General features: G+C 60.6%; 443 protein-coding genes, 2 tRNA genes, 3 pseudogenes and 2 riboswitches (2 of these 450 cut by a window edge). Of the genes and pseudogenes, 206 read left to right on the top strand and 242 right to left on the bottom strand.

Annotation, left to right across the window (positions count from 1 at the left end; translation table 11 throughout):
• The 3 genes in view from KUV51_RS09235 to KUV51_RS09245 are tightly spaced (at most 19 nt apart) and all read left to right on the top strand, a layout consistent with a single transcriptional unit that may run on beyond the window.
• On the top strand, positions 1-935 hold the 3' portion of the coding sequence (locus KUV51_RS09235; RefSeq protein WP_222521352.1) for an ABC transporter substrate-binding protein. 73 nt of this gene lie to the left of the window's left edge; the window shows 935 of its 1008 coding nt (coding positions 74-1008); its start codon lies beyond the left edge, outside the window; its stop codon occupies positions 933-935.
• 19 nt (positions 936-954) lie between these two features.
• A complete protein-coding gene (locus KUV51_RS09240) occupies positions 955-1737 on the top strand; it encodes an ABC transporter ATP-binding protein (RefSeq protein ID WP_222521353.1) in 783 nt (260 codons plus the stop codon).
• A complete protein-coding gene (locus tag KUV51_RS09245; protein ID WP_222521354.1) occupies positions 1734-2495 on the top strand; it encodes an ABC transporter permease in 762 nt (253 codons plus the stop codon). Before KUV51_RS09240 ends, KUV51_RS09245 begins: the two co-directional genes overlap by 4 nt.
• 66 nt (positions 2496-2561) lie before the next feature.
• Here KUV51_RS09245 and KUV51_RS09250 read toward each other — a convergent pair whose 3' ends face one another.
• Genes KUV51_RS09250 through puuE form a run of 3 tightly spaced genes read right to left on the bottom strand, consistent with a single transcriptional unit; the run spans position 2562 to position 5267 of the window.
• Entirely contained in the window at positions 2562-3053 is a 492-nt protein-coding gene (locus tag KUV51_RS09250; RefSeq protein ID WP_222521355.1) for an ureidoglycolate lyase, read from the bottom strand.
• Positions 3040-3849 (bottom strand): bifunctional allantoicase/(S)-ureidoglycine aminohydrolase, encoded by an 810-nt coding sequence (locus KUV51_RS09255; RefSeq protein ID WP_222521356.1) that lies wholly within the window; start codon positions 3847-3849, stop codon positions 3040-3042. Before KUV51_RS09255 ends, KUV51_RS09250 begins: the two co-directional genes overlap by 14 nt.
• Positions 3846-5267 (bottom strand): allantoinase PuuE, encoded by a 1422-nt coding sequence (gene puuE, locus KUV51_RS09260; RefSeq protein WP_222521357.1) that lies wholly within the window; start codon positions 5265-5267, stop codon positions 3846-3848. The genes KUV51_RS09255 and puuE overlap by 4 nt, the downstream gene beginning before the upstream one ends.
• A gap of 61 nt (positions 5268-5328) precedes the next feature.
• Here puuE and uraH point away from each other — a divergent pair, with 61 nt between their 5' ends.
• Positions 5329-5688 (top strand): hydroxyisourate hydrolase, encoded by a 360-nt coding sequence (uraH, locus tag KUV51_RS09265; protein ID WP_222521358.1) that lies wholly within the window; start codon positions 5329-5331, stop codon positions 5686-5688.
• Positions 5689-5718: 30 nt separating this feature from the next.
• Positions 5719-6369, top strand: coding sequence for a DUF6434 domain-containing protein (locus KUV51_RS09270; protein ID WP_222521359.1), 651 nt, complete (start codon positions 5719-5721; stop codon positions 6367-6369).
• Positions 6370-6509: 140 nt separating this feature from the next.
• Here KUV51_RS09270 and KUV51_RS09275 read toward each other — a convergent pair whose 3' ends face one another.
• The 7 genes from KUV51_RS09275 to KUV51_RS09305 all read right to left on the bottom strand — a co-directional run bounded on the left by KUV51_RS09275 (position 6510) and on the right by KUV51_RS09305 (position 13580).
• Positions 6510-7424: a metal ABC transporter permease gene (locus KUV51_RS09275; protein ID WP_222521360.1), complete on the bottom strand. Its 915-nt coding sequence runs from the start codon at positions 7422-7424 to the stop codon at positions 6510-6512.
• Positions 7421-8623 carry a metal ABC transporter permease gene (locus KUV51_RS09280; protein WP_222521361.1) on the bottom strand — a complete coding sequence of 401 codons (1203 nt, stop codon included), beginning with the start codon at positions 8621-8623 and terminating at the stop codon, positions 7421-7423. The genes KUV51_RS09275 and KUV51_RS09280 overlap by 4 nt, the downstream gene beginning before the upstream one ends.
• A gap of 3 nt (positions 8624-8626) precedes the next feature.
• Entirely contained in the window at positions 8627-9424 is a 798-nt protein-coding gene (locus tag KUV51_RS09285; protein WP_222521362.1) for a metal ABC transporter ATP-binding protein, read from the bottom strand.
• Positions 9421-10395, bottom strand: coding sequence for a metal ABC transporter solute-binding protein, Zn/Mn family (locus KUV51_RS09290; RefSeq protein WP_222521363.1), 975 nt, complete (start codon positions 10393-10395; stop codon positions 9421-9423). Before KUV51_RS09290 ends, KUV51_RS09285 begins: the two co-directional genes overlap by 4 nt.
• 82 nt (positions 10396-10477) lie before the next feature.
• On the bottom strand, positions 10478-11422 hold the full coding sequence (locus tag KUV51_RS09295) for a sensor histidine kinase (protein ID WP_222521364.1): 945 nt from the start codon (positions 11420-11422) through the stop codon (positions 10478-10480).
• On the bottom strand, positions 11407-12090 hold the full coding sequence (locus tag KUV51_RS09300) for a response regulator transcription factor (protein WP_222521365.1): 684 nt from the start codon (positions 12088-12090) through the stop codon (positions 11407-11409). Before KUV51_RS09300 ends, KUV51_RS09295 begins: the two co-directional genes overlap by 16 nt.
• Positions 12087-13580, bottom strand: a complete 1494-nt coding sequence (locus KUV51_RS09305) for a DUF4153 domain-containing protein (RefSeq protein WP_222521366.1) — start codon at positions 13578-13580, stop codon at positions 12087-12089. The genes KUV51_RS09300 and KUV51_RS09305 overlap by 4 nt, the downstream gene beginning before the upstream one ends.
• A gap of 163 nt (positions 13581-13743) precedes the next feature.
• On the opposite strand from KUV51_RS09305, the gene deoC reads away from it, so the two are divergent.
• Both deoC and KUV51_RS09315 read left to right on the top strand, forming a co-directional pair.
• Positions 13744-14742, top strand: coding sequence for a deoxyribose-phosphate aldolase (deoC, locus tag KUV51_RS09310; protein ID WP_222521367.1), 999 nt, complete (start codon positions 13744-13746; stop codon positions 14740-14742).
• 75 nt (positions 14743-14817) lie between these two features.
• Entirely contained in the window at positions 14818-17160 is a 2343-nt protein-coding gene (locus KUV51_RS09315; RefSeq protein ID WP_222521368.1) for an aldehyde dehydrogenase family protein, read from the top strand.
• A 90-nt stretch (positions 17161-17250) separates the two neighbouring features.
• On the opposite strand, the gene KUV51_RS09320 is transcribed toward KUV51_RS09315, so the two are convergent.
• The 7 genes from KUV51_RS09320 to KUV51_RS09350 form a co-directional block, all read right to left on the bottom strand.
• Positions 17251-18570, bottom strand: a complete 1320-nt coding sequence (locus KUV51_RS09320) for a M16 family metallopeptidase (protein ID WP_222521369.1) — start codon at positions 18568-18570, stop codon at positions 17251-17253.
• The gene (locus KUV51_RS09325; protein WP_222521370.1) at positions 18570-19916 is read right to left on the bottom strand and encodes a M16 family metallopeptidase; all 1347 of its coding nucleotides are present in this window, start codon (positions 19914-19916) and stop codon (positions 18570-18572) included. The genes KUV51_RS09320 and KUV51_RS09325 overlap by 1 nt, the downstream gene beginning before the upstream one ends.
• Positions 19917-20011: 95 nt before the next feature.
• Positions 20012-20533, bottom strand: a complete 522-nt coding sequence (locus KUV51_RS09330) for a DUF3035 domain-containing protein (protein ID WP_222521371.1) — start codon at positions 20531-20533, stop codon at positions 20012-20014.
• Between the two features lie 49 nt (positions 20534-20582).
• On the bottom strand, positions 20583-21059 hold the full coding sequence (gene lspA, locus KUV51_RS09335) for a signal peptidase II (RefSeq protein ID WP_222521372.1): 477 nt from the start codon (positions 21057-21059) through the stop codon (positions 20583-20585).
• Between the two features lie 7 nt (positions 21060-21066).
• Positions 21067-22650, bottom strand: coding sequence for a bifunctional phosphoribosylaminoimidazolecarboxamide formyltransferase/IMP cyclohydrolase (purH, locus tag KUV51_RS09340; RefSeq protein ID WP_222521373.1), 1584 nt, complete (start codon positions 22648-22650; stop codon positions 21067-21069).
• A gap of 15 nt (positions 22651-22665) precedes the next feature.
• Positions 22666-24411 carry a heparinase II/III family protein gene (locus tag KUV51_RS09345; protein WP_222521374.1) on the bottom strand — a complete coding sequence of 582 codons (1746 nt, stop codon included), beginning with the start codon at positions 24409-24411 and terminating at the stop codon, positions 22666-22668.
• A 73-nt stretch (positions 24412-24484) separates the two neighbouring features.
• Positions 24485-25756: an RsmB/NOP family class I SAM-dependent RNA methyltransferase gene (locus tag KUV51_RS09350; protein WP_222521375.1), complete on the bottom strand. Its 1272-nt coding sequence runs from the start codon at positions 25754-25756 to the stop codon at positions 24485-24487.
• Between the two features lie 86 nt (positions 25757-25842).
• Between KUV51_RS09350 and KUV51_RS09355 the strand changes: the two genes are divergently transcribed.
• Entirely contained in the window at positions 25843-26034 is a 192-nt protein-coding gene (locus tag KUV51_RS09355) for a DUF1674 domain-containing protein (RefSeq protein ID WP_222521376.1), read from the top strand.
• 3 nt (positions 26035-26037) lie between these two features.
• On the opposite strand, the gene KUV51_RS09360 is transcribed toward KUV51_RS09355, so the two are convergent.
• Positions 26038-26391 carry a dihydrodipicolinate reductase gene (locus KUV51_RS09360; protein WP_222521377.1) on the bottom strand — a complete coding sequence of 118 codons (354 nt, stop codon included), beginning with the start codon at positions 26389-26391 and terminating at the stop codon, positions 26038-26040.
• A 96-nt stretch (positions 26392-26487) separates the two neighbouring features.
• Entirely contained in the window at positions 26488-27303 is an 816-nt protein-coding gene (gene dapB, locus KUV51_RS09365) for a 4-hydroxy-tetrahydrodipicolinate reductase (protein WP_222521378.1), read from the bottom strand.
• A gap of 88 nt (positions 27304-27391) precedes the next feature.
• On the opposite strand from dapB, the gene rbfA reads away from it, so the two are divergent.
• Both rbfA and KUV51_RS09375 read left to right on the top strand, forming a co-directional pair.
• Positions 27392-27787, top strand: a complete 396-nt coding sequence (gene rbfA / locus KUV51_RS09370; RefSeq protein ID WP_039685418.1) for a 30S ribosome-binding factor RbfA — start codon at positions 27392-27394, stop codon at positions 27785-27787.
• The gene (locus KUV51_RS09375; RefSeq protein ID WP_222521379.1) at positions 27784-28521 is read left to right on the top strand and encodes a phosphodiester glycosidase family protein; all 738 of its coding nucleotides are present in this window, start codon (positions 27784-27786) and stop codon (positions 28519-28521) included. Before rbfA ends, KUV51_RS09375 begins: the two co-directional genes overlap by 4 nt.
• Before the next feature lie 15 nt (positions 28522-28536).
• Here the strand turns inward: KUV51_RS09375 and KUV51_RS09380 are convergent, their stop codons facing one another.
• On the bottom strand, positions 28537-29721 hold the full coding sequence (locus tag KUV51_RS09380; protein WP_222521380.1) for an NADH:flavin oxidoreductase/NADH oxidase family protein: 1185 nt from the start codon (positions 29719-29721) through the stop codon (positions 28537-28539).
• A gap of 216 nt (positions 29722-29937) precedes the next feature.
• Here KUV51_RS09380 and truB point away from each other — a divergent pair, with 216 nt between their 5' ends.
• From truB to KUV51_RS09425, 9 genes are all read left to right on the top strand, one after another.
• On the top strand, positions 29938-30843 hold the full coding sequence (truB, locus tag KUV51_RS09385) for a tRNA pseudouridine(55) synthase TruB (protein ID WP_222521381.1): 906 nt from the start codon (positions 29938-29940) through the stop codon (positions 30841-30843).
• Positions 30844-31018: 175 nt separating this feature from the next.
• Positions 31019-31522 (top strand): hypothetical protein, encoded by a 504-nt coding sequence (locus KUV51_RS09390; RefSeq protein WP_222521382.1) that lies wholly within the window; start codon positions 31019-31021, stop codon positions 31520-31522.
• A 54-nt stretch (positions 31523-31576) separates the two neighbouring features.
• Entirely contained in the window at positions 31577-32107 is a 531-nt protein-coding gene (locus KUV51_RS09395; RefSeq protein ID WP_222521383.1) for a DUF1643 domain-containing protein, read from the top strand.
• Positions 32108-32194: 87 nt separating this feature from the next.
• Positions 32195-33196 carry a calcium-binding protein gene (locus KUV51_RS09400; RefSeq protein WP_222521384.1) on the top strand — a complete coding sequence of 334 codons (1002 nt, stop codon included), beginning with the start codon at positions 32195-32197 and terminating at the stop codon, positions 33194-33196.
• A gap of 150 nt (positions 33197-33346) precedes the next feature.
• The gene (rpsO, locus tag KUV51_RS09405; RefSeq protein WP_039685405.1) at positions 33347-33616 is read left to right on the top strand and encodes a 30S ribosomal protein S15; all 270 of its coding nucleotides are present in this window, start codon (positions 33347-33349) and stop codon (positions 33614-33616) included.
• A 283-nt stretch (positions 33617-33899) separates the two neighbouring features.
• Positions 33900-34064, top strand: a complete 165-nt coding sequence (locus KUV51_RS09410) for a hypothetical protein (protein ID WP_222521385.1) — start codon at positions 33900-33902, stop codon at positions 34062-34064.
• A gap of 146 nt (positions 34065-34210) precedes the next feature.
• Positions 34211-34732, top strand: a complete 522-nt coding sequence (locus KUV51_RS09415; RefSeq protein ID WP_222521386.1) for a hypothetical protein — start codon at positions 34211-34213, stop codon at positions 34730-34732.
• Between the two features lie 169 nt (positions 34733-34901).
• Positions 34902-37037 carry a polyribonucleotide nucleotidyltransferase gene (gene pnp / locus KUV51_RS09420; protein WP_222521387.1) on the top strand — a complete coding sequence of 712 codons (2136 nt, stop codon included), beginning with the start codon at positions 34902-34904 and terminating at the stop codon, positions 37035-37037.
• A gap of 109 nt (positions 37038-37146) precedes the next feature.
• Positions 37147-37998 (top strand): glycosyltransferase family 2 protein, encoded by an 852-nt coding sequence (locus tag KUV51_RS09425; protein WP_261385759.1) that lies wholly within the window; start codon positions 37147-37149, stop codon positions 37996-37998.
• A 4-nt stretch (positions 37999-38002) separates the two neighbouring features.
• On the opposite strand, the gene KUV51_RS09430 is transcribed toward KUV51_RS09425, so the two are convergent.
• Entirely contained in the window at positions 38003-38653 is a 651-nt protein-coding gene (locus KUV51_RS09430; protein ID WP_222521388.1) for a peroxiredoxin, read from the bottom strand.
• Positions 38654-38776: 123 nt separating this feature from the next.
• On the opposite strand from KUV51_RS09430, the gene KUV51_RS09435 reads away from it, so the two are divergent.
• The gene (locus KUV51_RS09435) at positions 38777-40216 is read left to right on the top strand and encodes an aldehyde dehydrogenase family protein (protein ID WP_222521389.1); all 1440 of its coding nucleotides are present in this window, start codon (positions 38777-38779) and stop codon (positions 40214-40216) included.
• Positions 40217-40334: 118 nt separating this feature from the next.
• Here KUV51_RS09435 and KUV51_RS09440 read toward each other — a convergent pair whose 3' ends face one another.
• Entirely contained in the window at positions 40335-40703 is a 369-nt protein-coding gene (locus tag KUV51_RS09440; protein WP_222521390.1) for a GFA family protein, read from the bottom strand.
• Between the two features lie 105 nt (positions 40704-40808).
• Here KUV51_RS09440 and KUV51_RS09445 point away from each other — a divergent pair, with 105 nt between their 5' ends.
• Positions 40809-41531, top strand: a complete 723-nt coding sequence (locus KUV51_RS09445) for a helix-turn-helix transcriptional regulator (RefSeq protein WP_222521391.1) — start codon at positions 40809-40811, stop codon at positions 41529-41531.
• A gap of 276 nt (positions 41532-41807) precedes the next feature.
• On the opposite strand, the gene KUV51_RS09450 is transcribed toward KUV51_RS09445, so the two are convergent.
• A complete protein-coding gene (locus KUV51_RS09450; protein WP_222521392.1) occupies positions 41808-42455 on the bottom strand; it encodes an RluA family pseudouridine synthase in 648 nt (215 codons plus the stop codon).
• A gap of 106 nt (positions 42456-42561) precedes the next feature.
• Here KUV51_RS09450 and KUV51_RS09455 point away from each other — a divergent pair, with 106 nt between their 5' ends.
• Complete coding sequence (locus tag KUV51_RS09455; protein WP_222521393.1) at positions 42562-43359, top strand: alpha/beta hydrolase family esterase; 798 nt, start codon at positions 42562-42564, stop codon at positions 43357-43359.
• On the opposite strand, the gene rarD is transcribed toward KUV51_RS09455, so the two are convergent.
• The 9 genes from rarD to KUV51_RS09500 form a co-directional block, all read right to left on the bottom strand.
• Positions 43356-44249, bottom strand: a complete 894-nt coding sequence (rarD, locus tag KUV51_RS09460; RefSeq protein ID WP_222521394.1) for an EamA family transporter RarD — start codon at positions 44247-44249, stop codon at positions 43356-43358. The two genes, KUV51_RS09455 and rarD, sit on opposite strands and share 4 nt — an antisense overlap.
• A 47-nt stretch (positions 44250-44296) precedes the next feature.
• A complete protein-coding gene (locus KUV51_RS09465; RefSeq protein WP_222521395.1) occupies positions 44297-46744 on the bottom strand; it encodes an FAD-dependent oxidoreductase in 2448 nt (815 codons plus the stop codon).
• Positions 46745-46753: 9 nt separating this feature from the next.
• On the bottom strand, positions 46754-47650 hold the full coding sequence (locus KUV51_RS09470; protein WP_222521396.1) for a homocysteine S-methyltransferase family protein: 897 nt from the start codon (positions 47648-47650) through the stop codon (positions 46754-46756).
• Positions 47651-47716: 66 nt separating this feature from the next.
• Positions 47717-50161 (bottom strand): FAD-dependent oxidoreductase, encoded by a 2445-nt coding sequence (locus KUV51_RS09475; protein ID WP_222521397.1) that lies wholly within the window; start codon positions 50159-50161, stop codon positions 47717-47719.
• A gap of 2 nt (positions 50162-50163) precedes the next feature.
• On the bottom strand, positions 50164-50535 hold the full coding sequence (locus KUV51_RS09480) for a GFA family protein (protein WP_222521398.1): 372 nt from the start codon (positions 50533-50535) through the stop codon (positions 50164-50166).
• Between the two features lies 1 nt (position 50536).
• Positions 50537-51157 (bottom strand): LysE family translocator, encoded by a 621-nt coding sequence (locus KUV51_RS09485; RefSeq protein ID WP_222521399.1) that lies wholly within the window; start codon positions 51155-51157, stop codon positions 50537-50539.
• On the bottom strand, positions 51157-51729 hold the full coding sequence (locus tag KUV51_RS09490; RefSeq protein WP_039685384.1) for a helix-turn-helix domain-containing protein: 573 nt from the start codon (positions 51727-51729) through the stop codon (positions 51157-51159). Before KUV51_RS09490 ends, KUV51_RS09485 begins: the two co-directional genes overlap by 1 nt.
• Positions 51730-51794: 65 nt before the next feature.
• A complete protein-coding gene (locus tag KUV51_RS09495) occupies positions 51795-52247 on the bottom strand; it encodes a GAF domain-containing protein (RefSeq protein ID WP_222521400.1) in 453 nt (150 codons plus the stop codon).
• Between the two features lie 74 nt (positions 52248-52321).
• Positions 52322-53494 carry a thiolase family protein gene (locus KUV51_RS09500; protein WP_222521401.1) on the bottom strand — a complete coding sequence of 391 codons (1173 nt, stop codon included), beginning with the start codon at positions 53492-53494 and terminating at the stop codon, positions 52322-52324.
• An 88-nt stretch (positions 53495-53582) separates the two neighbouring features.
• Between KUV51_RS09500 and KUV51_RS09505 the strand changes: the two genes are divergently transcribed.
• The 3 genes from KUV51_RS09505 to KUV51_RS09515 all read left to right on the top strand — a co-directional run bounded on the left by KUV51_RS09505 (position 53583) and on the right by KUV51_RS09515 (position 56208).
• Positions 53583-53921 (top strand): STAS domain-containing protein, encoded by a 339-nt coding sequence (locus KUV51_RS09505; RefSeq protein WP_222521402.1) that lies wholly within the window; start codon positions 53583-53585, stop codon positions 53919-53921.
• A 29-nt stretch (positions 53922-53950) separates the two neighbouring features.
• The gene (locus tag KUV51_RS09510) at positions 53951-54400 is read left to right on the top strand and encodes an ATP-binding protein (protein ID WP_222521403.1); all 450 of its coding nucleotides are present in this window, start codon (positions 53951-53953) and stop codon (positions 54398-54400) included.
• Positions 54401-54633: 233 nt separating this feature from the next.
• The gene (locus tag KUV51_RS09515; RefSeq protein WP_222521404.1) at positions 54634-56208 is read left to right on the top strand and encodes a gamma-glutamyltransferase family protein; all 1575 of its coding nucleotides are present in this window, start codon (positions 54634-54636) and stop codon (positions 56206-56208) included.
• Between the two features lie 39 nt (positions 56209-56247).
• Here the strand turns inward: KUV51_RS09515 and hspQ are convergent, their stop codons facing one another.
• A complete protein-coding gene (gene hspQ / locus KUV51_RS09520; protein WP_039685373.1) occupies positions 56248-56574 on the bottom strand; it encodes a heat shock protein HspQ in 327 nt (108 codons plus the stop codon).
• Positions 56575-56659: 85 nt separating this feature from the next.
• On the opposite strand from hspQ, the gene KUV51_RS09525 reads away from it, so the two are divergent.
• Positions 56660-57541 carry an AEC family transporter gene (locus KUV51_RS09525; RefSeq protein ID WP_222521405.1) on the top strand — a complete coding sequence of 294 codons (882 nt, stop codon included), beginning with the start codon at positions 56660-56662 and terminating at the stop codon, positions 57539-57541.
• Positions 57542-57611: 70 nt separating this feature from the next.
• Positions 57612-58187, top strand: coding sequence for a lytic transglycosylase (locus tag KUV51_RS09530; RefSeq protein WP_222521406.1), 576 nt, complete (start codon positions 57612-57614; stop codon positions 58185-58187).
• Here the strand turns inward: KUV51_RS09530 and KUV51_RS09535 are convergent, their stop codons facing one another.
• From KUV51_RS09535 to KUV51_RS09550, 4 genes are all read right to left on the bottom strand, one after another.
• Complete coding sequence (locus tag KUV51_RS09535; protein WP_261385760.1) at positions 58188-58763, bottom strand: LolA family protein; 576 nt, start codon at positions 58761-58763, stop codon at positions 58188-58190. It abuts the gene before it with no gap.
• A 118-nt stretch (positions 58764-58881) separates the two neighbouring features.
• Positions 58882-61767: a DNA translocase FtsK gene (locus KUV51_RS09540; protein ID WP_222521408.1), complete on the bottom strand. Its 2886-nt coding sequence runs from the start codon at positions 61765-61767 to the stop codon at positions 58882-58884.
• Positions 61768-61784: 17 nt separating this feature from the next.
• A complete protein-coding gene (locus KUV51_RS09545; protein ID WP_222521409.1) occupies positions 61785-62963 on the bottom strand; it encodes an aminotransferase class I/II-fold pyridoxal phosphate-dependent enzyme in 1179 nt (392 codons plus the stop codon).
• A 206-nt stretch (positions 62964-63169) separates the two neighbouring features.
• Positions 63170-64498 (bottom strand): amidase, encoded by a 1329-nt coding sequence (locus tag KUV51_RS09550; RefSeq protein WP_222521410.1) that lies wholly within the window; start codon positions 64496-64498, stop codon positions 63170-63172.
• A gap of 83 nt (positions 64499-64581) precedes the next feature.
• Between KUV51_RS09550 and KUV51_RS09555 the strand changes: the two genes are divergently transcribed.
• Positions 64582-65808 (top strand): FAD-dependent monooxygenase, encoded by a 1227-nt coding sequence (locus KUV51_RS09555; protein WP_222521411.1) that lies wholly within the window; start codon positions 64582-64584, stop codon positions 65806-65808.
• 41 nt (positions 65809-65849) lie between these two features.
• On the opposite strand, the gene KUV51_RS09560 is transcribed toward KUV51_RS09555, so the two are convergent.
• From KUV51_RS09560 to KUV51_RS09580, 5 genes are read right to left on the bottom strand one after another with little or no spacing between them, the layout of a single operon-like run.
• A complete protein-coding gene (locus tag KUV51_RS09560) occupies positions 65850-66026 on the bottom strand; it encodes a Trm112 family protein (RefSeq protein ID WP_222521412.1) in 177 nt (58 codons plus the stop codon).
• Positions 66023-66664 carry an LON peptidase substrate-binding domain-containing protein gene (locus KUV51_RS09565; RefSeq protein WP_222521413.1) on the bottom strand — a complete coding sequence of 214 codons (642 nt, stop codon included), beginning with the start codon at positions 66662-66664 and terminating at the stop codon, positions 66023-66025. Before KUV51_RS09565 ends, KUV51_RS09560 begins: the two co-directional genes overlap by 4 nt.
• 27 nt (positions 66665-66691) lie before the next feature.
• Positions 66692-67609: a thioredoxin gene (gene trxA / locus KUV51_RS09570; RefSeq protein WP_222521414.1), complete on the bottom strand. Its 918-nt coding sequence runs from the start codon at positions 67607-67609 to the stop codon at positions 66692-66694.
• A 44-nt stretch (positions 67610-67653) separates the two neighbouring features.
• A complete protein-coding gene (locus tag KUV51_RS09575; RefSeq protein ID WP_222521415.1) occupies positions 67654-68130 on the bottom strand; it encodes a GNAT family N-acetyltransferase in 477 nt (158 codons plus the stop codon).
• Complete coding sequence (locus KUV51_RS09580; protein WP_222521416.1) at positions 68127-68915, bottom strand: exodeoxyribonuclease III; 789 nt, start codon at positions 68913-68915, stop codon at positions 68127-68129. The genes KUV51_RS09575 and KUV51_RS09580 overlap by 4 nt, the downstream gene beginning before the upstream one ends.
• A gap of 328 nt (positions 68916-69243) precedes the next feature.
• Here KUV51_RS09580 and KUV51_RS09585 point away from each other — a divergent pair, with 328 nt between their 5' ends.
• Entirely contained in the window at positions 69244-70185 is a 942-nt protein-coding gene (locus KUV51_RS09585; protein ID WP_222521417.1) for a surface lipoprotein assembly modifier, read from the top strand.
• 10 nt (positions 70186-70195) lie between these two features.
• Here KUV51_RS09585 and KUV51_RS09590 read toward each other — a convergent pair whose 3' ends face one another.
• The 4 genes from KUV51_RS09590 to KUV51_RS09605 all read right to left on the bottom strand — a co-directional run bounded on the left by KUV51_RS09590 (position 70196) and on the right by KUV51_RS09605 (position 76313).
• Positions 70196-72058 carry a glycosyltransferase gene (locus tag KUV51_RS09590; RefSeq protein WP_222521418.1) on the bottom strand — a complete coding sequence of 621 codons (1863 nt, stop codon included), beginning with the start codon at positions 72056-72058 and terminating at the stop codon, positions 70196-70198.
• On the bottom strand, positions 72055-73905 hold the full coding sequence (locus KUV51_RS09595; protein ID WP_222521419.1) for a hypothetical protein: 1851 nt from the start codon (positions 73903-73905) through the stop codon (positions 72055-72057). Before KUV51_RS09595 ends, KUV51_RS09590 begins: the two co-directional genes overlap by 4 nt.
• A gap of 50 nt (positions 73906-73955) precedes the next feature.
• Positions 73956-75176 (bottom strand): NAD-dependent epimerase/dehydratase family protein, encoded by a 1221-nt coding sequence (locus tag KUV51_RS09600; protein ID WP_222521932.1) that lies wholly within the window; start codon positions 75174-75176, stop codon positions 73956-73958.
• 450 nt (positions 75177-75626) lie between these two features.
• Complete coding sequence (locus tag KUV51_RS09605; RefSeq protein ID WP_222521420.1) at positions 75627-76313, bottom strand: response regulator transcription factor; 687 nt, start codon at positions 76311-76313, stop codon at positions 75627-75629.
• A 162-nt stretch (positions 76314-76475) separates the two neighbouring features.
• Between KUV51_RS09605 and ribA the strand changes: the two genes are divergently transcribed.
• Entirely contained in the window at positions 76476-77564 is a 1089-nt protein-coding gene (gene ribA / locus KUV51_RS09610) for a GTP cyclohydrolase II (RefSeq protein WP_222521421.1), read from the top strand.
• Positions 77561-78058, top strand: coding sequence for a L,D-transpeptidase (locus tag KUV51_RS09615; protein ID WP_222521422.1), 498 nt, complete (start codon positions 77561-77563; stop codon positions 78056-78058). Before ribA ends, KUV51_RS09615 begins: the two co-directional genes overlap by 4 nt.
• A gap of 65 nt (positions 78059-78123) precedes the next feature.
• Here the strand turns inward: KUV51_RS09615 and KUV51_RS09620 are convergent, their stop codons facing one another.
• Entirely contained in the window at positions 78124-78777 is a 654-nt protein-coding gene (locus KUV51_RS09620) for a YggS family pyridoxal phosphate-dependent enzyme (RefSeq protein ID WP_222521423.1), read from the bottom strand.
• Positions 78778-78900: 123 nt separating this feature from the next.
• Positions 78901-79887, bottom strand: coding sequence for a porin (locus KUV51_RS09625; RefSeq protein ID WP_222521424.1), 987 nt, complete (start codon positions 79885-79887; stop codon positions 78901-78903).
• Between the two features lie 264 nt (positions 79888-80151).
• Here KUV51_RS09625 and KUV51_RS09630 point away from each other — a divergent pair, with 264 nt between their 5' ends.
• From KUV51_RS09630 to holA, 4 genes are all read left to right on the top strand, one after another.
• Positions 80152-80646, top strand: a complete 495-nt coding sequence (locus tag KUV51_RS09630) for a DUF3576 domain-containing protein (RefSeq protein ID WP_222521425.1) — start codon at positions 80152-80154, stop codon at positions 80644-80646.
• A gap of 79 nt (positions 80647-80725) precedes the next feature.
• The gene (leuS, locus tag KUV51_RS09635; protein WP_222521426.1) at positions 80726-83263 is read left to right on the top strand and encodes a leucine--tRNA ligase; all 2538 of its coding nucleotides are present in this window, start codon (positions 80726-80728) and stop codon (positions 83261-83263) included.
• Positions 83264-83269: 6 nt separating this feature from the next.
• Positions 83270-83737 (top strand): LPS assembly lipoprotein LptE, encoded by a 468-nt coding sequence (lptE, locus tag KUV51_RS09640; RefSeq protein ID WP_222521427.1) that lies wholly within the window; start codon positions 83270-83272, stop codon positions 83735-83737.
• Positions 83734-84735: a DNA polymerase III subunit delta gene (gene holA, locus KUV51_RS09645; RefSeq protein WP_222521428.1), complete on the top strand. Its 1002-nt coding sequence runs from the start codon at positions 83734-83736 to the stop codon at positions 84733-84735. The genes lptE and holA overlap by 4 nt, the downstream gene beginning before the upstream one ends.
• A 97-nt stretch (positions 84736-84832) precedes the next feature.
• Here holA and KUV51_RS09650 read toward each other — a convergent pair whose 3' ends face one another.
• The gene (locus KUV51_RS09650; RefSeq protein ID WP_222521429.1) at positions 84833-85276 is read right to left on the bottom strand and encodes a GFA family protein; all 444 of its coding nucleotides are present in this window, start codon (positions 85274-85276) and stop codon (positions 84833-84835) included.
• 122 nt (positions 85277-85398) lie between these two features.
• Here KUV51_RS09650 and KUV51_RS09655 point away from each other — a divergent pair, with 122 nt between their 5' ends.
• Positions 85399-85989 (top strand): glutathione S-transferase family protein, encoded by a 591-nt coding sequence (locus KUV51_RS09655; protein WP_222521430.1) that lies wholly within the window; start codon positions 85399-85401, stop codon positions 85987-85989.
• Here the strand turns inward: KUV51_RS09655 and KUV51_RS09660 are convergent.
• Both KUV51_RS09660 and KUV51_RS09665 read right to left on the bottom strand, forming a co-directional pair.
• Complete coding sequence (locus KUV51_RS09660) at positions 85986-87158, bottom strand: TIGR03862 family flavoprotein (protein ID WP_222521431.1); 1173 nt, start codon at positions 87156-87158, stop codon at positions 85986-85988. The two genes, KUV51_RS09655 and KUV51_RS09660, sit on opposite strands and share 4 nt — an antisense overlap.
• Positions 87155-88486, bottom strand: a complete 1332-nt coding sequence (locus tag KUV51_RS09665; protein ID WP_222521432.1) for a mechanosensitive ion channel family protein — start codon at positions 88484-88486, stop codon at positions 87155-87157. The genes KUV51_RS09660 and KUV51_RS09665 overlap by 4 nt, the downstream gene beginning before the upstream one ends.
• A gap of 66 nt (positions 88487-88552) precedes the next feature.
• On the opposite strand from KUV51_RS09665, the gene KUV51_RS09670 reads away from it, so the two are divergent.
• The gene (locus KUV51_RS09670) at positions 88553-88855 is read left to right on the top strand and encodes an HNH endonuclease (protein ID WP_222521433.1); all 303 of its coding nucleotides are present in this window, start codon (positions 88553-88555) and stop codon (positions 88853-88855) included.
• Here KUV51_RS09670 and KUV51_RS09675 read toward each other — a convergent pair.
• The 3 genes from KUV51_RS09675 to KUV51_RS09685 all read right to left on the bottom strand — a co-directional run bounded on the left by KUV51_RS09675 (position 88852) and on the right by KUV51_RS09685 (position 90446).
• Entirely contained in the window at positions 88852-89025 is a 174-nt protein-coding gene (locus KUV51_RS09675) for a hypothetical protein (RefSeq protein ID WP_222521434.1), read from the bottom strand. The genes KUV51_RS09670 and KUV51_RS09675 overlap by 4 nt on opposite strands.
• 66 nt (positions 89026-89091) lie before the next feature.
• Positions 89092-89697: an enoyl-CoA hydratase/isomerase family protein gene (locus tag KUV51_RS09680; protein ID WP_222521435.1), complete on the bottom strand. Its 606-nt coding sequence runs from the start codon at positions 89695-89697 to the stop codon at positions 89092-89094.
• Complete coding sequence (locus tag KUV51_RS09685) at positions 89694-90446, bottom strand: SDR family oxidoreductase (RefSeq protein WP_222521436.1); 753 nt, start codon at positions 90444-90446, stop codon at positions 89694-89696. The genes KUV51_RS09680 and KUV51_RS09685 overlap by 4 nt, the downstream gene beginning before the upstream one ends.
• 128 nt (positions 90447-90574) lie before the next feature.
• Here KUV51_RS09685 and KUV51_RS09690 point away from each other — a divergent pair, with 128 nt between their 5' ends.
• The 6 genes from KUV51_RS09690 to lpxK all read left to right on the top strand — a co-directional run bounded on the left by KUV51_RS09690 (position 90575) and on the right by lpxK (position 96867).
• The gene (locus KUV51_RS09690) at positions 90575-92110 is read left to right on the top strand and encodes a DUF2125 domain-containing protein (RefSeq protein WP_222521437.1); all 1536 of its coding nucleotides are present in this window, start codon (positions 90575-90577) and stop codon (positions 92108-92110) included.
• A gap of 88 nt (positions 92111-92198) precedes the next feature.
• The gene (locus tag KUV51_RS09695; RefSeq protein ID WP_222521438.1) at positions 92199-93548 is read left to right on the top strand and encodes a TldD/PmbA family protein; all 1350 of its coding nucleotides are present in this window, start codon (positions 92199-92201) and stop codon (positions 93546-93548) included.
• Entirely contained in the window at positions 93535-94323 is a 789-nt protein-coding gene (locus KUV51_RS09700; protein WP_222521439.1) for a 3'(2'),5'-bisphosphate nucleotidase CysQ, read from the top strand. Before KUV51_RS09695 ends, KUV51_RS09700 begins: the two co-directional genes overlap by 14 nt.
• 75 nt (positions 94324-94398) lie before the next feature.
• Entirely contained in the window at positions 94399-94641 is a 243-nt protein-coding gene (locus tag KUV51_RS09705; protein WP_039685328.1) for a DUF4170 domain-containing protein, read from the top strand.
• Positions 94634-95869, top strand: coding sequence for a 3-deoxy-D-manno-octulosonic acid transferase (locus KUV51_RS09710; RefSeq protein WP_222521440.1), 1236 nt, complete (start codon positions 94634-94636; stop codon positions 95867-95869). The genes KUV51_RS09705 and KUV51_RS09710 overlap by 8 nt, the downstream gene beginning before the upstream one ends.
• Positions 95869-96867, top strand: a complete 999-nt coding sequence (lpxK, locus tag KUV51_RS09715) for a tetraacyldisaccharide 4'-kinase (RefSeq protein WP_222521441.1) — start codon at positions 95869-95871, stop codon at positions 96865-96867. The genes KUV51_RS09710 and lpxK overlap by 1 nt, the downstream gene beginning before the upstream one ends.
• Before the next feature lie 52 nt (positions 96868-96919).
• Here the strand turns inward: lpxK and KUV51_RS09720 are convergent, their stop codons facing one another.
• Both KUV51_RS09720 and KUV51_RS09725 read right to left on the bottom strand, forming a co-directional pair.
• Positions 96920-97618, bottom strand: a complete 699-nt coding sequence (locus KUV51_RS09720) for a DsbA family protein (protein ID WP_222521442.1) — start codon at positions 97616-97618, stop codon at positions 96920-96922.
• Positions 97615-98136 carry a DUF721 domain-containing protein gene (locus KUV51_RS09725; RefSeq protein ID WP_222521443.1) on the bottom strand — a complete coding sequence of 174 codons (522 nt, stop codon included), beginning with the start codon at positions 98134-98136 and terminating at the stop codon, positions 97615-97617. Before KUV51_RS09725 ends, KUV51_RS09720 begins: the two co-directional genes overlap by 4 nt.
• Positions 98137-98218: 82 nt before the next feature.
• Between KUV51_RS09725 and mutY the strand changes: the two genes are divergently transcribed.
• Positions 98219-99262, top strand: a complete 1044-nt coding sequence (gene mutY, locus KUV51_RS09730) for an A/G-specific adenine glycosylase (RefSeq protein WP_222521444.1) — start codon at positions 98219-98221, stop codon at positions 99260-99262.
• An 84-nt stretch (positions 99263-99346) separates the two neighbouring features.
• A complete protein-coding gene (locus tag KUV51_RS09735; protein ID WP_222521445.1) occupies positions 99347-100483 on the top strand; it encodes an alkane 1-monooxygenase in 1137 nt (378 codons plus the stop codon).
• Here the strand turns inward: KUV51_RS09735 and KUV51_RS09740 are convergent.
• From KUV51_RS09740 to KUV51_RS09755, 4 genes are all read right to left on the bottom strand, one after another.
• A complete protein-coding gene (locus tag KUV51_RS09740) occupies positions 100480-101832 on the bottom strand; it encodes an adenylate/guanylate cyclase domain-containing protein (protein WP_222521446.1) in 1353 nt (450 codons plus the stop codon). The genes KUV51_RS09735 and KUV51_RS09740 overlap by 4 nt on opposite strands.
• A gap of 138 nt (positions 101833-101970) precedes the next feature.
• A complete protein-coding gene (locus tag KUV51_RS09745) occupies positions 101971-103071 on the bottom strand; it encodes a site-specific DNA-methyltransferase (RefSeq protein ID WP_222521447.1) in 1101 nt (366 codons plus the stop codon).
• Between the two features lie 112 nt (positions 103072-103183).
• Positions 103184-103747 carry a ribonuclease HII gene (locus tag KUV51_RS09750; RefSeq protein ID WP_222521933.1) on the bottom strand — a complete coding sequence of 188 codons (564 nt, stop codon included), beginning with the start codon at positions 103745-103747 and terminating at the stop codon, positions 103184-103186.
• Between the two features lie 200 nt (positions 103748-103947).
• Positions 103948-104397, bottom strand: coding sequence for a hypothetical protein (locus tag KUV51_RS09755; RefSeq protein ID WP_222521448.1), 450 nt, complete (start codon positions 104395-104397; stop codon positions 103948-103950).
• A 176-nt stretch (positions 104398-104573) separates the two neighbouring features.
• Between KUV51_RS09755 and KUV51_RS09760 the strand changes: the two genes are divergently transcribed.
• The 3 genes from KUV51_RS09760 to KUV51_RS09770 all read left to right on the top strand — a co-directional run bounded on the left by KUV51_RS09760 (position 104574) and on the right by KUV51_RS09770 (position 106468).
• Positions 104574-104855, top strand: a complete 282-nt coding sequence (locus KUV51_RS09760) for a hypothetical protein (RefSeq protein ID WP_222521449.1) — start codon at positions 104574-104576, stop codon at positions 104853-104855.
• A complete protein-coding gene (locus KUV51_RS09765; protein WP_222521450.1) occupies positions 104827-105531 on the top strand; it encodes a transcriptional regulator in 705 nt (234 codons plus the stop codon). Before KUV51_RS09760 ends, KUV51_RS09765 begins: the two co-directional genes overlap by 29 nt.
• Positions 105532-105700: 169 nt before the next feature.
• On the top strand, positions 105701-106468 hold the full coding sequence (locus KUV51_RS09770; protein ID WP_222521451.1) for an HpcH/HpaI aldolase family protein: 768 nt from the start codon (positions 105701-105703) through the stop codon (positions 106466-106468).
• Between the two features lie 31 nt (positions 106469-106499).
• On the opposite strand, the gene KUV51_RS09775 is transcribed toward KUV51_RS09770, so the two are convergent.
• Complete coding sequence (locus tag KUV51_RS09775; RefSeq protein ID WP_222521452.1) at positions 106500-107627, bottom strand: DUF3095 domain-containing protein; 1128 nt, start codon at positions 107625-107627, stop codon at positions 106500-106502.
• A gap of 103 nt (positions 107628-107730) precedes the next feature.
• Here KUV51_RS09775 and KUV51_RS09780 point away from each other — a divergent pair, with 103 nt between their 5' ends.
• The 3 genes from KUV51_RS09780 (at position 107731) to KUV51_RS09790 (ending at position 111700) form a co-directional block, all read left to right on the top strand.
• Positions 107731-108903 carry an MFS transporter gene (locus tag KUV51_RS09780; protein ID WP_222521453.1) on the top strand — a complete coding sequence of 391 codons (1173 nt, stop codon included), beginning with the start codon at positions 107731-107733 and terminating at the stop codon, positions 108901-108903.
• A 63-nt stretch (positions 108904-108966) separates the two neighbouring features.
• Positions 108967-109989 carry an aspartate-semialdehyde dehydrogenase gene (locus KUV51_RS09785; RefSeq protein ID WP_222521454.1) on the top strand — a complete coding sequence of 341 codons (1023 nt, stop codon included), beginning with the start codon at positions 108967-108969 and terminating at the stop codon, positions 109987-109989.
• 97 nt (positions 109990-110086) lie between these two features.
• Positions 110087-111700, top strand: a complete 1614-nt coding sequence (locus tag KUV51_RS09790; protein WP_222521455.1) for a DUF4139 domain-containing protein — start codon at positions 110087-110089, stop codon at positions 111698-111700.
• A 510-nt stretch (positions 111701-112210) separates the two neighbouring features.
• Here the strand turns inward: KUV51_RS09790 and KUV51_RS09795 are convergent.
• The 3 genes from KUV51_RS09795 to KUV51_RS09805 are packed head-to-tail and all read right to left on the bottom strand — an operon-like array spanning position 112211 to position 114179.
• Entirely contained in the window at positions 112211-112522 is a 312-nt protein-coding gene (locus KUV51_RS09795) for a P-II family nitrogen regulator (RefSeq protein WP_222521456.1), read from the bottom strand.
• Between the two features lie 4 nt (positions 112523-112526).
• Positions 112527-113504 (bottom strand): sodium-dependent bicarbonate transport family permease, encoded by a 978-nt coding sequence (locus tag KUV51_RS09800; RefSeq protein WP_222521457.1) that lies wholly within the window; start codon positions 113502-113504, stop codon positions 112527-112529.
• Positions 113505-113528: 24 nt separating this feature from the next.
• Positions 113529-114179 (bottom strand): carbonic anhydrase, encoded by a 651-nt coding sequence (locus KUV51_RS09805; protein ID WP_222521458.1) that lies wholly within the window; start codon positions 114177-114179, stop codon positions 113529-113531.
• Positions 114180-114387: 208 nt separating this feature from the next.
• Here KUV51_RS09805 and KUV51_RS09810 point away from each other — a divergent pair, with 208 nt between their 5' ends.
• The 3 genes from KUV51_RS09810 to KUV51_RS09820 all read left to right on the top strand — a co-directional run bounded on the left by KUV51_RS09810 (position 114388) and on the right by KUV51_RS09820 (position 117007).
• Positions 114388-114732 (top strand): hypothetical protein, encoded by a 345-nt coding sequence (locus KUV51_RS09810; protein WP_315898811.1) that lies wholly within the window; start codon positions 114388-114390, stop codon positions 114730-114732.
• Between the two features lie 137 nt (positions 114733-114869).
• Complete coding sequence (locus tag KUV51_RS09815; RefSeq protein WP_222521459.1) at positions 114870-116240, top strand: leucyl aminopeptidase family protein; 1371 nt, start codon at positions 114870-114872, stop codon at positions 116238-116240.
• Positions 116237-117007, top strand: coding sequence for a C40 family peptidase (locus KUV51_RS09820; protein WP_222521460.1), 771 nt, complete (start codon positions 116237-116239; stop codon positions 117005-117007). Before KUV51_RS09815 ends, KUV51_RS09820 begins: the two co-directional genes overlap by 4 nt.
• Positions 117008-117101: 94 nt before the next feature.
• On the opposite strand, the gene KUV51_RS09825 is transcribed toward KUV51_RS09820, so the two are convergent.
• Positions 117102-117449, bottom strand: coding sequence for a DUF2794 domain-containing protein (locus KUV51_RS09825; RefSeq protein ID WP_222521461.1), 348 nt, complete (start codon positions 117447-117449; stop codon positions 117102-117104).
• Between the two features lie 172 nt (positions 117450-117621).
• Positions 117622-117984: a hypothetical protein gene (locus KUV51_RS09830; RefSeq protein ID WP_222521462.1), complete on the bottom strand. Its 363-nt coding sequence runs from the start codon at positions 117982-117984 to the stop codon at positions 117622-117624.
• A 264-nt stretch (positions 117985-118248) separates the two neighbouring features.
• Here KUV51_RS09830 and KUV51_RS09835 point away from each other — a divergent pair, with 264 nt between their 5' ends.
• A complete protein-coding gene (locus tag KUV51_RS09835; RefSeq protein WP_261385763.1) occupies positions 118249-118836 on the top strand; it encodes a biotin transporter BioY in 588 nt (195 codons plus the stop codon).
• The gene (locus tag KUV51_RS09840) at positions 118833-119288 is read left to right on the top strand and encodes a DUF1284 domain-containing protein (RefSeq protein ID WP_222521963.1); all 456 of its coding nucleotides are present in this window, start codon (positions 118833-118835) and stop codon (positions 119286-119288) included. Before KUV51_RS09835 ends, KUV51_RS09840 begins: the two co-directional genes overlap by 4 nt.
• A gap of 372 nt (positions 119289-119660) precedes the next feature.
• Here KUV51_RS09840 and KUV51_RS09845 read toward each other — a convergent pair whose 3' ends face one another.
• Both KUV51_RS09845 and KUV51_RS09850 read right to left on the bottom strand, forming a co-directional pair.
• A complete protein-coding gene (locus KUV51_RS09845; RefSeq protein WP_222521463.1) occupies positions 119661-121319 on the bottom strand; it encodes a Y-family DNA polymerase in 1659 nt (552 codons plus the stop codon).
• Between the two features lie 78 nt (positions 121320-121397).
• Positions 121398-122015: a TetR/AcrR family transcriptional regulator gene (locus KUV51_RS09850; RefSeq protein ID WP_222521464.1), complete on the bottom strand. Its 618-nt coding sequence runs from the start codon at positions 122013-122015 to the stop codon at positions 121398-121400.
• 184 nt (positions 122016-122199) lie between these two features.
• Here KUV51_RS09850 and KUV51_RS09855 point away from each other — a divergent pair, with 184 nt between their 5' ends.
• The 6 genes from KUV51_RS09855 (at position 122200) to KUV51_RS09880 (ending at position 126939) form a co-directional block, all read left to right on the top strand.
• Complete coding sequence (locus KUV51_RS09855; RefSeq protein WP_222521465.1) at positions 122200-123123, top strand: AEC family transporter; 924 nt, start codon at positions 122200-122202, stop codon at positions 123121-123123.
• Between the two features lie 100 nt (positions 123124-123223).
• Complete coding sequence (fghA, locus tag KUV51_RS09860; protein WP_222521466.1) at positions 123224-124054, top strand: S-formylglutathione hydrolase; 831 nt, start codon at positions 123224-123226, stop codon at positions 124052-124054.
• A complete protein-coding gene (locus KUV51_RS09865; RefSeq protein ID WP_222521467.1) occupies positions 124051-124500 on the top strand; it encodes a YaiI/YqxD family protein in 450 nt (149 codons plus the stop codon). Before fghA ends, KUV51_RS09865 begins: the two co-directional genes overlap by 4 nt.
• Positions 124497-125117 carry an HAD family hydrolase gene (locus tag KUV51_RS09870; RefSeq protein ID WP_222521468.1) on the top strand — a complete coding sequence of 207 codons (621 nt, stop codon included), beginning with the start codon at positions 124497-124499 and terminating at the stop codon, positions 125115-125117. Before KUV51_RS09865 ends, KUV51_RS09870 begins: the two co-directional genes overlap by 4 nt.
• On the top strand, positions 125114-126028 hold the full coding sequence (locus tag KUV51_RS09875; RefSeq protein WP_222521469.1) for an ornithine cyclodeaminase family protein: 915 nt from the start codon (positions 125114-125116) through the stop codon (positions 126026-126028). Before KUV51_RS09870 ends, KUV51_RS09875 begins: the two co-directional genes overlap by 4 nt.
• Positions 126028-126939, top strand: coding sequence for an alpha/beta hydrolase (locus tag KUV51_RS09880; RefSeq protein WP_315898826.1), 912 nt, complete (start codon positions 126028-126030; stop codon positions 126937-126939). Before KUV51_RS09875 ends, KUV51_RS09880 begins: the two co-directional genes overlap by 1 nt.
• On the opposite strand, the gene KUV51_RS09885 is transcribed toward KUV51_RS09880, so the two are convergent.
• The gene (locus KUV51_RS09885) at positions 126936-128177 is read right to left on the bottom strand and encodes an MFS transporter (RefSeq protein WP_222521471.1); all 1242 of its coding nucleotides are present in this window, start codon (positions 128175-128177) and stop codon (positions 126936-126938) included. The two genes, KUV51_RS09880 and KUV51_RS09885, sit on opposite strands and share 4 nt — an antisense overlap.
• Before the next feature lie 137 nt (positions 128178-128314).
• Here KUV51_RS09885 and zapE point away from each other — a divergent pair, with 137 nt between their 5' ends.
• Positions 128315-129370 carry a cell division protein ZapE gene (gene zapE / locus KUV51_RS09890; protein ID WP_222521472.1) on the top strand — a complete coding sequence of 352 codons (1056 nt, stop codon included), beginning with the start codon at positions 128315-128317 and terminating at the stop codon, positions 129368-129370.
• Here the strand turns inward: zapE and KUV51_RS09895 are convergent.
• The 5 genes from KUV51_RS09895 to KUV51_RS09915 form a co-directional block, all read right to left on the bottom strand.
• Positions 129367-129942, bottom strand: coding sequence for a hypothetical protein (locus KUV51_RS09895; RefSeq protein WP_222521473.1), 576 nt, complete (start codon positions 129940-129942; stop codon positions 129367-129369). The genes zapE and KUV51_RS09895 overlap by 4 nt on opposite strands.
• A gap of 139 nt (positions 129943-130081) precedes the next feature.
• Positions 130082-131353: a bifunctional folylpolyglutamate synthase/dihydrofolate synthase gene (locus tag KUV51_RS09900; protein WP_222521474.1), complete on the bottom strand. Its 1272-nt coding sequence runs from the start codon at positions 131351-131353 to the stop codon at positions 130082-130084.
• On the bottom strand, positions 131350-132279 hold the full coding sequence (accD, locus tag KUV51_RS09905; RefSeq protein WP_222521475.1) for an acetyl-CoA carboxylase, carboxyltransferase subunit beta: 930 nt from the start codon (positions 132277-132279) through the stop codon (positions 131350-131352). The genes KUV51_RS09900 and accD overlap by 4 nt, the downstream gene beginning before the upstream one ends.
• Positions 132280-132336: 57 nt before the next feature.
• A complete protein-coding gene (locus KUV51_RS09910) occupies positions 132337-133245 on the bottom strand; it encodes a CPBP family intramembrane glutamic endopeptidase (protein WP_222521476.1) in 909 nt (302 codons plus the stop codon).
• Positions 133245-136328 (bottom strand): ABC transporter transmembrane domain-containing protein, encoded by a 3084-nt coding sequence (locus tag KUV51_RS09915; RefSeq protein ID WP_222521477.1) that lies wholly within the window; start codon positions 136326-136328, stop codon positions 133245-133247. The genes KUV51_RS09910 and KUV51_RS09915 overlap by 1 nt, the downstream gene beginning before the upstream one ends.
• A 168-nt stretch (positions 136329-136496) precedes the next feature.
• Between KUV51_RS09915 and ilvD the strand changes: the two genes are divergently transcribed.
• Genes ilvD through KUV51_RS09935 form a run of 4 tightly spaced genes read left to right on the top strand, consistent with a single transcriptional unit; the run spans position 136497 to position 140094 of the window.
• The gene (gene ilvD, locus KUV51_RS09920) at positions 136497-138260 is read left to right on the top strand and encodes a dihydroxy-acid dehydratase (RefSeq protein WP_222521478.1); all 1764 of its coding nucleotides are present in this window, start codon (positions 136497-136499) and stop codon (positions 138258-138260) included.
• Entirely contained in the window at positions 138241-138885 is a 645-nt protein-coding gene (locus KUV51_RS09925) for a hypothetical protein (RefSeq protein ID WP_222521479.1), read from the top strand. Before ilvD ends, KUV51_RS09925 begins: the two co-directional genes overlap by 20 nt.
• Positions 138886-138935: 50 nt before the next feature.
• The gene (locus tag KUV51_RS09930; protein ID WP_222521480.1) at positions 138936-139709 is read left to right on the top strand and encodes a DUF6478 family protein; all 774 of its coding nucleotides are present in this window, start codon (positions 138936-138938) and stop codon (positions 139707-139709) included.
• Between the two features lie 13 nt (positions 139710-139722).
• The gene (locus KUV51_RS09935; protein ID WP_222521481.1) at positions 139723-140094 is read left to right on the top strand and encodes a hypothetical protein; all 372 of its coding nucleotides are present in this window, start codon (positions 139723-139725) and stop codon (positions 140092-140094) included.
• Here KUV51_RS09935 and KUV51_RS09940 read toward each other — a convergent pair.
• Genes KUV51_RS09940 through KUV51_RS09950 form a run of 3 tightly spaced genes read right to left on the bottom strand, consistent with a single transcriptional unit; the run spans position 140091 to position 143081 of the window.
• Complete coding sequence (locus KUV51_RS09940) at positions 140091-141074, bottom strand: substrate-binding domain-containing protein (RefSeq protein WP_315898812.1); 984 nt, start codon at positions 141072-141074, stop codon at positions 140091-140093. The two genes, KUV51_RS09935 and KUV51_RS09940, sit on opposite strands and share 4 nt — an antisense overlap.
• On the bottom strand, positions 141071-142426 hold the full coding sequence (locus KUV51_RS09945) for a sensor histidine kinase (protein ID WP_222521482.1): 1356 nt from the start codon (positions 142424-142426) through the stop codon (positions 141071-141073). Before KUV51_RS09945 ends, KUV51_RS09940 begins: the two co-directional genes overlap by 4 nt.
• Positions 142416-143081 carry a response regulator transcription factor gene (locus KUV51_RS09950; RefSeq protein WP_222521483.1) on the bottom strand — a complete coding sequence of 222 codons (666 nt, stop codon included), beginning with the start codon at positions 143079-143081 and terminating at the stop codon, positions 142416-142418. Before KUV51_RS09950 ends, KUV51_RS09945 begins: the two co-directional genes overlap by 11 nt.
• A gap of 104 nt (positions 143082-143185) precedes the next feature.
• Here KUV51_RS09950 and KUV51_RS09955 point away from each other — a divergent pair, with 104 nt between their 5' ends.
• The 5 genes from KUV51_RS09955 (at position 143186) to KUV51_RS09975 (ending at position 148326) form a co-directional block, all read left to right on the top strand.
• Positions 143186-144169, top strand: a complete 984-nt coding sequence (locus tag KUV51_RS09955; protein WP_222521484.1) for a Bug family tripartite tricarboxylate transporter substrate binding protein — start codon at positions 143186-143188, stop codon at positions 144167-144169.
• A gap of 142 nt (positions 144170-144311) precedes the next feature.
• The gene (locus KUV51_RS09960) at positions 144312-144806 is read left to right on the top strand and encodes a tripartite tricarboxylate transporter TctB family protein (protein ID WP_222521485.1); all 495 of its coding nucleotides are present in this window, start codon (positions 144312-144314) and stop codon (positions 144804-144806) included.
• 4 nt (positions 144807-144810) lie between these two features.
• On the top strand, positions 144811-146325 hold the full coding sequence (locus KUV51_RS09965) for a tripartite tricarboxylate transporter permease (protein WP_222521486.1): 1515 nt from the start codon (positions 144811-144813) through the stop codon (positions 146323-146325).
• Positions 146315-147547 carry a CaiB/BaiF CoA transferase family protein gene (locus tag KUV51_RS09970; protein WP_222521487.1) on the top strand — a complete coding sequence of 411 codons (1233 nt, stop codon included), beginning with the start codon at positions 146315-146317 and terminating at the stop codon, positions 147545-147547. The genes KUV51_RS09965 and KUV51_RS09970 overlap by 11 nt, the downstream gene beginning before the upstream one ends.
• Positions 147544-148326: a citryl-CoA lyase gene (locus KUV51_RS09975; RefSeq protein ID WP_222521488.1), complete on the top strand. Its 783-nt coding sequence runs from the start codon at positions 147544-147546 to the stop codon at positions 148324-148326. The genes KUV51_RS09970 and KUV51_RS09975 overlap by 4 nt, the downstream gene beginning before the upstream one ends.
• Here KUV51_RS09975 and KUV51_RS09980 read toward each other — a convergent pair.
• The 3 genes from KUV51_RS09980 to KUV51_RS09990 all read right to left on the bottom strand — a co-directional run bounded on the left by KUV51_RS09980 (position 148323) and on the right by KUV51_RS09990 (position 152396).
• Positions 148323-149090, bottom strand: coding sequence for an SDR family oxidoreductase (locus KUV51_RS09980; RefSeq protein ID WP_222521489.1), 768 nt, complete (start codon positions 149088-149090; stop codon positions 148323-148325). The two genes, KUV51_RS09975 and KUV51_RS09980, sit on opposite strands and share 4 nt — an antisense overlap.
• Positions 149091-150122: a zinc-dependent alcohol dehydrogenase gene (locus tag KUV51_RS09985; RefSeq protein WP_222521490.1), complete on the bottom strand. Its 1032-nt coding sequence runs from the start codon at positions 150120-150122 to the stop codon at positions 149091-149093.
• A 90-nt stretch (positions 150123-150212) separates the two neighbouring features.
• Positions 150213-152396 (bottom strand): dehydrogenase E1 component subunit alpha/beta, encoded by a 2184-nt coding sequence (locus KUV51_RS09990; protein WP_222521491.1) that lies wholly within the window; start codon positions 152394-152396, stop codon positions 150213-150215.
• A gap of 374 nt (positions 152397-152770) precedes the next feature.
• Between KUV51_RS09990 and KUV51_RS09995 the strand changes: the two genes are divergently transcribed.
• From KUV51_RS09995 to KUV51_RS10025, 7 genes are all read left to right on the top strand, one after another.
• Entirely contained in the window at positions 152771-153385 is a 615-nt protein-coding gene (locus tag KUV51_RS09995; RefSeq protein WP_222521492.1) for a ribonuclease D, read from the top strand.
• A complete protein-coding gene (locus KUV51_RS10000; protein ID WP_222521493.1) occupies positions 153382-154365 on the top strand; it encodes an SIS domain-containing protein in 984 nt (327 codons plus the stop codon). Before KUV51_RS09995 ends, KUV51_RS10000 begins: the two co-directional genes overlap by 4 nt.
• A gap of 9 nt (positions 154366-154374) precedes the next feature.
• A complete protein-coding gene (locus tag KUV51_RS10005) occupies positions 154375-154974 on the top strand; it encodes a hypothetical protein (RefSeq protein ID WP_222521494.1) in 600 nt (199 codons plus the stop codon).
• 40 nt (positions 154975-155014) lie between these two features.
• Positions 155015-155467, top strand: a complete 453-nt coding sequence (lptA, locus tag KUV51_RS10010; protein ID WP_222521937.1) for a lipopolysaccharide transport periplasmic protein LptA — start codon at positions 155015-155017, stop codon at positions 155465-155467.
• Positions 155467-156225: an LPS export ABC transporter ATP-binding protein gene (gene lptB / locus KUV51_RS10015; RefSeq protein WP_222521495.1), complete on the top strand. Its 759-nt coding sequence runs from the start codon at positions 155467-155469 to the stop codon at positions 156223-156225. The genes lptA and lptB overlap by 1 nt, the downstream gene beginning before the upstream one ends.
• Before the next feature lie 231 nt (positions 156226-156456).
• Positions 156457-157020, top strand: coding sequence for a ribosome hibernation-promoting factor, HPF/YfiA family (gene hpf / locus KUV51_RS10020; RefSeq protein ID WP_039685208.1), 564 nt, complete (start codon positions 156457-156459; stop codon positions 157018-157020).
• Positions 157021-157056: 36 nt separating this feature from the next.
• On the top strand, positions 157057-157521 hold the full coding sequence (locus KUV51_RS10025) for a PTS sugar transporter subunit IIA (RefSeq protein ID WP_222521496.1): 465 nt from the start codon (positions 157057-157059) through the stop codon (positions 157519-157521).
• Here KUV51_RS10025 and KUV51_RS10030 read toward each other — a convergent pair.
• From KUV51_RS10030 to cysQ, 9 genes are all read right to left on the bottom strand, one after another.
• Positions 157518-158945: a sulfotransferase domain-containing protein gene (locus tag KUV51_RS10030; RefSeq protein WP_222521497.1), complete on the bottom strand. Its 1428-nt coding sequence runs from the start codon at positions 158943-158945 to the stop codon at positions 157518-157520. The two genes, KUV51_RS10025 and KUV51_RS10030, sit on opposite strands and share 4 nt — an antisense overlap.
• 6 nt (positions 158946-158951) lie before the next feature.
• On the bottom strand, positions 158952-160649 hold the full coding sequence (locus KUV51_RS10035; RefSeq protein WP_222521498.1) for a beta-1,6-N-acetylglucosaminyltransferase: 1698 nt from the start codon (positions 160647-160649) through the stop codon (positions 158952-158954).
• Positions 160646-161632, bottom strand: a complete 987-nt coding sequence (locus KUV51_RS10040; protein WP_222521938.1) for a glycosyltransferase family 2 protein — start codon at positions 161630-161632, stop codon at positions 160646-160648. Before KUV51_RS10040 ends, KUV51_RS10035 begins: the two co-directional genes overlap by 4 nt.
• Positions 161633-161704: 72 nt before the next feature.
• The gene (locus KUV51_RS10045; RefSeq protein ID WP_222521499.1) at positions 161705-162817 is read right to left on the bottom strand and encodes a glycosyltransferase; all 1113 of its coding nucleotides are present in this window, start codon (positions 162815-162817) and stop codon (positions 161705-161707) included.
• A gap of 37 nt (positions 162818-162854) precedes the next feature.
• Positions 162855-163838 carry a UDP-glucose 4-epimerase GalE gene (galE, locus tag KUV51_RS10050; RefSeq protein ID WP_222521500.1) on the bottom strand — a complete coding sequence of 328 codons (984 nt, stop codon included), beginning with the start codon at positions 163836-163838 and terminating at the stop codon, positions 162855-162857.
• A gap of 14 nt (positions 163839-163852) precedes the next feature.
• Positions 163853-164746, bottom strand: coding sequence for a UTP--glucose-1-phosphate uridylyltransferase GalU (galU, locus tag KUV51_RS10055; protein ID WP_222521501.1), 894 nt, complete (start codon positions 164744-164746; stop codon positions 163853-163855).
• 126 nt (positions 164747-164872) lie between these two features.
• The gene (locus tag KUV51_RS10060) at positions 164873-166102 is read right to left on the bottom strand and encodes a glycosyltransferase family 2 protein (RefSeq protein WP_222521502.1); all 1230 of its coding nucleotides are present in this window, start codon (positions 166100-166102) and stop codon (positions 164873-164875) included.
• Positions 166099-166899 (bottom strand): 3-deoxy-manno-octulosonate cytidylyltransferase, encoded by an 801-nt coding sequence (locus KUV51_RS10065; RefSeq protein ID WP_222521503.1) that lies wholly within the window; start codon positions 166897-166899, stop codon positions 166099-166101. Before KUV51_RS10065 ends, KUV51_RS10060 begins: the two co-directional genes overlap by 4 nt.
• Positions 166899-167696, bottom strand: a complete 798-nt coding sequence (gene cysQ / locus KUV51_RS10070) for a 3'(2'),5'-bisphosphate nucleotidase CysQ (RefSeq protein ID WP_222521504.1) — start codon at positions 167694-167696, stop codon at positions 166899-166901. The genes KUV51_RS10065 and cysQ overlap by 1 nt, the downstream gene beginning before the upstream one ends.
• A gap of 119 nt (positions 167697-167815) precedes the next feature.
• On the opposite strand from cysQ, the gene KUV51_RS10075 reads away from it, so the two are divergent.
• Positions 167816-168640, top strand: coding sequence for an ABC transporter permease (locus KUV51_RS10075; RefSeq protein ID WP_222521505.1), 825 nt, complete (start codon positions 167816-167818; stop codon positions 168638-168640).
• 26 nt (positions 168641-168666) lie between these two features.
• Here the strand turns inward: KUV51_RS10075 and KUV51_RS10080 are convergent, their stop codons facing one another.
• Positions 168667-169779 carry a porin gene (locus KUV51_RS10080; RefSeq protein WP_315898813.1) on the bottom strand — a complete coding sequence of 371 codons (1113 nt, stop codon included), beginning with the start codon at positions 169777-169779 and terminating at the stop codon, positions 168667-168669.
• A gap of 175 nt (positions 169780-169954) precedes the next feature.
• A complete protein-coding gene (locus tag KUV51_RS10085; protein ID WP_222521507.1) occupies positions 169955-170563 on the bottom strand; it encodes an alpha-ketoglutarate-dependent dioxygenase AlkB family protein in 609 nt (202 codons plus the stop codon).
• 193 nt (positions 170564-170756) lie between these two features.
• Between KUV51_RS10085 and dnaK the strand changes: the two genes are divergently transcribed.
• The 3 genes from dnaK to radC all read left to right on the top strand — a co-directional run bounded on the left by dnaK (position 170757) and on the right by radC (position 174898).
• Positions 170757-172667, top strand: coding sequence for a molecular chaperone DnaK (gene dnaK / locus KUV51_RS10090; RefSeq protein ID WP_222521508.1), 1911 nt, complete (start codon positions 170757-170759; stop codon positions 172665-172667).
• Positions 172668-172746: 79 nt separating this feature from the next.
• Positions 172747-173907, top strand: coding sequence for a molecular chaperone DnaJ (gene dnaJ, locus KUV51_RS10095; RefSeq protein WP_222521509.1), 1161 nt, complete (start codon positions 172747-172749; stop codon positions 173905-173907).
• Between the two features lie 241 nt (positions 173908-174148).
• The gene (gene radC, locus KUV51_RS10100; protein ID WP_222521510.1) at positions 174149-174898 is read left to right on the top strand and encodes a RadC family protein; all 750 of its coding nucleotides are present in this window, start codon (positions 174149-174151) and stop codon (positions 174896-174898) included.
• Here the strand turns inward: radC and KUV51_RS10105 are convergent.
• The 3 genes from KUV51_RS10105 to secA form a co-directional block, all read right to left on the bottom strand.
• The gene (locus tag KUV51_RS10105; protein ID WP_222521511.1) at positions 174895-176448 is read right to left on the bottom strand and encodes a phosphate ABC transporter substrate-binding/OmpA family protein; all 1554 of its coding nucleotides are present in this window, start codon (positions 176446-176448) and stop codon (positions 174895-174897) included. The genes radC and KUV51_RS10105 overlap by 4 nt on opposite strands.
• Before the next feature lie 22 nt (positions 176449-176470).
• On the bottom strand, positions 176471-177469 hold the full coding sequence (locus KUV51_RS10110; RefSeq protein ID WP_222521512.1) for a hypothetical protein: 999 nt from the start codon (positions 177467-177469) through the stop codon (positions 176471-176473).
• A gap of 107 nt (positions 177470-177576) precedes the next feature.
• The gene (secA, locus tag KUV51_RS10115) at positions 177577-180276 is read right to left on the bottom strand and encodes a preprotein translocase subunit SecA (protein ID WP_222521513.1); all 2700 of its coding nucleotides are present in this window, start codon (positions 180274-180276) and stop codon (positions 177577-177579) included.
• 177 nt (positions 180277-180453) lie between these two features.
• Here secA and KUV51_RS10120 point away from each other — a divergent pair, with 177 nt between their 5' ends.
• The 4 genes from KUV51_RS10120 (at position 180454) to KUV51_RS22125 (ending at position 183171) form a co-directional block, all read left to right on the top strand.
• Positions 180454-181293, top strand: a complete 840-nt coding sequence (locus KUV51_RS10120; RefSeq protein ID WP_222521514.1) for a peptidylprolyl isomerase — start codon at positions 180454-180456, stop codon at positions 181291-181293.
• Positions 181294-181296: 3 nt separating this feature from the next.
• On the top strand, positions 181297-182523 hold the full coding sequence (argJ, locus tag KUV51_RS10125) for a bifunctional glutamate N-acetyltransferase/amino-acid acetyltransferase ArgJ (RefSeq protein WP_222521515.1): 1227 nt from the start codon (positions 181297-181299) through the stop codon (positions 182521-182523).
• Positions 182520-182918 carry a (deoxy)nucleoside triphosphate pyrophosphohydrolase gene (locus tag KUV51_RS10130; protein WP_222521516.1) on the top strand — a complete coding sequence of 133 codons (399 nt, stop codon included), beginning with the start codon at positions 182520-182522 and terminating at the stop codon, positions 182916-182918. The genes argJ and KUV51_RS10130 overlap by 4 nt, the downstream gene beginning before the upstream one ends.
• A 118-nt stretch (positions 182919-183036) precedes the next feature.
• Entirely contained in the window at positions 183037-183171 is a 135-nt protein-coding gene (locus tag KUV51_RS22125) for a hypothetical protein (protein WP_261385765.1), read from the top strand.
• A gap of 70 nt (positions 183172-183241) precedes the next feature.
• Here the strand turns inward: KUV51_RS22125 and infB are convergent, their stop codons facing one another.
• The 6 genes from infB to pip form a co-directional block, all read right to left on the bottom strand.
• On the bottom strand, positions 183242-185713 hold the full coding sequence (gene infB / locus KUV51_RS10135) for a translation initiation factor IF-2 (protein ID WP_222521517.1): 2472 nt from the start codon (positions 185711-185713) through the stop codon (positions 183242-183244).
• A gap of 9 nt (positions 185714-185722) precedes the next feature.
• The gene (locus KUV51_RS10140) at positions 185723-186373 is read right to left on the bottom strand and encodes an RNA-binding protein (protein ID WP_222521518.1); all 651 of its coding nucleotides are present in this window, start codon (positions 186371-186373) and stop codon (positions 185723-185725) included.
• 22 nt (positions 186374-186395) lie between these two features.
• Positions 186396-188015 carry a transcription termination factor NusA gene (gene nusA, locus KUV51_RS10145; RefSeq protein WP_222521519.1) on the bottom strand — a complete coding sequence of 540 codons (1620 nt, stop codon included), beginning with the start codon at positions 188013-188015 and terminating at the stop codon, positions 186396-186398.
• Positions 188015-188608 (bottom strand): ribosome maturation factor RimP, encoded by a 594-nt coding sequence (rimP, locus tag KUV51_RS10150; RefSeq protein WP_222521520.1) that lies wholly within the window; start codon positions 188606-188608, stop codon positions 188015-188017. Before rimP ends, nusA begins: the two co-directional genes overlap by 1 nt.
• 137 nt (positions 188609-188745) lie before the next feature.
• Complete coding sequence (locus tag KUV51_RS10155) at positions 188746-189516, bottom strand: ABC transporter substrate-binding protein (protein ID WP_222521521.1); 771 nt, start codon at positions 189514-189516, stop codon at positions 188746-188748.
• Positions 189513-190484: a prolyl aminopeptidase gene (pip, locus tag KUV51_RS10160; protein WP_222521522.1), complete on the bottom strand. Its 972-nt coding sequence runs from the start codon at positions 190482-190484 to the stop codon at positions 189513-189515. The genes KUV51_RS10155 and pip overlap by 4 nt, the downstream gene beginning before the upstream one ends.
• A 49-nt stretch (positions 190485-190533) precedes the next feature.
• Between pip and ubiG the strand changes: the two genes are divergently transcribed.
• Positions 190534-191280, top strand: coding sequence for a bifunctional 2-polyprenyl-6-hydroxyphenol methylase/3-demethylubiquinol 3-O-methyltransferase UbiG (gene ubiG / locus KUV51_RS10165; RefSeq protein ID WP_222521523.1), 747 nt, complete (start codon positions 190534-190536; stop codon positions 191278-191280).
• On the opposite strand, the gene KUV51_RS10170 is transcribed toward ubiG, so the two are convergent.
• The 4 genes from KUV51_RS10170 to KUV51_RS10185 are packed head-to-tail and all read right to left on the bottom strand — an operon-like array spanning position 191267 to position 193581.
• Positions 191267-191719 carry a MarR family winged helix-turn-helix transcriptional regulator gene (locus tag KUV51_RS10170; RefSeq protein ID WP_222521524.1) on the bottom strand — a complete coding sequence of 151 codons (453 nt, stop codon included), beginning with the start codon at positions 191717-191719 and terminating at the stop codon, positions 191267-191269. The genes ubiG and KUV51_RS10170 overlap by 14 nt on opposite strands.
• A 6-nt stretch (positions 191720-191725) precedes the next feature.
• Complete coding sequence (locus KUV51_RS10175) at positions 191726-192556, bottom strand: carbon-nitrogen hydrolase family protein (protein ID WP_222521525.1); 831 nt, start codon at positions 192554-192556, stop codon at positions 191726-191728.
• Positions 192557-192814 carry a glutaredoxin 3 gene (grxC, locus tag KUV51_RS10180; RefSeq protein ID WP_222521526.1) on the bottom strand — a complete coding sequence of 86 codons (258 nt, stop codon included), beginning with the start codon at positions 192812-192814 and terminating at the stop codon, positions 192557-192559.
• 41 nt (positions 192815-192855) lie between these two features.
• Positions 192856-193581 (bottom strand): ComF family protein, encoded by a 726-nt coding sequence (locus KUV51_RS10185; RefSeq protein ID WP_222521527.1) that lies wholly within the window; start codon positions 193579-193581, stop codon positions 192856-192858.
• 21 nt (positions 193582-193602) lie between these two features.
• On the opposite strand from KUV51_RS10185, the gene KUV51_RS10190 reads away from it, so the two are divergent.
• Both KUV51_RS10190 and hemH read left to right on the top strand, forming a co-directional pair.
• Complete coding sequence (locus KUV51_RS10190; protein ID WP_222521528.1) at positions 193603-194421, top strand: methyltransferase domain-containing protein; 819 nt, start codon at positions 193603-193605, stop codon at positions 194419-194421.
• A gap of 53 nt (positions 194422-194474) precedes the next feature.
• On the top strand, positions 194475-195536 hold the full coding sequence (gene hemH, locus KUV51_RS10195; RefSeq protein ID WP_222521529.1) for a ferrochelatase: 1062 nt from the start codon (positions 194475-194477) through the stop codon (positions 195534-195536).
• A 76-nt stretch (positions 195537-195612) separates the two neighbouring features.
• Here the strand turns inward: hemH and KUV51_RS10200 are convergent, their stop codons facing one another.
• Positions 195613-195792 (bottom strand): hypothetical protein, encoded by a 180-nt coding sequence (locus KUV51_RS10200; protein WP_039685157.1) that lies wholly within the window; start codon positions 195790-195792, stop codon positions 195613-195615.
• A 138-nt stretch (positions 195793-195930) separates the two neighbouring features.
• Entirely contained in the window at positions 195931-196527 is a 597-nt protein-coding gene (locus KUV51_RS10205) for a L,D-transpeptidase (RefSeq protein ID WP_222521530.1), read from the bottom strand.
• A gap of 171 nt (positions 196528-196698) precedes the next feature.
• Between KUV51_RS10205 and KUV51_RS10210 the strand changes: the two genes are divergently transcribed.
• Positions 196699-197352: a CAP domain-containing protein gene (locus KUV51_RS10210; RefSeq protein WP_410001072.1), complete on the top strand. Its 654-nt coding sequence runs from the start codon at positions 196699-196701 to the stop codon at positions 197350-197352.
• On the opposite strand, the gene KUV51_RS10215 is transcribed toward KUV51_RS10210, so the two are convergent.
• The 8 genes from KUV51_RS10215 to KUV51_RS10250 form a co-directional block, all read right to left on the bottom strand.
• A complete protein-coding gene (locus tag KUV51_RS10215) occupies positions 197353-197853 on the bottom strand; it encodes a murein L,D-transpeptidase family protein (RefSeq protein ID WP_222521531.1) in 501 nt (166 codons plus the stop codon). It lies immediately after the preceding gene.
• Positions 197854-197958: 105 nt separating this feature from the next.
• A complete protein-coding gene (locus KUV51_RS10220; protein ID WP_222521532.1) occupies positions 197959-198726 on the bottom strand; it encodes an ion transporter in 768 nt (255 codons plus the stop codon).
• A gap of 12 nt (positions 198727-198738) precedes the next feature.
• Positions 198739-199968, bottom strand: a complete 1230-nt coding sequence (locus KUV51_RS10225; RefSeq protein ID WP_222521533.1) for a class I SAM-dependent RNA methyltransferase — start codon at positions 199966-199968, stop codon at positions 198739-198741.
• 39 nt (positions 199969-200007) lie between these two features.
• Positions 200008-201840 carry an ABC transporter ATP-binding protein gene (locus tag KUV51_RS10230; protein ID WP_222521534.1) on the bottom strand — a complete coding sequence of 611 codons (1833 nt, stop codon included), beginning with the start codon at positions 201838-201840 and terminating at the stop codon, positions 200008-200010.
• Positions 201837-203678 carry an ABC transporter ATP-binding protein gene (locus KUV51_RS10235; RefSeq protein WP_222521535.1) on the bottom strand — a complete coding sequence of 614 codons (1842 nt, stop codon included), beginning with the start codon at positions 203676-203678 and terminating at the stop codon, positions 201837-201839. Before KUV51_RS10235 ends, KUV51_RS10230 begins: the two co-directional genes overlap by 4 nt.
• Before the next feature lie 162 nt (positions 203679-203840).
• Complete coding sequence (locus tag KUV51_RS10240) at positions 203841-205013, bottom strand: CCA tRNA nucleotidyltransferase (RefSeq protein WP_222521536.1); 1173 nt, start codon at positions 205011-205013, stop codon at positions 203841-203843.
• On the bottom strand, positions 204986-205585 hold the full coding sequence (locus KUV51_RS10245) for a CoA pyrophosphatase (RefSeq protein ID WP_315898814.1): 600 nt from the start codon (positions 205583-205585) through the stop codon (positions 204986-204988). The genes KUV51_RS10240 and KUV51_RS10245 overlap by 28 nt, the downstream gene beginning before the upstream one ends.
• A complete protein-coding gene (locus tag KUV51_RS10250; RefSeq protein ID WP_222521538.1) occupies positions 205578-206564 on the bottom strand; it encodes an Hsp33 family molecular chaperone HslO in 987 nt (328 codons plus the stop codon). Before KUV51_RS10250 ends, KUV51_RS10245 begins: the two co-directional genes overlap by 8 nt.
• Positions 206565-206640: 76 nt before the next feature.
• Between KUV51_RS10250 and KUV51_RS10255 the strand changes: the two genes are divergently transcribed.
• Positions 206641-207078, top strand: a complete 438-nt coding sequence (locus tag KUV51_RS10255) for an NUDIX hydrolase (RefSeq protein WP_222521539.1) — start codon at positions 206641-206643, stop codon at positions 207076-207078.
• Here the strand turns inward: KUV51_RS10255 and KUV51_RS10260 are convergent.
• Entirely contained in the window at positions 207066-208340 is a 1275-nt protein-coding gene (locus KUV51_RS10260) for a PP2C family protein-serine/threonine phosphatase (protein ID WP_222521540.1), read from the bottom strand. The two genes, KUV51_RS10255 and KUV51_RS10260, sit on opposite strands and share 13 nt — an antisense overlap.
• Before the next feature lie 149 nt (positions 208341-208489).
• On the opposite strand from KUV51_RS10260, the gene KUV51_RS10265 reads away from it, so the two are divergent.
• A complete protein-coding gene (locus KUV51_RS10265) occupies positions 208490-208822 on the top strand; it encodes an Hpt domain-containing protein (RefSeq protein ID WP_222521541.1) in 333 nt (110 codons plus the stop codon).
• Here KUV51_RS10265 and ilvA read toward each other — a convergent pair.
• Complete coding sequence (gene ilvA / locus KUV51_RS10270; protein WP_222521542.1) at positions 208819-210045, bottom strand: threonine ammonia-lyase IlvA; 1227 nt, start codon at positions 210043-210045, stop codon at positions 208819-208821. The genes KUV51_RS10265 and ilvA overlap by 4 nt on opposite strands.
• Before the next feature lie 117 nt (positions 210046-210162).
• On the opposite strand from ilvA, the gene KUV51_RS10275 reads away from it, so the two are divergent.
• Positions 210163-211380 carry an argininosuccinate synthase gene (locus KUV51_RS10275; protein ID WP_222521543.1) on the top strand — a complete coding sequence of 406 codons (1218 nt, stop codon included), beginning with the start codon at positions 210163-210165 and terminating at the stop codon, positions 211378-211380.
• Here the strand turns inward: KUV51_RS10275 and KUV51_RS10280 are convergent.
• Positions 211373-212077, bottom strand: coding sequence for an HAD family hydrolase (locus tag KUV51_RS10280; RefSeq protein WP_261385766.1), 705 nt, complete (start codon positions 212075-212077; stop codon positions 211373-211375). The genes KUV51_RS10275 and KUV51_RS10280 overlap by 8 nt on opposite strands.
• Before the next feature lie 164 nt (positions 212078-212241).
• Here KUV51_RS10280 and msrA (KUV51_RS10285) point away from each other — a divergent pair, with 164 nt between their 5' ends.
• Positions 212242-212859: a peptide-methionine (S)-S-oxide reductase MsrA gene (gene msrA, locus KUV51_RS10285; protein WP_410001074.1), complete on the top strand. Its 618-nt coding sequence runs from the start codon at positions 212242-212244 to the stop codon at positions 212857-212859.
• Here the strand turns inward: msrA (KUV51_RS10285) and KUV51_RS10290 are convergent.
• Positions 212856-213731: a ribokinase gene (locus KUV51_RS10290; RefSeq protein WP_222521545.1), complete on the bottom strand. Its 876-nt coding sequence runs from the start codon at positions 213729-213731 to the stop codon at positions 212856-212858. The two genes, msrA (KUV51_RS10285) and KUV51_RS10290, sit on opposite strands and share 4 nt — an antisense overlap.
• The gene (locus tag KUV51_RS10295; protein ID WP_222521546.1) at positions 213731-215986 is read right to left on the bottom strand and encodes an NADP-dependent malic enzyme; all 2256 of its coding nucleotides are present in this window, start codon (positions 215984-215986) and stop codon (positions 213731-213733) included. Before KUV51_RS10295 ends, KUV51_RS10290 begins: the two co-directional genes overlap by 1 nt.
• A gap of 121 nt (positions 215987-216107) precedes the next feature.
• Here KUV51_RS10295 and mutS point away from each other — a divergent pair, with 121 nt between their 5' ends.
• Positions 216108-218738, top strand: coding sequence for a DNA mismatch repair protein MutS (gene mutS, locus KUV51_RS10300; protein ID WP_222521941.1), 2631 nt, complete (start codon positions 216108-216110; stop codon positions 218736-218738).
• Between the two features lie 36 nt (positions 218739-218774).
• Here the strand turns inward: mutS and KUV51_RS10305 are convergent, their stop codons facing one another.
• Both KUV51_RS10305 and hrcA read right to left on the bottom strand, forming a co-directional pair.
• The gene (locus KUV51_RS10305) at positions 218775-219338 is read right to left on the bottom strand and encodes a nucleotide exchange factor GrpE (protein WP_222521547.1); all 564 of its coding nucleotides are present in this window, start codon (positions 219336-219338) and stop codon (positions 218775-218777) included.
• A gap of 3 nt (positions 219339-219341) precedes the next feature.
• Complete coding sequence (gene hrcA, locus KUV51_RS10310; protein ID WP_222521548.1) at positions 219342-220412, bottom strand: heat-inducible transcriptional repressor HrcA; 1071 nt, start codon at positions 220410-220412, stop codon at positions 219342-219344.
• Between the two features lie 99 nt (positions 220413-220511).
• Here hrcA and rph point away from each other — a divergent pair, with 99 nt between their 5' ends.
• From rph to hemW, 3 genes are read left to right on the top strand one after another with little or no spacing between them, the layout of a single operon-like run.
• Positions 220512-221225, top strand: a complete 714-nt coding sequence (gene rph / locus KUV51_RS10315) for a ribonuclease PH (RefSeq protein WP_222521549.1) — start codon at positions 220512-220514, stop codon at positions 221223-221225.
• Positions 221222-221833 (top strand): RdgB/HAM1 family non-canonical purine NTP pyrophosphatase, encoded by a 612-nt coding sequence (gene rdgB / locus KUV51_RS10320; RefSeq protein ID WP_222521550.1) that lies wholly within the window; start codon positions 221222-221224, stop codon positions 221831-221833. Before rph ends, rdgB begins: the two co-directional genes overlap by 4 nt.
• Positions 221826-222971, top strand: coding sequence for a radical SAM family heme chaperone HemW (gene hemW / locus KUV51_RS10325; protein WP_222521551.1), 1146 nt, complete (start codon positions 221826-221828; stop codon positions 222969-222971). The genes rdgB and hemW overlap by 8 nt, the downstream gene beginning before the upstream one ends.
• On the opposite strand, the gene KUV51_RS10330 is transcribed toward hemW, so the two are convergent.
• The 7 genes from KUV51_RS10330 to KUV51_RS10360 all read right to left on the bottom strand — a co-directional run bounded on the left by KUV51_RS10330 (position 222968) and on the right by KUV51_RS10360 (position 230293).
• Complete coding sequence (locus KUV51_RS10330; RefSeq protein WP_222521552.1) at positions 222968-223861, bottom strand: ParB/RepB/Spo0J family partition protein; 894 nt, start codon at positions 223859-223861, stop codon at positions 222968-222970. The genes hemW and KUV51_RS10330 overlap by 4 nt on opposite strands.
• Before the next feature lies 1 nt (position 223862).
• A complete protein-coding gene (locus KUV51_RS10335; RefSeq protein ID WP_222521553.1) occupies positions 223863-224672 on the bottom strand; it encodes a ParA family protein in 810 nt (269 codons plus the stop codon).
• The gene (rsmG, locus tag KUV51_RS10340; RefSeq protein WP_222521554.1) at positions 224665-225276 is read right to left on the bottom strand and encodes a 16S rRNA (guanine(527)-N(7))-methyltransferase RsmG; all 612 of its coding nucleotides are present in this window, start codon (positions 225274-225276) and stop codon (positions 224665-224667) included. Before rsmG ends, KUV51_RS10335 begins: the two co-directional genes overlap by 8 nt.
• Positions 225273-227132 (bottom strand): tRNA uridine-5-carboxymethylaminomethyl(34) synthesis enzyme MnmG, encoded by a 1860-nt coding sequence (gene mnmG, locus KUV51_RS10345; protein WP_222521555.1) that lies wholly within the window; start codon positions 227130-227132, stop codon positions 225273-225275. Before mnmG ends, rsmG begins: the two co-directional genes overlap by 4 nt.
• 13 nt (positions 227133-227145) lie before the next feature.
• On the bottom strand, positions 227146-228429 hold the full coding sequence (mnmE, locus tag KUV51_RS10350; protein WP_222521556.1) for a tRNA uridine-5-carboxymethylaminomethyl(34) synthesis GTPase MnmE: 1284 nt from the start codon (positions 228427-228429) through the stop codon (positions 227146-227148).
• 22 nt (positions 228430-228451) lie between these two features.
• Positions 228452-229723, bottom strand: a complete 1272-nt coding sequence (rho, locus tag KUV51_RS10355; protein ID WP_222521557.1) for a transcription termination factor Rho — start codon at positions 229721-229723, stop codon at positions 228452-228454.
• 123 nt (positions 229724-229846) lie between these two features.
• The gene (locus KUV51_RS10360; RefSeq protein WP_222521558.1) at positions 229847-230293 is read right to left on the bottom strand and encodes a CopD family protein; all 447 of its coding nucleotides are present in this window, start codon (positions 230291-230293) and stop codon (positions 229847-229849) included.
• 411 nt (positions 230294-230704) lie between these two features.
• Here KUV51_RS10360 and KUV51_RS10365 point away from each other — a divergent pair, with 411 nt between their 5' ends.
• Genes KUV51_RS10365 through dnaQ form a run of 4 tightly spaced genes read left to right on the top strand, consistent with a single transcriptional unit; the run spans position 230705 to position 233420 of the window.
• Positions 230705-231304 (top strand): Maf family protein, encoded by a 600-nt coding sequence (locus KUV51_RS10365; protein ID WP_222521559.1) that lies wholly within the window; start codon positions 230705-230707, stop codon positions 231302-231304.
• A 16-nt stretch (positions 231305-231320) separates the two neighbouring features.
• Positions 231321-232151, top strand: a complete 831-nt coding sequence (locus tag KUV51_RS10370; RefSeq protein WP_222521560.1) for a shikimate dehydrogenase — start codon at positions 231321-231323, stop codon at positions 232149-232151.
• Positions 232148-232741 carry a dephospho-CoA kinase gene (coaE, locus tag KUV51_RS10375; RefSeq protein ID WP_222521561.1) on the top strand — a complete coding sequence of 198 codons (594 nt, stop codon included), beginning with the start codon at positions 232148-232150 and terminating at the stop codon, positions 232739-232741. The genes KUV51_RS10370 and coaE overlap by 4 nt, the downstream gene beginning before the upstream one ends.
• Positions 232734-233420: a DNA polymerase III subunit epsilon gene (gene dnaQ / locus KUV51_RS10380; protein ID WP_222521562.1), complete on the top strand. Its 687-nt coding sequence runs from the start codon at positions 232734-232736 to the stop codon at positions 233418-233420. The genes coaE and dnaQ overlap by 8 nt, the downstream gene beginning before the upstream one ends.
• Positions 233421-233467: 47 nt before the next feature.
• Here the strand turns inward: dnaQ and secB are convergent, their stop codons facing one another.
• Both secB and KUV51_RS10390 read right to left on the bottom strand, forming a co-directional pair.
• Positions 233468-233953 (bottom strand): protein-export chaperone SecB, encoded by a 486-nt coding sequence (secB, locus tag KUV51_RS10385; protein ID WP_222521563.1) that lies wholly within the window; start codon positions 233951-233953, stop codon positions 233468-233470.
• A gap of 62 nt (positions 233954-234015) precedes the next feature.
• On the bottom strand, positions 234016-234483 hold the full coding sequence (locus KUV51_RS10390; protein WP_222521564.1) for an FxsA family protein: 468 nt from the start codon (positions 234481-234483) through the stop codon (positions 234016-234018).
• Between the two features lie 115 nt (positions 234484-234598).
• On the opposite strand from KUV51_RS10390, the gene KUV51_RS10395 reads away from it, so the two are divergent.
• Genes KUV51_RS10395 through KUV51_RS10405 form a run of 3 tightly spaced genes read left to right on the top strand, consistent with a single transcriptional unit; the run spans position 234599 to position 236876 of the window.
• Positions 234599-235258: a Tim44/TimA family putative adaptor protein gene (locus tag KUV51_RS10395; RefSeq protein ID WP_222521565.1), complete on the top strand. Its 660-nt coding sequence runs from the start codon at positions 234599-234601 to the stop codon at positions 235256-235258.
• Between the two features lie 41 nt (positions 235259-235299).
• Positions 235300-236289: a murein transglycosylase A gene (locus KUV51_RS10400; RefSeq protein WP_222521566.1), complete on the top strand. Its 990-nt coding sequence runs from the start codon at positions 235300-235302 to the stop codon at positions 236287-236289.
• Positions 236286-236876 carry a Smr/MutS family protein gene (locus tag KUV51_RS10405; protein WP_222521567.1) on the top strand — a complete coding sequence of 197 codons (591 nt, stop codon included), beginning with the start codon at positions 236286-236288 and terminating at the stop codon, positions 236874-236876. Before KUV51_RS10400 ends, KUV51_RS10405 begins: the two co-directional genes overlap by 4 nt.
• Here the strand turns inward: KUV51_RS10405 and KUV51_RS10410 are convergent.
• The 3 genes from KUV51_RS10410 to hslU are packed head-to-tail and all read right to left on the bottom strand — an operon-like array spanning position 236859 to position 240565.
• Positions 236859-238106: an MFS transporter gene (locus tag KUV51_RS10410; protein WP_222521568.1), complete on the bottom strand. Its 1248-nt coding sequence runs from the start codon at positions 238104-238106 to the stop codon at positions 236859-236861. The genes KUV51_RS10405 and KUV51_RS10410 overlap by 18 nt on opposite strands.
• Entirely contained in the window at positions 238103-239203 is a 1101-nt protein-coding gene (locus KUV51_RS10415) for an alpha/beta hydrolase (RefSeq protein ID WP_222521569.1), read from the bottom strand. The genes KUV51_RS10410 and KUV51_RS10415 overlap by 4 nt, the downstream gene beginning before the upstream one ends.
• Before the next feature lie 54 nt (positions 239204-239257).
• Entirely contained in the window at positions 239258-240565 is a 1308-nt protein-coding gene (hslU, locus tag KUV51_RS10420; RefSeq protein ID WP_222521570.1) for an ATP-dependent protease ATPase subunit HslU, read from the bottom strand.
• A gap of 169 nt (positions 240566-240734) precedes the next feature.
• Between hslU and KUV51_RS10425 the strand changes: the two genes are divergently transcribed.
• Positions 240735-241127: a DM13 domain-containing protein gene (locus KUV51_RS10425; RefSeq protein ID WP_222521571.1), complete on the top strand. Its 393-nt coding sequence runs from the start codon at positions 240735-240737 to the stop codon at positions 241125-241127.
• A gap of 54 nt (positions 241128-241181) precedes the next feature.
• Here KUV51_RS10425 and KUV51_RS10430 read toward each other — a convergent pair whose 3' ends face one another.
• Both KUV51_RS10430 and hslV read right to left on the bottom strand, forming a co-directional pair.
• On the bottom strand, positions 241182-242210 hold the full coding sequence (locus KUV51_RS10430) for an aldo/keto reductase (protein WP_222521572.1): 1029 nt from the start codon (positions 242208-242210) through the stop codon (positions 241182-241184).
• 5 nt (positions 242211-242215) lie between these two features.
• Entirely contained in the window at positions 242216-242773 is a 558-nt protein-coding gene (gene hslV, locus KUV51_RS10435) for an ATP-dependent protease subunit HslV (RefSeq protein WP_222521573.1), read from the bottom strand.
• A gap of 97 nt (positions 242774-242870) precedes the next feature.
• On the opposite strand from hslV, the gene KUV51_RS10440 reads away from it, so the two are divergent.
• The gene (locus KUV51_RS10440; RefSeq protein ID WP_222521574.1) at positions 242871-243782 is read left to right on the top strand and encodes a hypothetical protein; all 912 of its coding nucleotides are present in this window, start codon (positions 242871-242873) and stop codon (positions 243780-243782) included.
• Positions 243783-243815: 33 nt separating this feature from the next.
• Here the strand turns inward: KUV51_RS10440 and trxA (KUV51_RS10445) are convergent, their stop codons facing one another.
• From trxA (KUV51_RS10445) to regB, 8 genes are all read right to left on the bottom strand, one after another.
• Complete coding sequence (gene trxA, locus KUV51_RS10445) at positions 243816-244136, bottom strand: thioredoxin (protein ID WP_039685079.1); 321 nt, start codon at positions 244134-244136, stop codon at positions 243816-243818.
• Positions 244137-244174: 38 nt separating this feature from the next.
• Positions 244175-247492, bottom strand: coding sequence for a double-strand break repair helicase AddA (gene addA / locus KUV51_RS10450; RefSeq protein ID WP_222521575.1), 3318 nt, complete (start codon positions 247490-247492; stop codon positions 244175-244177).
• Positions 247489-250440, bottom strand: coding sequence for a double-strand break repair protein AddB (gene addB / locus KUV51_RS10455; protein ID WP_222521576.1), 2952 nt, complete (start codon positions 250438-250440; stop codon positions 247489-247491). Before addB ends, addA begins: the two co-directional genes overlap by 4 nt.
• On the bottom strand, positions 250433-251125 hold the full coding sequence (locus KUV51_RS10460) for a nucleotidyltransferase family protein (protein WP_261385768.1): 693 nt from the start codon (positions 251123-251125) through the stop codon (positions 250433-250435). The genes addB and KUV51_RS10460 overlap by 8 nt, the downstream gene beginning before the upstream one ends.
• Positions 251101-252120, bottom strand: a complete 1020-nt coding sequence (locus KUV51_RS10465) for an aminoglycoside phosphotransferase family protein (RefSeq protein WP_315898815.1) — start codon at positions 252118-252120, stop codon at positions 251101-251103. The genes KUV51_RS10460 and KUV51_RS10465 overlap by 25 nt, the downstream gene beginning before the upstream one ends.
• On the bottom strand, positions 252113-252586 hold the full coding sequence (gene tsaE, locus KUV51_RS10470; protein ID WP_222521577.1) for a tRNA (adenosine(37)-N6)-threonylcarbamoyltransferase complex ATPase subunit type 1 TsaE: 474 nt from the start codon (positions 252584-252586) through the stop codon (positions 252113-252115). Before tsaE ends, KUV51_RS10465 begins: the two co-directional genes overlap by 8 nt.
• A 44-nt stretch (positions 252587-252630) precedes the next feature.
• The gene (locus KUV51_RS10475; protein ID WP_261385769.1) at positions 252631-254151 is read right to left on the bottom strand and encodes a PAS-domain containing protein; all 1521 of its coding nucleotides are present in this window, start codon (positions 254149-254151) and stop codon (positions 252631-252633) included.
• Between the two features lie 85 nt (positions 254152-254236).
• Positions 254237-255634: a sensor histidine kinase RegB gene (gene regB / locus KUV51_RS10480; RefSeq protein WP_222521578.1), complete on the bottom strand. Its 1398-nt coding sequence runs from the start codon at positions 255632-255634 to the stop codon at positions 254237-254239.
• A gap of 75 nt (positions 255635-255709) precedes the next feature.
• Here regB and KUV51_RS10485 point away from each other — a divergent pair, with 75 nt between their 5' ends.
• Positions 255710-256330, top strand: a complete 621-nt coding sequence (locus KUV51_RS10485; protein WP_222521579.1) for an SCO family protein — start codon at positions 255710-255712, stop codon at positions 256328-256330.
• A gap of 84 nt (positions 256331-256414) precedes the next feature.
• Positions 256415-256969, top strand: a complete 555-nt coding sequence (locus tag KUV51_RS10490; protein WP_222521580.1) for an ActR/PrrA/RegA family redox response regulator transcription factor — start codon at positions 256415-256417, stop codon at positions 256967-256969.
• 298 nt (positions 256970-257267) lie between these two features.
• On the opposite strand, the gene KUV51_RS10495 is transcribed toward KUV51_RS10490, so the two are convergent.
• The 3 genes from KUV51_RS10495 to KUV51_RS10505 all read right to left on the bottom strand — a co-directional run bounded on the left by KUV51_RS10495 (position 257268) and on the right by KUV51_RS10505 (position 258959).
• The gene (locus tag KUV51_RS10495; protein WP_222521581.1) at positions 257268-257753 is read right to left on the bottom strand and encodes a GNAT family N-acetyltransferase; all 486 of its coding nucleotides are present in this window, start codon (positions 257751-257753) and stop codon (positions 257268-257270) included.
• 127 nt (positions 257754-257880) lie between these two features.
• On the bottom strand, positions 257881-258366 hold the full coding sequence (locus tag KUV51_RS10500) for a GNAT family N-acetyltransferase (RefSeq protein ID WP_222521582.1): 486 nt from the start codon (positions 258364-258366) through the stop codon (positions 257881-257883).
• Entirely contained in the window at positions 258363-258959 is a 597-nt protein-coding gene (locus KUV51_RS10505; protein WP_222521583.1) for an HD domain-containing protein, read from the bottom strand. Before KUV51_RS10505 ends, KUV51_RS10500 begins: the two co-directional genes overlap by 4 nt.
• Before the next feature lie 95 nt (positions 258960-259054).
• On the opposite strand from KUV51_RS10505, the gene KUV51_RS10510 reads away from it, so the two are divergent.
• Both KUV51_RS10510 and ahcY read left to right on the top strand, forming a co-directional pair.
• The gene (locus KUV51_RS10510; RefSeq protein ID WP_222521584.1) at positions 259055-259426 is read left to right on the top strand and encodes an S-adenosyl-L-homocysteine hydrolase; all 372 of its coding nucleotides are present in this window, start codon (positions 259055-259057) and stop codon (positions 259424-259426) included.
• A gap of 89 nt (positions 259427-259515) precedes the next feature.
• Positions 259516-260901, top strand: coding sequence for an adenosylhomocysteinase (ahcY, locus tag KUV51_RS10515; RefSeq protein ID WP_222521585.1), 1386 nt, complete (start codon positions 259516-259518; stop codon positions 260899-260901).
• Positions 260902-260970: 69 nt separating this feature from the next.
• On the opposite strand, the gene KUV51_RS10520 is transcribed toward ahcY, so the two are convergent.
• The 4 genes from KUV51_RS10520 to KUV51_RS10535 form a co-directional block, all read right to left on the bottom strand.
• The gene (locus tag KUV51_RS10520) at positions 260971-262062 is read right to left on the bottom strand and encodes a polysaccharide biosynthesis/export family protein (protein WP_261385771.1); all 1092 of its coding nucleotides are present in this window, start codon (positions 262060-262062) and stop codon (positions 260971-260973) included.
• A 163-nt stretch (positions 262063-262225) separates the two neighbouring features.
• Complete coding sequence (locus KUV51_RS10525; protein WP_222521586.1) at positions 262226-263698, bottom strand: heme biosynthesis protein HemY; 1473 nt, start codon at positions 263696-263698, stop codon at positions 262226-262228.
• 11 nt (positions 263699-263709) lie between these two features.
• Positions 263710-264990, bottom strand: coding sequence for a COG4223 family protein (locus KUV51_RS10530; RefSeq protein ID WP_222521587.1), 1281 nt, complete (start codon positions 264988-264990; stop codon positions 263710-263712).
• A 70-nt stretch (positions 264991-265060) separates the two neighbouring features.
• Positions 265061-265729: a uroporphyrinogen-III synthase gene (locus KUV51_RS10535; RefSeq protein WP_222521588.1), complete on the bottom strand. Its 669-nt coding sequence runs from the start codon at positions 265727-265729 to the stop codon at positions 265061-265063.
• 86 nt (positions 265730-265815) lie between these two features.
• Between KUV51_RS10535 and tsaD the strand changes: the two genes are divergently transcribed.
• The 5 genes from tsaD to KUV51_RS10560 all read left to right on the top strand — a co-directional run bounded on the left by tsaD (position 265816) and on the right by KUV51_RS10560 (position 269011).
• Positions 265816-266910 carry a tRNA (adenosine(37)-N6)-threonylcarbamoyltransferase complex transferase subunit TsaD gene (gene tsaD, locus KUV51_RS10540; protein ID WP_222521589.1) on the top strand — a complete coding sequence of 365 codons (1095 nt, stop codon included), beginning with the start codon at positions 265816-265818 and terminating at the stop codon, positions 266908-266910.
• Complete coding sequence (locus KUV51_RS10545; RefSeq protein ID WP_222521590.1) at positions 266907-267854, top strand: NAD(P)H-dependent glycerol-3-phosphate dehydrogenase; 948 nt, start codon at positions 266907-266909, stop codon at positions 267852-267854. Before tsaD ends, KUV51_RS10545 begins: the two co-directional genes overlap by 4 nt.
• Before the next feature lies 1 nt (position 267855).
• Positions 267856-268131 (top strand): YciI family protein, encoded by a 276-nt coding sequence (locus tag KUV51_RS10550; RefSeq protein ID WP_222521591.1) that lies wholly within the window; start codon positions 267856-267858, stop codon positions 268129-268131.
• Positions 268128-268547, top strand: coding sequence for an EVE domain-containing protein (locus KUV51_RS10555; RefSeq protein ID WP_222521592.1), 420 nt, complete (start codon positions 268128-268130; stop codon positions 268545-268547). The genes KUV51_RS10550 and KUV51_RS10555 overlap by 4 nt, the downstream gene beginning before the upstream one ends.
• A 65-nt stretch (positions 268548-268612) precedes the next feature.
• Positions 268613-269011, top strand: coding sequence for a DUF1761 domain-containing protein (locus KUV51_RS10560; protein ID WP_222521593.1), 399 nt, complete (start codon positions 268613-268615; stop codon positions 269009-269011).
• Between the two features lie 230 nt (positions 269012-269241).
• On the opposite strand, the gene KUV51_RS10565 is transcribed toward KUV51_RS10560, so the two are convergent.
• The 9 genes from KUV51_RS10565 to rpsT form a co-directional block, all read right to left on the bottom strand.
• Positions 269242-269583: a DUF2853 family protein gene (locus tag KUV51_RS10565; protein WP_222521594.1), complete on the bottom strand. Its 342-nt coding sequence runs from the start codon at positions 269581-269583 to the stop codon at positions 269242-269244.
• A gap of 167 nt (positions 269584-269750) precedes the next feature.
• Complete coding sequence (locus KUV51_RS10570; RefSeq protein WP_222521595.1) at positions 269751-270416, bottom strand: PRC-barrel domain-containing protein; 666 nt, start codon at positions 270414-270416, stop codon at positions 269751-269753.
• A gap of 74 nt (positions 270417-270490) precedes the next feature.
• On the bottom strand, positions 270491-271180 hold the full coding sequence (locus tag KUV51_RS10575; protein WP_222521596.1) for a nitroreductase family protein: 690 nt from the start codon (positions 271178-271180) through the stop codon (positions 270491-270493).
• A complete protein-coding gene (gyrB, locus tag KUV51_RS10580; RefSeq protein WP_222521597.1) occupies positions 271180-273597 on the bottom strand; it encodes a DNA topoisomerase (ATP-hydrolyzing) subunit B in 2418 nt (805 codons plus the stop codon). The genes KUV51_RS10575 and gyrB overlap by 1 nt, the downstream gene beginning before the upstream one ends.
• An 80-nt stretch (positions 273598-273677) precedes the next feature.
• Complete coding sequence (locus KUV51_RS10585; protein WP_222521598.1) at positions 273678-274298, bottom strand: LysE family translocator; 621 nt, start codon at positions 274296-274298, stop codon at positions 273678-273680.
• A complete protein-coding gene (gene recF / locus KUV51_RS10590; protein WP_222521599.1) occupies positions 274295-275398 on the bottom strand; it encodes a DNA replication/repair protein RecF in 1104 nt (367 codons plus the stop codon). The genes KUV51_RS10585 and recF overlap by 4 nt, the downstream gene beginning before the upstream one ends.
• A gap of 47 nt (positions 275399-275445) precedes the next feature.
• Entirely contained in the window at positions 275446-276564 is a 1119-nt protein-coding gene (gene dnaN / locus KUV51_RS10595; RefSeq protein ID WP_222521600.1) for a DNA polymerase III subunit beta, read from the bottom strand.
• 170 nt (positions 276565-276734) lie between these two features.
• Positions 276735-278099 carry a chromosomal replication initiator protein DnaA gene (dnaA, locus tag KUV51_RS10600; RefSeq protein WP_222521601.1) on the bottom strand — a complete coding sequence of 455 codons (1365 nt, stop codon included), beginning with the start codon at positions 278097-278099 and terminating at the stop codon, positions 276735-276737.
• Positions 278100-278598: 499 nt separating this feature from the next.
• On the bottom strand, positions 278599-278862 hold the full coding sequence (gene rpsT, locus KUV51_RS10605) for a 30S ribosomal protein S20 (protein ID WP_039685028.1): 264 nt from the start codon (positions 278860-278862) through the stop codon (positions 278599-278601).
• A gap of 164 nt (positions 278863-279026) precedes the next feature.
• On the opposite strand from rpsT, the gene KUV51_RS10610 reads away from it, so the two are divergent.
• Positions 279027-279212: a hypothetical protein gene (locus tag KUV51_RS10610; protein ID WP_222521964.1), complete on the top strand. Its 186-nt coding sequence runs from the start codon at positions 279027-279029 to the stop codon at positions 279210-279212.
• A 6-nt stretch (positions 279213-279218) separates the two neighbouring features.
• Here KUV51_RS10610 and KUV51_RS10615 read toward each other — a convergent pair whose 3' ends face one another.
• Together KUV51_RS10615 and mutM are read right to left on the bottom strand one after the other, a co-directional pair.
• Positions 279219-279995: an enoyl-CoA hydratase gene (locus KUV51_RS10615; RefSeq protein ID WP_222521602.1), complete on the bottom strand. Its 777-nt coding sequence runs from the start codon at positions 279993-279995 to the stop codon at positions 279219-279221.
• A gap of 63 nt (positions 279996-280058) precedes the next feature.
• On the bottom strand, positions 280059-280910 hold the full coding sequence (mutM, locus tag KUV51_RS10620) for a bifunctional DNA-formamidopyrimidine glycosylase/DNA-(apurinic or apyrimidinic site) lyase (protein ID WP_222521603.1): 852 nt from the start codon (positions 280908-280910) through the stop codon (positions 280059-280061).
• A 92-nt stretch (positions 280911-281002) separates the two neighbouring features.
• Between mutM and ubiE the strand changes: the two genes are divergently transcribed.
• Together ubiE and ubiB are read left to right on the top strand one after the other, a co-directional pair.
• Complete coding sequence (gene ubiE, locus KUV51_RS10625) at positions 281003-281749, top strand: bifunctional demethylmenaquinone methyltransferase/2-methoxy-6-polyprenyl-1,4-benzoquinol methylase UbiE (protein ID WP_222521604.1); 747 nt, start codon at positions 281003-281005, stop codon at positions 281747-281749.
• Between the two features lie 97 nt (positions 281750-281846).
• Positions 281847-283379 (top strand): 2-polyprenylphenol 6-hydroxylase, encoded by a 1533-nt coding sequence (gene ubiB / locus KUV51_RS10630; protein ID WP_222521605.1) that lies wholly within the window; start codon positions 281847-281849, stop codon positions 283377-283379.
• Positions 283380-283438: 59 nt separating this feature from the next.
• Here the strand turns inward: ubiB and KUV51_RS10635 are convergent, their stop codons facing one another.
• Positions 283439-284620, bottom strand: a complete 1182-nt coding sequence (locus KUV51_RS10635; RefSeq protein ID WP_222521606.1) for an acetyl-CoA C-acyltransferase family protein — start codon at positions 284618-284620, stop codon at positions 283439-283441.
• A 97-nt stretch (positions 284621-284717) separates the two neighbouring features.
• Between KUV51_RS10635 and KUV51_RS10640 the strand changes: the two genes are divergently transcribed.
• From KUV51_RS10640 to tdh, 3 genes are all read left to right on the top strand, one after another.
• Positions 284718-285278: a helix-turn-helix domain-containing protein gene (locus KUV51_RS10640; RefSeq protein WP_222521607.1), complete on the top strand. Its 561-nt coding sequence runs from the start codon at positions 284718-284720 to the stop codon at positions 285276-285278.
• A 99-nt stretch (positions 285279-285377) separates the two neighbouring features.
• Complete coding sequence (locus KUV51_RS10645) at positions 285378-286562, top strand: glycine C-acetyltransferase (protein ID WP_222521608.1); 1185 nt, start codon at positions 285378-285380, stop codon at positions 286560-286562.
• On the top strand, positions 286562-287599 hold the full coding sequence (gene tdh, locus KUV51_RS10650; protein ID WP_222521609.1) for an L-threonine 3-dehydrogenase: 1038 nt from the start codon (positions 286562-286564) through the stop codon (positions 287597-287599). The genes KUV51_RS10645 and tdh overlap by 1 nt, the downstream gene beginning before the upstream one ends.
• 284 nt (positions 287600-287883) lie before the next feature.
• Here the strand turns inward: tdh and KUV51_RS10655 are convergent, their stop codons facing one another.
• The 5 genes from KUV51_RS10655 to KUV51_RS10675 form a co-directional block, all read right to left on the bottom strand.
• Positions 287884-288612, bottom strand: a complete 729-nt coding sequence (locus tag KUV51_RS10655) for a metallophosphoesterase family protein (RefSeq protein WP_222521610.1) — start codon at positions 288610-288612, stop codon at positions 287884-287886.
• Between the two features lie 115 nt (positions 288613-288727).
• Complete coding sequence (locus tag KUV51_RS10660; RefSeq protein ID WP_222521611.1) at positions 288728-289354, bottom strand: LysE family translocator; 627 nt, start codon at positions 289352-289354, stop codon at positions 288728-288730.
• Positions 289355-289413: 59 nt separating this feature from the next.
• Positions 289414-290145, bottom strand: a complete 732-nt coding sequence (locus KUV51_RS10665; RefSeq protein ID WP_222521612.1) for a Stf0 family sulfotransferase — start codon at positions 290143-290145, stop codon at positions 289414-289416.
• 142 nt (positions 290146-290287) lie between these two features.
• Entirely contained in the window at positions 290288-291883 is a 1596-nt protein-coding gene (serA, locus tag KUV51_RS10670; RefSeq protein WP_222521613.1) for a phosphoglycerate dehydrogenase, read from the bottom strand.
• A gap of 114 nt (positions 291884-291997) precedes the next feature.
• A complete protein-coding gene (locus KUV51_RS10675; protein WP_222521614.1) occupies positions 291998-293137 on the bottom strand; it encodes a phosphoserine transaminase in 1140 nt (379 codons plus the stop codon).
• 160 nt (positions 293138-293297) lie between these two features.
• Here KUV51_RS10675 and serB point away from each other — a divergent pair, with 160 nt between their 5' ends.
• On the top strand, positions 293298-294176 hold the full coding sequence (serB, locus tag KUV51_RS10680) for a phosphoserine phosphatase SerB (RefSeq protein ID WP_222521615.1): 879 nt from the start codon (positions 293298-293300) through the stop codon (positions 294174-294176).
• Between the two features lie 93 nt (positions 294177-294269).
• Here serB and KUV51_RS10685 read toward each other — a convergent pair whose 3' ends face one another.
• Positions 294270-295262, bottom strand: coding sequence for an asparaginase (locus KUV51_RS10685; protein ID WP_222521616.1), 993 nt, complete (start codon positions 295260-295262; stop codon positions 294270-294272).
• A 176-nt stretch (positions 295263-295438) separates the two neighbouring features.
• Here KUV51_RS10685 and KUV51_RS10690 point away from each other — a divergent pair, with 176 nt between their 5' ends.
• The 4 genes from KUV51_RS10690 to KUV51_RS10705 all read left to right on the top strand — a co-directional run bounded on the left by KUV51_RS10690 (position 295439) and on the right by KUV51_RS10705 (position 298396).
• Entirely contained in the window at positions 295439-295969 is a 531-nt protein-coding gene (locus tag KUV51_RS10690) for an invasion associated locus B family protein (protein ID WP_222521617.1), read from the top strand.
• Positions 295970-296106: 137 nt separating this feature from the next.
• Complete coding sequence (locus KUV51_RS10695; RefSeq protein ID WP_222521618.1) at positions 296107-296676, top strand: carboxymuconolactone decarboxylase family protein; 570 nt, start codon at positions 296107-296109, stop codon at positions 296674-296676.
• A 198-nt stretch (positions 296677-296874) separates the two neighbouring features.
• The gene (gene rlmN / locus KUV51_RS10700; RefSeq protein WP_222521619.1) at positions 296875-298050 is read left to right on the top strand and encodes a 23S rRNA (adenine(2503)-C(2))-methyltransferase RlmN; all 1176 of its coding nucleotides are present in this window, start codon (positions 296875-296877) and stop codon (positions 298048-298050) included.
• A 133-nt stretch (positions 298051-298183) separates the two neighbouring features.
• Positions 298184-298396, top strand: coding sequence for a hypothetical protein (locus tag KUV51_RS10705; RefSeq protein ID WP_222521620.1), 213 nt, complete (start codon positions 298184-298186; stop codon positions 298394-298396).
• Between the two features lies 1 nt (position 298397).
• Here KUV51_RS10705 and KUV51_RS10710 read toward each other — a convergent pair whose 3' ends face one another.
• The 4 genes from KUV51_RS10710 to KUV51_RS10725 all read right to left on the bottom strand — a co-directional run bounded on the left by KUV51_RS10710 (position 298398) and on the right by KUV51_RS10725 (position 300537).
• A complete protein-coding gene (locus KUV51_RS10710) occupies positions 298398-298757 on the bottom strand; it encodes a phage holin family protein (protein WP_222521621.1) in 360 nt (119 codons plus the stop codon).
• Positions 298757-299110: a YqjD family protein gene (locus KUV51_RS10715; protein WP_222521622.1), complete on the bottom strand. Its 354-nt coding sequence runs from the start codon at positions 299108-299110 to the stop codon at positions 298757-298759. The genes KUV51_RS10710 and KUV51_RS10715 overlap by 1 nt, the downstream gene beginning before the upstream one ends.
• 64 nt (positions 299111-299174) lie before the next feature.
• The gene (locus tag KUV51_RS10720; RefSeq protein WP_222521623.1) at positions 299175-300017 is read right to left on the bottom strand and encodes a TIGR00730 family Rossman fold protein; all 843 of its coding nucleotides are present in this window, start codon (positions 300015-300017) and stop codon (positions 299175-299177) included.
• Between the two features lie 76 nt (positions 300018-300093).
• Positions 300094-300537 carry a DMT family transporter gene (locus tag KUV51_RS10725; RefSeq protein WP_222521624.1) on the bottom strand — a complete coding sequence of 148 codons (444 nt, stop codon included), beginning with the start codon at positions 300535-300537 and terminating at the stop codon, positions 300094-300096.
• Positions 300538-300712: 175 nt separating this feature from the next.
• Between KUV51_RS10725 and dapD the strand changes: the two genes are divergently transcribed.
• The 3 genes from dapD to KUV51_RS10740 all read left to right on the top strand — a co-directional run bounded on the left by dapD (position 300713) and on the right by KUV51_RS10740 (position 302265).
• Positions 300713-301540 (top strand): 2,3,4,5-tetrahydropyridine-2,6-dicarboxylate N-succinyltransferase, encoded by an 828-nt coding sequence (dapD, locus tag KUV51_RS10730; protein WP_222521625.1) that lies wholly within the window; start codon positions 300713-300715, stop codon positions 301538-301540.
• 60 nt (positions 301541-301600) lie between these two features.
• Positions 301601-301852, top strand: coding sequence for a GlsB/YeaQ/YmgE family stress response membrane protein (locus tag KUV51_RS10735; protein WP_222521626.1), 252 nt, complete (start codon positions 301601-301603; stop codon positions 301850-301852).
• 62 nt (positions 301853-301914) lie between these two features.
• Positions 301915-302265 carry a hypothetical protein gene (locus KUV51_RS10740; RefSeq protein WP_222521627.1) on the top strand — a complete coding sequence of 117 codons (351 nt, stop codon included), beginning with the start codon at positions 301915-301917 and terminating at the stop codon, positions 302263-302265.
• On the opposite strand, the gene KUV51_RS10745 is transcribed toward KUV51_RS10740, so the two are convergent.
• Positions 302262-302936: a class I SAM-dependent DNA methyltransferase gene (locus tag KUV51_RS10745; RefSeq protein ID WP_261385773.1), complete on the bottom strand. Its 675-nt coding sequence runs from the start codon at positions 302934-302936 to the stop codon at positions 302262-302264. The two genes, KUV51_RS10740 and KUV51_RS10745, sit on opposite strands and share 4 nt — an antisense overlap.
• 27 nt (positions 302937-302963) lie before the next feature.
• On the opposite strand from KUV51_RS10745, the gene KUV51_RS10750 reads away from it, so the two are divergent.
• Positions 302964-303818: an SDR family oxidoreductase gene (locus KUV51_RS10750; RefSeq protein ID WP_222521628.1), complete on the top strand. Its 855-nt coding sequence runs from the start codon at positions 302964-302966 to the stop codon at positions 303816-303818.
• Positions 303815-304408: an exopolysaccharide biosynthesis protein gene (locus tag KUV51_RS10755; protein WP_222521629.1), complete on the top strand. Its 594-nt coding sequence runs from the start codon at positions 303815-303817 to the stop codon at positions 304406-304408. The genes KUV51_RS10750 and KUV51_RS10755 overlap by 4 nt, the downstream gene beginning before the upstream one ends.
• On the opposite strand, the gene KUV51_RS10760 is transcribed toward KUV51_RS10755, so the two are convergent.
• From KUV51_RS10760 to KUV51_RS10790, 7 genes are all read right to left on the bottom strand, one after another.
• Positions 304393-305052, bottom strand: a complete 660-nt coding sequence (locus KUV51_RS10760) for an androgen-induced gene 1 family protein (RefSeq protein ID WP_222521630.1) — start codon at positions 305050-305052, stop codon at positions 304393-304395. The genes KUV51_RS10755 and KUV51_RS10760 overlap by 16 nt on opposite strands.
• A 61-nt stretch (positions 305053-305113) precedes the next feature.
• On the bottom strand, positions 305114-307042 hold the full coding sequence (gene dxs, locus KUV51_RS10765; RefSeq protein ID WP_222521631.1) for a 1-deoxy-D-xylulose-5-phosphate synthase: 1929 nt from the start codon (positions 307040-307042) through the stop codon (positions 305114-305116).
• A 10-nt stretch (positions 307043-307052) separates the two neighbouring features.
• Positions 307053-307919 (bottom strand): polyprenyl synthetase family protein, encoded by an 867-nt coding sequence (locus tag KUV51_RS10770; RefSeq protein ID WP_222521632.1) that lies wholly within the window; start codon positions 307917-307919, stop codon positions 307053-307055.
• Positions 307920-307922: 3 nt separating this feature from the next.
• Entirely contained in the window at positions 307923-308165 is a 243-nt protein-coding gene (locus tag KUV51_RS10775; protein WP_039684979.1) for an exodeoxyribonuclease VII small subunit, read from the bottom strand.
• Complete coding sequence (locus KUV51_RS10780) at positions 308162-309100, bottom strand: histone deacetylase family protein (protein ID WP_222521633.1); 939 nt, start codon at positions 309098-309100, stop codon at positions 308162-308164. Before KUV51_RS10780 ends, KUV51_RS10775 begins: the two co-directional genes overlap by 4 nt.
• Positions 309101-309136: 36 nt before the next feature.
• Positions 309137-309838 carry a response regulator gene (locus KUV51_RS10785; RefSeq protein ID WP_222521634.1) on the bottom strand — a complete coding sequence of 234 codons (702 nt, stop codon included), beginning with the start codon at positions 309836-309838 and terminating at the stop codon, positions 309137-309139.
• Entirely contained in the window at positions 309835-310347 is a 513-nt protein-coding gene (locus KUV51_RS10790) for a MarR family winged helix-turn-helix transcriptional regulator (protein ID WP_222521635.1), read from the bottom strand. Before KUV51_RS10790 ends, KUV51_RS10785 begins: the two co-directional genes overlap by 4 nt.
• 151 nt (positions 310348-310498) lie before the next feature.
• On the opposite strand from KUV51_RS10790, the gene KUV51_RS10795 reads away from it, so the two are divergent.
• Together KUV51_RS10795 and KUV51_RS10800 are read left to right on the top strand one after the other, a co-directional pair.
• Positions 310499-311365 (top strand): branched-chain amino acid aminotransferase, encoded by an 867-nt coding sequence (locus KUV51_RS10795; protein WP_222521636.1) that lies wholly within the window; start codon positions 310499-310501, stop codon positions 311363-311365.
• 1 nt (position 311366) lies between these two features.
• Entirely contained in the window at positions 311367-311708 is a 342-nt protein-coding gene (locus KUV51_RS10800) for a nuclear transport factor 2 family protein (protein ID WP_222521637.1), read from the top strand.
• On the opposite strand, the gene KUV51_RS10805 is transcribed toward KUV51_RS10800, so the two are convergent.
• Complete coding sequence (locus KUV51_RS10805) at positions 311705-312646, bottom strand: DMT family transporter (protein WP_222521638.1); 942 nt, start codon at positions 312644-312646, stop codon at positions 311705-311707. The two genes, KUV51_RS10800 and KUV51_RS10805, sit on opposite strands and share 4 nt — an antisense overlap.
• A 155-nt stretch (positions 312647-312801) precedes the next feature.
• On the opposite strand from KUV51_RS10805, the gene KUV51_RS10810 reads away from it, so the two are divergent.
• Complete coding sequence (locus KUV51_RS10810) at positions 312802-313383, top strand: TetR/AcrR family transcriptional regulator (RefSeq protein WP_222521639.1); 582 nt, start codon at positions 312802-312804, stop codon at positions 313381-313383.
• On the opposite strand, the gene aroC is transcribed toward KUV51_RS10810, so the two are convergent.
• A complete protein-coding gene (gene aroC, locus KUV51_RS10815; RefSeq protein WP_222521640.1) occupies positions 313380-314480 on the bottom strand; it encodes a chorismate synthase in 1101 nt (366 codons plus the stop codon). The genes KUV51_RS10810 and aroC overlap by 4 nt on opposite strands.
• Positions 314481-314555: 75 nt before the next feature.
• Between aroC and KUV51_RS10820 the strand changes: the two genes are divergently transcribed.
• The 4 genes from KUV51_RS10820 (at position 314556) to KUV51_RS10835 (ending at position 318156) form a co-directional block, all read left to right on the top strand.
• A complete protein-coding gene (locus tag KUV51_RS10820; protein ID WP_222521641.1) occupies positions 314556-314795 on the top strand; it encodes a hypothetical protein in 240 nt (79 codons plus the stop codon).
• A 38-nt stretch (positions 314796-314833) separates the two neighbouring features.
• Positions 314834-314935, top strand: a riboswitch (TPP riboswitch).
• Positions 314936-314973: 38 nt separating this feature from the next.
• A complete protein-coding gene (locus KUV51_RS10825) occupies positions 314974-315954 on the top strand; it encodes a thiamine ABC transporter substrate binding subunit (protein WP_222521642.1) in 981 nt (326 codons plus the stop codon).
• Positions 315930-317477: a thiamine/thiamine pyrophosphate ABC transporter permease ThiP gene (locus tag KUV51_RS10830; protein WP_222521643.1), complete on the top strand. Its 1548-nt coding sequence runs from the start codon at positions 315930-315932 to the stop codon at positions 317475-317477. The genes KUV51_RS10825 and KUV51_RS10830 overlap by 25 nt, the downstream gene beginning before the upstream one ends.
• Positions 317464-318156: an ATP-binding cassette domain-containing protein gene (locus KUV51_RS10835; protein ID WP_222521644.1), complete on the top strand. Its 693-nt coding sequence runs from the start codon at positions 317464-317466 to the stop codon at positions 318154-318156. Before KUV51_RS10830 ends, KUV51_RS10835 begins: the two co-directional genes overlap by 14 nt.
• On the opposite strand, the gene KUV51_RS10840 is transcribed toward KUV51_RS10835, so the two are convergent.
• Positions 318145-318585 carry a 6,7-dimethyl-8-ribityllumazine synthase gene (locus tag KUV51_RS10840; RefSeq protein WP_222521645.1) on the bottom strand — a complete coding sequence of 147 codons (441 nt, stop codon included), beginning with the start codon at positions 318583-318585 and terminating at the stop codon, positions 318145-318147. The genes KUV51_RS10835 and KUV51_RS10840 overlap by 12 nt on opposite strands.
• 80 nt (positions 318586-318665) lie before the next feature.
• A riboswitch (FMN riboswitch) is annotated at positions 318666-318822 on the bottom strand.
• 61 nt (positions 318823-318883) lie between these two features.
• Here KUV51_RS10840 and KUV51_RS10845 point away from each other — a divergent pair.
• From KUV51_RS10845 to KUV51_RS10865, 5 genes are all read left to right on the top strand, one after another.
• Complete coding sequence (locus KUV51_RS10845; protein WP_222521646.1) at positions 318884-319498, top strand: FMN-binding negative transcriptional regulator; 615 nt, start codon at positions 318884-318886, stop codon at positions 319496-319498.
• A gap of 30 nt (positions 319499-319528) precedes the next feature.
• The gene (locus KUV51_RS10850) at positions 319529-320131 is read left to right on the top strand and encodes a glutathione S-transferase (protein ID WP_222521647.1); all 603 of its coding nucleotides are present in this window, start codon (positions 319529-319531) and stop codon (positions 320129-320131) included.
• 333 nt (positions 320132-320464) lie between these two features.
• Positions 320465-321025: a ubiquinol-cytochrome c reductase iron-sulfur subunit gene (gene petA, locus KUV51_RS10855; protein ID WP_222521648.1), complete on the top strand. Its 561-nt coding sequence runs from the start codon at positions 320465-320467 to the stop codon at positions 321023-321025.
• Between the two features lie 12 nt (positions 321026-321037).
• Positions 321038-322384: a cytochrome b gene (locus KUV51_RS10860; protein WP_222521649.1), complete on the top strand. Its 1347-nt coding sequence runs from the start codon at positions 321038-321040 to the stop codon at positions 322382-322384.
• Between the two features lie 13 nt (positions 322385-322397).
• Positions 322398-323186 (top strand): cytochrome c1, encoded by a 789-nt coding sequence (locus tag KUV51_RS10865; protein ID WP_222521650.1) that lies wholly within the window; start codon positions 322398-322400, stop codon positions 323184-323186.
• 162 nt (positions 323187-323348) lie between these two features.
• Here KUV51_RS10865 and mtaB read toward each other — a convergent pair whose 3' ends face one another.
• Together mtaB and dapF are read right to left on the bottom strand one after the other, a co-directional pair.
• A complete protein-coding gene (mtaB, locus tag KUV51_RS10870) occupies positions 323349-324605 on the bottom strand; it encodes a tRNA (N(6)-L-threonylcarbamoyladenosine(37)-C(2))-methylthiotransferase MtaB (protein ID WP_222521651.1) in 1257 nt (418 codons plus the stop codon).
• Positions 324602-325441: a diaminopimelate epimerase gene (gene dapF / locus KUV51_RS10875; protein ID WP_222521652.1), complete on the bottom strand. Its 840-nt coding sequence runs from the start codon at positions 325439-325441 to the stop codon at positions 324602-324604. Before dapF ends, mtaB begins: the two co-directional genes overlap by 4 nt.
• Before the next feature lie 97 nt (positions 325442-325538).
• On the opposite strand from dapF, the gene KUV51_RS10880 reads away from it, so the two are divergent.
• Positions 325539-325614, top strand: a tRNA-Lys gene (locus KUV51_RS10880).
• Between the two features lie 231 nt (positions 325615-325845).
• On the opposite strand, the gene KUV51_RS10885 is transcribed toward KUV51_RS10880, so the two are convergent.
• Positions 325846-326580 (bottom strand): AraC family transcriptional regulator, encoded by a 735-nt coding sequence (locus KUV51_RS10885; RefSeq protein WP_222521653.1) that lies wholly within the window; start codon positions 326578-326580, stop codon positions 325846-325848.
• Between the two features lie 97 nt (positions 326581-326677).
• On the opposite strand from KUV51_RS10885, the gene KUV51_RS10890 reads away from it, so the two are divergent.
• The 5 genes from KUV51_RS10890 (at position 326678) to KUV51_RS10910 (ending at position 329710) form a co-directional block, all read left to right on the top strand.
• Positions 326678-327214: a peroxiredoxin-like family protein gene (locus KUV51_RS10890; RefSeq protein ID WP_222521654.1), complete on the top strand. Its 537-nt coding sequence runs from the start codon at positions 326678-326680 to the stop codon at positions 327212-327214.
• A 114-nt stretch (positions 327215-327328) separates the two neighbouring features.
• A complete protein-coding gene (locus KUV51_RS10895) occupies positions 327329-327769 on the top strand; it encodes a MarR family winged helix-turn-helix transcriptional regulator (protein ID WP_222521655.1) in 441 nt (146 codons plus the stop codon).
• A 195-nt stretch (positions 327770-327964) separates the two neighbouring features.
• On the top strand, positions 327965-328729 hold the full coding sequence (locus KUV51_RS10900; RefSeq protein ID WP_222521656.1) for an alpha/beta fold hydrolase: 765 nt from the start codon (positions 327965-327967) through the stop codon (positions 328727-328729).
• A 27-nt stretch (positions 328730-328756) separates the two neighbouring features.
• Positions 328757-329236 (top strand): RidA family protein, encoded by a 480-nt coding sequence (locus tag KUV51_RS10905; RefSeq protein WP_222521657.1) that lies wholly within the window; start codon positions 328757-328759, stop codon positions 329234-329236.
• Positions 329237-329332: 96 nt separating this feature from the next.
• The gene (locus KUV51_RS10910; protein WP_222521947.1) at positions 329333-329710 is read left to right on the top strand and encodes a rhodanese-like domain-containing protein; all 378 of its coding nucleotides are present in this window, start codon (positions 329333-329335) and stop codon (positions 329708-329710) included.
• A gap of 57 nt (positions 329711-329767) precedes the next feature.
• Here the strand turns inward: KUV51_RS10910 and KUV51_RS10915 are convergent, their stop codons facing one another.
• On the bottom strand, positions 329768-330406 hold the full coding sequence (locus tag KUV51_RS10915) for a TetR/AcrR family transcriptional regulator (protein ID WP_222521658.1): 639 nt from the start codon (positions 330404-330406) through the stop codon (positions 329768-329770).
• Positions 330407-330446: 40 nt separating this feature from the next.
• Between KUV51_RS10915 and KUV51_RS10920 the strand changes: the two genes are divergently transcribed.
• The 3 genes from KUV51_RS10920 to KUV51_RS10930 all read left to right on the top strand — a co-directional run bounded on the left by KUV51_RS10920 (position 330447) and on the right by KUV51_RS10930 (position 332111).
• The gene (locus KUV51_RS10920) at positions 330447-330992 is read left to right on the top strand and encodes a redoxin domain-containing protein (RefSeq protein WP_222521659.1); all 546 of its coding nucleotides are present in this window, start codon (positions 330447-330449) and stop codon (positions 330990-330992) included.
• A gap of 191 nt (positions 330993-331183) precedes the next feature.
• Positions 331184-331609 (top strand): hypothetical protein, encoded by a 426-nt coding sequence (locus tag KUV51_RS10925; protein ID WP_222521660.1) that lies wholly within the window; start codon positions 331184-331186, stop codon positions 331607-331609.
• 64 nt (positions 331610-331673) lie between these two features.
• Positions 331674-332111 (top strand): YybH family protein, encoded by a 438-nt coding sequence (locus KUV51_RS10930; RefSeq protein ID WP_222521661.1) that lies wholly within the window; start codon positions 331674-331676, stop codon positions 332109-332111.
• Positions 332112-332166: 55 nt separating this feature from the next.
• Here KUV51_RS10930 and KUV51_RS10935 read toward each other — a convergent pair whose 3' ends face one another.
• The 4 genes and pseudogenes from KUV51_RS10935 to KUV51_RS22270 form a co-directional block, all read right to left on the bottom strand.
• Complete coding sequence (locus KUV51_RS10935) at positions 332167-332337, bottom strand: hypothetical protein (RefSeq protein WP_222521662.1); 171 nt, start codon at positions 332335-332337, stop codon at positions 332167-332169.
• A gap of 56 nt (positions 332338-332393) precedes the next feature.
• The gene (locus KUV51_RS10940) at positions 332394-333494 is read right to left on the bottom strand and encodes an alcohol dehydrogenase family protein (protein WP_261385778.1); all 1101 of its coding nucleotides are present in this window, start codon (positions 333492-333494) and stop codon (positions 332394-332396) included.
• Positions 333491-333916, bottom strand: coding sequence for a glycine cleavage T C-terminal barrel domain-containing protein (locus KUV51_RS22265; RefSeq protein WP_315898816.1), 426 nt, complete (start codon positions 333914-333916; stop codon positions 333491-333493). The genes KUV51_RS10940 and KUV51_RS22265 overlap by 4 nt, the downstream gene beginning before the upstream one ends.
• A gap of 27 nt (positions 333917-333943) precedes the next feature.
• A pseudogene (locus tag KUV51_RS22270) lies at positions 333944-334444 on the bottom strand (hypothetical protein).
• Here KUV51_RS22270 and KUV51_RS10950 point away from each other — a divergent pair.
• The 11 genes and pseudogenes from KUV51_RS10950 to KUV51_RS11000 form a co-directional block, all read left to right on the top strand.
• Positions 334384-334735 (top strand): annotated as a pseudogene (locus KUV51_RS10950) (aromatic ring-hydroxylating dioxygenase subunit alpha); the annotation flags it as partial. The pseudogenes KUV51_RS22270 and KUV51_RS10950 overlap by 61 nt on opposite strands.
• On the top strand, positions 334728-334940 hold the full coding sequence (locus tag KUV51_RS10955; protein WP_222521663.1) for a hypothetical protein: 213 nt from the start codon (positions 334728-334730) through the stop codon (positions 334938-334940). The pseudogene KUV51_RS10950 and the gene KUV51_RS10955, both read left to right, overlap by 8 nt.
• 212 nt (positions 334941-335152) lie before the next feature.
• Complete coding sequence (locus KUV51_RS10960; protein WP_222521664.1) at positions 335153-335545, top strand: carboxymuconolactone decarboxylase family protein; 393 nt, start codon at positions 335153-335155, stop codon at positions 335543-335545.
• A gap of 624 nt (positions 335546-336169) precedes the next feature.
• Positions 336170-339031, top strand: coding sequence for a monovalent cation/H+ antiporter subunit A (locus KUV51_RS10965; protein ID WP_222521665.1), 2862 nt, complete (start codon positions 336170-336172; stop codon positions 339029-339031).
• Between the two features lies 1 nt (position 339032).
• The gene (locus KUV51_RS10970; RefSeq protein ID WP_222521666.1) at positions 339033-339395 is read left to right on the top strand and encodes a Na+/H+ antiporter subunit C; all 363 of its coding nucleotides are present in this window, start codon (positions 339033-339035) and stop codon (positions 339393-339395) included.
• Positions 339392-340933 (top strand): monovalent cation/H+ antiporter subunit D, encoded by a 1542-nt coding sequence (locus tag KUV51_RS10975; protein ID WP_222521949.1) that lies wholly within the window; start codon positions 339392-339394, stop codon positions 340931-340933. The genes KUV51_RS10970 and KUV51_RS10975 overlap by 4 nt, the downstream gene beginning before the upstream one ends.
• A gap of 3 nt (positions 340934-340936) precedes the next feature.
• Positions 340937-341428: a Na+/H+ antiporter subunit E gene (locus KUV51_RS10980; protein ID WP_222521667.1), complete on the top strand. Its 492-nt coding sequence runs from the start codon at positions 340937-340939 to the stop codon at positions 341426-341428.
• Positions 341425-341694: a K+/H+ antiporter subunit F gene (locus KUV51_RS10985; RefSeq protein ID WP_222521668.1), complete on the top strand. Its 270-nt coding sequence runs from the start codon at positions 341425-341427 to the stop codon at positions 341692-341694. Before KUV51_RS10980 ends, KUV51_RS10985 begins: the two co-directional genes overlap by 4 nt.
• 10 nt (positions 341695-341704) lie before the next feature.
• A complete protein-coding gene (locus KUV51_RS10990) occupies positions 341705-342079 on the top strand; it encodes a Na+/H+ antiporter subunit G (RefSeq protein WP_222521669.1) in 375 nt (124 codons plus the stop codon).
• A gap of 403 nt (positions 342080-342482) precedes the next feature.
• Positions 342483-343646 carry an efflux RND transporter periplasmic adaptor subunit gene (locus tag KUV51_RS10995; RefSeq protein WP_222521670.1) on the top strand — a complete coding sequence of 388 codons (1164 nt, stop codon included), beginning with the start codon at positions 342483-342485 and terminating at the stop codon, positions 343644-343646.
• The gene (locus KUV51_RS11000; protein ID WP_222521671.1) at positions 343643-346780 is read left to right on the top strand and encodes an efflux RND transporter permease subunit; all 3138 of its coding nucleotides are present in this window, start codon (positions 343643-343645) and stop codon (positions 346778-346780) included. The genes KUV51_RS10995 and KUV51_RS11000 overlap by 4 nt, the downstream gene beginning before the upstream one ends.
• A gap of 97 nt (positions 346781-346877) precedes the next feature.
• On the opposite strand, the gene KUV51_RS11005 is transcribed toward KUV51_RS11000, so the two are convergent.
• From KUV51_RS11005 to KUV51_RS11015, 3 genes are read right to left on the bottom strand one after another with little or no spacing between them, the layout of a single operon-like run.
• Complete coding sequence (locus KUV51_RS11005; protein WP_222521672.1) at positions 346878-348143, bottom strand: DUF6522 family protein; 1266 nt, start codon at positions 348141-348143, stop codon at positions 346878-346880.
• Complete coding sequence (locus KUV51_RS11010; RefSeq protein ID WP_222521673.1) at positions 348136-349302, bottom strand: P-loop NTPase; 1167 nt, start codon at positions 349300-349302, stop codon at positions 348136-348138. The genes KUV51_RS11005 and KUV51_RS11010 overlap by 8 nt, the downstream gene beginning before the upstream one ends.
• Positions 349303-349312: 10 nt before the next feature.
• A complete protein-coding gene (locus tag KUV51_RS11015) occupies positions 349313-349888 on the bottom strand; it encodes a MarR family winged helix-turn-helix transcriptional regulator (protein ID WP_222521674.1) in 576 nt (191 codons plus the stop codon).
• Positions 349889-350230: 342 nt separating this feature from the next.
• Between KUV51_RS11015 and KUV51_RS11020 the strand changes: the two genes are divergently transcribed.
• The 3 genes from KUV51_RS11020 (at position 350231) to KUV51_RS11030 (ending at position 352953) form a co-directional block, all read left to right on the top strand.
• On the top strand, positions 350231-351439 hold the full coding sequence (locus KUV51_RS11020) for a S8 family peptidase (protein ID WP_222521675.1): 1209 nt from the start codon (positions 350231-350233) through the stop codon (positions 351437-351439).
• A gap of 65 nt (positions 351440-351504) precedes the next feature.
• Positions 351505-351747: a hypothetical protein gene (locus KUV51_RS11025; RefSeq protein ID WP_222521676.1), complete on the top strand. Its 243-nt coding sequence runs from the start codon at positions 351505-351507 to the stop codon at positions 351745-351747.
• 93 nt (positions 351748-351840) lie between these two features.
• The gene (locus KUV51_RS11030; RefSeq protein WP_222521677.1) at positions 351841-352953 is read left to right on the top strand and encodes an amidohydrolase family protein; all 1113 of its coding nucleotides are present in this window, start codon (positions 351841-351843) and stop codon (positions 352951-352953) included.
• A 140-nt stretch (positions 352954-353093) separates the two neighbouring features.
• Here the strand turns inward: KUV51_RS11030 and KUV51_RS11035 are convergent, their stop codons facing one another.
• The 3 genes from KUV51_RS11035 to KUV51_RS11045 are packed head-to-tail and all read right to left on the bottom strand — an operon-like array spanning position 353094 to position 356924.
• A complete protein-coding gene (locus tag KUV51_RS11035) occupies positions 353094-353780 on the bottom strand; it encodes an N-acetylmuramoyl-L-alanine amidase (RefSeq protein ID WP_222521678.1) in 687 nt (228 codons plus the stop codon).
• A gap of 33 nt (positions 353781-353813) precedes the next feature.
• Entirely contained in the window at positions 353814-355703 is a 1890-nt protein-coding gene (locus KUV51_RS11040; protein WP_222521679.1) for a DNA/RNA non-specific endonuclease, read from the bottom strand.
• Positions 355704-355739: 36 nt separating this feature from the next.
• Complete coding sequence (locus KUV51_RS11045) at positions 355740-356924, bottom strand: LeuA family protein (protein ID WP_222521680.1); 1185 nt, start codon at positions 356922-356924, stop codon at positions 355740-355742.
• Between the two features lie 1538 nt (positions 356925-358462).
• Between KUV51_RS11045 and KUV51_RS22275 the strand changes: the two genes are divergently transcribed.
• Together KUV51_RS22275 and KUV51_RS11055 are read left to right on the top strand one after the other, a co-directional pair.
• On the top strand, positions 358463-361768 hold the full coding sequence (locus KUV51_RS22275; RefSeq protein WP_410001075.1) for a M10 family metallopeptidase C-terminal domain-containing protein: 3306 nt from the start codon (positions 358463-358465) through the stop codon (positions 361766-361768).
• 141 nt (positions 361769-361909) lie between these two features.
• Entirely contained in the window at positions 361910-362272 is a 363-nt protein-coding gene (locus KUV51_RS11055) for a hypothetical protein (RefSeq protein WP_222521681.1), read from the top strand.
• A gap of 291 nt (positions 362273-362563) precedes the next feature.
• Here the strand turns inward: KUV51_RS11055 and KUV51_RS11060 are convergent, their stop codons facing one another.
• Positions 362564-364498, bottom strand: a complete 1935-nt coding sequence (locus KUV51_RS11060) for a multicopper oxidase family protein (RefSeq protein WP_222521682.1) — start codon at positions 364496-364498, stop codon at positions 362564-362566.
• Positions 364499-365031: 533 nt separating this feature from the next.
• Here KUV51_RS11060 and KUV51_RS11065 point away from each other — a divergent pair.
• From KUV51_RS11065 to KUV51_RS11075, 3 genes are all read left to right on the top strand, one after another.
• Complete coding sequence (locus KUV51_RS11065; protein WP_222521683.1) at positions 365032-365238, top strand: hypothetical protein; 207 nt, start codon at positions 365032-365034, stop codon at positions 365236-365238.
• A gap of 590 nt (positions 365239-365828) precedes the next feature.
• Positions 365829-366731: a LysR family transcriptional regulator gene (locus KUV51_RS11070; protein WP_222521684.1), complete on the top strand. Its 903-nt coding sequence runs from the start codon at positions 365829-365831 to the stop codon at positions 366729-366731.
• Positions 366728-367471: a sulfite exporter TauE/SafE family protein gene (locus KUV51_RS11075; protein WP_222521685.1), complete on the top strand. Its 744-nt coding sequence runs from the start codon at positions 366728-366730 to the stop codon at positions 367469-367471. Before KUV51_RS11070 ends, KUV51_RS11075 begins: the two co-directional genes overlap by 4 nt.
• A gap of 7 nt (positions 367472-367478) precedes the next feature.
• Here the strand turns inward: KUV51_RS11075 and KUV51_RS11080 are convergent, their stop codons facing one another.
• The 8 genes from KUV51_RS11080 to KUV51_RS11115 are packed head-to-tail and all read right to left on the bottom strand — an operon-like array spanning position 367479 to position 373598.
• Positions 367479-368225 carry a sulfite exporter TauE/SafE family protein gene (locus tag KUV51_RS11080; RefSeq protein WP_222521686.1) on the bottom strand — a complete coding sequence of 249 codons (747 nt, stop codon included), beginning with the start codon at positions 368223-368225 and terminating at the stop codon, positions 367479-367481.
• A 7-nt stretch (positions 368226-368232) separates the two neighbouring features.
• The gene (locus KUV51_RS11085; protein ID WP_222521687.1) at positions 368233-368901 is read right to left on the bottom strand and encodes a fumarate hydratase C-terminal domain-containing protein; all 669 of its coding nucleotides are present in this window, start codon (positions 368899-368901) and stop codon (positions 368233-368235) included.
• Positions 368898-369497: a short chain dehydrogenase gene (locus KUV51_RS11090; protein ID WP_222521688.1), complete on the bottom strand. Its 600-nt coding sequence runs from the start codon at positions 369495-369497 to the stop codon at positions 368898-368900. Before KUV51_RS11090 ends, KUV51_RS11085 begins: the two co-directional genes overlap by 4 nt.
• A complete protein-coding gene (locus KUV51_RS11095) occupies positions 369494-370450 on the bottom strand; it encodes a fumarate hydratase (protein WP_222521689.1) in 957 nt (318 codons plus the stop codon). Before KUV51_RS11095 ends, KUV51_RS11090 begins: the two co-directional genes overlap by 4 nt.
• Positions 370447-372204 carry an L-aspartate oxidase gene (locus KUV51_RS11100; RefSeq protein ID WP_222521690.1) on the bottom strand — a complete coding sequence of 586 codons (1758 nt, stop codon included), beginning with the start codon at positions 372202-372204 and terminating at the stop codon, positions 370447-370449. The genes KUV51_RS11095 and KUV51_RS11100 overlap by 4 nt, the downstream gene beginning before the upstream one ends.
• 1 nt (position 372205) lies before the next feature.
• Entirely contained in the window at positions 372206-372556 is a 351-nt protein-coding gene (locus KUV51_RS11105; RefSeq protein ID WP_222521691.1) for a succinate dehydrogenase, read from the bottom strand.
• Positions 372553-372885, bottom strand: coding sequence for a succinate dehydrogenase (locus KUV51_RS11110; RefSeq protein ID WP_222521692.1), 333 nt, complete (start codon positions 372883-372885; stop codon positions 372553-372555). The genes KUV51_RS11105 and KUV51_RS11110 overlap by 4 nt, the downstream gene beginning before the upstream one ends.
• Entirely contained in the window at positions 372885-373598 is a 714-nt protein-coding gene (locus KUV51_RS11115) for a succinate dehydrogenase/fumarate reductase iron-sulfur subunit (RefSeq protein WP_222521693.1), read from the bottom strand. Before KUV51_RS11115 ends, KUV51_RS11110 begins: the two co-directional genes overlap by 1 nt.
• A 119-nt stretch (positions 373599-373717) precedes the next feature.
• On the opposite strand from KUV51_RS11115, the gene KUV51_RS11120 reads away from it, so the two are divergent.
• Positions 373718-374548, top strand: a complete 831-nt coding sequence (locus tag KUV51_RS11120; protein WP_222521694.1) for a nitroreductase family protein — start codon at positions 373718-373720, stop codon at positions 374546-374548.
• A 4-nt stretch (positions 374549-374552) separates the two neighbouring features.
• Here KUV51_RS11120 and KUV51_RS11125 read toward each other — a convergent pair whose 3' ends face one another.
• From KUV51_RS11125 to KUV51_RS11140, 4 genes are all read right to left on the bottom strand, one after another.
• Positions 374553-375587 carry a zinc-binding dehydrogenase gene (locus KUV51_RS11125; RefSeq protein ID WP_222521695.1) on the bottom strand — a complete coding sequence of 345 codons (1035 nt, stop codon included), beginning with the start codon at positions 375585-375587 and terminating at the stop codon, positions 374553-374555.
• Between the two features lie 86 nt (positions 375588-375673).
• Positions 375674-376759 carry a glycine oxidase maturase GoxB gene (gene goxB, locus KUV51_RS11130; RefSeq protein ID WP_222521696.1) on the bottom strand — a complete coding sequence of 362 codons (1086 nt, stop codon included), beginning with the start codon at positions 376757-376759 and terminating at the stop codon, positions 375674-375676.
• A complete protein-coding gene (gene goxA / locus KUV51_RS11135; protein WP_261385783.1) occupies positions 376756-378783 on the bottom strand; it encodes a CTQ-dependent glycine oxidase GoxA in 2028 nt (675 codons plus the stop codon). The genes goxB and goxA overlap by 4 nt, the downstream gene beginning before the upstream one ends.
• A gap of 757 nt (positions 378784-379540) precedes the next feature.
• Positions 379541-383263: a calcium-binding protein gene (locus KUV51_RS11140; protein ID WP_222521698.1), complete on the bottom strand. Its 3723-nt coding sequence runs from the start codon at positions 383261-383263 to the stop codon at positions 379541-379543.
• Between the two features lie 175 nt (positions 383264-383438).
• On the opposite strand from KUV51_RS11140, the gene KUV51_RS11145 reads away from it, so the two are divergent.
• The 3 genes from KUV51_RS11145 to KUV51_RS11155 all read left to right on the top strand — a co-directional run bounded on the left by KUV51_RS11145 (position 383439) and on the right by KUV51_RS11155 (position 385759).
• Positions 383439-384008: an RNA polymerase sigma factor gene (locus tag KUV51_RS11145; protein WP_222521699.1), complete on the top strand. Its 570-nt coding sequence runs from the start codon at positions 383439-383441 to the stop codon at positions 384006-384008.
• A gap of 64 nt (positions 384009-384072) precedes the next feature.
• Positions 384073-384642 carry an anti-sigma factor family protein gene (locus KUV51_RS11150; protein WP_222521700.1) on the top strand — a complete coding sequence of 190 codons (570 nt, stop codon included), beginning with the start codon at positions 384073-384075 and terminating at the stop codon, positions 384640-384642.
• A gap of 1 nt (position 384643) precedes the next feature.
• Complete coding sequence (locus tag KUV51_RS11155) at positions 384644-385759, top strand: S8 family serine peptidase (RefSeq protein WP_222521701.1); 1116 nt, start codon at positions 384644-384646, stop codon at positions 385757-385759.
• 109 nt (positions 385760-385868) lie between these two features.
• On the opposite strand, the gene KUV51_RS11160 is transcribed toward KUV51_RS11155, so the two are convergent.
• Positions 385869-385955, bottom strand: a tRNA-Leu gene (locus KUV51_RS11160).
• A 205-nt stretch (positions 385956-386160) separates the two neighbouring features.
• On the opposite strand from KUV51_RS11160, the gene KUV51_RS11165 reads away from it, so the two are divergent.
• Positions 386161-387141 (top strand): complex I NDUFA9 subunit family protein, encoded by a 981-nt coding sequence (locus KUV51_RS11165; protein WP_222521702.1) that lies wholly within the window; start codon positions 386161-386163, stop codon positions 387139-387141.
• Here the strand turns inward: KUV51_RS11165 and KUV51_RS11170 are convergent.
• Entirely contained in the window at positions 387138-387941 is an 804-nt protein-coding gene (locus KUV51_RS11170; protein ID WP_222521703.1) for an undecaprenyl-diphosphate phosphatase, read from the bottom strand. The genes KUV51_RS11165 and KUV51_RS11170 overlap by 4 nt on opposite strands.
• 216 nt (positions 387942-388157) lie before the next feature.
• Between KUV51_RS11170 and KUV51_RS11175 the strand changes: the two genes are divergently transcribed.
• The 4 genes from KUV51_RS11175 to gltB all read left to right on the top strand — a co-directional run bounded on the left by KUV51_RS11175 (position 388158) and on the right by gltB (position 395472).
• Positions 388158-389600 carry an NAD(P)-dependent oxidoreductase gene (locus tag KUV51_RS11175; RefSeq protein WP_222521704.1) on the top strand — a complete coding sequence of 481 codons (1443 nt, stop codon included), beginning with the start codon at positions 388158-388160 and terminating at the stop codon, positions 389598-389600.
• 192 nt (positions 389601-389792) lie between these two features.
• The gene (locus KUV51_RS11180; RefSeq protein ID WP_222521705.1) at positions 389793-390245 is read left to right on the top strand and encodes a GFA family protein; all 453 of its coding nucleotides are present in this window, start codon (positions 389793-389795) and stop codon (positions 390243-390245) included.
• Positions 390242-390946 carry a hypothetical protein gene (locus KUV51_RS11185; RefSeq protein WP_222521706.1) on the top strand — a complete coding sequence of 235 codons (705 nt, stop codon included), beginning with the start codon at positions 390242-390244 and terminating at the stop codon, positions 390944-390946. The genes KUV51_RS11180 and KUV51_RS11185 overlap by 4 nt, the downstream gene beginning before the upstream one ends.
• Positions 390943-395472 carry a glutamate synthase large subunit gene (gene gltB / locus KUV51_RS11190; RefSeq protein ID WP_222521707.1) on the top strand — a complete coding sequence of 1510 codons (4530 nt, stop codon included), beginning with the start codon at positions 390943-390945 and terminating at the stop codon, positions 395470-395472. The genes KUV51_RS11185 and gltB overlap by 4 nt, the downstream gene beginning before the upstream one ends.
• On the opposite strand, the gene KUV51_RS11195 is transcribed toward gltB, so the two are convergent.
• Positions 395473-395706, bottom strand: coding sequence for a hypothetical protein (locus tag KUV51_RS11195; RefSeq protein ID WP_222521708.1), 234 nt, complete (start codon positions 395704-395706; stop codon positions 395473-395475). It lies immediately after the preceding gene.
• 166 nt (positions 395707-395872) lie between these two features.
• Between KUV51_RS11195 and KUV51_RS11200 the strand changes: the two genes are divergently transcribed.
• The 5 genes from KUV51_RS11200 to KUV51_RS11220 all read left to right on the top strand — a co-directional run bounded on the left by KUV51_RS11200 (position 395873) and on the right by KUV51_RS11220 (position 401133).
• Positions 395873-396523, top strand: coding sequence for an SGNH/GDSL hydrolase family protein (locus KUV51_RS11200; protein WP_222521709.1), 651 nt, complete (start codon positions 395873-395875; stop codon positions 396521-396523).
• Positions 396524-396559: 36 nt separating this feature from the next.
• Entirely contained in the window at positions 396560-397285 is a 726-nt protein-coding gene (gene mtgA / locus KUV51_RS11205) for a monofunctional biosynthetic peptidoglycan transglycosylase (protein WP_222521710.1), read from the top strand.
• 57 nt (positions 397286-397342) lie between these two features.
• Positions 397343-398008 carry a glutathione S-transferase family protein gene (locus tag KUV51_RS11210; protein ID WP_222521951.1) on the top strand — a complete coding sequence of 222 codons (666 nt, stop codon included), beginning with the start codon at positions 397343-397345 and terminating at the stop codon, positions 398006-398008.
• Between the two features lie 63 nt (positions 398009-398071).
• Entirely contained in the window at positions 398072-399115 is a 1044-nt protein-coding gene (queG, locus tag KUV51_RS11215) for a tRNA epoxyqueuosine(34) reductase QueG (RefSeq protein WP_222521711.1), read from the top strand.
• Between the two features lie 26 nt (positions 399116-399141).
• Positions 399142-401133 (top strand): hydantoinase/oxoprolinase N-terminal domain-containing protein, encoded by a 1992-nt coding sequence (locus tag KUV51_RS11220; protein WP_222521712.1) that lies wholly within the window; start codon positions 399142-399144, stop codon positions 401131-401133.
• A 51-nt stretch (positions 401134-401184) separates the two neighbouring features.
• Here KUV51_RS11220 and KUV51_RS11225 read toward each other — a convergent pair whose 3' ends face one another.
• From KUV51_RS11225 to msrB, 3 genes are all read right to left on the bottom strand, one after another.
• On the bottom strand, positions 401185-401358 hold the full coding sequence (locus KUV51_RS11225) for a DUF1328 domain-containing protein (RefSeq protein ID WP_222521713.1): 174 nt from the start codon (positions 401356-401358) through the stop codon (positions 401185-401187).
• Between the two features lie 68 nt (positions 401359-401426).
• Positions 401427-401933 (bottom strand): peptide-methionine (S)-S-oxide reductase MsrA, encoded by a 507-nt coding sequence (gene msrA, locus KUV51_RS11230; RefSeq protein ID WP_222521714.1) that lies wholly within the window; start codon positions 401931-401933, stop codon positions 401427-401429.
• Complete coding sequence (msrB, locus tag KUV51_RS11235; RefSeq protein WP_222521715.1) at positions 401930-402373, bottom strand: peptide-methionine (R)-S-oxide reductase MsrB; 444 nt, start codon at positions 402371-402373, stop codon at positions 401930-401932. Before msrB ends, msrA (KUV51_RS11230) begins: the two co-directional genes overlap by 4 nt.
• 158 nt (positions 402374-402531) lie before the next feature.
• Here msrB and KUV51_RS11240 point away from each other — a divergent pair, with 158 nt between their 5' ends.
• Positions 402532-403014, top strand: a complete 483-nt coding sequence (locus KUV51_RS11240) for a glutathione peroxidase (RefSeq protein WP_222521952.1) — start codon at positions 402532-402534, stop codon at positions 403012-403014.
• Between the two features lie 528 nt (positions 403015-403542).
• Here the strand turns inward: KUV51_RS11240 and KUV51_RS11245 are convergent.
• The 11 genes from KUV51_RS11245 to KUV51_RS11295 form a co-directional block, all read right to left on the bottom strand.
• Positions 403543-403803, bottom strand: coding sequence for a hypothetical protein (locus tag KUV51_RS11245; RefSeq protein WP_222521716.1), 261 nt, complete (start codon positions 403801-403803; stop codon positions 403543-403545).
• A 269-nt stretch (positions 403804-404072) separates the two neighbouring features.
• Positions 404073-404315 carry a hypothetical protein gene (locus KUV51_RS11250; RefSeq protein ID WP_222521717.1) on the bottom strand — a complete coding sequence of 81 codons (243 nt, stop codon included), beginning with the start codon at positions 404313-404315 and terminating at the stop codon, positions 404073-404075.
• A gap of 116 nt (positions 404316-404431) precedes the next feature.
• Entirely contained in the window at positions 404432-405121 is a 690-nt protein-coding gene (locus tag KUV51_RS11255) for a YjbF family lipoprotein (protein ID WP_222521718.1), read from the bottom strand.
• Positions 405118-407265: a YjbH domain-containing protein gene (locus KUV51_RS11260; RefSeq protein WP_315898819.1), complete on the bottom strand. Its 2148-nt coding sequence runs from the start codon at positions 407263-407265 to the stop codon at positions 405118-405120. The genes KUV51_RS11255 and KUV51_RS11260 overlap by 4 nt, the downstream gene beginning before the upstream one ends.
• 133 nt (positions 407266-407398) lie before the next feature.
• Positions 407399-409306, bottom strand: coding sequence for a polysaccharide biosynthesis protein (locus KUV51_RS11265; RefSeq protein ID WP_222521720.1), 1908 nt, complete (start codon positions 409304-409306; stop codon positions 407399-407401).
• A 194-nt stretch (positions 409307-409500) separates the two neighbouring features.
• Positions 409501-410118 carry a sugar transferase gene (locus tag KUV51_RS11270; protein ID WP_222521721.1) on the bottom strand — a complete coding sequence of 206 codons (618 nt, stop codon included), beginning with the start codon at positions 410116-410118 and terminating at the stop codon, positions 409501-409503.
• The gene (locus KUV51_RS11275) at positions 410115-410885 is read right to left on the bottom strand and encodes an NAD-dependent epimerase/dehydratase family protein (RefSeq protein WP_222521722.1); all 771 of its coding nucleotides are present in this window, start codon (positions 410883-410885) and stop codon (positions 410115-410117) included. Before KUV51_RS11275 ends, KUV51_RS11270 begins: the two co-directional genes overlap by 4 nt.
• Positions 410886-410888: 3 nt before the next feature.
• Complete coding sequence (locus tag KUV51_RS11280; RefSeq protein WP_222521723.1) at positions 410889-412136, bottom strand: glycosyltransferase family 4 protein; 1248 nt, start codon at positions 412134-412136, stop codon at positions 410889-410891.
• 52 nt (positions 412137-412188) lie between these two features.
• Positions 412189-413211 (bottom strand): GlxA family transcriptional regulator, encoded by a 1023-nt coding sequence (locus KUV51_RS11285; RefSeq protein WP_222521724.1) that lies wholly within the window; start codon positions 413209-413211, stop codon positions 412189-412191.
• On the bottom strand, positions 413165-413563 hold the full coding sequence (locus KUV51_RS11290) for a thioredoxin family protein (protein ID WP_222521725.1): 399 nt from the start codon (positions 413561-413563) through the stop codon (positions 413165-413167). The genes KUV51_RS11285 and KUV51_RS11290 overlap by 47 nt, the downstream gene beginning before the upstream one ends.
• Positions 413564-413634: 71 nt before the next feature.
• Positions 413635-414504, bottom strand: coding sequence for a DMT family transporter (locus KUV51_RS11295; protein WP_222521726.1), 870 nt, complete (start codon positions 414502-414504; stop codon positions 413635-413637).
• A gap of 130 nt (positions 414505-414634) precedes the next feature.
• Between KUV51_RS11295 and KUV51_RS11300 the strand changes: the two genes are divergently transcribed.
• Positions 414635-416002 (top strand): DUF3179 domain-containing protein, encoded by a 1368-nt coding sequence (locus tag KUV51_RS11300; RefSeq protein ID WP_222521727.1) that lies wholly within the window; start codon positions 414635-414637, stop codon positions 416000-416002.
• A 53-nt stretch (positions 416003-416055) separates the two neighbouring features.
• On the opposite strand, the gene KUV51_RS11305 is transcribed toward KUV51_RS11300, so the two are convergent.
• From KUV51_RS11305 to ade, 3 genes are all read right to left on the bottom strand, one after another.
• The gene (locus KUV51_RS11305; protein ID WP_039684873.1) at positions 416056-416343 is read right to left on the bottom strand and encodes an HU family DNA-binding protein; all 288 of its coding nucleotides are present in this window, start codon (positions 416341-416343) and stop codon (positions 416056-416058) included.
• A 152-nt stretch (positions 416344-416495) separates the two neighbouring features.
• Positions 416496-417956 carry an AMP nucleosidase gene (locus KUV51_RS11310; RefSeq protein ID WP_222521728.1) on the bottom strand — a complete coding sequence of 487 codons (1461 nt, stop codon included), beginning with the start codon at positions 417954-417956 and terminating at the stop codon, positions 416496-416498.
• Positions 417953-419755, bottom strand: a complete 1803-nt coding sequence (ade, locus tag KUV51_RS11315; RefSeq protein ID WP_222521729.1) for an adenine deaminase — start codon at positions 419753-419755, stop codon at positions 417953-417955. Before ade ends, KUV51_RS11310 begins: the two co-directional genes overlap by 4 nt.
• A 183-nt stretch (positions 419756-419938) precedes the next feature.
• On the opposite strand from ade, the gene KUV51_RS11320 reads away from it, so the two are divergent.
• A complete protein-coding gene (locus KUV51_RS11320) occupies positions 419939-420694 on the top strand; it encodes a class II aldolase and adducin N-terminal domain-containing protein (protein ID WP_222521730.1) in 756 nt (251 codons plus the stop codon).
• 7 nt (positions 420695-420701) lie between these two features.
• On the opposite strand, the gene KUV51_RS11325 is transcribed toward KUV51_RS11320, so the two are convergent.
• Together KUV51_RS11325 and KUV51_RS11330 are read right to left on the bottom strand one after the other, a co-directional pair.
• On the bottom strand, positions 420702-421781 hold the full coding sequence (locus KUV51_RS11325; protein WP_222521731.1) for a Hint domain-containing protein: 1080 nt from the start codon (positions 421779-421781) through the stop codon (positions 420702-420704).
• Positions 421778-423379, bottom strand: coding sequence for a Hint domain-containing protein (locus KUV51_RS11330; RefSeq protein ID WP_222521732.1), 1602 nt, complete (start codon positions 423377-423379; stop codon positions 421778-421780). The genes KUV51_RS11325 and KUV51_RS11330 overlap by 4 nt, the downstream gene beginning before the upstream one ends.
• A gap of 245 nt (positions 423380-423624) precedes the next feature.
• Between KUV51_RS11330 and dapE the strand changes: the two genes are divergently transcribed.
• The 3 genes from dapE (at position 423625) to rnr (ending at position 427546) form a co-directional block, all read left to right on the top strand.
• A complete protein-coding gene (gene dapE, locus KUV51_RS11335; protein ID WP_222521733.1) occupies positions 423625-424770 on the top strand; it encodes a succinyl-diaminopimelate desuccinylase in 1146 nt (381 codons plus the stop codon).
• Positions 424767-425198, top strand: a complete 432-nt coding sequence (locus KUV51_RS11340; protein WP_222521734.1) for a GNAT family N-acetyltransferase — start codon at positions 424767-424769, stop codon at positions 425196-425198. The genes dapE and KUV51_RS11340 overlap by 4 nt, the downstream gene beginning before the upstream one ends.
• A 92-nt stretch (positions 425199-425290) precedes the next feature.
• A complete protein-coding gene (rnr, locus tag KUV51_RS11345) occupies positions 425291-427546 on the top strand; it encodes a ribonuclease R (protein WP_222521735.1) in 2256 nt (751 codons plus the stop codon).
• Here the strand turns inward: rnr and KUV51_RS11350 are convergent.
• Positions 427543-428235, bottom strand: coding sequence for a glutathione S-transferase family protein (locus KUV51_RS11350; protein ID WP_222521736.1), 693 nt, complete (start codon positions 428233-428235; stop codon positions 427543-427545). The genes rnr and KUV51_RS11350 overlap by 4 nt on opposite strands.
• Before the next feature lie 85 nt (positions 428236-428320).
• Between KUV51_RS11350 and KUV51_RS11355 the strand changes: the two genes are divergently transcribed.
• Together KUV51_RS11355 and KUV51_RS11360 are read left to right on the top strand one after the other, a co-directional pair.
• Positions 428321-429040: a helix-turn-helix transcriptional regulator gene (locus KUV51_RS11355; protein ID WP_222521737.1), complete on the top strand. Its 720-nt coding sequence runs from the start codon at positions 428321-428323 to the stop codon at positions 429038-429040.
• Positions 429041-429109: 69 nt separating this feature from the next.
• The gene (locus KUV51_RS11360) at positions 429110-430441 is read left to right on the top strand and encodes a lytic murein transglycosylase (RefSeq protein WP_222521738.1); all 1332 of its coding nucleotides are present in this window, start codon (positions 429110-429112) and stop codon (positions 430439-430441) included.
• A gap of 89 nt (positions 430442-430530) precedes the next feature.
• Here the strand turns inward: KUV51_RS11360 and KUV51_RS11365 are convergent.
• The 6 genes and pseudogenes from KUV51_RS11365 to KUV51_RS11390 all read right to left on the bottom strand — a co-directional run.
• Positions 430531-431409: pseudogene (locus tag KUV51_RS11365) on the bottom strand (ABC transporter permease); the annotation flags it as partial.
• Between the two features lie 11 nt (positions 431410-431420).
• A complete protein-coding gene (locus KUV51_RS11370; RefSeq protein ID WP_222521739.1) occupies positions 431421-433058 on the bottom strand; it encodes an ABC transporter permease in 1638 nt (545 codons plus the stop codon).
• Positions 433059-433061: 3 nt separating this feature from the next.
• Positions 433062-433349, bottom strand: coding sequence for a DUF1330 domain-containing protein (locus KUV51_RS11375; RefSeq protein ID WP_222521740.1), 288 nt, complete (start codon positions 433347-433349; stop codon positions 433062-433064).
• A 92-nt stretch (positions 433350-433441) separates the two neighbouring features.
• Entirely contained in the window at positions 433442-434551 is a 1110-nt protein-coding gene (locus KUV51_RS11380; RefSeq protein ID WP_222521741.1) for an extracellular solute-binding protein, read from the bottom strand.
• 81 nt (positions 434552-434632) lie between these two features.
• Positions 434633-435733, bottom strand: coding sequence for an ABC transporter ATP-binding protein (locus KUV51_RS11385; RefSeq protein WP_222521742.1), 1101 nt, complete (start codon positions 435731-435733; stop codon positions 434633-434635).
• 202 nt (positions 435734-435935) lie between these two features.
• Positions 435936-437333 carry an aspartate aminotransferase family protein gene (locus tag KUV51_RS11390; protein WP_222521743.1) on the bottom strand — a complete coding sequence of 466 codons (1398 nt, stop codon included), beginning with the start codon at positions 437331-437333 and terminating at the stop codon, positions 435936-435938.
• Between the two features lie 150 nt (positions 437334-437483).
• Between KUV51_RS11390 and KUV51_RS11395 the strand changes: the two genes are divergently transcribed.
• The 5 genes from KUV51_RS11395 (at position 437484) to KUV51_RS11415 (ending at position 442752) form a co-directional block, all read left to right on the top strand.
• Complete coding sequence (locus tag KUV51_RS11395) at positions 437484-438566, top strand: polyamine ABC transporter substrate-binding protein (protein ID WP_222521744.1); 1083 nt, start codon at positions 437484-437486, stop codon at positions 438564-438566.
• 58 nt (positions 438567-438624) lie between these two features.
• Positions 438625-439749 (top strand): ABC transporter ATP-binding protein, encoded by a 1125-nt coding sequence (locus tag KUV51_RS11400; protein ID WP_222521745.1) that lies wholly within the window; start codon positions 438625-438627, stop codon positions 439747-439749.
• Positions 439746-440621 (top strand): ABC transporter permease subunit, encoded by an 876-nt coding sequence (locus KUV51_RS11405; protein WP_222521746.1) that lies wholly within the window; start codon positions 439746-439748, stop codon positions 440619-440621. Before KUV51_RS11400 ends, KUV51_RS11405 begins: the two co-directional genes overlap by 4 nt.
• Positions 440618-441436 (top strand): ABC transporter permease, encoded by an 819-nt coding sequence (locus KUV51_RS11410; RefSeq protein ID WP_222521747.1) that lies wholly within the window; start codon positions 440618-440620, stop codon positions 441434-441436. The genes KUV51_RS11405 and KUV51_RS11410 overlap by 4 nt, the downstream gene beginning before the upstream one ends.
• A 101-nt stretch (positions 441437-441537) precedes the next feature.
• Positions 441538-442752 (top strand): FAD-dependent oxidoreductase, encoded by a 1215-nt coding sequence (locus KUV51_RS11415; RefSeq protein WP_315898820.1) that lies wholly within the window; start codon positions 441538-441540, stop codon positions 442750-442752.
• Here KUV51_RS11415 and KUV51_RS11420 read toward each other — a convergent pair.
• Together KUV51_RS11420 and KUV51_RS11425 are read right to left on the bottom strand one after the other, a co-directional pair.
• Entirely contained in the window at positions 442749-443414 is a 666-nt protein-coding gene (locus tag KUV51_RS11420) for a flagellar hook capping FlgD N-terminal domain-containing protein (protein WP_222521749.1), read from the bottom strand. The genes KUV51_RS11415 and KUV51_RS11420 overlap by 4 nt on opposite strands.
• A gap of 3 nt (positions 443415-443417) precedes the next feature.
• On the bottom strand, positions 443418-444944 hold the full coding sequence (locus KUV51_RS11425; RefSeq protein ID WP_222521750.1) for a flagellar hook-length control protein FliK: 1527 nt from the start codon (positions 444942-444944) through the stop codon (positions 443418-443420).
• Between the two features lie 300 nt (positions 444945-445244).
• On the opposite strand from KUV51_RS11425, the gene KUV51_RS11430 reads away from it, so the two are divergent.
• From KUV51_RS11430 to KUV51_RS11455, 6 genes are all read left to right on the top strand, one after another.
• Positions 445245-445526 carry a rod-binding protein gene (locus tag KUV51_RS11430; RefSeq protein ID WP_222521751.1) on the top strand — a complete coding sequence of 94 codons (282 nt, stop codon included), beginning with the start codon at positions 445245-445247 and terminating at the stop codon, positions 445524-445526.
• Between the two features lie 16 nt (positions 445527-445542).
• Entirely contained in the window at positions 445543-445875 is a 333-nt protein-coding gene (locus KUV51_RS11435; RefSeq protein ID WP_261385784.1) for a flagellar biosynthesis protein FlgN, read from the top strand.
• A 205-nt stretch (positions 445876-446080) separates the two neighbouring features.
• Positions 446081-447295 (top strand): flagellin, encoded by a 1215-nt coding sequence (locus KUV51_RS11440; RefSeq protein ID WP_222521753.1) that lies wholly within the window; start codon positions 446081-446083, stop codon positions 447293-447295.
• Positions 447296-447369: 74 nt separating this feature from the next.
• Positions 447370-447738: a flagellar biosynthesis regulator FlaF gene (gene flaF / locus KUV51_RS11445; protein ID WP_261385785.1), complete on the top strand. Its 369-nt coding sequence runs from the start codon at positions 447370-447372 to the stop codon at positions 447736-447738.
• Positions 447735-448136, top strand: coding sequence for a flagellar biosynthesis repressor FlbT (flbT, locus tag KUV51_RS11450; RefSeq protein WP_222521755.1), 402 nt, complete (start codon positions 447735-447737; stop codon positions 448134-448136). Before flaF ends, flbT begins: the two co-directional genes overlap by 4 nt.
• Before the next feature lie 2 nt (positions 448137-448138).
• Positions 448139-448927: a DUF1217 domain-containing protein gene (locus KUV51_RS11455; protein ID WP_222521756.1), complete on the top strand. Its 789-nt coding sequence runs from the start codon at positions 448139-448141 to the stop codon at positions 448925-448927.
• A 41-nt stretch (positions 448928-448968) separates the two neighbouring features.
• Here the strand turns inward: KUV51_RS11455 and KUV51_RS11460 are convergent, their stop codons facing one another.
• A protein-coding gene (locus KUV51_RS11460) for a FliI/YscN family ATPase (RefSeq protein ID WP_222521757.1) crosses the window boundary here: on the bottom strand, positions 448969-449320 show its final stretch. It continues 1004 nt past the right edge of the window; only the last 352 of its 1356 coding nucleotides appear in the window; the start codon falls outside the window, past its right edge; the stop codon is at positions 448969-448971.

Genomic DNA, 449320 nt, shown 5'->3' on the forward strand with positions numbered 1-449320 from the left:
TCCCCTTTGCCCTCGACTGGAAATTCGAAGGGCCCTCCGCCCCCTATTTCGCCGCGATTGATAACGGCCATTTCGGCGCGGCTGACCTGAATGTTGAAATCTCGGCCGGCCAAGGCTCGCTCGACGCGATCCCCAAAGTGGCCTCTGGCGCGTTCCCGATGGGCTTTGCGGACATCAACAGCCTCGTCAAATTTCTCGATCAGAACCCCGGCGCGCCCGTAACGGCCGTGATGATGGTCTATGACAAGCCGCCCTTCGCCGTCGTGGGCCGCAAGTCGCTGGGCGTGTCCGAACCCAAGGACCTCGAAGGCCGCGTTCTGGGCGCCCCACCCCCCGATGGCGCATGGGCACAGTTCCCGGCCTTCGCCACGGCCAACAGTCTGGACGTGGACAAGATCACGGTGGAACCCGTGGGCTTCCCCACCCGCGAACCGATGCTGGCCGAAGGCAACGTGGCCGCCGTCACCGGATTTTCCTTCTCGTCCTTCCTGAACCTCGTGCGCCTCGGCGTGCCGGAGGAAGACATCTCGACCATCCTCATGGCCGACTATGGGCTTGAGCTCTATGGCAATGCGATCATCGCGAACACCGACTTCGCTGCTGAAAATCCCGAGATTGTGACCGGTTTCCTGACCGCCGTTGCCGCTGGTTGGAAAGACGCCATCGCGGACCCGGCCAAGGCCATCGAAAGCCTGGTGGAGCGCAACCCCGCCGCCGACGCAGCACTTGAAAAACGCCGCTTGCAACTGGCCATCGACGCCAATGTGCTGACGGATGCGGTTCAGGCGAACGGTATGGGTGCGGTGGACGCAGACCGCATGGCGACAGCACTGGAACAACTGGCCGAAACCTACGAGTTCCAGAACGCGCCTGACGCCAGCCTCTACTTCACCGACGCATACCTGCCAGCGGCAGATGCGCGCAAACTCCAGTAAGAAAACAGCGCGCGCCCCTATGAGCAATCTCATCGACATCAAGGGCGTGCGCCACGCCTACAAAACCCCCTCCGGCCCGCTGCCTGTGCTCGACGGGCTGGAGCTTTCGGTACCCGAAGGCGGCTTTGTCGCTGTCGTCGGGCCCTCAGGCTGCGGCAAGTCCACCCTGACGCGGCTGGTTGCCGGGCTGATGAAGCCGGACGCAGGCGAGGTCTGGCTCCACGGCGAACTGGTCAAAGGCCCCAAATCCACTGTCGGTATGGCCTTCCAGAACCCGGTGCTGCTCGAATGGCGGACCATCCTGCAAAACGTCATGCTGCCGCTTGAAATCGTCTCGACCGGCATGTCCAAACGCGAACAGGAAGACCGCGCACGGCACCTTCTCGATCTCGTGGGCTTGTCCGGTTTCGAAGACAAACGCCCGTCAGAGCTGTCCGGCGGGATGCGCCAACGCGCCTCGCTTTGCCGATCCATCGTTCACAAGCCCGAAGTGCTGATCCTCGACGAACCCTTCGGCGCGCTCGATGCCTTCACCCGCGAAGATCTCTGGCAGACCATGCATAAGGTCAAGGCCGAGGAACCCTTTACCGGCGTCCTGATCACCCACGACCTGCGCGAGAGTATCTTCCTCGCCGATCAGGTCATCGTCCTGTCGGGCCGACCCGCCAAAACCCAATACGTGATGGACGTCCACCTGACGGGCGAGCGCGACATCGAAATGCTCTACACGCCCGAGTCCGCAGACGCGCTCAACACCCTGCGCCAGCAAATCCGCATCGCCCAAGGGAGGGAGGCCGCATGACCCTCCGCCAGATCGGCGTCCCCCTCGCCGCACTCATCCTCTTTGGCCTGTTCTGGGAATGGCTCGTCTGGGTCAACGGCTGGCCCAACTACAAGATGGCCTCGCCCTCCGACATCTGGCCCGCCTTCTGGAAATTCCGGGGCCTGTTCTTTGAGTACGGCTGGGACACGCTGTGGCGCACTGTTGTGGGCTTGCTGTTATCGGTAGTCTTCGGCGTCTTCCTCGGCATGATCATGGGCCTGTCGCGCACGATGCGCGACGCGCTCTACCCGCTGCTGGTCGGTTTCAACGCCATTCCCAAGGCGACCGTCGTGCCGATCATCGCCCTGATGTTCGTGGGCCAGCACGACATGAACACGATCCTGATCGCCTTCCTGATCAGCTTCTTCCCCATCGCCGTCTCCGTCTCCATCGGCCTGTCCACCCTCGAACCAGAATACCGCGACATCCTCGCCTCCCTCGGCGCCTCAAAGTTCACGATTTTCTGGAAAATCGCCCTGCCCAAGACCCTACCAGAGTTCTTCGGCGCCCTGAAAGTTGCCGTGACCCTCGCCTTCATCGGCACCAACCTGATGGAGATTGTCGAACCCCACGGTCGGGGCCTCGGCCACCTCTTCGACAGCGGCAAGATCAGTGCCGACTACCCGCTGATGTTCGCCGTTCTGATCGCCTTGGCGCTGATGGGGATCGTGCTCTACTACGTGGTGGTGGCGCTGGAAAAAGTGTTCGCCGGCTGGGCCGAACGCAACCCGACGTGATCCAAAGGCCGCCTTGCGGCGACGACACTACTTGCTTGGGGCTCTGCCCCAAACCCCGAAGTATTTTCAGTCAGAAGAAACTGTATAGGGGGGATCGAAGCGCACTTCTTCGAGATTAGTGCCGTCTCCGATCCGGTCGATCACGGCAAAAAGGCCCGGTGCGTGGAGCGGTGTCAGAACCCCATGCCAAGTCCCCCGGTGGAAATTGATCGCCTGCCCCGGTCGGGTAAGGAAGGCCAGCGGTTCACCCGGCACTACACCGTCGCTGGGCGCCACGACCACCAGGAAAGGGTGTTCGGTCATCGGCACAAAGCATTGCGATCCGTCGGGATGCCGTTCCAGCAGGTCCAGCGTGTAGGGCAGACTACGCGGCTCCGCGTTGAACAGGCTGATCCCCGCCCGCCCATCACTGAAATCAAGCTGCGCCCGGTCGTGATAGCGCCCGCATTTCCCCGTATTGATGATCTTGTCCGGATCACCCGCGCAATCCAGCACATCCCCAAAGGGGGCAAAGGCCTCTGCCGTCAGCGGCTGCGCCTTGATCTCATAGCGGGACATGCCGGTTCACATCCTTGTAAAGCAGGTACCGAAACGGCCCATCCCCCGTCGCAATACACGCCTGTGGGCAGAAAGCGCGCAGCCACATGAAGTCACCCGGCCCCACGCTCACCCAATCCTTGTTCAGCAGATACTCCGCCGTCCCTTCCAGCACGTAAAGCCCGTGTTCCATCACATGGGTCTCCGCAAAGGGAATGCGCCCGCCGGGCTGGAAATTCACGATGTTCACGTGGCAGTCATAACGCAGGTCCAGCGGATCCAGAAACCGCTGCGTCGCCCACATGTTCCCACAATCGGGCATCGGCGCGGCAGGCACATCGCATTCATGCGTCACGACCACGTCGGGTAAGCCCAACCCCGCGCCGGCCACGTATTTCTTGCGCACCCAATGCACGCCACAGGGCTGCTCTGACCGGTTCCACAAGGTCCACCGCGCGCCAGGCGGGATATAGGCAAAGCTGCCCGGCCGCAGCTCGTGCAGGTCCGCCCCCAGCGTCAGATGCGCCGTCCCATGAGCCACGAACAGCACCGCCTGCGCATCCATGTCGGGTTCGGGATCGTTGCTGCCACCCTCGGGGTCCAGTTCGATCGCATATTGGGCAAAGGTCTCGGCAAACCCACTCAAGGGCCGGGCCAAGATCCAAGCCCGCGTGCCGTCCCACCCGGGCAAGAAAGAGGTGACAATGTCCCGCTGCACCGACGCCGGGATGACGGCATAGGCCTCGGTAAAGATCGCCGTGCTTTCGGGATGCTCGTTCTGGCTCGGCAACCCACCGGGGGGGAAAGCGTAATTCATCCCATCGCCTCCAGCCGCAGCCGGGCGATACGTTCCACCTGACGACAGGCTTCCGCCATCTCGACATCCGTCTCGTTGTCTACCCGCCGCTCAAAGGCACGCAGAATACCCGCCTTGTCGTGATCCTTCACCGCGATGATGAAGGGAAACCCATGCTTCTCGGTATACTCCGCATTCAACCGCTCAAAGGCCGCACGCTCCTCATCCGTCAACGCATCCAAGCCAGCACTTGCCTGCTCCTCCGTACTCTCCGCGGTCAACCGCTTGGCCGCCGCCAGCTTGCCCGCGAGGTCGGGGTGCGCGCGCAACACCTCCAGCCGCTTGTCCTTGGTTGCGGCCCGAAACACACGGCACAACGCATTGTGCAGCCCTTGGGGCGTGTCATGCGCAGGCCCCAACTCCAAGGCGTACGCGCCCTCAGCAATCCACGGCGAATGTTCAAAGATACCGCCGAACGTCTCTACAAACGACGCCCGGTCCAAGTGAATCCACCCGCGCTCAGCCACCGGCGGGTGCGCCTCGGCCCAATGCGCCGCAATGTCCCGCCGCCGCGCACACCACACGCCCTCATGCCCCTGCACATACTCGATGAACCGCCGCAGCGCCTGCACCCGACCGGGCCGCCCGACAAGACGGCAGTGCAGGCCAATGGACATCATCGCAGGCCGCCCCGCCGCCCCTTCGGCATAAAGCGCATCAAACGTATCGCGCAGATAGGCAAAGAACTGGTCCCCGGAATTGAACCCTTGCGACGTGGCAAAGCGCATGTCGTTGCAGTCGAGCGTGTAGGGCAAAATCAACTGATCCCGCGCACCAAGACGCGCCCAATAGGGCAGGTCGTCATCATAAGTGTCACTGATCCAGTCCATCCCACGCTCGGCGGCCAACCACACCGTGTTTTCCGAACACCGGCCCGTATACCAACCACGCGGACGCTCGCCCGTCACCTCCGTATGCAAAGCAATCGCGGCGTCCATGTCCCGCGCCTCGTCCTCGGGCGTGTGATCCTTGTAGTCGATCCACTTCAGCCCATGGGACGCAATCTCCCATCCGGCGCCCTGCATCGCCTCCACCTGCGCCGGGCTACGCGCCAACGCCGTCGCGACGCCGTAGACAGTCACCGGCACGCGGGTCTCAGTAAACAACCGGTGCAAGCGCCAGAACCCGGCGCGCGCACCGTAGTCGTAGATAGACTCCATGTTCCAATGCCGCTGCCCCGGCCAAGGTGCCGCCCCGACAATCTCGGACAGGAACGCCTCTGACGCCGCATCACCATGCAGCAGACAGTTCTCGCCCCCCTCTTCGTAGTTCAGGACAAAGGACACGGCCACACGCGCCCCACCGGGCCACGCCGCATCGGGCCGGTCGGCCCCGTAGCCATGAAAATCGCGCGGATACCGCGGTGGCAACTCGGCCATGGACTTCCCCAGACAATCAAGGTGAGATGCCGTAATCTGCGACCAAACAGGGCGATATGCAATGGCAGCCGGATACCTCACCACCCATGTCCTCGACACAGCGCGCGGCGTGCCTGCCGCTGGCATAAAAATTGCGCTCTACCGGGTGTCGGGCAACAGCCACAAGAAAATCGCCGAGGCCGAAACCAACGCTGATGGCCGCACCGACAGCCCGATCCTGCCCCAGGGCAAGATGAAACAGGGCCAGTACGAACTGATCTTCTTCTGCGGCGACTACCTCGACCGGCACGGGCTAAACACGGATGAGGTGAAGTTCCTCGACCAGGTGCCAATTCGCTTCGGGATCACGGATGCAGAGGCGCACTACCACGTGCCGCTCCTCCTCTCCCCCTACGGCTACTCGACCTATCGCGGCAGTTGACGCGGGCGGCACCGGCAATACCTGCCGATGATGACCAACACACGCCCGCCCGTTGACCCAACCATGACCGCCACCGAGTTCGACCGCTGGTACTGGCCGGTCGAGGCGTTGAAGGAGTTCTGTGAGGCGCTCGACATTCCCGCCTCGGGCACCAAGGCGACCCTGCGGGATCGCGTGGCTGCCGCTCTTGCGGGCGCGCCTTTGCCCAAGTCTCCGAAACAGCGCGGCACCAGCCGTTTCAACTGGGCCAAAGCCGAGCTGACGCCCGATACGGTGATCACCGACAACATCTCCTTTGGTCCAAACGTGCGTGGCTACTTCAAAGCCGCCATAGGCCCCAGATTCTCCTGCCACGGCGATTTCATGGACTGGATGCGCGCCAATGCAGGCGCGACATTGGCTGATGCCGAACAGGCATGGCGCACGCTTGAAGCGCGCAAGGACGACCCGACTTTCCGGCGCGAGATCGCGACCTGCAACAACTACCTGCAATACCTGCGCGATGCCCGCGACATGCATCCCGACCTGACCCTCGATCAGGCCAAGGCGTGCTGGGACGCCAAGAAAATCCAACCCGCCCCCGGCGGCTACGTCCAATTCACCAGCAACGACCTGACCGCCCTCAACAGCGAAGACACCGGACCGGTGGATGAGCGCCCCCGTGCATTAACCTCTCGCTAACCTTTGCCACCGCACGCACCGTTAACCCGTCAAAATCACCCCATACGGCATCGAAGGGGTGCACAGGGGGTGACAGCGGCATTTCCCAGCAAAATAAGGGGTTAACGCAGCAATGCGTGACGTCGCGGCAGATCGCGCCGTTAACCGTTGCGCGTACGGTGCGGTCCCGCCACGGCCGCAACACCCAGAATGATGCCCGATACGGTCGCAATCATCCCCGCCGCACTGACCGAGTCGGAGGCGCCGATCCACAGCGGCCCGTACCCCGCCAGCACATATCCGAGCACGGCAGCCAAGGCCGCAAACAGCACCGACCACGCCACCTGATGGCCCAGCCGGTTGGTCATCATCCGCGCCGCAGCAGGCGGACAAATGAACATCGCGATCACGATGATCGACCCCACCGCGTCAAAGGCGGCCACGGCGGCAATCGCCGACATGATGACTAGCGCCAACCCCAGCGGCCCGGTGCGAATGCCCAGCCCACGGGCAAACCCCTCGTCGAAAGTGGACAAGGCCAGCGGACGCCAAAACAGCCATAAAAACAAACCGATAACGACCAACGCCAGCGCCATCCGCGGCAGCTCCACCGGCAGTCCTGCCAATGCCACAGGGTCCGTCAGGGACGCCCAACCGGTCGCATCCAGCCAGATCAGACTCTCCAGATTGCCATAAAGCGCATGCTCCACATCCAGGTGCACATTGGACGTATCCGACTGCTCCAACAGCAGCACGCCGCCCGCAAACATGGCGGTGAAAATCACCCCCATCGCGGCGCCGGATTCAATGCGCCCCAGCCGCCGCACGGCATCAATCGCAACCACGGCGATCACCGCCGCACCGGCAGCACCAAGCAACATCGGCCCCGTCGCCACAAGCCCGGTCAGCAGGAATGCAACCACGATCCCAGGTAGTACAACATGGCTGATCGCATCCCCAATCAGCGCCTGCCCCCGCAACAACAAAAAGTTCCCCGGCAGCGCACAGGCAATGGCAACCAGCACCCCGATCACGATGGGGGGCAGGGACAGGGCCACGAACTCCGCCCCCATCACGCAACGACCTCTGGCGCACTGATTTTCGTATCAATTTCAATCAGTTGATCCGGCGTCAAAACCGTCTCAATCGGCGTCAAACCATCGTACCGCGTCGCCGCCAGGGCATAGGCCTGATCCCCCCGCACAATCGCCCACCGCGTCTCATCAAGCAGCGCCTTCGACGCCGCCGCCTGCCCCTCAGCGGTGGGCACACCGTCCGGCAAAATCAGCCCCGCGCGGGTCAGCAATCGCTGCGTCAACGTCTCATAAATCGGCTGGCCTTGCGCCAGCGCAAGCAGCCCCTGCCGGACATGCACCCGGCGTTGGTAGCGCAAGTGGGTCAGCACCGATGCCAGCACCCCGCGACGCGGGGAAAAGAGCAGGGAAAACAGAAAGATACCAAAGCCAACCAGCACGACAATCGGCCCCGTGGGCAATGCGGGCGCAGTGGCAGAGACCGCCGCTCCAACAAAACCCGACAGCCCACCCACTATGCCTGCAATGATCACCACATGATCCGCGCGTTCTGTCCAGAACCGCGCCGTGACCGCGGGCACGATCAGCAAGGCAACAATCAGGATCAGCCCCACAACCTTCAGCCCCACGACCGTGACCACCAGCACGATCCCCATCATCGCCAGATCAATGCGCGGCAGCGACCACCCCGTCGCTTCGGCATAGCCGGGATCAAAGGCCGCCAGCGCCAGCGGCCTCCGCAGGATCAGGACCAGCGCCAGCACCGCAGCCGCGGACGCGGCCAGCAGGATCGCATCACCGCGCAGCATGCCTGCGGTCGAGCCGAGCAAGAAGCTTTCGAGCCCCGCCTGGCGGCCCGCATTCATGGTCTGGATCACGGTCAACATGACCACACCGAAACCAAAAAACACTGATAAAACAGCGCCTATAGCCGCGTCTTCGCCCAGCCGTGTCCGCCGGGTCAGCCACTGCACGCAGAGCAGGCCAATCGCGGCAGATACACCCGCACCCAGCAGCAATCCCAAGAGCGATCGGCCCTCCCCACCCATCGCCACCATGATGACAAAGGCAAGGCCGACACCGGGTAGTGTGGCATGTGAAATCGCGTCGCTCACCAGCGCCCGCTTGCGCAAAAAAAGGAAGGTGCCCGCGACACCGGAGGCGATGCCCAACAAGCACGCCCCAATCGCCACAAGTGTCGCGTTATAGCCAAGCTGCAGCAGCAGCGCGTCGGCCAACATGGCTTAGCCCGCCACGCTTTCCGGGTCCGCCCGTGCCGTGGTCAGACGCCCGCCATAGGCGGCGTTCAGGTTATCTTCGGTAAATGTATCGGCCACGGGTCCGGCGGCGACGACCTGCGTATTCAACAACACAACATCGTCGAAGTAATCCGGCACCGTGGCAAGGTCATGATGCACGGCCAAAACCGTCTTGCCTGCATCGCGAAGCCCTTGAAGAACCGCAACAATCGCCTTCTCCGTCGCGGCATCCACACCGGCAAAGGGTTCGTCCAGAACATAAATATCAGCCTCTTGCGCGAGCGCGCGAGCGAGGAATACACGCTGTTGCTGACCACCGGACAATTGTCCGATCTGACGGTGGGCGAAATCAGCCATGCCCACCCGATCCAAACAGTCACGGGCCAGCGCCCGATGGCGTCCGCGCACCCGGCCCAGAAGACCGAGTTGCCGATACATCCCCATCATCACCACGTCGATCACGCGCACCGGGAAATCCCAATCCACGCTGGCGCGCTGCGGCACATAGGCAATGCGATCCCGCATGTCGGCCATGGTGCCGCCAAAGACCGTAACCGAACCTGCAAGTGGTGTGATCACGCCCAGCGCGGCCTTGAGCAAAGTCGATTTGCCCGCACCGTTCGGACCCACAATCGCGGTCATCGCGCCCGCCCGCAGGGTCATATCGACGGAAAAGATCGCAGGCGTCTGACCATAGGAAACGGTCATGCCCCGCACCGCCAGCGGGCTTGCTGCGCGCACTGCCTGATCGGTATCGCGGTCGGTGACGAGGGTCAGGTTCATGCCGCGGCCCTCAACTTGCCAAGGCGTCCACCGGCGGGCGTGTCCACGCCCAGCGCACGGGCGATGGTGGTCACGTTGTGGTCGATCATACCGAGCCACGTCCCTTCGTAGGTGCCGTCCGGCCCCATCGCGTCGCTGAACAGCGACCCGCCAATTCGGACCTCGTGCCCTTGGGCAGCAGCGCCTTCGACAAGCGCGCGGATGTTGCGATCAGATACGGATGTCTCGACAAAGACAGCCGGCAGCTGCCGCTCCACCAGGAAATCCACAAGTGTGCGAATCCGGTTCAACCCCGCCTCGCTTTCGGTCGAAATGCCCTGAATGCCCATCACCTCGAAGTCGTAGGCCGTGCCGAAGTAGCCAAAGGCATCATGGGCTGTCAAAAGCACTCGCCGCTCAGCCGGAACGCTGGTCAGCAGATCGCGGGCATAGGTTGCCAGCGCTTGCGCTTCTTCCTGAAATGCGGCGGCATTGGCGTCGAACTGTGGGCGAGCGTCCGGGCGCAGTTCGACCAGCGCATCGATCACGGCAGGCACGCATTGCACCCACAGGTCCGGGTCCATCCAGATATGCGGATCAAAGCGACCTTCGTAGTCTTCGTGCGCAACCAAGAGGTCGGAGTTAACCGTCTCTGCAATGGCATAGACCGGCTGCCTGCTTCCAAGATCCAGCAGGAAGTCTTCCATCTGCGCCTCAAGATACAGACCATGCCACATGACCGCGTCCGCACGTGTCATGGCGACAATGTCGCTACGGGTCTGACGATAAGCATGCGGGTCCACACCAGCACCCATTAGACCCGTGACCGCAACCTGATCACCACCAATAGAACGCACCAGATCGGCAATCATGCCCGTTGTGGACACGATGTTGAGCGGAGAGGACGCGGCATAAGCGGGTGCGGCGACCAGGGCGCCAAGACCTGCAAGGACGGCGCGACGAGACGGTGCAAAGGCAAGTGTCTGTGTCATGAGATTGAATATGAGAACCATTCGCAAGAAGTCAATGGAATGAGAATGACTCGCAATAACATTTTCGCGCGCAGCGGGTGGATCAGCCCATTCTGATCAAGAATCGGGCACCGAGACCGCCCTCAAGCAGCTCGATCTGCCCACCGCGGGCCTGCACCAAACTGCGCACGATGCTCAAACCCATGCCGGTACCACCCTGTTCCCTGCGGGTGGTAAAAAATGGATCGAAGATGCGGTCTCGGTTGCCTGCGCTGATGCCCGGGCCATTGTCGGCGATTTCGAGCGAGCCGCTCGTCACCGTAAGCGTCATCTCTGTCGCGCCGTGAGCCTCGGCATTTCCCGCAAGCTGTGTGAGCACGGTCCGCAGCTCATCTGAGCTCAGCCCGACGACCCCGTCGTGGGCGACCGTCACCTTCAGCGGAACATTCAAAGCCTCCGCAACATCTGATACCCGCGACGCACCTGGCCCTGACGAAGTGGCCGCCTGCGCGTGCCGTGTCAGATCGTCCAGCAGGGTCTGCATCCGCGCCGACGCATCCTTGATAGTGATGTTCAGAGCCTGCGCATCGGCCGGAGCAACCTCACCTTCCAGCAACTCTGCCGCACCGCGAATTGCGGTCAGCGGTGACTTCAATTCGTGTGTCACGTGATTGGCATAGGCTTGCAGAGTGTCCGCGCGGCTTTGCAGGCTTTCGCTCATCCCCATGACGCTGGTCGCGAGTGTCGTGAACTCGGGCGTGCCAAAGTGCACGGGGGCTTCTGGCCGCGCACCCGCGCGGACGGCACGCGCGTATCGGTCCAGCATCCAAACCGGGCGCAACACCAGCCGCCACAGCAGAAAGGCAAGGGCCACCGTCGACACCACGGCAATGCCCACGACAATCGCTGCCGCTTCGCCCCAGCCCAACACGTTGCCCCACAGGCGCAGGTTCACGATACCGATCAATGGCAGAGCCAGCACAGCCACAAGCGTGCCGCCCAGAACAAAGGCAAGCGGCGGGCGCCACTTCCTTACGATCCCGCGCATGGGCCCATCCGAATGCCGACGCCGTGCACCGTTTCAATGGCGTCCGCGCAACCCGCCTCTGCCAGCTTGGCCCGCAGATTGCGCAAATGGCTGTCGAGTGTCCGGTCGCTGACCACAGCACCGCCGTAGACAGCATCGACCAGCGCAGGCCGCGCCGCGACATGATCGGGCCGGGCCATCAAATGCGCCAATATCTCCATCTCACGCGCCGTGAGTGTAAGCGGTCTGCCCGCCACCTCGCAAAGATGTCGAGACGGGTCGAGACGCAACACTCCCCGCGCCAGATCAGGTCTCGACCCGGGGCGTGCACGCTTCAGAATTGCGCCGATCCGCGCGACCAACTCGCGTGGGGAAAAGGGTTTGGTCACGTAGTCGTCGCCACCCAACTCGAACCCCAGAACGCGATCAATCTCGTCCTCGCGCGCGGTTAGAAACAGTACCGGCGTCTCGTCGGTTTGGCGCAATGCGCGACACAGGGCGAGGCCGTCCATCTCGGGCAACCCAATGTCCAAAACGATCAGATCGTAGCGCCCCGTGCGGGCCTTGGTCAGCCCCTCGGCCCCATCGCCCGCCTCGTCCACCGCATGTCCAGCTTGTTGCAGGGCAACTCGCAGGACCGACCGGATATGCGGGTCGTCATCGATCACCAACAGATGCGTCTGCGTCATGGAACGGCGGCCTCGGTAGTCATGGCGCGCAGGCTATTGCGCGTGCGCCAGTTGCGAAACCCCCATTCGCGCCAGTCCGCGGGCTCGAACACTTCGGGTGTGTCGTAGAAGGAAACGCAGGCCGCACGCCAGCTTGGGCCATATACCGCAGCCATGGCCGGGATCACGTCCTCCGACGAACGGCACAGCAGGGCGAGGTCCGGCGCATCCTTGACAGACAGATTGTGCGCCGCAACCCGGCCGTCGAAGCTGTAGAACGCGCAGGCATAGAGCGCAGCTGCGCCCAATGCCCCGCTGCGCAGCATCATCCAGCTTGTCGGCTTGTCCTTCCAGATCTGCCAAACAACCAGTCCCAGACCGATCGCCACCAGCCACATCCAGATATGCGCGGCAATGCGCAGGCGCGTGAGGCCAAAGGCATCGATGTAAAGATCAAGCCGCCACATCGACGCCACCACCAGCGCCAACGTCTGGGCCAGCCACAACAGCATCAACCCGCGCAGCATGGGCTTGCCCGCCAGAAACGGTTGCGCAACGACGGCAAACAGCCCGGCCAGCAGGGCCGTGGCAAGCAATGGATAGGCGCCGCGATGCGCATAGGTCGCCGGGCTGATCCCCTCGGGCAGGGTCGCGTCGCCATAAAGAAACAGCACGTCCATGCCGGTCTGCACGGCAAAGAGCAGGTTGAAGGCCACAAGCGACCGCGCAACCGACCCCGCATTGACGAGGCCCGGGCGGCGCACAGTCATCCGCACCGGCTTGCGCGCCCGCAGGCGTTCCCGCATCCGGTAGGTCACGAGGGCGGGCCAAATCGCAGCAGACAGAACACCCCAGAACCAGACGCGCCCCCATCCGGGGCCCGATATGTCAAACGCGAGCACATCAGCCACCCAGCGATCCAGAACCGGGTTGGCCGCCAGAATGAGAACGGCGAACAAAACGCTCGCGGCCACCGGCACCACCCAGGCCAGTGCGATGTTGCGCATGTCAGAACGGGCGAGGCTGACCTCACCCACACGCCTGACGCACCCCGCACCGTCCGACACGGATTGTACCGGCGCCACCCACCAAAGCCGTGCCGCACCGCGCAGCACATCGGCGCGGGACAGGCCGGCAACCGCAGCCATGCACAGCGACAGCCCGACCAGCGCGATTAAAACGGACAGAGGCTGCACCAAATCGACCAGTGGCAATAGGCTCAGGACACCGCCTGCTGCAATAGCGAAGCGCGTCCGGGCGGACAGACGTGGCCAGGCGAGGCCCAGCCCCGCCATCAGGACGACACCTGCGAACAGGGCCAAGTTGATCCCCGGTGCCGCATCCCACACCAGAACATCGCCCAGAGCAATCAGCGCCAGCAGCAGCAACACCTTGCCACTGTCCCGCCTGCGCACCGCATGCCGTCGGCCGATGGGATCGACCGGATCATCCAGCCACCACCCGTCCTGCTGCATCCTGACCGGCACACCCGGTATCACGTTCGCCTGCATCGCTCTGTCCCTTTTCGCTGCTTTGCTTCGGGACGGGTATGGCAGCCGCTCGTGCACATCCTCAGCGGCGTTTGTGCAGGGCGTGTGCAGAGCGCATGTGGTTGCCAAACGGTGCGGCACATGCCACTCCCTAGGTCTGTCTCTGTCCGCGAGGATCCCGACCATGCAGACCACGACCACCGCCACTGCAACGACAAAAGCGCAATTGCCGCAGGTCACCGAACCGCGCAATCCGGGCACCAAGCTTGATCTCGATTGGGTCGCGCGGGTTCAGGCGAACACCTCAGCCATCGAACGGCGATGCGCCACGCTGCCGGGGCGCCGGTCGATCAAGAAAGACCACCAGGCAGCGTGGCTGTTGAAGGCGATCAGTTGCATCGACCTGACCACCCTGTCGGGCGATGACACGGAACGACGGGTCCAGAGGCTCTGCGCCAAGGCGCGCCAACCGGTCCGGGCCGAGATGCTGGAGGCGCTCGGCATGCCCGGACTTACCACGGGCGCTGTCTGCGTCTATCACGAGATGATCCCGGCGGCAGTGTCGGCGCTGAAGGGCACCGGCATCCCCGTGGCGGCCGTCTCGACCGGCTTCCCGGCAGGCCTATCCCCCTTCCATCTGCGCATCCAGGAAATCCGCGAAAGCGTCGCGGCGGGCGCGGAAGAGATCGACATCGTCATCTCGCGCCGCCACGTGCTGAGCGGCAATTGGCAGGCGCTCTATGACGAAATGGCCGAAATGCGCGAAGCCTGCGACGACGCGCATGTCAAAGCCATCCTCGCGACCGGAGAGCTGGGCAGCCTGCGCAACGTCGCCCGCGCGTCGCTGGTCTGCATGATGGCCGGTGCCGACTTCATCAAGACCTCGACCGGCAAGGAAAGCGTAAACGCGACCCTGCCCGTCACCCTGGTGATGATCCGCGCCATCCGGGACTATTTCGAGCACACAGGCTACCGCGTCGGCTACAAACCTGCAGGCGGGATTTCCAAGGCCAAGGACGCGCTCGTCTACCTGTCGCTGATCAAGGAAGAGCTGGGCGACCGCTGGTTGCAACCGGACCTGTTCCGCTTTGGTGCGTCGTCCCTACTGGGCGACATTGAGAGGCAGTTGGAACATCACCTGACCGGCGCCTATTCCGCCGGGTACCGCCACGCGATCGGCTGACCGGAATTTTCAGAAAAATTCCGGACCGTTTTCTGTGTCAGAAAACGGCACCCGGATGACACGAAGGACGACATCATGACCGTGAAGGAAATCTTCGAAACCATGGACTACGGCACGGCCCCCGAAGCCGCCGGTGACGCGCTCGCCTGGATCGTGGACCAGGGCGCCGCCTTTGGCCATTTCATCAACGGTCAATTCACCGACCCGACGAAGGAGTTCGAAAGCAAGAACCCCGCCACCGGCGAGGTGCTGGCCAACCTGTCGCAAGCCACCCAAGCCGACGTCAATGCCGCGGTCAAAGCCGCCCGCGCGGCCCAGCCCAGATGGGCCAAATCCGGCGGCCACGCCCGCGCCCGCGTTCTCTACGCCATTGCCCGGCTTCTGCAGAAGCACAGCCGCCTCTTTGCCGTGCTCGAAACCCTCGACAACGGCAAACCCATCCGCGAAAGCCGCGACATCGACATCCCGCTCGCACAGCGACACTTCTACTACCACGCGGGCATGGCCCAACTCATGGACGCCGAACTGCCGGACCGCGAAGCACTCGGAGTCTGCGGCCAGATCATCCCTTGGAACTTCCCGCTGCTCATGCTCGCATGGAAGATCGCCCCCGCCCTCGCGATGGGCAACACGGTGGTGTTGAAGCCTGCGGAATACACATCCCTGACGGCACTTCTGTTCGCCGACATCTGCCGCCAGGCCGGTGTGCCAAAGGGCGTGGTGAACATCGTCACCGGCGATGGCGCGGTCGGCGAAATGATCGTGAACGCTGACGTGGACAAGATCGCCTTTACGGGCTCGACATCAGTCGGTCGCCGCATCCGCGAAGCAACCGCAGGCACCGGGAAAGCACTGACGCTCGAACTGGGCGGCAAGTCCCCCTACATCGTCTTCGATGATGCTGACCTTGACTCAGCAGTCGAAGGGCTGGTCGACGCCATCTGGTTCAACCAAGGCCAGGTCTGTTGCGCAGGCTCCCGCCTTCTGGTGCACGAACCCGTGGCTGACGCCTTTTACAGGAAGTTGCGCGCGCGCATGGACAAGCTCCGCATCGGTGACCCATTAGACAAATCCATCGACGTAGGCGCCGTGGTCGACCCCGTGCAGCTCGACACCATCACCCGTATGGTCAGCGACAACAGCGCAGGCGAAATCCACCAAGCCCAAGGCCCATTGCCGGCCGAGGGCTGCTACTATCCGCCCACCCTCATCACCGGCCTCAACACCGCCGAACCTCTGATGCAGGAAGAAATCTTCGGCCCCGTCCTCGTCTCGACCACCTTCCGCACCCCGGCAGAGGCGGTCGAACTGGCAAACAACACCCGCTACGGGCTGGCCGCCACGCTCTGGACCGAAAATGTGAACCTCGCACTGGATGTCGCGCCCAAACTGGCGGCAGGGGTCGTCTGGGTGAACGCCACCAATCTCTTTGACGCGGCCGCAGGCTTCGGCGGTGTGCGCGAAAGCGGCTTTGGTCGCGAAGGCGGCTGGGAGGGGCTCTTGGCCTACACCAAGCCCAAGGGCACGGCCAAGACGCTGAAACCCATCGCGGCATACACTGGCGAAGACACCCCAACCGACCCGCTCGACCGCACCGCGAAACTTTACATCGGCGGCAAGCAGGCACGCCCGGACAGCGGTTACTCCCGCAACGTCTATGGCAAGAACGGCGCGCTGCTGGGGCAGACCAGCCTCGCAAATCGCAAGGACGTCCGCAATGCGGTGGAAGCCGCTGCAGCGGCCAAGGGCTGGGCCAAAACTACCGGCCACCTGCGGGCACAAATCCTCTACTACATCGCCGAAAACCTCGCCGCGCGTGCCGACGAATTCGCAAACCGCCTGAACGCGCTCCAGGGCGGACGCTCGGGCGACAAGGAAGTCGAGGCCACGATCCAACGCCTCTTCACCTATGCCGCCTGGGCCGACAAGTTCGACGGCGCGGCCAAAGGCGTCCCGATCCGCGGCGTGGCGCTGGCCATGAACGAACCCACAGGCATCATCGCCGGGCTCTGCCCGGACGACGCCCCGCTGCTGGGCCTCGTATCCCTCATGGCGCCGGCCATCGCCATGGGCAACCGCGTGGTGCTGGCCGCATCACAACCGTTCCCGCTCGCGGCCACAGACTTCTACCAGGTGCTCGAAACCTCAGATGTGCCAGCCGGGGTGGTCAACATCCTGACCGGAGACCACAAGGACGTCGCCCCACACATGGCCAAACACCTGAACGTGGACGCGGTCTGGTCCTTCTCCGGCAGCGACCTGTCCGCCACCATCGAACGCGAAGCCGCTGGCGACCTCAAACGCACCTGGGTCAACCACGGCAAGGCGCGCGACTGGATGGGTCCAGAAGGCGAAGGCAAACTGTTCCTTCAAGCCGCCACAGAGATCAAAACCATCTGGATCCCCTACGGCGAATAGAACTTCTTCTGACGAAAAATACGATCGGGGGAGCTCGAGGGGGCAGACAGCCCCCTCGTCAGCAAAAACAGATCGCGTGCGCGCCAGCGCTCAATTGGCGACGGTGCTCTCAAGACCCTCGGGCTGCCCCACGACAACAAAGTGCAGCCCCTCGGGGTCCAGCAACTCACCAGCGACGCGACGCACATCCTCCATCGTCACCGCCTCGACCTTGTCGTTGCGGGTGGCGATGTAGTCGATGGGCAGGCCCAGCATCTGCATGCCCACCATGATGCGGGCAATCGGCCCGTTGCCGTCAAAGCGCAGCGGATAGGCGCCGGTTACGTAGAGCTTGGCGGCCTCCAACTCCTCTTCCGTCACACCATCTGCCGCAGCACGCGCCCATTCATCGCGAATGACGGACACGGCCTCGGCGACAGTCTCGTTCGAAGAGGCCACCTGCCCCTGAATGGTCGCCGCATGATCCTGCGGCACAAGGAATGAATAGACACCATAGGTCAGCCCGCGCTTCTCGCGCACCTCGGTCATCAGACGGCTCTCGAACCCACCCGCGCCAATCACCTGGTTCAGCACGCGGGCAGCAAAAAAGTCGGGATCATCCTGTTCAATCCCGGGCTGGCCAAAGATGGCCACTGATTGCGGCGTGTCAAAGGGCACGACAGTCGTGCCGCCCTCAATCAAGATCTCCGCCGGACCGGGCTGCGGTGCGCCCTCTTCCGGCAGGGCGCCCAACAGGTCATCCAGCAAAGGCCCCAGTTCCTCGGGCGTGATGTCACCGACCGCGCCCACATAGAGGCGATCCTTGGCAAAAACCGCGGCGTGGGCGTCCAGCATGTCCTCACGGGTCAGTGCTTGCACGCTTTCGATCGTGCCACGGTAATTCGAGCCATACGGATGATCGCCATAGGCCATCTTGTCGAACGCGGCGCGCGCGATCTCGTCCGGATCGGTGGAATCGGCACGCAGGCCCGTCAGCACCTGCTCCCGCACACGGTCCAGCGCCACCTGATCAAATGTCGGCTCAAGGATCGAGGTGCGCAGCAACTCCACGGCCTCATCACGGTTCTCGGTCAGAAACCGGGCCGAGACAGCCAGGGCATCGTCGCTCACATCGTAGTCAAAGGATGCTGCCAGTGCCTCCAGCTCGCGGGCAAAGCCCTGCGCATCCAGATCGGCAGCGCCTTCCTCGAGAAGACCGGTCATCAGGTTGATCGCCCCGCGCTTGTCCGGCGCATCCAGCGATGCACCCCCGCGAAAGCGCAACTCTAGCGCCATGAAGGGGATCGACGGTTCCTGCACAAGCCACGCGGTGATGCCGCCGGGGCTGGTGACTTCGGTGATCTCGACCTCGGCCCGCGCGGGCAGGCTGGCGAAAAGGGCGATGGTCAGAGCTGCAAACAGGCGGATCATCAGTTCACCTCCTCGGTCAGCGGACGGGTCAGCCACCCGGTCACGGATGCGTTGCGGTCCAGCACCATGCGGGCGGCCTCCATGATGTCGTCTTCGGTCACGGCCTGCAGGATGTCAGGCCAGGCCTGCACATCCTCAATGGTCAATCCAACAGACAGGGCCATGCCATACCGGCGAGCGATCCCATCCACGTTGTCCCGCTCATAAATCTGGCTGGCTCGGAACTGGTACTTGATCCGCTCCAGCTGTTCGCTGTCGACACCGTCCTGCAGGAACTGCTCCAGAGTTTCGTCCATGGCGGCTTCGGCCTCTTCCAGGCTGACACCGGGCACCGGCACGATCACCACGTCAAAGGTCGCGTCATCCAGAGATGTGCCGCGATAAAATGCACCAGAGAACACGGCCTTCTGCTGCTCGAATTGCAGCTTTTCGGTCATGTAGCTCGTCTGCCCGCCACCCAGCACCTCGGCCAGAAGGGTCAGCGCGGCGGCCGCTTCCTGATCACCGGGGTCACGTTCGGGGGCAAGGTAGGACCGGCTCACATATTCCTGCGCCACACGCGCGTCACGAAAGACAAGGCGACGCTCCGCATTCTGCGGCGGCTCTTCGACACGAACCCGCTCGGCGAGGTCAGGCTTGGCCGGGATGACGCCGTAATACTGGTCTGCGAGGGTCCGCACCTCTTCGGGCGTCACATCACCGGAAACGACAAGGATCGCGTTATTGGGGTGATAATAGGCGTCATAGTAGCTGCGCAGATCTTCCATGCTCAGCTCTTCCATTTCATGCCGCCAGCCGATGATCGGGATGCCGTAGCGATGGTTCAGATACTGCGCCGCGTTCATCTGCTCGGACAGCAGCGCACGCGGGTTGCTGTCGGTGCGCTGGTTGCGCTCTTCCAGGATCACGCCGCGCTCGGTGCGCACGTTTTCATCCGTGAAGTTGATGTTGCGCATCCGGTCCGCTTCCATGCGCATCATCAGCTCCAACCGGTCGGCGGCGACGCGCTGGAAATAGGCGGTGTAGTCGTAGCTGGTGAATGCGTTGTCGCGTCCGCCATTGGCCGCCACAACAGACGAAAACTCGCCATCAGCCATCTGATCGGTCGCCTTGAACATCAGGTGTTCCAGGAAATGCGCCACCCCGGATGCGCCTGCCGGCTCATCTGCGGACCCCGCCTTGTACCAGATCATATGTTGCAGCACCGGCGCCCGGTGATCCTCAACCACCACGACCTGCATCCCGTTGTCGAGCGTAAAGCTGGTGACCGCCTCATCCGCCGCCTGCAGGGCGAGGGGTGACACAGTCAGGACAAGACCGGCAAGTGCGGCACGCAATCGGGACATGGAACAACAACCTCACGCAAATTTCGTTGCACAAGACATACGGCCACCGCACAGCGGATCAAGCGCAACTGGCAGTTTTGTGAGCGATGCGACGCTTAGCGGCGTCCGCGGCGCACATTGCGCGGCGGCGCAAGCGGCGTCGGCACCCCGGCCCGCTGGAACTGGCGCGCGGTCTGGACCGGGTCCAATGCCTGACGGCGATAGGCCTGATTATAGATGTCTTCACGCACGATGCGGATCTGGGTCAGGCGGGATTGGCGTTGGCGGAATTCTGCATCCGCCGCAGCAAGTGTTGCGCGAATATTGGCGTCGCGCCCGAACCGACTGGCGTGGTTGACCAACGCGCCATCGGCACCGGGAACGGGCGCATTTGGCGATGTTCGTTGACCCCCAAGTGCGGCGACACTGTCCTCAAGCGGCCGCTGGTCGGTGCGATTAAACCCACCGGGCGTAGGTTGCGGCAGAGCCGAAAAGCTCTCGGGCTGCTCAAGCGGCTTGGCCGGCACGACAATAAATTCGTCCGGCCCATCGCCCCGCGACGTGATCTGGCGCAGGCCCTGGTTCTCGCACGCGGCAAGAAAGGTCACAGCAATCATGGCACATGCGATCAGCCGCATCGGAAGTCTCCCATTTCTCGCATGCAATATCGCAGCTTCGCCCCCCTTGTCACGCGCCCTTTTTCTGCGCGGTCCCTTCCTGTCCAAAGAAGACAAGACCAATGGCCCCCGCAAAGATAAAGATGTCGGCGACATTGAAAACAAAGGGGTTGTCGATCCCGCAGCACGACATGTTGAGGAAATCGAGCACAAAGCCATAGACCAGACGGTCAAACACATTCGCGAGCGCGCCGCCAATCAGCAGGCCCGCACTAACATAGGCCAGCCGCCCCTGCGGATGCTTCCAAACCCACCACAGCACACCGATGCAGATCACCAGCGCCACGGCGATCAACGCCCAAACACTGGTGCCGTCCCCGAACAGGCCAAAGTTGATGCCCCGGTTCTCGCCGTACCGGAAATTCAGAAGCGGCGGGAATACATCAATCGGATTGAACTGCGACACGCCCAACACATGGATCACCCAGTATTTCGACGCCTGGTCGAGCAAAAAGGCGATGGCCGCAGAGATCCAGAGAAGTTTCATTCAGCGCTTAATGCCGGAAATGCCGCATGCCCGTAAAGACCATGGCAAGCCCCGCCTCGTCAGCGGCGGCAATCACCTCATCATCACGCATGGACCCGCCGGGCTGGATCACAGCCGTCGCACCTGCCTCTGCCGCGGCGAGCAGGCCGTCGGCAAAGGGAAAGAACGCATCCGACGCAACAACTGACCCCTTGGCCGTCGTCTCGGACAGCCCAAGATCGTCTGCCATCCGGCCCGCCTTCGTCGCCGCGATGGTCGAGCTGTCCAAGCGGCTCATCTGCCCCGCGCCGACACCCACAGTCGCACCGTCTTTCACGTAGATGATGGCGTTCGACTTCACATGCTTGGCGACAGTCCAGGCGAAAAGCATGTCGCTCATCTCCTGCTCGGATGGCTGGCGCTTGGTCACAACCTTCAGATCATCGCGGGCAATTCGCCCCACGTCCTTGTCCTGCACCAAAAACCCACCGGACACCTGTTTGACCGCAAGCGCGGCAGCCGACGCATCGGCAAGCCCGTCGGTGGTCAGCAAACGCAGGTTCTTCTTGGCCGCAAACACCTCGCGCGCCGCGTCGCTTGCGCCGGGCGCAATGACGACCTCGGTAAAGATGCCCGTAATCTCGCGGGCCGTGTCCTCGTCCAGCTCATGGTTCAGCGCGATGATCCCGCCAAAGGCCGAGGTCCGGTCGCAGTCAAAGGCACGAGAATACGCTTCTTTCAACGTGGCCCCGGTCGCGACACCGCAGGGGTTGGCGTGCTTGATGATAGCACAGGCCGGTCCCTGCCCCGCAAACTCGCTCACCAACTCGAACGCGGCATCGGTGTCGTTGATGTTGTTGTAAGACAGCTCCTTGCCCTGATGCTGGGTCGCCGTCGCCACACCCGGACGGGCCGAGCCATCAGTATAGAACGCGGCCGCCTGATGCGGGTTCTCACCGTAGCGCAGGGTCTGCGCCACCTGCCCGCCAAATGTGCGGCGGCGGGGCGTCTCGCCGACCTGTGCCGCCATCCAGGCGCTGACAGCGGTATCGTAAGCGGCCGTGCGAGCATAGGCCGTCTGGGCCAGCCGCTGACGCAGCGCATAGGTGGTCTGCCCGTCATTGGCACTCATTTCAGCCAGCACAACATCGTAATCCTCGACATCCACCACGATGTTCACAAAGCCATGGTTCTTGGCTGCCGACCGGATCATCGCCGGGCCGCCAATATCGATATTCTCGATCACCTCGGCATATTCCGCGCCTTTGGCGACCGTTTCCTCGAACGGGTAAAGGTTCACCACCACCAGGTCGATGGCGCCAATCCCATGCTCGTCCATCGACGCCACATGATCATCATTGTCCCGCAGCGCCAACAGACCGCCATGCACCACCGGGTGCAGCGTCTTGACCCGGCCATCCATCATCTCGGGAAAGCCCGTGACCTCGCTCACATCCTTCACGCTCAGTCCCGCGTCACGCAGCGTCCGCGCAGTGCCGCCCGTGCTCAGCAACTCAACCCCATGCCCGGCCAAAGCGGTCGCAAACTCAACGAGCCCGGACTTGTCGGAAACGGAAATCAGCGCGCGGCGGACGGGGTAGAGGTCGGTCATAGGGGCAGCAATCCTTCAGTCATAGACCTCGCCCGGCTCATCCCGATTGAGGTCGCGGATGCCCATGGCAGTTTCCTGCGCCTTGGACAAGGACCACCGCACGCGGGTGGCAAAAGTCATCGCACGCCCCGAAAGAACAATCTGTTGGGTCGCTCGCGGTTTCAGCCGCCCCTTTTCCAGATACACGCTTGGTTCCAGCGACAGGTTTTGCGTCCCGTCATGGCGGAACACCCAGATCTCACCGCTCTTCAGCGCCATGGACACAGCAGAGCCGCCCATGTCCAACTCGGCATTCACCTCCGGGTGCAGATGAAAGCGGATGTCAAAAGGAATGCCCGCCAGTTTCTTGGCGTCCATCACCTTGTCAAACAACCGTTTTTCAGCGTCCTCCAGGGCCAGCAGCATGTCCTCGCCCGCCATGCCGCGCCCGTCAAAGGTTAGTTCCAACTGCCGCGCATGGGTCAGCCCATGGGTGTGCACATAGCCATTATGCCCGCCCTGAAAGCGCAGACCATCCGGGGCATGATTGATCTCGATCGGCACATGGGTCGGCGCGTCGATCAGGCTTTCATGGGCCGTGGCGCGGTCGGCGTCACCGAGCCGCGCGCTGGAATAACCATCGACGGTCATCGCTGAATGCGACGGTGTGGCGCGCCCCGCGCGGCGCCAATCGGCCCCGAAACTGGCACCCGACCCGCAATTCACGATCAGTGGGCGGCGACCGGACGTGACCTCAAATGCAAGCGTCGAGGCGTGTGCGTTGTACCCAGCTTCTGGCTTCGGCGGGGTCGACGCATCAATGATCACGCTGGTCCGCCCCGAACTCAGCCGGGCATAGCCCATCGACAAGCCATCGGGCTGCCGCGTCTTGACCTCACACGCCGCCAAAGCGTGATCCAGCCACCCTTCCTGCCCGCGCCCGCCACCATGAAACCGGGCCAAGCCGCCATCGGAATGACGCAAGGTGCGCAGTGTCGGTGCGATGCGTTCAATGGCAGCGGTATGCGCCTCCGGCACAGGCTTCTCCGCCTCCTCCAGCGCCGCCGCCGCCCAGGTGAGCAGGGTAAAGACGTCCAGCAATTCTTCGGGATTGCGGGTCGGCAACCCGCCCTGCTGGTCGATCTGATCCTCACACTCCTTGGCCAGCGCGGCGACAGCAGGCGGCGCCAGATCCTCCATCCCTTCCAGGGACGCACCGGCATAAATCAGGCCGGTCAGCGCCTCGAACCGAGGCAAACCCGGCGCCGCCGCATGCCAGCGCTTCGAAAGAAAGCGGGTCTGCTGCGCCAGACTGCGATAAAACGCATCGGACGCAGGCGCTTCCTGCCCCCGCAACAGAAAAATCGCGTGGTTGATCCACCGGATCAGGCGCCGCCCGGTCAGGTCAGGCGTCCAGCCGGGACCACCGCCGCGCCCGAACTTGGCAATCCACGCCCAAAGCCACTCCTGCGCAAGCCCGCGCGTTGACGGATCGCCGACGGCGGCAAGATCATCCAGCCATGCAAAGCCATGGATCTCGTTCAGATAGGCACGGTCCGGCGCATCAACCTGCCAAACCGGCGTGCCCTTCGCCTCGATCAGCGCGCCGGCAAACAGGTAGTTTCCTGCCACCAACTGCCGCCCCTTGGCAAAGCTGCCAATCGTCCGGGGTTCGGGCGAAGACAAAAAGGCCGTCGCGGCCTTGGCCTGTGTCGCGCGATGCGCGTGCCAACGGTTCAGCAACCGTGCTTTTCGTGCGGTCAAGCCGCTCAGGGTGGACATGCTCTCTGCCTCGACGCGTCTACGGCGTTTTGCGCAGCACTCTAGCGGGTACCGCCCTGCGAGTCACGCAATGTCAGCCGTCCTTGCGCAGGCAAATGACATAGAAGCCATCCATGCCGCCCCGATCTGCCCAATGATCAGGCCGCAGACGCAACCCACCCTCATAGGTGATCCACGCCGGATCAATGCCGGGCCGATCCAGCGCCTCACGATCCACGCTCAGCGACGGATGCCGCGCAAGCGCCTCTTCCGCCTGCACCTCGCCCTCATCCGGCAACAGCGAACAGGTGCAAAATACCATCCGCCCGCCGGGTTTCAGCAGGGTCACGGCATGATCAATCATGCGGCTCTGCATCTCGATCAGCGCACCAAACTCCGACCCATCCTTGGCAAAGGGCAGATCCGGGTGCCGCCGTATGGTCCCGGTCGCGGAACAAGGCGCATCCAGCAAGATCGCATCGTATTGCCCGGTCACCTCAAAGGCATCAGAGACAACGGTCTTCGCCTCCAACTTCGTGCGGATCAGGTTCTGCTTCACCCGCTCCATCCGCCCTTCGGAGACGTCAACAGCGGTTACATCCGCACCGGTCGCCGCCAATTGCAGCGTCTTGCCGCCGGGCGCCGAACACAGGTCCAGCACCGCCTCACCGGGTCGTGCATCCAGCACACGGGCAGGGATCGCAGCTGCAGCATCCTGCACCCACCAGTCACCGGCGGTGTATCCCGGCAGAGCCGACACCTGCCCGGCATCGGCCAAACGCACCGAGCCTGTGGGCAAAACCTCGCCCCCGATGGCTGCCGCGACAGCATCGGCATCAGTCTTACAGCTCAAATCCAGCGGTGCGCCTGCAAATTGCGCGGCTTCCATCGCCAGCACAGCCTCACCGCCCCAGGCATCCACCAAAGGCCCGCGTAGCCACTTGGGCAAGCGTGGCGTCCTCAAAACAGGCCACTGCTCCGGCCCCTTATCGGCAACCTTGCGCAGCACTGCATTGGTCAGGCCCTTCAAATGCCCGTAGCGCTTGTGCCGCGACACGATGTTGACCATCGAATTCACGACGCCATGCGCAGCCTCACCCGCGCACAGCTCAACCGTGCCCACGCGCAACGCATTGCGCACGGTCAGCGGCGGATACTTCTGCAAATGCTTCTGCAGGATACGGTCGGCCCGCTCCATTCCTCGCAGCGTCTCCGTCGCCAGACGCTGCGCACGCGCACGGTCTGCAGGCTCCAACCGGTCCAGCGCCCCCGCACCGATCAACTCAGGCAACAGCTTGCCCTCACCGATGATCTGATCCAGCAGGTAGATCGCGCTGCGCCGCGCGGGCAGTCCCGTATCGCTCATGTATGTTCCCGGTCGTTCCTGTCGCACCCGCTTGCCGGGGCGAAGGTCGCGCGTATATCAAGGGTCAAGCGTAAGAGGAACCCACCATGTCCGACGACCAGCAGCCCGAACAGGCCAAGGATCTGCCTCCAGCCGCCCGGCGCGCACTGGCCGAGGCCGAGGAACGGCGCAAGGCCGCCAAGGCGGTGGAACTGCCAACGGAACTGGGTGGCCGCGACGGGCCGGAACCCGTGCGCTTTGGCGATTGGGAAAAGAAGGGTATCGCGGTCGACTTCTAGCGCCTAGCGCAGCCGGAACATCGCACTGTCACCGGCACCCCGATCCGACGTGAACTTGATGCGCCCATCTGCCGTGGCCTGCACTTCCTGACAGTTATAGCCCAACGGATCACCGCCCCAGAACAGATCACGGCAGAAATACCCGTTCTGCCAAGACCACGTCCCCTCGACATCCCAACGCGCACCGCGCCCGGCAATCTTGCCATCGGGCGTCACGTTCAGTTTCACAAAAGGGCGCGTCAGCGTCTTGCCGTTCACAAGCTGCACAAACCGGTTCTGATCATCGACTTTGACCAATTCAGCCAGAGCTGGTCCAGCAGACAAAGCCGCAGCGGCAGCAAACATCATCATACGCATCATACATCCCCTCACGCAGTGGCAAGAATACCAGAGGTACGGGGGATGACGGCGTTTGGTTCACTCGAACCGATGTTTAGGTAAACAAAGTGGCGCTTATCCGCCCAAACCCAAGACATCGAGCATGTCATACTGCCCGGGCGCCTTGTCCTGCGCCCAAAGGGCAGCCTTCAATGCGCCCTTGGCAAACAGGGCCCGATCCGTCGCCATGTGCTTCAGGGTGATGCGCTCTCCCGCGCCAGCAAAGATCACCTCATGCTCGCCTACGATGTCGCCACCACGAATGACGGAAAAGCCAATGTCGCCGCGGTTGCGCGCACCCGTGATCCCGTCACGGGCTGCATCGCGCACCTTTTGCAAATCAACACCACGACCCTCCGCCGCAGCTTCACCCAGCATCAACGCAGTGCCCGACGGCGCGTCGACCTTGTGATGATGATGCGCCTCGACCACCTCGATGTCGAAATCCTCGTCCAGCGCCGCCGACACCTGTTTGACCAGTTGGGTCAGCAAGTTTACGCCAAGGCTCATGTTGCCCGCCCGCACAATGGGGCTGTGGCGCGCCGCAGGTTCCAGCCGCGCAATCTGTTCGTCGCTCATGCCGGTGGTGCCAATAATATGCGCCGCTCGCGCCTGCGCCGCGATGCCGGACAAGGCAATCGTCGCCTCAGGCGCGGTAAAGTCGATCACCGCCTGCGCCTGCGCCATCGGCTCCAACGGATCGTCATAGACAGATACGCCCAGCGCAACGCCACCCATCGCCTCTCCCAGATCGCGACCGATCCAGTCATGGCCCTCACGCTCCAGCGCGCCGACCAGCCGCATCCTGTCGCTCTCCAGCACCGACCTGATCAACATCTGGCCCATCCGGCCCGACGCCCCTGCAATCACGATCCCCGGCAATTCAGACATGTCCCTCACCCCTTTTTGGCGACTTCCCGCCTCCCTAGCCTGCCGCGCGCCGCTTGGCAAAGGGCAGTGGAGGGCGTAGACCGAGGCCATGGCAAAGAACAAGTTTCACGATGGCCCCGGCCCCTCGCAACGGCAGCTTCGCGTGGGCGAGTTGATCCGCCGGACATTGTCCGAGGTGCTGGCGCGCGGCGACGTGCATGACCCCGACCTCAACCGCATGTCGATCACCGTGGGCGAGGTGCGAACGTCACCCGACCTCAAGGTCGCGACGGCCTATGTCCTGCCGCTGGGTGGTCAGGGGCAAGAGGACGTGCTCAAGCTGCTGGCCCGCAACAAAGGCGAGCTGCGGCGCGCGGTGTCCAAGAAACTGACGCTCAAATTCGCCCCCGACCTGCGCTTCCAACTGGACGAAACCTTTGACCGGATGGACGACACACGGCGGATGCTGAACCAGGACGCCGTGCGGCGGGATATCCAGGAATGATCCGAGCGGCGGCGCTACTGCTGCTGATGTGGACGCTGCCTGCCTGGGCGGTGACCTGCGAAAACATCCGTTACAAAGAGAACCGCTACACGATCTGCACCGTCGATCCCGCGACCGAAGAACTGCGGCTCTTTCTGAACGACGAGGGCGGCGCGCCCTACGGGCAGTTCAGCGCGGTGGACGAAGCACTGAAGGACGAAGGCAAGTCACTCAGCTTCGCCATGAACGCCGGCATGTACCACGACAACCGCGCGCCCGTCGGCCACTACGTCGAAAACGGGCAAGAGATCATGCGCGTGATCTCAAACCCAGGCCCCGGCAATTTCGGCCTTCTGCCCAACGGAGTGCTGTGCCTGCGCCCCGGCCGCGCGGATGTGTTCGAAACGCTCGACTTCGTGGACCAAGCGCCGGATTGTAGCTTCGCCACCCAATCCGGCCCCATGCTGGTGATCGACGGCGACCTGCACCCCCGCTTCCTGCCCGACAGCACGTCGCGCTACATCCGCAACGGGGTCGGCACCTCCGCCGACGGGACCAAGGCGATCTTCGCCATCTCCAACAACGCCGTCACATTCCACGAGTTCGGCAGCCTCTTCCGCGACGCGCTCGACCTGCCCAACGCGCTGTTCTTCGACGGAAACATCTCGCGCCTCTACGCCCCGCAGATGAACCGCGACGATTTCGGCTTCGCTTTGGGACCGATCATCGGGACGGTGGAAACCATCCCACAATAACCCTTGCTCGGCCCGTCACCCAAAACGGGCGGTCCATACATCTCGACGCGCCTGATCCCGGCTTTCGTAAGCTGCGATGGCTGCCTCCAATTCATCCGGGCCAAGCGCGGCTTCGCCCTTGGCAATCCGCGTGATCTGCATCGTGAACCACGCGGTCACGCCCCCTTCGGGCGGATTGTGAAACCGCGGGAACAGCGGCGCCTCACGCGCGCCCGACAACCAAAAGGACGGCAGATCCGGATCAACGATCAAAGCGCGCGCCAGCCCGACCAGATCGGCCTTGCCCTCGGCCACGGCACTCTCGGCCTGGGCCAGCGTTTTGAACCCGCCCGTCACCATCAGGGGAATGGCGGTCTTTGCACGGGCCCGCGCTGCAAAATCGAGGAAATAGGGGCCGGAGCCCGCACGATCAGACGAAGATGCCGCGCCAGGAAAATAAGTGCCGCCGCTGATGTCGATCAGATCAACCGCGGTTTTGTCCACAGCGGCGATAACCTCAAGCGCCTCATCCTCTGCAAACCCGCCCTCCAGTTGATCCGTCGCATTCAGCTTCAGCCCCACCGGAAACGCAGGCCCGACCGCATCACGGACGGCACTGATCACCTCCAACAACAGGCGCATCCTGTTTTGCAGGGACCCGCCATAGGCATCCTCACGCTTGTTGAACAACGGTGACAGAAACTGGTTCAGCAGGAACCCATGCGCCGCGTGCAATTCCACACCGTGGAACCCGCGCTGCTTGGCCAGACTGGCCGTGCGCGCAAATTCAGCGGGCAAGGCCTGTATCTCATCCAACGACAAGGCACCGCATGTCAGGCCCGACAGATCAAGCGCGCTCGGCCCCTTCGGCGCACTGATGGGTGCATCAGCCATCGCCCCGGCATGCCCGAGTTGCAGCCAAAGCCCCGCGCCGTTGGTTGCCCCGGCCCGTGCCAGACGTTCGAACATGCCGTGATCCGACTGATCGTTCAAAACAAGGTTCCCGGGCTTCTCCGGAAAATCGGGGGTGCCCTGAACCTCGCCAATCATCGACACCGCCAGACCACCCGTGGCCCAGCGTTCATACAGCCTGATCTGATCCTCTGTCGGATTGCCCGCACCATCGCCCAGCGAGTCAGACATCGCCGACTTCGCGATCCGGTTCTTGAGCGTTGCGCCACATGGCAGGGTCAGGGGTGCGCTGAGTGCGGAATGAGACATGGCAGATGCAACCTTGGGTCCAGTCGGACTTTGGTACGCAAAAGCCGTCATGCGTGCAAATCGGGTCGTCTGCCACGACGGGCAATGCCCAAAGCGCACCCGCCAGCCCGAACGGATCTGCCGTATCACCGGGCAAGTTGCTGACGCGCTGCACCAATTGACAAACGCCGCGGCCCTGCGATACGCGGCAGCCCTCATTCACAGGGCGAGGGTATCATGGGCCGTTCACGCAAAGGGCGCGACATTTCCGGGTGGTTGGTGGTGGACAAGCCCGCGGGTCTGACCTCGACCGCCGTCGTGAACAAGGTGCGCTGGGCGCTGCAGGCTAAAAAGGCGGGCCATGCAGGCACGCTGGATCCGGAGGCGACCGGCGTTCTGGCTGTGGCCCTCGGCGAAGCAACCAAGACGGTCCCCTATATCACCGACGCGCTCAAAGCCTACCGTTTCACGGTCCGCCTCGGCCAAGCCACGAACACCGACGACGCCGAAGGCGAGGTGATCGCCCAATCCGACACGCGGCCCAGCGACACACAGATCAAGGCCGCCCTCAGCCACTTCATCGGCGACATCATGCAGGTGCCGCCCAAGTTCTCGGCGGTCAAGATCGACGGCCAGCGCGCCTATAAACTCGCCCGCGACGGCGAAGATGTCGAAATCGCCGCCCGCCCGCTATGGGTGGATGAGTTGGTACTGACAGACCGCCCCGACCCCGATCATGTCGAGCTTGAAATGGTCTGCGGCAAAGGCGGCTATGTCCGGTCCATCGCCCGCGATCTGGGCGAAGCGCTCGGTTGCCACGGTCACGTGCGCGAGCTGCGCCGCATCTGGTCCGGCCCCTTTGACGCCGAAGACGGCCTGACCGTCGACCAGATCGAAGAGATGGCGCACACACCCGCGCTCGACGACCACCTGCGCCCCACGGCTGACGGCCTTGCCGACCTGCCCGAACTGCGCGCGACCGCCGAAGGGGCCGCGCGGCTGCGCAACGGCAATCCGGGCATGGTGATGGCCGCCGATGTTGAGTACGGGACAGAATGCTGGGCGTCGCTTGATGGCGTACCGGTGGCTGTGGGCCGCTACAAGGCAGGCGAATTGCATCCCGCGCGGGTCTTCAACCTGTAACAATTCGGCGCAGCCCGCTGAAATTCTACCGGAATCCCATACCCGAAATGCCGTGGATTGTTACAAATCCAGCGGTTTCAATAAGCGTTCCGTGAGCACTCTTCTCAAAAGGAACCATTCGGTCCACATCTATCCCATCACAACGCCCCAACCGTCCTCGAAAGGGAGAGATGACATGACCAACCAAGCACTCCGCACCGCCGGCACCGTCCTGACCGCTGGCGCCTTCGCCACCATCGCATTCGACGTCTTCGGACAGGCCCTTAGCCCGCTCTTCGGCTACGCCAAACTCGCCCCCGTCGGCCTTGCCGGGGCCTCAATCAAGGCGATCTTCGGCGCGAACCCCTCCGGGGCCGCCTACCTGCTGCACGCGCTGACCGGCCTCATTTTCTACGCGGTGGGCTACTTCGCCATCGCCCGCCCGATCCAGCGCGCCGTGCTGCCAAATCTGCACTGGTCGCTGACCGCTGTGGCCTACGGTGTCGCCCTCTGGGTCTTCGCCCTCTACGTCATGGCGCACCTCGTGACCGGCAACAAACCCTTCCTCGGCTTCACCGGCATCACCTGGGTCGCACTCTGGGGGCACATCGTCTACGCCCTGATCGCCGCGGGCATCATGGAGGCCAAGGGCGCCGTCCTGAATATCCGCCGCACGCCAGTGGCCGTGCCCGCCGAATAAGCGATACGACATAAACCGATTGATGGGGCGGTCTGCGGCTGGCAGAACCGCCCCATGATCACTCGAACCCACACCAAAGGCGACGCGCCCTCAACCGCCATCTACTCGGACTGCGAACGCTACCGCTACAGCCTGACACGTGTGTGGGACGACAGCGGAAGACGGGTGAATTTCGTCATGCTCAACCCCTCGACTGCAACGGAAATCCAGAACGACCCGACGGTCGAACGCTGCGAACGCCGCGCACGGACCTTGGGCTACGGCAGCTTTGCAGTCACCAACATCTTCGCATGGCGCGACACGGATCCCCGCGCCATGCGCGCCGCCCAAGACCCGATTGGCCCGGACAACGACGCAGCCATCCACGAACGGGCGCAATGGGCAAACGACGTGATCGCGGCATGGGGCACCCACGGCGAACACATGGAAAGAGGCCCCGCGGTCGCAACACTTCTGCAAGGCGTCGAACGCCCCCTGTTCCACCTCGGGCTGTCCAAGGCCGGGCATCCCAAGCACCCGCTCTACCTGCCCTACGCGCAGCAACCCGAACCTTGGGTGCAGGTCCCGATCGACACAAACTGTTAACCATTTCGCTCAAATGCCTTTGTTTCAAAGGCTGGTCTACGGTATTTGTCCCTTGGGCAATTCCGCCCTGTTGTTTGGACGTGTGTCATGTTGTGGCTTGCTGGTTTGATGGGAATAGTGGCCGTTGGTGCCGTCGGGGTCATGGACATGACCGGCACCACGGATGAGCAGGAAGACGGAACCGACGCCGACGCCAAGCCCGACACCACACCGGAAAGCGACAATGTCGCCGCGCCGTCCGAAGCGGCAACGCTACCCGACGCTCTCGAAATCGACGACCGGTCAGTCCAGGTCGATGATACGCCAACCCCGACAGAAGAACCGCTCGTTCTCGGGACAGAGAGTGACGACAACCTGATCGGGACAGACGGGACCGACACACTGCACGGCGAAGAGGGTGACGACACGATCAACGGCGAAGCAGGCGACGATACGCTTGAGGGGGAAAGCGGTGATGACGTTATCCTTGGCAGCAGTGGCAACGACGAAATGTTTGGTCACAACGATGACGACCAACTTGATGGCGGGGATGGCGATGATCAGATGCACGGCGGCATGGGCGACGACAGCCTTGCCGGGGGTGCTGGCGATGACGCGGTGCACGGCGGACTGGACGACGACACGCTCACCGGTGGTGCTGGGCAGGACACGCTCTTTGGTGGCTGGGGCAATGACGTCCTGAACGGGGTCGAAGACGACCCGGAGACCGAAGCGACGGACGATACGGATGACAAGGATTTTCTGAACGGCGGCGGCGGTGACGACGTCGTGATCGCAGGACAGGCAGATGTCGTGACCGCAGGCGAGGGTGAAGACACCATCGTCGCAGGCAGTTGGTTCGACGGCGGCACGGCAGCGACGATCATGGACTTCAACGCGGACGACGACAACATCCTGCTCGTGTATGACGATCACGAGGAAGAGCCCGAAGTATCGCTGGAAGTGGACCCTGAAAACCCGGACACCATGCGCGTCATGATGAATGGCGTTGCCGTGGCAAATGTCGCCAACGGGGCGGAGATCGGTATGGACAACATCGCCGTAATGCCGCTCAGCCTGGCACAAAGCGCGGGAATGGCGCCGCTCTGATCCAGTCCGGTGTCGGCAAGCTGCCCGTTGCCAAGTCGCCGAATCTCTCCTATACGCGCGCATCTCCGGTCTCTTGCCGGACATTTTGGCCCCGTGCTGGACGACATCCCGGCCGGCGGCGTCTCACTCTAACCTGAAAAGGAGACACCGATGTCGATCACTGCTGAAGATAAAGCGCGCGTGATGAAGGAATACGGCACCAAGGACGGCGACACCGGTTCGCCCGAAGTCCAGGTCGCCATCCTGTCCTCGCGCATCGCCACCCTGACCGAGCACTTCAAGACGCACAAGAAAGACAACCACGGCCGCCGCGGCCTGCTGAAAATGGTTGCCCAGCGCCGCAAGCTGCTCGACTACCTCAAGGGCAAGGACGAGGCGCGCTACACCGACCTCATCAAACGTCTGGGCCTGCGCCGCTAATACGGCTCATCGCTACAGTAAGATTTCAGGCCGCGCCTCGATGAGCGCGGCCTTTCTGTTTGCGCATCCTCGAAAGCACCCGCGCATAGCTGTCCGCTTCCGATGGCATCACACGCAGAAACCACCCACTGTCAGTCTCACAAGGCACCGCGCGGCAAAAAACCGCCGGACGGTTTTCGGCGCACCCCGCTCTCTTGAACCGTCCCCCGAAACAGCCATCTCGATGGTGCAGGCGCAGACGTGACTGCGCGAATTGGAAACCTGTCAAGAAAGGGAATTTGCGATGAACCACGAAACCAAGTCCCCGACTGCTGAAGCACGGGCAAACACCGCTCCACAAGACATCTCCACCTGGCTCAAAAAGCCGCTCACAATTTCCGCGCCCACTTGGGCATTCCTTGCCGCCGGACTGGTGGCGCTGGCTTTGTTCGGCCTCGCTCTGGACTAAACCAACGGCGGCGATGGCCTGTCTCGAAAAGCCACTGGCAGCTGTGTAATCCCTCGGGTCGGCGGGTGGGCACCTTTGCGCGCAGGCGCAAACAGAGCCACCCGGCGACGGTTGGACTCGCATACCGCGCGGCCTACCATCGCCGCATGCCCACCCTGCCCCGCATCGCCCTCTCCGTCCGCCAGCCCTCAGCCTGGGCCATCATCGCGGGGCACAAACCCATAGAAAACCGCACCATGGGTTCCATCCGCGCAGGGCGTATGGGACCCGGGCGCATCGCGCTCCACGCCGCCGCCGGACTGAAGGAAGAAGAATTCCGCTACCTCTACTGGCGCCTCGAAAAACACGGCGTGCAATGCCCCCATCCGCTCGACCTGCCACGCGGCGCCATCATCGGCTCGGTCGAGGTCACAGGCATCATCACGGACTCAGACAACGAATGGTTCGGCGGCCAAGCCGGACTGACACTGAAAGACCCAAAACCCTGCGACCCGATCGCGGCCCCGGGCGCGCTCGGCTACTTCGAGTGGTCCCCCGGCGGGACCCTCGCCCCGCCGACCCGCTGGATGCAGAAATGGGGCACCGCAACACCCGACGCCCAAACTGGCGACCTCTTTCCCGACGCGCCCATCGCCTTTGCCAAGCCGCCCAAGCGCCCCTGGTCCTGAGCGCGGATGCGCCGCAGCCGCGACGCTTTCATTTGCGACCAAAGTGCTGTATGCGCGCACAATCTGAAAGCACGGCGCCCGGACCCCAGCGCCCGCAAAAAAAGATACAGGGGTCAGGGGGAATACGCCCCCTACGCAAATGGCCATCCGGCCAACTTAGGAAACATGTATGTTCAACGAGACGAAAAAATCCATGCAGTGGGGCGAAGAAACGCTCACACTGGAAACCGGCAAGGTCGCCCGTCAAGCGGACGGATCCGTCATTGCCACGCTGGGCGAAACCAGCGTTATGGCGAACGTGACCTTCGCCAAAGCCCCCAAACCGGGTCAGGACTTCTTCCCCCTGACCGTCCACTACCAGGAAAAATACTACGCCGCGGGCAAGATCCCCGGCGGCTTCTTCAAGCGTGAGGCGCGGCCCACCGAGAAAGAAACCCTGACCGCCCGCCTGATCGACCGTCCGATCCGGCCCCTGTTCGTCCCCGGCTTCAAGAACGAAGTGCTGGTGATGTGCACCGTGCTGTCGCACGATCTGGTCAACGACCCCGACATCGTCGCGATGATCGCGGCCTCGGCTGCCCTGACCATCTCGGGCGCGCCGTTCATGGGCCCCATCGCCGGTGCCCGCGTGGGCTTCGAGGATGGCGAATACATCCTGAACCCCACCGTCGACGACATGCAGGACCTGCGCCTGAACCCCGAGCAGCGCCTCGATCTGGTTGTCGCCGGCACCAAAGACGCCGTGATGATGGTGGAATCCGAAGCTTACGAGCTGACCGAAGCCGAAATGCTGGGTGCCGTGAACTTCGCACATGAGCAGATCCAGCCGGTCATCGACCTGATCATCTCGCTGGCCGAAGAAGCCGCGAAAGAGCCCTTCGACTTCCAGGCCCCCGACTACTCGGACCTCTACGAAGCAGTCAAAGCCGCCGGTGAAAAGCAGATGCGCGACGCCTTCGCTATCGCGGACAAACAAGAGCGCACCAGCGCCGTTGCCGCCGCACGCGAGGCCATCATCGCCGCCCTGACCGAAGAGCAAGTGGAAGATCCGAACCTCGGCTCCGCCATGAAAAAGCTCGAAGCGTCGATCCTGCGCGGTGACGTGGTCAAAACCGGCACCCGCATCGACGGTCGCAAAACGGACGAGATTCGCGACATCGTCTGCCAGACCGGCATGCTGCCCCGGACCCACGGCTCGGCCCTCTTCACCCGCGGTGAGACGCAAGGCCTCGTGGTGACCACGCTGGGCACCGGCGACGACGAACAGTTCATCGACGCCCTGCACGGCAACTTCAAATCGAACTTCCTGCTGCACTACAACTTCCCGCCCTACTCGGTCGGTGAAGCGGGCCGCGTGGGCCCTCCCGGACGGCGTGAGATCGGTCACGGCAAACTGGCATGGCGCGCACTGCAAGCCGTGCTGCCCGCCAGCACCGACTTCCCCTACACCATCCGCGTGGTGTCCGAGATCACCGAATCCAATGGCTCGTCCTCTATGGCGTCGGTCTGCGGCGGGTCGCTGTCCATGATGGACGCAGGCGTGCCGCTGAAATCGGCGGTTGCAGGCGTCGCCATGGGCCTGATCCTGGAAGACGACGGCTCCTACGCCATCCTGTCCGACATCCTCGGTGACGAAGACCACCTGGGCGACATGGACTTCAAAGTGGCAGGCACCGAAAACGGCATCACCTCGCTGCAGATGGACATCAAGGTCGCAGGCATCACGCCCGAGATCATGGAGAAAGCCCTCGCACAGGCCAAAGACGGCCGGATGCACATCCTGGGCGAAATGGGCAAAGCCATCACCGGTGCTGCCGAATTCTCCGTCCACGCCCCGCGCATCGAAACGATGCAAGTGCCCACCGACAAGATCCGCGAAGTGATCGGTTCGGGCGGCAAGGTCATCCGCGAGATCGTGGAAGTCTCGGGCGCCAAGGTCGACATCAACGACGACGGCATCATCAAGATCGCCTCGCCCAACGGCGAAGCGATCCAGAAAGCCTACGACATGATCCACGCCATCGTGGCCGAGCCTGAAGAGGGCGCGATCTACACCGGCACCGTGGTGAAAATCGTGGACTTCGGCGCCTTCGTGAACTTCTTCGGCAAGCGCGACGGCCTGGTGCACGTGTCCCAGATCGAAAACCGCCGCCTGAACCATCCTTCGGACGTCCTGAAGGAAGGCCAAGAGGTCAAGGTCAAGCTCCTGGGCTTCGACGACCGCGGCAAGGTCCGCCTGTCGATGAAAGTCGTCGATCAGGAAACCGGCGAAGAAGTGAAGAAAGAGGAACCGGCAGCGGAGTAATCCACCGCCAGTCCTACAAAACAGGCCCCGGCAGCGATGCCGGGGCCTTCTTGTTTCATGCATCCGTTTGTGGTCTCACGACCTCGACCCAAGAACACCAAGGCGCCTTATGCCCAGCCTCACCGACATCCAGATCGTCACCGTCGCCTACAACAGCACCGGCGTGATCGGCGACATGCTCACCTGCGTCCCAGAAGGCGTGCAGGTGGTCATCGTGGACAACGCCAGCACCGACGCGGACACACTGGCCTCACTGGCCGCACAACACGGCGCGACCATCGTCACGAACCCGGAAAACAAAGGCTTCGGCGCCGCCTGCAACATCGGCGCCGCTCATTGCGACCGGACGTGGCTGATGTTCCTCAACCCCGACGCAAGGCTCGAACCCGGCTGCCTCGACACGCTCTGCGCGGCGGCAGACGCGCACACCAACGCCTGCGCCTTCACCCCCCGCGTCCTCGACGGCAAAGGAAAACAAGCCTTCCGCCGCCGCTCCCGTCTGCTGCCGAAAAGCAAACACTGGACCGGACCGGCACCAGAGCAGGACACGAACGTCCCACTCCTCAACGGCGCCGCGATCTTCGTAAAAGCCTCAAACTTCAACACCGTCGGCGGCTTCGACGACCGCATCTTCCTCTACCACGAAGACGACGACCTCAGCCTCCGCCTTGCAGCCGCCCACGGCCCCATCCGCTTCGTCCACGACGCCGTCGTCACACACGCCGAAGGGCGCAGCACCGCCCGCACGCCCGCCACGGCTGCCTTCAAGGCCAGGCACATGGCCCAATCGGCCATCTACACAATGGACAAACACGGACAGTCCGGCGCCCGCACCCGCATCATCGCCCACGGCGTGATGCAACTCATCTCACCCATCAACCTGTTCTCGGCCCGCAAACGGGCCAAGGCACTGGGCTTTCTCAAAGGGGCGCTCTCCAAAGGGATCGCGCCCCAAAGCTAAGGGCTTACTCCGGCGCCTTCGTCTTGCGCAGATACGGCAGGACCGTCTCAAACTCGCCAAACTTCGCCTTCGCATCCTCATTCGACACGCTCGGCGGAATGATCACATCCTCACCCGGCACCCAGTTCGCAGGTGTCGCCACACCTTTGGCCGACATCTGCAGACCATCCAGCGCCCGTATCACCTCGGCAAAGTTCCGGCCCACGGTCATCGGATAGGTCATCGACAGCTTCAACTGCTTGTCGGGGCCAATGATGAACACCGACCGCACGGTCGCACTGTCCGCAGGCGTCCGACCATCGGGCAGGTAGGCTTCGGCGGGCAACATATCGAACGCCTTCGAAACCGCCAAACCATCATCGGCAATGATCGGGAACCCGGCCTTGGCCCCGGCCACCTTCTCAATGTCACCCTTCCACTTCTTGTGGTCCTCAACCCCGTCCACGGACACACCAATCACCTTGGTCCCACGCTTCTCCCACTCGTCCGCCAACTGCGCCACAGCGCCAAATTCAGTCGTGCACACAGGCGTAAAATCCTTCGGATGCGAAAACAGAATGGCCCAGCTGTCGCCGATCCACTCATGCAGCGAAAACGTGCCGTGGTCGGTTTCGACCGTCAAATCGGGAATGGTGTCGTTGATGCGCAAACCCATGATGTCCTCCATCGGGATAGTAATGTCATGGGCAACCTATGCCATCGCACGCACCATTACATCCCCCGTCTTGTGGCGGGCCCATGCAGGTGCCACATTCCATTCAAACTCAGGGAGAGACAGATGCTCGAAAAACGCGATTTCTACATCAACGGCCAATGGGTCGCCCCGCAGGACGGCACTGACCACCACGTGATCGACCCCTCGACCGAGGAGCCGACAGCCGTTATCTCGCTCGGCGGAACCAAGGACGCCGAAGCCGCCATCGCCGCGGCCAAGGCCGCCTTCCCCGCCTGGATGGCGACCCCGGTCGAAGAGCGCATCGCCCTCGTCGAAAAGCTCATCGACATCTACCAAACCCGTGGCGAAGACCTCGCCCAAGCCATGTCCGCCGAAATGGGCGCCCCGCTCGACATGGCGCGCAGCCAGCAGGTCGGCGCAGGCACATGGCACCTGAAAAACTTCATCCGCGCCGCCAAATCCTTCGACTTCATCAAGCCGCTGGGCGACCACGCCCCGAATGACCGGATCATCCACGAACCCGTCGGCGTCGCGGCCCTGATCACCCCGTGGAACTGGCCGATGAACCAGGTCACGCTCAAGGTCGGCGCGGCGGCCATCGCAGGCTGCACCATGGTCCTGAAGCCATCCGAGGAATCCCCCCTCAACGCCATGATCTTTGCCGAGATGATGGACGAGGCGGGCTTCCCCCCCGGCGTCTTCAACCTCGTCAACGGTGACGGCCCCGGCGTCGGCACGGTCCTGTCGGGTCACCCGGACGTCGACATGGTCAGCTTCACCGGCTCCTCCCGCGCGGGCCGCCTGATCTCGAAAAACGCCGCCGACACACTCAAGCGCGTGCACTTAGAACTCGGCGGCAAAGGGGCCAATGTCATCTTCGACGACGCGGACGAAAAGGCCGTCAAACGCGGCGTCCTGCACATGATGAACAACACCGGCCAATCGTGTAACGCGCCCAGCCGCATGCTGGTGCAACGCGGCAAATACGACGCCGCCGTCGAAGAAGCCGCCGCCGTCGCAAACAAAGTCACCGTCGGCCCCGCCAGCGAAGAAGGGCGCCACATCGGCCCGGTCGTCAACGAAGTCCAATGGACCAAAATCCAGGACCTCATCCAAAAAGGCATCGACGAAGGGGCCAAGCTGGTCGCCGGTGGCACAGGCCGCCCCGAAGGGTTCAACAAGGGCTACTACGTCCGCCCCACCGTCTTCGCAGATGTCAACAACGACATGACCATCGCGCGCGAAGAAATCTTCGGCCCCGTCCTGTCGATCATCCCGTTCGAGACCGAGGAAGAAGCGGTTCAAATCGCCAACGACACCCCCTACGGCCTCACCAACTACGTCCAGACCCAGGATGGCGCCAGACTGAACCGCATGGCGCAAGCGCTCCGCTCCGGCATGGTCGAAATGAACGGCACCTCCCGCGCCGCAGGCTCCCCCTTCGGCGGCATGAAACAGTCCGGCAACGGGCGCGAAGGCGGCATCTGGGGGCTCGAAGACTTCCTCGAAGTCAAAGCCGTCTCCGGCTGGGCGGCCGAATAAGCCCATCCTTTCTTCGGGCTGAAAATACCTCGGGGGGAGGCCGCAGGCCGGGGGGCTGGCCCCCTCCCACACCGGCCTCCCAACACAAACGCACCGCACAACACGGTACGGCGGGGTTTCACCCCGCCACCACTTCCGCCCAAACCGGCCGATCCCCCTCATGCTCGTGAAAGGAATTCCGCACGCCGGGATCGTCATCCAGACACTGCGCATTGATTGGAAAGGACGCATCCGGCGACAACGGCTCGCCCAATGATGTCCCGCACCTCCGACAAAACGACCGGTAATAGGTAAAGGGCGGCGCAGGCACCACCGTCTCGATCTCCCCCTCCCCCGCCAGCAAGGTGAATTGATCCCTCTCAACAAACACGATGGTCGACGTGCCCAGTTTGCGGCACCGCGAGCAATGGCACGTCCCCATCATCTTCGGCTGCCCCGCGATGACAAAACGCACCGCGCCGCACATGCAACTCCCCTCGATGTCCATCCGACCTCTCCACTGTTCAATGATTGCAGGACAGGTCTATCGCCCCCATGCTGACAGCATGATGTCAGCATGTTTCCGGCACACTCATCGCAATGGGAGCACATCATGCGCCGCGGCGACCGCCTGTTCGAAATCATCGAAATCCTGCGCAGCGCCCGCGGGCCAATCTCGGCCGACACAATCGGGCAAAAGCTCGAAGTGACCAAGCGCACCGTCTACCGCGACATCGCAGCACTCATGGCCCAGCGCGTGCCGATCCGGGGCGAGGCTGGCATCGGTTACATCCTCGAAGCCGGGTTTCACATGCCGCCGCTGATGCTGACGGCGGATGAAATCGAAGCCGCCATTCTCGGCGCGCAATGGGTCCAGACCCGCGGTGAGCCTGAGCTGGCCGGTGCAGCGAAAAACCTGATCGCCAAGATCGAAGCCGTCGCACCCGACAGCGCGCAAACAGCCTTTGTCGCCCCGGTCACAAGCGTCGCACCGGTCGACCCCCCGACCGAGGTCCTGAGCGCCGCCGACATCCGCACCGCCATCCGCCACCGGCGCAAGATCAGGCTGACCTATGCAGACACAAACGGCACCGAAACCATCCGCGTCATCTGGCCCCTCCTGATCGGCTACCGCGACGCGGGCCGGATCATCGCCGCGTGGTGCGAGCTGCGTGAAGGCTTCCGTTACTTCCGAACCGAGCGGATCACGCAGGCCGACTTGCTGCCCGACAAGATCCCCCGCCGCATGGATCTCCTGCGATCCGAATGGCGCGCCGCGTTGGACGCAGAACGCGCAACATTCCTCGAAAAGAGCCCCGGAACAGAAACGCCGTAAGGCGGGGTTTCACCCCGCCGCGCCCGCCAAAATTCACCAAATCTCAACATGTCTTAACGCCAAGGCTCACGTAAACAGTCCGTTAACGGGATCCAGCCAGCCACGCAGACTCAAAACGCGCAGTTTCATCGCCAAAATGTGCACTTTCCGCAAAACCCACCGAAAACGGCCCATTCCAGGCCTCGCAAAACGCGCAGTTTCGGGCCCAAATTTCGCAGTTTAGCCTCGCACATCGCACCGCACGCCGCGTTAACCCCACCGCACGATGCCCCAGGATCAGAACGGCGCAGCCTTCCGAAACCGCATCATCTTCCCCGAATCCGGATGCTTGATCCGCAGCTCCTCCGAATGCAGCATCAACCGCTCAAAGTCGCGCGCAGGCCCCGTCGCATAGAACGGATCGCCCAATATCGGATGGCCCAATTCCGCCATATGCACCCGCAACTGATGGCTCCGCCCCGTCTGCGGCATCAACCGCACGCGGCTCTCCGTTTCAGTGTCCCGCAGCACCCGCCAATCGGTCACCGCAGGCTTGCCATTCTCATGATCCACATGCTGCTTAGGCCGGTTCGGCCAGTCCACGATCAAAGGCAGATCTACCCGCCCTGTCTTGGGCGTCATCCGCCCCCAAACCCTTGCCACATAAGTCTTTTTCGCCGCCCGTAGCTCGAACTGTTTCGACAAGAACCGCTGCGCGTGGGGCGTCAATCCGAACACCATGACCCCACTCGTATCCCGGTCCAACCGATGCACCAACAAGGCCTGCGGCCACACCGCCTGCACCCGCGCGATCAGGCAATCCGACAGGTGTTTCCCCTTGCCCGGAACACTCAGCAGACCCGAGGGCTTGTCGACCACCAGCATCTCCGCATCATCATGCAGAATGTCCAAAGGATCATCGGGCGGGGCATAGACATCATCCATCCCGACCGCCTGACAAATGCGCAGCCAGATGGCAAGCCCCATCACGTTTGAGAGAGGCACACGGACAAGGATTGCCTGAATCGCTCTCCCATGATCTGCCAACAATATGAAATACTTAGCCGCCCTCCTCCTCGCCCTTCCCACTTTCGCCATGGCCCAATGCGGCCCGGATGCCGCCTGCGAAATCGACGGCGGCACCTACCACATGGCGGGCGTCGAAAGCGGCGGAGCTCCCGCTCCCGCGCTCGTCTTTTTCCACGGCCACAACGCCACCGGACAGATGATTTTCCGGGGCGGCATCCAGTCGGAATTCGCCGACGCAGGCTACGTCGTCATCGCCCCCAACGGCCAACCCATCCCCGGCCGCCAAACCCGCGCCTGGCCGGGCCGCGAGGGAAGTGCGCGAGACGACGTGTCCTTCGTCATGGACGTTGTCGAGGACGCCAAAACCAAGGCGGGTATTGACCCAAACCGCATCTTTGTCGCGGGCTTTTCGGCTGGTGGATCAATGGCTTGGCTCATGGCATGCAGAGAAGCGGACGCCTTCGCCGGCTTCGTCTCCATCGCCGGAGCCCTCCGCGAACCCAACGACACCGCGGACTGCCCCGATGCCCCCGTCCGCTTCCTCCAAATCCACGGTTTTGCAGACAACCAGGTCCCATTCGAAGGGCGCGCGATCCGCGACTGGCACCAGGGCAGCCTGTGGGACAGCCTCGCCCTCGCCCGCACGGCAAACCAATGCCGCACACATCCCGACACCATCGAGATCGGCGACCAGTTTCGCTGTCGTGACTGGAACGTAAGCTGCGCAAATGGCGCGATAAAATTCTGCGAACATGACGGCGGCCACGGCATGCCGCGCGGCTGGACGACCCTCGCTAAAGAGTGGTTCGAGGGCTCCTAAGCCGTCGCCCGCATCTGCCGCAACATCGACACGGAGTAGATCACCAGCGCCGCCCAGATCATCGGAAAGGCAATCATACGCGCCTGCCCAAACGGTTCCTTGAACACCACAACAGCGCACAGAAAAATCATCGTCGGCGCGATGTATTGCAGGATCGCGATTGTCGTCAATCGCAGCCCCTTCGCCCCGTTTGCGTACAAAATCAATGGTATAGCGGTCACCGCGCCACAACCAAGAAGCAGCCAGTCAGTGCCGGTATCGCCCACCAGAAACTGCCCCTGCCCGGTGCTCGACAGCCAACCGACATAAGCCAAGGCCGGGATCAACAGGATCAGCACCTCAAGCAGAAACCCTTGGTTGGGGCCGATGGGAAGCTGTTTCTTGGCGAGCGCATAGAACCCCCACGTCACCGTCAGACCCAAAGCAGCCCACGGTACAACCCCAGCAGACACAGTCAGAACCACCACGGCGCAGGCGGCCAATCCGATCGCCACCAGTTGCGCTCCGGTCAAACGCTCACGCAGCAGAACCGCGCCCAAAGCCACTGAAAACAAGGGGTTGATGTAGTAGCCCAAGGCTGCGTCCAGCGCGTGATCGTTGGTTATCGCCCAGACATAGATGCTCCAGTTCAACGTGATCAGCGTTGCGGTCACGCACCCCATCGCCAACATCCGCGGGTTGCGCAGCGCTGCCATCAGATCACCTGTGCGCCGCAATATGATCAGCAGCACAGCCGCAATCGGCACCGACCAGATAATACGATGCGCAACCACCTCAGCCGGTCCAAGATGATCCAGCAGCTTCATATAGAGCGGCAGGAAACCCCACAGAAAGTAAGCCGAAACAGCAAAGCCAAGCCCTTGGGGCGTGTCACCGGATGGTTGTGTCATGGGGGTGGTCCTTTCGGATCCACCCCTAGCACCGGTTCACACCCGCGTCACGCCTTCACACGCTCGGATTTCGCGTCATACATCGGCTTCAAAGACGCCTCAGCCACAACCCGTGTGCCTGCCACGTCGATCTCAAACGTGGACTCCAAAACCTCCGCCGCCGTCTCGCCCTTGCAGGGCACGTAGCCTAGGCCCATGGCCGCACCCAGATGGTGTCCATACGCACCTGAACTGAGATAGCCGACGATGTCGCCGTTCCGCACAATCGGCTCGTTGTGATAGAGCAGCGGCTCCGGGTCCGTCAGCTTGAATTGCAACAGTCGATTTTCCAGCCCCTCGTCCCGCTTGCGCAGCACAGCGTCGCGCCCGATGAAGGACGGCTTGTCCTTCTTCACCGCGAAGCCAAGCCCGGCTTCCAGCACGTGATCCTCGCAGGTGATGTCATGGCCGAAGTGGCGGAAGCCCTTTTCGATCCGGCAGGTGTCCATCATGTGCATCCCGCACAGTGACATGCCCAAATCCTGCCCCGCCTCGTACAGCGTTTCGAACACGTGGCCCGCCATGTCAGAAGACACGTAGACCTCCCACCCAAGCTCGCCCACATAGGTCACACGGTGCACACGGGCGAGGCCCATGCCGATCTCGATCTCTTGCGCGGTGCCGAACGGGTTTACCTCGTTCGAGAAGTCGGCGGGGCTGACCATTTGCAAGAGTTTACGGGCATTTGGCCCCATCACGGCCAGCACGCCCTCGCCCGCCGTCACGTCGGTGATGACCACGTTGAAGTCGCCCACATGCCGTTGCATCCACGTCTGGTCGGCCAGCCGCGTCGCTGCCGGAGTCACAACCAGATAGGCGGTTTCGGACAGGCGTGTGACGGTCACGTCCGCCTCTATCCCGCCGGTGTTGTTCAGGAACTGGGTGTAGACGATCTTGCCCACTGGCACCGTATAGTTGCCGCCGCCCACGTAGTTCATGAACGCCTCGGCATCGCGCCCCTCGACCCGGATCTTGCCGAAGGAGGACATGTCATACATGCCCACATTCTCGCGGATGGCCTTGTGTTCGTCGGCGACGTTGCCAAAGAAGTTCTGCCGCTTCCATGAGTATTCGTAGGCCGGTTCCTGACCGTTCCGCGCGATCCAGTTGGCGCGCTCCCAACCTGCGAATTCGCCCATCACGGCACCATGCTGGATCAGGTGGTTGTGGAACGGGCTGCGACGCACGCCGCGTGCCGTCGCCTTTTGCCGGTACGGGAAGTGGTCGGCGTAGAGCAGGCCCAGCGTCTCAGTCGAACGTTCGGCGAGGTAGGTCTTGTTGCCCTGGAAGGGCTGCATCCGGCTGATGTCCACGTCGCCCAGATCGAAGGGCTTGTCGCCATCTTCCATCCACTGCGCCAGCGCCATACCGGCACCGCCCGCCGACTGGATACCGATGGAGTTGAAGCCGCAGGCGACCCAGACATTGTCCATCTCGGGCGCGAGGCCAAGGTGGTAGGCGTCGTCTGGGGTGAAGCTCTCCGGCCCGTTGAAGAAGGTGTGAATTCCCGCCTCTGCCAGCATCGGCATGCGGTTTACCGCCGCTTCGAGGATCGGCTCGAAGTGGTCGAAGTCTTCTGGCAGTTGGTCGAATTCAAAGTCCTTGGGGATGCCATTCAGCGCCCAGGGTTTGGCGTTCGGCTCGAACGCGCCGAGCAGCATTTTGCCTGCATCTTCCTTGTAGTAGGCACACTCGTCCGGGATGCGCAGCACGGGAAGTTGCTGCAAGCCCTGAATGGCCTCGGTCACGATGTAGAAGTGCTCGCAGGCTTGCAGCGGCACGTTCACGCCCGCCATCTTGCCCACTTCACGGCCCCACATACCTGCGCAGTTCACGATCATGTCGCAGGCGATATGACCGCTGGTGCCATCTTCGCCCTGCCAGTCGACACCGGTTACCTTGCGGCCTTCGCGTACGATGTGGGTCACTGCAACGCGCTCCTGCACCTTCGCACCGCGCTGACGGGCACCTTTGGCCAAGGCCAACGCGATGTTGGCCGGATCGCCTTGCCCGTCCAGCGGCAGATACACACCGCCTGTCACATCATCGATGTTCAGATGGTCGTAGCGCGCCTTGACCTCGGTCGGAGAAATCTCCTCGACCTCAACGCCGAAGGCGCGCGCCATACCTGCCTGACGTCGGAGTTCCTCCAGCCGTTCGTCGGTCAGCGCGGCGGTGATCGAGCCTACACGCTTGAAGCCGGTCGCGACTCCGGTTTCCGCTTCCAGATCGCCGTAAAGCTCCTGAGAATAGCGTGCCAGCTTGGTCATGTTGGCCGTGGCCCGAAGCTGAGCGATCAGGCCAGCGGCATGCCAAGTGGTGCCGCAAGTGAGTTGCTTGCGCTCCAGCAAAACCACATCTTTCCACCCCAGCTTGGTCAGGTGGTAGGCGACAGAACACCCAATGACACCGCCACCAATGATGACGACGCGGGCGTGGGAGGGAAGGTCAGGCATGGCGTATCCTCAGACGATTGTGTGGCCGTCCGCCCGCAGGCGTTTGGCGATTTCAGCAATATGGGCGGGGCCGACCTCGCAGCACCCACCGACGATGGTGGCGCCTGAGGCGACCCAGGTCATGACGTGGTCGGCGTAAAGCTCCGGTGTGAAGTCGCGGCGCAGGGTCAGGCTGTCGACGGTGGGTTTGTCGTCGAGAAAGCCTTCGGTGATTTGTTCGAAGCCGTTGGCATATCCACCGATGGGTAGTGTCGTGCCGCTCAGCGCGTTCAGTGCGGGCAGGATGGCTTCGGGCGTGGAGCAATTGATCAGGATGGCGCTGGCCCCGCCGTCTTGAGCGATGGGCACGGCATCAGCAACGGCCTCACCCGACCGCAGGCGTGATCCATCGCGGTCATCCACCGTGAGCGCGAGCCACACGGGCAAGCCAAGCGGAACGGTGGCTGCAAGGATATCCCGGGCATGGTTGAGGGACGCCACCGTTTCACAGATCAGAATGTCACACGCAGGGGCAAGCAGCTCTGCCACCTCCGTAAAGAGCGCGACGGCCTCTTCGGACTCTGGATGCAAGTCTGGCCGGTAGCTTGCGCGCAATGGTCCGATGGCCCCGGCGATGCGGCCGGATCCATGTTCGCGCCGGGCAGTACGCGCCTCGTAAAGCGCGCTTTGATGCAGGGCAGAGAACGCTCCCTCGACCGGCGTACCGGTCAGACGGTCGTGGTGAATCGCATAGCTGTTGGTCGTGGCAATCGTGGCATCGGCAGCAAAGAAGTCCTTGTGCACAGCCGTGACCATGCCGGGGTGATCCAGCATGATCTGTGTCGACCACAGCGGCGTCGGCCTGTCCCCGGCGCGGTGCACCAGTTCCTGCCCCATACCACCATCCAGAAGTGTGATCTCTGCCATCGCTCTTTCTCAAAGGGCGCCGGAAACCGACACGGTTTCCGGTCCGTTTTCTGGGTCAGAAAACGGCTACGCGCGCAGCCGTTCGTTCTCCGGATCCCACAGGGGCTGATCGGGTTGCACGGTGGCGGCGTAGCGCTTGCCAAACATCTCGACCTCAAGCGTTGTGCCGGGCGAAGACAGGTCCGTCTGCACGACACCCAACGCGACAGAGGCGTTGATACGGTGCCCCCATGCGCCCGAGGTTGTCTCGCCCACAACCTTGTCTCCGCTCCAGATCGTCGACATGTAGGGCGCGTCCTGTTCGCCCGCGTCCACCAGCATGGTGACAAAGCGCTTCTTCGATCCCTGCTGCTTTTCGTTCTGCAGCGCGGCCTTGCCCGGGAAGTCCTGCGGCTTGTCCAGCTTGACGAAGCGGTCAAGCCCGCCTTCGAACATGGTGTAGTCGGTCGACAAATCGCCCTTCCAGGTGCGGTAGCCTTTTTCGACCCGCATGGAGTTCAGGGCGTACATACCGAACGGCGTGGCTCCGGCATCGCGGATGGCGTCATAGACCTGTGCCGCCTGATCGGTCGGTGCGTGCACCTCCCAACCCAGTTCACCGACAAAGGACACGCGTGCCATGGTCACTGGCACGCCAGCAACGGTCGCGGATTGGTGCGTCAGCCAGCCAAGCGACAGGTCTGCGTCCGAGATACCTGCGAACAGGTCGCGCGACTTGGGTCCGGTCACAAGCATGGTGGTGACGTCTTTGGACAGGTCCTTGATCTCCACGCCTTCCGGTGCGCGCGAAGCGAGCAGTTCGAAATCGTGCCACTGCGCGACGGCAGCCGTCATGATGGTGAAGTCGTCTTCGCCGTGACGGATCACCGACACTTCGGTCAGGATACGGCCTCGGCTGTCGGCAAAGTAGGACAGGTTCATCCGCCCCGCCTTGGGCAGTGCGCCGGTGATCTGGGTGCGCAGGAATTCCGCTGCACCTTCACCCTTCAGCGAATAGCGCGAGAAGCCGCACATATCGATGACACCGACGCCATCGCGGACGGCTTCGACCTCTTCCTTAATCCGGATCTCCCACGGACCGGAGCGGTTCCAGGTCTGCGTCGACTCTTCGGAGATGTCATCGCCGTCCTTGGCAAACCAGTTGGCCCGCTCCCAACCGTTATACGCACCCATCTGGGCGCCATCGGCCTTGAGCCGCGCGTCGTTTGGCGACAGCTTCTTGTTCCGCCCCGCAGGCCATTCGTGATGTGGGAAGTGCATCGCGTATTCGTGGCCGTATGTTTCGAGCGCCTTCTTGAGGCTGTAGTCGTGATCCGCGTAGTCGGTGTAGCGGCGCGGATCGACGGCCCACATGTCCCACTCGGTCTCGCCGTGCATGATCCACTCGGACAACACCTTGCCCGCGCCACCGCCTTGGGCGATGCCGAAGGTGAAGGAGTGCGCCTCGAACGCGTTTTTGACACCGGGCATCGGCCCGATCATCGGCAACCCGTCGGGTGCGTATGGGATTGGGCCGTTGATGTTGCGGCCCACACCAGCGGTGCCGAGCGCAGGCACACGCTCCATCGCGTCTTCGATGTAGAATTCGAGCCGCTCCAGATCATCGGGGTACAGCTGGAAGCTGAAGTCCTCTGGCATCGGATCATCGGGCGTGACCCAGTGCGCCTTGCAGTTCCGCTCGTACGGGCCGAGGTTCAGGCCGTTCTTGTCCTGGCGCAGGTAGTAGCTGATGTCCACGTCGCGGATCATCGGCATCTTGTGGCCCTTTTCCTTGGTCCACTCGGCCAGTTCGGGGATCTCTTCGGTCAGGAAATACTGGTGAGACATCACCACCATGGGCACGGTGCGCCCGCCGAAGGGCTTGAACATCTCGCCCACGCGCTGCGCGTAGTAGCCTGCACAGTTGGCGACATACTCGGCGCGGATGTCGCCCTTTTCTGTCTTCACGATCCACTCGTCACCGTCGCGGTCGATGCCGATCACGGGGCAGAAACGTTCGATGCGACCACCGGCATCGCGCGCGCCTTTGGCCATCGCCTGGGTCAGCTGAGCGGGGTCGATGTCACCGTCAAGCGGATCCCACAGACCACCCGCCAAATCATGGGTTTCCATGAACGGGTTGAACTCTTTCAACTCATCCGGCGTGCACATCTGCATCTCAAGGCCCTGATAGCGGCCCATGCCTGCGACCCGCTCGAACTCCTGCATCCGCTCCTTTGAATGGGCCAGACGCAGCGCGCCCGTGACGTGGTAGTTCATCGGGTAGTCAACGTCGTCTGCCAGCGTCCGGTACATCTCCAGACCGTAGCGCTGCATGTTCATCACCGCCCACGAGGACGAGAAGTTGGGGCAGTTGCCTGCGGCGTGCCAAGTGGAGCCTGCCGTCAACTCATTCTTTTCCAAGAGCACGCAGTCTGTCCAGCCCGCCTTGGCCAGATGGTAGAGTGCCGACGTGCCCACCGCACCGCCGCCGATGATGACCACGCGGGCCGTTGTTGGAAAATCGCTCATGGTCAGGTCTCCCTTTGCGGAACGTTGTCCGCGATGTCGTAATAGTCGCCCTTGTCGGCGGTGAAGATATGGGCGCGCAGGTGCAGCCCGGAGGGGCCGTCAACCGACCCCATGGAAAAGCTCATCCATTCCTCGGAATGGTCCTTCCAGAACAGGAAGGACCCGCATGTTGGGCAAAAGCCCCGCTTTGCCGTGTCGCTGGCCGCAAACCAGCGCACTTCGCCCTCGATCGTGATGTTTCCGTCGGGCGCATAGGACGATGCCCATGTGTGCCCGGACTGCTTGCGACACTGGTTGCAGTGGCAATTGGCCGGTTGCCCAACCTCACCCGTGACCGTGTAGCGAACGGCACCGCACAAACAACTGCCCTGCATCTCAGGTCCTCCCCGGTGTGGAGGACGCACCGAGCAGCACGCCGTAGATCACAAAGCATACGGCCATGACGCGGCGCACCCAGACATTGAAAACCGCGCCAAGTGCAGCGCGGCCGATGCCTGCACCCAGAGCCGTATAACCCGAGTAGCTGAGCGCGGTGATCGTCAGCGCGGTCGGCATGATCAGCCACATCTGGTCCCATACAGGCACGTCTGGCTGTACGAACTGCGAAAAGGCAGCGAGGTAGCCAGCCACGCTTTTAGGGTTGATCGTCGCAATGGCAAAGGCGCGAAGATAGATTGACTGCCCGGACTGCGCCGACACCTTCGGCAGTGTCCGCGCCAGAAGCCAGCCACGCACGCCCAGATAGATCAGAAAACCTGCACCAATCAGCTTTGCCGCGAAGAATAGCGTCGGCGATGCCGCAATGAGTGCCGTCACGCCCGCCGCCGACAGGATCAGGAACAGCGTGGCTTGTGTCAGGATGGCCAGGATCCCGGGAACGGAGCGGCGGAAGCCGAGGGTCATGCCGTTGGTGATGCAGTTGACCGCGTTGGGACCGGGCGTGGTGACAAAAACCACCCAGAACACCGCGAATATGATCCACCCCTCGATCGACATCAGTAGACCGGTGGCGCGATGGCCCAGATCGCGACCGCAGGCGCGTCATAGGGGTTTTTCCAGCGGAACGGCTCGCCCCGTATGCGGAAACTGTCACCGGGCGCGATGGCAAAGGTCTGCCCTGCAATCTCAAGTTCCAAACGACCCGAAATCAGATAGCCAACCTCCTGCGTGGGGCGTGTGACCGCCTCAGTGATCTCGCTATGCGGCTCGAAGGTGGAATGCACCATCTCGAAATCGTCGGTAAGGTCGGGGGACAGGAGCTCTTCGACCAGACCGGCCGTACGCGATCCGATGGGGCGGCGGGCGCCGCTGCGCACGACATACCCTTCTTCGCGCGCGGGAGCCGCACCACGGCGGAACAAAGTCGAGACAGCGATGTCCAGCTTGACCGCGATGTGCCGCAGATCGGTGATCGAAGGTTCGGACAAATCACGCTCAACCTGACTGACCCACCCGACCGACCGGCCCAGAGCGTCTGCCATATCCTGCAACGTCAACCCTCGTGCCTTGCGCAGTGCCCGCAGATCGGCGCCTAGGCTGTGGGCAATATTCGGATCAGATTGCAGCATGCGCGTGAAATTCCCTTTCCGAATTTCACGTAAGGGAAAGCAAAATGAAAAATCAAGCTAGTTTTTCACGGACGCGCAAAAACATCCCCGAGAATCGCCGACAGCGCATCCGCATCGCCCTGAGAAAAGGCATCCGGCTGGTCGCTGTCGATGTCGAAGACGGCAATCAAATCTCCAGCAGCATTTCGGACCGGCAGCACCAGTTCGGAGCGTGTGGAACTGGCACATGCGATGTGACCGGGAAAGACATCGACATCCGCCACGAGCTGCACCTCACCCGTGCGCGCGGCAGCACCGCAGACGCCGCGCGAGAACGGGATCTGCAGGCACCCATGGCCGCCCTGATATGGGCCGATCTTCAGCAGCTCAGGCCCGGTCACGCGATAGAATCCGGTCCAGTCAAACCGGTCATCGCTATGATGCACCTCGCAAGTGACAGTCGCCATCAGGGAGACGGGGTCATCTTCGCCTTCGGTCAGGCTTTGAATCGTTTTTGCAAGAGTCGTGTAGTCTGGCACTGGCGGTTCCTGTTTTGGATGGATGGACTGGGGTGCTGCCCCAGACCCCGTCGTACTTTTAGTCAGAAGAAACCTTAGGCGCGTTCGATGGCAATGGCCGTTCCCTCGCCCCCACCAATACAGATGGCCGCGATCCCACGCTTGAGGTTCCGCTTTTCCAGCGCATTGAGCAGCGTCACAACAATGCGCGCACCCGAAGCGCCTATCGGATGACCCAGCGCGCAGGCACCCCCATTGACGTTCACCACATCGTGGCTCAACCCCATTTCCCGCATGAAGGCGAGGGGAACAACGGCAAAGGCTTCGTTGACTTCCCAGATGTCGACATCGTCCTTGCTCCAGCCGATGCGGTCGAGCAGCTTTTGCGCTGCCGGAACTGGAGCCGTCGTGAACAGACCCGGTGCCTGAGCGTGGCTGGCATGGCCTAGAATGCGCGCCCGCACGGTCAGGCCCTGAGCCTCGGCTGCCTCTTCCGAGGCAAGAACCAAGGCTGCTGCGCCGTCCGAGATCGAAGATGAGTTGGCCGCCGTCACCGTACCCCCGTCGCGAAAGGCGGGTTTCAGATGCGGAATCTTGTCGGGACGCGCGGTACCCGGCTGTTCATCCGCGCTGATCGTGACGCTGCCCTTGCGCGTCTTGACCTCAACGGCTGTCACTTCGCCGTCAAAGGCGCCCGAGTCGATCGCCGATTGCGCCCGGCTCAGCGAGGTCAGTGCGAATTCGTCCTGCACGTCGCGCGTGAACTGATAGGTCTCGGCGCAATCCTCGGCAAATGTGCCCATCAGGCGACCCTTGTCATATGCGTCCTCCAACCCGTCCAGAAACATGTGGTCGATGACCTGACCATGACCGAGGCGCGCGCCGCCCCGCATCTTCGGGAGCATGTAGGGCGCATTTGTCATGCTCTCCATCCCGCCGGCGATCATGGTGTCGGCATGACCAAGTGCGATCCGGTCAAAGGCCATCATGGCCGCCTTCATCCCCGATCCGCACATCTTGTTGAGCGTGGTGGCAGGCACATCTTCGTCCAGACCGGCAGCAAAGCCCGCCTGCCGTGCGGGTGCCTGGCCCTGGCCGGCAGGCAGCACGCAGCCCATCAGCACCTCGTCCACCGTCAATGCTCCCGCGCCGTCCAGCGCTGCTTTGATCGCAATCCCGCCCAGCGCGGATGCGGACATATCGGACAGCGCTCCCTGAAACCCACCCATGGGGGTACGGGCGGCTCCGGCAATCACGACTGGTTTCATGGCTCTCTCCCCTCGGACAATGGCAACAGAATAGTAAGGATTGGCTCCTAGACAGACAATGTAACCAGAGAATTGCAAGAGGGCGCGCATGGATCTTCGCAGCCGATCAGAAGACAGTCTGCAGGTGGTGTCGGTACATGACAGCCGCATCGACGCAGCCGTCGCCATTGAATTCAAGGAAGCGATGCGCAGCGCGACCGATAGCGGCAACGATACCGTCGTGCTGGACCTGAGCGAGGTGCAGTTCATCGACTCAAGTGGACTGGGTGCCATCGTCGCGGCAATGAAGCAGATGGGACAATCCCGCAAGCTGGCCCTGGCTGGCCTGACGCCAACCGTGGAAAAGGTTTTCCGCCTGACCCGTATGGACAGTGTGTTCCCCGTCTTTCCCACACTCGACGGCGCACTTACCGAGTTGAAAACCTGATTGTGTCGCCCCAGATGAAGGCGCTTTCGATGACCCGCACCACATTCCTGCCAGCCTTTCACATCTCGGTCGTCAGTGGCCGCTTGGCCGTCCGGCACGCGCTCGCGCAACTCCTGGATGGCTTGAAACCTCTGGCCCTGGACGTGGAAGAGGCGGGTACGGTCGAGCTGGTCATGGCAGAGGCACTGAACAACATTGTTGAACATGCCTACCCTGAAACAGATGCCAGCGGTCCGATCGACATCACCTGCGCGCACGAAGATGACGGTTTGCACCTGACAGTGACCGATTCGGGCCGTGCGATGCCAGATGGACAAACACCTGTTGGCACGGCAGCAGAAATTGATGTCGATTTCTGTGATATGCCAGAGGGAGGGTTTGGCTGGTTCCTGATCAAGGATTTGGCCAAGGACGTGACCTACCAACGGCAGGACAACCAGAACCGTTTGCGCCTGCGTCTCGCAGTAGCGCTCGCATAGCGAGAAAATCTGGCTTGTCGGGCACCGTTTTCGCAAAAGCGACGCTGATCCACCACATTCCTGCCCGAATCCGACGGCATAACGACACCCGTAGCTGCATTAGCTTCCCTCGGTGTCGTGCGTAATTGCCCCCACCCAGTGCGCGACACCGAGGAACTTCTTCTCAAATTCGAGTAGACACTGCCTCGCCGCACTTTACTTTTCGCCGGGCACAACGATCTCGGGGACATATCATGCGCGATTTTCACTTGCCTGGCCGCTCACCGGTACTCGCGACATCCGGCATGTGTGCTACGTCGCACCCCCTGGCAACCCAGGTCGCAGTCGACATCATGAAAGCAGGCGGCAACGCCATGGATGCCGCTATCGCCGGGGCGGTCCTACTGGGTATTTGTGAGCCGCAAATGACCGGCATCGGCGGAGATTGCTTTGTGCTCTGGTCAACACCCGATGGTGAAATCCACGGCCTCAACGGATCGGGCCGCGCACCGGCAGCCCTTGATGCAGCAGACTTACGCGCCGCGGGCGAAACAACCGTCCCCACCTACAGCGCGCATGCGGTAACGATCCCCGGCGCCATCGACGCTTTTTGCACACTGTCAGACCGCGTCGGAACTCTCGGCATTGAGCGCCTGCTTGCACCCGCCATCCACTATGCGGACGCGGGCGTGCCAGTTGCGCCACGCGTTGCCTTTGACTGGGCGAACGATCAAGGCGGCCTGCAAGGGGCCGCGCGCGATGCATTTTTGCTGAATGACGCCGCCCCAACCACCGGGCAAATTTTTGCAGCCCCCGGCCAGGCACAGGTTTTGCGCCGCATCGCCAAAGAGGGGCGCGATGGCTTCTATACCGGCGAAGTGGCCGAGGATATGCTGGCCGCCCTGACCGCAGCCGGGGGCAAACATACCGCAGACGATTTTGCCGCCACAGCGTGCACAGACACCTCACCAATCCGCAGCAGTTACAACGACATAGACCTGGTTGAGCATCCACCGAATGGGCATGGCGCCACCGCCAACCTGATGCTGAACATCCTCAAGCATTTCGACATCGCGAACATGGATCCTTGGGGCACGCAACGGACGCATATCGAAGCCGAAGCTGCCAAGCTCGCCTATGACGCACGCAACCGCTTCCTGGCGGACGCGGACTACACCACGCGGCTTGACCACATGATGGCGCCCGAAACCGCCGCCCAACTCGCCGCCCTGATCGATCCCCAAAAGGCGATGCCAAGCGCCACGACGCTCAGCGAGCAGGTGCACAAGGACACGATTTACATCACGGTGGTGGACCGCGATGGGATGGCTGTGTCGCTCATCTACTCCATCTTCCACGGCTTTGGTTCGGGCATTGCGACCGACAAGTTCGGCATCCTGTTTCAGAACCGCGGCGCGGGGTTCACGCTGGAAGAGGGGCACCCCAACGAACTCAAGGGCGGCAAGCGGCCGATGCACACGATCATCCCTGGTATGCTGGCAAAGAATGGCAAACCGGTCATGCCCTTCGGGGTTATGGGTGGCGCTTACCAGCCCAATGGGCATGCGCGCTTCGTCTCCAACCTCACCGATTTCGGGCTCGATCCGCAAAGCGCCATCGACGCACCGCGCGCTTTCTCGGATGCGGGCGACATGAAGGTCGAGCGGGGGTATTCAGATCAAGTGCGCGCCGAATTGTCCGACATGGGGCATGCCGTCAGTATCCCCGACACGGCCATCGGTGGCGCGCAAGCGATCCTGATCCGCGATGACGGCGTGCTGGAAGGCGCAAGTGACCCGCGCAAAGACGGCTGCGCTTTGGGATATTGAGCAGACTCGCAAGGCGGAGGTGTCCTCCGCCCCCGCGTGTCAGTTCAACTGAAAATGCAGGGGATAGGCGCCGTCCTCGAACGGGCCAAACAAGTCGGGAATGTCCGGGTGATCTACTGGCTCACCGGAATAGTCGGCGACAAGGTTCTGCTCGGACACATAAGCCACGTAGTAGCTTTGGTCGTTTTCAGCGAGCAGATGGTAGAACGGCTGCGCCTTTTTCGGGCGGCTGTCCTCTGGGATGGCCTCGTACCACTCTTCGGTGTTCGCGAACTCGGGGTCGACATCAAAGATCACACCACGGAACGGGTGCTTCTTGTGGCGGACCACTTGGCCCAGATGATATTTAGCGCGAGTTCTCAGCATAGCGTTGCGCCCCCTATCGCTCGTGACTACACGGTGCAAGGGATACTTGTCCAATAATTGAGCACAAATTCGCTGGAAACAGTTTGTGAACCTTGCCTTAACAGTCCTTCAAATCGTTGCCCCTGTGTTCCTGTTGGCCGGTATCGGCTTTGCGTGGGTAAAGGCGGGGCTGGAGTACCGCATCCAGTTCGTCACGCAACTGGCCATGACCCTTTCGCTGCCGTGCCTGATCTTCGTATCGCTGATGCAGACGGACATCGACCCAAGCTCGCTTGCCGCACTGTCCATGGCGTCAGTCGTAGCTTACGGAGCAGTCACCATAGCGATCCTGACCCTGGTGCGATTGATCCGCCTCGACACGCGCACCTACGCGGCGCCGCTGATCTTCGGCAACACGGGCAACCTCGGCCTGCCTCTGGCGCTGTTTGCGTTTGGGGACATCGGGCTCAGCTATGCGATCATCGTTTTCGCGATCATGGCGCTGTGGTCCTATACGTTTGGCATCTGGCTGGTAGCAGGTGCGGGTTCCTTCGGCAAGGTTTTGCGCGAGCCGCTGGTCTGGGGGACGGTGCTGGGCGCGTTGTTTTTGTGGCAAGGCTGGGAAACACCCGCCTTCCTGACCAACGCGCTGGACCTCGTGGGACAGATGGCGATCCCCATGATGCTGATCACTCTTGGCGTTGCGGTCGCGCGCCTGTCCGCAAAGGGGTTGATGCAGGCTGCGGTCCTATCGGCACTAAAACTTGGGCTTTGCACCGGTATTGCGTGGAGTGTCGGCCAGTATTTCACACTCGATCCGACGGCCTTTGGGGTACTGGTTCTGCAGGTCGCGACGCCCGTTGCTGTCACTTCGTACCTGCTCGCTGAAAAATACGGCGCCCAGTCGGAACGGGTTGCGGGCCTCGTTGTCGCCTCAACACTCATGTCGGTGGCCGCCTTGCCCCTGATCCTCGCCCTTGTGCTGTGACAAAACGTGATTTCCACAAACGCGAAATTCCGCTAAACTGTCAAAAAACATAAAAAAGCGAGTGAGGCAGATGAGCAGACTCTTTCGCGCTTTGGCATTGGTTCTTTTGGCTGCCAGTTGTGGCGGCGGGTCAGGTACGGCCCCCGACCGGCTGGACAACGCCTGTTCCATTGTCAGCGAGCGCCCGGAATACCTTCGCGCCTTTCGGGCGGTTGAGCGCAAGTATGGCGTGCCGGTGCATGTCCAGATGGCGACGATCTACCAGGAAAGCAAATTCATATCCGATGCACGCCCCCCTTACCGCTATGCGGCGGGTGTGATCCCAACAGGCCGCATTTCCAGCGCGTTCGGCTACAGTCAGGCTTTGGATGGCACGTGGGATGAATATCTCGACCAGACCGGCAAGCGCCGCGCGCGCAGGGACAGCATCCGCGACGCCACAGATTTCATGGGCTGGTACATGGCGGAAACGAACCGGCGGCTTGGCATATCCCTCAGTGACACGCGCAACCAATACCTTGCCTATCACGAGGGCCGCACGGGTTACACACGCGGCTCCTACCGCAACAAGGCTTGGCTGATGCGCGTCGCGGGTGAGGTGGACGAGCGTTCAGCCATGTACGCGGCCCAGTTGCGGTCCTGCTGATCAGTCGGTCGTCCGTCGCGGCGCATCGAACAGGCGGTTGGAGATACTACCGCCTGTTTTAACCTCCGCCAGAATTACAGTTGTTTGACCACCACCGCTGTCATTTACCACCCACTGGCGCAACTGCACGGGACTACCTGTGAATTTCATCTGGATATTGCCATATTCCGGATGCTCTGGATCCTGGGCGGTCACAATCGTCGCCGTGCCGTCAAAGTCGTGCCCAACAACCATGTTGGCCTGAGATAAATTCACATTCCGCGCCAGGATCAGCGACAGCGGGGTGCGCCGCAGGGGATATGTCTCTGGGGGTTGGTTGGATTTGGAATCGACAATGTAGACTGCATTGGCCGACGCAATAACGAGACCTTCGTTCGGGGCATCATACTCAAATCGCATTTTGCCCGGGCGTTTAATGTAGATCTTGCCGGTATCCGCGGTTCCATCATCGTTGATTTGCGTGAAAGTGCCCTCAACGGTCCGAAGATCATTCAGATAGCTCGAAATTGTGTTCAGCGGCAGCTTGTCCGCCAATGCGGCCTGTGCCGTCACAACTGCTACGGCCACAGCCGCCATCCGGGTCCAAAGGGTCATACCGCTCACCTTCCATGGTCTGGTCTTGGCAACAGTATATAAGCCGCGACCGCGTGTTATGCGATATCAACCATCCGCGACGGCGGGCAGTTCCCGCCGATCACTGCTCAGGCACCAGAATCTCGCGCTTGCCCACGTGGTTGGCCGATGACACAACACCTTCGTCCTCCATCTGCTCCACCAACCGCGCGGCCTTGTTGTAGCCGATGGCCAGTTTCCGCTGGATGTAAGAGGTCGAGCATTTGCGATCCTTGATCACGATAGCAACCGCCTGATCATAGAGCGCATCCTCTCCATCCGTGTTGCCACCCAGACCAAGAACAGCATCAATGTTGCTTTCCTTATCCTCATCCGGCCCATCAACCACGCCCGACACATAATCCGGCGCGCCAAAGGCCTTGAGGTGGTTCACGATCTCTTCGACTTCCTCGTCGCTCACGAACGGTCCATGACAACGGGTTATCTTCGCCCCGCCGGCCATATAGAGCATGTCGCCCATACCAAGGAGCTGTTCGGCCCCCATCTCGCCCAGAATAGTGCGCGAGTCGATTTTCGAGGTCACCTGGAAGGAAATGCGCGTCGGGAAGTTCGCCTTGATCGTGCCGGTGATCACATCGACCGAAGGACGCTGTGTCGCCATGATCAGGTGAATGCCGGACGCCCGCGCCATCTGCGCCAGCCGCTGGATGCACGCCTCGATCTCTTTACCCGCAACCATCATCAGGTCGGCCATCTCGTCCACGATAACGACGATGTAGGGCATCGCCTCGGGCGCGAACTCCTCGGTCTCGAACACGGGTTCGCCCGTCTCGTCGTCAAAACCGGTTTGAACGGTGCGCGAGAACATCTCGTCCTTGGCGAGCGCCTCTTTCACCCGGCCATTGTAGCCGTCGATATTGCGCACACCCATTTTGGACATCTTGCGGTAGCGTTCCTCCATCTCTCCCACGACCCATTTCAGGGCCACAACCGCCTTTTTCGGGTCGGTCACAACTGGGGAGAGCAGGTGCGGAATGCCGTCATAGACGCTCAGTTCCAGCATCTTCGGGTCGATCATGATCAACCGGCATTCCTCCGGCGTCAGCTTGTAGAGCAGCGACAGGATCATCGTGTTGATCGCCACCGACTTACCCGACCCCGTGGTCCCTGCGATCAGCAAGTGAGGCATCTTGGCCAGGTTCGCCACAACCGGATCACCACCAATGTCCTTGCCCAGCGCAAGCGGCAGTTTGTGGTTGCCATCGCCAAAGTCACGGCTGGCGAGAATCTCGCGCAAGACAACCTTTTCCCGGTTTTCGTTTGGCAGTTCGATACCGATGACCGAACGGCCCGGCACGGTCGAGACACGCGCGGACAACGCAGCCATGGACCGCGCAATGTCATCGGCCAAGCCGATCACACGGCTCGCCTTCAGACCGGGCGCAGGTTCCAGCTCGTACATGGTGACGACGGGGCCAGGGCGAACCGATACGATCTCACCTTTCACGCCGTAGTCATCAAGGACATTTTCCAGCATCCGCGCATTCTCTTCCAACGCTTCATCGCTCAGATGATGGCGTTGCACGGCGCTCGGGCTTTCCAACAGGTTCAGGGGTGGCAGTTCGAAGCCGGGATGCGTGTCCTCAAAACTCAGCTTTGGCTGCGCTTCAAGCTGTGCGCGGGTGCTCGGTTGCACCGGCTTGCGCGTGGGTTGCTGCACGACCTTGCGCAGCTCAGCGACAGGAATCGCAGGCGCAGCCGGGGCTGGTTCCGGAATGGGCGCGTACAACTGTTCCGACGTTTCTTCAACATGCGGCTCGGGCGCATAGGCGTGAACCGGGTCGGTCTGTTCCACTGGTTCATGCGCCGCAGTCAAAGGCGGCTCAGACCGCACAACGGCTGGCCCTGTCAGGGGTGGCTCAGGCGGCAAGGCATGTTGAGGCGTTGTATTCAAAACCAACGGATCCGGCCCACGGCCCCGCCCCTTGGTCAACGGCGCCACGCTCTCGGCCTGCACTGCGGGGTTCGACCGCACGCGTGCCTTGATCACATCGGCGATCTTCGACTTGATCCGCTCGTCTCCGGGCCCCTCGCCCACATCAACATCACTATAGGTCTCGACCAGCTCCTGCTCCGGCATCTCATCCGGCACAGGCTCCGACCGCTTGATCAGGGTCGGCATGCGCGACAGGAGGCTCGGCTTTGCGGGCTCTTCGACAATCTCGTCATACTCATAAGCGTGCACATCCGGCACGGCCGCGGCATAGGCTTCAGCCTCCGCTGCCTCAGCCTCGCGCGCTGCGCGGCGCTCGGCCTGCCGCTCCTGCATCGTGCGCGCCGCCTGGACGGCACCGCTCGCCCCACGACCCAACAGGGTCATCAATAGCGCATAGGCCATGACCAGCCCCACAAGCATGAACCGCGCCAAACGCGCAACTTCAGAGCGGGTAAATCCCAGAACAAAGGCGCCAAAAACGACAATCCCAATGCCCATCAGCAGCGACATCAACTTGACGGCAAGGCTCGAGCCGACAGGTAGAACGGTCAGAATGAACGCCATGACCGTATCGCCAAAAAGGCCACCCAAGCCAAAACCATGCGTCGACAGCCACAGGTTACCGGGCTGCAAGGTCGCGGCATAAATCGACCCAAACGCAATCGCGATCGGGGCAAAGATCAGACGGCCCAACGCCCGCTCGGTCCCGATATGCAGGCCAAAGCGCGCACCCCAGGCCATCAGCACAATGGCAATGCCAAACACACCCCAACCGCCAATCATGAACAGCGGCGCGGCAATAGACGCACCGGTCCGCCCCAGCCAGTTCTGCACCGGTGCATCGGTCGACGCCATCCAGTTCGGATCGTCAGGGCTGTAGCTCAGCATCATGGCCGCCGCCATCAGGCCCGCGATCAGCAGGCCGATGCCCACCAACTCGCGGCCGCGCTTTTCAAGCGCCACCTGCATCCCTTGATCAAAAAGCGGATCCCGCCGTGTCTGATATGCCATGCTCGCCTCGTCTTTTCTTATGTGGCGTAAAGTACGTCGCGAATGGCCGTCAGGCCCCGCTCCGTCTCTGCCTTTGGGGCCACTAGGGCGGCCCTGATAAACTCATGTCCCGGGTTCAACCCGTCGATCTCACGCGCCAGATAAGCGCCCGGCAGCACCCGTACGCCGGTCTCTGTCCACAACTTCAGCGCCGCCGCCTCACCATCCCCAACCGGCAGCCACAGAAAAAAGCCTGCCTCGGGCGACATGTATCCCGGCGCGTTGCCAAGGATGCGATCCGCCATGTCGTATTTCTCGTGGTACTGCACCCGGTTCTCGATCACATGCTCTTCATCCGCCCAGACCGCCGCCGCCGCGTGCTGAAGCGGCGTGGGCAAGGGCGTGCCCGCGTAGGTCCGAAGCTGCTTCGCCTCACGAATGGTCGCAGGGCCACCGACAATAAAACCCGACCGCAAGCCAGGCAGGTTTGACCGCTTCGACAAAGAGTGAAAGGCAACAACCCGCTCAGGATCCGCATCACCGATACACTCGAGCACACCAATAGGCGGCACATCGCGATAGATCTCGGAATAACACTCGTCGGCAAAGACCTGAAAGTCATACTGCTCGGCCAGCGCGATCAGATCCTGCCAGTAGTCCTTGCCCGCCACAGCCCCCTGGGGGTTCGCGGGCGAACACATGTAGCAGGCCACCGTCCTGTTCAAAATCGCCGGATCAACCGAGCCGTAGTCCGGCAAATGCCCCGTCTCGGCAGTCGCAGGCACCAGCACAGGCTCCGCCCCCGCCGAAATCGCCGCCAACATATAGACTTGGTAAAACGGGTTCGGCATCAGCACGACCGGCTGCTGCCCATTCTTCACCTCGGGGCACAGCGCCATACCAGCGTTGTACAGGCCCTCGCGCGTGCCGTTCAGCGGCATTACATTGGCATCGGCGTCCATCGTCACGCCATACCGACGGCCCAGCCAATCACAAAACGCCTGCCGCAACTCTGGCAGACCTTCATTTGGGGGATAGTTGTTGAACCCGGCGGCATGCTCCGTAATCACATCAGTGACCCAGGCCGGAAAGGCATGTTTCGGCTCGCCAATGGTCATATGCACGACATCGCCACCGGGCTCGATATGATCGAGCAAAGCGCGCAGACGCGGGAAAGCATAAGCCGGAAGGTTCGAAAACCGCTCGGGAAACTTCATCAAACTGCCTCAGGTTCGGGATCATTCACGCCCCGTTTGAAACAAGGATACCCCAACCGCGACTCCGCCGTCCAGAAAAACCGGGCCAAATCGACAGCTTGTGGCAAATCCGCCAATGAACCCTTCTTCTGGCTGAAAATACTTCGGGGTTTGGGGCAGAGCCCCATTCAAAAAATGAAACGCGTCGCCGCCAGGCGTCCGTCGGATCAGCTCAACGCCAGTTCCGCCGCTGCACCCAGCCGCAAAAGCGCTTCTTCGCCGTCACGAAACCCCATGAGCATAATCCCGCAACTCGGCACGCCAGTCGGCAGTGTCAGCGCACAAATCCCCATCAGATTGCCGACGCGGGTATTGCGCAAGGCCATCAGGTTCTCGGTCTTGTAGTAGTCGCTGTCGCTGTTCAGCCGCTCAAGGTTCGGCGGCAAGATGGGCGCAGACGGCGCCAGAACCGCATCGTAGGACGCCACCGCCGCATCCCAGGCTTGGCGCACTGCCTCGAGCTTGGCCCATGCCGCGTTGTAATCCGGCGCGCTGAACTCCTTGCCCAACCGGAACCGCTGCAAAATCTCTGCATACATGGCTTCAGGCTGCGCTTCGATCACATCCCGCCACAGCCCATAGACCTCGCCCGGCATCAGCGGTCCGGCTTGCGCCATCGCCTCTTCAAGCTCGGGCACTTCCAATGGTTCGACAACCGCGCCCGCTGCACAAAGCCGCTCAATCGCGTTTTCATAAGCCGCACGCGGTGCATCGCGTATGTCATCAAGAACGACGGACTTCAGCGCCGCAAACCGCCGCCCTTTCAACGACGCACCTCGCAAATCACAAGGAAGGCGCCCCTCCATCACCGCCATCAACAACGCCGCATCTTCCACCGTCCGGGTCAACGGCCCGACCGTGTCAAACTTCAGCGACAGCGGCACGCACCCTTCCAGCGATAACCGCCCCTGGGTTGTCTTCAACCCAACCAGATCGTTCCACGCCGCAGGAATACGCACCGACCCACCAGTATCCGACCCGATGGCCGCAGGCGCCAATCCAAAAGCTACCGATGCCGCCGCGCCCGAAGAGGACCCACCCGGAACAGCATCCGCGTCATTCACACACGGCGGCGTCGCAGTAGACGGATTGTACCCCAGCCCCGAAAACGCCAGCTCGCTCATATGGGTCTTGCCGAGGCACACCAGTCCCACCGCCGTCGCATTCTGCACCACCACCGCATCCCGATCCGGAACACGTCCGGTAAGCAGCTTCGATCCCGCCTCGGTCCCATCGCCAGCGGTATCGAAAAGATCTTTCCAGCTGATCGGCACACCATCCAGAACGGACAATCGCTGCCCTGCCTTCGCCCGGTCAGCGGCGGCCTGCGCCTCGGCCATCGCACGCGCCCGTGTCAACCGGGCATAAATCCGGTCCCGCAAATCATGCCCTTCGATCCGTTCGAAAAAAGCCTCTGCCAGATCAACCGGATCAATCTCACCGGCCCCAATGGCGCGGCCCACATCCGCGGCGCTCTTGCCTAACCACTCCTGCATACCTGCCCTCCGACCTGTTGCCCCAAACGGTAGCGACACCGCAGCATATGGACAATCCCGGGGGCATGGCCATATTGCGCGACATGACCAATGACAGTGACATCCTGATCGTCGGCGGCGGGCTCTCTGGCCCGATCCTCGCTCTTGCTCTGGCCCAAAGCGGGCACACGGTCACGGTCATCGACGCGCTTAGCGACAAGGTGCGCAAGAACGCCGCCTTCGACGGGCGGAGTTACGCGGTGGCGCTCACGTCGCAACGGCTGCTCGACGGGATCGGCGTGTGGGACGACATCGCCGACCACAGCCAACCCATGCTGGAAATCAAGGTCTCGGACGGGCGCGCGGGCGAAGGGCCGTCGCCCTTCTTCATGCACTTCGATCATGCCGAGATCGAGGAAGGGCCAATGGGCTACATGGTGCAGGACCGGCACATTCGCCGCGCCCTGCTCGACGCGATGGCGACGACAACAGGCATCCATCACCTTGCCGGCGAAACAGTCACGGCGCAGGATATCGCACCGGGCTCGGTCAAAGTCACACTCGGCTCAGGTAAGTCCCTCACAGGCAAGCTGCTGATCGGCGCCGATGGGCGCGGGAGCGGCACGGCAACACGGGCCGGGATCAAACGCACTGGCTGGGGCTACGGCCAAACCGCGTTGGTCTGCGCCATCGCCCATGAAAAGCCGCATCACGGCATCGCGCACCAGTTCTTCATGCCGCCCGGTCCGCTTGCGATCCTGCCGCTGCCCGGCAACGTGTCGTCGATTGTCTGGAGCGAGACGGACGAGAACGCCAAACGCTTCAACGCCCTTTCGGATGCGGACTACCTGACCATGCTGCGCCCCCGCTTCGGCGATTTTCTGGGAGAGATCAGCTTGGCCGGACAACGGTTCACCTACCCCCTGTCTCTCTCGCTTGCCCAGAACATCGCCGCCGACCGGCTGGCGTTGATCGGCGACGCCGCCCATGGCGTCCACCCCATCGCGGGACAGGGTCTGAACGCAGGCATGCGAGACATCGCAGCGCTGGCCGAGGTCATCACCGACGCCACCCGCCGGGGCGAAGACATCGGCAGCATCGCCGTGCTGAAACGCTACGAAGAATGGCGCCGCTTCGACAACACGGCACTTGCGATGGCGACGGATGGGTTTAACCGGCTCTTTTCAAATGACAATTCCCTGATCCGCGGCCTACGCGACATCGGCATGGGCGTGGTGAATGCCCTGCCCGGCCTGCGCCGCAGCTTTATCCGAGAAGCGGCGGGGCTGACCGGAGACCTACCACGCCTGATGCAAGGTCAGCGCCTCTGATCGGCCGATCGTAAGGCGAAGGTGTCCTCCGCCAAACACGATCAATCCAGCTTGCGCGCCTCGTCTTCCAGCATGACAGGAATACCGTTGCGAATGGGATAGGCGAGGTTCGCCGCTTCCGACACCAGCTCTTGCTTATCGGCATCGTAACGCAAAGTCGTCTGCGTCAGCGGGCAAATCAGCGCCTCAAGCACACGCCGATCAATCTCAATGCTCATTGCATCATCTCCCCTTCGCCACCGCGCAACGCAAACTCGATCAAGGTGATCAAGGTCTCGCGACGGGTACTCAGCGACGGGGCCTCAAGCAAGGCCTGTTTGTCCTCGGGATCAAAATCCAGCATCATCGACAACGAGTTGATCAGCAGCTCGTCGTCGGCGTCCTTCAACGTGTCCCAATCGGCTGACAGCGACTGCGCAGCAAAGTAGCGACCAAGCAAATCCAGAAACATCGGCCGATCGAAACTGGGGTCTTCTTCCGTGCGACCCTGGTCCCGGTCGAACCCGCTCCAGGATACCTCGCAGCGGCGGTACGGGGTGAACCCATCCACTTCGGTCTGAACGCGAAAGCGTGAAATGCCGGTAAGCGTGATCAGATAGCGATTGTCCTCGGTTTCGGAAAACTGCGTGACACGTCCGGCACACCCAATGGTATGCAGGCCATTGCCCTTGCGCCCCTCAACCTCGTTGGGCTGCACCATACCGATCAACCGACCGGGCGTTTTCAGCGCGTCATCCAGCATCTGCAGATAACGCGGCTCAAAAATGTGCAGAGGCAGGCGTGCGCGCGGCAAAAGCAACGCTCCCGGAAGCGGAAAAACCGGGATTACACCGGGAAGGTCAGCCACTTTGATCATGAGGGGTCAGCTAGCCCGCAAAGCGGTTCAGGCAAATATCATCGACGACAGTTTGCGCCGCCCGTTCAACACCACCGGATCGTTGGGTTTCAGCGCATCGAATATAGTAAAAAGCTGCTCTTTCGCAGCACCGTCATTCCACTCGCGATCCCGCCGAAAAATCTCCAGCAATTCGTTCACTGCACCTTCGGCATCACCGCTTGCATGCAGCGCCTGCGCCAGATCGAACCGGGCTTGCAAATTGCCCTCATCCGCCTCGACTGCTGCGCGCAGTTCAGCCACCGGACCGGCATCGGCAGCCTGTCGCGCCAATTGCAATTGCGCATGGGCCGCTTCCAGTTCAGCGCTGTCAGAAATCTCCGCCGGCGCGCCTTTCAGGATCGCCTCTGCCTGATCCAGGTCTTCCATGGCGATATGCGCACGGACAAGCCCGCCATACGCGCCTGCATGGTTTGGGTCTTCACCCAGGATCGCGGCAAAGGTCTGCGCCGCATCCACGGCAGCCCCTTCGGCCAGCATTTCTTCGGCGGCGGCGACAGCGTCGTTCAACGTGTCACCCGGTGCCTCGCCACCCGCAGCCTTGATGACGCGGTCAATGAATGCCGTGATTTCCGAGGCGGGCAAAGCACCTTGGAACCCATCCAATGGCTGCCCTTTGAAAAATGCGTAGACGGTCGGGATCGACTGGATCTGCAACTGGCCCGCGATCATCTGGGCCTCGTCGACGTTGACCTTGACCATTTTCACAGCGCCCTTTGCGGCCTTGACCGCATCCTCGAGCATCGGACCAAGTGTCTTGCAGGGGCCGCACCACGGTGCCCAAAAGTCAACGATAACGGGCACGGTCTGCGACGTTTCGATGACATCCTGCATGAACGTTGCTTCGGATCCGTCCTTGATCAGGTCGGCGTCGTCGGGTCCGGCGGACAGTCCCAAATCGATCATCTCGTCATTCCTTCGTCGGGCGTTTGTGAGCGGCAGATGGCGCTTTATATGGACCTCAATCCACCCGCTGCCAAGTCGGTAAGGTCAATCTGCATCAGCGGCAAGGTACGGCCTGCGATCGCCTCGGATGGCACACGCCCGACCTCGCGCGCGCCCATGCGCTGATAAAACCGAACGGCATCCGGGTCGGCTTCAATCTCCATCCGGGTCGCACCGGCCGCCCGGGCAGTTTCGATGGCCCATTGCACCAATGCCCGACCAACACCCTTGCCCATCCCTTCAGGCGCCACAAACAGCTTGTCCAATTCGGCTGTCTCGCCGTGAATGAGAAGCTTGCACAAGCCCTGCGGCCCGTCGGCATCATAAACAAAAAGCCGACCCGTTTCGACGTCGTGGTCAGAAAGCTGCAGCACGGCGCGCGCCGCAGCCATGAAGTTTTCGTCATAGCCCCAGTAGGCTTTGGACCGGTGCATCAGCCCGGTCAAAGCCTCTAGCTCATCAAGCCGCGCAGGACGGATCACAGGTCGAACGTTGCGAAAACCGGGGCGTGATCGCTTGGCTTCTCCCAACCGCGAGCGTCCCGCAGAATGCGGCTGGAATGCGCTGCATTCGAGATGTCCGGCGTTGCCCAAACGTGGTCAAGCCGGCGTCCCTTGTCGGCGGCGTCCCAATCCTTGGCCCTGTAGGACCACCAAGAGTAAAGCTGACCGTCCGGGATGTCAGCGCGCGTGACATCGACCCAATTTCCCGCATCCTGTGTTTCGGCGAGGTGCTCCACTTCGATAGGTGTGTGACTGACGACCTTCAGAAGCTGCTTGTGCGACCACACATCGTCTTCGCGCGGCGCGATGTTTAGGTCACCGACAAGGATGGATTTCTGCGGTTTGTCCCCATGGAACCAGTCGCGCATGTCGGTCAGGTAGTCGAGCTTCTGGCCGAACTTCACGTTCTTCTCACGATCCGGCACGTCACCCCCTGCGGGGACGTAGAAGTTGTGGACAATCACGCCGTTTTCGAGCTGTCCCGCGATATGACGCGCGTGGCCAAGGCCAGCGAAATCCTGGGCACTGGTTTCCACCATCGGAATTTTCGACAAGATCGCAACGCCGTTGTACCCCTTGTCTCCGCGCGCCACCATGTGGGTGTATCCCAGAGCTTCGAATCCTTCGCGCGGGATCTTGTCGACCGGGCTCTTGCACTCTTGCAGGCAAAGCACGTCGGGCGCTTCTTCCTGTAGCAGCTTCAGAACGATAGGTTCTCGCAAACGGACGGAATTGATGTTCCAAGTGGCAAGGGTGAAGGGCATGAGACGGCTCCGGAATTCAGGAATTGGCTACAGAGTAGACAGGTCACCCCGGTGCCTCCACCGATAAAATGACATTTTGCGCAGACAAGTACATCGACCAGAAGAGCACGCCCGCCCGGGGGCAACAGGGCAAGACAATACATGATGCCAAGACTTTGGGCACGTCTCCGCCTTAAGATCCGGCAAGGACTCTATATCTTCGGCAGCACTAACAAGACACCACAACATGCTGAAGCGATACAACCAGAGGTTCTCTTTCTTGGGTTACGGTCACCGCACCTGCGTGTTACGATTCCGGTGATTTTCAACACAGCGAATGATTGAACCAGTGACCAATCCTTTCACCCGTTTTCCAGCCTGTATCGCCCTGCCTCTCACGATGATCGGACAGTTTGCAGAGGCAGACCCATTTGAAGCACGCGACCCGTCCTGGGTGGCGCGCGGATATATCGACACCACGGATCGCATTGTCGATCAGGGCAACAGTTCCGTGGCAAGTGAACTGCTGTATGGGCCCATACTCGAATTGAATGGTCGATACGAATGGCGCAACGACCGGGGCGGTCGCATATTTGTTGATCCCCTGGCGGTCACAAGACTGTTTCCTGATGATTCCGACGTGAACGATCTGCGCGTCGGTCTGTTTGGCGAATACCGTTTCAGGCCGGACCAGTCCGAGAATACGGAGTTTCGTCTGCGCACCGGAGTGGAAAGAACCACCAGCTTCCCTGACGAGCGCTTCCGTCGCTACACCCTTCAAGGGGCAGTGAACGTCCGTCATGACAGACGGCAAACCAGCACATTTACCCTGCGCTATCGCTACCGTGACCAAAACGAGGAGGCCACGTTCGATGGCTTCGACCAAGACGAATACCTGGGCAGCTGGCGCCGCACCTGGCAACCCGAGGGCAGCGCGATCGAACTGATTGCCCTAACGCCCTACTTCGACATCCGCGACGCAGATGCACGGAAGTTCAGTTACGATGAAGTCGGTATCCGGCTGCAGGCGCGATATCGTGTGTCGGAAGACGTGACCCTGACCGGACGCGCCCGCATGTTCAAGCGCGACTACAAGGACAGTTTTTCAAACGCGTTTGATTTCGAACGTTCGGACGACCGGTTTGGCGTGGAACTGGAATGGCGCAAAACCTATCCTGCAGGGCGCGCACTTTTCGGCGCCATCGGCTGGGAAGAAAATCGATCCAACGTACCAGTGCGTGCTTTCAGCGGCGTGACAGTTCGCTTCGGATTCGAGATCACGTTGCTCTAGCAACGCGCAATCACGCCTCGCTTCTCCGAACCGGTTCGCCCTTTCGGCGTTTGATCGTTTGTGCCTTCGCATTCACGTCTGCGTACATCGATCCCGATGACATCTTGAGATTGATGGACAGGTTGGATTCGAGCGTGAAATACGAACGCAGCAAGCGGAAAACCACATATTCCGGCAGATACAGGAGCTGCACGAAATAACCGTTCACGATCAGGGCCAGCACAGAGATCAGCATCGGCGCGCCGAGAATGACGGCCAGGACGGCCTGCAACTGCAGCACATCCAATGTCTTGAACTCGCCGAAATACTCTATGAAACCGAACAGGATCAGTGGGATCATCATCGCCCGGCGCGCCGAATTGAGCAGCATGTAAGGCAGGATGATCTTGCCGCGAAAGCTGACTTCGGAACTGAAGACAACGGCACGACATCGCGCGGCAACGTGGTAGGTGGATCGGAACCAACGCATGCGCTGTTCGCGCATATGCGCATATGTTCGCGGTACTTCGGAAACAAAACGCACTTCGGGGTCCACAATCAGGCGATAGCCCAGCTCACCGATACGCAAGGACATCTCCGTGTCCTCGCCGTTCATGCCGCCAGCGAAACCGCCAAGCTGACGCGGCAGTTCTGTCCGATAGATGACGAACATGCCGGGCACTCCGACGATGCCGTTGATCGCGGCAAGACCCACCGAGTACATGCCATGTTTCACAATCGCCTCGACCTGGCGGGCGCGGTCAAACAAACCGCCGCCGGGTGACAATGGCAAACCGCCCAGGGCACCGACCTCATCGTTGAAGAAATAGGTCATGCCCCGCAGAAACGCTCTGGGCTGTATGATCGTATCCGCATCAATACGAACGAAAAAGTCGGTTTCAACCGCGCTGAGACCAAGGTTCAGAGCGTTGGCCTTGCCCGGTCGCGGCTCATGCAGGACCCGGACATCGGCATGTTCAAGTTCGGCCGACACCCGCCTGACAACTGCGACCGTGTCGTCCGTCGAAGCGTTGTCGACAAACAGCACCGTGACTTTGCCGTCATAGTTAGCCGCTGCTGCCTCAACACCGCGCAGCGTCTTTTCAATGATGTGCATTTCATTATGCGCCGGAATGACGACAGAAATATCGGGCGCAAAGGTTCGTATCCGGAACAGCGCCTGATCGACCAGACCACCAAGGAACAGGAAGGCAAAGAATGCCGGGAGGAACAGAAACACCCCGGGCCCGATCCCGCCCAACAACGAATTGCTGCGCAGCGCCTCAACCACGCCGAAGTCACGGTTCAGCACGAAAATCGCAAGCCAGGTGCAATAGACGGAGATGACGGCGACCCGCAAAAGCGTTTGACGGTTCTGAGTGGTGTCGATTGTCATCGGCACGGAGGCGGGCATGCGACCGCGCTCAAGCAGTTTTGCAGAAAACACCCCAAACCCCAGGATGCCGGAGAGGATCGCGACCGCCGTGAGCGGCAGGGTGTGATCAATCGTCAGGTCAAGCAGGATGGTCGTCAGGTCCAGGGCCAGGCAGAGCACAGCAAAGGACAGGCACAGATCCAATCCCATGAGCACCTTCTTGAAGGGGTTGGCATGGCAGAAGACGGAATAGGAAATGAAGAAACTGACGATGAAGATACGTACAGAGATAGAGTGCGCACCCTGAAAAGGGCCGATGATCAAATCCCCGCTGGGAAATGTTTGTCGAAGAATCGGAACCGTATTGACGGTGAACAGGAGCACGACACTGAGCACGCAAAACAGCCCGAGCAGCGCGGGACCGTACCAAAGCGGGACGGAATGCGACAGCCCCCGTGGCGTCGAATCGACCGACGCGAACTGGAAGTAAGGCTGTTTCTTTTCCTTGGGCCTGTTCATTCCGATATGTCAGGCAAGGTTGCTGTACTCCCCGTTGTGTCAGGCAACGTTTGCGTCCCGGTCGTCGCAGATGATTGGCTGGGAATGGGCGACGCATTGCCTTGCTCTGTTGCATCAATTTCAGACGGCTCGGCAGCGGGCTCCGCATCTGGCTGCGGGACTGTGTCGTCCTCTGACGTTGGATCCTGTTCCGGGTCAGCCGATGTCTCGGTTTCAAGGTCGTCCACTACGGGCATCGGTCGGGGTTTGATCGCAACAATGGCGGCAATCCTGGGCCCTTCGTTCAATTCGAAGTCCAGCAAAGAGATGTCAGTCAGTTCGGTCTGGCGGTAGGGCAACTCACCCCGATCATACAAACGGGGAGAAATCAGCCAGAATGTGTGGTCAGGCCAGGTCTGCTGAATTTCGGCAAAGCGGTTTTGCAGTTCGGACCGGGTGTTGACGAGCACATGGTCGTCCTGAGGTCCGGCAGCATCCCCTGTGATCCACTGAACGCGGTTTCCGAACGCCTCGGCCAAAAAGGGAACTGCAGTCGACGCCTCCGCCGCATTGAGCTGATCCGAAACCTCAAGATGCAGCGGGCCGTTCAACGCATTGATGAACTGACCGATGGTCCGGTCTTCGGCCGGGACACCGCCACGGAGCACGGTGCTTTGCTTGAGCTGGGCGGTGATCGGCGAACCCGTCGTACAGAACTCCTGGTTCTGTCGTTCCGAACTGATCAATCGGATCTCCAGGACATTGCTGAAGTCGTGCAGCCGCTCCGGCAGCTCTACTGTCCGGTTCAGGTCCAGAGATGCACCTTCGAACTTCTCGGCGAAGACGATTACATCGTTCAATGTGACGGTGAGCAACCATTCGGCTTCGGCCTGCAAGCCAATGGCACGCATGCCAAAGGCCAGTGCCGTGGGATACTCGGCATTGGGCGTCGTCCGCAGATCGTAAGCATACCTCCACGCCGTGTCGTACTCGAAATAGCGTGCTTCAGCGAGACTGCCTTCCAATGCAATAGGAAGAGGCCAGGCAACTTCATCCACCTCGCGGACGGCATTTTCCATCATGCGCGCAGCAGTGGAGAAATCATCGGGCGAAAAGCGAACGCCGGCAGGCACGACCTCGGCATCCGCAGGCACAAATACGGTGCGGATGTCTCGAAAGCTCTGGTCCACCGCAAAACTGATCAGGCTCTCGTATTCGATGTTCTCGGGGTTGTCCGGCCAAGAGATATGATAGGGATTGCCGGTTGCGCGCAGGCGATCATTCAGATCCAGCAACGGCCCCTCGGTCTCGAGCTCGATCCGGCTGGTGGGTTCGATACGGACGATCATGCCGCCATTCCAATCCCGTCGGCAGGACTGGTTGGCGAACGTACCGGAGGCGCCCAGCGTCACCAGCAACTGACTTTGGGTCAGATCGGAAGGCAGCAGGTTGATGCGGATGGTGTTTGCGTTCACCCCCTCGGACAAGACGATCTCGCCCCGTCGCTCACCGTTCACGTTGATCCGCATCCGCGCCACGGAGTCGGGTTGCAACTCTGCCCGTACATCCAGGATCAGTTCGCCGCTCACAACGGGCACTTCCTTGGGCATGTTAAACGAAGCAGAGGCGAAGCCTGGCGACCCGGTCAGGGCCGTCCAGGTATCACTTTCGCGCACGATAAAGGTGTGTTGCGTACCGTCAGCACTTTGTAGCTCTGTATCCGTGGGAAGCCGGGATACCAGATCGTGCTGAATACGCTGATTGCCGTCCCTCAGGCCAACGAAGCTTTGCACATCCGGTTGCATCAGGGCGAAGCGTGCAAGCGCCACCATCAAAATTGTAAAAAGCCCAAGGCCAAGAAGACGCATGATTTTACCTGTTTGCGGCTATCGGTACTGAAATTGGAAGAAACGATGGGTCAAGCGACGCCTTTCATCGGATCCGATCCAATCGTACCCGGCTGTTGTTCAGGTGTCCAAGTGGACCGGGCTGGAATTTGCGCGGGATCACACCGGTGCTGGTACTTCTTCGCGATGGAAACGCTCTCATGCAGCAATCCGTCTTCAAGGGTGATGGGCTTCAATCCGTCGTCAAGAAATGACTTGTTGGACACGCGCAAGTCATTCTCGGCTGCCTCCTTCCGCGGATTGCTGACCATTTCCACAGTGCTTCCGGTGATGCGGGCAACAATCTGGGCAAGATCGCGGACACGGTGCGTTTCGGTCATCTGGTTTCGAATGCACACTTTGTCGCCGCGTTCCGGCGGGTTCTCCAATGCCAGGGTAATGCAGTTGACGGTATCGGCGATATTGATGAAGGCACGGGTCTGCCCCCCTGTGCCATGCACCGTAAGAGGATGACCGATCGCAGCCTGCATCAGGAAGCGATTCAATACGGTTCCATAGTCACCATCATAGTCGAAGCGGTTGGACAGCCGCTCGTCCATCCGCGTTTCATCCGTTTGCGTACCCCAGACAATGCCTTGGTGCAGGTCCGTGATCCGTATGCCGTCATTTCTGGCATAGAACTGGAACATCAACTGATCCATGGACTTCGTCATGTGGTAGACGCTGCCAGGGTTGGTCGGATACAGGATGTCGCGGTCAAACAATCTGCCGTCATCGGCTTCGACCTTGATCGGAAGGTATCCTTCGGGGATTTCCAACCCATCCCCATCGTATCCGTACACCCCCATCGTGCCCAAATGGACGACATGCGTATCAATTCGCAGGGCAGCAATCGCGCAAAGAAGATTGTGCGTTCCGCGAATGTTGTTGCTGACCGTATATCGTTTTTCGGATGTGCCACGCATCGAATACGGCGCTGCACGCTGTTCGCCGAAGTGGATCACCGCGTCCGGCCACAAACGTTCGATACAGTCTTTCAAGGCGTCGTATTGCCTCGCAATATCAATGCGTTCAAAGGAAATGCGGCGTCCAGTCACCTGTTCCCAAGTGTCCAAACGGGTGTGTAAGTCCGCGATCGGTGTGAGACTGTCCGCTCCAAGCGCATCGGCAATTTTTCGCCGGGAGAAGTCATCCACGATGGTGACATCGTACCCCAGGCTCGAAAGCCGCAGGGCAGTTGGCCATCCACAAAATCCATCGCCGCCAATTACAAGTACGTTTTGTCCACGCATGTCGCGCCCCCAGTTGGATGAATGTTCTTGAAGTTTGATGCCTAAGCGTGTCAATTTCAACCTCAGGTAGAAAAATTATGCTAAGTTTTACAATTTGTTCCAAACACCTGGGTGCTTAAGCATCACTTTCGAGATTTAGGAATCTGCGCAAAATACACGCAGCATCGAACTCCAGACGCCACCGTCAGTCGATCGAAAAAAGTGTTAAGACACCGTAACATACCGTATCTCCCAAAGAAAGATGCTACCGGAGGCTGTATCCAAAAAACGCATCACCGCAGAAGATATGCGGCGTGGGTTTACTTGGTGGATAAAAAAACCCGGGCACAATGGCCCGGGCAAGTCCAACAGGGAGGTGCATGTATAGCCGCGAGGCGGCCCCGACATGCGCGGGCTTCGTACCGGTAACTTCAGCCATAGCGGAAAGTTCCGCCATGACCCAAGTCAATCTCAGGCCATGAGACGATATCCGCCGCTTTCGGTCACAAGAAGGCGCGCATTTGACGGATCCGGTTCAATTTTCTGACGCAGACGGTAGATATGTGTCTCCAACGTGTGTGTGGTAACACCGGCGTTGTAGCCCCAGACCTCATGCAGCAGCACGTCACGGGCCACCACACCCTCGGTCGAGCGATAGAGAAACTTCAGGATATTCGTCTCTTTTTCGGTCAGGCGGATTTTGCGATCATCTTCGGTCACCAGCATCTTCACGCTGGGTTTGAAAGTGTACGGCCCAAGGGTAAAAACCGCATCCTCGGACTGCTCGTGTTGGCGCAGCTGCGCTCGAATACGCGCCAGCAATACCGGAAACTTGAAAGGCTTGCTGACATAGTCATTGGCGCCCGCGTCCAAACCCAGGATCGTATCCGCATCGGTATCGTGGCCCGTCAGCATCAGGATAGGCGACTTGACCCCCTGCTTGCGCATGACACGGCACAATTCGCGACCGTCGGTATCCGGAAGGCCGACATCAAGAATGACGAGGTCATAAATCGCTTCCTTGGCCTTGACCAAAGCATCCTGACCATTGCCCGCTTCGAACACGTCGAAGTCCTCGGTCATGATCAACTGCTCGCTCAGCGCTTCGCGTAGATCCTCGTCATCATCAACCAGCAGGATTTTTTTCAGTTGTGCCATGGGCGTCGTCTCCGTTCCTGTTGGAGGATAGATGCGGTTTGAGGGTCGTTTCAGCAAGTTGTGGACCAAATGTTTCACGCCCATGTGTGGCAGACCGGGCAAATGTTTCAATTCCTACGCGATTTGCTTATGTCGGACGGTGCACGGAAGAGGATTTGTTACATGGGGCTCGGCCCGGATATCGTTGAGATGCTGGCGCGGGCGCGTGCTGATCTGCGAATGGGCGTGCCCATTGTGGTACTCGGAGAGGAGTCGATCCTTGCCGTTGCGGTCGAGGCGATGACGCCTGAGCGGCTTGCGGCCGTCCGCGCGCTTGGAACGCGGTTGGAATTGGCTTTGACCGGTTGGCGTGCGGAGACTTTGAAGGCGCGGGTGTATGATGGTGACATCGCGCGGATTGCCGTGCCGGAGGCTGCCGCATTGGGCTGGCTCCATTCCCTGGCCGATCCGGCGGACGATCTTGCCACCCCAATGAAGGGTCCACTGCAGTCTCTGCGCGATGGCAATGCGTCTGCGCATCGTGTCGTACTTCAACTCTGCAAAGCCGCGCGGATCTTGCCCGCCGCGCTGTGCGTACCCGCACCTGACGGATTGAAATTCGCAGTGTCCCACAACCTGACGGCAATCCCCCTTGCGCTGGCCGAGCCGCTGCTTGAGCAATCGAGCCTGCTGCACCCGGTTGTTCAGGCGCGTTTGCCAGTGGAAGCCTCCGAAGCGGGCCGACTGCATGTATTCCGTCCCGAAGATGGAGGAGAAGAGCACTACGCTTTCGAAATCGGACGTCCGGATCGCAGCAAACCGGTGCTTGCGCGCCTGCATTCCGCCTGTTTCACGGGCGATGTCATGGGCAGCCTGAAGTGCGATTGCGGCCCTCAATTGCGGGGCGCACTGGCGCAGATGGGTTCGGAAGGATCGGGCGTACTTCTCTATATGAACCAGGAAGGGCGAGGCATCGGCCTGGCGAACAAAATGCGAGCCTATGCCCTGCAGGACCAGGGTTTTGATACCGTGGACGCGAACCACAGGCTAGGTTTTGAGGATGATGAGCGTGATTTCCGACTGGGGTCCGACATTCTGAAATCCATGGGCTTTGGTGCCGTGCGCCTGCTGACCAACAACCCGGCCAAGGTCGCGATGATGGAAGCCAGCGGCGTCGCTGTCACGGAACGTGTGCCTTTGAAAGTGGGCGAGACCCGCTTCAACCGGGACTATCTGGCAACCAAGGCCGCGAAATCGGGGCATCTGCTTTGACCACTCTGGATATGGTGGTGACGCCGAGCGGGCTGCGCTTTGGCGGGCGGGTCTTTCCCTGCACGGTTGGCAGGGGCGGCATCAGCCGGAAAAAACGGGAGGGGGATGGGGCGACGCCCTGGGGCACGCATCGGATCGTTGGTATGCTTTACCGGCCCGACCGTATGGCACCCCCCGCAGATTGGGCCGTTCCCATCCGGCCGGGGGATCTGTGGTCCGATGATGGCGAGGATGAGGACTACAACCATATGGTCCGCGCACCCTACGGGGGCAGCCATGAGGTTTTGCGGCGGGCGGATCCGCTTTATGATCTGGTGATCCTGACGGACTGGAACTGGCCCTATGCCGTGCCGGGGCGCGGGTCGGCCATTTTTGTCCATCGCTGGCGCAGGCCGGGGTATCCGACCGAAGGGTGCATCGGGTTGCGGCCTGACCATTTGAAATGGATTGCGCGGCGGATCCGGTTTGAGACGCGGTTGATCGTGGGCGGGTGACCCACGCTGGGACATGCAGCCACCCCAGACTTATCAACGGCTTACAGAGGCGCTTTCAGAAAGCGTTAACCTTTCACGCGCGCGCCGAAGATGGCGGAGCCGACACGGACATGGGTGGCGCCCAGCGCGATGGCGCTTTCGAAGTCGCCGCTCATGCCCATGGACAGACCCGCCAGACCATTGCGTTCGGCGATCTTGGCGAGCAGGGCGAAATGCAATGACGGCTCTTCATCCACAGGCGGAATGCACATGAGACCCTGGACCGGCAGGTCGAGGCTGCGGCACTCGGCCACGAAGGCGTCCGCGTCTGCCGGCAGCACACCCGCCTTCTGCGGCTCCTCGCCGGTGTTGACCTGTAGAAAAATGTCGGGGCACTGCCCGATCTCTTGTGCGAGGCGGGCGATGGATTTGGCCAGTTTGGGCCGATCTACGGAATGGATCGCCTGAAAGAGCTGCATGGCCTGCCGCACCTTGTTGCTTTGCAGGGGTCCGATCAGATGCACCTCTACGTCGCCGTATTGATCGCGCAACCCGGGCCATTTGCCTTCGGCTTCCTGAACGCGGTTTTCACCAAAAAGACGGTGCCCTTCGTCCAGCACGGCAGTGACACGGTCCAATGGTTGCACCTTGCTGACCGCGATCAGCTTGACGTCTCGCGGATCGCGACCTGCTTTGGCGCAGGCGGCTTCGATCTTGGCAGTGATTTCGGACAGGGACATAGCGCACCTATTGCGACGGGATCACCGTGCAGAAAGCATGGCCTGCACCGAATTGCAAAGGGGCGGGAAACGAAAAGGGGCAGACCAAAGGCCTGCCCCAAATCGTTGGTATGCGATCAACTATTAGAAGTTGAAGATCACACCCAGGTCGGCAATGGTGTTGCCGGAAGTGTTTTGGCCAACACCACCGCGCAGCGACACGCCGCCGCCCAGCGAGTGACGGAAGCCGATTGCGACGACTTCGTCTTCTGCGTCCAGACCGGAGTCGGAGAACGCGAAGCGAATTTCAGTCGCAGCGCCAACGTCGTACTTGGCGGACAGACCATACATGGTCTCGTCGTTGATGTCGGAGTCGCCAACCAGGATCGAGAAGGCAAACGCGCCGATCTCACCACCGAACGAGATGACCCAGAAGTCGTTGTCCAGAGCAGCAACGCCAGCACCGTTCACGTCGGTGTCTTCGTTACCGAACGCAACACCGGCGGAGTAGTTGCCGAAGTTGTAGCCGAAACCAATCTGGTACTCGGAGCGGTTGACCGTGTCACCAACGGCGATGCCGGTGGATGCTTCGGTTGCAACAGCAGCGGAGTCGTCGGTGATCGACGCAGCAACGGTGAAATCACCTGCTGTGTAGCGCAGCTTGACAGTCGGAGCGACGTCGTCTGTGCCCGTGCCGAAGCCGGAAGCAGGAACGTTGTTGAACGCCGACGATTGTTCAGCAAACGATGTCAGACCAACGCCGTAGCCGTAGTAGTCAACCACGTCACCCGAGTCGATCACGTCGGAGACGTGACCCACGTCCAGACGGAAGCCACCGGTCGAAACCGCGAAGCCCGCTGCGGAGTTGTTAGCAACGTTGGATGCGCCGCTCGACTGGTCGTCTGTTTGGAAACGGATACGACCTTCGAACTCCAGACCGTTGTCGGAAGTCGCGGTGCCAGTTGCGGTCAGACGGAAGCGCTGTTCGATGCGCAGTTCGTCGGTTGTCGCGGAGTCGTTGCCTTCATCGTAGAAGAGGCCGAAACGGCCAAAGCCGCCAAACGTCACTTCCGCAGCTGCCATGCCGGTCGTGGCGATGAGCGCGGTTGTAGCGAAGAGAACTTTTTTCATGAGTTTTCCCTCGGTTTTCAGTCACACGCCCTAACCGGGGAATCCGGCGAGGGGATGGATGCTGTCTCAACCATTTGCCGCGCCACCTCAAGCAACGCATCGCACCCTGCCCCCAATTACGGCAATGTTGGTGCAGCTTTGCCACAGTGCTGCCCCAGCGCAACGTGACGGTTTCGCGCGTGACGCCAGCGTGCACCGGCCCGCCTTGCGAGCCTAGGGCAACTTGTCTATCACGGTGCGAAAGAACTGGGATTGGGACATCCAATGCGCAAAACGCGAGTAGTCGGCCGAGTGGCGGCCCTGTCTTTGGCCGTGTTTCTGGCCGCCTGTGGGGGCCGGATTGGCGTCACCGACCCCGATTCCGAACGTATTGTTGGCGACGGTGACAGCGCGCGCGAACGGGATATTCGCACCGGCACGACGCTGGGCGAAGCCTTGCGTGCACGGCGCAATCAGGAATCTATTGTACGGGTCAACAAATATATCTGGTCCGCGTCGCTTCAGGTTCTTGATTTCCTGCCGATTCAGTCGGTCGATCCGTTTACGGGCGTGATCGTGACAGGTTACGGCACGCCCCCCGGTGGCGGTCGTGCGTATCGTGCGACGGTGTTGATTGGTGATCCCGCGTTGGACGCGCGGTCATTGAATGTCGCCTTGCAGACCCGCAGCGGTCCAGCCAGCACCGCAACCGTGCGCGCGATCGAGGATGCGATCTTGACCCGCGCACGTCAGCTACGGGTGGCCGACAACCGGCTATAGGCCCTTTTCGCGCATCACTTTCCACTCTATCACACGCGCCGGGCCCTTCGCCCGGCGTTTGCACATTCAGGACCAGACCATGGCAACCTATACCCCATCCGAGATCGAAGCCCGCTGGCAGGCCGCCTGGGAGCAGGCGGACGTGTTCAAGGCCAAGCGCAGCGCCGACAAGCCCAAGTATTACGTGCTTGAGATGTTCCCGTACCCGTCGGGCCGCATCCATATGGGCCACGTGCGCAACTACACGATGGGCGACGTGATCGCCCGCTACAAGATGTCGACCGGCCACAACGTGCTGCACCCCATGGGCTGGGACGCCTTTGGGATGCCGGCCGAGAATGCGGCCATGGCCATTGGCGGGCATCCGAAGACCTGGACCTATGAAAACATCGCCGACATGCGTGGGCAGATGAAGCCCCTTGGCCTGTCCATCGACTGGAGTCGGGAGTTCGCGACCTGCGATCCCGAGTATTACGGTCAGCAGCAGGCGCTGTTCCTCGACATGCTTGAGGCCGGACTTGTGTACCGCAAGAACGCGCAGGTGAACTGGGATCCGGTCGACATGACCGTGCTTGCCAATGAGCAGGTCATCGACGGCAAGGGCTGGCGGTCGGGCGCAGAGGTGGAACGGCGTGAGTTGACGCAGTGGTTCTTCAAGATTTCCGACATGGCCGGGGAGTTGAAGGATGCGCTGAGCGGCCTCGACAACTGGCCTGCCAAGGTCCGGTTGATGCAGGAGAACTGGATCGGTGAGAGCCGCGGGATCGAGATCACCTTTCACCGTACGGATGGGAACGGCGCGATCCAGTGCTATTCGACCCGTCCCGACACGATGCGCGGTGCATCCTTTATTGCCGTGGCTCCCGACCATCCGGTGGCGAAGGCGCTTGAGGCGGACAACCCGGACTTGGCGGCCTTTATCGATGAGTGCCGCAAGATGGACACCACTGAGGCGGCCATGGAGAAGGCCGAGAAGAAGGGTGTTGATACGGGCATTCGCGTCAAGCACCCGGTCTATGCCGACCGTGAATTGCCCGTATGGATCGGCAATTTCGTGTTGATGGATTATGGGACGGGCGCTGTCTTTGGCTGCCCGGCCCATGACCAGCGCGATCTGGATTTTGCGCGGAAGTACGATTTGCCGGTGCAGAATGCGTTTCGTATGCCGGGTAATGAAACCGATGTCGAGAACGAGGCGCTTATCCCGGCCAAGACGGAGCCGGTTGTCTATATCGACCACTTCGCGGGCATCGTGAACGCGACGAGCGAGGACGGCATCAACGCCACCCTCGACTATTTCGAGGCGCATGGGCTGGGCAAAGGGCAAACGCAGTACCGCCTGCGCGACTGGGGTCTCAGCCGCCAGCGCTATTGGGGTTGCCCGATCCCTGTCGTCCATTGCGATGCGTGCGGCGTGGTGCCGGAGAAGAAGGAAAACCTGCCTGTCGAGCTGCCCGACGATGTGACCTTTGACATCCCCGGCAACCCGCTTGACCGCCACCCGACCTGGCGCGATGTGCCCTGCCCTGCTTGCGGCAAACCCGCCAAGCGCGAAACGGACACGATGGACACCTTTGTCGATTCGTCCTGGTACTTTGCGCGCTTCACGGCGCCTCATGCTCCGACGCCAACCGATCTCGACGACGCGGCCTACTGGATGAATGTCGACCAGTACATCGGCGGCATCGAGCACGCGATCCTGCACCTGCTCTATTCCCGTTTCTTTGCACGGGCGATGCGGATCACTGGGCATTTGCCGCAGGGATGCGAAGAGCCATTCAACGCGCTCTTTACCCAAGGGATGGTCACGCATGAGATCTACCAGACCCGCGACGCCAAGGGGCGCCCGGTCTATCACCTGCCCGAAGAGGTCACAGGCGGCAAACTGGCGGACGGAACCGAGGTGGAAATCATCCCCTCGGCCAAGATGTCGAAGTCCAAGAAGAACGTGGTGGACCCGGCGAGCATCATCGCCAGCTACGGCGCGGACACCGCGCGCTGGTTCGTGCTGAGCGACTCGCCGCCCGAGCGGGATGTGGAATGGACGGCCTCGGGCGCTGAAGCGGCCTACAAACACCTCGCCCGCGTCTGGAACCTCTGCGATCGGATCGGGGAGATGGACAAGGAAGCGCCGGGCACGGGCGACGATGACTTGCTGCGCGCCATGCACAAGACCATCCACGACGTGACCATGGGCGTGGAATCCTTCGGCTTCAACGCCGCCATCGCCAAGCTCTATGGCTTCACGGCGACCTTGCAGAAGTCCAAGGCCAGCTATGCCGCCCAACGGCAAGCGGTCATGACGCTTGCGCAGCTCATGGCACCCATGACGCCACACCTGGCCGAAGACATCTGGGCGCATCAGGGCGGCGAAGGGTTGATCATCCATGCGCCTTGGCCCATCGCGGACGCGGCCATGCTCGTCTCCGACACCGTCACCCTGCCGATCCAGATCAACGGCAAGCGGCGTGGTGAAATCACCGTCGCTGCTGACATGGACAAGGCCGAGGTTGAAAAACAAGCGCTGGCAACCGAAGCTGTGCAAAAGGCGCTGGATGGCGGCACCCCCAAAAAGGTGATCGTGGTCCCGGGCCGTATCGTCAACGTGGTGGTCTGATCCGACATGCGCCTGCTTGCTGCCCTCGCCTTTGCCCTGACCGTCGCCGCCTGCGGTTTTGAACCGGTCTATGGACCCGGCGGTACGGGCACCAAGCTGCAAAACCAGGTGCAGGTGGACCCGCCACGGGACCGCGAAGGCTTCCTGCTGGTCCGGCAACTGGAAGAGCGGCTGGGGCGCGCGGCCAATCCCGCCTACAAGCTCGCCATCGACCTGTCCGTGGGTGAAGAGGCGCGCGCCATCGACCCCGATGGCGACATCCGCCGCTACCATATGATCGGCTCCGCCGCCTTTGCCCTGTCGGACGCCACAACCGGAGAGGTTATCCTCTCCGACCTTGTGGATAACTTCGTGGGTTATTCTGCGACGGGTACAACCGTTGCGACATTGTCGGCCCAGCGCGACGCGACGGAGCGGCTGATGACCATCCTTGCGGACGAAATTGTGCTGCAATTGCAAACATCTGACCTATGAAGTTGAACACGGGCCAGGCGACCGCGTATTTCGCCAAACCGGACCCGGATGCGGCGGGGCTGTTGATATACGGCGCGGACGGGATGCGGATCGCCCTGAAGCGGCAACAGGTGGTGGCCGCACTGATCGGCCCGCAGGGTGAGGAAGAAATGCGCCTGACCCGCATCGGCGCGGGCGATCTGCGCAAGGAACCCGCCCTGCTTCTTGACGCGGTCAAGGCCATCGGCTTCTTTCCTGGTCCCCGCGTCGCGCTGGTCGAGGATGCCAACGAAAATGTCGGCCCGGTCATCACCGACGCGCTGTCGGACTGGGCGCCGGGCGACGCGCAGATCGTGGTCACGGCGGGCGCGCTCAAACCGACGTCAAAACTGCGCAAGGCGTTCGAGGCACATACCAAGGCCTATGCCGCAGGCATCTACGACAACCCGCCAACACGGGACGAGATTGAGCGCGACCTGATGGCTGCAGGCATCACCAACCCACCGCAGGAAGCGATGCACCTGCTCATGGACCTTGCCCGGCAACTCGAACCCGGTGATTTCCGCCAAACGCTTGAAAAGGTCGGGCTCTACAAACTGAACGACCCGGAACCGCTGAGCGCCGAAGACATTGCCGCCTGCGCGCCCGCGTCGATCGAGGCCGATGTGGACGACGTGTTGCTGGTGGTCGGCGACGGCAATGCCGCGGCCATCGGCCCGGTGATGCAACGCCTGCAAGCGCAGGGCGTGAACGCAGTGGCACTGTGCATCGGGGCGATGCGCCACTTCCGCAGCTTGCACCGGGCCGCAAGCGATACATCAGGCCGCCCGCAAATCTGGGGCCCCAACCGAGATAAGATGCTGGCGCAGGCCCGCAGCTGGGGCGCACCGAAACTGGAAATGGCGCTGACCGAACTGACGGACACCGACCTGCAACTCCGCTCAGCCGGTCAAAACGCCCCGGCCCTCGCCCTCGTCGAGCGCTGCTTCATCCGGCTCGCCATGCTCGCGCGCAGATAGTCCCTTCTTCTGGCTGGAAATACTTTCGGGGGAGCTCGAGGGGGCAGACAGCCCCCTCGTCAGCAAAAACAAATCGCGTCGCGCAGCGGCCTTTGGATCACGCCTGCTCCGGAGGCGGTGCGGCAAACATCGCTTCCACCTCGGCCTGTGTCATCACGTGCCGCCCCTCGCCAGCAAAGGCGTAAGCGTCGGGCTTTCGGTCGATATAGATCTCGCCTGTGAATGCGATGCCGGACGGGTCATCGAAACTGCCCATGCCCACATGCATCTGGCCATTCAGCGGCCCCGGCGCGGTGATGCGGTAGAACAGGGACGACCCGCAGGTCTTGCAAAACACCCGCTCGGCCCAGGGGGATGAGGTGTAGATTGACAGGTTCTCCTCGCCCTCGATCTCCATGCCGCCCTTGGGCACCTGGATCCCCATGAACACGCCGCCCGACCATTTGCGACACATGCCGCAGTGGCAGGCGCCGGTTTCGGTGACGGGATGGGTAACGGTGAACTTGACCGCGCCGCAGACGCAGGACCCTGTTTGTGCCATTGAAATCTCCTTGGGCATGAATGTTGCGGATACTCTAGCAGGACGTTGCGACAATTTCTGACAGCAGGGTTGTGGCTCTGCCCCGGCCCTGCAATCGTGCGCATCAAAGGGAGGGTCTGTCCATGTATCGCGTCATCGGAACCGTCAAAAGCCGCGCTTTCCGTGTGCTGTGGATGCTGGAAGAGTTGGGCCAGACGTACGAGTTGGTCGAGGCAGGTCCACGTTCGGATGTGGCGCGCGAATTCAACCCGCTGGGCAAGATCCCGGCGCTGGTGGATGGCGATGCGGTGTTGACCGACAGCGTCGCCATCATGACGTATCTCGCCGACAAACATGGCGGTCTGACCGCCGCCGCAGGCACGCCGGAGCGCGCCCGGCAGGACGCCATGACCCTGTGGCTTGTCGACGAGATGGACGCGCTTTTGTGGGCCGCCAGCAAGCACGCCTTTGTCCTGCCGGAAAAGCTGCGGGTGCCGGGTGTGGTGCCGACGCTGCACAAGGAGTTTGCGCGGAATGCAGACGCCTTGGCCGGCATGTTGGAGGACTCCGGTGACTTTTTGATGGGCGACAAGATCACGTTGCCCGATCTCTTGGCCGTGCATTGCCTCGGCTGGGCGTTCGGCGCGCAGTTTCCAGCCCTGCCCGAGCCGATCAAGGCCTACAGCAAGCGGTTGCGCGCCCGCCCGGCCTTTCGTGCGGCGGCTGCCGCTTAGGTTTTCAGGTAGCGTACCACGCCCTGCCCTGCCCAGCGTCCGGTGGCGAGGCAGGCTGTGAGCAGGTAGCCGCCCGTCGGTGCCTCCCAATCCAGCATTTCGCCTGCGCAGAACACGCCGGGTTTCGCGCGCAGCATCAGCGCGTCGTCCAATGCCTCGGCGGGTACGCCACCTGCGGTCGAGATTGCTTCGTCCATGGGGCGCAGGCCCTGATGCGCCACGCGTAGTTTCTTGAGCCGCCGTGCGATGCGGAGCGTATCATCCGGCCAGGGGCGGCCCCATTCCTGTGCCAGCGCGATTTTCAGGGGTGTGAGTTTCAGCGTCTTGCGCAGATGGTTTGCAAAACTCGCCTTGCCCCGTGGGCGGGCGAGCCTTTCTGCGACCTCGTCAACGCTGAGGTCGGGCAGCAGGTCGATGTAGAGGTCGTGCCCCTCGCGGACGCCGCGTGAGACGGAGTAGATGCCGCCTCCCTCGAGCCCGCGTTTCGAGGCCACGGCTTCGCCCCGCGAGCGGTAGGGGCCTGCGCGCCAGGCGACGCCCTTGATCGGGTGGCCCATGTGTTTGTCCATGTGCGGGGACCACGGCACGGAGATGGCGGCGTTGGAGGCGGCGAAGGGGGCGGTGTCGAGGCCGATCCAGTCGGTCCAAGCGCCGTCTGAGCCGAGCCTTGCCCAGCTTGCGCCGCCGCAGGCGAGAAGCGTTGCGTCTGCATCCACAGTCACGGGTGTGCCGTCGAGGTCGGTGATGCGGGGCGCACCATCTTCCCAGCCGGTCCAGCGGTGGCGGGTGCGGATGGTGACGCCCAAGCCGTCAAGCCGCGCGAGCCATGCGCGCAGGAGGGGGGAGGCTTTCATGGCCCTTGGAAAGACGCGGCCGGTGGAGCCTGTGAACATCTCTTGCCCCAACCCTTCGGCCCATGCCACGATTGCGTCGGCGTCCCAGGCGTGCAGGGCGGGGGCGAGCCAGGGGGCGGCTTCGGTGTAGTGGGGCAGCATCGTTGCCACGTCTTCGGACTTGGTCAGGTTGAGGCCGGATTTGCCTGCCATCAGGAACTTGCGGGCGACGGTTGGTTTCGCCTCGTAAACCGTGACCGACAGACCGGCCTCTGCCATCACCTCTGCCGCCGCCAAACCGGCGGGGCCGCCGCCGATGACGGCGACGCGGGTCACTCGGACACCGTCCGCAACTCGCCCTTCATCTCGACCACGCGGTGCGGATAGGGGATTTCGATGTCGTGCTCTTTCAGCGCGTTCCAGATCGCGAAGAGGACATGGCTTTTGTACTTGTTCTTGCCGTCATCGATGCCGTTCACCCAGTATTCCACGGCAAAGTCGATGCCGCTGTCGCCGAAACCAACCAACTCACAATCCGGCCCCTCGGGCACTTGGAGGACAAAGTCTAGCTTGGACACGGCTGCATTGATGATGTCCGGCACCGTGTTGATGTCGGTGTTGTAGCTGACAGAAAACGGCGCTTCGTAGCGGTTGGCAGAGCCGCTGTCGGAATAGTTCACGACGCGGGTGGTGATGAAATCCTCGTTCGGGACGACGATCCAGCGGCCATCATAGGTTTCGAGGATCGCGGCGCGGGCGGTCATCTTGACGATTGTGCCCGCCTCACCCCCGTCGAGCTCAACATAGTCACCAACCGTCGCCTGCCCTTCGACCAGAAGGATCACACCGGAAATGAAGTTCGACGCGATCTTTTGCAGGCCGAAGCCGAGGCCGACACCGATGGCACCACCCAGCACCGCAAGGGCCGACAGGTTGATGCCCATGATGTTCATCAGCACCAGGAACGCGACGCCAAAGATCAGGAACTCGACCGATTTTGCCACCAGTTGCCGGAGGGAGGGGCGCATCTCCTCCTGCTTCTGAATGAAGGTCGTGGACTGGCTGTTCGACCACTGGCCCAGCCAGAAGATCACGCCGCCGACGGCCACGAATTGCAAAAGCCACAGCAGGTTGAAAGACAGGTTGCCCAGCGGCACGACCGTCTCTTCCAGCCGGGTTGCGACCGGCCCCAGCAAATTCAGCGCATAAAGCGCGGCGATGGGCACAAGAACGTAGCGGCCCAGCAGCTTGAGGAACGGGTCGGAGATGATGTCGCGCACCAGCGCGCGGACGGCGAGGAACAGGAAGACGCGCTTGCCAAAGGCGATCACTGCGCCGCTGTCAAAGATCGAGCGCACGACACCTTCGCCAATGCCCGTCAGGACGTAGGCCATCAGCGGCAAGAGCAGCGGCAGGAATTGCGCGACAAAACGGCGTGACGTCGCAATGACATTGTCGCTGTCACCGGGATCCAAGAGACGCGCCAGCATCGGGCGCAGACGCCGCGTGATGACCACGGCAGCGAGGTAGGCCACGATCAGCAGAGCGAATTGCGACCACGCTGCCGGGCTGAGCAGCCACGTCAGCGCCAGTTCCCACCCTTGCAGGGCATAAGCTGCAATCGTCTGCACAATCTCGGGCTGACTTTCGAGATCAAACTCCACCGGCGCACCTCTTGCCTCGTCCTCACACCGCGCCAATTGTCACGGACGATACCGTTTGCGCAAGGAATGACGCCCCTGTCCGATCCGATCTGTCCCTTATGTGGCCGTCCCATCCCACCTGATGCGCCACAAAGCCTGCACCACCTGATCCCTAAGCTAAAAGGGGGCAAGGGCGGTCCGGTCGTGCTGCTGCACCACATCTGTCATAGGGAAATCCACGCGACACTGACCGAGGCAGAGCTTGCCCGTGACTACAACACGCCCGAGGCGCTGCGTGCGCATCCGAGATTGGCGAAATTCTATGCGTGGGTGTCCAAGCGACCGCCCGGCTTTGCATCGAAAGTGCCGGGAGCGCGTCGCAAACGCTAACGTTTGCTCGATGCGGGCTCTTGCGCGTGCTTTTCCTCGATCTGCACGCAGACCCTGTTCAGCACGTCCGCCACCAGCAATTGCACACGATCCGACGTCGTCAGGTCCCGCTCTGTATTTGAGGGGTGTGGATCGCGTTTGGCGCGCTCTATGCGGTTGTCACGGGCCATCGACTCAACCCTACATCGTGTAACGTTAAGTTGACAACCTCTGTGTTGAAATATCTGACACTCGCCCTAGCACATCGCCTTGATCGCCCGCGCCGTTTCGGGTGTGGCCGCTGCAATATCCGTGCACAGCGCCCGCGCGCGTTCGGTCACGTCGTCACCCTCGACCAGTTCATCAACGAGGCCGAAAGCCAGCGCTTGGTCTGCGGTGATCTTTTGCCCTGCCAGAAAGATCATCTTGGTCCGTGCCGGTCCGATCAGGGCCGCCATCCGCACAGGATCGCTAGGTTGCGGCAGGTAGCCGAGTTTCATCACCGGATAGAAGAACTTGGCCGAGGGCACGGCGATCCGCAGGTCGCAGGCCAGCACCATGCCGGTTGCGCCCCCCGCGACGGTGCCGTTCAGCGCGGCAATGGTCAGGCCCGGCAGGTCGGCGATGGCGCCGGACAATTCCTCCCATAGCGGCGAGGTGGCAAGACCCGCGCGCGCGGCATCAAGGTCGGCCCCGGCGCTGAACACCTTGCCAGTGCCCGTCAGGATCAGGGCCGCTGCGTCTTGGGCATCGCGCACGGTGTCACGCAGGTCGGTCAGCATCTGTTCGGTCAGCGCGCCCGCCTTGTCCGGGCGGTTGATGGTGAGCGTCCAGATCGGGCCGGTGCGGTCGATGTCGATCATGTGAGGCCCACCTGTTTGCGAATGTCCGGATCGCGCAGGGATATTTCCTGTCCGATCCAGTTGTTGGCGTCTGGCGAGCACATCCACAAGAGCGCCTTGGCCGGCCAGTCCGCCGGGATGTGGTCGGACCAGTCGAGCTGGCTGACGGGGTTGATGCCGCTTGCCTTGATCTCGCGCTGCATCTGGGTGGCGACGGTGCCCGGTGACAGGCCCATTGCGCGGATGCCCGCGGGGCCGTTTTCCTTGTCCACGCAACGGGTGAGCATGGCCGCGCCCGCCTTGGAGGCGCAGTAGTGCGACCATGCTTCGACCGGGCCGTGGGCGGCACCGGAACTGATGGTCAGGATGGTGCCGGTGCCTGCCTTGAGCATCACCGGAAGAGCCGCGCGCATCCCGTAGAACACGCCCTTGAGGTTGATGTCGATGACGTGGCCCCAGTCGTCGGGGTCTGCCTCTGCCAGATGCGAGATGGGTTCGATGGCGCCCGCGTTGCCGATCAGGACGTCGAGGGTGCCGAACCGGTCCACGGTTTGTGTTACCGCATCGTTGACGGCGGCAAAGTCGCTGACATCGCAGGGCAGCGCGATGGCTTGCGGGCCGATTTCATCCGCGAGCGCACCGATGGCGTCAGCCCCCCGTGCCACGAGCGCGACATTGGCCCCGGCCTGCGCAAAGACGCGCGCCGTGTCGGCCCCGATGCCCCGGCTGGCCCCGGTGATCAGCACCGTTTTTTCGCTCATATCGTGCATTGCACCCTCCGCAGTGACGTGTTGGCCTTGTGGTACGGCGATGCGGCGCATAGGTCCAGCCTGTGGCCTTGACGCATTAGGCGTCGTCCCAGACGATATGGCCAACACAGCATTCTAAGGATTCTATCATGTCTCGTATTTCACATCTTATTTCCGGCACGGCATTGGCGCTGTGCCTGCCTGCTTCGGCGGCCTTGGCGGATCTGACGGCCGAACAGGTCTGGTCCGACTGGCAATCCTATATGGAAAGTACCGGCTATTCCGTGACCGCATCCGAAGCCATCGGGTCGGGGTCGGTCGAGGTGTCGAACATGACGCTGACCGTGGAAATGGACGACGATGCCGGGGGCGGCGCGTTCAAGGTGGTTCTGGACTCGATCAACTTTGTGGAGCAGGGCGACGGAACCGTCGCGATCGAGCTGCCCGACACCACCGAAATGAACATGACGTTCCAGCCCGAAACGGGTGAGACAGTGACGGCCGTTATCGACTTCACCCAGACCGCGCCCGACATGGTGGCGGCAGGCGATCCGGGTGACCTGACCTACACCTACGCCGCCGAGGCAGCGGCCATGGCACTGCAAAGCGTCACCATCGACGGCGTGTCGGTCGGGCCGGAGATTGCCAAGATCGACATCCGCATGACCGACCTGGCCCAGACCATGAAAACAACGGTGGGCGACCTGCGGACGATGGCGCAGGACATGACGGTCGCGAAGGTCGATTACGACATGGCCTTCAACGACCCCGAGAGCGAGGACACCTTCACGCTCAAGGGCACGATGAACGGGCTGACGCTGAACGGCACGGGCGATCTGCCGCTGGACACGGATGTGCAGGACGTGAACGCCATGCTGAACGACGGGTTCAAGGCGGTCGCCGCATTCACCACGAATGGCGGCAATTACGACATGTCGTTCAGCAGCGAAACGGATGGCAGCGGCACGGCCAATGCCACGTCGACCGGGGCCGCGTTTGACGTGTCCTTTGGCCCCGAGGGGCTGCTTTATGACGTGTCGCAAACCGGCGTCGACATGAACATGTTGATGACCGAACTGCCGCTGCCCATCTCGTTCTCTGCCGCAGAGATCGGCACGCGCTTTCTGATGCCGTTGCAGAAGTCGAACGAAGAACAGGATTTCGGCCTGGCCGTCACGCTGAGCCAGTTCGTGATGTCCGACATGCTCTGGAGCCTGTTTGACCCGACCTCGCAATTGCCCCGCGATCCGGCCACGCTGCTCGTTGATCTGAGCGGCAAGGCCAAGGTGCTGTTCGACTTCCTCGACCCCGCGCAGGCTGAGGTTCTGGAACAGGCCGATGCCGTTCCCGGTGAGCTCAATGCCCTGACCATCAACAAGATCGAAGTGGACGCCGTAGGCGCAAAACTGACCGGCGCGGGCGACTTTGTCTTTGACAACAATGACCTGCAAACCTTTGACGGGATGCCCCGGCCCGAAGGCGCGGTTGACCTGACCCTTGTGGGCGGCAACGGCCTGCTGGACAAGCTGGTCGGCATGGGCTTGCTGCCCGAGGATCAGGCGATGGGTGCGCGCATGATGATGGGCCTTTTTGCCGTGCCGGGTGAGGGCGAAGACACCCTGAACTCCAAGATCGAAGTGAACGGAGAGGGCCACGTGCTGGCCAACGGTCAGCGCATCCGCTGACACCATCACGCGGGGCGGCGCAGGTCGCCGCCCTTGCACACCACCCCCTGCCCCGCTACCTGATGGCGCAACCAAGCGGAGCAGATGAATGACCCCTTCCGACCTGTCGACCCTGACCGAACGGCTGCTTGCTGCTGCAAAGTCCGCAGGCGCGGACGCGGCCGACACCATCGCGGTGCAAGGCACATCCGTGTCGGTCGACGTGCGCGCGGGCGCACTGGAACAGGCGGAACGGTCGGAATCCATCGACATCGGGTTGCGCGTGTTTGTCGGTCAGAAGCAGGCCAATGTCTCGGCCTCTGACATCAGCGACCGGACCATCGAGGAGATGGCAATGCGCGCCGTTGCCATGGCGGGCGAAGCGCCCGAGGACCCCAATGCGGGCCTTGCCGATCCGGACCAGCTGACAAACGGCTGGGACATCGACGCGCTTGAGATGAACGACCAGACCCCGGAGCCCGCTGCCGACGCCCTGCAGGCCGATGCGCTCGCAGCCGAAGCCGCCGCGATGGCAGTCGAGGGTGTGAGCCAGGTCCAGCAAGCCTCTGCCGCGTACGGGGCGCGAGACATCTGGCTGGCAGCCAGCAACGGGTTTTCCGGTGGCTACCGCCGCACCGACCGCGCGCTAAGTTGTGTGGCGATTGCAGGCACGGGCACCGGGATGGAGCGCGACTACAGCGGTGACAGCCGCATTTTCCAATCCGACCTGCGCAGCGCCGAAGAGATCGGGACCGAGGCGGGCACACGCACTGTCGAGAGGCTGGGCGCCCGCAAGCCGCCCACCGGCACCTACCCGGTTCTGTTTGACGAGCGCATTTCGTCAAGTTTGATCGGGCACCTCTTGGCAGCCGCCAACGGGTCGAGCGTGGCGCGGGGATCATCCTGGCTGCGCGAGAAGCTGGGGCAACAGGTGCTGCCCGATGGCCTGAACCTGGTCGAGGACCCGCACCGCCCGCGCATCTCTGGCTCGCGCCCCTTTGATGCCGAGGGTCTGGCGACGCAACGCCGCGTGATTGTCGAGGATGGCGTGTTGACGGGCTGGACGCTTGATCTGGCAACCGCCCGCAAACTGGGCATGACCTCTACCGGCAATGCGGCCCGCGGTACCTCCGCCCCGCCCAGCCCATCGAACTGGAATGTCATGCTGGATGCGGGCACCGCCACCCGCGATGACCTGATCCGTGACATGGGCACCGGGCTGCTAGTCACCTCGATGATCGGGTCGACCATCAACCCCAACACCGGCGACTATTCCCGTGGCGCCTCAGGCATGTGGGTCGAGAATGGCGAGATCGCCTATCCGGTCAATGAATGCACCATCGCGGGCAACCTGATCGACATGCTGCGCACCATCGTGCCCGCAAATGACGCGCGTGCGCATCTGAGCCGGGTGGTGCCGTCGCTGCTGGTTCCTGGAATGACCCTTGCCGGCAACTGACCTACCCTTGTTGATTGATGCGGCCCGGATTGCGGGCCGTGTGGCGACCAGTTTTGCTGGCCCCACAGCCGCGCGCTGGGACAAGCCCGGTGATGCAGGACCCGTGACCGAGGCCGATCTGGCCGTGAACGAGGTGCTGGAACGGTCCCTGCGCCTGGCGCGGCCCGACTATGGCTGGCTGTCCGAGGAAACCGAGGATGATGCCGCCCGATTGGGCGCGGACACCGTGTTCATCATCGACCCGATTGACGGCACCCGCAGCTTTGTCGAAGGCGGGCGGACCTGGGCCATTTCCATCGGTGTGGCGCATCAGGGTATCGTGACGGCGGCGGCGATCTATCTGCCCCTGCGCGACAAGCTTTATGCCGCGGGCACGGGGATGGGTGCCACACTGAACGGCGCGCCGCTTGTGGCAACGCAGGGCAACATGACGCCTGACAGCAAGGTCCTGGCCGCGCGCCCGACCTTTGACAGCAAGCATTGGCGCAGCAGCGCCCCATCGGTTGAACGGCATTACCGCCCCTCGCTGGCCTACCGCCTGTCGCTGGTGGGTGAGGGAAAGTTCGACGGGATGCTGACCCTGCGCCCCACGTGGGAGTGGGACATTGCGGCCGGATCCCTGATCGTGGCCGAGGCCGGTGGCACCATCACCGACCGCACGGGGGCGCCCTTGCGCTTCAACAATGCGCATCCGGCTTTGAACGGTGTCGTGGCTGGTGGTCCCGATCTGCACCGTGCGCTTGTGGGGGAATTGGGGCCGGGTCACACCGTCTGATCGCCTTGACCCCAGGGGGCATATGCGCAAACTGCGCGCAGGCATGCCCAAGCCCAGTGATCAAAGGAAAATACGATGACACAGCGCCTGCACCTCGTCTTTGGCGGCGAACTGGTCGACCCTTCGAAGAACGTGTTCAAGGACGTGAACGACCTGCATATCGTAGGGATCTTTCCCAACTACCAGGCCGCTTATGACGCCTGGAAATCCGAAGCGCAGCGCACCGTGGACAACGCCCACATGCGCTACTACATCGCGCACCTGCACCGCCTGCGGGACGAGGAAAACGCCGCCGCGACGACCGAAGAGCTTGGCTGACGCCCGCGTGCGCGGGTCGCTTGGGCTGACGGCCTATCGCACGCTGTCGGGGCGGCGCAAACCGCCCACCTTCGCGCCGGTCCGGGACCGACCGGAGGGCGAGCTTGTGTGGATCCATGCGGCCGAGCCCGGCAACAATCGCGCGCTCAACGATCTGGCCCACAGGTTGCTGGTCACGCGGCCTGAATGTCACGTGCTGCTGACCGCTGCCCATGATGATTTTGGCGACCGGGGCGTGCCCGACATCTGGCAAGACGCGATGCCGCCCGATCACCCCGCTGTCACCGACGCCTTTGTCGCGCACTGGAAACCGGACGTGCTGATCTGGGCGTGGGGCGATCTGCTGCCCAATCTGATCCTGTCCACCGCCGAAAGCGGCGCCCATATGATGCTGGTCGATGCGGATGTGGAGGGCTTTGACGGCCGCCGCGACCGCTGGTTGCCCGAAGTGCCGCGCGCGTTGCTTGCGCAGTTCAACCACGTCACCGCCCGGGACGAAAGCGCGCATCTGAAGCTGGCCCAGATGGGCCGCCCCGTGGGCGCGATGGAAGTGGCCGAGCCGCTGCATCCATTTGGCAAGATGATGCCCGTCCATGACAGCGACCTCGCCGACCTGACCGCGGCGCTGTCCGGGCGACCCGCCTGGTTGTCAGCCCGTACGTCGCTCAAGGAATGCGCGACCATTCTGGCCGCCCACAAGCTGGCGCTCAAATCCTCGCACCGGCTGTTGCTGATCCTGCACTTCTCCGATCCCGCTGACGCGCTCAAGGCGGAGGACGCCGCGCGTGCGCAATCCCTGCTGGTCGCGAACTGGAGCGACGGGGCCTTTCCCGACGACAACACCCAGGTGCTGATCGCGGATGAGGATGCCGAGCTTGGCCTTTGGCTGCGGGTGGCTATCGTCACCTTTCTGGGCGGCTCCATGCAGGCGGGGGTCGAGATCTGCGATCCCTATTCGGTGGCGGCCCACGGGTCGGCCATCGTCTATGGCCCGAATGTCGGCGAACATGTCGATGCCTTTACTCGGCTCATGAACGCGGGTGCGGCCCGGATCGTGAACGACACGCCGTCGCTGGGCCGGGCCATCAGCCAGATGATCGCGCCCGATCACGCCGCGCATATGGCAATGGCCGGCTGGGATGTGGTCACGCGGGGTGCAGACAGCCTCGACCGGATCATATCGCTGACCCAGACGCGCCTCGATTCCCGCAAATCGGAGAAACGGTGATGCGCGCGCCCGGTTTCTGGTCGCAACCTGCGCCCGATTGGCGCGCGCGCCTGCTGTCGCCCTTGGGTGCGCTTTATGCTCGTGGCACGGCGCGGCGCCTGGCGCGCGGAACGCCCGAACGGATGCCTGTGCCGGTGATCTGCGTGGGCAACATCAACGCGGGCGGGACGGGCAAGACGCCAACCGTGATCGCCGTGGCCGAACGGCTGCGCGACGCCTTTCACGAGCCGCATATCGTCAGCCGGGGCTATGGGGGAAAGGAAACCGGACCGACCGAGGTCAATCCGACCAGTCACAGCGCCGAGCGCGTCGGTGACGAACCCCTGCTGCTCAGCGCCTTTGCCCGCACATGGGTGGCGCGCGACAGGGCGGCGGGCGCGCAGGCTGCGATCGAGGCCGGAGCCACGGCCATCATCCTCGACGACGGGTTTCAGAACCCGGCACTGTCCTACGACCTTTCCATCGTCGTGGTGGATGCAGAGACGGGGTTCGGCAATGGCTTGTGCCTGCCTGCCGGGCCCTTGCGCGAACCCGCGGCGGTGGGCCTGTCCCGTGCCGACCTGCTGCTGAGCATCGGGGATGACGCGGCGCAAGCCAGGTTTGCGGAAACCAAACTGCCGGACGGACTGCCACACATCCACGCGCGGCTGGAGCCACTGCAAACCGGGATGCCGTGGGCGGGCATGAATGTGATTGCCTTTGCGGGCATCGGACGGCCCGAGAAGTTCTTTGACACGCTCCGTGGGCTGGGTGTGAACCTGATGCGGACCGAAGCCTTGGGCGACCACGAAAAGCTGAGCACAGCCTTTCTCACGCGGCTGGAACGCGACGCGCACGCGATGGGCGCGCAGCTTGTCACCACGGAAAAGGACGCTGCCCGCCTGCCCGCAGCCTTTCGGCCAAAGGTGATCACTTTGCCCGTGCGTTTGACGTTTGATGATCCATCGGCGCTGGATGCGGCCCTCGCTGCGTTGCCAGCAGCGAAAGGTGCATCCTGAAAAAAAACGCCCGACCAAAGGCCGGGCGCTACACTGTGTCTGACCGAAGGGCTTAGCTGCCAGCCGCTTCGTCGATCAGGCCCGACATCTCGGAATAGGCCATGTTGTTGTAGGTGGTGCCGTTGATGACAAAGCTGGGGGTCGAGTTGATCCCGTCCTCGGCCGCGTTTTCCTGATACCACGCGACCAGAGTGCGCAGGTTGTCGGCGTCCGTCAGGCAGGCTTCGAGAGTGGTGCCGTCCAGCCCTGCGAGGCGACCGATCTTGCGCAGCTCTTCCGCGATCTGGGCCGGATCACCGCCGCCCGCACGCGCCCATTCAGCCTGACCGGCATAAAGCATTTCAGTGATGCCAAAGAAGGTTTCGGGCGTGCCCGCGCAGCGCGCGATGGCCGAGGCCCAAAGGCCGAAGCGGTCAAAATACACTTCGCGGTAGATGAAGTTGATCTTGCCGGTGTCGATATAGTCCGCCTTGAGCTGCTTGTAGGCACCCGCGTGGAAGGTGGCGCAGTGCGGGCAGGTGTAGCTGGCATATTCGATGACCGTCACGGGCGCATCCGGGTTGCCCAACTGCATCTCGACCACCGAAGAGGTGTCGATGTCGCTCGAGGCTTCCTGCGCATTGGCGGCCCCCAGCAAACGCTCGGCCTGTGCCTGTTCCTGAGCGGTCGGACCGCTGGATTGCATCGAGCTGTACAGAAAGTACCCGCCGACGCCGACGATCACGGCGATAAGGGCAACGATACGGTTCATGTGCGTGTTCCTTGTTTTTGTTTTGTCAGGATGTGCGCGCCCAGCTTTTCGAGGGCGTCGCGCAATGTGTCGTCCTGGACCGGGGCCACCATCTGGCTGGAGGCGGCGGTCATTTCAGGGGCGGGAGCCTTCGGCCCTTCATCCTTGCGGCGATGTTCGAAAGACACTTGCCCGTCCTCGAACCCGGTCGCGGCGGTCTGGGTGATCCGAATGCGCGCGATGGCATTGTAGCCGTAGACGGCGTTCACCCTTTGGCGCAGCTGGTCCTTTTGCATTTCGAGCATCGGCGCCTGTGCCCCGGTGGTCAGCAGAGTCAGCGTCGCGCCCATGCCGCCCCGGCCATAGCTCACCTCGACCGGGCGGGCGATGGCGGCCACGTCGGCGCCTGCAACCTCGGCCCAATCGGTCAGCAGGCGGCTTTGGGCGAACCCACGGCTTTCGCTGGCCTTCCGAATCCGCCCGGTCAGCAGTGATGCTGTCCGCTTGAACCCTTTTGTACTGGCACGGCGCGCGACCATGGCTATGTTCCCTCTCACTCGGGCGTGATCATAGCGGATCAAAGCGTGATCACCAGACATCTCAAGTGGGAAAGCATAACTCTTGCGTGACCTCAGCGGCGATCTTTTGGACTGGTACGACGTACATGCGCGCGCGATGCCGTGGCGCGTGGGGCCCGCGGACAAGATGGCCGGGGTGCGCCCGGACCCATATGCCGTCTGGATGTCCGAGATCATGTTGCAGCAGACAACGGTTGCGGCGGTCACCGAGTATTTCAAACGCTTCATTGCGCGCTGGCCGACGGTGTCCGATCTGGCAGCGGCAGAGGATGCGGAGGTCATGGGCGAATGGGCCGGCCTTGGCTACTACGCCCGCGCGCGCAACCTGTTGAAATGTGCGCGTGCAGTGGTGGCGGATCATGGCGGTGCGTTTCCTGCGGATCATGCCGCTTTGCTGAAGCTGCCCGGCATCGGGCCTTATACGGCGGCGGCCATCGCCTCGATCGCGTTTGATTTGCGCCACGTTGTGGTGGACGGGAATGTCGAGCGGGTCATGGCGCGTATGTTCGATGAACACACGCCTTTGCCTGCGGCCAAACCGATCCTGACCGAACATGCCGACCGTTTGACGCCCAACGCGCGCCCCGGCGATCATGCACAGGCGGTCATGGATCTGGGTGCCACGATCTGTACGCCCAAATCGCCGGCCTGCGGCATCTGCCCATGGCGCGACCCATGCAAGGCACGGGCAGAGGGCACCGCGCCAGAGTTACCCAAGAAAACTCCCAAGAAGGCCAAGCCGATCCGCCATGGCACCGTCTACCTTGCCCAGCGCAGCGATGGCGCGTGGCTGGTGGAGACCCGGCCCGACAAGGGACTGCTGGGCGGCATGATGGGCTGGCCGGGCAGTGATTGGGTGGATGTGTCAGAGCCGCGCCCCATCGCCGTTCCGATGGTTGCAGATTGGGTAAAATTGAACGGAGAAGTGCGGCACACGTTTACGCATTTTCACCTTATTCTCGACGTTATGGTCGCGCAGGTTGCGGACACTGAACCAGAGCGAGGATACTTCCTGCCCCGAGACCAGTTTCGCCCATCGGACCTGCCCACCGTGATGCGCAAGGCGTTCGATCTGGCGCAGTCGTGACCAACGCGGCGTAGCGTCACGCTTGGCAGATTTGCCTGACTGCGCCTAAGCTGTGGCGCGCGCAAACAGAGGACAGACAACCGTATGACCTTGCCCCCGGAAACCGTCGCCAAGGTGCAGAATGCCCTGCCCTTTGCCATGTCATTCCTGCTGATCCCGCTGGCGATCATCACCGCCATCTACGGCGGCTGGACCGTGATCCTGCTGCCGGTGGTGACATGGTACATGTTCTCGATCCTCGATTTGGCCGTGGGGCTGAACACGGACAACGCCGACCTTGAGGCGACGGATGACGACCTGTTCTGGTACCGCGCCATCACCATCGCATGGGTGCCCGCGCAATTCCTGATGCTGTTTGGCCTGATCGCCTATGTGGCCCCTGCGGACCATCTGAACACGGTCGAAAAGCTCGCGATCTTCTTCGGCGTCGGCGTGATCACCGGTACCGTGGGCATCAACTACAGCCACGAGCTGATGCACCAGAAAAACAAGCTGGAGCGCTGGTTGGCCGATGCTCTCCTGGCTATGGTGCTCTATTCCCACTTCCGGTCCGAACACCTGCTGGTGCACCACCGCTATGTCGCCACCCCGCGCGATCCCGTAACGGCGCGGATGGGGGAGAGCTTTTACAGCTTCTATCCCCGCGTGCTGAAACAATGCTTCCTGTCTGCCTGGAACGCGGAAAAGGCGATGCTTGCGCGCAAGGACCTGCCCGCAACCGACAGTTCAAACCCGTTCTGGAAATACGCCTATCTGCAACTTGTCTGTTTCCTGCTGGCCTTTGCCCTTGGCGGCTGGGCGGGCGTGGGCCTGTTCATCCTGCAAGCGGGCGTCGCCATCTGGCAGCTCGAACTGGTGAACTACATCGAACATTACGGCCTGACGCGGAAACACCTGGGCGAGGGCAAATACGAACATGTCCAGCCACGCCACTCGTGGAACGCGGCGCACAAGGCGTCGAACTGGCTGCTGATCAACCTGCAAAGGCATTCCGATCACCACTACAAGCCCGACCGGCGTTTTCCCGTTCTGCAAAACTATACCGAGGCGGACGCACCACAACTGCCCTACGGCTACCCGGTGATGACCATCGCCGCGATGATGCCAAAGGTCTGGAAACGGGTGATGAACCCGCGCGTGCAGAAATGGCGGGACATGTACTATCCCGAAATCACGGACTGGACAGCCTACAACAAGGCCGCCAACCCGCTGCCGCGCTAGTCCATCACCCAGACGGACAAGGGGTCGGCCACGCCGCGCACAACCTGATCGGAAACGCGGTGAAAGCCGTCTGCGCCGCCTGCCGCTGACATCGCGGCATCGCTGACAATGGCTCGAACACCCATGCTGCGGGTCATCGCCTCAAGCCGGTTGGCGACGTTCACCGTGTCGCCAAGCACCGCGAATTCCATGCGGTTCGCGCCAATGTCGCCCAGCACGACAGGCCCGAAATGCAGGCCGAAGCGGGCGTCGATTTCGGGCAAACCATCTGCCCGCCGATCATCGTTCAGCGCCCGCATCCGGTTCATCATTCCCAGCACACAGGCCACGGCGCGCGCGGCGTCGTCGTCTGACGGCAGGGGCGTGCCAAAGGTCGCCATCAACCCGTCGCCCAGATATTTGTCGAGGGTCCCGCCATGGGCGAACACCTCGCTCTCCATCCTTGCGTGAAAGGCGCGCAAGGTCTCGATCACCTCTTCAGCCGGACGGCCATCGGCGTAGGCGGTGAAGCCCGCGATATCGACAAACAGCACAGCCGCGTCATGGCTGCGGATCTGGCCCAGTGGCTCATCCTTGGTCGACAACTCCTCGACCATGGATGGCGAAAAGTAACGCGCCAGGTTCGTCCGCTCACGCGCCATCTCGGCACTGTCGAGGACGAGCATCTGATACCGGCGCACGGCGACAGCAAGGATCAGGGCGACCACCAGAAACACGACGACCTGCTGAAACCGCAGGTCCCAGTTCACGTCATTGGGATCGAACAGTTGGGCAAGGTCGGGATGGTTCGGGAACATCGCATTGGCCGCATCGGTCAGTCCGGGAAAAGTCCGACCAAACCACCAGACGCACAACGTACCGGCCAACCACATCGCCATGGTCCAGTTGCCAATGGCAATGATGGTGCGCCAGGAATAGGTCAGCACACCGGCGGCCAGGATAATGAAGAAGTACTGGAATACCTCGAAATTGTAGATGAGCGCCGTTGGCATCACTTCGGTCTGCAACGGGTTCGGCACCAGCAGCGCCAGCGTCATCAAAAGCAGGTCCGCAAACAGCAGCGCCAGTTCGGCACGCGACTGCCCCACGCGCCCCACACGCCGCTGCGCGAGACCCACAAGCACCAGGCAGAACAGCAAAAACAGGTACCAGATCACATCCCAGTTCGGGTTCAGAAACACCAGCATCACGGCGGTGACGGACAACGCCCCGACGCGCGCCTTTACCGCCAGGTCCATGCCCTCGCGCTTGTTGCGGGCCAGTGCTTCCTGCGCGTGCCGGTGCGCCGGTATTTCGTCTTCACGATCGGTGCGTCGCGATATCGGCAACGCGCTGCTTGCATCCACCATTGTGTTCGCCCTCTTGGCCTCTGGGCAGCAATGTAAGCACTCCTAACAAAAAAGCCCCGCCAAAAAGGCGGGGCATAGGTGCAGTGCCACTTATGGGCCTTGGGTAAAGGCCGCAGGCACCTGGCGGTGTCTCTTGGATTAGTCGTGCATCTCCGACCGGATCTGCTGGCGCAGCACGTCGATGGGCACGGTTTGCCCGTCGCGCTTGAAGCACCAATAGGTCCAGCCATTGCAGCTGGGGGCGCCTTCCAGATGGGCGCCGACCTGGTGGATCGATCCCTTGATATCGTCCCCGATCAATGTGCCATCGGCACGAACCTTGGCCTTGTGACGGCGGTTCATGGAATACAGCTCCTCGCCCGGGCGCAGCATCCCACGCTCGACCAGCTGGCCAAAGGGCACGCGGGGTTGGGCACGTTTGGACGCGGAGACGGTCAACGCCTCCTTGTCGAACTTGCGCACCTTGGCGATCCGCTTCTCAGCCACCTTGCGATAGGCGTCCTCGCGCTCGATCCCAATGAACTCACGGCCCAGCATCTTGGCCACAGCGCCGGTGGTCCCGGTGCCAAAGAACGGGTCCAGCACCACGTCGCCCGGATTGGTAGATCCGACCAGCACACGGTGCAGCAGGCTCTCGGGCTTTTGCGTCGGGTGCGCCTTGTCGCCCGCCTCATCCTTCAGCCGCTCGTGGCCGGTGCAGATGGGCAGCACCCAATCGCTGCGCATCTGGATGCCTTCGTTCAGCGCCTTCAGCGCCTCGTAATTGAAGGTGTACTTGCTGCTTTCCGACTTGCCCGCCCAGATCATGGTCTCATGGGCGTTCGTGAACCGCTTGCCCCGGAAGTTCGGCATCGGGTTCGACTTGCGCCACACGACGTCGTTCAGAATCCAGTAGCCTTCGTTCTGCAGGGCGGATCCCACGCGGAAGATGTTGTGATAGCTGCCAATGACCCAGATCGCGCCATTGGGCTTCAGCAGACGGCGCGCAGCCTTCAGCCAGGCGGTCGTGAACTCGTCATACGCGCGGAAGGAGTTGAACTGGTCCCAGTGGTCATCCACCGCATCAACCTTGGAATTGTCGGGGCGATGCAGTTCGCCCTTCAATTGCAGGTTGTAGGGCGGATCGGCAAAGATCAGATCAACGCTGCCCGCTGGCAGGCTGTTCATCACATCAATGCAATCCCCCGCAAGGATTTGGTTCAAGGGAAGCGCCTCGGCGCCCTTTACATGTTTCGTCATCGTCTGCCTCTGTCCCCGGCGCATTTTGCGCTCGTTGGTTGAAGGTAAGATGAGTCATACCCGATTCGCGGTCAATTTCTTTTTTGAATCAGCAACTTAAGAAAAATACTTGTCACAACATCTTGTGGACGGGTTTGAAGGTTCGTCTATGGTGTGGGGTCACCCCAAGATTTTCCAACGCCAACCTGTGGCTTTTTGACGGGTATCCCATGTTCGTCTCCCAGCCATATCCGGGATGCTGTTGCGCCAAATCCACCATGATGCGATCGCGACATATTTTGGCCACAATTGAGGCCGCCGCGATGCTCAGTGACTGGGCGTCGCCGCGCACCACCGGTGTCGCCGGCAAGGTCAAGCCACGCGGCAACATGGTCCCATCAATCAGCGCATGATCGGGACGATTGCGCAGACCATCGAGCGCGCGGATCATCGCCAGATGCGAGGCGCGCAAAATGTTCAACTCCTCGATCTCGGAGACAGTCGCATGGGCGACGGACACATCCGCGCTTTCCAGGATGGCATCCCAAACAGCTTCGCGCTTTCGGGCTGTCAGCTTCTTCGAATCGTCCAACCCATCGGGAATGCAATCCGGATCCAGCACAACAGCCGCCGCGGTCACGGGCCCAGCCAATGGCCCGCGCCCCACTTCATCAACGCCCGCGACACGGCCACCCATCCGCGCTTCGATCTCAAAGTCAGGCACTGACCGTCCTCTTCTCTGGTTCAAAAAATCCCCGCCGGAGGCACAAAACGCACTTTCCAGCGGAAAGTGCAAACATCACGTGTCGCCGACAGGCGACGCAATGAAAAAGGGGCGGTGCCCGAACACCGCCCCTGCCGAGGTGAGCCATGGGGGCATGGCCCATCCGCCCGCTCTTAGCGACGGGCCAACTGGTAACCGTGACGGTTCAGGCAGCGCGCACCGTACCCACGACGCCACCCGCGATCGGTGTAAAACTCGCGGTGGCAGGCAGCGGGCAGGCTGCGAACAAACTGGTAGTGGTTGTTCAGACAGCGCTGACCAAAGACGCGGCGATGTCCGCGGTCCGTGTTGAAGCTGCGCAAACATTGCTGCGGCAACAGTTTTCGGTTCACCCGCTTGGGCAAGGGTTTGGGATGCACGGGCGTATGCACGGCATGGCGCTTTTTGCGATCCTTCTTCTTCTCATGGATGACGGCCCCGACAATCGCCAGACCCAGCAACGCGGCCAAAGCGGCGCCAACCTCATCTTCCCCCGCACGGGCCGGGGCAGCAGAGAAACCGGTGATGGCAATGGCGGCAGCAGCAACTGCGCCGATGAACTGGCGGTGAATACGAAGTGTCATGAGGCGTCCTTTCCAGAGGGTACAGATACGAGGCAGACCAGGCGTGTGCCGGTGCTGTCCTCAACCTGGGCCGCCCCCTTTCAGACAGGCAATAACGCCCCCCTGTTATCGAATAACGCAGGCCCCACACCCCTGTCGTTATTGAATATCCCGCCCACCCGGCGCAGGTTGGGGCCATGAAACAGATCACTCTCACACTCGCCTTGATCATGGCATTAGCCGGGACCGCACAGGCCCAGTGCTTTGCCGATTACAAGGCAAAACAGGACGACCCCCTGCGCCTGCACTACGGTGTTGCGCAGGTGTCCGGCGCCTGCACTGCGGGCAATGCCACCGGACAACTCCGATCACGACTTGCCGCACAAGGCTGGACATTGCTTCAGGTTCAGTCCGTGTTTGGTCCCGAAGGTCTCGATCAAAGGAAAGCCAGTGCAGGACAATACTACCTCCGCTTCTGACATGCGGCGCGCAGGCGGGCGGCTCGTGATCCTCGGGATCGCGGGTATCGTCGTGCTTCTGATCCTGGCCGCCGCACTCCTCTTCTTCACCCTCCCCGATGCGGGCGCTTTCGACGCGAGGGTCGAGCGGATGTTCATCGAGAACGCCGACCTCACCAGCCAGGCCGAGATCAAGCTACTGGAGATCCTCGCCCAATCCGGCACCGCTTTCGCCGACACACTGGCCAGCTACCGTCTTGTCATCTTCGTCCTGCTGGTGTTCGCGACGGGCATGATGATTGCGGCCCTCGTCTTCCTCGTCCTGCTGGTCGGTTTCAACCGCCGCATGGCGCAGATCGAACGGGCAGGCATCCAGGTCAACTCGCTCCTGATCAGCCGCGAGGAAAACACGGTCTACCTCAACAACCTCGGTTTCAAGCTGACGGATGCCGCCATGGAAACAATGTCGATCCTGGCCGAAGCACGCATGGATGACGACGTACTGTCGGGCTCCGAAATCGAGGGGATGATCTCGGGCCGCTCCGCCGCCGATTGCGAAGAGGCCGCAGGTGCGACCCGCATCAAACGCCTCCGCGACACGCTCGGCAACCAGATCGTCAGCGAGCTTCTGGTCAAAAACATCGCAAGACGCGGCTACATGCTGGCCGTGGAAAAAGACGTGATCAAAGTCCTCTGACCCACCCTTTCTTCTGGCCAAAAATACTTCGGGGTCTGGGGCAGAGCCCCAGTACACCATCTGCTGGAAGCAGATGTATAAAATCGCGTGGCGCACAGGCGCCGCATTTCACCAGTAGCCACCAGCGCAACCACAGGTCTAGGGTGCGACCAGACAAAGGAGACCGCCCATGCCCGCCCCCACCAACCCGTTCAAGGCCGCGATCAAGAACGGCGAGACCGTCATCGGCTGCTGGCTGTCACTCGGCGACCCGCTCGCCACCGAGATCGCGGGCACGGCGGGCTTCGACTGGCTGCTGATCGACGGCGAACACACGCCTTACGACATCTCGCGCATGCGGATGCAGCTTATGGCACTCGAGGCGTCCGACAGCCACGCGGCAGTGCGGGTGCCCGTGGGCGAGACCTGGATCATCAAACAGGTGCTCGACGCGGGCGCACAAACGGTGCTGGTCCCCATGGTCGAAACGGCGGAACAGGCACAGCAACTGGTCCATGACGTCCGCTACCCACCCACAGGCGGGCGCGGCGTCGGCTATTCCGGCGCACGGTGCAGCCGGTTCGGGGCGATCACGGATTACGGCCCAACAGCCGACGACCAAATCTGCCTGCTCATCCAGGTGGAAAACCGTGCGGGAATCGCCAATCTCGACGACATCCTCGCCGTGGACGGCATCGACGGCGTCTTCATCGGTCCGGCGGACCTCTCCGCAGACATGGGATATATGGGCCAACTCACGCACCCAGAGGTGCAGGCCACGATCAAGGGCGCCATCGCCTGCATCGAAGCCGCGGGCAAAGCCCCCGGCATCCTCGCCACAACGCCGGAGTTCACCCAAGACGCGCTCGACTGGGGCGCCCGCTTCGTGGCGACCGGCCTAGACCTGCTGATTCTCGCCAAAAGCCTGCGGGAGCTGGCGCAGCGTTGGGTGAGATAGGCGGAGGACACCTCCGCCTTACGGGTCGCGTTTATCCGGACTTCAGCCCGACAGACGCCTGCGTATACCCACCAGCAGCCCCATCGATGAAATGCACATGCGTGTCGTCCATGATCGACGGCACGATACAGGTCATCATCGCCTCATCCTGCGTGTGCATCCCATAGCGCGCCACACCGTCCGCGCGCGCCTTGTCCAGCACGGCGCGCAGGCGCGACACCGTGCCTGCATCGCAATCCACCGTCATCTTCAACCCGTCATCGAACTTCCGAAAATCGGCATTGTCGCCCACGGTCTTGCGATAATGCGTGGGATCAAACCCGCCCAGCTTGATCCCGGTCTTGATCAGAACCCACGCGATCAACGTCTCGAACAGCACTTGACGCTTGCGCGACTTCACCCCCTTGCCGCCATGGCTCGCATGGGCCTCGAGCGTCGCACCCACCGGCGGCCAGCCCGTGCCCGGCCCCTCGGGCGGCGCGGGGTGTCCACCCCGTTCCAGATGCGCCACTTCGGCCAGCACCGCCTCCACAACCGCGCCAAAGCGCGCGGTATCGGCACCCTCTTCCGGCGATAACAGCAACGACAGGATCGTCCCGTTCCGCGCCTTCATATGGCTCCAGCGGCAGCTCAGCCCCGTCAGGTCCGGCTGTGTCCCCGCGGGGACAGGCGGCACAGTCTCAACCCCGGCCTTCATATGCGCCTCCGCCCAACTGACACCACCGCCCGCGAACATGGCATAGTCCACCCCGTCAGACACAGCGTAGCGCGCAACGGCCACCTCCGGCCCGGCAGCACGAATGTCAGCGACAGTGAAAAGCCCCACGCGCAGGCCCATCCCAAACTCCGCCTGCGCCCAGACCTGAACAGCGCCCAGTGCCTGCGCCGCCTCTGCCGCGAACTCCGGCGGATGGGCAAAAGCCGCGCCATCACCACCAAACACATAGGGAAAAGCCCGGCCTCCGGCTGCGTTGATCTGGGCCGAAATCACCGCCGCCCCGATCATGTTTACCGTCTTGTACTTGCCTGCTGCCACCGCATCGGTTGACCCGACAATGTCGGACACACCGACCACCCAATCATCGGGCAAGGGCGTGTAGTGGCTCAAATCCGCCACATCCCCGAACACCGTCAATCGCGGCAGGTCGTCATAAAACATCTTGTACCTCTTCACCCCGACCCTAGCACGGGCCCGCCCCATCACAATGCGCCTTGCACCTCCCCGCCCCCCATGCCACGCAAGCGGCAGGAGTGAGGACCCCATGCAAACCGGACTGATCCTACTGGCGCTGGCCTATGTGCTGAGCCAGTTCTTTCGCGCCTTCCTGGCCGTTCTGACCGGCCCGCTGGAGGCCGAATTGGGCATCACCCCCGACGTGCTTGCCACAGCGTCCGGCTACTGGTTCCTTGCCTTCGCGCTGATGCAACTGCCCGTGGGCAAAGCACTCGACACGCTCGGCCCGCGTCGCACGGGTGGCTGGCTGTTCCTGATCGGGGGCGCAGGCGGTGCCGCTCTCTTTGCCGTGGCCCAAGGCCCAATCTACATCCACGCCGCCATGGCCCTGATCGGCATCGGTTGCTCACCCGTCCTGATGGCCAGCTTCTACATCTTCGCGCGCGAATTTGACCCGGCCCGCTTCGCCACACTCGCCGCCCTGATGATCGGCATCGGCACCATCGGTAATCTGATCTCCAGCTACCCCACCGCCTTCGCCGTCGACACCATCGGATGGCGCAACACGATGTGGGCGCTCTCGGCAATCTCCGCCACCGTCGCCCTCGGCGTCCTGCTGTCCGTCCGCGACCCGGCCAAGGCGGAAGAGGCGGGCAAAGGGTCCCTCTTCGACCTCCTGCGTATGCCGGTCCTGTGGTTCATCATCCCGATCATGTTCGTGAACTACGCGCCCGTCGCCGCCGTACGTGGCCTCTGGATCGGGCCATACCTGCGCGACGTCTTCGACCAGAAGACCGCCCAAATCGGCATCGCGACACTGGTGATGAGCCTCGCCATGATCGTCGGCACCATCGCCTATGGCCCGCTCGACCGGATCTTCGGCACACGCAAATGGGTCGTGTTCACCGGCAACGCGCTCACCATAGTCGCCCTCGCGCTCGTCATCTTCTGGATCGACGCAGGCCCCTGGACCTCCATCGCGCTCTTTGCAGCCATCGGCGCGCTCGGCGCGTCCTTCCCGGTGATCATCGCCCACGCGCGCAGCTTCTTCCCCCCGCACCTTACGGGGCGCGGCGTGACACTGATGAACCTCTTTGGAATCGGCGGCGTGGGCGTCATGCAAACCATCTCGGGCCGCATCCACACGGCGACCGCAGGCAGCGACCCAACAGCCCCCTACATCGCGATCTTCGGCTTTTTCGCCATTGCACTTGCGATAGGTGTGGCCATCTACGCACTTAGCCGTGACTCCACCGACTGACGCCCTTTCCCCCAGCAGACATTGGGTGTAAGGGCCACGCACCTACCCGAAAAGGAGTCTATTATGGGGTATCGTGTCGTCGTCGCAGGCGCCACCGGCAATGTGGGCCGCGAAATGCTGAACATCCTGGCCGAGCGCCAGTTTCCCGTGGACGAGCTGGCCGTTCTGGCAAGCCGCCGTTCGCTGGGCACGGAAGTGTCCTTCGGGGATCAGACACTGACGACAAAGGACCTCGACACATTCGACTTCACGGGCTGGGACATGGCGCTTTTCGCCATCGGCTCGGATGCGACCAAGAAATACGCGCCCGTCGCGGCCAAGGCCGGTTGCGTGGTCATCGATAACTCGTCGCTCTACCGTTACGACCCCGATGTGCCACTGATCGTGCCTGAGGTGAACGCCGACGCGATCGAGGGATATGCGAAGAAGAACATCATCGCCAACCCCAACTGCTCGACCGCGCAAATGGTCGTGGCGCTCAAGCCGCTGCACGACCGGGCAAAGATCAAGCGCGTGGTGGTTTCGACCTACCAATCCGTGTCCGGCGCGGGCAAGGAAGGGATGGACGAGCTCTGGGACCAGACCAAGGCGGTCTACAACCCCACGTCCGAGGTTGAGCCCAAGAAGTTCCAGAAGCAGATCGCCTTCAACGTGATCCCGCATATCGACGTCTTCATGGACGACGGCTCGACCAAGGAAGAGTGGAAGATGGTCGCCGAGACGAAAAAGATCGTCGACCCGTCGATCAAGGTCACGGCCACCTGCGTGCGCGTGCCCGTGTTCGTCGGCCACTCGGAATCGATCAACATCGAGACCGAAGACTTCCTGGACGAGGACGAAGCGCGCGACATCCTGCGCGAAGCGCCGGGTATCATGGTGATCGACAAGCGCGAGGACGGCGGCTACGTCACGCCGATCGAGTGCGTGGGTGACTTTGCCACGTTCATCAGCCGCATCCGTCAGGACAGCACAATCGACAACGGCCTGAACTTCTGGTGCGTGTCGGACAACCTGCGCAAGGGCGCCGCCCTGAACGCCGTGCAGATTGCCGAGGTGCTGGGCCAGCGGGTTCTGAAAAAGGGCTAAGGCCAAACCGCATATCGCGGGGAACAAGGGGCCAATCGGCCCCTTTTCTTTTGGGCCACGCGGTGCAGACTATGGGCATCCAACGAAAGATGCCCCAATGCGCCTTGCCCTGATCCTCGCCATCATGCCCCTGCCCGCCCTTGCTGACACCATAGTGGTGCAGGCCCCACCCGTGGCCGCGACGGTCTATGCCCAAGGGGCATTGGTGTCCCGCACCGCGACGTTCGAGCTGCCCGCAGGCCAGCACACGATCGAACTGCGCGACATGGATCCAGACCTGTCGCTTGATGCGATGAATATCGGCCTGACCGGCGCGACGATCACGGCCCGGAGTTGGACACAACGGCCCGACACGCCTTACCGTGCACCCCGCACGCCCGAATGGCTGACTGCCAAAGATGCACTGGACACCGCGACCGAAGCCTTGGCCGCACTCGATGACCGGATTGCGCTGACGCTGGCCTCGGCTCAAGCCGCCCAGGATCAAGTCCTGTTCCTGAACGGCCTGACAGTCCCCGACGATGCCGCTACAAATGTGGACACGCTTCGAGCCATCGGCCATTTGATCGCAAGCGACGGCACCGCCGCCCGCGCCGCCATGCGCACCGCCGAATCGGAGGCGCGACAACTGCGCCGCGACCGTCCCGATCTGGAATTTGCCGTCGCGCAGGCGCAGGCCGCGCTCGATGCAGCAACACCCACAAACACCGCACCCGCCACGCTGGCGCTGAACGTCACTGTCACGGAACCTGTCGAAGCCACGCTCGACCTGTCTTATCTTACAGACGGTGTCGCATGGGCACCGTCCTATGCCTTTGACTTGGTAGACGAAACAGCGCTGTCCATCGCGCGCAGCGCCCTCGTCACCCAATTCACGGCCGAGGATTGGACAGACATCCAATTGACGCTCTCCACACTGGATCCCCTCGCCCAATCCGAACCCAGCCGCCTCTGGCCGCAACTCCGCCGGATCGAAGACCCCGTGGCCCAGAAACGCGAACTGTCACGTCTGCAGGCCGACAGCGCCATGGGCATGGCCGAACCCATCATAGAAGCACCCGTGATCGTGGAAGAGGTCGCAGCCGCCAATTTCGACGGCATCGGCGTCTCCCATACCCTGCCCACACCCGTCACCATCCGCGCACAAAGCGAAGAGCTTGAGATCGCGCTGGATACACTCGACATGGCAGCAACGCTCAGCGCCCGCGCCATCCCCCGCTTTGACGACACCGCCTTCCGTCTGGCCCAAATCACCAACACGACGCCCGAGATTCTGTTGCCCGGGCGTGCCACCCTTTCTGTTGACGGCCAGCTTGTCGGGCAAGCCAGCATCGACGCCCTGCCGCCGAATGCCGAGACCGAGCTGTTCTTTGGCCGCATCGACGGGCTGCGCCTGACCCGCACCGTTCTGGGCCGCAACGAAGGGGATCGCGGGATCATCACCCGCTCCAATGAAGAGACGGAAAACATCCGGATCGAGGTCGAGAACCTGACCGACCGCACATGGGACATATCCGTGCGCGACGCCGTGCCGTTTTCCGAGCAGGAGGACCTGGTCATAGACTGGACCGCGACACCGCGCCCGGACGTGCAGGCGGTGGACGACCAACGCGGCATTCTGGAATGGCAATTGTCGCTGGACGCCGGAGACAGCCAGACCATCAACATCGAAACCCAACTGACCTGGCCGGAAGGCAAGGTGCTGCGGTAACCGATTCCTGTCGAACGTGGTTTCCACTGTCCTAACACTGGGGTGCGCAGAACGCGGTCAATGCCCCTCTGACACCGATAAATCCAAGTTTATCTAACTGGTTCAGCCCGGTAAGGGTTTGATCTTGCAAGGTGAATCCTGGGATTCATCACTTCGTTAAATCTGGGCCTTTCAGCGCAAGATATTAGTAATTTCGACCTGTCATACACGTCTTACCGGACGGACCAATGCGCATGTCAGCGCACCGACCGGCAGGGCGCAGCAGCAGGCACACACGCCCTGAATACGGCAGAATGCCACCTTTCATCCCGCGACAGCGCGCCCGGACCATCGGGTGTTTCGGACCGGTGCGCATGTCCTGCACACGCAGATGAAAGATCGGCACATGCCAGCAATATCCGCGCGGAGAAGGAACCAGTGAATGGGGTGAGTGACGCGCGGATCTGTGGGGTAACGAGTGGTCTGGGCGGCGCATCCGGTGGGAGGCGCCGCCCTTTTTTCGTGCCGTGCCTAGAACCGTTCCGCCCGCAGAACTTCGCAATCGCCCACGGTGACAATCCCGATGTGCCGCTCCACCACGGCAAAGGCCGCCTCAAGCAGGGGGTCCAACCGCTCGGGCTTGATGACGCAAATCACCTGCACCATCCCGGTGCCCCGGCTGACCTGCCCCTCACGGCTCCAGGTGCCGGAATCGCCGGACCCGCCCAGCACGGGCAGCACGGTCCAGCCGGTCACGCCTGCCTTTTCCATGGCATCGGTCAGACGGCTCTGCATCACCTGTTCGATGATGATGGCAACACGTTTCGCCTTGTGGGTCTTCATGCGCTTATCCTCCGGTCAGCGCGCTGGCGACGGCGACGTAGATCGGAATGCCCAGCGTCAGGTTGAATGGGAACGTGACCCCCAGCGACAGGGTCAGGTAGATCGACGGGTTCGCCTCGGGCAGGGCCACGCGCATCGCGGCAGGCACCGCAATATAGCTGGCCGACGCCGAAAGCACCATGAACAGCGCCACACCGCCCGTGCTGACGCCCAGAAGCAGGCCAGCGATACACCCGAACGTCGCCCCCACCAGCGGCATCACCATGCCAAAGGTCAGCACACCGGGGCGGAGCACACCCGACCCGCCACGCAGGCCCCGACCGGCAACCAGCCCCATGTCCAGCAGGAACAGGCACAGCACACCCTGAAACGGCGACACGATGAACGCTTCGATCTTCTCCAACCCGTCGGTTCCGGTGATCCAGCCAATGACAAAACTGCCCACCAGCAAGACGATAGAGCCATTGAGCAGGATCTCCCGCATCAGCTCGGGGTCCATCCTGCGGCTGTCCCCGCCACGCGAGATCAGCCACAACGCCGACAGGATTGCGGGCGCTTCCATCGCCGCAGCCACGGCCACCATGTAGCCTTCGGACGCAATCCCGCTGCTCTCCAGAACCGAGGTGGCCGCCACGAATGTCACGATCGAAATCGAGCCGTAATGCGCTGCCACGGCGGCCGCATCCAACCGGCTCAGGTTGCCCATCACCTGCAACAGGCCAAAGGCCACGATCGGCAACGCCGCCGACAAAGCGATCCCCGCCAGCAACGACGCCGCAAGCGTCCCGTCGATCCCGTGATCGGCCACGCTGACCCCGCCTTTGAACCCGATGGCGAAAAGCAGGTAAATCGACATCCCCTTGGCGACCGCCTCGGGAATGTTCAGGTCCGACCGGGCCAGCGACGCGGCCACGCCAAGCGCGAAACTCAGGATGATGGGCGACAGCAGGTTTGTCGCCGCAAGGCTCAGGATCTGATCCAAATCTGTCCCCTCGGGTACTCCGGCTTAAACCGGTTGGAAATCAAGCGTCTTGCCCATGAATTGCTTCAGGCCACCCTCGGCAATGTCAGTCCACAGCCCATGGATGCTGAGCGAACCATTGTTCACCCGCTCTTCGACAAAGGGGAAGGTCATCAGGTTCTCCATCGAGGTGACGACAGCCAGCTGTTCCAGCCGCTCGGCCTTGTCCTCGGGGGTCTTCATGTCGGCCACTTCGGGGAATTTCGGACGCAGGATATCCATCCAGCGGCCCACGAAGCTGCCCTTCTCTTCCAGGTCCGGCGCACGGCCCTCGCACATGTCGATGCAGCCCTGCACGCCGCCACAGCGGGAATGGCCCAGCACGACAAGATGGGCCACCTGCAACACGTTGACGGCGTATTCGACTGCCGCAGAGGTGCCGTGATGCTCACCATCCGGCTCGAACGGCGGCACGAGATTCGCGATATTGCGGTGGATGAAAAACTCGCCCTGATCGGCACCAAAGATCGACGTGACGTTCACCCGGCTGTCACAGCAGGAAATGATCATCGCGCGGGGCCGCTGCCCCTCGGTCGCAAGGCGTTTGTACCATGCGCCGTTCTCGGCATAGGTCGTCGCCTTCCACCCTTGATAGCGTTGCAAAAGAAAGCTCGGAAGCGGCTTCATCCTGTGCATATGCGTCCCCGATGCGTCTGTCCCACGTCTGTTGGGGGCGGTGATTACCCCCAATTCGCAACAAATTCGAGCGAAAAGACAGGCCGCGCATAACGATTTGGGAACAGTCTGTGACCTAAGCCTGATAACAGCCGTGGGGGCGGGATACTTTTGGGTGAGTAGAGGTGACGTTTTGTCAACAGTAACGCAAATTCAACTGCACGAGTCCGTGCAGGTCAATCACGACCGCCTTCATGCGCTCTATGGCGAGATGGACCCGGTCAATGCCGAGGATGTCGTCTGCCGCGCGATGGAGGAACTGGCGCTGCGCATGGCCCATTGCGACCGGGTCTACCGCAAGGGCGAACTGGACGAACTGCGCCGCTCCGCCAAGTCGCTGATCGCGATTGCCGACCAGATCGGCATGGATGTACTGGCGAACGTGGCCAAGGATGTCGTGCAGTGCACCGAAACACGTGATCAGGTGGCACTTGCCGCAACGCTCGGACGCCTGCTGCGCACCGGTGAGGGATCGCTGACGGCGATCTGGGACTTGCAAGACATCCAGATCTAGGGCGCATATGCTCCGCCGCGCGACAGTCTACGGCACGCGCGCCACACCAATCCGCCGAAATGAATGTCGGTGGGGTGCCATTTATGCGTGTGTGTCCTACGGTCTGCCACAACAGACCCTGCAGGACCCTTGCCGCCATGACGCTCAGCTTTGCCACACCGGACGATACCACGCGGTCCGCTCACCTACTGTCGGACAGCGCCCTGTCGGACTGGCTGGCCGAACAGCCCGAAGATGTGCGGGCCTGGGTCGAGACGCACGGTTTTACCGCCGCCATCGGCCAAGCCCTGCTGCTGCCCGGCGGGGACCGGGCGGTGATCGGCTACGGCAACGAAACCACCCGCGGACGCGGACGCTTTCACGCGGCTGCGGCAGCTGCAAAACTGCCCAAGGGCACCTACAGGCTCGTCTCGGAACTGCCTGCCGACCAGCTGCAAACCGAAGCATTGGGATGGCTGCTCGCCACCTACCGCTTTGATCGGTACAAGGATCAATCCCCGATGGGCGCGCGCCTAGTCGCACCCGACGGCATCGACGCCGCACGCGTCGAAGCCATCGCCGGGGGCGAGGCGCTGACCCGCACACTCATCAACACCCCGGCCTCCGACATGGGGCCACCCGACCTCGAACAGGCGGCACGCGATCTGGCCGAGACACACAGCGCGCGTATCACGGTCATCACGGGCGACGACCTGCTGACCCGGAATTTCCCGATGATCCACACCGTGGGCCGCGCCGCAGACCGTGTGCCCCGACTGATCGACATGACATGGGGCGACAACGGTCCGAAACTCACGCTGGTGGGCAAGGGGGTCTGCTTTGACACCGGTGGCCTCAACCTCAAACCCGGCGCATCGATGGGCCTGATGAAAAAGGACATGGGCGGATCCGCCGCTGTCCTCGGCCTCGCGCACATGATCATGGCGACCGGGCTATCAATCCAACTCCGCGTCCTGATCCCGGCGGTCGAAAACAGCGTCTCCGGCAACGCCTTCCGCCCGCAGGACATCCTGACCAGCCGCAAGGGGTTGACGGTCGAAATCAACAACACGGACGCCGAAGGGCGACTGGTGCTCGCCGACGCGCTGGCTCTCGCGGACGAGGACACACCGGACCTCATCATCTCCATGGCCACACTCACGGGTGCGGCCCGCGTCGCCGTCGGCCCCGACCTCGCGCCCTACTACACCGATGACGCGCCCCTGTCCGCCGCGCTTGAAGAGGCAGCAACCACCACAGCCGACCCGGTCTGGCGCATGCCCTTCCACGCGCCTTACGAATCCATGATCGAACCCACCATCGCGGACCTCGACAACGCGCCCAAGGGCGGATTTGCGGGCTCCATCACCGCCGCCCTGTTCCTGCGCCGCTTTGTCGAGAACACACCCTACATCCATTTCGACATCTACGGCTGGCAACCCACCAGCGCCCCGGCCCGTCCCAAGGGCGGCGTCGGCCAAGGCACCCGCGCGCTGCTCGATGCGCTGCCAAAGATACTGAACCTATGACGGACCGGCGCACCACACCCGACCCACATCTGGTTGACGGCACGGCCCCAGGCCAGATCACGGCCCCACATGTCGACCTGCTCCGCGCGCCCAACGGCCCGCGCGATCGGCAATTGATTGCAGGGGCAAATGTCACGGTGCTCGGACAAGCGGACGGACACGCCTATGTCCGCGCCGATCTCGATGGCTATGTCGGCTTCGTCCCGGCCAGCGCCGTCGGCCCGGTGACCGAGCCAACCCATATGGTCACGACACCCTCAGCACACAGCTACGACCGCGCGACCTTCAAATCACCGGACACAGCCACACTGACTTTCGGCACCAAACTGACCGCCCTGTCTGAAACTGCGGACTATATCGAAACCAACCACGGCCACGTGCCCAAAGCCAACCTGTCGCCCCTGCCCTATACGGCAAACCCAATCGAAACGGCGCGGCTCTTCCTAGGCACGCCGTACCTCTGGGGCGGCAACACACGGGCGGGCATCGACTGCTCCGGGCTTGTCCAGATCGCGCTCACGACGGCAGGCATTTCCTGCCCCGGCGACAGCGACCAACAGGAAGCGGCGTTCAAGGAGGCGACCGGCCCCTACCAACCGGGCGACCTGCTGTTCTGGAAAGGGCACGTGGCCCTCGTCACCAGCCCCACCCACATGATCCACGCCAACGCGACCCACATGACGACGGTCGAAGAACCCATCGCCCCCGCCATAGAACGCATCGAAGCCAGCGGCGACGGCGACATCACGAGCCACAGACGTCCTTAACTTCCCTGTTTCAAAAAAATCCTCGGGGGAGCTCGAGGGGGCAGACAGCCCCCTCGTCAGAAAAAATGAATCGCGTGCGCCGTCAGGCGCGCACTCACTCAACAGCCCGGATCAGCTTCCGCTCCAACACCCGCAATACGGTCTTCAGGTCCTGCCCCCGGCGCAACACCTGCCCGTCCATCCCGATGACGGCATACATCCCCTGCTTCCCACGCAGCTTGGGCCGCTTCTCGATCCGATAGATCGGGTTCTCCGCCGTCCGCCGAAACACCGAAAACACGGCCACATCGCGCAAACAGGAAATCCCGTAATCCCGCCACTCACCTGCCGCCACCATGCGCCCGTACAGCGACAGGATCACGGACAGCTCCGTCCTGTGAAAAGCCACCTGCGGGCTCGGCATTTCGCGAAGGTTGGACGGGGGCGGCGTCTGAAGCGTCATGTAACCACACTTGCGCGGGCCGCGCATAAATTCAAGAGCCGTGCCAACACGCCTGAACGCGCTACAAAAACCACGGCGCACGCCTTGCGGATCACGCCAATCATCCCGATCAGCGTCGACGCGACCGCCCGGGCAATGTCCGGCACGGCGAAGCAGCGCACCATCGTTCCCGTCACGACAGCTGATCGAGAAGCGCGGCTTTCAACGCATCATATTCACGCTGCGGGATACCATCCATCGCGGCATCACGGTCTGACAGTTCGTCCTCATACGGGTCCGGCGCAGCAAAACGCGCATCCGGCCGGACGAATTGGCTATCGGTCAAATCACAGCGCCGACCACCGATGCGATTGTAGTAGTGCCAAACCCCCGGATAGCGCGTACGCAGAACCTCCCCACCGAACAGGTCATGGATCACGGCACTCGTGACATTGCATTGACCGTTTGCCGGGTTCTCTTTCGACCATTGCTTTGCAGTGTCCAATGACCAGGCCGTTTCAAGAGCAACCCGCACGCGATCTTCATCAAACTCCATCTGTACATCCCCCGCGATCCGTCTGTTGCATCACGTTCGTAGACATGTCGGCATATCCGTCAGTGGCAACCATTCCAAGAACCGGCAGGCGATGCAAAGCACATGGCAGGCGTGCGCCGCCGTCCTTGGAACACGCGCACGCTTTCGGCAGGTATCAGCCGACACCGAACGCCGCCAGTCTTCGACCGCTTTCCAACGGAAATTCGGTCGGCCACAGTACTCTGGTCACACGCGTCCTCGATCACATTCCAACACAGAAGAGCCATGCCCTTGTCCCCATCCTCAAATTCCGTCGTCAATCCCATCGGGATCGGCGAAATGTCGTCTCTTTGGAAGGTCACATTTGTGATCTGCGGCACGCTGTTCCTTGCGCTGTCGTCCTATATCGAAGTGCCAATGGTCCCGGTGCCGGTGACCATGCAAACCTTCGCGGTGACACTGATCGGCGCGCTTTACGGGTGGCGATTGGGCGCCGCGACCATCATCGCCTGGCTTGGTCAGGGGGCACTTGGCCTTCCCGTGCTGGCCGGCGGTGCGGCAGGTGCACATCATTTCATCGGCCCGACCGGCGGCTACCTTTTCGCGTTTGTCATTGCGGGTGCGCTGACGGGCTGGCTCGTGGAACGTGGCTGGAACGGCCATCGGCTGGGTCTCGCCTTTGCCGCGATGCTGGCGGGCAATGCGCTTTGCCTCGTTGTGGGCGCCGCATGGCTGGCGGTTCTGATCGGTGTCGAAGCCTCGATCACCAGCGGCGTGCTGCCCTTCATCGTCGGAGGCGTCCTGAAATCCGCACTCGGCGCGATGATCCTGTTCGGGATCGCAAAAAGGGTCAAACGCGCGCCCGGTTCGTGACGGTCCGCCTGCGCGCGCACCATCTGCTGTGCGTGCTGACCTATGTCGGCAAAGGCTACAACCCGGACTTCGTTGCCAACCTCAACAGGATTGCCGCGCGTCTCGGCAATGGTGAGGATGTACTGATCGTCGAAGGACCGGACGACATCTGTGCCCCCCTTCTCGAAGGGGGGGACGGGCACTGTCTGACGGATCGTGTCCGATGGCGCGACCGGATCGCACAAGCAGAGGTCGCATCCGCTCTTGAAAGCGAGGTTGTGGCTGGTGAAAAAATGACGCTCGGCGCGGCGCAGCTTGCCCAGTTGCGCGCGTCATATGCAGCCGAACAGGTCCGCGGAGCGTGTGTTGGTTGTCAATGGAAACAGCTATGCGCATCCGTGGCGGCGAACGGTTATCGAGACACCCGGCTCAGGGCCAGATCTTCCACACCAGCGGAGGGTGGAGAAACCTAGCACAGCCCGTCATTGGTCGTCACCCGAACCATCCATAACCACGCCCGGTTCAAGGCATGCACATGTCGGTCCAAACCTCCGCATTCCGGAGCGGCAAGATGAAATGACCACCCATCCGCCTGCCTGTGCCGCCCCGCCATTTATCAATTCTTTACCAAGATGAACGGCCAAGCGATCCTTGCCAAAAGGTTAAGGCCACAGCCATGATCTGCGATCCGGAAATATGCAGTTTCCGGGCGAAACTTCGCGTTTTCTGGAAAGCACCCCTATTTCACCCCATATCCGTACATGCAAAACATGCAGTTTCGGGCCAAAACTCCGCAGTTTCGCGCGCTCGAAGCCGCCGTGCGCCCCATTAACCCCACCGTACGGTCAGGCAAAGGATCCGTGACAAAACCACCCCGGCGACATCGCGCCGCCATGGGCATAGAACAGCCACAGCCGCTGCCCATCCGTCGTGTCCGTCACCCAATAATCCCGCGTGCCTGACCGCCAATTCGGATCGTCCAGCCACCATTCCGGCGCGATCCGCTCGGGTCCAATGGCCCGGTGCCGGGTCAGATCCATACCCCGCCAGCGAAAGGTGTCCGGCATCTTGGGCGTGGCCGGGGCGTGCACGGGCTCGGGGTGCCACAGCAGCAAAGGGCGCGGATTCGTGGGATCCGGCCACGGCCCCTCATGCGGTTTCGACCAGGCAGCGGACATGATTTTATGTGACTTTTCAGGGATATGGCTGTCTGCCGGTTCAAAGCGCCGGATGGAATCCAGCCCCACCCGCGCACCCAGCCGCCCGATCAGATCATCCATTGCATTGGCGTTGTTCAACCGCGCCTGCACGGCCGCACCGGCCTCGCGGTGGCCCACGGTCATCACGTCGTGAATGGGCTCCACCTGCGTGGCCAGCATGCGGATCATGTCGATGCCAAAGCCCGCGTCGATCTCTTCGATCTTCATCTCCAGAAGCGGTCGGATACGATGCGGATCATGGTTCGGGCGGGCCAACCCGACCTCGATGATCTCAACCGCGTGGTCGCTACGATAGGCCTGCAGCATCACACGCCGCGCGCCTTTTCCTTTATCTTCCAGCATCTTACACAAACGGGGCAAGGTCCGGTCAATCGCAGCCATCATATCCTCGGCCAACCCGATCGGGTCCGGCAGGGTCATACGGACGGCAAAGTGATCCGGCGGCTTGGCAGGCGACACCGGCTCGGGCGCGCTGCCCATCGCCTGATCCAGTCGCATGACCAACCCACGCCCGAACCGCCGGGCCAGTCCCGCCCGCGGCTGACCCAGCAAATCCCCCACCCGGCGAAGGCCCAGACGGCCCAGTTGCGCCGTCATGTCCGCGTCCAGGCGCAAGGCGGCAATGGGCAAGGGCGACAGCGCGCCATAGGTCTGCCCAGGCGGCGCAATACGTGTAATATCAGAGGGTTGCATGGTCACCGCGGGGGCGGCACCCCCCTTGGTCCAGTGTCGCCGCCTGCCTGCACGGGACCGCGTGGCCCGCGCCTCCTGATCGATGGCATCCCCCGACCGATCCGACCCGGCGGCTTTGCCCGCATAGCGCGCCAAGGCCCACGCCGCCCCACGGGTATCCGCCAGCCCCAGCAACACGCTCAGCCCCAGATCGGTGCAATCATCCTGCACGACCTGCATCAGCTCGGGCTCTCCCCCAAACAGATGCGCGCACCCCGTCAGATCAACGACAAGGGCATCCCCATCCTCGGGCGCAACCCAGGGGGAAAACTTGCCCGCCCAGCGCTGCAGCGCCTCCAGAAACCGCTTCTCCTCCTGCGCGGCTCTGGGAAACGTCAACAATCCCGGGCACATAGCATGGGCGTCCCGCACGGGCTGACCGATTTGCAAACCATCAGCCTGCGCAACCCCGTTCAGGGCCGTGATCACCTGCATGTTCTGCTGTTCCTCGACCACGGCCACAGGCTGATCCGCCAGCACAGGCTGGCGCCTGATCAGACGCTCGGCCCCCAGCCGGGGGAACCAGATGGACAGGATACGACGGTTGGGCATTACCAAATGTTCGCAATTTGTTCTCATTGCAAACTAGGCCGAGTCGGCACCCGGAGTCGAGTCAGCCCAACTGCGGCATCACGCGCCGTAGCGCGCCAGGAATGTCTCGACTGCGCTGTCGACCACCCGGTCGATGTCATCATCCGTGACACTGTCGATCACCCCGAACATCAGCCGTGGCCAGATGTCCGCCTTGCACAGCTCGCCGAACTGGTCAGCGGCAAGGGTGTAGTCGTCAATCTTTAGATCCCCGCGGGCCACGGCCGCCTCGAAATACTCACCCATTTCGTCGCGCATCCGTTCCGGGCCGGACTTGTAAAACGCACGCCCGATCTCGGGAAACCGGTCCGATTCCGCAACGCAAATGCGAAACACCTGTTGGCCGAACTTGGATGTGATGAACTTGAGGAAATGCTTGCCTGCCTGGCAAAGAACATCCCGGGGCGGGGCATTCATGTCGATGTTGTCGATCGCATCCTGGCTCTGACGCGCGCATTCCGAATTCGCGACTTCCATGAAAAGCAATCGCTTGTCGGGAAAGTAGCTGTAGAGCGTGGCCTTGCTGACATTCGCCGCGCGGGCGATGTCGTCCACGCTTGCCCCCTCGAACCCGTCAGCCATGAACACATCCCGCGCACCCTCCAGAACCTGGTCAAACTTTCGGCCCCTGCGGACAATAGGCGTTGCGTCGTTCATCTGGCTTCCTGTGTGGCGGGATACTGCACAATATAAACCGTTTCGTTCAGTTTCTATAAGAAAATCGAAAGCGCGCCCTGCATCCCACATCGTCAACCCGTCGCGCGAAAGGATGTAACACCTTTCCCGACAAGTGGGTCGATCGGCGGTAGCTAGGCGACGCAACACGCGCTATCCCTGATCCATGTTGCCCATCCTTTTGAAGACCCTACCCTTTTTTGCGTTGATCGGCCTTGGCTACTGGGCAGGCCGCACCCGCTTCTTCACCGAGGAGGCGACGGCCTATCTGACCAAGTTCGTTTTCTATTTCGCCCTGTCCGCGATGATCTTCCGCTTTGCCGCGAACCTGGAGCTGGCACAGGTCTGGGATGGCCGGTTGGTGGCCGCCTACCTATGGGGCACCGCGTTCGTCTATGGCATCGCGACCATGGTCGGCTTTCTGCGCGGGCTCGACGTGCAGACAAACGCGGTCGAGGCGCAATGCGCCGTGATCGGCAATGCCGGATTTCTGGGCTTGCCCATGCTTGCCCTGCTCTTCGGCCCCGAAGCCATCGGCCCGGTGATGCTGGTGCTCGCCACGGACCTCATCGTCTTTTCCAGCCTGATCGTCATCCTGATTACTGTGGGCCGCGATGGGCGGATGTCACCCGCAATCATCAAGACCATCGGCATCGGCCTGATCAAGAACCCGATGATCGTGGCCATGGCGCTGGGGCTTTTGTGGTCCGGCCTGCAAATCCCGATCCCTGATCCGATGAACGACTTCCTGACGATCCTTGGCGGGGCCGCCACTCCAGGCGCGCTCTTTGCCATCGGCGCATCGCTGGCCTCAAAATCCGCCGAACGGATCCAGATCGCGGGCTGGCTCAGCTTCTGCAAGCTGGTCCTGCACCCGGCCTTTGTCGCCTTTTCGGCGATCTACCTCTTTAGCGTCGAACCGTTCGGCGCCGCGATGATCATCGCCTGTGCCGCCATGCCGGTGGCGGGCAACATCTACATGCTGGCGCAGCACTACGGTGTCGCGCCACAACGGGTCTCTGCCGCGATCCTCGTCTCGACCACCCTCAGCATTGCTACTCTCACTGCCGTCATTGCCTGGGTGAGCTGATCCTTCTTCATTTCGCCAAATAAACCGCCGCCGGAGGCTCCCGAAACTTGCCGCACGCGCCAACGCCCGGTAGCGATGGGGAAACGAAAGGAACATGCCCATGGATACTGTCTCTGAAAACGCCTGCTTTGGCGGCACCCAAGGGGTCTATACCCACGCCTCTATCGCTTGTTCCTGCGACATGACCTTTGGTCTGTTCCTGCCAGCCGAGGCCAAAGACGGCCCGGTGCCCCTGCTCTGGTACCTTTCGGGCCTAACCTGCACCCACGAAAACGCCATGACCAAGGCAGGCGCACAGGCGTGGGCCGCCGAACACGGTATCGCACTGTGCTTCCCCGACACCTCCCCACGCGGCGATGAGGTGGCGGATGATGATGGCTATGATCTGGGGAAAGGCGCCGGATTTTACGTGAACGCCACCGAAGAGCCGTGGGCATCGCACTACCGCATGTGGGACTATGTGATGGACGAGTTGCCCGTGCTGCTTGAACGGAACTTCAGCCTCGACATGGACCGCCAGTCGATCACGGGGCACTCCATGGGCGGGCACGGCGCGCTGACCATGGCGATGTCCCCGCGGGGACAGTTCCGGTCGGTGTCGGCTTTTTCACCGATCACCAATCCCACGGCGAGCGACTGGGGGCGCAAGCAGCTATCTGCATATTTGGGGAACAATGAAGACATCTGGTCGCCCCATGATGCGACCCTGTGCATGCGGGATCGCGGTTTTGACGGCCCGATGCTGATCGACACGGGCACCAACGACCAGTTCATCGACCTGCTGAAACCCGAGGCGCTTGCCGAAGCCGCTGCAGCCCGCCGCCAGCAAATCCAGTTCCGGATGCAGCCGGGATACGACCACTCCTACTTCTTCGTTTCGACCTTCATGGAAGACCACGTGGCCTTTCACGCCGAACATCTGTGGGCATGACAACGCTTTACATCGACGCCGATGCCTGCCCCGTCAAAGCCGAAGCGGAACGGGTTGCCACACGGCACAAGGTACAAATGAAAGTCGTGTCGAACGGGGGACTACGACCGTCACAAAACCCATTGATAGAGACTGTTATCGTGCCCGAAGGGCCCGACATTGCCGACATGTGGATTGCCGATCGCGCGGGCCCGGGCGATGTGGTTGTGACGGGTGACATCCCGCTGGCCGCCAAATGCGTCGAGGCCGGGGCGCGGGTGCTGAAGCACAATGGCGAGGCGCTCACGCAGGCCAATATCGGCAATGTCCTTGCCACCCGCGATCTCATGGCGGATCTGCGCGCGGCGGATCCTTTCCGCCAAGGCGGCGGCAAAGGCTTTACCAAGGCTGACAGATCGCGTTTTCTGGACGCACTGGAACGAGAACTGAGAGCAGCAAAAAGATGAGTATTCAGGCCGTCGTGTTCGACATCGGCAATGTGCTGATTGAGTGGAATCCCGAGCGTTTCTACGACAAGGAAGTCGGCGAAGAGCGGCGGCGCAAACTGTTCAAGGAAGTCGATCTGGAAGGCATGAACCTCGAGGTTGACCGCGGCGCACCCTTCGCCAGATCGGTCCATGATCTGGCGGCCAAACATCCCGAATGGGTGACGGAAATCCGCATGTGGCATGACCGCTGGATCGACATGGCTTCGCCCCAGATCGACCATTCCGTCCGCATCATGGGCGCCTTGCAGGCCAAGGGCATCCCCGTCTTCAGCCTGACGAATTTCGGCATCGACACCTATGACCGCGCAGCCAGGGACTACCCCTTCATGCATCAGTTTGATCGCGACTTCATCTCGGGCCACATGAAGGTCATCAAACCCGACCCGACCATCTACGAAATGCTGGAAGACGCCAGCGGCCTGCGCGGCGAAAGCCTGATTTTCACCGATGACCGCAGCGAGAATATCGCGGCAGCACAGATGCGCGGCTGGCGTACGCATCGTTTCAAGGGCCCAGAAGGGTGGGCCAAGCGCCTTGTGACCGAAGGGTTGCTGACAGAAAGCGAGGCGGCGTGACCTCCGTCCCCTATATCCCCTTTGCCGAGGGTGAGGCTGTGCTGGACTGGATCGGCCTGACCGACGCATTGGCGGCTGGCCACGCGCTGCCCAAGGCAGAGATTGGTGATACATTCCTGTACCGCGATCCGGACACGCTGCTCAGCCGGGCGGCATGGATCGATGGGATTGGCATGGCGGTGAAAACGGCCACAGTCTTTCCCGGCAATCCGGGGCGCGGTGCGCCGATGATCAATGGTGGCGTAAACCTCTATTCCGACGGCGATGGCACCTTGCAGGCCATCATCGACTTTCACCTGGTGACCAAATGGAAGACGGCAGGCGACAGCTTGCTCGCCGCGCGCAAGCTGGCGCGTCCGGACAGCCGCAACATCCTGATCGTGGGCGCGGGCACCGTGGGCCGCGCGCTGCACGATGCCTATTCCGCGATCTTCCCCGACGCCCATTTTCAGGTCTGGAACCGCACCCGCGCCAATGCCTTGGCCATGGCGGCAGAGCGCCCCATGCTGACGGTCGCGAACGATCTGGAACAGGCCGTGCGCAGCGTCGACATCATCACCAGCGCCACCATGTCGACCGAGCCGCTGATCCAAGGTGACTGGCTGCAACCCGGCCAACATATCGACCTGATCGGCGCCTACCGCCCCGACATGCGAGAGGTGGACGATTCGGCCCTGCTGAAATCGCGCGTTTTCGTTGACAGTTTCGACACCACTGTGGGGCATATAGGAGAGGTAAAGATCCCTCTGGAGGCTGGCACAATCACCCGCGATCACCTGCTCGCAGACTATTACGATCTGGACGCCTTTGCCCGCGACCCGGACGACATCACCCTGTTCAAGAACGGCGGTGGCGCGCATCTGGACCTGATGACCAGCCGCTACATCCTGGATCGGTGGACCGCCACTTGATGTGGGCGATCCTGATCGTTCTGGGCATCGTCGCGATCCCCCTCACGATCGAACTGACGCGCAAGGGCGTGACCGAAGCGGACCGGGCCAAGGCGCCGGGCCAGTTCGCCTTGCTGTCTCAGGGCACTACGCATTTCGAATGGCTTGGGCCGGAGCGTGGACCGGTGGCGGTTTGCATACATGGGCTCACCACGCCCTCCTTTGTCTGGTACGGGACGGCCAAGGGGCTTGCGCTGCTTGGGTTTCGTGTCCTGATCTATGACCTTTATGGGCGCGGATATTCTGACCGGGTGCAGGCCAGCCAAACGGCAGACTTCTTCGATCAGCAACTGACGGATTTGCTGGCCCATGAACAGGTCACGGAACCGGTGACCGTTTTGGGCTACTCCATGGGCGGCGCCATCGCCACGCACTTCACCGCACGTCGACCGCAGGCTGTCACGCAACTCATCCTTCTGGCACCAGCGGGGATGTTCAAACTGGCGAGCGGGAAGCTCGCACTGTCGCGCGATCTGCCGGTGATCGGTGACTGGTTGTTCCTTGCGACCTACCCGTGGATCTTGCGCCGGGGTATCTCGGCAGAGGCGGGCGCGCCATCATCAGTGGACGGTATCCACGACCTGCAACATGCGGAGACAGCGCGGCGTGGCTTCTTTCCCGCTGTGTTGTCCAGCCTGCGCGGCCTGCTGCGCGACACCTGCGAAGAACAGCACAAGGCCATTGCGGCGGCCGGTGTCCCAGTGCTTGCCGTTTGGGGCGCGCAGGACGACGTCATACCGCTGCCGTGTCAGGATACCTTGGCCTCATGGAACCCGTCGGCGCGACAAGCCGTCATCGCTGATGCTGGACACGGCTTACCCTACAGCCACACCGAAGCCGTTCTGGAGGCGATCCGCGCCTCGCGCAGTTAGGCAGCGGCTGGTTGAGCCAGTGGCCGTTCGCGGATGGGGAGGTGCACGATGGCACTGAACGCTCCCACTGCGACACCAATCCACCACACCTGTTCGTAAGACCCGTAAAGATCGTACATCCGGCCACCCAGCCAAACCCCGAGGAAGGAGCCGAGTTGGTGGCTGAAAAACACGATGCCATACAACGTGCCCATGTAGCGCAGCCCGTAAATATGCGCGACCAGCCCGCTGGTCAGCGGCACCGTGGCAAGCCAAAGCGACCCCATGGCAATGGAGAACACGATCACTGTCATCGGCGTCATGGGGAAAATGATGAACAGCGCGGCCACCAACGTGCGGGCCGTGTAGATGCCCGCCAGCAGGTATTTTTTTGAAAATCGCTTGCCCGCCCAACCCGCAGCGAGCGTGCCCGCGATATTGGCCAGCCCAATCAGCGAAATTGCCCACGCCCCCAGCGCAGAGGTCGTGGTGATGCCAATGTTGTGCAACATGCTGCCCGGCAGGATGGGGCCGCACACCTCTGTCACGAAGGCGGGAAAGTGCGCCGTGACAAAGGCCAATTGATAACCACAGGAAAAGAAGCCAAGGAAGATCAGGGTATAGGACGGATCCTTGAACGCCTTGATCAGAATGGCGCCCATGCTTTCCTCAAGCTCGGCCTTCGACGCCATGGCAGGCGCGCGCATCAACGGCAGGCACAGGATCAGGGCCAGGATGGCCGTAGCAAAGATCACGAAGACGCTTTGCCAGGTCATCATTGTCAGCATCCATTCGGCCATCGGCGCGCCAAAGACCTGACCCGCGGACCCCGCGGCTGTGGCAATGGCAAGGCTCATCGACCGGTTTTCGTCGCTCGATGCACGGCCCACGACCGCCAGGATCACGCCAAAGCCTGTGCCCGCCACACCAAAGCCCACCAACCAAGCGTAGAGCTGGTGTTCCAGCGGGGTGGTCGACCACGCCGACAGGACCATGCCCGCCGCATAGGTCAGCGCGCCCATGATGATCGCCTTGCGGTCCCCGATCTTCTCCGCAATCGCGCCAAAGATCGGCTGCCCGATCCCCCAGGCCAGGTTCTGGATCGCTATGGCGAGCGAAAACTCGGTGCGCAGCCAGCCGAACTCCTCCGCAATGGGAATCTGGAACACGCCAAAGGAGGCACGCACGGCGAAGCTGACCATGATGATCACGCAGCCCACGATCAGGACAGGTGTGAAAAGCGGGGTGCGGGTGGTCATGGCGATACTCTCAAGGCTGCCCGGCGACTGTATGGACGTGCGCGGCTGCGTCAAATCAGGAATTCTTGGTGTCACATCACCATTCCTGAACTGAGGGCGCTTTCCATGGACGGGTGCGCGCGCTACGACAGACGGCAATGAGTGATTTGCTGACAGAATACCAAGCGCTTGTGGACAAGGGCGAATTGCAGCCCGACCCGGCGCAACTGGCCGTGCTGCCCGAATTCGAACGCATCCGCGCAGCACTGGTGGCACCGGTCAAGAAAGGCCTCTTTCGCAAAGCCCCGGAGCCACCGAAGGGGCTGTACCTCTGGGGCGGTGTCGGTCGCGGAAAGTCGATGTTGATGGACTTTTTTGCATCGCGAGTGGATGTGCCTGCACGTCGTGTCCACTTCCACGCCTTCATGCAGGAAATCCATGCGGCCATCCACGCCGCCCGCCAACGCGGCGTTGACGATGCGATTGCGCCCGTGGCCGCCGATGTCGCCGCCTCGGTCCGGCTGCTCGCCTTTGACGAAATGCAGATCACCGACATCACAGACGCCATGATCGTCGGGCGGCTGTTCGAGGCGCTGTTTGCCGCCGGGGTCGTGGTGGTGACCACATCCAACCGCGTGCCGGATGACCTGTACAAAGACGGGTTGAACCGGCAGCTGTTCGTGCCGTTCATCGACCTGCTCAAGGACAAGATGGTGGTGTGGGAACTCGTCTCTCCCACCGACTACAGACAGGACCGGCTGTCGGGCAGCCCCGTCTACTTCTCACCGCTTGGCGCCACCGCGCGGGCTGAGATGGATGCAATCTGGGCCGATCTATCAGGCGGGCAGGCCGAACCGCTCGACCTGACGATCAAGGGGCGCACCGTGACGATCCCGCAGTTTCGCAACGGGATCGGACGCAGCAGCTTTTTTGATCTGTGTTCCAAACCGCTGGGACCGGGCGATTACCTCGCCATCGCCGACGCCTGCAAGGTGCTGATGATCGACGACATCCCGTGCCTCGGCCGCAGCAACTTCAACGAGGCCAAGCGCTTCGTCACCCTGATCGACGCGCTGTATGAGGCGCATGTGCGGCTTATCTGCTCGGCCGCCGACACGCCGGAAATGCTGTATCTTGAGGGTGAAGGCACGTTCGAGTTCGAGCGCACCGCCTCGCGCCTGCGCGAAATGCAAAGCGCGGACTGGGCGGCCTAACCCTGTGACTGACGCACCAGGGCCACCAGCAAGGCTTCGGTGTCCAGTCGTCCTGCGGCCGTCGTGAGCTTGCGCGGTACGGTAAATTCGTTGCGCGCCGCCGCGGTGTTTAGCAATGCGTCGATGTAAGCATTCGACTGCCCTTCGGTCAGGGCCTGCACCAGCAGGGCTTGCAGCCGGTCGCCTTGCTGCGGCGTGTATCCGAACCCAATCAGGACCGCTGATGTCAGGCTGCGCAGGTCCGTGTGCCGGGCATCTGTATCTGTCAGGCGAATGGGTTGGCGCAACTGTCGGCTGACCGCTTCGGACGCCGATACTGCCTGCAGATCAAGCAGCGACGCATCGGCGCGCGTCACTTCGGGGGCGGAAGCGACCACATCATCCGCCAAGGGAACGGTGGCAAACTCCTGTGCAGGCTCTGTCGCGTCGCTTGGCTGTAGAAGGATCAGGACAATGGTGACCATCAGAAAAGCGGCGGCTATGACCAGCATTTTCATGTTGGACGATGCGTATTCCTCTGCATCATCCGTGACCTGGGACGGCAATTCGCCCGCATTCTTTCGCCTGAACATACTGCTTCCCCAAAAGCAAACCCGTCGTGGTTGTTCCACGTTAGGGTGAAAAACTGGGCTAGATGTAGCAAATTCGGCACCGAATGGTCAACATAATGCGGGTTCGCCCAAATATTGAGACATCGGCAACAGCGGCAGATCAGCCGTTTTCGCGCAGGATCGCACCAGCCAGATACAGCGATCCGCAGATCAGAACACGCGCTTGATGCTCATTTGCGATGATCGCCTGCAGTGCGGCTGCTGCGTCCTCTGCCTCGTGCGCCACCATCCCGACATCGCGCGCCGCTTGCGCCGTTTCAGCGGCGGGCAATGTGTTCTTCTCGCCGGGGATCGACAGCGCGGTCAGGCTGTCCACATGCGGCGCGAGCGGGCGCAGGTAGCCCCGCGCATCCTTGGTGTTCAGCATACCGCAGATCAGGTGCGTGGGACGTTTGGGCAGGCCCTGCAAGACAGCGGCGAGGGCTTCGCCAGCCGCCGGGTTGTGCCCGCCATCCAACCACAGCTCGGCCTCGCCCGCCTGTTCGACCAGCGGCCCGGTACGCAGCCTTTGCATCCGCGCCGGCCATTGCGCTTGGGTCACAGCAGCCTCGCACGCCGTCGCATCGCACCCCAGATGGCGCAGCGCGGCCAGCGCCATCCCTGCATTCTGGATCTGGTGATCCCCCGGCAGGACAGGACGCGGCAGGTCCAACAGACCGACCTCATCCTGATAGATCATGCCATCGCGTTCCGGTGCTGCGTGCCAATGCTGACCATAGGCAAGCACCGGCGCGCCCAGCCGCATGGCCTGTGCCTCGATCACGTCGAGCCCGTCATCCTCTTGCGGGCCCACGATCACGGGCACCCGCCGCTTGATGATCCCGGCCTTTTCGCCCGCGATCTTGGGCAGCGTGTCGCCCAGAAAAGCCTCGTGATCCATGGACACGGGCGTGATGATCGTGAGCGCGGGTTGGTCGATTACATTGGTTGCATCCAATCGACCGCCTAAACCCACTTCAAGCAGCGTGTAGTCCGCAGGCGTTCGGGCAAAGGCAAGGATCGCGGCGCAGGTCGTGATCTCGAAGTAAGTGATGTCCGCGCCGCCATTGGCCTCGTAGCATTCATCAAGATAAGCGGTCAGATCCGGTTCAGAGATCAACTCCCCCGCCAGCCGGATCCGCTCGTGAAACCGCGCCAGGTGGGGCGACGTGTAGGCATGGACACGATGCCCCGCCGCTTCCAGACCAGCGCGAATCATGGCTTGGGTCGATCCCTTGCCGTTCGTACCGGCGATGTGGATCACCGGCGGCAAGTCGTTCTGCGGATTGCCCAGCGCATCAAGCAAACGCCACACACGATCCAGCGTCAGATCAATGATCTTGGGGTGCAGCGCCATCATCCGTTCCAGGATGGCGTCGGAACCGGTGCTCATTCCTTGGCGGCGTCCTCGGTCGCAACCTCCTCAACCGGGAGGGGCGCAGGGGCGGGCAGATCACCTTTGACGGCAGGTGGCTCGCCCATCAGCATCCGGGTGATCGTGATCAACTCGTCCCGCATCTCGGTCCGCTTCGTCACGCGGTCAAGCATACCGTGATCCAGCAGGTACTCGGCCCGCTGGAAGCCTTCGGGCAACTTCTCGCGAATGGTCTGTTCGATCACGCGCGGACCGGCAAAGCAGATCAGGGCGTTGGGCTCTGCAATATGCACATCGCCCAGCATGGCATAGCTGGCCGTCACGCCGCCCGTCGTGGGATGGGTCAGCACCACGATGTAAGGCAAGTTCGCCTCTTTCAGCATCTGCACTGCGACGGTGGTGCGCGGCATCTGCATCAGGCTCAGGATCCCCTCCTGCATCCGCGCGCCACCGGCGGCAGAGAACAGGATCAACGGGCGCTTCAGCTTCACCGCCTCTTCGGCGGCAGCGATGATGGCATTGCCCACATACATGCCCATGGACCCGCCCATGAACGAAAAGTCCTGCGCGCACGCGACGATGGGCGTGCGGCCAATCTCGCCACGGGCCACAAGCATCGCCTCGCTTTCGCCGGTGGACTTCTGGGCCGCCTTCATCCGGTCGGGATACTTCTTCTGATCGCGGAACTGCAGCGGGTCGGCCAAAGGCGCAGGCACTGCGACCTCGATAAAGATACCGCCGTCAAACAGCGCCGTGAACCGATCCCGCGGCGTGATCGCCATGTGGTGCCCGCAATTGGTGCAGACATTCAGATTGTCGGCCAGCTCGCGGTGGAACAGCATGGTGCCGCATTCATCGCACTTGGTCCACAGATTGTCCGGGGTTTCGCGCCGCGAAAAGATCGAGTTGATCCGGGGCCGGACGTAGTTGGTGATCCAGTTCATGTGGGCTTCCTGCTGCCGTTCTTTGCATCAGTTAATCCGGGGCAGCGCCAATTGCAATCAAGCGCGGATGGCAAGGCGCGCAGCCAACCAGCTTACCAGCATGAAACCGAAGTCCACCGGCAGCCACGCCGCCATGGCCGCTTCGTCCGCCATTCCGAACGGCAGAACGTAGAGTGCAAGGCCCGACATCTCGTCCGGCGTGGCGGTCAGAACCATGGCCGAAATGTTGTTCGCGAAATGCACAGCCATGGCCGGGCCAAGGGTGCCGGAGCGGGCCGTCAGGTCGGCCATCAGGATGCCAAACACCGTCGCCCAGACGGCAATGGTCATGGCATTGCTGCCCGCGCTTTCCGGCAGGTAGTGACCAGCACCGAACAGAACCGCGGGCAGGATCATCCAGATCAGCGGTGACCGGAACCGCGCGGCGAGTTGTTGCTGCAGGTAGCCGCGAAACACGATCTCCTCCGCCCCGATCTGCACCAGCACCGCAACGATGGCGATAGGCAGCAAAAGCAGCCAACGACCCACGGGCATGTTCAGCGTCAGCGTCCCCCCGCCCGTGTCATAGGGCGGCAAAAGCCACAGGGCGGCCGTGAGCAGCACCATCATGAACAGCACGGCCCCGAACTGACGCACCGCCAGCCCAACAGGGCCGATCAGGGTGGCGGGCCGCCGCTTGTGCACCATGATCACAACCATCGAGGCCGCAACAGCCAGAAGACCCAGCTGAAACAGCAGCAAGAGCATCCCACCAGCAGTCTGCCCGGTTTGCGCGTCTCGCAGGACGGCGTTCGCCGTTTCCGGTTCAAGCAAACCAAGGATGGTGCCAAAGACAAGGTTGCTGAGCACCAGAAAGAAACCGGCGACCAGCACGATCCCAAGGCCCAGCCGCCAAAGCTGCGCCCGATCGCGCGCCGGATCGATCAAAAGGGCATGCGGACGGTAGTCGAAGCTGAGCACACCCATCAGCGATCCAATGGCGGCGGTGGCGGCCCCTCGTCCTGCGGGATCTGCACATTGGCCTGACGCAACAACTCGGCAGCACCGGTCAGATGGCTGGCCACAGTGTTCAGAAGGCTGCGCAGCACCGTGGCGTCTTCTTCAAGCACAGCGCGGAATTCAGCAGCACCGATGCGAAGGAATGTCACTTCGGTCAGTGCGGTCAGATGCAATTGCCGCGGCTCGTTCAGGATAATGGCCAGGTCGCCAATCAATCGACCGGGCTCAATGACCGATACGTGCCGATCTTCGCCATTGTCACCGTCATAGCTCAGGATCGCGCTGCCCTTGACGCACAGATAGGCCGCGTCCGGCTTCTCATCCATTGAGAAGATGCGTTGACCCGGCTGGGCAGTATACCACTGCGCGGCAAAGGCCAGCAGGCGCTGATTGCGGCTGGTCACGCCGGAAAACAGATCAGCCCGCGAAATCACGCGGAGTTTGCGGCTCAGATCATCCGCTTCCTCGTCGTCTTCTTCATGCGTTTGTACACCGTCAATCCGCCCATCCGTGATCTCTACAAACAGGTCGTAGGCGTCGGGGTTGTTGAAGTTCTCTTCCAGGAAAATCAGCGTGGATTCGGGCAGCAACTCGCGCAGCGCCTCGCGGGTCTTGCGGCGTTCTTCGCTGCCGTGACTGGCAAGCGCGCGATCCAGCACGAGGATGTCCGGCCGCTTGATCCCTGCCCGGGAAAACGCAGCGCGCTCGTGAAAGATCGTGGGCAGGTTCGTCCCGCCTAGACCAGTGCGAATGTCGAACACCGTCTCGGCCACCTGACGGCGCAGGTCATGCTCCTTGACGACATCGGCCACGAGATCCTCGATCACTTCCTCCTTGGCTCCGGCAAACATCGAAATCCGGCCATACAGGATGTTTTCGACCAGAGTCAGGCGCGGCAGGTAGGTTTCCGGCGCAATGGGGATAAAGAACCCCTGCGTCTGCTCGCGCAGTGCGGCCCCACTGGTCTTGCGGATCTGTACAATCTCGTTCTTGAAGCTCTCGGGGAACGCAGGGCCGATCTGTTCGGCCGTAAAGGCGAAAGGCACGGTCAGAAGCAGCGCAAACTCGTCATCGGTCAGCGCCACGTCCCCACGGTCGCGGCGACGCGAGGAAATATCGACCAGCTGCTCATACATCTCTTCCTCGATGTTGAGCGCGGTGAACAGCGGATGGCTTGTGCCGTCACGGCCAAAGGTCTGGTGCAGCGTCTCGATCAGGGTTTGCGAGATGGCGATCCCCTGTTCCGCCAGCCCGTGTTCAAACACCAGATTGATGAACCGTTCATCCCGCGCCAGTCCCTGTTGCGAAATATCGCGTGAGGGTGCCGCAAAAAGCAGGTTGCCACCCAAAGGCACGGCCGGATTGAACTCCTCCGGATCGAAACGGTAGACGGCGTCCTGCAACCCTTGCTCGCGCAGGCGCTCCTCAACGATGGGGCGCAAGGCGACGATGGCCTTGGCAAGCTCGGGGTGCTGCTGCGGGTCCATGCGGCTGACCAGCATCCGGCGGAACATGAACTCGTCGATCCCCATCGCCTCGACCAGCGCAAACCACCACGCGCGCACCTCGTCCTCGGTGCCCAGACCGGCCAGCGCGGGATCGACCCACTCGGTATCGACCCGGTCCGGACTGTTGCCGGACCGCATTGCCTCGGTCATGTACCGGTCTTTGCGGCCTTGACCCCAAGGCACCGTATTCGGCCGTGTCATCAAAGGCATCAAAAGGTTGGTGCCCAACGTTCCGTCAAACAGATACGGACGGGATTGAGCGTATCCGATGCGGGCCGACACGACCTCCTGGTGCAGGGTCGACAGGTCGTGCCCTGCAATGGTGATGGACCCCCGTGTCGGCAAAACCTCACGCACCAGCAACTCTGCCAAGGCCGTCCGCTCGGTCTGGTTCTTGACCTGAATGGCAACCCGCGCGCCCTTGGGGATCGTCAGGTCGATACGCTCGAGCACTGGCGTGTTTTCGGCATTGCGCACGGTCACGTCGTTCAGAACGATATCACCCTGCAGATGCGGAATGACCTCCGGCTCCCCCTCGAACAGGCTTTCATCGATCATGTCGCGCGGCGCAAAGCGATCCGTCACAATCTCCCACCGCAGGGACATGTCCTGCGTCTGGTTATAGTAGGTCAGCAGTTCCTTCCACGGGCTCGATAGATCCTTGTAGGCCGCAATGGCCGCCACAAGCGCGCCGACGGTGATGTCACCGCGAATGGCCAGCACCCCACCGACCGAGTAGAAAAAGAACGGCGTGAGCTGCGTGATGAAGTTGTTCAAAAACTTCATAAAGAACTTTTTCTGGTAGATCTGAAACCGCACCTCGAACAGCTTGCTCAGCCTGTCCGTAAACTGCGCCAGTCGGTAGCGCAGGCCGCCATTGGTGCGCAGATCCGAAATGCCCGCCGCACTCTCGCCAATCTCGGACGAGAAGGACCGGATCTGGCGGATACGCTCCTTGTTCAACAAGTTGATCTGGCGCTGCAGCATCGGGATGATCCACGCCTGCAGCGGGATCAGCGCGATGCCGGCCAACCCAAACCACACCGATTGCAGGAACAGAAACACGACGATGATGAGCATCTGGCCCGCCTGGAACACGGGCTGGGCCACCATGTCGCCCATCAACCCACCCATCGGCTCGGCTTCGGACGTGACCATGCTGACCAGCTCGCCCTGGCTTGTCGACCGGAAGTAGCTGCGCGGAAACCGCAGCATTCGGCTGATCAACTGAAAGCGGAAGCGGCGCAGCAGGCGCTCGGCCGTGACACCCTTCATCGTGTTCAGGCGCATCTTCAGCAGGCCATGGGCCAGCACGGCCCCGAGATAGCCAAAGCACAGGGCCAACAGGAACTGGATCTGCGTCAGCTCCAGACCAAAGACATTCATCATGTCATCAGTCGCACCAATGGCGTCGTTGATGATCCGCTTGGGCAATTCCAGCGTGGCATAGAGAAACGGGAACGTGACAATCGTCAGTCCCAGCAACATCAACTGATCACGCTTGGAATGCTTCCAGATGAAAGCGAAGATGGTGGAATCCATGGCACGTCCTGATGGGACGCCCCCCTGTCCAAACGGTTGGAAAAACAACCGGGCGCGACCCGTCCGCAAAACCTAGTGCCAGCCCCCACCTATTACAACCGCGGGCGCTTGCAGCAGGGCGGGCCAATGGCTATTGCAGTCCAGACGCTTTTTCGGGGGAGACGCCAGATGCTCAAAGGCAAGTTCGACAAGTCCAAGCTACCCAGCCGGCACGTGACCGAAGGGCCCGCACGCGCGCCGCACCGGTCCTACTATTACGCCATGGGCATGACGGAGGAAGAGATTCACCAGCCTCTCGTCGGCGTCGCCACCTGCTGGAACGAGGCCGCCCCCTGCAACATCGCGCTGAACCGTCAGGCGCAATCGGTGAAGATGGGTGTGAAATCTGCGAGCGGCACCCCCCGCGAATTCACCACCATCACCGTCACCGACGGGATCGCGATGGGGCACGAGGGCATGCGCTCGTCGCTGGCCTCGCGCGAGGCCATCGCCGACACGGTCGAGCTGACCATGCGCGGCCACTGCTATGACGCCATCGTCGGCCTTGCCGGCTGCGACAAGTCCCTGCCCGGCATGATGATGGCGATGATCCGTCTGAACGTGCCCTCCGTCTTCCTTTATGGCGGGTCGATCCTGCCGGGCCGCGCGCCCGTAGGTGCCAAGGTACCCGAAGCCTACGCCAACCGCGATCTGACCGTTCAGGACATGTTCGAAGCCGTTGGCCAGCAGCAAAGCGGCGCGATGACCGAGGCCGAGCTCGACATCCTTGAGCGCGTGGCCTGCCCCTCCGCCGGTGCGTGCGGCGGCCAGTTCACCGCCAACACCATGGCTTGCGTGTCGGAAGCCATCGGCCTTGCCTTGCCCAACTCTGCCGGTGCCCCCGCACCCTACGAGAGCCGCGACCAATACGCCGAAGCGTCCGGCGCCGCAGTCATGCGACTGATCGAAAAGAACATCCGCGCGCGTGACATCTGCACCCGCGAAGCGTTCGAAAACGCAGCCCGCGTCGTGGCCTGCACCGGCGGCTCCACCAACGCCGGTCTGCACCTGCCCGCCATGGCGCACGAGGCCGGGATCGACTTCTACCTCGACGACGTCTGCGAAATCTTCCGCGACACACCCTATTTCGTCGACCTGAAACCCGGCGGCCAATACGTGGCCAAGGACATGTACGAGGCGGGCGGCATCTATGTGGTGATGAAGGAACTGCGCAAGGCAGGCCTGATCCACGAGGATTGCATCACCGCCACCGGCAACTCCATCGGCGAGGAACTGGACAAAATCAGCCTCGAAGCGGATGGCCGCGTGATCTACCCCATCGAAACCCCGATCACCAAGACGGGCGGCGTCGTGGGCCTCAAGGGCAATGTCGCCCCTGAAGGTGCCATCGTTAAAGTCGCTGGCATGGAAGCGCAGCACCAGATCTTCACCGGTCCGGCCCGCGTCTTCGAATGCGAACAGGACGCCTTCGAGGCAGTCCAGAACCGCACCTACGAAGAAGGCGACGTGTTCGTCATCCGCAACGAAGGGCCCTCGGGTGGCCCCGGTATGCGTGAAATGCTGGCGACCACGGCGGCCCTGTCCGGCCAAGGCATGGGCAAGAAGGTGGCGCTGATCACCGACGGCCGCTTCTCCGGCGCGACACGCGGCTTCTGCATCGGCCATGTCGGCCCCGAAGCAGCCCATGGCGGCCCCATTGCCCTGCTGAAAGATGGTGACGTGATCACGATCAACGCGATCGAAGGCACGATCAACGTCGACCTGACGGACGAGGAACTGGCCGAGCGTAAAGCCAACTGGTCCGGCCCCCGCGAAAACATCTATGCCTCGGGCGCGCTGTGGAAATACGCGCAGCTTGTGGGTGAGACTTACAAAGGCGCGGTCACGCATCCCGGCGCAAAGGCGGAACGGCATGAGTACTGGGACCTCTAAGGGGGTTCTGCTCGGCACGCTGTTACTTGGCCTCGCGGCATGCGAGGACTTCGGAGCATTCGATCTGGGCGGGACCGGGCAGAACCATGCCTTGAGCAATGCACAACTTGGCGGCGGCGTGATCAAACTGATGCCTCCGCCGGGTTTCTGCGTCGACAAGCGCAGCCTTCAACGCAGTTTTGCCATCATGGCGCGCTGCGACACCCTCGGTGGACAGTTGACGACCGAAGCGCCGCTTGCAGTGATCACTGCAACCACGGTCGAAGTCGAAGACGCAGCGCGGATCAGTACGTCCGGTTTCGAAAACGCCTCGGAAACCGTGCTGCAACGCTCGGACGATGGCACCCTGGCTCTTGTACAAGTCAAAGGTACACCACCCGGCGCGGACATGCGTGACACCTACTGGCGTGGTGCTGCACGCGTCGGAAATCTGGTGCTTGGTCTGACGGCCTATGAAGGTGCAAACAGTACAGAGCTTGACCAAGGGGCACCAAACCTTCTGAAGCAAATTCTGGAGCGGACCCAGGAACAATCCATCGTGGCCGCCGTGTCACCCCAAGACAATTCTGCAACGCAACCGCCCAAACAGGCGCGTGGCGGCTTTCTCGCGGGTTTATTTGAGTGAAACCTTTGGCATAGATAACGCACCGGCACACTGAACCGGCGCAGGGGCACATGGCAGGCAAGCGTACTTCATTCATCGACAGGCTCGCGCACAAGCGAACGATGCGACGCTGGGCACGCGCTGCGCGCAACGCGGATGAAACAAAGCTTTCCGAATTGCGCGGCCTGCGCTCTGCTGCGCGACTGTTGCGCAGCCACCTTGATCGGCTGATCCACCGGGCCGACGAACGGCTTGCCCTACCGGCGATCGGGTCCACCGCCTTTCCGCGCCCACACAATGCCGATTGGTTTTGGCGGCCCGAGCTGTGGCGCGGATCGCTCAAAACACCCGGCATGTCGTCGGTCCAAACGAAATCAATGCTGGGCAATGAGGTTACTCTGTTCCACGATTGTGAATTCAGCGAGTTGACCCTTCGCCAGTTGCGGAACCTGAGGGAAGAGGACCTTGCGCCTTATGGCGTCCGGCTCGACGTGTTCAAGTTTGACGGGTCATTCCTGTCGCTCGTCGTGGATCTGCCCGAAGATGCCGTCAGCGGGCTCACCAAAAATCACCTGGTCGGCATGAACACGATTGTCGAGATGGAAAAACCGCTGGAAATCTTTGCAAGGCTCAACGTCCGGCATGGACCGAACACCGAGCAAATTGTCCGTGAATTGCCGCTGAACGAACAGGACGTGACCGTCGAATTCGACCTCGCCTATTCGAAACTGAATGAGAAACGGGTTGAACGAGCCTGGATCGACCTGATCTTTGAAGGGCCGGAAATGAACCAGGTCACGCTGCGCGATCTGACCTTCTCGCGCCGCCCGCGCGCCGCGCTGTGATGAAAGGGAAAGCATGAGCACACTGACCCTCACTCCGACCAAGATGCGCCACGGGATCTGGCAAGGCGTGATCCAGCAGAATGGCACCGGGGTGCCGCAGATCAAGGTGACGCATCTCGATAAGGACGTGCCCGACGTGCAAGTCACCGAGCAGGGGGAAGACAGCCAGTGGCTGCTGCAAATCCCCGTCCCGGCCGAGGCTATTGCCGATGGCGTTCAGGTCTTTGTCATCACGGACGCGACCGACGACGAAAAGCTGGGCGACTTCACCCTGATCGCAGGCGAGGCTTTGGGCGACGATATCCGCGGCGAAGTGGCCCTTCTGCGCGAAGAGCTGGACATGCTCAAACGCGCCTTCCGCCGTCACTGCGTCGAAACAACCTAGCGCAGCAACGCCGACCCCCACGCCTCCAGAAACAGCGCCCGCTTCAACCGGTCCAGGTAGACCAGCAGACCGGGATCCAGGCTGACGACATCCAACGCTTGGGCATCCGCCGGGTCAATGGAAGGCAAGGGAAAACCCGGGCGTTCCTGCATCGCCCATGCGCCGGAGGTAAGATAGCGCACCAAAGCCTCGGCCGTCTCTCCCACATCCGTTGTATCCAGAACCAACGCAGTCCGCATCATCGTCGTTGCGAAATCCTCCGGCGTGATGATGGCCAGCTTGTCCAGCGTCTCGGGCCGGGTCTGGGTGTAGCTGCCCAAGACGTTGTACGCGACGTACAATTCGCCCGACGCCAGATCGTCGATCATGTCACCGGAACAGCAATAAAGCTGCGCATTTAGGTTTCCAAACACTTCCATCAACCGCCAAAAGGTCTCGGACGTACGGGCATCCTGCGTGGCGTACAAATATCCGAGCCCGGAAAGACGCACATCATAGGTGCCAAGTCGCCCACGGAAATGATCTGGCTCGGCCCTCAAAATCTCGATCAACGCCTGTCGCGTCGTGGGCATGTCACGCCCGGCAAAAGCGGCACGGTTGACCACGATCGTCGCTGGCTCCTGCGTGAAGCCGAACACGCTTTGCCGCCATTGAGTTCCACCGGTGCGGACCAGACCAGGTAACCGCCGCGCAAGCCCGTCGTTGGCGAGCTTCAATTGCAAATCCATTGCGCTCGAAATCACGACATCAAAGCAATCGGGACACTCCGCAATCAGAGTTACAATGTCCGCCGATGCCGCCACGGCATAGTCGACCGACACGGTCGGATTGCGCGCCATGAACCCCTCAAGGATTGGTGCAAAAATGTCGGTATCCGTGCTCGACAAGACACGCAGCGTCAAAGCACCTTCGCCTTGGAAGATCTGGCGATCCTCCAACTCTGCGGCGGAGAGGGCACTGGCCCAAAGCCAAGCGATCACAAATATAAAGTTGCGCACGCCCCGCCCCTGTCCACATTCACCAACTCCAACCGCCCGCCATGCGCTTCAGCCACATCCTGTGCAATGGTCAGGCCCAATCCAGACCCGACCGTATCACCCGCATTTGCCCCGCGCTGAAAGCGCTGCGACAGCTCTGCTATCTGAGCCTCCGGAAATCCTGCGCCTTCGTCACAGACAATGACTGCGACCGGATCAGCCTGCACCTCGATCCGCACGGCACCTTCAGGCGGCGAATACTTCAGCGCGTTGTCGATCAGGTTGCGCACGGCATTCTGGATCAGGATCGGATCGGCCTGCACAACGACGGGTCCGTCGGCCCGCAATACCAGTTCCAGATCCTTCATCTCGGCCACCGGGGTCAGCCGATCCACCAACTCGCGGCAAATCCCAACCAGATCGACCGCGCTCCGCTCCATCTGATCGCCGCGAAACGTAACCATGGCATGATCCAAAAGCTGCCCAGCTGCGCGGCTGCTTTCGTCGATGGCGCGTATCATGGACCGCAAAGCAGCCCGGTTCTCGTCCCGATCCACCCGCATCAGCGTCGCCTCTGCATGGGTGCGCACGGTGGCAAGCGGCGTCCGCACCCGGTGCGCCGCCTCGGCAATAAAGGTTTCCGACTGCGTCAGCGACGCACTCAGCCGTGTCATCAGGGAATTGAGGGACGTCACAAGCGGCGACAATTCGGTCGGCACCGCCCTCACCACGGGTCGCAAGTCCCTCGGCCCCCGCCGCGCCACAGCCTCCGCCATCTGGCTCAGCGGCCGCATGGTGGACCGCGACGTCCACAGCGCCATCCCCGCAGCCAACACAAAAAACGCCCCGCCGAACAGCGCGGCGTTGACAGAAATCGCCCAAAGCGTACCAGCCAGACTGTCGCGCGTCTGTGCCACACTCACGGTCAGCATCACAGGCGCCGGGCTCGCGGGCAGCACCCGCGTCAGCTGTGCCAGCCTCACATCAATTCCCGCAAATCCAACCGTATCGAATGCAGGGCGGGCCATCGCAACAAACGGCCCGTCGACCAGGCCATCGTACCCAGTCAGCAACTCCGCGCCCTGATGGATGGCATAAAACACCCGATCATCAGCCGCCGTGTCCAACATGGCAAAGGCGGCATAAGGAACGTCCACCTCCACCTGCCCCTCGCGCACCACGGCGGCATCCATAAGCGAGGTCAGCGACGCCTCGAGAATCCGGTCCTGCCCCTGCTGCGCGATCTGTTGGGCGTAGGTGCGGACGACCAGGTAGAACAGCACCGCCAACACCGCCGCCCCACCGATCAAGGTCCAGGTCAGCCGACGGCGCAGGGATGTCGCCCTACCCCTCATCCAACCGGTACCCCAAACCCCGATGGGTCGAAATGGTCAGGCTCGATGGCTCCAGATGCTTGCGCAGCCGCCCCACATACACCTCGATCGCGTTTTCGGTCACCGTCCCGTCATAGGAAAACAACCGATCCACCAGCTTGTCCTTGGAAAAGATCTGGCCCGGCGCATTCATGAACAACTCCAAGAGCCGCAGCTCCCTATTGCGCAAGGTCACCTCGGCCTCTCCAATGGTCAGAACAGACGCCACCGGATCCAACGCCGCATCGCCACGCCGAATGACCGTCTGCGCCGACCCGGTCCTGCGGCGCAAAACAGCCCGACAGCGCGCCTGCAACTCGGCATGATCAAACGGCTTGGTGAGATAGTCATCAGCCCCCAGATCCAGCATACTCACCCGGTCCGACACCTCCGACCGCGCGGTCAGCACGATGACCGGAGTGTCCCCTTCCTGCGCGCGGTGGCGCTCCAGAAAGGCGCGCCCGTCACCATCGGGCAGCATGATGTCCAGCAAGATCAGATCGTACTCCCCGACGCTCAAAAAGTCCGATCCTTCAGATAATGTACGCGCATGGTCAATCACATGCCCATCTAGACGCATCCGGGTACACAGCGCCCCCGCAAGTTCGGCATTGTCCTCGATCAGCAGGTATTTCATCCGATCCGCCCAAGCTGCGATGCCATGACAGGTTTATGTCAGGTTCGCATGTTTTGACGGCAGCATTCGCGCGAAATCGTGCGAAGTCAAATGGGAGGACACCAATGAAAACATTGGCAATGGGCCGCAGGGCCCTGCTTGGCGCAGCTATGGCATTTGGCCTGGGCGGCACAGCATTCGCAGACGGCCACCAGGTCGTCGACAGCATCCACTTCCTGATCCCCGGCGGCGCCGGTGGCGGTTGGGACGGCACCGCACGCGGCACCGGTGAGGCGCTGACAAATGCGGGCCTCGTGGGCACCGCATCCTTTGAAAACATGTCGGGTGGCGGCGGCGGCAAGGCCATCGGCTACCTGATCGAAAACGCCGACAGCAACCACGGCACGCTGATGGTCAACTCGACCCCCATCGTGATCCGCTCTCTCACAGGCGTGTTCCCGCACAACTTCCGCGACCTGACGCTGGTCGCTGGCACCATCGGTGACTACGCGGCCATGGTCGTGGGCAAAGACAGCCCAATCAACTCGATGGAAGACCTGCTGGCCGCCTATGACGCGGACCCCAACAGCACCGCCATCGGCGGCGGCTCCGTCCCCGGCGGCATGGACCACCTCGTGGCGGCCATGGTGATGGAAGCTGCGGGCAAGGACGCGCTGGGCGTGAAGTACATCCCCTATGACGCGGGCGGTAAAGCCATGGCGGCACTCCTGTCCGGCGAAATCGCAGCGCTCTCCACCGGCTTCTCCGAAGCAGTTGATCTGGCCAATGCAGGCGAGGTCAAAATCATCGGCGTGACAGCACCCGAGCGTGTGGACGCGGCCCCCGATGCCATGACCATGAAAGAGCAAGGGATCGACACCGAGTTCGTGAACTGGCGTGGTTTCTTCGGCGCTCCGGGCCTGCCCGAAGACAAGCTGGCGATGTACCAGGATGCGCTTGCCAAGATGTACGACACCCCCGAGTGGGAAACCGTGCGTGCACGCAACGGCTGGGTCAACATCCACAACAACGGGGACGAGTTCAAAGCCTTCCTCGAAGATCAGGAACAGGTCATCGGCGACCTGATGAAGAAGCTCGGCTTCCTCTGATCTGATCGGACTTGGGTGTGGGGCTCGGATGGTCCCACGCCTGCCCAAACGGGCAAAATCCGTTAAGATTAAGTTAAATTAGCCCTTTTCTTCAATGAAATCAGGGTTGTCCCCGCGGGGACAGATCAATCGGGGGGACATCATGGCACTCGACCGCTGGATCGGACTGATCCTTTTGGGCATCTTCGCCGCCTACGGCTACGCCGCGTGGTTCACCATGGATGGCAGCCTTGCCCCCTTCATGCGGCGCAACCCCATCTGGCCCTCGACCTTCCCCAAGGTGCTGAGCGTCATGGGCATCATCGTCGGTCTGATCATCGTGCTGGGTCTCGAAAAATCCGACAAGCCGCGCGAGGAAAACCCCTCCGTCATCGTCTACCGCCAGCTCAAGGAATTCAAACTCGGACAGGCGGGCCTGCTCCTCGGCCTCATGGTCGCCTACGCCCTGCTCCTGCGCCCCGCCGGGTTCATCATCGCCACCGTCGGCTTCCTTGTCATGGGCTCCGTTATCCTCGGCGAACGCCGCTGGATCACGATGATCGTCGTCGCGGGCATCGCAACCGGCGTCGTCTGGTATCTGGTGCAGGTCGTGCTTGGTATCTTCCTGCGCCCCCTGCCAGCGTTCATGGGGGTGTAAGGACATGCTCGAAGGTATCATGATCGGCCTGCAAACGGCCTTCTCCATCCAGAACCTGCTGATGGTCATCGGCGGCTGCCTGATCGGCACATTCATCGGCATGCTTCCGGGCCTCGGGCCGATGTCGATCATTGCGATCATGATCCCCGTCGCCATCTCGCTCGGCGACCCCTCCGCCGCGCTCATCCTGCTCGCAGGTGTCTACTACGGCGCCATCTTTGGCGGCTCGACCTCCTCCATCCTGCTGAACGCGCCGGGGGTCGCGGGCACGGTTGCGACCAGTTTTGACGGCTACCCCATGGCCCGAGACGGCAAGGCGGGCAAAGCGCTCACCATCGCCGCCATCGCGTCCTTCTGCGGGGGCTCCATCGGGGCGATCCTGCTCATGATCTTTGCGCCGATGCTGTCGTCGGTGGCGCTCCTCTTTCACTCCGCCGAATACTTCGCGCTCATGGTTGTGGGCCTCTCGGCCATCGCCGCCTTCGCGGGCACAGGTCAGGTGGCCAAGGCCATCATGATGACCCTCCTCGGCCTCATCATGGCGACCGTGGGCGAAGGCGCGCTCTTCAACATGCCGCGCTTCACCATGGGCTTGATGGACCTGCAGTCGGGCTTCGCCTTCATCACACTCGCCATGGCGATGTTTGCCCTGCCCGAAGCGCTGTATCTGGTGATGGACCCCAGCCGGTCCAAAACTGGTCAGTCAGGAGACATCAAGGATCTGCGGATCACTAAGGACGAGGCGAAATCCATTGCGCCAGTCGTTGGCCGCCAGTCCCTTCAGGGCTTCTTCATCGGCGTCCTGCCCGGCGCAGGGGCCACCATCGCCTCCTTCCTCGGATACGCGGTCGAACGCAACATCGCGCCCGAGAAAGAGAAGGAGCAGTTCGGCAAGGGCTCCATCAAAGGTCTCGCCGCGCCGGAGACGGCCAACAACGCCGCCTGTACCGGCTCGTTCGTACCGTTGCTGACGCTCGGCATCCCCGGCTCCGGGACCACGGCGATCCTGCTCGGCGCGCTGATCGCGTTGAACGTCACGCCGGGTCCACGCTTGATGGTAGACGATCCGCAGATCTTCTGGGCCGTCATCATCTCGATGTACATCGGCAACCTGGTTCTGCTGATCCTGAACCTGCCGCTGATCCCCTACATCGCCAAGATCCTCGCGGTGCCGCGCAACTTCCTGATCCCCTTCATCCTCTTCTTCACGCTGATGGGGGCGTATATCGGGCAGAACAACGCGACCGAACTGCTGCTGCTCGTCGGCTTCGGCATCTGCGCCACGATCCTGCGTTTTGCCGACTACCCGCTGGCACCGCTGCTGATCGGCTTCATCCTTGGTGGGATGCTTGAGGACAACTTCAGTCGGTCCATGCAGCTGTACGATGGCATCAGCTTCATCTGGGAGCGTCCCATGACGCTGGGTCTCTTGGTCATCGCGTGCCTTCTGGTCATCCTACCCAGCTACCGCGCGCGGCGTGCGCGTGCACGGGCAGCCGGAGTGGCGGATGGGGATTGATCCCGATGGGGGCGGCGGGGTGGAACCCCGCCCTACCCCGTTGAGTGGAGTCCGGGTTCTTGATCTGACCAACGTTCTGGCGGGGCCGTTTTGCTGCCACCAATTGGCACACATGGGCGCCGAAGTGATCAAAGTCGAGGCGCCGGGGCGTGGCGACCTTGCGCGGCAACTAGGGGCCGATCCCGAGCTGAATGCGAAGGGGATGGGCGTGTCATTCCTTGCGCAGAATGCCGGGAAAAAGTCGGTCACGGTGAACTTCAAGCATCCCGACGGTAAGGCGCTGTTTCTGCGGCTGGTCGAGACGGCGGATGTGGTCGTGGAAAACTTCCGACCCGGTGTGATGGATCGATTGGGACTGGGCTATGAGGTTCTGAAAGAACACAAACCCGATCTGATCTACTGCGCCATCTCGGGCTTTGGGCAGGACGGACCTTGGGTGGATCGCCCGGCTTACGACCAGATTGTGCAGGGCGTTTCGGGCGTCATGTCGATCACCGGAGATGGCGACAGCGCACCCCTGCGCGTCGGCTATCCGGTCGCGGACACGGTGGGTGGGATGACGGCGGCCTTTGCCGTGGCAGCCGCGCTGAACGCGCGTCCCCGCGGGGCGTTCATTGATTGTTCGATGCTTGAAAGCGTGCTCGCAACCATGGGGTGGGTTGTGTCGAACCACGTGATTGCCGGGGTGGAGCCAGCAGCGAACGGGAACGAGAACCCAACCTCTGCCCCCTCGGGGACATTTCGGACGGGCGATGGGTTGATCAACATTGCGGCGAACAAGGACGAGCAGTGGGTTTTACTGACAGACTTTCTTGGGTTGGCGGCGCTGCGGGATCAGTCGGAGTACCGCACGAGGGATGATCGCAAACGGAATCGTATGGAGTTGCGGGCTGAGATTGAAGACGCGCTGGCGGATCGGTCGGCTCGGGACTTGGCAAAGGCGTTGAATGCCATTGGTGTGCCTGCCGGAGCAGTAATGTCCGTGCCCGAAGTGCTGTCGCATCCGCAGGTTGCGGAGCGCGGGTTGATGACACACTACGCAGACGTGCCCGGTGTGGGGCGCGACATTGAGGTCGTGAACACTGGGGTGAAATTGGATGGGGTGCCACTGACCGTTGCGACGCCGCCGCCACAGCTTGGGGAACATGCGGACGAGATTTGGGGCGCGTTGGGATTGAGCGCGGAAGACATTGCCGCGCTGGTGGACAAGGGGGCGATATGAGCGACGTTTCGGACTGGTGGTCCACCGACATCATCGACATGGCGCCCGGGCAGATCCGGATGCGCGGGCATCCGATTGAAGAGCTGATCGGCAATGTCAGCTTTCCGCAGATGATCTGGCTGATGGTACGGGGGGACGTGCCATCAGATGCACAAGCTAAACTGTTCGAGGCGGCGCTGGTCGCCGCTGTGGATCATGGGCCGCAAGCGCCTTCCATTGCTGCAGCGCGGATGGCGGTGACGTGCGGATTGCCGTTGAATGGTGCGATTGCATCGGCGGTGAACATGCTGGACGATGTGCATGGCGGCGCCGGGGAGCAGGCGGTGGACTTGTACCACCGCGTTGAGGCTTCGGACGCGCCGCTACCGGAGGTATTGGATGCGTGGCGGGCGGAGCATGGCCCGTTCCTGCCGGGCTTTGGGCATCGGTTTCACAAACCGGTTGATCCGCGCGCGCCGCGCCTTTTAGCGCTTGTCGATGATGCCAATGCATACGGCACCGTATCTGGACGTTATACTGCGGTGGCGCGCAGCATTGAAAAGGCGTTGGCCGCAGAAAAAGGCAAGCCCGTGCCGATGAACATCGACGGGGCGACGGCGGTTATTTTTGCCGAATTGGGTTTTCCCGCGCCCTTGGCGCGCGGGCTTTTCTGCCTGTCTCGGTCGGTTGGCATCCTGTCCCATGCTTGGGAGCAGCAACAGCAGGGTGGCCGGAACAAAGGGCCCACCCCACCCGGCTATCGCTGGACCTATACCGGGCCCAATCCCATCGGCGACTAGCGGCCCATCCACCCACCATCGACCAGCATGACGTGTCCGTGCATATAGGCCGAGGCGTCGGAGGCGAGGAAGACGGCGGGGCCTTTGAAATCCTCGGGTTTGCCCCAACGGCCCGCAGGAATACGCTCTAGTATGGATTTGGAGCGCACGGGATCGTTGCGCAGCGCTTCGGTGTTGTCGGTGTCGATGTAACCGGGGGCGATGGCGTTGACGTTGACGCCTTTGCTGGCCCATTCATTGGCAAACGCCATGGTGAGTTGCCCGATCCCGCCCTTGGAAGCGGCGTAGCCGGGCACCGTGATCCCACCCTGGAAGGTGAGAAGGGAAGCGGTGAAGATGATCTTGCCCGACCCGCGCTCGACCATGGTTTTGCCGATCTCGCGGGTGAGGATGAACTGGGCGTTCAGGTTCACCTCGATCACTTTGTCCCACATGTCGTCGGGGTGATCTGCGGCGGGGGTGCGCAGGATGGTGCCCGCGTTGTTGATCAGGATGTCGATCTGCGGGTGGTCCGCAAGCACCTGAGCCGCGAAGGCCTTGACCGCCCGGCGATCAGAGAAGTCGCAGGCGTAGGGCGTGAATGTGCGCCCCATCGCTTCGACGCTTTGCTGCACGTCGGAGCCGGGCGCGAGCGTCGCACTGACGCCGGTGATGTCGGCGCCTGCTTCGGCCAGTGCCTCGGCCATGCCGCGACCGATGCCGCGTTTAGCGCCGGTGACTAGGGCGGTTTTGCCGGTCAGGTCGAAGGTGTTGAGAACGGACATTTACAGACCCTCCGTCACGCGGATCATGGATTTCATGGCGTTGGGGTTTTCAGTGAGGTTTTTGAAGGCGCCTTCGATGTCTTCCAAACCTTGGATGTCGGTGATGAAGGCGTCGCAATCGACGACACCTTTCGCGAGCAGATCCATGGCTTTGTCGTAATCCTCGGGCCGGTAGACACGGGCTCCGATCAGGTCAAGCTCACGCCAGAAGAATTGGAACATGTCGATCTGGGGTTTGGTGGCATGGATGGCGACCATGACAATACGCCCGCGTGTGGCGGCAGCAGCGGTCATCAGGTCGACGCCGGGTTGGCTGCCGGACACTTCGAAGACGACGTCAGCGCCCTTGCCGCCCGTGGCCTCGTGCATGGCTTTGGCGACGTCGGTGGTTTTGGGGTCCATGGTCGTGAACCCAACCTTCTGAGCAAAGGCGAGGCGGTTGTCGTTGATCTCGGCCACGGTCACGTTCGCGCCCGCGTCCCGCGCGGCCATGGCGACCAACATGCCGATGGGGCCGCCGCCGATGACAAGCACATCTTCGCCCGGCTGGACCTTGCCCCGGTCGACGTCATGGACGGCCACGGCGAGGGGTTCGATGAGGGCGGCATGGGCGAGATTGAGGTCCTTGGGGAGGATATGGACGGTGTGGGCGGGGACGTTCCATTTCTGCTGGAAGGCGCCATCGCTGTCGATGCCGATGAATTTGAGGTTGTGGCAGATGTGCTGGTGACCAGCGTCACAGGCGGGGCAGTTACCGCAGTGATCGAGCGGGCGGACGACGATGGGTTGGCCGGGTTCGAAACCATCGACACCCTCACCTACGGCAGAGACCACGCCCGACATCTCGTGCCCGATGGTGCGTTCGAACCCGACGCGCGCGTCCATGTGACCGAGATAGATATGAAGGTCGGTCCCGCAGATGCCGCAATAGGCCACGTCGATTTGCACCTGGCCTGGGCCGGGCGCGGGTGTTTCGACCGCCTCGACCGTGAAGTGCTTGTCGCCGCGGTAGAACGCTGCCTGATGCGTCATGTGTGATGTCCTCTCTCCCTGTCGGCGCGACTGTGGACCGGAGGGAAAGGGGCGATCAAGGGGCGCGGTGAATTTCGTGAAACCGGAATCTCAAGACTTGGCGCAGAGCGTTATGGCGGCGTCCACGATACCATCTGTTGAGGGGAGTGTGGCGGCGTAGGCGGGGCCGGTGGCGATGAAGCAATCCTCGGCCGTGACACGCGCGATGTTTGGAATGCCTGCTTCGGTGAAGAGGCTCATCAGCGCCTCGGACTGGCTACCGGTGCGGCGGCATTCATCGACGATCAGAGTGGCTTGGCAGGCGCGCGCATGTTCGATCAGCGCGGCCTCTGGCATCGGGGCGAGCCAGCGCATGTCGATGACGCGGGCGTTTATGCCCTTGGCCTGCAAGCGCTTTGCGGCCTGTTCCGACAGATACCGTCCGTTGCCGTATGTTACGATGGCAAGGTCGGTGCCCTCTCCGCTGATCCCGACCTCGCCCAGCGCGATCCGTTCGTCGGGCGCGGGGTAGGTCGACATCCACGCCTTGTCGCCGTCGTTGTGCAGGTCGCGCATGGGGTAGAGGGCGATGGGTTCGATGAACACCACGACGCGCTGCTCTTCGCGGGCCAGCCGCACCGCTTCGCGGAGCATCCTGGCCGCGTCATCGCCGCGCGAGGGGCAGGCGATGATGAGGCCGGGGATGTCTCGCAGGACGGCGAGGGAATTGTCGTTGTGAAAGTGGCCGCCGAAACCGCGCTGGTAGCCGAGGCCCGCGATGCGGAGGACCATGGGGTTGGTGAATTGGCCGTTGGAGAAGAACGGGAGTGTGGCGGCTTCGCCCCTAAGCTGATCCTCTGCATTGTGGAGGTAGGCGAGAAACTGGATTTCGGGGATCGGGATAAAGCCGTTATGGGCCATACCGATGGCGAGGCCGAGGATGGATTGTTCGTCGAGCAGTGTGTCGATGACACGGTGCGGACCGAAGCGGGCTTGCAGCTTTTGCGTCGCGCCGTAGACGCCGCCCTTTTTCCCGATGTCCTCGCCCGCTATGACGATTTCCGGGTGTTCGAGCATGAGGTCGGTGAGCGCCCAAGAGATCAGCTTGCTCATCACCTGTGGTTCTTCGCTGCTTCGGAGATCGGTGCCGAAGGTACGTTTCCGTTGATCCGGAGAAGGACCGTTTGTGGGTGCGCAGGTTCGCGCCGGAGGGATTAGGCTTGCGCGCACATCTTGCGCTAACTGCAGACGAGCGCGTTTGACGGCCTTGGCGGCGAGCATCTCGCATTCGGCGCCGATGTCCTCGTAGATGCTCAAAGCGTCCTTGGGTGCTGCCGCACCGCTGTCGCGAAGAAGGCGGGCGGTATGAAGGAGCGGGTCGTTGCCCTCATCCGCTTCTATATCTGCTTTGGCGCGGTAGGTCGCTTCGACGTCCGAGCCTGCGTGACCGTAGAGGCGCACAGTGCGGATATGCAGGAAGGCGGGACGTTTGTGGCGACGGACAAAGGCGGCCGCCTCTGCCGCGACCCTGTGGGTTTCCGCGACGTTCAAGCCGTCACAGGCGAAATAGGTGAGGCCGGGTTTGGCGGCGAAGTTGGCGGCGATCCAGCCGTGGGGTGTGGGGGTCGAGATGCCGATGCCGTTGTCCTCGCACACAAACAGTAGCGGCAACGGCACGTTTTGAAAGCTCGTCCAGCAGGCTGTGTTGATGGCGCCTTGGGCGGTGGAGTGGTTGGCGGAGGCGTCGCCGAAGCTGCACATGACGATGCTGTCATCCGGCAGGTGTGCATGTTCCGGACGCTGCCGTTTGGACAATCCGATGGAATAGGCCGCACCAACCGCCTTGGGCAAGTGACTGGCGATGGTCGAGGTTTGGGGCGGGATGTTCAGTGCCTTGGAGCCCAGGACCTTATGGCGACCACCCGACATGGGATCGTCGGCCGAAGCGGCGAAGCTGAGCAGGATGTCCCATGCCGGATTCTGATCGGGGACCTGACCCGCGCGGGCGATCTGAAACGCAGCATCGCGGTAATGCAGGAACGCCATGTCGGTGGGGCGCAGGGCATGGGCGACGCCCGCCATCCCCTCGTGACCGCTCGACCCGATGGTGTAGTATCCCTGCCCGGCCTTCTGCATGACGCGGCTGGTGCGGTCGAGTTGCCGGGACAGGCATTGCGCGCGGTAGAGCGTCAGAAGCGTGTCGGGTTCCATATCGCCTGCACCCGCGCCCGAAGGCAGGTCGTTGGCTTTCAGCCGCCGGTGGAAGTTGTCGTGAACGATAGCGGCGCGGTCCATGGGCGGGTCCGTTTTGGTTGGCGTTGTATGAGGTCATAGAACAGCGCCAATAACGAATGGTCCAGTGCCCCAAGGAACGCGCTGCAAAGTGATGTCGTTACCGGAACATGTCCAAATCGACCTTTGCTTGGGATCGCCAACCCGGCAGGCGAAGACATTGAGGCCGAGAGCTGATTGGTCCATGGTGCCGCAGGCTGCGTGTCTGACACCGACAATGACCGACGTCTAACCCGGACGATGCGTCTGAAGCCGGTTAGGACCGCCAGGCGCTGGTTGTGACCCAGCCATATCGCTGTCCACAGCCCCGCCTCGACACCAGCAACCCAATCTAAACCGCGCTTTCCCAAGGGCCAAACGCGCGTTATAGCGGGCGCATGACGAACCATTTGCATATTTCCGACCTGCCCGACGACCTCGACTTGGGGCCGGTCGTGGCCATCGACTGCGAAACCATGGGCCTGAACCCGCACCGTGATCGGCTGTGCGTGGTGCAACTGTCCGGCGGCGGCGGCAACGCGCATATCGTGCAGATCAAGCTGGGCCAGACTGAGGCACCGAACCTATGCCGTCTGCTCGAAGACCCGAACGTACTCAAACTGTTTCACTTCGGCCGCTTCGACATTGCCGCGATGCTGAACGCCTTTGGCGCGGTCACAGCACCCGTCTACTGCACCAAGATCGCGAGCCGCCTGATCCGCACCTATACCGACCGGCATGGGCTGAAGAACCTGTTGCAGGAAATGCTTGGTATCGACATTTCGAAACAGCAGCAGTCCAGCGACTGGGGCGCGGACACGCTGAGCGATGCGCAGTTGGAATACGCCGCCTCTGATGTGCTGTACCTCCACAAGCTGCGCGAGGCGCTGAACGAGCGGCTGGAGCGCGAAGGCAGGATGGACATCGCGCAGGCGTGCTTCGACTTCCTGCCCATGCGCGCGCGCCTGGATCTGGCAGGTTGGCCAGACACGGACATCTTTGCCCACTCATGAGCGGCAGGACCCCCTTTATCGACACCGCGCGTCGGGTGATCCGGACAGAAGCAGACGCGCTTGGCGTCTTGGCCGACGGTCTGGATGAAACCTTTCGCGCCGCCATTGGCGTTCTGCTGAACGCGACGGGCCGGGTGATCGTGACGGGGATCGGGAAATCCGGGCACATCGCCCGCAAGATTGCGGCGACGCTGGCCAGCACGGGTACGCCCGCGCAATTCGTGCATCCGGCAGAGGCGAGCCATGGCGATCTGGGCATGGTCACGCGGGCCGATGTCGTGCTGGCAATCTCGAACTCGGGCGAAGCACCCGAACTGGCAAATATGATTGCCTTTTCGCGGCGCTTTGACATTCCGCTGATCGGCATCACCAAGGCACCGAAAAGCGCATTGGGCATCGCGTGCGATGTTGTTCTGCAATTGCCGGATCTGGGCGAAGCCTGCGGCACGGGCGTCGTGCCCACGACATCAACGACGCTGACGCTCGCGCTGGGTGATGCACTCGCCGTGGCATTGATGGAGCATCGGGAGTTTACCGCGGAGCATTTCCGCGACTTTCACCCCGGTGGCAAACTGGGCGCCCAACTGACGCGCGTATCCGATCTGATGCATGGCGGCGCGTCCATGCCGCTGGTTGGCGAAGACACGACCATGGCCGACGCGCTGCTTGAGATCAGCGAAAAGGGCTTTGGGGTGGTTGGGGTAACGAACGACGCAGGCGGCCTGGTCGGCATCATCACGGACGGTGACCTGCGGCGTCATATGAGCGACGGCTTGCTGGGCTTGAAGGCCCGCGACGTGATGACCATTTCACCAAGAACGATCGGCCCGGATGTCTTGGCGCAAGAGGCAGTCAGCATCATGAACGGTCGTGCTGGTGAACGTTCCGTGACGTGTTTGTTCGTGGCTGAAGAAGACCAAGGCAATACGCCGCTGGGTCTCATTCACATCCACGACTGTTTGCGCGTGGGGCTGGGTTAAGGACATGGCATGGACAGGTATTCAAAGCTCGTCGCCTGGCTCAAGGTGCTGCTGCCGTTAGCGGCGCTCGCCCTGCTGTCCACGCTGTTCCTTCTGTCGCGCAACATCGACCCTGTGGCGTCCGTTCCTTTCGCCGAGACTGAAATTCAGGAACGGTTGCGCGGGCAACAGGTTACTGCACCGTTCTTTTCCGGCACATCAAGCAGCGGCGACCGCATTTCAGTTTCTGCCGGCACACTGGCAACTGCCGATGGTCAGAACAACGCGGCGACCGACTTGGCCGCGCATATTGACCTCGCTGGTGGCACGCGCGTTGTACTGTTTTCCGACCGTGGAGCGTTCGACATGGCGCGCGGCGCCTCATCTCTTGAGGGCAATGTCGTGATCACGACATCAACCGGCTACAAATTGAATTCCGAGCAACTTCTGACCGACTTCGAAAACATGACGGTCGAATCGCCTGGGCCCGTGAACGGTCTGGGCCTCTCCGGTACTTTGGAGGCGGGCAACATGCGCTTGGAAAAGCCCGACGGGGGCGAGACTGCCCAATTGGTTTTCACAAACGGCGTAAAGTTGATATACCGCCCGCAAGACTTGGAAGAAGAATAGACCCGTGACTTTTTTGCGTGCCATAGCCTGCCTGATCCTGATGGGTCTGATTACTCCACTTCATGCACAGGGCACTCAAGTTGCCTTTGGTGCGATCCAACAAGACACTTCGGCACCGGTTGAGGTCAGCGCGAACGAGCTGAACGTGGATCAAGAAACAGGCGAGGCCGTGTTTACCGGCAACGTGGTCGTGGGTCAGGGCGAGATGCGCCTGTCCGCCCCGCGCGTTCTGGTCATCTATCTCGAAGATCAGGCAGGCATCGAACGTTTGGAAGCCACAGGCGGCGTCACATTGGTGTCCGGTCCGGACGCGGCCGAGGCGCAGCGCGCCGACTACAGCATCGACACCGGCCTGATCGTGATGACCGGTGACGTGCTACTGACCCAGGGACAAAGCGCCATCGCGTCCGAGCGGATGACGGTCAACCTCGAAGACGGAACCGCGCGGATGCAAGGCAACGTCAAGACGATCCTGCAAACCGGCAACAACTGATGGCGACACCGGACCTGAAATTGGCCGAAGGATCCTCCGGCCTGCGCATTTCGCATTTGCGCAAATCCTATCGCAAGAAGGTCGTTATCCGCGACTTCTCCATGGAACTGAACCGGGGCGAGGTTGTCGCGCTTCTGGGGCCGAACGGGTCCGGCAAAACAACGACGTTCTATGCGGTGGCCGGCTTGGTTACGCCAGAAGGTGGGACCGTGCTGCTTGATGGCAATGACGTCACCAACCTGCCGATGTATCGACGCGCACAGATGGGCATCGGCTATCTGCCGCAAGAGATGAGCATCTTCCGCGGTCTCAGCGTGCAGGACAACATCCTCGCCATCCTCGACATCACCGAACCCGACCGCCACAAGCGGCGCGAGCGGCTTGAGGAGTTGCTGAGCGAATTTTCGATCGAGCACTTGCGTCGCGCCCCAGCGCTGGCCCTGTCCGGCGGCGAGCGGCGTCGGGTGGAAATTGCGCGATCGCTCGCCGCCAACCCGAATTATTTGCTGTTGGACGAACCCTTTGCCGGGGTCGACCCAATCTCGGTCGGGGATATCCGTCATCTTGTGGGTGATTTGAAAAAACGCGGCATCGGCGTGCTGATCACGGATCACAACGTGCGTGAAACGCTCGAGATCGTCGACCGTGCCTACATCCTGCATGATGGGCAGGTTCTGATGTCCGGGACGCCTGAAGACGTGGTTCAGAACGAAAACGTGCGCCGCGTGTATCTGGGCGAAAACTTCCGTATCGGCTGAGCGACGGCGCGCGCGCCATGTCCGCTTTTCATTGACTCCGAGTGCACTTTTGGCGTGCAATGACAGCATGGCTCTCGTGCTGTCCCCGATCTGCAACATCAGGATCCGTCTTACGGGTTTTGATATAGATCAGGGTCAGGAACAGCCTTTTCCGCAATTCTAGATACGTACGCGCCGCCAATGACTTGGTGGTCAAAAACGTGCGTCGCGGACACATCAGAAGGAGCAAGAATGCAGTATCAAATCAGTGGCAAACAGATCGATATCGGCGAAGCGCTGCAAACCCATGTTCGGGATGATTTGGGGGCAGTTGTGCAGAAATATGCCGAACGCCCGACCAACGCCCAGGTTGTTTTTTCCAAGTCAGCACATGAATTCGTCTGCGAAGCAACGGTGCACCTGTCTACTGGCCTGACCGCGCAGGCCAAGGCCCATGCCACTGAAATCTATGCCGCTTTTGACGGCTGTTCCGACAAGATGGAAAAGCAGTTGCGGCGCTACAAACGGCGTTTGAAGGACCATCACAAGGAGCGCGCGCAGCCGGTTGAACTCTCTGGCGCGGCCTCTTATATCCTCGCCTCTGACGATGGCGCAGGCGACTCGGAGCCCGAGACCCTGCAGCCGATGATCGTGGCCGAGATGGAAACCAAGATCCCATCCCTCTCGGTCGGAGAAGCGGTCATGCAAATGGAATTGGCGGGCGCCCCTGTGCTGGTGTTCCGAAACGAAGGGAAAGACGGGCTGAACGTAGTCTACCGTCGCGATGACGGGAACATTGGCTGGATCGACCCGTAAGGGATCGGTGTCACGACGCACCGACAAGCGAGCAGAATGAATTTTGGGACCCTTTTGAAACCCGAGGCGGTCAAGGTTGTGACCTCCGCCTCGTCCAAGAAACGGCTTTTTCACGAGATCGGTGATCTCGTGCAAGTGGCCTATGACCTCAACGCCGCGCTGGTGGTCGAATCGCTGATCGCGCGCGAGGCTTTGGGTCCCACGGGCGTGGGCCACGGCGTGGCCCTGCCCCACGCACGGATCGACGGTATCTCTGACGTGATGGGGGCTTTTGTTCTGCTCGACAAACCTATCGATTTTGATGCAGTCGACCGCCAGCCGGTCGACATCGCCTTTGCCCTGTTCGCGCCGGAAGAGGCTGGCGTCGAACACCTCAAAGCGCTCGCCCTTGTGTCACGCACTCTGCGTGATCCTGCCATTTGCGCCAAGCTGCGCGCCAATCCGGACGCCAGCACATTGTTTGCTATCCTGAACGAAGCAAAACCGGCCCAAGCCGCCTAAACCGGCGTCCAGTCCTTGAACCCGAACATCAGGTAGTCGCGTGCATAGACTGCGCGGCACAAATCCTCGATTTCCGGGTCGTACACGTCGATCAGCTGATATGGCGCGTCTGGTGCAGCAGCGCCAAGTTCCGGCACAGATGCCAGACCCACTGCCGCGCTGAGTTCCGCCAACTCGTGCGCCATGGTTTCAATGCGGATCAGCCGATCCGGCAACACAAACTCCGCAAAACCCTCGACCGTCTTCGCCTGGCTGGCCCAATCCGGGTCCACCCGAACCGCCGTTTGCCCGTTCAGATTGGCCTTGAGAAACTTGAGGAAGGCCGCAAAGGCGGTGCGGTGTGCCACCTTGTCGTAAGAGGCGTCGCCGGGATCGTCAGGCATTGCCATTTGATAGCGTTTGCCCAGGACGGTTCGAATCCCGCCGTAGCCGCCCTTTCCGGTGTTCAGGATACGATGGCAGAACACCGCGTGCGCGCGCGCCAAAGGATGCCTCAATACAGTGAAGCTCCGGTGTCCGGGATGCGACCGCATCCAGTCACGCATTTCGTTCTGCGACAGCTTGGACGCGGGCTTTCCACCTTGGAGTTTGTCAATCGCCTGCATCCAGCGCAGCGCTTGATCTTCGGGCCAACCGCGGATCGGCAAATACATGAGCGGCGCAGATTGGCTGGCAAAATAGGTAGGAACGGCCGCCCCACGGCGCGGTTCGAAGTTGGGGGTGCGGGTGAGGTTGAAACGATCGAGACCCGACAACGCTTCGGTCATCTGGGCGGCATTGCTGACCTTGTCCGCCACGGCGCTGGGGTTCTGCACCTTCAGACTTTTGTCCAGCGCCTCCAGCGCGCTGTCCACGCCAAGCCACTTGGCGAGACCATTCATCACGCTCAGGTTCTGCAAGTCTTCGTAGGCCACGTAGAATGCCGTCTGACCGGATGATTGCAAACGGTTCAGCAGCGTGACCTGAAAATCCTGTAGAGCACCAAGATGGGTGGCAAATTCGTCGGCATCAAATGTTGCTTTGCTGTCCTTGCGCGCCTTGGCGTCGGTGAGTTTCCATTGCCCTGTGGCCTGGGCAATCTTCCGGGACACATAACTGTCCACCGGGTTCCGGGTCAGTACGATCTTGGCGCATTTTGGGTCATCGACAATCTTGTCGAAGATGCGTGGATCATGATCATGAAAATAGCGAAAACCACTCAGGTCCGGTGTTTTCTTGATCTCGCGCAACAGGGCTTTCGGGTTTTCCTCGCGGGTGGCCAAAGTGACGCCCAAAATGTTGTCGTTGTTGGGGTAACCAATAAAAAACGGGTTGAACGCCTCCCCGTGGCACGAGATGCCTTCAAAAGCGTTCAAGTTGGTCTCGAGAAAATTGGATCCCGTACGCATCTCTGCGAACACAACGAAGTAATCAAAATTAGCCATGTCGGGTTAACGCACCAAATAGGGTTTGCGTGGGGGATCCTGGGCGGCTTTGGGACCAAGCGCGACCGGAAAGTCGCCCATGAGATACGGGTGCATGCCCTGGTTCTTCAAATTCTGCAGGAACTGACCGAAACCGGTCAAGTTGGCGAGCTTCGGAACCTCGGACAAGCGGCGGGCGTGGGTCAGGCCGATCTCATCCAGAATGCCTTGCAACGGTTCCATCGGTGCCTCCACGAACTCTGCCATGGTCCAGATCCTGATCCGCGCCTTGGCATAGGGTGAGCGCAGCACATCCAGATGATCGCTTTCGATTTTCTGCAGGCGCGCAGCTTCTTTCCGGATGTCCATGAAGTTCAGATTGGAGCGGAACAACGGAACCGACCAAGCGCCCGAGATCACCGATATCTGGGCGTTTGGGTCCTTGGCCACCTTCCAGTTGATGTCCTGATTGTCATTGGGCCCAAACTGGAAGCATTGCCGCTCGCCTCGTGTGTTCCAGATCAGGTTGGTGAGAAACGCACTGGCGTTGTAGTCCCGCGCCTTGGCGCTGTTGCTGAGCGCCCCGTTCAGGGTCGTCTGCCCCTCGGCAAACTCAACCCGATCAGAATGGAACAGGTGCCCATGCACTCGCGCACCGGTCGCCTTGGCCAGCCAAGGTTCGAAGTTTTCGAAGATTTCGGTAAAGCCCTGAAACACGGAGTACGGCGCCGCGGTCATCCCGTTCTCCCAGTCCTCGTTCGGGAAACGGCTTTGCATGTAAAGACCCGGCCGCCCGCGCGTTCTACGTTCCACGGCCTTGGCAAAGATGCGGTCAATCTTGCCCGGGTTCGGCTCTGTCCGCTTCATCGCGCCAGCCGGATCGGTCAGGAAAGCATCATACAACCGGTTGGCATGAGGCCAGATCTTGCGCGCGACGAAACAGTCCGACCGGCGAAGAAGCTGCAAGTGATCGTCGTAGAAGATATGGGGTTTGCCCTGGAAGTCGAACTTGGACAGGGTCAGCGATCGGCTCTCGATTTCGATTGCGTATTGCCGGGCGAGGGTCTGGTAATAGCTTTCGTCGGGGATCCACACCTGTTTGAAATAGGCGTCGTATTCCTTGCGATCCGGACCCTGCAGGATAGCAGACAGGGTTTGGCGCGTCAGGCACCACCACTGGCTGCCCATGTGCGGCACAAGACCCGCCGGTATCTTGCGCTTCATGCCAAGTCGCCGTTGCAAATCGACATATTTGTCGAACAAAAGCCGTTGCCGTTTCCATGAAAACGGAAAGCGCAGGGTGAAGCGTTCGTGATCCAGCCCGCCAACGGTCCACGGCACGTCCGCCGTGGTGGCACTTTCGATGAAGTCGGTCCTTGGACGATCCGCGAGATAGTCCACCAGTTCGTCAACCGGTCGCAAAGGCAAACACGAGCCAGACGCGAGGTAGACATGACGGACATCCGAAAACTCGGTCAGCATCATCTCGGACGCCGCCTGGCTGGCAGCAACGATTCCCCAAGTGCCCCACTCACATCGGAACCGTTTGGAGAACCTGATGATCGGGACGTCAGACAGGGCCTGGGCAAACGCATTGTAGGTCCGCTTCGGCACATTCACATCGACATGTATGACAACCGGACAGCCACCCGCCGCCCAGAACCGCGCGGCCTGTTCGGCGCGGTCGAGGGCCGTGTGAACCAGCATGACGATGCCGACACTCATGCCCAGTTCCCCTTGGACATGAGGCCGAGAATCTCAAGTTGGCGCCAGTTGATGTATTTCTCGGACCATTTGCACCACAGGTCAGGGTCATCGCGCATGGTCGCGGCATAGGCCTTGTATTCGACCGACGCAGCATAGTGCTGTTTGCGATCCAGCTCTTCTGCCGCCTTGGCCGTGAACGTGTCAAGAAACTTGGCATGCAGCAAAACGCCCGATGCCTTTTCACCGCCCCACTCGTCAAAGACCTGGTTCAATCCGCGCGGCAGAAGCATGTGGGTCGAACTGGCATAAGCATAGCGCCGGTCCCATTTGACCAACGGTATCTTGTTCAGTGCCGGTGCACGCGCGGGTTCGTCCGGGAAAAAGACGCGGGCGCGTGGCCCGCCCTGAATCCACAGGTTGCCCAGCGCATGATTCTTGGAAAACGTGTAGTTGCCGCTGTCGAACCAACTTGCGATCTCTATCGGATTCTGGCCTGCGGAATACGGTTGCTCGTCCAGCCGCCCCTTCGGGTACATGTCGAGCAGCATGGCCGAGAAGGACTTGATAGACGAAGCATCCAGCCAGTCCGTCAGCGCGCGAAGAGGCCTCGTATCACAGAACGGATAGACCAGAAACTCGTCCGGATCCACAACCAGTGTCCAATGCCCGTGCCCGTACTTCATCTGCAACCAGTTCAGCCAGTCGACACCAAATCGCGATCGCTTGTAGCTCGCTTTGGTGGACCAAACGGACACATCCGGTTGCTGTGCCAGATAGTCCAGCGATCCGTCCGTACTGTCATTGTCCACGATCAGGAAATGATTGATCCCCATCTCGCGATAGTAGTTCAGGAAGTACGGAAGACGGATTGCCTCGTTCCGTTGGGTGGAAAAGCACAGCAAGTCCGAGGGACGGATTTGATCGGTGCGGTTGACGATGCGCGACAATTCACGACGCTTCCGAAATGCCCGGATACGCCACCGCTTGCGCTGAAGCCTCAGCCTATATGACTGCCAAGCGCCCAAATTGCCCCGTCCTCTGCCAGCCGACGTCTCCGGCCTTGTCCGCGCCTATCAGGTCAACCTTAACACAGTCTTGAAATGCGACCCCCAACTCGGCAGTTCAAACTGGTGTTCCTGTTGCGTGCGTTGCCCGGCCTCCGCCAGCGTGTTGATTGCCTTTATCCACAGATAACGATCTGAAACGCTTGCGTAAATGGGTATGTCACCCAGGAACTCGGCATAGACATCAAGTGTGTTCACAACGACAGGAATGCCAAGTGCGGTTGCCTCGACCGCGGGCAGGCCAAACCCTTCGGCGTGGGAGGGGAGCAAGACACCTGCCGCCCCGCCCACCAATGAGGCGAGCGCACCGTCACTCAGCCCCGCCACTTCTCTGATCCGGTCATCGGGGTTCAGCGCATCAAGGCGGGCAAAAACGGCTTCGTTGTTCCATCCGCGGTTGCCAGCGATGACCAGTGTAGGCGCATCCGCACCCATTTCATCCCACAGATCGAGCAGAAAGGCGTGGTTTTTGCGCGGCTCGATGGTGCCGGGCGTGACAAAGTACGGGACCGCCGGTGGTAGGTCACGCGGCAGGTCATCAGGCCGCGGCGTTGCAACATCTGTTCCCAGATGCGCAACAATCGACGGAGGTGTCCGCCCTGTCATCTGCACTTCGGCACGCATCTTCGTATCTTCGGAATTGTAGATGACAAGATCAGCTTGTGCGGCCACGCGGTCAATCATCGCTCGAAATGGCGCGACCGATCCTTCGCGTTGATAGTGTGGAAATTCCAGCGGGATGACATCGTGGATGAAAACGGCGACGGAAATGTCGGCCCCGTTCATGGCACGCAACACACGGTCCGTCACGTTCGAATGGCCGGTGTTCAGGTAAGCGGTTCCAGCCGGCAGATGATCGCGCAACATGCGTGGCAAGGCAAAAGGCAGTCCACGCGATATCGCGGCACGCCGGATATGGTGCCACGCTTTGGATATCTGCTGTGCGTCAACGGCACCGGACAGGATCGGCGTCGCAGCAGCGACGCCCTCCGGACCGAGCAAAATGTATCCGAACCGAGAGCGGATCAGGCCGAATACAGGCTCCGGTGCATCCTGAAGTGCGCGGAGATAGGCCAGTTCGACGCGGTCCACCCCGGTCAGAACCCGTCCGACCCGTCGCATGAGCCGGGTCAGGTCCAACAGGCGGGCGCTGGGGGGGTTATGCGTCGTAGTGCCCAGTTTGGTGCCATCTCCAGGCGTCTTTGATCATGGTTTCCAGCGTCGACCGGGTCGGCGTCCAGCCCAACTCTGCCTCGGCTCGCGTTGATCCGGATACCAGCTTCGTACAATCTCCGGGCCGCCGGTCCCCGTCAACATAGGGCACACTTTGATTGGTGACGGCACGTGAATGATCAATCACCTCGCGCACGGAAAAGCCGCTGCCCGTGCCCAGGTTGAACACCCGACTGCCCTTGCCAGCCTGCAACCACTTGAGACCCAGGACATGGGCATCCACCAGATCGCACACATGCACGTAATCGCGTATGCAGGTCCCGTCCGGCGTGTCGTAGTCGGTACCGTAGACCGTCAACGCATCGCGCTTGCCTGCAATTGCATCCAGCATAAGCGGGACGAGATGCGTTTCAGGCTGGTGGAATTCACCAACCTCACCCGCAGGATCGGCGCCAGCCACATTGAAATAGCGAAAGATCACATGGCGCAGACCATATGCGGCCTCGAAGTCACGCAGGATGTCCTCGATCGCGCGCTTGGATGCACCATAGGCATTGATCGGGTGCTGCGCGCTGTTCTCATCCAAGACGACATTGTCCTGGTCGCCGTAGGTGGCGCAGGTCGACGAAAACACGAAATCAAGGCAACCAGCCGCAACAGCGGCTTCGATCAAGGTCAGCGACCCAAGCACGTTGTTGCGCCAATATCGGCCAGGGTCCTGCATGCTCTCACCCACCTGGCTGAGCGCGGCAAAATGCATGACGGCGACGGGCGCGTATTCGGCAAAAGCAGCATCAAGTGCCGCACGATCCATCAGATCGCCCTGAACGAATGGCCCGAACTTGACGGCATCGCGCCATCCCGTTTCCAGGTTGTCGTAGGTGACCGGCACAAGACCTGCATCCCGCAGAGCCTTGCAGGCATGAGAGCCGATATACCCGGCTCCGCCCGTGACGAGCACATTCGCCATAGTGCAGTCCTGTCTTACTCGGCAGCCTTGTCCATCTGGACAACATCGCGAATGTAGCCCAGCAAGTCATCCCTCAATTCATCGCGCGCAAGACCAAAGGCCACCGTCGCCTGCAGGAAACCGGACTTGGAACCGCAATCGAACCGCTGACCACGGAACCGGAAACCGTAAACGCCGTCCTCGCCGCCGATCTCGTTGGCAATTGCATCGGTAAGTTGAATCTCGCCACCCGCGCCGGATTTCATCTGGTTCAGGGACCGCAGCACCTTGGTTGTCAGGATGTAGCGGCCGATCACTGCCAGGTTGGATGGCGCTTCGCCCTGTGCAGGCTTTTCGACCATGCCTTTGGCTTCCACCAACTGGCCCATATCTTCCTTGATATCGAGTACACCGTAGGACGACGCCCGTTCTGGCGGGACTTCCATCGCGGCAACGACGTTACCGCCGGTTTCATTGTAGGCTTCGACCATCTGCTGCAGGCAGGGCGTATCTGCCGCAATGACATCGTCGGGCAGGATGACCGCAAAGGGTTCGTTCCCGATCAGACGACGGGCACACCAGACAGCGTGACCCAGACCAAGCGCCTTGTGCTGGCGGATATACGCGATGGCACCGCTTTCCATGTTGGTGCCCTTGAGGATTTCAAGAAGGTCGTCCTTGCCCTTTTTCCGCAGCTCCTGCTCCAGGGTTGGCGAGTGATCGAAATAGTCTTCAAGCGCGCCCTTGCCCCGAGACGTTACGAAGATGAACTCCTTGATGCCGGCCGCGCGCGCTTCGTCGATCGCGTATTGGATCAGCGGACGATCAACGAGCGTCATGATCTCCTTTGGCACCGATTTGGTCGCGGGCAAGAACCGCGTTCCCAGACCCGCCACTGGAAAGATCGCCTTGGTCACCTTTTTTCGCATAATCATCCTCTGAATAAAATTACTGCCGGGTTGCACGGTTCATACTACTAAACCGCGTTCGTAGAATGTCCAATTTCGACGGACCCGTCGGCATCTGACAAGTGTTGCCTAGACGCGCCAAACACATCAATCAATCAGCCTTTGTTTGCCGATCCGGCGTGTTTCCGCCGCGACCCGCTCATAAAATGTAAACATTCGAAACAGAGGCGCTTCTCGCACAGAGCGACCAAATAAGCCACCCCGTTGTTCCCAGTATCCTTCGGGATCGAACCGGACGTGATGATAGCGCGTCGTTGGCGAGAACAGGAACAGCGTTACGATCTCTCCATTGCGCACGCGTTCGGCAGCTTCGGCGCGCAGGGCACGACGTTGCCAGATCCGTCCTGCCAACACGACCGATACGCGCTTTTGGGCGGGAAATGGCTTGAATGCCGATACTGGGCTGCGGGACACATGCGCACCACCACGCTGACGCATCAGGCCTTGGCTATATCCCTGGTCCAGGCGTCCCATCAGGTAACGAACGTCCCGCGGCAGCAGCCTTCCGCTCACCATGTGATCCAAAATGCGCTTACGCTCGTGTTCGCGCAGGTTGCGCCAGTGATCTCGACGCTCGGCCTCTTGGACGTATTTGCGTTGAAACACGGCCCAGCTTGACCCGATGTCGAACAAATCGCGCGGAACACGGTCAGCGCGACGCCTCGGACTGGCTGCAAATCCGTGATGCACCTCGGCCATCGGGACCAGCGCTGTTGCGTGACCGGCCCGTTTCAGGCGCAGGTTCAAGTCGGTTTCGTCAAGATAGAAGGCAAAGCCGGGATCAAAGCCTTCAAGCGCAACCAGCACGTCCCGGCGTACGGCCATGTTCGTGCCTTCAGTCTTGATGGCGCGCTGTCCCTTGGGGGCAAGCACGGTGGCACGGTGGGCACTGACGTCGACCGCTTCGGCTACGCCCAGTTCATCAACCGTGCGCGCCTGCCATTGCCAAGAAATCCCGTTGCGGCCCCGGACGAAGCCGCCCATGGCTGCGACTTCCGGCCTGATCACCGGATTGACAAGCTGGTGCAACCAACTGGGCTCCGGCACGGCGTCATCGTCGATAAAGGCGACAATCTCGCCAGCGGCATGACTGATCCCCAGATTTCGCGCCTCTGATATGTTGGGTCTGTCGAATTCCACCAGCTTGATCTGCTCGGCAAACGAGCTTGCCTGGGCGGCAGCACAACCGGGCGGATCGGCGATCACAACGATTTCGAAACTGGCATATTGAAGCTGAGACAGCCCCTTCAGGCACCATGTCAATGCGGCTGGCCGGTCGCGGCTCACCACCACAACACTGACCGTCGGTGGGGTCATGCCACCCCCATCTCCGCCATCATCGCTTCAATCTTGGGCACATCGGCAGGATTGTTCAGTTCCCAGAACTGACGGCCACGCGCTGCAACCTCCACACACAGAACCTGGCGGCCGTTCTCGAGAAAGCGAAGCTGTTCGAGCCCTTCAAGTGTCTCAAGCGGGCCAACGGACCAGTCCGGATATGCCGCAAGAGCCTGCGGGCGATAAGCGTAGACACCGACATGGTGGAAAACGGGCGTGTCCGCGCCGTCGGCATAAACTTCATTGGTGAAGGGAATCACTTCCTTGGAAAAATAGAGGGCCTGACCAGACGCACCAAAGACGGCTGTCGTGCCGCCGACGCGCCCGGCTTTGCGATCCTCAAGGAAGCCACGCAATGTGGCGCCGTCACAGCGCAAAACGGGCGTTGCAATCTCTGCCTCCGGGGCAGCTTTCAACCCGTCAACCAACCCTTCGATGAACCAGGCGGGCGTCAGGGGTGCGTCGCCCTGCAGGTTGACGACCATGTCATAGCCACCGCCGAGCGCCGCATGTGCCTCCGCGCAGCGCTCTGTCCCGTTCTGGCACGCCTCCGATGTCATGACGACTTCGGCTCCGAAGGCTTCGGAAGCGTCCTTGATCCGGTCATCGTCGGTCGCAACGACAACCCTGTCGATACCACTGACCGCCATCGCGGCCCGCCAACTGCGTTCGATCAGCGTTTGCGCCTGACCGGAGGCACCGGTCAGAGGCACAAGCGGCTTGCCCGGATAGCGGGACGACGCGTAGCGGGCCGGAATGACAATCAGAACGGACATCAGGCCGGTTTCAGGTCAACCGCCGGAGCATAGGCAATGAAGAACGGATTGGCATACCCGTCCTTGCCATAGACAAGCGGGCTATGATCATCAAAGCGGACCACTTTACCGCCCGCACCCGTGAGTACAGCGTGACCGGCGGCAGTATCCCATTCCATTGTACGGCCAACGCGGGGATAGATATCAGCCTCGCCCGTTGCGACCAGGCAGAACTTCAGGGATGAGCCAGCGCTTTTCATGTCCTTGACGGCGTATTTGTTGATGTAGTCGTCGGTGGCCTGATCCCGGTGCGATTTCGAGGCGACGACCATCAAGGCGCTGTTGTCACTGTCGGCAACCGAAAGCGGTGTGACCTCGCCCACGGTCTCCTTGTCCAGCGCGCCCGTTTCTTCGACCGTTTGACCATCGGCTTGAGTGTAGAACATGCGGCCCTTCGCAGGGGCATAGACGACACCGCGGGTAGGAACGCCATCTTCGACAAGCGCGATGTTGACGGTGAAATCTCCACGGCGATGCACGAACTCCTTGGTCCCATCCAGCGGGTCGACGATGAGGAACGTCGTACCGGTGGTGTCATGGGTGGCGGCTTGTTCTTCGGTCACCAGCATCACATCGGGAAACGCAGCGCGCAGGCCTGCCGAAATCAGTGCATCCGCCGCTTCATCCGCTTCGGTCACAGGGCTGTCATCGGATTTGACTTTCACGTCGAAATCATCGGCGTCATAAATCTCCATGATCTTGTCACCGGCTTCGAGCGCCAGTTTCCGGATCACCGGGATCAAATCGTCATACGTCATCAAATAGTCTCCTTTGGCGAGCATTTGTTGAAAACCGCCCGCGTGCTCCTTATGGTGTCGCGGTAACGGAACGGCAAGATTTCCCTGCGACTTTCGCACTGCACGAGGCAGAACCGCACATGTTTCAATCAACGCGCAAACCGCAGACCAGCCTGGGCAGCGCTGTGGCGATGTTCGAGGTGATCTATCACTCGATTGTCCGTTCAGTGCGCAAGGCGCATAACAATGCCTTCATGGCCATCGCAATGAACATGCTGCAGATGGTGATTTTCGTTCTGGCCTTCTACGTGATGTTTTCGGTTCTAGGCCTGCGCGGCGCTGCGATACGTGGTGACTTCCTGCTATACATCATGACCGGCATCTTTCTTTACATGACGCACACCAAATCCCTTGGCGCCGTCGTGGGAGCAGAGGGACCAGCGAGCCCGATGATGCAACACGCGCCAATGAATACGATCGTATCGATCTGTTCTGCGGCTCTGGGTGCGCTCTACGTCCAAGTCTTGTCCTTGTTCATGATCCTCTTCATCTACCACGTAGCCTTTACCCCCATTCATATTGAAGAGCCGTTTCCCGCCTTCGGCATGTTGTTGCTTGCGTGGTTCACGGGATGCGCGTTGGGGTTGGTGTTGTTGGCGCTGAAGCCGTGGTTCCCGACCTTTGTGTCGATCTTCACCCAGATCTACCAGCGCGCCAACATGATTGCGTCGGGCAAGATGTTTGTGGCCAACACCCTGCCCGGCTTCATGCTGGCGATGTTCGATTGGAACCCGCTCTTTCATGCCATTGATCAATCGCGCGGATATACGTTCATCAACTACAATCCACGCTACTCCAGCTGGGAATATGCGTGGTGGGTCGGCGTGATACTCGTGATGGTCGGACTGATGGGCGAATTCTATACCCGGCGCCACGCATCAATCAGTTGGGGCGCGCGGCGGTAAAGCCGCACGCTCCAAAACCTGTCACATCAGAAGCTCCAGCGCGCTCCGATGATGTAAGACGACGCGTCCTGATACTGGGTGCCGCTTGTGTCCGAGTAGGAATAGTCGCGGTAGCCGAAATAGGCCTCGATATCCTGGCGGTCAAAGTCCTGTACGACACCTATGCCGAATGATTCTGCATCGTCCCCATCTGATACGGCGTCCGATCCACTGAAGTAGTCCAGCGACAGCGCGGTTGACCCGACATCAAACCAATCCGTCTCGTATCCGACCTTGGCATAGATGTAGTCGCCACCAGTGTTCCGATCACCTGTGGAGAAAGCAAAGTTCAGTCCGCTCTGCAGCTTTACCGCAACCGAGCCAAATGTGTCTTCGCGATCTTCGCTGCCGGGACGTTCACGCACGGCATAGCCAATGCCAGCCGACACCTCTGTTGTGCCGATATCTCCTTCATAGCTGAAGGCGATATCGTAAAATTCGTCATCATTGTTTTCTCTCACAAGGTTTTCACCCGCCGCGATAGACAATGTGAAACCATTAAATTCCGGCGTGTCATAGCGAATACGCCCGGCGCGCGTGCCGTCAAACGCGTCGAACGCGTCACCGATTTCGATGCCGCTCAGCGCCCCGGTTGTGTCGCGCAACTCAAACCCACCGGCAACATCGCCGATACCAACAGAAGTCGCCAAACTCGTCCCTGAAGAATCAAATTGACCGATGCCATCGGACGCCATGCTGCCTTGGCCTAAGTAGAACGTGCCGAACCGGCTCGTTTCATAGATCAGGTCCACATGACGCAGGTTTGACCGGCCCCAATCGAAGTCATCTGGCTCGGATGTCTGGCTGAAGTCATCGCTTGAGGCAAAGCCAATGGACGTCTCGAACCGGAATGTCAGCTCGTCTTCACCGAATTGCTGACTTAAGCGAAAGCCGAGGCGCGAGGTAGAGGTTGAACTGCCCGTGAACTGGCTGGTCTCATCCTCCCCATCGTCAAAAGAGGTGATGCCAAAGTTCAGGTGACCATAAGGGGTAAACGTTGCGCCACCGGGGGACGTGTAAACAGTGTCTGCGACAGCGGGTACTGCAACCAGGCTGGTGAGACCGGCGAACAGAGGGATAAGTCTGCGAGAATGTGTCACGATATGTGTCCAGTCATTGAGTGGCCGCACGGGCGAACGCATCTGTTCACGCAAAGCCTGTGCCGCGTGGTTGGGAACGTCATGTCGTCAAAGCGCGCAGGGAAGTCAGGAGTGGTGCGCACTCCGTCACACGTATGGATTGAACTGAACGGTTCAATAACGTGAGGTCAAACTTTTACAAATCTGCGTGTACCACCCGGCAAGTGAGGTTGATCCGCCCGCCCTTGGGCAGAAGTGACGATGATCCAAAGCGAATGCGATCCACGCCGTGATAGGTCAGGCGGGCATCGCCTCCCATCACCACCACATCGCCACTTTCCAGCCACAGGGACTCCGTCTTGCCACCGCGCGTCGTGTTGCCGATCCGGAACAGACCCGCATCGCCCAGCGACACGGATAAAACCGGCCACTTGAAATCCGCTTCATCCTTGTCCTGGTGCATCCCCATCCGGGCACCCTCGCCATAGTAGTTGATCAGGCAGCAATCCGGCATCCGATCGAGGCTGGTCAAATCCCGCCACAATGACAGGACGGCCCCTGGAATCGAAGGCCATGCAACACCGCTCGGATGCTGCGGCGCATAACGATAGCCGGACCGATCTGCGAACCAGCCCACAGACCCGGCAGAGGTCATGCGCACCGACATCGGCTTGCCATAGGGGGTTTCGGGCGAAAACATCGGCGCAGCCTCAGCCACCCGACGTACGTCCGACACAAGTGCTGCCTGCGCGACCGGGTCCAGATACCCTTTGTAAATCTCGAATCCCCGCACCGTGACGCGCATCACACACTTCTCCTTCGATATGTGCACATTTTGCACTTTTACGCCCTGTCAGAATGGTTGCAGCGCCTATATCCCCTCCTTATATACGCCGCAGCGCGCACGAAATCGTGCGCATTCCTATGCGTGGCGTCGATGCCGAAACGGGTCGCCGCCTCGTGTCATCGCCTTGAACTGATATGAGGGATCGAAAAACATGGCTAAAGTCATTGGTATTGACCTTGGAACCACCAACAGCTGCATCGCCATCATGGATGGCAGCCAGCCCCGCGTGATCGAAAACGCGGAAGGCGCGCGGACAACCCCGTCCATCGTCGCTTTCACAGAAAATGAACGTCTCGTCGGCCAGCCCGCCAAACGGCAAGCGGTCACGAACCCCGACAACACCATCTTTGGCGTAAAGCGCCTGATCGGCCGCCGCAACGACGACGCGGATCTGGCCAAGGACAAGAAAAACCTGCCCTTCGCCGTGATCGACGGCGGCAACGGCGACGCATGGGTCGAGGCGCGTGGTGAAAAATACTCGCCCAGCCAGATCTCCGCCTTCATCCTGGGCAAGATGAAAGAGACAGCTGAGTCGTATCTCGGCGAAGACGTGACGCAGGCCGTCATCACCGTCCCCGCCTATTTCAACGACGCCCAGCGCCAGGCCACCAAAGACGCCGGTAAGATCGCGGGCCTCGAAGTGCTGCGGATCATCAACGAACCGACAGCCGCCGCACTGGCCTACGGTCTCGACAAAGAGAACTCGCAAACCATCGCGGTCTACGACCTCGGCGGTGGTACCTTTGACGTGACCATCCTCGAAATCGACGAAGGTCTGTTTGAAGTGAAATCCACCAACGGCGACACGTTCCTGGGTGGTGAAGACTTCGACATGCGCATCGTCAACTACCTGGCGGATGAGTTCAAAAAGGAACACGCGGTCGACCTGACGGCGGACAAGATGGCGCTTCAGCGCCTGAAGGAAGCAGCAGAAAAGGCCAAGATCGAACTCTCCTCGGCCAACCAGACCGAAATCAACCAGCCGTTCATCTCGATGGGCTCGAACGGCCAGCCGCTGCACATGGTCATGAAACTGACCCGCGCCAAGCTGGAACAACTGGTCGGTGACCTGATCAAATCCTCCATGAAGCCGTGCCAGGCCGCTCTGAAGGATGCGGGCCTGTCCGCCTCCGACATTGACGAGGTCGTGCTGGTCGGCGGTATGACCCGCATGCCCAAGGTGATCGAGGAAGTGACCAAATTCTTCGGCAAGGAACCCCACAAGGGTGTGAACCCCGACGAAGTGGTTGCCATGGGCGCTGCCATCCAGGCCGGTGTTCTGCAAGGGGACGTGAAGGACGTTGTCCTCTTGGACGTGACCCCGCTGTCGCTGGGGATCGAAACGCTGGGCGGCGTGTTCACCCGCCTGATCGACCGCAACACCACGATCCCGACGAAGAAATCGCAGATCTTCTCGACGGCCGAGGACAACCAGAACGCAGTGACCATCCGGGTCTTCCAGGGTGAGCGTGAGATGGCGTCCGACAACAAGCTGCTCGGTGCCTTCAACCTTGAAAATATCCCGCCCGCCCCGCGCGGCATGCCCCAGATCGAAGTGACCTTCGACATCGACGCCAACGGCATCGTGTCTGTCGGCGCGATGGACAAGGGCACGGGCAAGGAACAGAAGATCACGATCCAAGCCTCCGGCGGCCTCTCGGACGAGGACATCGAACAAATGGTCAAGGACGCCGAGGAAAACGCCGAAGCGGACAAGGCCCGCAAGGAGCTGGTCGAAGCGACCAACCAGGCCGAAAGTCTCATCCACTCGACCGAAAAGTCGCTGGAAGAGCATTCGGACAAGGTCGACCCGACCACGGTCGAAGCGATCGAACTCGCCATCGCCGCGCTCAAGGACGAGCTGGAAACCGAGAATGCCGACAAGATCAAGTCGGGCATCCAGAACGTGACCGAAGCGGCCATGAAACTAGGCGAAGCGATCTACAAAGCTGCGCAAGAAGATGGCGAAGACGAGCCGCAGGCTGCGGATGAGCCCCGCGCGGACGATGACGACATCGTCGACGCCGAATTCGAAGATCTCGACGACGACAAACGCGCCTGATTTTGGGCCTCAGAGGAACCAATCACGAGGCCGGCCCCTATTAGGCCGGCCTCAGACGTTCCAGCAAAGGACATGATCCATGGCAAAACGTGACTATTACGAGGTGCTTGGCGTCTCGAAAGGCGCCTCGGCCGACGAGATCAAGAAGGGCTACCGCCGCAAGGCCAAGGAACTGCACCCCGACCGCAACGCGGACAACCCCAATGCCGAGGCGCAGTTCAAGGAAGCCAACGAAGCATACGAAGTGCTCAAGGACGCCGACAAGAAGGCTGCCTATGACCGCTTTGGCCATGCCGCATTCGAGGGCGGCATGGGCGGTGGCGGCGGACGACCCGGCGGCGGCTTTGGCGGCGGTCAGGGCGATTTCGGCTCGGCGTTCTCCGACGTGTTTGACGATCTTTTTGGCGACTTCATGGGTGGCCAACGCGGTGGTGGCGGCGGACGCCAACGCGCCGCGCGCGGCTCCGACCTGCGCTACAACCTGCGTGTGTCGCTCGAAGATGCTTTTGCTGGGATGCAGAAGACAATCAACGTGCCGACCTCCGTTCAGTGTGACAACTGCTCGGGCACAGGCGCCGAAGGCGGCTCGGAACCCACGACCTGCCCAACATGCTCCGGCATGGGCAAAGTGCGCGCGCAACAGGGCTTCTTCACCGTTGAACGCACATGCCCCACATGCTCCGGCCTCGGCCAGATCATCAAAGACCCGTGCAAAGTCTGCTCCGGCGCCGGTCGCGTCGAAAAAGACCGGGCCTTGTCGGTAAACATCCCCGCAGGCGTCGAAACAGGCACCCGCATTCGCCTTGCTGGCGAGGGCGAGGCCGGGATGCGCGGCGGACCGTCGGGCGATCTCTACATTTTCATCGACGTGGCCGACCACAAGCTGTTCGAACGCGACGGCACCAACCTGTTCTGCCGCGTCCCGGTTAGCATGGGCACCGCCGCCCTCGGGGGCAGCATCGAGGTGCCGACCATCGACGGCGGCCGCGGCCGCGTGCAAATCCCGGCGGGTTCCCAGTCGGGCCGCCAGATGCGCCTGCGCAGCAAGGGTATGCCCGCCCTGCGCGGTGGCGCAGCCGGTGACATGTTCATCGAACTGGCAGTCGAAACACCGGTGAACCTGACAGCACGTCAAAAGGAATTGCTGCGCGAGTTCGAGGACCTCTCGGAAGAGAACAACCCCGAATCCTCCAGCTTCTTTTCCAGCGTCAAATCCTTCTGGGATTCGATGAAGGGCTGAATTTCGGTAAGGCGGATCCTGATCCGCCTTACCGTGCCCGACTCCAATCAAGACCACAATTTCGAACGCGCGTTCGAATCACGGCTGAACACCGTGATCCGTTGCGCGTTTCAGCATCTCACCGCGCGGTGGGGGTGCATGGGGGGTGCACAGGGGGTGTACGCATGCTGCACGGGGGGTGACACCCTGTTTTGCGGCTGAAATTAACCTGTCGCTAACCAACTTCGCGGCACGTTTGGGCATGTCCCATTTCTCTGAAAAGCCGCTCCCTTTCGATCTGGACGAGGCAAAGCCCGTCGCGCTGCCAAGGGGCCGAACCCCATCCTACATGGCCGATCACCGCAAGCGTCTGCGCACCCGATTCATGGCAGGCGGCGCTGCGGCTTTGCCTGACTACGAAATGCTTGAACTCGTCTTGTTCCGGGCCATCCCACGCCAGGACGTCAAGCCGCTAGCGCATGCCCTGATGGCTGAATTTGGCGACTTCAACCGCGTGATCACAGCGCCTGTGGAACGGCTGCAATCCTTCAAAGGTGTGGGCCACGCCGTGATCTGCGAGTTGAAGATCGTCGAAGCAGCCGCCCATCGCATGGCACGCGCCAAAGTTTTGAAAAAAAACGCTATTTCAAGTTGGGATGCCTTGATCGACTACTGCCACACCACCATGGCCCACCGCGAAACCGAGCAATTCCGCGTTCTGTATCTTGATCGAAAGAACGTTTTGATCGCGGATGAAGAACAGGCCAAGGGCACTGTCGACCATGTGCCGGTCTATCCGCGCGAGGTCGCCAAGCGCGCGCTCGAACTCAACGCCTCCGCCCTGATTCTTGTGCACAACCACCCGTCGGGTGATCCGACACCCAGCCAGTCGGACATCGACATGACAGCCAAGATGGAAATGGCCTGTTCAGCCCTCGGCATCACCGTCCACGACCACTTGATCGTCGGCAAAAGCCGCGAGCTCAGCTTCAAGTCGGAAGGGTACCTCTAGCGCACCCAGACCTCGACCCGCCGATTGGCCTGCCGTCCCCATGCACTGTCGTCACAGGCCATCGGCAGCGCCTCGCCAAACGCATCCACATCCATTTGAAAACGCTCGAAATTCGCGGTCTGAGCGGCTGTTTCGACAGCGCGGCGCACCGCCTCCGCCCGGCGTAGGGCAATGTCCCGATTGGCGGTGGCGGGCCCGTCTCCGTCGCTGAACCCAACGAGCAAAATCTGTCGCGCGTCATACTTCCCCTGCTCAAGCGCACGCGCCAGTTGCTGCACATTGGATCGTGACTGCGCATCCAATCGAACCGATCCCGCCTCAAACCGGAACGACGTCGTCAAACGCGCCATGCCGTAGAGCGTCCGGGTCATACGCTGCAACTCTTCCAACGACACCTCGGGACCAGCGGAAGTCACCGCGTTTGCAAAGCGATAGCCCTGATCATTGATCGACACTTCCTCGGGTGCCTGATCGACGAACCCCGCCCGACGGATCACAACTTGCGCCGATGGACCGCGGGTGAAGGCCAGAAACTCGCGCCCGATCTTGGGCAACCGCCGCGCGGGAAGATACAGGAACATCGGTGCCGTCAGCGGATAGTCTTCGGTCTTGATTGTGCCGCGCGCCGCCGACAGGGAGAAACCGCACGCTCCGGTCAAGGTCAGCGCCCGTGCGTCGCCAGTGTCCGCGTAGCTGGCAATCCCGATGGCAAAGGGATCACGCAGCACCGCATTCACAACGTCCAGACCGCGGTCATGGCGTTCGATGCCTTCAGCAAATGTGGATCGTGCTGGCCCCATGATCTCATCCTCGACCGATTGCCCCAGTCCGGTTCGTGCGCCCGGCAGATGCAGGGCGATGGGTGCATCCGCACCGCCAAGATCCACCCAATTGGCAATGCGTCCGGCAAAGACCGAAGCGAGATCCTGCGGCGAAATCCTGTCGACCGGGTTTGACGGCGACACAATCGGCACCATCGCATCAAGCGCAAGAACGCGGCTGCGATTGGCTTCCGTCATGTCTCCCATCCCGGCGTCACGCGCACGCTGACGTTCATCGGGCCGAATTTCGCGCAGCGCCATAACGATGTCGGCATCGTTGGCCAGCAGGTCGGCAAAGCCTTCGTCCGTGGTGGAGACATGAAAGTAGAAACGCGCGACGGGTTTGCCGCTGTCCGTATCCGACAAAGTGTATGTGAAATTGCGCGCGTCAACGATGTCACGCGCGGCGGTGTAATTGTTGCGCAGCGCAAACCCTTCGATCAATGCGGGCATCAAAACCGCACCCATCGTGGACGATCCGGAAACGCTGATCTCGGCCACGAAGTCCTGCAGGTTCGGACAAGCTGGACCTTCGCACAGCACGCCAGACCCATCGACGGTCAGTTCTCCGTAGACGGTTTCGATGCGGTAGAATTCGCCGTCAAAGCCCAAGAGCGTGCCGCTCAATTCCACCTGTCCATCCGGCGAAGTGAGCGTGACGTCCTGTGCAAAACACGCGATCCCCCAAAAAGAAAGTGCGGCGAAAATCGCCGCACGTATCAAAGCCATATCAAGCCTGTCGTCGCTGCGGTCAGTTGCTTGCGACTTTCAGGTCTGAGACCAAATTGTTCAACACCAGAAAACTGCCGACAGTGTCACATCCGGGAACGGCGAGGGTCAGGTCCTGGGTTTTCATCGCGCCATCGGCCATGATCTCGAGCGATTGCGCCTCAACCTCCAGACCACAGTTGTTCAGGGTAACCTCGGCTTCAACACTCAGATCGATGGTACCGGATTTCGCCGATGTACCGGACGGGTAGGTGTAGACCTCCGCCATCAACGGCTCAGACAATTGCGTGTCGCCAAGCCGCATGATGTAGCCGTTCTCTCCCGTCATCATCCCTTCGATGTTCTGAGAGGCACCGGACCAAACGTGACCGCTCTCGCCATACTCGGCCCCGAATTCACGCGCATGCAGTTCAAAGCCCGCCCGACCGCGCCATTGCAGGGTTGTCCGGTCATATTGTGCGACGTCAGGCACGTCGGCCTGAGCCACCGCGCCATCACCATTCGAAAACGCCATGATGAAGACCGCCTGTTCGGCAAGCGCCGGAACGGTCAGTGTAAGTTCACCAGTTGCATCTGTGGTCTCGGTAAACATCATACCGTTGTGATGCACCGTCAGCCGCTCGTTGGCTGCACAAGGCGCAGCGAGAGACAGGGTCACCATTGCCGCGGGAGCAACCTGAGCCTCTGCACGAATATCGCACCCATCAGCCAGCGGCAGGGTGTCACTTTCCTCGGGCATCTCTGTTGTCGCAGGCACAGACACGCGCTGCACATTCGAGTCAGCGTCTGGAACTGGAACTGCAACGGGGTCCGACGCAGATGTCAGTTCAATTTCCTGCACTTCAAGCAGGAGATCGGTACCGGAGGCGCCGGTAAATGCCGCATCTGCCGAGGCTGGCACATTGCGTGCAGCCACCCCGTATCTCTCTTTGGCCGCTTCGCCACTTTGCATGACAAAGCCAATGCCGACCGCAATTGCCAGCGTAGCCACGCCGGTTGCGATCTCCTTTAGGTATCGCATCGTCCCATTCCCTTCCCACGGATTGGTTCATGGCAAAGGTGGCACGCGAAGCGGGCTGTCTTATGACCGGGGTGGGGAGTCTTTAAGGCAGGAATGCGGCGTTCAGATCAGACAAAAGCCCCGTGGCAGTGCTTGAACTTTTTGCCAGAACCGCAGGGGCAGGGATCGTTGCGACCCGGATTGCCCCATGTGTCTCGGTCATTTTCATCGAAGCCATTGGCAACGGCTTCTGCCGTTGGTGCAGGGGGAGCGTTCGTTTTGGCCGCATCGGCAACTTGCTGTTGCTGCGCAGCCATCTGGGCCAGCATCTGCTCGCGTTCTTCGTCCGTCAGCGGACGAATACGGGACAGTTTGTTGGTGACTTCACTGCGCAGGCTTTCCAACATCCCTTCGAACAACTGGAAGGCTTCGTTCTTGTATTCGTTCAGCGGATCGCGCTGCGCGTAACCGCGGAAGCCTACGACAGACCGCAAGTGTTCCAGCGTCAGCAGATGTTCGCGCCACTTGCCATCAATCGCCTGCAGGATCAGCTGCTTTTCGATGCTGCGCATGTTCTCTTCGCCAAAGGCTTCGGCCTTCTCCGCCAGCATCTTGTCGCTGGCTTCGATCAGGCGTTCGCGCACCTGTTCGTCGTCCACGCCCTCTTCTTCGCACCACTCCATGACGGGCGCATCGATCCCAAGATTTTCGATAACAGCGGCATAAAGCCCTTCGGTGTCCCACTGATCGGCATAGCTGTTGGGCGGCATGTACTGATCGATCAGGTCATCAACCACTTCGTCCCGCATGTCAGAGGTGATTTCAGACAGGTCCTTGGCTTCCATGATCTCGCGGCGCTGCGAAAAGATCACGCGGCGCTGGTCGTTCATCACGTCGTCGAACTTGAGAAGCTGCTTGCGGATGTCGAAGTTGCGCCCTTCGACCTTGGCCTGCGCACGCTCGAGCGACTTGTTCACCCAAGGGTGGACAATGGCTTCGCCTTCTTCCAGACCAAGCGTCTTGAGCACTTTGTCCAGCCGGTCAGAGCCAAAGATCCGCATCAGGTCATCTTCGAGGCTCAGGTAAAACGATGTACGCCCCGGATCACCCTGGCGGCCAGACCGGCCGCGCAATTGGTTGTCGATCCGGCGGCTTTCGTGCCGTTCGGAGGCAAGAACGAAGAGGCCACCGGCAGCAAGCACCTTCTGCTTTTCATCTTCGTGTTCGGCTTCGATGCGCTTGCGCGTCTCTTCCGGGTCAGCCTCGGGATCGGCGGTGATGGCTTCCAGCACCTTCATCTCGACATTGCCGCCAAGCTGAATGTCGGTGCCACGCCCGGCCATGTTGGTCGCGATGGTCACGGCGCCCAGCTTGCCCGCATCTGCGATGATCTGCGCCTCTTGCTCGTGCTGGCGCGCGTTCAAGACGTTGTGGGCAATCCCCTCGGACTTGAGCGCTTCCGAGAACATCTCGGACTTGTCGATGGATGTGGTGCCGACCAGAACCGGCTGACCCTTTTCGTGGGCTGCCTTGATCTCGTCGATCATGGCTTTGTACTTTTCCTGGCCCGTGCGGAACACTTGGTCGTCTTCGTCAAGGCGCGCGATCGGCTTGTGCGTTGGCACTTCGACAACGCCCAGACCATAGATTGTCTGGAATTCCTCAGCCTCGGTTGCTGCGGTCCCGGTCATACCGGCGAGCTTGTCGTAAAGACGGAAGTAGTTCTGGAACGTGACCGACGCCAGGGTCTGGTTTTCCGGTTGGATCTGGACGCCTTCCTTGGCCTCAATGGCCTGATGAAGGCCATCGGACAGGCGCCGACCCGTCATCATGCGGCCAGTGAATTCATCAATCAGGACAACCTCGCCGTTGCGGACAATATAGTCCTTGTCCTTCTGGAACAGCTTGTGCGCGCGCAGGCCCTGGTTCACGTGGTGGACGATGGTTGTGCTTTCCGGATCGTACAGGGAAGCACCTTCTTCAATAAGACCACGCGCGCGCAGCTGCTCTTCGATGAACTCGTTACCGTCATCGGTAAAGGTCACGTTTTTCTGCTTTTCGTCGAGAGTGTAGTGATCATCTTCAATCAGCGGGATTATCCCATCGATGGTGACATACATCTCGGACCGGTCTTGCAGTGGGCCGGAAATGACCAGCGGCGTTCGCGCCTCGTCGATCAGGATGCTGTCCACCTCGTCCACGATGGCGAAGTTATGGCCACGCTGTACCATCTCTTCGATCGATGGCTTCATGTTGTCGCGCAGATAGTCAAAGCCCAGCTCGTTGTTGGTCGCATAGGTGATGTCGCAGGCATAGGCGGCACGCTTGTTCTCTTCACCGATGCCGTTGATGGCGACGCCTGTCGTGAGGCCCAATGCGCCATAGACCTTGCCCATCCAGTCCGCGTCACGTTGAACGAGATACTCGTTCACGGTCACAACATGCACGCCCTTGCCGGACAGAGCGTTCAGATAGGCAGCGAATGCCGCCGTCAGAGTCTTGCCCTCACCTGTCTTCTGCTCGGCAATGTTGCCCTGATGCAGAAAGATCGCGCCCAGAAGCTGCGTGTCGTACGCGCGCAGCCCGAGGGTGCGCTTGGCTGCTTCACGGCAGTTGGCGAAGGCTTCGGGCAGCAGGTCATCCAGGCTCTCGCCACCCATTGCGCGTTCGGCCAGGGCCTGCGTTTTGTCCTTCAGACCCTCGTCGCTCAGGGCCTCGAATTCCGGCTCCAGCGCGTTGACCTTTTCGACGAGCGGGCGCGTGCTCTTGATCTTGCGATCATTGGGGGTGCCAAACACCTTCTTGGTGAGCGTTCCGAAACCGAGCATACGTTCTCCAGCCGATCGTTTGTGTCTATACAGCAACTGCTTGCCGGGCGCGCGCCAAGCCCATAATAACGGTGGGCGAAAATCGGCCCAGGCCGCGTCCATAGGGCGATGTAAGGGTCACGTGAAACCGTGTCAATGCGCGCCCCGGGTGGGGCGCACGAGCCCAAGGACTGTCACATGAATAAACGTTTCTTCTCGCTGCCCGCGCTGGGTTTGATTGCAGCCCTGGCCACACCGGCAACGGCACAGGATGCAGACACGGTTGTCGCCACTGTAAACGGGACCGACATCACGGTTGGTCACATGATCGTGGCGCGCGCATCGCTGCCCCAGCAGTTCCAGCAATTGCCCAATGACGTTCTGTTCAGCGGTATCCTTGAGCAACTGATCAACCAGACCCTGTTGGCGCAATCCTTCGATGGCGACCTGCCCAAAAGGACGCAGCTGCAGATCGAGAACGAGACCCGGTCACTGACCGCCGGCGAAGAGCTTGAGACCCTGTTTCAGGAAAAGCTGACGGACGAGGCGATCCAAGCCGCCTATGATGCAAAATACGAGGGCGTGACCCCGCAGGAAGAATACAACGCATCTCACATTCTGGTGGAAACCGAGGAAGAAGCCAAAGCCGTCAAGGAAGAGATTGACGGCGGCGCGGACTTTGCGGCGACGGCGCGCGAAAAGTCGACGGGCCCGTCTGGACCCAATGGCGGACAGCTTGGCTGGTTTGGCGCAGGTGCGATGGTCCCCAGTTTCGAATCTGCTGTCATTTCGCTGGAGGTCGGCGAGGTGTCCGATCCGGTACAAACCCAGTTCGGCTGGCACGTCATCATTCTGAACGAAACCCGCGTACCCGATGCCCCGACGCTGGAGGCGGTGCGCGAAGAGTTGCTCCAGGAAGTCCGTGACTCGGCGGTTGAAGAATACGTGGCATCCCTGACGGCTGGCGCTCAGATCGATCAATCCGGCGCCGCCGATATTGATCCCGCGATCCTGTCCGACCTGAACATGGTGGAGTAACTAATGGCTGGCGCACTGCCCCGGTCCCCGCTCGCACCTCAGACATTTCCGGACTTGCCGCAGATTGACGGTGTAACATTTGCCGTCGCCGAGGCTGGCGTTCGATACTCCGGACGGGCGGATGTCATGCTGGCGATATGTGATCCCGGGACCAGCGTTGCGGGTGTGTTCACCAAAAGTGCGACACGCGCGGCTCCGGTTCTGGATTGTCAGGAGAAACTCGGCGGTTCAAATGACGCGGGCGCGGCAATCCTTGTCAATGCGGGCAATGCAAATGCGTTTACCGGACGGAATGGTATTGATGCCGTCGCTGCGATTGTTGATGCAACAGCGTCAGCGACAGGATTGCCGTCAAACCGCGTCTTCACCGCGTCGACGGGTGTTATTGGCGAACCGTTGCCGCATGACAGGATCACCACGCATCTCTCTGATTTGGTGGCACGGCAGTCCGCAGATGCGATTGCAGATGCGGCATCCGCAATAATGACAACCGATACCTACCCAAAGGGTTCGACCCAAGTCGTCAATATTGGCGGCAAGGCGGTCACGATCGCGGGCATCGCCAAGGGCAGCGGCATGATCGCGCCCGATATGGCAACGATGCTGGTCTATCTCTTCACCGACGCCGAGATCGCGCAGGAGGAACTGCAGGGTTTGGTAAGCGCCGCGACCGATCGCACGTTCAACTGCATAACGGTCGATAGCGATACATCTACGTCCGACACGCTTCTGGTTGCTGCGACCGGAACCAGCGGAGTGAACGTATCAGGCAACCGGGACTTCGCCGCTTCCCTGCAAGCTGTGATGCTTGATCTCGCGCATCAGGTCGTCCGCGACGGCGAGGGCGCCACGAAGTTTGTCGAGATTGAAGTGACCGGTTGCACGGATGAAGTTGCCGCCAAAACCCACGGTTTGTCCATTGCCAACTCGCCCTTGGTCAAGACGGCCATCGCGGGCGAGGATCCGAACTGGGGACGTGTTGTCATGGCAATCGGCAAGTCCGGCGCACCCGCGGATCGAGACACGCTGTCGATCTGGTTCGGAGAGTCCCTCGTCGCCGAAAACGGTTGGGTCAGCCCAACCTATCGCGAAGAAGACGCTGCCGCGCACATGCAGAACGAGCATATCCGCATCAGGGTTGACTGTGGAATGGGCTCAGGCAATGCGACCGTCTGGACCTGCGATCTGACCCACGGCTACATAGACATCAACGCGGATTACCGGTCGTGAGGGTTGTGCTGGTCTCTGCCGTCGCCCTGATCGACATTGATGGCCGGGTTCTGCTGGCGCAGCGCCCCGAAGGCAAGTCCATGGCGGGCTTGTGGGAATTTCCAGGCGGCAAGGTCGAGACTAGCGAAACACCCGAAGCGGCACTTGTTCGAGAGCTGCACGAGGAACTGGGCATCGACACTTGGACATCCTGCTTGGCCCCGTTGACGTTCGCGAGCCACAGCTACGACGATTTCCACTTGTTGATGCCGCTGTTTGCCTGTCGCAAATGGGACGGGATGCCCCGATCAAAGGAAAATCAAGCGTTGAAGTGGGTGCAGCCAAAGGACTTGCGCAACTATCCTATGCCTGCTGCAGACATCCCACTCATCCCAATTCTTCGGGATTGGCTGTAACGTTGAGTAACAATCTTCTTAAAACGACAAAAAAAGCGACAGTTTTGTGACATTGTTGATGACTTGTTAACCAATGTACTTATAGTTGAGTCATCACTTTCTTTTGGGGAGGAAAGTCATGCTACGCACAATTGCTTTGGGCAGTGCCGTTTTGATCCAGGGTATCTATGTGAAAACCCTGCCAGATGGACGGATGACTGTTCGGGTTGACGGAGCCCACTATTCCGGAACGCCCGTTTCGCAAGCTGCATAACGCGACGATCTGAGTAAAAAAGGGGACGGTGCCACACCGTCCCCTTTTCTCATTTTCAGGTGCCTCTTCCTCAGTCGAGCGTCCGAGTGACTTCTTCCCGTTCGAAAATCTCGATGACGTCGGCAGGGCGAATGTCGTCATAGTTTTCGAATGCCATACCGCATTCCTGACCCGACTGAACCTCGGCCACTTCGTCCTTGAAACGCTTGAGCGTTTTCAATGTGCCTTCGTGGATCACCACGTTGTCACGCAGCAGGCGCACACCGGCAGAGCGACGAGCGACGCCTTCGGTCACCAGACAACCCGCAACCTTGCCGACACCCGTGACTTTGAAGACTTCCTTGATCTCGGCATAACCGATGAAGTTCTCGCGAATCTCGGCACTCAACAGACCGGATGCCGCAGCTTTCACATCGTCCACAAGGTCATAGATGACCGAGTAGTAACGGATCTCGACACCTTTCTGGTTGGCCGTGTTCCGGGCAGACGCGTTCGCACGGACGTTAAAGCCCATGATCGGCGCACCGGATGCTTCGGCCAGACCCACGTCGGTTTCAGTGATCGCGCCAACGCCCGAGTGGAGCACGCGCACACGTACCTCATCGTTGCCGATCTTCTCCATCGCCTGAACGATGGCTTCGGCAGAACCCTGTACGTCCGCTTTGACCAGAATGGGCAGCTCGCTGACATTCTCGTCGGCCTTGGCATTGGCCATAAGCTGTTCGAGGGTCGTTGCCGCACCAGCCGCCGCGCGTTTGTCCTTGGCGGCTTTCTCGCGATACTCCGCGATCTCACGCGCCTGCGCTTCGGTCTCGGTCACGTTCAGAACGTCACCCGCCTCTGGCGTACCGTTCAGGCCAAGCACCTCAACAGGAACAGACGGTCCCGCTTCTTTCACGCGCTCGCCCTTGTCGTTGATGAGGGCACGGACCTTGCCGTATTGCTCGCCCACAACAAAGATGTCGCCTTGGCGCAGCGTCCCGGTCTGAACCAGAACAGTCGCGACGGGACCACGGCCAACGTCCAACTGCGCCTCGATCACGGCACCCTGGGCCGCGCGGTCGGGGTTCGCTTTGAGTTCCAGAATCTCAGCCTGCAGCGCGATGGCTTCGAGCAGCGCGTCCAGACCCTTGCCAGTGATGGCCGACACTTCAACGTCCTGCACTTCACCGGACATCTTCTCGACGATCACTTCGTGCTGCAGCAGGTCCGTGCGCACCTTGTCCGGGTTCGCTTCGGGCTTGTCGCACTTGTTGATCGCAACGATCATTGGCACTTCGGCCGCCTTGGCGTGGTTGATGGCTTCGATGGTCTGCGGCATCACAGCGTCATCCGCCGCAACAACCAGAACCACGATATCCGTCACCTGCGCACCGCGCGACCGCATCGATGTAAATGCCGCGTGGCCGGGGGTGTCGAGGAAGGACAGCGTCACACCATCATCGGTTTTCACCTGATAGGCACCGATGTGCTGCGTGATCCCGCCTGCTTCTCCCGCGACAACCTTGGCATCACGAATCGCATCAAGAAGCGATGTTTTACCATGGTCGACGTGACCCATGATGGTGATGACCGGCGGACGACCCTGCAGGTCTTCTGCCTTGTCCTCAACCTCTTTGATCACATCCTCGACGTCGGCGTCGGACACACGCTGCACGCGGTGGCCGAATTCCTCGACAATCAGTTCAGCGGTGTCGGCGTCAATGGTCTGGTTCTGCGTGACCATCATGCCGTTGTTCATCAATGCCTTGACCACGTCGCCGACCTTTTCGGTCATGCGGTTGGCCAGCTCGGACACAACGATGGCCTCGGGGACCTGCACGTCGCGGACAACCTTTTCACGCTCGACCGAACCACCCATGGCTTTCTGCCGGGCACGTTCCTGCTTGCGCTTCATGGCTGCCATAGACCGCTGGCGTCCACCTTCGCCACCGGACAGCGCCTGGTTCAGCGTCAGCTTGCCCGAACGGCGACCGCCATCGTCGCGACCACGGTTGTTGGGCCGCTGGTCGCGGTCACGCTCGTTCTTGCGTGGGGTTGCGGCAGGCTGCGCCTGACGTTGTGCCGGTTGCGCCTTTTCCGCAGGTGCGGCAGCCGCAGCTTGAGCAGCCGCAGCCGCTTCGGCGGCCTTGCGCTTTTCTTCTTCTTCCTTGGCCTTCAGCGCCTCTTCGCGTTCGCGCTCGGCCTTTTCCTTGGCCTCGGCTTCGGCACGACGACGCTCGCGTTCGGCTTCACGTGCCTTTTCCTCGGCCTCGCGCTTGGCGGCTTCCTCGACTTCACGCGCCTTGGCCGCTTGAACGGCTTTCAGGCGGCGCTCCATCTCTGCATCTGAAATGCCCGCCGGACGACGGCTGGGGTCACCCCCGGCAGCACCACCTGCGCCAGCGGGCTTCGCGGCACCGGGTTTCGGCACCACAACGCGCTTGCGCTTGGTCTCGACGACGACATTCTTGGTTCGCCCGTGGCTGAAACTCTGTTTCACATTGCCCGGACGCGCGCCGCTGCGCAGACCCAGTGTCTTTTTCCCGTCAGTATCGCTCATAAAGCTCGTCTATCCTTCCCGGCGGCCCTTGCCGCCGTCTTTTTCGCGTCCGGTGGCCCCTGCCACCATAGATTCACGGACTCCGCGTAAACGGTTGGCTTCCTCTACAACACGTTGCGTGAGTCCACCAGAGGCGAGCGCCCCATGTATCACAGTTTGACGGCCAAAGGCCAAACCCAACTCATCCGCCGTCAGCCAGCCGATATACGTGCCAAAATGCGGCGTACTCAGCTTGGACTTGCCACGGCCGGACCCATCGACCGCCTGGATCAGAACCTGCGCCTCTTCCATCTGGAGCATGTTCTTGACCTTTTCATAGCCTGCCACGGCACGGCCGCCCTTGCGCGACAGCGCGATCAGGTCAATCACCCGCCGCGCCAATTGCCGCTCAACCTCGGCCACCAAATCGTCCGGCACCTGCACGGGTTGCTTGGCTCCCCGTGCAAACAGCTTCTTCTGCACCGCTTTTTCCAGCGCAGCCCGGTCGGCCGCGACATAGATGCCACGACCGGGCAGCTTGCCCGCGATGTCCGGCACGATCTGTGCATCAGGCCCCACAACAAAGCGGATCAACCCATGCTTGGGTTGCACCTCGCCCGTGGCAATGCACTTGCGCTCCGGTCCATCCGACCGATCCTTTGAGACGCCACCGCGACCCATCAGGCCCACCCGAGGCCTGAGATCAGGCCTCGGCCTCCTCGGTCAGCTCTTCGCCGTCCTCGGCCTCGGCTTCGGCTTCCAATTCAGCGGGATCAACCCAACCCAGCAGAACGCGGGCGGTCATGATCAGGTGCTGCGCCTCTTCCAAGGAAACGTCGAAGGGTTCCAGAACACCATCGTCCTTGTGACGTTCGCCATCGACGGTTGTCCAGCCACCGGCCAGTTCCCAGTCTGCGCAAGTTGCAAAATCTTCGAGGGTTTTGACGTCGTCCTTGGCGAGCGCCTCTACCATTTGGGGTGTGAGCCCGTCGAATTCAATAAGGCTGTCCTCGGCACCCATCGACCGCGCATTGTCCAGCGCTGCCTTAGCTTGGGCTTCCAGCACGTCGCGAGCGCGCGCCTGCAATTCTTCGGCAGTGCCTTCGTCCACACCATCAATGACCAAGAGTTCGTCCAGTTCGACGTATGCCACTTCTTCCAGGTTGGTGAACCCTTCGGAGACCAGCAACTGGGCAAAGAATTCGTCAAGGTCCAGCGTGTCCATGAACAGCTTGGTGCGCTCTTCGAATTCGGCCTGCCGACGTGCCGATTCTTCGGCCTCGGTCATGATGTCGATGTCGAGGTTGGTGAGTTGCGACGCCAGACGCACGTTCTGACCGCGACGACCGATGGCAAGGCTTAGCTGCTCTTCAGGCACGACCACTTCGATCTTGCCCGCTTCCTCGTCCAGAACCACCTTGCTCACCTCGGCGGGCTGCAATGCGTTCACGAGGAAGGTCGGCTGGTCTTCATTCCAAGGAATGATGTCGATCTTTTCGCCCTGAAGCTCATTCACGACAGCCTGCACGCGCGAACCACGCATACCCACACAGGCACCCACGGGGTCGATGGAGCCGTCATAGGAAATCACGGCAATCTTGGCGCGGGAACCTGGGTCGCGCGCAACGGCCTTGATCTCGATGATGCCGTCGTAGATCTCGGGCACTTCCATCTTGAACAGCTCGGCCATGAACTCGGGCGCGGTGCGGCTCAGGAAGATCTGGGGGCCGCGCTGCTCGCGGCGCACATCCTTGATGTAGCAGCGGATGCGGTCATTCGGGCGATACGATTCGCGCCCGATCTTTTCGTTGCGGCGCAGGATGGCTTCACCTGCACCCACATCGACGATGACGTTGCCGTATTCCTCGCGCTTGACCAGCGCGTTGATGATGGTGCCCGCGCGATCCTTGAACTCTTCGTACTGACGGTCACGCTCAGCTTCGCGGACCTTCTGCAAGATCACCTGCTTGGCGGACTGGGCGGCGATACGGCCCATCTCGACGGGGGGGACTTCCTCGACAAAGGTGTCACCGACCTGAGGGTCTTCCATGTACTGTTTGGCCTGTTCAACGGTGAACTCGGCCTGGTAGTTTTCCAGCTCTTCTTCCTCGACCACGGTGCGGACGCGGGTAAAGGTCGCCTTGCCTGTCTTGCGGTCAATGGACACGCGAATGTCCATTTCGGCGCCGTAGCGGGACTTCGCCGCACGGGCGAGCGATTCTTCCATCGCCTCGACCACCAGCGCGGGGTCGATCATCTTTTCACGGGCCACCGCCTCGGCGGTTTGCAGCAGCTCAAGCTGGTTTGCAGATGTAATGGCCATCAGCTGTCCTCCTCTGACCCTTCGGTCTCAATCTCGTCGAAATTGTCTTCGTTCAACACGCCCGCGGCTTTGCGCTGGCGCAGCATTTCCTTGATCAGCTCGTCCGTCAGGACCAGCTTGGCATCGCTCAACCACTCGAACTTCAGCCCGATGGTAATCTCTTCGCCATCGCCACCACCGGTGACGTTGATCAGAACCTCATCGTCCTCAATCCCGGCCAGCACGCCTTTGAAGCGGCGGCGGCCGTCGATCAATTCGTCGGTTTCCAGCTTGGCCTCGTACCCTTCGAACATGTCGAAGTCCTTCAGCCGCGTCAGCGGGCGGTCGATGCCGGGCGAGGACACTTCGAGCGTGTAGGCATCAAGGATCGGATCCTCGACATCCAAGATCGCGCTCACAGCGGTCGAAATCGCCGCGCAATCATCGACCTCGATCCCGCCATCGGGCTTGTCGGCCATGATCTGCAGCGTCGTTTCCTTGCCGCTCATCAGCCGCACGCGCACCAGCTCGTACCCCAGATCCTCGATCACCGGAGTGATGATCTCGGCCAGGCGGCGGTCGATGGCAGCTTTGGCAATCAGGTCGTTGGTCATAGTGTCCAAGCACAAAAAAACGGGCGCGCGGCCCGTCGATGTTTCCCGGTGGAGCGTCGGGTGTGGACCCCAGCGCGCCGCTGTTGAAGGGGATATACGCATCAGGGGGTGAGTCTGCAAGCCCCTCGCGACGCCCTTCAGGCCATCCACCACCGTTCTGCCATGCGCAGGTTGTCCAGGGGCCAGGATTTGCCGACCGTCACTGGCACTGTAACCGACCGGCTGGCGATATGCGTCGGGGCATGCGCATTGGGCAGTGTCTGGAAATCGCGCGGGTCTGCGTAGTCGTCCAGCGCAATAACATCCGCCACATCGACCAACCCGTCGCGCAGCGCTTCGCCGCGCACATTGTCAGCACTGAACTGCACGAACTCGACCGAATCGAACCAGCCTGCGCCCTGCTTCCAGTGATCCGTCACGCGCGTCCCAATGAAATGGCGCCCGTCATCCAGCTTTTGCACTTCATAAAGGCCGGTGCCCGTCGCCCCGCGAATTTCGAAGCCCGGTTGGGCCAGCAGGTAAGGCAGGCTCGGGTTTGGCGCATCCAGCGTGATCTGAACGGTGAGAGCATCCAGCGCCTGAACATCCCACATCAGATTGGCGACAGTTGAGGCATCAAACGGGGTTCCGTCATGAAAGGTCACGCCCTCGCGCAGCTTGAAACGCCACACACGCGCATCCGCGTCCGAGGACCACTCCGTCGCCAACTCACCGCGCAACGTGCCGTCCGCCGCAATCTCTGTCAGATTGTCATAAACCGTCGCCGCAACCACACGCTCAAACAACGCGGGCGACAAGGCCGCCCGCAACCGCCCACCCCGCTGGGGCAACGCCGATGCCCCGGTCGCAGCCAGCAGGGCTGCGGCGGCACCGGAAGCAAACAGCGCGCGGCGGTCGATGCGGGTCATTTTCCTGCGATCCTGTCCATGGTGCGCACCAGTTCAGCCGAAATCCCCGGCTCAGACAAGGCATGACCGGCATTGCGGACCATTTTCAACTCACCCAGCGGCCATGCTTTGGACAAGGCGTAGGCACTGTCAGGCGGGCAGATCATATCGTAGCGGCCCTGCACAATGGTGCCGGGGATGTGCTTGATCCGACCGGCATGGGCGAGGATCTGACCGTCGAACTCAAGGAAACCAGCATTGGTGAAATAGTGATTCTCAAGCCGAGCGAAAGCGCGGGCATAGTCTCCAGGGGCCTCTCCACCAGCGCCCGAAGAATGAATCGACGCCAACGCATTTTCCCAGGACGACCATGCGCGGGCAAACCGCGTCTCCATCGCGACATCCCCGGAGAATAGACGGCGGTGATAGGCACCGATCAGATCACCGCGCTCATCTTCGGGGATCAGTCCTTCGAAGCGCGACCAGACCTCGGGCCAGAATTTGCCCGCACCGCCGCCATAGAACCAATCGAGCTCGGACTGCGTCATCAGGAATACGCCGCGCAAGACGAGGTTGCGCACGCGCGCCGGATGCGCCTCGGCATAGATCAGGGCCAGCGTCGCACCCCATGAACCGCCAAAGACGATCCACGCATCAATGTCGAGCGTCTTCCGGATCAGCTCGATGTCGTCGACCAGATGCCACGTTGTGTTGTTCATCACCGACGCATGCGGACGGGACCGCCCGCAGCCACGCTGATCAAACAGAATCACCCGATAGTGTTCAGGATCGAAATAGCGCCGCATCGCGGGGCTACAGCCGCCGCCGGGACCGCCGTGTAGCACAACCACCGGCATACCTTCGGGATTGCCGCATTGCTCTACATAAATACGGTGCCCTTGCCCAACCTCAAGCATCCGTTGGTCGTAGGGGTCCATGGGCGGATACAGATATTGTACCGCGCGCTTTTGATCACTGTGTTTGTCCATTACTGACCTACATAGGGCGTAAGACGCACATGAGCATACGGAGACGCAAATGCAAACGCATCAAACCACCGTTGACCCATCGGAAATCGCAAAATTCGAGGCGATGGCGGCGGAATGGTGGGATCCGAACGGGAAATTCAAGCCGCTGCACATGCTGAACCCCTGTCGGCTCGACTACATCACCAGCCAGATCGCGGCAGAGTTTGACCTGGATCTGACCGGTCCAGAAGCGTTCAAAGGGCTGCGCATCCTGGACATAGGCTGCGGTGGCGGTCTGCTGGCCGAACCCATGGCGCGGCTTGGAGCCGACGTGGTGGGCGCCGACGCGGCGGAACGCAACATCCCCGTCGCGAGAGTTCATGCCGAACAATCCAGGCTGACCATCGACTACCGCCACACCACAGCCGAGGATATGGCCGCCGCGGGCGAGCAATTCGACGTCGTGTTGAACATGGAAGTGGTGGAGCACGTAGCCGATCCGCTCAGCTACTTGACCGCCTGCCGCCAGCTTTTGAAACCCGGTGGCTTGCACATCTGTTCGACCATCAACCGGAACCCGAAATCCTACATGATGGCGATCATCGGGGCCGAACACGTGATGCGATGGCTGCCCAAGGGCACGCACGAATGGAACAAGTTCATCACGCCCGACGAACTCTTTGATCTGATGCGCAACGCGGGTCTCGATCCCGTGGATCGCAAGGGGTTCGTGTTTAATCCGCTGACGTGGAGTTGGAAACTGTCCGACACGGACCTGAGCGTGAACTACGTCACAGCAAGCCTTAATCCGGCTTAGGCTTGCTGGACAGCTGATCGCGCAACTGGCGCAGAATGGGCAAGGTCGACCGCACGCGATCCTCGCCCAGCTTGTCGATCACTTCGCCAACCATGGGCGCAATGGAACTCAGCGCCTGATCGCGCGCGCGCAGGCCGGCTGGGCTGATCGCCACCATTTTGCGCCGCGCGTCGTCCCAATCGGGACGTATGTGGATGTACCCCGCCCACTCTAACCGGTTGAGGGTATTTGTCATGGCACCGCGGGTCACATTGAACGTCTCGGCCAGTTGGGCCGGGGTACGTTCACCTTCATGCCATGCCAAGTGGTTCAGGACCGAAAAGTGCGAGATCTCCATGCCCTTCGGCAACACACGGCTGAGCCTGTTGCGGACCATTTGGTCCGCTGCCAACACCTCGCTGAAAAGCGAAATTGCCAGTGCGTTCTTGTCTGTGCTCATGCGCCATCAGGGGGCTTCGAAGGGGCGCGCGTTGTCTCGTGACGGGACACGGCGGCGCGCCTCGGCCACCTTTTCCAAATCCAGATCAAGGACATAAATGCCGGGGGCGGTCCCTGCGTCAAGTATCACCTCGCCCCACGGATCGACAGCAAGTGAATGCCCATACGTGGTTCGCGTCTTGTGCCGGGCGCTGGAATGCGTGCCTGTCTGGGCCGGGGCCAAAACCCACGCCCCGGCCTCGATCGCGCGGGCGCGCAGCAAGCTGTGCCAATGCGCCGCACCGGTAACGGGCGAAAAGGCAGACGGATATGTCAGGATTTGGGCGCCGGCGCCGACCAAAGCATCGGACAGCCGCGGGAAGCGCATGTCGTAACAAACCGCCATGCCAACGGGCGCGAACTCGGGTTTTGCCAGTACCGCACGCTCTCCGGGCCGGTAGCCAGCGGATTCGCGATACGTCTCGGTATCGCTGATCGCCACATCAAACATGTGGATCTTGTCATAGCGCGCAAGGATGTCCCCGCGGGGACAGATCAGGAAAGATCGGTTGGCGAAACGTCCATCCGGATCGTCCGTCTTGAGGGCGAGCGACCCAATCAGAATATACACACCCTTGTCCGACGCCACCCGCCGCAAAGCGGCAAGGGTCGGATCATCCTCCTCCGGGTGCAGCACCGACTGTTGATGCGCCCGACTGGTGGAAACGCAGTTCGTCACCTCGGGCGTCAGGATGAACGCGGCACCCATGTCTGCCGCTTGCTCGACCATCTCAATTGTCCGTGGCAAGTTGACCAGCGGATCGTCCGACACGTTGAGCTGCAGCAGAGCTGTCTTCATTCAGGCTGCAAGCAGCGCGTCAAGCTTGCCCGCGCCATCAAGGGCATAAAGGTCGTCACACCCGCCAACATGCGTGTCGCCGATAAAGATCTGGGGGACCGTCCGACCGCCATTGGCGCGCTTGATCATCTCCGCCTTGCGACCGGGGTTGGCGAGGACGTTTACCTCGGAGAACTCCACGCCCTTTTCTTTGAGCAACCGCTTGGCGGCGTGGCAGAAGCCGCACAAGGGCGACGTATAGATTTCGACAGCTTGCATAGCGCAGATCCTTTCGGCGCGAATTCAGAGTTGCCGGTTATCTAGGCGTCTTTGACGACACGCGCCAGTACAGCGACGCACACATCTGCGGCACCTGCTGCACAACAGGCCTCGGCACAGGCGGCGAGTGTCGCACCGGTCGTCAGTACGTCGTCGATCAGCACGACCGACCGACCAGCGATCCGGTGGCGCCGCCGCTGGGCTACGCGAATCGCGCCGTCCAGGATGTTTGCACGCTCGGCTTTTGTCTTGCCATCCAGTGACGGGGTGCGCGTTGGGCGTTCCAGCAGATCCGGGCAAACGTCGAGACCGGTTTTGTCAGAAAGGTGCATCGCGATCAGCGCGGACTGATTGTAGCGCCGTTTGGCTAGGCGCATCCAATGTAACGGGACCGGCACGAGCAGCGCATTGTTCGGAGCGATTTCGAGAACACCTTGCCGCATCCAACCTGCGGCGGGTTTCGCGATCTCTTGCCTGTCTGCGTGCTTCAGCTGCAAGACCATCTTGCGGCCCATGCCGGTGTAGATCAGCGCAGCGCGCCCGTGTCTCCAAGGTTTGGGCGAGCGAAGACAAGCGTCGCAATGCGCGACCTCGCCCGACGCAGAACCGGGCAATGGCGTGCTGCAACTGTCACAGACGGTGCCCCCAATAAACGATGTCTGCCCCCAACACGCACCGCAAAGACCGAAGTCACTGTCGACCATCTGCCCGCACCCAAGGCACCGGGGCGGGTAAATGGCCGTGAGCGCTGTTTGTAAAAGACCCATCGCTGTCCTACCTATGCCGCCATGAAGCAGCCCGCCCCCTTGACCGATCTTTGCGCACTGACCCGAAACCGGGCCCGCGCCGATATGTCAGCACTATTCCTGCAGGAAGCAGCGCGTGATGAGATCCAAGATCGACTGATGATGGTTAACAAATCCTTTTCATCTGTTGGGGTCGTTGCGGCTTTCCCAGATCTTTGGAAAGGCCAGATCGACGGCGCGCATGTGGTGGAAGAGCAGGAGACGCTGCCCCTCGATCAAGCAAGGCATGATCTGGTGATCCACAGTCTTGGCCTGCATTGGGCCAACGACCCGGTGGGACAATTGATCCAATGCCGCCGCGCGATGAAGTCCGACGGGCTTTTGTTGGCAGTCGCGCTTGGCGGGCAGACCCTGCACGAATTGCGGGCGTGTCTGGCGGAGGCCGAAGTGGCGGAAACAGGGGGCCTGTCGCCGCGTGTCGCTCCGATGGCTGAGGTGCGGGACCTCGGCGCCTTGCTGCAACGCGCGGGCCTGGCACTGCCGGTCGCAGATACTGTGCCATTGCGTGTGCAATACACATCCATGTGGCACCTCATGCGCGACTTGCGCGCCATGGGTGAGGCGAATGCTTTGAGTGCACGCAACAGAACCACGACACGACCCGGCATCCTGAAACGGGCGGCAGATATCTATGCCGCGAGTTTTCCGGGCGATGATGGTAGTATACTCGCGACGTTCGAATTGATCGTGCTGACAGGTTGGGCCCCTGATAAAAGCCAGCAAAAGCCACTACGCCCGGGATCTGCGCAAGCCCGTCTTGCCGACGCGCTCAACACGGACGAAACGTCGCTGCCAGATTGACGCGCACGCAAATCCGTTTATCTCAGGCCCATTGGCGACCAGGAAGAACCCAGATGCTCGACACCAGTAAAACCGCGACCCGTCCGGCCCATGCCGCAGACGACCACCCGGCCATCCCGCCGGCCCGCGTCGGCATCCTGCTTGCCAACCTCGGTACCCCGGATGGCTACGACTATTGGTCGATGCGGCGCTACCTCAACGAGTTTCTCTCAGACAAGCGCGTCATCGACTACAGCGCCTGGATCTGGCAGCCGCTGCTGCAGCTGATCATCCTGACAAAACGGCCATTCTCTTCTGGTGCGGCCTACAAGTCGATCTGGAACGAGGACGCTGGCGAAAGCCCCTTGATGACGATCACCAAGGATCAGACAGCCAAGATCAAGGCGGCCATGCACGACAAGTATGGCGATCAGGTGATGGTCGATTTCTGTATGCGATACGGCAACCCGTCGACCAAATCCAAGGTCCGCGAGATGGTCGACGCCGGGTGCCAGAAGATCCTGTTTTTCCCGCTCTACCCACACTATGCCGGAGCGACGTCAGCCACCGCCAACGACCAGTTCTTTCGCGCGCTGATGGAAGAGAAGTGGCAACCGACAACCCGGACGGTCCAGCCATACTTCGAGCACCCCAAATACATTGAGGCGCTCGCCCAATCCATCGAACGCGCTTACGGGGCTATGGATACGCGCCCGGACATCCTGGTCTGTAGCTACCATGGTGTGCCCCTGCGCTACCTTATGGAAGGCGACCCGTACCACTGCCAGTGCCAGAAAACGACGCGCTTGCTGAAGGAGCGTTTGGGCTGGCAAGACACGGACATCAAAACGACATTCCAATCCAAATTCGGGCCGGAAGAATGGCTGAAGCCCTATACGGTCGAGGAGGTCGCGCGGCTTGCCGAGGCCGGGAAAAAGAACATCGCCGTATGCGCGCCCGCATTTTCGGCCGACTGCATCGAAACACTCGAAGAAATCAACGAAGAGATCAAAGAAAGTTTCGAGGAGGCCGGTGGTGAGACCTTCACCTACATTCCCTGCCTCAATGACGACGATGCACATATTGATGCGTTGAGCACCGTTATCGACGAAAATCTGCGCGGATGGTTGGACTGACGGCGCCGTACATGAGCGCAAATAAAAAAGGCGGCTCTTGATGAGCCGCCTTTTTCTTTTGTGAATTGTCTAGGACTTAGTCCGCAACAACAGCTGCAACTGCGATCAGGATCAGCAGGGGCAGAACGATGCCGCCCGAAGAGCTACGAGTCTCTTCAACGATCACGGGTGCTTCGATGATCGGCTCGGCGGGTGCGCCGGCGAATGCGGTCGAAGCAGCAGCAGTCAGAGCAGCAGCGAGAACGAGTTTTTTCATATTAACCTCCAGTTAAGCGCTCCAACAATTAGCGTTGGAACGCACCCAAGACTTACCTCGTGAGTCTCTGTAAACAGCAATATCGCGCAATTGCAAACCGTGTTTCAGTGACTTAGCCGCCGATCCGCCGCAATGTCGTCAAATTAGCAACACTTGCGTACCGACCTTCGCCATCTCGTACAGCTCTTCGATATGCTCGTTGTAAAGGCCGATGCAGCCGTTGGAGGATTTACGGCCAATCTTGCGCGTATCGTGGGTGCCGTGGATGCGATAGTACGTCCAGCTCAGATGCAGCGACCGGGTGCCCAGCGGATTTTCAGGACCCGGGCCAATGTAGTCAGGCCATTCCGGGTTGCGCTTCTTCATGGACGGTGTCGGGCGCCAATCCGGCTTTGGATCCTTGAGAATCACGCGGGTACGGCCGCGACGGGTCAAGTCTTCGGTCAGAGGAACACTGGACGGATACAGTTTGTAAATCGTCTGCTCTTCGTTCCAGTAGTGGACGGCCCGGCTGTCGATATCGACAAGGACGGCGCCATTCCGAAGGTTGTCGAAATAGGGTTGCCACGCCAGCGAACGGAAGCTGGAAATATTGCGGCGTACCGATTGCGACGGATCGCGCGAGGCTTGACCTGCGGGCACGTTCTGTTGCGCAAGCGCAGGGGCGCCGATCAGTGCGGCTGAGCCTGCCAAAAAAGCACGGCGGCTGGGTGAGTTAAATGGTGATTTGGACATTGAATGCCTCTCCGTAAGTGTATTCCTGCCAGTTGCGCGAAGATTATTGCCTGAAAGTCGCAGTCGCAAATCAAACAGATGTCATCACGCAGCATCACGCCGATGTGGGTTTGTAATGCAACGTTCAAGCGGCTATCGAGTTTCAAACAACAACAGTGATGTGCAGGAACAATGCGTATTTTCTCGGTTCTTCTGGTCGCCATGATGACCCTTGCGGCCTGTGCGACACCTCCGGCACCGACGGTTGGGGAGGACGGTCGCCCGCTGCCCAAACTGTATCGCATCCGCGGAGGTGATACGGCCAAGCTACAGTTCCGTATGCTTGATTCCGTGAATGCGCTGCGCAGCGCGCAAGGTGCAGCCTCGGTCGAATTGAACCCCCAGCTGAACGCGGCGGCGGCAACCCACGCCCGTGACATGTCCGTGCAAAACCGCCCATGGCACTTTGGATCTGACGGGTCTTCGCCCATCGATCGGTTGCAACGCGTTGGCTACGCCGGAAGCCTGATTGGCGAGAACATCTCTGAATCGTACGAGACCGAGTTGGAAACGCTCGCTGCTTGGATGGAACAGCCTGACACGCGGCGGACGATCCTGTCGCCACAGGCACGGGACATGGGTTTCGCCTGGTTCCAGGAGCAGAATGGCAAGATCTGGTGGACAATGGTGATGGGCAACCCGAATTCCACACCACTCGTGCCAGCGGCAAACCCATCCGCGTCGCGTCTGGTACCTGCCCCAACACCGGATCCCGACGCGACGGCGACCAATGTCGATGACACGCAGGACGACGCGGTGATCATCACCACCACGCCTGCGAGCTGATTACGGGTTGATCTGGATCGGCGTGCCGTTGCGGACCATCGAATAGACATCTTCCATCTCGCGATTGGTCACCGCGATGCAACCCCATGTCCAATCCTCGCGCCTGCGCTTGAACGGGCTGGATTCGCCATGGATAAAGATGTCGCCTCCCGGCGGCTTGCCCAGCGCGGCTGCCTCCATCCGATCCCGCGCGTTCGGGTAAGAGATACCGAGCGACAGGTGAAACTGACTGTTCGGGTTGCGTCGGTCGATGAGGTACGTGCCCTCGGGCGTGCGCCCGTCCCCTTCAAAAAATTTGTCGCCGATTGGCGCGAAGCCAAGGTCGATGAGGTAATCCTGGAGGACCTTGTCATCGTGCATCAGATACATGCGGCGCGCATCCTTGTTCACGACGATGTAGGTCACGTCCGGCCCGCGATATGTTTTGAATTTGCTGGAGGACGAACAGGCGCCGAGGCTCATGGCCGCCGCTCCGCCCATCATAAGATGTCTGCGTTTCATGAAAATCCTGTCCCAATGGGTCGTTTTTGTAATTTGCTCGAAAATACCACGGTCGGCAGCGTCCGGCCTAGCGACAATTTGACAGACCCGATCACCAGCGCGTGATCACTTGTCCCTCATCCTAGCTTCGATCGCATCAAGGCGCTTCAAAACTTCGTCCCGGTAGCTGTCGGTCGCCGCATTCGATTCCTCGGCGTGCGCGTCCTGCATCGAATTCACAATCAAACCGACCAGCAGGTTCACCACAGCAAAGGTGGTCATCATGATGAACGGCACAAAGAACAGCCAGGCGTAGGGGTACACCTCCATCACCGGGCGGACGATACCCATGGACCATGATTCGAGGGTCATGATCTGAAAGAGCGAATATGCGCTGCGGCCCAGATCGCCGAACCACTCGGGAAAACTGCTTGCGAACAGTTTGGTGGACATCACGGCACCGATGTAAAAAATCAGCGCCATCAAAAGGAAAACGCTGCCCATACCGGGCAAAGCCGTCACGAACCCCTCAACCACGCGACGCAGGCTTGGCGCCACTGAAATCACCCGCAATACCCGCAGGATCCGTAGCGCGCGCAGGACAGATAGACCGCCCGTACTTGGCATAAGAGCGATACCTACGATCACGAAGTCGAAGACATTCCAGCCGTTGCGGAAGAACCGACCACGATAGGCGATGAGCTTGAGGATGATCTCAACGGTAAAGATCCCCAGACAGATACGATCGATTGCAAGAATGAGGCCACCAGCAATCGACATGGCCGCCTGAGACGTTTCCAGCCCGAGCGTAATCGCATTCAAAATGATGACCGCGATGATCGCATTCGTGACGCGCGGGCTTTCCAGCCATCGGGCAAGGGTGGTCCGGTCCATGTCTCGTCTCCTTCACGCGGCGATATGGGCCAAACGGAAGGCACCGACAAGTTCCACATGGGTGGACCAGCGGAACTGATCAACCGGCTGCACCCAATCCAGCACATATCCGGCATTGCACAAGGTTTCGGCATCGCGCGCAAAGCTCTGCGGATTGCAGGACACATGCGCGATCACAGGCACCTGCGCGCGGGCGAGTTCCGCCATCTGGGCGGCAGCACCCGCACGGGGTGGGTCGATCACGACTGCATCAAATCGGGCAAGTTCATCCGACAAAAGCGGACGCCGAAACAGATCGCGTGCTTCGGTTGTCACACGTTTCAAACCAGCGGCCTGACGCCACCCGGCATCGAGCGCCGTCATCATGTCGGTATCGCCTTCGACCGCATGTACCTCTGCCATTTCCGCCAACGGCAAGGCAAAGGTTCCGCATCCGGCAAAGAGATCAACAACAGATTTTGCCGGACCCACGATGCCGCGCACCAGATCGGTCAGCGTCTGCTGTCCATGTTCCGTGGCTTGTAGAAAGGCGCCGGGGGGCGGCACAACACGCGCTGTGCCCATGGGCTGCGCCGGTGGCTCCCGCATACCGATGAGTTCGTCTTCCCATGTCAGCCGTGCAATACGATGCTGTTCACACAGCGACGCAAGCGCGATCCGCAACTGCCCATCCAACGGCTTCCCGCCTGTCACGGCGAAGTCCAGCCCCGTAGTCGAGTCCGTGACGGTGATGGACAAGGCAGCCTTGCGACTGGCTCCGACAACAGCAAGGTCTTCGCAAATGGGCAAAGCAGTACGGAGCGTTGGGGTGATGAGAATGCAGTTCGGCACCTGCATGATCGTGTCGGACTTCCGCGCATGAAACCCTGCCATCGCACCCTTTTTCGTACGCCGCGCAGCGAAACTCGCACGGCGGCGCGACTGCGATGGTGACGTCAGTGTCGGTCGAATATCAGTCTCTATTCGAACGTTTCGAAGGTAATTCGCCACCACATCATGCTTCCAATCTGCAACCAGATCGTCAGACGCGTGTTGCAACTGACACCCACCACAAGAGCGGAAGTGAGAACAAGGAGGCGACACACGACCCGGCGAAGGTGTATCAATCCGAACATCCATCAGATGCGTGCCATCCAGGGTGCCCGTGACACGCTCGCCAGGCAAAGTCATCGGAGCATAGATGGGCCCGGGCGCGATACCGTCACCCCGCTGTCCCAGTCTGTCAATCGTTACAGTCGTCATACCGAATGGCCTATCGGGATCAGCGGTGACGCAAAAGAGCTATTCCGCGGCCTGCGTGCTGATGAAGCCACCAGACTGTCTCTGCCAATAGCGAGCGTAGAGCCCGCCCTTGGCCAGCAGGGTGTCGTGCGCGCCCTCCTCGACAATACGACCTTCGTCCATAACGATGATACGGTCCATCTCGGTCAGGGTGGATAGGCGGTGGGCGATGGCAAGCACGGTCTTGCCCTCCATCACGCGGGACAGGGCGGATTGTATGGACGCTTCGACTTCGCTGTCGAGCGCGCTTGTTGCTTCATCCAACACGAGGATCGGCGCGTCTTTCAAGATCGCGCGGGCCAAGGCAATCCGCTGCCGTTGACCGCCTGACAGCTTCACACCGCGCTCGCCAAGGTGCGCGTCGTAGCCCTTGCGCCCCTTGTGGTCTTGCAGATCAAGGATGAAATCATGCGCTTCGGCCTTTTGCGCTGCGGCCACCATGTCGGCCTCTGATGCATCAGGACGACCATACAGGATGTTTTCACGGGCAGATCGATTGAACATCGCTGTTTCCTGCGTGACCATCCCTATGTTGTGACGCAGGCTGTCCTGCGTGATGTGGTTGATATCGTGCCCATCTATCAGAACACGCCCACTTTCCCCTTCGTAGAGACGCAAAAGCAGCGAAACGAGGGTCGACTTGCCTGCACCCGATGCACCAACAATCCCAACCTTTTCACCCGGAGCAATGCGTAAGGTGATACCGCTGATCCCACCGGTGTCACGCCCATAGCTGAAGCCGAGATTGTCGAAGACGACCTCACCCGCAACGTCGCCAAGCGCCTTCGCGTCCTCCGCGTCCTGAACACGGTTGCGCGGGGTGAGCGTGCGCATTCCATCCTCGATCTCTCCGACATTCGAGTAGATCGCCATGAGAGTGAAGCTGACCCAGCCCGTCATCTGCGCAATGCGGATGGCAATGGCACCCGACGCAACGATATCGCCCGGCGTTGCAATGCCCTGTCGCCACATCACGATCGTTCCACCCAGCAACAGCACCGGCAACAGCCCAGCCAGAGTCATCAGCGCAAAACGGAACCCGGCAGACAGGATGCCGAAATCCACCGCCGTCTTGCGGAAGTGACCCATTGCGCCCAGCGCGGCCTGATCCTCGTGATCATCGTGTGCAAACAGCTTCACCGTCTTGATGTTCGTGATCGTATCCACGACCTGACCCGACACCATCGCTCGTGCAGCAGCACGAGCAGCAGACCGCTTACGGACACGCGGCAGATACCAGCGGATCAGCGTGAAATAGGCGACAAGCCAAACGGCGAAACCGATAGCAACGCGCCAGTCGATGGCTAACAACAGCAGGATAGACCCAGCCAGTGACGCCAGCGCAAAGGCCACGACATTGATGAACTCCGACACGACATCGGTAACGGCGCGTGCCGCCTGCATCTGCTTTTGTGCGATGCGACCGGCAAAATCGTCATCAAAGAACGTCACCGACTGCCCGAGCGTCCAGCGATGCAGACGCGACAGGACAAGCGGATTCACGTTCGGCTGCACGATGATTGCGTTTGTTGCCGCACTCAGCCCGAACAAGATGGGGCGCGCGACAAGGAAAAATGCGAGGGCACCCACAACAAGCCCAACGTTAGAGACGGAAAAGAATCCATCGGGCCCAAGCTGCACGGTTGCGTCGATCACCATGCCAAGGATGAGCGCGGTGCCCGCTTCCAATGCACCCGCAGCGGCGGAACAGAGCGCGGCAAGCCACAATGCGGGCCAGGACCCCGACAGGCACCACTTCAGGAACGGCCACAAGGATTGCGGCGGCGGCCCTTCTGCCCGCCTGAACGAGTCGATCCAGTCGGAAATCTTCACTCTGCTGCCTCGGTCGCGATGAACCCGCCAGATTGACGCGCCCAGAACTCCGAATATAGGCCGCCCTGCGCCAAAAGCGCGTCGTGCGATCCGTCTTCGGCAATTTTCCCATCATCAAGGACGAGAATGCGATCCATTTGCGCGATAGTGGACAGGCGGTGCGCAATTGCGATCACCGTTTTGCCCTCCATCATCTGGTAGAGCGTGTCCTGAATGGCCGCTTCAACCTCGCTGTCCAAAGCGCTGGTTGCTTCATCCAGAACAAGGATCGGCGCATTCTTGAGGATCACGCGGGCCAGGGTGATCCGCTGCCGCTGACCACCGGACAGCTTCACGCCGCGCTCACCAACCTGGGCATCGTAGCCAGTGCGCCCTTCCGGATCGGCGAGATCCAGGATGAAGTCGTGCGCCTGCGCTTGACGGGCAGCGGCAAGCATTTCTTCCTCGGTCGCATCGGGGCGACCGTACAGGATGTTGTCTCGCACGGAGCGGTGCAGCAGCGAGCTGTCCTGCTGCACCATTCCGATGTTCAGGCGCAGACTGTCCTGCGTGACGGCGGCAATATCCTGTCCATCAATCTCGATCCGGCCGCCCTCGGTATCGTAGAACCGCAAGAGCAGCTTGACCAAGGTCGACTTGCCCGCACCCGAACGTCCGACGACACCTACTTTCTCGCCCGGTTGGATGACGGTCGACACATCCTGCAATCCGCCGCTGCCGCGCCCGTAGTGGTGCGTCAGCCCGCGCAGCGCAATCTCGCCACGCTGCAGATCAAGCGGCTTAGCACCCTTTTGGTCAACGAGTTTGACCGGCTGGGCAATGGTCTCCATCCCTTCGGAAATGATCCCGAGGTTCTGCACCAGCGACGTCATCGCCCACATGATCCAATAGGTCATGTTGTTAAGGCGCAGCGCGATGGTCAGAGCAGCGGCCACCATGCCTTCGGTCGTGAACCCACCGATCCACAGCCAGATGGCAAGCGCACCCATGGACACAATCATGCTTGCGTTCAGGATGGTCAGGCACACATCCATTTTCACGATGATCCGCATCTCTTTCATGAAGGTCTGGCGCGCGTTCTCGATCGCCTCTTTGGCGTAGTCGATTTCGCGGTCGTGGTGCGCGAACATCTTGACCGAATGGATGTTCGAGTAGCTGTCGACAACCCGGCCCGTGATTGCGCTGCGCGCGTCCGAGCTGGCCTTGGCCGCAGGGCCCGCACGGCGGATGACCCAACGCAACAATGCAAGATAGCCCACGATCCAGACAATCAGCGGCAATGCGAGCCAAAGGTCGAAACTGATCAAAAGGATGATCGCGCCAACGACGGACGTGGCAAAGAATGACCCCGCATCAAGCACCTGGAACATCGCCTCGCCCGTGGCGGGCGGTGTTTGCATGATCCGGTTGGTAATTCGACCGGCGAAGTCATCCTCGAACCAGCCAACCGATTGGCGCAGCACGTGCTTGTGTGACCGCCAACGGATCAGTGTGCCAAGGTTGGGCAAAAGGGTGTTGTGCAGCAACGCAACATCGACAAAGGCCAATGAGGTGCGCAGCAGCAGCACCCAAAGCGCGACCAGGGTGAACTCCAAGCCATATTCCGGAATAATCAGTTCCGGCGTGCCCTGCGCAAGCAAATCGACAATACGCGCCACGTACCAGATCAGCAGAATTTCCCCGAAAGCGACCACTGTGCTGAACACGAAGGTGATCACGATGACCCACCGAAACGGCTTCAGGTATTCACGCAGAAAGGGCCACAGTTTGGTCGGCGGCGTATCGGTTTCGGGGTAGGGCTGGTATGGATCGACGAGCGATTCAAAGAACTTGAACATGATGGGTCCGTAAAGGTGTATTGCAATAGGTACATGACGCAGGCCGGGGGCCACGTGCGTCACACAGGACGTTCAGCGACGATCAGGCGTCGTTCCAGATCCTTGGTACCATTGTGCTCTCCATCAGGTTCCTGTGTGACATAGTGTCAGAGGCGCAAAATGTCACGGGGCGAGCAGCACATCTTTGTCCTTCGTCAGGTCCGACGCGAGCCAAAGGTCCTTCAATCGCTTGAGTTCGGCACCCAATTCCGCGCCTGAAAGATGTGGTAAGTCTTTGGCGGAAATTGGAAAAGTAGTATTCGCACCGGTATCGACATCTCTGAGTGCATCGCCATCGACGGGCATGCCTGAATAAGCGGCGTTCAGCAGCACAGCGCCGCGACCCGCCTCCCTACCACCGATGTGTCCAATCACTTTCGGCGTGTCAGCTGACACGGACAGGGTGCGGATCGAATCGAGGTGACGCTGATCGCGACGCGACAAGCGCAACCTCGTGTCGACCGCATCACCGCCCAGCGCCGCAAGACGCGCCATCGGATCGGCAACAGCGCCAGTCACTTGTTCCAAATGCACCAAAGGTCCCAGAAACTCCGATACCGCGCCGGGAAGAAGACGCCCGAGAACACCGGTCTGTTGCATGACGGATATGGCAGGCGTCGGATCGGGCGCGGACAACAGTTTCAGAAACTCGGCCCCGACACGTTCCGCCGACAGTGTTTCAAGTCCATCAAGGTTTTCGGCGATACCCGCCAGCGCGTCTGCATCCCAGCCATTGCCTGAATCCGCGTATTGCGCGGAAAACCGAAAGAAGCGGAGGGTCCGCAAATAGTCCTCGCGGATGCGCTGCCCTGCATCATCAATGAACCGGACGCGCCGCGCGTATGCGTCATCAAGACCGTCCACCGGATCGGAGATGGCACCGTCTGCATCGGCGTATAGTGCATTCATCGTGAAATCGCGGCGCCTCGCATCTTCGTCGAGGGTCTTGGCAAAGGCGACGACGGCGCGTCGCCCGTCCGTGGCAACATCCTTGCGAAAGGTTGTCACTTCGAACGGGTGGCCGCGCACGACCACGGTTACCGTGCCGTGATCAATTCCGGTTGGAACACACCGAAACCCCGCATCCGTACACAGCTTGATCGTTTCATCCGGCGTCGCGTCGGTCGCGATGTCAATGTCCGAGATGGGAACGCCCATGACAGCGTTTCGGACACACCCGCCGACAAAGTAGGCCTGAAAGCCGGAATCTTCAAAAGCTCCGCACAGCTCCTGAGCGGCAGGATCATTCAAAAAAGCCGTGTTAGGGTCTAGTTTCGTGGCAACAGGTCGGTCCATGCCCGCAATATACGCGCGGTTGCGCCCCAGATGTAATAGGGCCCGTAAGGCACGGTATAGTACATACGTTTTTGGCCCCGCCACTGACGGGCCTCAACCACGAAGTTGGCCGATTGCAGGACGTGGGACAGCGGCACACGGAAAACTTCTGACACCTCGCCAGCTTCGGGAATGGCGTCGAAGCGTCCGTTCACAAACGCAACAACGGGCGTCACGGTAAATGACGTCACGGTCTCATGCGGCGCAAACGTGCCAAGCACTTCGACATTGTGGCTTTGCAAACCGATCTCTTCATGCGCCTCGCGCAAGGCGGTAGCGACCAGATCGTTGTCGTTGTCGTCCTGCTTCCCACCCGGAAAGGCGATCTGGCCTGGGTGATGCTTGAGCGCCGAAGAACGCTTGGTAAGGATCAGCTCGTATCCGTTCGGACCCTCGATGATCGGTGCCAGAACAGCAGCAGGGCGCAACTTGCGCCCTTCGGGCAGAAGCACACCCTTGTTCAGGTCGTAGTCAGACGAAGCGGCGCCAGTTTGCGTCAGCGCCGCTCGCGTTTGTTCAAGGAGATCAGGCACCGTCCTGAGTTTCCGCCTCGAACCCGACGGTGGACGGGTCCAGGTCGTAATGCGCTCCGCAAAACTGACAATCTGCGGTGACGCGTCCATCGTCCGTCGTCATCTTCTCGATATCCCGCGCCGAATAGATCGACAGGCTCTGACGCACACGATCCTCGGAACAGGTGCAACCGAAGCGGATCGGCTGGGTGTCGAACACCCGCGGCGTCTCCTCGTGGAACAAGCGAAGCAGCAGGTCATTCGGCGCCAGTTGTGGCCCGATCAGCTCCATCTCTTCGACAGTGTCGAGCAGGATGTTCACCCTGTTCCAGTTTTCGGACTCGTCGCCTTCAAGCAGGTCGCCTGGCCGCAGAACTTCTCCGTTCCCTTCGGACGTCGCAGCAAACGGCGACGCCTTGGGCATGTGCTGCAGCATGACGCCACCAGCGCGCCAATGCTCCGGGCTGCCCGCTTCGGTAGACTTGCCAAAGCTCAGCTGGAAACGGGTCGGCAACTGCTCTGACTGCGCAAAATAAGTCTCTGCACAAGCAGCAAGCGATGCGCCATCCAGCGGCGTGATGCCCTGGTAGGGTGTCATGCCAGTGCCCTGGTCGATCATGATGGCAAAGTAGCCTTCACCAACCTGTTCGAAGGGCGCTCCGTCAGTCAGCCGATCACGGTCAAAACTGGCATAGGCGCGGATGCGCGCGATGTCGCCCTCGTTCTCAGGCCCATAATAGTCTGTCGCGATCATGCGAACAGGACCCTTGGATTGAACTTGCAGCGACAGCTTCCAACGCAGCTTGATCGTCTGGCCGATCAGCGCAGTCAGCAATGCCATCTCGGCAATCAGCGCCTCGACCTGGGGCGGGTAGTCATGTTGTTTCAGGATGCCATCCAACACTCCGTCCAGACGCGCAACGCGCCCGCGGATGTCGGAAGCATCAAGTTGGAAGGGCAGGACGGTGTCGTCCCACGCGAGTTGCGAACCGAGTGTCATTGGGGTTTCCTTTGGTGCCAGTGGTTGGCATATCGCGACTATATAGGATAGCGGGCGGAAACTGAAAGGGGGGCGCATGATCCGGCGTTTCGGCGAACAGCCAGACCCCGGGCGGAGATACAAATCGCGGCCCGGCGCGTATGCGATCCTGCATCGCGGGTCATCCGTCCTGCTGACCTTTCAAAGCCGCCCAGAGCCGGAATTCCAACTGCCAGGCGGCGGTATTGATCCGGGCGAAAGCCCAATCCAGGCACTGCACCGCGAGGTTCACGAGGAAACCGGTTGGCGCATCGGATCGCCGCGTAAACTGGGTGCGTTTCGCCGATTCACATATATGCCGGAATATGATCTGTGGGCTGAAAAGCTGTGCCATGTCTTCGTTGCCCGCCCCGTGATGCGTTTGTGTGAACCGCTTGAACCGGACCACACTGTTGTCTGGATGAACGCGACCACAGCCGCAGACGCCGTTTACAATGATGGCGACCGGTCGTTCCTGCACCGCTACTTCATCTGATCGTCGCCTCGGTATTCGAACAGAATACCGGACACATCGTCGGGGAACGTGGTTTCGCCCGCGAACTCGGTCATGCGCCACAGCAGTGCTTCAAAAAATGCCGGGCCCGAAACATTGGCCAAGTCTTCCATCAGATTTGCAAGGCCCGCCTCCTGGAGCATCTCGCCATCCGTTCCCGGGCATTCCGTCACGCCGTCGGACAAAAGCAAAAGGCGGTCGCCAGGCTCCAACTGCGCTTCGAACTGAGTGAAGGAGATCCCCGACATCAGACCGACAGGGAAACCACCGGGGCCATCCTGTTCAATTGTGCCATCCCGACGCTGGATCGCAGGGTGTGGATGACCGGCCTGCGCCATTCTGACATGACCGGTCGTCAGATCGAGGTCAGCCAGAAGCAGCGTGAAATAGTGCTCGGTCTCCATCTCGTCGAGAACAAGATCATTGAGCGTCTCAATGACCTCTTCGGGTGGCAAGAATGCGTATGTCCCGTCGTCACAACGTGCCAGAGCTACGTTCTGTTCAGGCGCGGCCGCCGAAAGGTAGCCAGCCAACCGCGCGGTCATCAGTGCAGAACTAATCCCGTGACCCGACACGTCGATGGAAAACAGCCCCAGGTGCCCCTGTTGTGCTGGAAAGAAACCGACAAGGTCCCCGCCGACATGCCCACTTGAACGCAACATCAGACTCAGATCGCCGGTATCGAACGACTTGTGGCGTTCACGAACGAGGGATTGCTGAAGTTTCTTAGCCTCAAGCAAATCGCTGTCGAGCGAATCGTAGAGCCGCTGCAATTCATCCAGCGTATCGGTGATCAGTCGGTTCTTTTCAGTTAATTCGCGCTGCATGTGCAGGATACGTTCACCGGCGGCAATACGTGCGCGCAACTCGTTGGCATCAACCGGCTTGGTGACAAAGTCATCCGCCCCCGCCTCAAGTCCCATGGCGACTTCGGCCTTTTCGCTCTTGGACGTCAGAAGAATGAAATAACCATATTGTTCCTGACTGAGCTCGCGAAAGGCGGCGCAGAATTCGAGCCCGTTCATACCGGGCATCACCCAATCGCTGAGGACCAGATCGGGCAACACATCTTCGCAGATCTTGAGCGCCTCCTCTGCCGAGCCGGCCTCATAAACCTCGAATCCCCATCGCTTTACCGAACTGGACAGGATCTTGCGTTGCAGACGGCTGTCGTCGACGATCAGCACACGAAGCGTGGCGTCGGGGACAGAAGCCTCCTCCTGCTGGATCAATTCAACGTTCATCTACCGCGTATTCCAACTGCTTGATCGGTTGATAGGCGCAGCCACTTAACACGCGGTGAAACTGAGGCCCCGATTGCGTAAACCTTTAACAGTCATCGTTCGTTAACTTGACCTGTGCTGAAAAGCGATCAAAGCGATCGGAGACGGCAATGATTGATTGGGAACGTGTCAGCACGCTGCGTGCGGAAATCGGCGAAGAAGATTTCGAAGAGATTGTCCCGATTTTTATCGAAGAGGTGACGGAAATCATCGACAGTTTGCGCGATGGACCGGACCTGTCCCGTTTGGAAGAAGACCTTCATGCGCTCAAGGGCAGCGCTCTCAATCTTGGCTTTACCGAGTTTTCAACGCTCTGCCACAAGGGGGAGGCTTTGTCGGCCAAGGGCAAGGCGGCGGAGGTCGACGTACCCGCGATTCTGGCCAGTTTCGACGCATCCAAAGCCGCATTCACATCTGGCCTGGCCGACGGTCAGGCCGCCTAGATCACAAACTGCGCCAGAGTCTCGTCGTTGGTGATGTCTGTATATGTAAATCCACCGGCGTCCAGCTCTGATAGGAAGCGATCAAAGTTCTCCGGACGCTTCGTTTCGATGCCGATCAGAACAGACCCGAAATTGCGCGCCGACTTCTTGAGGTACTCAAAGCGGGCAATGTCATCATCCGGCCCCAAGATATTCAGAAAATCCTTCAATGCGCCCGGCCGCTGCGGCATCCGCAGGATGAAGTACTTCTTTACACCCGAATAACGCTGCGCACGTTCCTTGACCTCCGGCAGCCGTTCGAAGTCAAAGTTTCCTCCTGATGTGACGCACACGACGGTCTTGCCTTTGATATGATCCGCCACGTCGCGCAGCGCTTCGATGGCGAGCGCACCAGCCGGCTCCAAAACGATCCCTTCAACGTTCAACATGTCGATGATGGTCGTGCAAATGCGATCCTCCGGTATGTCGATGACGCTGGAGGGTTCCGCCGTTTTCAAGCGCTCAAAAGTGCGCGCACCGATGGTAGCGACGGCAGCGCCGTCAACGAATGTATTGATCGGTGACACGTCGACCGGTTTTCCAGCCGCAATTGCATGCGCCAAGGATGGCGCGCCGGTTGGCTCTACGAATGTGTATGTCACGCGATCTTCGAAATAGCTACGCGTGCCCGCAGACAATCCCCCGCCGCCCACAGGCAGAATGATGTGATCGGGCGCTCGGCCCAGTTGGGCTTCGATCTCCACCGCGACAGACGCCTGACCTTCGATGACGTCTTCATCGTCGAACGGTGACAGGAAGTGCGCGCCCGCATCCGCGCAGAACGTCTGCGCAGAGGCCAAAGTGTCGTCAAAATAGTCGCCGGTCAGGCGCACTTCGACGTGATCGCCGCCGAACATCTGGGTCTTCATCACCTTCTGCTGTGGCGTGGTGACTGGCATGAAGATCACACCATGCACACCGAAGTGCTTGCACATGAATGCAACGCCCTGCGCGTGGTTGCCCGCGCTTGCGCAAACAAAAACGGCACCATCTGCCATCACCTTGCGCATCGCATTGAACGCACCGCGCAGCTTGTAGGATCGCACCGGGCTCAGGTCTTCGCGCTTGAGCCAGATGTCGGCCTTGTACCGATCCGACAGCACCTCGTTCCGAAGCAGAGGGGTTGGCGGAAAAACCGCGCGCATGGCCTGTTCCCCAGCCCGCGCATCGTCCTGAAAGCTCATCCATTCACCCCTTTGCGGCAATCCCACTGACCTAGCGGCACCGCCAATACGGGTCAATCTTGCCCCTCTGCGCCAAAACGGCTATCGGCACCCAACTCTTGCAAGGGAAGACAGAAGATGAGCGCACCCAAGAAAGTTGTGCTGGCCTATTCCGGCGGCCTCGACACCTCGATCATCCTGAAATGGCTGCAGACAGAATACGGGTGCGAGGTCGTGACCTTCACCGCCGATCTGGGCCAGGGTGAAGAGCTGGAACCGGCGCGCGCCAAGGCGGAAATGATGGGCGCATCCGCGATCTATATCGAAGACGTCCGCGAAGAGTTCGTGCGCGATTTCGTCTTTCCCATGTTCCGCGCCAATGCCCTGTACGAAGGGTTGTACCTGCTCGGTACGTCCATCGCCCGGCCCCTGATCTCGAAACGTCTTGTTGAAATTGCGGCCGCCGAAGGCGCAGATGCCGTCGCCCACGGTGCAACAGGCAAGGGCAACGATCAGGTCCGCTTTGAACTGGCTGCGTATGCGCTCAACCCCGACATCAAGGTGATTGCACCTTGGCGCGAATGGGACCTGTCCAGCCGGACAAAGCTGATCGACTTTGCAGAGAAAAATCAGATCCCCATCGCCAAAGACAAGCGTGGCGAGGCACCTTTCAGCGTGGACGCCAACCTGCTGCACACGTCATCCGAAGGTAAAGTGCTGGAAGATCCAGCCGAGGACGCGCCAGACTATGTCTACCAGCGCACGGTAAACCCCGAGGATGCGCCGAACACGCCCGAGTATATCGAAGTCGCGTTCGAGAAAGGCGATGCAGTCTCTATCAACGGCGAAAAGATGTCTCCAGCCACGGTTCTGACCAAGCTGAACGAATTGGGCGGCAAGCACGGCATTGGTCGTCTCGACCTGGTCGAAGGGCGCTTTGTCGGCATGAAATCCCGCGGCATCTACGAAACGCCCGGTGGCACGATCCTGCTGGAAGCCCATCGCGGGATCGAACAGATCACGCTGGACCGCGGCGCTGCGCACCTCAAGGACGAGCTGATGCCGCGATATGCCGAGCTGATCTACAACGGGTTTTGGTTCTCGCCCGAGCGCGAGATGCTGCAGGCCCTGATCGACAAAAGCCAGGAGCATGTGACCGGCACCGTCCGCCTGAAACTGTACAAGGGTCTCGCACGCACTGTGGGTCGCTGGTCAGATCACTCGCTGTATTCAGAAGCGCACGTGACCTTCGAAGATGACGCGGGCGCGTATGATCAGAAGGACGCAGCTGGGTTCATCCAGCTGAACGCCCTGCGGCTCAAACTGCTGGCAGCGCGGGACCGTCGGCTCAAGTGATTTTGCGTGCGGCGAGTGCCTCGTAATGGGGCATCGCCGCATCGGCCAATTCAGCGTACCTGCCCTCCAACTCAGGCAAAGGCCCCTCTGCCCCGTCAAACCCGGTCGAGGCATGGATCGCGTTGTACCAGTGCGCGGCCCACACACCATCAGCGGGGTGTCCGCCCGCTGGCCAGGACAGCATTCTTTCGGTCCAAGAGATGCCGACCGTGCTGCAGAGTTTCTGTAACATTCCAGCCGGGTCAGCACGGATGTCGCTGGAGTCCACGACAATACCTCCACCGACCTGATCAAAGATCCGAGCTTGCTGAACAAAACCCAAGTCCTCAAGAACCGGCGCTTCACGCTTGCGGGCATAGCTGGCAACAACCCGCGCCGGGTGACGGATCAGAAATACGTGCGTGACATGGCTCATCCAGTCCGCATTCCAATCGTCGAGCATGTGGTGCGTCATGTGCTTTTGGTAAAAAACAGGCTCTGACACAGGGGAAATCAGCGTTTTGGCAATGCTATCCGGGTCTTGATCCTGCGTTCGCAACACATCCTCCCGCATGGGGTGATCGACGCCCGTTTGTGCAAGGTAGGCGGCGTAGAATGGTTCATCCACTACACGGCAATCACCCCGCGCGGCAAAGCTGTACATCATGGCCGTCGACAGGTTGCGGGGGCCGGACCACATGGCAATGCGTTTCGTCATGGCGCGACGCTACGCGGGTTCAGGCGGACGGTAAACAATCTCACGCTTGCGCGACCTCTCTGTCCTGTGAGTTGAGCGTTTTGTGCATTGCGTTACCTTCGCGGTGACAGAGGAGGCACACCATGACATCCGTTCGCACATTCAAAACCGTCTCGCTTGGCTTGATGATCGCTCTGGGATTTCTTGCGCAGGCAAAGACCGGTCACGCGCAGCAGCTTGAAACCATCACCGTCGCGGGTGGCTGTTTCTGGTGTGTCGAAGCCGACTTTGAAAAGGTGAACGGCGTGACCGAAGCGGTATCCGGTTTCGCCGGTGGCACGGTCGCAAATCCGACTTACAAGCAAGTGGTGAAAGGCGGGACGGGTCACTACGAAGCGGTGCAGATCACATACGACCCGTCCAAAGTGTCTGCCGATACGCTTTATGATCTGTTTTTCCGTTCTGTTGATCCCACCGACGCGGGCGGCCAGTTCTGTGACCGGGGTGAAACCTACCGCACGGCAATCTTCACCAGTCCGGATCAAAAGGCTGCCGCCGAACAAGCAAAATCGGACGCGCAGGCGGCGCTGGGTCAGACCGTTGTGACGCCCATCTTGGACGCGTCAGAATTCTACCCGGCGGACGGCTATCATCAGGACTATTACAAGCAGAGCGGCATTATCCTGACGCGGTTCGGTCCCAAATCGAAAGCAAACGCTTACAAAGCCTACCGCGAGGCGTGTGGCCGCGACGAACGAGTGCGCCAGTTGTGGGGCGACGCGGCACCCTTTGCCGGGAGCTAACCGAGCTTCGCGTCCTCGATCTCTTTCAGATCGGGGATCACGTCGGCCGTCCCCAACCGCGTGACCATGAGCGCGCCGGCCTGTGTCGCGAGGTCTAGGGCCTGCCGCATGGGCATACCGCGGTCCAGACCAGCCACCAAATAGCCTGTGAAGGTGTCCCCGGCCCCTGTCGTATCGACCGGTGTGACGGAAATCGCCGGAACATGCGTTTCCTCACCTGATCCGCTCAGCCAAAGGCATCCGTCTGACCCCAACGTGACAACGACATCTTCGATGCCCAGCGCATGGACGGGTTTGCCCAGCGCAGCCTCAAGCTGTTCCGCCTCGACTTGGTTCAGAACCAACAAGTCGACGAAGGGCAGAAGCTCGCGCACCGCGTCCGGGTCGAAGGGTGCAGCAGCGTAAACCACCCGCAGACCCAACTGCCTGGCCATCTCGGCCGCCTCTCGTTGGCCGTTGGTTTCATTCTGCGTGATAAACGTGTCGCCCGGCGACGCTTCGGCGAGGGCTTGACCAACAGCAGACGACGAAATCGCCCTGTTAGAGCCTGCAAACAGCACGATCTGGTTCTCGCCATCTTCAGCCACCGCGATATTGGCATGGCCTGTCGCATGTTCAGTCATCACCTGAATCGGGCGTGTATCGACGCCATACTCCATAAGGCGGTCAACCGTCCATTTCCCTTCAGGCCCCACCGCCCCAATATGCGCAACGCGGGCCGCCGCGCGGGCAATCGCCACGGACATGTTGGCCCCTTTACCGCCCAAACCCTGGCTGAACTCCATCGCCGCCAACGTCTCACCCGCCGCGGGCAGGTGCGGCACGCGATAGACGTTGTCGATGTTGATCGAGCCTAGGTTCCAGACAGCCATCAGCCCACCTTGCACGCGGCAAGAACCGCCATGTTGAGGATATCATTGGCCGTAGACACGGCCGAGCAGATCTGGATCGACCCGCCGACACCGGCGAGGATGGGGCCAATCACCGTGGCGCCGCCCATTTCCTGCATCAGCTTGACCGAAATGCTGGCCGAGTGACGCGCCGGCACGACAAGGATGTTGGCCGGACCAGTCAGACGTGAGAACGGATACGCGGCCTGCGCCTGCATGTTGAGAGCGACGTCGACGGTCATCTCACCCTCGTATTCGAAATCGACGCCGCGTTCATCCAGGACAAGTGGCGCTTTGTGCATCTTTTCGGCTCGTTCAGACACCGGATAGCCGAAGGTGGAAAAGCTCACAAAGGCTACGCGCGGCTCCAACCCCATGTTGCGTGCGACCGTTGCGGCTTGTTCGGCGATGTCCGCCAGATCCTCTTCATCCGGCCATTCATGCACGAGCGTATCCGCCATGAACACGATGCGCCCCTTCTGGATCAGCGCTGTGATCCCGGCTGTCTTGCTTTTGGGTTGAACGTCAAAGACATGGCCGATCCGGTCGAGCACGTGGGCGGACTTGCGTGTCGCACCCGTCACGATCCCGTCGCCATGGCCATGAGCCAGCATCAAGGCAGCAAAGACGTGCCGATCCCGGGCAGCAAGTCTGTGAATGTCCTGACGGTCAAAACCGCGCCGGTTCAGCCGTTCGTACAAATGAGACTTGTAGGCATCAAGGTGCGTGGTATTCGCCGCATTGACCACCTCAAGCTCACGCACGGCATCACCCATACCTGCCGCTTCCAGCTTCTCTTTCACGTCGTCCTGCCGCCCAACGACCAATGCTTTGCCAAAGCCATTGCGCTGATACATGACCGCCGCACGCAGAACGCGCGGGTCGTCGCCTTCGGCAAAGATCATGCGGGCCTGCGCCGCGCGGGCGCGCGCATTGATCCCGGTCAGAATACTGGCCGTCGGGTCCATACGGGACTTCAGGCTTAACTCGTATGCCTCCATGTCGATGATGGGGCGCCGCGCGGCACCTGTGTCCATGCCGGCCTTGGCCACGGCGGGCGGGATACGGTGAATCAGGCGCGGGTCGAACGGTGTTGGAATGATGTAATCCCGCCCGAATGTCAGCGACTTGCCATAGGCCAGCGCCACCTCGTCCGGCACATCCTCGCGCGCAAGAGCAGCAAGAGCGTGGGCACAAGCAATCTTCATTTCGTCATTGATCGCGCGCGCGTTGATGTCCAGGGCCCCGCGGAACAGGTACGGAAAACCCAGAACATTGTTCACCTGGTTCGGATAGTCGCTGCGCCCGGTCGCCACGATAGCGTCCATCCGCACTTCATGCGCTTCTTCGGGTGTGATTTCTGGGTCGGGGTTCGCCATGGCAAAGATCACCGGGTTGTCGCCCATGCTTTCGACCATCGCTGGCGTCACAGCCCCCTTGACCGAAACGCCCAGGAACACATCCGCGCCCTTCATGGCCTCTTCCAGTGATCGCAGTTCAGTCTTGACCGCATGCGCCGACTTCCACTGGTTCATCCCTTCGGTCCGGCCTTGGTAGATGACGCCCTTGGTGTCACACACGATGCAATTCTCATGCCGCGCGCCCATGGCCTTGAGCAGTTCGATACACGCAATACCCGCGGCCCCTGCTCCGTTCAGGACAATCTTTACGTCTTCGATCTTTTTGCCCGAGATATGCAGCGCGTTGATCAGCCCCGCCGCACAGATCACGGCGGTCCCGTGCTGGTCATCGTGGAAGACGGGGATGTCCATCTCTTCCTTCAGGCGCTGTTCGATGATGAAGCATTCGGGCGCCTTGATGTCCTCAAGATTGATGCCGCCAAAGGTCGGGCCCATCAGCTTCACCGCCTGACAGAAGGCGTCGGGGTCTTCAGTGTCCAACTCGATGTCGATGGAGTTCACGTCGGCAAAACGTTTGAACAGGACAGACTTGCCCTCCATCACAGGCTTGGAGCCCAGCGCGCCCAGATTGCCCAAGCCCAACACGGCGGTGCCATTGGAGATGACCGCAACAAGGTTGCCCTTGTTTGTATAGTCGTACGCGGTCTCGGGATTCTCCGCGATCGCCTCGCAGGGCACCGCAACGCCAGGGCTGTAAGCAAGGCTCAGATCCCGCTGTGTCGTCATCGGCACGGTGGCCTGGATCTCGAATTTGCCGGGTGTGGGTTCCATGTGGAACGCCAACGCTTCTTCCGGCGTCACCTTTGTCTTACTCATCTGCGGCTGTCCTCCCGTCGCACCATGGCGTCTTAGCGCGCCAGGTTCCGCGCCTCAATCGACTTTGGCTTTTCCTCGGGTCAGAGCATTTGTAATGTCGCGCGACGAACGGGGGAATGTCATGTCGGTCACGCCCATGATGGCGCAGTATCTCGAGATAAAGGAGGCGCACCCCGGTGCGCTTCTGTTCTATCGCATGGGCGACTTCTACGAGATGTTCTTTGACGATGCGGTCAATGCGGCCGAGGCGCTGGACATCGCCCTGACGAAACGCGGCAAGCATGACGGCGCTGACATTCCTATGTGCGGCGTGCCAGTGCATTCCGCAGAAGGGTACCTGCTCACCTTGATCCGCAAGGGGTTTCGCGTCGCCGTCTGCGAACAGATGGAAAGCCCGGCGGAAGCAAAAAAACGCGGATCGAAATCTGTCGTTAAGCGCGATGTCGTGCGGTTGGTCACGCCCGGAACGTTGACCGAGGATACGCTGCTCGAGGCACGGCGGCACAATTTCCTTGCCGCCTTTGCAGAAGTGCGGGGCGAAGGTGCATTGGCTTGGGTCGACATCTCGACAGGTGCATTGTCGGTCATGTCGCTCGATTTGGCCTTGCTAGGGCCTGAATTAGCGCGCCTCGCACCATCTGAACTGATCGTCACCGATGCCAAGGAAGCTGAATTGCGCCCCTTGGTCGAAGACTTTGGCATTTCAATCACGGCGCTTGGAGGTGCGGCATTCGACAGTACTGCGGGTGCCGGTCGCGTCGGGGCGTTGTTTAATGTGCAGACGCTCGACGCCTTTGGCACGTTCTCGCGAGCCGAGGTTGGTGCCATGGGCGCGCTGGTCGAATATCTTGAAATCACGCAAAAGGGCAAACTGCCCCTCCTCCGCCCACCCCGGCAGGAAGTCCAAGCACGCACCGTCCAGATCGACGCCGCCACCCGCCGCAATCTCGAACTGACGTCTGCGCTGTCCGGCGGGCGAAGCGGGTCGCTTCTGTCCGTGATCGACCAGACAGTAACAGCGGCAGGCGCCAGGCTGTTGGAACGACGGCTTGCCTCGCCTTCGCGTGTGTTAGAGACGATTTCGGATCGTTTGAACGCAGTGGATTACAGCACCGAGAGCATCGATTTCGCACGGTCGACACGCGAAGCGCTTAAACGTGTTCCGGATATGGATCGTGCATTGTCGCGCCTGTCTCTGGATCGGGGCGGACCGCGCGATCTGGCTGCCCTGCGCAATGGGTTGGGTCAAGCACAGGCCCTGTCTGACACACGGCCTGACGATTTGCCTGAGTTGCTGGTGCGTGCCTACCGGGATCTCGCCGGACATGCAGACCTCATTGAGCGATTGGAGAATGATCTGGTTGCCGATCCGCCTCTGCTCGCACGTGACGGCGGGTTCATCGCAGCAGGATGCGACGCTGAGTTGGATGAAGCGCGGCAATTGCGGGACGAGGGGCGATCCGTCATTGCGAAGATGCAGCAGGATTACGCGGCGCAGGCTGGCGTCCAATCATTGAAGATCAAGCACAACAACGTGCTCGGCTATTTCATCGAAGTCACGGCGACCCATGCCGACAAGATGATGTCTGCACCCTTGAACGAAACCTTTATTCACCGCCAGACCACAGCCAATCAGATACGGTTTACCACCGTTGAACTGTCAGACCTCGAAACCCGCATTCTGAACGCCGGTGGTCGGGCGCTTGAAATCGAAAAGCGTCTCTATGAAGGCTTGAAAGCGTTAGTTTTGGAGAACGCGGCCCAGATCAGCCAAACGGCGAATGCATTGGCCGAGATTGATCTGGCCACCGGCTTGGCAACGCTCGCCACCGCCCAGAACTGGACCAAACCGCATCTCGATACGTCCCGCACGTTCGAGATTGCGGGCGGTCGACATCCTGTTGTCGAACACGCTCTGTCGCAGCAAGGTGGCACGCCTTTCATTGCGAACGATTGCGAACTGAATGCCGAGGACGGCGCAGCGGTTTGGCTTCTGACCGGGCCGAACATGTCGGGTAAATCGACGTTCCTGCGCCAAAATGCGCTGATCGCAATTCTTGCGCAGATGGGCAGTTTCGTTCCTGCACAGTCAGCGCATATCGGTCTGGTCAGTCAAATCTTCAGCCGCGTCGGTGCATCGGATGATCTGGCGCGCGGACGGTCCACCTTCATGGTCGAGATGGTCGAAACGGCCGCTATTTTGAACCAAGCCGATGATCGCGCCTTGGTCATATTGGATGAAATCGGGCGGGGCACGGCAACCTATGACGGGCTATCGATTGCCTGGGCCACGCTTGAACACCTGCATGATGTGAACAAGTCCCGCGCGCTTTTTGCCACGCATTATCACGAGATGACGGCATTGGCGGGCAAGCTGGACGGCGTGGAAAACGCAACCGTCTCGGTCAAGGAATGGGATGGTGAGGTCATTTTCCTGCACGAGGTCAAGCGCGGCGCGGCGGACCGATCCTATGGTGTTCAGGTCGCGCAATTGGCCGGCCTACCGCCTGCGGTGATTGCGCGCGCCCGCGTCGTTCTGGATGCGCTGGAATCCGGTGAACGCGAGGGCGGCGCCACACAAAAGACGCTAATCGATGATCTGCCGCTGTTCTCAGCCACACCGCCCCCTCAACCGGTCAAAATCGAAAAGTCACCAGTGTTAGAGATGGTCGATGCGATCCATCCCGACGAGCTTACGCCGCGCGAGGCGCTCGACTTGATCTACAAACTGAAAGACGCGGCCAAACCCTGACCGCGCCTTCATTGTTCTTCAAATATGCAAAAACCGTCAGCTTGCCGGGGTCGACGACACGCCTACTTGTGCCGGACGCAGCAAGCGGTCGTGCAACATGAACCCTTCTGCAGACACCTGGATGATCTCGCCCGCCTTGGTACCGGGCACCGGCGCTTCGAACATGGCCTGATGGTGCTGCGGATCAAAAGTATCGCCAACTTCCGGCGAAATCCGCTCGATCCCGTGTTTCTTGAACACGTTCAACAGCTCGCGCATCGTCAACTCGACGCCTTCCAGCAACGCAGCTGAAACCTCACGCTGTTCATCCGTTGCGGACTCCAGCGCGCGCTTCATGTTGTCGTAGACCGGCAGCATGTCGCGGGCCAACTTGGACCCGCCGTAGTTTTCGGCTTCGCGCCGGTCCTTGTCCGACCGTTTGCGCGCATTCTCGGCATCCGCCAGCGCACGCATGAAGCGATCCTTCAGCTCGTCCCGTTCAGCACGCAACTGGTCAATCTCCAGCGCTTCATCATCAATCTCTGCCATCTCATCGGCATAGACTTCTTCCTCGGCCATATCGATGTCGTCGAGGAATTCATCATTCTTCGGCTCAGCCATGTGTCACCTTTCGTTGCGGTCCGTCAGCATCCGCCCGACCAGCTGGGCTGTGTAATCCACAATCGGAACGATCCGGCCATAATTTAGCCGGGTGGGTCCGATGACCCCGACCGCTCCGATAATCTTTCGATCCGCGTTCATATATGGGGAAACAACCAAAGAGGAACCCGAAAGTGAGAAAAGTTTGTTCTCTGAGCCAATAAAAATGCGCACACCGTCGCCATCCTGGGTCAGGTCCAGAAATTCGGCGATGTCGCGCTTGCGCTCAAGGTCGTCAAAAAGGGACCGGATGCGGTCCAGATCCTCAGCTTCCGTCGACTCGGCCAGAAGGTTGGACCGCCCACGGACAATAAGCCGCTCGGGCGTGTCCCCTTCGCCCTCCCACGAGGCAAGACCGCTTTCGACAAGCGCATGCGCGAGCGAATCGATCTCTTGCCTACGCTCGGAAATCTCGCGCTGCATGATCGTTTTCACTTCGCTCAGCGTGCGCCCTTCGATCATGGCGTTCAAGAAGTTGGCCGCTTCCCGCATGGACGACGGCGTTTGGCCGGGCGGCGGTTGAAACAGCCGGTTTTCGACGTGCCCATCGGCGAAGACCAAGACCACCAGCGCCTGTTCGGGCCCCAGTGGTACAAAATCCAGATGCTTGATCGCCGCCTCGTGCTTGGGTGTCAGTACCAGCGATGCACCCTTCGTCACACCGGACAGCGCCGATCCAACACGATCCAACAGCCCGGCGACATCACGTTCATTTGTCCCAAGGGTCGCATCGATCTTTTCGCGATCGGACTCGTCAGGCACGCCAACTTCCAGCAACCCATCAACGAACATCCGCAAGCCAAGTTGGGTCGGTATGCGCCCGGCACTCACATGCGGGCTGTCGAGCAGGCCCATGAACTCAAGGTCCTGCATCACATTGCGGATGGTGGCCGCGCTGACCTTTTCACTGAAATCCCGCGTTAGCGTACGGGAGCCGACAGGATCACCCGAACTCAGATACCCCTCGACCACGCGGCGAAACACCTCGCGCGAGCGGTCGTTCATCTCGTCCAGCAATTTCTGTGTATCGGTCATCCCTAGGTATTAAAGACCTGAGAAAACAAAGGTCAATCGGGGTTGCTCTTGGGCCGCACGCGGGGCTATCCCCGATGCACACACTCAAAAGGACATCATATGCGCCCCTCTGGTCGAGAACTGAGCGAAATGCGGTCTGTTTCCATCGAAACAGGCTTTACCAAACACGCCGAAGGGTCGGCGCTGATCAAGGTGGGTGACACCCATGTCCTGTGTACCGCAACGATCGAGGATCGCGTGCCGCCGTTCATCAAGGGTTCCGGCCTTGGCTGGGTGACCGCGGAATACGGTATGCTTCCGCGCGCCACCAACACGCGGATGCGGCGTGAAGCAGCCTCGGGCAAGCAAGGCGGCCGCACTGTCGAAATTCAGCGTTTGATCGGCCGGTCTCTGCGTGCAGGGGTTGATCGCGTTGCCTTGGGTGAACGTCAGATCACCGTCGATTGTGACGTACTGCAAGCCGATGGTGGCACGCGCTGCGCGTCCATCACTGGTGGTTGGGTCGCGCTGCGCCTGGCGGTGAACAAGCTGATGAAGGCGGGTGATGTCATCACCGATCCGCTGATTTCACCTGTGGCTGCGGTCAGCTGCGGCATCTACGCGGGCCAGCCCGTTCTAGACCTGGACTATCCCGAAGACAGCGACGCAGGTGTCGATGGCAACTTCATCATGACTGGCGACAAACAGTTGATCGAGGTGCAGATGAGTGCCGAAGGCGCAACATTCTCGCGGGATCAGATGAACGCCCTGATGGACCTTGCAGACAAAGGTGTCGGAGAATTGGTGGCCCTGCAGCAAAGCGCAGCGGAATGACGCGCCGGTTCGACGGCGACCGGATCCTTGTCGCTACCCACAACGCGGGCAAGTTGGAGGAGATGGAGCAATTGTTCCATCCCTTCGGTGTGACCGTGGTCGGCGCGAAGGAAATGAACCTGGAAGAGCCGGAAGAAACGGAAACCACCTTTGTCGGCAACGCGCGCATCAAAGCGCGGGCCGCGGTAGAGGCCACCGGCCTCCCTGCCCTTGCCGATGATTCCGGAATTGAAGTGGACGGGCTGGATGGTGCGCCCGGTGTCTACACGGCGGATTGGGCAGAAACCCCCAATGGGCGCGACTTTATGCTGGCCATGACGCGGACACATTCCGAACTTACCGACCGCGATGCCGCTCAGCCTTGGAAGGCGCGGTTCTGTTCGACACTGGTGCTTGCCTGGCCGGACGGACATGAAGAAGTGTTTGCAGGAACGGTTGAGGGAGTACTTGTCTGGCCGGTTCGAGGTCAGCTGGGCCACGGATATGATCCAATGTTTCAGCCTGTTGGGCATACCCGCACTTTTGCCGAGATGTCGGCTGATGAAAAAAACGCGATCAGCCACCGTGCTGACAGCTTCAAAAAACTGATCGCCGGCTGCTTTGGCTGAGGATTGGGAAGCCGGCGGTTTCGGGCTCTACGTTCACTGGCCATTTTGCGCCGCGAAATGCCCCTACTGCGACTTCAACAGTCATGTCACAAATTCAGTCGACCACGATGCATGGCGCAAGGCTCTCGTGGCAGAGGTTGAGCGCGTTGGCCTGCTCACGGGGGGTAGAGTTCTACGTTCTGTATTTTTCGGTGGTGGTACGCCCAGCCTGATGGAGCCGCGCACCGTCGAAGCAATACTGAACACGGCGGCCAGGACTTGGCCCATGGCAAATGATGTCGAAGTCACACTGGAGGCCAACCCGACTTCAGTCGAAGCACACAAATTTGCAGCTTTTCGCTCCGCGGGTGTCAATCGCGTATCGATGGGCATTCAGGCACTGAACGACCCCGATTTACGCGCACTCGGACGCCTGCACAGCGCGGCCGAAGGGCTGGCCGCGTTTGACACCGCTCGATCTGTCTTTGATCGGGTGAGTTTCGATTTGATGTATGGTCGGCAAAATCAGTCTCTAAACCAGTGGGAAACGGAACTTCGACAGGCACTTTCCCTCGATCTTGACCATGTGTCCCTATACCAACTTACGGTAGAGGCAGGGACAGCTTTTGGTGATCGCTACAAGCGAGGGAAGCTGCAAGGCCTTCCGGATGACGATTTGTCGGCCGATATGTACGCGCTTACCCAAGACATTTGCCTGGACCACAACATGCCCCGCTACGAGGTATCAAATCATGCCAGGGACGGATCGGAGTCCCGACACAACCTGATCTATTGGAGATACGGTGACTATGCCGGCATCGGACCCGGCGCACATGGCCGATTGACGCTGAATGGATCCCGCATTGCGACCTCGCAACAACGAATGCCAGCTTTCTGGTTGTCCGGTAACAATCGTGAAACCGTTGAAGCACTATCTGCCTCCGATCAAGCGACAGAATACACGATGATGGGGCTACGTATGGCCGAAGGCATTGATATGGATAGGTATTTACGTCTTTCCGGTCGCGAGTTCAGGTCAGACAGGTTGCGCGAGCTGGAAGAAATGAAGTTGATAACAACGGCCAAAAGAAAAATATACGTTACAGATCAAGGGTTTAGCTTGCTGAACGGCATTCTCAGAACACTCTTGGACGACTAGGTCGCGCTTAGGCGGCGACACAGATCATCCAATTGATCGAGGGTGTCATACTGCAAGACCAGGCTTCCAGATTCACCATCGGGTTTGTGCGTCAGTGTAACCTTGACACCCGTCGCAGCAGACAGATCATCCTCGAGTGCGCGCGTGTCAGCATCCTTCTCAACGGCTTTCCGCTTTGCTGACCCGGTGAAAATATTGTCGCCAACGTCATCTGCGCCTTTTTTCACGAGGGCCTCTGTCGCGCGGACTGACAAACCCCCTGCAATGACTTTCTTGGCAAGCGCGAGCGGGTCGTCAGCCGTGATCAAGGCGCGTGCGTGACCCGCGCTCAAGGATCCGTCCGTGACAAGCGATTGCACGGCTTCGGGCAACTGCAAGAGTCGCAAAAGGTTGGCAATGTGACTGCGTGACTTGCCCAACGCCTCAGCCATCTTTTCCTGAGTATGCCCGAACCGATCCATGAGCTGCTTATAGCCTGCAGCCTCCTCCATCGGGTTCAAGTCGGCCCGTTGGATATTTTCAATGATGGCCACTTCCAGAACTTCAGTGTCCGTAAAGTCACGCACCAGAACAGGCAGGTCATGGAGCTGCGCTTGTTGCGCCGCGCGCCAACGGCGCTCACCAGCGACAATCTCGAAATCATCGCCCGCGGGTCGGACGATCAAGGGCTGCAAAACACCCTTTTCCTTTATGGACGCAACCAAATCCTCCAGCGGACCCGCGTCAAACTGGCGACGCGGCTGGTTTGGGTTCGGCTTGATCTTTTCAATTGGAACACGCTGTTCTCCACCGGCGCCCGATACCGGTGCTGATTGAGCTGGCTCATTCACATCGGCCATAAGGGCCGATAGCCCACGACCCAGGCCTCGTTTCTTGTCATTGCTCGCCATGTCAGGCCCCTATTGCTGTATTGTTGGCGATCAGCTCTTTCGCCAGATCGCGGTAGGCAATCGCCCCTTTGGAGGTGCTATCATAAGCTAGGACAGGCAGCGCGAAGGATGGCGCCTCACTCACGCGAACATTCCTGGGAATCCGTGTTTTGAATACGATGTCGCCCAGATTGTCGCGAGCATCCTGTTCGACTTGCTGCGATAGATTGTTTCGCGCGTCATGCATTGTAAGCACCACCCCTTCAATCCGCAGGTTTGGATTTCCGGCTTGTCGCACTTCCCGCACCGTCAACATCAGTTGAGATAGACCCTCCAATGCAAAGAACTCACTTTGAAGTGGGACGAGGACAGAGTGAGACGCGATCATTGCATTGACTGTCAAAAGGTTCAGAGATGGCGGGCAGTCGATCAAAATGAAATCGAAGGAATAGGCATCCATGTCTGTTTGCCGCAATGCGTCATGGAGCAAAAAGCTGCGCTTTTCATTTGCGATCAGCTCAATATCTGCAGAGCTTAGGTCAACGGTAGCCGGAACGATCGCGAGGTCTTCAATGTCGGTGGACAAGACCACCTCTTGCAATGACACATCTTCAAGCAAGAGATCGTATGTCGTCTTTTCACGATCTTCCATCTCAATACCCAAGCCTGTGGATGCATTTCCCTGAGGATCGAGATCAACGACGAGTACACGGTTGCCGAGCTCTACCAACGCGGCAGCCAGGTTGATCGTGGTTGTGGTTTTACCGACCCCACCCTTCTGGTTCGCAACTGAAATGATCTTGGGCCCGGGCGGGCGCGTCGGGTCAGACACGCTGGATATCCTTGATTTTTAGGACGACTGCTTCTTCGTTCGTTTTACTTTGCATCGCTTCGTAAGAAAACCGCCAGTTTTTTTCCGCTTCAGCAACCTCGCGCTGCCACTGCGCACCTTTCTGAAAGATACAAAGCCCGTCTTCTGCCAAATGCGGCTCAGCGAGCATCAACAACACGTCCAACGAAGCCAGCGCGCGCGCAGATACAGTTTGAGCGCTCAAAGGAGGAACATCCTCGATGCGTTCAGCCACAACCGTAAATGGGACGCCGAGCTCGCGGGCACAGGTTCGCAAGAATGTCGCTTTCCTTTGATCGCTCTCAACCAGAACAAAATGCGTATCCAGACCTTGTGCTTGCGCGAAAATGGCAGCAACGACACCCGGCAATCCACCCCCGCTTCCAAGATCCGCCCATCTGCCAGACCGCTCCGCAAACACCTGTGCTGCATCCCAGATATGGCGCTGCTCGATATCGTTAAGCGTCGATCTGGCGACAAGATTAATCTTCCGAGTCCACTTGCGGATCAGATCTTCATAGGCTTGCAGCTTTTCCAATGTTTCACGTGAAACATCCCCAGTCCACCAGTCCGGAGCAGTGATCATGCTGACTTTTTCTCGAGATAGCGGATACGTCCAAGAATGAGAGCAAGAGCAGCAGGTGTCATTCCATCAATACGCCCTGCCTGTGCCAAATCTGCCGGTTGAACCCTGGATAGTTTACCCTGCAACTCAGCTGAGAGTCCCGAGATGACAGAGTAGTCAAATCCTGACGGGATTTTCAGTTGCTCGTCCTTGCGCAACTTCTCGATGTCTTTCTTTTGTCGTGCAATGTAGTTGGCGTACAGCGCATCTCTCGCAACCTGCTCCTGGATCTCGGCATCCCAGTCGAGGGAATCCGGAAGCAATTCAGAGACCTGTTCAAAAGTGACATCTGGGAATGCAAGCAGCTGAAATGCCGTTCTTTTCGTGCCATCCTGATTGATACGAATACCGTGCTGCGCGATCTGTTTCGGTGTAAACTCGGAACTTTCCAAGTGAGTGCGCAACTGATCTAATTTGTCCTGCTTTTTCTCGTAGACAGCAAACCGATCAGCTGACACACAGCCCAACTTGTACCCAAAGCCCGTCAAACGCTGATCTGCATTGTCTGCCCGCAAGGACAACCGGAACTCCGCGCGCGACGTAAACATGCGATATGGTTCGCTTACGCCCCGCGTGGTCAAGTCGTCAATCATTACGCCGATGTAGCTTTCATCACGCCGGAAGCGAATCGGATCTTTCTGCAAAACAGCACGCGCTGCATTCAGCCCGGCGACGAGGCCCTGCGCCGCAGCCTCCTCATAGCCGGTGGTACCGTTGATCTGTCCGGCAAAGTACAATCCTGGGACATCCCTGACGGCAAGATCTGCCGTCAAAGCACGCGGATCAACATAATCATATTCAATGGCGTATCCCGGTTGAAGAATTTCCGCGTCTTCCAGACCGACCATTGATTGAACATATCGCAGCTGAACATCGACTGGCAAAGAGGTCGAAATCCCATTTGGATAGATCGTATGGTCGTTTAAGCCCTCGGGCTCCAAGAAAACTTGATGGGAATCCTTGTCGGCGAAGCGCACGATCTTGTCTTCTATCGACGGACAATATCTTGGTCCAACGCCCTCGATATGGCCGCCATACATTGCCGATCGTTCAAGGTTTTCGCGGATAATGTCGTGCGTTGCGCCATTCGTATGCGTGATACCGCAAGATACCTGGCGCAATGGTGCCCTTTTTGACAGGAAAGAAAACAGGGCGGGCTCTTCATCAGCATCTTGTTTGCCAAGCAAGTCCCACTTGATCGTTCTTCCATCAAGCCGCGGCGGAGTGCCTGTCTTCAAGCGACCCATGGGCAGCGAAAAGGCGTCAATCCGGTCAGCTAGGGGAACGGATGCCTGATCGCCCATACGACCACCAGAATATGATGTGTCCCCAATATGAATCACGCCGCGCAAAAAGGTGCCTGTCGTCAGGACAACTGCGCTTGCTGAAATAACGCTTTCATCCTTCAAGACAACCCCGCTCACGTGTTGCCCAGACATGTGAAAGTCAACGACTTCCCCCTCAATCACCGTAAGGTTCTTCGCGGTTTCCGTGATCTTCTGCATCGTCCCTTGATAGACGGCACGATCAGATTGCGTTCTCGGCCCTTGAACGGCCGGACCCTTTCGACGGTTCAGCAGACGAAATTGAATACCCGACGCATCCGCGACGCGGCCCATAACACCGTCCAAAGCATCGATTTCGCGAACCAGGTGCCCTTTTCCAAGTCCACCAATTGCCGGATTGCAGGACATGACACCAATGCCCGATCGCTTCATAGTAACAAGCGCCGTCGTTACACCCATGCGCGCCGCAGCATGGGCAGCTTCTGTGCCAGCATGACCGCCGCCAATTACGATGACATCAAAATGTTTCACGTGAAACACTCCATCATTTTCCTAAGCAAAAGCTGGAGAAAATCTCATCCAGCAGATTTTCAACATCAACACGTCCGACCACCGCCTCCAACGATCGAATCGCAACGCGGATTTCCTCGGCAGCAACATCATAGCGATCGGGTCCCGCAGCAACCATTGTCGATGCCGACGCGAGATCTGACAAAGCGCGCTGCATTGCCATGCGATGACGCTCATGTGTTGCGAGGCCAGCCAACTGCGCTCGATGAAGGAGAGAGTTGGTAACCTCCCCAATCAATTCATCAATGCCCTGACCGGTTGTCCCCGAGATCGACGGCAGCCCATCCTCCCGAGTGTCGGCTTTCGGCGCGCGCACCACATCGCCATCCCGCTCTACGACATCAAGCTCTTCTCCGGGTTCAACCAGGAAAATCCGCAAATCTGCGTCATTGGCGCGAGAAACCGCACGGGCAATTCCTTGTGCTTCAATCACATCCGTGGCTTGGCGCAAGCCTGCGGTATCCAGCAATGTCACCGGCAACCCATTCAGATCCATGCGCACCTCAATGACATCTCGCGTCGTACCGGCGATTTCCGACGTGATTGCAGCGTCACGGCGCGCCAAGGCATTCAAGAGCGTTGACTTGCCAGCATTCGGAGCACCAACGATAGCAACCTCGAAACCGGTTCGTATACGTTCTGCCACGGAAAAGCCGCGCAACTGATCTTCGATGTCATCTGAAACCTGTTTCAGCAACTGCTGAACCTCGGGTGTGACATCAACTGGCACGTCTTCATCTGCAAAATCAATTGTTACTTCGACCAGCGCCGCCGCACGGATCAACAGACTGCGCCACAATTCGATCCGTTCACCGACGGCACCAGAGACCGTGCGCAATGCCTGCTGTCGCTGCGCCTCTGTCTCGGCCTCGATCAAATCACCCAAGCCCTCGACCTGGGCCAAGTCCATCTTGTTGTTTTCCAACGCACGTCGGGTAAACTCACCCGGTTCGGCCATTCTGGCATCCGTGCGTCCAAGTTCTCGAAGAACGGCTGATACAACTGCAACGCTGCCATGAAGATGAAGCTCAACAACATCTTCGCCAGTAAAACTGCGTGGACCGTCAAAAACGAGGATCAGGGCATGATCCAACGGTTGACCACCTACATCTCGCAACACACGTGTTGCCATCTGCCGGCCACCGGGCAGCGACGAGCATAAACCGGCTGCAACAGTCTTGGCCGCCGGACCGGATATCCGGATCACGGAAACGCCAGCACGTCCCTGCGCCGTGGCGAGGGCAAAGATCGTATCCATCCCTCTTCCTCCGGCGAATGGATCAGGTGTTCATTGAGTCAAAGAACTCGCTGTTCGTCTTGGTCTGCTTCAACTTCGAAATCAGGAATTCGATCGCATCAGTTGTGCCCATCGGGTTGAGAATGCGGCGCAGAACGAATGTTTTCGCCAGATCAACCTTGTCGACCAACAGGTCTTCTTTCCGCGTACCCGACTTGAGAATATCAATGGCCGGGAACACACGCTTGTCGGCGATCTTACGGTCCAGAACGATTTCAGAGTTACCGGTGCCCTTGAACTCTTCAAAGATCACTTCGTCCATCCGGCTTCCGGTGTCGATCAACGCCGTCGCGATGATGGTGAGCGAGCCGCCCTCTTCAATGTTGCGCGCGGCGCCAAAGAACCGCTTGGGGCGCTGCAATGCATTTGCATCGACGCCACCCGTCAGAACTTTACCGGATGACGGCACCACAGTGTTGAACGCCCTACCAAGTCTTGTGATCGAGTCCAGAAGAATAACAACATCTCGTTTGTGCTCGACCAGGCGCTTCGCCTTTTCGATCACCATCTCGGACACGGCAACGTGGCGTGTTGCAGGTTCGTCGAAGGTGGAGCTTACAACCTCACCCTTCACAGACCGCTGCATGTCCGTCACCTCTTCGGGCCGTTCATCAATGAGCAGGACAATTAGGTAGCACTCAGGATGGTTCTTTTCGATGCTGGACGCGATGTTCTGCAGCAGAACCGTCTTACCGGTCCGCGGCGGGGCCACGATCAGCGACCGCTGCCCTTTCCCGATAGGTGCCACCAGGTCGATGATGCGGGCAGACCGATCCTTGGTTGCAGGATCGTCGGTTTCCATGGTCAGACGTTCGTCAGGATAGAGCGGCGTCAGGTTGTCGAAAGCAATCTTGTGCTTCGCCTTCTCCGGCTCTTCGAAGTTGATCTTCGTGGCGTTGGTCAGGGCAAAGTAGCGTTCATTGTCATCCGGCGCCTTGATCACGCCCTCGATCGTATCCCCAGTCCGCAGTGAGTACTGCCGGATCATCTCGGGGGAGACATAGATATCATCCGGACCCGGCAGATAGTTCGCCTCCGGCGAACGGAGAAAACCAAAGCCGTCCTGCAGAACCTCAAGCACACCGTCCCCGGCAATCTCCCAGCCCTCATCCGCGCGTTCGCGCAGGATCTGGAACATCATTTCGCCCTTCCGCATGGTCGAGGCGTTTTCGATTTCCAGCTCCTCTGCCATGGCAAGGAGGTCTTTGGGGCTTTGCGCCTTGAGTTCAGCAAGGGCGAGGCGTTCTGCGGTCATGGGAATACTCTTGGCCCGCCGTCTTGCAGCGGTGCACGTCCAGTCAATTGGGCTAGGTATGTGCGGTCCCCGGACGGGGTGCGATACGCCAAATAGGCGTTGTCCTCGTCCGAGTCAAGATAGTCAGAACTTCACGACCACCGACAGAACAATCAAGACCATCAGCAGCGTCGGCACTTCATTCATCATACGGTACTGGCGACCCGTCTTGATCGGCCCTCCCGCGACAAATGCTTTTCGCTGCTTGCTGAGCCAACCGTGAAATCCAGACATCGCCAGGATGCCGATCAGCTTGGTCCACGGCCAGACAGCCCCCCAGTCGATGACACCGGGAATGGCGGCGAGCGCCAGTCCGAATACCCACGTGGCAATCATTGCCGGATTCATGATCACTTTGAGAAGTTTGTATTCCATGGTCTGGAACAATGCGTGGGTGTCTCCTTCCAACCCCACACTCTCAGCATGATACACATAGAGACGTGGCAGGTAAAACAAAGCCGCCATCCAGGCAATCACGGACATGATGTGAACTGCCTTGATCCAAGGATAGAGGGAGATGAGAAAATCCATGCGTTTGCCTGATCGAGAAATTCGAGGTCACCCTTATAAATAAATAAAAGAAAGAAAAGAGATGATGATTTTGTAGGGCGTTGGTTTTCTGTGGATTATCTGCTTACTCTCGCCTTTACGCACAGTCCGATATGTTTGCTTTGCTTGTCCCTGTGCGCTGAATATCCGAATAAAATATAATATAAACAAAGATTTAAGTGAAATCTCTCCTACATCTTCCTGTGGATAGACTTGTGTTTAAGTCATCATAGATCGACTTTTCCCCAGCTCGTGGCTTGTTCTTGCTCACGCGGGATGAACGCTGGGAACCAATTGCGGTTTCAACCACAGATGCAGACCAATGGCTGATCCATCTTGCCTTCACGGCCTTGATCCCGCACTTCCATCCCTGTGACACACAGGGATATCCACATGACCACCCCCATCGTCCTTGCTTCTGGTTCTGCAATCCGTGCGCAACTGCTGCGCAACGCGGGTGTATCCTTTGACGTCAAGGTGCCCCGTGTCGATGAAGATGCCATCAAGCAAGCGCTTCTGGCAGAAGCCGCGCCGCCCCGGGACATCGCCGACGCCTTGGCCGAGATGAAGGCGCGCAAGATTGCCGACAAGGTGCCGGAAGCCATGGTGATCGGCTGTGACCAAGTGCTTGCCTTCGACGGCGGTATCCTGTCGAAACCGCGCGACCAGACGGATGCAGCGGAGCAATTGCGCGCCATGCGTGGTGAGCGGCACATGCTTTTGTCAGCAGCCGTGATCTATCATGAGGGTAAACCGATCTGGCGCCACGTCGGTCAGGTGCGTTTGCGGATGCGGAACGTGTCCGACGCTTATCTGAATGAATATATCTCTAGAAATTGGGATGACATCCGGCACTCAGTTGGCGCATATCAGCTAGAGGCTGAGGGGGTACGCCTGTTTCACAGCATCGAAGGGGACTATTTCAATGTCCTTGGGATGCCGCTTTTGGAACTGCTTGCTTTCCTGACGCTGCGCGGAGTGATCGACGGATGATCGAAGGCAGGTACGGATGAGCGACAGAATTCCTTTGGCGGGTGTCATCGGAACGCCCATAGCGCATTCCAAGTCCCCGCAACTGCATCGGCATTGGCTCAAGACACTTGGGCTGAAAGGCGACTACATCCCCATGGATGTTGCAGCACAGGATCTTGAGACCGTGCTGCGCACATTACCAAAGGCCGGGTTCGTGGGTGTGAACATCACGATCCCGCACAAGGAGGCCGCGCTTGAACTTGCTGATCTTGTCACCGATCGGGCCACATTGATCGGAGCGGCAAACACGCTGATCTTTCGCAAGGATGGACAGATCCACGCAGACAATACGGATGGGTATGGGTTCATAGAAAACCTGAAGGCGGGTGCCCCTGACTGGATACCTCAGTCCGGTCCTGCAACTGTTCTTGGCTCCGGTGGTGCGGCAAGGGCGGTGATTGCATCGCTTCTGGATGCAGGCGTGCCCGAAGTTCTTCTGACCAACCGCACAAGGGTACGCGCCGAAAAGCTGGCGGATGATTTCGGCAAGAAGGTTTCGGTTGTCGATTGGGTGCAAGCGGGCAATGTCCTGGAAGACTCAGCGCTGGTCGTGAACACGACGTCCCTCGGTATGATCGGGAAACCTGCAATGCGTGTTCCACTCGATGGCTTACGCGCGGGTACGGTTGTGACCGACCTTGTTTACACACCCCTCAAGACCGACCTTCTCGCTGCGGCAGAGGCTGCGGGATGTGTCACGGTCGACGGTTTGGGTATGCTGTTGCATCAGGCCGTTCCGGCCTTCGAACGCTGGTTCGGCCATCGCCCTGTCGTTGACAGTGCCACGCGCGCGGCTGCGCTGAGATGACATTCAAACTTGGCCTGACCGGCTCCATCGGGATGGGAAAGTCGACCACGGCGGCAATGTTCGTCGACGAAGGGTGCGCATTGTGGGATGCCGATGCCGCGGTGCACAGGTTGTACGATGTCGGCGGTGCAGCGGTCGCGCCAATGCAGGCCCTGTTCCCCGAAGCGGTGACAGACGGTTCCGTATCTCGCGATACATTGCGCTCAATCATCTCTGGAGATCCAACCGCCCTCAAAAAGATAGAAGCGATTGTACATCCACTTGTCGCACAGGACCGCGCAGCGTTTGTATCGATAACCGAGGCCGACATCACGGTTTTTGACATCCCCCTTTTGTTTGAGACAGGTGGCGAAGCAGCCATGGACGCTGTGGCTGTTGTCCATGTCGATGCTGAAACGCAACGCGCCCGTGTTCTCGCCCGGGGCTCCATGACCGATGCACAGTTCGAAGCGATCCTGGCCAAACAAATGCCAAGCACGGAAAAGTGTGCGCGCGCGGATTTTGTCATTGAGACCGACACGGTTGAACATGCACGCGCGCAGGTTCATTCTGTCGTTCAGCAGATCAGAAGCAGGCTCAAAGATGCGTGAAATCGTACTCGATACAGAAACGACAGGTTTTGATCCCGAAAGCGGTGACCGGATTGTCGAGATCGGGGCGATTGAGCTGATCGGCCACGTGCCGACCAGCAACGTGTTTCATGAATACATCGATCCCGAACGCGCCATGCCGCAGGAAGCGTTTGAAGTGCACGGTCTCGGCGACGACTTTCTGCGCGGGAAACCAAAGTTCGCAGAATTGGGTCAAAAGTTCGTAGATTTTATCGGCGATGCAAAACTGGTCATTCACAACGCCGCCTTCGACATGAAATTTCTGAATGCAGAATTGAAGTGGATGGGGCTGCCGCAAATTCCGTTCGACCGGGCGATTGACACGCTTGATATCGCGCGTCGCAGGTTTCCGGGCTCACCGGCCTCTCTGGATGCGCTGTGCCGTCGTTTCGGGATAGATAACTCGGCACGCACGCTGCACGGCGCGTTGCTCGACAGTGAAATCCTGGCGGAAGTCTATCTCGAACTGATCGGCGGTCGTCAGCCTGACTTTGGCCTGTCCAGCAGCAGTGGTGGTGCCACCAGCGCTGTTGAGGTCGAAGCCTGGTCACCTCCGCCACGTCCCCGCGCATTGCCTGCCCGGGTCACGGCCGATGAAGCAAACGCGCACGCTGCATTTGTCGAAAAACTCGGGGACCAGGCACTCTGGCCCAAATGAAAAAGCCCGGCGCGAACACCGGGCCTTTCCATGAATTTTGAAAATGGTCAGTTGACCGTTTCGGATGGCTCGGCTTCTTTCTGCCGGCGCGCGATCTCGTTGCGGTAAAGCGAAACGAAATCGATGTTTTCCAGGTTCAGCGGCGGGAAGCCACCGTCGCGTGTGATGTCGCTGACGACACGGCGCAGGAACGGGAAGATCATGCGCGGGCATTCGATCAGCAGGAAGGGATGCATCTGTTCATCCGGCACGTTTTCGATGTGGAACATGCCGACGTAGTCAATCTCAAGCACGAAGAGGACGGTGTCACCGTCTTTGGCTTTCGAGGTCACGTTCAGTTTGATCGCGCTTTCGTACTGGTTTTCCTGCGGCCGCTTCTTGGCATCAAGGTTCACTTGCACCTGTACATCAGGCTGCACATCCGGCGCTGCGCCCTTTTGGGATACGATGTTCTCAAATGACATATCGCGAATATATTGGCCCAGCACGCGCATCTGCGGCGCGGCGGGTGGTGTGGCTTGTTCTTCGGCCATCTGTTTTTCTCTCCGAGGCAAATAAAGGGTCGCAGGCTTGGTAGCAGCTTGGCCCACCGGCCTCAATGCTTGGTCCAGCCCGAGGGGCCGCGAACCTCGCGTTGGTCTGGATCGACCTCAGTGTATTCGCCATCCACCACGTTTGGATCCTGACGATGCGTGGGGTGAGTGGCAAATGTTGCAACCTTGATACGTGATCTTGCCCACTTAAAAACCGCCAGCCGAACAGCAGGCACCAGCAATGCGAACCCAACGGCATCGGTAAAAAAGCCCGGGGTCAGCAACAACGCGCCTGAAAACAGGATCATCGCACCGTGGGCGAGCGCCTCGCTGGGGTCCCGCATCTGGTTGAATGAGGACTTCACCTGACCAAGCGCTTGCATCCCCTGCGCCCGCACCAGGATCGTGCCCAGAACCGCAGTGATTACGACGATCAACAGGGTCCAACCAAGGCCAATGGCGCCACCGATCTGAATGAACAGGGCAATCTCGATCAACGGAACCAGAAGAAAGGCCAGAAACAGCCACATTCGAGCAATCCTTTCGTTTTACACAAGGGGCCGTACAGTGGACTTGCGTCCCCCGTGCACCTACATAAGTGACCGACGGCGCAATCGCCACCCGACCCCGAATGACGAGGATTGAATGAACTCTCCGCTTATCCAGTTGCTGGTGCTTGCAGGCATCGCTGTTTTCCTGATCTTGCGCTTGAAAAACGTGCTGGGGACACGCGAAGGGTTTGAACAACCGCCCGTGCCGAAGCAGGCGAGCGATAGACTGAACCGCCCTGATCTGGAAGTGATCGAAGGTGGGCCTGATCTCGATATCACTGATCACGTGGATGAGGACAGCGACGCCGCCAAGGCGTTGGCCGAGATGAAGCGCGTTGAGCCATCATTTCACGTCGCCGAATTCCTGGGTGGTGCCCGCGGAGCCTATGAAATGATCGTGATGGGGTATGAGAACGGCAATCTGGCCGAAATTCAGCCTTTCCTGTCCGAAGAGATTTACGAGTCGTTCGTTGATGGTGTCGCGGCGCGTGAAGATCACGGACTGACGATCGAAGCGGAGTTTGTGGGCGTGCGCGAGCTCAAGCTGATGGACGCCACATTCGATCCTTCAACCAATGAGGGTGAGTTGACGATCCGCTTTGTCGCAGAACTGAAATCTGCTGTTCGCGATCAGGGCGGAGATATCGTAGAAGGTAGCCTGACTGAGGTGAAGCGGCAGAAAGACACATGGGCCTTCTCCCGAACGATGGGTGCGGACGACCCGAACTGGGTGCTTGTGTCAACCGACGCATAGCCTGGTTTTGCGCATCGCTTTTCTGCGCCACCTTCTGGGTCATGGCTGCCGCGGCGTCTGATATCAAATATACGGTACTTGATTTTGCGTCCCTCGACGGTTGGGCGCAGGATGATCACGCTGCCGCGCTGACCACATTTCGGAACACCTGTCAGGATATGGATGATCCGGATTGGACATCCTTGTGTGCCTTGGCCGGTGACGTTCCTGATGCACGCGCGTTCTTCGAACTCTTCTTTCGTCCGGTTCTGATCGAGGACGGCCAACCGGCCCTTTTCACCGGTTATTTCGAACCCGAACTGGAAGGCGCGCTGCGTCGCAGTGCGCGCTACCGGTATCCTGTCTACGCCATGCCGCCTGAAGCGCGCGCGATCCGACCCTGGCTGACACGGCGCCAGATCTTGGAAGGGCCGTTCATGCAGGGCCGCGGTCTGGAGATCGCCTGGGTCGATGATCCGGTCGAATTGTTCTTTTTGCAAATACAGGGTTCTGGTCGGATCCGTTTACCGAACGGGCAGATGATCCGCGTTGGCTATAGCGGGTTCAATGGCCACGAGTATCGATCCGTTGGTGCTGAACTGGTGCGTCGCGGTACCTACGCCGCCCATCAGGTGAGCGCTCAGGTCATCCGGAACTATGTTCAGCGCAACCCAGTTGTTGGAAAAGAGTTGCTGTATCACAACCCGTCCTATGTGTTCTTCCGCGAAGTCAGTGAAGTGCCTGCCGAGCGTGGGCCGTTGGGAGCCATGAACAGGTCCATTACAACCTTGCGGTCCATCGCCGTCGATCCGAAATTCGTGCCCCTTGGTGCGCCGGTTTGGATCGAAAAGGATGGGGCGGACCCATTGCGGCGTTTGATGATCGCGCAGGATACCGGATCGGCGATCAAGGGCGCCCAGCGCGCCGATGTGTTTTATGGCACCGGCGATGATGCTGGTCGGGCCGCGGGTCGTTTGCGCGATCCCGGCAAGATGATGGTGCTGATGCCGATCCAGCGCGCCTACGCGCTCTTGCCCGAGGGTGCGATATGACACGTCGCAAGCTACGGCCGGAGGAAGAGGACCTTTGGCGCAGGGTGGCCGACAAGACGGAGCGCCTTCATCCTGAAAAGCCGTTCCATCCGGACAACTTTGTAACAACGCCGCCGCCCTCACCCCGATCCAGACCGACCTTTGAAGTGGCACCTGCTCGCCCGACATCGCGAGGTACCGGCACGAAAACATCCGTAAATCTGTCGCCGTCTATCGTGGATCAGGTTGCCGCGCAGCCCGTACAAATGGACCGCAAGGCATTCACGCAGATGAAACGCGGCAAGCTCAAGCCCGAGGGCAAGCTCGACCTGCACGGGATGACGATAGATCGGGCGCATCCCGCTTTGACCCGCTTCATCCTTTCGGCGCATGGACAGGGAAAACGCCTTGTTCTTGTTGTCACGGGCAAGGGTAAGCATCGCGACGATGATGGGCCTATCCCGGTCCGCTTTGGAGTGTTGCGACATCAAGTGCCGCAATGGCTGTCGACGCCGCCGCTGTCTTCTGTCGTTTTGCAGGTCAGTCAGGCCAATGTGCGGCACGGTGGCGGCGGTGCCTACTATGTGTATCTACGTCGCCAGCGATAAGCTGCGTCGCGCGCGAGAAACACCGATCCACATGCTCAAGGATGCCCCGGCAAAGTAGACAGCGACCCCGATGTACTGGGTGTTCAACGCGACTCCGAAGTCGATCAGCACCCCAGTGATCAGTGGACCGATGGCCGATCCCAAGACCATAGCGGCAGCTGCCATCGCCTTGATCGAGCCGATGAAACGCGTGCCGTAGAACTCCGCCCAGAACGCATTGGGAAAGGTCGCATTGGCACCGCTGGTTATGGCGAAAAATACGAGACCCAAAGCAACCAGCGTGAGCTGATCGGCCCATGCAAAGCATAGAAAGGCTGCGATGATCGGTGTCTGATAGAACGGGATCAGCCGCGCTGTTCCGAAGCGGTCCAGTGCAAAGCCGGACAGAACCATCGCGCCGATGCCGACCGCCGTGTAAATCGGAAAGAGGGCTACCAGTGACAAATGGGACCAGCCGTTCACCTCTGCATAGTGCGCTTGTTGAAAGAAAAACGCTGTGCCGAATGCAGAAAGACCCACCAAGGCGGGTACCATGAACCAAAATAACGGGTGGGTCAGAGCCTCACGCCTTGTCCAGTGCCGCCCGCTCATGCCGGTGCTTTGATCTTGCGTTGCCATGGACTGTGGCGTGCGTTCTTCGCGCAACAAGCGCCCCAGGGCGGGCACACCGGCCAAAGCGATACCCGCCGCAATCACCCATAGAAGACGCCAGTCCAGAACAGTCATCATTGAAACGAACACCATGGGCAAAATCGCCTCTCCAAGCGAGAAGCCCAAGGTAGCGATTGCCAATGCGCGCCCGCGCGTCGCCACGAACCATCGGGCCATGGCGACGATGGCGATGTGACTGGTCATACCCTGCCCCATGAGCCGAAGTGCGAAGATCACGAGGGGCAGCAGAACTGCATACGGATTGACGGCCATCGCCAGACAAGAGAGCGCGAGCAAAGTCAGCACGCCCATGCCCAAAGACCGCGCTCGAAACTGATCTGTCAGACCGCCCGCCCACAGCATGACGACTGCGGATACAGTCGTGCCGAGCGCATATATCGCACCCCAACTCCCGTGGGTGAGCCCGAACTCATCCTGTATTTGACCGGCAAAGATCGAGATAAAGAAGGTTTGTCCGAAAGAGGACAAGAGCGTCAGCAGCGCCCCTGCCGCAAGCCATTGGCGGTTTGTGCTCAGAAACGAACCGAGGGGTTCGGCCCGGCTCGGCCCGCTTGTCACCGGGATTCACCGGGAATGATGGTGTTGTCTGTCACGCGGACTGGTGCGCGGATACGGCGTGCGCCGGGGATCGTCAAAACGGTGCCAGGTCGCCCGCGCAAAAACTCGCGGTCCAGATCGGAGGATCGGCGCAGCAGTTGGATCAACGCGGGCGAGCCGCCCGCAACAAAGTGGTTGCCGGATTTCCGGTCCGTGAATGCCGTGACATCCACAACCGTGATCGGCAAATCGGCAACGGAGTCGGCGTTTTCGATGTTCCCAAGCTGCGACCGTTCCCCGCGCAGGCGTGACGACACGCGCAAGATGGCGTCCTTGCGCGACACCATCACGACAAATGGATCGGGTGCCGTTTGGATGCGTGAAAACTGGCTGCGGAACACATCGACATTGATGTCCGGTGACAAGAGGATCACGGCATTGATGTTGCGACCTGTCCACCCCGGTTCCGCTATTTCAAGTTGGCGCAGTGTTTCCATCACCAACGCGCTGCCCATCGAATGTGCGACGAGAACGATGTCCGGCTGCCCGGCAGAACGGATCAGCCGAAGCAGGTCCGCCAATCCATCACGCGCGAAAAGTGCGCTGTCGCGGTCGTATTCGTATCCCAAAGGGTTGCCCCGGCTCGGCCAGGAATAGGCGACGTGTGTGCCGGGGATTTCGAGGTCGTCTACCAGCTGGGCCAAGCGAAAGGCGGAGTCGCTGAAGCTGTTGTTGAACCCGTGGACAAACAGCGTCACCTCACGTTGCCCGGCGGGTTGGGAGCGTATGTCAGCCTCAAGGGCAGCGCGAAAGCTCTGGTCCGATGGGTAGCGATCAAGGCCGGCAATGACAAAGTCGCGGTCCAGCTTCGGGCGTTCTTGCCCATCGGATACCGTTCCAAGCGCGCGCCCGGGTGGCAGGGAGACAGTCGCCTGCAACAGGTTCAGCGACGTCGATCGCCCGATCCCATACTCACCCGCATCATTGACTCCGCGCGTCGTGCCGATGAAGACATCGCGATTTGTGCCAATGTCCAGGGCGGCCGGAATGACCGGCGCTGCCGTTCGGTCGCTACAGGACGCAAGCGCAAGGATAAGAACCAACAGTAAAGCGCGCATTGCAAACCCTTGCCCATTCAATGACCCGGATGTACCCGAGCGTCGGGCGTACGGCTAGAGCACGTAGCGGCTCACATCTGTTGATCGCGCAAGTTCGCCGAGATGGGTTTCGACAAAACCCGCATCAACGGTGATGCTCTCCCCCGCGCGATCCGGCGCTGTGAATGACAATTCTTCGAACACACGCTCCATCACCGTGTAAAGCCGCCGTGCGCCGATGTTCTCGACACTCTTGTTCACGTCGGCAGCGATGCGGGCAAGGGCACGAATACCCTCTGGTTCAAAGGTCACAGTGACCTCTTCGGTTTTCATCAGCGCCGTATACTGAAGGGTCAGCGCATTGTCCGTTTCCTCGAGGATGCGGACAAAATCATCTTCGGTCAGGTCCCGCAGCTCGACCCGGATGGGCAAGCGCCCCTGCAATTCCGGCAGCAGGTCGGACGGTTTGGCAATGTGAAAAGCGCCAGACGCGATGAACAGGATATGGTCCGTCTTGACCGGCCCGTGCTTGGTGCTGACGGTCGTTCCCTCGATCAGGGGCAGCAGGTCGCGTTGCACACCTTCGCGACTGACATCGGCGCCGCGCGCGTCAGAGCGGGCGCACACCTTGTCGATCTCGTCCAGAAAGACGATCCCGTTCTCCTGTACCGCCTCCAAAGCTGTCTTCGTCACGGTTTCGTCGTCCAGCAGCTTGTCGGCTTCTTCCCCGATCAGAACTTCGTAGCTTTGCGCGACGGTCAGCTTCTTGCGCACGGTGCGTCCGCCCAGCGCTTTGCCAAAGATATCGCCAAGGTTCATCATGCCCATTCCGCCGCCCGGTTGGCCGGGGATGTCCATGGTCGGGAACGGATTGCTCGTATCGGCCACTTCTAGCTCGATCATCGTGTCATCCAGTTCGCCGGCTTTCAGCTTCTTGCGAAACATCTCGCGCGTGCCGTCCCGTGCATCTGTCCCGGCAATGGCCTCGATCACCCGGTCTTCTGCTGCCTTGTGGGCGTTGGCCTTCACGTCCTCACGCATATGGTCTCGGGTTTGCGCGATGGCGGCATCGACCAGATCGCGAATGATCTGTTCCACATCGCGGCCGACGTAACCCACCTCGGTAAACTTCGTTGCCTCGACCTTGAGGAACGGAGCGCGTGCCAGCTTTGCCAGGCGACGGCTGATTTCTGTTTTGCCCACGCCGGTGGGTCCGATCATCAGGATGTTCTTGGGGTACACCTCGTCTCGCAGGTCGTCACCCAATTGCTTGCGGCGCCAACGATTGCGCAGTGCCACGGCAACGGCACGCTTGGCATCCTTTTGTCCAATGATGAAACGATCAAGTTCCGAGACGATTTCGCGGGGGGTAAGGTCAGTCACAAGCGGCCCGTTTGTTACAAATGTCCCGCCTTACCTATGCGAAATCAGCCGAAACGCAACGATGCGCGCGCATTTCGTTGTCATTGCATCACGTGCGCGAGAGGTTGGGTTATTCTGTCGCGACGGTAGCGTAGGTTGGGCGTATGACACGCATTGCCGGAGATACCTTATGACCAACCGCCGTTCCTTTTTGATTGGATCCACTGCACTTCTTGCCACGATCGCCGCACCAAGCCTCAGCTTTGCGGGGGGCCATGGGCGCATTGGCGAATTCACGGGCAAAAGCAAGCATGTGACCAAGGGCCGTGCCGAAGTTGTCACGAAAAACGGCAAAAGCCAGGTGATCCTGCTGGATGATTTCTGGTTCGATGGCGCGCCAGACCCCAAGGTCGCGTTTGGTCGCAACGGTTATGACAAGAACACTTTGATGGGCAAGCTCAAGGCCAATACGGGCAAGCAAACCTTTGACGTGCCCGCCGGTGTCGATGCTGCGACCTATAACGAGGTCTGGATCTGGTGTGAGAAATTCAATGTTCCGCTGGGCGTGGCCAAGCTGAACTGATCGACAGCTCCGAGAATTGAAAAGGCCGCTGAATATGTCAGCGGCCTTATGTGTTCAGGACAGGATTTTGCTGTTCAGCTCATCTGTCATCATCGTATCGAACCAATGCGGGTAACGTTTGGCAGGTGGCGCGATGTCCGACAGTGTTGTCAGTTCATCCGGTGTCAGGCTTAAACCCGGCGCGGTGAGGGCGGCATCCATATGGCTCATCTTTGATGCGCCGAAGATCACGCTATGACCGCGATCCTGTGCCAAAATCCATGCCAAGGCGATCGTCGCGGGGTGCGCATCATGCGCTTTGGCGATCTCGCCTAGCGTTTCGACCATCTTGCGCGCTGTGCCGGTGTCGATGCCCAGAAAATCGCCGCCTTCACTCAGCCGCCCTTCACCTTCGTCAAGCTTGTCCGGGTCGTATTTGCCCGACAACAAACCACCGGCCAGAGGTGACCAGGCCATCAGCCCGCCGCCCATTTCGGTCATCATGGGCAGCACATCCTGTTCGATGTCGCGTGCAACGAGGTTGTAGAGATACTGACCGGCAACAAACGGGGTCATGCGATGATCGCGTTGATATTGCACGGCGCGCGCAACCTGCCAGGCGTTCCAATTTGAAACACCGATGTAACGCACTTTGCCATGTTCAACTGCCGTTTGAAGTGCAGCGAGCGTTTCCTCCATTGGTGTCGTAAAATCGGTTTTATGCAGCACCAGCAGGTCGATGTGGTCCATGCCCATTCGGTCCAAGCTGCCGTCGATCTGCTTGAGAACATGCGTGCGGCTCAGGCCCGCATCGCCGATCTGGTCCGACTGACGGAACCCAAGTTTAGTACAAATCACCGCTTCGTTCCGGCGTTTGCCCAGCGCTTTGCCTAGGATGACTTCGGACTCGCCATTGGAGTAGCCGTCGGCCGTGTCAAAGAAGTTCACACCTGCGTCCAGTGCATGATGCACCATTTCCGTCGCTGCCTTCTGGCCAACCTTTGCCACACCGGGAATCCACTCGGAGCCCGCATTGAAGGTCATCGTACCAAAGCACATGCGGCTGACGATCAGACCGCTGTTGCCCATGCGGGTATAGGTCATGTCGGTCATTTGCTGATCTTCTCCACCGTCAGATTGCCGTTCGTGTAAACGCAAATGTCGGCGGCGATCTGCATGGCGTCGCGCGCAACACCTTCGGCATCCCGGTCGCTGTCCATCATCCCGCGTGCAGCGGCCAAGGCATAGTTGCCGCCCGATCCGATCGCCGTCACATCATGCTCCGGCTCCAGCACATCACCCGCACCGGTGATGACAAACATGTCCGCGCCATCGGACACGATCAACATGGCTTCGAGCTTTTGCAGGTACTTGTCGGTGCGCCAGTCCTTGGCCAATTCCACACTGGCGCGGGCCAGTTGGCCGGGTGTGGCCTCCAGCTTCGCTTCCAACCGCTCAAGCAGCGTAAAGGCGTCGGCCGTGGACCCGGCAAACCCGGCAACAACGTCATACCCTCCCGGGCTGAGCCGCCGTACCTTGCGTGCGGTGCCCTTGATCACGGTTTGACCCAGCGATACCTGGCCATCCCCGGCAATCACGACCTCGCCGCCCTTTTTCACACCAATGATCGTGGTCCCGTGCCAACCGGGAAAGTCTGAGCTGGCCATGCGGCTCTCCTTCTTCAATTGCCCGATATATGGCTGTCAGGTGATAGACGGGCAAGGGCAGGTTGTCGGCATTGGTGGTGCTGAATAAGGTGCCGTCATGCCGCAGCCCAAACGTGTACGTTTCTATCTGGAGCCCGATACCCGGCGGCAAGCGCGCGAGGGCAAGCACAATTTCATCCGCCGGATCGAGAATGTCCTGAGCGCGTCGGGCTTTTCCATCTCGTATCACGCCAACAGCTTGCGTGAGCAATTCAAGGCCGTGTCCCGGCGCGGCTACTCTCTGTCGCAGATGACGCCGCCGCCAAATCGCCGTGGTCTGACATTCCGCCGGGTCTATCACTTTCCATTCTGGCAGATACAGCCAAGCGAAAAGCGCTGGGACTGGGATGTGGCCCATGCGACCTTTTGCGAGGCCGATGTCCCCCAAGATGAAGCGCGTCGTTTCTTTGAATTCTGGCAACGCCGGATTGCGGGATCGTTGCTGGATGATATTGCAGACGACGGTTTCATCTACGTTCCTCTGCAGGGCAGACTGTTGAGCCATCGTTCGTTCCAGAGCTGCACGCCGCTGGACATGATTGCACGTACCCGTGCCGCCTGCCCCGACCGCAAAATCGTTGCGACACTGCACCCCAAGGAAAGCTATGCCCAGTCGGAACTGACCGCATTGGAACGCATGATGGACACCGACACACATCTTACCGTCCAAACCGGGGGCCGAGATGTGCTGTTACCCCGCTGCGCGTTCGTCGTGACCATGAACTCGAGCATTGCCTTTGATGCGATGTTCTTTGGCAAGCCCGCGATACTCTTCGGCAAGGCGGACTTTCACCATCTCATGCTGGATGGGCAAGACGCACAGGCATTTCGCGACGTGCACACGCATCGCCCCAACTATGCTTCATATGTCTGGTGGGTGTGGCAGCACATGGCGATCAACGCGGGCCATGGCAGTGCCGAAGCCAAGATTGCAGCCAAACTGAAAGCTGCCGGTTGGCCGATAGAGTAAGGGCACCCGCTGTGCAGGTGCCCTTTGAAATGCTTAGATGCTTTCTTCGATCCAGCTTTGCAGTGCCGCCTTCGGAGCCGCACCTGCGCGGTTCGAGATCACTTCGCCGTTCTTGAAGATGAACAGCGCCGGGATGCCACGCACGCCCATTTGCGCGGGCGAGTTCGGGTTTTCATCCACATTGACCTTGGCGATCTTCACTTTGCCTTCCATCTCGGACGACAGCTCTTCCAGAGCGGGGCCAATCTGCTTGCACGGGCCGCACCATTCGGCCCAGAAGTCCACCACGACGGGGACATCGGAATTTTTGACTTCGGCGTCGAAAGTCGCGTCGGTGACTGCCACGGTTGCCATGTGAGTTCTCCTGCCAGGCTCAAGCGTAGGGCAGCAACCTAGGTACCCCCCACAGTATCGTCAAGATATTGAGTGCGCCCCAAGGCGACTGTCACGATATCGTGCGGAATAGGCATGAGGGTGCAGGTATGTGTCCACAAAATACTCAGCCGAATTTCGCGATCCGGGTAAATCTGAGCGATTGCATGTGCATAGGCGCCCATCTGGCGCAACACACCCTCCGGTACCTGGCTCGGCTCTGTCGGCACAACGCGATTTGTCTTGAAGTCTACAATATGAATAGTCGTTGGCGTGACATGCAGCCGGTCGATCGTTCCATGTATTCGCGCATTACCCATGGGCGCGGTGATGGGCACTTCGGCAAGAACATCTCCTGCAAACAACCAGTCGAGATCTTGATCAGACAAAACCTGTTGCGCTTGCTTTTTCGCCTCATCTTTCAAAGCTGCGCTGAGATCCGCGTCCGCCAATGCCCGCGCACCCTCGCCTTGCCCCTCGAGCAATGCGTGAACAACGGTGCCGAACAATTTGGCTGTTTCTTCATCCAGCCCGTCACCCGGCAGCGCCTTGGCACCGCCGAGATCGGACGGAGATAAGGTTTCCGTCTCGCTTTCGGACCGGGGGGCGGTATTGTTGAAATGCGCGGGCATCACCGGCTTAGGAACATGCAGCGCGTCGTCATCCTGCTGCGTGGTCAGAGACCACTCGCCATGTTCCAATCGCAACCCGGGCCCGGTTGGGGTATCAATGGCAGTCGCGCCGATGCTCTCCATCCCGGCTTGCACCCGTTGGTGCCAGTCACTGCCATCCTTGCTCAATTCCCCCGCCGCACCGACAATCAGCCACTTTTCCGCACGTGTTAGAGCCACATACAGCAATCGCAGCGACTCTTCGCGCTGGGCTGTCTTCATCTCGTCCAGCCGAGAAGACAAACGCTCTGGCAATTGGCCGGATGGCATCTTCCAAACGGGCGTTTGATCAACTTCGACAATGGCATCCCGAATTTGAATTTCACGCTTTCCGCATTCGGGCAGGATCACGACGGGTGCTTCAAGCCCCTTCGACCCATGAACCGTCATCACGCGGATTTGGTTTGACGCACTATCGATCTGGCGTTTGACCTCCAGATCGTCGGTCTCCATCCAGGTCAGGAAACCGGTCAGGCTTGGCACTTCGTTCCGTTCATATGACAGAGCTTGGGACAGCAGGGCATTGATCCCATCCTCCGCCTCCGATCCAAGCCGCGCCAGCATGCGTTGACGCCCGCGATGGCGGGTCAAAACGCGCTCAATCAGATCGTAAGGCCGCAAAAAGTCCACGTTGTTCCGCAAGTCCCGAAGGACCGCGACCGTTTCCGGGTGGTCATCTGTCTTTGTGCGCAATGCACGCCACAACTCATCCTCTTCGCGGTGATGGGCGAGTGTAAACAAGTCTTGCTCTGACCAGCCAAACAAGGGGGATCGGAGCGCGGTCGCGAGCGACAGGCTGTCTTCGGGCGTGGCGAGAAAGGACAAAAGGGCAGCAAGGTCACGCACCGCCGTTTCTGCGCCAACCTTCAATCTGTCCGCTCCTGCGATCGGCAGGTTCAGCTCTTTGCAGGCTCGTATGATGTTGGGAAAGATGCCGCCGCGCCGCTGGACAAGGATAAGAAAATCTCGCGGCTGCAGGGCGCGCGCGCCGTCCTTGTCCGGGATCGGAACCTTGTCGTCCAGCATCTGCTTGATCTGCCCTGCAACAGCCATGGCCAACGTGCGAAACTGGTGTTCCGGGCTGCGTCTGTCCACTGGATCAAACCAGTCGCGTTCGGGCGTTTTTTCCGGTTTCGGGACAAGCGGCCATAGGTCAACTCGCCCGGGAAGGTCGGTATTAAAGGCGATATGCGAACCACTGGCAAAGCCCGCATCCGCGTCATCCTCAAACACCTTGTCGACCATGTTCAAGATTGCCGGGGAAGACCGGAACGAAAAGTCGAGGCTCCTGTCCCATAAATTTTGACCTGACTTGGCCAGTTTAGAGCCGAATTCCGCCTGCATCCGATCAAACTCGCGCGGGTCGGCACCTTGGAACGAATAGATAGACTGTTTCTTGTCTCCCACCACGAAAATCGTGCGGGTAACGTCGGCGCGCGCGCCCTCCCCGCTGGAAAACTCTTCAGCCAGACGTCGTATTACATCCCATTGCAGCGGGCTGGTGTCCTGAGCCTCATCGACCAGAATGTGGTCGATCCCACCGTCGAGCCGATAGAGCACCCACGCGGCCACCCGATCGTCACTCAGCAGTTGCTGCGCCTTCTGGATAAGGTCATCAAAATCCAGCCACCCGCGTCGTTTCTTAGCCTCTTGATAGAGGTCTGAAAAACGGCACGCGAAACGGTGCAATGCAACAGTATGTTCGGCGGATTCCAGCGCCAGACGTGCCTCGCGTGCGGTTTCCACACGTTCGATCAGGGCCTCAAGCGCAGGCAACAGATGCGCGGCCTGTGTCTGTGTCGCTTTTGTTGGGAACCGTTTCTTGCGGGTGCCCGACTGCGTCAGGAATGCCGCCTCGGCAATCGACAGGCTCGTATCGTCGAGCGCAATAAGGTCCTTCAGGATTTCACCGACCGCTTTGTCAGTTACACCCTGACCGGCCAAAATGGGCAGCAGATCCTGCAGCATCTGCCAATCACCCGGCGCAAAAGTCATCTCGACAAGCCGATCGCGCGTCATGTCACGTGGATGGCCAAACAGCTCAAGCGCATCGCCCAAAGACATCTCGCGATACCCACTGCTACCCACGATCTCTCGGGTCAGGGACAGAAAGTCCTCGCCTTTGTACTGGCGCGCTATTCCCGCCAGCACGTCGGCATCGGGACCATCCGCTATCTGATCCACAAGCTCGGCCCGCAACAGGTCTGCTGCGCGATCTTCAATTTCCGTGAATTGGGGACTTACACCGGCTTCAAGCGGAAAACGCCGCAATAGAGACGCACAAAACGAGTGGATCGTCTGGATTTTGAGCCCACCCGGTGTCTCGATTGCCCGTGCAAACAGGGTGCGGGCATGGCGTAGCCCGTCCGTCGTGGGGATATCGGTCAGGCCAAGCTCCGCCAACTCCGCCCGCAGTGTATCGTCGTCAAGCATCGCCCAAGCGCCCAAACGCTGGAACAGGCGGTTCTGCATCTCGGACGCGGCAGCTTTTGTATAAGTCAGGCACAAAATGTGCTGTGGTTCGACGTCTTCGAGCAGTAGTCGGGCGACACGGTCAGTCAGTACGCGGGTCTTGCCCGAGCCGGCATTCGCCGACAGCCAGGTCGACTGCATAGGCTGCGCCGCTTCCTGCTGGCGCAAGGTCGCATCGCTCAGGGGCGCGGTCATGTCAGCACCTCAGCCGTCGGCTCTCGGGTGACATCCCACTCTCCGAACCGTGCAAGTTGATCGTAGTCGCGCGCTTCTCGGTCTTCGTAAAGTGCCCGGCGTGAGGTGTAGCCCTTGTCACCCTCCAGATACGCGCTCAGCAGACCCACCAAATCCGCGAGCACTTGTCGTGGTGTTTCAACGTCCAGGGGCGCGTCTTCGATCTTTGGGTTGCTGCCCATACCGATGAATTGCGCAGCGCGGATCGGGCGCGGGCCGAGCTTGGCAAACCCGCCCTCTTCCACCATCGCCGCTTCGATCAAGAGTTGCTTGTCGAAATGCTTCTGCTGATCTTTCGTTGGTGGCGATCCGGTCTTGTAGTCGTAGAGGATCACCGCGCCTTGGTCATCCACGTCAATTCTGTCCGCGCGTCCCTCGAGTTCGGTGCGGATTGCGGGCAATGTCAGTTTTCCGATGGCTTCGTTCTCGAACAGCGTTGGCGTCGCCACGATCTGACGCACCTTTTCCGTCTCTACGATCCAGGCGGCGGCACGCTCAAAACGGGCGAGCCACAGCGCCCGTGCAGCAGGCCACGGCACATCGCGGCTTAACACATGGCGTGCGTGCTGCATGAGGGTCTCAGGTGTCAGCGCATCCCTGTTCTGCAACGTGTCGCGCACAAATCGCTCCATCACATCGTGTGATAGCATTCCACGCAGCAGCGCGTCCGGCGTCTGAACCAGGGGCCGCAGCGCGCGCAGGTGCAGGACGTGCTTGGCGTAGATGGCATAGGGATCGCGGATCAGCGTCTGTATCTCGGTCACCGTCAGGCGCCGAGGGCGGGCAGACACCGGCGGACAGGGCGAAGGGCGGTGCGCCTTGGGCGCATCGGGCGCCGCATCAAGCTGCCGGGCCAGCGACAGCCAATGGTTGCCGCGTGCGCGCATTTCCGTCCAATGATCGGCATGACCTGATGCGACAAGGCCCTGCAAAAGATTACGCAACCGGTTCATCCAGCGTGACGGCACTGTTTCGGCGTCGTCAGAGCGTATGGATCGGGTCAACCAAACCTCAGGCGCCGCGATGGCCTGCTGGAAGTCATGGGCAGAGAGGCCGATCCGCCGTTCCGGCAGCAAGAGGCCGGCGTCGAACCGCATCTTGCGGTTCAGCCACGGATCTGGCGCCGGTGCCTCGGGCCATGTGCCGTCGTTCAGACCGGCAAGGATCATAAGTTCGGCACCCTGCACCCGCGCCTCGAGCGTGCCCCAGATCATGATGTCGGGATGGGGCGTGTCGCGGTCGCGCACGTCGTCGCCTTGCCGCAGAGCCGTCGCGACCAGACTTGCGTAGTCACGGGCCGACATCTCACCGCCATGTGGCGCAGCTTCTGCCAGGCTGTCCATCACCTTGCGCGCCGCCTGACCGGCTTTCTTTTGCCACAGCTCTCCGGCATCTGCGCCACCCAGACCTTCGGCCAACGTCTCGGAAAGCGCGCGATGGTGCGAAACCCAAGTCTCGAGCGGCATCAGGGCGGACGTCTCGCGATCACATACCAGATCAGCCACCCACGCAGCCCAGGGTACAATTTCCTCTGTCTGGCGGGTGGCTTTCCGGGCGCATTCCTGCAGGCTGTCGGCGTCGGGATAAGGCAGACCATCCTTGCGCATCCGCAATTCAAGGCGTTGCGTGTTGAGTTGATGCAGATTGCGGTTCGCACCTGAATGGGTCAGCGGATGCTTGAGCAGCGTCAGCAACGCTTCGGCATCCAGGGTCGCGTGAAAAAGCCCGGCAACATGGCGCAGGAAGCGCCCCGGTGGCGACAGGTGAAGCGGCGTTCCGGCGCTGTCGTCCGGCACAATTTCCCAGCGGTCGAGCGCGGCTGTGACCTGACGGGTCAGCATACGATCCGGCGTGATCAGTGCCGCCTTTTGCCCGTCCTCGGCCGCTTGCCTCAGGCGCATGGCGATGGCGATGGCTTCGGCCCGCGGGGTATCGGCCTCGACCAGTGTCACCGCGCCGGTTGCGGCATCAAGTTCCGAAAGCGCGGGGCCTTCTTCGCGCCACGCATCAGTCACGGGGGCCGGGCGCAGCGCAAGAGAGACAAGCGCGTTGCGTGCGTCCGACGCGGGTGACAGGTCTGTCCAGGCGCCCACATCGGAAGGATGCAACGCCAGCGCTTCGCACAGACGCAGGAAGCGATACTGCGGATGATCTTCAGCAGTTTTGTCATCTGCCAAGGTGTCCCAGACATGCCGCGGCATGTGATTGTCGAGACCCGGCAGGACCACGGCACCCTGTGGCAGGCGGGCGATGGCTTCCATCAAGCGGAGGGTCGTTCCGCGCGAGCCCGTGGAACCAACGAGCAGTATCGGATCATTGAGCGGGGTGTGAGACCAATGTTCGGCAAGCCGCAAAACCGTTTCACGTTGTCGCGCTTCCGGATCCGGAGCGCCTTGGCTGGCGTCAATGTAGTTTTGCGCGATGGCGATGAATTGCTGCGCGCGTGCCCAGTGCCCGGACTGGTCGGTTACGTCCAGCCGCGCAATGTCATCTGCACTCACGCCTTCGCCCTGCATCTCGTCCAACAGCGCTGCAAGGCTGTCGGCCAGATCGAACGGCCCTGCATCCGGGGCGAGTTCAGGCTGGTTTTCAATCAACGTCTTGATCAGTTGCGCCAGTTCCAGACGTCGCCGCAGCGGTGTTGCAGCGGGGGGTAGCGGATCATGGGGATCAAGATCTTCAAGCTGCGTGATCATGCGAACGCGCGGCAGCAGGCGCGCAGGGCCTTCGTCGAACAACGCGCGCAAGCGGCGGGCCATGCGGGTTGTGTTGACCAGAAGCGTGACGCGGGCCCATGCCTCTGGTGGAGCGGTTGCAAGCCGATCTTCGAGCCCGCGCACCACCGCGAGCGGAAAGTCGATGCCCGGCGCGCATCCAAAGACCCTCGCTTTGTCGCTTGGGTCAAACATTGTGGTTCCGTAGCATCTGTTCGGCAATGTCGATCCCTTCGGGTCGTCCAACATCGGTCCACTGGCCGGGATACTCTACGCCATGAAGCCGCCCGTCATTTGCCATTTCGTTCCAAACGACATTCAGGGAAAATGCCTTTTGCTGCACGTTGTGCAGGCGCGCAGTCTTCATGATCTGCACGCCACCGTAGACGAGATTGCCGCCGCGATGCAGCCGACCGCCTTCATCAACGTGAAAGTCGCCACCACCCTCTCTTCCATGGACGCGGGTCTCGGGAATGCAGACCAGCAAAGCGTCCATTCTGTCCGGATCCCATGCGTCGAGCGCCACCTTCAGCGGATTTGGACCTGACCAGATAACATCCGGATTGAGCGTCAAAACCGGGTCACTTTGTAGAAGCGGTAACGCGTTTCGCAGCCCGCCACCGGTTTCAAGGATCTCCGGTTCTTCCCGAACCGTGATGATCGACTGGCCGTCCAGATGTGTCTCAAGCATGTCCGGCAGGTAGTGCAGGTTGACCACCGTACGAGGCGGTTCCACCTCAGATACAAGACCAAGCGCACGGTCGATCAACGGCATCCCCGCCACTTTGATCAAGGGCTTTGGCTGTGCCTTGGTCAGGTGCCCCATCCGCGTTCCGAACCCCGCGGCAAAGACCATTATGGCAGGGGTATCGTTTTGCATTGGGATTTCAGACTGCTGAGAATGTCGTCGGTTGGCTCCGGCAGATGCATACGGACAAGCCGATCGAGATGGGATGCGGAGGGGTGCCTCAGGTTGGTTGTGATATGCTCCCAGACGCGTGGAATGAAGTCCACATAGTGCGGTTTGCCGTAAGCCAGAGAAAGACGGGCGAACACGCCCAGAATGCGCAGGTTACGTTGAAGACCCAGCAGCACATATGCGTCAGTAAACGTTGCGGCGTCCGCGCCTGAACCATCAATATATCTGCCCAGCATCGCTTTTTGAACGTCCATCGACACGTCGCGTCGCGCGTCCTGCAGCACCGACACCAGATCATAGGCGGGATGGCCGAGCATAGCGTCCTGGTAGTCCAGCAATCCGACTTTCTGCACACCTTCACGACCTGGCAGCCAGATCAGGTTTTCCGCGTGATAATCGCGTTGGATGAGGACCGGTGCCATCGCGTCCAAGGGTGCCAACGCATTCTTCATACCCGTCGCGAAAGCACTGCGCGCATCGATATCTACCGAACCGGTTGCACCGCGTTGATACCAGTCGAAGGCAAGGCAAGCGGCGTCCGTCATGACATATGCATCGTACCGGGGCAGATCCGGCGCCGCTGCCCCATGCAGATGAAGAAGCACGTCTGTCGCCGCTTCATAGAGGGGTGTTTCCAACGACGGTTGCGTTTTGAGTATGCGGGCGAACAGATCGTCGCCCAGATCTTCGATCAGCAGGAACCCGTTTCGGGCGTCCTGCGCAAAAATCTCGGGCGCGGATAATCCCGCATCTCGCAGATATGTGGTCACAGCGACGAAGGGGCGGACATCCTCACCCATCTCGGGGGGGGCATCCATGAGAATGCGTGTATGCCCGTCGCGAGACAGACGTTCGTATTTTCTGTTGGACGCATCGCCGGCAACCAGAACACGCGACGCGTCGACCCAGCCAGCTTCGGTCAGAAAGCGGTTTTTCAGCTCGGAACGATCAGACACGATGCGCCATGTCTGACAAACGATCTTCCCAGCGCGCATTCGCCCATGACAGGCGCGCAGATCGGCCATCGCACTGCATGTCAATTGCGATGGTCAATGCGTCTTGTGGTGCCATGGCGCCCAGACGATCCGGCCATTCGACCAGACAGATTGCGGTTTCAAAAGCGTCAAACAAGCCCAACTCGTCAATTTCGGTGTCTGATGAGATCCTGTACAGATCCGTATGCCACAGCGGCCCATTCTTGGTGTCATATATCTGCACAAGCGTAAACGTCGGCGATGGGACATCTTCCCACTCGACCAGAAGCGACTGAATCAATGCCCGGGCAAAATGGGTTTTTCCAGCGCCCACGTCACCCTCGAGCAAAATCACGTCGCCGGGGCGCAGGGCCGCACCGATTGCGCGCGCAGCTTGTGCGGTGTCATCTTCGGTCGGCCAGTGCAGGACAAGGGGGGCGGTCGTCATCCTGTCAAACTACCGCCATTGCCTGCCGCTGCAAGTTGGAATGGTCAGGTCATGGCTTTGACGGTGCGGCCCGATACATGCTGAGCCTCACTGAACCTGATAAGTGTCGCACCCGCCGATATGGGTGATACATGCGCCCGGATCGGCCCCTTGTCGATGTGTTTTAAATCCACGTCCCAAGCGGCCCGTTCGCCACACTTCATCACGTAGTCGCGCATGTCTCCCCATGCCGGATCCGGCGCGCATTTTTCCTGCCATGCCTTCAGGCTGTCGACGATCGTCACGTCCGCAAAACTGTTGTCAGGGTCCAACATCCACATTTCGCGATACGCGGCGTTGCAGAACGTAAGTACCCCAGCAGAAGAGAAGACCACCAAGGCATCTTCGAAAGTGTCCATCAAAGATTGCCCCAATTCCAACTCGGCGCGGAAGTTGCGGGTGAGAGAGATTTCGGCAGTGATATCCTCGATCAAAAAGGCGATGGCGCCATCTGGATGTGGGCGACCGCTGACGCGATAGGTGTGTCCTGTGTCCAGGTTCCACGTCTCGTGATAGCTGCCATGCGATGCGGCATTGATCATTTCCGAGATTTCCTGCCGCCATGATCCATAGTTCTTGGGTTCGGGCATCACACGGTTGTCGCGCAGGCGATCAAAAAAGGACAGCATGTCGGGCCGTCCGCTCAGGAACTCCGCGGGCAACGAGGTCAGGTCAACCAAGGCCGGGTTGAACAGTGCCAGTTGCCCATTGCGGTCAAAGATCGCCAATCCGATGGACAATTGCGCAAAAGTCTTTGCCAGTGTCTGAACAAAATTGCGCTGGGCGACCTCGGCCTGAATGACGGCATTGATGTCCACCGCATGAAAGACGGTTGTATCGCCCACTTCAGTCGCGGTGACGTTGTACCACTCCGTGGTCCCGTTTCTATCCATCTTCACCGGCACCCGGATCGAGGACCGTCCGGTCACATCGCTGGGCGTGAAATGGAAGACCTCTTCCTGATCGTCGCCATCCGTCCTGCCGACCGCCGCTTGCAATGTCTTGTACGCCGTATTGCGCCAACAAATTGTCTTGGCGTCGTCCACCAGCCAGATCGGATACGGAGCTTCTGTTGCGGCCAGCCGCAAGGTGTCCAGTTCGAACTGGATCACCTTCAGCTTGTGTTCTGCATCGGGATCAGCCGCTGTCTTGTCGTCAATTTCGACCCGCGTCATCTCTGCTTCGCGGTGCAGGTGCAAGACAGCATTATCTCCACTGCTTGCCGCCCGCAGTGTGAGCGTTTCGATGCTCGGCAGATCGTCGTGATCGGGGAGACCGGGAAAACGTCCACCCAATCCAAGCCGCAGCGCTTGCCAATCTGTTGCACCGGGCTGTCGTTGCATGGTCGTTTGCGCCTGCGGCGTTGCATGCTGGAGGTCGGCACCTTCAAACAACAGCTCTATGCCCTCCATCGGGTGCTGTTGTGCGTAGGCCTCCGACCTGGATGTGCGTCGCAAGTACAAAGTACCCGCTGCCACCGCGCATAGGGCAGAGCCAACAACGACAATCAGTTCCAGCACTGCCATCACGCGACCTTTCGCCACCTGACGACACTATTGAGTAATGATGGTTAACGCAGGCTTAACACATGTCTCGAAAACCGTGATGCCGTCAGGTTCTGATTGGTTCATTTCGGCCGATAGCCACTGCGTTCTTTCCATGGCGTGCATCCACGATTTCACGCGGCCAGGTCACCTCCACAATCGCACCAATATGCGTGTCGCTGGGGGCCCATGCACCATAAGGGTCAACACCATTGGCAAAGGTCAGCTCGGCTCCTGATCGTTCGAGCAGCGTCTTCGCGATGAACAGACCCAGGCCCATCCCTTCATATTCCGGACGTTGCGCTTTTTCCGTCGGGGTTTTGCGCCGCCGGACGAAAGGATCGCCGATGCGACCCAAAAGCTGTGGTGGAAACCCCCGTCCGTCATCCATGATCCTGATCGTGATCTCTGAATCAGTCCAATGTGCTTCGATCCAGACAGTAGAGCGTGCGAAATCCACCGCATTCTGGACGAGGTTGCGCAGACCGTGAATGATCTCCGGCTGCCGCAGGATCGCTGGTTGGTCGATCTCGTTCCCGGCATCGGGGTCGTGCGTATACTCCACCGCCTTGCCGCGATGCGTGTGCGGTTCCGCCGCTTCCTGCACGACGGTCATCAAGGGCGCTTGCCGCAGATGCAGGTCATCCTTCCCGGCCCGGCCCATGTCGCGCAGGATGTCACGGCAGCGGTCCGCTTGTTCCCGGATCAGGGCAGCATCCTCTTTCAACTCGGGTCGGTCATCCAGTTCTTCGATCAGTTCGGCACTGGTCAGCTTGATGGTGGCCAAAGGCGTGCCCAACTCATGCGCGGCCGCAGCCACGACGCCGCCCAGATCGGTGAGCTTCTGTTCACGTGACAGCGCAAGTTGCGTGGCGGACAGGGCGTCAGACATCGAGTGAATCTCGGACGTCACCCTGCGGGAATAGAGACCGATGAAGCAGATCGCGATCACCAGCGCGATCCAGTTGCCGAACACGAAAAGATCCGGGATGCGCAGGATGAACCCCTGTTGTGTGCGCAGGGGCAGATGGTATTCGGACAAGATCGTCACGATCACAATGGCCGTCGCGCCCACGAGCAAGGTAGACCGCGTCGTCAGCACCGCAGCCGAGATGGTGACGGGCCCAAGCAGCAACAGCGCGAACGGGTTGTGAAGACCCCCGGTCAGGAACAGAAGAAAGCCCAATTGCAGGACGTCGAAGAGGACCATCATCAGGTTCTCGCCTTCGTTCAGGCGTTTGTTTTCCGGAAAAACGAAGATGGCGATCAGGTTGCCGATCACGGACACACCAACTGCGAGATAGCAGAGCCCCAATTCCAACTGCAGGCCGTAGAGCCGCTGCGCGACGGTCAACGCCACGAGTTGCCCGACGATGGCAACCCAGCGCAGAAGGATCATCGTGCGCAGGCGAATCCAGTTCGATCTTTGCTGGCCGGTGAGCAGGCCAAAGTCAGGTTGCGCCATTGTGTCACTTCTTCGTTTATTGAACTCGGTCAACGGATTGTTAGCTAGGGTACAACCCTAGCCCGGAGCCCTCACATGACCCGCATCATCGCACCCGTTGCCGCCCTTGTCGCCGCCCTTTTTCTTGGCGGGATCTGGTGGGTCACGCAATCGGGTGGTGAGGACGGGCAGTTCGCCCAGTGCAACTCTACGCAAATCGCAGGCGATGGAAACGGGATTGGCGGCCCGTTTGAACTGGTCAATGCCGAAGGGCAGACCGTGACGGATCAGGATGTGATCACCGAGCCGAGCCTGATCTACTTCGGATACACGTTCTGCCCCGATGTCTGCCCGTTGGACACCGCACGCAACGCCGAAGCGGTGGATGTTTTGGCCGAACGCGGCATGTCGGTCACGCCCGTCTTCATCACGGTCGATCCCGAACGCGATACGCCCGAGATTGTCGGCGACTTCGCCTACAACCTGCATGAAAAAATGATTGGGCTGACCGGGTCGCTGGAGCAGACGGATGCGGCGAGCAAGACGTACCGGACCTACTACAAAGCACACGACAAGTCGGACGAATTTTACCTCGTCGACCATTCGACCTTTACCTACCTCGTCCTGCCAGAGCATGGATTCGTTGAGTTTTTCCGCCGTGATATCAATGCAGAAACGATGGCGGATCGTGTTGCTTGCTTCGTCGAAAACGCCTGATAATGCCGGAAGAATTTGACCCCGCTGGCTGCGCGCGCCATATTCCGCTTTAGCCAGAAAAATAAGCGGGAACTGGAGAATTCGATGGCCGAAGCGGCACTGCGGGACTTGGGCGCGGACAAATCGCTCTTGTTGGTTGACGACGACGAGCCCTTTCTGCGGCGGCTGGCCAAGGCCATGGAAAAACGCGGATTCGAGATCGAAACAGCAGACAGCGTGACCGCTGGCAAAGCCATCGCAACCGCTCGTCCACCTGCATATGCCGTGGTCGATCTGCGACTGGAAGACGGCAACGGATTGGATGTGGTCGAGGTCCTGCGCGACAAGCGGCCCGACTCGCGGGTGGTGGTTTTAACCGGCTACGGCGCCATTGCGACCGCCGTGGCGGCAGTCAAGATCGGGGCGACCGACTACCTGTCGAAGCCAGCGGATGCGACGGACATCACCAACGCGTTGCTTGCAACGGGCGACGACCTGCCCCCGCCGCCGGAGAACCCGATGAGCGCCGACCGGGTGCGTTGGGAGCATATTCAGCGCGTCTATGAACTGTGCGATCGCAACGTGTCTGAGACGGCGCGGCGGCTAAACATGCACCGCCGGACGTTGCAGCGCATTCTGGCGAAGCGTTCGCCGCGTTGAGAGGCCAGAGGGGGGCTGTCTGCCCCCCGGCCTGCGGCCTCCCCCCGAGGATTTTTTTTGAAACAGAGAAGAGGTGGACCGGTACTTCTGGTCCATCCGACAGTTTTCAATTTCTGAAATCTGTGATCGAAATCCGCCCTGTCACCCCCCGTGCAGCATGCGTACACCCCCTGTGCACCCCCATCGTGATGGTGGGGTAAGCTTTTGTTAACGCTTTAGCCCCGCATCTCGGAGCCACCGACACCCAAGACTCTATTCACTCTGCCCGCGCGATTTGGTCGCCATACGACGCCTTTGCTCATGGCTCAGCGACCATCGGTTGTATGCGACCCCATTGCGTGTCCTGCGGTGGCCCTGACGGTTTGAAGCCCAGCTTCTTGTAGACTGCGATGGCCCGCATGTTGTCCGGGTGGGGGTCAGTTGCGATAACGGGCACGCCGCTGTCGAAGAGACGCTGCATCCTCTGACCGATGAACGCAGTGCCGTGTCCGACACCGATCATTGTCGGGTCACCGATGAATTGATCGATCCCGCGCGCGCCATGGGGAAGGTGCGCAAAGTGATGATCCTCCCAACCGTGCACGGTGTAGTCCTGCATGAAGGCAAATGGACGGTCGTCTACGCTCACGATCCAGCGTGACGCACGCTGATCGCCGATGTCAGTTTCATCATAAGCATCGTCTGAATCCCACCATTCCCGGACGTGCGGCTGGTTCTGCCATCCCAAAAGCATAGGCAAATCATCCGCCGTCAGTGCGCGGAAGTCATATCTTCGGTCACCCACCATTCCAGCAGTCTAGCATATCGGCTTGTGGCGGGTATCGACCCAAAGCGGCCCTTGCCTGAACAGCTGCAACCACAAGCCCGGCGATGGATCATCGGATTGCTGAGGCCGCCGATGTGCTTCGGCATCAAAGGTCGTAGCGCTTGAGGATCTTGTCCACAATCTGGCCGTTCGCCATCTCGTACCCGTCGATCCGACCATAATCCTGGAAGCCGCGGGATTGGTAGTAGATCAGCCCGCCCTCGTTGTCGGCGCGGATGTTGGCGTTGATCCAGACGTAGCCGATGTTCTTGGCCGCCTTGCGGGTCGCATCGAACAGCTTGGACCCGATCCCGAGGCCGGTCTGGCCCATCTGGACAAAGGTCGCAATTTCAGCCGCCTCTGGTGGAAGGTAGTCGGCGCTTTCGATCCATTGGAAGCCTACGACCTGTTCACCCTCGTTCACGGCCACATGCCACGCGGCGCGCCCGTCATTGGCCGCCATCCAGTCGGCGAGGTCGCCGCCGGACACTTTCTTGGTCAGTGCTGTGGTCCCACCCTTGTCGATGATGGCATTCAACAGGGATGCCATGGAGGTGGCATCAAGCGCGATGGCGGGGCGGACGTTGATCATGCGCAATCCTCAAGCAAAGTGGCGTGGCGCGCTGTGAAAGCATTGCGTGTCTCGACCGGGGGACGCAGGACGATCTGCAAGCCATCGATCATGCTGGCGTCCGGTTTGCCAAAGAATTTGCTTGCCTCGGCTTCGGTGAAACCGGCAATTTGCGTGGCTTCCATCCAGGCGCTGATCCGGTCGGCTTTCTTGATCTGGCGCTTGATGGTTTGCGGCACCTTGGCGGGCAGGCCGAAGCGTATGTGCACCGCCGCCTCCAGCCGTTCGTCCAACACCTTGTAGTCTGGTCCGACCGCGGCCTTGACCGGTGAAATCATGTCGCCAATCACGTATTCCGGCGCGTCATGCAACAGCGCCGCGAGCCTCCATTTCGGGGGTGCAGTGGGCGCGATCCGGCCAAAAAGCGTCTCTACCAAGAGGGAATGCTCGGCCACGGAGTAGGCGTAGTCCCCTGCCGTCTGCCCATTCCAGCGCGCGACAAAGGCAAGGCCATGGGCGATGTCTTCGATCTCGATATCCATGGGGGTCGGGTCCAGCAGGTCGAGCCTGCGGCCCGACAACATGCGCTGCCATGCTCGGGGTTGTTTTGCCATTTCTGCCTCCGCTGTGACCATTGTCCTAGCGCAGCTGTGCAAGGTGGGAAAGCGATTGTGCGGGAACAAAAGCCTGCGGTGCACGTTGGTAAAACATGAGACACGCACTCAAAACCCTTGTTCTGACGACCCTTGCACCCTTTGTGACGGCGACGGCTGCCCTTGCCTCACCCGTCTGCATGGATGCGGTAGAAATGGAAGCGGCGCTTATCGACTGGTACGGCGAGACACCTGTTCCGGGGGCATGGGCCGCCGATCAGCAGCTTTGGGCGTCAGAAGCCACCGGCACCTGGACATTGATGCAGCTTGAGGCGGATGACCGCGCCTGCGTTCTGAGCCAAGGTGAGGATTGGGCGCCCAACGACGATCCTATCGTCGCCTTTGAGCGCCTTTTGCGCGACAAAGGGGATGCAGCGCCCGCCGAAGCGCTTGCCTTTCTGGATCTTCTTACATCCGACGCTTCCTGACTCTGACAAGCAACGTTCCGATGCGATGATTGCCCCTGACGGGGGTCAGTGCTATCTGCGCGACAGCCCGATTTGAAAGGACAAAACGGATGTCGCAGGATTACGTCGTCAAGGATATTGCCCTGGCCGATTATGGCCGCAAGGAACTGGATATCGCAGAAACCGAAATGCCGGGCCTGATGGCGTGCCGGGCGGAGTATGGCGAAAGCAAACCGCTCGCAGGTGCGCGCATTGTCGGTTCGCTTCACATGACGATCCAGACCGCTGTTCTGATCGAAACGCTGGTGGCGTTGGGTGCCGAAGTGCGCTGGGCGTCGTGCAACATTTTCTCGACCCAGGATCACGCTGCTGCGGCCATTGCGGCCGGTGGTGTGCCTGTGTTTGCGATCAAGGGTCAGTCGCTGGAAGAGCATTGGGACTACCTTGACCGGTCGTTCCAGTTTGCGGACGGGCCGAACATGATCCTCGATGACGGGGGCGATGCGACGCTTTACATCCTGCTGGGTGCGCGGGCCGAGGCGGGGGAAGAAATCATTCCTGTGCCGACATCCGAGGAAGAGACGGTTATCAAGGCGCAGATCGCCAAGCGGATGGAGCAGAGCCCTGGCTGGTTCACGAAGATGCGTGATCAGATCAAAGGCGTGTCTGAAGAGACGACAACCGGCGTGCACCGTCTGTATGAGCTGGTGAAGAACGGGCAGCTTCCTTTCCCTGCGATCAATGTGAACGACTCGGTCACCAAGTCGAAGTTCGACAACAAGTATGGCTGTAAGGAATCGCTGGTCGACGGCATTCGCCGCGCCACCGACACCATGATGGCGGGCAAGGTTGCCGTTGTGATGGGGTATGGCGACGTCGGCAAAGGCTCGGCTGCGTCCCTGCGCGGTGCGGGTGCGCGGGTGAAGGTGACCGAGGTCGATCCGATCTGCGCGCTGCAGGCGGCGATGGACGGGTTCGAGGTTGTTCTGCTGGAAGAGAACCTTGACGCTGACATCTTCATCACCACCACCGGCAACAAGGACGTGATCCGCATCGAGCATATGCGCGAGATGAAGGACATGGCCATCGTCGGCAACATCGGCCACTTCGACAACGAGATTCAGGTGGCTGCCCTGAAGAACCACAAGTGGACCAACATCAAGGAACAGGTGGACATGATCGAGATGCCCTCGGGCAACCGTATCATCCTGCTGTCCGAGGGTCGGTTGTTGAACCTTGGCAATGCCACCGGTCACCCATCCTTTGTGATGTCGGCGTCCTTCACCAACCAGGTGCTGGCTCAGATCGAGCTTTGGACCCGGAACGAGCATTACGAGAACGACGTCTACATCCTGCCCAAGCATCTGGATGAGAAAGTGGCCCGTCTGCATTTGGATCGGATCGGCGTGAAGCTGACGCAGATGGATCCGGAACAAGCGGCTTACATCGGCGTGGCTCCCGAAGGGCCGTTCAAGCCGGAACACTACCGCTACTAAGCAAAAAAGGCGGGGTAAATCCCCGCCCAATCGACTACTGAGAGGCCGCGCTTTTGCGCGGCCTTTCTTTTAGCTTCCGTCCAGAGAGTTGCCGACACCGACAACCGATCCGATCAGGCCGAAGATGGTGCGGACCGAGTTGATCGGGCTTTCTGTGGCAAGAACAAGATCGCCTGGGTTGATGTTGAATTTGCGCGCGGCAAAGAGCGAGTCAGCCGATGTCAGGTCGATGGCAAACACCACTTGTGTTTTCACCGGGCCAGACCCGTCTGCGCGCAAGTCCTGGCGAGTGTAGTCGCGCAAGATCAGGACGCCTTTTGGATTGCCGCGTGTATCGTTCAAACCGTTGACCAGAGCGAGCGCTTCGACTGCATTGATGCGCTCTTGGGTAAAGGGCACGATGGTTTCCGTACCGGTGGCACCGAGAGCGACAAAGTACCGTTCGTCCTCTTCCACGATGATCTGGTCGCCACCGCGCAAGATCACATTGGCCGATGGGCGCTTGAACAGATCACCGGCACGAATGCCATAGGACTCACCGCTGCGGATCACGCGCACCAGAGGGTTCTGCAGGGACGAAGAAATCCCGCCCGCGTTGGAAATCAGGCTGAGGATGGAAAAGTTCCTGTTCGGCAGCGGATACGTTCCGGGGGCATTGAACCCGCCGACAGCATCGACGGAGTTGTCGGGGCCCGAGGTGACGGCCAACTGCACCTGTGGATCGGGAATAACGGCGCGCAACTGCTCTTCGATGCTGCGCCGCGCTGCGTCAGGGGTTGCACCGCTGACCCGTACCTCGTCGATATAGGGGACAAAGATGGAGCCGGAGGGTGATACGACGATACCGTCCAGCACGACGTTTTGCTGTTGAACACCGGTAAGAAGCGAATTTTCCTGGTTGTCCCAGATCACCAGATCGATGCTGTCACCCGGGCGGATGACGTTGGATTTTGGCCCGGGATTGCGGGTGAACCAGTGATAGTGCCCTTCCCAACCCGTGGCAGGCCAGGTGGCAAGTTGCGCGACATTGTCCCGCGTGATCGGAACAACCGAGAATGCTGCGTCTTCGTTGTTCTGGCTGCGGATAACCTCGCCTTCAATGGCGGCGCCGCGGGGCAGTGCGCAGGCTGTGACTGTCGCGAGAATGAATAAAGACGCCAACAAGCGAATTGGGTAATGCAAAGATCTGTCCCCCTGAGCCGTTTACGGCATCATGTTGCAGAATGGTCTAGCCGGAAATGACGGCGGCACACACAAGAAATTTCGTTTACGGGCGGTCAATCGCCTAGAACGTTGCCCAATGACAATAGCAATGACCGTTAATTCAGCTGTTTTTTGGGGCTGGATTCCCCATATCCTCCGCTTCAATCACGTCACTGTCATCGACGACCGCAACTGCACCATCATCGTCGGATTTCTGTGGCGCACCGATCAGCAGTGGCAGCATCTCACTGCCGCCCGGCAGGGTCAGTTCGGCATTCGGTGGCCGTTTCCATGACAGCGTGTCGAAGGCGCCGCAATTGCTGCAGGTCGGTGCCCAGGCGGGCATGATGTTCTGGCAATTGTCGCAGACCCATTGCGGACCGCGCGGGGCTGTGACCGCTCGGGCGAGCCACCCCTGTACAACAGCGTCGCTTGCCCCCTCGCCCCGTTCAATGGCTGCCATCAGCGTCAGGGATCGGGTCGTTGGATCGGTTTCGGCCAGATCGCTCAGCGCACGACGGGCGGCTGGAAAGTCCTCGGCCGCGATGTGCAGCTCGCTCAGCAGCATCTTGGTTTCGGGGTGGTCCGGCTTGGTCTTGGTCAGCGCCGTGAAACGCTTGAGCCGGTCTGTCGATGTCTCTTCGGGCTCAATCTCGGCAAAGGCGGCGGCGACATCGGGGTGCGGTTGTGCATCCCATGCTTTTTTCAGAACGCGGGTCGCGTAGCGTTTCTGGCCTTTTTCGATGTACCCTTGGGCCGCCATGACAGCGGCCGGGATCAGGTCGGGGGACAGGCGGTTCGCCTCGATCGCGGCCTCGCGTGCTTCAATCGTTTCGTCGGCTTCCAGCACCTTGCGCGCTTCGCTCAGCGCCAGCACGGCATCGCGGCGTTTGTGTACATCGCGGGGCAGGTTTCCGTGTTTCAGCTTGGCGCTCAACGTGGCGCGGGCGCCGGTCCAGTCTTCCTTGTCGGCTTGCAGCTTCAGCAGGATGTCTTGCGTCTCTTCATGCTTGGGTTTGATGGCAAATGCCTTTTCGGCCAGTTGCAGGGCCGTGTCCGTGTCTCCATCCGCCAGCTTCTGCTTCATGATGCCGCGCACGCCGACAAAGCGTGTTGCATCGTTTGTCACCAGCTTGCGGTACGTCTCCTCCGCCTTTTTCCGGTCGCCCGCCATTTCAGCAGCCTGAGCCGTCAGCAGATTGGTCAGTTCGGGCCGGTCGAGGTAACGATCCGCTTTTTCCGCCTTTGCCAGAGCGGTTCGGGCCTCTCCTGAGGCCAACGCCATCATCCCCTCGGCCAGCGCATCGAACCCCTTCGCGTATTTGCGACGCTCGAAATACCGCGAGATGGCGGTGTCGTCGCCGTTCAGGAAGTGCCAGACGGCGATTACCAGACCGAGCAGCTTCAGGAACACCCAGACTGCAAGGATCAGCGCCACGAGGGCAATAACGGATTGCAAGGGGCCAAGGGTGTATTCCTTGCCCGCCACGACGATCTGAATGCCGCCCTCGCTTTCCAGAAGCCAACCGGCGCCCAAGGCCAGGGCCGCAACCGCGACCACGAAAATGATGATTTTTACCAATGACCAGATCATAAAAGGCCCCTTCAGAGTGCCGACAGGCGTTGCGCCAATGCGTTTGCGGCCGTGACCGCGTCTTGACGCAGTCGCGCCTGTTCCAACCATGACCCAAGGGCCTCTTTCGCCGCATCGGGCAAAGCCTCTGCCTCTGCCAAGGCATCGCCCAAGCGGCCGTCGCGCGTCGCTGCTTCGATACGGGACAGTACGGCATCGGGGTCGGACCCCTCTTGCGGCAGGATTGACCTCGTTCCCAGCTGACGTTCGAAGAAGGCCCCGAGACCCCCGGACCCATCGGCCGCACGTGCCGCTGCCAGCGCAGAGCGCGCAGCATCTGCCGCGGTCGCTTGCAGTTCGGACAGGGGTTGAACGCCATCTGCGGCAGCTGTGCGCAAAACGTCCGGAATGTCCGTCACACCGGCTTGCTCCAAATCGCCAAGGGCGGCAGCAAAGGGTCCGCCATTGTCCACCGCCGCCATCACACGGTTCACAGCCGCGCGTGCCAGTGTTGCCGATGCCGCTGCATCGGCGTTTTCACGAGCCAGCCGCGCATCCGAGAGCAGCCGGTCAATTTCTTCCTGTTGGATTGCCGCTGTTGCGCGCAGGTCTGCAAGTGCCGCGTCAATGGCATCATCCGGAACAACGACGGCCGAGGATGGACGATCCTGCAACCCCTCGATGCGGCCCGCCAGGTCGGCGATTTGCTGTTCCAGTGGGCCGAGGTCCGTGGGCTCGGCAGAGGGTTGATCCTGTATTTGCGTGCGCAGCAGGCCAAGATCGGCGGTCGTTTCGTCCAGCTGTGCAGTCAGATCCGCGACCCTGTCGTTCAATTCGGTGACCAGTTCGGGATCAGCCGTAGCTCTGGGTGGAAAGATCGGGTCAAGGATGTCGGTGCGCCCCGCAATGAATCCGGCGAGCGCGGTGATGATCCCGGCAAACACTAGCGGCAAGGCACTGCGGCGTTCGGGCTGGGGTTGCGGCGGCGGTGGCGTAACCACACTTTCAGGCTCAGGCTCAGGCTCAGGCTCAGGCTCAGGCTCAGGCTCAGGCTCAGGCTCAGGCTCAGGCTCAGGCTCAGGCTCAGGCTCAGGCTCGGCTTGGACTATAGGTTCATCCTGAATGCTCGCGTCGTTGGTCGCGGTCTTTGGATCAACCTCTTCGGCTTCAAGATCGATCACCTCGGTTGCGGCCACGTCGGGCGACAGCTCTGTACCTGGCGCCGCGTCTTCGGCCTTCGGATCGGCAGCGTCGGTGGATTTTGCTGCCGTGTCTTTCTGGGGGCCCTTTTCCGGACTTTTGCGTTTGGCCAAGGAACTCCCCTTCCGATTCTTCCGTGCGGTTTGACACCGCTTCAAACTCTACAGCGCGCCCACGCGCCCCTCAACCCGAACTGATGGCCTGCCGGATGGCGGCGTACATCGCAGCGGCATCCGGGCGTTCGGCCACGCTATGAACTTTCAGCGGATGCGCCGCCTCTGCGACCGCCGCGCTGAGTGCGATCACATTCAGGCATTTGGCTCGTGGGTCCTGTTTGGCAAATTCCACTGCTGTGCGGGGAGAGAAAAGGGGGACAATCGTCGCGTCACTTTCGATCATGGCAGTCCGTGCCGCATTGTTGAGCGGTTGGGGCACCTGGTCGTAAACGATTGCCTCGGTCACCGTATGCCCAGCAGTCACCAAACGCCCCGCAATGTCGCCGCGCGTGTGACGACCGCGAATGTGAACGAGCGATTTGTTGGGAGGATTTCCTATAACGTACGATACAAGCGCATCCGCGTCCTGCCCGGCCATCTGCGCGGACCAACCTTTGGCCTTTGCTTGCGCGGTCGTCCGTGCCCCCACGCAATACGCCATGCGGCCCGCGCCTTCAGGGCCATATTGCACGCCGTTTGACGAAGAGAAAATGGCCGCCATATCCGGCAGTAGGCCAAGCGCATCGCCGGTGGGCTCGATACGCAAGAGCGGGCTGAACACGGGCGTAACCCTAGCCATGAGATCGTCGGGCATCTCTTCCACGAACCGTTCTGCCGCGGCCAGCGGGCGGGTCATCAACAAGGTGACAGGGGAGAGAGGTGCATTGTTCGCCACGGCTTATGCTGTTACCTCGCACGCGCCTTTGGTGCAACGGATAGGCCATGACGCGAGCCGTGACAGTTCTGGGGATCGAGAGCAGCTGCGACGATACTGCAGCGGCTGTGGTGTGTGGCGCGCCCGGAGATATGACGGTGCTGTCGTCCGTGGTGTTTGGGCAATCCGAGTTGCATGCCGATTTCGGTGGCGTGGTGCCCGAGATTGCGGCCCGTGCCCATGCGGAGCGTTTGGATGTCAGCATTGCCGGCGCACTGGAGCAGGCGAATGTGTCGTTGAAAGACATTGATGCCATTGCGGCGACGTGCGGTCCGGGCCTGATCGGTGGCGTGGTCGCGGGTGTGATGACGGCCAAGGGGCTGGCCGTCGCGACGGGCAAGCCGCTTTATGGAATCAACCACCTCGCGGGGCATGCACTGACGCCGCGGCTGTCGGACGGCATATCCTTTCCCTACCTGATGCTTCTTGTATCGGGCGGGCACTGCCAGTTCCTGCTGGCAAAGGGCCCCGATGACTTCAAGCGCCTCGGCGGCACCATCGACGATGCTCCGGGCGAGGCGTTCGACAAGGTCGCGCGGCTGATTGGGCTGGGTCAGCCCGGTGGTCCGGCGGTCGAGGCCGCGGCACGCGACGGCAATCCGGCCCGCTTCGATTTTCCCCGGCCACTCGCCAACAAGCCGGGATGTGACCTGAGCTTTTCCGGTTTGAAAACGGCGGTGCTGCGTGCGCGGGACGGGATCGTCGACGCGCAATCGGGTTTGATGGTGCAGGATCAGGCGGACCTGGCCGCGTCGTTTCAGGCGGCGGTGGCGGACAGTCTGGCGGGCAAGACGCGGCGGGCGCTGGCGGCCTATCTCGACCTTGCGCCTGCGCAACCGACCCTGTGCGTGGCTGGCGGCGTGGCGGCAAATATGACCATTCGCGCCTTGTTAGAGACTATTTGTGCTGAAGCCGACGTCGCGTTCAATGCTCCGCCGCTGGCGCTGTGCACGGACAATGCGGCGATGATCGCAGCGGCCGCTATTGAACAGATGCCCTACCGGGAACCGGACGGCATGGACCTGTCGGCGCGTCCACGTATGCCGCTTGATACCAAAAGCGCAGCGATGTTGGGCTCAGGCAAGAAAGGCGCCAAGGCGTGAGCGTCGGTGTGATCGGTGCAGGCGCGTTCGGCACGGCGCTGGCGGTCGCGTTGGCGTCTAAAGGTCCGGTGACATTGTGGGCCCGCAACCCGGAACATGCCGCGACCATGCGCAATACGCGGCAGAATGCGCAGCGACTGCCGGGCGTCGAACTGCCCGCTGACATCACGGTTTCGGCGCAGTTAGAGACTGTTTTGAAGTGCAACACGCTCCTTTTCGCGGTGCCGACACAAAGGTTGCGCAGGTTCCTGATCGATCTGGATCTGTCGCGCCACACCGCTGTTGCCTGCTGCAAAGGGATCGAAGTTACGACGGGGGTTGGACCAACCTCAATATTGTCCGGCGCGCGCCATGCGGCGGCGCTGACCGGGCCCAGCTTTGCCGATGACATTGCGCGCGGCTTGCCCACCGCCCTGACCCTGGCCTGCGCTGACAGTCAGGTGGCCGAAGCGCTGCAAGCGGAGCTGTCTACGCCAAAACTCCGGCTTTATCGTACCTCGGATGTCATCGGCGCCGAACTGGGTGGCGCGTTGAAAAACGTTATTGCCATCGGATGCGGTGCCGTCATGGGCGCCGGTCTTGGCGACAGCGCGCGCGCGGCCCTGCTCACCCGTGGCTTTGCCGAGATGCAGCGCGTTGCCGTAGCGCTGGGCGCGCAGCCCGAGACGTTGATGGGCCTCAGCGGGTTGGGCGATCTGACGCTGACCTGCACTTCGGACAAGTCACGCAACTACCGTCTTGGCCTTGCCCTTGGCGCGGGAACCGAATTTGATGCGGCCATTACGGTCGAAGGTGCCGGAACAGCGCGGGCATTGCGCGGTGTCGCGGCCAAACACGATCTTGATCTGCCGATCTGCGCCACGGTCGCGGATCTGGTGGATGACAATGTGGATGTACCCGGTGCCATGGCCCGTTTAATGGCCCGCCCGCTGAAGGAGGAATGACATGCTTTTTGCCCTGATGGCCTTTGACAAGGAGGGCGCGCTGGATGTCCGGATGGAGAACCGTCCGGCGCATCTGGACTACCTCGACAGCACCGGCGTCGTGAAACAGGCGGGGCCCTTTCTGGATGCCGATGGCAATCCCTGCGGGTCGCTGATTGTGCTGGACGTTGAGGATATGGCCGCCGCACAAAGCTGGGCGGACAATGACCCCTATGCCAAGGCGGGCCTGTTCCGTGATGTTCAGATCAAGGCATGGAAACAGGTGATCGGCGCATGAGGTACTGGCTTTTCAAATCCGAACCGTCGACCTGGAGCTGGGACCAGCAGGTCGCCAAAGGCGATGCGGGCGAAGAATGGGATGGTGTGCGCAACTACCAGGCCCGCAACTTCATGCGCGAGATGAAGGTGGGGGATCGCGGGTTCTTCTACCACTCGCAGACGGAAAAGGCCGTGGTTGGCATTGTCGAAGTGATCGCGGAGGCGCATCCGGACAGCACGATCGACGACGCGCGCTGGGAGTGCGTGGACATCAAGGCGATTGGTCCCGTTCAAACGCCGGTCACGCTTGAAATGGTCAAGGCGGACCCGCGGCTGGAAGAGATGGCCCTAATCCGAAATTCGCGCCTGTCGGTGCAGCCGGTCACGGATGCCGAATGGCAGGCCGTGTGCGAGATGGCGGGCGTCGATCCGTAAACGCTTTGGATTTTTCCCATCGTCTGGCAACCTGTTGGCACAAATAGCCAATGACGGAGGGACATATGGGATTTTTAGCTGTTTTGGCGGCAGGCGTCGCCGGGTTCATGTTCGGGGCAATCTGGTACACGGTGCTGGCCAAACCATGGATGGCGGTATCGGGCGTGCCGTTGAACGAGGCGGGCGATGCGCCTGCCAACCAGTCAAACCCGGTGCCGTACATCACAAGCATAGTCGGTGCTATTCTGGTCGCGGGTATGATGCGCCATGTCTTTGTGCTGAGCGGCATTGACACATTCGGCGAAGGACTGGTGTCGGGGTTCGGGATCGGACTGTTCCTGGTTACGCCGTGGATTGCGACGTTCTATGCGTTTGGCGCCCGGCCCTTCCGTCTCGCCATGATTGATGGCGGGTACGCCACGTTCGGCTGCACTGTCATCGGTGCGGTGCTGACGCTGTTCTAGGAAAAAGGGTTCTGACCCATATTGGTCAGAACCCTCCTTTCACCCCGGTGCACACTCCCACGAGCCACCGCAAGTCAACTGAATATCGGGTCTGACCTTCTGGTCCGATCACCCATCTTGCTACCAAAACGGGTGACGCATCTCAATTTTATTGTAGATCTCATTCTAGCAAAAAATGAAACACCCGCTTAAAGCGGGTGTCTTGTTCGTTAATGCTGCACCTGCAGAAATCAGGCGTAGACGCTTTCTTTGCCGAAATGCTTGGTGAGCATGTAGTAGACAACGGCGCGGTACTTGTTGCGCTCGGATTTGCCGTAAGTTTCGATGACCGACGCAATCGCTTCGTCCAGCTTCGGACCGTCAGCCAGGCCCAGCTTCTTGATCAGGAAGTTGTTCTTGACGGTTTCCAGCTCACCCGGCTGGCTCGACGCCACTGTCGATGCGTCGGCGTCGTAGATCGACGGGCCACAGCCAATTGTCACCTTCGTCAGCAGGTCCATGTCCGGCGTCATGCCACATTTGTTTTTCAGATCATCCGCGTATTGCGCGATCAGATCGTCCCTCTTGCCCATATCTTGTCTCCCACCAGTTGGACGTTGGTCGCCCTCCGCGACCTTGGAGCGAAGCGTAGTGCAGCAAAGGTGCCAAAACAAAGGAAAAATTGACGTGCTTTTCCATTCGGCGGAAAACCAAGAAAGGGGACCCAAGGCCCCCTTTCCCGTACGAACTGCGATGCGCCTTAGAATTGCGCGTCGATCGGTGTTTCGTCCGGCAGGCTTTCCACACCGGTCTCGTCAAACTCGGGCAAGGCCTCAAGCTCGGCTTCGGTGTATTGAGACAGCTTCAGCTGTTCATCCTCCGTGATTTCGAACTCGTTCACGTCGATGGCGACGGTGTACTCACCCAGGCCTAGGAAGCCGCCGATGCCGATGACAGCCGCCTGGCCGTCGAGCGAATTCACGACATAGTCGATCTCGCCGATGACTTCGTCATTTGCGGACACGACATTCATGCCCAGCAGGTCGGCAACGGTCATCTCGGTTGTTGGTTGGACGGCGTCATTCTCGGCCAGGTCGGTGTCTTCCATGCCTGTGTCGGTCACGGGATCTGTCGGCGCCTCGGCATCAGCGGTCAGCGGCATAATGGTGTCATCGGTGCTTTCGATCTGCTCTGCCTGCGCCATGTCCATCTGCTCGGCGGACGCGGCCAGCTCATCAGCCATCTCGGCGAGTTGCTCGGCTTGTTCGGACAGCTCGTTCGCGTGCTTTGCAAGCTCTTCGGCCTTGACGGCATAGTCTGCTGCATGGCTCTCCTTGGCGGTAACTGCGGCAGTGTCCGCATAGGCCGAACCGGCAGCCAGAATTGCGGCCATAGCGGCCGACATCTTCAATGATTTCAGTGTCATAACGTCCTCCAATGGTTGCTTCGGAGGAGTAACGAACCCAAGCCAAAGGGGTTCCCGCCAGAGGCGAAAAAACATCAGCGTACCGACAGGATTTCGTCCAGCGGCTTCTTGATCTTGGCCACGGCAGGCACTGTCGCATGGTCAGCTGCGTGGCCAACGGCGATGATCATCGTGGCCTTTTCGCTTTCTGGTCGGCCCAAGAGGTCGCCCAGAAATTTCATCGGGTTCGGCGTATGCGTCAAGGTCACCAGACCTGCCGTGTGCAGCGCTGTCAGCAGCATTCCAGTCGCAATGCCTACGCTTTCGGGCACGTAGTAGTTCTTGTACCGCGTGCCATCGTCAAACAGGCCGTAGCGCTGGGCAAAGACCACGATCAGCCATGGCGCATCCTCAAGATGCGGCTTGTCGGCATTGGTGCCGATGGGCTCCAGCGCCTTGATCCACTCGTCGCTGGCACCGCCATCATAGAACTTGCGCTCTTCTTCTTCTGCCGCCTCGCGGATCTGGCGTTTGATGGCCGGATCGCTGATGGCCACGAAGTGCCACGGCTGGTGATTGGCGCCGGACGGGGCCGTACCGGCGGCTGCCACGCAAGCCTCGATCACTTCTTGCGCCACAGGTCGGGTGGAATAGTCGCGGACCGTGTGGCGCTGGGCCATGAAATCGCGGAACTCTTCCACCCGTTTGAGCATCTCGGCATCGTCCAACTCCTGCCGATCCGGCAGGGGCAGTTGGCGGTATTCCAGCTTTTCTTTCGAGAACATCAGAAGTCCAGGTTTTCGACACTCAGCGCATTCTGTTGGATGAACTCGCGGCGCGGCTCCACCACGTCGCCCATCAGCTTGGTGAACAGGTCGTCGGCCTCGGCCATGTCATCCACCTGAACCTGCAACAGCGTCCGTGCATCGGGGTCCAGCGTGGTTTCCCATAGCTGATCCGGGTTCATCTCGCCCAGCCCCTTGTACCGTTGCAGGGACAGACCACGTTCGCCTTCTTCCAGAATCGCATCCAGCAGGTCCATCGGCCCCATGATCGCCTGCACCCGGTCCTTGCGGATCAGAGTGGCGGGTGTGCCGTAGACATCCTGCAGCGACTGCGTGAAGGACCCGGTCTTGCGCGCCTCACCTGACCGCAGCATCGGCCCGTCGAGCGTACGTACCTCTTCCACACCACGCAGGATGCGCGCCAGACGCACACCCTTGTCCTGCGTGATACGGCCCTGCCAGCCGCGCTCCCATTCCAGCGCGATCAAGTTCAGCCGTTCCGCGACCTTGTCGGCCACGCCCTGCAGGTTGCTGTCGACCGCGCCGGGCACAAAGGCACCGGCAATCGCCGCCTGTTCCAGAATGTGGCGCGGGTAATGCGTGGGGAAGGCTTGCAAGACGCGCTTCAATTGGCGTGCTTCCTCGACCACGCGGACCAGGTCCTGGCCGACGATCTCTTCGCCATTGCCCTGCCGCAGCATCGCGCCATCGGTGCCCTGCTCGACCAAATAGTCGTCCAGCGCCGTCTGGTCCTTCAGATACACCTCGGACTTGCCGCGCGACACTTTGTAGAGCGGCGGCTGCGCGATGTAGAGATACCCGCCCTCGATCAGCTCCGGCATCTGCCGGTAGAAGAAGGTCAGCAAGAGCGTGCGGATGTGCGCGCCATCCACGTCCGCGTCTGTCATGATGACGATCTTGTGGTAGCGCAGTTTCGAGATGTCGAACTCGTCGCGGCCAATGCCCGTGCCCAGCGCCATAACGAGGTTGCCGATCTCCTGAGAGCTTAGCATCCGGTCAAACCGCGCGCGCTCCACGTTTAAGATTTTCCCCCGCAACGGCAGCACTGCCTGCGTGCGCCGGTCGCGACCCGTTTGGGCAGAGCCCCCGGCGGAGTCACCCTCAACCAGAAAGACTTCGGTCTTCGACGGGTCCTTTTCCGAACAATCCTTCAGCTTGCCGGCAAGGTAGTTCACATCCATCGCCGTCTTGCGCCGCGTGAGTTCGCGGGCCTTCCGCGCTGCTTCACGGGCGAGGGCCGCTTCGATGATCTTGCCCACGATGATCTTGGCCTCGTTCGGGTTCTCCTCGAACCACTCGGCCAGTTTTTCGTTCATCAACCCTTCGACAGCGGGCCGCACTTCGGACGACACCAGCTTGTCCTTGGTCTGGGACGAGAATTTCGGATCGGGCACCTTGACCGACAGCACGCAAGTCAGCCCCTCGCGCGCGTCATCGCCGGTGAAGTTCACCTTCTCTTTCTTCGCGATGCCGCTGGACTGCGCGTAGTTGTTGATCGTCCGCGTTAGCGCCCCGCGAAAGCCCGCCATATGCGTGCCGCCATCGCGTTGCGGGATGTTGTTGGTGAAGGGCAGCACGTTTTCGTGGTAACTGTCGTTCCACCACATCGCGACCTCGACCCCGATATCGTCCTTCTCGCCGCTGACAAAGATCGGCTCTGACATCACAGACGACTTCGAACGGTCGAGATATTTCACGAACTCCCGCACGCCGCCTTCGTAGTAAAGCTCGGACCGCAGATGCTCGACAGGCCGCTCGTCCACCAGAATGATCCGCACACCCGAGTTCAGGAAGGCCAGCTCGCGCAGGCGCTTTTCCAGCGTGTCGAAAGAGTATTCGAGGTTCGAAAAGGTGTCGGTCGAGGCCAGAAACCGCACTTCTGTCCCTGTATGCCCATCGGCATCACCCACCACTTCCAGATGCTTGACCGTATCGCCCCGTTCAAACCGTGCAACATGCTCTTTGCCGTCGCGCCAGATGCACAGTTCCAACCAGTCCGACAATGCGTTCACCACTGACACTCCCACACCGTGCAGACCGCCCGACACCTTGTAGGAGTTGCTGTCGAACTTCCCGCCCGCGTGCAGTTGGGTCATGATGACCTCTGCCGCCGACACGCCCTCTTCCTCGTGGATGCCCACCGGAATCCCACGACCGTTGTCGCTGACGGACACGCTGGAATCCGCGTGAATCGTGACAGTCACCGCGTCCGCGTGACCGGCCAAAGCCTCGTCAATTCCGTTGTCGACAACCTCATACACCATGTGGTGCAGACCGCTGCCATCGTCAGTGTCACCGATATACATCCCCGGACGCTTACGTACAGCTTCCAAGCCCTTGAGAACCTTGATGGAATCTGCGCCGTAGTCTTCGGGGGTTTGCTCGTTATCTGTCATTTATGGGCCCCTTGAGTGGTTCCCCAAAATATACCGTTTTCCACAGGGTTTGTCACGCAAGTGACACAAGATTTTGTGTGTCAGGTCAGGGGGATGATCAGCCCCACGCAGATCAGCAAAGCGCCCGCAATCAGGTTCATTCGGCGCAGGCTGCGCCGAGAGGTCATGAGCCGCCGCGCGCGGTCGATGGACAGCGCCATAAAGAGGTTTCCGACCAGCGGCACCACCATCGAAAGCGCCACGATCACCGCAATATCCCAGCCGGTCAGCCGAGTCAGGTCAAAGAACCCCGGCAGCATTCCCATGTAGAACAGGATCGCCTTGGGGTTGCCCAGGATCACAGCCAGCCCCGCCAGAAATCCCGCCCACATGCCGGGCCGCGTCAGGCGACTGTCCGTCCCGATGGTCTTGTCCGCCCCCCGGATCACCAGCGCACCCATCAGCGGGAAGATCCCCGCCGCCACCCATTTCAGAGCCTCAAGAAAACCGCCATAGACCGACAGGATCCATGTGATGCCAAAGATGGCGAGCAGCGACCACAACACGTCGCCCACAACGACACCCAAAGCGAGCGGCCAAGCGGCGTGAAAGCCGCCCGACAGGCTGCGCGCGATGAGGCCGACCCAGACCGGGCCGGGGGTCAGAAACAGCACCGCCAGCGCACCTGCGTAAAGTGCAATGTCCCAGGGATCGAGGGTCACGCCTGCACCACGTCGCTGGTGCCGTCCGTGTCGGTTACATGCACATATTGCGCCCGGTCGCCCAGACTGTCGAACAACGCGGTCTCTGTCCCCGTCATCCACGCCTGCGCGCCCAGCGCACAAATCTCATCGTAGAGCGCCGCGCGCCGGTCTACGTCCAGATGTGCCGCCACCTCATCCAGCAGCAAAAGCGGCGGTGCCCCGAAATCCCGCGCTAAAGCCCGCGCATTGGCGAGGATCAAAGAGACGAGCAACGCCTTCTGCTCGCCGGTCGAACAGTCCTTGGCGGGCACGCCCTTGGCCGCATAAACCCCATATAAATCCGCACGATGCGGCCCGATCAACGTCCGCCCCGCCGCCAGATCACGGGCGCGGCCATCCGCCAAAGCGGCCCGCAAATCTTCCGCCGTCTCGGGCATTCCCAATTCGCCGGGCTGCAAGGTCAGATCAGCAGCGGGAAACGCCGTCTGCGCCCCCTCCTGCGCCTCTGCCAGTTCGGCCAAGGCCCGCAAACGGTTGGTATGAATGGCAGCGCCCGTCTCGGCCATGCGTTGTTCCAGCGCCGCGTACCAATGCGCATCCCGCACCATGTCCTTCAGCAGCCGGTTCCGTTCGCGCATCGCCTTGTCATAGTCCAGCGACACTTGCGCGTGGTCCGGCAAAAAGCTCAGCGTCATGCGATCCAGAAACCGCCGCCGCCCCTCGGCCCCTTCGATCCACAGCCGGTCCATGGACGGGATCAACCACAACACGCGGGCAATCCGGCCCAAAGCGGTTTGCGCAGCCGCCTTGCCGTCGATCTTGACCTGCCGGGCCGCACCCCCTTCGGACCAGGTTTCGACCTCATGGACCTGCTGCAGCGACTGCAACACACCTGACAGCTTCCACCCCAACGCCTCGGGTCGCCGCGTCATGTCTTCGGCCGACGACCGGCGCAGTCCCCGCCCCGGCGAAAACAGCGACACCGCTTCCAGGATATTCGTCTTGCCCGCACCATTCGGGCCGTAAATCGCGACAGGCCGTGGATCCAGCGCCAGCCGCGCCACCTTGTGCGACCGGAAATGGGACAGCGTCAAAGAAGAAAGGGACAGTGCCATCACCGCCCCCTTCCCTGTTTCAAAAAAATCCCCGCCGGAGGCACGAAATCTTAAACGCGCATCGGCATGACGACATAGACCGCCGACTGGTCCGTGCCTTCGCGCATCAGGGTCGGATCGCCCGAGGAGTTGAACATGAACACCGCGTTTTCACGATCCACCTGAGATGCAATCTCCAGCAGATACTTCGCGTTGAACCCGATCTCCAACCGCTCATCGCCATAGGCGACGGCCAATTCTTCCTCGGCTGCACCGCTGTCGGGTGCGTTGACGGACAGCACCAACCGGTCCTCGTCCAGTTGCAGCTTTACGGCGCGCGAGCGTTCGGACGACACGGTTGCCACACGGTCCACGGCCTTGGCAAAGTCGCTCGCATCCACTTCCAGCTTGCGTGTGTTGCCCACCGGAATGACGCGGGTGTAGTCGGGGAATGTGCCGTCGATCACCTTCGATGTCAGTGTGATGTCGGGCGTGGCAAAGCGTACCTTTGTCTCGGACACGGACACGGCGATCTTCATATCGTCATCGTCCAACAGCTTGCGCAGCTCACCCACGGTCTTGCGGGGCACGATCACGCCGGGCATGTCGCTGGCACCTTCGGGCAGATCACTGTCGATCCGGGCCAGACGGTGGCCGTCGGTGGCCACGCAGCGCAGCGCCTTGCCGTCATCGCCATCGGCGATGTGCATGTAGACGCCGTTCAGGTAGTACCGCGTCTCTTCCGTCGAGATGGCGAACTTCGATTTGTCGAACAGCCGGCGCAGCTTCGGCGCCTCGACCGAGAAGTTGGACGCATATTCCGACGATGCCATGACCGGGAAGTCTTCCTTGGGCAGCGTTGCGAGCGAGAAGTTCGAGCGCCCCGCTTCAACCGTCAAGCGGCCCGCCGCGGTATCGGCGGTCAGCGTAACCAGCGCGCCATCGGGCAGCTTGCGGACAATCTCGTGCAGCGTGGTGGCGGCTACGGTTGTTGACCCGGCGCGCTCCACCTGGGCCGGGGCCTTGTCCACCACCTCGATATCCAGGTCGGTGGCACGGAAAGTCACGTCGGACCCCTCGGCTTCGATCAGCACATTGGCAAGGATCGGAATGGTGTTGCGACGCTCGACCACGGACTGGGCCTGGCTCACCGCTTTCAGCAGCACACCGCGTTCGACACTGATCTTCATGGTCCGTCTCCCCACCTCTCTACCGGGACGGGCAGACTAGCCCAACCGCAGCGCTTCACAAGCATTTTATTGCTTGTCGGGCGGGCGGGCACCGACGTCAAGACGGGCGGCGGCTGAAAACGAAAAAGGGCGCCCAATGGACGCCCCTCTGTGTCGCGTTTGCGGCAGGTTCAGGCTTCGAGAGAGCGGCGCAGCAGCTCAAGATCCTCGGCAATCTGGCCATCGGATTGCTTCAGCTCTTCGATCCGCTTCACACCGTGCATGACAGTGGTGTGGTCGCGGCCCCCAAAACGGCGCCCGATCTCGGGCAGGCTGCGGGATGTCATATGCTTGGCCAGATACATTGCCACCTGGCGCGGCCGGGCATAGGCGCGCAGTCGCTTGGGGCCAATCATGTCGGACAGGCGAATGTTGTAGTGTTCCGACACTTTGCGCTGAATCTCCTCGACCGTGATCTTGCGTTCGGACGCGCGCAGCACGTCGGCAAGACAATCCTGGGTCAGATCCATATCGATCTTGCGGCCTACGAGTGAGGCGAAGGCAAAGAGCCGGGTCAGCGCCCCTTCAAGCACACGGACGTTGGTCGAAATGCGATGTGCGAGGAATTCCAGCACTCCATCTTCGACTTTCAGATCGGGATAGGTCTGCATCTGCTGCTCGACCTTGGACTGCAGAATGCCCAGACGCAGCTCATAATCGGTCGGGTGCAGGTCCACGACCAGACCGCATTGCAGGCGGGACTTCACACGCTCTTCCAGATCCTTGATCTCTCCGGGCGCGCGGTCCGCGCTGATGATGATCTGCTTGTTCTGGTCAACCAGGGCGTTGAAGGTGTGAAAGAATTCTTCCTGCGTGCTGTCCTTGCCTGCAATGAACTGAACGTCGTCCACCATCAACACGTCGACGGACCGGAACATCTCCTTGAAGTCCATCATCTTGCGGTCGCGCAGCGCCTGAACAAAGCGGTACATGAACTGTTCGGCGGACAGGTAGAGGACATTCAGGTCGGGGCGGCGGGTCTGCAACTCCCACGCAATGGCGTGCATCAGGTGCGTTTTACCAAGACCGACGCCACCGTACAGAAACAGCGGGTTGAAGGTGACCGGTCCACCCTCGGCCACGCGCTTGGCTGCGGCATGGGCCAGTTCGTTCGGCTTGCCGACCACGAAACTGTCAAAGGTAAAGCGCTTGTCGAGCGGCGCGGCTGTCAGGGCGGATTGCGCCGACTTGCCAGCGCTGGCCGCCACGGGAGCAGGCGCATGTGCATCAACAGCGCTCGGGCGGGCGCCTGAATTTGCAGCCACGGCAAAGCTCAGGCGCCGGATGCTGTCATCCTCGGTCTTCAACTCGTGCAGGATGAGGTCGGAAAAGTTCTGGCTGACATAGTTGCCCATGAAGTTCGTGGGCACGTCGAAAGTCGCTATCCCGTCTTGCAGTCCCCGAAACTGCAGGGGCTCGATCCATGTTGTGTAATTGTTCTGGCCTACCGTCTTGAGCAGCCGTTGTCTCAGCTGTCCCCATTTTTCTTGTGTCATGCGCGTCCAACCATCCCTTCTGCCATTTTCTTCCACCAGCGATCTACGGCTCGCCGGCCCAGCCCGTCCCAAGTCTCAGGGCGACCAAAACCATACCACTGCCTACGGCGTGGCTTTGATCCGTTCGGATATCTACAGATGTGGCGCGCGCCGTTCCCGATATCATCGGGTTTTCCGCACGTGCCGTCCGCACACCAGATTGTCATGACAGGTCAGGCAGGCGCTGATGCGCATGCTCCAATTCGGATCAGACTAGTCTTCAGTCATCCCCTATCCAATCGCCGCGTACGCACTGTATACTGCGGCGCTTGGCCTGTCCCCCCAAGGCGATTCCAAATCGCAAAACAGGGGTAGCAAGTTCGTGAGCGCGCCGTCCAGACAAAGTAAAACTTGACTCAGGAATCCGCCGAAAAGAATCTATGGGTGCCTTGTTTTCATAGGAAAAACAAAAAAAGCGCCGCAAAATTGCGACGCTTTGGTGTTGCGCAAAGAGCGCGCCTTAACCCAGTGCTTTGACCCGGGCCGACAGGCGGGACATTTTCCGCGATGCCGTGTTCTTGTGGTACACACCTTTGGTCACACCGCGCATCAGCTCGGGCTGTGCGGCTTTCAGTGCGGCCGATGCTGCGTCCTTGTCACCCGAGGCGATCGCCTCCTCGACTTTGCGCAGATAGGTGCGGATGCGCGAACGACGCGCCTTGTTCACTGCGAAGCGTTTTTCGTTTTGACGGGCCCGCTTCTTGGCCTGAGGCGAATTTGCCATGTTTATCTCGTCCCAAATGGTTGGTGCGGTAGTTCAGAAGCCGCGCATATGGGCGGTTTGCGGACCAGAGTCAACTGCCCCTGACCCATGACCGACCTTGAATCACCAAAACATCGCTTCCATGTGCTATAATCAACCATAGCGAGAATATGACGGAGGAAAACATGACCCAACCCATGGCCACTGTTCAGCACGCCCGCGCGCTTTACCGCGCCCACGGGGACAAGGCCGAAGCGCATGCTGCCCAAAATGCACGCGCCGCTGCCGATGCGGGCAATCCGACCGAGGCGGAAGACTGGCGCAGGATCCGAGCCACGATTCGCCAGCTACGGGGTGCGAACCAGAAGTAACCGCACCTACTTGTCGCGGAACTGCGCCTCGCGCTTGTCGAGGAAGGCAGCCATGCCTTCCTTCTGATCTTCGGTCGCGAATAGCGAATGGAACACGCGCCGCTCGAACAGCAGCCCCTCGCGCAGCGGCATTTCAAAGGAGCGGTTTACCGCTTCCTTCACCGCCATGACGGAAATCATCGACTTCTCGGCGATCTTTTCGGCGGCAGCCATCGCTTCGTCCATCAGCTTCTTGGCGGGCACCACACGGCTGACCAGCCCGGACCGCTCCGCCTCTTCCGCATCCATGAAACGACCCGTCAGGTTCATGTCCATCGCCTTGGCCTTGCCCACGGCACGGGTCAAACGCTGGGTGCCGCCGATCCCGGCCATGACGCCTAGGTTGATCTCGGGCTGGCCGAACTTTGCCGTATCGGACGCAATGATGAAGTCGCACATCATCGCCAACTCGCAGCCCCCGCCCAGCGCATAACCGGACACGGCAGCAATCACCGGCTTGCGCACCCGTACAATGGCATCGGTCTCCGGCCCGAACAGATCCTCGTTGAACACCTCGACATAGGACTTGTCCTTCATCATCGCGATGTCGGCCCCGGCGGCGAACGCCTTTTCCGACCCGGTGATGACGATGCACCGCACCTTGTCATTGGCCTGGGCGGCGGCCATGGCGTCGGCCAGTTCGGTGAGCAATTGATCGTTCAGGGCATTCAGCGCATCGGGCCGGTTCAGTGTGACCTTTGCTATGTGGTCTTCCACGTCGACGATGATCGTCTCATAGGCCATGGGTTCGCTTTCATCTGTTGCCTTTAGTGGGTCAGGGTTAACACCTGCGCGCCCCGTTTCAAGTCAAGATTGGCACGACCTGCAGTAGAAAGACGACCGCCCCGACTGCACGATCCGTGCTACCTGTTGCGAACACCCGGGCGTGCGGCAAGGTTCCCCTTCACGCCCATAAACATCAAAGCGATGCTGAAAATATCCAAGCTCTCCATCGGCTTGGCGAAAATCACGCAAGGACGATCCCCCGGCCTCGATCGCCTCCGCCAGCACATCCCGAATGATTGGCACCAGCGCCGCCACCCGCGCTTTTGAAATCCGCCCCGCCTTGCGCGTGGGCGCGATGCCCGCCCGAAAAAGCGCCTCGCAGACATAAATATTGCCCAATCCCGCGACGATTCTCTGATCCAGTAGCGCGGATTTCACAGGCGTGTTCTTGCCCTCGAAGGCGGCGATCAGGTGATCCTCGTTGAACGCATTGCCTAGCGGCTCAGGCCCCAGAACAGCCAGCAGCTTGTGCTGATCGGCGGAGGCGGTCTCCATCAGATCCATCGCCCCGAACCGCCGCGGATCGTTGAAGGTAATGCGCGCTCCATTGTCCATGTGCAGCACCACATGGTCATGCTTCTCGGGCGCCGGGTGCTCATGCACAAACACCCCCAGCGGATCGCCCGACACCAGCATCCGCCCCGACATCCCCAAATGGATCAACAGCGTCTCACCGCTCGCCAGATCCGCCAAAATATACTTCGATCGCCGCCGCAGCCCCAACACTTGTTGCCCGCTCAGCCGCTCCGCCATCCCAGCCGGAAACGGCCACCGCAGATCGGGCCGGTTCACATCCGCTTGGGCAATCACAGCCCCTTCCATCGTGGGCGCAAGCCCACGGCGGACGGTTTCAACTTCGGGCAGTTCGGGCATGTGCGCGTGCTCCTGCGGCGAAAGGGTCACGTTGTGTATGCGCGCCAGCAGCCTATAACAAGCCCTGACAAAACAACAAAGACGCCCCAGCCATGACCGACGACAAGACCACGCATTTCGGGTTTGAAACCTTACCCGAGGGGGAGAAGGCGGGGCGCGTGCAGGGGGTCTTCAACTCGGTCGCCTCCAAATACGACATCATGAACGACGTCATGAGTGTCGGCATCCACCGCATCTGGAAAGAGGCGATGATGGACTGGTTGGCCCCGCGCCCCGGTCAAAAGCTGCTCGATGTTGCGGGCGGCACCGGCGACATCTCGTTCAAGTTCCTCAAACGCGCAGGCCACGGCCATGCCACCGTGCTGGACCTCACTGAACCCATGCTCGTCGAAGGCCGCAAACGGGCCGAGGCGGACAAGATGGCCGACAGTCTCGACTGGGTCGTGGGCGACGCGATGGCCCTGCCCTTCGACGACAACACGTTTGACGTCTATACAATCAGCTTCGGCATCCGGAATGTCACCCGCCCGCAGGAGGCGCTGAACGAAGCCTACCGGGTCCTGAAACCCGGCGGCCGTCTGATGGTGCTGGAGTTCAGCCAGTTGCCGAACGATGGGATGCAGAAGCTCTACGATCTCTACAGCTTCAACGTCATCCCCCGCATGGGCCAGATGATCGCCGGGGACCGCGACAGCTACCAGTACCTCGTGGAATCCATCCGCAAATTCCCGGATCAGGAGACATTCCTGTCCATGGTCCGCAGCGCCGGGTTCGAGAACGCAAAGTACCGAAACCTGTCGATGGGCATCGCCTGCCTGCATTCTGGGTGGAAAATCTGATGATTTTTCAATATCTTGTGGTTAAGAAAGCGTTAAGCCCAAGTGTCCCCGCGGGGACACTTTCCAAACGCACCTTTGTCCCCGCGGGGACAGCCCGGTGAAAGGCCCCCACAACTTCATCCGCCTGATCCGCACAGGCGCGACCCTCGAACGCGCGGGCGCGATGAATGTCGTCCTCGATGCGTTCGAGGCGCCCCCTGCCCTGCGCCTCGTGGCCAAGGCGCTCGCCAAACCCTTCCGCTGGCTGGGCTACAAGGGCGACCCGAACATGCCGCCCGCCATCCGGGCCATCACCGCACTCGGCCCCGCCTACATCAAGTTCGGCCAGATCCTGTCGACGCGCCCCGACGTGGTCGGCGACGAACTCGCCGTGCAACTCCGCGTCCTTCAGGACAAATTGCCTCCCTTCTCCGCCGACGATGCCAAGGCCGAAGTGGCCCGCGAGTTGGGCCTGCCCACGGACACCCTGTTCTCCGAATTCAGCGAACCGGTCGCCGCCGCCTCCATCGCGCAGGTGCACAAGGCCAAGCTCGCCGACGAGGACAAGTTCGTCGCGGTCAAGGTCCTACGCCCCGGCATCGAAAAGGCGTTCCAGAAGGACATCGACGCCTTCTATTTCGCCGCCTCGATTGTCGAGCTGTTCGCCCCCGGCGCCCGGCGCCTCAAACCCGTGGACGTTATCGCGCATTTCGACGGCGTTGTGCAGGGCGAGCTGGACTTGCGCCTCGAATCCTCAGCTGCCGGTGAGTTCGCCGCGAACACGGAAAAAGACGAAGGGTTCAGCCTGCCCAAAGTGCGTTGGGAGTATTCGGGCCGCCGTGTGATGACCCTGGAATGGGCCGATGGTGTCCCCATGGGTGACAATGCCGCGCTGGACGCTGCCGGGCATGACCGCGTCAACCTTGGCGAACGAGTCCTCAAACTGTTCCTGCTGCACGCCCTGCGCGATGGCTATTTCCACGCCGACATGCACCAGGGCAACCTCAAGGTCGCGGCCAACGGTGACATCATCGCCTATGATTTCGGGATCATGGGGCATATCGACGAATACACCCGCCGCGTCTATGCCGAGATCCTGTTCGGCTTCATCCGCAAAGACTACAAGCGCGTGGCCGAGGTGCATTTCGAAGCAGGCTATGTCCCAGCCGACAAGGATGTGGACGAATTTGCCCGCGCTCTGCGAGCTGTGGGTGAGCCGATCTTCGGAATGGACGCATCGAAAATCTCAATGGGCCGCCTGCTCGCCTACCTGTTCGAAGTGACCGAACGCTTCGGCATGGAAACCCGGACCGAACTGATCCTGCTGCAACGCACCATGGTCGTGGTCGAGGGCGTCGCCCGCTCACTCAGCCCCAACATCAACATCTGGCAGGTCGCCTCGCCCGTGGTGTCGGACTACATCCAGAAATCCATCGGCCCGCGCGCTGTGGTCAACGACCTTTACAAGACGGCCCGCGTCCTCACCCGCTTCGGACCCCGCCTGCCGCGCCTTGTCGAACAGGCCTTGATCGCGCAATCCAACCCGCAACCACAGAAACGCAACGGCTTCTGGCGGTGGATCACGCTTGCCGGTGTCATCGGGCTACTGGCCGGAGGGGGGCTCACCCTCCTCATTGAAGCGTTGGCATAGTCTTCTTCTGACCGGAAATACGACGGGGTCTGGGGCAGCGCCCCAGTCCGACGCCGACCTCAGGCGATCCGTTCAATCGCCAAGGCGATCCCCTGACCACCACCGATACACATGGTGATCAGCGCCTTGGATCCACCGATCCGCTCAAGCTCATACAGCGCCTTCACCGTGATGATCGCACCGGTCGCGCCCACCGGGTGCCCCAGCGCAATCGCACCGCCGTTCGGGTTCACGCGCGCCGGATCAAAGCCAAGGTCATTCGACACCGCCAGCGCCTGCGCGGCAAAGGCTTCATTCGATTCGATGACATCGAAGTCCTCGGGCGACAACCCCGTCCGGTCGAGCAGATTACGGACGGCTGGGATCGGGCCAATGCCCATCACTTCGGGGCGCACGCCCGCGTGTGCATAGCCCAGCACACGCGCCTTGGGCGTCAGCCCTGCTTTCTCGGCTGCGTCAGCGGTCGCAAGCACAACAGCGCCCGCACCGTCATTGATGCCCGACGCATTGCCCGCCGTCACCGACCCGTCCTTCTGGAACACGGGCCGCAAGCCGCCCAGTGCCTCCATGCTCGTTGCCTTCGGATGCTCATCGACCTCAAAGGCAACCGTATCGCGCTTCACCTTCACCTCGACCGGCGCGATCTGGCTGGCAAAGCGCCCATCCGCAATCGCGGCTGCGGCGCGTTCCTGGCTTTGCATCGCAAAGGCGTCCTGCGCCTCCCGCGTGATCTGGTGCTCTGCAGCCACGTTCTCGGCTGTCACGCCCATATGGCCGGTGCCGAACGGACAGTTCAACGCGCCCAGCATCATGTCGAGCGTCTTCATATCACCCATCTTGGCGCCCCAACGCTGGCTGGGGATGATGAAGGGCGAGCGTGACATGTTCTCGGCCCCACCGGCGAGGCCAAACTCCGCATCGCCCAGCATTAGAGACTGAATCACGCTCACAATCGCCTGCACGCCGGAGCCGCACAGCCGGTTCACGTTCATGGCTGGCGTCGTGTCGGGCACGCCCGCCTGCATGGCCGCCACGCGGGACAAATACATGTCGCGCGGTTCGGTGTTGATGACGTGGCCAAAGGCGACGTGGCCGATCTGTCCGCCCTCGACCCCCGACCGCTCAAGTGCTGCCTTGGCCGCAACTGTGCCCAGGTCGATGGGCGTGGTGCCTGCGAGCGATCCGCCGAAGGTGCCGATGGCGGTGCGTGCGCCGTCCAGAATGACGATATCTTGGGTCATGGTGATCCTCCCTTTTGTCATTTGATATGACCCTGCGCCCGGCCCATGTCAGCCCCCGGACTTGACTTGGACGCAACGGCATTGGCATCACTCCGTCATGACGGAGAATACAGACGCTATATTGTCCCTTCTGCCCACACGGCTGAAGGATGCGCGGCGAGCGCAGGGTCTTTCACTGGATGCGGTGGCGAAGCTGTCGGGCGTGTCCCGATCCATGGTCAGCCAGATCGAGCGGGGAGAGTCTTCGCCCACCATTGCGACTCTCTGGAACCTGACACGGGCCTTGCAGGTGGATTTTGCTGGGCTTCTCGATGATGGCGCAACGGAGCGGATCGAGGTGCTGCGCGCGGGCGATGTGCCCAGCATTGAGAACCGCGGCGCAGGCTGCACAATTCGCATTCTCAGCCCGCCGGAAGAGGCGGGGCAGCACGAGGTATATGAATTGCGTTTCGTCGAAGGCGGCGTGCTGGACAGTCAACCCCACGCCCGTGGCGCGCGCGAACATCTGACCGTGATCGATGGCAAGCTGAAGGTCACGAGTGGCGGCGCATCCGAGAAGGTGGGGCAGGGTGACACAGCCCGCTATGCCGCTGACGTGCCGCACCGGATCGAGGCGGACCGGCCCGCACGCGCCTTTCTGGTGGTGCAGGACGCATAGGCAATTATCCGCTGTAACGGATTTTTGTCCGCGATTATGAAATCCGCTCTACCGGAATCACGTCCGGGATGTTAGATATGTTCCCAAAGGAGCACATCTATGACCCAAGCCTTTCTGAACCATGTGACCGACACCCTGGCCCAGATCGAGGCGGACGGGATGTTCAAACGCGAGCGCGAGATCACCTCGCCCCAAGGTGGGCGCATCGACGTGGCTGGGCGCGCGGTGCTGAACCTTTGTGCGAACAATTACCTTGGGCTGGCTGACCATCCAGACCTGATCGCGGCGGCTAAAAATACCTTGGATACCAAAGGCTTCGGCATGGCCTCGGTCCGGTTTATCTGCGGGACGCAGGATCTGCATTGCGAGCTGGAGCAGCGGCTGGCGCGCTTTCTGGGAAAGGACGATGCGATCCTTTTTGCGGCCTGTTTCGACGCCAATGGCGGGCTGTTCGAACCGCTTTTGGGGCCGGAGGACGCGATCATTTCCGATGCGCTGAACCATGCGTCGATCATTGATGGCATTCGGCTGTGCAAGGCGAAGAGGTATCGCTACGCGAACAGCGATATGGACAGTTTGGAAAAGCAGTTGCGCGCGGCCAAAGCCGATGGCGCGCGGCATATCATGATTGCCACAGATGGCGTGTTTTCCATGGATGGCTATCTGGCGAAACTCCCGGAAATCACTGAACTTGCGCGGAATTTCGGTGCCCTGGTGATGGTGGATGATTGCCACGCGACGGGCTTCATGGGGCCAAAAGGGGCGGGGACGCCCGCACATTTTGGTGTGGATGTCGATGTGCTGACCGGGACGCTGGGCAAGGCGCTGGGCGGGTCGATTGGTGGCTATATCGCGGGGTCGCAGCCGGTGATTGATCTGCTGCGTCAGCGTGCGCGGCCATATCTGTTTTCGAACTCGCTGCCGCCGGCGATTGTGGCCGCGGGGATCGAGGCGATCCGGTTGGTCGAGGAGGGCGACGCGCTGCGGGCGCAGTTGTTCGACAACGCGGACTACTGGCGTAAGGGTCTGGAAACGCTGGGTTTTGAGCTCCTGCCCGGTGAGCATCCGATCATTCCCGTCATGCTGGGCGAAGCGCAGCTGGCGCAGGATATGGCGGCGCGGTTGTTCGACGAAGGGGTCTATGTCTCGGGCTTTTTCTTCCCGGTTGTGCCGCGTGGGCAAGCGCGTATTCGAACGCAGATGAATGCAGCGCTGACGCGGGATGATCTGGATCGGGGGCTGCAAGCCTTTGAAATCGCGGGTAAAGCGGTGGGGGTGATCTGATGCGTAATACGATGATGGCATTGGAGAAGACGCATCCGCGGGAAGGGCTGTGGCGGGTTGAGGCGCCGGTGCCGGAGATTGGGCCGGACGACGTGCTGATCCGGGTGAAGAAAACCGGGATTTGCGGGACCGATATTCACATCTGGAACTGGGATGAATGGGCGTCGGCGACCGTGCCGACGCCGTTGATCACGGGGCATGAGTTCGCTGGTGAGATCGTGGATTTAGGTCGTAACGTCAATGACTTGGCGCTTGGTCAGCGGTGCTCGGGCGAGGGGCATTTGATTGGGAAAACCTCGCGCCAGAGCAGAGCGGGGAAGTTTCATCTGGACCCGGCGACGCGGGGGATCGGGGTGAACGAGCAGGGGGCGTTTGCCGAGTATCTGCGGCTGCCTGCGTTCAATGTCGTGCCGCTGCCGGATGGGATTTCGGATGATGTGGGGGCCATTCTGGATCCGCTGGGGAATGCGGTTCATACGGCGCTGTCCTTTGACCTGATCGGGGAGGATGTGCTGGTTACGGGCGCAGGGCCAATCGGGATCATGGCGGCCGCTGTGGCGCGTCATGTAGGCGCGCGGCATGTGGTGATTACGGATGTGAATCCGGACCGGTTGGCGCTGGCGGCGCGTGTTGCCGACGTGGTGACGGTGAATGTGGCGGAGCGGGAACTGTCTGAGATCATTGGGGAATTGGGGATGACCCAGGGCTTTGATGTGGGTCTGGAGATGTCCGGCAATCAGCAAGCGCTTGACCAGATGGTCGAGGCGATGACGATGGGCGGGCGCATTGCGATGCTGGGGATTCCACCCGGCAAGAGCCCCGTGGATTGGAGCCGGATCGTGTTCAAGGCGATCACGATCAAGGGGGTCTATGGGCGCGAGATTTTCGAGACCTGGTACAAGATGATCGCGATGTTGGAGAACGGGTTGGACGTGTCGAAGGTGATCACGCACCGGTTCAAGGCGGCGGAGTTCGAGGCCGGGTTTGCGGCGATGAAGGCGGGGTCCTCGGGCAAGGTTGTGTTGGATTGGACGTGAGATGCGTGCGGTGCGTTAACCACGGGTTTGAGTGGGTATTTTCGTGCTGAATGGGTTTACAGTTTTGCGAAACTGCACATTTTTGAGCGCAAACTGCGTGTTTTGGCGCGGCTGAATCCGAGTGGACTTGGTGTGATTTTGGGAAACTGCGAAGTTTTGGGGTGAAACTGCGTGTTTTCGATTGGATGCGGTCTAGCCACTGATTCTAAAGGTTAATTTGCGGTGATATGTCGCGGGTTGGTGGGGTGAAACCCTACCCTACGGCTCCGATTTGCGCGGCTGGTTTACGGTGAGAGCGGCACGCGGCCTGCGTTGGTCAGGGTCCACACTTTGCCATCCTCGAACACGGCGGCGGTGAGTGGCTTGCCGTAGCCCGCGCCCGTGTCGAGGTTGATACGGTTGCCGTAATGCGTCGCCGCGTCGACCGGGGTGTGGCCGTGGACGATCAGCTTGGGGTGCGTTGCGTCGGAGCGGTGAAACTCCTGCCGGATCCAGAGCAGGTCTTCCTCCGTCTGGTCCGCCAAGGCGACGCCGGGACGGATACCGGCGTGGACGAACATGAGGTCGCCCGTGATGTGCATCAGCCGCAGGTCGCGCAGGAAGGTCAGGTGGGAGGCTGGCACGGCGGCGCGCGCGTCGGCCTGCACGTCCTTCTCGCGCCGGGTGCCGCTGGCGTCGACGCCGTAGGAGGCCAGCGTCGTGTTGCCGCCGAGGCGGTCGTGCAGCCAATAAAGCTCGACCATCATGTGCGGGTCGTGGTGGATCGGCTCTTCCATGAACCATTCGAACATGCGGTCGTGGTTGCCCTTGAGGAACGTCCAGTTCCGGCCGGCGTCGCGCCCGGCGATCAGGGCGTCGAGCACGGTGCGGCTGTCGGGGCCACGGTCTGTGTAGTCGCCGAGGAAGACGATGCGGGCGTTTTGTCCTCCATCCGTTTCGATCAGGGACAGGACGCGGTCCAGTTCGGCCATTTGGCCGTGGATGTCGCCGATGGCGTAGATTGGGTCTTGCATGAGGGTCTTTCGGGCGGGGCGGAGGGTGCCTTTGCCTTAGCGGGTTCGGGTTTCGGGGTCGAGAGGAAGGGATCGGTGCGCAGTGAATGCGCATCCTACGGCTGGGGCGCCAGATCTAACGATCGAGGGCGACGGTCAGGCCGAGGCCGACGAGGATGGAGCCGCCGAGTGCCTTGGCCCGTGCTGTGGCTTGGCCCGAGCGTGCGAGCAGACGGGACATGCGGGAGGCCAGTGCCACGCAGACGAGGTCAGCGCTTGAGAACATGATGTTGACCACCGTGCCGAGGATCAGGAGTTGCGCCCAGATCGGGAGTGCTGCGCCCGGGTCGGAGAATTGCGGCAAAAAGGCTACGAAGAAGAGCGCTGTTTTCGGGTTCAGGATTTCGACCGTCATGCTTTGGCGGAAGGCACGGACGGGGTCGCGGCCGCCCTGGGGTGTGGCGTTCACACGGGCGTTGCGCGTGCGGATCATCTGGATCCCGAGCCAGATGAGGTAGGCCGCGCCGATCAGTTTCAGCGCGAGGTAGAGGGGCGGCACGAGTTCGAAGAGGATCGCGAGGCCGAAGGCGGCAGCCAGCACGTGGACATAGCCGCCGATATGGATGCCGAGCGCGGCCATGAGCCCGGCGCGTGCGCCACGGGCGAGCGTTTGCGCCGTCGCATAAAGCATAGCGGGGCCGGGGATGTAGGCGAAGATCGCGGTGGCGATGAGGAAAGCGAGGAGGGTGTCGAAGCCGGGCATTGGTATACCGTACCGTCATTGGCGTGCGGCGCAAGGCGGAGGACACCTGTGCCTTGCTGTCATGTGGTGTCGGCTTTGAACCGGGCGATCCAGTCGGCGTTGATGTCGTCGGCGAGTTTGGCGACAGCGGGAGCTGGTGGTGTGATGGGCGGCAGGTCGAGGTGGCTCAGCACGCGCGCCAGCGTTGCATTTGGGTCGGCTGCGAGTGTGTCGTAGTCCAGTCTGAGGGGTGCGATACCCTCGCGTGTGAACCACGCTTCCCATTCGGCATCGTAGGTTGTGACTGTCGCCAGTTCGTTTGCGATGGCGTTTTGGTCATATGTGGGCGTTTGGGGTGGTGCTGTGCGTTGCAGCTCTGACCCGTCGGCGTTGCGGTGCCAGAGGCCGCTTTGATTGGCGCGGACCAGTGAGACGGCCTGCGCCAGTTTGTCGGCGCGGTGCAGGTGGAGGTAGCGGGTGGGGCCGAATTGTGCGGTGACGGCTTGCGCGTCGGTTTGCGCTGCGGGGTGCATGTCGCGCAGTTGGTCAAAGAAGAAGGCTGCGCTGTGCCGTTGCAGGCGCAGGCCGAAGATGTCTGTGTTGCCGCGGCCTTGTCGTGTGGCTTCGGCGACGATGTCGGAGCGGGGTGTGTTTGGTTCGAGGTCCAGCCCTTTGCTCCACTCGGCGAGGGACGGGCGGTGGAAATAGGATTTCGGGTGGCCTGCCACGCCGCTGTCGCGCAGGAGGGCGCAGAGCAGCGTGCTGCCGCTGCGGGGGCTGGTGCACAGGATGTAGGCTGTGGGGGATGGCATGGGCGGTCCTTGTCGGTCGCCCATGGTGTTAGTGTGTGTTTGGTTCCGGGGCCAGTTCGATGAATGGTGCGCGGGGACCGCACACCCTACGGTTTGGTCGTGGATCCGCAGGGTGCGCATTTACTGCGCACCTTTTGGCCGATCAGGCGACGTCGAATTCGAGCGGTTTGACCTGCGTGAACTGTCCGGTCCCTTCGAGCGTTTTCAGCACGTCGCCGGGGATCGGGTCGTCGACATAGAGCAGCGCGATGGCTTCGCCGCCGACAGCCGCGCGGCCCAGCGTAAAGTTCGCGATGTTCACGCCGTTCTTGCCCATCGTGTTGCCCAGAAGGCCGATGATGCCGGGCACGTCCTCGTTCGTGGTGTAGAGCATGTTGGCCCCGATCTCGGCGTCGATGTTGATGCCCTTGATCTGGATGAAGCGCGGTTTGCCGTCGGAGAAGACAGTGCCCGCGACCGAGCGTTCGCGTTTGTCGGTCACGACGGTGACCTTGATGTAGCCCTCGAACGCGCCGGACTGGTCCTGGTTCGTGGTGCTGATCTGGATGCCACGCTCTTTCGCGATGACGGGGGCGGAGACCATGTTCACGTCCGGGTTTGCCCGTTTCATGATGCCCGCAACCACACCGCAGTTGAGCGCGTCGAGGTTCATTTCGGAGACGACACCGTCGTAGAGGATGTTGATTGCCTTGATCGGCTCGTCCGTCATCTGGCCGATGAAGCTGCCGAGGTGGCCGGCGAGTTTGACCCAGGGGCCCATGACCTTGGCCTCTTCCGCCGTGACGGAGGGCATGTTGAGCGCGTTTTCAACGGCGCCGGTGAGCAGGTAGTTGGCCATCTGCTCGGCCACTTGCAGGGCGACGTTTTCCTGCGCTTCGGTCGTGGCGGCGCCGAGGTGGGGTGTGACCACCACGTTGGGCAGGTTGAAAAGGGCGTTTTCCTTGGCGGGCTCTTCGGCGAAGACGTCGAAGGCGGCACCGGCGACGTGGCCGGACTTGAGCGCTTCTGCCAGCGCCTCCTCGTCCACGAGGCCGCCGCGGGCGCAGTTGATGATCCGCACGCCGGGTTTCATCATGGCGATTTTTTCGGCCGTGATCATGTTGGCGGTCTGCTCGGTCTTGGGGACGTGCAGGGTGATGAAGTCGGCGCGTTTGATGAGGTCGTCGAGCTCGACCTTTTCGACGCCCATCTTGTCGGCTTTCTCTTCGCCCAGGAAGGGATCGTAGGCGAGGACCTTCATTTTCAGACCACGGGCACGGTCACAAACGATGCCGCCGATGTTGCCTGCGCCGATGACGCCGAGGGTCTTGCCCGTCAGCTCTGTGCCCATGAACTTGGACTTTTCCCATTTGCCTGCGTGGGTCGACTCGCTGGCTTCGGGGATCTGGCGGGCGACGGCGAACATCATGGCGATGGCGTGCTCGGCCGTCGTGATCATGTTGCCGAAGGGCGTGTTCATGACGATCACGCCCTTTTTGCTGGCCGCGTCCTTGTCAATGTTGTCGGTGCCGATGCCTGCGCGGCCGATGACCTTGAGGTTGTCGGCGTGTTTCAGGATCGTCGGCGTCACCTTGGTCGCCGAGCGGATGGCGAGGCCGTCATATTGGCCGATAACCTCGGCCAGTTTGTCCTTGTCCTTGCCGAGATCGGGTTCGAAGTCGACCTCGATCCCACGGTCGCGGAAGATCTGGACGGCGGCGTCGGAGAGTTTGTCGGAGATGAGTACTTTGGGGGCCATGGTTGTGGTCCTTTGATCTGAATGCGGGCTGCGCCCACGACATGATTTGGGGGGCTTTGCCCCCGCCTTCGGCTCCCCCATCGTATTTGGGGTCAGAAGAAGGGGGCTGTGCCGTCAGGCGTTGATTTCGGTCTCGAAGGCGTGGGCGAGCCAGGGCAGCATTGCTTCGATGTCTGACGTCTCGACCGTGCCGCCGCACCAGATGCGCAGGCCCGGAGGGGCGTCGCGGTAGGCGCCAATGTCGAGGGCCACGTTTTCATCTGCGAGCCGCTTGGCGATGGCCTTGGCAAAGGCTGCGCCGTCGGTGATGCGGTCGTCGGTGAATTTGAGGCAGACGGAGGTTGTGGACCGTGTCGCCGGGTCGGTGGCGAGGTTGTCGATCCAGTCCTGCTGGTCGCAGAAGTCGAAGACCGCTTGCGCGTTGGCGTCTGCGCGGGCGATCAGCCCTTGGAGGCCGCCGACCTCGCGGGCCCATTTCAGGGAAAACAGGTAATCCTCGACCGCGAGCATGGAGGGGGTGTTGATGGTTGCCCCTTCAAAGATGCCGTCGATCAGCTTGCCGCCTTTGGTCAGGCGGAAGATTTTGGGCAGCGGCCATGGGGGCGTGTAGCTTTCCAGCCGCTCGACGGCGCGGGGGCTGAGGATCAGCATGCCGTGGGCTGCTTCGCCGCCCAGCACCTTTTGCCAGCTGAACGTGGTCACATCCAGCTTGTCCCAGGGCAGGTCCATGGCGAAGGCGGCGGAGGTTGCGTCGCAGAGCGTCAGCCCCGCGCGGTCTGCCGGGATCGCGTCACCATTGGCCATCCGCACACCTGACGTGGTGCCGTTCCAGGTGAAGCAGACGTCATGGTCGTAGTTCAGGGCGGCCATATCCACGATCTGCCCGTAGTCGGCGGTGTGGACTGTGTGTTCGATCTTGAGCTGCTTGGCCACGTCGGTGACCCAGCCTGCGCCGAAGCTCTCCCATGCCACCATCTCGGCATGGCGTTCGCCCAACAGGGACCACATCGCCATCTCGTAGGCGCCGGTGTCGGAGGCGGGGACGATGCCGATCTTGTAGTCGGCGGGGACGCCGAGGATCTCGCGCGTTTCCTCAATCGCCTGCTTGAGCTTGGATTTGCCCTCGGCAGCACGGTGCGAGCGGCCAAGGGGCGCGTCGGCGAGTGCGGCGAGTGTATGGGTGGGGGGTTTGGCGCAGGGGCCAGAGGAAAAACGCGGATTCGCCGGCCGCGTGACCGGAGCAGTAGTAGCCATCTGATGTTATCCTTACAGATATGCGCCCTTCGTTGGGGAAGGGTGTCCCACCGCCGCGTGTATGGGGGTCTGCGGGGTGGTGCAACCGGGAATCCGGGGCTATAGCGCCGCTTGAACCACTTTTTGCGACATCTGCGTCGCGTATCGGAAACGGACCCTCATGTTTGTTTGTACTCTGTTAACAGACCCCTCCAAGCCGTCGCTCGACCCTGCCCTGATCGATAATCTGCGCAATGCGTGGGGCGGTGGCGATGTGCAGTGGCTGGCCGTAGACGAGGCGGCGGCGTTTTCGCTGGAGATGATGCCGGATAATCGGTGGGAGGTCTGGGGCGACCTGCAAAAGCTGGGCGTGGACCTTGTGATTCTGCCGATGGAGGGTCGTCGGAAGAAGATGCTGTTGGCCGATATGGACAGCACCATGATCCAGCAGGAGTGCATTGATGAACTGGCCGACGTGGCCGGTGTGGGCGACCGGGTGAAGGACATCACCGCCCGGGCCATGAACGGTGAGTTGGATTTCGAGGAGGCGATCCGGGAGCGGGTCGGGTTGTTGAAGGACCTGCCCGAGGCGGTGATCGGGCAGGTGCTGGAGGAGCGGATTACATTGATGCCTGGTGGGCCGGTTTTGCTGACGAAGATGAAGGCGCATGGCGCTTATGCCGCGCTGGTGTCGGGTGGGTTTACCTCCTTTACCTCTGCTGTGGCTGCGAAGCTGGGGTTTGATGAGAACCGGGCTAATACGTTGTTGGCTGAAGATGGTGTGCTGACGGGTGAAGTGGGTATGCCGATCCTTGGGCAGCAGGCGAAGGTGGATGCTTTGGAAGAGATCACCGCGCGGTTGGGGATTGCCGAGGCGGATGTGCTGGCCGTTGGCGATGGGGCCAATGACCTGAAGATGCTTGGGCGGGCCGGGATGGGCGTGGCCTTGCACGCGAAACCCGCCGTGGCCGCGCAGTGCGATGTGCGGGTGAATTTCGGGGATTTGACGGCGCTGTTGTACCTGCAGGGCTATGCGCGGTCTGAATTTGTGAGCGTGTAGGGGGCTCTGCCCCCGGCGCTGTGCGCCTCCCCCGTCGTATTTTTTGTCAGAAGAAACAGGTTTGTGGCGCGTAAGGCGGAGGTGTCCTCCGCCCTAGAGGAGCGTGGGGGCCGCGCGCATGTGGCCGGTTTTCAGGCCGTCCCAGTTCTTGATCGGGCCGTTGGTGTAGGCCAGCGCCTCGGGGTGGTTGGGGTCGAGCGCGCCGAGGCGGACCAGGATCTGGGCGATGGCGCATTCGGCGGCGCGGGTGCCGCCATCGGTGATCTTGAGCGCCACGCCCATGCGCTGTTCGGGGAGGATGGCGATGAAGAAGGCTTCGGCCCCGGTTTTTATTGCGACCTTGCCGTTCATGGCGCGCATGAGGCGGGTGCAGGCGCGGCCCTCTCCCGCGACGAGGTCGGGGTGCAGGGTCATGGCGTTGCGCAGTTGTCCTTCGGCACTGTCGTGGTCTGCGGCGGCGAAGTGGGCCATGGCGCGCGCCATGCCGTGCAGGGTGCAGGCGAAGTTGGGGGCCGAGCAGCCGTCGATGCCGAAGCCGGGGGAGGTTTCGTTTGTGGTGCGTTCGAAGGCGTCGAGGCAGGCGCGCTGCACCGGATGGTCGGGGTCGACGTAGTCGGGGCCTGCGCCGAGGTGTTTGGCGAGGGTGAGGAAGCCCGTGTGCTTGCCCGAGCAGTTGTTGTGGATGCGGCAGGGGCTTTCATCGGATTTGATCATGGCGGTGCGCAGGTCGGGGTCGCGGGACGCCTGGGGGCCGCATTTGAAATCGTCGTCTTCTTTGCCGATGGCGGAGAGCCATGCGCCGACTTTATCCACGTGGATCGGTGCGCCTTGATGCGAGGCGCAGGCGAGGGCGAGGTGTTCTGGGGTCAGGTTGTGGGCGGCGGCCGCGCCGCTTGTCAGAAGGGGCAGGGCCTGGATCATTTTGGAGGAGGAGCGGGGCAGGACAACCGTGCCGGGTTCGCCCCAGGATTCGACGATCTGGCCGGTGTCGTCGCAGATGACGGCGTGGCCCTGATGTGCGCTTTCGAGGAACGGACCGCGCCAGATTTCGGCCAGTGTCACCGCGCCATGTGCCGGATGCGTCATCTTTTCCCTCACAACTTGGCGATTTCCCGCCAATTCATCTTTCCTGCGTCGCGCCTTTCGCGCTAATGTGCCACTTGTCGAGAAGAAAGACCGCTCTTGCAAGAGAATGCGCTGAAAATGGCGCACCCGGGGACGGTTCAGGTATTGAGGTTTCGAACAGCTTGGAGGCTGTGGCTATGGCATTTACGAAGACGATGATTGGAGCGGTCGGCGCGCTTTCGCTTATGGCGGGTGCCGGTCTTGCGCAGGAGCAGAGCACGAACCGGGTGGCGGCCAAGACCGACTGGAGCGTGTTTGTCGAGGACAACCCGACCGAATGCTGGGGTGTCGCGACGCCCAAGGAAGTGGTCAACACCCGTGAGGGCCGCGTTGTGGCGGCGACCCGTGGTGACATTCTGCTGATGGTGTTTTACCGCCCGAGCGCGGATGCCAAGGGGCAGGTGGCCTTTACCGGGGGCTATCCGTTCCGGTCCGGATCAACCGTGAACGTCAACATTGGCGGCAACGAGTTCGAGCTCTTTACCGAAGGCGAGTGGGCCTGGCCCGCGACCCCGGCGGATGATGCCAAGATCGTGACGGCCATGAAGCGTGGGGCCGACGCGGTGGTCACCGGGATTTCGAGCCGGGGGACGACGACAAAGGACACGTTCTCTCTGCTGGGCTTTACGGCTGCTGTGGAAGATGCCGAGGCGCGCTGCAGCGGGTAACGCTGCCGTCATTGCAAATCACGAAGGTGAGAGGGGCTGTGCAGTGGTGCACGGCCCCTTTGTGCATCCGGGCAGTTTGGAACTTAGCGGTCCATTACTAGGTGGTGTCGGGTCATAACCCCGAAAAGGAGATCGTCATGGTCACCACCACTGTTCATACCCTCGACACGGCGCCGGAGGCGTCGAAACCGCTGCTTGAGAATTCGATCAAGGCCTTTGGACGGTTGCCCAGCCTGCATGGCGTGATGGCGGAAAGCCCCGGTCTGCTCGAGGGCTATCAGCATCTGCATCGTCTGGCGATCAACGGCACGGCTTTTACCCCCGAAGAGCGGACGGTCGTCTGGATGACCGTGAATGTCGCGAACCAATGTCACTATTGTGTGCCTGCCCACACGGGGATCGCGAAGATGGAGAAGATCGACGAGGATGTCGTGAACGCGCTGCGTGACGAGACGCCGTTGCCGGAGAAGCTGGAGGCGCTGCGGACGTTTACATTGGCCATTCGGGACAGTCATGGACGTCCGGGCGCGGAGGCCATCGCGGCCTTTGAGGCGGTGGGCTATGGCGAGCGTGCGATCCTGGATACGGTCCTGATCTATGCGCAGAAGGTGATGTCGAACTTTACCAATGCGCTGTTCGAGACGCCGACCGATGCGGCCTTTGCCCCGTTTGCGTGGGAGCCGAAAGCCAAGGTGGCGGCGGAGTGATCCAAATGTGCGCCTGACGGCGCGCGCGATTCATTTTTGGTGATGAGGGGCTGTCTGCCCCTCAAACTGCCCGAAAGTATTTTCAGCCAGAAGAAGGGCAGTGGTTTTGGCCGCTGCCCTTTTCGTTCTGGGCGAATCCTTTTGATTGTCGCCGGGTTTCCTATATAGGGGCGCATCACCCCAATGATGGATAGAGCCATGGCTGACGCGCCGATCACGCAGGATGTTTTGACGATTCCCCGGAAACTGCCGGAGGGGCCCGTGAACCTTGTCGGGTTGACCCGTCCCCAATTGCGGGAGGTGTTGATTGCACATGGCACGCCGGAGAAGCAGGCGAAGATGCGGGTGGGGCAGATCTGGCAATGGATCTACCAGTGGGGCGTGCGCGACTTTGAGGCGATGACGAACCTGTCCAAGGTGTATCGCGCGGAACTGGCCGAGAAGTTTGTCATCGAGATCCCCGAGGTTGTGTCCAAGCAGGTGAGTGTCGATGGCACGCGCAAGTGGTTGGTGCGCATTGCCGGTGGGCATGAGGTTGAGGTTGTCTATATCCCCGAGGAGGATCGGGGGACGTTGTGTGTCAGCTCTCAGGTGGGTTGCACGCTGACCTGTTCGTTCTGCCATACAGGCACGCAAAAGCTGGTGCGCAACCTGACCGCCGCCGAGATTGTCGGTCAGGTGATGATGGCCCGCGACGATCTTGATGAATGGCCGGTGCCCGGTGCGCCGAAGGATGAGACGCGGTTGTTGTCGAATATCGTGCTGATGGGCATGGGCGAGCCGCTCTATAATTTCGAGAACGTGCGGGATGCGATGAAGATCTGCATGGACGAGGAAGGCATTCAGCTCAGCCGTCGGCGGATCACGTTGAGCACCTCGGGTGTCGTGCCGGAGATTGAGCGGACGGCCAACGAGATCGGGTGTCAGTTGGCCGTGTCCTTCCACGCCACCACGGATGAGGTGCGCAATAAGCTGGTGCCTATCAACAAGCGCTGGAACATCGAGGCGTTGTTGGAGGCATTGAAGGCCTATCCGCGCGGTCGCAATTCGGAGCGGATCACATTTGAATACGTGATGCTGGATGGGGTAAACGACACGGATGAGGATGCGCGTCGGTTGGTGGCGCTGCTGGAGGGCATTCCCGCCAAGGTCAACCTGATCCCGTTCAACGAATGGCCCGGCGCGCCCTACAAGCGGTCGTCGAACAACCGTATCCGGGCCTTCGCCAACATCATCTATCAGGCCGGCTATGCCTCGCCCATCCGCACGCCGCGGGGGGAGGACATTCTGGCCGCCTGTGGGCAGTTGAAGTCGGCGACCGAGCGTGCCCGCAAAAGCCGCAAGGAGATCGCGGCCGAGGCAGGGCTGAACTGATCCGGGCAGTCTGATGCCGCGCCCCCGCGGCTACTGTTCTCGAAATCGTCACAATCTTTTCCCGTTTGCGCACCAATGGCGCCACGGTGCCTTGGCATGACAGGCTCAGGGAAAAGGAAATGGAGTGACGATTATGTCCATGATTTTTGGAAACGACCCGTTTGTCGAAGCGCAGGTGCTGGACCTGGTGAACCGCGAGCGCAGCCAGGCGCTGTCGCGTCGCGAGTGGAAGCACCGGTTGGCCGGCTATGGCTATTCGATCCGCGAGACTGAAACGGGCGACGTTGTGGAAACGCTGCCGCATCATGTGGCTGTGTGCAAACTGCCCGCCGAGATGGCCGCCTGATCTAATTTGGTCTGCCCGGTTTGGCTGCCTGACGGGCCGCCATGCCCTGCTGCAGACCGTCAAGGAAAGCCAGCATGACTGGCGTCATGGCCGATGCTGATGGCGATGCCTGTGCTGTTGCAACCGCCGCCGGTGGTGATGATTTGCCGGTACGCGACAGGCCGACAAATACCAGCCCGAGCCCGGAAAAGCCGCCACCAATGATAAGGCAGGCGGTGATCGGATCGGTCTGCGTGAGCAAGTACATGAATAGGGCCGCGGTCAGGAAGCCGACCCCGGCCAAAAGGCAAATGCCGCCCAAACCCCCGAGCGCTGCGCGCTGGGCGGTCTGAGCGACATTCTGTTTGATCTGCGTCAGCATTATGCGCGGCGCGACGCCAAGAGACCGATCATGAAGCCGACGCTGGCTGCGATCCCCACGGCCATCGCTGGCTGTTGGCGAATTGCATCTTCCGTCTTGGCATACCCATCTTCAGCGGCAGTGCGCACCGACGCGCCCATTTCCTGCGCGCGCAGTTGTGCGAGCGTTGCCTGATCAGCCGCGGTTTGCTTGACCTTTTCGGCCATGCCAGCGGCTTCCGCCTTGGCCCCTTCGGCCTTTTGCGAAGCGACGTCGCCCATAAGGGCGGTCAGTGCCGCGATGTCGGATTTGATAGTTTCGATCTGTGCTGCCACGTCGGATGTGTCAGCCTTGCCGTTCTTGGCCTGTGCCATTGTTCCCTCCGGTTCAGTAACTGTTCGGGGACACAACGGGCCAGAGCGGCAAGGGTTCCGAAATTTATCTGCCGGGCACTTCGCCGCGCTTGTCGGTCGGGCCCCAGGTGTCGATGACCTCGATCGCTTCCTGTGCGCTGTCGACAAAGCGGAAGAGGTCGAGATCGTCGGCAGAGATGGTACCCGCGTCCGACAGCGCATCCCAGTTGATGATCTTTTCCCAGAACGATTTACCGAAGAGGAGGAAGGGAACACGCTCCATTCGGCCCGTCTGGATCAGGGTGAGGGATTCGAAGAGTTCGTCCAGTGTGCCGAAACCGCCGGGGAAGACGCAGATCGCGCGGGCGCGCATCAGGAAGTGCATCTTGCGGATGGCGAAGTAGTGGAAGTTGAAGCACAGGTCGGGCGTGACATAAGCGTTGGGGGCCTGTTCGAACGGTAGCACGATGTTGAGCCCGATGGATTGGCCGCCTGCGTCGACCGCGCCGCGGTTGCCCGCCTCCATCACGCCCGGGCCGCCGCCGGTGACGATCACGTTTTCTGTGCCGCCGGTTTCGATGGATTTGAGCGTCATCAGCCGCGAGAACTCGCGCGCCTCGTCATAGAAGGACGACAGGTCCGCGAGCGTCTGCGTGCGCGCTTCGCTTTTGTTTTTGGGGTCGGGGATGCGTGCGCCGCCGAACAGGACGATCGTGCTTTCGATGCCCTGTTCGTTCATGAGCATCTCGGGCTTCAGCAGTTCAAGCTGCAGCCTGACCGGGCGCAGCTCGTCGCGGCACAGGAACTCTTCATCCGCGAAGGCGAGACCGTAGGCGGGCGAACGTGTTTGCGGCGTGTCCGGTGCGCCTTCGACCGCCTTGCGGTCTGTGTAGGCATCGCGGAACGGGCTGCGGTGGTCGTCTTTCATGCGTGTGCTCCTGTCGCGCAAGGTTCCGAGTTAGTGGCAGGTTGGCACAGCTTTGTCCACGCGCCCGCGTCTGGCATCAGATCTTGGACAGGATAAGCCCGGTTCCGACCAGCACGACGCCGAAGACGCGGGGCAGCGATACCTCGTGCACGGGCAGGCCGAAGGGGCCGATGGCGTCGAGCAGAAGGGCGACAACAAGCTGGCCCAGGATCATGGCGGTGATTGCCGTGACCACACCGAGAAGCGGGATCGTCCACAAGATGGCCCAGACATAGAAGGCGCCCAGAAGCCCGCCGAGCAGGAGCCAGCGGTTCACGGATGCGATCCGCCCGAGGTGATCCGCCTCGCCCGAGGACAGCATTATGGCGAGCAGCACTACGAACCCCACGCCGAACGATATGGTGGCCGCCGCGACCCCGGAGCCGAGGCTGGCGCCGAGGGCGGCGTTGACCGGCGCCTGAAGCGCGGCCAGTGACCCGGCAAGGATGATCACTGCCAATGGAAACAACGACTGCGTCATTTCAAATTCCTCCCTTAAATGTCGCATGATGCGCCGGAAAAATTGACGCGCGACTGGTGCAGAGCTTTGCCCGTGGGTGGCCTTGCAACAAGTCAGGAATACCTCCGTTCGATTGCAACGGCGGGCGCTGCCGCCTATAGCACCGGCAACAGATTGCACCGAAGGGGGGACCGTCATGTCCAACGCACAGCTTGAAACCGCCATCGAAGCCGCGTGGGAGGCTCGGGACACCATCACGCCCGCCACGACGGGCGAGACCCGCGAGGCGATCGAGGACACGCTGAACGCGCTGGACAGCGGCAGCCTGCGCGTGGCGGAGAAGCAGGGCGACGGCAGCTGGCATGTGAACCAGTGGGCGAAAAAGGCCGTGCTGTTGGGCTTCCGCATCAAGGACATGGAACAGCAGGATGGCGGCCCGCAAGGCGGCGGCTGGTGGGACAAGGTCGACAGCAAGTTCAAGGGTTGGGGCGACAACCAGTGGCAGGCCGCCGGTTTCCGGGCTGTGCCGAACTGTGTTGTGCGCAAGTCGGCATTCATCGCGCCGGGCGTGGTGCTTATGCCTTCTTTCGTGAACCTTGGCGCTTACGTGGACGAAGGGACCATGGTGGACACATGGGCCACGGTTGGGTCCTGCGCGCAGATCGGCAAGAACGTGCACCTGTCGGGTGGCGTGGGCATCGGCGGCGTGCTTGAGCCGATGCAGGCCGGGCCGACCATCATCGAGGACAACTGTTTTATCGGGGCGCGGTCCGAGGTGGTCGAGGGCTGCATCGTCCGTGAGGGGTCGGTTCTGGGCATGGGTGTGTTCATTGGCCAGTCGACCAAGATCGTGGATCGCGAGACGGGCGAGGTCATGTATGGCGAAGTGCCCAGCGGTTCCGTTGTCGTGGCCGGTTCGCTGCCGTCGAAAAATGGTGTGAACCTGTATTGCGCCGTGATCGTGAAGCGCGTGGATGAAAAGACCCGTTCCAAGACGTCGATCAACGAGCTGTTGCGCGACTGATTGGAACGAACCGGCCCTGTCATTGGTTGCCTGTGCAGGTAGGCACATAGGAGTATACCGATGACAGGATTGGGTTGGTTTGCGGCGATCATCGTGGGCGCTTTGGCCGGGTGGATCGCCGAGAAGATCATGAAGACGGATCATTCGCTGCTGTTGAACATCGTGCTGGGTATTCTGGGCGCCATCGTGTTCAACGCGATTTTGACCTTTGTGTTCGGGTCCACGCTGGGCGGTTGGATCGGGCAGCTGGTCGCGGGGATCGTGGGGGCGTGTATCCTGATCTCCCTCGGGCGCGCGGTCCGCAGCGCCTGACGCTTTCGCCTTGATATGAATTGGGTTAGGGCTGTCGCAGTTACATTGCGGCGGCCCTTTTCATGTCCGAGACCAAGAAATCAAAATCGAAGCCAGCCTCGCGGCAGCAAGTCTTTACCCTGCTGGTCCAGATCGGGCGCAAGGCCGGAGATGGGTTGCCTGATGGCGCGACCGGGGCGGCGCTGATGTGTTTTGCGTCTGGCGTGGATGAGGCGGAGGCGGTGCGTGAGACGGTTGCGTTGCTGAAGCAGGCCGATACCGCGCCGCTGGATGTGACAGGCTACGGCACGCTGGATGAGCGACTGGCCGAGGGGCATGAGATTGATAGCGAGGAACGGGCGCTGATGCAGCGCGCACTGGATGAGAACGCAGTGATCGTGGCGCAGGTGACGCCGTTTTTCGACAAGGACTAGGCCCGGCGGAAGGCGACGAGCAGTGCTGTGTCCTTGGCATGGTCGCCAGTTGCTGAGGGGCCGTAGATGGCGACCTCGGTCGTGGTGAGGTCTTCTATGTCAGTCTCTAATTCGGCTAATTGGTGCTCGAAACCTGCTGCGGCGTAGTGCTTAGTGTTTACCGAGATGACGACGCGGCCACCGAGCCTGACCGCTGCGATCAAGGGATGCAGGCCCTCTGGCCCGACATGCCCATTCGTGAATGTCCCGGAACTGACGGCCCCTTGGTAGAGGCCATGGGGCGTGGCCAGCCCGTCAAACAGGTTTTCCACGCGGATTGTGCGGTAGATGCCCTTGGCCTTTGCGACCTCCAGCATGTCGGCGGAGATGTCTGTGCCGTCGATGTCCTCGATCCCGCGGGCGCGTAGGGCGGCGCCGCACAGACCCGTGCCCGCGCCGACATCCAGCACGGGGCCGAAACCGCCGATATTCACGAAGTGCCGCGCCACTGCTTCGTGCAGGATATAGTCACTGTTACGGGCGAAATCGCTGTCATAGCTGTCGGCCCAGGCTGCGTAGAGCTGTTTTGAATCCTCGGGTGTTTCGAGGGCGTAGGCGGCGTCGAGAGATGGGTCTTTGGCCATGATGCGATTAGGCGGCGTGGCGCTGAGCTTGGCAAGGGGCTTGTGCATGGTCCCCCGGCGCGCCACCTATGCAGAATGACGAAGACACTTCTTTCCTTTGGTCACGGATACTCCGCCAAAGCGCTGACCACGCTGCTTATTCCGCAGGGCTGGCGCGTGATCGGCACGACCCGTATGGCGGAGAAGGCCGAAGCATTGAATGCCACGGGTGTGGAACCGCTGATCTTTCCCGGTGATGATGTTGGCGCGGCGATGGATGCAGCGACGCATGTGCTGATCTCGGCGGGGCCGGATGCTGATGGTGATCCGGTTTTGCGTGAGGTTGGCGACCAGATTGCGGCGCGTGCGGGGCAGTTTGAGTGGGTTGGCTATCTGTCCACCACTGGCGTGTATGGTGATCATGGTGGGGATTGGGTGGATGAGGAGACGCCCCTTGTTCCGTCGACACGCCGGGGGCAGTGGCGGAAAGAGGCGGAGGCCGCCTGGGCCGCCATTCCCGACCTGCCGCTGCATATCTTTCGACTGGCGGGCATTTATGGTCCCGGTCGCGGCCCGTTTGCCAAGGTGCGGGCGGGCACGGCACGGCGCATCATCAAGCCGAACCAGGTGTTTTCGCGCATTCATGTGGAAGACATCGCGCAGATCGTCGCTGCCTCCATCGCGCGGCCTGCGCCCGGTACGGCCTACAACGTTTGTGATGACTACGCGGCCCCGCCGGAGGATGTGATCGAACATGCCGCCCATTTGTTGGGTCTGCCCATTCCCGCAGCTGAGGATTTCGAGACGGCCGAAATGACGCCGATGGCCCGGAGTTTTTATGCCGAGAGCAAGCGGGTGCGGAACGATCGGATCAAGGAGGCGTTGGGTGTGAAGCTGATCTATCCAACTTACAAGGAAGGACTGGCAGCCTTGCTGCAGCACCCGGAATGACGCTTGATGACGAGCGCACGCTCAATCACCTGCTTGATGCGCTGAACGAGGCTGGCGACGGCCACGACGTGTCCGTGCAGGACATACTGGATGAGATCGGCGAACGGTCCATCATGCCGGTCGTGCTGGCGGTGTCGATCCTGCTGGTGTCACCGTTGTCGGGCATTCCGGGAATGCCGACGCTGTCTGCGATCGTGTTGATCCTGCTGATTGGGCAGGCGTTGGCGGGTCGGAAGCATTTGTGGTTGCCCGGGTTCCTGAGCCGACGCCGTTTGGCACGTGCGCGCCTGCAGGTGGCCACCAGTTGGTTGCGGCGCCCTGCGACCTGGTTTGACACCCATTCCCATCCGCGGCTGCGGCCTTTGGCGCGCAACCCGTTGCGCAAAGTGGCGCTGCTGCTCTGCATGGCGATCCCGCTGACCTGGCCGTTTCTGGAGCTGTTGCCCTTCATGACCTCCTTTGGTGCGGGCGCCGTTGCTTTGCTTGCCTTTGGTCTGGTCACGCGGGACGGGTATTTCCTGCTTGCGGGCTATGCTGTGACCTTCGGCATTCTGTATGCGGGGATCTTTTTGGTTCAGGCGGCGACCTGACGGGGCCAGAGGCGGTGAATCAGGGCGCCGATGCTCCCGAACGCCATCAGAAGTCCGAGCGCCGTTGCGCCGTTGATGCTGTAGAACATGGCGCGGTCGCCCCATTCCATGGAGTTGAGGAACGGGTAGGGCAGACCGCTGGTGACGTCGCCTGTTGGTTTGGTGTTGAACCGTTGCACGAACAGCTCGGCCCATGCCACGTAAGCGGCGATGATTGCGATCAGAGGCAGGGCCGCGCGCCAGACGCGGCGAAAGACCTTGCCGACGAAGAGGGCGTCGATGATCTGGAGCGCGGGGCCGAGCGCGTGCAGGTAGTATTCGAGCCACCAGACGATGGGGCCGCCGCCGTTCACCAGTGACGGGTCGGTCAGGTAGAGCCGCCAGTAGAGGAACACGACCATCACGTTCAGCACAGCAGCACACATCGCCGTCACCTCGTGCTGCCGCGTGATCCGGTGTTCGCTGAGCGCGAGCATTCGGCTGGCGGCGTAGAAGGACAGGAACAGCGCCCAGATGGTGAGGTATCGGAACGGGCCGCCCGGTCCGGACCATTGGCCGCCAATGATCTGGTAAAGGCAGTAGCCCGCCGCCAGCAGGAACACAATCCAGCGATAGATCAGGATGGGGCGGCTGTGGATGTCCATGTCTGGGGCCCTTAGAAATGTGACCCTAACACTGGCCGAAATGGCGCGGACTGCGCAAGTTCTACGCGCGCGCCTCGCCGATTGACGTCACGCCAAGGACGTTCAGCACCTTTGCTTCGATCTGGTCGGCATTCATGCCTGCGACCGCGTACATGTCCGCCGGGCTTGCCTGATCGATGAAGATGTCGGGCAGGACCATGGAGCGGTACTTGAGCCCGGTGTCGAACACGCCTTCCTCGGCCAGAAGCTGGGCGACGTGGCTGCCGAAGCCGCCGACTGCGCCCTCTTCGATGGTGATCAGCGCCTCGTGATCCGCCGCTAGTTGCAGGATCAAGTCGCGGTCGAGCGGTTTGGCGAAGCGGGCGTCGGCGATGGTGGGTGTGATCCCCTTGGCGGCGAGGTTTTCGGCAGCTTTCTGTACCTCTTCCAGACGGGTGCCGAAGGAAAGGAGGGCGACGCCCTTGCCCTCTTGGATCATGCGCCCCTTGCCGATTTCGAGCGGTTCACCGCGCTCGGGCATGTCGACGCCGGTGCCTTCGCCCCGCGGGAAGCGGAAGGCGATGGGGCCGTCGTCATGTGCTGCTGCGGTGGCGACCATGTGGGCCAGTTCCGCCTCGTCCGCGGCGGCCATGACGGTGAAGCCGGGCAGGTTCGATAGGTAGGCAACGTCGAAGGCACCCGCATGTGTCGCTCCGTCGGCGCCCACGAGGCCCGCGCGGTCGATGGCGAAGCGCACGGGCAGGCGCTGAATGGCGACGTCGTGCACGACCTGGTCGTAGCCGCGTTGCAGGAAGGTGGAGTACATCGCGCAGAACGGTTTCATCCCACCGGCGGCGAGGGCTGCGGAGAAGGTGACTCCATGCTGTTCGGCGATGCCCACGTCGAAGCAACGGCTGGGGTAGCGTTCGGCAAAGAGGTTGAGGCCGGTGCCATCCGGCATGGCGGCAGTGACGGCGCATATTTTGTCGTCCGCTTCGGCCTGTTTGATCAGGTGTTGGGCGAAGACGGATGTGTAGCTGGGCGCGTTGCTTGGCGCTTTCTTTTGCTCGCCCGTGATCACGTCGAACTTGGCGGTGGCGTGGCCCTTGTCGCGGGCGGTTTCGGCGGGTGCGTATCCCTTGCCCTTTTTCGTCAGCACGTGGATCAGGATCGGGCCGGTGGCGCGGTCATGGACGGTGCGCAGGACGGGCAGCAACTGGTCCAGATCGTGCCCATCGATGGGGCCAACATAGCTGAACCCCAGCTCTTCAAAGAGGGTGCCGCCAACCGCCATGCCCTTGATCATTTCTTTGGCCCGTTTGGCCCCTTCGCGGAAGGGTTCCGGCAGCAGGCTGACCGCGCCCTTGGCCGCGGCCTTGAGATCCTGGAAGGGGTTTTGGGCGTAGAGCCGCGACAGGTAGGACGACATCGCCCCCACAGGCGGGGCAATGGACATCTCGTTGTCGTTGAGGATGACAAAGAGCCGTTTGCCGAGGTGGCCCGCGTTGTTCATCGCCTCGTAGGCCATGCCGGCGCTCATGGAGCCGTCGCCGATCACGGCGATGGCGTCGCCGGATCCTTCGGGGGGCTGGCCGCCAAGGTCGCGCGCGACGGCAAAGCCGAGGGCGGCGCTGATCGAGGTCGAGGAGTGGGCCGCGCCGAAGGGGTCGTAGGGCGACTCGCTGCGTTTGGTAAAGCCGCTGAGGCCGTCTTTCATCCGCAGTGTGCGGATGCGGTCCCGGCGCTCGGTCAGGATCTTGTGGGGGTAGCATTGGTGGCCCACATCCCACACCAGCTTGTCGCGCGGCGTGTCAAAGATGGCATGCAGGGCGACGGTCAGTTCGACCACGCCAAGCCCCGCGCCGAGGTGCCCGCCGGTGACGGATACTGCAGATACCGTTTCTGCCCGTAGCTCGTCAGCGACTTGGCGCAGCTGGGCGTCCGAAAACCGTTTGAGGTCAGCGGGCCGTTGAACGGTGTCCAGAAGCGGGGTGTTTGGCTGGTCTGACATCTGTCGGTCTCTAGCTGTTGCGGGTGACCACGAAGCGGGCGGCGTCCCGCAGCGCGTCAGCGTCCGCTTGGTATACATGTAAGGCGTCGCACGCCTCGGTCACGAGTTGGTCAGCGCGGCGTTTCGCCTCGTCCAGTCCCAGAAGCGAGACGAATGTCGCTTTGCCCGCGTTTGCATCCTTGCCCGTGGCCTTGCCCATGGTGGCGGCGTCGCTGGTCACGTCCAGCACATCGTCCGCGATCTGGAAGGCGAGGCCGAGGGCGCGGGCGTAGGTTTGCAGGGGGCCGAGGTCTGCCTGGGCCATGCGTGCGCCGGCGGTGGCCGACCATTCGATCAGCGCACCCGTTTTTCCCCTTTGTAGAGCCGTAATTTCGTCGAGCGTAAGGGGGGCGTCTGCCGTTTCGGCGGCGATGTCGAGGGCTTGGCCCAGCACCATGCCTTGAGCGCCCGATGCCTTTGCCAGCGACAGGGCGAGGTCGGCGCGCACGTCTCCGTTTCCGATGTCAGAATGGGCGCAGAGTTCAAAGGCCAGCGTTTGCAGGGCATCGCCCGCCAGCACCGCGGTGGCATCGTCCCATTTGATGTGAACCGTGGGCTCGCCGCGCCGCAAGTCGTCGTCGTCCATGCAGGGCAGATCGTCGTGAACAAGGGAATAGGCGTGAAGTGCTTCGATCGCCGTTGCGGGCCAAATCGCCTTGTTAGGGTCTATTTCGTGCAGCCGCGCGCTTTCGAGCACAAGGAAGCCGCGCAGTCGTTTGCCGCCATTGGTGGCATGCGCCATGGCCTGCACCACTGGCACATCGTCCAGCGCACCCAGCACGGCGTCGAACCGCGCCTGGATGGCGGTGGCCGCGTCACTCAGCCTTTGGCGGAACATGGATCAGAGGCCTTCGACCGGTTTCAGCCCTGTCGGGTTGCCGTCGGCATCGGTGGTGATGGCGGCGACCTTTTCTTCGGCCTCGCGCAGCTTGGTCTCGCACCGCTTCTTGAGCAGCGCGCCGCGTTCGTAGAGTTTGATCGAGTCGTCCAGCGCCACGTCGCCCCGTTCCAGCTGGCCCAGCACCTGTTCAAGTTCGGCCATCGCTTCTTCGAAGCTCATCTCGTCTACGGGGCGGTCAGTCATTGCGTGGCCTTCATCAGCGATTGGACGTGGGCGCGGGCACACAGCGCAAGCGCGTCCAGATCATAGCCCCCTTCCAGCACCGACACCACCCGGCCTTTGCACAGCGTTTGTGCAGTTTGCGTGAGCATGTCGGTGAGGCGGGTGTAGGTGTCCGCTGTCCAGTTGAGTTGGGCGAGCGGGTCGTCCTGATGCGCGTCGAACCCGGCGGAGATGAGGATGAGTTCGGGCTGGTGTTTGATCAGCGCCGGGATCACCTGCCGTTCGTATTCCGCGATGGCGTGGTTGCCATCCGTGTGAGGCGCCAGCGGGATGTTCAGAACGGTGCCGTGTGGGCCACGGTCCGACGCCTCGCCCGTGCCGGGCCAGAGCGGCATTTGTTGCGATGTTATGACAAGGGCGCGGGGGTCATCCTGGAGCAGCGCTTGGGTGCCGTTGCCGTGGTGGACGTCGAAATCGACCACGGCGACCCGTTCAAGCCCACGCACTTCGAGCGCGTGTTTCGCAGCGATGGCGATGTTGCCAAAGATGCAAAATCCCATGGGTAGAGACTGTTCTGCGTGGTGTCCGGGCGGGCGCATGGCGACGAAGGCGTTCTGCACTTCTTCATCCAGCACCATATCGACCGCTTTGACCGCGCCACCTGCCGTGCGCCAGACGGCGTTGTAGGACGTGGGGGACAGGAAGGTCTCGGCGTCGGTTTCGCGGTCGAGGCCGGCGAAGCCGTCGGTTGGGACTTTGGAGCGAACGAAGTCGATATAATCCTGCGGATGGCACAGCGCGATGGATGCGTCATCGGCCAGCGGCGGATCAACGCGGACAAGGTCGAGATCGGCCAGCGCCCGTTGGATGTAGCCGAGCCGCGCCACCTGCTCCGGCATACCGGGCGGTGTGACGTGCAAAAGGCCGTCCGCGTGGGTCAGCAGGGCTGTACTCATGGCTTCATTGTTCCACAAATATGCAAATCCGACGGCTCAATCAGGCGCCAACATATACCCTGCCCCGCGCACGGTTTGCAGGTAGCGGGGCTGTTTCGGATTGCTCTCGATCTTGCGCCGCAACCGCGTGATCTGCACGTCCACGGCGCGTTCCTGCGCTTGGCCACGGTCGCGGCCCAGATCTTCGACCAGCTTGGCGCGGCTGATGGCTTCGCCAGGTTTGGCGGAGAAGATCTTCATCAGCTGCATCTCGGTGGCGGTCAGGCGCACGAGGTCTTCGCCCTGCCACATCTCGCCCCGTTCCATGTCATAGCGTATGGGGCCGAGGGTGAGGATTTTCGGCGCGGCCTCCTCCGGTGCCACATCTGGCACACGGCGCAGGATGGCGTTGATGCGCAGGAGCAGTTCCTTGGGCTCGAACGGTTTCGGCAGGTAGTCGTCGGCACCCGCCTCGAGCCCCTCGATCCGGTTGCCCGTCTCACCCTTGGCCGTCAGCAGCAGGATCGGTGTGACGTGGGTTTCGCGCAAGCTGCGGCACAGGCTTAGCCCGTCCTCGCCCGGCATCATCACGTCCAGCACGATCAGGTCGAAGTCGAGACCGGCCAGCACCCGCCTCGCGTGGGCCGCGTCGCGGGCTGCGGTGACAAGGAAGCCATTCCGCATCAGGAATTTCTGCAACAGGCTTCGGATTCGTTCGTCGTCGTCTACAATCAATAAATGGGCGTCAAAGTCACTCATGCACCGCTCTCCTTAAGTCTTTGATAGGTGCGATGCATTTCCGTGTCCATCATGGCTTCGAGTACGGTGCGGAAGCCCGCCACTGCTTCGGGACCCGCGTCGCGGAACGCCGTGCGCATCCGTGCGCGCTGGGCGTCGGACAAACGCCCCTCCAATGCGCGCCCGTCTTCGGTCAGAAACAGGTGACGCTCCCGTTTGTCGGAGGTGCCGACGCGGCTTTGGACGAGCCCGTCCTCGATCAAGGTGCGCAGGACGCGGTTGAGCGATTGCTTGGTGACGCCAAGGATGTTGAGCAGGTTGTTGACGGTCGTGCCTGGTGCGCGGTTGATGAAGTGGATCGCGCGGTGATGTGCACGGCCATAGGCCATGTCCGACAGGATGCGGTCCGGATCGGCGGTAAAGCCGCGATAGGCAAAGAACATCGCCTCGATCCCTTGCCGCAACTGTTCGTCGGTCAGGAAAAGAAGGTTCTCCCCGCCCCTGGTCGTGGTTGCCCGTCCGTCGTCCATAACCGCCCCCACTCAAGCGTCGTCTTTTGTTGCAGTTTAAGTCAGCCTTGTTGACATTCCAAGGGTGAAGCGATATCGAATCGCAGGTTTTGCGCAACTTTATGACCGCATCGGTCCTAACGGCGCAATAAATGCAAATCGGGAGGATGCCATGGCTGGCTACGATGATCGCGACGGACAAATCTGGATGGACGGCCAGTTGGTCGACTGGCGTCAGGCGAATGTCCATATTCTGAGCCACGCCATGCACTATGCGTCCTCCGTATTCGAGGGCGAGCGGGCGTATAACGGCAAGATCTTCCTCAGCCGTCAGCATTCGGAACGCCTGCACTTTTCTGCCGGTGAACTGGATTTCCAGATCCCCTACACCGTGGACGAGATCGAGGCGGCCAAGCAGCAGGTCCTGACCGCGAATGGCCTGACCGATGCCTATGTGCGGGCAGTGGCATGGCGTGGCGCGGGTGAAGACATGGGTGTTTCCTCCGCCCGTAACCCGGTCCACCTGGCCATCGCGGCGTGGGAATGGGGCAGCTACTATGGCGACGCCAAGTACAAAGGCGCGAAGATCGACATTTCCAAGTGGAAGCGCCCGTCGCCCGAGACGATCCCGGTGCACGCCAAGGCGGCTGGTCTGTACATGATCTGCACCACGTCCAAGCACGCGGCAGAGGCCAAGGGCTGTTCCGACGCGTTGTTCATGGATTACCGCGGTTACGTGGCCGAGTGCACGGGCGCCAACATCTTCTTCGTCAAGGATGGCGAGGTGCATACGCCCAAGGCGGATGTGTTCCTGAACGGACTGACGCGCCAGACGGTGATCGGGCGGCTGCAGGACAAGCAGATCAAGGTGCACGAGCGGGTGATCATGCCGGAAGAGCTGGAAGGCTTTGAACAGTGTTGGCTGACCGGCACCGCTGCCGAAGTGACGCCAGTGGGCCAGATCGGTGACTATAACTTCGAAGTCGGCGCGCTGTGTCGCGACGTGGCCGAGGATTACGAGAAGCTGGTGCGCGAATAGCATGGACTACGACGCCTTCGCCATCGAATGGGAGGCGGCGTGGAATTCCCACAATCTGGACCGCATCCTCGCGCACTATGCCGGGGATGTGGTGTTTCGCTCGCAAAAGGCGATGCGCCTTGTGGGCCACGGTGAGTTGCGTGGAAAGGATGCGCTGCGGGCCTATTGGGCGCGTGCGCTGGAGGCGCAGCCGGATCTGTCCTTTGTCGTGGTCGATGTGTTGCGCGGACACGGTATGATGGTCATCACCTACCGCAACCAGCGTGATGTATTGGCTGCAGAAACGCTAAGGTTTGGGCCCGATGGTTTGGTGGTCGAGGCGTCCGCCTGTCACAAGCACTAACCTTTCGGATCCGTGACTGCCCGCGCACGCCTGCGCCCGCCGCCAAGCTGTCTTTCGCGCCAGATGATGAGGACCCCACCGAGGACAACCAGCGAAGCGCCGATAACCGTCTCTGACGTGGGCAGTTCGGCAAAGATCAGGTATCCGATCAGGGCGGCAAAGATCAAAGATGTGTAGTCAAACGGGGCGAGCATGGAGGCGGCGCCGAAGCGGTAGCTGGCGGTGACAAGGATTTGGGCGATGCCGCCGATCAGGCCCGCGCCGATCAGGAGGATGGCGTCGGTCGCTGTTGGGACGATCCAGCCAAAGGGTAGGCTGAGCAGGCTCAGCGTTGTGGCGGTGAGTGAGAAATAGAAGACGATGGCCGCGGTGTGTTCGGTTTTGACCAACGTGCGGATGTGGATTTGCACCAACGCCCGCAGGATCGAGGCACCCAGCACCATCAATGCTCCGATGGTGCCCGCCGTGCCGACTGTCGCCATGTCCACCGACAGGCGCGGCCACATGACGATCATCACGCCTACGAGGCCCAGGGCGACGGCGCTGATCCGGAACAGGCGTACCTTTTCGCCAAGCATGATGGCGGCGAGGATGACGGTGAACATCGGCGTGGCATAGCCGATGGCAGTGACTTCTGGCAGCGGCAGCAGGGCGAGACCGGCAAAGGTGAGTGCCATGGCCGTCGTGCCAAACAGCCCGCGCCAGATGTGGCCCGTCAGGTTGTTGGGCGTCAGCGCTTCGCGCATCTCGCCAGCGTGCAAGATCCACGCGATGATGATCGGCATGGCAAAGAACGAACGGAAGAACACGGCCTGACCGGACGGCACGTTCTGCGTCGCGACCTTGATCATCGCTGCCATGACCATGAACAGGAACACCGCCACGAGCTTGAGGGCGACGGCGGTGCCGGGCTTGTTCTGGGTTGTCGGGGCTTTCATCTCCGCCGATCCTTGTCGGGTCGGGCGAGGATTGGCAAGCGGTCAATCTGGCGCGAGCGGACGAGCGCGAATGGATGCGGCGCGGTCTTTCTGATGTTGAGTTATGGACTATACGGTTCCCAATACTATATTGGAGGTGCAACCGAGGACATCCCATGGCCAGACCACGATCATTTGACATCGACGACGCGCTTGAAAAGGCGATGCACGTCTTTTGGAAGCATGGCTACGAAGGCGCTTCGCTGCCCGATCTGCTGAATGGCATGGGGCTGACCCGGGGCAGTCTGTATAAGGCGTTCACCGACAAAAAGACGCTCTTCATGCAAGTGCTGGAACGCTATGAGCGGCAGGCGGTGCAGGCCGGTGTCGAGATGCTGAATGACCCGTCCGTGCCAAACGGGGCCGAGCGGATCATGGCGATGTTTCAGGGGTCGTATCAGAACGTGGTCAATGGCGATGATCGCGGCTGTCTGCTGTGTACCGCAGCGGCTGGCCCAAGTTCCTATGATGACGAGATTGCCAAGGCTGTGTCGCGGGGGTTGGGTGCCTTGCGCGATGGGATCTATGCTGCGCTCTGCGCGTCACCCAAGCACGCGACGCTGAACCCGGCGGAGCGTGGGGCGCTCGCCGACATGATCATCGCGCAATATGTGGGTCTGCGCACGATGGCGCGGGCGCGGATTGATCACGCAACGCTGCACAACATCGTGCGCTCCGTGGGAGTGATGCTGGCCTAGCCGATCTGGCCGCGCACGCCGCCTGTCTGCCCCCGGTCGAGCAGCAGGTGATCGAGGATCACACAGGCCATCATCGCCTCACCCACCGGCACGGCCCGGATGCCGACACAGGGGTCGTGGCGCCCTTTGGTGATGATCTCGGTCTCTTCACCCGATTTGGTGATGGTCTTGCGCGTTTGCAGGATGGACGAGGTCGGCTTGACCGCAAAGCGGACCACAATGTCCTGCCCGGTCGAGATGCCGCCGAGGATGCCGCCCGCGTGGTTCGACGAGTATTCCGGGCCGTCTGGCCCCATCGTGATCTCGTCCGCGTTGAGTTCGCCGGTGAGCATGGCGGCAGACATACCTTCGCCAATCTCAACCCCTTTGACCGCGTTGATGGACATCATGCCCGCAGCCAAATCAGTGTCTAACTTGCCATAAACCGGCGCCCCGAGACCCGCAGGCACGTTGCGCGCGACGACTTCGATCACGGCACCAACTGACGAGCCGGACTTTCGCAGACCGTCGAGGTAATACGCCCATGTGTCCGCTGCTTGGGCGTCAGGCACCCAGAACGGGTTCTGGTCGATCTGGTCCCAGTCGAACCGGTTGCGGTCAATTTCATGCGCGCCCATGCGGGTCATGTAACCCTTGATCTCGATCCCAGGAACCAGCTTGTTCAGTGCCGCGCGCGCAAGGCCACCCGCTGCAACCCGTGCCGCCGTTTCACGGGCCGAAGACCGACCACCACCGCGATAGTCGCGGATGCCGTATTTCTGCCAATAGGTGATGTCGGCGTGGCCGGGGCGAAACTTCTCGGCGATGTCGCCGTAGTCCTTGGACCGCTGGTCGGTGTTTTCGATCATCAACTGGACGGGCGTGCCGGTTGTCTGTCCCTCGAACACGCCCGACAGGATCTTGACCGCGTCTGGTTCACGCCGCTGGGTCGTGTACTTGTTTTGACCGGGTTTCCGCTTGTCGAGCCACTGCTGAAGCATGGCTTCATCCACCGCGACGCCCGGAGGGCAGCCGTCAACCGTCGCGCCAAGCGCTGGGCCATGGCTTTCGCCCCACGTGGTTACGCGGAACAGGTGGCCAAAACTGTTGATCGACATGACGCACTCCCTTTCAGGCCGTTTAGCGGTCATGCAATTCACAGACAAGACGCTGGCGATGCAAGGAGACAAGAGATGCAAGGTCGTACACCGGGTGCTGTTGCGCTGCTGATCCTCTCCATCGCGCTGGCGGTGGCCGGTGGCGTTTACTGGGAGCTCGTCAAGGGCCTGGGAAACGCGTTTGGCGCGCCGCAAACCCACTCCTTGCCGTGGAGCGAGTTGGATGCGGATCACAAGCGGGTCATCGGCGGCCTGTTCGGGGCGGGTGGTGTGTGTTTTGCCCTGTTTGTCTGGGTCATGTCCCGCCGTCGGTGACGCAACAGTTGCCAATCCCACCATTCCCGACTAAGCCAAACATCACCTCGGGGTGCCTGGTCACAGGCTGAGATGCGCAATGCGAACCCGTAGAACCTGAACCGGTTAACACCGGCGGAGGGAAGGTTTGGTTCATCCCAAGACCCTTATCCCGCCGCCTCTCTGATTGGAGGATGCGATGAAATACGCTTTGACACTGGCCGCTACGCTTGCCGCGACGACGGCGCTGGCCGACACACCTGTTCTGACCGTTTACGCGGGTGACTATTTTACGTCTGAGTGGGGACCTGGCCCAACGCTCGAGACCGAGTTTGAAAAGATCTGTGCGTGTGATCTGGAGTGGTCCACTGGCGATCTGGTGCCGCGGCTGTTGCTGGAGGGCGAGCGGACGAAGGCGGATGTAGTCATCGGCCTGACATCTGATGTGACGGCCAAGGCGCGCGCCACCGACCTTTTTGCGCCGCATGGGCAGGACAACAGTGCGCTGACCCTGCCCATTGAGTGGACGGACGACACGTTCCTGCCCTTCAACTACGGGCACACGGCGTTCATCTACAACGAGACGACGATGGACGCGCCGCCCGCGAGCTTCGAGGAATTGCTGGCACTGCCGGACGACGTGAAGATCGTTATTCAGGACCCGCGTACGTCGATTTCGGGTCTGGCACTGGTGCTGTGGGTGCAGGCCGTTTACGGCGACAAGTCCGCTGAAGTGTGGGAAAGCCTGTCAGACAACATTCTCACTGTGACCAAGGATTGGTCGTCCTCCTATGGCCTGTTCACCGATGGTGAGGCTGACATGGTACTGAGCTACACCACGTCGCCCGCTTACCACATGTTCGCGGAGGAGGACTTTACCAAGAAGGCGGCGATCTTCCCCGAAGGCCACTATTTCATGGTTGAAACCGTGGGCAAGATTGCCGGAACGGACCAGCCAGAACTGGCGGATCAGTTCCTGGCTTTCGTGATGTCGCGCGACTTCCAGACCATTATTCCGACCGCGAACTGGTCGCTGCCATCGGCGTTGCCGCAGGCGGACTGGCCCGAGGGTTGGTCGGAGCTGCCGTTGCCCGAAAAGGTGCTGTTCTATTCCGAGACTGAGGCGGCAGAGCTGCAAGCGGACGCGATCGAGACATGGCGCGCCGCGCTCAGCCAGTAAGCCCTTGGGCCGGCATCATCGCGGCGGGTTTTGTCGTCGCGGTGGTGATCGCCGCCTTTGTCGGCATCGGCCAGCGGATTGAAACCACCACTGGCCTGCGCGCCGCCGAATGGCAGGCGGTGCGGTTTACCGTCTGGCAGGCGTTTTTCTCTGCGTTGATTTCGGTGGTTCTGGCGGTGCCGGTGGCACGCGCGCTCGCGCGGCGGCGGTTGCCGGGGCATACGCTGCTGGTAACGCTTTTGGGTTCGCCGTTTATCCTGCCGGTGATTGTGGCTGTTCTGGGCCTGCTCGCGATCTTTGGCCGGAACGGGTGGTTGAATACGGCGCTGGGCGTCTTCGGGCTGCCAGAGGTGTCGATCTACGGGGCCCATGGTGTTGTTTTGGCGCATGTTTTCTTCAACATGCCGCTAGCGACCCGGTTGATCCTGCAAGGGTGGCAATCGGTTCCGGCGGAGCAGTTTCGCATGGTGGGCCAGTTGGGACTTACCCCGCGCATGGTGTTTCGCATCATCGAATGGCCGCTCTTGCGGCAGGTGGTGCCGGGGGCCTTTGCGTTGATCTTTGTCATATGCCTGACCAGTTTTGCAGTGGCTTTGACCCTTGGCGGCGGGCCACGGGCGACGACGATTGAGTTGGCGATTTACCAGGCGTTTCGTTTTGATTTTGACCTTGGCCGCGCGGCGGTGCTGAGCCTGCTGCAACTGGCTGTGGCGGGCGCTGCGGCGGTGCTGGCGTTGTGGATTTTGCCACCCATTGCCCTGCAAACGGGGCGTGACCGGGCGGTGCGCCGGTGGGATGCGCCGAGCCTTTGGGGGGATGTGTTCTGGATCACCTTGGCGGCTGGATTCCTGTTGCTGCCGATGTTGTCGATCGCTCTGTCTGGGCTGGTGGGCTTGTTTTACATGCCTTTTTCGGTTCTGACCGCGACTTGGACGACGGTTTGGGTCGCATCGGTCAGCACTGTGGTCCTGCTGGTTCTCGCGCTGCCCATGGCGGCATGGCTGGCGCAGGCGAAGTGGGGCGGGGCGGAGGCGTTGACGCTGCTGGGTCTGGTCGCGTCGCCGCTGATGATCGGGACGGGGTGGTTTATTCTGATCTATCCATATGTCTCGCCGACCGCCTTTGCCTTGCCTGTGACGGCCTTGATCAACGCGATGATGGCGCTGCCTTTCGCGGTGCGCATCCTGCTGCCGCCGATGCGACAGGTTTTCAATGATTACGGGCGATTGAGCATGGGGTTGGGGCTGCGCAGCCTTGCACTATGGCGGTTTGTACTGGTGCCAAGGTTGCGTCCGCAGATCGGGTTTGCCGCCGGGCTGACGGCGGCGCTGAGTGTTGGCGATCTGGGCGTCGTGGCGCTCTTTGCCGACCCGGATGTGGCGACGTTGCCGTTGCAGATGTATCGCTTGATGGGGGCCTACCGGACCGAGGCGGCGGCGGGGGCGGCGTTGGTTTTGGTGGCGCTGGCCTTTGGGATGTTTTGGATGTGCGATGCGTGGGGGCGGCGGCATGCTGCGGGTTGAAGGGTTGAGGATTGCGCAGGGTGACTTTGCCTTGAGTGCCGACTTTGCTGTTGAGCGGGGGCGGCGTGTGGCGGTGATCGGGCCTTCGGGCGCGGGAAAGTCCACGCTTTTGAATGCGTTGGGTGGGTATATCGATATTGCCGCCGGACGGATTGAAGTGGACGGTCGGGACGTGACAGATGCGCCACCGGACAAGCGCGGGGTTGCGATGCTGTTTCAGGATGGGAACCTGTTTCCGCATTTGACGCTGGCGCAGAATGTGGGGTTGGGGATACGGCCTGCGCTGCGGTTGAGCGATGCTGAGACGGCCAAAGTGCATGAGGCATTGGAACGGGTCGGGCTGGCGGAGTTTGCGGATCGCAAGCCCGGTGATGTGTCGGGTGGACAGCAAAGCCGTGCGGCGCTGGCGCGGGTTTTGGTGCAGGCCAAGCCTTTGCTTTTGCTGGATGAACCCTTTGCTGCGCTGGGGCCTGCGTTGCGAATTGAGATGCTGGATTTGACGTCTCAGGTGGCGCGGGATGCGGGTGCAACGGTGCTGATGATCACCCACGCGCCGGAGGATGCGGAGCGGGCGGATGATCTGATCTTTGTCGAGGCGGGCCGTGTGGACCCGCCCCGTCCGGTGGCCGACGTGATGGCCAATCTACCGGAAGCACTGCGGGCTTATCTAGGCCGCTGAGCGCAGGTCTGCCCGCGTGGCGGTGATGCCGAGAGCAGCTTGGGCGGCTTCGCGTCCTTTGAGTACGAAGTGATTGGCGTAGATGCCCATGTGGTGCTCGGTTTCCTGGAAGTGGTGGGGTGTGAGCGAGACCGACAGGATCGGGACGCCAGTTTTGAGGCCCACTTGCATCAACCCGTCGACCACGGCGGAGGCGACGAAGTCGTGGCGGTAGATGCCGCCGTCGACCACGAGTGCTGCGCAGGCGATGGCGTGGTAGCGCCCGGTTTCGGCGAGCGTTTGGGCCATCAGCGGCATTTCGAATGCGCCGGGGACGTCGAAGACATCCATTTGATTTGATGCGATAATTTCGGTGAAGCCTTGCAAAGCCTGATCGACGATGGCGGCGTGCCACTGGGCTTTGACAAAGGCGAAGCGGGTGTGTGTCATGGGTTTTCTCCTTTAGGTTCAGACACGTCACCCAAGGCGATTGCGCACGCGACAAGACGCACCCGTATGGATGCTGTCACCTGCGTTCTCTTTCATCCGGACTGTGACCGTCGGCTCAGGCGTCTCACCTGATCTGCTGGACCCTCGACCCATCTTTTCGGACCGAGGCGCTCGTGGGCTTACAGGTCGCGCCTGCATACCACCGGTGGGGAATTTCGCCCCGCCCTGAGAACAGGCCCAGGTTGCCAAGCCGTGGCGGCAGAGGCAAGAGGGACGCCACGTATCACGGAGCGGACCCATGCACCCGAACCCTGCCTTTCACACCGAGACCGTTGACCGGAACATCGCGTTTGCGCGTGAGCGTGCGTTCGGTGTTTTGGCGGTGAATGGCGAGGACGGGCCGATGATGAGCCACGTTCCCTTTCTGATTGATGAACAGGGCGTGCAGCTTGACTTGCATCTGGTGCGGTCGAACCCGATTGCGCGGGCGTTGAAGGCGCCGCTGCGGGCCAAGATCGCGGTGAGTGGGCCGGATGGGTATATCTCGCCCGACTGGTACGAGGTGCCGGATCAGGTGCCGACATGGAACTATGTTGCGGTGCATATCACAGGCACATTGGAGATGCTGCCGCATGATGAGATGCGGGATATGCTGGACCGGCAGTCGAAGCATTTCGAGGATCAGTTGCTGCCCAAGACGCCTTGGAAGACGGACAAGATGACGCCCGAGGTGCTGGAGAAGATGATGCGCCAGATCGTGCCGTGTCGGATGACGATTGAGACAGTCGATGGCACCTGGAAGCTGAACCAGAACAAGCCGGACGCGGTGCGGTTGCGGGCGTCGGATTATGTCGATGCCTATGGGATCGGGCAGGAGACCCGCATCCTTGCTGCCCTGATGCGCGGGGCCTAGGCTGCGCGCGAACCCAAGGGGAGAATCGCGATGAAGCTGTTGATGGCGGGGCCAAGCCCCTTTGTGCGCAAGGTGCTGGTTTTACTGCATGAAACGGGGCAGGCGGAGGATGTTGAGACTGTCACCGTGACGGCGGCACCCGGTGGGACCGACGCGACGCTGAAGGCGGCGAATCCGGTGGGCAAGATCCCGGCGCTGGTGCGCGATGAGGGACCGACCCTGTATGATAGCAAGGTCATCTGCCGCTACCTGGATGCACGGGCGGAAGCGGGTCTGTACCCTGAGAAGGGGTGGGAGACGCTGGTGTTGGAGGCGACCGCCGATGCCATGATGGAGGCGGCGGTGCTGATGGTTTACGAGAAGCGGTTCCGCCCGGAGGAGATTTGGTCGAACGACTGGATCGAGGCGCAGTGGGGCAAGGTTGAAGGGGCCCTCGATGCGCTCAATGCCCGCTGGATGGGGCATTTGGCCGGGAAGATGGATATTGGGCATATCGGTGTCGCGTGCGGTCTGGGCTATCTCGACTTCCGTCATGGGGACCGGGATTGGCGCAAGGGGCGGGATGCCTTGGCCGCCTGGTACGAGGGCTTTGCGGCGCGTCCGTCGATGCAGGCGACCGAACCGAAAGCGTAGTGTTGCGCAACGTTCGGTGGGTCGGTGACGCCAGACGGGCGCGAATCGGGGTTAACGGCAGCAAAACAAGGGGGGTGAGCCATGCACCGGGCGTACACCCCCTGTGCACCCCCCGTACACCGGCCTGGCACAAAAACCTTGGTTAACGGAGCGCGCGGTCCCGAATCTTATCAACGGGTTAATATTCAAGGTCCCTGCGACCACGTGTGTCAGTTTGCGCGCTGGACGTGGGCGGGGGACCCCGCTAGATAGCCCGGTGAAACGGCTGCGCGTGTGCGTGGCCCATATGCTATTTGGCCCTTTGAGGGTCGCTGGAAACTGGAGAAGTCCCCCGTGTCCCACGTAGAAGAAGACCACGAAGGCACCCGGCGCGATTTTCTGTACTACGCCACGGCTGGCGCAGGTGCGGTGACGGCGGGTGCGGCGATCTGGCCGCTGGTGAACCAGATGAACCCCTCGGCCGACGTTGTCGCGGCAAGCACGATGCGCGTCGATGTGTCGAGCGTTGGTCCCGGTACGCAGCTGACCGTGTTGTTCTTGGGCAAGCCGGTGTTCATTCGCCGCCGGACCGAAGAAGAGATTACGGCGGCACGCGAAGTGTCGGTTGACGAGCTGCCGGACGGTATCGCGCGCAACGAAAACTTGGGCGAAGTGCCCGCAGATGATGCCAACCGCACGCTGGACGAAGCGGGCGAGTGGCTGGTGATGCAAGGCGTGTGTACGCACCTGGGCTGTGTGCCCTTGGGCGATGCAGGGGACTTTGGCGGCTGGTTCTGCCCCTGTCACGGCTCGCACTATGATACTTCGGGCCGGATCCGTCGTGGACCCGCGCCGGAAAACCTGCCGGTTCCTGTTGCTGAATTCGTGGATGAGACCACGATCCTGTTGGGTTAAGGGAGAGAGACCATGGCTGGAATTCCTCACGACCATTATGAACCGAAGGCGGCCTGGGAAAAGGGCCTGGCCAAGCGGTTGCCGATCGTCGGCCTGATGTACGACACGCTGATGATCCCGACGCCGAAGAACCTGAACTGGATGTGGATCTGGGGCATTGTTCTGACCTTCTGTCTGGCGCTGCAGATCATCACCGGCATCGTGCTGGCGATGCACTACACACCGCATGTGAACGAGGCTTTTGCGTCCATCGAACACATCATGCGCAACGTGAATGGTGGCGCGATGCTGCGGTATCTGCACATGAACGGCGCATCGCTGTTCTTTGTTGCCGTCTATGCCCACATCTTCCGCGGTCTGTACTACGGGTCCTACAAGGCCCCGCGCGAGATCACGTGGATCATCGGGATGCTGATCTACCTGCTGATGATGGGGACGGCCTTTATGGGGTACGTGCTGCCCTGGGGTCAGATGTCCTTCTGGGGTGCGACCGTGATCACCGGCCTGTTCGGTGCGATCCCGTTCATCGGTGAAGCGCTGCAAAGCTGGCTTCTGGGCGGGCCTGCCGTGGACAACTCCACGCTGAACCGCTTCTTCAGCCTGCACTACCTGCTGCCCTTCGTGATTGCCGGTCTGGTCATCGTGCACATCTGGGCTTTCCACACCACGGGCAACAACAACCCGACCGGTGTTGAAGTGCGCCGCACGTCGAAGGAAGAAGCAGAGAAAGACACGCTGCCCTTCTGGCCCTACTTCGTGATCAAGGACCTGTTCGCGCTGGCGATCATTCTGGTGGTGTTCTTTGCCATCGTGGGCTTCATGCCGAACTACCTGGGCCACCCCGACAACTATATCGAGGCGAACCCGCTGGCGACGCCTGCGCACATCGTGCCGGAATGGTACTTCCTGCCGTTCTACGCGATCCTGCGTGCCTTTACCCCTGATGTGTGGATCGTGCAGTTCGCGACCTTCATCAGCGGTGGCATCATCCAAGCCGATTTCTTCGGTGTGCTGGCGATGTTTGGCGCGATTGCGGTGATGGCGCTGGCGCCGTGGCTGGACACGTCCAGCGTGCGCTCGGGCCGTTACCGTCCGATGTTCAAGTGGTGGTTTGCCCTGCTGGTTGTCGACTTCTTCGTGCTGATGTGGGTTGGTGCCCGCCCGGCGGAGGAGCCTTACAACACGATCGCGTTGCTCGCGTCGACCTACTGGTTCGTCTACTTCCTGGTCATTCTGCCCCTGCTGGGCGTGATCGAGAAGCCGAACGCGCAGCCGGCGACCATTGAAGAAGACTTTGCCGCGTCGATGGGCAAAGGGGATGGCGGTTCCGCTGCTCCCTCGGCTCAGCCCGCGGAATAAGGAGAGACTGCAAATGTTGAAGAAACTTGCAGCAAGCATGGTGGCGGCGTTCGCGCTGGCCACCGGTGCCTTCGCCGCTGGCGAGGCCAAGAATGTGCCCAACGTGGACTTCAGTTTTGACGGTCCGTTCGGATCGTTCGACCAGAACCAGCTGCAGCGCGGCTTGCAGATCTACACAGAGATCTGCGCGGCCTGCCACGGTCTGCAATATGTGCCGATCCGGACGCTGAGCGACGAGAGCGGCCCCGGTCTGCCCGAGGATCAGGTGCGCGCCTACGCTGAGTTTTACGAGGTCTATGACGCGGCCGAGGATGACTTCCGTCCGGCCATCCCGAATGATCACTTCCCGGGCTCGCAGCTGGAAAACGCGCCTGACCTGAGCCTGATGGCGAAGGCTCGCGCCGGGTTCCACGGCCCGTACGGTCTGGGCATCAACCAGCTTAGGAACGGAATCGGCGGTGCGGAATACATCGCTGCTATCTTGACCGGTTATACCGGTGAAGAGAAAGAAGAGGCGGGGGCCGTTCTGTATGAGAACAAGTATTTCCCCGGTGGCTGGATTGCCATGGCGCCGCCGCTTTATGGTGACGACACCGAGTTTGCCGATGGTGCGGCAACCGACCTGCAGAGCTTGTCCGAGGATGTCTCTGCCTTCCTGATGTGGACGGCTGAGCCCAAGATGATGGCCCGCAAGCAGGCAGGGTTTGTCGGCGTGATCTTCCTCACCATCCTGTCGGTGCTGCTGTATCTGACCAACAAGCGTCTGTGGGCGCCGGTCAAGGCCCGTTACAAGAAGAAGTAAGGCGTCTATTCACGACGTTTGAAGCCCTGCCATTTGGCGGGGCTTTTTCTTTGGCGCAGGATGCCTGCGCGTTACGATTTGCGCGTCATGTCTGCGACGTGTTGGTTTGTGGACGTTGTGGGGGCGCTGCCCCCGGCGCTGCGCGCCTCCCCCGTCGTATTTTCAGTCAGAAGAAACTGTGAGGGCCTTACCGTCATGACCCGTGATGGTGGCGGCGACAATCTGGCCTTCGGCTTGGGGAATGTCGAAATGCACTTCGGTGAACTGTTCGGTGCGGCCCATGTGCGGGTTTTCCATCAGGATGTGATGTGTCCTGCGCTGTTGCGCGGTGAGGTGTTTTGACACTTGTGCTTCGCCCGCGGCACGGAGACGTGCGGCGCGGTCCTTGATCGCCTTGCCGTTCACTTGCGGCATCCGCGCGGCCGGGGTGCCGGGGCGCGGGGAGTAGGGGAAGACGTGCAGCCAGGTGAGGTCACAGTCTTCGACCAGCTTGAGGCTGTTTTCGAACATCGCCTCTGTTTCCGTCGGAAAGCCCGCGATGATGTCGGCGCCAAAGGTCATGTCGGGGCGCAGCTTGCGCGCCTCTTGCGCGAACCGGATCGCATCGTCGCGCAGGTGGCGGCGTTTCATCCGTTTGAGGATCAGGTCGTCGCCGTGTTGGAGGCTGAGATGCAAGTGGGGCATCAGGCGCGGTTCGGTGGCGATGGCCTGCATCAGCGCCTCATCCACCTCGATCGAATCGATGGAGCTGATGCGGAGGCGGGGCAGGTCGGGAACCAGTTTCAGGATGCGCATGACCAGATCGCCAAGCTGCGGCTCACCCGGCAGGTCGGCGCCCCATGAGGTCAGGTCGACGCCTGTGAGCACGACCTCGTTGAAGCCGCGGTCCGCCAGCCGCTTGATCTGGTCCACCACCACGCCTGCGGGGACGGAGCGCGAGTTGCCGCGGCCGTAGGGGATGATGCAGAAGGTGCAGCGGTGGTCGCAGCCGTTTTGCACCTGCACGTAGGCGCGGGAGCGCGTGCCGAAGCCGTCGATCAGGTGGCCCGCCGTTTCGGTGACGGACATGATGTCGTCGACCTGCACCGGTTCGGTCCCGAAGTCGCCCGCGAGGCCCGCCCACGTGCTGGCCTGCATTTTCTCGGTATTGCCGATGACGGCGTCCACCTCGTCCATGCTTGCGAATGTGTCGGGTTCGGTCTGGGCCGCGCAGCCGGTCACGATCAGTTTGGCATCGGGGTGGGTGCGCCGCAGCTTGCGGATGTCCTGCCGTGCTTTGCGCACCGCCTCTGCCGTGACGGCGCAGGTGTTCACGACGACGGCGTTTTCGACGCCTGCCTGTGCGGCCAATTCCTCCATCGCCTTTGTTTCATAGGCGTTGAGGCGGCAACCGTGGTTGGAGAAGACGGGCGCGCTCATAGGCTCGCCAGGAATTCGGGCGTCAGGGTGCCGTCGAACACGTGCGCTGTTGGTCCGGACATCCACACGCCATCGTCGCGCCAGTCTATGTGCAGCGTGCCGCCGTCGAGGTCTATTTGCACTTTGCGCCCGGTCAGGCCCCGGCGTGCTGCCGCAACGGCGGTGGCGCAGGAGGAGGAGCCGGAGGCCAAGGTGATCCCCGTGCCCCGTTCCCAGACCCGCATGCGGATGTGATCGGGCCCGATCACTTGCGCGAATTGCACGTTGGTCCGTTCGGGGTAGAGCGGGTGGTGTTCGATTTCTGGGCCAACTTGCGCGAGGTCGATGACCATAACGTCATCGACAAAGAAGGTGCAGTGGGGATTGCCCATGCCCGTTGCGACCGGGTTTCCGTCAATGGGAAGGGACAGGGTGTCGACATCTTGGGCCAGGGGGATGTCCTGCCAGTCGGTTTGGGGCTGGCCCATGTTCACGGATGTGCTGCCATCGGCATTGCGGACTGCCCGAAGTGTACCACGGCCGGTCACTTCGATGTTGAGCGTGTCACTATCGTTCCGCGTCAGTTCACGCGCGGCGATGCAGCGTGTGGCGTTGCCGCAGGCTGCCGATTGTGAACCGTCGGCATTGTAGTAGGTGACGGTGAGGTCAGTGCCGTCCGTGATCAGCGCCAATTGATCAAAGCCGACGCCGCGATGGCGGTCTGCCAAGGCGCGCACAAGCGTTTCCGTCAGGGTTACAGGTGCCCCCCGACCGTCGATCACGACAAAGTCGTTGCCCGCCCCGTGCATCTTCATGAAGGGCCAATGAGAGGTCGCTGTATCCGCCATGGCGGGCATATAACCCTGCGTTTTTGGGGAATCCAGTATGTCGCATGAAAACATGGCAGAATCGGCTTGACCCTTTGGCCGACCCTTTCTAGATAAGCCGCCTAGTGGGCCGTTAGCTCAGTTGGTAGAGCAACTGACTTTTAATCAGTGGGTCGCAGGTTCGAACCCTGCACGGCTCACCACTACACTGAAATTGTTGCGCTTCGTGGTGTTCGCCACTTTGGGTCATGTTGTTCGTCATTCTGGTCGTCCAGTTTGGTGATCGGGAGAACCAGAGCAAAGACGCCCAATACCGGCCAAATCCGCAGGTCTCGCATTCTGCGGCTTTAGAAATAGAGTTGTTCGAGCGCCAAGGCATCAGATGTCAGAGCGCGCAATGCATCGGATCTTGATGTCATTTCAGCGCCGAAGATCTATTTGGAAGCTGATTTGGTAGGTCGCACGCCAAACTCTCTCAGGTATGCTCTGGAAAATGCGTCGGGTGCGCGATAGCCGTATCGGTGCGCAATCCGGTCGACCCGTTCGCCTTTTTCGAGATCCGCGCGCGCCAAAGTCAGGCGCCACCGGCGCAGATAGCTGGCGGGGGTCACACCAACCAGCTTGGAAAACACTTCCTTGAAGCGACTGTGGGAAAGCCCGGCGGTGTCCGCCAGATCGGCGTTTTGCCAAAGGTGGCCCGGGTTTTCATGAATCGCGACGATGGCCTGGCTGATCCGCGGGTTCGCCAAACCGGCAAGCAGGCCCGGGGTGGTGACACCACGATCGAGCTGCAAGCGGAGCATTCGAACAACCAGGACTTCGCCCAATCGGCTCAGGACGGCAGGGCAGCCACATCTGTTGGCCTGCTGCTCTGATGCGAGAAGTGAGACGATGCTGGCGAGATCTCCGTCGGGCGTGACATTTTCAATGACCTTGTCGGGGAGGGCGGCGCAAAGCGGGCTGGAGTTTGTCCCGAAGTCAATGTGAAGCGAAAACAGCACATTCCGATCATCTGCATCGATCCCAACGGCGCGCGGTGTGAAGATCAGACATTCCTCACCTGTTGCCGGCTCATGCATCGCCACCAGATTGGCATCTTCGACCTTCGCAACGGACGCCTGGAGCCTGAAATTGTTTAGCAGCGTGGTGAGACGATCAATCTTGGCCATCACCGTCCTTTCGGTCGGAAAATTGAGACCAATACACCCGTAAAGACGGGCATTGATTGCGTCAAGCATTCTCTACACATTCGAAAAGGACCTCCAAATGCTGATGCCCCGCAAGAAGACGCCAAATCTGTCGGTCAAGACCCTGGATCACGGCGCATTTGATCTGACGTCGGAATCGGCCGAACGCGGAACGCTGATCTGCTTCTATCGTGGCTTCCACTGCCCGATCTGCGCGAACTATCTGACGGAACTTGATCGCAAGGCGGGCGAGTTTGAAACACGTGGTGTCAGCGTCGTGGCGATCAGTTCCGACTCCGAGGAGCGTGCCCGCATGATGCAGGACAAGATCAAATCCGAGACCCTGCGCTTTGGCTATGGTCTACCGCTTGATCTGGCACGCGACTGGGGCCTCTACATTTCGACCTCACGCGGCAAAACCTCCATTGGTGTTGAGGAGCCCGCGCTCTTTTCAGAACCAGGCGTCTTCCTCGTAAGCCCGGATCAGTCCCTGTACTTTGGTGTTGTCCAGACGATGCCGTTTGTGCGGCCGCATTTCGGAGACTTCGTTGGTGCACTCGATTTTGTGATCGCCAACGATTACCCGGCTCGCGGGGAATACGACGGTCCCGTTTGAGCCGACCACGCCCTGAGTGAACCTGTCGTTAGAACACTTGTTCAAGGGCGCCGGGAGCTTGATTGCCTAGCCCGCTAGACATATACACGCGTTTCCAATCCTGGGAGCGCGTTCATGGCCGATGCACTGGAAAAAACTCCGCCACTTCTCGATCAACAGCTTTGCTTTGCACTGTACTCGACTTCTCGAGCGATCACGAAGGTCTACGCCGATCTGTTGCATGACCTTGGGCTTACGTATCCCCAATACCTAGCGATGCTCGTGCTCTGGGAGAAGGATGGGTTGAGCATTCAGGAGATTGCTGATCGCCTTCAGTTGGAAGGTGCAACAACGACACCCTTGATTCAGCGCATCGTGCGCTTGGGTCTTGTCGAAAAGAGGCGCAGTACCACTGATGAGCGTAGACTGGGCGTGTTTCTGACCGAGGAAGGCCGGTCGCTTGGTGCGCGCGCCTCGGATGTTCCGGAGCAGCTCGGTTGCGCGTTGAATATCTCGGAAACCAAAGCGCGGGCGCTTCTCGCCGAAATCAAAGAATTACGGGCAGCAATCGCCTGATTGTCATGGCTTTGGCCGCGCGGCACGGGCGCTCCCTTGCATTCGGTCAAGTCGACCCAATCGAAAGCAGCCACTTCGAGCCAATCGTGACCACCTAGAGCCAAAAAGTCGGAAGAATCGACCAAATGGCCATTTACCTAGTGCACTAGCTTTATCTATATAGATAGTGCACTAGGTAAATTGCAGGAGACACCCATGAAACGCCGAACTGCCCTAAAGGCCCTCTCAGCCATTGTTGCCGTCGCTGCCCTCGGGCTTGGAACTGCCGCCCATGCCGGGGACCTGACCGCAAAATCAGTGGTGCTGGTCCACGGTGCTTTTGCCGATGGCTCGGCGTGGAACCGTGTGATCCCACTTCTGGAAGAGGCGGGGCTTGATGTGATTGCCGCGCAAATTCCGCTCAGCTCACTCGATGCTGATGTCGAAACGACCCAACGCGCCATAGATCGCCTGGACGGTCCTGTTGTTCTGGTCGGTCACTCATGGGGAGGTATGGTGATCACCGAGGCCGGTGCACAGGACAAGGTACACTCTCTCGTATATGTCGCTGCCTTCGCTCCGAATGAGGGGCAGTCACTTGGCGAATACATCGCCGACTATCCTCATGCCGACGGCCTGGACCACCTGGAAAAAGACGCAGCGGGCTACTACCGGCTGACCGATACAGGCGTCGCCGAACACTTTGCTTTCGATCTGCCCGAAGCAGAGATTGCAGCGATTGCTGCTTCGCAGGGTCCGATCAACAGCGCCTCTTTGGGTATGCCGGTCACGCAGCTTGCCTGGAAGCACAAGCCGAATTTTGCTGTCGTTTCGACCCAGGATCGCATGACGCTGACAGAAATTCAGCGCGACCAGATCGGCAAGTTGAATGCGCAGTCTGTCGAGGTCGACACCAGCCACGTCCCGATGCTGACCCACCCGGATGCCGTGGCCAACATGATCATCGAAGCGGCGAAGTAGTCGTCATCACCAACAGGGAGACTCAAAATGAAAAAACCACTGACCTTTGGCCTGGCCACTTTGTTGGCATGTTCGGGCGCAGCCCTTGCTGAAGATGCGCGTACGGGTGTGTATCCGGCCGGAAACGTCCCGATTGCGCCGTATTCACCGGGCATCAAGACAGCCAACGGCTTTCTCTATGTCTCCGGCCAGATCGCTTATGTGGACGGGGAAATTCCAGAACATGCCCGCGACGGTGACAACGACGTGCAGGATCAGACCAGGATCGTGATGGACAACATCAAAAGCGTGATGTCCGAAGCAGGCTATGATTTCAACGACGCTGTCCGTGCCACCGTCTTTATCACGGACATGGGCAACTACGGTGCGTTCAACGAAGTCTACGGGACCTATTGGGGTGAAGGGGAGATGCCCCCTGCGCGCGCGGCCGTCGAGGTGGGAGCATTGCCAGGCGGAAAGCCCGGCGCCCCGGTTTTGGTCGAGGTTTCAATGATCGCCTACAAGTAGGGCGCTTATCAAAAGTGGGCGGTTCCAAGACCGCCCACCCTATGAGAGCCGGTAGTCATGCTGGCTCCTTTCCACCTATCCACTGGAGAAATAACCGTGAAAACCGCTCAAACCTATCTCGATGAAGCGAACCTCATCGTCCCGAAACTCACATCGGAAGAAGCGATCAAAGTTCATGCTGCCGGTGGTGGCATTTTCGTTGATGTCCGGGATAGCTCAGACATCGCGAAAACGGGCACGATCGCCGGAGCCGTCCGGATTCCGCGTGGCTTCATCGAATTTGCTGCTGATGCCGACATGGGCTTTCACAATGCGGCACTTCAGAAGGACACCAACATCTACCTCGTTTGTGGTCTTGGCGGGCAGGCTGCCCTGTCCGGAAGAACGCTGATCGAGATGGGCTATACGTCCGTCACCAACGTTGGTGGAATCGGCGCTTGGAAGGAAGCTGGTGGTCCCATGGAAGCTGCGTGAGACATTCTGCTGATGCGGGGACATCCCCGCATCATTGACATGTGCCGCCCGGCTCGATCAGTCCATCAAGACCATTCGGACGCGGTCATCGAGATCTTCAAGCAACGGTTCTGCTGACCACCCGGCGCGACTTCTATGCACAAGTCCCTGCCGCATATCGTGCAGCAACCGTGCTCGTGCTTCGGATGGGAAGTTTTCCGACAGGTTGCCCTTGGCCTTTTCTTCATCAAACCGCTTCGCCAATCGTGCATCGGTGTCGCGAATGGCCTTTTCCATCCTCTCAGCGACGCCGTCGACTTCTCCGACCGTCATCGCGACGCAGGATGCCAGAAAGCAACCGCGTGGCGCGCCTTCTTGCTGAGTGGAATGTGTAACCACAACGGTCAGAAAACGACGGATGGCTTCTTCAATTGTGTCGGCACTCTCATACTCCACAATCGGCGCGCAACCATCGACATCGGCATAGCGGTCAATGGTTTTGAGGTAGAGTTCTCGCTTGTCTCCGAAAGCGGAATAGAGGCTCGGTCCGCTGATCCCCATCGCGGACGTCAAATCCTTCATGGATGTGCCATCGTAGCCCTTGGCCCAAAAGGCATTCATCGCTGCCAGCAAGGCCTCTTGCTCGTCAAAGGTTCGGGGTCGCCCCATTTTTTTTGTATCGTTCATAATAAAAGTCCTTGACGACTCGATCAACATATATATGTATCGATCATTAGTTAAGTCAAGGAGCGAGTGAATGCACGCGAACAAACCTATTCCGGGGGCCAAATTCCCATCGATCTCAGTCCCGAAACTTGGCGGAGGAACATTGACGCTCGGCGTCGCAAGGGATGGCTTCGATTGGCAAATGATTGTGGTCTATCGCGGTAGGCACTGTCCGATTTGCACGCGCTACTTGCGTGAAGCGAACGAAGTTGTCGCGCCGCTCGCGGAGTTGGGGATCGAGGTTGTTGCAGTATCTGCAGATAGTGAAGATCGCGCCCAGGAGCAGATCGATGAGGTGAAGCCGGATTTCGACGTGGGCTATGGTCTGACCGAAGATCAGATGAAGTCACTTGGCCTTTATGTGTCCGGCCCGCGCCACGGCATGGATGTAGAAGGGCCATTCGCTGAACCGGGCCTGTTCATTGTCAACGAACGGCAGCAACTCTGGATGGCGGATGTTTCGAACGTGCCGTTTCTGCGCCCACAGCTCAATTCCGTAGTGGGTGGCTTGAGGTTTGTCCGCGGCTTCTTGAAGGATCAACCTCGGACCTTCCCCGCCAACGGCACCTTCGCCTGAGCCTGCCGTAGCCGGACCAGGGACAGCCGCCATGTCGTCCTGAACCCTTCCAGAATCAACTCTTCCAATTGACCGAAACTCGGCCGTCGGACCGATGGCGATCGATATATGCTTTCCCGCGCTTCCCGCCTGACACTGTGGCGTTCCACTGCCGAGAAACCAGCCTGATCCACCACACAAAGGACAATCCTATGACAATGAGCACCGAGCATCCCAACGTACCTGCGCTGAAAGCGACGTTGGACGCCCTCATCAACGCAGTGTCCGGACACGCATTCGACGTGTTGGACCGAACCTATCATCGAGACATGCAGACCTATCTTTTGATCGACGGCGACACGCTGATGCAGAATGACAAGCCTGGGTTCATGAATCATGTCCAAGAGGCGATGGGACAGATGAAGGACCATGACCCGTGGGCGGAGTATCATCTGGTCGAGGCCGACGAAGCCAATGGGCACATCCTGATCAGCCGCCGCAACAACGTCACCAACCGCAAACAGCTTGTAACCCTGAGCATCGACTTCGTTTTCGAAGACGGTCGTTGGCAGATCACTCGCGAAGTCATCATGACCCGCGGCGAAGAGACCCGAACGCACTCACGTACCGAAACGTAACTGCAACGCTCAAACTCCGTACCCGCGAAAGCTTTCCACAACTCACTCTATAAGGAACATGACAATGAAGCCGCTATTTGCACTGGCCATCCTTGCAACTACCGCAACGTTCGCACGCGCTGGTGACGATCCGGTCGCCAGCCTCAATGCTGTCAATGATCGCTTTAACGAGGCTGCTGCGGCTCATGATGCCGAAGGGCTTGTTTCACTCTATGCGAACGACACGCTCTGGATCGCGCAGGGGACGCCGGTCGCACAAGGGCTTGAAGGACCACGTCAACTCTTCGAGTTCGTTGCAGCAAACGAGGGCAATGTCACTCACACGATTGATCACCTGTTTGTCTCAAACGACGCCACTCTGGCTGTCATGATTGGTTCGGTCGATGCGAAAATCGAAAACCAGGGGATGGACGCCACCGGCACCTATCTCTTTGTACTGAAGCCCGAGGATGACGGCTGGGAAATCGTTACGGATATGTGGCATCAGCACGCGGGAAAATGACTTTTGGGGTGGGCCGTCAGGTCAACGCGGCTCACCCGTAGAACCCCAATGGCGGTCATTTGATTATCTGCGGGGCCATCTCGGTGATTGCACTGGGTGCTCCATCGGCGAAGGCGGGCAGGTCGTGCGGTATCGGGCAGACTTCGCACCAGCCCCTCAATCCGGTGTTCGTTTCAAGACACGGCAAATGACTTTTGATTTCATCGCAGGTCTTGCCTTCGGTCATGTAGTGGGTTTGGTGACTTGTCAGCGCAACGGATCAGAGGGTGATGCGACTGACCCTCATGGGACGACGACGATGTTACCGGTGTGGTTCTTGTTGATGAAGGCTTCTTGTCCCGCATGGAAGTCTTCCAAGGGGTAGGTTGCCGCAAGCATTGGCTTGAGTTCGCCCGCTTCGATGTATTTCACCAGGTTCCGGAATGTGTGTGGCGGGTTCACGGTGGAGCCATAGAACGTCAGGTCCATCAGGTAGAGTGTGCGCACATCGAGGGTGACCATGGGCCCCGCAATAGCCCCGGATGTCACGTAGCGCCCGCCGCGATCAAGCACATCGACAAGAGTGCCGAAGTAGTCCCCCGCAACGATGTCCGCGACGACCGTAACGCAGTCTTGGCCTATGGAGTCTTGCAGTGCAGCTTTGAGATTGTCGGGCGCGCGGGGCAAGATGGCATCGGGACCGCATTTGGCGACATCTGCGTGCTTCCCAGGTGAGGCGAGTGCAACAACTTTAGCGCCGCGCCGCTTGGCCAGTTGGATAAGCGCGCCACCGACGCCGCCCGAAGCCCCCGTGACAAGCACAACGTCTTCTGCACCAACACCTGCCTTATCAAGCATGCCTTCTGCGGTGGCGTAGGAACATGAGAAGGTTGCCAATTCCGCATCAGTCAAATCGCTTTGCACGGGCGCCACGTTGCGATGATCAATCACCGTATATTCGGCATAGCCGCCATCTGCTTCGGATCCGAAGTAACCGCTGCTGTGCATGTTCAGCGGGTCGTCCCAGTCGCGCAGCCAATTGTCGGCGATGACCCGTCTTCCGATGAGGTTTTGATCAGCATCCGGTCCAGCCGCCACGACGATGCCGCATACATCCGCGCCCTGAATGCGGGGGAATTGGATGCCTCCACCACCCCATGTATTGTCAGCTTTGCTGTCCAAAGTGTCATATGCGTCGCCCGTGGTCGCCTCGGTCACGGATTTGGAGTACCATCCAACCCGTGTGTTCACATCGGTGTTGTTCATACCTGTGGCCAACACCTTGATGAGAACTTGCGCTGGTCCTGGTGTCGGCACGGGCCAATTAGCCTCAAAATCGAGTGCGTCGAGGCCGCCGTGCCGTTTGAGCACGACAGCTCGCATGGTTTTTGGGATGTCGATCATTGGGTTGGTTCCACGATGGTGTCGGCCCGCGGCAGAAGGGTTTGCGGGTCGTATGCGGGTTCATGAAGTACGCGGGCGTTGCGGGGTTTTCCGCGGACGATGACTTGCAAAGCGGTGCCTCGTTCTGCCGCTTGGGGCTTGATGTAAGCAAATGCAAGGATTGTGCCGACCGTTGGGCCAAAGGCTGCTGATGCGGTTGAGCCGACGACCTTTCCGTCCAGCATTGCAGCTTCTCCTCCGTGGCCGTCGGCCACACTATCCGGCTCGATTTCAAGATAGGCGCAGATCCAGGCCCCGTCGGTATTGAGGGTTTTGTCACGCCCCAGATAGTTTTTGTCCGTGCGTGCAAACCGCAGCATGTCGGCTTCAGCCAGTGCAACTTCGTTGTTCAATTCGCCTGCACCTTTGAATCCTTTCTCCATCCGCATGGCATTCATCGCAAAAGAGTCCTAGTTGACAATGCCATCTGCCTCTCTGGCTGCCCAGAGTGTTTGGCACACGTTTAAAAGCGCAGCATCGGGCATATGGAACTCCCATCCCAACTCGCTTGCGTAGGACAAGCGGCTTGCCCAGATTCCATGGCCAGCAACGACGTTTTTCCGAGCCGACAGCCACCGTAAGCTTGCGTTATCAAGGCTCTCCTCGGTGCATGTGGCCAATACCTCGCGCGACCGTGGGCCTTTAAGCTATAGTGCCGACCATTCGGACGACAGGACCGTGACCTTGACATGCTCGCCCCTGCGCTGACGGTTCAGGTGGTCCAACAAGCACTGTTCAAAGAATGCTGCGCATACGAGGTAGAACCTGTCTGTCGCCATCCGCACGAATGTCGTTTGAGGCTCAATGCGACCCGCACGGTTCAGCATGTGGGTCAGCGTGACTGATCCGTTGGAAGGTGTCGGTCGAGAATTGCTCGGAATGCTATCACTGCTCGCCAAACCATCCGACATTCGCCAACGGCATGGTGAAGCCGGAAACCTATGACATCCAGCGCCAAGGCAAGTGTTTGCGCCATATGACTGAATGTCAGGCTAAGGAGCAGATGACCTACGATGTTCGGTCCGGCTTTGCCCATCACGATGAGTATTCAAGCTGGTTTCTCTGGCCAATGTTTTCAGCGCAGTCTTGGCTCTCGTGGGTATCGCCCCGGTCCGCTGGTCGTTGATCCCAGGGGTGGCGTGAATTCCGAACATCCCGTCATGCACTTGCAGCGCCGGATGCGGGAGGCCATGGATGGCTGACCACGCCATGCATGCTGCGTGGAGCACCGACGAAGAACTCTTTCCGTATCAGGGCGGGTTCATCTACCTGCCGTCTGATTGCGACGCGGCACCTTCCGATTTCCTGCGCATGTGCCAGACTGTGCCCCGTTGGGATCAGTGCAAACGCAGCTTTCGGATGCTCAAGAACTTTGTATCCAGTATGGCGCGCGATAGGGCCCTGTAGGCGATGTGTTCAAGCGTGATCTGGATAGTGCGACCAATGCGGCAAGGCGCCTGCGTGCAGGGCAGGCGATCGTCACCGACGGGTATGCGGGAGGTGTGTCAACGCCTTTCGACGGCTATCAAAAACCCGTCTATGCTCGCGAAATGGGCCGCGAAACTCTATGAAATTGTGTTCAGACCAAAGACGTCGCGATTGAGCTGAAAGGACAAGGCATGAGCGCATTTGACGAAGATCTGTTTCTCAAGGGACTGGAGCAGCGTAAGGCGACGCTTGGCGCTGCCTATGTTGAACAGAACCTTGGGTCGGCGGATGAGTTTACGCGCCCATTCCAAGAGGCGATGACAGCCTGGTGTTGGGGGTTCGGTTGGGGTGACGATGTAATCGACGCCAAGACGCGATCGATGATGAACCTTTCCATGATTGGCGCTTTGGGCAAAATGCATGAATGGGAGATCCACTGCCGCGGTGCGATCAACAACGGTGTGTCGCAAAACGAGATCCGGGCGATTATCCACGTCATCGGAATTTATTGTGGAGTTCCTCAAGCGTTGGAGTGTTTTCGCGTGGCTCGAAAGGTGATTGAGGAATCCAATAACTCCGACTAGCGAAGCACGTCGCGGTGAAAGAACGCGGCCAATGTATGCAGCGCAGCCTGCGACCACACGATGGGGCTGAGTGGTGGAACGGTCTAGGTGGCCCGCCTTCATCCGAGCCAGATGCGTCTGTCAACACTGCGCTGCATTTGCTCCGAAGGCAGCAGCGGGTTCCACATGTTCATTGGTTTCCGCATCGTTGTAGATATCGACAGGACCGGGCTTCTTCCCCGGTTCTTCAGCCAAAAGCTGGCACGCCATCCGCAGATTTCTGATGCCAGTTCCATTTTCTACCAACCACTCAACCCGGCGAAACACACCCGGACTGTCGACAGTCCATCGATGCACCATTCCCGGATGTCTCTGGCGATTGAACTTGAATGTCTGCTTCCCCAATCGGGCGTTCAACTGATGTGCTGTCCTATGTCCGCGATGAATGCCTGGTGCGGTAATGGATGCCGCCCGTTGCTGGATTGTTCCAGGCATTCGTCAACTGAACTGTTCCTGGTTGACGGGGGTGTCGGGGTGTCTAAATCTGTGCGACATGTCTCAGCTTTTGCGGACTCTCTGGCGTTGCAGTGCATTTCTACTCCCGTTACGCATTGATCGAATAATAAATGACGACAAGGACATACCATGAGCCATGAGGGGATCCTCCTCTTTCTGATCGCAGTGCTGCCATTCGCCGGAGCGCTGTTGCCTGGTCTGATGATAAGGGCGGGGCGTACAGCCTCCGCCGTCTCGACTGCGGTGCCGACCCTCATGGCGCTTGTCATGCTTTGCATTCTTGCACCTGCTGTCCTGCGTGGCGAGGTGGTTCAGGCTCAAATCGACTGGCTCCCGCAACTTGGGCTGTCTGCGTCTTTCTTCCTGGACGGTCTGGGGCTCTTGTTCGCGGGGATGATCCTGGGCGTCGGCCTGCTGATCACGCTTTATGCGCGTTTTTATCTGTCAGGTGATGATCCGGTTGGGCAGTTCTACACCTATCTGCTTTTGTTTCAGGGCGCGATGCTGGGTATCGTCATTTCAGACAACATCCTGCTTTTGTTGATTTTCTGGGAACTGACATCCCTATCCTCCTTCCTGCTCATCGGTTATTGGAAGCACCTGCCCGAGGGACGTCAGGGTGCGCGCATGGCTTTGGCCGTCACCGGTGCGGGCGGGCTTGCGATGATCGGGGGGATGCTGATCCTCGGCAACATCGTCGGCAGCTACAATCTTACGGATATCCTGCAGGCCGGCGATGCCATCCGGGCTTCGGAGTGGTATCTGCCAGCGCTCATCCTGATCCTTCTGGGGGCTTTCACAAAGTCGGCGCAGTTCCCTTTCCATTTCTGGTTGCCGCATGCGATGGCTGCGCCCACGCCAGTTTCCGCCTACCTGCACTCGGCCACCATGGTGAAGGCAGGCGTTTTTCTGATGGCGCGCATGTGGCCCGCGTTGGCGGGCACCGACGCATGGTTCTACATTGTCGCCACGATTGGCCTGATCACGATGGTTGTCGGGGCACTGATCGCGCTGTTCAAGGACGACCTGAAGGCGCTGTTGGCCTTTTCCACAGTCAGCCACCTCGGTCTTTTGACCATGCTTCTGGGGTTCGGCACTGAAGCCGCCGCAGTTGCTGCAGTCTTTCACATCATAAACCATCTGACCTTCAAGGCTGCGCTTTTCATGACTGCCGGGATCGTGGACCACGAAACGCATACCCGCGATATCAAACGCCTTGGCGGGCTCAGGCACCTCATGCCGATCACCTTTCTGATCGGGACGGTTGCGGCCCTATCCATGGCCGGTATCCCGCTCTTCAACGGGTTCCTGTCGAAGGAGATGATGCTGGAGGAGGCCTCCCACACAGACTGGTACGGCAGCGCCTATGCCGTCCCTGTGCTTGCAACGATCGGGGCACTTCTGTCGGTGGCGTATTCGTTCCGCTTCGTTGGCCATGTGTTCCTTGGGCCCAAGCGCGACGACTATCCGCAGACGCCCCATGATCCGCCCTTTGGCATGTGGGCCGCGCCTGCTCTGCTGGTTGTTCTGGTCATTGCTATTGGTGTCGCGCCGTTTCTTGCTGAAGGGATCGTGACCGCGGCCGCAAGTGCCGTCACCGGTGCCGATCTACACCCGCATCTGAAAATCTGGCACGGGGTCACGCCGGCCCTGTGGATGTCGGTGGCCGCCATAGCGGGGGGTGCTCTTCTGCTAATGCTGCATCGCCAGCTCGACCGCATCTGGATCGCAGCACCACGTCCAGAGGCCAAAGCAATCTTCGATCGCTTTGTTGCGGGCCTCGTCGTCGCCAGCCGCTGGATCACCGAGGTCACTCACAACGGCGCTATCAGCCGCTACCTGGCGATCTTCACGGTGACCTCCGTCCTGCTTGGTTTCATAGCCTATTCGAGCAGCGGCCTTTCGGCGCCGACCCGCGATCTTCTGGGCGTGCCACTGGTCATCGCCGTGGGTTGGGTCATGCTGGTGGTGGCCACAGTGTCGATCGTTGTGATGCACCACCACCGGTTCCGGGCTCTCACGCTGCTCGGTATCATCGGGCTCTCGATTTCGGCGGGCTTTGCCTATCTATCGGCTCCTGACCTGGCCCTGACGCAAATCTCTGTCGAGACGGTGACCATCATGCTGCTCCTGCTGGCGCTGCACTTCCTGCCCAAGGTCACGCCCAAGGAAAGCCCCATTGGCCTGCGCGTCCGCGACGGGATCATCGCGCTCACCGCGGGCGGCGGGGTGAGCGCGCTGGCCTATGCCTTCCTGATGCGGGACATCGAGACCATCTCGGACTATCACATCGCGAACAGCTACGAGGGCGGCGGCGGCACGAATGTGGTCAATGTGATCCTCGTCGATTTCCGCGGCTACGATACCTACGGCGAGATCATCGTGCTCGGCATTGCCGGGTTCGTGATCTACGCACTTATGCGCGCGCTGCTTGATGGACCGGCGGCGCAGCGGCTGAAGAACACCGACTATTCGCAGGATCGGTCCCGCGACCGACACCCGCTGATGATGGTGGTCGTGACCCGTATACTGATGCCGATCGCGCTGGTCGTTGGACTCTACATCTTCCTGCGGGGTCACAACCAGCCGGGTGGCGGTTTTGTGGCCGGCCTCGTCGTCGCAATTGCCCTTTTGATGCAGTACATGGCATCGGGTTTTGCCTGGACGCAGGAACGCAAAAAGATCGAATACCACACCATGATCGGCCTGGGTGTCGTAGTGGCCGGGGCAACTGGTGCAGGCGCCTGGCTGGCAGGACAACCATTCCTGACAAGTGCGTACACCTATGTTCATCTTCCGCCCATCGAGGAGTTTGAGTTGGCCACGGCCATGCTTTTCGATCTCGGTGTGTTCCTGACCGTACTCGGTGCTGTCATGCTCATGCTCTATAGCCTGAGCCGCATTGCACGCTTCGCTGGTGAGACTGTGAACGTCGCTCCCATGGACTATGACCCCGGTGCGCAAGTCGCCGAAGAAGAAGCGGAACGCTAAGATGGAGTTGATCGTCGCGACTACGGTGGGAGTTCTGACGGCTGGCGGGGTCTACCTGCTTTTACGTTTGCGCACCTTCCCCGTCATCCTTGGCTTGGCACTCCTGTCCTATGCTGTGAACGTATTTCTGTTTGCCAGCGGACGGCTGGCCATCGACCAGTCGCCGATCCTCTCCAAATACGGAGAGGCGACCTATACCGACCCGCTGCCGCAGGCCCTCGTGCTGACGGCGATCGTGATCTCCTTCGGGATGACGGCGGTTTTGGTGATGATCGGGCTCGGCGCCTACCTCGAAGCTGAAAGTGACCGTGTCGACATTGAGCCGGAGACGCCGGATGCAAATGATCAAGGGGAGCGCACATAATGCACTGGATTATCCTCCCCGTCGTGTTGCCCGCATTGCTGGCACCATTGATAGGATTTGTGATGCGGCACGACATCGTGCTGGCGCGCACAGCATCTGTTGCAGGAACGGTCACGTTTCTTGCAATTGCAGTAGGGCTCACGTCGATGGCGGCGGATGGCACGACCCACGTCTACCGTTTGGGCGATTGGCCCGCGCCATTCGGCATCGTTCTGGTCCTTGACCGACTCTCGGCGCTTATGCTGCTTCTGACGGCGACGCTTGCGGTCATCGTCTTGATCCATGCCATCGCCACGGGCTGGGATGCGCGCGGACGCCACTTTCACGCGCTCTTTCAGTTTCAATTGATGGGCATATGCGGCGCCTTTCTTACAGGAGACATCTTCAACCTCTTTGTGTTCTTCGAGGTGCTCCTGATCGCCTCCTATGGACTGATGATCCACTCTGGCGGCAAGGAGCGGATGCGCGCAGGCCTGCAATACGTGATCATGAACCTCGCCGGATCGACGCTGTTTCTTTTCGCGCTCGGTACGCTCTATGCTTCGACGGGCACGCTCAACATCGCAGATCTGGCCGCCAGAATGCCCGAGATCCCGGTTGAGGAAGCCGCTCTGGTGAGTGTGGCGTCGATCTTGCTGATGATTGTCTTCGCGGTGAAAGCGGCGCTCTTTCCCGTACAGTTCTGGCTGCCTGCAACCTATTCCAACGCGCCCGCACCAGTGGCCGCGCTCTTTGCGATCATGACCAAGGTTGGTGCCTACGCTATCCTCCGCGTCCATACCACGGTGTTCGGGCCGGGCGCCCCAGGCACCGAGAGCCTTGCCGGCACGTGGCTTTTCCCCGCGGCCATCGTGACCATCGCTGTAGGGGCGTTCGGTGTTCTCGGAGCGCGCCGCCTGATGCCGCTGATCGCTTTCTCGGTTGTGGGGTCGATGGGCACCATGCTTGTTGCGGTCGCCGCTTTCTCGACAACCGCAACGACTGCTGCACTCTACTACATGATCCATTCGACCTTGGCGGCGGCTTGTCTGTTCCTGATTGCTGATCTCGTCGTAACGCGGCGGTCGGCTGACACGCTGGAGGCCGAGCCAGCGACCGTGCAGAATGGTCTGTTCGCTGCCTTGTTCTTTGCTGCTGCCATCGCCATGGCTGGTATGCCGCCGCTCAGTGGGTTCTTAGGCAAGCTTCTCGTTCTTGATGCGCTGCAAGAGCCGGGTTTCATGGTCTGGGCCTGGTCTGCCATTTTGGTCGGATCATTTTTGACCATTGTCGGTTTCGCGCGCGCAGGAAGCATTCTTTTTTGGAAGTCCACTGCACTTGCAGTTCCTGAAGAGCAGACCGATGTCGACGTGACTGCAGAGGCACCGCCACCAGCGACAACCGCTCAGGTCGCGCCGGTTGTTCTGACCCTTGCCGCTCTTGCCGTTCTGGCGATTTTCGCAGGCCCTGTTTCCGCTTACCTCGACAACGCATCCGCACAGCTCTTCGATCGCGAAGGCTATGTCGAGGCAGTTCTCGGCCCGGTAGAGGAGGACTGATCGATGCTCACCCGTCTGATCCCGCACCCGATCCTGAGCCTGACGCTGACCCTGGTCTGGTTCGGTCTGGTGAACACGTTCACGCTGGGCAATCTGATCCTGGGAACGGCATTCGGCCTCGCCATCCCGATACTGACCGCGGCCTATTGGCCGGACCGCCCTGCAATTGCCCGGCCACTCAAGATTGCCGAATACATGCTGATCGTACTCTGGGATATCGTTGTCGCGAACGTGCAGGTTGCGATGATCATCCTGTTCAAGCGGGAACGGGAAATCCAGTCACACTGGATACCCGTTCCGTTGGAGCTCACCTCTGCCGAGGCCATTACAGTTCTTGCAGGAACCATCACGATGACCCCGGGAACCGTGTCCGCCACGCTCGCCGCCGATTGCGGCTCGATCCTCGTGCACTGCCTCCATGCCGATGACCCCGAGAGCGTCCTTCAAGACATCAAGACCCGCTACGAACGCCGTCTTCTGGAGATTTTTCCATGATCGAATACGCTCTCATCTTCGCAGCCGGCTGCTATGGGGCGGCGCTCCTCTTGGACCTATGGCGCATCGTTGTCGGCCCGGACGCGGCTGACCGTATCCTCGCGCTGGATACCATGGTGATCAACGTCATCGCCCTTTTGGTCCTGTACGGTATCTGGCGCGACACTGCGATTTATTTCGAGGCCGCGATGCTGATCGCAATGGTCGGTTTTGTTTCAACAGTCGCATACTGCCGCTTCGTACTGCGCGGCGACATCATAGAATGAGGGCGTGAGCATGAGCATCGTTGCGGAAATCCTTGTCTCGGTAGCACTTATCGTGAGTGGTGTTTTCGGCTTTGTCGGCTCTTATGGGTTGGTGAAGCTGAAGAACACATTGCAGCGCCTGCACGCACCCACCAAAGCCACGACGCTGGGCGTTGGTGGCGTTCTGATCGCGTCGATGATCTTCTTTTTTGCGAAAACCGGGCAAATATCGGTGCATGAACTTCTGATTACGCTGTTCCTGTTCCTGACCGCCCCGATAACAGCGAACTTCATTGCCAAGACTTACCTGGCACGCAATGTGCGACGCAATGATTTGCCCGAAAGCGCAGGGGACTTCGGATGGTCGGTCTATGAGGATCCGCCAGATGAGTCCCCGGGTCGCTGACTCCTCGTTCCTCCGAACGTAGGCACAGTTTGGCGAACAGGCTGGCCAACCCTGCCTTTCCGAAAGTCAGTCGTGGGGGAAATCAATCATGGCTGCACCCACTCACTGGGAGTGGAAGGAGTTTGGTTTGCACAGCGTGTCCGCGATCTGTGAGTTTGGCTGAGCTTGCGGGACGTGTCGCCGATGCGTGCCGAGACTGCCGCATCGCTATTGGCCCTCGGCTTGGGGTCATTTTGTCGATGGTTCAGCGACCTCAGCGCAAAATTGCAAAAGATGGATAGATCCCTTGCATGACAGGTGGATCGAGAGGATTGAAGAGCTGCGTGATCCTCCTTGCTCTTAAATTTCGGCCGAACTGAACGTATCTGAAACCTCTGCACGCCAAATGACAAAGGTCAGATGAATGCACGACGAAAACGAAGCGTCGAAACGGGAGGACGTCGGTCTTCTGCATTTCGAAGACGACGACGTAGGTGCCCGAAGATCCACTTGGGTTGCGGGAGGGCTTGTCGTTCTCGTCATCGCGTGGATGTCGAGTGGCTTTTTCTTTCCGAGCGAGAACAATTCTGACGGAACGGCAGAAGCGGAGCGCCAGGCGATCGCCGTGGCCGTTAGAACGTCCGTGTCGGAGTCGGTGGTCCTTACCTTTCAAGCTGAGGGGCAGGCGTTGCCTGATCGGGACACTATGATCCGGGCAGAGGCGTCCGGCGATGTGGCTGAGGTTTTCGTCGATAAGGGGCAGCTCGTCGAGGCCGATACAGTTATCGCAAGGCTTTCGACGGAGCGTGAGGGTGCCGATGTAGAGCGCGCGCAAGAGGAAGTGTCGCGTGCCCAGCGGGAATTTGACAATGCGCAAGACCTGCGCGCGCGGGGGGTCGCCACCGAGGATCGTGTTTCGGAGGCCCGGGCCAACCTCGCAGCGGCACAGGCGCAGTTGGTCACGGCCGAAACTGCCTTGGAAAGCACGGATATCGTTGCGCCCTTCGCCGGACGCCTTGAGACCATGAGCTTGGACGAGGGTGAGTTCATTCAGGCCGGCGCGGAAGTCGCCCGTCTGGTCGATAATCAGCCCCTGACTGTCGCCATTCAGGTGCCGCAGCAGCAATTGACCAGGATCAGGGACGGACAGACCGCTACCGTCACATTCATTACCGGCGAAGAACGGACCGGTCGGGTAACGTTTGTCGGATCTGCTGCGTCTTCCGATACCCGCACCTTCCTGACCGAAATCGAAGTCCCGAACGAAGACGGTGCGATTGCGGCCGGGATTTCTGCCGAGGTTTCCATTCCTACCGGCGAGATACAGGCCCACTTCATCTCTCCCTCCATCGTATCACTCGACCCATCCGGCGAAATCGGGGTGAAAACCGTCGAGGCAGATAGGGTCGTTTTCTATCCGGTCGATGTGGTCCGCGCAGAGATCGACGGGATCTGGGTTACGGGCGTTCCCGATCCCGCTGAGATCATCACGATCGGGCAGGGGTTCGTGCAGAATGGCGAGGTCGTGCGTGCCGAACCGGCAATTGAGACAATGGATAGCTCCCGAGCGCAGGACGTCGTGCGATGAACACCATCATCGAGGCCGCTTTTTCAAGATCGCGCGTCGTGATGATGGCACTTGTCATGCTGCTGATCGTCGGAACAATTGCCTATATCTCGATCCCCAAGGAGTCGAACCCCGAGGTACCGCTCCCGCTTGTCTATGTATCGACAGGTCTGGACGGGATCAGCCCCACTGATGCCGAGCGGCTTTTGCTGGAACCGATGGAGGCTGAATTTGGTGCCATCGAAGACCTCGAGGAGATGTCATCGGATGCTTCAGAGGGGTTTGCATCGATCCAACTCGAATTCGCGGCGGGTGGCGACATAGACGAGGCGCTCGACAGGGTGCGGGAAGCAGCCGACAAGGTTGAAGGCGATTTGCCGGACGACGCCTATGACATTCAAATCACCGAAATAAACACCGCTCTGTTCCCTATCATCACCATTGTTCTGTCCGGTCCTGTTCCCGAACGTACCCTCAACACCATCGCGGAGGACACAGCCGATGCGCTCGAAGCACTACCGGGAGTTCTCGAGATCGACCTTGGTGGTCAGCGGGAAGAAGTCCTTGAGGTTTTGATCGATCCGACGGTCTTCCAGACCTACAATCTGAGCTTTGATGAGCTGATCACCCAACTTCAACGCAACAACAGCCTGATCGCCGCCGGTGCGATCGAAACAGGCGGGGCACGCATTGGCCTGAAGGTTCCGGGGCTCATTGAGGATATCGAAGACGTCATGGCACTGCCCGTAAAGGTGCGCGGCGATACGGTCGTCACCTTCGCCGATGTGGGCAGTGTGCGGCGCACGTTCGAGGACCCGACGAGCTTTGCGCGAATTGATGGCCAACCGGCCCTGTCTCTTGAAGTCGTGAAACGCTCTGGGGCCAACATCATCGACACAATCGCAGACGTCAGAAGGGTCATCGAAGACGCTCGCCAGGATTGGCCGGAGAGCATGGAGGTAACGTATCTTCAGGATCAGTCGGAGGACGTCAAAACCATGCTGTCGGATCTGGAGGCGAACGTGATCGCTGCCGTGATCCTCGTGATGATCGTCATCGTATTCGCACTCGGACTACGGTCGGCCGTTTTGGTTGGCCTTGCCATACCGGGCGCATTTTTAACTGGCGTCGCCGCGCTTTGGGCGATGGGCTACACGATGAATATTGTTGTCCTCTTCAGCCTGATCCTTGTTGTCGGGATGCTGGTGGACGGCGCCATCGTCACAGTCGAACTTGCCGACCGACAATTGCAGGAAGGCGCCAGTCCCCGCCAAGCCTACGCTGCGGCCGCCAAACGGATGGCGTGGCCCATCATTGCATCGACTGCGACGACGCTGAGCGTTTTCTTTCCGCTTCTTTTCTGGACCGGGTTGGTGGGAGAATTCATGAAATTCCTGCCTATTACAGTCATATTGACCCTCTTTGCGTCGCTTTTCATGGCCCTCATCTTCATTCCCGTCACAGGCGGGATCATCGGACGGCGGCAGCCACAGACCTCGCGCGCTAAACGCGCCCTTCGGGCCGCGGAACAGGGTGATCCTCGCGAGATGGGCGGATGGACAGGCGCTTATGTGCGTGCGCTGGAATGGTCGTTGCTGCGGCCGGCGGCCACCCTGCTTTTCGCACTCGCGCTGCTACTTGGAGCTTTCGCCGCTTACGGTCAGTTCGGTCGTGGCCTCGCCTTCTTTCCTTCGGTTGAGCCGGAATTCATGTCGGTTCAGGTGCGCACGCGCGACAACTTTTCGATTTGGGAGCGCGACGCGCTTGTTCGTCTCGTCGAAGACCGCCTCCTGGACTACGACGAAGTCGACAGTGTCTATGCCCGATCCACGATAGCTGCCGGACAAGGAGACGAGGAGACGATCGGGGTAATCCAGCTCGACCTCATCGAGTGGGACAAGCGCCGCACAGCGGCCGAGATCGGCGAGGTGATCCGCGCCGACGTCGCCGATATCCCGGGCATCGACGTACAGGTGGAGACGGCCGACAGCGGACCCACCGCTGGTAAACCGATCAACGTGCAGATCCGCGCCAACGCCGTCGATACCAAGTCAGACGGCGTCAACGCGGTTTTGCAGGTCATGGATCGCGTAGGCGGCTTCACCGATATCACCGACACGCGGTCGATCCCTGGCGTTGAAGTCTCGATTCTGGTGGATCGTGCGGAAGCGGCGCGGTTCGGTGCAGATGTCAGTTTGCTGGGCCAAGCCATACAAATGCTGACGCAAGGCGTGACGGTAGCGGATTATCGCCCCGGCGACGCCGAAGGCGCACTTGATATCCGCGTGCGCTTTCCTCGCGATGCGCGCACTCTTGCGGAACTGGGAAATCTTAGGGTGCCCACTGCCTCCGGGCTTGTCCCTATATCGAACTTTGTGACATTTGCGCCCACCCCCCGCGTTGGCACGATCCGACGTCTCGATGAACAGCGCGTTGTAACAATCGAAGCCAATGTCGCGCCTGGCCTGCTCGTCAACGACCAGATTACGGCGCTTCAAATCGCGCTCGACTCAGCCGACCTTCCGGACGGAGTCACCTACAGTTTTGCTGGAGAGGCCGAGGATCAGGCCGAGGCAATGACTTTTCTCATCAGTGCGTTCTTCGCCGCCATCTTCCTGATGCTCGTCATCCTCGTGCTGCAATTCAACAGTTTCTACCAGGCGTTCATCGTGATGAGCGCGATCGTCTTTTCCATCGCTGGCGTCCTCCTTGGGCTCATCGTGACGGGGCGCCCATTCGGTGTGGTCATGGGAGGTATTGGTGTAATTGCTTTGGCGGGGATCGTCGTCAACAACAACATCGTGTTGATCGACACCTATAACGACTTCCTCCGGCGTGGTCTCGCCCCGCGCGAGGCTGCACTGCGTACAGGAGCACAACGCTTGCGACCGGTAGTCCTGACCTCGATCACAACTGCGCTTGGCCTGATGCCGATGGTTATCGGCCTAAACCTGAACTTCTTTGAGCGAGAGGTGGTCTACGGCGCTCCATCAACCCAATGGTGGACCGAGCTTTCTGCCGCTATCGCAGGTGGTCTTGTGGTTGCGACCATCCTGACACTGATCGTCACGCCCGCTATGCTGATGCTCCGTACAGGAAAGGTTGGAAAGCGTATCGCGAATGGGCGCAAGAATGCCCTGAACTCTTCTGCCTAAGCTGATGAGTTGCCATCACTTAGGTAAACACGTGTGCTGCTGGTTCTTTGTTGGGGTCAAGAACCACGCTGGTCAGGTGACATCGGTGAGTTTGAGTCTAGACAGATGGTCTTTGGGCCCCCGCCTCTCCCGCCACTGCTTCACTTAACCGCTGCAGTTCCGAGCGATGAAACTCTACTTCGCTCTCATTGTCTGAAGGTCTGTGAGAAAGGATTTGGGCGAGTTCAAAAAAGCCTTTTCCGGGTAGATTTTCGCGTCCACGGCTCACCGCGCGGGCCGCGATGAAGGGGCGCTTTGCGGCGGCGTCTTCTCGCATCGTTTTTTCAAGTGCGCGGGTGACCTTGGAAATTGATCCGGGCATCCAGAGACCAAGTGCCCGCGCCAGTGCGCCATAGGTGATCACTGCATCATCGGCTTCCAGGGTCTCAAGGTGGGTCCGAACGCGACTTGAAAGATCCTGCTCCTTGTTGGCGGCAGCCTCAACCACCCGTGGTGGGGGGATTTCGCGCGCGACCCCGTTGGCATTGACTTCTGCAGCCCATGCCCGGTGCACGCTGCGCAGGACAATACGGGTCTTGCCCGCATCTGGTCCCTCACCGGTTTCCGTCACGCCGACAACGTCACCGCTGCGCAACCCGTCGCGAAGCGTCTCGGCTGTCAGACCGAGGCGAGGTGCCAGATACTCGGGGTCAACTGTTACCTGGCCGTCATCGAGGCGGATAACACCGTCCGGAACGATGCGATTAAGAAGTGGCGAGGCGCCTTTATCGCGTTCATAGAACGGCTTTTCTCCGGCCGCGTGATCGGTGACGTCAACGATCTCTTCGATCTGCGGCAGCGCGGCGCGCAGCATCCGTTCCACCCCCTGTTGCAGTGTCGCAGCGGATGCCGCGCAGCCCTGACAGCCACCTGACATGCGCAAGTAAACCGTGCCTCCCTCGACACGATCGGCCGCGATATGACCGCCATGTGCAGCGACCGACGGGTTAACCTGCCGATCCAGAATGTCCTCGACCTTTTTGAGCAAGCGCGCATCGGGATCGGTGCTTTCGTCCGTTACCGCTTTTCCAAGCGGTGCATCGGTTTCATCCAGCACTTTTCTGATGGCCGCGGCGATAGCAGGCTTCAGGGCCGCCCAGTCGGCGCTTGCATCCTTCTTTACCCAGATCGTGGTATCGACGACTTCGACCGTTTGTATGCCAGGTACTGCGAAGAGCGCGTGCGCCAGAGGGGCATCGCTTTGCGGGTCAAAGAGAACAGAGCGACCAGGCTGGATCGGTGTATCAAGGACAAAGCCCATGACAGTGTCATCCCGGGCCGAAGATCGCGCCCTGATGCGTCGGCGGACAACTGTGTCAGACATCTTCGAACTCCACCTCGGCCATCCCACGCAGCGCCTTGAACGTGTATATGCCGGTGTCGTGACCATCGCTGAAGGCCATACCAAGAGCGTAGTTCCCGACGCTCCAGATACGTGTGATCTTCATGTCCATTGCCACGCTATCGGGCGCGAGAAGACGCGCACCAGTTATTTCGTCCCGGCATTGCGCGCACTGGCAGGCGAGGCGGAGGTCACGATCGCTCTGCCTTTGTTGGCTGCCATCGGCCCATGTGAGGATCAGCAAACCGTCATCATGATCAAGCGCGACAAGCTTGTCTGCTGCGCCATTCGCCACGTCCTTTGCCGCAGCCGGTTTGCCGGACCCGTTTGCCAGTGACCAGGCAAAGGGCGTCGCAATGCCAGCGGCATCTTCGCCCTTCTGGGTCAACGACATCGCAATGGCTCGATATGCTGATGCTGCCTCGCTTTCAGGCGCGGCGCTGACCAACGGACGCCCGTCATCCGCGCAATCAACCACATGGGGATCGAGGGGCACTTTGCCCAGAAACTCCACTTCCAGTTCCTGTGCGATGGCTTCTCCTCCGCCCTGGTGGAAGATATGGGTGACTGTTCCACAGGAGGGGCAGGTGAACCCGCTCATGTTCTCGATCACGCCAAGGATCGGCACGTTGACTTGCTCCATCATCCTTATGCCGCGCCTCGCGATCTTGAGGCTCACGTCTTGCGGGGTGCTGACCACGACAGCGCCAGACAGCGGGAAGGCTTGCGCCAGCGTCAATTGAATGTCCCCGGTCCCCGGCGGCAGATCGAGAAGCAGCACATCCAGTTCGCCCCAATCGACCTGCCGTACAAACATTTGCAGATATTTCGTGACCATCGGTCCCCGAAGGATCGCGGGGGCGTCATCGTCGGTCAGCATACCCATCGAGATCACTTTCACGCCATGTGCTTCGGCGGGAATGACCCTCTGGTCGGGCGTCATGGCGGGTTTCGTGGCCGGGATACCAAGCATCCCCGGAATGGATGGGCCATAAATGTCGGCATCGACCACTCCCACTGAAAGCCCCGCTTCGGCCATCGCCACAGCAACATTTGCCGTGACCGTGGACTTGCCCACGCCCCCCTTACCGCTGCTGATGGCGATCATTCGTGTGTCCGTGAGTGGGTCAACTTGCGCCATTGGGCTCTCCTTACTTTTTCACAGCAGCGGACGGCACGTAGCTTGCGCACAGTTTTGCGATGTCATCGGCCGCGAGTTCCGCCGACATGCAGGCGCAGTAGGCTGCATCGCCAGATGTGCCGAAATGGGTGCAACCACGGCAGGTTCCGAAAGACGGGACATCGCGCTGCAATGCCAGCGCCGAAGCAATCTCTGAAAGTGTCGCGAGGAAGCGGTCACGTTTTGACGCGCCAAGACCATCAATCACCTTGATCAGATCACGCAGCGGATCCTGCGCCAGCATCGCGCGGCCTTCATCCGTCAGATCAAAGCAAAAGCTGCGCCGATCGTGTTCGGAGCGTGTGCCGACAATGAGCCCGCGGCGTTCGACCGATTTGATGATCTGCGATGCCGTGCCTCGGGTTGTCGCCTGAAAGCTGGCAAATGCCGAAGGAGTCCGCGTTGTTCCATTGGCACGCGCAAAGAAACGCAGGCAGGTCCATTGCGCTGCCGTCAATTCGGTGTTCGCGTCCTCGCTGCGCGCCGCACGGCCAATGTGGACGAGAAGCTCGGCGATCCGATCCGGTGTCTGACTTTGATTTGCCATGTTGAATATGGTAGCGAAGCGAAATTACATTGGCAACCAGATTGATGTCGGATCGATACAAGTTGGCCGCTCCCTTTCCCTACCGCAGAGCAATTGGCAAACGCTCGTAAGCAACGTGGTGAAGGGCATTGAAGGCCCGGACAGACGACATCTCTTCTGCACGTAAACCGACGACCTAAATCGGAAAAACCGCGGATATCCGCACATTCATCCGCCATTCACCTGATCGTCATGACGTGCCCACTGGCACCCGTTATGCCTTGAAGTCCGGCAGCGGGATTCCCGATGCCTTAGATGTGTCCAAGTGCTCGCTTCAAAAGCCGAAAAAGTCAGGAGGCCGTCATGTCCAGGAAAACCTTCGAAATGCGATCCCCACGTACAACAGGGGGCAGCATTGTCATGTTCAAACCGGACGTCGATCTTGCCACACAGCAAAGCATCTTGGGCGACGTGTCCGGGTCGACTGTGCAGTCATTTGTTCCGCGCGCCGGACATTTGCCGCCGGAAGCCGATGATCTGGGCGGCATTGTCCTGGAACATATGAACATCGGTTTCCTGTCCTCACGGATCGGCATCACGGACGCGCAAAGCATGCGGGCCAGTTTGATGGGTGACGATCGCATTCGTTCGGTGCGGCCCGAATTGTACCTCTTTGCGCTGAAGACGCTGCAAGATGACGATGAAAAAACGTGGGGTGTTGATGCTGTGGGGGCCTGGGTCAGCGAGTATACCGGCGCCGGGATCAAGGTCGCGGTTCTAGATACCGGCATCGACTTGCGGCACCCCGATTTTGCCAACCGCACAATCGTGTCAGAGAGCTTTGTTCCCGGCGAGGACGTGCAGGATGGTCAGGGGCACGGCACGCACTGTGCCGGAACCGCGGTTGGTGGGGTCATGTCGGACCGAAATTTCCGATACGGCGTTGCCCCGGATGCCGATCTGTATGTGGGCAAGGTGCTGGGTAACAATGGTAGCGGCCGGGAACGTGACGTGCTGACCGGCATGGCCTGGGCCATCGAACAGGGGTGCGAAGTCATCTCCATGTCGCTGGGCAGCGACGTGGGCGAAGGCGAAAGCTACTCCCCAGAATATGAGGAATTGGGCCGCATCGCGCTTGAGAACGGATCACTGATCGTCGCGGCCGCCGGCAACAGCAGCACGCGGCGCACCGGGTTCATTGCCCCCGTGGGCAGCCCGGCCAACGCCCCGTCCATCATGGCCGTCGCCGCGATCGATGAAACACTTGCGGTGGCGGACTTTTCCAGCGGCGGCATCAACCCCGATGGTGGTGAGGTGAACGTGGCTGCACCGGGCGTAGATGTGTTCTCTTCCGTACCTCAACCGCAGCTCTATGCAAGTCTCTCGGGCACCAGCATGGCCTGTCCCCATGTTGCTGGTATCGCCGCGCATTGGGCGCAGTCGGACCCGAACCTGCGGGGTCAGGCCCTTTGGGACAAGATCGTTGAAACGGTAAACCCATTGTCGGACGAGGCGCGGGATGTCGGCGCTGGACTGGTCCAATCCCCACCGCCTGTAGCTGGAACGGTCTAGGAACCACGCCTATATCCGATGTATCGCAGTAAGATGTCACGCAGGCCAAGAGGCAGAGGCACCATATGACAACGATCGCGGTCAAGGTCATCTACGACGACGCATGTGGCACCGATGTGGAGGTCATTTGCGAACGTGCAGCGGAACAGGGGCTGAAGGTGGAACAGGTCATGCCCATGCTCTGTGCCATTTTCGGGTCGTGTGATGACAGTGTGCTAGGCGACCTCGCGAAGCTGGAGGGTGTTTTGCGCGTGTCGCCCGAAGGCACTGTTCAGCTTCCACCGCTTTCGCCAGACATTCCGCAGTAGTCAAAGACGATGAGGGGTACGCGATTGCGGTGCCGCCCATGGTAGGGCGACCTCATGCATTCGGTGCGAATGCTGATCCTGAAAGGGTGCGCAATGCCGAAAGAGACGCCATATGTCATCACCAATTGCCACACCCACACCTTCCTGCTGGATCATGTGCCCCGCGGCTTTCTGCCCTTTGGTTTGACCACAGCCCTGGCTGCTCTGCCGTTTCAACGGCTGGTGGTCTGGCTGTTGCGTGGGCTGAATCCATTCAGTGACCGTGACAGGCTCAGCCGATATGCGAACTTCCTTGAGGTGGGCGGCAAGGGTGCGCAATCTGACGTTCTGCACATCATCAAAAGCTACTACCCAGAAAACACCCGCTTTGTTGTCCTGCCCATGGACATGGCGTTCATGGGTGCAGGGCAACCATCGGTCGACATCGACGCGCAGCACGATGAACTCGAAGAGCTGGCGCAGCAATCCAATGGACGTGTCCTGCCGTTCCTTGCCATCGATCCAAGGCGCTACGGTGGCCCAGATGGAGAAAGCGAACTCATCAAGGAACTTGAACGCCGCATTCCCCCGGACGTCGCGCGGGATGCTCGCGGTTTCCGCGGTATCAAACTGTATCCCCCGCTGGGATACTGGCCGCAGGACCCTCGATTGACACCAATGTGGGCATATTGTGCCGCCAACGATGTGCCCGTTATGACGCATTGTTCCAGAGGCGGCGTTTACTCGAGGCGCGAACGACGTGCTGCCACCGCACGCTATAGCGATCCTGACAATTACCGGGAAATTCTCACTGCTCATCCCGGCCTGCGTATCTGCCTTGCCCATTTCGGAGGCGAGGATGACTGGACCGACTATTTCGAAAGGCCCGAAGGTCGGAGACTGACGGCGCACGACGCACCGATCGAGGACCGCCGACACATCAACTGGTTCTCCAAAATCATGCAACTGATCGAAAGTGGCGCCTATCCGGGCCTCTACACCGACATCTCCTACACGATTTTCGCCACCCAGCGGTTCTTGCCAACGCTTGCGGTGATCCTGCGCGCAAAACCCACGCTCCGGTCCAGAACGCTCTTTGGATCGGACTATTACATGACCGAAACGGAGGAATTCGACGAAAGATATCTGTCCATGCAACTGAGATACACTCTGGGAGAAGATATTTTTCGAGAGATCGCCAACGTGAACCCGGGGCACTTTCTGTAGCTTCCTACGTACGTCCGCTGGGCATTTGATGATCATCCGGTGCAGCGGCTTTGGCGTTGTTCCACGCCAAAAGCACATCTACGGGGTGCAACGCCAAGGGTGGCGATCACGTTGCCGTCCGGAGCGTGCTTTGTGAAGCTTCAACCTCGCTTCACCTTGTTGCGCATATTGGTTTTTGAACGCCGACTTGTGTGCCCCAGCAAACGGTGCTCGGCCCATAGCGGCTCTTGCACCAACGGCGGTGCTGCTCCCTCCGCCATGGCGTTGACGCCGTCACCGATGGCCTCGGCGATGCGATCCAGATAGATTGGATCCTGCAACCGCTGTTCTTCATCGGCCCGATCCAGAAAACTGACTTCGACCAAACACGCTGCGGTGTCGGGATCATGGTATTGCGGGTTCAACACACCCAGCGGCATGGGTTTGATGCCGGAGGGATCAAAGGCGCGATTGCGATCGCGCAACTGTGTCACTTTTAAAAGACTGTCCTGCACCAGCAGGCTGAGTTGTGCCGACGCGGTCGAGTAGTTGGTATGGACCAGAGTTTCCGTCCCCTGCGCCTGACCATCAAGCGATGCGTTGAAATGAATGGAGACGAAAAAGCGTGCCCTTGCAGCCCGCGCAACATCGGCCCGCGCTGCCAGCCCCAGGTTGACGTCTTCCGACCTTGTGAGCGTCACGTTGGCCAACTGCTGCGCCATCCGCGTTGCGACTTCCAGTGTAAGGGTCTTTTCCAAGGTGCCGCGCGGTCCCACGGCGTTGTTCCAGCTGGATCCGCCAACATTCTCGGTTCCGCCATGTCCTGCATCTATGACAATGTCCGTCATGGTCCTGCCTTTCGTTTGCGCAACGATCAAAACCTAGAATGCGATCTCCCGTTCGTGTCGGATCTCCCGGACTGCTGAGGAGATATCGACATCTGCCAGCACTTCGGCACGTGTCTTGCTCAGGTGCTCCGGATGGCTGGTTATGTCCGCATCGCGGTAAGCGTCAAACCCCAGGCCGGTCTTGTCGGCGAGCTCGGCGACAGAGACCTGGAACAGTTGGAACGGATCGAAATCAATGCTTTCGATGTCGGTCAGAAGATCACTTTGGGACAAGACGAAACACGCAGCGTGCAGTGCGTCGTCCGAACCGCGATACGCGACCAATTTCCAGAAACTGCGTGGGATAAGGGCGTCGCGGTAACTGGGATCGTCGTCCGCGAACACAGGCCCGCCCAGCACCGAAATGCGGATGCCCTGCATGTCAGCTTCCTCCAGGATCAGATCCTCGAGCCGACCCCAGATCCCACCTCTGCCGGACTGGTTATAGCGCTCATGCTGTGGCGCGATGTTGGTGAAGAAAAATGAGTCCTCATTGGCCTGTTTCGCTTCTTCGACGGTGCCCCAAGCGAGGTCCGCCCGGCGCGCGATGTGGCCGCGGTCCAGCCTGTTGTTGGCGTAAAGCGCATCGTCCAGCTGGAATTCTGTGCCTATGCGCTCGTCCAGTTTGAAGTCGTGACGCCCGAGCTGGACCTTGTTCGAGCCGTCGGTATTCCATGCGACGAACCGTGCAAGCCGCCGCTTGGCGCTCTGGCAGACGGAAAAGTGGGTGTATGGGATGGTCTGGGCCTTGCCGAAATTGACGGCGTCGCGTTTGAAGGCGAGTGACAGCTCGGGCATGGGTGCTGGCACGCCCAGAAAGTCGGGGTCATACCCTGCCGGGCCATCCGTCTCCTGCGACACGTCCTCCTCCGGGGTCTTGTTTGGTGGCGTCAGCGTGAAGCCAAGTTTGCTTTGGATCGAGCGGGGATAGCAGGCCAGCGCGTGTTCGTCCGGGCTGTTGTCGCCTTCGCCAGCAAAGTGCAAGCCAGCGAAGATGTCAGTCGCCTTATCCTTTTTGGCGATGATCCAGATCGAACCTGAGTCGCCTGCCATGCTGATCTCACCGTTTTCGGCGGGAAAATCTTGATCCGGGCCAATTTCAAAGCAACCGATGTTCTGCGGCCCGATCTGGTCACCGAAATCTATCTGCACGATCACGTCGGTTCGACGCACCTTGCCATAGGTGGTCCCGGTGGTCCGCCCGGTTTTGACCAGTGTGTCATCCAGGTCCACGTCTGCCATTTGCGACAGCACTGCACCAAGCCCGTGCACCGCCCGATCAAACCCCCGATCCGTGATCCGGGCCAGCGCACAATCACCCGCAACACCCAGGTGGCTGCGCAGAAGTTCCCCACAGGCGTTTCCCGCGACGTTGTTGTCGTCGTGCGGACCCGGTTGGACGATGACATCCCCGATCTGGCCTGAGGCACCGTGTAGTACGTGCCAATTGGACAGGATACAGGGCGCGCCGGTCCCCTGATCGAAGACGATGGCACCCAACGTCCCCGCCGTGCCATTTGCGTGGCTTACACTGGCACCCGGCACTAGCGGATCCATCCGCGATTTGAGAACGGATTCAGGACCTTGTTCGACAATTGTATAGGCTGGTCTGTAATCCCGCTGGACCACATCCGTCGGTACAGAAACACCATCCGCCTCGATGCTTTCCGGCAAGGCTGTGGATCCAAGTCCCTCGAGCGCCGAAGGCTCCACCTTTTCCCGCACTGTGAAAATGACGCTGATATCGCCATCGCCATTCTTCCGCCCAATGCCGATCGACGTAACATTCGGATCATTCAGATAGGCCGCCCCGCGCGATCGCACGAAGTGGCGCAGCGCCTGCATCATGTCTGTCTTTTTCTTGGAAGTCGGTGACTTGGCCATGTCAAATCCTCCGGTGCTATGGAACGTGATCAGAGCTCATGGTCTTTCGGCGTCTGCGCGGGTCATCAGCGACTTGGCGATCTGGCCCAGCTCGCGACTTGGAACAGTTCCGGATCTTTGTGCCGCATGCATCACCTGCTGATAAAGCAGCCGCTGATCCACGTTTTTGGGGCGCATATTCATCTTTTCCAGTTGTTCGAGGATACCAGCGATACCGCTGTGGCGACCTATGGTGATCTCGGCACGGCGGCCAACCGTTTCCGGGTGGAAGGTATGGCGCATGATGTCCGATGGAATGGCTTGGTGAATACCGGTCTCAACAAGGAAGCTGATGTCTCCGATCAGTGGCTTGTTGGGTGAAAACTTCATTCCGGTGCGGTCGATGAATGCATTGACGACCTCCGCCACCATCTCGGTCTTGCAGCGGTTGGCAAAGCGCGGGTCGTCTGCACCGAAGTAGCTCGCATAAGCCAACACTTGCTCCAATGCTGCGTTCCCGCCGCCGTCGCCGGTGTTGCCGATTGTGACCTCGACTTGGGTCGCACCGGCCACAACGCCGGAAATCGTGTTGGCAAGGCTGAGACCAAGCTGGTTGTGGCAATGCACACCCAAGGTGGTGTCGGCAGGTAGCGCAGCCTTCATACGACTGACCAAAGCCCCGAAGCTGTTGGGTTCCAGTGTACTGAGTGTGTCGGCGACAACGATGTGCGTCGCCCCGGCGTCGGCGACCGATGCGCATAGATCAGTCAGAAACCCAATGTCCCGATTGCCCGCGCAGATGGCATAGTATTGCACTTCGGGGAAATGGACGCGCGCCTCCTGCATCAGTTGCGTCGACCATTCAATTGTCTTCTTGCGGGCATGATGGGCCCGCAGTCCACTGGTCGACTTCATGTCGAAAGGGCGTGCGGAGGTTGCAATCCGCGACCGGTGCATCGCGCCCTTCAGGGCGGCGGCAGCGCGTATGATATCCTTCTTGATCGGTCGGGTCAGGACACTCAGCCTGACCGTGTCCGTTTGATCGACGATGTGTCGGACGCCTTCCAAATCCACGGTTGATGCGGCGGGAAACCCTGCATCAATGACATCCACACCCAAATGCTCAAGCAGGGTCGCCATTTCTCCCTTCTGCTTCGCAGTAAAGTGTAGATGGGCCTGCTGTTCGCCATCGCGCAGGGTCGTCTCGAAGATCTCCATGTTCTCACCTTCCTTCATTCCCATTGGGCCAGGGCAATTCGAAAGTCGACGGACCATCTCGGGAGCAAGAACTCGCCTCCCGGAGCGACGCCCGATCCGTCGGTAATGGCGGCGTGATCATGTGAACAATCGTGGCCGAACAAGGTCGTCACGTGCCGGGCGTAATCGTCATATAGGCAAGTGAGGGAGCTGGAGCAGAGGCAAAATTTTCCCTTAATGCGGGATTTAGTTTGCGTTCAGCGGTAGTTCATCTGACTGTCATGCAGGCGGGATGCGGCGTCCCAACCAAGCAGGAGGCAGCGCAGCCATCAGGCTGAAAAAAGCGCCGTGTCATTTGCCAAAACGCGTACGACAACCTGAGTTCGTCTGGTCGACCCGCCTGGACAAAGCTAGCCAAGAACCATGGCGGTTTGGTTTCCTTCAACCCAACCACTGACGGCAAATGTCGCGATTGCGATCTGGTTAAGGTCAAGGCGGTTGATGTCGTCAGATGAGATCAGGACATGCGCATCGATACTGCCATGCAACACGTGACATCTGACCCTGTTCGAAAGGTTTGCAAGCGCCCGTTACTCGATTGAGAAATGGCGGGAGGGCAAACTTGTGGCCGCTTCAAAAAGCCTTTGGCCAGGTCGCTCCCATGAGCGCTTGCGTATCTCGGCGCCGGAGTACTGTGATGTGCGCCATTTTTGAACATGTAAGGTGTTCTGGTCACGAACCCCGGCCATCCGCAAAGCTCCTGCAGACAATGTCCGGCTGCATCTCCCAATCAAAGTGATCGGACATTGCATCCCGCGAAAACCAGATCCCTTCGGCTGATCAGGTGGCGGACCCTGTTTGGCCCAATAAAAAGGCGACACTCTCCGCGGAAATGTCCGTTGCCAAGCCAACTTTCGCCGATGGCGCCGTGATCAAGATTTCCAGTTGAATTGAACGACCAAATATCGACAGTTCAAGCATAGGTGGAATTTTCCCAGCATAAGAAACGCCACATCGTCCAGTGATGAAGGTGTCACTTTTTAGACAGTCTTTTGTCCCCGAAATCCGTCACAGCGACGTTGGTTGATCACCGGCGCCGGTAATCCCGAACGACCGTAGCGGCCTGCGGTTGCCGGTAGAGGAGTCCCAAACGATGGCCGCGCGCGGCTTCAATTGACCGCCTCAAATAGAAGGAAACCAATCATTTTTCGACGTGACCAGCACAGCCACTGATCGTCATCTGTTTTTCCGGCGCGCTGAATCACGACACCCAAGTCTCCAAGAAAAAGGATAGTCCGAAGATGTGCATGATGTGCCAACTGGGGTACGGACCCCAACAAGAAACTTCATTTGGAAAGATCGGTTTGCCAGAGACTGGTCTGCAAGTGGTCTTGGGCGAGGTGATGACCGATCAGGAGGCTCTGAGTGGCACAGACCCAAGCCCTGTCGAGGCAGATGACACCACCGAAACCACAGAAACCGCCAATACGGCCGAGGCACCGGATACACCCACAGGTGACGGATCGGAACAAGTGGCGACCAACCTGCAGATCAACTCAGACAGCGCCGATGAGGCGTGGTGGATCAATGATCAGACGCCGGACAACCCTTTTGGAAAAAGTGACGACTATGAGGCTTATCTCGACTATCTCGGTGCACTGCCGCGCAGCCTGACGCCGGATATTGCCGCAGAACCACTTCGGATCAACGTATCCGAACTTAGCAACCATCCCGACTACCAGGAAGCCGCCGTTGGCGCGCTCGAGATGTGGGCGGCGGTCACACCATTCGAGTTCGAAATCGTATATGACACGCCGTACGATCCGGATACGGACTGGATGGAGGTTGTCAGCCCGGAGATCGGCGAGCAATCCGACGGCAGCGCCTTTTCCTCTGACCGCTACATCAGCGTCGGGCAGCGGTTTCACGACACAGAGCCCAACCTGACTGACATCGGGGGCTATGTCTTTGACACGTTCATTCACGAATTTGGCCATGAATTTGGTCTGAACCACCCCGGGCTCTATAACTACAGCGGCCCCGGCGGTGTGCAGATCAACTATCTGAACAACGCCACCTGGATCTATGATCGCCAGCAATACAGCGTCATGTCCTATTTCGACGGGATCGACGTGGGTGAGGACACGCGGTGGTCAGCGGCGACCCCCCTGATGGGCGATATCGAGGCCGTCATCCGCACCTATTTCTCTACCGTCGACGAAGACGGTGAGCGGACCTATCAGACAATCAATCTGAACACCGGCGATGATGTCTATGGGTTCAACAGCGACAAATATGGCTACGAGCTCACTTCCTCGGGGATGCAGCGCGATATCGGCTTTGTCATCCACGACACCGGCGGCAACGATACGATGGATTTTTCCGGTTCGATCGCTGGCACGATCCTGGACATGCGCGCCGGGCAGTTTTCCAGCGTGAACGGGCACAACAACAATGTATCCATCTTTGCGGGCCACAACGAGGACGAGACGGAATACTACATCGAGAACGGGATCGGCAGCCAATATGACGATGTCATTATCGGCAATGACGGTGACAACGTGCTCGATGGTCGCGGCGGCGGCGACCGCATGGCCGGTGGTGACGGTAACGACACCTATTTCGTGGATTCGCTCGACGATATCGTGCGCGAGGAAGCGGATGGCGGCAACGACACGGTCATCGTGATGTCTCGGGATCTGGACATTGGAGACATCGAAAACGTCGAAAACATCATCTACGTCGACAGCACAATCGCCGAACTGGAAGAGGATGATGACGACACAGCTCCCGCATCTGGCGACAACACCCGGAGCAATATCATATTCGGTGACGACACAGACGAAACGATTGATGGCGGGGCTGGCAACAACACGATCTTCGGACTTGGCGGCGATGACATCATCATCGGTGGCACGGATTCCCTTGAGAGCCGTGACATCAACAACACCATCGACATCGAGGATCTCGAGGATCAGACCGAAAGCGACGACGGCGACGACGCGCTCTATGGTGGCGATGGCAACGACACCATTCTGGGCGGTCAGGGCGACGACCTGCTGGACGGCGGCGATGGTGACGACGTACTGAGCGGCCAGGCGGGTGTCGATGTCTTCAGGGGGGGCGCGGGCAGCGATACGGTTGACTACAGCCGTGAAAGCCCGTTCCAGCTCATCGTGAATCTTGAAACCAACTTTGCCAATGGTGGCACGGCATCGGGCGACACGTTCTATGATATCGAGGGCCTGATCGGATCCGATGACAGGATCGACCGTTTCATCGGAACGTCCGCGGCAAACCACTTCATCGGCCAGGGTGGCGGTGATGTCTTTAACGGTCGGGACGGCGATGACACGCTGGACGGCGGAAATGATGGCGACATTTTGTACGGTGAAGGCGGCGATGACGTCATCATCGGCGGGTCAGGTCAGGACTACCTCGACGGCGGTGAGGGCATCGATACGGTTGTTTACAGAAACAGTTCAAGCGGCGTTACGGTCGATCTTGCCAACGGCATGGCCACGGGCGGCGACGCCACGGGACCTGTTCAGATCGTGGGTCGCGGCACTGCAATTGAAAATGACATCCTCGTCGGCTTCGAAAATGTCGAGGGTTCGTTCCACGATGACTGGCTGATCGGTGATGACCAGGCGAATGAGCTCTCTGCCGGTGCGGGCGACGATACGCTCACGGGTGGTGACGGCAGTGATTTGCTGGATGGCGGGGCCGGCAGCGATACGGCAGACTACTTCAATGCGACCAGTGGGGTTCTACTGAATCTGGGCCACGAGGCACCCGAAGGTGACACTTTTGTCTCCATCGAAAACCTCTCCGGTTCCGGCTTTGACGATGCAATCCACGGAGACCAGGCCAGCAATGTTCTGACTGGGCAGGGCGGCGATGACACTCTGCGTGGCGGGGCCGGAGATGACACCATACTCGGGGATTTCGCCTACGAGGACGACTCGCTGCCAACACCGGGCATGGGCACGGGCTACACCACGCTGGATGAGGATGCGACCAACAACTCGATTGCGACGGCGTTCGATATCTCGGACAACTTCTCGCTCGAGGAAGACGAGAACATCTTTGACTCGACAACTGTTCTCCACACCACGGTCAATGCGACTGGGAACGGCCAGGCGGGCTACTACAGCATCGACCTTGCTGCGGGCACCGTCATTTCCATCGACATCGATGGTATTGAAGACCCGAATGTCCATGACAGTTGGGTTCGGCTTCTGGATAGCAATGGCAATATCGTTGCTGAAAATGACGACGGGGGCGGTGACCCGGGGTCGACCTCCATACGCGACTCCAGTACCGTCTTTGTCGTCGAAGAAACCGGCACCTATTACATCGTAGAAGGGAGCTGGACGGCGGAGTCCGAAGAAGGCGGTTGGACGGAAGTCGTTCCCGAAGGGTCGACATACACGCTCAATGTCTCGGTTGAGTTCCCGCCCGCGCCTGCCGAACCAGGTGAGGCTGGTTCAGATGTTCTCGTAGGCGGACGCGGCAGCGACCTGCTTGATGGCGGGCTTGCGGCCGACACGCTCACGGGTGGACTGGGAGATGACTCATTCCGTTTCTCGACAGAGCTTGGGGATGGAAACATCGACCGGATCAGGGACTTCGAGACCGATGAGGATCTGATCCTTCTCGACAGTCGGATCTTCCTGGAGTTGGGCGGCGAAGGCGCGCTGTCATTCAGTTCATTCCACAGCAGCGCCGCAGGGCTTGCCCGCGACGGCGATGACCGCATCATCTACAACACGGACACAGGTGCGCTGTTCTATGATGCGGATGGTTCAGGTGACGGTGAAGCGATCCAGTTTGCACGGCTGGACAGCGACCTGGACTTGTCTGCGGACGACTTCGTCATCATCTGACGCAAAACGGAAGGGGTGCGTTCAGTGCACCCCTTCCGGTGCCCGCAGGCGCCTTGTCGCCAAGCCAGCAAGGATGACGACACTGACAAAGGAGATGCCGAAATGACGCTCTGTTTCAATCGTCGCACATTGTTTGTCGGGATGCTGATGCTGGGAGGAGCTATTTTGACAGGAACCGCAGATGCCCAATCGAAAGATTTCCGCGGTGGCCTGACATTTGCAGGGGGCGAAGTCATTCCGGCAGGCCGGATCAAGATCTTCGCTGAGGACACTGCCATTCAGACCGAAAGGCGGCTCGCCGACCACGAAGTGAGCATCGATAGTGATGGCAAGTCACGTCAGATCGAATTCCCGCTCGCATGGTCTGCAAGCTATTCCGCGTCGCCAACCCTTCGGATTGTCGCGCAATTGGAGCGTGAAGACGGCTGGCTGTTGGCCCGTGGCAGTGCAAAAGTCCGCGCCGGGCAACCCATTTCCATCACACTGAACAAGGTGATGTATTGAAGAGTTAAACTCGGGCAGCGCGGCTGAGCAAAAGTCATGCCATTGTCAAACATCCGATTTTTGTCCGTCGCTTGCGACGCTTGGCGGTTGCCAGTTGGGGTTACCAGTAAGATATCGGGCGATGGGCCGAACCGATTACATCATAAATTGATGGCTTGATTGCACTGAGCAGCGGCTACAGTTCGGAAAACCGTTTCCAACGAGTTTTGCTTGGGTTTTCAGGAAAGGGTCGGTCGCGCACTCGGTCAGGCTTCATTCTGCCCGGGCATACGGTGCGCGACCTAGCATCTGTTATGCGTCGTCTGTTCCCCCGGTCTTGGGATCGAGGATGGACACCGTCAGCATCATGCCGTTGTCCTCATGAAACAGATTGTGGCAGTGCAGGACGAATTCACCCGTAAAATCGACCTGCTTGCTGGCCATGGTGACCATCGTCCCGGGTGTATAGGTGTCGTATTTCTTCTCCGGCGATGTCCCCGGAATCTTGTTGCCACCAACGCTGTCCACATAGATCGTGTCCCGCCAGATCGGCATCTTGTAGGTCACCGGCGGAAGATAGACGCGACCTTCCACATCATAGACTGACCGACCAAGCGCTTGGAACGAGTTGATGTGGATGTGGAAGATGTGAGCATCATTGGTGCTGTAGACGTTCCAGATATCCGTATCGCCCTTGAACAGTTGGATTTGAGCCGGATCGCCAACAGTCACATCAAAATACTGGTCGTTCACGACAAAGGCTGGCTTTGATGGGTAACTCCCCTTGAAGTTCTCTTCGATCGTCTTGAACTCGATCGACTGCGTGGCGGCAGGCCAGACACCGTCGATGTTCATCGCAGGCGGAACGGGGCGTTTGATGCTTTCCTTGCGGAACAGGTCGATGGTCGGAATACTCTGCTCTTTGGTGCTGGCGTCGGTCGTCACCGTTACGGTCAAGATATCAGCCGTGTTGGGGTCCTGGCCCTGCACGACCATCGGAACCGTGCCTTTCGCCGCGCCTTTCAACTGAAAGCTGCCTGCAGTGGTGCCTGCCTTGACGAGCAGGTCAAGACGTTGTCCCGGAGCCAGTGTAATCAGCTCTGCATTGGTCCAATAGGCTTCCGCGTCAGGGTTGTCGGCATTGTAGTCAATCTTGAAGTACTCGGCATCCGGGTCGGAGTCCAAGGTCGTTGGAGGCATCAATGCAATGCCATCGACTGCAATGGCGTAGACTTCTGGTGCACCTTCGCCAACGAATTGGGGCACAATGGTCTGGCCATTGGAGGCGTTCACAAAACGCAGACGTTTGATTTCGCCCTGATCCATGGTGATGACAGGGTTGACCTGCCCGTTGACGCTCATGGCCGGAACGCTTGCCGCTTTGGTCGGTGTCAGTCCATGGCAGGTGCTGGGGTCAAAGTTATGCTCGACCTCGCTAAGGTAGTATCCGTAGGGGTAAAATACCCCTTGCTCTGCATCACCGCCGGTCGTTTCGAAGTAGGTGATTGACTGCAGAACCACGACTTCCTCGTCGGCCTTTGTGATTTTGCAAGTGTCGGCCAGCAAGGTGTCGAAGTCGTTCTCGCTTTCGGGTGCCCTGACAATGAGGGCGCCCGCCATTCCGGGGCCAACCTGCGCGGCAACCGAACCATGTTTGTGGGGATGATACCAGAAGGTGCCGACCGGATGGTCGTCCGGCAGTTCATACCGATATGCATAGGAGGTCGCGTCCAACGCGCTTCGAATTGTATGGTGCGCGCCATGATTGCCGTGGTGCGCCGCGTGGTCCGAATGCGGTTTGTTCTTGGAATCGAGGATAATCAACACGTCATCTGACGGGGCCTGCGGCGACACATGCAAGCCATGGGTGTGCAGGTTGGTCGAGGTGAAGTCGTGAGGTTTCCATCCCGACATATTGTCTTTGACACCCGGGATCGCATCCGCCCCGCACCCTCGAATTGCATTGCTTAGCAAAACCCCGGTTGTTTGCCCGCGTTGCATGGTCAGGGTCGGACCAACAATAGGCTGCCCAATTTCTGCCTTTGTCATGTCGACATAAGCTGGAATACGCAGGCTTGCACCGTTGAACGGCGCATGTGGGCGCGTTTCGCATCCAAGTGCATAGAACACGTCCGGCACTTTGTCCCCGCCGGTAAAATTCGCGTCCATGTGTTGGCGCCAATGCTCGATCAAAAATTCAAGGTGCTCATCGTCCAGCGTTTCTTCGAATTTCTCAATGAATGCCATTCCGGTGCCGTTCGGGCGCGCATGGGCGAGATCGGCGGGGCTTGCAAAAGGCGTTGCAGCGGCAGTGTTTGCCGCGCGCAAAGGTGTGGCAAGGGCGAGTGCAAATGTAGTGCCTGCCGTGCTTTTCAAAAATGCGCGGCGTGATAGCGTGGTCGGTGTCAAATTCAGTCTTCCTTGGAGAGATATTACAGCTTTTGATGCAGGGAGAAGCTTAGCAAATGGACTCAGTCATTCAATCAAAACGTGTGCTTGTATTTGAAATTAAATCCAATACGGTGCGATTTAATTTGCATTGAAACGCGCTGTCCCCGAAACGGTCAGAGCGCCTTTAGATTTTGTGTAAGACGCGTCGTTGGCAAGCCATTTTCGCGATTGCGGCAGCTTATACAGAATTGGATTTGGGCCAGATATAGAAGACAGCGTAGTATCTGACGTAAGTTGAAGCGGCCTGGCATCCGCAGTGAACAAAGAAAAAGCGCGGACTGTGCCGCGCTTCAGATTGTCGATATCTGGATGAAGGGCGTCTGCACCTTGTGCCTGATGCGCTGACCTTTCCCTATCCTGTTTGGTCGATCTGGCGAGATGACCTTGATCCGGCGACGCGTGACCTTGCCGAACAAAGCCTTATGGCCATCAGGGATCAGATTGGTGGGGAGCAAAGCGAAGTGATGGCTGAGCTTGCTGGGATCAGCCAAGGTGAAACGCTTGAAATCCTCGGGAATATTGAGGAGGCGCAATGAATTTATAATACTTTTTTCATGCCTAATTATTCTGAATTCCTCCTATGCATAACTGATCTCTATCTACCGCTCAGCAGATGATATTCCCGCTCCGAAACGGACGGGTCACACTTTGTTGGGAAAAGATAGACCCGTGCAAGAAGGTAATGTTCTGGCCATGTCGGCCCTGGCATTGATGCTGGCTGCACCTGGCGTGTTCGCCCAAGGTGCGTTGCCCGGCGTTGATGATCTGGACGATTGTATTGACCACATCCAGGAGGATGTCAGCGACGTCGGGCGACACCGGCGACCTGGGCCATCGCTGTCAAAATCACCTACCAAGCAAGCCGTTAAGTAGCCTCATTTTGCTGGGGAGGTTTTGACTGTCCACTCATGTGCCTTGCAAGGCACATGAGTTGCGGAGCTGACTGACTTCGGAAATGTGTCATTGCAACCATTCCGATGTGTTGAACTGGCATGATGTTCAACGAAGACACAGGCCCCCAAACGGTTCATCCGGATGCTAGGCGAATAATCTGCAAGTATTTCTTGTGTTTTGGCTCCTTTGGCCGTTTGTTTCGAAAGGTTGACTTTCAAAATGGCGCAGCCTCATGACAATACGCCTATTGCGCACGCTGGTTGCCGTGGCGGACCACAAGACATTTACAGCTGCTGCCGAGGCGGTGCATGTCAGCCACGCGGCGGTGAGCCAGCAGATGCAGGCCCTCGAGGCGGATCTTGATCTGACGCTGTTCAACCGGGCCACTCGCACGCCTGAATTGACGCCCGTCGCCCACGAGATCGTCGCCAGGGCGCGCGTGCTGCTTGCCGACTACGATAATCTTGTCCCGTCTGTTCTGGCTGATGGTGGATTGAGCGGTGTGCTGAAGTTGGGCGCCCTGGGCACCACATTGACCGGACTGACACCCAAGGCCGTTGCCGTTTTCAAAGGGCGGTTTCCGAGTGTTGGATTGCACATTCGTCCAGCGCTGACCGAAGCATCTCTGGCCGAGATTGCGCGCCGAAATCTGGATGCAGCCTTGATCACCAAACCACATCTCATGCCCGCGGGCATCGTTTTTCGTCCATTGGCCGAAGAACCCATGCACCTGATCGCCGCACTGGAAGAGGGCGAAAACGACCCGCTGACCTTGTTGCGCAGCCGGCCTTACATTCGGTTCAATCGCAATGCTGTTCTGGGCACGCTGATCGATAACTGGATCCGGGCCAGGCGCATCCGTGTGACCGAAACGATGGAGTTGGACAGTCCCGAAGCCATCGCAAGCATGGTGCATGCCAATTTGGGCGTGTCCATTGTACCTGATCTGACGGTCAAGCCCTTGGAAGCGGTGCCGGTCAGGCAGTTGTCTCTGGGTCCAGCCGGCCCAACTCGGGTGCTGGGTTTGGCTCACCTCGAAGATCAGATCAAGACACGCGCAATCGACGAGCTGTTCCAGTCATTTGCCGCAGTGATTGACGAGGCGCGTGATGTCGACAGGGGCGGGCGAACATGACTGGCGAGATGATCCTATTTCTCGCTCTGGGGGCCGCGGCCGGCGGTTTTATCAATGGACTGTCCGGCACCGGCACAGCGCTGTTTGCACTTGGGTTTTATCTGGTGGTTTTACCCCCTACGACGTCGGTGGCGATCGTGGCGTTCATGTCCGTTCTCGTTGGTGTTCAGGGGATGTGGATCGTACGCGCATCCATCTTTGCCCGCCGGGACCGGCTGTTGCGGTTCATCTTGCCCGGGCTTTGCGGGGTCCCACTGGGCTTGATGCTATTGGATGTTGTCGACAGTGGAACGCTCCGCATCGGAATTGCCGTATTCCTGATCGTCTACGGGGGCTATTTCGGCTTTCGCGCGGCGCTGCCGTCCTTTTCCCGCCGTACGCCGATCATCGATGGCGCCGTCGGATTTCTAGGCGGTGTGTTTGGTGGGGCAGCGGGTGTGTCCGGCGCATTGCCTTCCATGTGGCTGTCGATCCGTCCGTGGACGAAATCCGAAACGCGCGCTGTCTTGCAGCCTTTCAATATGACCATGCTGACGACCACGGTAACCTTGCTCTTTCTCAGGGGGGCCTATGATCAGACCGCGCTGAAAGCGCTGGCTCTGACCATTCCATGCGGTCTGATCGCAGCGCAAGTCGGCATCCTCGTGTTTCGGAGGTTGAGCGATACGGGTTTTCGGCGCGTGCTGATCTTGCTGACCTTGGCGATGGGCGTGGGCGTGCTTGTCACCGAATTGGCATGACCGGGTGTCACCCCAAAAATGTGCCCAGCAATAGATTTGCCCCCAGCACGGAAAAGGCGCCCAGGAAGTACTTCTTGAACTTTTCGGGGTCCGTCCGATGACGCAAACGCTCGCCCACGGAGAACCCGATAAGCGCAGGGATCAGCAAGAAGGTCGAGATCGCCAGTTCCTGGCCTGAACTGTGCCCCACGGCGATGAACATGAAGAAAATCGAAATGCTGCCCGCCGTGATCAGGAAACCCAGCGCCTGGACAAAGGCGTCCCGGTCGAGCCGGAGGCCGGTCAGATACATCGCCAGTGGCGGTGCCCACGCAGCCGTCAATCCACCGACCAGCCCGGCGATCAAGGCGCTGATCCCTTCGAACAGGCGCACCTTGTGTGCTGGAATCGCAGGCACCATGTCGCGCCAACTCAAGAAGCAGAACGCCAGAACGAAAACGCCAAGGACCGCGCGCAGAAACTGGTCCGGTGCGGATTGGCTGAACCAGACAGTTGCGGCCACAAACAGGATCAATATGACCGCATAGCGCCAGTGTTGTTTGATGCACCCCAACATGTCCGGCCCCCGCCAGAATTGCCAGACATTGCTGAGCAACATGGGGATCACGACCAGTGTAACGGCGGATCTGGCATCGAGTTTCAGAGTCAGCAGGGCAAGGGCCACGGTGGGCATACCCAAGCCAATGAACCCTTTTACCGTGCCGGCCAGCAGAAGTACGGCGCTCGCGAACGCAATCAGGGACAGGTCGGGCATGGGTGCCTTAAATTACTTCGTCGGTGCGGTCATCGCTTTCCCCGTAGCGTTTGAGGACGGCCGGTTTCGTTCCTTCGTAGACGCGGGCGACGTTCTCCGCAATCTTGGCGTTCTCACGCTCGAACAGGCAGTCGCCGTTCATGTCCGAGGCCACGATGAACGGCCCCATGCGGTTGCACTTGATGACCCACATGGCCTGCGCCAGCCCGAGTTCCTCGTTCCAATGCACGGCTTCGACATTTTCGACCCCGCGCCCGAGAAGGGCGCCAGTGCCGTAGCCGACGGTGGAGAGGTAGACGGCCCCGTTTGGAACGAAGTATTCCTTGTAATCCTTGGACGACATCCCCCCTTTGCCAACAATCAGCTTGGCCCCGGTTTTGGCCATCCACTCAGGCAGCCATTTGGCAAAGCGGAACGACGCCGTGGCAGTGACGGCACCCATGTCAAAGCTGCCATCCGGATTGATGCGCGCGGCCGGAGAGCAGTGGAAATTGGCCGCCGACTGGCTGGGCAATTCCATAGGGATGTTGGCCTTGTCCTCCAACGCGCGCATGTAGACGCCCTCGCGCGCGGTATACATCAACCCGTCAAGGTAGACGACGTCACCAAGGCGGAGGTTTGCGATGGCTTCGTCGGTAGGAGTGGTGGAGAGGCGGACTTCGCGGGGACCGGTCATGATACGATTACGACCTCACCATTGATCGAGCCCTCGACGCATTTCACATAGGCGCGGCCCACGCGATCCGATGGGACGGGGTCGTGGCCACGAAACCAATCGCCATAGCGCGGGAGCGATGCCTCCAGCACGCCGGGGCTAACGACGTTGATCCGTTGCCCGCGCGGCATTTCGATTGCAGCGGCGCGCACGAAGCCTCCAAGTGCGCCGTTCGCAGCGGCCGCATTGGTTGCCATGGGCACCGGATCCCGATCAAGGACACCGCTGGTCAGGGTGAAAGAGCCACCGTCGGATATATGTTCCATGCCGCTTAGGACCAGATTGATCTGCCCCATGACTTTTTGCCTCAACCCGATCATGAACGTCTCCTGGGTGTGTTCTTGCAGGGATGCAAAATGTGCGTCGCCGGCGGTTGATACAACCGCATCAACCCGTCCTGCCGTCTTGTACATTGCCTCGACGGATTTCGGGTCGGCCATGTCGACAAGAATGTCGGCCTTGCTGCGCCCGGCGGTAATGACAGTGTTGCGCTCGCTCAAGGCCACCTTTGCGATGGTGCCAATATCTCCGTTTGCACCGATAAGAAGGACGTTCATTCTGCGGCCTCCCTTTGCGGTTCCCATTCAACTGTTTCGCGGCGCTGGTAATCGGTGAACCAGTCCGGGTCCGTACGGTGCTCAACACGTCCATCCGCGTGGATGCGGGCAACAGCGCGGCGCGAAGACAGGCAGAAGGCGTGGACTGACATGGGCATCCCGCCGGTGTGGCAGTAGCCGACCTCAATATTGCAATCGATCACCATGTTCTTCCCCACAAAGCCCATCGCGCCCATCCCGATGGAGTTGCCGAGTTCTTTGAACTCGTCCTCCATCTCGGCAATGCGCGAGTCTGAATTGCGACTGCCCACCGTGCGCAAGATCGAGGCGCGTTTGCCAAGGCACATGCAGATATCCTTGGACCCGCCTAAGCCAATGCCGATGATGGCAGGCTGGCAGGCGAGGCCGCGTTTGCCAAAGGCCATGAGCGTGTCGAGGTAGAACCGCTTGATCCCCTCCATGCCATCACTTGGGAAGAGCATCCGGTAGTCGGTGCCGAACAGGCCTCCCTTGTGGACCGTGATCAGGTCGATCCACTCACCTTCCGGCTCAAAACCGTACTCGATCTCTGGCGCGCCGATGCCGACATTGTTGTCATGATCCGTCCGCCAGAGCGGATGCACGCGGTTGGGGCGCAACGGCACGCCATTGGTGGCGTTGGCGGTCGCGCGGCGCAGGGCAGCTTCGAGCGCGACCATCCCGCCCTCGACCCGCGCCTCGTTCCCCATCTTCACGAACCAGCGCGGCACACCCGTGTCCCCGCACATGGCGCGGCGGTCTTCCTTGGCCGCTTCGTAGTTGTCGAGCATGGCCTTGAGGACGAAGGACGACAGGTCGCCATCCTCGGTCGCAGCCGCGTGTTTTAGGCCGTCCAAGTAGTCCTGCGGGATTTCGATCGCTGCCTTGTCCATGAGGACCTCGGCTGTGGATTGGATGAGAGAGATTGGGATCATTGCGCTGCAACCAGAGTTTCGGGTTCGCCTTCCGGCAGGATCGTTTCGCCGGGGCGAACGATTGTGAATTGGACAGGTTCGCGGGCAACTGTGACTTCTCCGCTATCGAGAGTCGCCACTGTGAAATCGCTGTTTTCCAACCCGCCATCATTTGGGAAGTCCTCGCGGTAGTGCGCGCCGCGTGAGTTTTCGCGAGCGATGCCAGCCTTGGTGATCACTTCGGAAATGTCGCAGAGTGAGCGCAGGTTCAGCCAGTCGTGCCAGGTGAGGTTGAAGGCCAGAGTGTTGGCGTCGACGCCCACACCCATCAGCGCGTCTGAGACTTGCGCGATGCGGGCGAGCCCGCGTGTCATGCCCGCTTCGGTCCGCATCACGCCGACCTCTTCCCACATCAAATCCTGAAGCTGTTTGCGCAGCGGCATGATCAGGTCGGGTGTCCGGGTCAGGGGATAGGTTGCGCGTTCAAACTCGGCGGCCAGCACGTCTTCGTCCGGGTCGCGGAGCGTCATGTGCGCGACATCGCGGCCCATCGTGTCGCCCGCGATGCCGCCATAGACGGTCGAGTTGGCCACCCCGTTGCCGCCCAACCTGTTCGAGCCGTGGGCGCCCCCTGCATCCTCACCTGCAACGTACAGACCCTCCATCGCAGTGCGCGTGTCCACGTCCACGACCACGCCGCCCATGAAGTAATGCGCCGTCGGCACAACCTCCACCTTGCCCGCGGCCAGATCGAACCCGCTGTCGGCGCAGCGTTTGACCATGCCCTTGAACTTTTGCGCCACCCAGTCGGGGCCAAGATGGGACATCGAGATGAACACACCCTCCTGATCCGGGTTATTGTTCTTGCGCATCTCGGCGTAGATGCCGCGGCTGACCACATCGCGGGTGGCACGCTCGCCCTTGCCGTCATAGTCAAACATGAAGCGCTGGCCCGCATGGTTGATCAACTGCCCGCCCGCACCGCGCAACCCTTCCTCAAGCACTGTTCCGGTCATGCGCGTATGGTCGCCAGCGAGCAGGCCGGTTGGGTGAAACTGCACCATCTCCATGTCGCGGAGTTGCAGGCCCGCGCGCAGAGCCATGGCGAGGCCATCCATCGTCTTGTCGCCCGAGGGTGTGTGGTACTTGTACATGGTCGGGCCGCCGCCCGTCGCCATCAGAACCGTCTTGGCGCGCACCAGACGAAAGCCGCCGGTACGCATGTCGATCATCAGGACACCGGCCAATGCGCTGCGATCCTTGGTCGGGATCAGGCCGACGGCGCGGTGTTCCTGCAGCTTCTCGATGCCACTCGCCAGCACCTTTTCCATCAGTCGGTTAATGATCTCGATCCCTGTCAGATCGCCCTTGTGCACGGTGCGGTCAGCGGTCTGGCCCGCAAATGCCTTTTGGTGCAGGGAGCCATCCGGGTTGCGGTCGAAGAAGCAGCCGACTTCGTTTTCCAGCTCGCGGATGCGCACAACGGCCTGTTCGCAGAGCCGCCAGGCCATATCCTGATTGGGCAGCCATTTGCCCCCCTGGATCGTGTCCATGAAATGCCGCTCGACCGTGTCGCCGCCGCCAAGGGCGACGTTGTAGCCCCCCTGCACCATGCGCGTGCAGCCGCACTTGCCGATCAGCCCTTTGACGGCGATGGTAATCTTGGTGCCTGCGGGTGCGGTCTGTTGTGCGTGAAGGGCTGCGAACAGCCCTGCGCCCCCGGTGCCGAGGATTAGAATGTCGGTGTCGTGGCGTTCGATGTCCGAGAGTTTCATGTCATACCGCCTGCATCAGAAATAGCGTGGCAATCAGGAAAGACACGGCCGTTGCCCCTGCGGCCAATGTCTTCTGCGGCGGGGTCCACGGCAGCCACTCCAGTGCCATCAGCCGCAAGCCGCCGAACATGTGTACGGCCAATAAAAAGACAAGGCCGAACTCAGCCAGTTTGACTGCACCAATCTCCGCAAAGGCGAGAAATCCGTCCAGTCGTGCCGAGTCCGTCAGCGCCAGCGACAGGATCCAGAAGTGGAAGGGCAGGAACAGCGCGAGGCCCAACCCCGACATCCGATGCAGAATGTATGCGAGCCACAGGGGATGTGCGCGGGATGTAATGTCGGCGACCCTCATGCGAATGTCACGGCCCAGACGGCGCGTGCCCCCAGTGTGAACAGTCCGACGCCCATGGCCCACATGAAGGCGTCGAGCGGAGTACCCTTCAGCCCGCCCCACTCATGCGCGACGGTGCGGACACCGATGGCGCCGTGGATCGACACTGCCACCACGAAAAGGCCGTAGAACAGGAACCACGCGACCGAACCTTGAGTGCGGCCAAGGATCTCGGCGGCACTCAGCCCCCCTTGGATCGCGTAGATCATCGTCGCGAGGTGTCCAAGGACGAGCGGCGCCATCAAAAGCGCCGTGATCCGCTGCAGCATATAGAGGCGCAGGCTCAGCATCAGCGTCCCCTCCGAAAGAACGACTTGGCAGTTTCGCGCTTGAGTCCCGCAATGGCTGACATCGGGTCAAGCTCGTTCGGGCAGTAGGTGGTGCAGGAGCCCATGGAGTGGCAGTTGTGGCACCCGCCCGTGCCCGATATGGCATCAAGAATGGCGAGGCGCCCTTCATCCTTGGCGTCGTTCAGCAGGGTCCACGCCCGCTGCAAGGCTGCAGGCCCAAGGTAGTCGGGATTGCCCGCGACCGTGTCGCATGCCGCGTAGCAGACCGAGCAGTTGATACATTCGATCCCGGCGTTCGCTTCGACCCGTGCGGGGCTGGTTTCATCGACCGTGGCGATCGGGTCATCGCGGGTGAGAGTGCCGTGGTGCACCCCCTCGGCCCCCACCCATTTGTCGAAGAACGGATCCATGTCGACCACCAGGTCCTTGACCACAGGCAGGTTGCGCAGCGGCGCGATGCTGACCGCACCATCCCGCACGACCTTCGACACATGCGTCCGGCACGTCCAGCGCGGCACGCCGTTCACCATCATTGCGCAACTTCCGCACATGCCGACACGACAGGCAAAACGGTAGCTGAGGGTCGGGTCAGTGTTTTGCTGCACCCATGACACCACGTCGAGCACGGTTTGGTTGTCGTGCGCCGGTACGTCGAAGATGTCGGGATCCGATGCACCACGGTCTATGCTGACCTTGAGGGTTTTCGTTGCCATGCCTTGCTTGGTCTTTCGCGGGGTTGGGAGTTGGGGCAGAGTATAAAGAATAGAAATCCTTAATGAATGCGAATTTGTGTGAATAATTTCGTTAGCATTTCTTACGAAAGGGCGCGCTGATGACCAGCGAAACCGACCTGACCCGCGCGCTGGCGGCACGGTATAGTGATGCGCCGACTGCATCGGCCGATGCTGCAACGTTGATCCAGTCCATGGCGGTGCGTGGCTCGTGCCGCAACTTTGCGGCTCGGCCGGTGCCGGATGCCGTTCTGGATATGCTGTGTGCCGTCGCGCTGGCGTCTCCAACGAAAAGCGATTTGCAGCAACGTGATATTGTCGTGCTCAAGTCACTCGAGCTGCGCGCGCAACTGGCGCAACTTGTCGCCGGGCAGGCATGGGTGGCAGACGCGCCTATGCTGCTAGTCTTCTGCGGCAACAATAGGCGGCAGCGTATGCTGCACACGTGGCGCCGTGTTCCTTTTGCCAATGATCACCTGGACGCCGTCATAAATGCGACTGCGGATGCAGCAATTGCGCTGGGCGCGTTCGTCACGGCGGCCGAGGCGCTGGGCCTTGGCTGTTGTCCTATCAGTGCCGTTCGGAACGACGCAGAGGCGGTTTCGGACCTGTTGGGTCTGCCCGATCACGTGTTTCCCTTCGCAGGGCTTGCACTGGGGTATCCAGCGACCCCTCCGCCCATTTCCAAGCGATTGCCAATGCACGTCACGTGCCATGTCGATCGCTATCAAGAGGATGGCTTGCGTGAAGCTGTTGCGGCTTACGACAAAGACCGGGCTGCCACGCAACCATATGGCAAGCAACGCTTTGTCGAACAATTCGGGCAGTCGGATACCTACGGTTGGTCCGAGGACAAAACCCGCCAGTACAGCGCTCCGGAGCGCGCTGGTTTCGGGGCGTACATCCGAAAGCGTGGCTTCTGCCTGGACTAGAGGTCTAGCCCCGAAGATCCGTGATGACGGCAGTGCCAGGCGGCGTCGGCCCGTGCATCGCGCGCAGTTCCGCGCTAGCGCCCGATAGGGGGACCTCTCGGGCCACCATCGGGGTCAGATCCACATCACCGCGCTCGATCATTTCAAGCAGGGTGGGGTATTTCCAGGCGGGCATCCCACGGGTCCCGAAGAAGGACAGCTGTTTGGTGTAAATGCCGCGCATGTTGACTTCCATCATGCCAGAGCCTGCGGGCATCCCGACGTGGACGTGACGCCCCAAAATGCGCAGGCAGTCGATGGAGGCGTTGGTTGTAGCCGCGATCCCCAGCGCTTCGACCGAAACATGAGCGCCGCCGCCCGTGATGTCTCGGATTGCTTCGGCGGCGTCGGTCTTGGCGGCGTTAACGGCGGCATCGGCGCCGAGCCCGGTGGCGTGCATCAGTTTTTCGTCGACAACGTCAACAACGATCACGCGCGCGCCCAGCATCTTGGCCAACAGCAGTGTGGCCAGTCCGATCCCGCCTGTGCCATGAACGGCCACCCATTCGCCTGCGCGCACGTTTGCGCGGTCTGTCAGCGCGTGCCAGGCAGTTGTGACGCGGCACCCGAGACCCGCAGCAAGCGCGGGTGACATGGTTTCGGGCAGGTGGACGAGGTTGTGATCAAACGGCACAGCAACGTATTCCGCGTAAGCGCCCGGTTCACCAAAGCCCGGGACCACCTGATGCGCGCAGGTGTTGGACACACCCGTGCGGCAGGCTTCGCAATCGCCGCACGACAGGATGAATGGCGCGATCAACTTGTCGCCCACGTCGTGTTTCGCGGTCTTGCCAGCGGCCACGACCGTGCCGCAGTACTCATGTCCCAGGATCGACCCGTTCTGTACCTTGGGATGTTCGCCGGTCCAGCCGTGATAGTCGGACCGGCATACACCGCAAGCCGCGACCTCAAGAACAACGCCATTGTCTGGGCAGTCCGGATCGGCAACGGTTTCTATGGACAAGTCTTCGCTGAACGCGCGTACCACGGCTGCTTTCATGGGCTCCCCTCCCTCTTTGGACCAATTGAATGGCCCGCAACTCGGTGTACGCGCGCCTTGCCAAATCGCAAAGCGGTTTGAGCGGCCTATCCAGCGGCAGCAGGGGCCAGTCCAGCGTGCAAATTGGCGCGGCGCCTTGCCCAGAATGGGCTGTCCGGCCATCGCGTTTCACGGGCGTAGACCGCGCTGCGGGCAGAGAGATAGTCCTGCACACCGCGCGCCACGTTGTCCGCATAGTCCTGCATCTTACGCCGGCTGCGCGCGATGTAGGCGTCGGCGGCTGTCATTGCAGACCACAAAGCCGTGGTCATGCCATGCGAAGACAGGGGATCATACGCTGCCGCCGCATCCCCTATGGCAGCCCACCCCGCGCCGATGGCGGGGGCAATCCAAGTGCTGTTGGTGGCGATCCGGGTCGGCCGGGACGACATTCGGTACCCGTAGTCGGCGAGATAGGTTGCAATTGCCGTTGTGCCCCGAGCCTGGGTTTCCAGGTCCGACGTTTCGAAGCAGGGCAGGTCGGTGTCGGTGTAGAAGTTCAGTACCGCCTGTCCATCGGCGAGCAGGGACATGTACCACCATCCCCTCTCCTCCGCCTCGATCAACGTGACGGGCCGTGCACTTTCCGCATCGGGTGCGGCGAAAAGTGCGTATTGGCAGGCAAGCTTGTCCGCCTGAAAGCGTGTTGCGTATCTTGATGCGACCAAGGCCTTCCGCCCGGTGGCGTCAAAGACAAAGCGCGCGGCGATGGCTCCGCCAAGAGTTTCGATGCGCCATCTGTCTTCCTGTACAACGACTTCGGTCACCGTTTGGTCGATGCGCTGCGCGCCGCTGGTGATCGCTTGGGTCGTCAGCGCATCTTCGAACGCGCCACGGTCCAGCACGGTCGGTGGACCCTCGAGTTGCACAATGGCGTTGCGTTCGACCAGCGTGTCGCTGCCCCAAGCGGAATAGGTGCCGTGCGCGTGGCGATGCACTTCGGACCGCAGGATGGCATCCGACCCAAGCGCCTTGAGCAATGGCAAGGCTGCAGCGCTCAAATGCTCTCCGGGCTTGAAACCGTCGCCTCGGGTCGGAGCAATCCACGCCGGTTCCAACCCTGCCTGCGCCAAGCGCAATGCGGCGGTCGCCCCGGCGATGCCACCGCCAAGGACCGCAACATCATGGATCAATTCGGCAGCATCCCCTGACCGGGGTTCCAGTCGAACCGGGTTTCCAGATTGTCGGCATGTTGCACTTCGACAAATACGTCTCCGGCGGGCGACGGCATACGCACGACAAAGCCCATACGCTCCCACAAGGTGATCATATTGGTGATCCCGTCCCAGTAGCTCGAGTTTGCATGGTATCCGATACCTGCAACACCGCGGGACCAGTTCACGCGGCTGGTCAGGAACTTGTCGCGCTCCTCTTCCGACAGGTCGTCGCGGAGCGCGGCGGCGTAGTAGGGCTCTGGCAGTACGTCGATGGGCAGCAGGGCGGGCCACCATACGGCGGTCGGATAGTTCTGCTGCATCAGCACCTGCTGACAACTGAATGCATCGCATTGCCAAGGCAAGCCCATCCACCGGGTCAGATCACCGGCCATCTGTGGGCCTATAGGGGGCGGGCTGTCCCCGAAGCCGTCAAAGGCTACCTCGGGTGTCAGAAGTCGACCAAGGTCCTGGTTCAGGCTCGGCCGGTCGCCATGTGCGATGCGGAATGGTTCTGCCGTATCGTTATAGTTGCGCGCGTACATCTCCTTGAGGCGGAGGTAGTAGGTCAGCTCCACACCTGGATGGAACGCCCCACCGGAGCAGGGTTCGAGGGCGGCTTGTGTCAGTGCCCCTGGCTGCAGTTCAAGCGGGATATCTTCGAATGTGCGGTAGTCTGCGCGTTCATCCTCTGCGAGCCGCCCGTCATAATCGTTGACGAAGTCACCCGCGGCCCAGATGCGCAGGTATTCGTATTGCAGCTTGGGGAACTGGAACCATTGCAGAGGGCTGCCATCGTAGTTCACGCCATCGCCTAGCATGTAGGGGATCTTGAGCCGCTCCTCGAGATAGGCAGTGTCGCTCAGGTTGTAGGGGTCACGGAACAACTCAAAGATTTGCAGCCGGAACGCCGCGTTTTCGGGGCTTGGATCCGCAAGGCGGGCGACGTAATCCGGGTCGCTTAGATCGCCGATGGCCAACCAGCCTTGGCGCAGGTTAGCTGCTTGCGTCACCCATTCCATCAGCGCGATGCGCCGGAAAGTGGGGTAGATGTACCGCATGAACGACAGCGGCAGGTCCGGCATTTCTGACCACCCCTCCTGCACATTCATGTCTTCGATCACGTCGTACAGTGTTGTGATCGGCGGGATTTCCGGCGCGAAGTTTGGACCGACGCACGCCACCCAAGACGGTTCCGCCTCAAATACCTCCTCGCCCACCCGCACGCTTGCGGTCACCGGCCCGTCGCACCAGTCATCATGCCAGGCGTTGTTGTCAGCAAAGCTGGTGATCGGCGCGTTGCTTGGCGAATCCGATACGCCGTCCGGCGGCACAACCAACAGCCGTCCCCGATCGTCGGTGCGTACCTGCCCCAACCCGACCGAGATTGCGTCGGGTTGCCCGCCCCAGAACGTGCCCTCGAACCCATAGGCGGGGTCGCTTCCATCGCGATTGACGTCACGCCCCGAGATCTCGAGCAATCCGCCGTCGATAAGCAGGTTCTGCTCACGGTCGGTGTTGTTGACGAAATACTGGTTGCGCTTTTGCGACGGCAGACCGGGTGCGAGGTCGCCATTGTCGAGCGGATTGTTGAAGCCGTACCAGTTCGCCTTGGTGTTCGCGAGGTGAACGCCCCATGTGATGTCGTCACCCGCCACCTCCCCGATGATGTTGTCATCAGCATCAAAGGCATACACGCGGAAACGTTGGACCTGTTTCTTGATCTTCTCCAACCCGTCTTTGAATGCACCATCTTCGGGCATGGGTGGCAGACCTGGGACTTCGGGCGCGTAAAACCACTTCTCCGACCCGCCGACCCTGCAAATCCCGAGCGCTGGATAAATGCGAACCTTGGCGATTGTGGCGTCCGCGTCCGCGGCAGAATACGCATTTCTAGGATCGACATTAGCGCGCGCAGGCCAAGGCGCGCCTGCAATCAATGCGGCACTGGATGCCATGCCAAGAAAGTGACGACGGGATGGCGATTTGGGTGGGAAAGACATGGTCGGGACCTGAAATTGCTGTGGCGATATACGCTACCGTCTATGGAGGGCATTCAAAAATCAACCCTAGCGTGAATCTTTTGCGCAATTGATTTCAGGCGACCGACAGCTTCAGTCGCCAAGAGTCAGTCGTCGCCACAGTCAATATCGTGCTGGTCGTCGAAATGGGTCGGGGTGCGACAAGACCAGTGCTGGTGGGTAAAAAGTAGTGTCGGTTAGGTTCGCGAACGGCAAAACCTCGGATGCGCAAGGACGCTGCGATTTCTCAGCGGATAACCGAGACCGCCCTTGTTTTCTGGCTCTGTGTCCATGATTGGCAGGGTGAGGACGGCATTGCGCCCGGGGGTGTCATGCCCCGGGCGCAAAGAATTTGGTGACAATTGGTGGATGCTACATCTCAAGCGGTACGTTGCTTGGTATGGCCGTGAGCGCAGTGGTTGCACAGTGCCCAAATTATGTACCGTGGTCGGAGGCAGGCTTGGGCCTTTGCTCTTACATACGGCGGCGTTTCAAAAAATACCCGCAAGCCTCGTGCCGGAAAGGGCCAGCACGAGACTTGCGGGCGAAAGCAGCGTATCAGCATGGACGACATGGCCGCTATGCTCCACTAACTCTGACACTGCGAAAGTTTTGTATTCCTTGCCAGTGCCGCCGAGACGGTGGGTGTTTCAAAGCCACCGAGATGCAGAGGTCGAATGGGAAACCAGAGGAGCACGCTTTTTTCGGCGTGCTCTTGGTTTCCCAGTTCGATCCAAGATCAGAACAAGAAGTCATCAGCGCTCAGATCTGCAAGGTTAGTGTCGCTGAGTACCATCGAATTACCGTTCAGATCATCGATGACGACATCATTTCCGGCCTGAAACAGATGCCCGTTGTTTGTGAGGTCGTCGAAATCGACGATTTCAGCGACGGCACGCAGGTCGACCACTTCGTTACTCAGACCGGCCTCGAAGTCTGTCACCACATCGCGACCAGTCGAGAAGACAAAGATGTCTCCGCCGCCGTCACCGGTCAGGATGTCGTCGCCCGCGCCGCCATCCATCCGGTCGCGACCATTTCCGCCGTTCAGGACATCGTCGCCGCCTTCGCCGTCCAGGCGATTCCGACCACCGCCCCCGGCATCAAGCGTATCGTTGCCCGAACCACCGAAGAGGGTGTCGTTGCCTTCGTTCCCGGTCATGAAATCGTTGCCGGACGACCCGGACAAGACGTCGTTGCCTTCGTCTCCCCTGATCCGGTCATCACCTCCGCCACCGCTTATTCTGTCGTCTCCTTCGTGGCCAATAACGGTATCATTCCCATCGTTGCCCTGGATCACGTCATCTTCGGCACCTCCGAGGACAGTATCGTTACCCTCACCGCCGCGGAGCGTATCGTTTCCGGTACCGCCCGAGATCAGGTCGTTGCCGTCACCGCCGTCGATCGAGTCGCTGCCAGCATCGCCCCGGAGTTCGTCGTCGCCTTCGCCCCCATCGATGGTGTCGTTGCCTTCGCCGCCCGACAGGGTGTCTTGACCTTCGTCGCCCTGCAGCAGGTCGTTGCCATCGTCACCGTCAATCGAGTCGTTGCCGGTGCCGCCGGACAGGGTGTCTTCGCCCTCGCCGCCTTGCACAATGTCATTGCCTTCGCCAGCGAGGACCGAGTCGTTGCCGACGCCACCCGTGATCAGGTCGTTGCCGTCACCGCCTTCGATGGTGTCCGTGCCCGCGCCACCCGACAGGGTGTCGTCGCCATCGTCGCCAAAGATCGTGTCGTCGCCCGCATCGCCATTGACGATATCGTTGCCGATTTGACCCGAGATGAAGTCGTTGCCTTCCCCACCGTCGATCGAGTCGTTTCCGTTTCCGCCGCCGAGAACGTCGTTGCCGATACCGCCGTCGAGGGTGTCGTCGCCATTTCCGCCACCGAGAATGTCGTCGCCAACACCGCCGTCGAGGGAGTCGTCGCCGTTTCCGCCTGAAATGATGTCGTCGCCTGCCTCGCCCAAGAGCGTATCGTTGTCGTCGTTGCCGGCAATGTTGTCATTGCCTTCACCACCCTCGATCAGATCATCGCCATCACCGCCACGCAGGGTGTCATCGCCATCGCGGCCGCGCAGGAAATTGTCCTGTGCATCGCCGCGAATTTCGTCGTCGAAGTTGGACCCAGCCACGTTTTCAATGTTGACCAGCACGTCGCCTTCGGCGTCGCCACCAGACTGGGTAGCGGCAGTCAGGTCGATCTCCACACCTTCGTCGGACCTGACATAGTCGGCCGTGTCGATACCTGCGCCACCGTCAACCGTGTCAGCACCTGCCCCGCTACGGAAGATCGTATCCTGGCTGTCGCCGATGAAGTTGTCGTTGAAATCCGACCCTTCGATGACTTCGATGTCGAAGAAGCTGTCGCCATCGGCATCCCCGGCACCCGCATTCGGTGCCTTCATGTTCAGCGTCACGGCCGAGGTCGCATCGCGATAGGAAACGATATCAAACCCGTTGCCCCCGATGTGAATATCCAGACCGGCTCCACCGAAGAAAAAATCGTTGCCATCGCCACCGATCTGGACGTCATTGCCCGTGCCGCCAATGAAGAGGTCGTTGCCGTCGCCACCATCCAGCACATCGTTGCCAGCATCTCCGAACAAGCGGTCATTGCCCACACCACCGCTGATCTCGTCCTGGTCGTTACCGCCGCTTAGGCTGTCGTTGCCCTCGCCACCGCGAATGGTGTCGTCACCGCTGCCACCGGTGATGGTGTCGTTGCCGTCCTCACCAAAGAACTGGTTGGCGCGGCCGTCGCCGCCCAGCGTGTCGCCAAAGGCCGAACCGATAAGGCCGTCGATCCCGCTGATTTGGTCGCCCTCTGCGTGGCCGCCGGATGCCGTTCTGGCTGCAATGTTCACTGCGACCGCTGCATCTGACGCAGAATAGTCGGCAACATCTTCACCGCCACCGCCATTCAGAACGTCAGCGCCGGCACCGCCGATCAGCAGGTCATCATTGTCTCCACCAAACAGGCTGTCGTCGCCTTCGCCGCCGTTCAACGTGTCCTTGCCGTTGTCGCCTTCCAGCCGGTCGTCGCCCTCGCGACCTTCGAGCAGGTCGTTGCCGCTGCCGCCATCCAGGCTGTCCTTGCCGGTAGAGCCGATCATGACATCGCGGTCGCTCTCGCCGATGACACGGATGATGTCATTGTCGGTGAAGCCGACAAACTCGATTTGCGAAAGGTCCACATCCGCGCCATCCATCACAATGGCAATGTCGACCGCCGTGTCGCCAGTGCCATTGTTGATACGGATGCGCTCGATATCTTCCAGCTGCGAAGAGTGGATGTTGAAGCCCTTGCGACCGCTGGTGCTGTCGTTGATCAGAATGTCCTCGAAGCCCGAGATCGTGTCGTTACGGAATTCCTGGAACTCGCGCAGCTCAAGCGTGTCAAAACCATCACCACCGTCAAGCCCGACGTTGTCCCGGTTTTCTTCGAGGCGCAGGCGGTCATTGAAGGCCGATCCGATGAAACCGTCGATGCCGGAATAGGTGTCGCCCTCGGCGTCGCCGCCGACACCGATGCCCCGGTTCAGGCTGACGATCACGCGCTCGGCGGAATCGGCGTAGCTGACGGTGTCACGGTTGTCGCCACCGTTCAGTTCATCAGCGCCCGCGCCGCCGATCAGAATGTCGTTGCCGTTGCCGCCAAAGATCGTGTCATCGCCGTCGCCACCATTGACCGTGTCGTTGCCGCCCCGGGCACTGATTTCGTCGTTCTGTGTCGATCCGATGATAAAATCAGCATCGTTCTCACCTTCGACCCGGATGGTGTCGTTGCGGTCGAAGCCGGTGAAGTTGATGCCAGACAGGTCAGCGTTGACGCCGTTTTCCATGTCGAAAAAGAGATCAACATCGCCCGAGAAGCTGCGGACATTAATCTCTTCCAGATCAGCAAGCTGATCGGACTTGATATTGAAACCGACGCGCCCAGAGGTCGTATCGGCAATCACGATACGCTCGAAGTTCAGAAGCGTGTCATTGCGCAGATCCTGAAATTCGTTGAGGAACAACGAGTCGAAACCGTCGCCACCATTGAAGAACAGGTTGCTGCGGTTGGCGTTCACATCGAGCTGGTCGTTAAAGTCGGACCCGATGAAGCCGTCGATATTGTCAAGCTCGTCACCCTCTGCATGCCCGCCGCTGCCAACACCAAAGTTAAGACCGATGCGCACACCCTCGTCAGAATTGGCGTAGCTGACAATGTCGTCTCCGCCGCGGCCATCTATGGTGTCCGCGCCCGCTCCGCCGTCGATTGTGTCTGCGCCGTCACCGCCGTTGATGCTGTCGTCGCCGTCACCGCCGAACAGCAAATCATTGCCGCCGTCGCCAAAGATCGTGTCGTCGCCCCCCAGTCCGTTGACCGTATCGTTGCCCCCATTGGCATCAATGACGTCCGCATCATTCGTTCCGTTCAAAACTTCCGAAGTATTGTCACCATTAATATTGGCCATCTGTCTTTTCCCTATACTGAAGCCCAAATGGGCGTTGGATATGGGTGGGTCGTTGATCCCCGGCATTCGGTTCAAAGTTTTTTGACCTAGCGGAAACCTGCCACTCTGCGCTGGTCCGTGGCGCGATGGCTGAAAGCCGTTGAATCGGACATACGGCCATGTAAGTTCGCCTGAGATGACCGATCAGAGCACCCTTCCCAAACGCGAACCTCAGGACGCGGCCCTGCTGGCCCGTATCGGTCAGGGCGACATGTCGGCGATGAAGACCCTCTACGAATACCATGCCGATGCGGTGGCCCGGTTTGTCCGCCCGCGCGTCCGCGATGCAGCGGAAGCTGATGACATAGTTCATGACACAATGCTGAGCGTTTGGCGTGGTGCGGCGGGGTTCCAGGGGCGGTCCAGCGTACGGTCGTGGATACTCACGCTTGCGCGCAACAAGACCGTCGATCACATCCGCAAACAGGCCCGCGTTACCCTGAGCGAGGCAGATGATGCCCGGGTCGACGATGCGCCCAACCCCGAAGCGGTGATGGGCGCTGCACAGGATGCTGCGCGGCTGCGGGCCTGCCTCGACAAGCTGCCGGATCGCCAGCGCGCCGCGATTCATCTGGCCTTTTACGAAGAGATGAGCTGTGCCGAGGTGGCTGTTGTTGAAAACGTCCCAGAAGGAACCGTGAAAAGCCGCATTTATCACGCCAAGAAGCTGTTGATGCGTTGTCTGTCACGCGGAGGGTTGAAATGATTTTGAACCGTTCCGTATTCTCGCCCGTCCAATGGATACTCGATATCCTGGCAGAGAGGTTGACATGAGCCGACCAGACGGACTGAGCGAAGACGAATTGCTGGCGCACGTGCGCGGCGAAACAGACTCCGAGACCGCCGCCCGGATCGAGGCGCAGGCGGACGCAGACCCCGCGCTACGCGCCGAATTGGAAATGATGGCAGGGCTTCGCTGCGCTCTGGCCCTGGGAGACGGCGCTGCAGAAGGAGGCTGGGACAGGTTGGCGGCCGAGATCGAACGAACCAAACCCGCGAACCAGCCGAACCGACCGGTATGGCGCATCGCGGCCATGTTTCTCGGCGCGGTCGTACTGGTTCAGGGGACCTTTCTGATCGTTGGCGGCGGCTCGGAAGACGGCCCACTGTATCGCACCGTTTCCGAAACGCCCGCGGATGCGACCCTCGCCGTGACATTCGCATCCGAAACAACTGCGGCGGAGATCGAGGCCTTGCTGCGCAGCGCCGGTGCAAATATCGTGGATGGACCAAGCGCCTTGGGCTTTTACCGCTTGGTATTTGTCGACGCCGCCGCGCGGGAAGCGGCACAGACAGCTCTGGAAACCTCGCCATTTGTCGAGATCGTTGCCGAGGAGTGATATGATCCGCCTGATCGTGTTCGTGTGCCTTGTTCTGGCTGCCTGTGGACCTGCCGGGCCACCCCGCGCCACAGGGGCTGGCGACCTGCCTTTTGCCGTGACGGACGAGCGGGAACTTGTCGTGCTGACAGCAGAGGCGCCGGAAGTGCTGATCGCGCGCGCCGAGGCGCGCGGCTATGTCCTCCTCGCACAGCATCCGCTGCCCAGTCTGGACGACATTCTTGTCGTATTTCGCATTCCAATTGGCACCACTATCCCAGAGGCCATTGACGAGATCGAGGCTGCAGTTCCCGGCGTTACCGCCGGAGCGAACCACCTCTATAGTTTACAGAGCCGCGCTCTGGCCGCGGTCGACTACGCCGGTTCCATGATCGGTTGGCCCGAAGAGGGCTGCGTCGCCCGCGCGCGCGTGGGCATGATCGACGGCGGCGTGGCGCCGGACCACCCCGGCCTCGCCTCAGGCCAGATCATTCAGGAAGCTTTCGGGGGCGGGTCCGACGCACAAGCCATGGAGCACGGGAGCAGGATCGCAACGCTGCTTGTGGGGCCGGGACGGTTGCGCGGCACGCCGCTCTACAGCGCCAATGTCATCTCTCAGGGTGACACGGCAGGTGTTGTTCCGATCTTGCGTGCGCTCGACTGGCTGGCTGCGAACGGGGTGCGTGTTGTCAACATCAGCATGGCAGGGCCACGGAACAAGCTGATGAACCGGGCCCTGTCGCGGGCTGCGGCAGACGGTATGCTTCTGGTGGCCGCAGTTGGCAATGAAGGCCCGAGCGCGCCGCCCCAGTTCCCCGCTGCTTTTCCCTTCGTGCTGGGCGTGACCGCTGTGGATCGCGACGGCGCGATTTTCCGCAATGCGGGACGTGGGTCGCATGTGGATCTGGCCGCGCCAGGGGTGGATATCATGGTGCGCGACGGTGCGCGCCTCCGGATCGCGAGCGGCACCTCGATGGCGGCGCCCTTTGTGACGGCAGCCATTGCGGCGGACAAAAACCTGACCCGGCGGTCCGTGGAATCGGTCCGTGAGTCCTTGGGTGCAGCAGCAAAGGATCTGGGCCCCGCCGGGCGCGACACCGTGTTTGGAGCAGGGCTGTTGCAGTTTTCCGGGTGCTGAATGCCAGCCAAGCCACTATGCTGGCAACGCAACCAAGCTTGCGTCTCGAACGCTCAAAGCGATGACAAATCACCAAGCGGTCGACAAAATGCTAAAAAGTTGAGTGATTTGGTGCCCAGAAGAGGACTCGAACCTCCACGTCCATACGGACACTAGCACCTGAAGCTAGCGCGTCTACCAATTCCGCCATCTGGGCACGGGTTGGTGGAGCGTCGTTTAAGGCTGGCAACAGGGGGTGTCAATCCGATTCTGGAGCCCATGTCGGCTGAAAGTGAGGCAGCTGCCGACCGGAGTTTCGTGAAAACTGAGAAGTGGGCCTCATCCCGCGCCAAATTGGCGTCTTGTCTGTCGGTCATGCGGGGGATAGACCACCTTGCGAAGCTGTGCGCGAGGAGCAAGAGATGTCCAAGCTGGTCACGATCTATGGTGGGTCCGGTTTCGTCGGTCGCTATATCGCACGACGCATGGCCAAGGCCGGATGGCGTGTTCGCGTTGCCGTGCGTCGCCCGAACGAGGCAATCTTCGTCAAACCCTATGGCGTTGTGGGCCAGGTTGAACCGGTCCTTTGCAACATTCGTGACGATGCTTCGGTGGCGCAGGTCATGACGGGCGCCGATGCCGTTGTGAATTGCGTGGGCATTCTGGCAAAGCAGGGCAAGAACACTTTTGATGCTGTTCAGGCCGAAGGAGCCGCCCGCATCGCCCGGATCGCCGCCGCGCAAGGGGTGGAGAAGATGGTGCATGTGTCCGCAATCGGCGCGGATGCAGACAGCGAAAGCGACTATGCCCGTACCAAAGCCGAAGGCGAAGCTGCCGTCCTGGAACATATGCCGACCGCTGTCATTTTGCGGCCATCCATCATCTTTGGACCAGAAGACCAGTTCTTCAACCGATTTGCATCCATGTCCCGTTTGGGTCCGGTTCTTCCTGTCGTCGGTGCCAACACGCGGTTCCAGCCGGTCTATGTCGACGACGTGGCGAAGGCAGCGGAAACAGCGCTTACGGGCACGGTCGAACCTGGTGTCTACGAATTGGGCGGCCCCGATGTCAGTACTTTCCGCGCATTGATGGAAACCATGCTGCAGGTGATCCGCCGCCGCCGAGTGGTCGTGAACATCCCCTTCTGGCTGGCGTCCATCATGGGCTTTGGATTTGACACGCTGAATGCGCTGACGCTGGGACTGGTTCCCGCGCAGATCACGCGCGATCAGGTTCGCAATCTGCGGAACGACAACGTTGTCGCCGAAGGCGCGAAAGGCTTTGACGCGCTGGGCATCGACCCGGTTGCGCTTGCGTCAGTTTTGCCGGACTACCTTTGGCGCTTCCGTCCGTCGGGTCAGTACGATGCGATCAAGGAAAGTGCGAAGAACCTGCGCACCTAACTGTAAGCCCAGAGCAGCAGGCCAACCCCAAGCACGACGCGATAAATCACGTAGGGTGTGAAGCTCACCGTCCTGAGAAGGCGCATCATCAGTACTAGTGCGGCCAAAGCTGCAAGGAATGAAAACGCTGCCGCGATCACCGCATCCCGCAGCACAGCCCAGTTCGCTTGCGTCACGACATCCACGCTCAGCACCGCGCCCGAGGCAAGGATCACCGGGATCGACATCAGCATTGAAAGCTTCGCGGCCCCCTCACGCTCATAGCCAAGGGCGCGGGCGGCGGTGATCGTGATACCGGATCGGGATGTGCCGGGGATCAACGCGAGACATTGGGCAAGGCCCATGATCCCGGCGTGTGTGATGGTCCAGCGATCGGCGGTGCGCTCGGTCGGGCCGCGCCGATCGGCCCAGTACAGCACAAGTCCAAATATCAACATGGTCCAACCGATCACCGCAGCGCTGCGCATGGCCTCGTCCAGCCCGGTGACCTTGATGGCAATACCGACGATCAGCGCGGGAATCGTTGCTGTTACAAGGCAAAGCGCCAGGAACGCACCCTGCGTGTCGACCTTGCGTTGCGCAAGCCTGGTCAACCCGCGCGCCGCCACGCGCACGTCCGCCCAGAAATAGAGAATGACGGCCAGCAAGGTGCCCACATGGACCGCGACATCAATCGCCAACCCTTGATCTGGTGTGCCTGTCAATGTCGGCAACAAGATAAGGTGGCCCGAGGACGAAACGGGCAGGAATTCGGTCACGCCTTGAATGATGGCTACCATCAGAAGTTGAAAAAGAGTCATGGCGCCAACGTCCTTGTGCTATGGTGACGTTACAAGCCTCTGATTCTGAACGCAAAGCCAGAATATAGGTCCGAAACGGATCTAAAAAGTTCAAAAAAAGTTAATCAAGCGCTCGATTTGGTAGGGAAATCGTAATAAAGGTCAGTATCGCTGACTTTTATTTGTCTTTGTGATGCCTTAGACCGCGCAAACCAATGTAACTGAGGGGACTGGCTCGTGGCTGACCAACCGATGTTGAAATTCGTGAAGATCGAACGTGACATGCCTGAGAAGCGCGATGCGGAGACACGTCGTGAGGATTTTCGCGAGATCTATGCGGAATATGCCGATGCCAAGGCCAAGGAACAGGCGTCGCGCTGTTCGCAGTGTGGTGTGCCCTACTGTCAGTCGCATTGCCCGCTGCACAACAACATTCCCGATTGGCTGAAGCTGACGGCTGAGGGGCGTTTGCGCGAGGCTTATGAGGTCAGCCAGGCCACCAACACCTTCCCCGAGATCTGTGGCCGCATCTGCCCGCAGGACCGTCTGTGCGAAGGCAATTGCGTGATCGAACAATCCGGCCACGGTACTGTCACTATCGGTTCGGTGGAGAAGTATATCACGGACACCGCCTGGGAAGAGGGGTGGGTTCAACCCATCGCGCCCGCGGCCGAACGTACTGAATCCGTTGGAATAATCGGTGCTGGCCCCGGCGGTTTGGCAGCTGCGGATGTGCTGCGTCGCGCGGGCGTGCAGGTGACCGTCTACGACCGCTATGACCGCGCGGGCGGGCTGATGACTTATGGTATCCCTGGCTTCAAGCTGGAGAAAGATGTGGTCATGCGCCGCAATGAACAGCTTGAGGCGGGTGGCGTGACCTTCAAGCTGAATTGCAATGTGGGTGAGGATATCTCGTTTGACGAGATCCGGGCGGCTCATGATGCGGTGATTATTGCGACCGGTGTCTACAAGAGCCGTGATCTGTCGATGCCGAATGGTGAGGCGCAAGGCATTGAAAAGGCGATTGATTTCCTGACGGCGTCCAACCGCAAGAGCTTTGGTGACGAGGTGGCTGACTTTGACAGCGGGCGCCTGAACGCCGAAGGAAAACGGGTGGTTGTGATCGGCGGTGGTGACACCGCGATGGATTGTGTGCGGACGTCGATCCGGCAGGGCGCGACGTCGGTGAAGTGTCTCTATCGTCGGGACCGCGCCAACATGCCGGGGTCGCAGCGTGAAGTGCAGAATGCCGAGGAAGAAGGCGTTGTATTTGAGTGGCTTAGCGCGCCCAAGGGCTTCACCACTGATGGTGACAAGGTTGCCGGTGTGATGGTGCAGAAGATGCGTCTGGGCGCACCCGATGCGACGGGTCGTCAGGCACCTGAAGTCATTGAAAACGCTGACTATGTCGAGGACGCGGACCTTGTGATCAAGGCGCTGGGTTTTGAGCCGGAAGACCTGCCGTCGCTGTGGGATACAGACGGTTTGGATGTGACGCGGTGGGGCACGATCAAGGCGGAATTCACGACCGGCAGAACGGCAGTCGACGGGGTCTATGCGGTGGGTGACATCGTGCGTGGCGCGTCGCTGGTTGTGTGGGCGATCCGGGATGGGCGCGACTGTGCGGAGGCCATTCTGGAGCAGTTCAACGCGACGGCCCAGGTGATCGCTGCGGAGTAAACTGCACATTTTGGCCCCGAAACTGCGTGTTTTTGACCCCCCTGAAAACGCACTTTTCGGTCCATTTTCGGAAACTGCGAACTTTCGGGCCAAAACTGCGTGTTTTTGAAAACGACCCGAAACTGAACGAATGATGAAGACGAAACGGCAGCATGGCTGACCCGAATGACCGCAAAGGTTAAGGACACCTAAATGAACGATGTGATCGACAAAATGACCGGAGGCTGCCTGTGCAGGGCCGTCCGTTTTGTCGCGCGCAACGTGCCGACGACGTTTGGCATCTGCCATTGCGAGTCGTGCCGCCGCTGGACGGGGTCCGCGCTGTTCGAGGTCAGCGTGAAGACCGATGATCTGACCTGGAGCGGGGCCGAGCATATTGCCACCCGTGCGACCAGCGACTGGGCGGAGCGGGCGTGGTGCAAGGAATGCGGCACCAACCTGTATTTCCGTCAGACGAAAGAGGGTGAGTGGTTCGGCGGTACGGACCTGCCAATGGGGCTGTTTGATGACCCGGACGGCTTCAGCCTGACCCATGAGATTTTCGTGGACCACAAGCCAAGCGGCATCCCGCTGCAGGATTGTGGACAGAAGCGGCTGACCCGTGACGAGGTTGTGGCATTGAACCCCGATGTGGGGACGACATGAGAGCGCTTGCCCTTATAACCGCCGCGCTGGCCGCGGGTGCCGTGCAGGCGCAGGATGACCCATTGGTGTTCACCCCGCCGCCGGGCTGCGTGGGTGATCTGACCATCCAACAGCGTGGTTGCGAGGTCACGCACATCTACAACTGCGCCGCCGACCAGGCTGGTGAGCAGTGGAACATCATCTTTGATCAGTACGGTCCACGCTATATGGGCAAGACCGATCGCGAAACGCAGTGGCTGGAACGCTATATCCTGTTCCCGACCAAACATTATGTGCTGGTGCAGCCCTCGGATGATCCCCTGAACCTGACCGAACTGATGGAGACGGGGACGGATTCCTATGACTTTCAGCAGCGCGGCCCGGACGAGGTGCAGCGCTTTGTTGGCTATGACCGGATCATATCCGAGAGCGTTGTGATCGATGGCGAGACGCTGCTGCAGACCGAGTTTTCCATGCGCCGTGAAAGCACCAAGGAAGGTGATTTCACCATGACCGGGACGGAGTACATCGTTCCGCGCCTGCGCCACTTCATTTCCGGCACGTACCGGAGCAACCGCGATGGCGCGATCGAGGAGTGGGACGTGTCCCCCATCGACTTCATCTATCCGGGTGAGCCCGGATTTTTCGCCACAACACCCCTCTACGAATGCGAGCCAACGCTGGCGCGTCACGCAAGCCCGACGAAAGGAACCGACCAATGACCAAATATGATGCTGACTGGGTTCGCCGCGAAGAAGCCAAGCGCACGTTTATGGCCGAAAACGGTCTTTATTCCGAGGCGGAAGAGCATTCGTCCTGCGGTGTGGGCCTTGTCGTTTCCGTGGACGGATCGAAGAGCCGGGCCGTCGTTGAGAACGGGATCAAGGCGCTGAAGGCGATCTGGCACCGGGGTGCTGTGGATGCGGATGGCAAGACCGGCGATGGCGCGGGTATCCATGTGCAGATCCCGGTCGAGTTCTTCTATGACCAGATTGAACGGACCGGCCACACGCCGAACCGCGATCAGATGGTCGCCGTGGGCCAGGTGTTTCTGCCCCGCACCGACTTTGGCGCGCAAGAGACCTGCCGGACCATCGTCGAGACCGAAGTGCTGCGCATGGGCTACTACATTTACGGCTGGCGCCATGTGCCCGTGAGCATTGACTGTCTGGGCGAAAAGGCGAATGCGACCCGGCCAGAGATTGAGCAGATCCTGATTTCGAATTCCAAGGGCGTGGATGAAGAGACGTTTGAGCGTGAGCTGTACGTCATTCGCCGCCGCATCGAGAAGGCGGCCGCCGCAGCGCAGGTGCCGCAGCTCTATATCGCGTCGCTGTCCTGCCGGTCGATCATCTACAAGGGCATGATGCTGGCCGAGCAGGTGGCGGAGTTCTATCCCGACCTGCTGGACGAGCGGTTTGAGAGCGCCTTTGCCATCTATCACCAGCGCTATTCCACCAACACGTTCCCGCAGTGGTGGCTGGCGCAGCCGTTCCGCATGTTGGCCCACAACGGTGAGATCAACACGCTGAAGGGCAACCTGAACTGGATGAAATCGCATGAGATCCGGATGGCATCGGGTGCGTTTGGCGACATGGCCGAGGACATCAAGCCGATTGTGGCGAACGGATCGTCGGATTCTGCGGCCTTGGATGCGGTGTTCGAGGTGCTGGTGCGCGCGGGTCGCAACGCGCCGATGGCGAAGACAATGCTGGTGCCGGAGTCGTGGTCGAAGCAGGCCATTGAGCTGCCGCAGGCATGGCGGGACATGTATTCCTACTGCAACTCGGTGATGGAGCCTTGGGATGGTCCCGCCGCTTTGGCGATGACCGATGGCCGTTGGGTTTGCGCGGGCCTCGACCGGAATGGTCTGCGTCCGATGCGCTATGTCGTGACCCGTGACGGGATGGTCATTGCCGGGTCCGAAACCGGGATGGTGCCGCTGGAAGAGTCCAATGTGGTCGAGAAGGGCGCGCTTGGTCCGGGGCAGTTGCTGGCTGTCGACATGGTCGAGGGTAAGCTGTTCCACGATACCGACATCAAGGATCAGTTGGCGGCCTCGCAGCCCTTTGGCGACTGGGTGGGCAAGATCACCGACCTTGAGGGCGAGCTGTCAGGTGTGACCGAGAAGGCGATGTTTGATGGCGAGACGCTGCGCCGTCGTCAGATCGCGGCTGGCTATTCGATTGAGGAGTTGGAGAACATTCTGGCGCCGATGGCCGAGGACGGGAAAGAGGCGTTGGCGTCGATGGGGGATGATACCCCGAGCGCGGTGCTGTCGAAGAAGTATCGGCCGTTGAGCCATTTCTTCCGCCAGAACTTTAGCCAGGTGACGAACCCGCCGATTGACTCGCTGCGTGAGTACCGGGTGATGAGCCTGAAGACGCGGTTCGGGAACCTGAAGAACGTGCTGGATGAGAGCAGTGCGCAGACGGAGATTATCACCCTCGATAGCCCGTTTGTGGGCAATGCGCAGTGGGACAAGCTGGTCAGCTACTTCAACGCGGATCTGGTGGAGATCGACTGTACGTTTGAGCCGGGTCAGGGGGCGCTGAGTGCGGCGCTGATGCGTGTGCGGGCGGAGGCTGAGGATGCCGTGCGGTCGGGCGCGGGGCACATCGTGCTGACGGATCAGCATTCGGGTGCCGACAAGGTTGCGATGCCGATGATCCTGGCGACGTCTGCGGTGCATTCGCATCTGACGCGCAATGGGTTGCGCACCTTCTGTTCGCTGAACGTGCGGTCGGCTGAGTGCATTGATCCGCATTACTTTGCAGTGCTGATCGGGTGTGGGGCGACCGTCGTGAACGCCTATCTGGCGGAGGATTCCCTGGCTGACCGGATTGACCGGGGGCTGCTGGATGGGACGCTGACCGAGGCGGTGGCGCGGTATCGTAATGCCATTGATCAGGGTCTGCTGAAGATCATGGCGAAGATGGGCATCAGCGTTGTGTCCTCGTATCGTGGTGGTTTGAACTTTGAGGCCGTGGGTCTGTCCCGCGCGATGGTCGCGGAGTACTTCCCCGGCATGACCTCGCGCATCTCGGGCATCGGTGTGACCGGTATTCAGGCAAAGGCCGAGGAGGTGCATGCGGCGGGCTGGACCGGCACGAATGTGCTGCCCATCGGTGGCTTCTACAAGGCGCGGAAGTCGGGGGAGACCCATGCGTGGGAAGCGACTTCGATGCACATGATGCAAATGGCCTGTAATAGAGCCTCTTTTGAGCTCTGGAAGCAGTACAGCGCCAAGATGCGGTCGCAGCCGCCTATTCATTTGCGGGATTTGCTGGACATCAAGCCGTTGGGCAAGCCGGTGCCGATCGAAGAGGTGGAAAGCATCACCTCGATCCGGAAACGGTTCGTGACGCCGGGCATGTCGCTGGGCGCGCTGAGCCCTGAGGCGCACAAGACGCTGAACGTGGCGATGAACCGGATCGGCGCGAAGTCGGACTCTGGTGAGGGCGGCGAGGATCCGGCGCACTTCCACCCGGAACCCAATGGCGATAACCCGTCGGCCAAGATCAAGCAGGTCGCCTCGGGCCGCTTTGGTGTGACCGCCGAGTACCTGAACCAGTGCGAAGAGCTGGAGATCAAGGTGGCGCAGGGGGCTAAGCCCGGTGAGGGCGGGCAGTTGCCCGGCATGAAGGTCACCGACCTGATTGCGCGGCTGCGGCATTCGACCAAGGGTGTGACCCTGATTTCGCCCCCGCCGCACCACGACATCTATTCGATCGAGGACCTTGCGCAGCTGATCTATGACCTCAAGCAGATCAACCCGCGCTGCAAGGTGACGGTGAAGCTGGTGGCTTCATCTGGTGTCGGGACCATTGCCGCTGGTGTGGCGAAGGCGAAGGCGGATGTGATCCTGATTTCCGGCCACAATGGCGGGACGGGTGCGTCGCCTGCGACGTCCATCAAGTACGCGGGTCTGCCGTGGGAGATGGGCCTGACCGAGGCGCATCAGGTTTTGAGCATGAACAACCTGCGGGATCGCGTGACCCTGCGAACCGATGGTGGTCTGCGCACGGGCCGCGACATTGTCATGGCGGCGATGCTGGGGGCCGAGGAATACGGCATCGGCACCGCTGCCCTGATCGCAATGGGCTGCATCATGGTGCGTCAGTGCCAGTCGAACACCTGTCCTGTGGGCGTTTGTACGCAGGACGAAAGCCTGCGCGCGAAGTTCACCGGCAATGCGGACAAGGTGGTGAACCTGATCACCTTCTACGCGCAGGAAGTGCGTGAGCTCTTGGCGCAGATCGGTGCGCGCAGCCTGGACGAAGTGATTGGCCGTGCGGACCTGCTGGCGCAGGTGTCGCGTGGATCGGCCCATCTGGACGATCTGGACCTGAACCCCATGCTGATCTCGGTCGATGGGGCGGCGGACATCGTTTACAACCGCGACAAGGATCGCAACGCTGTGCCCGATACGCTGGACGCGCAGATCGTGCGTGATGCGGCGCGGTTCCTTGAGGACGGCGAGAAGATGCAGCTTCAATATGCGATCCAGAATACGCATCGGACCGTGGGCACCCGGACGTCGAGCCACATCGTCCGTAAGTTCGGGATGCGCAATTCGTTGCAGCCGGACCATCTGACGGTGAAGCTGACCGGCTCTGCCGGGCAGAGCTTGGGTGCCTTTGCGGCGCCGGGGCTGAAGCTGGAAGTGTCGGGCGATGCAAATGACTATGTGGCGAAGGGTCTGTCGGGGGGCACCGTGGTGGTGCGTCCGCCGATGTCCTCGCCCATCGTGGCGGCGGACAACACCATCATCGGCAACACGGTGCTGTACGGTGCGACCGACGGCTACCTGTTTGCCGCCGGACGCGCGGGTGAGCGGTTCGCCGTTCGGAACTCGGGCGCGCAGGTTGTGATCGAGGGCTGCGGGTCGAACGGGTGCGAGTACATGACCGGCGGTATCGCCGTGATCCTGGGCGAGATCGGGGCCAACTTTGGCGCCGGCATGACCGGCGGTATGGCCTATCTCTATGACCCTGACGGGCAGGCCGAAGCGTTGATGAACATGGAGACGCTTGTAACCTGCCCGGTGACCGTGGAGCATTGGCATGACCAGTTGAAGGGCTTGCTGGAGCGCCATCTGGAGGAGACCGGCAGCGTCAAGACCGCCGATATCCTGCAGCATTGGGACACCGAGCAGCAGAATTTCCTTCAGGTCTGTCCGAAGGAGATGCTGGACAAGCTGGCCCATCCCCTCAGCCTGGAAGAAGCGGCCATTCCGGCGGAGTAACTACCCTTTGGACTGGGCGACCATCCTGGTCGCCTGGTCCTTGCTTCCGACATGGGTGTTTTCGGCCAGAATATCGGCCACCTTGCTGGGCATGGTGTCGAGTTTGTTGGCAATCACGTGGTCCGTGTCGCCGCCCCATTTCAACACCCAGACAAGGGCGGCATCGGTCGCGTTGAGGACACGGTATTGCGGGGCGATGGCGCCCGGCTGGACGCCTGTTGTGGTTTCGATCATCTCCTGTCTCCGAGCACGAAAAAGTGCCCTCACCCGGAGCGAGGGTAGCAGAATCGGTTAACGCGCCGAAGCGATTAACGTTTTGTTTTTGATTAGAGTTTTCTGATGAATTGGTGAATCGAGTGTTGCCGGTGGTATCCGTGCGCTGCCGACATATCTTTGATCCATGCGGTTTTTGGCTGTGGTTTTGATCTTGTTGGGGTCGGCGGTGTCTGCCGAGCCTTTGCGCGTGCTGGCCATCGGCGACAGTCTGATGGCGTGGCACAAGTGGACCGGCCGCGACATTCCATCCGTGATGGGCGATATGCTGGGGGCGCAGGTAGAGAACGAAGCCGTTGCGGGGTCGCGGTTTTCCAATGATTCCGCGCTGGGCCGTGCTGTTGGGTTTGACGTGCGGGCGCAGTTTCGGGTGCGCGATTGGGACGTGATCCTGATCAATGGCGGGGCCAATGATTTTCTGAACGATTGCTCGTGTAGTGCCTGCGATGGCGTGCTGAACGGGTTGATCGGGCCGGATCTGAGTGGTGAGGTACCCGATTTCCTGATGCGGTTGCGGCAGACCGGGGCGCAGGTGCTGTGGATGGGGTACTATGCAAGCGCCCGGTCGGGGCAGTTCACTGGCTGCCGTCCCTATCTGGTGGAATATGATGCGCGTCTGGCCCGCTTTGCTGACCGCACCGAAGGTGTGCAGTTCATCGACAGCGAGGACGTGATGGATCCGTCGGATCGGTCGCTTTTTGCCTTTGACGGGATACATCCTTCGCCGTCCGGGGCGCGTCGTATCGGCACCTATCTGGCGCAATCGCTCGCCCGGTAGTTTTCATGGCAGTGCCCGCGCCCTATAGCTGGGCCCATGGCAAGAAAGAGCAGTAAGCGGACGACAAGGAAAGCGGCGAAACGGCAGTTTCGTCCGGGCCGGTGGCTGTTCCGGTGGTCGCTGCGGTTGGTGAGTGTGGTGTTCCTGTTGGCGGTTGCCGTGACCCTGTTGTGGTCCGTCGTGAACCCGCCGACCACCTATTACATGATGCAGGAAAGCCGCCGTCTGGGCGGTGTCGATCACGAGTGGGTTCCCATGGAGGAGATTGCCCCCGTGATGGCCCGTGCGGCCGTGGCGGCAGAGGATGCGAACTTCTGCAACCATTGGGGGCTGGATGTCATCGCCATTCGCCGCGCCATTGACGAAGGCAGCAATCGCGGCGCGTCGACCATCAGCCAGCAGGTCGTGAAGAACGTGTTTCTGTGGCATGGTCGGTCCTGGGTGCGGAAGGTGCTGGAGGCGGGGATGACCCCGTTGATGGAGGCACTGTGGTCGAAGCGGCGGATCCTTGAGGTTTATCTGAACGTGGCCGAGTTCGATGAGGGGGTCTTTGGCGTGGAGGCGGCGGCGCGGCACTACTTTGGTGTGGGGCCCGATGCGCTGTCCGGCACGCAAGCGGCCCGTCTGGCCGCGATCCTGCCCAACCCCAAGGGGCGGTCGGCCAGCCAGCCGTCGTCTTTCGTGCGCAAACGTGCCGCTAGCATTCTGGACGGGGCAGCCACGATCCGCGCGGATGGGCGTGCCCGCTGTTTCCAGAGTTGAAAAACCCGTGCGCGCCGTGCATGGATGCCTGACCTATTTGTTGACCCCGGATTGTCCATGGCCCGCCTGTTTCACGTTCCCCTGTCCCCGTTCTGCCGCAAGGTCCGTCTGAGCCTGGCCGAGAAGAAGATCGAGGTGGAGCTGGTCGAGGAGCGGTATTGGGAGGCCGATCCCGATTTCCTGCGCCGCAATCCGGCGGCCAAGGTGCCTGTGCTGCGTCTGGACGGCGTGATGATGAGCGAGAGTGCCGCCATCTGCGAGTATATCGAGGAGACACGGCCCGAGCCGTCGCTGATGCCCTCGGACCCTGCGGCCAAGCTGGAGGTGCGCCGGCTGGTGGGGTGGTTCGACGACAAGTTCCACAACGAGGTGACGTCGAAGCTGCTGTATGAGCGGGTGAACAAGAAGGTGATGGGCCAGGGCTTCCCGGACAGTCGGAACGTGAAGGACGGGGCGAAGGCGATCAAGTATCATCTGGATTACATGACGTGGCTTTTGGACCACCGGCGTTGGTTGGCGGGGGATGTGATGACCCTGGCCGATTTTGCGGCGGCTGCGCATTTGTCGGCGTTGGACTATATCTCTGATGTGGATTGGAACCGCAGCGAGGTGGTCAAGGATTGGTATGCGAAGATCAAGTCGCGCCCGGCCTTTCGGTCGATCCTGGCAGATCAGGTGCCCGGGTTTCCGCCGCCGCGGCACTATAATGATCTGGATTTCTGATCTGATTGGTCGGACTGGGGGCCAGCCCCCAGACCCCCGTCGTATTTCTCGTCAGAAGAAGACATGGGCTTGAAAGAGCGTGTCATAGCGCGCGCTCTGGAGGAGGGGTTTGTTTTGGCGCGGGTGTGTCGGCCCGACGCTGTGCCGGACGTGGCGGGGCGGTTGGAAGCCTTTGTCGAGGCTGGTCGCCATGGGCAGATGGGGTGGATGGCGGAGCGGATGCATTGGCGCGGGAACCCTGCGGCGCTGTGGCCCGAGGCGCGGTCGGTGATCATGTTGGCCGAGAGCTATGCGCCGGAGCATGATCCGCTCGCTGTGTTGGACCGGCCCGAATTGGGGGCTGTTTCTGTTTACGCGCAGGGGCGGGATTACCACGACATCGTCAAGAAGCGGCTGAAGCGGTTGGCGCGGTGGTTGATTGCCGAGGCTGGCGGCGAGGTGAAGGTTTTTGTCGACACTGCGCCTGTGCCGGAGAAGGCGCTGGGGCAGGCGGCGGGTCTGGGCTGGCAGGGCAAACATACCAACCTTGTGAGCCGGGAATGGGGCAATTGGGCTTTTTTAGGGTCTGTTTTTACGACTTTGGAGCTGGAGCCTGATGCGCCGGAAGTGGATCATTGCGGGTCGTGCCGGGCCTGTCTGGATGTGTGTCCGACGGATGCGTTTCCGGCGCCCTATCAGCTCGATGCAAGGCGGTGCATTTCCTATCTTACGATCGAGCATAAGGGGCCTGTGGATGAGGCGCTGAGGCCCGGGTTGGGCAACCGGATTTATGGGTGTGACGATTGTCTGGCGGTGTGTCCTTGGAACAAGTTTGCCGTGGCGGCGAGTGATATGCGCTATCTGGGAGCGGTTGGTGCGCCGCCCTTGGCAGAGTTGGCGGCGCTGGATGATGCGGGCTTTCGGGCGCGGTTTTCCGGCTCGCCCATCAAGCGGATCGGGCGGGATCGGTTTGTGCGCAATGTGGCCTATGCCATCGGCAATTCGGGGCTGCCGGAGCTGCTGCCTGCGGTGCAGGCGCTGGTGGATGACCCTGATCCGGCCGTGGCCGACGCAGCGCGCTGGGCGGTGACGCAATTGGGCGCGACGGGTCGCGAACGGGCGCGGTAGGCCGCAGGAAAAGACGGGGAGCGGGCATGGCCATTTTGCTGGGTGTGGATACAGGCGGCACCTATACCGATGCGGTTTTGATGCAGGATGAGGAGCGGGTGCTGGCCCGCGCCAAGGCGTTGACGACGCGCCATGATCTGGCCGTGGGGGTCGGTGAGGCGGTGCGTGCAGTGCTGGGCGTCTCTGGCGTGCAGGCAGAGGAGGTTGGCATGGCGTCCCTGTCGACCACACTGGCGACCAATGCGTTGGTCGAGGGGCAGGGCGGGCGCGTGGCACTGATCTATATCGGATTTCGGGAGAAGGATCTGGCGGCGCAGGGGCTTGCGGAGGCTTTGGGCGACGATCCGGTTTGTGTGCTTGCCGGGGGGCATGGCCATGATGGGGCGGAGGCTGCGCCGTTGGATGAAGCGGCGCTTTTGGCTTTTTTAGAGACACATATGAACGGCGTGAGTGGCTTTGCCGTGGCGGCGCAGTTTGCGACGCGGAACCCGGCGCATGAGGTGCGTGCGATGGAGATGGTGCGGGAGGTGACCGGGCGGCCCGTGTCGGCGTCGCACCAGTTGTCGGCCAAGCTGGGTGGGCCGAAGCGGGCGCTGACGGCGGTGTTGAATGCGCGGCTGATCGGGATGATTGATGCGCTGATCGGGCGGGCCGAGGCGGAGTTGCGCAGCATTGGGATCACCGCGCCGATGATGGTGGTGCGCGGGGATGGGGCACTGATGTCGTCGGCGCAGGCGCGGGTGCGGCCCATCGAGACGATCCTGAGCGGACCGGCGGCGTCGATTGTCGGTGCGCGGTGGCTGACTGGGGCGGATCATGCGCTGGTGAGCGACATCGGGGGGACGACGACAGACGTGGCCGTGTTGCGTGGCGGGCGGCCCGTGATTGACCCCGATGGCGCGCGCGTCGGGCCGCATCGCACGATGGTCGAGGCGGTGGCGATGCGCACCACTGGCCTTGGTGGGGACAGTGAGGCGCATTTCGTGGCCGAGGGCTTGCAGGGCGGTGTCACCCTTGGTCCGCGTCGGGTCTTGCCCGTGTCGTTGATCGCCATGGAGGCGCCGGAGGTCGTGTTGCCGCTGCTTGAGGCGCAGATGCGGAGTGCGACGCCGGGTGATCATGACGGGCGTTTCGTGCGCGCGGTTCCGGGGGTGTCTGCCGATGGGTTGGCGGCGCGGGATGCGGCGTTGTTGGAGCGGATCGGGGACCGGGTGCATGGCCTTGGTGCCGTGTTGCGGACCCGGATGGATCAGGCGGCGTTGAAGCGGTTGGTGGCGCGGGGGCTGGTGCAAGTTGCGGGGCTGACGCCTTCGGATGCGAGCCATGTTTTGGGGTATCTGTCTGACTGGCATGTTGAGGCTGCGCGGATGGCCTGTGCCTTGTTCGGGCGGCGGCGGACCGGGGCGGGGGAGCGGTTGGCTGCTGAGCCGGAGCAGATGGCGCGGATTGTCGTGGATCAGCTGACGCATCAGACCGGCGTGGCGCTGTTGCAGGCAGCGCTGGCCGAGGATGGGTTGGATGAGGGGTTTGCCACCCATGCGTTGATGCAGCGGGGGCTGTCGGATACCCGCGGGTTGGTGCGTGTGTCCACGGGCCTTGATGTGCCTGTGGTCGGGTTGGGGGCATCGGCGCGGGCGTATTATCCGGCGGTTGGAGAGCGTTTGGGGTGCGAAATGCAGTTGCCGGACGATGGCGGCGTGGCGAACGCCATTGGTGCTGTTGTGGGCCGTGTGACCGTGCGGCGGAGCGGGACGGTGACCGCGCCGAGCGAGGGGCGGTTTCGGGTGCATTTGCCGACAGGGCCGGAGGACTTTGCCAGCTCGGACGCCGCTTTGGGTAAGTTAGAGACTGCTTTGGCGGAGGATGCGCGGGCTGCGGCGCGGGCTGCGGGCGCATCGGAGATCGAGCTGCGCGTGTCGCGTGACATCCGCACGGTGCAGGCCGAGGCGCGGGAGGTGTTTGTGGAGGCGACGCTGACGGCGGAGGCGGCGGGGCGGCCACGCATTGCGCAGCCTTGAAAAAAGGCGAGCCAAGCGGCCCGCCCTTTTTTGAGATCTGTTGTGGTCGCCTTAGACCGGGGGACGACCCCGAACGGCGCGTGCCACCATCGACACGACGAAGAGGATCAGGAAGATCACGAAAAGGATCTGCGCGATTCCTGCGGATGCTCCGGCGATGCCGCCAAAGCCCATGATACCTGCGATCAGGGCGATCACGAGGAAGGTCAGTGCCCAACCAAGCATTTGTTCGTCCTTTCTATCAATTGCTGTCTTGAAGAAAGAACGTGGGCCGCTGGCGATTGTTCCGAAATTTATTCGGCAGCGCGTTTCGGAAGGACCCAGTTGGGCCGTGGGAAGTGGCAGGTGTAGCCGTTGGGGAAGCGCTCAAGGTAGTCCTGGTGCTCCGGCTCGGCTTCCCAGAAATCGCCCACCGGCTCGACCTCTGTCACCACTTTGCCGGGCCAGATGCCTGAGGCTTCGACGTCGGCGATGGTGTCATGGGCCACCTGTTTCTGCGCATCGTCCACGTAGTAGATGGCCGAGCGGTAGCTGAGCCCGACATCGTTGCCCTGCCGGTTCAGCGTGGTTGGGTCGTGGATCTGGAAGAAGAATTCCAGCAGATCGCGATAGGTGATGATCGAGGGATCATAGATGATCTCGATCCCTTCGGCGTGGGTGCCGTGGTTGCGGTATGTCGCGTTGGGGACATCGCCGCCGGTGTAGCCCACCCGCGTTGCCTTGACCCCCGGTTTCTTGCGGATCAGGTCCTGCATGCCCCAGAAACAGCCGCCTGCCAGTACGGCGCGTTGATCGCTCATGCTACATCCTCCACTTGGTTCAGGTAGTCACCATAGCCTTCGTCCTCCATGTCGTCACGGTGGACGAAACGGAGGGAGGCCGAATTGATACAGTAGCGCAGGCCGCCGCGGTCGCGCGGGCCGTCGGGAAAGACGTGACCGAGGTGGCTGTCGCCATGTTTGCTGCGCACTTCGGTGCGGACCATGCCGTGGCTAGCGTCGTGGTGTTCGGTGACGTTGTCGATGGGTTTCGTGAACGACGGCCAGCCGCAGCCGCTTTCGTACTTGTCCGACGACGCAAAAAGCGGCTCGCCCGACACGATGTCGACATAGATCCCCGGTTCCTTGTTATTGAGGAGCTTGCCGGTGCCGGGGCGCTCCGTCCCGCTTTCCTGCGTGACATAGAATTCCTCGGGCGACAGGGTCGCGATCACGTCGGGGTTCTTGGTGTATTTTGTCATGGTTTGCCGCTCCATCCTGTTTCGCCATTATGTGGTGCGGGTGCGTGGAAATGAAAGGGCGTGACGTGGGGGCGTCGCACTCTACCTTTTTACCATAACCTGACGGGGAGGATGTCGTGCGCGCTTTATTCATTCTGTTTTGCCTGTTGGTGGGCCAGATGGCACAGGCTGGTCTGCGTGACATCAGCTTTCCGTCGATTGACGGCGGAACGCTTGAGATGTCGGAGTGGACGGGTCAGCCCGTGCTGGTGGTGAACACCGCATCGCAATGTGCGTTTACGCGGCAATACGAGGACCTGCAGGCCCTGTACGACACCTACCGTGATCGTGGGCTGGTCGTGCTGGCTGTGCCATCTGACACGTTCCGGCAGGAACTGGACAGCGCGGAGGAGGTGCGGGAGTTTTGCGAGATTGCCTTTGGTCTCGACATGCCGATGACGGACATCCTGCCGGTCAAGGGCAGCGATGCGCATCCTTTTTATCAGACCGTCAAGGATCAGGCCGGTTTTGTGCCGCGGTGGAACTTCAACAAGGTGCTGATCAGCGCGGATGGCCAGGTGATTGAAACCTGGGGCGCGCAATCTGCCCCGATGTCGCGACCTGTGCGCCGCGCCATCGAGGCAGAGTTGATCCGAGAGTGATATCTGACCTTAGGGCGATGTGCCTGTGGTCGTCGTTGTGCCAGTGCCTGTGGTGGTCGTGGTGGCGGCAACGGCGAGCCCTGCGCCGATAATGGCTGGCGATGGAGGAGGTGTGAGGCTTCCGCCGAGCAACGCGCTGTTTGTTGGCGGCGGGGGTGCTGTCGCCGCCGGGCCGGGCGGTGGTGTTTGAGCTGCATTTTGAGCGGCGGCCTGCATAGCGAAACTTGAGAGGACCAGAGCGGTCGTAGCAAAGAAAGAGCGAAGCATTCTGAGGATACCTTCCGGTTGGTTACAAGGTGTCCCTAGATTTGCCGACTTGGACTGATACGCAACGGCGCCGCACCGCAGCATTCGCGACCGGAGGCGCCTTGCCGTTTTCGCAACGCGCCTGTAGCGGAAGACCGCATGTTGCCGGATTTCTCGCATCGCGATGGGACGCTCTGGTGGTCTGACCGATCTGTTGACCACGCAAAGAAAAAGGGCCTGCCGAAGCAAGCCCTCAAAAATTCAAGCAAATTTGGCCGCGTGTCAGCGCGTGGTCGTGGTTGTCGTCGTCGTGGTGCCGTCGCTGCTGTCAGACGCAATGGCGATAATTGCGATACCCACGCCGACAATCGCTGCCGTCGCGCCTGGTGTGAGCTCGCCACCAAAGAGCTCGTTCCCGCTTGCCGGGGGTGGAGTATTGGCCGCCGGGCCGGGTGGTGGTGTTTGAGCTGCATCCTGAGCCATCGCTGGCATCGCAACTCCTGCGAGGATCAGCGCGCTCGCAGCAAAGAAAGTGCGAATCATTCGAAAAGTACCTTTCCGCTCGTCTATGGCATCGCCCTAGCTTTCCCGCCTGCGCGCGATGCGCAATGGCGCTGCGCCGCAGCATCCGCAACAGGAAGCTCCTTGCCGGTTTTGCACCGCTCACGCGGCGGAAGATCGCGCGTCGTGGGGTAATTTGTCAGAAGAAGGGACGCATTCGCCGATCGCGTGATCAAGATTGGCGGTTACGCAAAAAGAAAGGGCCTGCCGAAGCAAGCCCTTTAAAATTCTGCATTAATTGCAGGTATTTATCACTGGGTGGTCGTGCTCGACGACGACGAGCTGCCCAGTGCGATGGCGAGGCCAATTGCGAACACACCAACGGCTGCAACCGGTGTGAGACCCAGAGCGCCAGCTTCGCCTTGGCCCAGCTGAATTTCGGCACCTTGGCCACCCGACACTGTCGAGTTGACGGGCACGTCTTGCGCCAGAGCTGCGGTGGAGGTTGCTGCAACCAGAGCGGCAGCGGAAATCAGTTTGAATGCTTTGGTCATGATATGACTCCTATAACGTCCTTTGTCGTAACTAGTGTAACTTCGGATAAAATACAATCGACTTCGGTTTTCTGTCCCCCTTTCTGATACATTTTTGCTGCATCGCGGAAAGGTGGTCACTTTTTCAGCAAGCGGGTGCGGATGTAGCCCAGGTCAGGCCCGGACCATTGCCGTGTTTGCCACACGGTCGCGTCCCGGCGATCAACCCAGTAATCAAAGGCCACGACACCTTTCCACCCTGTACAATTCTCTTGTAGGTGAACGACGGGGAACGATCTGCCGACGATTACCAGATCCTCGTTTCCGACCGTGCGCATCTCGCAGTCGAGCGGGATCTCGTCGATCCCGTTTTCACCGTTCTTGATGTAGAGTGTATGGTCGCCGGATATTGGTGCGCGCCGCTGAATGGCTTGCACTGCGGTATCGGCGTCCACTGATCCGATGTCATAGGCAATGCCGCGTGTGGCGGCGATGACGCCGTCCCGCAGGGTTATCTGCACATCATCTGCGCTGCGCCAGGTCCGCAGGAGGCCTGGCCCCGCATCCCGCCGCTCCGAGAACGGTATGAGAAACGCGGTTGCATTGCGGTTTTCGATTGTCACTTCGAGCGCTGGCACTGTCAGACTATTGATCAATGCGGGTGTGAGTTGCGGCGGTGCCGCAACATCATCCTGCCGCGATGCGCGATAGGCATCGTACAACGTCTTGAACTTGCTTGCTTGCGTGTTCTGTTCGTCGGTGCCGCCGGAACAGCCTGCAACCAGAAGAGCAGCGCCAAGCGCGAGGGATGTCAGCCGTTTCATCATTCCCAGACCCTTCCCCAATCTGCATTCAGGTCGGTTATGTGCCCGCTGCGGATTTGCTCGTAGAGACGGCCCGAAACGCTCAGCCGCGCGCCGCCGTCGCGTTGTATCGGCCGGATTGTGGTCGAGACGGTTTGACGGCTTGGTTCTCCGATAAACCAACTGGTCGGAATGGTGATGTTGATCCCCTTGTCGAAGGACCCTTCGCCAAATTCTTCGGAGCTGACATCGGTCAGGGTAAAGAAGCCGCCGACGCGCCAGCCGTTCGCGAACTGGCGTTCAAGGGTGAAGGTCGCACCGACATCGCCCGCCAGGTAGCGGCCAACGTCGAGTTGTCCGTAATACCCCTTGCCCAGATCGTAGTAGGCAGAGATGTGACCGGTCGCCACATCGTAGTCCTGGAAGCCGAACTGCTGATCGAAGTCACGTTGCCTTGCGTAGTTCGCCTCGATCCCCAGGCCAAGTCGGCTTGTCGCGGGTTTCCACAGGAATTCCGCCGAAACACCGCCAAAGAACTGTTCAAGATAGCCCGCGGTTACACGCGCGTACGTGTTCTTGCCTGTCTTCCACTGGCGCGACACGAACAGGTTTTCGATCGTGGTGTCACCCGCCTGTGCGTAGAGCACGGCATCGGTCCGCACGCGCGGCAAGACCGAGTTTGACAGACGACCGCTGTCCAGGTTGCCAGCGAGGCGGTGCCGGACTTCACCGCTAAGCAGCCAACCGGGCGCGAAACGATACTGCGCTTGCGCCGAAAGGCCGACTTCGAGGCGCAAGGGGCGATCCGGGTCGAAATAGCTGGGCCGGAAGTATGGGCCAAGCGCGTAGCTGAACCGTGGGTAGGCCAGTGAGCCGTCAATCGCGCCAGTGGCCGGGCGAGGCGCGGCGTCGGACAGGTCCGAAGCTGCGAGCAGGGCGTTGGCCGCATTCGGTTGGAATTCCAGCGTTTCGATATCGCGACGCGCAATGGTGACGTTGGACATCGCCAGCCCTTCGTTCATCAGAACGATATCGAAGAACTCGACGGATGGCGGAAGCTGGCGTGCAAGCGCGCGCGCGGTTCGGCCAATCACGATCGCCAGATTGCTGTAGCGCGTGCTCGACACCCGCGCCTCGGCGCGGTTTGCCGTTACCTGCAGGCTTTCCAGGCGGATGCCGTCTTCGGTCAGTTCGGGTTCGACCACGTCGCGCAGGATCATCGGCGCGCTTTGCGATGCCGCCCATGCCGTGTCGTAGGACGCGGGATTTTCCGCGCGCGATGGGCGTACGATGATCGGGCGGGGACCGGCCACGGTGAACGGGGTTGCGGGGCGTTTCGGGTTGAACTGGATCTGCGCATTCACGCCGATTTCAGAGCCGTAGAGATAGTAGGCGCCCAGGCGGATCGCGTTGGTCCACTGATATTCGACGCCGAAATTGACCCGCGAGTCACGCTCGAACACGCCGCGCGATGTTTCAGCCACATAGGCGTCCGGAGAGTATTCGAGCTTGAAGCCGAGCCGATCGTTGTACTGCCATTCGATGCCACCGAACGGAGACACGGGCCCGCGGAACCATTGGTCGACGGCCAGTTCGCCGCCTGTGTCGCCCGGGTTGAAGACCGGGCGATTCTCACCCAGTGGTGATCCGATCGAGCCCGACGATGCGAGCCTGCCCCAGCCCAAACCGGCCGTCACCTTGGCGCGGCCGGGAAGCCGGAAGGGACGAATGAAATTCTTTGTCGCGACCAGGTATTCGCCGGCATAGATGCCCGTTCCCGCGAAGTCCTGCAGGCCAACGCTGACGGCAGGACGGTACTGCCGTTCCTTCAGCAGCAGGTAGCGGAAGTCGAAACTACGGTCGCGATACGTTTCAAAGCCGTCCGAGTTCCAGTTTTGGATGCCGATGTAGCGGAAGCTGGCTGTGATCCGTGGCGAGAACTGGAAGGACACTGTCGTTCGGGTCTGACCGCCGAAATGCGATATACCCAAGGCAAACTGTCCATCCGGCAGTGCCTCTGCCGAGGGCGTGTCGATCACGCCGGGCAAGCCGTAGAAGTTCAGAGTTGGTGCGGATGTGACGACCTTGGGCTTCTGAGCGTCGGAATTCTGCGCGACCGCAAGTGACGTTGTCAGGGCAACAGACAGGCCGCCAAGGCCGGCCAACACGAGCGATCTAATCCGCAAAGGCATGGGTTCACTGTCCGGTCGTTCTTAAATTGTTAACGCCTTAAAACATGGGCGTATGTCTTATACAATCTTGCAGGCTGTCGGGTGCCAAACTAGCGGAAAAGCGCGGCTTTCAAGATACAGGAGACACGCGTTCCCGGTCCGCTTCTGCCGCTTCTTTGGGCGTGCTGTATCCTTCGACCCAACGTTTGACCGTGGCCCGTGCGGCGGCTTCGTCGCTGGCCGCGAGCGCATGGCGCAGCGAGCGCATGGCCGAGGCAACCTCGATCTCGCTCAGGGATTCTTCGTTGGTGAAGAAGATCTTCTTGTGACCGGTGCCCACCTGGGTGCCGCTGAGCGTCAGCTCTTCCGTCATTTTCTCGCCCGGGCGCAGGCCGGTGAATTCAATTTCGATGTCACCGTCGGGGTTTTGTGCATCGCGCACCGTGAAGCCCGCGCTTTCGATCACCTGCCTTGCAAGCTGTTCGATCCGTACCGGTTTGCCCATGTCCAGAACGAACACTTCGCCCCCCTTGGCCATGGACCCTGCGCGCAAGACCAGATGTACCGCTTCCTGCACGGTCATGAAGTAGCGGGAGACTTCGCGATGCGTGACCGTTAGCGGTCCGCCCCGCCGCAACTGTTCCTGGAACAGCGGCACGACCGACCCGGAAGAGCCGAGCACGTTTCCGAACCGTACGATGGAGAACTTCAGCCCCTTTGTTGCGGCCACGCGGTTCGCGATGTCCTGCACCACGAGCTCGGCCAGCCGTTTCGACGCGCCCATCATGTTGGTGGGGCGTACGGCCTTGTCCGATGAGATCAGCATGAAACGTTCCACGCCAGCCTCGGCCGCCTCTGTCACGAGGGTCTGTGTCCCGAGCGCATTGTTGGCCAGACCCGCCAGTGGGTTGTATTCCACCAGGGGTACGTGCTTGTAGGCGGCTGCGTGCAGCACGACCTGAATGTCATGATCCTTGAGCACTCGCCGCACCTGGCGTGCATCCGTGACGGAGCCCAGCAACGGCACGATCTCGATATCGCTGCCTTCGGCGAGCTGCGTCAGTTCCTGGTGGATCTGGTATAGCGCGAGCTCGCTCAGTTCGTAGAGAACGATCTTTTCCGGATGATATTCAAGCACCTGGCGGCTGAGTTCCGACCCGATGGAGCCACCAGCACCCGAGATCAGCACACGGCGTCCGGCATAGGCTTCCCCGCCGCCGTCCTGCGGTGTCATCACCTCGTCCCGGCCCAGGAAATTGCGGGGGTTCACCGGGGTCAGTTTGTCGACCAGCGCCTCCTCCCCGATCAGCTGTGAAAAGGAGGGTAGCGTTTGCACCTCGAGCCCCATCTTTTGCAGGCGGCGTGCGATTTGCATCTGCTTCGGATGGCTTTGTGACGGGATCGCCAAGAGCACGCGGTCGATACGGCCATCGGCCACGATTTCTGCAATGCGAACAGGGCTGTAGACCGGCAAGCGCAGGACGCTCACGCCCTGCAGAGCGTGGCTGTCGTCGACGAAGGCGACCGGTTCGATCTGTTCATGGTTGCGCAGGGCCGACACAAGTTGCATCCCCGTTGTCCCGGCCCCGTAGATCAGTACGCGGCAGCGATCGGTGCCCTTCCGGTAGATCGCAAGCACGATCTGCAGCAGGATCGCCCGGCTCATGATGGAGAACATGAAAAACGAGATGCCGAACACGATCTGAGTCGACAGCGGGAGAGGCATGTTGGCTGCCGTCGTCAGAAGTGTGGAGGTCATCGCCAGAAGTGCGGAAAATACACCCGTTCTGCCGATGGAGCCCGTGTCGTAGTCGTTCAGTGTGGACGACGAAATGCACAGCCAAAGCGACAGTCCGACGGCAACCAGCAGCATATATGGCAACACCGGCAGGTAGGTGACAAAGCTGCCCCAGGCCGATTGGGCCGACATGTTCAGGCTGAAAGCGAAAAGGAGGGCGGCAGGGATCAGACTGGCATCAATCGCGATCAAAATATTTCGTTTCTGCGTTCGCGAGAGCGACTTGAGCAGATTTAACATGGTGCCCCCTTGGTATTTCGCCCTTTGCAGGCTGCAGTCACCGCTATCACCTTTGGGTACCAAATTAGTGCGCTGATTTTGCAGGCGCAGAAAAATTGAACGGGTATAGAGCGGAAAAGTGCCAAAAAATGATTATAAATTGTGCGCGTCGATGTGCTTTTTGCACATAATCAACGATTCGGTAAGTGTTTGAGTTAGTTCCGCCTCCTGCGGAACAGGTTGCCGATGGTTTGAAAGACAAGATCAAAGTCGTAGCACGTGTTTTGATTCCGTTGGTAGATAAGGTCAAGCCGTGCTTTCCGCGGAACGCAAATTCGGCAATAGAGATCATCCGTTTCTTCCGCCGTGTCACACCGTGCCAGCAGTCGATCCTCGTGTTTGTGAAATCGGATGGTCGCAAGGCCGGTGACGCCGGGCCGCGATTTCAGCACCTTGCCGTACAGGTCCGGAAAGCGTTCGACATACTCGCGCAGGGGCGGACGCGGTCCCACGAAGGACAGGTCGCCCTTCAGGATGTTCCAGAGCTGCGGAAATTCGTCCAACCGCTTGGCCCGCAGCTTTGCGCCGAGCGGTGTGATCCGGGTGTCCTTGTGGCCGCCGGATACGCCCTGGTCCGCGTCGACCACCGTCATCGTGCGGAACTTCCACAGTCCGAAGCTTTCGGTTGGGGATTTCATGCGTTCCGCCACATAGAAGAGGGGGCGCCCCTGCTTCCTCCAGATCACCCAGATCAGGTAGATGATGATCGGGCCGAGGATGATGACCAGCAGGCTGGCAAAGAACAGATCGAAGATACGCTTGCGCCAGGTCATGTCGGTTCCTTGTTCTTCCAGTCTTGGACGATGCCAGCCGCGGTGCTGTCAGCGGGCGCAAAGGGCGCATATTCTTCAAGTGCCGCTGTCTTGAGCTGTACTTCGGCAATTGTACGTTCTGTTGCCGGGCGTGAGTGCCATTCAAACCCGGCGGCGTCCAGCAATGCCCCCATTTCCACTGCTTCCGGCGCCGCGATATTCAGGAGTGATGGAAGATCGGGCGTCTGCGCCAGCTTGTGCAGCGTCTGTGCCAGCTTGCCGGGGCCTATATAGCTGCGGGACGGCGTCCGTCCGTCCGGGTACTGGTCAAGCTGAAAGCCGGGCTTCCATCCACCCAGGATGGCATCGGCACCGGCGACGTTGCCAAGCCGCAAGACGGTGTTGGATGTTCGGTGCGCCAGAGCCATCCGTTCCATCGCCAGTTTGGCCGCTGCGTAGTCGCTTTGCGGTGCCGTCGGACCGTTTTCGCGCAAGGGTCCAGGCAGCGCGCCATAGACAGCCGCGGATGAGAACAGAAACACATGTGCGCCACGCGCCGCATCCAGTACCTTCTGCGCAAGGGTGACATTCAGGTTCATGGACCGGGGGCTTCCCGGCGTGACGCCCGCGAGGCAGAACACGGTGTCAGCCCCATTGAGAATGCGCGTCAGCGTGCCGGTGTCTTCAATGTCCACGCCGTCGCGCGCGATCCATTCGGCCCGCGCCGGCCATCTTGGCTGCAGCAGTCGACCCAGCTTTCCACCTGCCCCGAGGAACACCGTCCGCATGGGTCACCCCATCGAAATCCGTTTGTCCGCGGGCACAAGCGCATTGATCTGGCGGATATGCTCGGGCAGGCAAACGGTTTCGAAATCGTAGGTGTCGACCACATGTTGCCGCGCGGCGGGACCCAGATGGGCGTAGTCGCGCGGCTTGGACAGCACATCCGCCACTTGTGCGGCGATGGCTTCGGGATCGAAGAAGTCGACCAGCAAACCGGTCTCGCCATGCGTGATCGCCTCACGCACCGGGGCCACGTCGCTTGCAACGACGGTTGCGCCCATCGACATGCTTTCAAGCAGGGACCAGGACAGCACGAAGGGCATCGACAGATAGAGGTGGCACGAGCTGATCTGGACGATCGCCTGGTAGCTTTCGTACGGCACCTGACCGAGAAAGTGCAGGCGGTCCCAATCGATCAGGTGCCCCACTTCTGCTTCCATCTGGCCGCGCAGGCCGCCTGGGTGCTTGTTCTTGCCGCCATAGGACACATCGTTGCCGCCGATCACGAGGATGCGTGCATTTGGGCGTGCCTTCTGGATGTGCGGCACGGCGCGCATGAACTGGTGATAGCCCCGCGTCGTTTCGAGATTGCGGGACATGAAGGTCACCACCTCGTCCTTGCGCGTCAGCGGTCGTCCGATGCGCCCCAGGTTGACCTGTGCCTTCTTGTTTGGCTTCAGCGTGTCGGTGCGGATGCCGTCATGACAGACATAGATCTTGTCGTGGAATTGTTTGGGGAACCGGTCGCGCTGCCAGTAGGTCGGGCTGTGGCCCAGGTCCACCACGTTGATGTTCACCTGCGGAACGACGTTGTGACCGTGCATGATATAGGGCGCGTGTTCACTGACCGGGCTTTCGGGATCAAACCCGACAGGGCCGCCATGGACCGAATAGTAGTATTCGAAGAACCCGATCATGGGCGTGTCGGGCAGCACCTCGCGGAAAAAGGTCATCTCGCCCCAGCCGACATGGCCGATCACGATATCGGGCTGAAAACCACCCGAGACCAGCTCTTGCAGGGCCGTGACCGCGCCAAAGCCGTTGCCAGCCGCGTTTTCCCATGTGCGTGACAGGCCATAGGTATCTTCCTTGGCCGTGTGGTGCGTCTTGTACAGAACCGTTTTCACGCCTGCGAATTCAGGAGCGTTCTTGCGTTGGGTGAGAAAGACAATCTCGTGACCGCCTTGAACCGCCAGCCATTGAATCAGTTCGCGGTACTGGCCCGGCATGTTCTGATGCACAAACAGGAATTTCATAAAATACACGTCCCTTTTGCGTGTAGATACCGCGCCCGAACCCGCGCCGCAATCAGGGCTGTACGGGCCACATGGATCCGGTGCCGCGCTTTTCCTGACCCGGGCTGAGGCCGAAGGTGCCGCGGTAGCTTTTTGAGAAATGCGACAAGGATCGAAAGCCGCAGGCGACGCAAATGTCCGTCACGCTCAGACCGGTCTGACGCAAAAGCCCGCGCGCTTTTTCGAGCCTCAGTTGCAGGTAATGACGCTTGGGTGACATGCCCAGATGCCGGGCAAAGAGCCGTTCCAGTTGCCGTGTGCTGAGTTGGATCAGCTCCGCAATCTCGTCCGGGCGCAGAGGATCCTCCAGGTTGTTTTCCATGATCTGAAGCGCCATGCCCAATTTGCCATGGGCGACATCGGGCCGTGCCCGCCGCGACAGGCGCTGTCCGTGGCTGGCGGCCCGTGGATCGGTATAAACCATCTGATCGGCCACCCACGTCGCCAGATCGACGCCATAGTCGTTCTTGATCCGGTCGAGCATCATGTCCATGGAGGCTGCCCCACCCGCCGTCGTGAAGATGCGCCCATCCTTCGAATAGAGACTGTTTTCGATGGTCACATCGGGCAGCAGTTCGATCAATGCATCCCGGTATTCCCAATGGGTCGTCACCGTCTTGCCCGCCAGCAGACCGGCAAGGGCCAGGGTGTAGGTGCCTGAGGACAGCGCCCCAAAATCCATCCCCTTGCGCGTTTCGCGTCGGAGCCAGTTGAGGATGGGGCGCGTGCTGCTTTCCGCTGCATGGTTGCCTGCGCACACGACGAGCGTTTCGTCCCGTGCAAGCTCGGGCAGGGCGGCGTCAACCGCTGTCGTGATGCCGTTGTAGGCCGGAACGGGGTCACCTGTTTCGCCGATGATGCGCCACGCATAGAATGTCTGGCCCGAAGGGTGCAGGTTGGCGAGGCTGAGTGCTTCGAGCGCGCAGGCGAAGCCCAGTTGGGAATAGCCGGGAATGAGGAGAAAGGCGTAGCGCCGGGGGGCTGTCGCCTCAGGCGGCAAGGGCGGCGTCCAGAAGCGCGCGCACCTTGCGGGCATAGGGTTCGTTCACCAGCCGGGTCACTTCGTCACCGTTTTTCATCACGAGAAGCGTGGACCGGCGTTCGACCTTGAGCCGTTGGGTCATTTGCGAGGGGCCGAACGTGTCCCAATCCACGTCCACGAAGGTCAGGTTCGTGTAGGCGGGGTTTTCGGCCAGCGCCTCGGCAATCAGCTCGGCCTTGATCTGGCAAGTCAGGGACCATGTGGCGCGGAAGTTCATCACCACCGTCTGATCGGTTTCACGCAAACTGCGCCAGATGGCGGGCGTGAATGTCTCGGCCGGATAGGCCGCGCTGGCACCCGGCACGGTCAGTGCTGCGGCAGAAAGAAGAAATGTGCGACGGTGCATCAAATGGGCTCCGGAACCTGAAATGTTGGCCCACCATATGGCGGCATGTTCCGTGCGCAAGAGTTTGCTTATCAGCTTTTGACCTGTCGTGACACTTGTACCGCAAGAATGCCCGCCGTGATGATCGCGACCCCCAGAATGTCCTGTGGCCCAAGCCGTTCGCCCAGGAGTGCTGTGGCGATGGCGACCCCGAAAAACGGGTTAAGGAAGTGGAAGGTCGCCGCCTTGGTCGCACCGATGCGCGCCACCAGCGCGAACCAGATCCACGTGGCCGCAAGGCCGGGGATGAACACCGTGTAGGTAAACGCCGCAAAGAGAGCCGGTGTGGGGGTCACTTCGATGGTTTCGATGAACGCGGATGCGATGCCGAGCACGATCGCGCCCACGAACATCTGCAGCCCCACCACCATCATCAGGTTCCCACCCGAAGACATGGTGCGCATCGACAGGGTGGCGATGGTCAGGGCGATGGCTCCGATGACACAGAGGGCGACGCCGAACATGTCTACCCCCGCGTCGAGCCGTGCCGACATGATCAGGATCACCCCGGTGATCCCCAGCACCAGCCCGATGATTCCGAGCGGCGGCAGCTTGTCCCGGAAGACAACCCAACTCGCAAACGCCACCATCAGCGGCATGGTCGAGGCAATGATCGAGGCCAGCGATGCTTCGACTGTTTGCATGGCGTAGAAGTTGAGGCCGAGATAGATCGCGTTCTGGCACAGGCCAAAGATCAGCGTGGCCCGCCATTGGTCCCGCGTCAGGTTCCAGGTCTGTCCCATCAGCCGTGCGATGGCGACGCCAATGATGCCCGCGATGAAGAAGCGCAGAGATGAGGCGGCGAGCGGCGGGGCGTGGGTGACGATGATCCGGGCCGAGGTGAAGGCCGACGACCAGATCAGGGCAAAGGTCAGGCCCATCAGAAGTGCGCGGATGTCCATGACCGTCCCTTGTCGTTCCGCGCGGACGTTCGGGGAAATCCTGCTGGGATGCAAGGCGCTGTTCACGGCCCTTTGCAATGTATGTGATCGGGTTTCGGTTAATGCTGCACGCAAGATAAGGAGCCTGCCCATGACCCTGACCCGCCGCGCCTTTGGTGGCCTGACTTTATCCGGTGCCCTGTTGCCCCATGCCGCCCTGTCGCAGAGCATCAGTGCCTTGGACGCGATGCGCGCGCCATTGTCTGCGCCGACAACTGAATTTGAGGCGGCGTTGAAGTGGATGGAGGAGCGCGGATCGCCAGATATGGCCGCGCCGTTGATCACCGCATTGCGCTTTTCACGGTCGCGCGGGCCGCAGATTGCCCAGGTGCTGGAGGCGATCACGCGCGAGGACTACTTCACCGACTGGTTTCAATGGATGCTGTGGCAAGAGCAGAACCCGCAGATCAAACCGCACGAGGATTTCCCGACTTACAAGCGCGAGGTGATGCTGCGCATCGACGACAATTTCGATCTGTTCCTGCGGCCAGAGCATATTCAACCTGACCGGATGCGTATTCGGCTGGAGGAGATTGCATGGGGCGGGGTGGTCAAGGACGGTATCCCGTCGCTCGATAACCCCGAGTTGATTGGAGCGGCTGACGCCGACTACCTGCGTGGAGACGATCTGGTCTTTGGCGTGTCGATCAATGGGGACGTGCGGGCCTATCCGCTGCGGATCATGGGCTGGCACGAGATGTTCAACGAGGTGATTGGCGGCGTACCTGTGGCGCTGGCCTATTGCACGCTTTGCGGGTCAGGCATTCTATTTGAGACGGATGTGCGGGGGCGGTCGAAGCCGCTTGTGTTTGGATCGTCCGGGTTCCTCTACCGCTCAAACAAGCTGATGTTCGACCGCGAGACGCATTCGCTGTGGAACCAGTGGACAGGCAAGCCTGTGGTGGGGCCGCTTGTAAACAGCGGGATCGAATTGCAGCAACGCCCGGTGGTCATCACCACGTGGGACAGTTGGAAGGCATCCAATCCGGGGACCAAGGTGCTGAGCCTGAACACCGGGCATCGTCGGGACTACGGTTCAGGTGTGGTCTACAACGACTATTTCGCGTCGCCCGACCTGATGTTTCCTGCGGTTGTCGATCAACGAGACCATGCGCAGAAGGACTATATCTTTGCAGTGCGCGAGTTCGGTGCCGCGCGGGGATGGCCGTTGGAGGCGTTCAAGGGACGCCCGATCATCAATGACGAGATCGCAAATAAGCCGCTGTTGCTGATTGGTGATGTGGAACGGCGCAGTGTGCGCGCTTATGAGCGCGGCGACCGGACCTTCACTCAAACGAGTGGCAAGATTGCGGATCAGACGGGTGCGGTGTGGCGCGTGACCGAGGATGCGTTGCTTGGGCCGGATGGTGCGCGGCTGGAGCGGGTTGCGGGCCACATCAGCTACTGGTTTGCGTGGGACAACTACCTGGGCGATGCGGCCACGGTGTTCGATGGCTGAACAAAAAAGGGCCGCCCGACAGGCGACCCTTGAATACCTTGCGAAAGCTGGGCTTAGCCGTTCACGCTGTCCTTGAGCGCTTTGGCGATGGTCATTTTCACGACCTTGTCCGCTTCCTTCTTGAACTGTTCACCGGTCGCAGGGTTGCGCACCATACGCTCGGGACGCTCGCGGCAGTAGATCTTGCCAACGCCCGGCAGTGTCACTGCGCCGCCGCCCGACACCTCTTTGGTGATCAGGCCGCAGATCGCGTCCAGCGCGCCGCCTGCGGATTTCTTGTCTGTCCCCATTTCTTCGGCCAGCGCGGCGACGAGTTGGGTTTTTGTCATTGGTTTTGCCATTTCATGGTCTCCTTCGTCCGCCCGAGTTCTTGGGCCTCTGATCCGCAATATAACGGAATGTTGTGCGAACACACAACGAATAGTGGCTCATGGCAAGCCAAAATAAGGGGTTTTCCGCTGTTTTTCGCCGTTAACGTGCTGTCAGGTGCCCCTTACAGGAAGGCGGTTTCCTCGAACGAGCGCAATTTCCGGCTGTGGATGCGTTCCAGCGGCATCGTCCGCAAGTGCTCCATCGCCCGGATTCCGATCATCAAATGGCGTGCCACCTGCTCCTTGTAGAAGTTCGAAGCCATGCCCGGCAGCTTCAATTCGCCGTGCAGAGGTTTGTCCGAGACGCAGAGCAAGGTGCCGTATGGCACCCGGAACCGGTAGCCGTTGGCGGCAATCGTGGCGCTTTCCATGTCGAGCGCGATGGCGCGGGACTGGGACAGACGCTGCACAGGGCCGTGCTGGTCGCGCAGTTCCCAGTTGCGGTCGTCATAGCTGGCGACGGTGCCGGTGCGCATGATGCGCTTGAGCTCATAGCCCTTGAGCTGCGTCGTCTCCGCCACCGCTTCCTCAAGTGCGATCTGGATTTCGGCCAGCGCGGGGATCGGGACCCAGGGCGGCAGGTCGCTGTCGAGCACGTTGTCCTCACGCAAATAGGCGTGGGCGAGAACGAAGTCGCCAAGGGCCTGAGAGTTGCGCAGCCCCGCACAGTGGCCGACCATCAACCAGGCATGGGGGCGCAGCACGGCGATGTGATCGGTGGCTGTCTTGGCGTTCGACGGCCCGACCCCGATATTGACGAGCGTGATCCCCGAGCCGTCCTCGCGTTTCAGGTGGTAGGTCGGCATTTGTGGCATCTTGGGGCTGGCGGGAAGGTCCTGATTGCCAGCCGTGATCTCGGCATTGCCGGTCGAGACGAAGGAGGTGTAGCCGCTGTCCGGGTCGTCCAGTTGAGCGCGGGCGTAGGCTTCGAACTCGGACACATAGAACTGGTAGTTCGTGAACAGAACATGGTTCTGGAAGTGATGCGCGTCGGTGGCGGTGTAGTGCGACAGCCGCGCCAGCGAGTAGTCGATACGCTGGGCGGTGAATGGGGCAAGAGGGCCGATCCCGCCCACACGCTCATAGGTGCCGTTGACGATGTCGTCGTTGGTGTTGGTCAGGTCCGGGACGTCAAAGACATCTCGCAGCGGAAAGGCTGCAGCTCCTTCTTGCGGAACTGTCATGTTCTTTTCGTTGGCCACGGCGAAGTGCACGGGCATTGGCGTGTTCGAGTACCCGATCTCGACCGGTTGGTCGTGGTTCGTGATCAGCAGGCCGATCTGCTGGGTCAGGTAGTTTTGGAACAGGTCGGGCCGTGTGACCGTCGTGGCATAGGTGCCGGGGTCGGCCACGTGGCCGAAGCTGAGGCGCGTGTCGACTTGCGCGTAGCTGGATGTGGTGAAGCGGATTTCGGGATAGTAGGCGCGCACGCGCCCTTCGGGTGCGCCATGTTCCATCGCGTGTCGAAACTGTTGGCTGAGAAACTCGACGGCGTCGTCATAAAGCTCCTGCAGGTGGGCCACGGCGGCTTTGGCGTCGTGGAATTCGGTGTGGCCGTGACCGGCCTGTTCAAGTGTTCTCATGTTGTTGGCTCAAGGACTGGAATGAAATCAAACGTGCGGACATCGACCAGTCCCAGGTCAGAGATGCGCAGTTCAGGAATAACGACAAGCGCCAGCAGAGAGTGCTGCATGTAGGCGTTGTTCAGGGTGCAGCCGCAATCGACCATGGCCTGAACCATCTGGTCGGCTTCGGCGGCCACGTCAGGGGCGGGGCTGTCTGACATCAGGCCGGCTATGGGCAGTTCGACCAGCGCCAGTTCTTCGCCGTCGCGGAAGATGGTGATGCCGCCGCCCACCTCTGCCAGCCTATTGGCAGCGAGGGCCATCTGGTCGCGGTCGGTGCCCACGACGATCATGTGGTGGCTGTCATGCGCCACGGTCGAGGCCATGGCCATCTTGCCCTGGTAGTTGAACCCGGACACCAGCGCGTTTGTCACGCCGCCGGTTGCCTGGTGCCGTTCGACCAGTGCGATCTGGCAGGTGTCGCCGTGGGGTTCTACCTTGCCATCGCTGACGGGCATGTCGCGTTTCAGGGCCTTGGTGGGTGCCTGGTTCTCGACGACACCTATGACGTTGGCGGTGACGGAGTTGCGGCCTTCGGGGGCCGCAATTTCAAAGTCGGCAGCAGTCTTGGGTGCGCCCATGTTCACCGTCTGGCGGGCCTTGGTCGGCCAGTCGAGATGGGGGCAGTCAGCGGTCAATTCGCCGTTGATAGAGACTGTTTTTCCGCGCGCGATGACCTGTTCGATGGGGAGCGTCTTGAGGTCGGATGTGAGGATCACATCGGCCCGTCTTCCGGGTGTCAGCGAGCCGATCTCGCGCTCCAGCCCGAAATGGGTGGCCGTGTTGATCGTTGCCATTTGCAGGGCAACCAGCGGGTCACACCCGCAGTCGATGGCGTGGCGCACGACGCGGTTCATGTGCCCGTCATTGACGAGCGTACCGGAGTGGCAGTCGTCGGTGCAGAGGATCATATTGCGAGGGTCGAGGCCCTTTTCCGTGATCGCGGTGATCTGCGTTTCCACGTCATACCACGCGCTGCCGAGCCGGATCATGGACCGCATACCTTGGCGCATTCGCGCGATGGCGTCGGCCTCGCATGTCCCCTCGTGATCGTCGGCGGGACCACCGGCGACGTAGGCCGCGAAGTCGGGGCCAAGGTCGGGCGATGCGTAGTGGCCGCCCACGGTTTTGCCCGCGCGCTGGGTTGCAGCGACCTCGGCCAGCATCTGCGGATCGGCATTAGCCATGCCGGGGAAGTTCATCATTTCGCCCAGACCGATGATGCCGGGCCATGCCATCGCCTCGGCCACATCCTCGGCGCTGATCTCGTAGCCTGTTGTCTCCATGCCAGGTGCGGAGGGCGCACAGGATGGCATCTGGGTCCAAATGTTCACGGGCTGCATCAGCGCCTCGTCATGCATCAGGCGCACGCCTTCGAGGCCGAGCACATTGGCGATCTCGTGCGGGTCGGTGAACATGGTCGTGGTGCCGTGCGGGATGACGGCGGCGGCAAACTCGGCGGGGGTGAGCATGCCGCTTTCGATGTGCATGTGCCCGTCGCACAAGCCGGGGATCATGTAACGGCCATTGGCCTCGATGACCTCGGTCTCCGGGCCGATTTGGGCGCTGGCGTCGGGCAGGACGCAGGCGATGCGCCCGTGCTTGATGGCGATGTCGTGGTCCGGCAGCGCTTCGCGCGTGTGGACGTTCACCCAGATGCCGCCACGAATGACGGTGTCCGCAGGCGCGCGGCCAGCGGCGACGTTCACGAGATCGGGGGCAACATCGGGCCAGGACGGGAAAAGGTCATGTTCCATGTCCCAAATGATCAAGTTTCGCGGGAAGGTGCAAGAGGGCCCGCGCGGATGATCGAAACTGTCATCGTCGCGGGCGGGGTTCGGCTGATGCGCTGCTCTGCGCATGGCCCCCGCCGGCGCCGATTTGAGTTGATCCGGAAGGCGGACAACGTGCACGGTTTGCCCAAGCAGAGGGAGTACAACATGTCCGTTACACAGATTCGCCCGAACATGGACAACTGGCAGGAGCGTGTCGATCTGGCGGCCGCCTTTCGCTGGACCGTGCGCCTGAACATGCACGAGGCGGTGGCCAACCACTTTTCGCTCGCCATCAATGATGACGGAACGAAGTTTCTGATGAACCCGAACCAGATGCACTTTTCACGCATCAAGGCATCGGATCTGATCGTGGTGGACGCCAATGACCCCGACAGTATGGAAGGGCCGGACGCGCCGGACCCCACCGCTTGGGGTCTGCATGGCGGAATGCACCGGCATTGCGCGCACGCCCGCTGCGCCATGCACGTGCACTCCCCCTACGCCACGGCGCTTGCGGCACTTGCCGACAGCACATTGCCGCCGGTGGACCAGAACGGGTGTATGTTCTTCAACCGTGTGGTCGTGGACGAAAACTATGGCGGTCTCGCGTTCGAAGAAGAAGGCGAGCGCTGCGCCAAGCTGTTCGATGACTCGAAGAAGAAGGTGATGGTGATGGGCAATCACGGCATCATGGTCATCGGGGACACGGTGGCCGAGACGTTCAACCGGATGTTCTATTTCGAGCGCGCGTGCCAGACCTATCTGCTTGCCCTGCAAACGGGCAAACCCCTGCGCCTGATCCCGGATGACGTGGCCGAAAAGACAGCGCAGGAGATCGAGGACTATCCCGAGCAGGATCTGCGTCATCTGGCCGAGCTGAAGGCCATTCTGGACGAGGAAGGGTCGAATTACGCGAGCTGACGGCTGATCAAGCGGCGCGTTGATCCACCAGCGTGATGGCCTCGAACGAGCCGAGGACCTGGTGGATGGGGCGCGCATGTTCCGGCAGCAGGCGGCTTGGAATATCGGCAAGCACGCTGGCATCGAGCCGTTCCGCATCCCGCCGAATCCGCCCGATATAGAGACTTTCCAGCGCGCATCCTGCCGCCACGAGAGCCTCGTGCCTCGGCAGGATCACCTGCACATATTCCGTGGTGCTTTCCGTGTTGTTCCAGATCGCGGCATGTCCGTTCACCAGATGTCGTGCGGGCACCAGAACGGCCTCTTGACCGAAGATGTATTCCACCTCGGAGCCTTTCAGGACCAGGCGCTGTTCGGGGGCGACCACGATGTCGCGGTGCAGACCGAAATAGGGCGCGCGCAAACGGACGGGGGCAAAGCTGCCGCGCGCGGGCACCACGTGATGCACCGTATGAAGAACCGGGACGATGTCGCCGGTGTCGGTCGTTACCGTGTCACCGCGTTGCAGGCTTCCTGCTGGGCGGTAACCGCCCGGCGTCGCGATCGGAGTGGCCGGATGCAGGGACGGCATGGGGCCGACCGGCAGCACGTCGGTGCTGATCCCGGCAAACAGAACCTCCTTTGACAAGGTGCGGGCCGGGTGCGCGAGGATCACGTCGCGCATGTCGTCTTTCATGAGGGGGCGCGGCATGTGCACGGGACGGCTGATGATCTTGTTGCCTTCGGGCCGTTCGAGGGCCAGCCGCCCCCAGCCATTGGGGGCATCCCAGGCATAGGTCACGCGCAGGGTCGGCGTGCGTCCGTCATCCGCCCAGCGGATCGCGGCATGGTTCACCTCTGTGTGGTGGCGATGCAGCATGGCGATGCCACCACCCGGGATGGCACGGAATGTCAGCTCGCGCGGCCAAGGAAAGGGGTGCGAGATCCCGAAAAGGTCATGTGGTTTCTGGTGCCCTGCGACCCGTGTTTCGAACATGAGCGTGCCTCGCTCCAGCAGCGGGCTGGGGCAGGGCGCAGTCTTTTCGGGTCCCAGACCGGTTTTGGAGAACCGGCCATCCTCGTGATCGGTGACGCCGATCCAGCTCATGCCGCGGCCCGCGCCTTGCGCCACAAGCCCGCTTCATACCCGCGCAAGGTGCGTCGGGCTGCAGGGCCATAGCCCTCGCCCGTGTGCGGATCGAGTTCCGGGAAGATGTCGCAGATCTCGTCCACGATCTCTCGTTCGAAGCTCTTGGTGGTTTGGGGGCCGGGCAAAAAGCTCTCGGTTGCGAGGCCGCCCGAAAAGACGACCTGGTGCTTGTCGAACATCAGGTGGACATAGGTGACAACGCCGCCTGCGCGCCGGGTGACGGAGCGGTCGTTGACCAGATCCTTGGCGGCCACCAGTACCTCCGGCTCACCGAAGAGGAGTTCTGCCAAGCTGTCGCGGATCAGGACGCGGTGGAGTGGGGACACCATCACATCGTCGTGCCGTCCAAAGGTGCCTGCACGGATCAGAATGGGGGCATATTGGTCCTCTGCCTGCACCGTGCGTGTTCCGATCCAGCGCAGCGGTTGCGGGCCGTCGTCCTGGGTCAGGACAAGGTCGCCCTCCTGCAAGGTTTCCACGGCGACTTCCCCGGTCGGAGTGCTGATCAGGGTGCCTGCAACAAAGCAGGGGATCGACGTCGCATTGACGAACCCGACATCGGTGTTGTTGCCGTCCGTGACGGTGTAGGTGAAGTTGAAGTCTTCTTCATCCCCGTCGCCTGCGACTGTCAATTCGCCGTTCGGTCCGACCGTGACCTGCTGGCCGGTGGGCAGCGTAATGGTGGTTCCTATACCCGTGACCGGGTCATAGGACACAGGTTGGCCATTGATATGCGTGATGGTCAGTGTGCTGCCCGCGGGCGATACATCGTTGTCGAGCACGTTGAACGACGTGACACCATCCGGGTAGACATTCACGTCATCGCCAATGGCGACCAAAGAGGTTTGAACGGAGTCTCCCGCGATCAGCAGGTTCGAGTCGTACTGGTTGTCCGACACGTCAGCGATGCCAATGCGGATCGAGTTTACCTGCCCGGGTGTGACCGGCATGGTCAGGGTCAGGGTGATCGTGAACCCGTCCATCTCGGTGTTGTAGTCATCGTTCGAGTTGTCGACGAACATGTTGATGTTGTTCGTCGTGTTGATGTTGCCGGGGTCCGTGTCGCCGTTGCCGACCTCCATCTCGATCTGCTGACCGTTGACCCAGACGCCCACAAAGTCCTGATAGATCGAGTTCTGGAACTCCGGGTACTCTTCCGAGCTGAAGACGAATTGCATCGTCATCACATTGCCCGTGGGGATGAAGTCGACATCTAGGTAAGACGCATCATATGTGCGTGCACCGGCAGCTGCGTTGAATTGCGCGTTGTTGTTCTGGCCGGACGTGTTGGTGGACGTATTGTTGGCCTGATTGGAAGACCCCGAAGAATTGGTGAAATCCTCTGCCTCGCCGGTTGAGAGTATCACACCGGTGTCACTCGGTGTGACGCCGGGCGCAACGCTGTCGCCGTTCGAGTAGATCCCTGCGCTGTCGATGTCGCCTGTGTAGGACGCTGAAACGACCGTTACTCCGTCGCCGAAGATGGCGTTCGCCATATCCGTTGCGTCAACGCCTTCGCGCACCGTTTGGATCGGAAGTTCCGATGCCGCTACCATATCTGCCCCACCCCAATTCATGAGACAGAATGACAGCAGCGCACGCAGCTGATCTGCGCGTCATGTCGTGCATGTTTCCGCACTTTGGTGGGCGCACGTTGGCGACCGAACTGCTGATGCCCTGCCTCGGGTCATATTATTATGTGTACCCTAGCACAGGATTTTGCGGCCTGTTAACTGTGCTTGCGGCGCAAGGTGCGGATATCGCGTCCTTTTCGCCACATGCCATGTCAGAGGACCCGTTCATGCCCCCTGTTGATCCCGTCGCCTTGACCGCTGATCTGGTGCGTTGCCCGTCCGTGACCCCTGCGGACGAGGGTGCGCTGGACGTCCTCCATGAGCTGCTGTCCTCGGCCGGCTTCGACTGCGCCTGGGCGGATCGCGGCGGCATTCGGAACCTGTTTGCGCGCTTCGGGCCCAAGGGCCATGCCCGCACCTTCGGGTTCAATGGTCACACGGATGTGGTGCCGATCGGCAACCTCGATGACTGGACTACTCCCCCTTTTGGCGCGGAAGAGCGCGACGGCATCATGTATGGGCGTGGCACGACCGACATGAAGTCGGGCGTGGCTGCCTTTGCCGCTGCTGCGGTCGATTTCGTAACGGACACGCCGCCCGATGGCGCCATCATTCTCGCGATCACCGGGGATGAGGAGGGAGACGCCATCGACGGCACGACCGCCCTGCTGGCCCATATGGAAACGACAGGTGAGGCGATGGGCGTCTGCGTTGTGGGCGAGCCGACCTGCCCCGAAACCATGGGCGAGATGATGAAGATCGGGCGCCGCGGATCGCTGACGGCCTTGTTTACGGTCACTGGGGTACAGGGTCACTCCGCCTATCCGCACCGCGCCAAGAACCCGCTGCCGCCGCTCATGCGTTTGATGGATCAGCTTGCCAGCCATGAGCTGGACCAGGGGACAGAGCATTTCGACCCTTCAACATTGGCGGTGGTGACCGTGGACACCGGCAACCCGGCCACCAATGTGATCCCGGCACAGGCCCGTGCAGCCGTCAACATCCGCTTCAACGACATACATTCTGGCGACAGCCTGAGCGCATGGTTGAAGGCGCAAGCCGATGCCGTGGCGGTTGCCTACGGTGTTGAGATCGACGTGATGGTCAAAGTCTCCGGCGAGAGTTTTCTGACGCCTCCGGGGGCGTTGTCTGATCTGGTCGCGCATGCGGTTGAGGCGGAGACGGGTGTCACCCCAGTGCTGAGCACCTCCGGTGGGACGTCCGATGCGCGGTTCGTCAAGGATCATTGTCCCGTGGTGGAGTTCGGCCTGGTCGGGCAGTCGATGCACAAGGTGGACGAACATGTCGATGTGGCCCATATTCGGCAGCTCAAGTCGATTTATGGGCGTATCCTCAGGGACTATTTCGCGTGAACTGGACGATTGCGCAGACAGAGGATCTGGCGGCGTGCCACGCTTTGCGCCGTACCGTTTTCATCGAAGAACAGGGCGTGAGCGAGGCCGAGGAAGTTGATGGCCGCGATGGGGACGCGCTGCATGTTCTGGCAACACTGGACGGCGTGCCCGTTGGCTGTGCCCGCATTTTAATCGACGGCGCCGTCGCAAAGATCGGGCGTGTGTGCGTTTTGAAGTCGGCGCGTGGTACAGGGCTGGGCGCGGCCATTATCGAAACCTGTCTGGATGTCGCGCGACGAAACAAGGCTCTAACACGGGCGAAACTGGGCGCGCAGACCCATGCTCTGGCGTTTTATGAACGGCTTGGCTTTGTTGCCTTTGGTCCCGTTTACGATGATGCAGGTATCCCGCATCGAGACATGGAACGGCCGCTCAACGCGGGGTAGCGATCGTGTCGCGAAGGTCGATATCCTGACTGACATGGTCACCGCCAACGATTTGCAATGACGCTTGCCCATACCCGTGTTACCCCGACTATATGAGCCGTATTCCCAGCAAGCCCGAAATCCTCGACTGGATTTCAGCCAACCCCACCCTTACCGCCAAACGTGACATCGCCAAGGCCTTTGGCATCAAGGGCGCGGCGCGTATCGACCTCAAGCGCTTGTTGAAAGAGCTGGAGGCGGAAGGGCATCTGGAAAAACGCAAGAAGACCTACCAAGATCCCGACCGTTTGCCGCCGGTCAGCGTATTGCAAGTGGCAGAGCCGGATGGCGATGGCGACCTGTTTGCCAGGCCCATGGAGTGGCAGGGCGAGGGGGTGGAACCGCGCATCCTGATCTTGCCACGCGCTTCTGATCCGGCGCTTGGGGCCGGCGACCGCATCCTTGCGCGGCTCACGCTGGTCAAGGACGAGGATCATAATTACGAGGCGCGCCTGATCCGACGCATCGGCACCAACCCACGCCGCATTCTGGGCGTGTTTCGCGCTGGATCCGAGGGCGGTCGCATCGTGCCCATCGACAAGGGCAGCGACAAGGAATGGTCGGTGCCCGCCGGTGCCACCCACGGCGCAAAGGATGGCGAGTTGGTCGAGGCCGAACAGGCAGGGCCACGCGGGCGTATCGGTCTGCAACGCGCGCGGGTTGTGGAGCGGCTTGGTGACCCATCTGCGCCGAAAGCCGTGTCGCTGATCGCAATTCATGAACACGGCATTCCCGACGCCTTTCCCGATGCAGTGATGGCCGAGGCGGACGCGCAGAAACCCGCGGGGCTGAAGGGGCGCGAGGATCTGCGCGACTTGCCCCTGATCACGATCGACCCGTCGGATGCACGGGACCATGACGATGCCTGCTATGCCCACGCCGATGACGATCCAAAGAATGAGGGCGGACATGTCATCTGGGTCGCGATTGCCGATGTTGCGGCCTATGTCACGCCGGGTTCCGCCCTGGACCGCGAGGCGAAGAAACGGGGCAACTCGACCTATTTCCCTGACCGCGTCGTGCCCATGCTGCCGGACCGGCTGTCCGGTGACCTCTGTTCGCTGCACGAGGGCGTGCCGCGGGCTTGTATCGCGGTACGGATGCAGATTGATGCACAGGGTGAAAAGATCGGGCACAGCTTTCATCGTGGTCTGATGCGGTCGCCCGCCTCCCTGCACTATGAAGAGGTGCAGGCAGCTATTGACGGGCACCCGAATGAGCGCACAGAGCCTTTGTTAGAGCCTGTTTTGCGCCCGCTCTACGCAGCCTATGCTGCGCTGGTGGAAGCGCGCAAAAAACGGCAACCGCTGGAACTGGACCTGCCCGAGCGCCAGATCATCCTGGATGAGGATGGTACGGTGCGATCCGTTGCCTTCAAGGACCGTTTGGATGCGCATCGGTTGATCGAAGAGTTCATGGTGCTTGCCAACGTGGCGGCCGCAGAGACGCTGATCGCCAAAAAGTCGCCGCTGCTGTTCCGGGTGCACGAGGAACCGTCGCCGGACAAGCTCGACAGTCTGCGGGAAACGGCGCAGGCGGCGGGTCTGACCCTTGCCAAGGGGCAGGTCCTCAAGACGGCGCATTTGAATCGGCTACTGGCGCAGGCAGCGGATACTGAGGATGCGGAACTGATCAACATTTCGACCCTACGGTCGATGACCCAAGCCTATTACAGCCCGCAGAACTTCGGGCATTTCGGGTTGGCGCTGCGCAGCTATGCGCATTTCACGTCGCCCATTCGACGCTATGCCGACCTGATCGTGCACCGCGCACTGATTGCGGCGCATGGATGGGGTAAAGATGGTCTGACGCCCGAGGATATCGAGAATTTGGAGAAGACCGGAACACATATCTCGGAGACTGAGCGCCGGTCGATGGTGGCCGAACGAGACACCACGGATCGCTATCTAGCCGCTTATCTGAGCGAGCGGGTGGGCGATGAGCTTGAGGGGCGCGTGTCGGGCATCGCCAAGTTCGGCATCTTCGTGAAGCTGGATGACAGCGGTGCGGACGGACTGGTGCCCATGCGCTCCATAGGGGCCGAATATTTCCATTTCGACCGTGAAGCGAACACGCTGATGGGGTCGGATACGGGCATGATCATTGGTCTAGGGCAACGCGCGACGGTGCGTCTGGCCGAGGCGGTGCCGGTGACCGGCGGGATTGCGTTGGAACTCCTCGCGCTCGACGGTCAGTCCTTGCCACGCGGACGACAAAGCCCGGCAGGTCGCAGCCCACGCCGCAAACCCGCCAAGGCCAAACGCCGGACAGACAAGGCCAAGCGCAAGGTCAGCCGAAAGCGGCGCTAACCCAGTGCCGCCTCGACCCGCCGCATGTAGTCCACCAGCATCACGTCCTGACTGACACGGCGTGACAAAGCAGTGCCGCCCGGCGTCGACGCCATTGCACCCAGCATCGCGGCAACGCTGGCATCAGCGGCGCTGGGCTGTGTGCCGAACAGGAACGGACCATGCCAGAGACGGTCGGTGATGGCCTTCAGATCGGGCTCGATCCGCTCCAGCCGCTCACCTGCGGTCAAGCGGCCAAGGCCCTGCGCATCCATGCCGCGCAACAGCATACGACGAATGCCACGCGAGATGATTTTGCGCAGGAGACCGGGGATCGCGGCGAAATATGTGTCTCTAACAAGGGGCCAAACGGCCTTGTCTCCCCAACGGTCCATGACGAGATGGAAGTACATGTGCTCTTCGGCCATCCGGATGAAGGCGCGCGAGGTGGCGCGGTCAAGGTCGCTCAGACCATCATCAAACCGTGCACCGCGCTCTTCGAGCCAGGCGCGGATGTTGTCGCTGTCGCCGATGATCTCGTCATCGACCCACAGTGCGGGCAGTTTCCCCTTGGGCCAGCTGCGCGGATCCGCCGTGTCCTTGCGCTGCCAGGGCAGGCCCGACAGGTTCAAAAGGTACAGTGCCTTGACGCAGAACGGGCTGCCGCTGGGTTGGCCAAAGGCAGGAGGGTAAGTCACAAGTGTCAGCATCTTTCTCTCCTTGGTGCATAATCTGAGGTTGAGATATCGGGTTGTACTGTCAGAAACTGGCAGGACATGTGATATGACGTAAGACATGACCAGAACTCATCGCCTGTTCCAATTGATGCAGACCCTGCGCCGCCTGACGCCCCCCATCACGGCGCAATCGCTCGCCCACGAAATGGACGTTTCGCTGCGCACGATCTACCGCGACATTGACGAGTTGCGGGGGTTGGGTGCCGTGATTGATGGGGAGGCCGGGTTTGGCTTTACGCTGATCGAAGATGCCTCCCTGCCGCCGCTGGGGTTCGAGGATGACGAGCTGGAGGCGCTTGTGCTCGGTCTGCGGGATGTGTCGGTCATTGCCGATCCGGCGCTAGCCAAGGCGGCGACGTCAGCGCTGGCCAAGATCCAGGCCCGTGTCCCCCCGAAACAGGCGCATCGTTTGAAGCACGCGGTGCTTGATGCCCGCCGGTATTGGCGGCCCGACCCGCCACGCATCGATGTGGCCACGTTGCGTCAGGCGGCTTGGGACGAGCTGAGCGTGCACTTCGCCTATCAGGACGCCAAGGGTGATCAGACGGAGCGGACCGTGAAGCCTTTGGGCATTGTTTACATGGAAAATACCAACGTCCTGCTTGCTTGGTGTCACCTGCGCGAGGACTTCCGTGTGTTCCGTTTGGATCGGATGGATGAACTGCGCGTGACGGATCAGAGCTTTCGCCCGCACCGTGTCTCGCTCTTGCGCGACCACCTCGCCCGCATCCGGGCGGAGGTGCATGAAGTGGCAAAGGACCGCGCTCATTTCGACTGATCCCTTTGCCGGAATCGCAATTGTCGCTACATTGGAAACAAATAAGAACAAGCGACAAAGAGGCAAAACATGCGGTGGGCAGTCACCTTTGGCGCGGGCAGCGCCCTTTTCATCTTTGGTTCAGCCTTGGCGCAACCAGCGCCATCATCCATTCGGCCGGAGGTACGGCCCGTTGCGGATACGGTCAGTCGGGCGCAGGCCCTTGACCCTGTGGTGATTGCAAAACCGTCGGTGGCACGACCGCAGGCGCGCCCGGCGTCTTTGGCTGAACTCTCGGCTGCCGATGCGGGTTTTCAGCAGTGGATCGCAGAGTTTCGTTCGCGGGCGCAGGCTCAAGGTATCGACAGTGCGACCTTTGATCGTGCCTTTGCCGGGGTGCGCTACGATCCCGATGTGATCAAGCACGACAGCAACCAGTCAGAGTTTACCAAGACAATCTGGGACTATCTGGACAGCGCGGCATCTGACAGCCGCATACGCAACGGCAAGGCGGCGTTGCGTGACCATGCGCGGACGCTTGAGGCCATCGAAGCGCGGTATGGTGTGGAGAAAGAGGTGGTCGTTGCCGTTTGGGGCCTCGAAAGCGCCTTTGGTGCGGTGCGCGGCAGAAACGACGTGATCCGCAGCCTCGCGACGCTGGCCTATGACGGGCGACGCGGTGCGTTTTTTGAGGCTCAACTGATTGCGGCGCTCACGATCCTGCAAAGCGGTGACACAACACCTCGCAACATGACCGGGTCATGGGCGGGGGCCATGGGGCATACGCAGTTCATGCCGACCTCTTACCTGGACTATGCCGTCGATTTTACCGGCGACGGCAAGCGCGACATCTGGTCGGATGATCCCACGGATGCGTTGGCGTCGACCGCCGCTTACCTCGCGAAGTTTGGCTGGACCAAAGGCCAGCCTTGGGGGGTTGAGGTGAAGTTGCCCGGTAACTTCAACTACGCATCTGCGAACCGCAAAACCAAGCGTAACCCTTCGGAATGGGCGCGCTTGGGTGTTGTCGGCGTAAACGGTGAACCGGTGCCCGATCACGGACCGGCGTCTATCCTGCTGCCTGCGGGTGGGCAGGGCGTGGCGCTGATGATCTTTGACAACTTTGCAGTGATCGAGCGGTACAACACGGCCGATGCCTATGTGATCGGTGTCGGGCATCTGAGTGACCGGATTGGTGGCGGACAGGCGTTTCGTGGCGATTGGCCGCGTGGAGATCGCGCGCTGACCTTTTCCGAACGCAAGGAAATGCAGCGCCGATTGACGGCGGCTGGATTCAGCACGCAAGGCATCGATGGCCGGATCGGGCCCAAGACGCTGGATGCGGTGCGTGCTTTTCAGCAATCACAAGGACTGTCGGCGGATGGGTATGCGTCACTGCAATTGTTGAAGCGGTTGCGCTAATCCGATTGCCGCTGCGCGACGATATTCTTTAGGGGGCTCTGCCCCCGTCCTGCGGAATCCCCCGAAGTATTTTCAGCCAGAAGAAGGGATCAGCCGGGTGACATGCCCCTGAGCCGTTCGCTGCGGCGGCGGAGCAGTTCGACCGTTGTCAGCAGTGCGATTGAGATCACCACGAGGATCGTGGCGACGGCGAGGATCGTCGGGCTGATCTGTTCGCGCAAGCCGATGAACATTTGCCATGGCAGCGTTTTCTGGCTGGCGGAGCCCACAAAGAGCACCACGACCACTTCGTCGAACGAGGTGATGAAGGCGAAGAGGCCGCCCGAGATCACGCCGGGCAGGATCAGCGGCATCTGCACGCGGAAGAATGTTGTGACCGGGCCAGCACCCATGTTGGCAGCGGCGCGGGTCAGGGAGCGGTCAAAGCCCACGAGTGTCGCCGTGACTGTGATGATGACAAACGGGATGCCCAGCACCGCGTGGGCGAGGACGACTTTGACATAGCCCACGAACCCTTTGTCGAGGCCGAGTGTCCCCTCCATCCAATTGCCGAGTTGGGCGTAGAAGAAGAACATGCCCGTGGCCGAGATGATCAGTGGTACGATCATGGGTGAGATCAGGATCGCCATAATGGCGCCCTTGAACGGGACGTGGCTTTGGCTCAGCCCGATGGCGGCGAGGGTGCCCAGACTCACCGAGATGATCGTCGCCAGCGGGGCGATGATCAGCGAGTTCTTGAGCGCCAGTTGCCATTGCGGGTTGGTGAAGAAGTCGCGGTAGTGTTTGAGCGAATAGCCTTCGGGGTCCAGCCGCAGCATTTCGGGCGTGAAGGTGAAGAAGTCCTGCGCGTTGAAGCTTAGCGGCATGACCACGACGATGGGCGCCACGAGGAAGAAGAAGATCAGCCCGCAGATCACCCGGAAGCTGTAATACCAGATGCGCTGACCCAGCGTGGCGTAAGGAGGAAGGCCCATGATCGTTACCCCAGCTTCACGTTGTCGATGCCCACGATCTTGTCATAGGCCCAATAGAGCACCAGCACGGCGGCAAGCAGGATGGTACCAAGCGCGGCAGCCAGCCCCCAGTTCAGCGATGACGAGATGTGGTAGGCGATCCGGTTCGAGATGAAGACACCCTTGGTCCCGCCTACGATTTCCGGCGTGATGTAGTAGCCGATGGCGAGGATGAAGACGAGGATCGAGCCCGCGCCGATGCCCGGCACCGATTGCGGGAAGTAGACGCGCCAGAACGCCGTCCAATTTGTTGCCCCCAGTGACTTCGCCGCGCGCAGATAGCTGGGCGGGATGGTCTGCATCACAGAATACATCGGCAGGATCATGAATGGCAGCAGGATGTGCGTCATCGCGACGATGGTGCCGAACTGGTTATTGATCATGATCAGTCGGCCATCGTCGGCCACGAAACCGATCCAGACCAGCACATCGTTGATCACACCCTGTTGTTGCAACATCACCTTCCACGCGGATGTGCGTACCAAAAGCGAGGTCCAGAAGGGCAGGAGAACAAGGATCAGCAGCAGGTTGGCCTGCCGCATCGGCAGGTTCGCGAGCAGCCACGCGATGGGATAGCCAAGCGCGATGCAGGAGAAGGTGATCAGCAGCGACATCCAGATCGTGCGACCGAACAGGGTCAGCAGGATTTGCTTCTCTTCTGGCTGCCAGGCCACGCCTTCGGGTGTTTTCTGAGCATCCACCGCGTTCAGGAAATAGCCTGATGTGTAGGCGCTGGAATGCGTCTGGATCGTTTGCCACGGCTGTGGCCTGGCCCAGTCGTCGTCCATATCGGCAAAGGCCGCGGCGTAGTCTGGAGCGGGTAGGGCCGCCTGTTGGGCGGCTCGCAGCATGTCGGCCATGGGGCCGGAATAGCGCGACAGGTCAGCGGTTTGCAGGTCTGTCACGAGCGCGGGTGCAACGGACTCCCAAGGATCACGATCAGCCGGATCACGGTTGTTCTGCGTGGCGACATAGACGGCCCAAGCGGTATATTCCCGCGCAGCCAGCGGCAAAAGCGCGGACAGTTGGGCGTCCGGGGCAAAGTTGATGTCGGCACTTGTGTCGCCGTCAGTCAGGGCGGCAATGCGCTTGCGTTGCGCATCCAGCAGATCGCTGTCGATGTCGCCGCGCGCGTTGAACAGCGCATACCACGTCTCGCCATCGTCCCACGATTTGTCGAGATCCTCGAGCGGTTCGTATGAGATGTCGGCAATGTCATCCATGCGCCGCCCGGACTGGCGGAAGAGGGACGAGATACCGGTTTGTTCATAGTTCAGCCGGGTGCCCAGGCGGGTGTGCCGCTTGGCCTCTGCCGCAAGGAACATGTCGTAGAACATCGCCTCGAACACAGGTTCGGGCGGCAGGTCGGTGCCTGTCGCGTCCCAATCCGCCAGCGCCTCGACCGTGTAGGGAAGCGTGTTGGCGACAATGTCGTTCTCGACCGAGCGGAAGAGCATCGACGCGATGGGCACGATGAATGTGATGAGAACAAAGATGAGCAGCGGCGCGATCAGGGCGAGCGCGCGCAGCTTTTGGCGGCGCAAAGCGCGGGCGAGGCTGCGCTTGAGTGGCGTGCCATCTGCGGCCAGCATCGTCTCGGCCATGGATCAGGCCCCCTGTGCCACGACAATCATGGATGTCGCTGTGCGGTGACGGATTTTCATGACCTCTTGGTATTCGGGGTCGTCATAGGCGGCCAATGCTGCCTCGTAGGTCGGAAACTCAAAAACGACGTGGCGCGAAAACTCCGGGCCCTCCATCGACTGCGCGTCGCCGCCACGGACCAGGGGCACAGCGCCATGTGACAGCAGGATCGGCGTGTCCTTTTCAACGTACTCCTTGTACGCTTCCGGGTCGTTCACGGTGATGTGGCCGATGATGTAGCCTTTGGGCATGGTAGCGCCTTTCGCCGGGTGAAGGTGCGCGGAGACCGCGCACCCTACGGATTGGTGTAAGGTGCGCCTTTGCGGCGCACCGAACGTTACGCTTATTGCGCCAGCCACGCCTGGAACTTGGCGTCGATGTCGTCGCGGTAATCCGCCCAGAACTCGTAGTTATAGAGGAACGTGTTCTGTGCGTTGTCCGGGTCGGTCGGCATGTGCGGTGCCATGTCGATGCCCAGTTCCGCGTGCTGACCGACCAGCGGGGCCGAGGAGGCACGCGCCGGACCGTACGAGATGTACTTGGCCTGATCCGCCAGACGCTGCGTGTCGGTAGCGAACTTGATGAAGTCACGCGCCCGTGCTTCGCGCTCGGGGCTCAGACCGGTGGGGATGATCCAACCGTCCAGGTCGAACACCTGGGCGTCCCACAGCATGCCGATCGGCTGTTTCTGCTCTTCGATGGCTGCGAACAGGCGACCGTTGTAGGTCGAACCCATGATGACCTCGCCATCGGCCAGCAGTTGCGGCGTGTCGGCACCGGCGGACCACCAGATCACGTCGTCCTTGATGGTTGCCAGTTTGTCCAGCGCCTGCTGCTGACCCTCTTCGGTCGCCAGAACGTCATAGACGTCGTCCTTGGCCACACCGTCACAGAGCAGCGCCCACTCCATGTTGTTGATCGGGCGCTTTTCCAGCGAACGCTTGCCGGGATAGGTCTCGGTGTCGAAGACGGCGCAGACCTCGGTCGGAGGGGTGTCGCCAACCAAATCGGTGCGGTAGCCGAAGGTGGTCGAGTACACGATCTGCGGGATAAAGCAGTCGGAGACCAGCAGGTCACCAAAGTCATCCTCGGCCGATGTGCCATCGGGCGCTGCGGCGAGGTCTTCCTCCGGGTCGATCTCCAGAGCAAGGCCTTCGTCGCAAAGACGGATCGCGTCCGCGGCCACCACGTCAACCACGTCCCAGGTCACGCTGCCCGCTTCGTTCATGGCGCGCAGTTTCGCAACGGCCTCGGCCGAGCTTTCGTCCCAAACGGCGGTCACGCCTTCGTTCATTTCCAGGTAGGGCTCTACATAAGCCTTTTGCTGGCTGTTCTGGTAGGCACCGCCCCAGCTGACCAGGGTCATGTCGCTGGCCATGTGGCCGTCCGCGAATGCCGTGCCCGAGGCCAGCGTCAGTGCTGTCGTGGCAAGTAGGGTCTTGGTGAGTTTCATGAACTTACTCCCATTGTTTACGCCCGTTTCATCTTTGCGAAGGCCGGACCACGGGCGTCGCCCTGGCCTTCTTCCCCATGCTCAGGCGTCAAGCGCCCGGCAATCCTGTGGCAACCACCCGATGTCGATCTGGGTGCCCGGTGTCAGGCGCACCTGATCGGGGGCGTTGCGTGTCTTGATGACGAAATCGTCGTTTCCTGCGACCCGCAAGCGTGTGCGGAAGATATCGCCCATATATATGAATTCCAGCACTTCGGCCTTGAGCGTGTGGGCATCCGGGCTGAGCCGCTCTTTGTTCATCTCGACCCGTTCGGGGCGGATGGAGACGCGGGTGCGCTGGCCCACTTCGGACACGTTGACCGGCTTGGCGTCGATAATCTCTCCATCATCGAGCGTCACCTCGCACTGGTCGCCGGTGATCTTGCTGATTGTCCCCATCAGCGTGTTGTTTTCACCGATAAACTGGGCGACGAAGCTGTTTTCCGGCTCTTCATACAGCTGATCCGGCGGCGCCAGTTGCTGGATCCTGCCATCGTCGAACACGGCTACGCGGTCCGACATGGTCAGCGCCTCGGTCTGGTCGTGGGTCACGTAGACCGTCGTGATCCCGAGGTTGTGGGCAAGGCGCGTGATCTCGAATTGCAGGGTTTCGCGCAACTGCTTGTCGAGTGCGCCGAGCGGTTCGTCCATAAGCACCAGTTCCGGCTCGAACACCAGTGCGCGGGCCAATGCAATCCGCTGCTGCTGCCCGCCGGACAGTTGCGCCGGACGGCGACCGCCGAAATCCTGCATCTGCACCATGCCAAGGGCGCGCATGATCTTTTCCTCACGCTCCGACTTGCCGATCTTGCGGACTTCCAGCGGGAAGCTCAGGTTCTCCGCTACCGTCATGTGCGGAAAAAGCGCGTAGTTCTGGAAAACCATGCCGATCCCGCGTTTGTGCGGTGGGATGTTGTTGATCGGTTGACCGTCCAGCTTGATCTCGCCATGGGTGGCTGTCTCGAACCCGGCGAGCATCATAAGGCAGGTCGTCTTGCCCGACCCTGACGGCCCCAGCATTGTCAGGAATTCGCCCTTTGGCATTGAGAGGTTGAGGTCTTTGACGACGAGTGTTTCGCCATCATAACTCTTCTGCACGCGTTCGAACTCGACGAACGCCTGGTCAGTCGCAGTGTTGGCCAAATCTGGCTCCCCGTTCTTGTGGCGGTCTGGCGCCGCCGCTTTGCGCAAACTAAACCGAGGTGCTTGCCGCAATGCAACTAACTATGACGCAAAACCTGCCTTGATAGCGCAATCCGGTCGGAATCACTGCATCGATGTGCGTTTTCAGGTCATGTTCCCGCAGGCCGCTGCCAGGTCACGGATGGAATCAAAGCGCCTTGGGTCACGCTGCGGGGGTCAGCATGTCGCCGTCTTTCAACTGGGCGTAGCACTCATCCAGCGCGATGCGCGCGCGGCGCCCCAATTCGGCGATTTCGTCCGGCGTGATGACCAATGGGGGCGAGATGACCATACGGTCGTAGACGTGACGCATCACCAGATTGTTCGCAAAACAGCGTTCGCGGCACATGAAACCCGCCGTGCCAGCCTCCATGGCGAATTTGGCGCGGCTGTCCTTGTGCGGGGTCAGGGCGAGTGATCCCATCATGCCGGTGATCGTCGTCTCGCCGACAAGCGGATGGTCGGCCAGGCCGTGCCACATCTCGTGCAGGGCGGGCATGGCGACGTTGCGGACGTGGTCCAGCACGTTTTCTTCTTCGAGGATGCGCAGATTTTCCAGCGCGACCGCCGCCGCGACCGGGTGGCCGGAATAGGTGTAGCCGTGGTTGAACTCGCCCGATCCGATGACCTCGGCCACTTCATCGCAAACGATGGATCCGCCGATGGGCTGGTAGCCTGACGATAGCCCCTTGGCGATGGTCATGATGTGCGGCTTGATCCCGAGGGTCTGCGAGCCGAACCAGTTGCCGGTGCGGCCAAACCCGCAGATCACCTCGTCCGCGATCAGAAGGATCTCGTATTTGTCGCAGATGCGCTGGATCTCGGGCCAATAGGTTTCGGGTGGGATGATCACACCCCCTGCACCTTGGATGGGTTCCGCGATGAAGGCGGCTATCTTGTCTTCACCGTGCTGCAGGATTGCGTCTTCCAATTCTTTCGCACGCGAAAGGCCGAAGTCGGCGGGGCTCATGCTGCCGCCCTCTGACCACCAGTTCGGTTGGTTGATATGAACGATACCAGGGATCGGCAGTCCGCCCTGTTCGTGCATCGCCGTCATGCCGCCAAGGCTGCCGGACCCGACCGAGGAGCCGTGATAGGCGTTCTTCCTGCTGATCATGATCTGCTTCTCAGGTTTGCCCTTGATCGCCCAGTAGGTGCGCACCATGCGCAGGTTGGTATCGTTCGCTTCGGACCCTGACCCGGCAAAGAAGACGTGGTTCAGATCGCCCGGCGCCAGTTCGGCGATTTTCCGGGCCAGTGCGATGGCCGGCACATGGGTCGTCTGGAAGAAGGTGTTGTAGTAGGGTAGCTCGCGCATCTGACGTGCGGCGACATCCGCCAACTCAGTGCGGCCATAGCCGATGTTCACGCACCACAGGCCGGCCATGCCATCAAGGATCTCGTTGCCCTCGCTGTCGTGCAGGAACACACCCTTGGCCCGTGTGATCACTCGCGCGCCCTTGGCCGCCACTTCATCCCCTGCCGTGAACGGGTGCATGTGATGTGCCGCATCCAGCGCTTGCAGCTCGGATGTGGGCAGATGGTTTGTGATGGCGGGCATGGACACCTCGGGGCTAGAACAACGTGCCGAGAATATGGGCAACGCTTGCGCCGTCAATCCGCCATTTGCAATCGCGCTGGACGCATCGCACAAAACTTGTTTTCATATGCGCTGACCCGGGGCTACCGGGCGTGATACGGGGAGTATTCCATGAAAACGACAATGCTTGGCACGGTCGCAGCCTTTGCCCTCACGGGCGCTGCGGTGGCAGACGAAGTGCGCGTATACAACTGGTCCGACTACATCGATGAAGAGTTGCTGACCAAGTTCGAGGAAGAGACGGGTCTGGACCTGATCTATGACGTGTTCGACAGCAACGAAGTGCTGGAAACCAAGATGCTGGCGGGTTCGTCCGGCTATGACATCGTGGTGCCGTCGGGTACGTTCCTGCAACGCCAGATCGCCGCGGGTGCGTTCCAGAAGCTGGATATGTCGCAGCTGCCGAACGCTGAAAACCTGTGGGACGTGGTTGAGCAGCGCACAGCGCAGTACGACCCCGGCAATGAGTATTCGATCAATTACATGTGGGGCACCACGGGCATTGGCGTGAATGTCGGCAAGGTGCAGGAGATCTTGGGTGAAGACGCGCCGCTCGGTTCGCTCGACCTGATCTTCAAGCCCGAGAACATGGAGAAGCTGCAGGCTTGCGGCGTGCACTTCCTTGATGCACCGACCGAGATGATTCCGGCGGCCTTGCAATACATCGGCGAAGATCCTGACAGCCACGACCCGGACGTGCTGGCCAAGGCAGAGCCGATCCTGATGGGCGTGCGCCCCTATGTGCAGAAGTTCCACAACTCGGAATACATCAACGCGCTGGCAAATGGTGACATCTGCGTGGCTTTTGGCTGGTCCGGTGACATCCTGCAGGCCCGCGACCGCGCGGCCGAGGCCGAGAACGGGGTGGATGTTGCCTATAATGCTCCGTCCGAGGGTGCGCTGATGTGGTTTGACCAGATGGCGATCCCGGCGGACGCGCCGAACCCCGAGGGCGCGCATGTGTTCCTGAATTTCATCATGGACGCGCAGAACATGGCGCAGGCGTCGAACTACGTCTATTACGCCAACGGCAACGAAGCATCCAAGGAGTTTCTGGTCGAGGATGTGATCGGCGATCCGGCGATCTACCCGGATGAGGCGACGCTGGACAACCTTTACACCACTACACCCTATCCAGCCCGTGTGCAGCGCACGGTCACGCGGATGTGGACCAAGATCAAGTCGGGCACCTGAGCCTGATTTCGGGCGCGGGGATCCCCTCGCGCCCTTAATCCTTTGAACGGATTCCCCTTTGGCAGAGACTGTTTTCGCCCCCTGGGACGACCCGACCGAAAGGCCGCTGATCCGGTTTCGCAATGTGACCAAGCGGTTTGGCGACTTCACCGCCATCGACGACCTGACCCTCGACATTTTCGAACGCGAGTTTTTCGCGCTTCTGGGCCCATCGGGTTGCGGCAAGACGACGATGATGCGGATGCTGGCGGGGTTCGAGAACCCTACGGACGGGGCTATTGAGCTTGCCGGGCAGGACATCGCCGGGGTTCCCGCGAACAAGCGGGCGGTGAACATGATGTTCCAGTCGTATGCCCTGTTCCCGCACTTGTCGGTTTGGGACAACATCGCTTTTGGCCTGCGGCGCGAGAGCAAGGATAAGGCGGCCATCGCGGCCCGTGTCGAAGAGATGCTGAAGCTGACGCGGCTGGAGAAGTTTGCGCGCCGCAAACCGCATCAGATTTCAGGCGGACAGCGGCAGCGTGTGGCGCTGGCCCGGTCACTGGCCAAGGCGCCAAAGCTGTTGTTGCTGGATGAGCCGCTCGGTGCGCTGGATGCCAAGTTGCGTGAGGCGACGCAGTTCGAATTGATGGATATTCAGGAGAAGACCGGCACCACCTTTGTCATTGTCACCCACGATCAGGAAGAGGCGATGACCGTTGCCAGCCGGGTGGCAGTCATGGACGAAGGAAGGGTGATGCAGGTCGCAACGCCCGAACGTATCTATGAAGCGCCGGACAGTGTCTACGTTGCGGATTTCATCGGTGATGTGAACCTGCTGCACGGTACGGCGACGCCGTCGGGCAACGATACTTATGCTGTGACATGGGCGGCCAATGAGGCGCCGGTTCAGGCGGCAAGCACACGGCCGTTGTCAAGCGGCCAAACCTGCCACCTCGCCATTCGGCCAGAGAAAGTGGCGATCCACAAGGACAAGCCCGAGGCCGACAATGCGGTGCAAGGCAAGGTGTTGGACATCGCCTATCTGGGCAATCTGTCGACCTATCATGTGGAACTGCCCACCGGGGACATCATCAAGGCACAGGTTGCCAACACGCGCCGCATATCGCGCCGGGATTTCACGTGGGAGGACCCGGTCTGGGTCAGCTGGACCAAAACAGCCGGGGTGTTGTTGGCGGAATGAGGCGCGCGATCCTCATAGCGGTGCCCTATGCCTGGCTGCTGGCGCTGTTCCTGATCCCCTTTGCGGTGGTCTTCAAAATCTCGCTGTCGGACATCGCGCTGGCCATTCCGCCCTATACGCCCACGGCGAAGGACGGCATCTGGAATATGCTGTCGCAACTGGATTTCGAGAACTTCGTCTTTCTGACCGAGGATGACCTGTATTGGAAAGCCTATATCAGTTCGTTGCAGATCGCGCTGATTTCGACGGTGCTGACGCTGCTGGTGGGCTATCCCATGGCCTATGCCATGGCGCGTGCGCCGGAACAGTGGCGGCCCACGCTGCTGATGCTGGTGATCCTGCCATTTTGGACGTCCTTTCTGATCCGCGTTTATGCGTGGGTGGGCATCCTGTCCGGCGAGGGGTTTCTGAACCAATTCCTGCTCTGGATCGGGATTATCGACGCGCCGCTCACGATCCTGAACACCAACACGGCGGTCTATATCGGCATCGTCTACACGTATCTGCCATTCATGATCTTGCCGATCTATGCCGCTTTGGATCGGCTGGACGGTTCGTTGATCGAGGCGGCGGAGGATCTGGGTTGCTCACGGATCAAGGCGTTCTGGCTTGTCACAATTCCGCTGTCGCGAAACGGGATCATCGCGGGCTGTTTCCTCGTCTTCATCCCGGCGCTGGGCGAGTTTGTGATCCCGTCTTTGCTGGGCGGGTCGGGCACCCTTATGATTGGCAAGGTGCTGTTTGAAGAGTTCTTCTCCAATCGCGACTGGCCGGTTGCATCGGCGGTGGCCGTGATCCTGTTGCTGATCCTGATTATCCCCATCGTCCTGTTCCAGCGAAACGAGCAGAAGCAGGTGGAGGACGGTAAATGAACCGGCTGTCTTCCTTCAACGTCGTGTCGCTGACCCTGGGTTTTGTGTTCCTGTACGTGCCGATGCTGATCCTGGTGATCTACAGCTTCAATGCCTCGAAACTGGTCACAGTCTGGGCCGGGTTTTCGACGCGGTGGTATGGTGAACTCTTGTCGAACGAGGCGTTTCTGGATGCCGCTTGGGTGACGCTGCGCGTGGCCGTGATTTCATCCACCATCGCAACGGTTCTGGGCACCATGGCCGCCTATGTGCTGGTGCGCGGTGGTCGGTTCATGGGGCGAACGCTGTTTTCGGGCATGATATACGCGCCGCTGGTGATGCCGGAGGTGATCACGGGGCTGTCGCTTTTGTTGCTGTTCATCGGCCTTGGACTGGATCGCGGCGTGTTGACGATTGTATTGGCGCACACAACCTTTTCGATGTGCTTTGTCTCTGTTGTGGTGTCGTCGCGTCTGGTCAGCTTCGACAGGTCGCTTGAGGAAGCCGCCCTGGATCTTGGTGCCTCACCCTGGGACGCCTTTCGGCTTGTTACCCTTCCCATTATCGCGCCAGCTGTGATTTCGGGGTGGCTCCTGGCATTCACGCTGAGCCTTGATGATCTCGTGATTGCGTCCTTTACGTCGGGGCCATCAGCCACGACGCTGCCGATGAAGATCTGGTCGTCGGTCCGGTTGGGTGTCAGCCCCGAGATCAACGCGCTCAGCACCATTCTGATCGGTCTTGTGACCGTGGGCGTGATTGCAGCCTCGCTTGCGTCAAAACAGGCGGCCTTGCGTGCCAAGCGGGATGAGCAAGCCGCTGCGCGGGCGGCGTGAAGCGCATCTTTTCCAGCTATGCGTATGGGAGTGGGCCCCGTGCGGGTTGCTGGTGGGACGAGACGGCAGCGCTGCCACGTTTCCCATCCTTGGCGGGTGATGTGACATGCGATGTTGCCATAGTCGGTGCTGGATTTACCGGGCTATCGGCCGCCTTGCATTTGGCACGGCAGGGTGCGCAGGTCGTTGTGATTGATGCGTTGACCGTCGGGTGGGGTGCTTCGGGGCGCAATGGCGGGTTTTGCTGTTTGGGCGGCAGCATGCGATCGGACGTGGGCCTGGACCGTCGCTTTGGCGTGGCGGCCCGGCGGGAATGGCGGTGCGCGGAACGTCGGGCGGTCGAGGGTGTCGACGCGCTGCTTTCCGAGCTTGCGTTGGACGTGGATCGCCATTCTGCGGGAGAAACATCTCTGGCCCATAGGCCCCGCGACTTCACCGGACTGCGGGATGAGGTGCAGTCCATTCGTGAAAACTATGACGTCGAGCCAGATCTATTGTCGGCGTCCGACTTGAAGTCGGCAGGACTTTGCGGTCCGTTTCATGGGGGTATGACGGTACCGATCGGATTTGGTCTGAACCCACGCAAGCTGCTGGCGGGGTTGGTTCAGGCCTGTGTGGCACTTGGTGTTCTGATTTACGAGCGAAGTCCCGTGATACGTGTTGGTGTTGGCCGCGCTGATACGGCACATGGCGGTGTGCGTGCGTCGCAAACCATCATCGCGACGAACGGGTATTCGAGCGAAGATGTCCCGGCCTGGATGGCAGCGCGCTACATGCCTGCGCAATCTTCGGTGATCGTTACACGTCCGTTGTCAGTGGACGAGTTGGATGATCAAGGTTGGAACAGCGACCAGATGGCGTATGACACGCGCCACCTGTTGCACTATTTCCGTCTTATGCCTGACCGAAGATTTCTGTTCGGTATGCGTGGTGGCCTGCGTGCGTCGCCGCAGGGTGAACAGGCGGCACGCAGGGCAGTTGTGCGGGACTTCAATCGCATGTTCCCTGCATGGTCTCGGGTCGATGTGACCCATGGATGGTCTGGGTTGGTCTGTCTGGCGCGCGATAGAGTACCGTATGTCGGCGAAGTACCTACGATGCCGGGTGTGTTTGCGGGATTTGCCTATCATGGAAATGGCGTCGCGATGGGAATGCACTGCGGTAAGCTGCTTGCCCAAATCGCGAGCGGGGACAGCACCGGCAAGGTACCTGCGGTCATGGCGCAGCCAGCCGCTCGATTTCCGTTCGGGTCTCTTCGCAGGATCGTCATGCCGGGCATCTACGCGGCGTTCAAAGCAATGGACGCTTTGCCCTAGGTTGGCTCGCGCAATCCTGTGACGTTTTGCGCGAGCACCATGTAGCCACTGTTCAACACAAGCAGGGTAGACCCGTTGTCAACGCGGGCTTCGGTCACGCGGTTGTACGCCAGGGCCGGTTCGGTGAGCAAAACATCCCCGTTGGCGGCGCTTTCGATTTGGAACGAGTATTCACCGTGTGGAAGTGCAGTGCCCGTGGCGGTGCGACCATCCCACTCGTAGGGTTCTGCGCTGACCGGCATATTGCGGCGGGCAACCTCCGTTCCTTGTGCGTTTGTGACAACCAGAGTGACTTCATCTGCCGCCACGGGCGGGTTGGGCGCAATTGTCACAGGCGTGCCATCAAATTGAACCGGACCTTGAACCAACGCTTCCATGCCGATCCAGTTGGCGGCGTTGGCCATGTCGTTGGCCCCAAGCGCCGACAGCATTTCCTGCATCAGATCGTTGGTCATGACTTGCTGCTCGACCATCGAGAACTGGGCAAGTTGCGCCGCATATTCCGATGAGTCGATGGGTTCCAGCGGGTCCTGGTACTCAGCTTGAGCCGTCAGCATCTGCAGAAACACCTCGAAGTCCGAGCTCAGAACGCTTGTCGTTGCAGCCGTTCCCACTGTTGTGTTCTGCCCGGTTGCGGCAGCAGGTGTTGGATTGATCTCCATGGTTCAGAACCTCATGTCTATGCCGGGTGTGATGCCGAGCCGTGCGATGGATTTTGGTGCGTTGTTGTGTTGCGTTTCAGCATGGCGTTCCGCACCCGGGACGTCAGTTTGTGCGTCGTCTGTTTCAGGCACAGTTGAGCCATCCGACGAATTCTGCCCGCCCTCAAATGCAAAGGATACGTCACCGAAACCGAGGTCGTTAAGTGATTTGCCAAGGTCATCTATGTTGCGACGCATCAGATCCAGCGTGTCGCCACGGTCAGCTGTGATCGTGACGGTGACGCCGGCTTCGTGGGTGGACATAACCATGCGAACGCGTCCAAGTTCTGCAGGATTCAATGCCAGTTCAATAGGCCTGTCCGGCGCTTTGCGGAACGCCTCGGCAATCATGTGCTGTATCGCCGGGGGCAGCTCGGCCCGATGAAGTTGTGCCGATGAGAGGGTATTCCCGGTCACTACACTTGGTCGCACGTCCCAGACCAAGTCACTCGCAGGTTGCAAGAGGTCGATCGGTGCTGAGGAGAATTGCACCACATTCTTCGCTTCAAGCTGAAAGGAGGCTTGCGGGACGGATGCTGTTTGGACTTTTGATACGACGACGGCTTTTGCTGGGCCAAGTGCAGTAGGTTCATGAGGAACGCCCGCCGTGTCGACCCGTGGTCCCGGTTCTGCAGGTGAATGACTTTGCCGTGCGCGTTTGACGATCTGTGCCGTTGCGAATTGCGAAAGCTCCGGTCCTTGCAGCGAGGTCTGGCTTCCGTTGGCATAGAGCGCTTTTGTTGGTGGCGCGTGCGTCTCTGACGCGGAAGCACCCCCGACGGTTGCCTGTCCAAACTGTATTGAGTGACCGGCGCTGGAGGTTGAACTGGATTTCCAGTTCTTGGTCCCCGGTAAAATAGCGTTCTGTTCGGTTGCTGCGGCTGCAATTGATGTATTGGATTGGATCGCTTCGCTTTTTGAGCGAGTCGACGATCCGTGCGATGGAACGAGCAACGCTTCAATGCGGGGTGCCTGACCATTCGAACTGTTGATGCGTGCGGTGCCATCTGCCCCCTCCGCACTGCCCGTTGGTGTAAAAGACTGTGAATGTGCTGGCGCCGACGTGTTTGCGGTTTGAGCGGAATTGGTTTGCCTCGCACCATCGACAAAACCAGTTCCCGCACCATCAGGTGATCCCGCTCCTTGGTATTGAACGCCATTCTGTCGGGCCGATTGAGATGAAACCTGGTGTTGGATTGCCTGATCAACGTGATCTTGCGCCTCGGGCTGCCGCGCAGCTGATAGACCTTGCACCAATGCAGATATCGGAGTGGCTTTCTTGACGGCGCGCGGTTGCGTCGTCGGCTCGACCGGTTTTTCCGATGGCAAGGTGCTCTCTGCCGCAGAAGGGTTGATTGCACCCTCGTCAGTTGGATTGGTGACGGTCTCACTGCTGCCCATGGCTTCCCTGGCGCTCCCATGGTGCGTTGCTGGTTTCCGCTCTGCATCGACATTCGCGGCGTTCGAGCGGGACGTATAAACCGCCGCCATCTCGATCGTGTCTCCCTCTCTGGCCACAAAACCAGGTTCTGTTGCCTCGGCATCAAAGTCACGCGAAGTCGATGTCCCGACGAAATTTGAAAAGGGGACGTCCGCTGGATGAGCGTCCTCTCTGCCCGTTCGGTCGCCGGGGTGTGACGTCGATAGGTTTGAGCCCACTGTTTGAAAGGGTTGCACACAAATCTCCGGGGTTCTTCCGCGTTTGATGCAGATTGGACCACCTATAGTTACCGGTTCTTTACCGCTGTCCCCCAATGTTCGGAAAAACCTTTCGAATTCTAAGGAACGCGAATGATTACCGATCCAATACAGCCGCAGGCCATTCAAAAGCCGAATGTAAGTGACGTGTCGTTGCGCCTGGCGGCGCAAAAACTCGAAGCCACCTTTCTTGCCGAAATGTTGAAATCGGCCGGATTTGGGGAAACACGTGAGAATTTTGGTGGAGGTTCAGGCGAAGACCAGTTTTCGTCCTTCCTTGTGCAGGCACAAGCCGAAAAAATGGTCGAAGCTGGTGGTATCGGCCTGGCGGAAGCACTGTTTGACTCACTGAAGGAGCGCAGCAATGGGACATGAAAACATCGACATGATCATGGATGAGCTTGACGATTTGCTCGATTCCGAAAGGGCAGCATTGCTGGAGGGCAATCTGGATGATGTGAAACGACTGTTCGAGCGGAAGACAAAACTGGTCGACGCCCTGAGCCGTTTCGACGACGCAGAATCCCTGAATGTGCAGGCTTTGCGCCAAAAGGTGGAACGCAATCAGGACCTCCTGCAAGCCGCTGCTGAAGGTGTGAAATCAGTTGCCAGAAGGCTGGCGACCATTCGACGTGTCCGTGAGTCCCTCGAAACCTATGACGCGCGTGGGCAGCGAAAGAAGGTCGATTTGAAAGCTGCAACCACCCTCGAGAAGCGTGCTTGAAACGTATTGATTCAAATCCGCATCTTTCAATGCGTGTGCGTTAGCAAAGCATTAGCGAGTTCCCTTCAAAGGTGGCCCCGCACTTGAAAACAAGTGGCGCATATTCTCACCAGAGGAGTGCATTTGTCAGAACGGCAGTTTGGCCGTCCCATTGCGGACGGGACTTTAACCAGGGCGCAAAGCGCCGTGACAAAAGGAAATGCACATGTCGAGCATTCTTACGAACAATAGCGCAATGGTTGCGCTGCAAACGCTGAAGTCGATCAACAAGGACCTGGCGACGACCCAAAACGAGATTTCTACCGGTAAGTCGATTGCCACGGCCAAGGACAACTCGGCTGTATGGGCCATCTCCAAAGTCATGGAATCGGATGTCGAAGGGTTCAAGGCAATTTCTGACAGCCTGGCGCTGGGGGAAAGCTCCGTCGCCGTTGCGCGCAACGCATCGGAAACGGTCACCGACCTGCTCACCGACATCAAGGGCAAGATTGTCGCGGCGCAGGAAGACAATGTGGATCGCGCAAAGATCCAGGAAGACATTGTTGCTCTGCGTGACCAGGTGAACTCGGTTGTGTCCGCTGCTCAGTTCAACGGTTTGAACCTCATTGATGGTGCAGGGGGCGGTGCGTCGGTTCTGTCGTCTCTCGACCGTGATGCTTCTGGCGGTGTGACCGCATCGTCCATCTCCATCGCAGAGCAAGATCTGTCGACCGGGGGCTATGTTGCGCGCGCGGGCACATTTGCACTTACAACTGGTACGGCAGCGGCGACTGGTGACAGTTTCGGTGTTTCGCTCGACGCGACAAGTGGTTCGGACACGCTGACCATCGACTCGACGAACCTGCAGGCAGGCGATCGCTTGACGCTGCGTTTTGGCGACGACGAAGTGTCCTACACGGTCTCGGCTACGGACCTCGCAACCGGTGGCGGCAATGACCCCGATGCTGTTATCGCGACCGGGCTGAAATCCGCCATCGAAGGTGGTACATCCGGAATCACTGTCGCATATGATCCGGCCAATGCGGGCGACCTGGTGATTACCAACACCAACGCGACATCTGTCTCAGTCTCCGGCCAAGTGACCAACTCTGGGTCCGGCGGACTTGGTGCTCTGTCCGCGATTGACGTGTCCAGCAGTGCAGGGGCAACTGCCGCTTTGGGTTCGATTGAAGCGCTTATTGACACAGCGATCGACGCGTCCGCTGCCTTTGGTTCTGTTGAGGGCCGGATTGAAACCCAGTCCGAGTTTATCTCGAAATTGAGCGACTCGCTCAAGTCTGGCATCGGCGCGATGGTCGATGCTGATATGGAAGAGGTTTCGGCTCGCCTGCAGGCTCTGCAGACACAACAGCAGCTTGGTGTGCAGTCGCTGTCGATTGCCAACCAGGCGCCGCAGACCATCCTGTCGCTGTTCCGCTAAGTCTGATGGAGGAGGCGCAGTCAAACAGCGCCTCCTTCGCCCTTTTCAAATGAGCAGGTGAAACCTTGAATGCGATGTCCCAGGCCCTGAAGGGCTATGCAGAACACGCTACGTCAACCAAGAGTGGGCGCAGATCGGAATACGATGTTGTCGCTAAAGTTACTCAGCAACTGCGCGACAGCGCTGTCAATTCAAAGACCAACTTTGCCGCCTTTGCTGATGCGTTGCACATGAATCGACGGCTCTGGACCGCGCTGGTGGTTGACGTCTCTGACGAAGCAAACCCTCTGCCAAACGAACTGAAGGCGCGCATCATCTATCTGGCTGAATTCACGCGGCATCACACGACACGTGTTTTGCGCCAGAAGGCGTCAGTGCTTCCTTTGCTGGAGATCAACATGGCGGTTCTACGTGGGCTGAAGCAGGAAGGCGGGACGCAATGAGTGGATTGATTCTAAAGTTGAGCCCAAAGGAACGCGTTCTCATCAATGGAGCCGTTATTGAGAATGGTGACCGTAGAAGTCGGCTCGCCATTGTGACGCCGAACGCAAACATACTTCGGCTCCGCGATGCCGTTCATCCAGAAGATGCAAAAACCCCCGTCCGGCGTGTGTGCTACGCGGTCCAGTTGGTTTTGTCCGGCGACACCGACAAGGATGAAGCGCGCCATCCATTGCTGCGAAGCATTGAAGAGTTAAGCCAGGTGTTCGTTGATGCGGACAGTCGCAAGCATTTGGACATTGCCTCACGGGCTCTCATTGATGGCGACCACTACCGATGTCTCAAGTCGCTTCGTGCGTTGATGCCGCGGGAAGAACGGCTATTGGTGGCGAGCCACTAGAGATGTATCAGCCTGTCCTCATTTCTTCCGGGCTTGTCGGCTGGCAGTTCTTGCAGCGGACATATGATCAACAGCTGGAGACGTTTAGCCAATCCGCGCAAGTCAAACGCGACACGGATCACTTTGCCGAAAAGATAGGCTCGATTACCACTGCAGAAGACTTGGTTTCTGACAGGCAAGTTCTTACGGTTGCGCTTGGTGCATTTGGTTTGTCTGAAGACATCAACAACAAGTTCTTTATAGAGAAGATGCTTGGCGAGGGCACAACCGCCAATGACGCGCTTGCCAACCGGTTTACTGACAGCAGATACCGTGAGTTTTCGGAAGCTTTTGGTCTTGGTCCAGGTGAGGTTCGAGGCAGTCTTTCCTCTGGCTTTGCAGACGATATCATCAGCAGATTTCGGGCCAACAGCTTTGAGATAGAAGCGGGAAACCAGGACGAAAGTATGCGCATTGCGCTTTATGCCGAGCGTACATTGCCGGACGTTGTCAACGCTGAAGGCAGTGACGCATCCAAGTGGTTCAACATAATGGGTCAGCCACCCTTGCGAAGCCTGTTTGAGACTGCATTAGGCCTGCCCGATGCCTTCGGGCAGGTAGATATTGATCAGCAATTATCGGTTTTTCAAGAACGCGCCGAACGCATTCTTGGTGTGTCGGATCCGGCAGAGTTTGCAACAGAAGGCGCTCTCGACAAACTGATCACGACATATTTTGCGCGCGCGCAGATTGAGCAGATTGGGAGTGGGGCCTCCAGTGCCTCCATAGCATTGACACTGCTGAGCGTGTAGACCGCCAGCAGCGTCTCCATCGCTGGGACATACGCCTGTGTTTACTTGCGCGTTTTGCGCCCACTCGCGGTTACTCCGCCACGTCTCAACGCGAGACCGAGTTGGTCGAAACTGTGGTGACATCCCTGTTCGTGCACTTGCGACATCGCCGTATCCAGGTGAGATGACGCTTGTATCGCCATGTCGATGTCCGGATCTGTACCCTGAGTATACAATCCTGCGTTGATCATCATTTGGTTTTGAGCAAAAACGCTCATCAGTTTGCGCACTTGGGCTATTGTCTCATTCTCGGTTGTTGTGGCAGCGTCGGGCAAGCTGCGCGACACCGAACGCAGGATATCCACTGCGGGAAAGCGACCGCGCTCAGCTATTTCCCGATCAAGTACCACATGA

The organism is Tateyamaria omphalii, from assembly GCF_019802125.1.
Lineage (GTDB): Bacteria > Pseudomonadota > Alphaproteobacteria > Rhodobacterales > Rhodobacteraceae > Tateyamaria > Tateyamaria omphalii_B.

Excerpts from the sequence above, each read along its gene's own strand:
- KUV51_RS09240 (WP_222521353.1), top strand. The coding sequence starts at position 955 with ATGAGCAATCTCATCGACATCAAGGGCGTGCGCCACGCCTACAAAACC.
- KUV51_RS09245 (WP_222521354.1), top strand. The coding sequence starts at position 1,734 with ATGACCCTCCGCCAGATCGGCGTCCCCCTCGCCGCACTCATCCTCTTT.
- KUV51_RS09250 (WP_222521355.1), bottom strand. The coding sequence starts at position 3,053 with ATGTCCCGCTATGAGATCAAGGCGCAGCCGCTGACGGCAGAGGCCTTT.
- KUV51_RS09255 (WP_222521356.1), bottom strand. The coding sequence starts at position 3,849 with ATGAATTACGCTTTCCCCCCCGGTGGGTTGCCGAGCCAGAACGAGCAT.
- puuE (WP_222521357.1), bottom strand. The coding sequence starts at position 5,267 with ATGGCCGAGTTGCCACCGCGGTATCCGCGCGATTTTCATGGCTACGGG.
- uraH (WP_222521358.1), top strand. The coding sequence starts at position 5,329 with ATGGCAGCCGGATACCTCACCACCCATGTCCTCGACACAGCGCGCGGC.
- KUV51_RS09270 (WP_222521359.1), top strand. The coding sequence starts at position 5,719 with ATGACCAACACACGCCCGCCCGTTGACCCAACCATGACCGCCACCGAG.
- KUV51_RS09280 (WP_222521361.1), bottom strand. The coding sequence starts at position 8,623 with ATGTTGGCCGACGCGCTGCTGCTGCAGCTTGGCTATAACGCGACACTT.
- KUV51_RS09285 (WP_222521362.1), bottom strand. The coding sequence starts at position 9,424 with ATGAACCTGACCCTCGTCACCGACCGCGATACCGATCAGGCAGTGCGC.
- KUV51_RS09290 (WP_222521363.1), bottom strand. The coding sequence starts at position 10,395 with ATGACACAGACACTTGCCTTTGCACCGTCTCGTCGCGCCGTCCTTGCA.
- KUV51_RS09295 (WP_222521364.1), bottom strand. The coding sequence starts at position 11,422 with ATGCGCGGGATCGTAAGGAAGTGGCGCCCGCCGCTTGCCTTTGTTCTG.
- KUV51_RS09300 (WP_222521365.1), bottom strand. The coding sequence starts at position 12,090 with ATGACGCAGACGCATCTGTTGGTGATCGATGACGACCCGCATATCCGG.
- KUV51_RS09305 (WP_222521366.1), bottom strand. The coding sequence starts at position 13,580 with ATGCAGGCGAACGTGATACCGGGTGTGCCGGTCAGGATGCAGCAGGAC.
- deoC (WP_222521367.1), top strand. The coding sequence starts at position 13,744 with ATGCAGACCACGACCACCGCCACTGCAACGACAAAAGCGCAATTGCCG.
- KUV51_RS09315 (WP_222521368.1), top strand. The coding sequence starts at position 14,818 with ATGACCGTGAAGGAAATCTTCGAAACCATGGACTACGGCACGGCCCCC.
- KUV51_RS09320 (WP_222521369.1), bottom strand. The coding sequence starts at position 18,570 with ATGATCCGCCTGTTTGCAGCTCTGACCATCGCCCTTTTCGCCAGCCTG.
- KUV51_RS09325 (WP_222521370.1), bottom strand. The coding sequence starts at position 19,916 with ATGTCCCGATTGCGTGCCGCACTTGCCGGTCTTGTCCTGACTGTGTCA.
- KUV51_RS09330 (WP_222521371.1), bottom strand. The coding sequence starts at position 20,533 with ATGCGGCTGATCGCATGTGCCATGATTGCTGTGACCTTTCTTGCCGCG.
- lspA (WP_222521372.1), bottom strand. The coding sequence starts at position 21,059 with ATGAAACTTCTCTGGATCTCTGCGGCCATCGCCTTTTTGCTCGACCAG.
- purH (WP_222521373.1), bottom strand. The coding sequence starts at position 22,650 with ATGACCGACCTCTACCCCGTCCGCCGCGCGCTGATTTCCGTTTCCGAC.
- KUV51_RS09345 (WP_222521374.1), bottom strand. The coding sequence starts at position 24,411 with ATGTCCACCCTGAGCGGCTTGACCGCACGAAAAGCACGGTTGCTGAAC.
- KUV51_RS09350 (WP_222521375.1), bottom strand. The coding sequence starts at position 25,756 with ATGAGCGATACGGGACTGCCCGCGCGGCGCAGCGCGATCTACCTGCTG.
- KUV51_RS09355 (WP_222521376.1), top strand. The coding sequence starts at position 25,843 with ATGTCCGACGACCAGCAGCCCGAACAGGCCAAGGATCTGCCTCCAGCC.
- KUV51_RS09360 (WP_222521377.1), bottom strand. The coding sequence starts at position 26,391 with ATGCGTATGATGATGTTTGCTGCCGCTGCGGCTTTGTCTGCTGGACCA.
- dapB (WP_222521378.1), bottom strand. The coding sequence starts at position 27,303 with ATGTCTGAATTGCCGGGGATCGTGATTGCAGGGGCGTCGGGCCGGATG.
- rbfA (WP_039685418.1), top strand. The coding sequence starts at position 27,392 with ATGGCAAAGAACAAGTTTCACGATGGCCCCGGCCCCTCGCAACGGCAG.
- KUV51_RS09375 (WP_222521379.1), top strand. The coding sequence starts at position 27,784 with ATGATCCGAGCGGCGGCGCTACTGCTGCTGATGTGGACGCTGCCTGCC.
- KUV51_RS09380 (WP_222521380.1), bottom strand. The coding sequence starts at position 29,721 with ATGTCTCATTCCGCACTCAGCGCACCCCTGACCCTGCCATGTGGCGCA.
- truB (WP_222521381.1), top strand. The coding sequence starts at position 29,938 with ATGGGCCGTTCACGCAAAGGGCGCGACATTTCCGGGTGGTTGGTGGTG.
- KUV51_RS09390 (WP_222521382.1), top strand. The coding sequence starts at position 31,019 with ATGACCAACCAAGCACTCCGCACCGCCGGCACCGTCCTGACCGCTGGC.
- KUV51_RS09395 (WP_222521383.1), top strand. The coding sequence starts at position 31,577 with ATGATCACTCGAACCCACACCAAAGGCGACGCGCCCTCAACCGCCATC.
- KUV51_RS09400 (WP_222521384.1), top strand. The coding sequence starts at position 32,195 with ATGTTGTGGCTTGCTGGTTTGATGGGAATAGTGGCCGTTGGTGCCGTC.
- rpsO (WP_039685405.1), top strand. The coding sequence starts at position 33,347 with ATGTCGATCACTGCTGAAGATAAAGCGCGCGTGATGAAGGAATACGGC.
- KUV51_RS09410 (WP_222521385.1), top strand. The coding sequence starts at position 33,900 with ATGAACCACGAAACCAAGTCCCCGACTGCTGAAGCACGGGCAAACACC.
- KUV51_RS09415 (WP_222521386.1), top strand. The coding sequence starts at position 34,211 with ATGCCCACCCTGCCCCGCATCGCCCTCTCCGTCCGCCAGCCCTCAGCC.
- pnp (WP_222521387.1), top strand. The coding sequence starts at position 34,902 with ATGTTCAACGAGACGAAAAAATCCATGCAGTGGGGCGAAGAAACGCTC.
- KUV51_RS09425 (WP_261385759.1), top strand. The coding sequence starts at position 37,147 with ATGCCCAGCCTCACCGACATCCAGATCGTCACCGTCGCCTACAACAGC.
- KUV51_RS09430 (WP_222521388.1), bottom strand. The coding sequence starts at position 38,653 with ATGGGTTTGCGCATCAACGACACCATTCCCGATTTGACGGTCGAAACC.
- KUV51_RS09435 (WP_222521389.1), top strand. The coding sequence starts at position 38,777 with ATGCTCGAAAAACGCGATTTCTACATCAACGGCCAATGGGTCGCCCCG.
- KUV51_RS09440 (WP_222521390.1), bottom strand. The coding sequence starts at position 40,703 with ATGGACATCGAGGGGAGTTGCATGTGCGGCGCGGTGCGTTTTGTCATC.
- KUV51_RS09445 (WP_222521391.1), top strand. The coding sequence starts at position 40,809 with ATGCGCCGCGGCGACCGCCTGTTCGAAATCATCGAAATCCTGCGCAGC.
- KUV51_RS09450 (WP_222521392.1), bottom strand. The coding sequence starts at position 42,455 with ATGGATGATGTCTATGCCCCGCCCGATGATCCTTTGGACATTCTGCAT.
- KUV51_RS09455 (WP_222521393.1), top strand. The coding sequence starts at position 42,562 with ATGAAATACTTAGCCGCCCTCCTCCTCGCCCTTCCCACTTTCGCCATG.
- rarD (WP_222521394.1), bottom strand. The coding sequence starts at position 44,249 with ATGACACAACCATCCGGTGACACGCCCCAAGGGCTTGGCTTTGCTGTT.
- KUV51_RS09465 (WP_222521395.1), bottom strand. The coding sequence starts at position 46,744 with ATGCCTGACCTTCCCTCCCACGCCCGCGTCGTCATCATTGGTGGCGGT.
- KUV51_RS09470 (WP_222521396.1), bottom strand. The coding sequence starts at position 47,650 with ATGGCAGAGATCACACTTCTGGATGGTGGTATGGGGCAGGAACTGGTG.
- KUV51_RS09475 (WP_222521397.1), bottom strand. The coding sequence starts at position 50,161 with ATGAGCGATTTTCCAACAACGGCCCGCGTGGTCATCATCGGCGGCGGT.
- KUV51_RS09480 (WP_222521398.1), bottom strand. The coding sequence starts at position 50,535 with ATGCAGGGCAGTTGTTTGTGCGGTGCCGTTCGCTACACGGTCACGGGT.
- KUV51_RS09485 (WP_222521399.1), bottom strand. The coding sequence starts at position 51,157 with ATGTCGATCGAGGGGTGGATCATATTCGCGGTGTTCTGGGTGGTTTTT.
- KUV51_RS09490 (WP_039685384.1), bottom strand. The coding sequence starts at position 51,729 with ATGCTGCAATCTGATCCGAATATTGCCCACAGCCTAGGCGCCGATCTG.
- KUV51_RS09500 (WP_222521401.1), bottom strand. The coding sequence starts at position 53,494 with ATGAAACCAGTCGTGATTGCCGGAGCCGCCCGTACCCCCATGGGTGGG.
- KUV51_RS09505 (WP_222521402.1), top strand. The coding sequence starts at position 53,583 with ATGGATCTTCGCAGCCGATCAGAAGACAGTCTGCAGGTGGTGTCGGTA.
- KUV51_RS09510 (WP_222521403.1), top strand. The coding sequence starts at position 53,951 with ATGACCCGCACCACATTCCTGCCAGCCTTTCACATCTCGGTCGTCAGT.
- KUV51_RS09515 (WP_222521404.1), top strand. The coding sequence starts at position 54,634 with ATGCGCGATTTTCACTTGCCTGGCCGCTCACCGGTACTCGCGACATCC.
- hspQ (WP_039685373.1), bottom strand. The coding sequence starts at position 56,574 with ATGCTGAGAACTCGCGCTAAATATCATCTGGGCCAAGTGGTCCGCCAC.
- KUV51_RS09530 (WP_222521406.1), top strand. The coding sequence starts at position 57,612 with ATGAGCAGACTCTTTCGCGCTTTGGCATTGGTTCTTTTGGCTGCCAGT.
- KUV51_RS09535 (WP_261385760.1), bottom strand. The coding sequence starts at position 58,763 with ATGGCGGCTGTGGCCGTAGCAGTTGTGACGGCACAGGCCGCATTGGCG.
- KUV51_RS09540 (WP_222521408.1), bottom strand. The coding sequence starts at position 61,767 with ATGGCATATCAGACACGGCGGGATCCGCTTTTTGATCAAGGGATGCAG.
- KUV51_RS09545 (WP_222521409.1), bottom strand. The coding sequence starts at position 62,963 with ATGAAGTTTCCCGAGCGGTTTTCGAACCTTCCGGCTTATGCTTTCCCG.
- KUV51_RS09550 (WP_222521410.1), bottom strand. The coding sequence starts at position 64,498 with ATGCAGGAGTGGTTAGGCAAGAGCGCCGCGGATGTGGGCCGCGCCATT.
- KUV51_RS09555 (WP_222521411.1), top strand. The coding sequence starts at position 64,582 with ATGACCAATGACAGTGACATCCTGATCGTCGGCGGCGGGCTCTCTGGC.
- KUV51_RS09560 (WP_222521412.1), bottom strand. The coding sequence starts at position 66,026 with ATGAGCATTGAGATTGATCGGCGTGTGCTTGAGGCGCTGATTTGCCCG.
- KUV51_RS09565 (WP_222521413.1), bottom strand. The coding sequence starts at position 66,664 with ATGATCAAAGTGGCTGACCTTCCCGGTGTAATCCCGGTTTTTCCGCTT.
- trxA (WP_222521414.1), bottom strand. The coding sequence starts at position 67,609 with ATGATCGATTTGGGACTGTCCGCCGGACCCGACGACGCCGACCTGATC.
- KUV51_RS09580 (WP_222521416.1), bottom strand. The coding sequence starts at position 68,915 with ATGCCCTTCACCCTTGCCACTTGGAACATCAATTCCGTCCGTTTGCGA.
- KUV51_RS09590 (WP_222521418.1), bottom strand. The coding sequence starts at position 72,058 with ATGAACAGGCCCAAGGAAAAGAAACAGCCTTACTTCCAGTTCGCGTCG.
- KUV51_RS09595 (WP_222521419.1), bottom strand. The coding sequence starts at position 73,905 with ATGCGTCTTCTTGGCCTTGGGCTTTTTACAATTTTGATGGTGGCGCTT.
- KUV51_RS09600 (WP_222521932.1), bottom strand. The coding sequence starts at position 75,176 with ATGCGTGGACAAAACGTACTTGTAATTGGCGGCGATGGATTTTGTGGA.
- KUV51_RS09605 (WP_222521420.1), bottom strand. The coding sequence starts at position 76,313 with ATGGCACAACTGAAAAAAATCCTGCTGGTTGATGATGACGAGGATCTA.
- ribA (WP_222521421.1), top strand. The coding sequence starts at position 76,476 with ATGGGGCTCGGCCCGGATATCGTTGAGATGCTGGCGCGGGCGCGTGCT.
- KUV51_RS09620 (WP_222521423.1), bottom strand. The coding sequence starts at position 78,777 with ATGTCCCTGTCCGAAATCACTGCCAAGATCGAAGCCGCCTGCGCCAAA.
- KUV51_RS09625 (WP_222521424.1), bottom strand. The coding sequence starts at position 79,887 with ATGAAAAAAGTTCTCTTCGCTACAACCGCGCTCATCGCCACGACCGGC.
- KUV51_RS09630 (WP_222521425.1), top strand. The coding sequence starts at position 80,152 with ATGCGCAAAACGCGAGTAGTCGGCCGAGTGGCGGCCCTGTCTTTGGCC.
- leuS (WP_222521426.1), top strand. The coding sequence starts at position 80,726 with ATGGCAACCTATACCCCATCCGAGATCGAAGCCCGCTGGCAGGCCGCC.
- lptE (WP_222521427.1), top strand. The coding sequence starts at position 83,270 with ATGCGCCTGCTTGCTGCCCTCGCCTTTGCCCTGACCGTCGCCGCCTGC.
- holA (WP_222521428.1), top strand. The coding sequence starts at position 83,734 with ATGAAGTTGAACACGGGCCAGGCGACCGCGTATTTCGCCAAACCGGAC.
- KUV51_RS09650 (WP_222521429.1), bottom strand. The coding sequence starts at position 85,276 with ATGGCACAAACAGGGTCCTGCGTCTGCGGCGCGGTCAAGTTCACCGTT.
- KUV51_RS09655 (WP_222521430.1), top strand. The coding sequence starts at position 85,399 with ATGTATCGCGTCATCGGAACCGTCAAAAGCCGCGCTTTCCGTGTGCTG.
- KUV51_RS09670 (WP_222521433.1), top strand. The coding sequence starts at position 88,553 with ATGACGCCCCTGTCCGATCCGATCTGTCCCTTATGTGGCCGTCCCATC.
- KUV51_RS09675 (WP_222521434.1), bottom strand. The coding sequence starts at position 89,025 with ATGGCCCGTGACAACCGCATAGAGCGCGCCAAACGCGATCCACACCCC.
- KUV51_RS09680 (WP_222521435.1), bottom strand. The coding sequence starts at position 89,697 with ATGATCGACATCGACCGCACCGGCCCGATCTGGACGCTCACCATCAAC.
- KUV51_RS09685 (WP_222521436.1), bottom strand. The coding sequence starts at position 90,446 with ATGCACGATATGAGCGAAAAAACGGTGCTGATCACCGGGGCCAGCCGG.
- KUV51_RS09690 (WP_222521437.1), top strand. The coding sequence starts at position 90,575 with ATGTCTCGTATTTCACATCTTATTTCCGGCACGGCATTGGCGCTGTGC.
- KUV51_RS09695 (WP_222521438.1), top strand. The coding sequence starts at position 92,199 with ATGACCCCTTCCGACCTGTCGACCCTGACCGAACGGCTGCTTGCTGCT.
- KUV51_RS09705 (WP_039685328.1), top strand. The coding sequence starts at position 94,399 with ATGACACAGCGCCTGCACCTCGTCTTTGGCGGCGAACTGGTCGACCCT.
- lpxK (WP_222521441.1), top strand. The coding sequence starts at position 95,869 with ATGCGCGCGCCCGGTTTCTGGTCGCAACCTGCGCCCGATTGGCGCGCG.
- KUV51_RS09720 (WP_222521442.1), bottom strand. The coding sequence starts at position 97,618 with ATGAACCGTATCGTTGCCCTTATCGCCGTGATCGTCGGCGTCGGCGGG.
- KUV51_RS09725 (WP_222521443.1), bottom strand. The coding sequence starts at position 98,136 with ATGGTCGCGCGCCGTGCCAGTACAAAAGGGTTCAAGCGGACAGCATCA.
- KUV51_RS09735 (WP_222521445.1), top strand. The coding sequence starts at position 99,347 with ATGACCTTGCCCCCGGAAACCGTCGCCAAGGTGCAGAATGCCCTGCCC.
- KUV51_RS09740 (WP_222521446.1), bottom strand. The coding sequence starts at position 101,832 with ATGGTGGATGCAAGCAGCGCGTTGCCGATATCGCGACGCACCGATCGT.
- KUV51_RS09745 (WP_222521447.1), bottom strand. The coding sequence starts at position 103,071 with ATGACGAAACATGTAAAGGGCGCCGAGGCGCTTCCCTTGAACCAAATC.
- KUV51_RS09750 (WP_222521933.1), bottom strand. The coding sequence starts at position 103,747 with ATGGGTGGCCGTGTCGCGGGCGTTGATGAAGTGGGGCGCGGGCCATTG.
- KUV51_RS09755 (WP_222521448.1), bottom strand. The coding sequence starts at position 104,397 with ATGACACTTCGTATTCACCGCCAGTTCATCGGCGCAGTTGCTGCTGCC.
- KUV51_RS09760 (WP_222521449.1), top strand. The coding sequence starts at position 104,574 with ATGAAACAGATCACTCTCACACTCGCCTTGATCATGGCATTAGCCGGG.
- KUV51_RS09770 (WP_222521451.1), top strand. The coding sequence starts at position 105,701 with ATGCCCGCCCCCACCAACCCGTTCAAGGCCGCGATCAAGAACGGCGAG.
- KUV51_RS09775 (WP_222521452.1), bottom strand. The coding sequence starts at position 107,627 with ATGTTTTATGACGACCTGCCGCGATTGACGGTGTTCGGGGATGTGGCG.
- KUV51_RS09780 (WP_222521453.1), top strand. The coding sequence starts at position 107,731 with ATGCAAACCGGACTGATCCTACTGGCGCTGGCCTATGTGCTGAGCCAG.
- KUV51_RS09785 (WP_222521454.1), top strand. The coding sequence starts at position 108,967 with ATGGGGTATCGTGTCGTCGTCGCAGGCGCCACCGGCAATGTGGGCCGC.
- KUV51_RS09790 (WP_222521455.1), top strand. The coding sequence starts at position 110,087 with ATGCGCCTTGCCCTGATCCTCGCCATCATGCCCCTGCCCGCCCTTGCT.
- KUV51_RS09795 (WP_222521456.1), bottom strand. The coding sequence starts at position 112,522 with ATGAAGACCCACAAGGCGAAACGTGTTGCCATCATCATCGAACAGGTG.
- KUV51_RS09805 (WP_222521458.1), bottom strand. The coding sequence starts at position 114,179 with ATGCACAGGATGAAGCCGCTTCCGAGCTTTCTTTTGCAACGCTATCAA.
- KUV51_RS09815 (WP_222521459.1), top strand. The coding sequence starts at position 114,870 with ATGACGCTCAGCTTTGCCACACCGGACGATACCACGCGGTCCGCTCAC.
- KUV51_RS09820 (WP_222521460.1), top strand. The coding sequence starts at position 116,237 with ATGACGGACCGGCGCACCACACCCGACCCACATCTGGTTGACGGCACG.
- KUV51_RS09825 (WP_222521461.1), bottom strand. The coding sequence starts at position 117,449 with ATGACGCTTCAGACGCCGCCCCCGTCCAACCTTCGCGAAATGCCGAGC.
- KUV51_RS09830 (WP_222521462.1), bottom strand. The coding sequence starts at position 117,984 with ATGGAGTTTGATGAAGATCGCGTGCGGGTTGCTCTTGAAACGGCCTGG.
- KUV51_RS09835 (WP_261385763.1), top strand. The coding sequence starts at position 118,249 with ATGCCCTTGTCCCCATCCTCAAATTCCGTCGTCAATCCCATCGGGATC.
- KUV51_RS09845 (WP_222521463.1), bottom strand. The coding sequence starts at position 121,319 with ATGCCCAACCGTCGTATCCTGTCCATCTGGTTCCCCCGGCTGGGGGCC.
- KUV51_RS09850 (WP_222521464.1), bottom strand. The coding sequence starts at position 122,015 with ATGAACGACGCAACGCCTATTGTCCGCAGGGGCCGAAAGTTTGACCAG.
- KUV51_RS09855 (WP_222521465.1), top strand. The coding sequence starts at position 122,200 with ATGTTGCCCATCCTTTTGAAGACCCTACCCTTTTTTGCGTTGATCGGC.
- fghA (WP_222521466.1), top strand. The coding sequence starts at position 123,224 with ATGGATACTGTCTCTGAAAACGCCTGCTTTGGCGGCACCCAAGGGGTC.
- KUV51_RS09865 (WP_222521467.1), top strand. The coding sequence starts at position 124,051 with ATGACAACGCTTTACATCGACGCCGATGCCTGCCCCGTCAAAGCCGAA.
- KUV51_RS09870 (WP_222521468.1), top strand. The coding sequence starts at position 124,497 with ATGAGTATTCAGGCCGTCGTGTTCGACATCGGCAATGTGCTGATTGAG.
- KUV51_RS09880 (WP_315898826.1), top strand. The coding sequence starts at position 126,028 with ATGTGGGCGATCCTGATCGTTCTGGGCATCGTCGCGATCCCCCTCACG.
- KUV51_RS09885 (WP_222521471.1), bottom strand. The coding sequence starts at position 128,177 with ATGACCACCCGCACCCCGCTTTTCACACCTGTCCTGATCGTGGGCTGC.
- zapE (WP_222521472.1), top strand. The coding sequence starts at position 128,315 with ATGAGTGATTTGCTGACAGAATACCAAGCGCTTGTGGACAAGGGCGAA.
- KUV51_RS09895 (WP_222521473.1), bottom strand. The coding sequence starts at position 129,942 with ATGTTCAGGCGAAAGAATGCGGGCGAATTGCCGTCCCAGGTCACGGAT.
- KUV51_RS09900 (WP_222521474.1), bottom strand. The coding sequence starts at position 131,353 with ATGAGCACCGGTTCCGACGCCATCCTGGAACGGATGATGGCGCTGCAC.
- accD (WP_222521475.1), bottom strand. The coding sequence starts at position 132,279 with ATGAACTGGATCACCAACTACGTCCGGCCCCGGATCAACTCGATCTTT.
- KUV51_RS09910 (WP_222521476.1), bottom strand. The coding sequence starts at position 133,245 with ATGGGTGTGCTCAGCTTCGACTACCGTCCGCATGCCCTTTTGATCGAT.
- KUV51_RS09915 (WP_222521477.1), bottom strand. The coding sequence starts at position 136,328 with ATGGATTCCACCATCTTCGCTTTCATCTGGAAGCATTCCAAGCGTGAT.
- ilvD (WP_222521478.1), top strand. The coding sequence starts at position 136,497 with ATGCTCAAAGGCAAGTTCGACAAGTCCAAGCTACCCAGCCGGCACGTG.
- KUV51_RS09925 (WP_222521479.1), top strand. The coding sequence starts at position 138,241 with ATGAGTACTGGGACCTCTAAGGGGGTTCTGCTCGGCACGCTGTTACTT.
- KUV51_RS09930 (WP_222521480.1), top strand. The coding sequence starts at position 138,936 with ATGGCAGGCAAGCGTACTTCATTCATCGACAGGCTCGCGCACAAGCGA.
- KUV51_RS09935 (WP_222521481.1), top strand. The coding sequence starts at position 139,723 with ATGAGCACACTGACCCTCACTCCGACCAAGATGCGCCACGGGATCTGG.
- KUV51_RS09945 (WP_222521482.1), bottom strand. The coding sequence starts at position 142,426 with ATGAGGGGTAGGGCGACATCCCTGCGCCGTCGGCTGACCTGGACCTTG.
- KUV51_RS09950 (WP_222521483.1), bottom strand. The coding sequence starts at position 143,081 with ATGAAATACCTGCTGATCGAGGACAATGCCGAACTTGCGGGGGCGCTG.
- KUV51_RS09955 (WP_222521484.1), top strand. The coding sequence starts at position 143,186 with ATGAAAACATTGGCAATGGGCCGCAGGGCCCTGCTTGGCGCAGCTATG.
- KUV51_RS09960 (WP_222521485.1), top strand. The coding sequence starts at position 144,312 with ATGGCACTCGACCGCTGGATCGGACTGATCCTTTTGGGCATCTTCGCC.
- KUV51_RS09965 (WP_222521486.1), top strand. The coding sequence starts at position 144,811 with ATGCTCGAAGGTATCATGATCGGCCTGCAAACGGCCTTCTCCATCCAG.
- KUV51_RS09970 (WP_222521487.1), top strand. The coding sequence starts at position 146,315 with ATGGGGATTGATCCCGATGGGGGCGGCGGGGTGGAACCCCGCCCTACC.
- KUV51_RS09975 (WP_222521488.1), top strand. The coding sequence starts at position 147,544 with ATGAGCGACGTTTCGGACTGGTGGTCCACCGACATCATCGACATGGCG.
- KUV51_RS09980 (WP_222521489.1), bottom strand. The coding sequence starts at position 149,090 with ATGTCCGTTCTCAACACCTTCGACCTGACCGGCAAAACCGCCCTAGTC.
- KUV51_RS09985 (WP_222521490.1), bottom strand. The coding sequence starts at position 150,122 with ATGACGCATCAGGCAGCGTTCTACCGCGGCGACAAGCACTTCACGGTC.
- KUV51_RS09990 (WP_222521491.1), bottom strand. The coding sequence starts at position 152,396 with ATGGACCGCGCCGCTATCGTTCACGACAACTTCCACCGGCGGCTGAAA.
- KUV51_RS09995 (WP_222521492.1), top strand. The coding sequence starts at position 152,771 with ATGACGAACCATTTGCATATTTCCGACCTGCCCGACGACCTCGACTTG.
- KUV51_RS10000 (WP_222521493.1), top strand. The coding sequence starts at position 153,382 with ATGAGCGGCAGGACCCCCTTTATCGACACCGCGCGTCGGGTGATCCGG.
- KUV51_RS10005 (WP_222521494.1), top strand. The coding sequence starts at position 154,375 with ATGGACAGGTATTCAAAGCTCGTCGCCTGGCTCAAGGTGCTGCTGCCG.
- lptA (WP_222521937.1), top strand. The coding sequence starts at position 155,015 with ATGGGTCTGATTACTCCACTTCATGCACAGGGCACTCAAGTTGCCTTT.
- lptB (WP_222521495.1), top strand. The coding sequence starts at position 155,467 with ATGGCGACACCGGACCTGAAATTGGCCGAAGGATCCTCCGGCCTGCGC.
- hpf (WP_039685208.1), top strand. The coding sequence starts at position 156,457 with ATGCAGTATCAAATCAGTGGCAAACAGATCGATATCGGCGAAGCGCTG.
- KUV51_RS10025 (WP_222521496.1), top strand. The coding sequence starts at position 157,057 with ATGAATTTTGGGACCCTTTTGAAACCCGAGGCGGTCAAGGTTGTGACC.
- KUV51_RS10030 (WP_222521497.1), bottom strand. The coding sequence starts at position 158,945 with ATGGCTAATTTTGATTACTTCGTTGTGTTCGCAGAGATGCGTACGGGA.
- KUV51_RS10035 (WP_222521498.1), bottom strand. The coding sequence starts at position 160,649 with ATGAGTGTCGGCATCGTCATGCTGGTTCACACGGCCCTCGACCGCGCC.
- KUV51_RS10045 (WP_222521499.1), bottom strand. The coding sequence starts at position 162,817 with ATGCGACGGGTCGGACGGGTTCTGACCGGGGTGGACCGCGTCGAACTG.
- galE (WP_222521500.1), bottom strand. The coding sequence starts at position 163,838 with ATGGCGAATGTGCTCGTCACGGGCGGAGCCGGGTATATCGGCTCTCAT.
- galU (WP_222521501.1), bottom strand. The coding sequence starts at position 164,746 with ATGCGAAAAAAGGTGACCAAGGCGATCTTTCCAGTGGCGGGTCTGGGA.
- KUV51_RS10060 (WP_222521502.1), bottom strand. The coding sequence starts at position 166,102 with ATGACCCCACCGACGGTCAGTGTTGTGGTGGTGAGCCGCGACCGGCCA.
- KUV51_RS10065 (WP_222521503.1), bottom strand. The coding sequence starts at position 166,899 with ATGTCCGTTCTGATTGTCATTCCGGCCCGCTACGCGTCGTCCCGCTAT.
- cysQ (WP_222521504.1), bottom strand. The coding sequence starts at position 167,696 with ATGACGTATGACGATTTGATCCCGGTGATCCGGAAACTGGCGCTCGAA.
- KUV51_RS10075 (WP_222521505.1), top strand. The coding sequence starts at position 167,816 with ATGTTTCAATCAACGCGCAAACCGCAGACCAGCCTGGGCAGCGCTGTG.
- KUV51_RS10085 (WP_222521507.1), bottom strand. The coding sequence starts at position 170,563 with ATGCGCGTCACGGTGCGGGGATTCGAGATTTACAAAGGGTATCTGGAC.
- dnaK (WP_222521508.1), top strand. The coding sequence starts at position 170,757 with ATGGCTAAAGTCATTGGTATTGACCTTGGAACCACCAACAGCTGCATC.
- dnaJ (WP_222521509.1), top strand. The coding sequence starts at position 172,747 with ATGGCAAAACGTGACTATTACGAGGTGCTTGGCGTCTCGAAAGGCGCC.
- radC (WP_222521510.1), top strand. The coding sequence starts at position 174,149 with ATGTCCCATTTCTCTGAAAAGCCGCTCCCTTTCGATCTGGACGAGGCA.
- KUV51_RS10105 (WP_222521511.1), bottom strand. The coding sequence starts at position 176,448 with ATGGCTTTGATACGTGCGGCGATTTTCGCCGCACTTTCTTTTTGGGGG.
- KUV51_RS10110 (WP_222521512.1), bottom strand. The coding sequence starts at position 177,469 with ATGCGATACCTAAAGGAGATCGCAACCGGCGTGGCTACGCTGGCAATT.
- secA (WP_222521513.1), bottom strand. The coding sequence starts at position 180,276 with ATGCTCGGTTTCGGAACGCTCACCAAGAAGGTGTTTGGCACCCCCAAT.
- KUV51_RS10120 (WP_222521514.1), top strand. The coding sequence starts at position 180,454 with ATGAATAAACGTTTCTTCTCGCTGCCCGCGCTGGGTTTGATTGCAGCC.
- argJ (WP_222521515.1), top strand. The coding sequence starts at position 181,297 with ATGGCTGGCGCACTGCCCCGGTCCCCGCTCGCACCTCAGACATTTCCG.
- KUV51_RS22125 (WP_261385765.1), top strand. The coding sequence starts at position 183,037 with ATGCTACGCACAATTGCTTTGGGCAGTGCCGTTTTGATCCAGGGTATC.
- infB (WP_222521517.1), bottom strand. The coding sequence starts at position 185,713 with ATGAGCGATACTGACGGGAAAAAGACACTGGGTCTGCGCAGCGGCGCG.
- KUV51_RS10140 (WP_222521518.1), bottom strand. The coding sequence starts at position 186,373 with ATGGGTCGCGGTGGCGTCTCAAAGGATCGGTCGGATGGACCGGAGCGC.
- nusA (WP_222521519.1), bottom strand. The coding sequence starts at position 188,015 with ATGGCCATTACATCTGCAAACCAGCTTGAGCTGCTGCAAACCGCCGAG.
- rimP (WP_222521520.1), bottom strand. The coding sequence starts at position 188,608 with ATGACCAACGACCTGATTGCCAAAGCTGCCATCGACCGCCGCCTGGCC.
- KUV51_RS10155 (WP_222521521.1), bottom strand. The coding sequence starts at position 189,516 with ATGACCCGCATCGACCGCCGCGCGCTGTTTGCTTCCGGTGCCGCCGCA.
- pip (WP_222521522.1), bottom strand. The coding sequence starts at position 190,484 with ATGGACAAACACAGTGATCAAAAGCGCGCGGTACAATATCTGTATCCG.
- ubiG (WP_222521523.1), top strand. The coding sequence starts at position 190,534 with ATGCAAACGCATCAAACCACCGTTGACCCATCGGAAATCGCAAAATTC.
- KUV51_RS10170 (WP_222521524.1), bottom strand. The coding sequence starts at position 191,719 with ATGAGCACAGACAAGAACGCACTGGCAATTTCGCTTTTCAGCGAGGTG.
- KUV51_RS10175 (WP_222521525.1), bottom strand. The coding sequence starts at position 192,556 with ATGAAGACAGCTCTGCTGCAGCTCAACGTGTCGGACGATCCGCTGGTC.
- grxC (WP_222521526.1), bottom strand. The coding sequence starts at position 192,814 with ATGCAAGCTGTCGAAATCTATACGTCGCCCTTGTGCGGCTTCTGCCAC.
- KUV51_RS10185 (WP_222521527.1), bottom strand. The coding sequence starts at position 193,581 with ATGGGTCTTTTACAAACAGCGCTCACGGCCATTTACCCGCCCCGGTGC.
- KUV51_RS10190 (WP_222521528.1), top strand. The coding sequence starts at position 193,603 with ATGAAGCAGCCCGCCCCCTTGACCGATCTTTGCGCACTGACCCGAAAC.
- hemH (WP_222521529.1), top strand. The coding sequence starts at position 194,475 with ATGCTCGACACCAGTAAAACCGCGACCCGTCCGGCCCATGCCGCAGAC.
- KUV51_RS10200 (WP_039685157.1), bottom strand. The coding sequence starts at position 195,792 with ATGAAAAAACTCGTTCTCGCTGCTGCTCTGACTGCTGCTGCTTCGACC.
- KUV51_RS10205 (WP_222521530.1), bottom strand. The coding sequence starts at position 196,527 with ATGTCCAAATCACCATTTAACTCACCCAGCCGCCGTGCTTTTTTGGCA.
- KUV51_RS10210 (WP_410001072.1), top strand. The coding sequence starts at position 196,699 with ATGCGTATTTTCTCGGTTCTTCTGGTCGCCATGATGACCCTTGCGGCC.
- KUV51_RS10215 (WP_222521531.1), bottom strand. The coding sequence starts at position 197,853 with ATGAAACGCAGACATCTTATGATGGGCGGAGCGGCGGCCATGAGCCTC.
- KUV51_RS10220 (WP_222521532.1), bottom strand. The coding sequence starts at position 198,726 with ATGGACCGGACCACCCTTGCCCGATGGCTGGAAAGCCCGCGCGTCACG.
- KUV51_RS10225 (WP_222521533.1), bottom strand. The coding sequence starts at position 199,968 with ATGACGACTGTAACGATTGACAGACTGGGACAGCGGGGTGACGGTATC.
- KUV51_RS10235 (WP_222521535.1), bottom strand. The coding sequence starts at position 203,678 with ATGTTCAAGTTCTTTGAATCGCTCGTCGATCCATACCAGCCCTACCCC.
- KUV51_RS10240 (WP_222521536.1), bottom strand. The coding sequence starts at position 205,013 with ATGGACCGACCTGTTGCCACGAAACTAGACCCTAACACGGCTTTTTTG.
- KUV51_RS10250 (WP_222521538.1), bottom strand. The coding sequence starts at position 206,564 with ATGACACTCGGTTCGCAACTCGCGTGGGACGACACCGTCCTGCCCTTC.
- KUV51_RS10255 (WP_222521539.1), top strand. The coding sequence starts at position 206,641 with ATGATCCGGCGTTTCGGCGAACAGCCAGACCCCGGGCGGAGATACAAA.
- KUV51_RS10260 (WP_222521540.1), bottom strand. The coding sequence starts at position 208,340 with ATGAACGTTGAATTGATCCAGCAGGAGGAGGCTTCTGTCCCCGACGCC.
- KUV51_RS10265 (WP_222521541.1), top strand. The coding sequence starts at position 208,490 with ATGATTGATTGGGAACGTGTCAGCACGCTGCGTGCGGAAATCGGCGAA.
- ilvA (WP_222521542.1), bottom strand. The coding sequence starts at position 210,045 with ATGAGCTTTCAGGACGATGCGCGGGCTGGGGAACAGGCCATGCGCGCG.
- KUV51_RS10275 (WP_222521543.1), top strand. The coding sequence starts at position 210,163 with ATGAGCGCACCCAAGAAAGTTGTGCTGGCCTATTCCGGCGGCCTCGAC.
- KUV51_RS10280 (WP_261385766.1), bottom strand. The coding sequence starts at position 212,077 with ATGACGAAACGCATTGCCATGTGGTCCGGCCCCCGCAACCTGTCGACG.
- msrA (WP_410001074.1), top strand. The coding sequence starts at position 212,242 with ATGATCGCTCTGGGATTTCTTGCGCAGGCAAAGACCGGTCACGCGCAG.
- KUV51_RS10290 (WP_222521545.1), bottom strand. The coding sequence starts at position 213,731 with ATGGCTGTCTGGAACCTAGGCTCGATCAACATCGACAACGTCTATCGC.
- KUV51_RS10295 (WP_222521546.1), bottom strand. The coding sequence starts at position 215,986 with ATGAGTAAGACAAAGGTGACGCCGGAAGAAGCGTTGGCGTTCCACATG.
- mutS (WP_222521941.1), top strand. The coding sequence starts at position 216,108 with ATGTCGGTCACGCCCATGATGGCGCAGTATCTCGAGATAAAGGAGGCG.
- KUV51_RS10305 (WP_222521547.1), bottom strand. The coding sequence starts at position 219,338 with ATGGCTGAGCCGAAGAATGATGAATTCCTCGACGACATCGATATGGCC.
- hrcA (WP_222521548.1), bottom strand. The coding sequence starts at position 220,412 with ATGACCGATACACAGAAATTGCTGGACGAGATGAACGACCGCTCGCGC.
- rph (WP_222521549.1), top strand. The coding sequence starts at position 220,512 with ATGCGCCCCTCTGGTCGAGAACTGAGCGAAATGCGGTCTGTTTCCATC.
- rdgB (WP_222521550.1), top strand. The coding sequence starts at position 221,222 with ATGACGCGCCGGTTCGACGGCGACCGGATCCTTGTCGCTACCCACAAC.
- KUV51_RS10330 (WP_222521552.1), bottom strand. The coding sequence starts at position 223,861 with ATGGCGAGCAATGACAAGAAACGAGGCCTGGGTCGTGGGCTATCGGCC.
- rsmG (WP_222521554.1), bottom strand. The coding sequence starts at position 225,276 with ATGATCACTGCTCCGGACTGGTGGACTGGGGATGTTTCACGTGAAACA.
- mnmE (WP_222521556.1), bottom strand. The coding sequence starts at position 228,429 with ATGGATACGATCTTTGCCCTCGCCACGGCGCAGGGACGTGCTGGCGTT.
- rho (WP_222521557.1), bottom strand. The coding sequence starts at position 229,723 with ATGACCGCAGAACGCCTCGCCCTTGCTGAACTCAAGGCGCAAAGCCCC.
- KUV51_RS10360 (WP_222521558.1), bottom strand. The coding sequence starts at position 230,293 with ATGGATTTTCTCATCTCCCTCTATCCTTGGATCAAGGCAGTTCACATC.
- KUV51_RS10365 (WP_222521559.1), top strand. The coding sequence starts at position 230,705 with ATGACCACCCCCATCGTCCTTGCTTCTGGTTCTGCAATCCGTGCGCAA.
- KUV51_RS10370 (WP_222521560.1), top strand. The coding sequence starts at position 231,321 with ATGAGCGACAGAATTCCTTTGGCGGGTGTCATCGGAACGCCCATAGCG.
- coaE (WP_222521561.1), top strand. The coding sequence starts at position 232,148 with ATGACATTCAAACTTGGCCTGACCGGCTCCATCGGGATGGGAAAGTCG.
- dnaQ (WP_222521562.1), top strand. The coding sequence starts at position 232,734 with ATGCGTGAAATCGTACTCGATACAGAAACGACAGGTTTTGATCCCGAA.
- secB (WP_222521563.1), bottom strand. The coding sequence starts at position 233,953 with ATGGCCGAAGAACAAGCCACACCACCCGCCGCGCCGCAGATGCGCGTG.
- KUV51_RS10390 (WP_222521564.1), bottom strand. The coding sequence starts at position 234,483 with ATGTGGCTGTTTCTGGCCTTTCTTCTGGTTCCGTTGATCGAGATTGCC.
- KUV51_RS10395 (WP_222521565.1), top strand. The coding sequence starts at position 234,599 with ATGAACTCTCCGCTTATCCAGTTGCTGGTGCTTGCAGGCATCGCTGTT.
- KUV51_RS10400 (WP_222521566.1), top strand. The coding sequence starts at position 235,300 with ATGGCTGCCGCGGCGTCTGATATCAAATATACGGTACTTGATTTTGCG.
- KUV51_RS10405 (WP_222521567.1), top strand. The coding sequence starts at position 236,286 with ATGACACGTCGCAAGCTACGGCCGGAGGAAGAGGACCTTTGGCGCAGG.
- KUV51_RS10415 (WP_222521569.1), bottom strand. The coding sequence starts at position 239,203 with ATGCGCGCTTTACTGTTGGTTCTTATCCTTGCGCTTGCGTCCTGTAGC.
- KUV51_RS10425 (WP_222521571.1), top strand. The coding sequence starts at position 240,735 with ATGACCAACCGCCGTTCCTTTTTGATTGGATCCACTGCACTTCTTGCC.
- KUV51_RS10430 (WP_222521572.1), bottom strand. The coding sequence starts at position 242,210 with ATGACCTATACCCGCATGGGCAACAGCGGTCTGATCGTCAGCCGCATG.
- hslV (WP_222521573.1), bottom strand. The coding sequence starts at position 242,773 with ATGGCCAGCTCAGACTTTCCCGGTTGGCACGGGACCACGATCATTGGT.
- KUV51_RS10440 (WP_222521574.1), top strand. The coding sequence starts at position 242,871 with ATGCCGCAGCCCAAACGTGTACGTTTCTATCTGGAGCCCGATACCCGG.
- trxA (WP_039685079.1), bottom strand. The coding sequence starts at position 244,136 with ATGGCAACCGTGGCAGTCACCGACGCGACTTTCGACGCCGAAGTCAAA.
- addA (WP_222521575.1), bottom strand. The coding sequence starts at position 247,492 with ATGACCGCGCCCCTGAGCGATGCGACCTTGCGCCAGCAGGAAGCGGCG.
- addB (WP_222521576.1), bottom strand. The coding sequence starts at position 250,440 with ATGTTTGACCCAAGCGACAAAGCGAGGGTCTTTGGATGCGCGCCGGGC.
- KUV51_RS10460 (WP_261385768.1), bottom strand. The coding sequence starts at position 251,125 with ATGCAAAACGATACCCCTGCCATAATGGTCTTTGCCGCGGGGTTCGGA.
- tsaE (WP_222521577.1), bottom strand. The coding sequence starts at position 252,586 with ATGACGACCGCCCCCCTTGTCCTGCACTGGCCGACCGAAGATGACACC.
- KUV51_RS10475 (WP_261385769.1), bottom strand. The coding sequence starts at position 254,151 with ATGGCAGTGCTGGAACTGATTGTCGTTGTTGGCTCTGCCCTATGCGCG.
- regB (WP_222521578.1), bottom strand. The coding sequence starts at position 255,634 with ATGGCGCAACCTGACTTTGGCCTGCTCACCGGCCAGCAAAGATCGAAC.
- KUV51_RS10485 (WP_222521579.1), top strand. The coding sequence starts at position 255,710 with ATGACCCGCATCATCGCACCCGTTGCCGCCCTTGTCGCCGCCCTTTTT.
- KUV51_RS10490 (WP_222521580.1), top strand. The coding sequence starts at position 256,415 with ATGGCCGAAGCGGCACTGCGGGACTTGGGCGCGGACAAATCGCTCTTG.
- KUV51_RS10500 (WP_222521582.1), bottom strand. The coding sequence starts at position 258,366 with ATGATCAACGTCCGCCCCGCCATCGCGCTTGATGCCACCTCCATGGCA.
- KUV51_RS10505 (WP_222521583.1), bottom strand. The coding sequence starts at position 258,959 with ATGGCAAAACAACCCCGAGCATGGCAGCGCATGTTGTCGGGCCGCAGG.
- KUV51_RS10510 (WP_222521584.1), top strand. The coding sequence starts at position 259,055 with ATGAGACACGCACTCAAAACCCTTGTTCTGACGACCCTTGCACCCTTT.
- ahcY (WP_222521585.1), top strand. The coding sequence starts at position 259,516 with ATGTCGCAGGATTACGTCGTCAAGGATATTGCCCTGGCCGATTATGGC.
- KUV51_RS10525 (WP_222521586.1), bottom strand. The coding sequence starts at position 263,698 with ATGATCTGGTCATTGGTAAAAATCATCATTTTCGTGGTCGCGGTTGCG.
- KUV51_RS10535 (WP_222521588.1), bottom strand. The coding sequence starts at position 265,729 with ATGACCCGCCCGCTGGCCGCGGCAGAACGGTTCGTGGAAGAGATGCCC.
- tsaD (WP_222521589.1), top strand. The coding sequence starts at position 265,816 with ATGACGCGAGCCGTGACAGTTCTGGGGATCGAGAGCAGCTGCGACGAT.
- KUV51_RS10550 (WP_222521591.1), top strand. The coding sequence starts at position 267,856 with ATGCTTTTTGCCCTGATGGCCTTTGACAAGGAGGGCGCGCTGGATGTC.
- KUV51_RS10555 (WP_222521592.1), top strand. The coding sequence starts at position 268,128 with ATGAGGTACTGGCTTTTCAAATCCGAACCGTCGACCTGGAGCTGGGAC.
- KUV51_RS10560 (WP_222521593.1), top strand. The coding sequence starts at position 268,613 with ATGGGATTTTTAGCTGTTTTGGCGGCAGGCGTCGCCGGGTTCATGTTC.
- KUV51_RS10565 (WP_222521594.1), bottom strand. The coding sequence starts at position 269,583 with ATGGGCAAGAGGGACGATCTGATCGCGCAATACGCGGATGATCTGAAA.
- KUV51_RS10570 (WP_222521595.1), bottom strand. The coding sequence starts at position 270,416 with ATGACACTGAAATCATTGAAGATGTCGGCCGCTATGGCCGCAATTCTG.
- KUV51_RS10575 (WP_222521596.1), bottom strand. The coding sequence starts at position 271,180 with ATGTTCTCGAAAGAAAAGCTGGAATACCGCCAACTGCCCCTGCCGGAT.
- gyrB (WP_222521597.1), bottom strand. The coding sequence starts at position 273,597 with ATGACAGATAACGAGCAAACCCCCGAAGACTACGGCGCAGATTCCATC.
- dnaN (WP_222521600.1), bottom strand. The coding sequence starts at position 276,564 with ATGAAGATCAGTGTCGAACGCGGTGTGCTGCTGAAAGCGGTGAGCCAG.
- dnaA (WP_222521601.1), bottom strand. The coding sequence starts at position 278,099 with ATGACACAAGAAAAATGGGGACAGCTGAGACAACGGCTGCTCAAGACG.
- rpsT (WP_039685028.1), bottom strand. The coding sequence starts at position 278,862 with ATGGCAAATTCGCCTCAGGCCAAGAAGCGGGCCCGTCAAAACGAAAAA.
- KUV51_RS10610 (WP_222521964.1), top strand. The coding sequence starts at position 279,027 with ATGACCCAACCCATGGCCACTGTTCAGCACGCCCGCGCGCTTTACCGC.
- KUV51_RS10615 (WP_222521602.1), bottom strand. The coding sequence starts at position 279,995 with ATGGCCTATGAGACGATCATCGTCGACGTGGAAGACCACATAGCAAAG.
- mutM (WP_222521603.1), bottom strand. The coding sequence starts at position 280,910 with ATGCCCGAACTGCCCGAAGTTGAAACCGTCCGCCGTGGGCTTGCGCCC.
- ubiE (WP_222521604.1), top strand. The coding sequence starts at position 281,003 with ATGACCGACGACAAGACCACGCATTTCGGGTTTGAAACCTTACCCGAG.
- KUV51_RS10635 (WP_222521606.1), bottom strand. The coding sequence starts at position 284,620 with ATGACCCAAGATATCGTCATTCTGGACGGCGCACGCACCGCCATCGGC.
- KUV51_RS10640 (WP_222521607.1), top strand. The coding sequence starts at position 284,718 with ATGACGGAGAATACAGACGCTATATTGTCCCTTCTGCCCACACGGCTG.
- KUV51_RS10645 (WP_222521608.1), top strand. The coding sequence starts at position 285,378 with ATGACCCAAGCCTTTCTGAACCATGTGACCGACACCCTGGCCCAGATC.
- tdh (WP_222521609.1), top strand. The coding sequence starts at position 286,562 with ATGCGTAATACGATGATGGCATTGGAGAAGACGCATCCGCGGGAAGGG.
- KUV51_RS10655 (WP_222521610.1), bottom strand. The coding sequence starts at position 288,612 with ATGCAAGACCCAATCTACGCCATCGGCGACATCCACGGCCAAATGGCC.
- KUV51_RS10660 (WP_222521611.1), bottom strand. The coding sequence starts at position 289,354 with ATGCCCGGCTTCGACACCCTCCTCGCTTTCCTCATCGCCACCGCGATC.
- KUV51_RS10665 (WP_222521612.1), bottom strand. The coding sequence starts at position 290,145 with ATGCCATCCCCCACAGCCTACATCCTGTGCACCAGCCCCCGCAGCGGC.
- serA (WP_222521613.1), bottom strand. The coding sequence starts at position 291,883 with ATGGCCCCCAAAGTACTCATCTCCGACAAACTCTCCGACGCCGCCGTC.
- KUV51_RS10675 (WP_222521614.1), bottom strand. The coding sequence starts at position 293,137 with ATGGCTACTACTGCTCCGGTCACGCGGCCGGCGAATCCGCGTTTTTCC.
- serB (WP_222521615.1), top strand. The coding sequence starts at position 293,298 with ATGTTTGTTTGTACTCTGTTAACAGACCCCTCCAAGCCGTCGCTCGAC.
- KUV51_RS10685 (WP_222521616.1), bottom strand. The coding sequence starts at position 295,262 with ATGACGCATCCGGCACATGGCGCGGTGACACTGGCCGAAATCTGGCGC.
- KUV51_RS10690 (WP_222521617.1), top strand. The coding sequence starts at position 295,439 with ATGGCATTTACGAAGACGATGATTGGAGCGGTCGGCGCGCTTTCGCTT.
- KUV51_RS10695 (WP_222521618.1), top strand. The coding sequence starts at position 296,107 with ATGGTCACCACCACTGTTCATACCCTCGACACGGCGCCGGAGGCGTCG.
- rlmN (WP_222521619.1), top strand. The coding sequence starts at position 296,875 with ATGGCTGACGCGCCGATCACGCAGGATGTTTTGACGATTCCCCGGAAA.
- KUV51_RS10705 (WP_222521620.1), top strand. The coding sequence starts at position 298,184 with ATGTCCATGATTTTTGGAAACGACCCGTTTGTCGAAGCGCAGGTGCTG.
- KUV51_RS10710 (WP_222521621.1), bottom strand. The coding sequence starts at position 298,757 with ATGCTGACGCAGATCAAACAGAATGTCGCTCAGACCGCCCAGCGCGCA.
- KUV51_RS10715 (WP_222521622.1), bottom strand. The coding sequence starts at position 299,110 with ATGGCACAGGCCAAGAACGGCAAGGCTGACACATCCGACGTGGCAGCA.
- KUV51_RS10720 (WP_222521623.1), bottom strand. The coding sequence starts at position 300,017 with ATGAAAGACGACCACCGCAGCCCGTTCCGCGATGCCTACACAGACCGC.
- KUV51_RS10725 (WP_222521624.1), bottom strand. The coding sequence starts at position 300,537 with ATGACGCAGTCGTTGTTTCCATTGGCAGTGATCATCCTTGCCGGGTCA.
- dapD (WP_222521625.1), top strand. The coding sequence starts at position 300,713 with ATGTCCAACGCACAGCTTGAAACCGCCATCGAAGCCGCGTGGGAGGCT.
- KUV51_RS10735 (WP_222521626.1), top strand. The coding sequence starts at position 301,601 with ATGACAGGATTGGGTTGGTTTGCGGCGATCATCGTGGGCGCTTTGGCC.
- KUV51_RS10740 (WP_222521627.1), top strand. The coding sequence starts at position 301,915 with ATGTCCGAGACCAAGAAATCAAAATCGAAGCCAGCCTCGCGGCAGCAA.
- KUV51_RS10745 (WP_261385773.1), bottom strand. The coding sequence starts at position 302,936 with ATGCACAAGCCCCTTGCCAAGCTCAGCGCCACGCCGCCTAATCGCATC.
- KUV51_RS10750 (WP_222521628.1), top strand. The coding sequence starts at position 302,964 with ATGACGAAGACACTTCTTTCCTTTGGTCACGGATACTCCGCCAAAGCG.
- KUV51_RS10755 (WP_222521629.1), top strand. The coding sequence starts at position 303,815 with ATGACGCTTGATGACGAGCGCACGCTCAATCACCTGCTTGATGCGCTG.
- KUV51_RS10760 (WP_222521630.1), bottom strand. The coding sequence starts at position 305,052 with ATGGACATCCACAGCCGCCCCATCCTGATCTATCGCTGGATTGTGTTC.
- dxs (WP_222521631.1), bottom strand. The coding sequence starts at position 307,042 with ATGTCAGACCAGCCAAACACCCCGCTTCTGGACACCGTTCAACGGCCC.
- KUV51_RS10770 (WP_222521632.1), bottom strand. The coding sequence starts at position 307,919 with ATGTTCCGCCAAAGGCTGAGTGACGCGGCCACCGCCATCCAGGCGCGG.
- KUV51_RS10775 (WP_039684979.1), bottom strand. The coding sequence starts at position 308,165 with ATGACTGACCGCCCCGTAGACGAGATGAGCTTCGAAGAAGCGATGGCC.
- KUV51_RS10780 (WP_222521633.1), bottom strand. The coding sequence starts at position 309,100 with ATGAGTACAGCCCTGCTGACCCACGCGGACGGCCTTTTGCACGTCACA.
- KUV51_RS10785 (WP_222521634.1), bottom strand. The coding sequence starts at position 309,838 with ATGAGTGACTTTGACGCCCATTTATTGATTGTAGACGACGACGAACGA.
- KUV51_RS10790 (WP_222521635.1), bottom strand. The coding sequence starts at position 310,347 with ATGGACGACGGACGGGCAACCACGACCAGGGGCGGGGAGAACCTTCTT.
- KUV51_RS10795 (WP_222521636.1), top strand. The coding sequence starts at position 310,499 with ATGGCTGGCTACGATGATCGCGACGGACAAATCTGGATGGACGGCCAG.
- KUV51_RS10800 (WP_222521637.1), top strand. The coding sequence starts at position 311,367 with ATGGACTACGACGCCTTCGCCATCGAATGGGAGGCGGCGTGGAATTCC.
- KUV51_RS10805 (WP_222521638.1), bottom strand. The coding sequence starts at position 312,646 with ATGAAAGCCCCGACAACCCAGAACAAGCCCGGCACCGCCGTCGCCCTC.
- KUV51_RS10810 (WP_222521639.1), top strand. The coding sequence starts at position 312,802 with ATGGCCAGACCACGATCATTTGACATCGACGACGCGCTTGAAAAGGCG.
- aroC (WP_222521640.1), bottom strand. The coding sequence starts at position 314,480 with ATGTCGATCAACAGTTTTGGCCACCTGTTCCGCGTAACCACGTGGGGC.
- KUV51_RS10820 (WP_222521641.1), top strand. The coding sequence starts at position 314,556 with ATGCAAGGTCGTACACCGGGTGCTGTTGCGCTGCTGATCCTCTCCATC.
- KUV51_RS10825 (WP_222521642.1), top strand. The coding sequence starts at position 314,974 with ATGAAATACGCTTTGACACTGGCCGCTACGCTTGCCGCGACGACGGCG.
- KUV51_RS10830 (WP_222521643.1), top strand. The coding sequence starts at position 315,930 with ATGGCGCGCCGCGCTCAGCCAGTAAGCCCTTGGGCCGGCATCATCGCG.
- KUV51_RS10835 (WP_222521644.1), top strand. The coding sequence starts at position 317,464 with ATGCTGCGGGTTGAAGGGTTGAGGATTGCGCAGGGTGACTTTGCCTTG.
- KUV51_RS10840 (WP_222521645.1), bottom strand. The coding sequence starts at position 318,585 with ATGACACACACCCGCTTCGCCTTTGTCAAAGCCCAGTGGCACGCCGCC.
- KUV51_RS10845 (WP_222521646.1), top strand. The coding sequence starts at position 318,884 with ATGCACCCGAACCCTGCCTTTCACACCGAGACCGTTGACCGGAACATC.
- KUV51_RS10850 (WP_222521647.1), top strand. The coding sequence starts at position 319,529 with ATGAAGCTGTTGATGGCGGGGCCAAGCCCCTTTGTGCGCAAGGTGCTG.
- KUV51_RS10860 (WP_222521649.1), top strand. The coding sequence starts at position 321,038 with ATGGCTGGAATTCCTCACGACCATTATGAACCGAAGGCGGCCTGGGAA.
- KUV51_RS10865 (WP_222521650.1), top strand. The coding sequence starts at position 322,398 with ATGTTGAAGAAACTTGCAGCAAGCATGGTGGCGGCGTTCGCGCTGGCC.
- mtaB (WP_222521651.1), bottom strand. The coding sequence starts at position 324,605 with ATGAGCGCGCCCGTCTTCTCCAACCACGGTTGCCGCCTCAACGCCTAT.
- dapF (WP_222521652.1), bottom strand. The coding sequence starts at position 325,441 with ATGCCCGCCATGGCGGATACAGCGACCTCTCATTGGCCCTTCATGAAG.
- KUV51_RS10885 (WP_222521653.1), bottom strand. The coding sequence starts at position 326,580 with ATGGCCAAGATTGATCGTCTCACCACGCTGCTAAACAATTTCAGGCTC.
- KUV51_RS10890 (WP_222521654.1), top strand. The coding sequence starts at position 326,678 with ATGCTGATGCCCCGCAAGAAGACGCCAAATCTGTCGGTCAAGACCCTG.
- KUV51_RS10895 (WP_222521655.1), top strand. The coding sequence starts at position 327,329 with ATGGCCGATGCACTGGAAAAAACTCCGCCACTTCTCGATCAACAGCTT.
- KUV51_RS10900 (WP_222521656.1), top strand. The coding sequence starts at position 327,965 with ATGAAACGCCGAACTGCCCTAAAGGCCCTCTCAGCCATTGTTGCCGTC.
- KUV51_RS10905 (WP_222521657.1), top strand. The coding sequence starts at position 328,757 with ATGAAAAAACCACTGACCTTTGGCCTGGCCACTTTGTTGGCATGTTCG.
- KUV51_RS10915 (WP_222521658.1), bottom strand. The coding sequence starts at position 330,406 with ATGTTGATCGAGTCGTCAAGGACTTTTATTATGAACGATACAAAAAAA.
- KUV51_RS10920 (WP_222521659.1), top strand. The coding sequence starts at position 330,447 with ATGCACGCGAACAAACCTATTCCGGGGGCCAAATTCCCATCGATCTCA.
- KUV51_RS10925 (WP_222521660.1), top strand. The coding sequence starts at position 331,184 with ATGACAATGAGCACCGAGCATCCCAACGTACCTGCGCTGAAAGCGACG.
- KUV51_RS10930 (WP_222521661.1), top strand. The coding sequence starts at position 331,674 with ATGAAGCCGCTATTTGCACTGGCCATCCTTGCAACTACCGCAACGTTC.
- KUV51_RS10935 (WP_222521662.1), bottom strand. The coding sequence starts at position 332,337 with ATGACCGAAGGCAAGACCTGCGATGAAATCAAAAGTCATTTGCCGTGT.
- KUV51_RS10940 (WP_261385778.1), bottom strand. The coding sequence starts at position 333,494 with ATGATCGACATCCCAAAAACCATGCGAGCTGTCGTGCTCAAACGGCAC.
- KUV51_RS22265 (WP_315898816.1), bottom strand. The coding sequence starts at position 333,916 with ATGGAGAAAGGATTCAAAGGTGCAGGCGAATTGAACAACGAAGTTGCA.
- KUV51_RS10955 (WP_222521663.1), top strand. The coding sequence starts at position 334,728 with ATGGCTGACCACGCCATGCATGCTGCGTGGAGCACCGACGAAGAACTC.
- KUV51_RS10960 (WP_222521664.1), top strand. The coding sequence starts at position 335,153 with ATGAGCGCATTTGACGAAGATCTGTTTCTCAAGGGACTGGAGCAGCGT.
- KUV51_RS10965 (WP_222521665.1), top strand. The coding sequence starts at position 336,170 with ATGAGCCATGAGGGGATCCTCCTCTTTCTGATCGCAGTGCTGCCATTC.
- KUV51_RS10970 (WP_222521666.1), top strand. The coding sequence starts at position 339,033 with ATGGAGTTGATCGTCGCGACTACGGTGGGAGTTCTGACGGCTGGCGGG.
- KUV51_RS10980 (WP_222521667.1), top strand. The coding sequence starts at position 340,937 with ATGCTCACCCGTCTGATCCCGCACCCGATCCTGAGCCTGACGCTGACC.
- KUV51_RS10985 (WP_222521668.1), top strand. The coding sequence starts at position 341,425 with ATGATCGAATACGCTCTCATCTTCGCAGCCGGCTGCTATGGGGCGGCG.
- KUV51_RS10990 (WP_222521669.1), top strand. The coding sequence starts at position 341,705 with ATGAGCATCGTTGCGGAAATCCTTGTCTCGGTAGCACTTATCGTGAGT.
- KUV51_RS10995 (WP_222521670.1), top strand. The coding sequence starts at position 342,483 with ATGCACGACGAAAACGAAGCGTCGAAACGGGAGGACGTCGGTCTTCTG.
- KUV51_RS11000 (WP_222521671.1), top strand. The coding sequence starts at position 343,643 with ATGAACACCATCATCGAGGCCGCTTTTTCAAGATCGCGCGTCGTGATG.
- KUV51_RS11005 (WP_222521672.1), bottom strand. The coding sequence starts at position 348,143 with ATGTCTGACACAGTTGTCCGCCGACGCATCAGGGCGCGATCTTCGGCC.
- KUV51_RS11010 (WP_222521673.1), bottom strand. The coding sequence starts at position 349,302 with ATGGCGCAAGTTGACCCACTCACGGACACACGAATGATCGCCATCAGC.
- KUV51_RS11015 (WP_222521674.1), bottom strand. The coding sequence starts at position 349,888 with ATGGCAAATCAAAGTCAGACACCGGATCGGATCGCCGAGCTTCTCGTC.
- KUV51_RS11020 (WP_222521675.1), top strand. The coding sequence starts at position 350,231 with ATGTCCAGGAAAACCTTCGAAATGCGATCCCCACGTACAACAGGGGGC.
- KUV51_RS11025 (WP_222521676.1), top strand. The coding sequence starts at position 351,505 with ATGACAACGATCGCGGTCAAGGTCATCTACGACGACGCATGTGGCACC.
- KUV51_RS11030 (WP_222521677.1), top strand. The coding sequence starts at position 351,841 with ATGCCGAAAGAGACGCCATATGTCATCACCAATTGCCACACCCACACC.
- KUV51_RS11035 (WP_222521678.1), bottom strand. The coding sequence starts at position 353,780 with ATGACGGACATTGTCATAGATGCAGGACATGGCGGAACCGAGAATGTT.
- KUV51_RS11040 (WP_222521679.1), bottom strand. The coding sequence starts at position 355,703 with ATGGCCAAGTCACCGACTTCCAAGAAAAAGACAGACATGATGCAGGCG.
- KUV51_RS11045 (WP_222521680.1), bottom strand. The coding sequence starts at position 356,924 with ATGGGAATGAAGGAAGGTGAGAACATGGAGATCTTCGAGACGACCCTG.
- KUV51_RS11055 (WP_222521681.1), top strand. The coding sequence starts at position 361,910 with ATGCTGATGCTGGGAGGAGCTATTTTGACAGGAACCGCAGATGCCCAA.
- KUV51_RS11060 (WP_222521682.1), bottom strand. The coding sequence starts at position 364,498 with ATGGCATTCATTGAGAAATTCGAAGAAACGCTGGACGATGAGCACCTT.
- KUV51_RS11070 (WP_222521684.1), top strand. The coding sequence starts at position 365,829 with ATGACAATACGCCTATTGCGCACGCTGGTTGCCGTGGCGGACCACAAG.
- KUV51_RS11075 (WP_222521685.1), top strand. The coding sequence starts at position 366,728 with ATGACTGGCGAGATGATCCTATTTCTCGCTCTGGGGGCCGCGGCCGGC.
- KUV51_RS11080 (WP_222521686.1), bottom strand. The coding sequence starts at position 368,225 with ATGCCCGACCTGTCCCTGATTGCGTTCGCGAGCGCCGTACTTCTGCTG.
- KUV51_RS11085 (WP_222521687.1), bottom strand. The coding sequence starts at position 368,901 with ATGACCGGTCCCCGCGAAGTCCGCCTCTCCACCACTCCTACCGACGAA.
- KUV51_RS11090 (WP_222521688.1), bottom strand. The coding sequence starts at position 369,497 with ATGAACGTCCTTCTTATCGGTGCAAACGGAGATATTGGCACCATCGCA.
- KUV51_RS11095 (WP_222521689.1), bottom strand. The coding sequence starts at position 370,450 with ATGATCCCAATCTCTCTCATCCAATCCACAGCCGAGGTCCTCATGGAC.
- KUV51_RS11100 (WP_222521690.1), bottom strand. The coding sequence starts at position 372,204 with ATGAAACTCTCGGACATCGAACGCCACGACACCGACATTCTAATCCTC.
- KUV51_RS11105 (WP_222521691.1), bottom strand. The coding sequence starts at position 372,556 with ATGAGGGTCGCCGACATTACATCCCGCGCACATCCCCTGTGGCTCGCA.
- KUV51_RS11110 (WP_222521692.1), bottom strand. The coding sequence starts at position 372,885 with ATGCTGAGCCTGCGCCTCTATATGCTGCAGCGGATCACGGCGCTTTTG.
- KUV51_RS11115 (WP_222521693.1), bottom strand. The coding sequence starts at position 373,598 with ATGGCAACGAAAACCCTCAAGGTCAGCATAGACCGTGGTGCATCGGAT.
- KUV51_RS11120 (WP_222521694.1), top strand. The coding sequence starts at position 373,718 with ATGACCAGCGAAACCGACCTGACCCGCGCGCTGGCGGCACGGTATAGT.
- KUV51_RS11125 (WP_222521695.1), bottom strand. The coding sequence starts at position 375,587 with ATGAAAGCAGCCGTGGTACGCGCGTTCAGCGAAGACTTGTCCATAGAA.
- goxA (WP_261385783.1), bottom strand. The coding sequence starts at position 378,783 with ATGTCTTTCCCACCCAAATCGCCATCCCGTCGTCACTTTCTTGGCATG.
- KUV51_RS11140 (WP_222521698.1), bottom strand. The coding sequence starts at position 383,263 with ATGGCCAATATTAATGGTGACAATACTTCGGAAGTTTTGAACGGAACG.
- KUV51_RS11145 (WP_222521699.1), top strand. The coding sequence starts at position 383,439 with ATGACCGATCAGAGCACCCTTCCCAAACGCGAACCTCAGGACGCGGCC.
- KUV51_RS11150 (WP_222521700.1), top strand. The coding sequence starts at position 384,073 with ATGAGCCGACCAGACGGACTGAGCGAAGACGAATTGCTGGCGCACGTG.
- KUV51_RS11155 (WP_222521701.1), top strand. The coding sequence starts at position 384,644 with ATGATCCGCCTGATCGTGTTCGTGTGCCTTGTTCTGGCTGCCTGTGGA.
- KUV51_RS11165 (WP_222521702.1), top strand. The coding sequence starts at position 386,161 with ATGTCCAAGCTGGTCACGATCTATGGTGGGTCCGGTTTCGTCGGTCGC.
- KUV51_RS11170 (WP_222521703.1), bottom strand. The coding sequence starts at position 387,941 with ATGACTCTTTTTCAACTTCTGATGGTAGCCATCATTCAAGGCGTGACC.
- KUV51_RS11180 (WP_222521705.1), top strand. The coding sequence starts at position 389,793 with ATGAACGATGTGATCGACAAAATGACCGGAGGCTGCCTGTGCAGGGCC.
- KUV51_RS11185 (WP_222521706.1), top strand. The coding sequence starts at position 390,242 with ATGAGAGCGCTTGCCCTTATAACCGCCGCGCTGGCCGCGGGTGCCGTG.
- gltB (WP_222521707.1), top strand. The coding sequence starts at position 390,943 with ATGACCAAATATGATGCTGACTGGGTTCGCCGCGAAGAAGCCAAGCGC.
- KUV51_RS11195 (WP_222521708.1), bottom strand. The coding sequence starts at position 395,706 with ATGATCGAAACCACAACAGGCGTCCAGCCGGGCGCCATCGCCCCGCAA.
- KUV51_RS11200 (WP_222521709.1), top strand. The coding sequence starts at position 395,873 with ATGCGGTTTTTGGCTGTGGTTTTGATCTTGTTGGGGTCGGCGGTGTCT.
- mtgA (WP_222521710.1), top strand. The coding sequence starts at position 396,560 with ATGGCAAGAAAGAGCAGTAAGCGGACGACAAGGAAAGCGGCGAAACGG.
- KUV51_RS11210 (WP_222521951.1), top strand. The coding sequence starts at position 397,343 with ATGGCCCGCCTGTTTCACGTTCCCCTGTCCCCGTTCTGCCGCAAGGTC.
- queG (WP_222521711.1), top strand. The coding sequence starts at position 398,072 with ATGGGCTTGAAAGAGCGTGTCATAGCGCGCGCTCTGGAGGAGGGGTTT.
- KUV51_RS11220 (WP_222521712.1), top strand. The coding sequence starts at position 399,142 with ATGGCCATTTTGCTGGGTGTGGATACAGGCGGCACCTATACCGATGCG.
- KUV51_RS11225 (WP_222521713.1), bottom strand. The coding sequence starts at position 401,358 with ATGCTTGGTTGGGCACTGACCTTCCTCGTGATCGCCCTGATCGCAGGT.
- msrA (WP_222521714.1), bottom strand. The coding sequence starts at position 401,933 with ATGAGCGATCAACGCGCCGTACTGGCAGGCGGCTGTTTCTGGGGCATG.
- msrB (WP_222521715.1), bottom strand. The coding sequence starts at position 402,373 with ATGACAAAATACACCAAGAACCCCGACGTGATCGCGACCCTGTCGCCC.
- KUV51_RS11240 (WP_222521952.1), top strand. The coding sequence starts at position 402,532 with ATGGCACAGGCTGGTCTGCGTGACATCAGCTTTCCGTCGATTGACGGC.
- KUV51_RS11245 (WP_222521716.1), bottom strand. The coding sequence starts at position 403,803 with ATGATTCGCACTTTCTTTGCTGCGAGCGCGCTGATCCTCGCAGGAGTT.
- KUV51_RS11250 (WP_222521717.1), bottom strand. The coding sequence starts at position 404,315 with ATGACCAAAGCATTCAAACTGATTTCCGCTGCCGCTCTGGTTGCAGCA.
- KUV51_RS11255 (WP_222521718.1), bottom strand. The coding sequence starts at position 405,121 with ATGATGAAACGGCTGACATCCCTCGCGCTTGGCGCTGCTCTTCTGGTT.
- KUV51_RS11265 (WP_222521720.1), bottom strand. The coding sequence starts at position 409,306 with ATGTTAAATCTGCTCAAGTCGCTCTCGCGAACGCAGAAACGAAATATT.
- KUV51_RS11270 (WP_222521721.1), bottom strand. The coding sequence starts at position 410,118 with ATGACCTGGCGCAAGCGTATCTTCGATCTGTTCTTTGCCAGCCTGCTG.
- KUV51_RS11275 (WP_222521722.1), bottom strand. The coding sequence starts at position 410,885 with ATGCGGACGGTGTTCCTCGGGGCAGGTGGAAAGCTGGGTCGACTGCTG.
- KUV51_RS11280 (WP_222521723.1), bottom strand. The coding sequence starts at position 412,136 with ATGAAATTCCTGTTTGTGCATCAGAACATGCCGGGCCAGTACCGCGAA.
- KUV51_RS11285 (WP_222521724.1), bottom strand. The coding sequence starts at position 413,211 with ATGCCCGCAAGGTGCGCGCGCTTCTGGACGCCGCCCTTGCCGCCTGAG.
- KUV51_RS11290 (WP_222521725.1), bottom strand. The coding sequence starts at position 413,563 with ATGCACCGTCGCACATTTCTTCTTTCTGCCGCAGCACTGACCGTGCCG.
- KUV51_RS11295 (WP_222521726.1), bottom strand. The coding sequence starts at position 414,504 with ATGGACATCCGCGCACTTCTGATGGGCCTGACCTTTGCCCTGATCTGG.
- KUV51_RS11300 (WP_222521727.1), top strand. The coding sequence starts at position 414,635 with ATGACCCTGACCCGCCGCGCCTTTGGTGGCCTGACTTTATCCGGTGCC.
- KUV51_RS11305 (WP_039684873.1), bottom strand. The coding sequence starts at position 416,343 with ATGGCAAAACCAATGACAAAAACCCAACTCGTCGCCGCGCTGGCCGAA.
- KUV51_RS11310 (WP_222521728.1), bottom strand. The coding sequence starts at position 417,956 with ATGAGAACACTTGAACAGGCCGGTCACGGCCACACCGAATTCCACGAC.
- ade (WP_222521729.1), bottom strand. The coding sequence starts at position 419,755 with ATGGAACATGACCTTTTCCCGTCCTGGCCCGATGTTGCCCCCGATCTC.
- KUV51_RS11320 (WP_222521730.1), top strand. The coding sequence starts at position 419,939 with ATGTCCGTTACACAGATTCGCCCGAACATGGACAACTGGCAGGAGCGT.
- KUV51_RS11325 (WP_222521731.1), bottom strand. The coding sequence starts at position 421,781 with ATGAGCTGGATCGGCGTCACCGATCACGAGGATGGCCGGTTCTCCAAA.
- KUV51_RS11330 (WP_222521732.1), bottom strand. The coding sequence starts at position 423,379 with ATGGTAGCGGCATCGGAACTTCCGATCCAAACGGTGCGCGAAGGCGTT.
- dapE (WP_222521733.1), top strand. The coding sequence starts at position 423,625 with ATGCCCCCTGTTGATCCCGTCGCCTTGACCGCTGATCTGGTGCGTTGC.
- rnr (WP_222521735.1), top strand. The coding sequence starts at position 425,291 with ATGAGCCGTATTCCCAGCAAGCCCGAAATCCTCGACTGGATTTCAGCC.
- KUV51_RS11350 (WP_222521736.1), bottom strand. The coding sequence starts at position 428,235 with ATGCTGACACTTGTGACTTACCCTCCTGCCTTTGGCCAACCCAGCGGC.
- KUV51_RS11355 (WP_222521737.1), top strand. The coding sequence starts at position 428,321 with ATGACCAGAACTCATCGCCTGTTCCAATTGATGCAGACCCTGCGCCGC.
- KUV51_RS11360 (WP_222521738.1), top strand. The coding sequence starts at position 429,110 with ATGCGGTGGGCAGTCACCTTTGGCGCGGGCAGCGCCCTTTTCATCTTT.
- KUV51_RS11370 (WP_222521739.1), bottom strand. The coding sequence starts at position 433,058 with ATGGCCGAGACGATGCTGGCCGCAGATGGCACGCCACTCAAGCGCAGC.
- KUV51_RS11375 (WP_222521740.1), bottom strand. The coding sequence starts at position 433,349 with ATGCCCAAAGGCTACATCATCGGCCACATCACCGTGAACGACCCGGAA.
- KUV51_RS11380 (WP_222521741.1), bottom strand. The coding sequence starts at position 434,551 with ATGAAACTCACCAAGACCCTACTTGCCACGACAGCACTGACGCTGGCC.
- KUV51_RS11390 (WP_222521743.1), bottom strand. The coding sequence starts at position 437,333 with ATGCCCGCCATCACAAACCATCTGCCCACATCCGAGCTGCAAGCGCTG.
- KUV51_RS11395 (WP_222521744.1), top strand. The coding sequence starts at position 437,484 with ATGAAAACGACAATGCTTGGCACGGTCGCAGCCTTTGCCCTCACGGGC.
- KUV51_RS11405 (WP_222521746.1), top strand. The coding sequence starts at position 439,746 with ATGAGGCGCGCGATCCTCATAGCGGTGCCCTATGCCTGGCTGCTGGCG.
- KUV51_RS11410 (WP_222521747.1), top strand. The coding sequence starts at position 440,618 with ATGAACCGGCTGTCTTCCTTCAACGTCGTGTCGCTGACCCTGGGTTTT.
- KUV51_RS11420 (WP_222521749.1), bottom strand. The coding sequence starts at position 443,414 with ATGGAGATCAATCCAACACCTGCTGCCGCAACCGGGCAGAACACAACA.
- KUV51_RS11425 (WP_222521750.1), bottom strand. The coding sequence starts at position 444,944 with ATGGCGGCGGTTTATACGTCCCGCTCGAACGCCGCGAATGTCGATGCA.
- KUV51_RS11430 (WP_222521751.1), top strand. The coding sequence starts at position 445,245 with ATGATTACCGATCCAATACAGCCGCAGGCCATTCAAAAGCCGAATGTA.
- KUV51_RS11435 (WP_261385784.1), top strand. The coding sequence starts at position 445,543 with ATGGATGAGCTTGACGATTTGCTCGATTCCGAAAGGGCAGCATTGCTG.
- KUV51_RS11440 (WP_222521753.1), top strand. The coding sequence starts at position 446,081 with ATGTCGAGCATTCTTACGAACAATAGCGCAATGGTTGCGCTGCAAACG.
- flaF (WP_261385785.1), top strand. The coding sequence starts at position 447,370 with ATGTCCCAGGCCCTGAAGGGCTATGCAGAACACGCTACGTCAACCAAG.
- flbT (WP_222521755.1), top strand. The coding sequence starts at position 447,735 with ATGAGTGGATTGATTCTAAAGTTGAGCCCAAAGGAACGCGTTCTCATC.
- KUV51_RS11455 (WP_222521756.1), top strand. The coding sequence starts at position 448,139 with ATGTATCAGCCTGTCCTCATTTCTTCCGGGCTTGTCGGCTGGCAGTTC.